Source organism: Actinosynnema sp. NPDC023587, assembly GCF_040640215.1.
Classification (GTDB): Bacteria; Actinomycetota; Actinomycetes; order Mycobacteriales; family Pseudonocardiaceae; genus Actinosynnema.
On the sequence record NZ_JBFABG010000004.1, the window covers coordinates 1 to 459,427 of the forward strand.

The 459,427-nt window shown below is 72.1% G+C and carries 441 protein-coding genes, 1 tRNA gene, 3 pseudogenes, 1 CRISPR repeat array and 3 riboswitches (1 of these 449 cut by a window edge); of the genes and pseudogenes, 169 read left to right on the forward strand and 276 right to left on the reverse strand.

The genetic code is table 11. The features are described 5' to 3' along the window. Positions 1-524: 524 nt before the first annotated feature. Positions 525-2,351 carry a cell division protein FtsK gene (locus AB0G01_RS12235; protein WP_360943349.1) on the forward strand — a complete coding sequence of 609 codons (1,827 nt, stop codon included), beginning with the start codon at positions 525-527 and terminating at the stop codon, positions 2,349-2,351. 292 nt (positions 2,352-2,643) lie between these two features. On the opposite strand, the gene AB0G01_RS12240 is transcribed toward AB0G01_RS12235, so the two are convergent. Continuing rightward, positions 2,644-4,074, reverse strand: coding sequence for a Fis family transcriptional regulator (locus tag AB0G01_RS12240; RefSeq protein ID WP_360943352.1), 1,431 nt, complete (start codon positions 4,072-4,074; stop codon positions 2,644-2,646). Positions 4,075-4,254: 180 nt separating this feature from the next. Here AB0G01_RS12240 and AB0G01_RS12245 point away from each other — a divergent pair, with 180 nt between their 5' ends. From AB0G01_RS12245 to AB0G01_RS12300, 12 genes are all read left to right on the forward strand, one after another. Continuing rightward, on the forward strand, positions 4,255-6,144 hold the full coding sequence (locus tag AB0G01_RS12245; protein WP_360943355.1) for a hypothetical protein: 1,890 nt from the start codon (positions 4,255-4,257) through the stop codon (positions 6,142-6,144). A gap of 14 nt (positions 6,145-6,158) precedes the next feature. Next, positions 6,159-7,784, forward strand: a complete 1,626-nt coding sequence (locus tag AB0G01_RS12250) for a class I SAM-dependent DNA methyltransferase (protein WP_360943358.1) — start codon at positions 6,159-6,161, stop codon at positions 7,782-7,784. Between the two features lie 202 nt (positions 7,785-7,986). Continuing rightward, positions 7,987-8,964, forward strand: a complete 978-nt coding sequence (locus AB0G01_RS12255; RefSeq protein WP_360943361.1) for a restriction endonuclease subunit S — start codon at positions 7,987-7,989, stop codon at positions 8,962-8,964. Then, positions 8,964-12,197, forward strand: a complete 3,234-nt coding sequence (locus AB0G01_RS12260; RefSeq protein WP_360943364.1) for a type I restriction endonuclease subunit R — start codon at positions 8,964-8,966, stop codon at positions 12,195-12,197. Before AB0G01_RS12255 ends, AB0G01_RS12260 begins: the two co-directional genes overlap by 1 nt. A gap of 79 nt (positions 12,198-12,276) precedes the next feature. After that, a complete protein-coding gene (locus tag AB0G01_RS12265; RefSeq protein WP_360943367.1) occupies positions 12,277-12,663 on the forward strand; it encodes an NUDIX domain-containing protein in 387 nt (128 codons plus the stop codon). Between the two features lie 409 nt (positions 12,664-13,072). After that, on the forward strand, positions 13,073-13,483 hold the full coding sequence (locus AB0G01_RS12270) for a hypothetical protein (protein WP_360943370.1): 411 nt from the start codon (positions 13,073-13,075) through the stop codon (positions 13,481-13,483). A 315-nt stretch (positions 13,484-13,798) separates the two neighbouring features. Next, a complete protein-coding gene (locus AB0G01_RS12275) occupies positions 13,799-14,038 on the forward strand; it encodes a helix-turn-helix domain-containing protein (RefSeq protein WP_360943373.1) in 240 nt (79 codons plus the stop codon). After that, positions 14,035-14,265 (forward strand): hypothetical protein, encoded by a 231-nt coding sequence (locus tag AB0G01_RS12280; protein ID WP_360943376.1) that lies wholly within the window; start codon positions 14,035-14,037, stop codon positions 14,263-14,265. Before AB0G01_RS12275 ends, AB0G01_RS12280 begins: the two co-directional genes overlap by 4 nt. Continuing rightward, on the forward strand, positions 14,262-15,521 hold the full coding sequence (locus tag AB0G01_RS12285) for a DUF3987 domain-containing protein (RefSeq protein ID WP_360943379.1): 1,260 nt from the start codon (positions 14,262-14,264) through the stop codon (positions 15,519-15,521). The genes AB0G01_RS12280 and AB0G01_RS12285 overlap by 4 nt, the downstream gene beginning before the upstream one ends. Positions 15,522-15,710: 189 nt before the next feature. Continuing rightward, positions 15,711-16,115: a hypothetical protein gene (locus tag AB0G01_RS12290; RefSeq protein ID WP_360943382.1), complete on the forward strand. Its 405-nt coding sequence runs from the start codon at positions 15,711-15,713 to the stop codon at positions 16,113-16,115. Next, positions 16,112-16,672 (forward strand): hypothetical protein, encoded by a 561-nt coding sequence (locus AB0G01_RS12295; protein ID WP_360943384.1) that lies wholly within the window; start codon positions 16,112-16,114, stop codon positions 16,670-16,672. The genes AB0G01_RS12290 and AB0G01_RS12295 overlap by 4 nt, the downstream gene beginning before the upstream one ends. A 149-nt stretch (positions 16,673-16,821) precedes the next feature. Then, on the forward strand, positions 16,822-17,490 hold the full coding sequence (locus AB0G01_RS12300) for a hypothetical protein (protein WP_360943386.1): 669 nt from the start codon (positions 16,822-16,824) through the stop codon (positions 17,488-17,490). A gap of 213 nt (positions 17,491-17,703) precedes the next feature. On the opposite strand, the gene AB0G01_RS12305 is transcribed toward AB0G01_RS12300, so the two are convergent. From AB0G01_RS12305 to AB0G01_RS12320, 4 genes are read right to left on the reverse strand one after another with little or no spacing between them, the layout of a single operon-like run. Next, entirely contained in the window at positions 17,704-18,012 is a 309-nt protein-coding gene (locus AB0G01_RS12305) for a hypothetical protein (protein ID WP_360943388.1), read from the reverse strand. Then, positions 18,009-18,584, reverse strand: a complete 576-nt coding sequence (locus AB0G01_RS12310) for a bifunctional DNA primase/polymerase (RefSeq protein WP_360943391.1) — start codon at positions 18,582-18,584, stop codon at positions 18,009-18,011. The genes AB0G01_RS12305 and AB0G01_RS12310 overlap by 4 nt, the downstream gene beginning before the upstream one ends. 42 nt (positions 18,585-18,626) lie before the next feature. Then, complete coding sequence (locus AB0G01_RS12315) at positions 18,627-18,857, reverse strand: transcriptional regulator (RefSeq protein ID WP_360943394.1); 231 nt, start codon at positions 18,855-18,857, stop codon at positions 18,627-18,629. 11 nt (positions 18,858-18,868) lie between these two features. After that, the gene (locus tag AB0G01_RS12320) at positions 18,869-19,105 is read right to left on the reverse strand and encodes a hypothetical protein (RefSeq protein WP_360943397.1); all 237 of its coding nucleotides are present in this window, start codon (positions 19,103-19,105) and stop codon (positions 18,869-18,871) included. On the opposite strand from AB0G01_RS12320, the gene AB0G01_RS12325 reads away from it, so the two are divergent. The 5 genes from AB0G01_RS12325 to fxlM all read left to right on the forward strand — a co-directional run bounded on the left by AB0G01_RS12325 (position 19,098) and on the right by fxlM (position 24,292). After that, positions 19,098-20,474, forward strand: coding sequence for a helix-turn-helix transcriptional regulator (locus AB0G01_RS12325; protein ID WP_360943400.1), 1,377 nt, complete (start codon positions 19,098-19,100; stop codon positions 20,472-20,474). The genes AB0G01_RS12320 and AB0G01_RS12325 overlap by 8 nt on opposite strands. After that, positions 20,471-20,998, forward strand: a complete 528-nt coding sequence (locus AB0G01_RS12330; protein ID WP_360943403.1) for a flavoprotein — start codon at positions 20,471-20,473, stop codon at positions 20,996-20,998. Before AB0G01_RS12325 ends, AB0G01_RS12330 begins: the two co-directional genes overlap by 4 nt. 350 nt (positions 20,999-21,348) lie before the next feature. After that, complete coding sequence (locus AB0G01_RS12335; RefSeq protein WP_360945172.1) at positions 21,349-21,870, forward strand: thiopeptide-type bacteriocin biosynthesis protein; 522 nt, start codon at positions 21,349-21,351, stop codon at positions 21,868-21,870. Further along, positions 21,867-23,015 (forward strand): lanthionine synthetase C family protein, encoded by a 1,149-nt coding sequence (locus AB0G01_RS12340; RefSeq protein ID WP_360943406.1) that lies wholly within the window; start codon positions 21,867-21,869, stop codon positions 23,013-23,015. Before AB0G01_RS12335 ends, AB0G01_RS12340 begins: the two co-directional genes overlap by 4 nt. 29 nt (positions 23,016-23,044) lie before the next feature. Beyond that, complete coding sequence (fxlM, locus tag AB0G01_RS12345) at positions 23,045-24,292, forward strand: methyltransferase, FxLD system (protein WP_360943409.1); 1,248 nt, start codon at positions 23,045-23,047, stop codon at positions 24,290-24,292. A 596-nt stretch (positions 24,293-24,888) separates the two neighbouring features. Here fxlM and AB0G01_RS12350 read toward each other — a convergent pair. Together AB0G01_RS12350 and AB0G01_RS12355 are read right to left on the reverse strand one after the other, a co-directional pair. Further along, positions 24,889-25,293, reverse strand: coding sequence for a type II toxin-antitoxin system VapC family toxin (locus tag AB0G01_RS12350; RefSeq protein ID WP_360943412.1), 405 nt, complete (start codon positions 25,291-25,293; stop codon positions 24,889-24,891). Continuing rightward, positions 25,286-25,564, reverse strand: coding sequence for a type II toxin-antitoxin system Phd/YefM family antitoxin (locus tag AB0G01_RS12355; protein ID WP_360943414.1), 279 nt, complete (start codon positions 25,562-25,564; stop codon positions 25,286-25,288). The genes AB0G01_RS12350 and AB0G01_RS12355 overlap by 8 nt, the downstream gene beginning before the upstream one ends. Positions 25,565-25,804: 240 nt before the next feature. Between AB0G01_RS12355 and AB0G01_RS12360 the strand changes: the two genes are divergently transcribed. The 7 genes from AB0G01_RS12360 to AB0G01_RS12390 all read left to right on the forward strand — a co-directional run bounded on the left by AB0G01_RS12360 (position 25,805) and on the right by AB0G01_RS12390 (position 31,201). Beyond that, positions 25,805-26,338, forward strand: a complete 534-nt coding sequence (locus tag AB0G01_RS12360; RefSeq protein ID WP_360943417.1) for a PH domain-containing protein — start codon at positions 25,805-25,807, stop codon at positions 26,336-26,338. Positions 26,339-27,365: 1,027 nt separating this feature from the next. Continuing rightward, a complete protein-coding gene (locus AB0G01_RS12365) occupies positions 27,366-27,701 on the forward strand; it encodes a YbaB/EbfC family nucleoid-associated protein (RefSeq protein WP_360943420.1) in 336 nt (111 codons plus the stop codon). Beyond that, on the forward strand, positions 27,698-27,955 hold the full coding sequence (locus AB0G01_RS12370; RefSeq protein WP_360943423.1) for a YbaB/EbfC family nucleoid-associated protein: 258 nt from the start codon (positions 27,698-27,700) through the stop codon (positions 27,953-27,955). The genes AB0G01_RS12365 and AB0G01_RS12370 overlap by 4 nt, the downstream gene beginning before the upstream one ends. Further along, on the forward strand, positions 27,948-28,271 hold the full coding sequence (locus tag AB0G01_RS12375) for a hypothetical protein (protein ID WP_360943426.1): 324 nt from the start codon (positions 27,948-27,950) through the stop codon (positions 28,269-28,271). The genes AB0G01_RS12370 and AB0G01_RS12375 overlap by 8 nt, the downstream gene beginning before the upstream one ends. A 13-nt stretch (positions 28,272-28,284) precedes the next feature. Then, positions 28,285-28,977, forward strand: coding sequence for a hypothetical protein (locus tag AB0G01_RS12380; RefSeq protein WP_360943429.1), 693 nt, complete (start codon positions 28,285-28,287; stop codon positions 28,975-28,977). Next, positions 28,974-29,561 carry a hypothetical protein gene (locus tag AB0G01_RS12385; protein ID WP_360943432.1) on the forward strand — a complete coding sequence of 196 codons (588 nt, stop codon included), beginning with the start codon at positions 28,974-28,976 and terminating at the stop codon, positions 29,559-29,561. The genes AB0G01_RS12380 and AB0G01_RS12385 overlap by 4 nt, the downstream gene beginning before the upstream one ends. Positions 29,562-29,857: 296 nt before the next feature. Continuing rightward, complete coding sequence (locus AB0G01_RS12390) at positions 29,858-31,201, forward strand: MFS transporter (RefSeq protein ID WP_360943435.1); 1,344 nt, start codon at positions 29,858-29,860, stop codon at positions 31,199-31,201. Between the two features lie 121 nt (positions 31,202-31,322). Here AB0G01_RS12390 and AB0G01_RS12395 read toward each other — a convergent pair whose 3' ends face one another. Beyond that, positions 31,323-32,204 (reverse strand): LysR family transcriptional regulator, encoded by an 882-nt coding sequence (locus AB0G01_RS12395; protein WP_360943438.1) that lies wholly within the window; start codon positions 32,202-32,204, stop codon positions 31,323-31,325. 71 nt (positions 32,205-32,275) lie between these two features. On the opposite strand from AB0G01_RS12395, the gene AB0G01_RS12400 reads away from it, so the two are divergent. Beyond that, on the forward strand, positions 32,276-33,127 hold the full coding sequence (locus tag AB0G01_RS12400; protein ID WP_360943441.1) for a dihydrodipicolinate synthase family protein: 852 nt from the start codon (positions 32,276-32,278) through the stop codon (positions 33,125-33,127). 138 nt (positions 33,128-33,265) lie between these two features. Then, the gene (gene rnhA, locus AB0G01_RS12405) at positions 33,266-33,718 is read left to right on the forward strand and encodes a ribonuclease HI (protein ID WP_360943444.1); all 453 of its coding nucleotides are present in this window, start codon (positions 33,266-33,268) and stop codon (positions 33,716-33,718) included. 21 nt (positions 33,719-33,739) lie between these two features. Here the strand turns inward: rnhA and AB0G01_RS12410 are convergent, their stop codons facing one another. The 4 genes from AB0G01_RS12410 to AB0G01_RS12425 form a co-directional block, all read right to left on the reverse strand. Beyond that, a complete protein-coding gene (locus AB0G01_RS12410) occupies positions 33,740-34,345 on the reverse strand; it encodes a response regulator transcription factor (RefSeq protein ID WP_360943447.1) in 606 nt (201 codons plus the stop codon). A 74-nt stretch (positions 34,346-34,419) separates the two neighbouring features. After that, positions 34,420-34,887 carry an aminotransferase class I/II-fold pyridoxal phosphate-dependent enzyme gene (locus tag AB0G01_RS12415; protein WP_360943450.1) on the reverse strand — a complete coding sequence of 156 codons (468 nt, stop codon included), beginning with the start codon at positions 34,885-34,887 and terminating at the stop codon, positions 34,420-34,422. A gap of 104 nt (positions 34,888-34,991) precedes the next feature. After that, positions 34,992-35,150 (reverse strand): hypothetical protein, encoded by a 159-nt coding sequence (locus AB0G01_RS12420; RefSeq protein WP_360943453.1) that lies wholly within the window; start codon positions 35,148-35,150, stop codon positions 34,992-34,994. A 185-nt stretch (positions 35,151-35,335) separates the two neighbouring features. Next, positions 35,336-36,181 carry an ADP-ribosylglycohydrolase family protein gene (locus AB0G01_RS12425; RefSeq protein WP_360943456.1) on the reverse strand — a complete coding sequence of 282 codons (846 nt, stop codon included), beginning with the start codon at positions 36,179-36,181 and terminating at the stop codon, positions 35,336-35,338. 363 nt (positions 36,182-36,544) lie between these two features. Here AB0G01_RS12425 and AB0G01_RS12430 point away from each other — a divergent pair, with 363 nt between their 5' ends. Further along, on the forward strand, positions 36,545-37,207 hold the full coding sequence (locus AB0G01_RS12430; protein WP_360945175.1) for a trypsin-like serine protease: 663 nt from the start codon (positions 36,545-36,547) through the stop codon (positions 37,205-37,207). Between the two features lie 157 nt (positions 37,208-37,364). On the opposite strand, the gene AB0G01_RS12435 is transcribed toward AB0G01_RS12430, so the two are convergent. After that, positions 37,365-38,816 (reverse strand): choice-of-anchor A family protein, encoded by a 1,452-nt coding sequence (locus AB0G01_RS12435; RefSeq protein ID WP_360943459.1) that lies wholly within the window; start codon positions 38,814-38,816, stop codon positions 37,365-37,367. Positions 38,817-39,131: 315 nt separating this feature from the next. Here AB0G01_RS12435 and AB0G01_RS12440 point away from each other — a divergent pair. The 4 genes and pseudogenes from AB0G01_RS12440 to AB0G01_RS12455 all read left to right on the forward strand — a co-directional run. Next, positions 39,132-39,458 (forward strand): annotated as a pseudogene (locus tag AB0G01_RS12440) (helix-turn-helix domain-containing protein); the annotation flags it as partial. 63 nt (positions 39,459-39,521) lie between these two features. Continuing rightward, positions 39,522-40,001: a DUF309 domain-containing protein gene (locus AB0G01_RS12445; RefSeq protein WP_360945178.1), complete on the forward strand. Its 480-nt coding sequence runs from the start codon at positions 39,522-39,524 to the stop codon at positions 39,999-40,001. A gap of 82 nt (positions 40,002-40,083) precedes the next feature. Then, positions 40,084-40,266 (forward strand): hypothetical protein, encoded by a 183-nt coding sequence (locus AB0G01_RS12450; protein WP_015104008.1) that lies wholly within the window; start codon positions 40,084-40,086, stop codon positions 40,264-40,266. Positions 40,267-40,443: 177 nt separating this feature from the next. Beyond that, on the forward strand, positions 40,444-41,196 hold the full coding sequence (locus tag AB0G01_RS12455) for an EI24 domain-containing protein (RefSeq protein ID WP_360945181.1): 753 nt from the start codon (positions 40,444-40,446) through the stop codon (positions 41,194-41,196). Here the strand turns inward: AB0G01_RS12455 and AB0G01_RS12460 are convergent. After that, positions 41,189-43,114 (reverse strand): beta-propeller domain-containing protein, encoded by a 1,926-nt coding sequence (locus tag AB0G01_RS12460; protein WP_360943463.1) that lies wholly within the window; start codon positions 43,112-43,114, stop codon positions 41,189-41,191. The genes AB0G01_RS12455 and AB0G01_RS12460 overlap by 8 nt on opposite strands. Positions 43,115-43,228: 114 nt before the next feature. On the opposite strand from AB0G01_RS12460, the gene AB0G01_RS12465 reads away from it, so the two are divergent. The 5 genes from AB0G01_RS12465 to AB0G01_RS12485 all read left to right on the forward strand — a co-directional run bounded on the left by AB0G01_RS12465 (position 43,229) and on the right by AB0G01_RS12485 (position 46,679). After that, entirely contained in the window at positions 43,229-43,597 is a 369-nt protein-coding gene (locus AB0G01_RS12465; protein WP_360943466.1) for an FKBP-type peptidyl-prolyl cis-trans isomerase, read from the forward strand. An 87-nt stretch (positions 43,598-43,684) separates the two neighbouring features. Next, complete coding sequence (locus AB0G01_RS12470; protein WP_360943469.1) at positions 43,685-44,227, forward strand: YbaB/EbfC family nucleoid-associated protein; 543 nt, start codon at positions 43,685-43,687, stop codon at positions 44,225-44,227. A gap of 97 nt (positions 44,228-44,324) precedes the next feature. Then, positions 44,325-45,152, forward strand: a complete 828-nt coding sequence (locus AB0G01_RS12475; RefSeq protein ID WP_360943472.1) for a hypothetical protein — start codon at positions 44,325-44,327, stop codon at positions 45,150-45,152. Positions 45,153-45,409: 257 nt separating this feature from the next. Then, on the forward strand, positions 45,410-45,994 hold the full coding sequence (locus AB0G01_RS12480) for a DNA-binding protein (RefSeq protein WP_360943475.1): 585 nt from the start codon (positions 45,410-45,412) through the stop codon (positions 45,992-45,994). A 28-nt stretch (positions 45,995-46,022) separates the two neighbouring features. After that, positions 46,023-46,679 carry an RES family NAD+ phosphorylase gene (locus AB0G01_RS12485; protein WP_360943478.1) on the forward strand — a complete coding sequence of 219 codons (657 nt, stop codon included), beginning with the start codon at positions 46,023-46,025 and terminating at the stop codon, positions 46,677-46,679. A 40-nt stretch (positions 46,680-46,719) separates the two neighbouring features. Here the strand turns inward: AB0G01_RS12485 and AB0G01_RS12490 are convergent, their stop codons facing one another. The 5 genes from AB0G01_RS12490 to AB0G01_RS12510 form a co-directional block, all read right to left on the reverse strand. Continuing rightward, positions 46,720-47,277, reverse strand: a complete 558-nt coding sequence (locus AB0G01_RS12490) for a GNAT family N-acetyltransferase (RefSeq protein WP_360943481.1) — start codon at positions 47,275-47,277, stop codon at positions 46,720-46,722. A gap of 59 nt (positions 47,278-47,336) precedes the next feature. Then, entirely contained in the window at positions 47,337-47,945 is a 609-nt protein-coding gene (locus tag AB0G01_RS12495; protein WP_360945184.1) for a hypothetical protein, read from the reverse strand. A 44-nt stretch (positions 47,946-47,989) separates the two neighbouring features. Beyond that, entirely contained in the window at positions 47,990-48,703 is a 714-nt protein-coding gene (locus AB0G01_RS12500; RefSeq protein WP_360943484.1) for a Crp/Fnr family transcriptional regulator, read from the reverse strand. A gap of 183 nt (positions 48,704-48,886) precedes the next feature. Beyond that, positions 48,887-50,782 carry a S9 family peptidase gene (locus tag AB0G01_RS12505; protein ID WP_360943487.1) on the reverse strand — a complete coding sequence of 632 codons (1,896 nt, stop codon included), beginning with the start codon at positions 50,780-50,782 and terminating at the stop codon, positions 48,887-48,889. 177 nt (positions 50,783-50,959) lie between these two features. After that, a complete protein-coding gene (locus AB0G01_RS12510) occupies positions 50,960-51,952 on the reverse strand; it encodes a TerC family protein (RefSeq protein WP_360943490.1) in 993 nt (330 codons plus the stop codon). Between the two features lie 297 nt (positions 51,953-52,249). On the opposite strand from AB0G01_RS12510, the gene AB0G01_RS12515 reads away from it, so the two are divergent. Both AB0G01_RS12515 and AB0G01_RS12520 read left to right on the forward strand, forming a co-directional pair. After that, positions 52,250-55,087, forward strand: coding sequence for an alpha/beta fold hydrolase (locus AB0G01_RS12515; protein ID WP_360943493.1), 2,838 nt, complete (start codon positions 52,250-52,252; stop codon positions 55,085-55,087). A gap of 64 nt (positions 55,088-55,151) precedes the next feature. After that, a complete protein-coding gene (locus AB0G01_RS12520; protein ID WP_360943496.1) occupies positions 55,152-56,090 on the forward strand; it encodes an ABC transporter permease in 939 nt (312 codons plus the stop codon). A 120-nt stretch (positions 56,091-56,210) separates the two neighbouring features. Here AB0G01_RS12520 and AB0G01_RS12525 read toward each other — a convergent pair. From AB0G01_RS12525 to AB0G01_RS12540, 4 genes and pseudogenes are all read right to left on the reverse strand, one after another. After that, a pseudogene (locus AB0G01_RS12525) lies at positions 56,211-56,754 on the reverse strand (IS30 family transposase); the annotation flags it as partial. A 311-nt stretch (positions 56,755-57,065) separates the two neighbouring features. Continuing rightward, entirely contained in the window at positions 57,066-57,476 is a 411-nt protein-coding gene (locus AB0G01_RS12530; RefSeq protein WP_360943499.1) for an MmcQ/YjbR family DNA-binding protein, read from the reverse strand. Between the two features lie 128 nt (positions 57,477-57,604). After that, positions 57,605-59,761: an excinuclease ABC subunit UvrB gene (gene uvrB, locus AB0G01_RS12535; RefSeq protein WP_360943502.1), complete on the reverse strand. Its 2,157-nt coding sequence runs from the start codon at positions 59,759-59,761 to the stop codon at positions 57,605-57,607. A gap of 94 nt (positions 59,762-59,855) precedes the next feature. Continuing rightward, positions 59,856-61,163, reverse strand: coding sequence for a DUF5685 family protein (locus tag AB0G01_RS12540; RefSeq protein ID WP_360943505.1), 1,308 nt, complete (start codon positions 61,161-61,163; stop codon positions 59,856-59,858). 110 nt (positions 61,164-61,273) lie between these two features. On the opposite strand from AB0G01_RS12540, the gene AB0G01_RS12545 reads away from it, so the two are divergent. Further along, a complete protein-coding gene (locus AB0G01_RS12545; RefSeq protein WP_360943508.1) occupies positions 61,274-61,786 on the forward strand; it encodes a DUF402 domain-containing protein in 513 nt (170 codons plus the stop codon). Between the two features lie 136 nt (positions 61,787-61,922). Then, on the forward strand, positions 61,923-62,441 hold the full coding sequence (locus AB0G01_RS12550; protein ID WP_360943511.1) for a hypothetical protein: 519 nt from the start codon (positions 61,923-61,925) through the stop codon (positions 62,439-62,441). Here AB0G01_RS12550 and coaE read toward each other — a convergent pair. From coaE to rpsA, 3 genes are all read right to left on the reverse strand, one after another. Continuing rightward, on the reverse strand, positions 62,417-63,583 hold the full coding sequence (coaE, locus tag AB0G01_RS12555; protein WP_360943514.1) for a dephospho-CoA kinase: 1,167 nt from the start codon (positions 63,581-63,583) through the stop codon (positions 62,417-62,419). The two genes, AB0G01_RS12550 and coaE, sit on opposite strands and share 25 nt — an antisense overlap. Before the next feature lie 84 nt (positions 63,584-63,667). Further along, positions 63,668-64,321, reverse strand: coding sequence for a hypothetical protein (locus AB0G01_RS12560; RefSeq protein ID WP_360943517.1), 654 nt, complete (start codon positions 64,319-64,321; stop codon positions 63,668-63,670). A gap of 186 nt (positions 64,322-64,507) precedes the next feature. Beyond that, on the reverse strand, positions 64,508-66,022 hold the full coding sequence (gene rpsA, locus AB0G01_RS12565; RefSeq protein WP_360943520.1) for a 30S ribosomal protein S1: 1,515 nt from the start codon (positions 66,020-66,022) through the stop codon (positions 64,508-64,510). Between the two features lie 204 nt (positions 66,023-66,226). Between rpsA and AB0G01_RS12570 the strand changes: the two genes are divergently transcribed. The 5 genes from AB0G01_RS12570 (at position 66,227) to AB0G01_RS12590 (ending at position 71,583) form a co-directional block, all read left to right on the forward strand. Further along, complete coding sequence (locus AB0G01_RS12570) at positions 66,227-67,057, forward strand: class I SAM-dependent methyltransferase (RefSeq protein ID WP_360943523.1); 831 nt, start codon at positions 66,227-66,229, stop codon at positions 67,055-67,057. A 9-nt stretch (positions 67,058-67,066) separates the two neighbouring features. Then, positions 67,067-68,095, forward strand: coding sequence for a GNAT family N-acetyltransferase (locus tag AB0G01_RS12575; RefSeq protein WP_360943526.1), 1,029 nt, complete (start codon positions 67,067-67,069; stop codon positions 68,093-68,095). Between the two features lie 82 nt (positions 68,096-68,177). Further along, a complete protein-coding gene (locus AB0G01_RS12580) occupies positions 68,178-69,098 on the forward strand; it encodes an ABC transporter ATP-binding protein (protein ID WP_360943529.1) in 921 nt (306 codons plus the stop codon). After that, complete coding sequence (locus AB0G01_RS12585; RefSeq protein WP_360943532.1) at positions 69,095-70,990, forward strand: YhgE/Pip domain-containing protein; 1,896 nt, start codon at positions 69,095-69,097, stop codon at positions 70,988-70,990. The genes AB0G01_RS12580 and AB0G01_RS12585 overlap by 4 nt, the downstream gene beginning before the upstream one ends. Then, positions 70,987-71,583 (forward strand): TetR/AcrR family transcriptional regulator, encoded by a 597-nt coding sequence (locus AB0G01_RS12590; RefSeq protein ID WP_360943535.1) that lies wholly within the window; start codon positions 70,987-70,989, stop codon positions 71,581-71,583. The genes AB0G01_RS12585 and AB0G01_RS12590 overlap by 4 nt, the downstream gene beginning before the upstream one ends. Before the next feature lie 6 nt (positions 71,584-71,589). Here the strand turns inward: AB0G01_RS12590 and AB0G01_RS12595 are convergent, their stop codons facing one another. From AB0G01_RS12595 to AB0G01_RS12605, 3 genes are all read right to left on the reverse strand, one after another. Then, a complete protein-coding gene (locus AB0G01_RS12595) occupies positions 71,590-72,249 on the reverse strand; it encodes a hypothetical protein (protein WP_360943538.1) in 660 nt (219 codons plus the stop codon). Beyond that, complete coding sequence (locus tag AB0G01_RS12600) at positions 72,246-72,842, reverse strand: AAA family ATPase (RefSeq protein WP_360943541.1); 597 nt, start codon at positions 72,840-72,842, stop codon at positions 72,246-72,248. The genes AB0G01_RS12595 and AB0G01_RS12600 overlap by 4 nt, the downstream gene beginning before the upstream one ends. Positions 72,843-72,928: 86 nt before the next feature. Further along, positions 72,929-73,552, reverse strand: a complete 624-nt coding sequence (locus tag AB0G01_RS12605) for a TetR family transcriptional regulator C-terminal domain-containing protein (RefSeq protein ID WP_360943544.1) — start codon at positions 73,550-73,552, stop codon at positions 72,929-72,931. Between AB0G01_RS12605 and AB0G01_RS12610 the strand changes: the two genes are divergently transcribed. Continuing rightward, positions 73,545-73,784 (forward strand): hypothetical protein, encoded by a 240-nt coding sequence (locus AB0G01_RS12610; protein WP_360943547.1) that lies wholly within the window; start codon positions 73,545-73,547, stop codon positions 73,782-73,784. The two genes, AB0G01_RS12605 and AB0G01_RS12610, sit on opposite strands and share 8 nt — an antisense overlap. Before the next feature lie 88 nt (positions 73,785-73,872). After that, positions 73,873-74,430 (forward strand): hypothetical protein, encoded by a 558-nt coding sequence (locus AB0G01_RS12615; RefSeq protein WP_360943550.1) that lies wholly within the window; start codon positions 73,873-73,875, stop codon positions 74,428-74,430. 4 nt (positions 74,431-74,434) lie between these two features. Here the strand turns inward: AB0G01_RS12615 and AB0G01_RS12620 are convergent, their stop codons facing one another. Continuing rightward, the gene (locus AB0G01_RS12620) at positions 74,435-75,799 is read right to left on the reverse strand and encodes a DUF6351 family protein (RefSeq protein WP_360943553.1); all 1,365 of its coding nucleotides are present in this window, start codon (positions 75,797-75,799) and stop codon (positions 74,435-74,437) included. A gap of 186 nt (positions 75,800-75,985) precedes the next feature. Beyond that, a complete protein-coding gene (polA, locus tag AB0G01_RS12625) occupies positions 75,986-78,655 on the reverse strand; it encodes a DNA polymerase I (protein ID WP_360943556.1) in 2,670 nt (889 codons plus the stop codon). 53 nt (positions 78,656-78,708) lie between these two features. Between polA and AB0G01_RS12630 the strand changes: the two genes are divergently transcribed. Together AB0G01_RS12630 and AB0G01_RS12635 are read left to right on the forward strand one after the other, a co-directional pair. After that, positions 78,709-79,152, forward strand: coding sequence for a hotdog fold thioesterase (locus AB0G01_RS12630; RefSeq protein WP_360943559.1), 444 nt, complete (start codon positions 78,709-78,711; stop codon positions 79,150-79,152). A gap of 3 nt (positions 79,153-79,155) precedes the next feature. Beyond that, complete coding sequence (locus AB0G01_RS12635; RefSeq protein WP_360943562.1) at positions 79,156-79,716, forward strand: hypothetical protein; 561 nt, start codon at positions 79,156-79,158, stop codon at positions 79,714-79,716. Between the two features lie 75 nt (positions 79,717-79,791). On the opposite strand, the gene AB0G01_RS12640 is transcribed toward AB0G01_RS12635, so the two are convergent. The 7 genes from AB0G01_RS12640 to AB0G01_RS12670 all read right to left on the reverse strand — a co-directional run bounded on the left by AB0G01_RS12640 (position 79,792) and on the right by AB0G01_RS12670 (position 86,737). Next, positions 79,792-80,496, reverse strand: a complete 705-nt coding sequence (locus AB0G01_RS12640) for an ABC transporter ATP-binding protein (protein WP_360943565.1) — start codon at positions 80,494-80,496, stop codon at positions 79,792-79,794. Next, on the reverse strand, positions 80,486-81,226 hold the full coding sequence (locus AB0G01_RS12645; RefSeq protein WP_360945187.1) for an ABC transporter ATP-binding protein: 741 nt from the start codon (positions 81,224-81,226) through the stop codon (positions 80,486-80,488). Before AB0G01_RS12645 ends, AB0G01_RS12640 begins: the two co-directional genes overlap by 11 nt. Positions 81,227-81,258: 32 nt before the next feature. Then, positions 81,259-82,401: a branched-chain amino acid ABC transporter permease gene (locus tag AB0G01_RS12650; protein WP_360943568.1), complete on the reverse strand. Its 1,143-nt coding sequence runs from the start codon at positions 82,399-82,401 to the stop codon at positions 81,259-81,261. After that, on the reverse strand, positions 82,398-83,360 hold the full coding sequence (locus tag AB0G01_RS12655) for a branched-chain amino acid ABC transporter permease (RefSeq protein WP_360943571.1): 963 nt from the start codon (positions 83,358-83,360) through the stop codon (positions 82,398-82,400). Before AB0G01_RS12655 ends, AB0G01_RS12650 begins: the two co-directional genes overlap by 4 nt. Positions 83,361-83,494: 134 nt before the next feature. Next, positions 83,495-84,673: a branched-chain amino acid ABC transporter substrate-binding protein gene (locus tag AB0G01_RS12660; RefSeq protein ID WP_360943574.1), complete on the reverse strand. Its 1,179-nt coding sequence runs from the start codon at positions 84,671-84,673 to the stop codon at positions 83,495-83,497. Positions 84,674-84,936: 263 nt separating this feature from the next. Then, entirely contained in the window at positions 84,937-85,548 is a 612-nt protein-coding gene (locus AB0G01_RS12665; RefSeq protein WP_360943577.1) for a response regulator, read from the reverse strand. A 223-nt stretch (positions 85,549-85,771) separates the two neighbouring features. Then, positions 85,772-86,737, reverse strand: coding sequence for a hypothetical protein (locus AB0G01_RS12670; protein WP_360943580.1), 966 nt, complete (start codon positions 86,735-86,737; stop codon positions 85,772-85,774). Between the two features lie 880 nt (positions 86,738-87,617). Between AB0G01_RS12670 and AB0G01_RS12675 the strand changes: the two genes are divergently transcribed. The 5 genes from AB0G01_RS12675 (at position 87,618) to AB0G01_RS12695 (ending at position 92,623) form a co-directional block, all read left to right on the forward strand. Next, complete coding sequence (locus tag AB0G01_RS12675; RefSeq protein ID WP_360943583.1) at positions 87,618-88,124, forward strand: DinB family protein; 507 nt, start codon at positions 87,618-87,620, stop codon at positions 88,122-88,124. Positions 88,125-88,328: 204 nt separating this feature from the next. Beyond that, positions 88,329-89,828: an aldehyde dehydrogenase family protein gene (locus AB0G01_RS12680; protein WP_360943586.1), complete on the forward strand. Its 1,500-nt coding sequence runs from the start codon at positions 88,329-88,331 to the stop codon at positions 89,826-89,828. Between the two features lie 219 nt (positions 89,829-90,047). Continuing rightward, positions 90,048-91,205: an acyl-CoA dehydrogenase family protein gene (locus AB0G01_RS12685; RefSeq protein ID WP_360943589.1), complete on the forward strand. Its 1,158-nt coding sequence runs from the start codon at positions 90,048-90,050 to the stop codon at positions 91,203-91,205. Positions 91,206-91,291: 86 nt separating this feature from the next. Beyond that, the gene (locus AB0G01_RS12690) at positions 91,292-92,095 is read left to right on the forward strand and encodes a serine protease (RefSeq protein ID WP_360943592.1); all 804 of its coding nucleotides are present in this window, start codon (positions 91,292-91,294) and stop codon (positions 92,093-92,095) included. Between the two features lie 99 nt (positions 92,096-92,194). Continuing rightward, positions 92,195-92,623 (forward strand): CoA-binding protein, encoded by a 429-nt coding sequence (locus AB0G01_RS12695; RefSeq protein ID WP_360943595.1) that lies wholly within the window; start codon positions 92,195-92,197, stop codon positions 92,621-92,623. On the opposite strand, the gene AB0G01_RS12700 is transcribed toward AB0G01_RS12695, so the two are convergent. After that, the gene (locus tag AB0G01_RS12700; protein ID WP_360943598.1) at positions 92,598-92,981 is read right to left on the reverse strand and encodes a RidA family protein; all 384 of its coding nucleotides are present in this window, start codon (positions 92,979-92,981) and stop codon (positions 92,598-92,600) included. The genes AB0G01_RS12695 and AB0G01_RS12700 overlap by 26 nt on opposite strands. A gap of 61 nt (positions 92,982-93,042) precedes the next feature. Between AB0G01_RS12700 and AB0G01_RS12705 the strand changes: the two genes are divergently transcribed. Beyond that, positions 93,043-93,846 (forward strand): alpha/beta hydrolase, encoded by an 804-nt coding sequence (locus AB0G01_RS12705; protein WP_360943601.1) that lies wholly within the window; start codon positions 93,043-93,045, stop codon positions 93,844-93,846. Positions 93,847-93,935: 89 nt separating this feature from the next. After that, positions 93,936-95,969 carry a hypothetical protein gene (locus AB0G01_RS12710; RefSeq protein WP_360943604.1) on the forward strand — a complete coding sequence of 678 codons (2,034 nt, stop codon included), beginning with the start codon at positions 93,936-93,938 and terminating at the stop codon, positions 95,967-95,969. Here the strand turns inward: AB0G01_RS12710 and AB0G01_RS12715 are convergent. After that, positions 95,952-97,259 (reverse strand): amino acid permease, encoded by a 1,308-nt coding sequence (locus AB0G01_RS12715; protein ID WP_360943607.1) that lies wholly within the window; start codon positions 97,257-97,259, stop codon positions 95,952-95,954. The two genes, AB0G01_RS12710 and AB0G01_RS12715, sit on opposite strands and share 18 nt — an antisense overlap. Before the next feature lie 88 nt (positions 97,260-97,347). Between AB0G01_RS12715 and AB0G01_RS12720 the strand changes: the two genes are divergently transcribed. After that, entirely contained in the window at positions 97,348-97,926 is a 579-nt protein-coding gene (locus AB0G01_RS12720; RefSeq protein WP_360943610.1) for a TetR/AcrR family transcriptional regulator, read from the forward strand. A gap of 67 nt (positions 97,927-97,993) precedes the next feature. Here the strand turns inward: AB0G01_RS12720 and AB0G01_RS12725 are convergent, their stop codons facing one another. Genes AB0G01_RS12725 through AB0G01_RS12735 form a run of 3 tightly spaced genes read right to left on the reverse strand, consistent with a single transcriptional unit; the run spans position 97,994 to position 102,117 of the window. After that, positions 97,994-98,782 carry a pentapeptide repeat-containing protein gene (locus tag AB0G01_RS12725; RefSeq protein ID WP_360943613.1) on the reverse strand — a complete coding sequence of 263 codons (789 nt, stop codon included), beginning with the start codon at positions 98,780-98,782 and terminating at the stop codon, positions 97,994-97,996. Continuing rightward, complete coding sequence (gene recQ, locus AB0G01_RS12730; RefSeq protein WP_360943616.1) at positions 98,779-100,581, reverse strand: DNA helicase RecQ; 1,803 nt, start codon at positions 100,579-100,581, stop codon at positions 98,779-98,781. The genes AB0G01_RS12725 and recQ overlap by 4 nt, the downstream gene beginning before the upstream one ends. Before the next feature lie 54 nt (positions 100,582-100,635). Then, positions 100,636-102,117: a hypothetical protein gene (locus AB0G01_RS12735; protein WP_360943619.1), complete on the reverse strand. Its 1,482-nt coding sequence runs from the start codon at positions 102,115-102,117 to the stop codon at positions 100,636-100,638. 390 nt (positions 102,118-102,507) lie between these two features. On the opposite strand from AB0G01_RS12735, the gene AB0G01_RS12740 reads away from it, so the two are divergent. Together AB0G01_RS12740 and AB0G01_RS12745 are read left to right on the forward strand one after the other, a co-directional pair. Beyond that, entirely contained in the window at positions 102,508-102,909 is a 402-nt protein-coding gene (locus tag AB0G01_RS12740) for a prolyl oligopeptidase family serine peptidase (protein ID WP_360943622.1), read from the forward strand. A 4-nt stretch (positions 102,910-102,913) separates the two neighbouring features. Continuing rightward, positions 102,914-103,477 (forward strand): hypothetical protein, encoded by a 564-nt coding sequence (locus AB0G01_RS12745; protein ID WP_360943625.1) that lies wholly within the window; start codon positions 102,914-102,916, stop codon positions 103,475-103,477. A 210-nt stretch (positions 103,478-103,687) separates the two neighbouring features. Here the strand turns inward: AB0G01_RS12745 and AB0G01_RS12750 are convergent, their stop codons facing one another. Next, a complete protein-coding gene (locus tag AB0G01_RS12750; RefSeq protein ID WP_360943628.1) occupies positions 103,688-106,234 on the reverse strand; it encodes an FtsX-like permease family protein in 2,547 nt (848 codons plus the stop codon). Then, positions 106,231-106,980, reverse strand: a complete 750-nt coding sequence (locus AB0G01_RS12755; RefSeq protein ID WP_360945190.1) for an ABC transporter ATP-binding protein — start codon at positions 106,978-106,980, stop codon at positions 106,231-106,233. The genes AB0G01_RS12750 and AB0G01_RS12755 overlap by 4 nt, the downstream gene beginning before the upstream one ends. Before the next feature lie 136 nt (positions 106,981-107,116). Between AB0G01_RS12755 and AB0G01_RS12760 the strand changes: the two genes are divergently transcribed. The 5 genes from AB0G01_RS12760 (at position 107,117) to AB0G01_RS12780 (ending at position 111,839) form a co-directional block, all read left to right on the forward strand. Then, positions 107,117-108,340 (forward strand): sensor domain-containing protein, encoded by a 1,224-nt coding sequence (locus AB0G01_RS12760; RefSeq protein WP_360943631.1) that lies wholly within the window; start codon positions 107,117-107,119, stop codon positions 108,338-108,340. After that, a complete protein-coding gene (locus tag AB0G01_RS12765) occupies positions 108,328-108,972 on the forward strand; it encodes a response regulator transcription factor (RefSeq protein WP_360943634.1) in 645 nt (214 codons plus the stop codon). Before AB0G01_RS12760 ends, AB0G01_RS12765 begins: the two co-directional genes overlap by 13 nt. A 144-nt stretch (positions 108,973-109,116) precedes the next feature. Beyond that, entirely contained in the window at positions 109,117-110,250 is a 1,134-nt protein-coding gene (locus tag AB0G01_RS12770) for a class I SAM-dependent methyltransferase (RefSeq protein WP_360943636.1), read from the forward strand. A 93-nt stretch (positions 110,251-110,343) separates the two neighbouring features. Further along, complete coding sequence (locus AB0G01_RS12775) at positions 110,344-111,084, forward strand: sigma-70 family RNA polymerase sigma factor (protein ID WP_360943639.1); 741 nt, start codon at positions 110,344-110,346, stop codon at positions 111,082-111,084. 188 nt (positions 111,085-111,272) lie between these two features. Beyond that, the gene (locus AB0G01_RS12780) at positions 111,273-111,839 is read left to right on the forward strand and encodes a sigma-70 family RNA polymerase sigma factor (RefSeq protein WP_360945193.1); all 567 of its coding nucleotides are present in this window, start codon (positions 111,273-111,275) and stop codon (positions 111,837-111,839) included. Positions 111,840-112,132: 293 nt separating this feature from the next. Here AB0G01_RS12780 and AB0G01_RS12785 read toward each other — a convergent pair whose 3' ends face one another. The 5 genes from AB0G01_RS12785 to AB0G01_RS12805 all read right to left on the reverse strand — a co-directional run bounded on the left by AB0G01_RS12785 (position 112,133) and on the right by AB0G01_RS12805 (position 115,574). Beyond that, positions 112,133-112,672 carry a hypothetical protein gene (locus tag AB0G01_RS12785; RefSeq protein ID WP_360943642.1) on the reverse strand — a complete coding sequence of 180 codons (540 nt, stop codon included), beginning with the start codon at positions 112,670-112,672 and terminating at the stop codon, positions 112,133-112,135. A 459-nt stretch (positions 112,673-113,131) separates the two neighbouring features. Next, a complete protein-coding gene (locus tag AB0G01_RS12790) occupies positions 113,132-113,368 on the reverse strand; it encodes a hypothetical protein (RefSeq protein ID WP_360943645.1) in 237 nt (78 codons plus the stop codon). 429 nt (positions 113,369-113,797) lie between these two features. Next, positions 113,798-114,604 carry a Long-chain-fatty-acid--CoA ligase gene (locus tag AB0G01_RS12795; RefSeq protein WP_360945196.1) on the reverse strand — a complete coding sequence of 269 codons (807 nt, stop codon included), beginning with the start codon at positions 114,602-114,604 and terminating at the stop codon, positions 113,798-113,800. A gap of 486 nt (positions 114,605-115,090) precedes the next feature. Beyond that, a tRNA-Leu gene (locus tag AB0G01_RS12800) sits at positions 115,091-115,167 on the reverse strand. Positions 115,168-115,292: 125 nt separating this feature from the next. Continuing rightward, entirely contained in the window at positions 115,293-115,574 is a 282-nt protein-coding gene (locus tag AB0G01_RS12805; protein WP_360943648.1) for a metal-sensitive transcriptional regulator, read from the reverse strand. A 275-nt stretch (positions 115,575-115,849) separates the two neighbouring features. Here AB0G01_RS12805 and AB0G01_RS12810 point away from each other — a divergent pair, with 275 nt between their 5' ends. Continuing rightward, complete coding sequence (locus tag AB0G01_RS12810; RefSeq protein ID WP_015104119.1) at positions 115,850-116,191, forward strand: Lsr2 family protein; 342 nt, start codon at positions 115,850-115,852, stop codon at positions 116,189-116,191. Between the two features lie 69 nt (positions 116,192-116,260). Here AB0G01_RS12810 and pabB read toward each other — a convergent pair whose 3' ends face one another. From pabB to AB0G01_RS12825, 3 genes are all read right to left on the reverse strand, one after another. Then, complete coding sequence (gene pabB / locus AB0G01_RS12815) at positions 116,261-118,390, reverse strand: aminodeoxychorismate synthase component I (RefSeq protein WP_360943651.1); 2,130 nt, start codon at positions 118,388-118,390, stop codon at positions 116,261-116,263. Positions 118,391-118,478: 88 nt separating this feature from the next. Continuing rightward, positions 118,479-119,423, reverse strand: coding sequence for a hypothetical protein (locus tag AB0G01_RS12820; protein ID WP_360943654.1), 945 nt, complete (start codon positions 119,421-119,423; stop codon positions 118,479-118,481). Beyond that, entirely contained in the window at positions 119,420-119,923 is a 504-nt protein-coding gene (locus tag AB0G01_RS12825) for a SigE family RNA polymerase sigma factor (RefSeq protein WP_360943657.1), read from the reverse strand. Before AB0G01_RS12825 ends, AB0G01_RS12820 begins: the two co-directional genes overlap by 4 nt. Positions 119,924-120,036: 113 nt before the next feature. On the opposite strand from AB0G01_RS12825, the gene AB0G01_RS12830 reads away from it, so the two are divergent. The 4 genes from AB0G01_RS12830 to AB0G01_RS12845 all read left to right on the forward strand — a co-directional run bounded on the left by AB0G01_RS12830 (position 120,037) and on the right by AB0G01_RS12845 (position 123,842). Then, positions 120,037-121,290 carry a metallophosphoesterase gene (locus tag AB0G01_RS12830; protein WP_360943660.1) on the forward strand — a complete coding sequence of 418 codons (1,254 nt, stop codon included), beginning with the start codon at positions 120,037-120,039 and terminating at the stop codon, positions 121,288-121,290. Positions 121,291-121,460: 170 nt separating this feature from the next. Next, positions 121,461-122,537: a type III PLP-dependent enzyme gene (locus AB0G01_RS12835; RefSeq protein ID WP_360943663.1), complete on the forward strand. Its 1,077-nt coding sequence runs from the start codon at positions 121,461-121,463 to the stop codon at positions 122,535-122,537. Positions 122,538-122,592: 55 nt separating this feature from the next. Continuing rightward, positions 122,593-123,003, forward strand: coding sequence for an adenosylmethionine decarboxylase (speD, locus tag AB0G01_RS12840; protein WP_360943666.1), 411 nt, complete (start codon positions 122,593-122,595; stop codon positions 123,001-123,003). Further along, positions 123,000-123,842, forward strand: a complete 843-nt coding sequence (locus AB0G01_RS12845; RefSeq protein WP_360943669.1) for a spermidine synthase — start codon at positions 123,000-123,002, stop codon at positions 123,840-123,842. The genes speD and AB0G01_RS12845 overlap by 4 nt, the downstream gene beginning before the upstream one ends. 81 nt (positions 123,843-123,923) lie before the next feature. Here AB0G01_RS12845 and AB0G01_RS12850 read toward each other — a convergent pair whose 3' ends face one another. The 11 genes from AB0G01_RS12850 to AB0G01_RS12900 all read right to left on the reverse strand — a co-directional run bounded on the left by AB0G01_RS12850 (position 123,924) and on the right by AB0G01_RS12900 (position 135,445). Continuing rightward, complete coding sequence (locus tag AB0G01_RS12850; protein WP_360943672.1) at positions 123,924-125,990, reverse strand: prolyl oligopeptidase family serine peptidase; 2,067 nt, start codon at positions 125,988-125,990, stop codon at positions 123,924-123,926. A 69-nt stretch (positions 125,991-126,059) separates the two neighbouring features. Then, on the reverse strand, positions 126,060-126,833 hold the full coding sequence (locus AB0G01_RS12855) for a DUF1295 domain-containing protein (protein ID WP_360943675.1): 774 nt from the start codon (positions 126,831-126,833) through the stop codon (positions 126,060-126,062). Beyond that, complete coding sequence (locus tag AB0G01_RS12860; protein WP_360943678.1) at positions 126,830-128,098, reverse strand: cyclopropane-fatty-acyl-phospholipid synthase family protein; 1,269 nt, start codon at positions 128,096-128,098, stop codon at positions 126,830-126,832. Before AB0G01_RS12860 ends, AB0G01_RS12855 begins: the two co-directional genes overlap by 4 nt. Before the next feature lie 180 nt (positions 128,099-128,278). Next, positions 128,279-129,544 (reverse strand): serine hydroxymethyltransferase, encoded by a 1,266-nt coding sequence (gene glyA / locus AB0G01_RS12865; protein WP_360943681.1) that lies wholly within the window; start codon positions 129,542-129,544, stop codon positions 128,279-128,281. Positions 129,545-129,554: 10 nt separating this feature from the next. After that, positions 129,555-130,655, reverse strand: coding sequence for a glycine cleavage system aminomethyltransferase GcvT (gcvT, locus tag AB0G01_RS12870; RefSeq protein ID WP_360945199.1), 1,101 nt, complete (start codon positions 130,653-130,655; stop codon positions 129,555-129,557). 203 nt (positions 130,656-130,858) lie between these two features. Next, positions 130,859-130,946, reverse strand: a riboswitch (glycine riboswitch). A gap of 156 nt (positions 130,947-131,102) precedes the next feature. After that, positions 131,103-131,405: a DUF3817 domain-containing protein gene (locus tag AB0G01_RS12875; RefSeq protein ID WP_360945202.1), complete on the reverse strand. Its 303-nt coding sequence runs from the start codon at positions 131,403-131,405 to the stop codon at positions 131,103-131,105. 20 nt (positions 131,406-131,425) lie between these two features. Beyond that, complete coding sequence (locus tag AB0G01_RS12880; RefSeq protein WP_360943684.1) at positions 131,426-131,794, reverse strand: hypothetical protein; 369 nt, start codon at positions 131,792-131,794, stop codon at positions 131,426-131,428. 122 nt (positions 131,795-131,916) lie between these two features. Further along, entirely contained in the window at positions 131,917-132,405 is a 489-nt protein-coding gene (locus AB0G01_RS12885) for a helix-turn-helix transcriptional regulator (RefSeq protein ID WP_360943686.1), read from the reverse strand. A 191-nt stretch (positions 132,406-132,596) separates the two neighbouring features. Continuing rightward, positions 132,597-132,758, reverse strand: coding sequence for a hypothetical protein (locus AB0G01_RS12890; protein ID WP_360943689.1), 162 nt, complete (start codon positions 132,756-132,758; stop codon positions 132,597-132,599). 411 nt (positions 132,759-133,169) lie between these two features. Then, the gene (locus AB0G01_RS12895) at positions 133,170-134,300 is read right to left on the reverse strand and encodes a CaiB/BaiF CoA-transferase family protein (RefSeq protein ID WP_360943692.1); all 1,131 of its coding nucleotides are present in this window, start codon (positions 134,298-134,300) and stop codon (positions 133,170-133,172) included. Then, positions 134,300-135,445, reverse strand: a complete 1,146-nt coding sequence (locus tag AB0G01_RS12900) for an acyl-CoA dehydrogenase family protein (RefSeq protein ID WP_360945205.1) — start codon at positions 135,443-135,445, stop codon at positions 134,300-134,302. Before AB0G01_RS12900 ends, AB0G01_RS12895 begins: the two co-directional genes overlap by 1 nt. Positions 135,446-135,551: 106 nt before the next feature. Between AB0G01_RS12900 and AB0G01_RS12905 the strand changes: the two genes are divergently transcribed. From AB0G01_RS12905 to AB0G01_RS12915, 3 genes are read left to right on the forward strand one after another with little or no spacing between them, the layout of a single operon-like run. Further along, complete coding sequence (locus AB0G01_RS12905) at positions 135,552-135,995, forward strand: GNAT family N-acetyltransferase (protein ID WP_360943694.1); 444 nt, start codon at positions 135,552-135,554, stop codon at positions 135,993-135,995. 55 nt (positions 135,996-136,050) lie between these two features. Then, positions 136,051-137,253, forward strand: coding sequence for an acetyl-CoA C-acetyltransferase (locus tag AB0G01_RS12910; protein ID WP_360943697.1), 1,203 nt, complete (start codon positions 136,051-136,053; stop codon positions 137,251-137,253). Beyond that, positions 137,253-139,316: a 3-hydroxyacyl-CoA dehydrogenase NAD-binding domain-containing protein gene (locus AB0G01_RS12915; RefSeq protein ID WP_360943700.1), complete on the forward strand. Its 2,064-nt coding sequence runs from the start codon at positions 137,253-137,255 to the stop codon at positions 139,314-139,316. Before AB0G01_RS12910 ends, AB0G01_RS12915 begins: the two co-directional genes overlap by 1 nt. 42 nt (positions 139,317-139,358) lie before the next feature. Here the strand turns inward: AB0G01_RS12915 and AB0G01_RS12920 are convergent, their stop codons facing one another. After that, positions 139,359-140,354 carry an AraC family transcriptional regulator gene (locus tag AB0G01_RS12920; RefSeq protein WP_360943703.1) on the reverse strand — a complete coding sequence of 332 codons (996 nt, stop codon included), beginning with the start codon at positions 140,352-140,354 and terminating at the stop codon, positions 139,359-139,361. Between the two features lie 762 nt (positions 140,355-141,116). On the opposite strand from AB0G01_RS12920, the gene AB0G01_RS12925 reads away from it, so the two are divergent. From AB0G01_RS12925 to AB0G01_RS12940, 4 genes are all read left to right on the forward strand, one after another. Further along, positions 141,117-141,521, forward strand: coding sequence for a hypothetical protein (locus AB0G01_RS12925; protein WP_360943706.1), 405 nt, complete (start codon positions 141,117-141,119; stop codon positions 141,519-141,521). A 2-nt stretch (positions 141,522-141,523) separates the two neighbouring features. Beyond that, a complete protein-coding gene (locus tag AB0G01_RS12930) occupies positions 141,524-142,615 on the forward strand; it encodes a winged helix DNA-binding domain-containing protein (RefSeq protein WP_360943709.1) in 1,092 nt (363 codons plus the stop codon). A gap of 65 nt (positions 142,616-142,680) precedes the next feature. Continuing rightward, positions 142,681-143,064 carry a hypothetical protein gene (locus AB0G01_RS12935; protein ID WP_360943712.1) on the forward strand — a complete coding sequence of 128 codons (384 nt, stop codon included), beginning with the start codon at positions 142,681-142,683 and terminating at the stop codon, positions 143,062-143,064. 181 nt (positions 143,065-143,245) lie between these two features. Next, positions 143,246-144,277: a LacI family DNA-binding transcriptional regulator gene (locus AB0G01_RS12940; protein ID WP_360943715.1), complete on the forward strand. Its 1,032-nt coding sequence runs from the start codon at positions 143,246-143,248 to the stop codon at positions 144,275-144,277. A 49-nt stretch (positions 144,278-144,326) separates the two neighbouring features. Here AB0G01_RS12940 and AB0G01_RS12945 read toward each other — a convergent pair whose 3' ends face one another. The 6 genes from AB0G01_RS12945 to AB0G01_RS12970 form a co-directional block, all read right to left on the reverse strand. After that, positions 144,327-145,745, reverse strand: coding sequence for a GH1 family beta-glucosidase (locus AB0G01_RS12945; protein WP_360943718.1), 1,419 nt, complete (start codon positions 145,743-145,745; stop codon positions 144,327-144,329). Positions 145,746-146,132: 387 nt separating this feature from the next. Further along, a complete protein-coding gene (locus tag AB0G01_RS12950; protein WP_360943721.1) occupies positions 146,133-148,637 on the reverse strand; it encodes an FtsX-like permease family protein in 2,505 nt (834 codons plus the stop codon). A gap of 5 nt (positions 148,638-148,642) precedes the next feature. Next, the gene (locus AB0G01_RS12955; RefSeq protein WP_360943724.1) at positions 148,643-149,395 is read right to left on the reverse strand and encodes an ABC transporter ATP-binding protein; all 753 of its coding nucleotides are present in this window, start codon (positions 149,393-149,395) and stop codon (positions 148,643-148,645) included. Between the two features lie 195 nt (positions 149,396-149,590). After that, the gene (locus tag AB0G01_RS12960; protein ID WP_360943727.1) at positions 149,591-152,557 is read right to left on the reverse strand and encodes an AAA family ATPase; all 2,967 of its coding nucleotides are present in this window, start codon (positions 152,555-152,557) and stop codon (positions 149,591-149,593) included. 11 nt (positions 152,558-152,568) lie between these two features. Next, complete coding sequence (locus AB0G01_RS12965; protein ID WP_360943730.1) at positions 152,569-152,757, reverse strand: hypothetical protein; 189 nt, start codon at positions 152,755-152,757, stop codon at positions 152,569-152,571. A gap of 162 nt (positions 152,758-152,919) precedes the next feature. Beyond that, positions 152,920-155,229, reverse strand: a complete 2,310-nt coding sequence (locus AB0G01_RS12970; protein WP_360945208.1) for a glycosyl hydrolase family 18 protein — start codon at positions 155,227-155,229, stop codon at positions 152,920-152,922. 871 nt (positions 155,230-156,100) lie between these two features. Here AB0G01_RS12970 and AB0G01_RS12975 point away from each other — a divergent pair. Next, positions 156,101-156,412 (forward strand): DUF6355 family natural product biosynthesis protein, encoded by a 312-nt coding sequence (locus tag AB0G01_RS12975; protein WP_360943733.1) that lies wholly within the window; start codon positions 156,101-156,103, stop codon positions 156,410-156,412. Positions 156,413-156,798: 386 nt separating this feature from the next. Then, entirely contained in the window at positions 156,799-158,007 is a 1,209-nt protein-coding gene (locus AB0G01_RS12980; RefSeq protein ID WP_360945211.1) for a glycosyltransferase 87 family protein, read from the forward strand. 40 nt (positions 158,008-158,047) lie between these two features. Here AB0G01_RS12980 and AB0G01_RS12985 read toward each other — a convergent pair whose 3' ends face one another. The 4 genes from AB0G01_RS12985 to AB0G01_RS13000 all read right to left on the reverse strand — a co-directional run bounded on the left by AB0G01_RS12985 (position 158,048) and on the right by AB0G01_RS13000 (position 163,480). After that, entirely contained in the window at positions 158,048-160,900 is a 2,853-nt protein-coding gene (locus AB0G01_RS12985) for a BTAD domain-containing putative transcriptional regulator (protein ID WP_360943736.1), read from the reverse strand. A 424-nt stretch (positions 160,901-161,324) separates the two neighbouring features. Beyond that, positions 161,325-161,972, reverse strand: coding sequence for a DedA family protein (locus tag AB0G01_RS12990; protein ID WP_360943739.1), 648 nt, complete (start codon positions 161,970-161,972; stop codon positions 161,325-161,327). Positions 161,973-162,420: 448 nt separating this feature from the next. Further along, the gene (locus AB0G01_RS12995; protein ID WP_360943742.1) at positions 162,421-162,612 is read right to left on the reverse strand and encodes a DUF397 domain-containing protein; all 192 of its coding nucleotides are present in this window, start codon (positions 162,610-162,612) and stop codon (positions 162,421-162,423) included. A 7-nt stretch (positions 162,613-162,619) separates the two neighbouring features. Continuing rightward, positions 162,620-163,480 carry a helix-turn-helix transcriptional regulator gene (locus AB0G01_RS13000; protein ID WP_360943745.1) on the reverse strand — a complete coding sequence of 287 codons (861 nt, stop codon included), beginning with the start codon at positions 163,478-163,480 and terminating at the stop codon, positions 162,620-162,622. 158 nt (positions 163,481-163,638) lie between these two features. Between AB0G01_RS13000 and AB0G01_RS13005 the strand changes: the two genes are divergently transcribed. After that, the gene (locus AB0G01_RS13005) at positions 163,639-163,956 is read left to right on the forward strand and encodes a hypothetical protein (RefSeq protein WP_360943748.1); all 318 of its coding nucleotides are present in this window, start codon (positions 163,639-163,641) and stop codon (positions 163,954-163,956) included. Positions 163,957-164,114: 158 nt separating this feature from the next. Here AB0G01_RS13005 and AB0G01_RS13010 read toward each other — a convergent pair whose 3' ends face one another. The 5 genes from AB0G01_RS13010 to AB0G01_RS13030 all read right to left on the reverse strand — a co-directional run bounded on the left by AB0G01_RS13010 (position 164,115) and on the right by AB0G01_RS13030 (position 170,746). Then, on the reverse strand, positions 164,115-166,319 hold the full coding sequence (locus tag AB0G01_RS13010) for a SulP family inorganic anion transporter (protein ID WP_360943751.1): 2,205 nt from the start codon (positions 166,317-166,319) through the stop codon (positions 164,115-164,117). A gap of 335 nt (positions 166,320-166,654) precedes the next feature. Beyond that, complete coding sequence (locus AB0G01_RS13015; RefSeq protein WP_360943754.1) at positions 166,655-167,287, reverse strand: rhomboid-like protein; 633 nt, start codon at positions 167,285-167,287, stop codon at positions 166,655-166,657. Positions 167,288-167,311: 24 nt separating this feature from the next. Beyond that, the gene (gndA, locus tag AB0G01_RS13020; RefSeq protein ID WP_360943757.1) at positions 167,312-168,751 is read right to left on the reverse strand and encodes an NADP-dependent phosphogluconate dehydrogenase; all 1,440 of its coding nucleotides are present in this window, start codon (positions 168,749-168,751) and stop codon (positions 167,312-167,314) included. Positions 168,752-168,862: 111 nt separating this feature from the next. Next, on the reverse strand, positions 168,863-170,026 hold the full coding sequence (locus tag AB0G01_RS13025; RefSeq protein WP_360945214.1) for an MFS transporter: 1,164 nt from the start codon (positions 170,024-170,026) through the stop codon (positions 168,863-168,865). A gap of 123 nt (positions 170,027-170,149) precedes the next feature. Then, positions 170,150-170,746 carry a LysE family translocator gene (locus tag AB0G01_RS13030; protein WP_360943760.1) on the reverse strand — a complete coding sequence of 199 codons (597 nt, stop codon included), beginning with the start codon at positions 170,744-170,746 and terminating at the stop codon, positions 170,150-170,152. A 59-nt stretch (positions 170,747-170,805) separates the two neighbouring features. Between AB0G01_RS13030 and AB0G01_RS13035 the strand changes: the two genes are divergently transcribed. Then, positions 170,806-171,315, forward strand: coding sequence for an Lrp/AsnC family transcriptional regulator (locus tag AB0G01_RS13035; protein WP_360943763.1), 510 nt, complete (start codon positions 170,806-170,808; stop codon positions 171,313-171,315). Between the two features lie 8 nt (positions 171,316-171,323). Here AB0G01_RS13035 and AB0G01_RS13040 read toward each other — a convergent pair whose 3' ends face one another. Then, entirely contained in the window at positions 171,324-172,412 is a 1,089-nt protein-coding gene (locus AB0G01_RS13040) for a serine hydrolase domain-containing protein (RefSeq protein ID WP_360943766.1), read from the reverse strand. A 189-nt stretch (positions 172,413-172,601) separates the two neighbouring features. Between AB0G01_RS13040 and AB0G01_RS13045 the strand changes: the two genes are divergently transcribed. Further along, complete coding sequence (locus tag AB0G01_RS13045; RefSeq protein ID WP_360943769.1) at positions 172,602-173,984, forward strand: aminotransferase class V-fold PLP-dependent enzyme; 1,383 nt, start codon at positions 172,602-172,604, stop codon at positions 173,982-173,984. A gap of 151 nt (positions 173,985-174,135) precedes the next feature. Here AB0G01_RS13045 and AB0G01_RS13050 read toward each other — a convergent pair whose 3' ends face one another. The 3 genes from AB0G01_RS13050 to pyk are packed head-to-tail and all read right to left on the reverse strand — an operon-like array spanning position 174,136 to position 177,068. Continuing rightward, the gene (locus AB0G01_RS13050; RefSeq protein WP_360943772.1) at positions 174,136-174,699 is read right to left on the reverse strand and encodes a Uma2 family endonuclease; all 564 of its coding nucleotides are present in this window, start codon (positions 174,697-174,699) and stop codon (positions 174,136-174,138) included. A gap of 8 nt (positions 174,700-174,707) precedes the next feature. Next, positions 174,708-175,583: an acyl-CoA thioesterase II gene (tesB, locus tag AB0G01_RS13055; RefSeq protein ID WP_360945217.1), complete on the reverse strand. Its 876-nt coding sequence runs from the start codon at positions 175,581-175,583 to the stop codon at positions 174,708-174,710. A 60-nt stretch (positions 175,584-175,643) separates the two neighbouring features. Further along, the gene (gene pyk / locus AB0G01_RS13060) at positions 175,644-177,068 is read right to left on the reverse strand and encodes a pyruvate kinase (RefSeq protein ID WP_360943775.1); all 1,425 of its coding nucleotides are present in this window, start codon (positions 177,066-177,068) and stop codon (positions 175,644-175,646) included. Positions 177,069-177,149: 81 nt separating this feature from the next. On the opposite strand from pyk, the gene AB0G01_RS13065 reads away from it, so the two are divergent. Beyond that, positions 177,150-177,491 (forward strand): VanZ family protein, encoded by a 342-nt coding sequence (locus AB0G01_RS13065; RefSeq protein ID WP_360943778.1) that lies wholly within the window; start codon positions 177,150-177,152, stop codon positions 177,489-177,491. On the opposite strand, the gene AB0G01_RS13070 is transcribed toward AB0G01_RS13065, so the two are convergent. Beyond that, positions 177,463-178,122, reverse strand: a complete 660-nt coding sequence (locus AB0G01_RS13070; RefSeq protein ID WP_360943781.1) for a DUF2461 domain-containing protein — start codon at positions 178,120-178,122, stop codon at positions 177,463-177,465. The genes AB0G01_RS13065 and AB0G01_RS13070 overlap by 29 nt on opposite strands. 80 nt (positions 178,123-178,202) lie before the next feature. Between AB0G01_RS13070 and AB0G01_RS13075 the strand changes: the two genes are divergently transcribed. Continuing rightward, positions 178,203-180,188, forward strand: coding sequence for a helicase-associated domain-containing protein (locus AB0G01_RS13075; protein ID WP_360943784.1), 1,986 nt, complete (start codon positions 178,203-178,205; stop codon positions 180,186-180,188). Positions 180,189-180,466: 278 nt separating this feature from the next. Here AB0G01_RS13075 and AB0G01_RS13080 read toward each other — a convergent pair whose 3' ends face one another. From AB0G01_RS13080 to AB0G01_RS13095, 4 genes are all read right to left on the reverse strand, one after another. Next, on the reverse strand, positions 180,467-181,972 hold the full coding sequence (locus AB0G01_RS13080) for a glutamate synthase subunit beta (protein ID WP_360943787.1): 1,506 nt from the start codon (positions 181,970-181,972) through the stop codon (positions 180,467-180,469). Continuing rightward, positions 181,965-186,503, reverse strand: a complete 4,539-nt coding sequence (gene gltB / locus AB0G01_RS13085; RefSeq protein ID WP_360943790.1) for a glutamate synthase large subunit — start codon at positions 186,501-186,503, stop codon at positions 181,965-181,967. The genes AB0G01_RS13080 and gltB overlap by 8 nt, the downstream gene beginning before the upstream one ends. Before the next feature lie 504 nt (positions 186,504-187,007). Then, complete coding sequence (gene dctA / locus AB0G01_RS13090) at positions 187,008-188,375, reverse strand: C4-dicarboxylate transporter DctA (RefSeq protein WP_360943793.1); 1,368 nt, start codon at positions 188,373-188,375, stop codon at positions 187,008-187,010. Between the two features lie 211 nt (positions 188,376-188,586). Continuing rightward, positions 188,587-189,021 carry a VOC family protein gene (locus AB0G01_RS13095; RefSeq protein ID WP_360943796.1) on the reverse strand — a complete coding sequence of 145 codons (435 nt, stop codon included), beginning with the start codon at positions 189,019-189,021 and terminating at the stop codon, positions 188,587-188,589. A 70-nt stretch (positions 189,022-189,091) separates the two neighbouring features. Between AB0G01_RS13095 and AB0G01_RS13100 the strand changes: the two genes are divergently transcribed. Continuing rightward, positions 189,092-190,021 (forward strand): TAXI family TRAP transporter solute-binding subunit, encoded by a 930-nt coding sequence (locus AB0G01_RS13100; RefSeq protein ID WP_360943799.1) that lies wholly within the window; start codon positions 189,092-189,094, stop codon positions 190,019-190,021. A 26-nt stretch (positions 190,022-190,047) separates the two neighbouring features. Here the strand turns inward: AB0G01_RS13100 and AB0G01_RS13105 are convergent, their stop codons facing one another. Beyond that, the gene (locus AB0G01_RS13105) at positions 190,048-191,403 is read right to left on the reverse strand and encodes a HAMP domain-containing sensor histidine kinase (protein ID WP_360943802.1); all 1,356 of its coding nucleotides are present in this window, start codon (positions 191,401-191,403) and stop codon (positions 190,048-190,050) included. A 203-nt stretch (positions 191,404-191,606) separates the two neighbouring features. On the opposite strand from AB0G01_RS13105, the gene AB0G01_RS13110 reads away from it, so the two are divergent. Next, positions 191,607-192,116, forward strand: a complete 510-nt coding sequence (locus AB0G01_RS13110) for a hypothetical protein (RefSeq protein WP_360943805.1) — start codon at positions 191,607-191,609, stop codon at positions 192,114-192,116. 8 nt (positions 192,117-192,124) lie between these two features. On the opposite strand, the gene AB0G01_RS13115 is transcribed toward AB0G01_RS13110, so the two are convergent. The 8 genes from AB0G01_RS13115 to AB0G01_RS13150 form a co-directional block, all read right to left on the reverse strand. Beyond that, positions 192,125-192,793 carry a response regulator transcription factor gene (locus AB0G01_RS13115; RefSeq protein WP_360943808.1) on the reverse strand — a complete coding sequence of 223 codons (669 nt, stop codon included), beginning with the start codon at positions 192,791-192,793 and terminating at the stop codon, positions 192,125-192,127. A 6-nt stretch (positions 192,794-192,799) separates the two neighbouring features. Continuing rightward, complete coding sequence (gene lgt / locus AB0G01_RS13120) at positions 192,800-193,867, reverse strand: prolipoprotein diacylglyceryl transferase (RefSeq protein WP_360945220.1); 1,068 nt, start codon at positions 193,865-193,867, stop codon at positions 192,800-192,802. A 35-nt stretch (positions 193,868-193,902) separates the two neighbouring features. Then, a complete protein-coding gene (locus tag AB0G01_RS13125; protein ID WP_360943811.1) occupies positions 193,903-194,463 on the reverse strand; it encodes a Uma2 family endonuclease in 561 nt (186 codons plus the stop codon). A 152-nt stretch (positions 194,464-194,615) separates the two neighbouring features. Beyond that, the gene (gene trpA / locus AB0G01_RS13130) at positions 194,616-195,401 is read right to left on the reverse strand and encodes a tryptophan synthase subunit alpha (protein ID WP_360943814.1); all 786 of its coding nucleotides are present in this window, start codon (positions 195,399-195,401) and stop codon (positions 194,616-194,618) included. After that, positions 195,398-196,621 (reverse strand): tryptophan synthase subunit beta, encoded by a 1,224-nt coding sequence (trpB, locus tag AB0G01_RS13135; protein WP_360943817.1) that lies wholly within the window; start codon positions 196,619-196,621, stop codon positions 195,398-195,400. The genes trpA and trpB overlap by 4 nt, the downstream gene beginning before the upstream one ends. 11 nt (positions 196,622-196,632) lie before the next feature. Then, on the reverse strand, positions 196,633-197,442 hold the full coding sequence (trpC, locus tag AB0G01_RS13140; protein WP_360943820.1) for an indole-3-glycerol phosphate synthase TrpC: 810 nt from the start codon (positions 197,440-197,442) through the stop codon (positions 196,633-196,635). Between the two features lie 209 nt (positions 197,443-197,651). Then, complete coding sequence (locus tag AB0G01_RS13145) at positions 197,652-198,140, reverse strand: Trp biosynthesis-associated membrane protein (protein WP_360943823.1); 489 nt, start codon at positions 198,138-198,140, stop codon at positions 197,652-197,654. After that, positions 198,133-199,674 carry an anthranilate synthase component I gene (locus AB0G01_RS13150; protein ID WP_360943826.1) on the reverse strand — a complete coding sequence of 514 codons (1,542 nt, stop codon included), beginning with the start codon at positions 199,672-199,674 and terminating at the stop codon, positions 198,133-198,135. Before AB0G01_RS13150 ends, AB0G01_RS13145 begins: the two co-directional genes overlap by 8 nt. Positions 199,675-199,828: 154 nt before the next feature. On the opposite strand from AB0G01_RS13150, the gene AB0G01_RS13155 reads away from it, so the two are divergent. Then, on the forward strand, positions 199,829-200,446 hold the full coding sequence (locus tag AB0G01_RS13155) for a TetR family transcriptional regulator (RefSeq protein ID WP_360943829.1): 618 nt from the start codon (positions 199,829-199,831) through the stop codon (positions 200,444-200,446). Positions 200,447-200,455: 9 nt separating this feature from the next. On the opposite strand, the gene hisI is transcribed toward AB0G01_RS13155, so the two are convergent. Genes hisI through hisF form a run of 3 tightly spaced genes read right to left on the reverse strand, consistent with a single transcriptional unit; the run spans position 200,456 to position 201,944 of the window. Then, complete coding sequence (hisI, locus tag AB0G01_RS13160; RefSeq protein WP_360943832.1) at positions 200,456-200,806, reverse strand: phosphoribosyl-AMP cyclohydrolase; 351 nt, start codon at positions 200,804-200,806, stop codon at positions 200,456-200,458. Continuing rightward, positions 200,803-201,168, reverse strand: a complete 366-nt coding sequence (locus tag AB0G01_RS13165) for a hypothetical protein (protein WP_360943835.1) — start codon at positions 201,166-201,168, stop codon at positions 200,803-200,805. The genes hisI and AB0G01_RS13165 overlap by 4 nt, the downstream gene beginning before the upstream one ends. 2 nt (positions 201,169-201,170) lie before the next feature. Next, positions 201,171-201,944, reverse strand: a complete 774-nt coding sequence (gene hisF / locus AB0G01_RS13170) for an imidazole glycerol phosphate synthase subunit HisF (RefSeq protein ID WP_360943838.1) — start codon at positions 201,942-201,944, stop codon at positions 201,171-201,173. A 262-nt stretch (positions 201,945-202,206) separates the two neighbouring features. Here hisF and AB0G01_RS13175 point away from each other — a divergent pair, with 262 nt between their 5' ends. From AB0G01_RS13175 to AB0G01_RS13185, 3 genes are all read left to right on the forward strand, one after another. Beyond that, complete coding sequence (locus AB0G01_RS13175) at positions 202,207-202,410, forward strand: cold-shock protein (RefSeq protein WP_360735054.1); 204 nt, start codon at positions 202,207-202,209, stop codon at positions 202,408-202,410. 264 nt (positions 202,411-202,674) lie between these two features. After that, complete coding sequence (locus AB0G01_RS13180; RefSeq protein WP_360943841.1) at positions 202,675-203,049, forward strand: PPOX class F420-dependent oxidoreductase; 375 nt, start codon at positions 202,675-202,677, stop codon at positions 203,047-203,049. Between the two features lie 31 nt (positions 203,050-203,080). Then, positions 203,081-203,803 (forward strand): Clp protease N-terminal domain-containing protein, encoded by a 723-nt coding sequence (locus AB0G01_RS13185; protein WP_360943844.1) that lies wholly within the window; start codon positions 203,081-203,083, stop codon positions 203,801-203,803. On the opposite strand, the gene priA is transcribed toward AB0G01_RS13185, so the two are convergent. From priA to AB0G01_RS13210, 5 genes are all read right to left on the reverse strand, one after another. Further along, positions 203,769-204,500 carry a bifunctional 1-(5-phosphoribosyl)-5-((5-phosphoribosylamino)methylideneamino)imidazole-4-carboxamide isomerase/phosphoribosylanthranilate isomerase PriA gene (priA, locus tag AB0G01_RS13190; protein WP_360943847.1) on the reverse strand — a complete coding sequence of 244 codons (732 nt, stop codon included), beginning with the start codon at positions 204,498-204,500 and terminating at the stop codon, positions 203,769-203,771. The genes AB0G01_RS13185 and priA overlap by 35 nt on opposite strands. Positions 204,501-204,544: 44 nt before the next feature. Beyond that, complete coding sequence (gene hisH / locus AB0G01_RS13195) at positions 204,545-205,183, reverse strand: imidazole glycerol phosphate synthase subunit HisH (RefSeq protein WP_360943850.1); 639 nt, start codon at positions 205,181-205,183, stop codon at positions 204,545-204,547. A 9-nt stretch (positions 205,184-205,192) separates the two neighbouring features. Further along, entirely contained in the window at positions 205,193-205,678 is a 486-nt protein-coding gene (locus AB0G01_RS13200) for a hypothetical protein (protein ID WP_360943853.1), read from the reverse strand. 297 nt (positions 205,679-205,975) lie between these two features. Then, complete coding sequence (locus AB0G01_RS13205; RefSeq protein WP_360943855.1) at positions 205,976-206,866, reverse strand: transketolase; 891 nt, start codon at positions 206,864-206,866, stop codon at positions 205,976-205,978. Positions 206,867-206,879: 13 nt separating this feature from the next. Then, positions 206,880-207,578: a thiamine pyrophosphate-dependent enzyme gene (locus AB0G01_RS13210; protein ID WP_360943857.1), complete on the reverse strand. Its 699-nt coding sequence runs from the start codon at positions 207,576-207,578 to the stop codon at positions 206,880-206,882. A gap of 53 nt (positions 207,579-207,631) precedes the next feature. Between AB0G01_RS13210 and soxR the strand changes: the two genes are divergently transcribed. Then, complete coding sequence (gene soxR / locus AB0G01_RS13215) at positions 207,632-208,093, forward strand: redox-sensitive transcriptional activator SoxR (protein ID WP_360943860.1); 462 nt, start codon at positions 207,632-207,634, stop codon at positions 208,091-208,093. A gap of 102 nt (positions 208,094-208,195) precedes the next feature. Further along, positions 208,196-208,726 (forward strand): RNA 2'-phosphotransferase, encoded by a 531-nt coding sequence (locus tag AB0G01_RS13220; protein WP_360943863.1) that lies wholly within the window; start codon positions 208,196-208,198, stop codon positions 208,724-208,726. A gap of 13 nt (positions 208,727-208,739) precedes the next feature. Here the strand turns inward: AB0G01_RS13220 and AB0G01_RS13225 are convergent, their stop codons facing one another. The 5 genes from AB0G01_RS13225 to AB0G01_RS13245 all read right to left on the reverse strand — a co-directional run bounded on the left by AB0G01_RS13225 (position 208,740) and on the right by AB0G01_RS13245 (position 212,728). Next, the gene (locus AB0G01_RS13225) at positions 208,740-208,895 is read right to left on the reverse strand and encodes a hypothetical protein (protein WP_360943866.1); all 156 of its coding nucleotides are present in this window, start codon (positions 208,893-208,895) and stop codon (positions 208,740-208,742) included. Then, complete coding sequence (gene hisB, locus AB0G01_RS13230; protein WP_015104208.1) at positions 208,895-209,494, reverse strand: imidazoleglycerol-phosphate dehydratase HisB; 600 nt, start codon at positions 209,492-209,494, stop codon at positions 208,895-208,897. Before hisB ends, AB0G01_RS13225 begins: the two co-directional genes overlap by 1 nt. Further along, entirely contained in the window at positions 209,491-210,594 is a 1,104-nt protein-coding gene (locus AB0G01_RS13235; RefSeq protein ID WP_360943870.1) for a histidinol-phosphate transaminase, read from the reverse strand. The genes hisB and AB0G01_RS13235 overlap by 4 nt, the downstream gene beginning before the upstream one ends. Beyond that, positions 210,591-211,940, reverse strand: a complete 1,350-nt coding sequence (gene hisD / locus AB0G01_RS13240) for a histidinol dehydrogenase (protein WP_360943873.1) — start codon at positions 211,938-211,940, stop codon at positions 210,591-210,593. The genes AB0G01_RS13235 and hisD overlap by 4 nt, the downstream gene beginning before the upstream one ends. Before the next feature lie 65 nt (positions 211,941-212,005). Further along, positions 212,006-212,728, reverse strand: coding sequence for a hypothetical protein (locus tag AB0G01_RS13245; RefSeq protein ID WP_360943876.1), 723 nt, complete (start codon positions 212,726-212,728; stop codon positions 212,006-212,008). A gap of 296 nt (positions 212,729-213,024) precedes the next feature. On the opposite strand from AB0G01_RS13245, the gene AB0G01_RS13250 reads away from it, so the two are divergent. Beyond that, positions 213,025-214,332, forward strand: coding sequence for a M14 family metallopeptidase (locus AB0G01_RS13250; protein ID WP_360943879.1), 1,308 nt, complete (start codon positions 213,025-213,027; stop codon positions 214,330-214,332). On the opposite strand, the gene AB0G01_RS13255 is transcribed toward AB0G01_RS13250, so the two are convergent. Continuing rightward, the gene (locus AB0G01_RS13255; protein WP_360943882.1) at positions 214,313-215,488 is read right to left on the reverse strand and encodes an aminotransferase class V-fold PLP-dependent enzyme; all 1,176 of its coding nucleotides are present in this window, start codon (positions 215,486-215,488) and stop codon (positions 214,313-214,315) included. The two genes, AB0G01_RS13250 and AB0G01_RS13255, sit on opposite strands and share 20 nt — an antisense overlap. A 102-nt stretch (positions 215,489-215,590) precedes the next feature. After that, complete coding sequence (locus tag AB0G01_RS13260) at positions 215,591-217,135, reverse strand: ABC transporter substrate-binding protein (RefSeq protein ID WP_360943885.1); 1,545 nt, start codon at positions 217,133-217,135, stop codon at positions 215,591-215,593. Positions 217,136-217,164: 29 nt separating this feature from the next. On the opposite strand from AB0G01_RS13260, the gene AB0G01_RS13265 reads away from it, so the two are divergent. Both AB0G01_RS13265 and AB0G01_RS13270 read left to right on the forward strand, forming a co-directional pair. Beyond that, positions 217,165-217,938 carry a carbon-nitrogen hydrolase family protein gene (locus AB0G01_RS13265; RefSeq protein ID WP_360943888.1) on the forward strand — a complete coding sequence of 258 codons (774 nt, stop codon included), beginning with the start codon at positions 217,165-217,167 and terminating at the stop codon, positions 217,936-217,938. Between the two features lie 133 nt (positions 217,939-218,071). After that, positions 218,072-218,947, forward strand: coding sequence for a DUF2382 domain-containing protein (locus tag AB0G01_RS13270; RefSeq protein WP_360943891.1), 876 nt, complete (start codon positions 218,072-218,074; stop codon positions 218,945-218,947). A 57-nt stretch (positions 218,948-219,004) separates the two neighbouring features. Here AB0G01_RS13270 and nadC read toward each other — a convergent pair whose 3' ends face one another. Genes nadC through nadA form a run of 3 tightly spaced genes read right to left on the reverse strand, consistent with a single transcriptional unit; the run spans position 219,005 to position 222,482 of the window. Continuing rightward, positions 219,005-219,850, reverse strand: coding sequence for a carboxylating nicotinate-nucleotide diphosphorylase (gene nadC / locus AB0G01_RS13275; protein WP_360943894.1), 846 nt, complete (start codon positions 219,848-219,850; stop codon positions 219,005-219,007). Continuing rightward, positions 219,847-221,466 (reverse strand): L-aspartate oxidase, encoded by a 1,620-nt coding sequence (locus AB0G01_RS13280; RefSeq protein WP_360943897.1) that lies wholly within the window; start codon positions 221,464-221,466, stop codon positions 219,847-219,849. Before AB0G01_RS13280 ends, nadC begins: the two co-directional genes overlap by 4 nt. Next, positions 221,463-222,482: a quinolinate synthase NadA gene (nadA, locus tag AB0G01_RS13285; protein WP_360943900.1), complete on the reverse strand. Its 1,020-nt coding sequence runs from the start codon at positions 222,480-222,482 to the stop codon at positions 221,463-221,465. The genes AB0G01_RS13280 and nadA overlap by 4 nt, the downstream gene beginning before the upstream one ends. 64 nt (positions 222,483-222,546) lie before the next feature. On the opposite strand from nadA, the gene AB0G01_RS13290 reads away from it, so the two are divergent. The 4 genes from AB0G01_RS13290 to AB0G01_RS13305 all read left to right on the forward strand — a co-directional run bounded on the left by AB0G01_RS13290 (position 222,547) and on the right by AB0G01_RS13305 (position 226,192). After that, positions 222,547-223,236 (forward strand): NUDIX domain-containing protein, encoded by a 690-nt coding sequence (locus AB0G01_RS13290; RefSeq protein WP_360943903.1) that lies wholly within the window; start codon positions 222,547-222,549, stop codon positions 223,234-223,236. Then, positions 223,233-223,898, forward strand: a complete 666-nt coding sequence (locus tag AB0G01_RS13295; RefSeq protein WP_360943906.1) for an LON peptidase substrate-binding domain-containing protein — start codon at positions 223,233-223,235, stop codon at positions 223,896-223,898. Before AB0G01_RS13290 ends, AB0G01_RS13295 begins: the two co-directional genes overlap by 4 nt. A 267-nt stretch (positions 223,899-224,165) precedes the next feature. Beyond that, positions 224,166-225,428 (forward strand): MFS transporter, encoded by a 1,263-nt coding sequence (locus tag AB0G01_RS13300; protein WP_360943909.1) that lies wholly within the window; start codon positions 224,166-224,168, stop codon positions 225,426-225,428. Continuing rightward, complete coding sequence (locus AB0G01_RS13305; RefSeq protein WP_360943912.1) at positions 225,425-226,192, forward strand: putative hydro-lyase; 768 nt, start codon at positions 225,425-225,427, stop codon at positions 226,190-226,192. The genes AB0G01_RS13300 and AB0G01_RS13305 overlap by 4 nt, the downstream gene beginning before the upstream one ends. A 28-nt stretch (positions 226,193-226,220) precedes the next feature. On the opposite strand, the gene AB0G01_RS13310 is transcribed toward AB0G01_RS13305, so the two are convergent. The 4 genes from AB0G01_RS13310 to bioD form a co-directional block, all read right to left on the reverse strand. Beyond that, complete coding sequence (locus AB0G01_RS13310) at positions 226,221-226,811, reverse strand: DUF2567 domain-containing protein (RefSeq protein WP_360943915.1); 591 nt, start codon at positions 226,809-226,811, stop codon at positions 226,221-226,223. A gap of 36 nt (positions 226,812-226,847) precedes the next feature. After that, positions 226,848-227,048, reverse strand: a complete 201-nt coding sequence (locus AB0G01_RS13315; RefSeq protein WP_360945307.1) for a hypothetical protein — start codon at positions 227,046-227,048, stop codon at positions 226,848-226,850. Beyond that, the gene (gene bioB / locus AB0G01_RS13320) at positions 227,045-228,061 is read right to left on the reverse strand and encodes a biotin synthase BioB (RefSeq protein WP_360943918.1); all 1,017 of its coding nucleotides are present in this window, start codon (positions 228,059-228,061) and stop codon (positions 227,045-227,047) included. The genes AB0G01_RS13315 and bioB overlap by 4 nt, the downstream gene beginning before the upstream one ends. Before the next feature lie 154 nt (positions 228,062-228,215). Next, positions 228,216-228,932: a dethiobiotin synthase gene (gene bioD, locus AB0G01_RS13325; RefSeq protein ID WP_360943921.1), complete on the reverse strand. Its 717-nt coding sequence runs from the start codon at positions 228,930-228,932 to the stop codon at positions 228,216-228,218. A gap of 60 nt (positions 228,933-228,992) precedes the next feature. On the opposite strand from bioD, the gene AB0G01_RS13330 reads away from it, so the two are divergent. Beyond that, positions 228,993-229,232 carry a glutaredoxin domain-containing protein gene (locus AB0G01_RS13330; protein ID WP_360943924.1) on the forward strand — a complete coding sequence of 80 codons (240 nt, stop codon included), beginning with the start codon at positions 228,993-228,995 and terminating at the stop codon, positions 229,230-229,232. A gap of 47 nt (positions 229,233-229,279) precedes the next feature. Beyond that, positions 229,280-229,903 (forward strand): hypothetical protein, encoded by a 624-nt coding sequence (locus AB0G01_RS13335; protein ID WP_360943927.1) that lies wholly within the window; start codon positions 229,280-229,282, stop codon positions 229,901-229,903. Between the two features lie 59 nt (positions 229,904-229,962). Here the strand turns inward: AB0G01_RS13335 and AB0G01_RS13340 are convergent, their stop codons facing one another. From AB0G01_RS13340 to dnaE, 4 genes are all read right to left on the reverse strand, one after another. Then, positions 229,963-230,457: an RICIN domain-containing protein gene (locus AB0G01_RS13340; RefSeq protein ID WP_360943930.1), complete on the reverse strand. Its 495-nt coding sequence runs from the start codon at positions 230,455-230,457 to the stop codon at positions 229,963-229,965. A 14-nt stretch (positions 230,458-230,471) separates the two neighbouring features. Continuing rightward, the gene (locus AB0G01_RS13345; RefSeq protein WP_360943933.1) at positions 230,472-231,722 is read right to left on the reverse strand and encodes an adenosylmethionine--8-amino-7-oxononanoate transaminase; all 1,251 of its coding nucleotides are present in this window, start codon (positions 231,720-231,722) and stop codon (positions 230,472-230,474) included. Beyond that, positions 231,709-232,941 (reverse strand): cytochrome P450, encoded by a 1,233-nt coding sequence (locus AB0G01_RS13350; protein ID WP_360943936.1) that lies wholly within the window; start codon positions 232,939-232,941, stop codon positions 231,709-231,711. The genes AB0G01_RS13345 and AB0G01_RS13350 overlap by 14 nt, the downstream gene beginning before the upstream one ends. Positions 232,942-233,078: 137 nt before the next feature. Next, positions 233,079-236,612: a DNA polymerase III subunit alpha gene (gene dnaE, locus AB0G01_RS13355; RefSeq protein WP_360943939.1), complete on the reverse strand. Its 3,534-nt coding sequence runs from the start codon at positions 236,610-236,612 to the stop codon at positions 233,079-233,081. 221 nt (positions 236,613-236,833) lie between these two features. On the opposite strand from dnaE, the gene AB0G01_RS13360 reads away from it, so the two are divergent. Continuing rightward, positions 236,834-237,721 (forward strand): AsnC family protein, encoded by an 888-nt coding sequence (locus tag AB0G01_RS13360; RefSeq protein WP_360943942.1) that lies wholly within the window; start codon positions 236,834-236,836, stop codon positions 237,719-237,721. Between the two features lie 27 nt (positions 237,722-237,748). On the opposite strand, the gene AB0G01_RS13365 is transcribed toward AB0G01_RS13360, so the two are convergent. From AB0G01_RS13365 to AB0G01_RS13400, 8 genes are all read right to left on the reverse strand, one after another. Next, on the reverse strand, positions 237,749-238,009 hold the full coding sequence (locus tag AB0G01_RS13365; protein ID WP_360943945.1) for a hypothetical protein: 261 nt from the start codon (positions 238,007-238,009) through the stop codon (positions 237,749-237,751). Between the two features lie 118 nt (positions 238,010-238,127). Beyond that, on the reverse strand, positions 238,128-238,610 hold the full coding sequence (locus tag AB0G01_RS13370; protein ID WP_360943948.1) for a hypothetical protein: 483 nt from the start codon (positions 238,608-238,610) through the stop codon (positions 238,128-238,130). Between the two features lie 133 nt (positions 238,611-238,743). Then, on the reverse strand, positions 238,744-239,673 hold the full coding sequence (locus AB0G01_RS13375; RefSeq protein ID WP_360943951.1) for an RluA family pseudouridine synthase: 930 nt from the start codon (positions 239,671-239,673) through the stop codon (positions 238,744-238,746). Next, the gene (gene lspA, locus AB0G01_RS13380; RefSeq protein WP_360943954.1) at positions 239,670-240,281 is read right to left on the reverse strand and encodes a signal peptidase II; all 612 of its coding nucleotides are present in this window, start codon (positions 240,279-240,281) and stop codon (positions 239,670-239,672) included. The genes AB0G01_RS13375 and lspA overlap by 4 nt, the downstream gene beginning before the upstream one ends. Before the next feature lie 4 nt (positions 240,282-240,285). Continuing rightward, the gene (locus AB0G01_RS13385; RefSeq protein WP_360943957.1) at positions 240,286-241,602 is read right to left on the reverse strand and encodes an aminotransferase class V-fold PLP-dependent enzyme; all 1,317 of its coding nucleotides are present in this window, start codon (positions 241,600-241,602) and stop codon (positions 240,286-240,288) included. Between the two features lie 40 nt (positions 241,603-241,642). After that, positions 241,643-241,757: riboswitch (SAM riboswitch) on the reverse strand. A gap of 258 nt (positions 241,758-242,015) precedes the next feature. Further along, on the reverse strand, positions 242,016-243,488 hold the full coding sequence (locus AB0G01_RS13390; protein ID WP_360943960.1) for a potassium/proton antiporter: 1,473 nt from the start codon (positions 243,486-243,488) through the stop codon (positions 242,016-242,018). Between the two features lie 336 nt (positions 243,489-243,824). Then, positions 243,825-244,106: a DUF167 domain-containing protein gene (locus tag AB0G01_RS13395; RefSeq protein WP_360943963.1), complete on the reverse strand. Its 282-nt coding sequence runs from the start codon at positions 244,104-244,106 to the stop codon at positions 243,825-243,827. After that, positions 244,099-244,650, reverse strand: a complete 552-nt coding sequence (locus tag AB0G01_RS13400; protein WP_360943966.1) for a helix-turn-helix domain-containing protein — start codon at positions 244,648-244,650, stop codon at positions 244,099-244,101. The genes AB0G01_RS13395 and AB0G01_RS13400 overlap by 8 nt, the downstream gene beginning before the upstream one ends. Before the next feature lie 53 nt (positions 244,651-244,703). Here AB0G01_RS13400 and AB0G01_RS13405 point away from each other — a divergent pair, with 53 nt between their 5' ends. The 4 genes from AB0G01_RS13405 to AB0G01_RS13420 all read left to right on the forward strand — a co-directional run bounded on the left by AB0G01_RS13405 (position 244,704) and on the right by AB0G01_RS13420 (position 246,613). Beyond that, a complete protein-coding gene (locus tag AB0G01_RS13405) occupies positions 244,704-245,144 on the forward strand; it encodes an SRPBCC family protein (protein ID WP_360943969.1) in 441 nt (146 codons plus the stop codon). A 70-nt stretch (positions 245,145-245,214) separates the two neighbouring features. Next, positions 245,215-245,763: a sigma-70 family RNA polymerase sigma factor gene (locus tag AB0G01_RS13410; RefSeq protein ID WP_360943972.1), complete on the forward strand. Its 549-nt coding sequence runs from the start codon at positions 245,215-245,217 to the stop codon at positions 245,761-245,763. Continuing rightward, positions 245,760-246,488 (forward strand): sigma-70 family RNA polymerase sigma factor, encoded by a 729-nt coding sequence (locus tag AB0G01_RS13415; RefSeq protein ID WP_360943975.1) that lies wholly within the window; start codon positions 245,760-245,762, stop codon positions 246,486-246,488. The genes AB0G01_RS13410 and AB0G01_RS13415 overlap by 4 nt, the downstream gene beginning before the upstream one ends. A 2-nt stretch (positions 246,489-246,490) precedes the next feature. After that, positions 246,491-246,613, forward strand: a complete 123-nt coding sequence (locus tag AB0G01_RS13420; RefSeq protein WP_360943978.1) for a hypothetical protein — start codon at positions 246,491-246,493, stop codon at positions 246,611-246,613. A 73-nt stretch (positions 246,614-246,686) separates the two neighbouring features. Here AB0G01_RS13420 and ileS read toward each other — a convergent pair whose 3' ends face one another. Continuing rightward, positions 246,687-249,797 carry an isoleucine--tRNA ligase gene (gene ileS / locus AB0G01_RS13425; protein WP_360943981.1) on the reverse strand — a complete coding sequence of 1,037 codons (3,111 nt, stop codon included), beginning with the start codon at positions 249,795-249,797 and terminating at the stop codon, positions 246,687-246,689. A gap of 364 nt (positions 249,798-250,161) precedes the next feature. Here ileS and AB0G01_RS13430 point away from each other — a divergent pair, with 364 nt between their 5' ends. Further along, positions 250,162-250,311, forward strand: coding sequence for a hypothetical protein (locus AB0G01_RS13430; protein ID WP_360943984.1), 150 nt, complete (start codon positions 250,162-250,164; stop codon positions 250,309-250,311). On the opposite strand, the gene AB0G01_RS13435 is transcribed toward AB0G01_RS13430, so the two are convergent. From AB0G01_RS13435 to ftsW, 12 genes are all read right to left on the reverse strand, one after another. Next, complete coding sequence (locus tag AB0G01_RS13435; RefSeq protein WP_360943987.1) at positions 250,308-250,814, reverse strand: hypothetical protein; 507 nt, start codon at positions 250,812-250,814, stop codon at positions 250,308-250,310. The genes AB0G01_RS13430 and AB0G01_RS13435 overlap by 4 nt on opposite strands. A 27-nt stretch (positions 250,815-250,841) precedes the next feature. Then, positions 250,842-251,654 carry a DivIVA domain-containing protein gene (locus AB0G01_RS13440; RefSeq protein WP_360943990.1) on the reverse strand — a complete coding sequence of 271 codons (813 nt, stop codon included), beginning with the start codon at positions 251,652-251,654 and terminating at the stop codon, positions 250,842-250,844. A 45-nt stretch (positions 251,655-251,699) separates the two neighbouring features. Then, entirely contained in the window at positions 251,700-251,984 is a 285-nt protein-coding gene (locus tag AB0G01_RS13445; RefSeq protein ID WP_360736905.1) for a YggT family protein, read from the reverse strand. Between the two features lie 20 nt (positions 251,985-252,004). Continuing rightward, positions 252,005-252,628, reverse strand: coding sequence for a cell division protein SepF (locus AB0G01_RS13450; protein ID WP_360943993.1), 624 nt, complete (start codon positions 252,626-252,628; stop codon positions 252,005-252,007). A 70-nt stretch (positions 252,629-252,698) separates the two neighbouring features. Next, positions 252,699-253,406, reverse strand: a complete 708-nt coding sequence (locus AB0G01_RS13455; protein ID WP_360943996.1) for a YggS family pyridoxal phosphate-dependent enzyme — start codon at positions 253,404-253,406, stop codon at positions 252,699-252,701. Further along, on the reverse strand, positions 253,403-254,107 hold the full coding sequence (pgeF, locus tag AB0G01_RS13460) for a peptidoglycan editing factor PgeF (RefSeq protein WP_360943999.1): 705 nt from the start codon (positions 254,105-254,107) through the stop codon (positions 253,403-253,405). Before pgeF ends, AB0G01_RS13455 begins: the two co-directional genes overlap by 4 nt. 128 nt (positions 254,108-254,235) lie before the next feature. Continuing rightward, on the reverse strand, positions 254,236-255,621 hold the full coding sequence (ftsZ, locus tag AB0G01_RS13465; protein WP_360945223.1) for a cell division protein FtsZ: 1,386 nt from the start codon (positions 255,619-255,621) through the stop codon (positions 254,236-254,238). Positions 255,622-255,830: 209 nt separating this feature from the next. Beyond that, positions 255,831-256,355 (reverse strand): DinB family protein, encoded by a 525-nt coding sequence (locus AB0G01_RS13470; protein WP_360944002.1) that lies wholly within the window; start codon positions 256,353-256,355, stop codon positions 255,831-255,833. An 87-nt stretch (positions 256,356-256,442) separates the two neighbouring features. After that, entirely contained in the window at positions 256,443-257,174 is a 732-nt protein-coding gene (locus AB0G01_RS13475; RefSeq protein ID WP_360944005.1) for an FtsQ-type POTRA domain-containing protein, read from the reverse strand. Continuing rightward, a complete protein-coding gene (gene murC, locus AB0G01_RS13480) occupies positions 257,171-258,604 on the reverse strand; it encodes a UDP-N-acetylmuramate--L-alanine ligase (RefSeq protein ID WP_360945226.1) in 1,434 nt (477 codons plus the stop codon). Before murC ends, AB0G01_RS13475 begins: the two co-directional genes overlap by 4 nt. Before the next feature lie 68 nt (positions 258,605-258,672). After that, positions 258,673-259,770, reverse strand: coding sequence for an undecaprenyldiphospho-muramoylpentapeptide beta-N-acetylglucosaminyltransferase (murG, locus tag AB0G01_RS13485; RefSeq protein ID WP_360944008.1), 1,098 nt, complete (start codon positions 259,768-259,770; stop codon positions 258,673-258,675). 28 nt (positions 259,771-259,798) lie between these two features. Next, on the reverse strand, positions 259,799-261,235 hold the full coding sequence (gene ftsW, locus AB0G01_RS13490; protein WP_360944011.1) for a putative lipid II flippase FtsW: 1,437 nt from the start codon (positions 261,233-261,235) through the stop codon (positions 259,799-259,801). Positions 261,236-261,381: 146 nt separating this feature from the next. On the opposite strand from ftsW, the gene AB0G01_RS13495 reads away from it, so the two are divergent. Then, positions 261,382-262,251 carry an aminoglycoside phosphotransferase family protein gene (locus AB0G01_RS13495; protein WP_360944014.1) on the forward strand — a complete coding sequence of 290 codons (870 nt, stop codon included), beginning with the start codon at positions 261,382-261,384 and terminating at the stop codon, positions 262,249-262,251. Here the strand turns inward: AB0G01_RS13495 and AB0G01_RS13500 are convergent. Together AB0G01_RS13500 and AB0G01_RS13505 are read right to left on the reverse strand one after the other, a co-directional pair. Next, complete coding sequence (locus tag AB0G01_RS13500) at positions 262,238-262,411, reverse strand: DUF397 domain-containing protein (RefSeq protein ID WP_360944017.1); 174 nt, start codon at positions 262,409-262,411, stop codon at positions 262,238-262,240. The genes AB0G01_RS13495 and AB0G01_RS13500 overlap by 14 nt on opposite strands. A 10-nt stretch (positions 262,412-262,421) precedes the next feature. After that, positions 262,422-263,267, reverse strand: coding sequence for a helix-turn-helix transcriptional regulator (locus AB0G01_RS13505; RefSeq protein WP_360944020.1), 846 nt, complete (start codon positions 263,265-263,267; stop codon positions 262,422-262,424). A gap of 104 nt (positions 263,268-263,371) precedes the next feature. Between AB0G01_RS13505 and AB0G01_RS13510 the strand changes: the two genes are divergently transcribed. Then, positions 263,372-263,740 (forward strand): hypothetical protein, encoded by a 369-nt coding sequence (locus tag AB0G01_RS13510; protein ID WP_360944022.1) that lies wholly within the window; start codon positions 263,372-263,374, stop codon positions 263,738-263,740. Here AB0G01_RS13510 and murD read toward each other — a convergent pair. From murD to mraZ, 8 genes are all read right to left on the reverse strand, one after another. After that, complete coding sequence (murD, locus tag AB0G01_RS13515; RefSeq protein WP_360944025.1) at positions 263,725-265,089, reverse strand: UDP-N-acetylmuramoyl-L-alanine--D-glutamate ligase; 1,365 nt, start codon at positions 265,087-265,089, stop codon at positions 263,725-263,727. The two genes, AB0G01_RS13510 and murD, sit on opposite strands and share 16 nt — an antisense overlap. A gap of 2 nt (positions 265,090-265,091) precedes the next feature. Beyond that, positions 265,092-266,180: a phospho-N-acetylmuramoyl-pentapeptide-transferase gene (mraY, locus tag AB0G01_RS13520; protein ID WP_360736878.1), complete on the reverse strand. Its 1,089-nt coding sequence runs from the start codon at positions 266,178-266,180 to the stop codon at positions 265,092-265,094. Beyond that, positions 266,177-267,637 (reverse strand): UDP-N-acetylmuramoyl-tripeptide--D-alanyl-D-alanine ligase, encoded by a 1,461-nt coding sequence (gene murF, locus AB0G01_RS13525; RefSeq protein ID WP_360944028.1) that lies wholly within the window; start codon positions 267,635-267,637, stop codon positions 266,177-266,179. The genes mraY and murF overlap by 4 nt, the downstream gene beginning before the upstream one ends. Continuing rightward, on the reverse strand, positions 267,634-269,229 hold the full coding sequence (locus AB0G01_RS13530; protein ID WP_360944031.1) for a UDP-N-acetylmuramoyl-L-alanyl-D-glutamate--2,6-diaminopimelate ligase: 1,596 nt from the start codon (positions 269,227-269,229) through the stop codon (positions 267,634-267,636). The genes murF and AB0G01_RS13530 overlap by 4 nt, the downstream gene beginning before the upstream one ends. Positions 269,230-269,424: 195 nt before the next feature. Further along, the gene (locus AB0G01_RS13535; protein WP_360944034.1) at positions 269,425-271,332 is read right to left on the reverse strand and encodes a penicillin-binding protein 2; all 1,908 of its coding nucleotides are present in this window, start codon (positions 271,330-271,332) and stop codon (positions 269,425-269,427) included. Positions 271,333-271,405: 73 nt separating this feature from the next. Continuing rightward, positions 271,406-272,077: a hypothetical protein gene (locus AB0G01_RS13540; RefSeq protein WP_360944037.1), complete on the reverse strand. Its 672-nt coding sequence runs from the start codon at positions 272,075-272,077 to the stop codon at positions 271,406-271,408. After that, positions 272,074-273,018 carry a 16S rRNA (cytosine(1402)-N(4))-methyltransferase RsmH gene (rsmH, locus tag AB0G01_RS13545; protein ID WP_360944040.1) on the reverse strand — a complete coding sequence of 315 codons (945 nt, stop codon included), beginning with the start codon at positions 273,016-273,018 and terminating at the stop codon, positions 272,074-272,076. Before rsmH ends, AB0G01_RS13540 begins: the two co-directional genes overlap by 4 nt. A 163-nt stretch (positions 273,019-273,181) precedes the next feature. Further along, positions 273,182-273,613, reverse strand: coding sequence for a division/cell wall cluster transcriptional repressor MraZ (gene mraZ, locus AB0G01_RS13550; RefSeq protein ID WP_360944043.1), 432 nt, complete (start codon positions 273,611-273,613; stop codon positions 273,182-273,184). A 566-nt stretch (positions 273,614-274,179) separates the two neighbouring features. On the opposite strand from mraZ, the gene AB0G01_RS13555 reads away from it, so the two are divergent. The 3 genes from AB0G01_RS13555 to AB0G01_RS13565 are packed head-to-tail and all read left to right on the forward strand — an operon-like array spanning position 274,180 to position 278,889. After that, a complete protein-coding gene (locus AB0G01_RS13555; RefSeq protein ID WP_360945229.1) occupies positions 274,180-275,169 on the forward strand; it encodes a MoxR family ATPase in 990 nt (329 codons plus the stop codon). A gap of 1 nt (position 275,170) precedes the next feature. Further along, a complete protein-coding gene (locus AB0G01_RS13560; protein ID WP_360944046.1) occupies positions 275,171-276,436 on the forward strand; it encodes a DUF58 domain-containing protein in 1,266 nt (421 codons plus the stop codon). Between the two features lie 2 nt (positions 276,437-276,438). Further along, a complete protein-coding gene (locus AB0G01_RS13565) occupies positions 276,439-278,889 on the forward strand; it encodes a DUF3488 and transglutaminase-like domain-containing protein (RefSeq protein ID WP_360944049.1) in 2,451 nt (816 codons plus the stop codon). A 361-nt stretch (positions 278,890-279,250) separates the two neighbouring features. Here the strand turns inward: AB0G01_RS13565 and AB0G01_RS13570 are convergent, their stop codons facing one another. The 6 genes from AB0G01_RS13570 to AB0G01_RS13595 all read right to left on the reverse strand — a co-directional run bounded on the left by AB0G01_RS13570 (position 279,251) and on the right by AB0G01_RS13595 (position 284,862). Beyond that, entirely contained in the window at positions 279,251-279,634 is a 384-nt protein-coding gene (locus tag AB0G01_RS13570; RefSeq protein WP_360944052.1) for a DUF3040 domain-containing protein, read from the reverse strand. Positions 279,635-280,218: 584 nt separating this feature from the next. Next, the gene (locus tag AB0G01_RS13575; RefSeq protein ID WP_360944055.1) at positions 280,219-281,142 is read right to left on the reverse strand and encodes a hypothetical protein; all 924 of its coding nucleotides are present in this window, start codon (positions 281,140-281,142) and stop codon (positions 280,219-280,221) included. 182 nt (positions 281,143-281,324) lie between these two features. Then, positions 281,325-281,582, reverse strand: coding sequence for a hypothetical protein (locus tag AB0G01_RS13580; RefSeq protein ID WP_360944058.1), 258 nt, complete (start codon positions 281,580-281,582; stop codon positions 281,325-281,327). A 126-nt stretch (positions 281,583-281,708) separates the two neighbouring features. After that, a complete protein-coding gene (locus AB0G01_RS13585; RefSeq protein WP_360944061.1) occupies positions 281,709-282,350 on the reverse strand; it encodes a Crp/Fnr family transcriptional regulator in 642 nt (213 codons plus the stop codon). A 94-nt stretch (positions 282,351-282,444) separates the two neighbouring features. Continuing rightward, entirely contained in the window at positions 282,445-283,722 is a 1,278-nt protein-coding gene (locus AB0G01_RS13590; protein WP_360944064.1) for a DNA polymerase IV, read from the reverse strand. 39 nt (positions 283,723-283,761) lie between these two features. Next, positions 283,762-284,862 carry an amidohydrolase family protein gene (locus AB0G01_RS13595; protein ID WP_360944067.1) on the reverse strand — a complete coding sequence of 367 codons (1,101 nt, stop codon included), beginning with the start codon at positions 284,860-284,862 and terminating at the stop codon, positions 283,762-283,764. 38 nt (positions 284,863-284,900) lie between these two features. On the opposite strand from AB0G01_RS13595, the gene AB0G01_RS13600 reads away from it, so the two are divergent. Further along, positions 284,901-286,217 carry a glutamine synthetase family protein gene (locus tag AB0G01_RS13600; protein ID WP_360944070.1) on the forward strand — a complete coding sequence of 439 codons (1,317 nt, stop codon included), beginning with the start codon at positions 284,901-284,903 and terminating at the stop codon, positions 286,215-286,217. On the opposite strand, the gene AB0G01_RS13605 is transcribed toward AB0G01_RS13600, so the two are convergent. Together AB0G01_RS13605 and AB0G01_RS13610 are read right to left on the reverse strand one after the other, a co-directional pair. Further along, positions 286,214-286,873: a sigma-70 family RNA polymerase sigma factor gene (locus AB0G01_RS13605; protein ID WP_360944073.1), complete on the reverse strand. Its 660-nt coding sequence runs from the start codon at positions 286,871-286,873 to the stop codon at positions 286,214-286,216. The genes AB0G01_RS13600 and AB0G01_RS13605 overlap by 4 nt on opposite strands. A gap of 52 nt (positions 286,874-286,925) precedes the next feature. Then, positions 286,926-287,648, reverse strand: a complete 723-nt coding sequence (locus tag AB0G01_RS13610; protein WP_360944076.1) for a methyltransferase domain-containing protein — start codon at positions 287,646-287,648, stop codon at positions 286,926-286,928. Between AB0G01_RS13610 and AB0G01_RS13615 the strand changes: the two genes are divergently transcribed. Genes AB0G01_RS13615 through AB0G01_RS13630 form a run of 4 tightly spaced genes read left to right on the forward strand, consistent with a single transcriptional unit; the run spans position 287,647 to position 290,974 of the window. Continuing rightward, positions 287,647-288,528: a ParA family protein gene (locus AB0G01_RS13615; protein WP_360944079.1), complete on the forward strand. Its 882-nt coding sequence runs from the start codon at positions 287,647-287,649 to the stop codon at positions 288,526-288,528. The genes AB0G01_RS13610 and AB0G01_RS13615 overlap by 2 nt on opposite strands. Further along, positions 288,525-289,160 carry a LysE family translocator gene (locus tag AB0G01_RS13620; protein ID WP_360944082.1) on the forward strand — a complete coding sequence of 212 codons (636 nt, stop codon included), beginning with the start codon at positions 288,525-288,527 and terminating at the stop codon, positions 289,158-289,160. Before AB0G01_RS13615 ends, AB0G01_RS13620 begins: the two co-directional genes overlap by 4 nt. Further along, complete coding sequence (locus AB0G01_RS13625) at positions 289,147-289,941, forward strand: DNA-formamidopyrimidine glycosylase family protein (protein WP_360944085.1); 795 nt, start codon at positions 289,147-289,149, stop codon at positions 289,939-289,941. The genes AB0G01_RS13620 and AB0G01_RS13625 overlap by 14 nt, the downstream gene beginning before the upstream one ends. 10 nt (positions 289,942-289,951) lie before the next feature. Continuing rightward, a complete protein-coding gene (locus AB0G01_RS13630) occupies positions 289,952-290,974 on the forward strand; it encodes a quinone-dependent dihydroorotate dehydrogenase (RefSeq protein ID WP_360944088.1) in 1,023 nt (340 codons plus the stop codon). A gap of 55 nt (positions 290,975-291,029) precedes the next feature. Here the strand turns inward: AB0G01_RS13630 and AB0G01_RS13635 are convergent, their stop codons facing one another. From AB0G01_RS13635 to AB0G01_RS13675, 9 genes are all read right to left on the reverse strand, one after another. Further along, complete coding sequence (locus tag AB0G01_RS13635) at positions 291,030-292,274, reverse strand: solute carrier family 23 protein (RefSeq protein WP_360944090.1); 1,245 nt, start codon at positions 292,272-292,274, stop codon at positions 291,030-291,032. Positions 292,275-293,438: 1,164 nt separating this feature from the next. Continuing rightward, on the reverse strand, positions 293,439-294,251 hold the full coding sequence (locus tag AB0G01_RS13640) for a hypothetical protein (protein ID WP_360944093.1): 813 nt from the start codon (positions 294,249-294,251) through the stop codon (positions 293,439-293,441). Between the two features lie 28 nt (positions 294,252-294,279). After that, the gene (locus tag AB0G01_RS13645) at positions 294,280-295,167 is read right to left on the reverse strand and encodes a PspA/IM30 family protein (RefSeq protein ID WP_360944096.1); all 888 of its coding nucleotides are present in this window, start codon (positions 295,165-295,167) and stop codon (positions 294,280-294,282) included. 311 nt (positions 295,168-295,478) lie between these two features. After that, positions 295,479-295,901, reverse strand: a complete 423-nt coding sequence (locus tag AB0G01_RS13650) for a helix-turn-helix transcriptional regulator (RefSeq protein ID WP_360944099.1) — start codon at positions 295,899-295,901, stop codon at positions 295,479-295,481. Positions 295,902-296,057: 156 nt separating this feature from the next. Continuing rightward, complete coding sequence (locus tag AB0G01_RS13655; protein WP_360944102.1) at positions 296,058-296,531, reverse strand: CinA family protein; 474 nt, start codon at positions 296,529-296,531, stop codon at positions 296,058-296,060. Between the two features lie 13 nt (positions 296,532-296,544). Then, positions 296,545-297,129 carry a CDP-diacylglycerol--glycerol-3-phosphate 3-phosphatidyltransferase gene (gene pgsA, locus AB0G01_RS13660; RefSeq protein ID WP_360944105.1) on the reverse strand — a complete coding sequence of 195 codons (585 nt, stop codon included), beginning with the start codon at positions 297,127-297,129 and terminating at the stop codon, positions 296,545-296,547. After that, positions 297,126-298,496 carry a 30S ribosomal protein S12 methylthiotransferase RimO gene (gene rimO / locus AB0G01_RS13665; RefSeq protein WP_360945232.1) on the reverse strand — a complete coding sequence of 457 codons (1,371 nt, stop codon included), beginning with the start codon at positions 298,494-298,496 and terminating at the stop codon, positions 297,126-297,128. The genes pgsA and rimO overlap by 4 nt, the downstream gene beginning before the upstream one ends. Before the next feature lie 72 nt (positions 298,497-298,568). Continuing rightward, positions 298,569-298,859: an RloB family protein gene (locus tag AB0G01_RS13670; protein ID WP_360945235.1), complete on the reverse strand. Its 291-nt coding sequence runs from the start codon at positions 298,857-298,859 to the stop codon at positions 298,569-298,571. A 100-nt stretch (positions 298,860-298,959) separates the two neighbouring features. Continuing rightward, positions 298,960-300,252 carry an ATP-binding protein gene (locus tag AB0G01_RS13675; RefSeq protein ID WP_360944108.1) on the reverse strand — a complete coding sequence of 431 codons (1,293 nt, stop codon included), beginning with the start codon at positions 300,250-300,252 and terminating at the stop codon, positions 298,960-298,962. A 159-nt stretch (positions 300,253-300,411) separates the two neighbouring features. Here AB0G01_RS13675 and AB0G01_RS13680 point away from each other — a divergent pair, with 159 nt between their 5' ends. The 3 genes from AB0G01_RS13680 to AB0G01_RS13690 all read left to right on the forward strand — a co-directional run bounded on the left by AB0G01_RS13680 (position 300,412) and on the right by AB0G01_RS13690 (position 302,510). Continuing rightward, positions 300,412-300,912, forward strand: coding sequence for an amino-acid N-acetyltransferase (locus AB0G01_RS13680; RefSeq protein WP_360944111.1), 501 nt, complete (start codon positions 300,412-300,414; stop codon positions 300,910-300,912). A 63-nt stretch (positions 300,913-300,975) separates the two neighbouring features. Beyond that, positions 300,976-301,809: a MerR family transcriptional regulator gene (locus AB0G01_RS13685; protein ID WP_360944114.1), complete on the forward strand. Its 834-nt coding sequence runs from the start codon at positions 300,976-300,978 to the stop codon at positions 301,807-301,809. A gap of 275 nt (positions 301,810-302,084) precedes the next feature. Further along, positions 302,085-302,510 carry a phospholipase gene (locus AB0G01_RS13690; RefSeq protein ID WP_360944117.1) on the forward strand — a complete coding sequence of 142 codons (426 nt, stop codon included), beginning with the start codon at positions 302,085-302,087 and terminating at the stop codon, positions 302,508-302,510. Positions 302,511-302,529: 19 nt separating this feature from the next. Here the strand turns inward: AB0G01_RS13690 and AB0G01_RS13695 are convergent, their stop codons facing one another. Next, entirely contained in the window at positions 302,530-304,833 is a 2,304-nt protein-coding gene (locus tag AB0G01_RS13695; RefSeq protein WP_360945238.1) for a DNA translocase FtsK, read from the reverse strand. A 269-nt stretch (positions 304,834-305,102) separates the two neighbouring features. Here AB0G01_RS13695 and AB0G01_RS13700 point away from each other — a divergent pair, with 269 nt between their 5' ends. Next, positions 305,103-305,882, forward strand: a complete 780-nt coding sequence (locus AB0G01_RS13700) for a lysophospholipid acyltransferase family protein (protein ID WP_360944120.1) — start codon at positions 305,103-305,105, stop codon at positions 305,880-305,882. A gap of 78 nt (positions 305,883-305,960) precedes the next feature. Here the strand turns inward: AB0G01_RS13700 and AB0G01_RS13705 are convergent, their stop codons facing one another. From AB0G01_RS13705 to thyX, 6 genes are all read right to left on the reverse strand, one after another. Further along, the gene (locus AB0G01_RS13705; protein WP_360944123.1) at positions 305,961-307,643 is read right to left on the reverse strand and encodes a ribonuclease J; all 1,683 of its coding nucleotides are present in this window, start codon (positions 307,641-307,643) and stop codon (positions 305,961-305,963) included. Continuing rightward, positions 307,640-308,536, reverse strand: coding sequence for a 4-hydroxy-tetrahydrodipicolinate synthase (dapA, locus tag AB0G01_RS13710; RefSeq protein WP_360944126.1), 897 nt, complete (start codon positions 308,534-308,536; stop codon positions 307,640-307,642). Before dapA ends, AB0G01_RS13705 begins: the two co-directional genes overlap by 4 nt. A gap of 49 nt (positions 308,537-308,585) precedes the next feature. Continuing rightward, a complete protein-coding gene (locus AB0G01_RS13715) occupies positions 308,586-309,206 on the reverse strand; it encodes a TIGR03085 family metal-binding protein (protein ID WP_360944129.1) in 621 nt (206 codons plus the stop codon). A gap of 9 nt (positions 309,207-309,215) precedes the next feature. Further along, positions 309,216-310,667 (reverse strand): serine/threonine-protein kinase, encoded by a 1,452-nt coding sequence (locus AB0G01_RS13720; RefSeq protein WP_360944132.1) that lies wholly within the window; start codon positions 310,665-310,667, stop codon positions 309,216-309,218. 100 nt (positions 310,668-310,767) lie between these two features. Next, a complete protein-coding gene (locus AB0G01_RS13725) occupies positions 310,768-311,157 on the reverse strand; it encodes an ACT domain-containing protein (RefSeq protein WP_360944135.1) in 390 nt (129 codons plus the stop codon). Positions 311,158-311,162: 5 nt separating this feature from the next. Continuing rightward, the gene (gene thyX, locus AB0G01_RS13730) at positions 311,163-311,915 is read right to left on the reverse strand and encodes an FAD-dependent thymidylate synthase (RefSeq protein ID WP_360944138.1); all 753 of its coding nucleotides are present in this window, start codon (positions 311,913-311,915) and stop codon (positions 311,163-311,165) included. 184 nt (positions 311,916-312,099) lie between these two features. On the opposite strand from thyX, the gene AB0G01_RS13735 reads away from it, so the two are divergent. The 3 genes from AB0G01_RS13735 to AB0G01_RS13745 are packed head-to-tail and all read left to right on the forward strand — an operon-like array spanning position 312,100 to position 313,756. Continuing rightward, a complete protein-coding gene (locus AB0G01_RS13735; protein WP_360944141.1) occupies positions 312,100-312,309 on the forward strand; it encodes a macro domain-containing protein in 210 nt (69 codons plus the stop codon). A gap of 38 nt (positions 312,310-312,347) precedes the next feature. Further along, positions 312,348-312,857, forward strand: a complete 510-nt coding sequence (locus tag AB0G01_RS13740; RefSeq protein WP_360944144.1) for a toxin-antitoxin system HicB family antitoxin — start codon at positions 312,348-312,350, stop codon at positions 312,855-312,857. After that, on the forward strand, positions 312,857-313,756 hold the full coding sequence (locus AB0G01_RS13745) for a DUF4097 family beta strand repeat-containing protein (RefSeq protein WP_360944147.1): 900 nt from the start codon (positions 312,857-312,859) through the stop codon (positions 313,754-313,756). The genes AB0G01_RS13740 and AB0G01_RS13745 overlap by 1 nt, the downstream gene beginning before the upstream one ends. 233 nt (positions 313,757-313,989) lie before the next feature. On the opposite strand, the gene AB0G01_RS13750 is transcribed toward AB0G01_RS13745, so the two are convergent. Both AB0G01_RS13750 and AB0G01_RS13755 read right to left on the reverse strand, forming a co-directional pair. After that, the gene (locus tag AB0G01_RS13750) at positions 313,990-315,195 is read right to left on the reverse strand and encodes a crosslink repair DNA glycosylase YcaQ family protein (RefSeq protein ID WP_360944150.1); all 1,206 of its coding nucleotides are present in this window, start codon (positions 315,193-315,195) and stop codon (positions 313,990-313,992) included. Further along, on the reverse strand, positions 315,192-316,073 hold the full coding sequence (locus tag AB0G01_RS13755; RefSeq protein WP_360944153.1) for an EamA family transporter: 882 nt from the start codon (positions 316,071-316,073) through the stop codon (positions 315,192-315,194). The genes AB0G01_RS13750 and AB0G01_RS13755 overlap by 4 nt, the downstream gene beginning before the upstream one ends. Before the next feature lie 64 nt (positions 316,074-316,137). On the opposite strand from AB0G01_RS13755, the gene AB0G01_RS13760 reads away from it, so the two are divergent. Together AB0G01_RS13760 and AB0G01_RS13765 are read left to right on the forward strand one after the other, a co-directional pair. Then, positions 316,138-316,683, forward strand: coding sequence for a GNAT family N-acetyltransferase (locus AB0G01_RS13760; RefSeq protein WP_360944156.1), 546 nt, complete (start codon positions 316,138-316,140; stop codon positions 316,681-316,683). Between the two features lie 30 nt (positions 316,684-316,713). Beyond that, on the forward strand, positions 316,714-317,214 hold the full coding sequence (locus tag AB0G01_RS13765; protein ID WP_360945241.1) for a hypothetical protein: 501 nt from the start codon (positions 316,714-316,716) through the stop codon (positions 317,212-317,214). 66 nt (positions 317,215-317,280) lie between these two features. Here the strand turns inward: AB0G01_RS13765 and AB0G01_RS13770 are convergent, their stop codons facing one another. From AB0G01_RS13770 to rimP, 20 genes are all read right to left on the reverse strand, one after another. Next, positions 317,281-317,598, reverse strand: a complete 318-nt coding sequence (locus AB0G01_RS13770; RefSeq protein WP_360944159.1) for a PRC-barrel domain-containing protein — start codon at positions 317,596-317,598, stop codon at positions 317,281-317,283. A gap of 262 nt (positions 317,599-317,860) precedes the next feature. Further along, on the reverse strand, positions 317,861-318,316 hold the full coding sequence (locus tag AB0G01_RS13775) for a tetratricopeptide repeat protein (protein ID WP_360944162.1): 456 nt from the start codon (positions 318,314-318,316) through the stop codon (positions 317,861-317,863). Further along, the gene (gene dapB, locus AB0G01_RS13780) at positions 318,313-319,080 is read right to left on the reverse strand and encodes a 4-hydroxy-tetrahydrodipicolinate reductase (RefSeq protein ID WP_360944165.1); all 768 of its coding nucleotides are present in this window, start codon (positions 319,078-319,080) and stop codon (positions 318,313-318,315) included. The genes AB0G01_RS13775 and dapB overlap by 4 nt, the downstream gene beginning before the upstream one ends. Continuing rightward, positions 319,077-320,483, reverse strand: coding sequence for a pitrilysin family protein (locus AB0G01_RS13785; RefSeq protein WP_360944168.1), 1,407 nt, complete (start codon positions 320,481-320,483; stop codon positions 319,077-319,079). Before AB0G01_RS13785 ends, dapB begins: the two co-directional genes overlap by 4 nt. Continuing rightward, on the reverse strand, positions 320,480-322,738 hold the full coding sequence (locus AB0G01_RS13790; protein WP_360944171.1) for a polyribonucleotide nucleotidyltransferase: 2,259 nt from the start codon (positions 322,736-322,738) through the stop codon (positions 320,480-320,482). The genes AB0G01_RS13785 and AB0G01_RS13790 overlap by 4 nt, the downstream gene beginning before the upstream one ends. A gap of 274 nt (positions 322,739-323,012) precedes the next feature. Next, on the reverse strand, positions 323,013-323,282 hold the full coding sequence (gene rpsO, locus AB0G01_RS13795) for a 30S ribosomal protein S15 (RefSeq protein WP_360944177.1): 270 nt from the start codon (positions 323,280-323,282) through the stop codon (positions 323,013-323,015). A 123-nt stretch (positions 323,283-323,405) separates the two neighbouring features. Further along, positions 323,406-323,867, reverse strand: coding sequence for a 2'-5' RNA ligase family protein (locus tag AB0G01_RS13800; protein WP_360944180.1), 462 nt, complete (start codon positions 323,865-323,867; stop codon positions 323,406-323,408). 14 nt (positions 323,868-323,881) lie between these two features. After that, positions 323,882-324,367 carry a helix-turn-helix transcriptional regulator gene (locus AB0G01_RS13805; protein ID WP_360945244.1) on the reverse strand — a complete coding sequence of 162 codons (486 nt, stop codon included), beginning with the start codon at positions 324,365-324,367 and terminating at the stop codon, positions 323,882-323,884. Positions 324,368-324,460: 93 nt separating this feature from the next. After that, positions 324,461-325,399 (reverse strand): bifunctional riboflavin kinase/FAD synthetase, encoded by a 939-nt coding sequence (locus tag AB0G01_RS13810; protein WP_360944183.1) that lies wholly within the window; start codon positions 325,397-325,399, stop codon positions 324,461-324,463. 404 nt (positions 325,400-325,803) lie between these two features. Continuing rightward, positions 325,804-326,181, reverse strand: a complete 378-nt coding sequence (locus AB0G01_RS13815) for a hypothetical protein (protein WP_360944186.1) — start codon at positions 326,179-326,181, stop codon at positions 325,804-325,806. Positions 326,182-326,471: 290 nt separating this feature from the next. After that, positions 326,472-327,368, reverse strand: a complete 897-nt coding sequence (gene truB, locus AB0G01_RS13820; protein ID WP_360944189.1) for a tRNA pseudouridine(55) synthase TruB — start codon at positions 327,366-327,368, stop codon at positions 326,472-326,474. An 11-nt stretch (positions 327,369-327,379) separates the two neighbouring features. Next, positions 327,380-328,699, reverse strand: coding sequence for an MFS transporter (locus AB0G01_RS13825; protein ID WP_360944192.1), 1,320 nt, complete (start codon positions 328,697-328,699; stop codon positions 327,380-327,382). 82 nt (positions 328,700-328,781) lie between these two features. Next, a complete protein-coding gene (locus AB0G01_RS13830) occupies positions 328,782-330,080 on the reverse strand; it encodes an MATE family efflux transporter (RefSeq protein ID WP_360944195.1) in 1,299 nt (432 codons plus the stop codon). A gap of 93 nt (positions 330,081-330,173) precedes the next feature. Further along, complete coding sequence (locus tag AB0G01_RS13835) at positions 330,174-331,157, reverse strand: bifunctional oligoribonuclease/PAP phosphatase NrnA (RefSeq protein ID WP_360944198.1); 984 nt, start codon at positions 331,155-331,157, stop codon at positions 330,174-330,176. A 10-nt stretch (positions 331,158-331,167) separates the two neighbouring features. Further along, a complete protein-coding gene (gene rbfA / locus AB0G01_RS13840; protein WP_360944201.1) occupies positions 331,168-331,617 on the reverse strand; it encodes a 30S ribosome-binding factor RbfA in 450 nt (149 codons plus the stop codon). A 42-nt stretch (positions 331,618-331,659) separates the two neighbouring features. Further along, positions 331,660-331,956 (reverse strand): DUF503 domain-containing protein, encoded by a 297-nt coding sequence (locus tag AB0G01_RS13845; protein WP_360944204.1) that lies wholly within the window; start codon positions 331,954-331,956, stop codon positions 331,660-331,662. A gap of 68 nt (positions 331,957-332,024) precedes the next feature. Then, positions 332,025-335,198, reverse strand: coding sequence for a translation initiation factor IF-2 (gene infB, locus AB0G01_RS13850; RefSeq protein ID WP_360944207.1), 3,174 nt, complete (start codon positions 335,196-335,198; stop codon positions 332,025-332,027). 87 nt (positions 335,199-335,285) lie between these two features. Beyond that, positions 335,286-335,630: a YlxR family protein gene (locus AB0G01_RS13855; protein ID WP_360944210.1), complete on the reverse strand. Its 345-nt coding sequence runs from the start codon at positions 335,628-335,630 to the stop codon at positions 335,286-335,288. 22 nt (positions 335,631-335,652) lie between these two features. Continuing rightward, positions 335,653-336,675, reverse strand: coding sequence for a transcription termination factor NusA (gene nusA / locus AB0G01_RS13860; protein ID WP_360944213.1), 1,023 nt, complete (start codon positions 336,673-336,675; stop codon positions 335,653-335,655). Next, positions 336,672-337,202 (reverse strand): ribosome maturation factor RimP, encoded by a 531-nt coding sequence (gene rimP, locus AB0G01_RS13865; RefSeq protein WP_360944216.1) that lies wholly within the window; start codon positions 337,200-337,202, stop codon positions 336,672-336,674. The genes nusA and rimP overlap by 4 nt, the downstream gene beginning before the upstream one ends. A gap of 143 nt (positions 337,203-337,345) precedes the next feature. On the opposite strand from rimP, the gene AB0G01_RS13870 reads away from it, so the two are divergent. Together AB0G01_RS13870 and AB0G01_RS13875 are read left to right on the forward strand one after the other, a co-directional pair. Further along, positions 337,346-337,798 (forward strand): hypothetical protein, encoded by a 453-nt coding sequence (locus AB0G01_RS13870; RefSeq protein ID WP_360944219.1) that lies wholly within the window; start codon positions 337,346-337,348, stop codon positions 337,796-337,798. Then, positions 337,795-338,241 carry a ferritin-like domain-containing protein gene (locus tag AB0G01_RS13875; RefSeq protein WP_360944222.1) on the forward strand — a complete coding sequence of 149 codons (447 nt, stop codon included), beginning with the start codon at positions 337,795-337,797 and terminating at the stop codon, positions 338,239-338,241. The genes AB0G01_RS13870 and AB0G01_RS13875 overlap by 4 nt, the downstream gene beginning before the upstream one ends. Before the next feature lie 109 nt (positions 338,242-338,350). Here AB0G01_RS13875 and AB0G01_RS13880 read toward each other — a convergent pair whose 3' ends face one another. The 4 genes from AB0G01_RS13880 to AB0G01_RS13895 all read right to left on the reverse strand — a co-directional run bounded on the left by AB0G01_RS13880 (position 338,351) and on the right by AB0G01_RS13895 (position 341,605). Further along, positions 338,351-339,058, reverse strand: a complete 708-nt coding sequence (locus AB0G01_RS13880) for a hypothetical protein (protein ID WP_360944225.1) — start codon at positions 339,056-339,058, stop codon at positions 338,351-338,353. 196 nt (positions 339,059-339,254) lie between these two features. Beyond that, a complete protein-coding gene (locus AB0G01_RS13885; protein ID WP_360944228.1) occupies positions 339,255-340,265 on the reverse strand; it encodes an aminotransferase in 1,011 nt (336 codons plus the stop codon). A gap of 55 nt (positions 340,266-340,320) precedes the next feature. Further along, the gene (locus AB0G01_RS13890) at positions 340,321-340,803 is read right to left on the reverse strand and encodes a DUF4442 domain-containing protein (RefSeq protein WP_360944231.1); all 483 of its coding nucleotides are present in this window, start codon (positions 340,801-340,803) and stop codon (positions 340,321-340,323) included. Positions 340,804-340,828: 25 nt separating this feature from the next. After that, positions 340,829-341,605 (reverse strand): SDR family oxidoreductase, encoded by a 777-nt coding sequence (locus AB0G01_RS13895; RefSeq protein ID WP_360944234.1) that lies wholly within the window; start codon positions 341,603-341,605, stop codon positions 340,829-340,831. Between the two features lie 86 nt (positions 341,606-341,691). Between AB0G01_RS13895 and AB0G01_RS13900 the strand changes: the two genes are divergently transcribed. The 4 genes from AB0G01_RS13900 to AB0G01_RS13915 all read left to right on the forward strand — a co-directional run bounded on the left by AB0G01_RS13900 (position 341,692) and on the right by AB0G01_RS13915 (position 344,630). Beyond that, on the forward strand, positions 341,692-342,099 hold the full coding sequence (locus AB0G01_RS13900; RefSeq protein ID WP_360944237.1) for a YjbQ family protein: 408 nt from the start codon (positions 341,692-341,694) through the stop codon (positions 342,097-342,099). Between the two features lie 128 nt (positions 342,100-342,227). After that, positions 342,228-343,265: a hypothetical protein gene (locus AB0G01_RS13905; RefSeq protein WP_360944240.1), complete on the forward strand. Its 1,038-nt coding sequence runs from the start codon at positions 342,228-342,230 to the stop codon at positions 343,263-343,265. Positions 343,266-343,269: 4 nt separating this feature from the next. After that, a complete protein-coding gene (locus tag AB0G01_RS13910; protein WP_360944243.1) occupies positions 343,270-343,950 on the forward strand; it encodes a hypothetical protein in 681 nt (226 codons plus the stop codon). Next, complete coding sequence (locus AB0G01_RS13915; protein WP_360944246.1) at positions 343,947-344,630, forward strand: haloacid dehalogenase-like hydrolase; 684 nt, start codon at positions 343,947-343,949, stop codon at positions 344,628-344,630. Before AB0G01_RS13910 ends, AB0G01_RS13915 begins: the two co-directional genes overlap by 4 nt. Positions 344,631-344,712: 82 nt before the next feature. Here AB0G01_RS13915 and AB0G01_RS13920 read toward each other — a convergent pair whose 3' ends face one another. After that, the gene (locus AB0G01_RS13920) at positions 344,713-346,458 is read right to left on the reverse strand and encodes a proline--tRNA ligase (RefSeq protein WP_360944249.1); all 1,746 of its coding nucleotides are present in this window, start codon (positions 346,456-346,458) and stop codon (positions 344,713-344,715) included. Positions 346,459-346,652: 194 nt separating this feature from the next. Here AB0G01_RS13920 and AB0G01_RS13925 point away from each other — a divergent pair, with 194 nt between their 5' ends. Together AB0G01_RS13925 and yaaA are read left to right on the forward strand one after the other, a co-directional pair. Next, positions 346,653-347,003 carry a VOC family protein gene (locus AB0G01_RS13925; protein ID WP_360944252.1) on the forward strand — a complete coding sequence of 117 codons (351 nt, stop codon included), beginning with the start codon at positions 346,653-346,655 and terminating at the stop codon, positions 347,001-347,003. 57 nt (positions 347,004-347,060) lie between these two features. After that, a complete protein-coding gene (yaaA, locus tag AB0G01_RS13930) occupies positions 347,061-347,792 on the forward strand; it encodes a peroxide stress protein YaaA (protein ID WP_360944255.1) in 732 nt (243 codons plus the stop codon). A 37-nt stretch (positions 347,793-347,829) separates the two neighbouring features. Here the strand turns inward: yaaA and AB0G01_RS13935 are convergent, their stop codons facing one another. Beyond that, on the reverse strand, positions 347,830-348,051 hold the full coding sequence (locus tag AB0G01_RS13935; RefSeq protein WP_360944258.1) for a hypothetical protein: 222 nt from the start codon (positions 348,049-348,051) through the stop codon (positions 347,830-347,832). Between the two features lie 86 nt (positions 348,052-348,137). Here AB0G01_RS13935 and AB0G01_RS13940 point away from each other — a divergent pair, with 86 nt between their 5' ends. The 5 genes from AB0G01_RS13940 (at position 348,138) to AB0G01_RS13960 (ending at position 353,054) form a co-directional block, all read left to right on the forward strand. Further along, a complete protein-coding gene (locus tag AB0G01_RS13940) occupies positions 348,138-349,070 on the forward strand; it encodes a helix-turn-helix domain-containing protein (RefSeq protein WP_360944261.1) in 933 nt (310 codons plus the stop codon). A gap of 78 nt (positions 349,071-349,148) precedes the next feature. Beyond that, complete coding sequence (locus AB0G01_RS13945; protein WP_360944264.1) at positions 349,149-349,685, forward strand: hypothetical protein; 537 nt, start codon at positions 349,149-349,151, stop codon at positions 349,683-349,685. A gap of 302 nt (positions 349,686-349,987) precedes the next feature. After that, positions 349,988-350,902 (forward strand): RIO1 family regulatory kinase/ATPase, encoded by a 915-nt coding sequence (locus tag AB0G01_RS13950; RefSeq protein WP_360945247.1) that lies wholly within the window; start codon positions 349,988-349,990, stop codon positions 350,900-350,902. Between the two features lie 42 nt (positions 350,903-350,944). Continuing rightward, on the forward strand, positions 350,945-351,199 hold the full coding sequence (locus tag AB0G01_RS13955; protein ID WP_360944267.1) for a hypothetical protein: 255 nt from the start codon (positions 350,945-350,947) through the stop codon (positions 351,197-351,199). A gap of 469 nt (positions 351,200-351,668) precedes the next feature. Then, positions 351,669-353,054 carry a DEAD/DEAH box helicase gene (locus AB0G01_RS13960; protein ID WP_360944270.1) on the forward strand — a complete coding sequence of 462 codons (1,386 nt, stop codon included), beginning with the start codon at positions 351,669-351,671 and terminating at the stop codon, positions 353,052-353,054. Positions 353,055-353,194: 140 nt separating this feature from the next. Here the strand turns inward: AB0G01_RS13960 and AB0G01_RS13965 are convergent, their stop codons facing one another. After that, entirely contained in the window at positions 353,195-354,079 is an 885-nt protein-coding gene (locus AB0G01_RS13965; protein WP_360944273.1) for a DUF5937 family protein, read from the reverse strand. A 97-nt stretch (positions 354,080-354,176) separates the two neighbouring features. Here AB0G01_RS13965 and AB0G01_RS13970 point away from each other — a divergent pair, with 97 nt between their 5' ends. Further along, positions 354,177-355,118, forward strand: a complete 942-nt coding sequence (locus AB0G01_RS13970; protein ID WP_360944276.1) for a hypothetical protein — start codon at positions 354,177-354,179, stop codon at positions 355,116-355,118. Here the strand turns inward: AB0G01_RS13970 and cobA are convergent. The 11 genes from cobA to AB0G01_RS14025 all read right to left on the reverse strand — a co-directional run bounded on the left by cobA (position 355,063) and on the right by AB0G01_RS14025 (position 367,302). Further along, a complete protein-coding gene (gene cobA / locus AB0G01_RS13975; RefSeq protein ID WP_360944279.1) occupies positions 355,063-356,280 on the reverse strand; it encodes a uroporphyrinogen-III C-methyltransferase in 1,218 nt (405 codons plus the stop codon). The genes AB0G01_RS13970 and cobA overlap by 56 nt on opposite strands. Before the next feature lie 46 nt (positions 356,281-356,326). Continuing rightward, positions 356,327-357,043: a PIG-L deacetylase family protein gene (locus AB0G01_RS13980; RefSeq protein ID WP_360944282.1), complete on the reverse strand. Its 717-nt coding sequence runs from the start codon at positions 357,041-357,043 to the stop codon at positions 356,327-356,329. Between the two features lie 11 nt (positions 357,044-357,054). Next, positions 357,055-357,354, reverse strand: coding sequence for a hypothetical protein (locus AB0G01_RS13985; RefSeq protein ID WP_360944285.1), 300 nt, complete (start codon positions 357,352-357,354; stop codon positions 357,055-357,057). Between the two features lie 69 nt (positions 357,355-357,423). Then, positions 357,424-358,203 (reverse strand): serine protease, encoded by a 780-nt coding sequence (locus tag AB0G01_RS13990; RefSeq protein WP_360944288.1) that lies wholly within the window; start codon positions 358,201-358,203, stop codon positions 357,424-357,426. 216 nt (positions 358,204-358,419) lie between these two features. Then, the gene (locus AB0G01_RS13995) at positions 358,420-359,676 is read right to left on the reverse strand and encodes a cobalamin biosynthesis protein (RefSeq protein ID WP_360944291.1); all 1,257 of its coding nucleotides are present in this window, start codon (positions 359,674-359,676) and stop codon (positions 358,420-358,422) included. Positions 359,677-359,692: 16 nt separating this feature from the next. Then, positions 359,693-360,535 (reverse strand): hypothetical protein, encoded by an 843-nt coding sequence (locus AB0G01_RS14000; RefSeq protein WP_360944294.1) that lies wholly within the window; start codon positions 360,533-360,535, stop codon positions 359,693-359,695. Between the two features lies 1 nt (position 360,536). Next, complete coding sequence (locus AB0G01_RS14005) at positions 360,537-361,640, reverse strand: SAM-dependent methyltransferase (RefSeq protein ID WP_360944297.1); 1,104 nt, start codon at positions 361,638-361,640, stop codon at positions 360,537-360,539. A gap of 62 nt (positions 361,641-361,702) precedes the next feature. Then, a complete protein-coding gene (locus AB0G01_RS14010; RefSeq protein WP_360944300.1) occupies positions 361,703-363,088 on the reverse strand; it encodes a cobyrinate a,c-diamide synthase in 1,386 nt (461 codons plus the stop codon). Then, a complete protein-coding gene (gene cobO / locus AB0G01_RS14015) occupies positions 363,085-363,699 on the reverse strand; it encodes a cob(I)yrinic acid a,c-diamide adenosyltransferase (RefSeq protein WP_360944303.1) in 615 nt (204 codons plus the stop codon). The genes AB0G01_RS14010 and cobO overlap by 4 nt, the downstream gene beginning before the upstream one ends. Before the next feature lie 9 nt (positions 363,700-363,708). Further along, the gene (locus AB0G01_RS14020; RefSeq protein WP_360944306.1) at positions 363,709-365,727 is read right to left on the reverse strand and encodes a putative cobaltochelatase; all 2,019 of its coding nucleotides are present in this window, start codon (positions 365,725-365,727) and stop codon (positions 363,709-363,711) included. A gap of 37 nt (positions 365,728-365,764) precedes the next feature. After that, a riboswitch (cobalamin riboswitch) is annotated at positions 365,765-365,891 on the reverse strand. A gap of 253 nt (positions 365,892-366,144) precedes the next feature. Continuing rightward, the gene (locus tag AB0G01_RS14025) at positions 366,145-367,302 is read right to left on the reverse strand and encodes a cytochrome P450 (RefSeq protein WP_360944309.1); all 1,158 of its coding nucleotides are present in this window, start codon (positions 367,300-367,302) and stop codon (positions 366,145-366,147) included. Positions 367,303-367,344: 42 nt separating this feature from the next. Here AB0G01_RS14025 and AB0G01_RS14030 point away from each other — a divergent pair, with 42 nt between their 5' ends. After that, positions 367,345-368,532 carry an 8-amino-7-oxononanoate synthase gene (locus tag AB0G01_RS14030; protein WP_360945250.1) on the forward strand — a complete coding sequence of 396 codons (1,188 nt, stop codon included), beginning with the start codon at positions 367,345-367,347 and terminating at the stop codon, positions 368,530-368,532. Here the strand turns inward: AB0G01_RS14030 and AB0G01_RS14035 are convergent. Beyond that, positions 368,486-368,944, reverse strand: a complete 459-nt coding sequence (locus tag AB0G01_RS14035; RefSeq protein WP_360944312.1) for a GNAT family N-acetyltransferase — start codon at positions 368,942-368,944, stop codon at positions 368,486-368,488. The two genes, AB0G01_RS14030 and AB0G01_RS14035, sit on opposite strands and share 47 nt — an antisense overlap. Before the next feature lie 20 nt (positions 368,945-368,964). Next, positions 368,965-369,684, reverse strand: coding sequence for a serine protease (locus AB0G01_RS14040; RefSeq protein WP_360944315.1), 720 nt, complete (start codon positions 369,682-369,684; stop codon positions 368,965-368,967). A 189-nt stretch (positions 369,685-369,873) separates the two neighbouring features. Between AB0G01_RS14040 and AB0G01_RS14045 the strand changes: the two genes are divergently transcribed. Further along, on the forward strand, positions 369,874-370,488 hold the full coding sequence (locus tag AB0G01_RS14045; RefSeq protein WP_360944318.1) for a LysE family translocator: 615 nt from the start codon (positions 369,874-369,876) through the stop codon (positions 370,486-370,488). Between the two features lie 90 nt (positions 370,489-370,578). Here the strand turns inward: AB0G01_RS14045 and AB0G01_RS14050 are convergent, their stop codons facing one another. The 3 genes from AB0G01_RS14050 to AB0G01_RS14060 form a co-directional block, all read right to left on the reverse strand. Then, complete coding sequence (locus AB0G01_RS14050; RefSeq protein ID WP_360944321.1) at positions 370,579-371,325, reverse strand: serine protease; 747 nt, start codon at positions 371,323-371,325, stop codon at positions 370,579-370,581. A 54-nt stretch (positions 371,326-371,379) separates the two neighbouring features. Continuing rightward, positions 371,380-372,129, reverse strand: coding sequence for a serine protease (locus AB0G01_RS14055; protein WP_360944324.1), 750 nt, complete (start codon positions 372,127-372,129; stop codon positions 371,380-371,382). Positions 372,130-372,229: 100 nt separating this feature from the next. Next, positions 372,230-373,246, reverse strand: a complete 1,017-nt coding sequence (locus tag AB0G01_RS14060) for a M48 family metallopeptidase (RefSeq protein ID WP_360944327.1) — start codon at positions 373,244-373,246, stop codon at positions 372,230-372,232. Positions 373,247-373,316: 70 nt separating this feature from the next. On the opposite strand from AB0G01_RS14060, the gene AB0G01_RS14065 reads away from it, so the two are divergent. Next, entirely contained in the window at positions 373,317-374,249 is a 933-nt protein-coding gene (locus tag AB0G01_RS14065) for an alpha/beta hydrolase (RefSeq protein WP_360944330.1), read from the forward strand. A gap of 40 nt (positions 374,250-374,289) precedes the next feature. On the opposite strand, the gene AB0G01_RS14070 is transcribed toward AB0G01_RS14065, so the two are convergent. Beyond that, positions 374,290-374,889, reverse strand: a complete 600-nt coding sequence (locus AB0G01_RS14070) for a TetR/AcrR family transcriptional regulator C-terminal ligand-binding domain-containing protein (protein WP_360944333.1) — start codon at positions 374,887-374,889, stop codon at positions 374,290-374,292. Between the two features lie 110 nt (positions 374,890-374,999). Between AB0G01_RS14070 and AB0G01_RS14075 the strand changes: the two genes are divergently transcribed. Continuing rightward, complete coding sequence (locus AB0G01_RS14075) at positions 375,000-375,659, forward strand: CatB-related O-acetyltransferase (RefSeq protein ID WP_360944336.1); 660 nt, start codon at positions 375,000-375,002, stop codon at positions 375,657-375,659. A gap of 91 nt (positions 375,660-375,750) precedes the next feature. Here AB0G01_RS14075 and AB0G01_RS14080 read toward each other — a convergent pair whose 3' ends face one another. Both AB0G01_RS14080 and AB0G01_RS14085 read right to left on the reverse strand, forming a co-directional pair. After that, complete coding sequence (locus tag AB0G01_RS14080) at positions 375,751-377,124, reverse strand: mycothione reductase (RefSeq protein ID WP_360944339.1); 1,374 nt, start codon at positions 377,122-377,124, stop codon at positions 375,751-375,753. A gap of 39 nt (positions 377,125-377,163) precedes the next feature. Continuing rightward, entirely contained in the window at positions 377,164-377,691 is a 528-nt protein-coding gene (locus AB0G01_RS14085) for a YbhB/YbcL family Raf kinase inhibitor-like protein (protein WP_360944342.1), read from the reverse strand. A 176-nt stretch (positions 377,692-377,867) separates the two neighbouring features. Between AB0G01_RS14085 and AB0G01_RS14090 the strand changes: the two genes are divergently transcribed. Then, positions 377,868-378,668: a polysaccharide deacetylase family protein gene (locus AB0G01_RS14090; protein ID WP_360944345.1), complete on the forward strand. Its 801-nt coding sequence runs from the start codon at positions 377,868-377,870 to the stop codon at positions 378,666-378,668. A gap of 87 nt (positions 378,669-378,755) precedes the next feature. Beyond that, on the forward strand, positions 378,756-380,396 hold the full coding sequence (locus AB0G01_RS14095) for a substrate-binding domain-containing protein (protein WP_360945253.1): 1,641 nt from the start codon (positions 378,756-378,758) through the stop codon (positions 380,394-380,396). 51 nt (positions 380,397-380,447) lie between these two features. Here the strand turns inward: AB0G01_RS14095 and lon are convergent, their stop codons facing one another. Further along, the gene (gene lon, locus AB0G01_RS14100) at positions 380,448-382,796 is read right to left on the reverse strand and encodes an endopeptidase La (protein ID WP_360944348.1); all 2,349 of its coding nucleotides are present in this window, start codon (positions 382,794-382,796) and stop codon (positions 380,448-380,450) included. Positions 382,797-382,900: 104 nt separating this feature from the next. Between lon and AB0G01_RS14105 the strand changes: the two genes are divergently transcribed. The 4 genes from AB0G01_RS14105 (at position 382,901) to AB0G01_RS14120 (ending at position 388,584) form a co-directional block, all read left to right on the forward strand. Continuing rightward, positions 382,901-383,623: a methyltransferase domain-containing protein gene (locus AB0G01_RS14105; RefSeq protein ID WP_360944351.1), complete on the forward strand. Its 723-nt coding sequence runs from the start codon at positions 382,901-382,903 to the stop codon at positions 383,621-383,623. A 104-nt stretch (positions 383,624-383,727) separates the two neighbouring features. Beyond that, positions 383,728-386,409: a tetratricopeptide repeat protein gene (locus AB0G01_RS14110; protein WP_360944354.1), complete on the forward strand. Its 2,682-nt coding sequence runs from the start codon at positions 383,728-383,730 to the stop codon at positions 386,407-386,409. Between the two features lie 10 nt (positions 386,410-386,419). Then, entirely contained in the window at positions 386,420-387,529 is a 1,110-nt protein-coding gene (locus tag AB0G01_RS14115) for an SAM-dependent methyltransferase (protein WP_360944357.1), read from the forward strand. A 356-nt stretch (positions 387,530-387,885) separates the two neighbouring features. Further along, the gene (locus AB0G01_RS14120) at positions 387,886-388,584 is read left to right on the forward strand and encodes a haloacid dehalogenase-like hydrolase (RefSeq protein WP_360944360.1); all 699 of its coding nucleotides are present in this window, start codon (positions 387,886-387,888) and stop codon (positions 388,582-388,584) included. A 96-nt stretch (positions 388,585-388,680) separates the two neighbouring features. Here the strand turns inward: AB0G01_RS14120 and AB0G01_RS14125 are convergent, their stop codons facing one another. After that, positions 388,681-389,859: an MFS transporter gene (locus AB0G01_RS14125; RefSeq protein ID WP_360944363.1), complete on the reverse strand. Its 1,179-nt coding sequence runs from the start codon at positions 389,857-389,859 to the stop codon at positions 388,681-388,683. A 158-nt stretch (positions 389,860-390,017) separates the two neighbouring features. On the opposite strand from AB0G01_RS14125, the gene AB0G01_RS14130 reads away from it, so the two are divergent. Next, the gene (locus AB0G01_RS14130; protein WP_360944366.1) at positions 390,018-390,692 is read left to right on the forward strand and encodes a FadR/GntR family transcriptional regulator; all 675 of its coding nucleotides are present in this window, start codon (positions 390,018-390,020) and stop codon (positions 390,690-390,692) included. Positions 390,693-390,887: 195 nt separating this feature from the next. Here the strand turns inward: AB0G01_RS14130 and AB0G01_RS14135 are convergent, their stop codons facing one another. Next, entirely contained in the window at positions 390,888-391,796 is a 909-nt protein-coding gene (locus AB0G01_RS14135; RefSeq protein ID WP_360944369.1) for a LysR family transcriptional regulator, read from the reverse strand. Between the two features lie 87 nt (positions 391,797-391,883). Between AB0G01_RS14135 and AB0G01_RS14140 the strand changes: the two genes are divergently transcribed. Together AB0G01_RS14140 and AB0G01_RS14145 are read left to right on the forward strand one after the other, a co-directional pair. Further along, positions 391,884-392,780, forward strand: coding sequence for an EamA family transporter (locus AB0G01_RS14140; protein WP_360944372.1), 897 nt, complete (start codon positions 391,884-391,886; stop codon positions 392,778-392,780). Between the two features lie 121 nt (positions 392,781-392,901). Further along, positions 392,902-393,831, forward strand: a complete 930-nt coding sequence (locus tag AB0G01_RS14145) for a pentapeptide repeat-containing protein (protein WP_360944375.1) — start codon at positions 392,902-392,904, stop codon at positions 393,829-393,831. A 467-nt stretch (positions 393,832-394,298) separates the two neighbouring features. Here the strand turns inward: AB0G01_RS14145 and AB0G01_RS14150 are convergent, their stop codons facing one another. Next, the gene (locus tag AB0G01_RS14150) at positions 394,299-395,864 is read right to left on the reverse strand and encodes a cobyric acid synthase (protein ID WP_360944378.1); all 1,566 of its coding nucleotides are present in this window, start codon (positions 395,862-395,864) and stop codon (positions 394,299-394,301) included. 7 nt (positions 395,865-395,871) lie between these two features. Here AB0G01_RS14150 and AB0G01_RS14155 point away from each other — a divergent pair, with 7 nt between their 5' ends. Then, complete coding sequence (locus AB0G01_RS14155) at positions 395,872-396,579, forward strand: hypothetical protein (RefSeq protein WP_360944381.1); 708 nt, start codon at positions 395,872-395,874, stop codon at positions 396,577-396,579. Here AB0G01_RS14155 and map read toward each other — a convergent pair. The 6 genes from map to dxr form a co-directional block, all read right to left on the reverse strand. Next, positions 396,566-397,423: a type I methionyl aminopeptidase gene (gene map, locus AB0G01_RS14160; protein ID WP_360944384.1), complete on the reverse strand. Its 858-nt coding sequence runs from the start codon at positions 397,421-397,423 to the stop codon at positions 396,566-396,568. The genes AB0G01_RS14155 and map overlap by 14 nt on opposite strands. 120 nt (positions 397,424-397,543) lie before the next feature. Then, on the reverse strand, positions 397,544-399,337 hold the full coding sequence (locus AB0G01_RS14165) for a penicillin-binding transpeptidase domain-containing protein (RefSeq protein ID WP_360945256.1): 1,794 nt from the start codon (positions 399,335-399,337) through the stop codon (positions 397,544-397,546). Between the two features lie 23 nt (positions 399,338-399,360). Next, entirely contained in the window at positions 399,361-400,215 is an 855-nt protein-coding gene (locus tag AB0G01_RS14170) for a GNAT family N-acetyltransferase (RefSeq protein ID WP_360944387.1), read from the reverse strand. Positions 400,216-400,364: 149 nt separating this feature from the next. Continuing rightward, positions 400,365-401,525 (reverse strand): flavodoxin-dependent (E)-4-hydroxy-3-methylbut-2-enyl-diphosphate synthase, encoded by a 1,161-nt coding sequence (gene ispG, locus AB0G01_RS14175; RefSeq protein ID WP_360944390.1) that lies wholly within the window; start codon positions 401,523-401,525, stop codon positions 400,365-400,367. A 28-nt stretch (positions 401,526-401,553) separates the two neighbouring features. Continuing rightward, positions 401,554-402,747, reverse strand: coding sequence for a site-2 protease family protein (locus tag AB0G01_RS14180; protein ID WP_360944393.1), 1,194 nt, complete (start codon positions 402,745-402,747; stop codon positions 401,554-401,556). Positions 402,748-402,750: 3 nt separating this feature from the next. Next, positions 402,751-403,971, reverse strand: a complete 1,221-nt coding sequence (dxr, locus tag AB0G01_RS14185; RefSeq protein WP_360944396.1) for a 1-deoxy-D-xylulose-5-phosphate reductoisomerase — start codon at positions 403,969-403,971, stop codon at positions 402,751-402,753. A gap of 157 nt (positions 403,972-404,128) precedes the next feature. Here dxr and AB0G01_RS14190 point away from each other — a divergent pair, with 157 nt between their 5' ends. Continuing rightward, positions 404,129-404,395 carry a GlsB/YeaQ/YmgE family stress response membrane protein gene (locus tag AB0G01_RS14190; protein ID WP_015104411.1) on the forward strand — a complete coding sequence of 89 codons (267 nt, stop codon included), beginning with the start codon at positions 404,129-404,131 and terminating at the stop codon, positions 404,393-404,395. A gap of 677 nt (positions 404,396-405,072) precedes the next feature. Here AB0G01_RS14190 and AB0G01_RS14195 read toward each other — a convergent pair. Then, positions 405,073-405,723: a response regulator transcription factor gene (locus AB0G01_RS14195; RefSeq protein ID WP_360945259.1), complete on the reverse strand. Its 651-nt coding sequence runs from the start codon at positions 405,721-405,723 to the stop codon at positions 405,073-405,075. Between the two features lie 2 nt (positions 405,724-405,725). Continuing rightward, positions 405,726-407,357, reverse strand: coding sequence for a sensor histidine kinase (locus tag AB0G01_RS14200; protein ID WP_360944400.1), 1,632 nt, complete (start codon positions 407,355-407,357; stop codon positions 405,726-405,728). Between the two features lie 725 nt (positions 407,358-408,082). Between AB0G01_RS14200 and AB0G01_RS14205 the strand changes: the two genes are divergently transcribed. Both AB0G01_RS14205 and AB0G01_RS14210 read left to right on the forward strand, forming a co-directional pair. Next, positions 408,083-408,343 (forward strand): DUF2631 domain-containing protein, encoded by a 261-nt coding sequence (locus tag AB0G01_RS14205; protein ID WP_360944403.1) that lies wholly within the window; start codon positions 408,083-408,085, stop codon positions 408,341-408,343. A gap of 311 nt (positions 408,344-408,654) precedes the next feature. Continuing rightward, positions 408,655-409,143 (forward strand): carbonic anhydrase, encoded by a 489-nt coding sequence (locus AB0G01_RS14210; RefSeq protein WP_360944406.1) that lies wholly within the window; start codon positions 408,655-408,657, stop codon positions 409,141-409,143. Positions 409,144-409,230: 87 nt separating this feature from the next. Here AB0G01_RS14210 and rlmN read toward each other — a convergent pair whose 3' ends face one another. After that, complete coding sequence (gene rlmN / locus AB0G01_RS14215; RefSeq protein WP_360944409.1) at positions 409,231-410,337, reverse strand: 23S rRNA (adenine(2503)-C(2))-methyltransferase RlmN; 1,107 nt, start codon at positions 410,335-410,337, stop codon at positions 409,231-409,233. A gap of 108 nt (positions 410,338-410,445) precedes the next feature. Between rlmN and AB0G01_RS14220 the strand changes: the two genes are divergently transcribed. Then, on the forward strand, positions 410,446-411,081 hold the full coding sequence (locus AB0G01_RS14220) for a PadR family transcriptional regulator (protein WP_360944412.1): 636 nt from the start codon (positions 410,446-410,448) through the stop codon (positions 411,079-411,081). Positions 411,082-411,153: 72 nt separating this feature from the next. Here the strand turns inward: AB0G01_RS14220 and AB0G01_RS14225 are convergent, their stop codons facing one another. Continuing rightward, complete coding sequence (locus AB0G01_RS14225) at positions 411,154-411,900, reverse strand: class I SAM-dependent methyltransferase (protein WP_360944415.1); 747 nt, start codon at positions 411,898-411,900, stop codon at positions 411,154-411,156. 83 nt (positions 411,901-411,983) lie between these two features. Here AB0G01_RS14225 and AB0G01_RS14230 point away from each other — a divergent pair, with 83 nt between their 5' ends. Next, the gene (locus AB0G01_RS14230; RefSeq protein ID WP_360944418.1) at positions 411,984-412,772 is read left to right on the forward strand and encodes a VOC family protein; all 789 of its coding nucleotides are present in this window, start codon (positions 411,984-411,986) and stop codon (positions 412,770-412,772) included. A gap of 22 nt (positions 412,773-412,794) precedes the next feature. Here the strand turns inward: AB0G01_RS14230 and AB0G01_RS14235 are convergent, their stop codons facing one another. From AB0G01_RS14235 to rpsB, 5 genes are all read right to left on the reverse strand, one after another. Beyond that, on the reverse strand, positions 412,795-413,643 hold the full coding sequence (locus tag AB0G01_RS14235) for a phosphatidate cytidylyltransferase (RefSeq protein ID WP_360944421.1): 849 nt from the start codon (positions 413,641-413,643) through the stop codon (positions 412,795-412,797). A 112-nt stretch (positions 413,644-413,755) separates the two neighbouring features. Further along, a complete protein-coding gene (gene frr / locus AB0G01_RS14240) occupies positions 413,756-414,313 on the reverse strand; it encodes a ribosome recycling factor (protein ID WP_360944424.1) in 558 nt (185 codons plus the stop codon). 47 nt (positions 414,314-414,360) lie between these two features. Next, on the reverse strand, positions 414,361-415,071 hold the full coding sequence (gene pyrH / locus AB0G01_RS14245) for a UMP kinase (RefSeq protein ID WP_360945262.1): 711 nt from the start codon (positions 415,069-415,071) through the stop codon (positions 414,361-414,363). 112 nt (positions 415,072-415,183) lie between these two features. Beyond that, positions 415,184-415,999 (reverse strand): translation elongation factor Ts, encoded by an 816-nt coding sequence (tsf, locus tag AB0G01_RS14250; protein ID WP_360944427.1) that lies wholly within the window; start codon positions 415,997-415,999, stop codon positions 415,184-415,186. 101 nt (positions 416,000-416,100) lie between these two features. Continuing rightward, a complete protein-coding gene (gene rpsB / locus AB0G01_RS14255) occupies positions 416,101-417,045 on the reverse strand; it encodes a 30S ribosomal protein S2 (protein ID WP_360944430.1) in 945 nt (314 codons plus the stop codon). A gap of 341 nt (positions 417,046-417,386) precedes the next feature. On the opposite strand from rpsB, the pseudogene AB0G01_RS14260 reads away from it, so the two are divergent. After that, positions 417,387-417,893, forward strand: a pseudogene (locus AB0G01_RS14260) (M23 family metallopeptidase); the annotation flags it as partial. Positions 417,894-418,229: 336 nt separating this feature from the next. On the opposite strand, the gene AB0G01_RS14265 reads toward AB0G01_RS14260, so the two are convergent. From AB0G01_RS14265 to AB0G01_RS14360, 20 genes are all read right to left on the reverse strand, one after another. Then, positions 418,230-419,063 carry a FliA/WhiG family RNA polymerase sigma factor gene (locus AB0G01_RS14265; protein WP_360945265.1) on the reverse strand — a complete coding sequence of 278 codons (834 nt, stop codon included), beginning with the start codon at positions 419,061-419,063 and terminating at the stop codon, positions 418,230-418,232. A 553-nt stretch (positions 419,064-419,616) separates the two neighbouring features. After that, positions 419,617-420,594, reverse strand: coding sequence for a tyrosine recombinase XerC (locus AB0G01_RS14270; protein WP_360944433.1), 978 nt, complete (start codon positions 420,592-420,594; stop codon positions 419,617-419,619). Positions 420,595-420,626: 32 nt separating this feature from the next. Beyond that, entirely contained in the window at positions 420,627-421,772 is a 1,146-nt protein-coding gene (gene dprA / locus AB0G01_RS14275) for a DNA-processing protein DprA (protein WP_360944436.1), read from the reverse strand. Positions 421,773-422,902: 1,130 nt separating this feature from the next. After that, entirely contained in the window at positions 422,903-424,420 is a 1,518-nt protein-coding gene (locus AB0G01_RS14280) for a YifB family Mg chelatase-like AAA ATPase (RefSeq protein ID WP_360944439.1), read from the reverse strand. 1 nt (position 424,421) lies between these two features. Next, on the reverse strand, positions 424,422-424,778 hold the full coding sequence (locus AB0G01_RS14285; protein ID WP_360944442.1) for a YraN family protein: 357 nt from the start codon (positions 424,776-424,778) through the stop codon (positions 424,422-424,424). A 205-nt stretch (positions 424,779-424,983) separates the two neighbouring features. Beyond that, positions 424,984-425,307 carry a DUF2469 domain-containing protein gene (locus tag AB0G01_RS14290; protein ID WP_360944445.1) on the reverse strand — a complete coding sequence of 108 codons (324 nt, stop codon included), beginning with the start codon at positions 425,305-425,307 and terminating at the stop codon, positions 424,984-424,986. After that, positions 425,307-426,101, reverse strand: coding sequence for a ribonuclease HII (locus AB0G01_RS14295; protein WP_360944447.1), 795 nt, complete (start codon positions 426,099-426,101; stop codon positions 425,307-425,309). The genes AB0G01_RS14290 and AB0G01_RS14295 overlap by 1 nt, the downstream gene beginning before the upstream one ends. Before the next feature lie 9 nt (positions 426,102-426,110). Then, positions 426,111-427,016, reverse strand: a complete 906-nt coding sequence (lepB, locus tag AB0G01_RS14300) for a signal peptidase I (protein ID WP_360944450.1) — start codon at positions 427,014-427,016, stop codon at positions 426,111-426,113. Between the two features lie 4 nt (positions 427,017-427,020). Beyond that, complete coding sequence (lepB, locus tag AB0G01_RS14305; protein WP_360944453.1) at positions 427,021-427,938, reverse strand: signal peptidase I; 918 nt, start codon at positions 427,936-427,938, stop codon at positions 427,021-427,023. 35 nt (positions 427,939-427,973) lie between these two features. Continuing rightward, positions 427,974-428,333 carry a 50S ribosomal protein L19 gene (gene rplS / locus AB0G01_RS14310; protein WP_360944456.1) on the reverse strand — a complete coding sequence of 120 codons (360 nt, stop codon included), beginning with the start codon at positions 428,331-428,333 and terminating at the stop codon, positions 427,974-427,976. Between the two features lie 187 nt (positions 428,334-428,520). Continuing rightward, positions 428,521-429,261: a tRNA (guanosine(37)-N1)-methyltransferase TrmD gene (gene trmD, locus AB0G01_RS14315; RefSeq protein WP_360944459.1), complete on the reverse strand. Its 741-nt coding sequence runs from the start codon at positions 429,259-429,261 to the stop codon at positions 428,521-428,523. Continuing rightward, complete coding sequence (gene rimM, locus AB0G01_RS14320; protein WP_360944462.1) at positions 429,251-429,769, reverse strand: ribosome maturation factor RimM; 519 nt, start codon at positions 429,767-429,769, stop codon at positions 429,251-429,253. The genes trmD and rimM overlap by 11 nt, the downstream gene beginning before the upstream one ends. Before the next feature lie 8 nt (positions 429,770-429,777). Then, entirely contained in the window at positions 429,778-430,017 is a 240-nt protein-coding gene (locus AB0G01_RS14325; RefSeq protein WP_015104447.1) for an RNA-binding protein, read from the reverse strand. Next, the gene (gene rpsP, locus AB0G01_RS14330; protein ID WP_360944465.1) at positions 430,014-430,442 is read right to left on the reverse strand and encodes a 30S ribosomal protein S16; all 429 of its coding nucleotides are present in this window, start codon (positions 430,440-430,442) and stop codon (positions 430,014-430,016) included. Before rpsP ends, AB0G01_RS14325 begins: the two co-directional genes overlap by 4 nt. 151 nt (positions 430,443-430,593) lie before the next feature. Beyond that, entirely contained in the window at positions 430,594-431,349 is a 756-nt protein-coding gene (locus tag AB0G01_RS14335; RefSeq protein ID WP_360944468.1) for a 5-oxoprolinase subunit PxpA, read from the reverse strand. Next, positions 431,346-432,089, reverse strand: coding sequence for a type II CAAX endopeptidase family protein (locus tag AB0G01_RS14340; protein ID WP_360945268.1), 744 nt, complete (start codon positions 432,087-432,089; stop codon positions 431,346-431,348). Before AB0G01_RS14340 ends, AB0G01_RS14335 begins: the two co-directional genes overlap by 4 nt. Before the next feature lie 47 nt (positions 432,090-432,136). Beyond that, positions 432,137-432,847, reverse strand: coding sequence for a CPBP family intramembrane glutamic endopeptidase (locus AB0G01_RS14345; RefSeq protein WP_360944471.1), 711 nt, complete (start codon positions 432,845-432,847; stop codon positions 432,137-432,139). A gap of 98 nt (positions 432,848-432,945) precedes the next feature. After that, entirely contained in the window at positions 432,946-434,019 is a 1,074-nt protein-coding gene (locus AB0G01_RS14350) for an amidohydrolase family protein (RefSeq protein ID WP_360944474.1), read from the reverse strand. Next, a complete protein-coding gene (gene ffh / locus AB0G01_RS14355) occupies positions 434,016-435,563 on the reverse strand; it encodes a signal recognition particle protein (RefSeq protein WP_360944477.1) in 1,548 nt (515 codons plus the stop codon). The genes AB0G01_RS14350 and ffh overlap by 4 nt, the downstream gene beginning before the upstream one ends. Before the next feature lie 35 nt (positions 435,564-435,598). After that, a complete protein-coding gene (locus tag AB0G01_RS14360; RefSeq protein WP_360944480.1) occupies positions 435,599-436,156 on the reverse strand; it encodes an AAA family ATPase in 558 nt (185 codons plus the stop codon). 338 nt (positions 436,157-436,494) lie between these two features. Further along, positions 436,495-439,145: a CRISPR direct-repeat array (repeat unit 28 nt; unit sequence GTCTTCCCCGCGCGAGCGGGGGTGGTCC). 302 nt (positions 439,146-439,447) lie between these two features. On the opposite strand from AB0G01_RS14360, the gene AB0G01_RS14365 reads away from it, so the two are divergent. Next, on the forward strand, positions 439,448-439,729 hold the full coding sequence (locus AB0G01_RS14365; RefSeq protein ID WP_360944483.1) for a hypothetical protein: 282 nt from the start codon (positions 439,448-439,450) through the stop codon (positions 439,727-439,729). Positions 439,730-440,477: 748 nt separating this feature from the next. Here the strand turns inward: AB0G01_RS14365 and AB0G01_RS14370 are convergent. The 3 genes from AB0G01_RS14370 to AB0G01_RS14380 are packed head-to-tail and all read right to left on the reverse strand — an operon-like array spanning position 440,478 to position 444,513. Beyond that, positions 440,478-442,817 (reverse strand): [protein-PII] uridylyltransferase, encoded by a 2,340-nt coding sequence (locus tag AB0G01_RS14370; protein ID WP_360944486.1) that lies wholly within the window; start codon positions 442,815-442,817, stop codon positions 440,478-440,480. A gap of 17 nt (positions 442,818-442,834) precedes the next feature. Continuing rightward, complete coding sequence (locus AB0G01_RS14375) at positions 442,835-443,173, reverse strand: P-II family nitrogen regulator (RefSeq protein WP_360944489.1); 339 nt, start codon at positions 443,171-443,173, stop codon at positions 442,835-442,837. Continuing rightward, positions 443,170-444,513, reverse strand: a complete 1,344-nt coding sequence (locus AB0G01_RS14380; protein ID WP_360944492.1) for an ammonium transporter — start codon at positions 444,511-444,513, stop codon at positions 443,170-443,172. Before AB0G01_RS14380 ends, AB0G01_RS14375 begins: the two co-directional genes overlap by 4 nt. Positions 444,514-444,769: 256 nt before the next feature. Here AB0G01_RS14380 and AB0G01_RS14385 point away from each other — a divergent pair, with 256 nt between their 5' ends. Beyond that, positions 444,770-445,126 carry a hypothetical protein gene (locus tag AB0G01_RS14385; RefSeq protein WP_360944495.1) on the forward strand — a complete coding sequence of 119 codons (357 nt, stop codon included), beginning with the start codon at positions 444,770-444,772 and terminating at the stop codon, positions 445,124-445,126. Between the two features lie 42 nt (positions 445,127-445,168). Here the strand turns inward: AB0G01_RS14385 and AB0G01_RS14390 are convergent, their stop codons facing one another. After that, the gene (locus AB0G01_RS14390; RefSeq protein WP_360944498.1) at positions 445,169-446,677 is read right to left on the reverse strand and encodes an alpha/beta fold hydrolase; all 1,509 of its coding nucleotides are present in this window, start codon (positions 446,675-446,677) and stop codon (positions 445,169-445,171) included. A gap of 431 nt (positions 446,678-447,108) precedes the next feature. Between AB0G01_RS14390 and pucL the strand changes: the two genes are divergently transcribed. Beyond that, positions 447,109-447,987: a factor-independent urate hydroxylase gene (gene pucL / locus AB0G01_RS14395; RefSeq protein WP_360944501.1), complete on the forward strand. Its 879-nt coding sequence runs from the start codon at positions 447,109-447,111 to the stop codon at positions 447,985-447,987. Between the two features lie 92 nt (positions 447,988-448,079). Here the strand turns inward: pucL and AB0G01_RS14400 are convergent, their stop codons facing one another. After that, positions 448,080-448,640, reverse strand: coding sequence for a hypothetical protein (locus AB0G01_RS14400; protein ID WP_360944504.1), 561 nt, complete (start codon positions 448,638-448,640; stop codon positions 448,080-448,082). 181 nt (positions 448,641-448,821) lie between these two features. After that, positions 448,822-450,351, reverse strand: a complete 1,530-nt coding sequence (aceB, locus tag AB0G01_RS14405) for a malate synthase A (RefSeq protein WP_360944507.1) — start codon at positions 450,349-450,351, stop codon at positions 448,822-448,824. Positions 450,352-450,570: 219 nt separating this feature from the next. Here aceB and AB0G01_RS14410 point away from each other — a divergent pair, with 219 nt between their 5' ends. Next, complete coding sequence (locus tag AB0G01_RS14410) at positions 450,571-450,936, forward strand: hypothetical protein (protein ID WP_360944510.1); 366 nt, start codon at positions 450,571-450,573, stop codon at positions 450,934-450,936. A gap of 15 nt (positions 450,937-450,951) precedes the next feature. Here the strand turns inward: AB0G01_RS14410 and ftsY are convergent, their stop codons facing one another. Continuing rightward, positions 450,952-452,352, reverse strand: coding sequence for a signal recognition particle-docking protein FtsY (ftsY, locus tag AB0G01_RS14415; RefSeq protein WP_360944513.1), 1,401 nt, complete (start codon positions 452,350-452,352; stop codon positions 450,952-450,954). A gap of 114 nt (positions 452,353-452,466) precedes the next feature. Between ftsY and AB0G01_RS14420 the strand changes: the two genes are divergently transcribed. Next, on the forward strand, positions 452,467-453,579 hold the full coding sequence (locus AB0G01_RS14420) for an anhydro-N-acetylmuramic acid kinase (RefSeq protein ID WP_360944516.1): 1,113 nt from the start codon (positions 452,467-452,469) through the stop codon (positions 453,577-453,579). Then, positions 453,566-455,110, forward strand: coding sequence for a sodium:solute symporter (locus AB0G01_RS14425; RefSeq protein ID WP_360944519.1), 1,545 nt, complete (start codon positions 453,566-453,568; stop codon positions 455,108-455,110). The genes AB0G01_RS14420 and AB0G01_RS14425 overlap by 14 nt, the downstream gene beginning before the upstream one ends. Before the next feature lie 46 nt (positions 455,111-455,156). Here AB0G01_RS14425 and AB0G01_RS14430 read toward each other — a convergent pair whose 3' ends face one another. Both AB0G01_RS14430 and AB0G01_RS14435 read right to left on the reverse strand, forming a co-directional pair. Further along, entirely contained in the window at positions 455,157-456,092 is a 936-nt protein-coding gene (locus tag AB0G01_RS14430) for a GNAT family N-acetyltransferase (protein WP_360944522.1), read from the reverse strand. Continuing rightward, positions 456,085-457,284, reverse strand: a complete 1,200-nt coding sequence (locus AB0G01_RS14435; protein ID WP_360944525.1) for an MFS transporter — start codon at positions 457,282-457,284, stop codon at positions 456,085-456,087. The genes AB0G01_RS14430 and AB0G01_RS14435 overlap by 8 nt, the downstream gene beginning before the upstream one ends. Positions 457,285-457,355: 71 nt before the next feature. Between AB0G01_RS14435 and AB0G01_RS14440 the strand changes: the two genes are divergently transcribed. The 3 genes from AB0G01_RS14440 to AB0G01_RS14450 are packed head-to-tail and all read left to right on the forward strand — an operon-like array spanning position 457,356 to position 458,931. Further along, complete coding sequence (locus AB0G01_RS14440; protein WP_360944528.1) at positions 457,356-457,802, forward strand: helix-turn-helix domain-containing protein; 447 nt, start codon at positions 457,356-457,358, stop codon at positions 457,800-457,802. Between the two features lie 52 nt (positions 457,803-457,854). Further along, complete coding sequence (locus AB0G01_RS14445) at positions 457,855-458,190, forward strand: hypothetical protein (protein WP_360944531.1); 336 nt, start codon at positions 457,855-457,857, stop codon at positions 458,188-458,190. Positions 458,191-458,205: 15 nt separating this feature from the next. Beyond that, positions 458,206-458,931 (forward strand): lysophospholipid acyltransferase family protein, encoded by a 726-nt coding sequence (locus tag AB0G01_RS14450; RefSeq protein WP_360944534.1) that lies wholly within the window; start codon positions 458,206-458,208, stop codon positions 458,929-458,931. A 21-nt stretch (positions 458,932-458,952) separates the two neighbouring features. On the opposite strand, the gene AB0G01_RS14455 is transcribed toward AB0G01_RS14450, so the two are convergent. Further along, positions 458,953-459,427, reverse strand: the 3' portion of a protein-coding gene (locus AB0G01_RS14455) for a DUF2306 domain-containing protein (RefSeq protein WP_360944537.1). 200 nt of this gene lie beyond the right edge of the window; only the last 475 of its 675 coding nucleotides appear in the window; its start codon lies off the right edge, out of view; its stop codon occupies positions 458,953-458,955.

Sequence of the window (459,427 nt, forward strand, 5' to 3'; positions counted from 1 at the left end):
CTTCAGTGATCTTGGTCGACACTGTTCTAGCAGGAACTCCGTTGCCATCTCACCAGCCTTGACAGACCACTCCCAGCCCTAACTAAGCGGCATTGCCGTTAACCCGTCCGCCACCCGGCTGCGGGAGGCACTGGGGTGCGGCACCGACACCGCCCGAGAGGTCCGCGACGCCCTGCGCGGGGGTGCGGTGTGAGCCTGACTGAGCAGAAGGACGACGTGGCCAGCGCGCTGATCTCATTCCCGAACGTCGCCGTGTCCAGCGGAGTGGACGCCGAGAGTGCGAGCGTAGTGCAGGCTGCGCCGGTTCTGGACGGCGAGCTGATCACCGAGGCCGAGTACCAGCGTTCCCGCGCCCGCCAGCTGGCAGAGTCGGCGGTGTCCCGCCTGCCCGCCCAGTGGCAGACCGCCGAATCCGCCCGCCAGGCCGGAATGGAACTGGCGGGTCGGGCGGTGATGGTGCCGGTGCGGTACCCGGCGGCGGTCGGGCGCGGCCTGCGGTGTCGGCCCGCGCGTGGTGGGTGTGGGTGCGGGTGGCCGACTTCTACGAAGCGTCCAAGGCCGCCGACCGGCTGGCCGACAAGTGGCAGGAGATCGCCGTCGTGCGCCGCCGCCGAGGCGTGATCTCGGTGATGGCCGTCGGCGGGATCGGGTTGGGCGGGCTCATCACCGAGCTAACCTCCGGTTCGCTGCCGCTGCTGGTCACCGGTAGCGCAGTGACGGTGGGTCTGGCGGTCGCCGGTCGGCGCAAGGACGGCGCGGGCGGCCGGAGGACGCAGCTCGGTTCCCGATCGCTGGCGTGGCTGATGAACGGCGACCACCTGGTCACCGCCTTCCGCGACGCTAAGCTAATCGGCCGCGACGAATCGCTGATGCTGGTCAAAGCCCCGCGCCACGACGGCGCCGGATGGGCACTCACGCTCGACCTGCCACCGTCGCGCAAGGCGTCGGACGTGATCGGCAAGCGGGAGTCGCTGGCCTCGGCATTGGCGGTGGACGAGGTGCGGCTGATCGTGGAGCGGGTGCGCGGCGACGACGGCCACGCGGGCAGGTTGGCGTTGTGGGTGGGCGACGCCGACCCGTACGCCGCCGAACCGGTCCCCAGCCCGCTGGCGTCGGCGGCGTCGTGGGACCTGTGGCGGCCGGTGCCGTTCGGCACCACCGCCCGCGGCGCGGCGGTGAACCTGCCTGTGGTGTGGACGTCCCTGCTGATCGGCGCGATCCCCCGTCAGGGCAAGACATTCGTCGCCCGCCTGCCGCTCACCGCCGCCGCGCTGGACCCGCACGTGCGGGTGATCATCGCCGACGGCAAAGGCGGCAAGGACTTCCGTCCGTTCGAGCAGGTGGCGCACCGGTTCATCCGGGGCTCCCGGGAGACCGATGCGCGCCGCCTGATCCACGTGCTGGAGGAGCGCGCGGCGGACGTGGCCGACCGGTTCGACCGGCTGGCGGAGATGGACGACGAGCTGTGCCCGGAGTCGAAGGTGACGCCGGAGATCACCCGCGACCCCGCCCACCGGATGCCGCTGACCATGATCGGCATCGACGAGATCCAGAACTTCCTCGGGTTGGACGTGCCGTTGGACGAGGACAACCCCAAGGGCAAGAAGATCGGGCAGCGGATCTGCGAGCTGCTGACCTACATCGCCAAGACCGGCCCGGCTGCCGGCTACTCCCTCATCCTGGCCACCCAGAAGCCCGACGCCCAAGTCATCCCGGACGGACTGCGCGGGCAGCTCGGCACCCGCTTCGCGCTGAAGGTCATGACCTACCAGGCATCGGAGACCATCCTCGGCGCGGGCACCTACAAGGCCTGGATGGACGCCTCCAAGCTGCTGACCAGCCACAAGGGCGTCGGCCTGCTGCTGGGCGCGGACGGCGAGACCGAGCTGTCCGCCGGGGACGCAGTTACGGTGCGCACGCACCTGCTGCACATCGCCGCGATCCGGGCCGCGTGCGAACGCGGCCGGGCGCTGCGCGAGCAAGCCGGGACACTCACCGGGGACGCGGCCGGGCAGCACGACCTGGCAACGCTGGACGCGACGGTGGCCGCGCGCCTGGCCGACGAGGTGACCATCAGCGCGACCGTTCCGGAGCCTGTGGACGCCGAGCTGGTGCACGAGCTGCCCGAGGTGTTGGCACTGTTGGCCGACGTGATCGGCGACGACGAACACGGCCTGGTGCCCCGGTCCGAACTCGCCGAGCGCATCGGCTGGGAGGTCAAGACGTTCGGCGAGGCGCTGCGCGCCGCCGCCGGCGTGCCCCCGGTGGGCAAGCGTCGGATGCCAGGCCACGACAACCCGGTCAGCGTCGCCGACCTAGACGCCATCCGGACCGCGATCCACGGCGACTGAGGCCGGAACGGGGTCGGCACACCTGTGCCGACCCCGCACGGCTGTTCCGACCCCAGCGACGCTATGAGACGGCACTGATCTGCACGAACACGCCGCGTTCCGGCCTCACGGGCAGCGCGGCCTATTTGTCGGACGTCCTGCACAGGACCGTCCGGGGCCGTGTTCCAACCATCTCGGCACATCTGCCGAGGTCGGCACACCATTCGGAGTGATCCGCCGAAGTCTCCCTGGTACAGGGCTTGCGGGTGAGGGCTGGTCGCCACCAGCCGCGGCAACCAGCCCTCATCCCCGGTCATGCGGCACCGTGGGCCTCGATCGTGCTGACGAGTTCCGGGCCGGTCGCCTGGACACCGACCAGTGCGACGAGCGCCTCATCAAGCAGGCGCCGCACGGCCGAGTTCAGGGCTGTGCACTCGCTGTCGATCTTCGTCGCGGACTTCTGGATCGTGGCGGACAGCTTCTTAACCGAGTCGATCTTCACTAGCTGGTTGAGCGCTTCGGCGATCTTCTCCTCGGCCGTGGCGACCTGGTGGACGCCCTTGCGGCTCGCCGTCGCGATGGCGGTCGTTCGCAGGAGCATGACCACGGTGCGCAAGAGGTCGGGAGCGTCATTGTCGGGGTCGAAGGCCAGCAAGAGCCGCTGGGCGCCGACGACCCGGAGGATCTGGTCACCGTTCTGGTCGATGGTGCGGACGAGTCCGAGCGATGCAACGGCGTCCCGGTTGCGCTCGGCTTCGTCGAGGTAGTCGGTCCAGCCGGTACGGGCCGAGTCGGTCATCTCGATGACGACCCGAGCGGCGCCGTCGTTCATACTCAGCACACCGTCACCCTTCTTGCAGCGGGGCAGGCGACCCGTGGTCGTGCTGGTGTCGGTGTAGTCGTCGCCGAGACCAGCAGCGATGCTCATCAGCACGGCGTTGACCGAGCCAGCGTAGGACTCACCCTTGATCGGTGTCACCCTGGCGAGAGCGGTCTTCGCCTCTTGGACACGCAGCGCCGTCGACATCTCCTCGATCTTGCCCGTCAGCTCGGCGTGCTGCTTGGCCAACTGCTGGGTGAGCTGTTCCTGGTGGGCGGTGAGCCCCGCGGCGTGCTTGGCCATCGGCGAGGTCGGGTCGGACGGGTCGAACTGCTTGGCGGCCTTCGTCAGCAGTTCGGCGGTCCCCGCACTCACCTTCGCGTCGAGGTCGGTGCTGAACTTGTCGAGCACTGGCTGGAGACGCTCGACCAGCTCCGGGCTCTCACCAGCGAAGATCCGACGCAACTCAGCATTGAGATCCTGTTTCGCCGTCGTCACCGCAGTGGTGAGCTCCTTGCGACTCTGGGTGTCCGCCTCCGCGATGGCCGTCTTGGCGTCACGTGCAGCAGCCATGACGGCTTCGGACGCTTCCCGCACTGCTCGAACGGTGAGCTCAGCCGCCTGGGCAGTGGAGTTGGCGGTCTTGTCTCCGACGTCCTTCAGCATCCGTTCGAGCGCCTGAGCCTCCTGGGCCTGTCCGGTCACGCTGAGCGCATGGGCACCGATGCGCACGGCCTCGGTGACGTAGTTCGTCAGGTCGGCGCTCGCGAGCGCGTCGAGGTTCTCCACAAGCGGGCCACGCTCGCCGGAGACCCACCGCTGGGCCTCTCGTGCGACTTCGCGGTCATGGATGATCAGTCGCTCAATGACGACCACTGAGGCGTCGTTGTCGAAGTGGGCTGGGTGCCTGATGTCCTCGGTCACTGCTTCTCCTGCGCCTTGCGCCGCCGACGACCGGCAGCTCGTGCACACAACACTGGCTCGGTCCGTCTCCCTCACTGAACTTCAACCTCGATAAGGGGGGTTATCACTTGCAGAAGATGGACCGGTGGGTGCCTCTCCGTACTCTGTGCGAGTCGGCTGGATGACCGAAGGAGGTGTGCCGTGGCGGGTGCCGCGCCCACGTTGACGTTGCAGGACATCGCGGATCTTGCTCGTGTCCGTCGCCCGGTTGTGAGCATGTGGCGCAAGCGCCCGCGCGTCCGCGGTCAGCATGTTCCTTTCCCTGATCCCGTGGAGGGATCGGGTGGAATGGAGCGGTTCCGTCGCGAGGACATCGTCGAGTGGCTGGAGCGTACTGGCCGGGGTAACAACGCGGAGGCCAACCTCGACGCACCAGCATTGAGCGTGCCCGATGACGTAACTCTGGACGAACTCGTCACGTGGCTCTGTCTCGCGGCGCAGACGGGGGAGGAACTGGCGGAGACGACACCGGACCAACGCATCGCCCTGGCCCGCGGCGTCGACCCCGACGACCGGGTGCTGCTTCGCGAGGTCGAAGCATCCAGGCCGGCCACCTGCACCCTGCGGTTCATCGACGACCTGATCGAGGCGTCGTACGGCCCCCGCGAGGCGCTCGATCGTCTGGAACAGGGCAGAGCGGCGCGGGCATTGGGTACTCGCGACCTCACTTCCGACGCGGTCGATCTCGTCCACGCCGTCGCTGACGCCTGCGCACTCCACCTCGACCCCGAAGGTGTGCCGCTGGTTCACGTCGGCCCCGCATCGAACGTGACGCTGGCGCTAGCCGAGACCTCCACCCACCTTGTGGTGCCCGGTGACACTCCGGAGTTGCGGGACATCAGACGCAGGGCAGCAATTCGCAGCATCGAGACTGTCGACGACGCGGCAGCCCCGAACGTCCGCTTGCTGTCCGCCATCGGCAGGCCCGCTGGCGAGATACTCGATCTGGTCGACAATCTGGTGCTCGACCTCGGCGAAGGTGAACTCGCGGTCGTCATCGGCCCGGCCGCCGTCCTGTGCGACGAGCTACAGGGAGAGCAGGAGCGACACCGAGCACAGACTCTCCGCTCGGAGAGCCTCGTCGTAGCGCTCCGTCTTCCCCGAGGAATGTGGCGCGAGGCGCACCGGCAGGCACTGGGCCTATGGGTCTGTGCAACTGGAAAGTTCACCCAACGGCCGCTGGTCGCAGACCTGGCCGCGTTCACCCGAGATGAGCTGGATCTCGGCGACCTTGCTTCCGATGTGACCGGCGCGTTGGCCGCCCCGTGGAGTCGTGCCTTTCGCTACCTCCGCCCGCACGATCTCCCGCCGATCCTGAGTTCCCGCGCTGTCGTCGTGCCCCGTGGGGTACGAGCAGTGCGGCTCGCCACGACAGAGATCGAACGGCATGTCGCCGTGATCAACACGGCCACTCTGGTGACGAGCGAGCCGATCCGGCCGTTCGACGTGTTGGCCGAGCGCGCTTTGGGAGCGATGCTGCTGCGCAGGCGGTCGCTGGGCGAGTTAAAGGATCTAGGGCATGTGCGGGTGCTCCGTGGCAGCCGGATCGATCCCGGCCACATCGACCTTGCCGGGTCGGTCGCTGTCCTGTCCGCAACCGACCCGCAAGGCATTGCGCGGCTCGACCCGTTCGATGCGGCGCGGCTGTACCAGCGCGCGGCCCGTACCGATCCGGGGGATGTGGTGTTCGCGGAACGCCCGCGCCCGACCGCTAGGGTCGACAACCTCGGTGGATCGCTGGTGGCCTCACCGTCGAAGATCCTCCGGATCAGTTCGCAGGCTGGCATCGGCCCACATGCGGTAGCGGCAATCATCAACCGGCTGCTGAATGAGCCCACCGAGTGGCAGACCTGGAACGTGCCGATCCTCGACACCACCGAGGTGGAGCGACTGGAAGAGGCGCTTGTCGCTGCGGCGGACCACGAGACGCTCCTGCGTCGCCACCTGGACGCAACGCGGGACCTCGTCACGGCCATGATCGACGGGGTTGCCGCTGGCGCGGTGACTCTCACAACGCGGACAACGCAGTAGGAAGGACAGGCAGCATGCCCCCCCGCACGAAGAAGGATCCGTCGGCGCCATCGACGATGAAGGAGCTGAAGGACACCCTCTGGAAGGCCGCCGACCGGCTCCGCGGCTCGCTGTCCGCGAACCAATATAAGGACGTCATCCTCGGCCTGGTGTTCCTCAAGTACGTCTCCGATGCCTACGAAGAGCGCCGCGACACCATCCACGCCGACTTGACGGCCGAGGGCTATGACGAGGAGCAGATCGAGGACCTGATCGACGACCCTGAGGAGTACCAGGGGTACGGGGTGTTCGTCGTGCCGCCCACCGCCCAGTGGTCGTACCTCGCCGAGAACGCCAAGGGCAAGCCTGCTGAGGGCTCCGAGCCCGCCAAGAACATTGGTCAGCTCATCGACGAGGCGATGGACCTGGTCATGAAGACCAACCCGACGCTGCAAGGCACGCTGCCGCGCCTCTACAACAAGGACAACATCGACCAACGTCGCCTCGGCGAGCTGATCGACCTGTTCAACAGCGCCAAGTTCAGCCGCCAAGGCGAACACCGCGCCCGCGACCTCATGGGCGAGGTCTACGAGTACTTCCTCGGCAACTTCGCCCGGTCAGAGGGAAAGAGGGGCGGCGAGTTCTTTACCCCGCCCAGTGTTGTGCGGGTGATCGTCGAGGTACTGGAGCCCTCGCGCGGGCGGGTATACGACCCGTGCTGTGGCTCGGGCGGCATGTTTGTGCAGACCGAGAAGTTCATCCACGAACACAATGGAGATCCGAAGGAAGTCGCGATCTACGGCCAGGAGAGCTTGGAGGAAACCTGGCGGATGGCAAAGATGAACCTCGCCATCCACGGTATCGACAATAAAGGCCTCGGGGCGCGTTGGGGTGACACGTTCGCCCGCGACCAGCACGCGGATATTCAGATGAACTACGTGATGGCGAATCCACCATTCAACATCAAACACTGGTCCCGCAACACCGAAGACCCACGCTGGAAGTTTGGCATCCCCCCCGCTACCAACGCCAACTACGCCTGGATTCAACACATCCTGTACAAGCTTGCTCCGGGTGGCAGCGCCGGTGTGGTGATGGCCAACGGCTCGATGTCGTCGAACTCCAATGGCGAAGGCACCATCCGTGCCCAAATCGTCGAGGCCGACCTTGTCTCGTGCATGGTCGCATTGCCGACACAACTGTTTCGCAGCACCGGAATCCCGGTCTGCGTCTGGTTCTTCGCCAAGGACAAGCGCACCGGAGAGCACGGAGCGGTTGACCGCTCGGGCCAGGTGCTGTTCATCGATGCGCGCGAACTCGGCTACATGGCCGACCGCGCCGAACGCGCACTGTCGAACGAGGACATCGCCAAGATCGCCGACACCTACCACGCCTGGCGCGGCACCCGCTCCGCCGCGCAGAAGAACCTGACCTACGAGGACATCCCCGGCTTCTGTAGGTCGGTAGGTGTCCCTGACATCAAGGCCGCCGACTACGCCCTCACCCCCGGCCGTTACGTCGGTGCCACCGAAGTCGAAGACGACGGCGAGCCCATCGACGACAAGATCCAGCGACTCACCAAAGAATTGCTGACGACCTTCGACGAATCTGCACGCCTAGAGGCGATTGTCCGCAAGCAGTTGGAGCGACTCGATGCTTGAAATGAAGCGTACGACCATCGGCGCCGTGGGGACGCTATTCGATGGACCGCACGCAACTCCCACACGCAGGTCCGACGGACCGTACTTTCTTAACATCACTAGCCTCAAGTCTGGTCGACTCGACCTGTCGGAGTCGGACCACGTTTCCGAGGAAGACTTCGTCCGCTGGACGCGCAGAGTCACTCCCCGCGCAGGAGACCTTTTGTTCTCTTACGAGACCCGACTTGGCGAAGCGGCATTGATGCCGGAAGGGGTCACGGCTTGCTTGGGGCGCCGCATGGCCCTGCTGCGACCAGACCGCTCTGTTGTTGATCCGCGATTTCTTCTCTACCTCTATCTCAGCCCTTCTTTTCAGCGGATCATCGCCACGAACACGATCCACGGTGCCACGGTGCCACGTATCGGACTTGCAACAATGCCCGCATGGAAGATCGAGATACCCGACCTTCCCGTGCAAGGCGCGATCGCAGAGGTTCTGGGTGCGTTCGACAACAAAATTTCTACCAACGACAAGGCTTGTAATGTCTCTCGCGAACTGGCGCGCTCCACTTTTGCCCGTGCCGCCCATCAGGGAGACAGGCTTACGATTCGCGATGTGGCCCAACTAGTCACGAGGGGCGTCGCACCGAAGTATGTCGAATCTGATGGTGTAATCGTCCTGAATCAGAAGTGTGTACGTAATCAGCAAGTCAACCTCGCTCCATCGAGGATGACTCATAAATCTTCTGCTCGTCCCGATAAAATACTTCAGCGAGATGACGTGCTAGTCAATTCCACCGGCGCGGGAACGCTGGGGCGCGTGGCGCGATGGGTGCAGGACGTTCATGCAACCGTTGATTCACACGTCACCATAGTTCGATTCGATTCTACTTTGGTTGATCCAGTTTGCGCAGGGTTCGGTCTCCTTCGAATCGAAAAAGAAATCGAAGGGCTCGCCGAAGGTAGTACTGGCCAGACGGAGCTCCGACGCGATTTGCTGGCCGGACTTGAAATCGGCGTACCAAACAAGGTGCAGCAGGGCTCCGTTGGAGCTGAGCTAATGGCACTCGACGAGCTGGCCTTGCGGCTCCAGCAAGAGTCAGACATGTTGGCCGCTACGCGCGACGAACTGTTGCCGCTGCTCATGTCCGGAAAAGTCCGTGTGCAAAAGGCAGAGAAGGTTGTGGAGGGGGTCGTGTGATGGCGGGGCAGTCGGGGTTCAGTGAGGCGGATTGGGAGGGCGTCGCACTGGAGGCGCTCGCCGAGCAGGAGTGGCGGTCGTTGCCAGGGACGGCGATTGCGCCGGGTGCTGAGAACGGCCGGGCGTCCTGGGATGACATCGTGCTTCCTGGGCGGATGCTGGCCAAGATGCGAGAGCTGAACCCGCAGGTACCGGCGGAGTACTTGGAACAGGCGCTCGCGGAGATCATCCAGCCGACCTCCCAGGATGCGATCGCGGAGAACTACCGGCTGCACCAGATCTGTGTTCAGGGCTATCGCGGCATCAGCTACATCGACGCTGACGGTGTCGAGCAGAATCCGACGATCCGGCTGGTCAGCCACCAGGTGGGCGACAACGAGCTGCTCGCGGTCAACCAGGTCACCGTCCGCACAGCAGAGGTCGAGCGCCGCTTCGATATGGTGCTCTACCTCAACGGCATGCCGTTCACGATCTTCGAGCTGAAGCAGGCGGGCGCGGCAAAGGCCGATCTGGACGCGGCGCACGCCCAGTTGGCTACCTATCTACGTGAGTTCCCGATGGCGTTCCGGTTCGCACTTATGACTGTAATCAGCGATGGGATCACCGCCCGCTATGGCACGCCGTTCACACCGCTGAACCACTACTCGCCGTGGAACGTCGACGACGACGGCAAACCGGCGAAGCTCGGTGAACCTCTCGATGACGTGCACCTCGGCACCGAGTTGGAGTTCCTCATCGAGGGGGTGTTCAACCCCGAGCGGTTCCTTCAGTTGCAGCGGAACTTCACTGCGTTCGACGGCGGTGCCGACGGTTACGCGAAGCGGATCGCCAAGCCTCACCAGTACTTCGCGGTCACCAAAGCGGTCGGTTCGACCGTCGCCGCTGTGGAGAGCAACGGCAAAGCCGGGGTCGTGTGGCACACCCAGGGGTCGGGAAAATCCATGGAGATGGAGCTTTACTCCCATCTGGTGGCCGGCCAGCCCAAACTCAAGAACCCGACCATCATCGTGGTGACCGACCGTAAGGAGTTGGACGGGCAACTATACGAAGCCTTCAACCGTTCCCGCCTGCTGAGCGAGTCCCCGATCAAGGTGACGACCCGCGCGCAACTGCGCGAGGAACTGGCCAACCGTGCGACGGGCGGCATCTACTTCACCACGCTTCAGAAATTTGGCCTCAGCAAAGCTGAGAAGGACGCCGGGCTGGACCATCCTCTGCTGTCGGACCGCCGCAACATCATCGTCATCGCAGACGAAGCCCACCGCAGCCACTACGACGACCTCGACGGCTACGCCCGCCACCTCAAGGACGCAATACCGAACGCAGCGCTGATCGCGTTCACCGGAACGCCGATCTCCTTCGAGGACCGCAACACCCGCGATGTGTTCGGTGACTACATCGACATCTATGACCTGACTCGTGCGGTCGACGACGGTGCCACCGTCCCGGTCTACTTCGAGCCACGCCTGATCAAGGTCGGCCTGACCAAGGACGTCAGCGAGGACGACCTCAACCGGGCCGCGGACGAGGCGACCGTCGGGCTCGACGAGGTGGAACGCGCCAAGATCGAGAAGTCTGTGGCCGTGATCAATGCGGTCTACGGGGCACCTGCTCGCCTGGAGGCGCTGGCGGCTGACATCGTCAAGCACTGGGAGACCCGCTCTGAGCAGATGCGCAAGTTCATCGGCTCTCCCGGTAAGGTATTCATCGTCGGCGCGACTCGCGAGATCTGCGCTCACCTCTACGAGGAGATCGTCAAGCTCAAGCCGGACTGGCACCATGACGCCGTCGACAAGGGCGTGATCAAGGTCGTCTACTCCGGCTCGGCCCAGGACACCATGCCGGTGGCCAAGCACGTCCGCCGCGATGGGCAGAACAAGGTCATCCAGAAGCGGCTTCGCGACGCCGACGACGAGCTTCAGATCGTCCTCGTCAAGGACATGATGCTCACCGGCTTCGACGCGCCTCCGCTGCACACGCTCTACCTCGACCGCCCCCTCAAGGGCGCGCTGCTGATGCAGACCCTGGCGAGGGTGAACCGCACCTTCCGCGGCAAGCCCGACGGGCTGCTCGTCGCCTATGCGCCCCTGGCGGACAACCTCAACAAGGCGCTCGCCGAGTACACCGACACCGACCGGGCAAAGAAGCCGGTCGGCAAGCATATCGATGAAGCGGTCGACCTCACCACCACTCTCATCGCCTCCCTCGACGGGCTGTGCGCCGGCTACCCGTGGCGAGCCAAGCTGGATGGCGGCCCGAAGAGTTGGGTCAAGGCCGCCTACGGACTCACCAACTACCTGCGCTCCCCCACCACCCCAGGCAACCAGGTGCCGCATGGCGAAGAGACGCTCGGTGACCGTTTCCGCAAGCTGGCCAACCAGCTTGCCCGAGCGTGGGCGCTGTGCTCGGGCAACCAGACCCTCGAACATCTCCGCGTTACAGCGAGGTTCTACGAAGAGGTTCGCGTATGGATGGGCAAGTTCGACGCCCAGCAGCGACAGGCCGTAGGCAGGCCCGTGCCGGAAGATATCCAACGGATGCTGTCCGCACTGGTGGCGACCTCAACCGCGTCCGGTGAGGTCGTCGACATTTACGACGCCGCAGGACTGCCTAAGCCGTCGCTGTCCGACCTGGGACCGGAGTTTCAGGTCAAAGCGCAATCCGCGTCGAATCCTCATCTTGCGATCGAAGCGTTGCGTGCGCTTCTGGTTGAGGAGTCGGACCACGTGACGCGGCAGAACCTCGTTCGCCAGCGGGCGTTCTCCGAGCGAATCGCCGAGCTGATGCGCAAGTACACCAACCAGCAACTCACGTCAGCCGAGGTGATCGCGGAGCTCATCGAGCTGGCCCGGGAGGTCGCCGCAGAGGGCAACCGCGGCCAGCGCTTCAGCCCGGCCCTGTCCCACGATGAGTTGGCGTTCTACGACGCGGTCAGCACCAACGAGTCGGCTGTTCAGGTCCAGGGCGACGACGTGCTCGCCCAGATCGCGCGTGAACTGGTGGCAGTCATGCGGCGCGATGTAAAAACTGACTGGACAGTTCGAGATGACGTGCGCGCCAAGCTGCGGTCGTCCATCAAACGGTTGCTCGTGAAGTACAAGTATCCGCCGGACAAGCAGCCTGAAGCCATCAGGCTCGTGATCGAGCAGATGGAAGCGATGGCACCCCGCTACGTCTCGAACGGCAACGGTGCCCAAGGTGGTGCGTCCTCCGGTGGAGAACGAGAACTGTGACGGACGGTTGTTAGTGATGCGGCTCTGCCTGATCAAACCGCGCTGCTGGCCGTAGCTGACTGGTGCGACGGAACGGTCCATGGTGATGGCTGGACGGCGCGCGGCGCGGGCGATCTTGATTGACGACTCCGGTCGGCTGCTGTTGATCAAGCGGATGAAGCCGGGGCAGGCGCCATACTGGACCCCGCCCGGTGGCGGGGTCGAGGACACCGACGCCTCGGTGAAGGCTGCGCTGTATCAGGAGCTGGCGGAGGAACCGGAGGTCGAGGCCACAGACGCCCCGCAGGTGTTCATGTTCGGCTCGCCCTCAGAGGCGGGGCTCGCTATGCAGCACTTTCTTCGTGACATGTCTGGTCGGCCTGGACGAATCGGCCCGAAGCGGCCCGAGTTCAGCGATCCGTCGCGGGGCGGGTACGAGCTGGATCAGGTTGACCCGCATGAAGACGATCTGGCGGCGATCGATTGAAGCCGACCGCATTGAAGGAGTTCATCCTGGCCAACCGGGAAGCGTTGCTGGTCGAGGCGGGTGCAGTCGGCTCAGCCCGTTGGGCACCCAGCATAGGTAGGTGTGGGGTGGCGGCCGAGCAGTGGCGCAGAGCAGCGTAGTCGGCGTTGAGGACGTCGCGTAGCGCTGCGATTTCTCCTGCCACTTGGTGTGAGCGAGTCGTCGGAGGCAGGCACGCTGCTCTTGGTGAAATACGGGCGGATGGCGTCGATCGTGCCGCGTGTCGGCTCGTAGAGGCCGAGGTCGAAATAGGTCAGGGCGATGATGATTGCCAACCGGCACGATACCGCCACCGGAGGCAGTAGGTAATCACCGCCGCACTGCTCGTGATTTATTCGACTAAGCATCCTGCGTGATCTAACGTGGTCTCATGGGGGCTGGTGAGAACACCAGGATTGCGGGGAAACGACCGCGGCAACGGTTGGCCGTGCCGTCGTCCGCCGCACCGGATTCCTATTCGGTCGGCGAGATTCGACGGGCCGTCGGCAACCTTCGCGCGCTTCGTCTCGCGCAGACCGAGCCTCCCGACGAGGAGTGGCCGCGAGGTATGGCGGCCGGGTTCGAGGCGTTCGTCCAACGCGATGATCGGATGCGGGCGCGGATCGCGGCGGGTCATGCGAAGCGGCGAAGGCTACTGAAGCGAGCGGAAGACCTGCCGTACACAGTGCAGGAAGACCTGTTCGCGCTGTCCACGTTGTCCGGCAAGGCATTGGCGTCGGTCACTCCGCAGGAACTGGGCATCACCACGTCGTACTACCCCGGCTCCTCACTAGCACAGTAGGAGAAGGTGATCAGCGACGCCGAAGCCGTCATCCAGCTGCTCTTCTGGGCCGCGCTGGGTGCCCGAAAGTACCCGGCCGCGCTGCGCGCGCTCCTGCTTTTGATCTTTGGTCCCCGGTTCGTGCCGCATCGTCCGATGCTGCCGGTCTCGAACGCGCCGCCGCCTCGGACGAGGCATCCACCAGGCCGACTTGTGCTCGCCGAGCCGCGTGTCGCCCGTGCGCCGGGCCGCCGCTGGTCCCTCGCCGCTGTCGTGCAGCGAGGGCCGCGCCGGGCTGTGCGCGCTTGGGGGAGCGCTGTAATCACATAGCCCGTCGTGGCCTTCCCGCACCGGAAGGGCCACACCGTGGCAGACAAGAACATCGAACCCGTCTACCTGTCCGTGGGGGACGCGGCGGCACGCCTCTCCGTCTCCGAGGCGACCATCCGCCGTGCCATCAGGTCCGGTGAACCCGCGCACGTCCGCATCAGCCGAGCCGTGCGCGTCGCCGTCGTCGATCTCGACGCATACACCGCCGCGCGGCGTGTCACCGCCGAGAGCGGCGAGACCCGATGACGGACCATCTCAAGCAGCCTGTTTCGGTCCGCAAGCCGTGCCGGTCCCGACATGCGCTGACAGCCGACCAGGCCGCCGCCGAAGCAGGCCTGGAGTCGTACGTCGAACGGATCGTGCGCGCTGCGCCGCCGTTCACCGCAAGCCAGCGTGCCCGGTTGGCGGCCATCCTCAACAACGCCGCGCCAGCCGTCGAACGCGGGAAGCGCCCCAAGGGCGGTCGCACATGACGCGATCCGAGGAGTTCTACGAAGAAACGAAGAAAACGAACGAACTACCACCCGCTCCGCCTGCCGTGGACCCAGTGGTCTTCCGCGGGATGCTTGGCGAGTTGGTGTTGGCAGCCGGTCCGACGACCGAGGCAGACCCTGTTGGCGTCCTGGTGTCGCTTATGGCGAACGTCAGTGCCCTCATCGGCAACGGGCCCCATGTGCAGATCGGCGACACTCGACACCCGTTGATCGTGTGGCCGATGCTGTTCGGCCGCACCGGTGCGGGGCGCAAGGGTGACGCCACCGAGACTGCGGATCGGCTCACCCTGGCCGCCATGCCCGAAGCAGAAGGTCTGTTCGTCAGCGGCCTGTCCTCTGGCGAGGGGTTGATCGAACGCATCCGCGACCCTCGCGACGAGAACGACCAGGGCGGTACCGAGGACAAGCGGCTGAGGATTCTCGAAGCCGAGTTCGGCTCCGTCATGGCTCGCGCCAAGCGGGAGGGCAACACCGTGGGAGCGGTGCTCCGCGAGGGATGGTCGGGCAAGGCGTTGGCGGTGATGAACCGGCTCGCGTTGCGGGCCTCGTCCTCGCACGTCGTCATCATCGGCCACGTCACGCCTCGCGAGTTCCGGCTCAGGCTGGCTCAGACCGAGATGGCCGGCGGCACCTTCAACCGCTTCCTGCCCGTCTACGTCGAGCGCTCCAAGCGACTCCCGCTACCGGAAGGAATCGCGCCCGAAGTCCTCTCTGAGTTGGGTGCCCAGCTGCGTGCGGCGATCGAGCGCGCCACCCGTCACGGAGCGGTCGGCTTGGGCCAAGGGGCACGCCAGTTGTGGGAAGACCATCTGTATGACGAGCTGGGTTGTGCCGACGACGAGGAAGGCGCTTGGTCCGAATTCGCCCGCCGTGCGCTGCCGTACTGCCGCCGCATCGCAGCTCTGTACGCGGTGCTGGACGACCGCTCTGAGGTCGACGTGGGAGACCTGGCGGCAGCTGCGGCACTGGTGCGGTACTCGATCGCCACGGCCAAGTTCGTCCTTGACAGGACTCTCCGCAACCCGAGGGTGGACACCCTGCGCCGGGCCCTGGACGGCGTGGGCGAAGCTGGGTTGAGCCGCGGTGAGGTCTCCGCATTGTTCGGGCGCAACCTGGCCAAGCAGTTGCTGGACCGGTTGCTCCACGAGGTCATGGCGTCCGGTGAGTACGTGGAGTTCCGGCACTCCGGCGAACGTGGACGGCCCTCGATCCGGTATCGCCGTGCCACGCCTTGACGGTGACTTCCTTCGTTTCTTCGTCGCTTCGTAGCACTCGACGCAGTCGGTCAGGAGCTTCTTCTGGGCACCAGACCGGCGGTCAGCAAGTTAGGCATCCGGTAACCGGATGCCGGGCCACGGCGCAGCGCCGTGGCCGACACCAGCGGGTGTGCAGGGGGTACACCCGCAGATCAGTCGGGGGGACTGATGACGCAACGGAAGGCGCGGCGGCAACGTCGCGTGAGAGGCGGCTCGCCCGTCAGCATCCACGTCCGCACCACCGAGATCACCTACGCGGCCTTGGTCATCCGTGCGGCGCTCGCCAAGCTTTCGGTACCGCGCTACCTGGTCGAGTCCGGGCTGCGCGACACGACTACCGGGTGGAGCCTCCGCGAGCAGCGATGGTGGGCCGAACGTCTCGACACTGTCGAGACCCGGCTCATCCGGATCGGCACCAACCTCAACCAGGTCGCCGCCGCGAGCAACAGCACCGGCCAACCACCACAAGGGCTGCCAGCCGCGCTGGACTACCTCGCTGCCACGCTGGACTGGCTCCGCACTGTGTTGGAGGCGATCGACCCGGCCGATTCCTCACGCGAGGAGGAGCCGTGATCACCAAGGCACCGGCCAAAGGCAAGTACGGGAAGGACACCTACGGCCTGCTGCGCTACCTATTCGGACCGGGCAAGAGCAACGAACACACCAACCCGCATCTCGTCGCGGCGTGGGACCCCGAGTGGTTGGAAGGCGGCGCGTTCGCCGAACGCCACCGTGGCTGGCTGGCTCGTCTGGCGCGTGAGGTCGACGCACCGATGACCGGGCACGCGGTGGACCTTGACGGCGGGCATGTCTACCACGTGGTGCTCTCGGTACCGCGGCAAGACGGTCAGCTCGGCGATGCCCGCTGGCGTGAACTGGTGGAGGAAGCCATCGACCGGATGGGTTTTGGTCCATCCGAAGGTGGACGGGCCGGCTGTCGGTGGGTCGCGGTGCACCACGGATCGAGCAAAGAGGGGACGATCACGTGCACGTCGCGCTCAACCTGCTTCGCGGCGATGGCACAGTCGCCGACACGTATCGTGACTGGCCGCGCTGGCGCCAGTGGTGTCTGGACGTCGAACAGCGCTTCGACCTCACTCGAACCTCGCCTGCCGGCAGGACTGCGGTGATCCGTCCGACGAGGGCCGAGACCGAGAAGGCCATTCGCAAGGGACGCCCCGCCGCGAGCCGTGACCTATTACGTCGAGCCGTTCGTCTCGCGGCGGCAGAGGCCGCTTCTCCCGCGGAGTTCATCAGTCTCCTCCAACGGGAGCCCCTTGTGACCGTGGAAGCCCGCTGGGATCAGGAGCACCGCCTGGTCGGTTATCGAGTGGCGATGGCCAGCGACTGGAGCACGACGTCACCAGATGGCCGGGTGTGGTTCAGCGGCAGCAGTCTGGCTCACGATCTGTCGGGCCCCCAGATTGCTGCTCGCTGGCCGTCGACCCAACCAACTGACGACAGCCATACCGACACCGAACTCTTGGCCGACGCAACATCAGCCGCAGACGATGCACTTCGGCAGCTGGCGACGCTCAACGCGGCCGAGGCGGTCTCGCCGGGCGACGGCGACGACATCGCACACGCTGCCGTAGACATGCTCCTCGCGGTATCACGAACCATCGGCGATCCGGGCCCCAGTGTTCTGAAGGAGGCAGCAGCCGCATACGAACCGGCCGCTGGAGCACCACGGAAACACCACCCGGCCCAGTGGTCCGTGGTCGCGCTCGAACTCCGTGCGGCGGCACGCCAAGTGCTGAAGGCAGGCGTGATGTCCAAGCGGGTCAGCACCGGCTCGGCGGCGCTGGCACTTGTACTCGTCCTCGTCGCTCTGCTGACAGAGATTGCGGCCTGGCGCGAGCGAAGCCGCCAGCACGCGCAGGCTGTCGCCACACGCCAAGCCGCTGGCTTGATGACATCCCACGCCGAAGCAATGCCAGCGCCTTAGCAGTTGCCAACTCGTTCCGCACGAAATCCAAGCAAGGAGAGAAGCCCACTGCCCCACCGCTCCCCTACGTACCGGCTCCACCCTTCGGAAGGTCCATCGAAACGCACGCGATGAGCAGGCGTCGGTCGTGAACCGCATCGACGCTGTGCAGGGGACCGTGGTCCTCTGCACAGCGTCGACATGTGGTCAGCCGTTGCCGGCGACAGCGAACGGCTACGCGACTACCGCGCCGTCGAGCCACACCAGGTGGAGACGGCTCACGTCGATTGTTCCTGCGCTGAGTGCGAACAACGCCAGTGCGCTCTCTGGGCTCTGCGAACGCATCTGGAAGTCGCCGTCCGCGGAGTTGATGTCGGCGCGGTCGCCGAAGGCCAGGCCGTAGGCAGCGATCTCGGCGTCCTCTCGATCGCCGTACTCCTCCACGATGGCGAACAGCCGGGGCGCGACGTCCCGCACCAGCTCTGTCAGGAACCCGGCGAACTCCTTGTCCGTCCCGTGCCGGACTTCGGTCAGGCCGCTCACCGGCCCTCCTGCGCAAGGCCGGCAACCATGTCCGCGAACTCGTCACCGAGCAGCAGCACGTTGCCCGCTTCCTCAGGCGACACAAGCCACGACGCCGCCGCCTGCCCTACAGCCGTGGGCGGAAGCGGCAATGTGGTGCCTTCCGGGAGCACCCGGACGTCGTCCCGCACCATCACCACCGGGACCGGTGGGCGCACCAGGAAGTAGGCCAACGGCATCTGCGCCAGTCCCAGCATCGGCGTGGGCCTGGTGGCGAACCACTTGTGCCCGAGGATGACCTCCGCCAACGTCTCGTACACCGTCACCGCGCTCAACTTCGGACCGGTGACGCCCAGCACGGCCGGCACCTGCAGGCCGTCGGAGCTCCACCACTCGTGGATCAGGTCGGGGTCGGTCGTGGCCGTGTCGATCGGCCGCAGCATGGCGCTCTCCGTCGGTTCTCCGTTGGCCGGGTCGACGAAGTGCCCGTCGTGCCACACCGCCCCAGGCAGCACAGGCCACCCCATCTCCGCGTACTCCAACGCCTTCCGCAGCTCCTCGGACTGCTCCACGTCCCGCACATTGCCCAGCACGACAGCACTTCTCTGCTTGGAGAACACCGAATCGCGCGACACCTACTTGCCCACCGTCCGGACTTCGAACAGGTCCTCGAACTGCATGGGAGCGAGGGCGACCAGCGCACCGCCGATGAAGGCCGGTCCCGGCTGTAGCTCGCCGCTGACCACCCGGGCCACCGTCGACCGGTTCACATCCATCGCCTTGGCCAGCGCGTAGTCCGAGTGGAACCCACCAAGTCGGGCTGCTCTGGAGAACGCCGTCGTCCGTAGCCGGACCGAGTGAGACACCCGAACCGGCCTCACTCGCCGGACACTGGGAACGGCTGTCCGGTGGCCTTCAACTCGATGGCCCGAGCCAACTGCCCGAGGTCATCAGCCAACGCCACCTCGACCTGGGTCGACTCGACGCTGTACTTCCGCTCTTGATCGGGTGGCACAGCGTGGGAGTTCTCGTCCACCAGGCGGACGATGTACCGACCTAGACGGGTGTTGACGTTGGTCAACCATGCGTTGAACAGCAACTCGTCCTTGGTCATCACGCTCGCCCCGTCCTGCGCCTACGCCATTCGAAGTCGAATCGCACTGGCCAAGCTAGGGACGACCGAGCGTGACGAGTTGTACAAAATGTGTGACCACCCGAGAGCTACCCTGGCCGTAGGCGCAGACGCCACCCGGCTGAAGGGAGCCCCGGTGCTGGACACCCCTGATCACATCGGCAAGCGCGTCCGCTACTGGCGACTGCGCCGCAACCTGGGCCGCAAGCAGTTCGCCGACATGATCGGCCGCTCCACCTCGTGGTTGGACAAGATCGAGACCGGTGAGCGCGACCTGGCCCGCATCCCCGTCATCGACCTGATCGCCGAAGCTCTCTCCGTCGACCCGAACGTACTGACCGATGCCCCGGCGGCTGCCCGCGCCGCAGACTGCGTCGACCCCGCCGAAGTCGCCGCTATCCGTTCGGCACTTGGTCGCTATCCAGGCTTGGCCACCTCACACCAGGAACCAGCGGCGGTCACCCATCTGGCCCGCCAAGCCGAGTACATCAACCACGCCTGGACCTCGTCCCACTTCACGACCGTCGCCCAGCGCCTGCCCAAGCTCCTGGAAGCCGCGCAACTCGCGATCATCGCCGCGCCGTCCGCCGACCAGGTGGCCGCGCACCGGGTGCTGGTCACGGCCTACCGCATCGCCTCGTCGGTGCTGCTCAAGTTCGAGAGCCACGACGTCGCCTGGCTGGCCGCCGATCGCGCGATGCACACGGCGTTGGCCGTCGACGACACCTGGTCCCAGGCCCGCGCCACCCGCAGTGTCGCCCGAGCCATGACCGCTGCCCGGCAACGCACCGAGGCCGTCAACACCCTCCTGGACATGTCCGACCGGATGCGCCCCGAGGTCCCCAAGAATCCGGCCGGCCTGCTCGCCCTCCACGGAATGCTCTACCTGACCACCGCGATCACCGCCGCCAAGCAGGAAGACGCGGCCTTGGCCCTGGAAATGCACGCGGAAGCCGGTCGGGTCGCCGGGCGCATGGAGCCGCACTACGACACCCGCGACACCCAGTTCGGCACCGCCAACGTTGCCATCCACCGGGTGTCGGCCCTGGTCCGCCTCTACGAGGCCGAGGCAGCGCTCCGCTACGCCGACACCATCTCGCCGAGCGCCATCACTGCCCTGCCCCCGGAGCGCCGGGCCAACTACCTGCTGGACCTGACCACGGCCAACACCCACTGCGGCAACTACACAGCCGCCACCCGCACCCTCGCCCAGGCCGAACGCATCGCCCCGCAGGAAGTCCGCTGCCGCCCGTCGACACACAACCTCGTACGCACCCTGCTGTCCACCACGAGCGGCGAACCCGCCCGCCAGGTCCGCCAGATCGCCCACCGAGCCGGAGTCCCCGCGTGACCGACCGAGTCCTCTACCTGATGATCTGCGGCGCAGGCCCGGCCGACCACGTCGACAAGGTCATCACCTTGGCCCACGAGCGTGGCTGGTCCGTCTACTGCGTCGCCACGCCTGCCGCCGTCGAGCACTTCCTCGCGCTCGACAAGCTCGAACACCTCACCGGCCACCCCGTCCGTACCGGCTACCAGCGCCAAGGTCAGGCCGCACTCCCCCGCGCCGACGCCGTCATCGTGGCTCCGGCCACCTACAACACGATCAACAAGTGGGCGGCCGGTATCGCCGATACCTACGTCCTGACCCAGCTCGCGGAGTTGACCGGTCTCGGTGTGCCGATCGCGGTCCTACCGTTCGTGAACACTGCCCTCGCCGCGAACGCAGTGCTGGACCGCAGCATCAGCGCGTTGCGAGCAGCAGGCGTGAAGGTTCTCTTCGGTGAAGGTGGCTTCCAGCCTCATCCGCCTAGGCACGGAGGTCGTGTCATGGCCAACTACCCGTGGCACCTGGCTCTTGATGCGGTGGAGTGAGCCCCGTTGATGCTCGTACGTTCAGCCGCCGACGTCCTGTGGACCCAAGCCTTCGCTGCGCCGCTCCACACCGCGGTACGCGCCAGTGTCAAGCACGCTACGGGTGCGAGCGACTCCCCGCATCTTCCTGCGGGTCTGATGCACGGATTGGTGACATCTGAGTTGGCTTGCCGTGATGGTGAGCTGGGGGGATGTCGCTGTGCCCAAGCCCTACCCCCGGGAGTTCCGCGACGATGTCGTGCGGGTCGCCCGTGACCGTGAGCCCGGCGTGACCGTCGGGCAGATCGCCAAGGACTTCCGCAGTCACCTCGTGGGGTGACCGACTGCGTGCTGAAGGGCTGATCGGACGGCTGGCGTTCGACACCTACTTCCCCGAGGTCGGCCGCTACATCGCGATGGAAGAGGCAGAGGGCGTCTTCACCGCAGACTCCCACCTGGTGCTCGCCCGACTCACCTACCTGGCTGCCGATGACGTCGCTCCGACTGTGCTCACCGGGTTGTCGATGTTTGACGTGGCCACTGCGTTCCTCGGCCGCCGTGCCGCCGCTGCGGACTGGTTGAGCGCCCAGGCCACCCCAGCCGTTCCCGACCGCGCGGAGGTCAACGAGGTCACGCGGTTGGTACGCGACGGATGGCAGGCCGGCGTTCCCGGATGGTCTGCCGTCTCCGAGGTTCACCGGCAACGCGCCGACGCGCTCGCCCGGTACCGCCGAGCACTGCCCGACGGCGTGGACATCGACCGCGTGCTGCACTCACTGCTGCACATGCACCACAACCGCGCGCTGGGCGTGAACCGTGATCGCGAGGCGATCTGTCTGCGGTTGGCGCGGCAGGCCGCCGCAGTCTGGCGAACCACTCAGGACATCGCATGACAGTCCAAGGACGCGGACAGGTCCGCGATGTCAGGACCGCCCAATGGGCGCAGTCACTGGCCGACGGTGCGGCGGGCACGGCACTGCTGCACTTGGAGCTGGGCGAGGACGCTGAGGAGTGGCTGACGGCGATGGTCGCCGACCCGGTGCTGGCGCACCCGCACCAGGCCACGCTGTTCGACGGCGCACCGGCTGTGGCGTTCACCCTCGCCGCGACCGCCCACCACCGTGCGCTGGCCGCGGTGAACGGGTGTGTCGAGGCGATCATCCACGCCCGCCTGGACGCCGCTCACCGCCGGATCGACTCCGGCGAACTGCCTGCCAAGCGAGAGTTCGACCTCGTCTCCGGGCTGACCGGCCTCGGCGTGTACCTCCTACGCCGGCGCGGCAGCACAGACAGGCACGGAACGCAGTTGGCTGACGTGCTCGTCTACCTGGTGCGCCTGACCGAACCACGCCCTGATGGCCTGCCGGGATGGTGGGCCGTCAACGGGCCAACCAATTCCGGACCCGACTGGGCGGGCGGACACGGCAACCTCGGCGTCGCGCATGGAATCGCCGGACCGTTGGCGCTCCTGGCGCTGGCGATGCGGCGCGAGGTTGTCGTACCCGGTCACGCCGAGGCGGTGGACCGCATCTGCCGTTGGCTGGACCACTGGCGTTGCGGGAGCGGGCACCGGGTGTGGTGGCCCGGCGCGATCACCCGGGCCGAACACGCCACCGGCACCCCACGATCGGACGGCCCGCACCGCCCGTCCTGGTGTTACGGCACCCTGGGCATCGCTCGCGCCCAACAACTGGCCGCGCTCGCCCTCGGCGACACCCGCCGGCAACGCTTCACCCAACGGGCACTGGCCTGGTGCCTGACCGACGAAGCCCAATTGACCCAGCTCAGCGATGTGTCGCTGTGCCACGGGTGGGCCGGGGTGCTGCACACTGCCTGGCGAGTGGGCGAGCACGATGAACAGGTGCGCGCCCTCGTTCCCCGGCTCGCCGAGCGGCTGACCGAGCACCTGCTCCACCACCCGCCGACGCCACACGGGCTGCTGAACGGGGAAGCCGGTGTCCGGCTGGCACAGCGTGCCGCGACCACCGACACGACGCCCATCACGCGGTGGGACGCCTGCCTGCTGCTGGACGGTTGACCACGACCGCTGAACGACGAAAGGAACCGATGGATTCCGACACCGCCACCGACCCGACGGCCGACACCGCCGCCTCGCCCGAGGCGTTGCGCGCTGAGATGGTCGAGAAGGTCCGCAGGGCCGGGTATGCCCAGCGCGAGGAGGTGGAGAGCGTCCTGCGGGACACGCCCCGCCACGAGTTCGTGCCCGAGGCCGACCTGAAATCCGCCTACAACCCGTGGCAGGCGGTGATCACCCACCGCTTCGAGGACGGCCGCTCGCTGTCGTGCGCCTCGGCACCGTTCGTGGTCGCCATGATGCTCGACCAGCTCGACGTCCAGCCGGGCAACCGAGTCCTGGAGATCGGTGCCGGAACCGGCTACAACGCCGGCCTGCTCGCCCGGTTGGCCGGCCGCGCCGACCTGGTGACCACCATCGACATCGACCCGGATGTCACCGCGCAAGCCTCACGCAACCTGACCACCGCAGGCCACGGCGACGTTCACGTGATCACCGGTGACGGCGGGCTCGGCTACCCCGACCACGCGCCTTATGACCGCCTCATCGCCACCGTCTCGCCCTGGGACATCCCCGCCGCCTGGTGGCGGCAGCTCGCCCCCGGTGCACGACTGGTCGCCCCGCTGCGCTGGCGCGGCCAGGCACGCAGCGTCGGCTTCACCTACTTGGAAGGTCGGCTGGTCTCCGACTCGATCCACCTGTGCGGCTTCGTGTACCTGGTCAACGCCGACGAGGGTGAACTCAGCGGCCCGATCACCGCCGACGATACGGTCAAGCTCCACTGGGATCGAGATCAGGCCGTCGACCTGAACGTACTGCGCGGCGTGCTCGACCAGCCGCGCACCACAGCCTGGTCAGGCGTCTCCATCGCCGGCGATGAGCCGCACGACGGGATCTGGCTCCGCCTTACTGTCACCGACCAGCGCGTGTGCCGGATCGACGCCCACTCCGATGTCGCACCCGAGATCTGCGACCCGATCCAGGCGTTCCGTTCCCCGGCACTGGTCGAGGGCGACTCGTTGGCCTACCTCACCTCTCGTCGCCAGACCAGTGGGGACGAGGTGCGTTGGGAGCTGGGCGCGATCGGCCACGGTCCGGCTGCCGCCGAGTTGACCGAGCACCTGTGCGACGAGATCCGGGCCTCGACACCCGAGCGGGATCGACGCAAGCCCACCCTGATCGTCCACCCCGCCGACACGCCGGACAGCGAGCTGGTCGGGCCCGCCATCGTCAAGAATTACAGCAGGTTCATGCTCACTTATGACGACGTGCCCGGCTGACCTCAAGGCCACGCTGTGCGGATTGAGGGGTGGAAGTCCAGGTCCCACACCGCCGGCCAAGTCCGCACGGCCCGCGTCGAGGCTGGTCGGTTGACCGCAGACGTCGGTTCGGGTCGGCACGGGGCTCCACACTCTTGTGCCGACCCACTCGATGCCCGAACAGAGGTTCAGGACACCGCCGCCTGAAGGTCGCGCTCCAGCAGCGCGATGAACTTCCACCGAGGATGCCTCGACGACTGCGGTACGGACCTTCGTACGCAGCAAGTCCCGGTTGGTGTCCGCTCGTCGGTAGCGGGTGGCCTTCTCGACCTCGGCACGTGTCGACCGGATCGGCGCTGTCTTGTTAGCCGGTGAGATCCGGGGTCAGGTCGAGACGCTGCTCGACCTCCGGACACCACTGCCACCAGCGCGGCCAGTCGCGGTAGGTGTCGGCGATGCTGTCGTCATCGCGGACCAGGTTGATGACGACGAGGAGGTGGTCATTGCCTTCCTTGCTTGCCCCTGAATCAGCCGTCGGGGTGCGCCCGGCGGTCGACCGAACTCGGGTGGCGATTGGTTCCCTGACTGGCCGGAGAGGAGTCCTACCGGACCCGCTCTCACACCTCGATGATCTCGACCATGCTGTCGAGTCCGGCGAAGACCTTGGCGTTGCGCGTGTAGAGCGGCAGGTCACGGGCCGATGCGATGGCTGCGATCATCAGCTCCGAACGGCGCGGTTTCAGGTTGCGGTTCGCGTCCAGGGTCAGTGCCATGAACGTGCCGAAGCGGGTGGCTGCCGGGCCGTCGAACGGCAGCGGCTCGAATTCCACGATCGCAGCGCCCAGCTTCTCAGTCCGCGCGGCTCGTGTGGCGGCGTCCTTGGCCATCGCCACCCCCTGGTGCAGTTCGGCGAAGGTGATCGCGGTCAACTCGGGGATCTCCGGCAACTTCGCCGGATCGAGCAGGCCCAGGCCGATGTAGGTACAGGTGTCCAACACACCTGCCGCGTGCCGCTCAGCCACGCTCCCTCTCCCCAAGGTCGTCCCCACCGACGCGGTCTTCGCCGCCGAAGTGGTCGTCGGCCTCACGCCTCATGCGGCCGTGATCGACCGGCGGCAGCCTCCGGTGCCGTGCCACGAGTTCGTCCGCCGTCCAGCGTCGCCAGCGGGGCAGGGGGCGGACCTCGGCGATCTCGACGCCGTTGCGGGTGACGTGGAAGGTCTCCCCCGCCTCGACGGCGTCCATGACCGCAGCGGAGTTGTTGCGGAACTCCCGTTGGCTGATGACCTTCACGGACCCACTGTAGTCCGCCGTAGTACTTTGAGCTTCAGTTACTGAAAATGGCTACCGTTCGCCTGATTCACTCTTCTTGGGCGGCATGGGCGATGAAGGCATACTGTGGATTGAATTCCGGCCTGAGGCCCGCGATGACCCACCGGGTATCACCCTTCTGCGGAACAGTGCCGTGGAATTTTGTAACAAGACACACCTCGCTCGCGATGTCAGAACACAACTGTTCGACCGAGGAGTGCAATGGCAGACGAGCTGCGCCCCGATATCCAGGCGGCGAAGAACCAGATGCAAGCGAAGGTCGGCGCGGGTCGTGAGATCAAGCGGCTCGTGGAGTACTTGTGGGAGGGTGAGCGGATCGAACTGATGGCCGCCGGGATATATGGGCCCGGCCAGGGGTTGATCGTCCTCAGCGACCGCCGGTTGTTGTTCATCAAGGACGGCATCGGCAGGCAGGTGACCGAGGACTTCCCCATCGAGAAGATCTCCTCGGTCCAGTGGTCGTCCGGCATGGCTTGGGGCAACCTCACCGTCTTCGCCTCGGGGAACAAGGCCGAGATCAAGAACATGAACAAGAAGGACGGCAAGCAGATCGCCGATGCCGTCCGCAACCGGCTCTCCTCTTCGCCGGTACCTGCCGCCGTCCAGCCGAGCGCCACGCCCGCCGGACCTGACGTGTTCGAGCAGTTGCGCAAGCTCGGCGAACTCCGCGACGCGGGAATCGTGACGACCGACGAATTCGAAACAAAAAAGCGAGAACTTCTCGCACGTTTGTAGGAGTGCGCACCACGGCTCTCACATGCAGTCGACGCCTTAGCTGAGCCGAACGACTCACCGCCAGGGCAAGTGGCATTACGCAAGGAGCGGATCGCTGTCGCGACCGTTCGCTGGCCTGATTTTCGCCTCCGTTATCCGTCGCAGCCGGCGGGCAGGAGCGAATCTCCGTCGCCCTGTTCAGTCGGTGATCGACGACAGGTCGTCGTAGATCCTTGCCTGGACGTAATCACGTACGAGGTCGGTGATCGGACGCGAAGCGGATCAGCACCGGGCCCAGCGCGAGCGACAGCGATTGGCGGTTCGTCAGGACTGGCGTCACGGACAGTGCCATGGTTTCGTGTTGTCCAAACTCTTCGTAGGCCCGGTGACCGGATCGGCCGTCGTTGACGCCAAGCACACCATCACGCACACCAGGGCACGAGCAGCAGCAGCTTGCCAGTGAGACCGGCCAGTACGTCGAGGGCCGGGCCGATCCGGCGCGGACGGCCACAGGGGCCTTGGGCAAGCCCATGGAGGAGTGGCTCCCCAGGACCAGCGATCCCGCGACGGCGTAGAGGACCACGGCAGTCGCCTTGTGCAGGAGCGTGCCCGGTCCCAGGTTGGCGGTCAGTTTGGTCGGGCAGGCAGCTTCACCATCCTCATCACCGACCGCCAGGGCCGGACAGGCTCGTGCGCGGCGGCGCGGGAGTGGTGTTCACGGCGACGTGCCAGCGGTTCTACGGGCCGCAAAGCAGCGGCGGGCGGCCCGGAGGACGGCTCTTCTCCCCGCTCGGGAACGGTCCGTCACGCGACCGGGCACCGTTTGGTCGAATTGCCGCCCTTTGGCGTAGATGTAATTCCACCATTTCGATTGATCAGTCACCTACGGTTTACCCCGTTCGCCGCTGAAGTGCGGAAGTGGCGGTCGACAAAGGGCCGGATGGGCGATTCCTCATCCGACTGTGCAGTAGACCGCCTTTTCCGGGACCCCGCGCGGTGACCGCTGATACTCTCCGCTCGGACGACGTAGCCGAATACAGGGGGCAGCGTGGAGCCGAGGTCCGAGATCACCGTCTTCCAGCAGCTCAAAGCCGATATCGACGCTCAACTGGAACTGGTCCGGGCCACCACCGCCGAGTTGGAATCGCGGTCGTTCGAAGGTACGTCTGATGCGGGAAACGTGCGCGTCGCGGTGAACGGGCAAGGCGCGCTCCTGGAATTGGAGATCACGCCCGGCGTGCTGCACGGCCCCCGCCCTACTGCGGTGGGGGACCAGATCGTCCGGGCGGTCGCCGCGGCTCGGGCCCGCGCCGTGGAGACGCACCGCGAGCGGTTCCACCCGCTGATGCCCGGTCTGTTCCCCGCCGAGGGGGTGGACCGGTGAACGACGAGACGCGCCGACTGGTGGCGGAGATCGAGGAGGCCACGGCCGCCGCCGGGCAGCGCGCCGCCGCGCGTGCGGCGGCGCGGATCAGGATTCCGCTGGAGTCGGCGCTCGGTTCGATCACCGTCAGCGGCCACGGCGAGCTGCTGTCGGTCGACCTGGACCCGGCGAACCTGCGCTACACCAACGAGAGCAGGGTGGCGTCGGCCGTGCGGACCGCGATCCGGCAGGCGGACGGCGGTCGGCGTGGTTGATTTCCACGTGGTGCCCGAGGCGATGCGCCGGAACGCCAAGGAGTTCGTCGACGTCGCCGATGCCTGGAACAACGCCCGGAGCGCCCTGCTCGACGCCCACCTGGCCGACGACGACCTGGGTCTGCTCGGCCGCACCGAACGGGTGCCGCAATCCCACAACGCGGGTTTGAACAACATCCTCGACCGGCTCGCGAAGGGATTCGAGGCGTTGAACAACGCGGCACTGGCGTTGCGCGCCGTGGCCGACGAGTACGAGAGCCGGGACGCCGAGTACTACCGGCAGTTCGGTTACCTCGACGACCGCCCCGGCCGCTGAGAGGAGCACCGACGTGGTCGAGGTCGTGCCCGGCTACCCCGTTCCGGTGGGTGCCGATGAATCCCGGTTCCCCTACGGTTCCGCCGCCGTCGTGAACGAGTGGGCTTTCAAGGCCGGCAACGGGCTGGCGCGGGAGCTCCTGGACGAGGTCCGGGACTGGATGGGCCACCCGGAGAAGGTCACGGCGCTCGCGCGGACGTGGAGCCCGCAGGCGAGCATGCTGGTCAGCGACGCCAAGGAAGGCGTCCTGTCCGCGCGGGAAGACCTCAAGGCGTACTGGGAGGGCACCGCGTTCGGCGCGTTCAGCGCCTACGTCGACCACGTGGTCAAGGTCGTCGAGGACACCCACGGCGTCATGGCCGGCATGTCCGACCTCATGCTCAAGCTGCGCGAGACGATCACCAAGACCTACCAGGCCGGCATCACGTTCATCGGCAGGTGCGCCCAGGCCGTGCTCGACGCGGCGGGCACCGTGGCGCAGCAGTGGAAGAACCTGTGGGGCGCGGTCTGCGAAGCGGTCCTCCAGGCGCTGTCCGACTTCGTGGGCGCGGTGAGCCAACTGATGAACGACGCGCTGACGATCATCACCGAGTACGGGCGGACGGCGGTCGAGCTGGAGCGCAAGGCGGCGGAGCTGCGCATCCCGGACCCGATCCCCTCCTCGGTCGGCGAGACCGGCAACTGGAAGCCCCGGAAGACCGGATGAAGCGCGCGCCGGTGGTCGTGGTCGCGGCACTGCTGCTGGCGTCGTGCTCGTCCACGCCGCCGCCGGACGTGGAGCTGATCGGCGAGGTGCACTCGGAGTTGCCCACGGAGTGCTTCGCCGGTTTGGAGAACGCGCTGAGCGAGATCGCCGGCGTGCTCTACAACCACCGCCTGCCCGGCCGGGACCGGTTGCCGTCCACGCTGCCCATGCGGTGCGAGGTCGAGTTCGAGGTGCGTGACGAGCGGCCGGGTCCGGCCTGGCGGCGGATCGAGGTGGACTACTGGCTGTTCACCGGGACCGGTGGCGCGCGGACCGACGTCGACGCGGCCCGGCGGCTGTACGAGGGCACCCGGGACGAGGTGCCCGAGGACCGGCGGGTCGGGCTGCCGGACCACCCCGACGGGTTCTCCTGGACGCCGGGCCGGGCCGCCGTGCGCGACGGCAACCTCGTGGTCCAGTTCACCGTGGCCGGGAAGGACCGCGCCCCGGACCTGACCGACCTGCCGCCCGAGACCACCCGCACCGCCGCCGCGACCCTCGCAGCGGCCCAGTTGCGCAACTGCTCCCCCACCGCCCGCTGCTGACCGGGACCGCCCGCTGCGCACGAGGTCGCGCCGGGCTGAGCGACCGTGGCCCGGCGTGGCCCGGCGTGGCCGTCAGGTCGGCAGGCCGTCAGGCCGGGCGCGTCGGCTACGCTCGTCCCCGTGCCCGCCTCGGACCGGGGTGCCGCCCTCGCGGCGGCGTGAACCCGGGCTTTTAGCGCATCGCGCCGCCGCACCGCGAGTCCTCGCCGGTGTGGCCCCTGAGCGCTACCCGGCTCCGTCCGAAATCCGGAGCCTCTCGTGCACTTCTCCTGTGTCGTCGTCGGCCGGTGGTCGGCGTGAACCGCCGTGTCCTCGTGCCGGCGGCGGTCCTGCTGTCGTCGTTGTCGTTCCCGCTGACCATCACCGGCGCTTCGGTGGCGCTGCCCGATCTCACGGGTGACCTGAACGCCTCCCCGACCGCCGCCCAGTGGGTCGTCACCGGGTACAACCTGTGCTTCGCCGCGTTCCTCGCGTTCGGCGGCTCGCTCGCGGACCTGCTGGGGCGGCGGCGGCTCTACGCCGTCGGGGTGTCCGCCTTCCTGCTCGGCAGCGCGTGGTGCGCGGTCGCGGGGGACGTCGGGGGGCTGGTCGCGGCCCGGCTGGTCGCCGGGGTCGGGGCCGCCATCGCCACCGCCACCGGCCAGTCGTCGCTCGCCTCGGCGTTCGACGGCGCGGCGCGCGCCCGCGTGTTCGGGGCGCTCGGCACCGTCCTGGGGATCGGGTTGGCGTTCGGGCCCACGGTGTCGGGGTTCCTGGTCGACCTGGCCGGGTGGCGGGCGGTGTTCTGGGTTCCGGCCGTGCTCGCCGGGCTCGCGCTGCTGCTGTGCCCGGCGCTGCCGCCCGGTCGGGGGTCCGGGCAGCGCGTCGACTGGGCCGGCGGTGCGCTGTTCACCTTTGGGCTCGGGGCGTTGATCTGGGTGTTCGTGGAAGCCCCGGTACTCGGGGTCGCCCACCCCGCCGTGCTCGCGGTGGTGGTGGCGGCGGTCGCGGGCGTGGCGGGGTTCGTGCGGGTCGAACGGCGGGCCGCCGCGCCGATGTTCGACCTCGCGCTGCTCGGTGACCGGGCGTTCCTCGGCTACGCGCTGGTGGCGGCGGCGATGATGGGGCTGCTCGTGCCGCTCCTGGTCTACCTGCCGTCGTACTTCATCGACGTCGTCGGGGTCGACCCGGCACGGGCCGGGCTGTGGATGCTGGTGCTGACCGTGCCCTCCGTGCTGCTCCCGGGGGTGGGCGCGGCTCTCGCGAAGCGGTCGCCGCGCCTGCTGTCGACCGGCGCGGTCCTGCTCGCCTCGGTCGGCGTGGTCGGGCTGGTGGGCATCGGGCCGGACGGCGCGCCGTGGCCGGCGTTGCTGCTGACCGGAGTCGGCGTGGGGCTCACCACGGGGGTGGTGGACGGGCTGGCGTTGTCGAGCGTGCCCGCCGACCGGGTGGGGGCCGCTGCGGGGCTGTTCAACACCGCCCGCCTCACCGCGGAAACGGTCGCGCTGGCGGCGGCGGGTTCGGCGTTGACGTTGCTGGGCGGCGGGCAGCCGGATTCCGGCTTCACCGACGCGTTGCGGGTGGTGGTCGTGGTGTTGGGGTGCGCCGGTGTCGCGGCCGGGCTCGGGGCGCACGCCCTGTTGCGGCGGGTCGGCCGTTGACGTGCCGGTGCAGGTGATCGGCCGGTGGCCCGGACCGGCCGGACCTGGACGACCGGCACCGGCCAGGTCTGCGACCGTCCACTGTGGACGTTCTCCTGGTGGAACGGTTGTGGTGGGCGGTTCAGCGGTCCGCGTAGGTGTCGGCCGACTCGCGGACCGCCGCCACGCACGCGGCGATGGCCGGGTGGTCGGCCGTGCCCCGCCGGTAGGCGATGCGGGTGCGGCGGCGGATCGGCAGCGGGATGAGCCGGACGCCCGGGGGCGGTTCGGGGGCGGCCAGGCGCGGCACCAGGGACACGCCCTGGCCGGCCGCCACCAGGGCCAGGACGGTCGTGTAGTCGTCGGCGTGGTGGCGGGTGCGCGGCGCGAAACCGGCGTCGTGGCACACCTGCGCGGCGACCGCGTGGCAGAGGGTGCCGGGGCTGCCCATGATCCACGCGGCGTCGCGGAAGTCCGCCGGGGTACCGGTCGCGCCGGCCGTGGCCAGGTAGACCCCCTCCTCCAGCAGCGGCACGCTCTCCAGCGCCGGGTCCGGGTTGACCGGGTGGGTGTCGTAGTCCTGGAGCAGGCCGGTGTCCAACCGCCGGTCGCGCAGGGCGGCCGGGACGTCAACCGGGTCCAGCTCGGTGACCATCAGCTCCAGGCCGGGGTGCCGGCGGCCCAGCTCGACCAGGGCGGGCGGCAGGAGGGTGCGCACGGCGGTCGGGAACGCGCCGATGCGCAGCGGCCCGGTCAGGCCGGTGGCGAACGCGGCGAGCGCCGCCGTGGTGCGCTCCAGCGCGGTCAGCACGGTTTCCGCGTGCCGGACCAGCACTTGGCCGGCGGTGGTGAACGTGACCCGGCGGCCGGTGCGCTCCAGCAGCGGGACCCCGGCTTCGCGTTCCAGCGTGGACAACTGCTGGGAGACGGCGGACGGCGTGTAGGTGTGGGCCTGGGCGACGGCGGCGATCGTGCCGAGGCGGTGCAGGTCGGACAGGAGTTGCAGGCGGCGGACGTCGAGCATCAGGACACCTTACGGTTCACGTCAGAAATGTGAACTGGACCTTATCCATGCGGGGCGGGACTCTGGTGTCCATGACACTTTCCGGGGTCTTCGTCCCGCTGGTCACGCCGTTCGACGCCGCCGGCGGTGTCGCGCTCGACGCCGTGGAGCGCCTGGCGAACGAGGTGCTCGACGAGGGCGCGGCCGGGATCGTCGCGCTGGGCACCACCGGCGAGCCGGCCTCGCTGACCGCCGAGGAGCGGCGCGACGTGCTGGACGTGGTGGGCGGCGTGTGCCGGGAGCGGTCCGCGCCGATGATCGTCGGCGCGAGCACCCAGGACGCCCTGGACGCGCTGGAGGGCACCGGGGCCACCGCCGCGCTGGCCGTGGTGCCGCCGTTCGTCCGGCCCGGCGAGGCCGGCGTGGTCGCGCACTTCGCGCACCTCACCGGGCCGGTGCCGCTGGTCGTCTACCACATCCCGTACCGGACCGGGCAGGCGTTGTCGGCGGGCGCGCTGCGGCAGATCGCCGCGCTGCCCCACGTGGTCGGCGTCAAGCACGCCGTGGGCGGGATCGACGCGGACACCGTCGAGCTGCTCGCCGACCCGCCCGCCGGGTTCGCCGTGCTGGGTGGTGACGACATCTTCATCTCGCCGCTGCTCGCCCTCGGCGGGCACGGCGCGATCCTGGCGTCCGCGCACTTCGCCACCGCGCGGTTCGTCGAACTGGTCGACGCGTGGCGCACGGACCTGGTCCGGGCGCGGGAGCTGGGCGGGCGGCTCGCCGCGCTGTCCGCCGCCGTGTTCACCGCGCCGAACCCGACCGTCGTCAAGGGGCTGCTGCACGCCCAGGGCCGCATCCCGACCCCCGACGTCCGGCTGCCCCTGCTCGCCGCCGATCCCGCCCTGGTCGCGGAAGCGGTGCGGGTGAGCCGATCCTGGTGACCTCCGCCGCACACGCCGTCCCCCCGTTCGGCATCGCCCGCCGGTGAACGCAGCCGAACTCGCGGCGGTCCGGGGTCTCGGAGAACCAAGTGGGTGGCGTGGGCTCAAGTGGGACGCGGCCTGCGGTTGATCACCTGTATGTTGCCCGGCGTGGAGGTCGAGATCTACACCGACGGCGCGTGCAGCGGTAACCCCGGACCGGGTGGGTGGGGTGCGGTGCTGCGGTACGGGCAGCACGAGAAGGACCTGTACGGCGGCGACGCCGGACCGACCACCAACAACCGGATGGAGTTGATGGCACCCATCCAGGCGTTGGAGAGCCTGACCCGGCCGTCCGTCGTGCGGATCTACACGGACAGCACGTACGTGCGCAACGGCATCACGTCGTGGATGGCGAAGTGGCAGGCCAACGGCTGGCTGACCAGCGCCAAGCAGCCGGTGAAGAACGCCGACCTGTGGCGGCGGCTGGACGAGGCCGCGGCACCGCACGAGGTCGAGTGGCACTGGGTGAAGGGCCACGCGGGGCACGTGGACAACGAGCGCGCCGACCAGCTCGCGGTGCGCGGCGTGCGCGAGGTCGCGGGTCGCTAGGACCGGTCGTCCGCGCCGGGCTCACAGCCAGCCGTTGTCGTGGGCGGTCGCGAACGCGTCCCGGCGGCCGGTCGCGTCGAGCTTGCCCACGGCCGCCGACAGGTAGTTGCGCACCGTCCCGACGGACAGCCGCATCCGGCGGGCCACCTCGGTGACCGGGGTGTCGTACTCGGCCTGCCGCAGCACTTCCAGCTCCTGCGGGGTCAACGGGCACCGGGGCGGCAGCAGCGCGTGCGCCGCGATCGCCGGGTCGACGTACCGCCCGCCGCCGTGCACCTTCCGGATCACGTCGGCCAGCGCGCCCGCCGGCGCACCCTTGGGCACCAGGCCCTTCGCGCCGCCGGCCAGCGCGCGCTGCGGGTGCGGCGGCCGGCCCTGGCCGGTCAGCACGACGACCGCGCACCCGGGCAGCACCCGGGTCAGCTCGGCGGCCACCGCGAAGCCGTCCAGGCCGGGCATCACCGCGTCGACCACGGCCACGTCCGGCCGGAGCGCGACGGCCGCCGCCAGCGCCGACTCGCCGTCCGCCGCCAGCGCCACGACCTCCAGGTCGATCTCCAGCCCCAGCAACGACGCCAGCGCCACCCGGACGAGGTCCTCGTCGTCGGCGACCAGCACCCTGATCACGACGGCCTCCTCCGGACCGGGAACGGGAACCGGGCCGGGTCGATCGTGCACCACCGGGGAAAGATGCGGACCGTTCAGTTGCCGGTCCCGGGGTGATCGCCACACCCCGGCCGGCGCACCCCCTCGGTGATCCGCTCGACGGTGTTGGTGGTGAACGACAGCCGCAGCATCGCCGGGTCGGGGGTGGTGGCGTGGAAGGACGCGCCGGGCACGAAGGCCACGTCCCGGGCGAGCGCGGCGACCATCGCGTCCCGGCGTTCCCGGTAGGCCGCGCACAGCTTCCGGACGTGCGCGAAGAGGTCGTTGGCGGCCAGGTAGGCGGCTGCGGCCTGGTCCAGGGTAGACGTGTGCAGGTCGGCGGCCCACTTCACGATCACCAGCGTGCGCAGCGGTTCGGCGGGTGCGCGCAGCCACCCCAGGCGCAGGCCGGGCGCGCCGATCTTGGAGAAGCTGCCCAGGTGCAGCACGCGGTCGCTCATCGAGGCCGGCGCGGGCACGTGCTCGCCCCGGTAGCGCAGCTCGCCGTACGGGTCGTCCTCCACGACCCGCGCGCCCGCGAGCCGGAACGCCTGGAGGGCGGCCAGGTAGGTGGGTTCCTCGACGGCGACGACCGCGCCGGGTTCCAGCAGGGTTGCGACGACGAGGGTCAGCGCCTGCTGCGACCCGGTCGTGACGAGCAGGTCGGCCCCGGTGGTGGGCAGGCAGCCCGGTCGAACGCGGCGCGCAGGCCGGCCAGGTCGAACAGCTCGGGGGCGGGCAGGCCGCCGACGAACGAGATCACCTCGGGGCGGGAGGTGAGCGCCACCAGGTCGCGGACGGGGGGAGCTGGACGGGGTGCGGGGTGCGGCGGTTCCCCAGGGCTCAGGAGCGGGAGGTCGCGCGCCGGCGGGCGGTCGCGCTGGGGTCGAGGCGTCCGGAATCAGCCTGACCCGGGAGAACAGCCGGTCAACGGCCTGCCGGACCGGCCGGCCCCGGCCCGGCCGACCGTGCTCAGGAACAGGGGCGCGGGAGTCGGGCGTCCAGCCGGGCCAGGTGATCGCGTCCGTAGCGCCCGTTCTCCAGTCCGTCGTGCAACACGGCCGGCAGGTCGGCGACGACCTGGGACGACGTGGACGCGGCGGCCAGCGCGACCGTCGCGACCGTGTCCACGTCCCCGGTGAACGCCACGCACGCGCGCAGGACCTCACCCGCCGAGCCGCGCCCGGCCAGCGCGGTGAGCGCCGCCCGCACGCTCATCACGCCCTTCGAGCCGACCGCCCCCGCCCACGGCCGCGCCCACACCGGCGACCCGAGCCGGTCCGCGATCCACCCGCCGACCTCGGCCACCGGCCCCAGGCCGTGCCGGCAGTAGTGCACGGCCAGCGCGGCGGCGCACGCGGACGCCACCCCGTCCGGTGTGTCGTGCGTGACGCGGGCCTGGACCCGCGTGCGGTCCAGCACCTCGTCCACCGAGGGCAGCAGGCCGAGCGGGGCCGCGCGCATCGCCGCGCCGCTCTTGTCGCTGTCCGGGCGGATCCGGGCCAGGAAGTCCGCGCCCGTCCGGACCTCCCGCAGGAACGCCTGGAAACCCCGCGCGTAGCCGTCGCGCGGGTCGCGGTGGAACGCGTCCACGAACCGCGCGGCGATCGCCTCCGGGGTCCACGGGTCGCCATCGACCAGCAGTTCGGCCAGCGCGAGCGTCATCTGGGTGTCGTCGGTGTACGCGCCGGGCGCGATGCCGAGGTGGGTGGGGTGCCGCACGTACCCCGTCAGCGCGTTGTGCGCGGCGACGAATTCGGCGGGCGCGTACTCGAAGCCCGCGCCGTACGCGTCCCCGATCGCGAGTTCGACCAGCATGGCCCGATCATGACCGCCCGCACGGCGGCCCGGCCGGCGATCCGGTACCGCGGTGGTCCTGTGTCGGGGTGCGCCGCATTGATTCGAATGGCCGCAGCAGAACGGCTGAAGCGCCCGCCGCCATTCACACCCCCAACTTTGTTGAACGTATCGTTCGCGCTGGTCAGGCGAATTTGCCCACCCCGCCGAAAGTCGGCCTAACACCACGCTATAACCGGTTCGGTATATCCCTTTTACACCATATGGGTGGTACGAATTTCGTGACCAAAGACACCCTGTGCGCGAGAAATCGCGTGTCTTCGGAATTGAGGAACCTTGCGAATCACCAGGTTGATCCCTGCGCTCGCAGCCGCTGCCCTCTCGTTGCTCACCCTCGTCCCGTCCGCGTCGGCCGCGCCGGCCACGACGGACGGCGGCGTGACGCCGTACATCATCGGCGGTGGCTACGCGACGAGCGCTCCCTGGGCGGCCCGGCTCTTCTCCAACGGCCGGCAGACCTGCTCGGCCACCATCATCGCGCCCCTGTGGATCCTGACCGCCAAGCACTGCGTCACCGGCGGCGGGCTGTCCTTCCGGATCGGCAGCCTGGACCAGTCCAGCGGCGGCACGATGGCCAACGGCGTGCAGACCGTCACGCACTCCTCGGACCTCGCGCTGGTCAAGCTCGACCGCTCGGTGTCCGCGACCTACGCGCGGCTCGCCGCGTCCTCGCCCGGTGCCGGCACCTCGGTGCAGGTCTACGGCTGGGGCGCGACCTCCCGGTGCGGCTCGGAGATCAACTGCCAGTCGCAGCGCCTGAAGGTCGCGAACGTGACCGTGTCCGGCTCCTGCACCGACGCCTACGGCGGCACCGCGGTGTGCGCCCGTCGTGGCAACGGCATCACCGCCGGCGGTGACTCCGGTGGCCCGATGATGTACAACGGCCAGCAGATCGGCGTGGCCTCCACGAGCGACCGGCAGACCACCACCGCGTACACCAACGTGACCCGGTACCGCTCCTGGATCCAGTCCGTCGCCGGGGTCTGATCCCCGCTCCGGACGGCCCGTCCGCGTGGCCCCGGCGGCGAACCCGGCCGCGCGGACGGGCTCCCCACCCGGTTGACCAGGCTCACGGCCCCGCGCGATCGGGGCCGTGAGCCTTTTTCGTGCCGGTGACCCGTGTCCGGGTCACCGGCACGAGGCGTCAGGTCCGCCGCCGCCGTCCCAGCAGGACCAGCAGGACCGCGCCGCCGCCCAGCAGCAGGACACCGACCACGACCGTCCAGCCGACCCGCGTGCCCGTCTGCGCCAGGTCGTCCGGCCTGCCGGGGGTCGCGGTCGTGGTGGTCTCCACGGGTGCCGTGGTGGTCGTGGGACCGCCCGACGTGGTGACGGCCGAGGTGGTGGCGGACGAGGTGGTCGACGCGTTCGTGGTGCTCGACTCGGTCGTCGTGGTCGTCGGTTCCGTCGTCGTGGTCGGCTCGGTCGTCGTGGTCGGCTCGGTGGTGGTGGTCGTGGGTTCCGTGGTGGTGGTCGTCGGCTCGGTCGTGGTCGTCGTGGGCTCGGTCGTGGTGGTGGTCGTCGTGGTCGTCGTGGTCGTGGTGGTGGTGGTGGTCGTGGTGGTCGTGGGAGCCGCGCAGCTCGGCAGGTCGCCGTTGAACGGGTACGCGTGGAACTCCTGGCCGGCCGTGCCCTCACCGCCGTGCGTCAGCGAGCCCGCCGAGAAGAACCGCCCGGCCAGGCCCGGCACGGACACCGAGGTCATGCTCGCCGCGTTGCCCACCAGCACGCTGCCCTGGAACTGCGCGCCGCCCGCGATGGCGGCGGTGACCGCGTCCGGGAAGTTCCACAGCAACCGCTCGCGCAGGGCGTTGAGCGGACCGCCGTCGGCGAGCTCGCCGGAGTAGGTGAAGATCCGCCGGTTCGCGCCGAGCATGTTGACCAGCACCGTCGCCCCGGCCGGGATGCCCTCGAAGACGATGCCCTGCTGCCCGCCGTTCGTGCCGGCGATGTCGAAGTCGACGTTGAACACCTGGATCGCGGACGTGCCGTCACCCCGGAACGTCGTCTGAGACCCCTCGTTCACGGCGGTGCCGGTGGCCGCGGTGGACTTGTAGCACTGGCTGGCCGTGGTGAGCTCCGGAGCCAGGTTCTCGTACGGGGCGAACGCGTCCGGGTCCGCCCTGGTCTCGCCGAGGACGGTGCCGGTCAACGGACCGGCGTGGTGCACGACGCCGCCCTCCGCGACCAGCCGCTGCTCGGCCGCGACGGTCACCGCGCCGCCGGTGACCAGGAAGTCCGACCCGTCCGGCGGTGGCACCCGGGACCCGACGCCGACGATGCCGACGTTGTAGATCGCCGAGCCGCCGGCCGCCTTGTTCTGGTCGAACTCGCCGCCGACCACGACCAGGCCCTCGGCCTCGACCGCGCCGAAGCGGACCAGCATGTCCCCGCCGACGAAGATGTTGATGCCCTCGTCGCGTCCCGTGAAGTCGCCGTTGTTCACCGGCGGGAACGTGCCGGGGCACTGCGCCCCTATGCAGGGTCCGAGTCCGCCGGGCAGCGGGTCGGCCGAGACCATGCCGTGCAGACCGACCGCGGTGACCAGGGCCACCGCGCCGAAGACGCCGAGAAGGTGAGCGCGGGAGCGGGACATGCGCACGATGCTGTGTGCGCATGTCCCGCATCGCGCGACGAGACGCGCCGGGATAACCCGCAGGAGTAGGGAGAACCGCTCGACCGGGTGAAATCGATCTCGTGACCCCGGCGCGGTTCAGGAGTCGACCGGCGGACCGGATTCCGCACGGACGCCGAGCAGCCGGCCGGTGCTCCGGCCCGTCGGTGCGCGCACCCCGGAATGCCTCGTCCCAACCGATCACCTCGACCGACGCGATGGACCGGTCGAGGTCCACGTGCGACACCCGGTCCTGTTCGGACACGTCCACCAGCACGTGCGTGGAATGCTGGTCGCGTGACCCCGGAGGAACTCGCCCACCTGCGGCGGGCCCGCGACCTCATGGACCGCGAGTACGCCCGGCCGCTGGACGTGCCCGCGATGGCGCGCACGGCGCTGATGTCCGCGGCGCACTTCGCGCGCCAGTTCAAGATCGCTTATGGGGAAACCCCTTACAACTACCTGATGACCCGCCGCGTCGAACGGGCGAAAGCGCTGCTGCGGCGCGGGGACCTGAACGTCACCTTCGAGCGGATTCGCGCGGCCGGCGCGGAGGTCGTCCAGGAGCCGATCGACCAGTTCTACGGCGTGCGCGACTGCGCGTTCCGCGACCCGTCGGGCAACCAACTGCGCTTCTCCGCGAAGGTCCGATGCGTGCGGGCTGCTTTCCGTGACACGATCGAAGTCGTGGAAGGCAGCCCTCGCGATCGCGACGAGACCGGCCGGGCCCGCAACGCGCGCCCCCGTGACGGCCTGGGCCGTCCCCTGCCCTACGACGCTCCGGGCGTCGAGCGCCAGCCCGAGGGCGTGCCGCGCCCGCCGGGCGAAGCGCTGGTCGAAGCGCAACGCCTGCTGGACGACGGCAAACCGTTCCACGCGCACGAGGTGCTGGAGGACGCGTGGAAGGCCGCGCCCGAACGGGAGCGCGAGCTGTGGCGGGGACTGGCGCAACTGGCGGTCGGCCTGACCCACCTGGCCCGGGGCAACGCCAAGGGCGCGCACACCCTGCTCGACCGGGGCGCGCGGAACATCGAGCCGTTCCGCGACCACCCGCCGCACGGCGTGGACGTGCCCGGCCTGATCGCGTGGGCGGAGACCGCCACCCCCGCCCCGCCCCGGCTCGTCGCCGACCCCGGGACGGCCCCGTCCTCGGCACCCGCCGGCTGATCCGGGCGCGAATTGGGCCGAATGCCCGCTTGGGGCCGGTGAGCGCGGGGTATCGACAGGAGACCTAACCTAGGAGGCTCCTGTGTTCGCGATCATCGCGGCGGTCATCTTCGGGCTCGCCCTCCTGCTGGACCTCGCCAACGTGTCGCTGGGTTCCGTCATCGACGGCGGAACGCTCCTCGTGGCCGGTCTGCTGTGCGTGGCGCTGCACCTCGCGGGCGTCGGCACCGGCGCGCGTTCCCTGTCGTTCCGCCGCCGCCGATAGCACTCCTCCCCCGACTCCACTCCGGACGCCCGCCCTCGGCGTCCGGAGTGGAGTTCTTCGCGCCCGGCGACCCGCTCCCCTCCGGCGGCCGGCGGACGCCGGCGTGATCCGGGGAACGACCGGCCCGAATCGTCCCGATCGCCCCCGGCCGGCGGCTATGCTCCGCCGGTGATCAGGGTGCTGCGCGACTTCTCCACCGGTGTCGGGTTGTTGGCCAAGGGTTTCGGGCTGGTGTTCCGGTCGCCCAAGCTGCTGCTGATCGGCGCGATCCCGGCGCTCATCACCAGCGTGCTGCTGATCGGCAGCCTGGTGGCGCTCGGCCTGTGGATCAACGACATCGCCGCGTGGGCCACGCCGTTCGCCGACGGCTGGAGCGACGGCGTGCGCACCGCGACCAGGGTCGCCGCCGGGGTGTCGATCATCGGCGCGTACGTGGCGATCGGGCTGCTGCTGTTCACCGCCCTGACGCTGATCATCGGCGGGCCGTTCTACGAGCACATCGCCGAGACCGTCGAGGACGAGGAGCTCGGCGGCGTCCCGGAGGCGCAGCGGGTGAGCTGGGCGCGCTCGGCCGGCGTCGGCATCCGGGACGCGGTCCTGCTGATCGGCCTGGCGGTCCTGTGCGCGATCCCGCTGTTCCTGGCCGGGTTCATCCCGGTCGTCGGCCAGACCGTCGTGCCGGTGATCGCGGTCTGCGTGAACGCCACCCTGCTCGGCATCGAGCTCACCGGCATCCCGTTCACCCGGCGCGGCCTCAAGCTGGGCGTGCGCCGCCGGGTGCTGCGCGAGCGCCGCGCCGTGACGCTCGGCTTCGCCGTGCCGACCTACCTGCTCTGCCTGGTACCGCTGGCCGCGCTGGTGGTGTTCCCGGCGGCGATGGCGGGCGGCACGGTCCTCGCGCACCGCCTGCTCAACAACCAGATCAGGTGAACGGCACCCACTCCCGCTCGACCAGGTCGTCGATCCGGGTCACCCGCACCCCGCCCGCCGACACCGTCCACAGGTCGTCGCCCACCACCAGCGCCCGCCGGACGGCGGAATCGACGCCCTGCCCGGACGCGTGCCGCACCGTGCCCAGCGACGTGAAGTCGTTGTCCTTCAAGCGGAGCACCAGCACCCCGCCGGAGATCGGCCCCGACGGCTTGTCCACCGCCCCGTAGGACACGACCGGCAGCACCACCAGGTCCCGCTGCGGCCAGTAGAGGAACGCGTGCGGGTCGTACTCCACCTCGGAGCTCCCGCCGGGCACGTGGTGGGAGGCGATCCGGGTCGGCGCGGCGGGGTCGCCCACGTCGAACAGCGACACCTGGGTGCCCTGCGTGCGGCCCTCGTCGGTGGCCTCCTGGCCGACGCCGATCAGCCGCGTCCCGCCCGCCGGGTGCAGGTAGGCGGAATAGCCGTTGATCTTCAACTCGCCGACCCGGCGCGGCGCGGTCGGGTCGGACAGGTCCAGCGAGTACAGCGGGTCGGTCTGCCGGAAGGTCACCACGTACCCGCGCGGCCCGACGAACCGCACGCTGTGGATCCGCTCGCCGACGCCGAGCCCGTCGACCTTGCCGACCTCGACGAGCCCGGTGCCCACCCGGGCGAGCACGGTCACCGCGCTCTGCGACGCGGGCGGCTGCTCCGGGATGCCCGGGGCGTTGAACGCCGTGGTCGCCACCCGCAGGTGCCCGTCGTGCTCGGACAGCGCGTACTGGTTCAGCGGTGACCCGGTGACCTCGCCGGAGGCGATGTGCCGAGGCGGGCCGGGACGGGAGATGTCGAACTGGTGGATGGCCGTCGTGGTCGGCGGCGCGGGCACCCGGTTCCGGTTCTGGTTCGGCACCAGGTGGCGGTCGTCGGCGAGGTAGAGCGACTTGTCCGTGCTGTACACGGTGTCGCCGTCCGCGACGATCGAGACCGCGTCGCCGGTGCCCAGTTCGCCGGGGAAGTCGAAGGTCAGCACGGACACCATCGACGTCGCCGAGTGCTGCTCGGGGTGCCGGATGCGGTCGCACGCCACCAGCGGGCCGGTCGTGCGGGTCCCGTCGCCGGTGGTCAGCTCGTACTGCGGCAACCACGACCCGATCGGCGCGGTCGCGGCGATCTCCTGGTTGCGCGCCAACGATTCCGCGTCGGTGCGCCCCTCGTCGGGGCGGACCCACGGGATTCGCGGCCCGGAGTGGACGACCACCCGCACCACGTCGCCGACCTGCCGCGCGTCGAGGTACCGGGCCCCCAGCTCCAGCGTGCCGACGACCTCCGGGGCGTCCGCCAGGTCGACCATGGTCAGCGTCGAGCCCTCGGGGGCGAACGACCCGGGCGCGAACCCGGTGTCGGTCATCGCGGCCGACCCGGCGACGACCAGCGCACGATCCCCCTTCATCAGCAGGTGGGTGACGTAGCCCGACGGCAGGTCCAGGGTGCCGGTGAGCCGGCGCGAGGCGACGTCGACCACGCGCAGCTTGCCGTCCACGACCGTGACGAGCCGGCGGCCGTCGGTCTTGACCAGGTCCGGTTCGTCGACGCCGGCCTCCTGCACGTTCGTCGTGGAGTGCTCGGGCGCGGCCTGGTCACCGGGCGCGGCCCGGGGCACCCCCGCCGCGCGGCTGTCCAGCTCCAGCACGTCGGTGCCGCGCGACCCGGCCGGCCCGTACGCGCCGACGTGCTGGGCCACCGCCGTGCGCAGCCCGGCCAGGGCCGTGTCGCACGAGGTGTACGAGACCAGGTCGACCGGAACGTCGTGCACCGGCACGGAATCCCGGAGTTCGAACACCGCGGGCACGGCGGACGCCGTGCTCACCACCCCGACCAGAGCGGCCCCGCCGAGCAGCGCCGTCCGCCTACCCCAGGTCCATCGCGTCATGTCCCCAGGACGGAGGCGACCGGTGCGCGCGTTGCACAGCGTGCCGGTCGGCCTCGCCCCGGCGGGCATGATTGACTCGACTCGGACTGCTACCGAATCACGAGGAGATCGCTCATGACCAAGCCCGTGGTCGAACCGCACGACGGTCCGGCACCCGCGGACCTTGTGGTCGAGGACATCACCGTCGGCGATGGCCCCGAAGCCACCCCCGGTCAGTTGGTGCACGTGCACTACGTCGGCGTTTCGCACTCCACCGGCGAGCAGTTCGACGCCTCGTGGGACCGCGGCGAGGCGTTCTCGTTCCCGCTGGGCGGCGGCCGGGTCATCAAGGGCTGGGACCAGGGTGTGGCCGGCATGAAGGTGGGCGGCCGGCGCAAGCTGGTCATCCCGGCGCACCTGGGCTACGGCGACCGGGGCGCGGGCGGGGCCATCAAGCCCGGCGAGACCCTGATCTTCGTGGTGGACCTGCTGGGCGTGAACTAGCCCGGGGCGGCCCGGTTCCAGCCCGGAACCGGGCCGCGCACCGCCGCGTCACCGGAGAAGACGAAGGAAAGCAGGGGGGAGGCTGCCGTGCCGGAGGACGTCGGCGGGTCGGAGCGGATGCTCGAACAGTGGCAGGCGAACATCGAGCAGAAGGCCCGGCGCTACCAGGAGATGGCCGAGCTGGTGCAGGGCCAGTCGATCACCGAGACGTCCAAGGACGGCCTGGTGCGGCTGACCATCGGCTCCAACGGCATCCTGACGAACCTGGAGATCGCCGAGCAGGCGTCGGGCAAGCGGATGGCCGAGGTGTCCGCCGAGGTGATGCGGACGCTGCAACGCGCCCAGTCCCGGATTCCGGAACTGCTCCAGCAGGCCATGGCCGAGACCATCGGCACCCAGGACGAGACGGCGAACGTGCTGTTCGGCGAGGCGAAGAAGAACTTCCCGGCCCCGCCGGCCGAGGACGTGCCGCCGCCGCCCCGCCGCGAGCTGGACTTCGGCGTCGAGGACGAGCCGTCCCCGCCGGCCCGGCACCGCCGGCCCCCGACCCCGCCGCCGCCGGCGCACCGCCCCCCGGCTCGCGGGCCGGAGGACGACGACGACTTCGGCGGCCGGTCGTTCCTCTCGTGACGCCGGTCCCGACCTCGGCCGACCAGCCGTCGTCCGGACCGGGTGGCCGTTAGGATCAGCCGCACTTGCCGGGGGGATCCGAAGGGGTGTTCGACGCATGAGCCAGCCACCCACACCGCTGTCCGAGCAGGAGCAGCAGCAACTGCTCCGGCGGATCGGCCGGGCCATGCTGCCGGCGTTCCCGCCCGAGTGGCAGCGCGTGCGCGCCGAGTACCGCGCGGCCGGCCGGCACATCGAGGTGGACCTGGCCTTCGCCGGACCGGACGGCCAGTGGCGGCAGGTCCGGCCGCCGATGGACGTCGTGCAGCTCTTCGGGCAGTTGCGGGCGGGCATGCACGCGGCGGACCGGGGCACGTGGCTGAGCGCGGTCTACGAGCTCGAAGCGCCGGCCGCGTTCGCGGTGGACTTCACCGCCGACGAGGAGCCGCGCTGGCGCAACCCGCCGCCGGTGATCGGCTTCCAGGACGAGTTGCGCACGTTCCCGCGCGCCGACGAGCGCATCCCGGACTGGCTGCGCCACCGGGCGGGCCTGCCGCCGCGCGTCGAGACCGTGCCGCCGGGCGAGCTGCGCACCGCCCTGGTGTACGACAGCCGGGACGAAGCGGGGCGTCCGGTGGTGAACCGGCCGCCGGTGGACCCCCGGTTGCGCGAGGCCCTCGTGGCGTACCTGGAGGCCGCTCCGGTCGTGCTGGCCGCGCGGAACCTGGACGTGGACGAGTTCGCGCCGGGCGACCAGGACGTGCCGCTGAACTTCCGCACCGACGGCACCTGGATCTGGGCCGGCGCGGTGTCGCACTACCTGCGCAAGCACGGCCTCCCCCCGGAACCCGCCCTGGTGCACCACATCCGCAGCCGGGAATTCCAGGTGGCCGAGGTCGACGAGGCCACCAGGGACCGGGCCGCCGCCCTGATCACCGGAGCCTGAGCACCGGAGGCTGAGCCCCGGCGCACCCCGCTCCGACCACCCGGCCGGGCACCCGGCGGGTCGACCTGTACCGCCGACCGCACGGCCCCGATCAGGGGGCGACGGCATCGCGACCAGCCGCCGGACGAGTGCGGTGTCACCGTTGCCGGCCCCTCTGTTTTCACGCAGAGTCAGTAGATGTGTGCGTAGAGTCCGATTATTGGGACATTCGGGGCATCTATGCGCACAAGGGCGCACGCCCGGGATACCCTGTGCGCATGAGTCCCGCGCTGGAGGCGGTTTTGGCCGAGGCAGGTTTGCAGGTCACCCCCGACGAGTTCCTGTCCCTCGTCGCGGACGCGGCCAAACGACTCGCCCCACCGCACCCGGACCCGGCGGGCTACTTCACCCCGGACCAGCGCGACGCCCTGACCGAGGCCGGCCTCGACCTGTCCCCGCACCGCACCGAGGACGACCAGCCCCGCGCCCGGACCGTCGTGGCGCACGCCGTGCTGCGCGACTCGGCCCTGACCGTCGCCGAGGCCGCCCGGCAGCTCGGCGTCGACACCAGCCGCATCCGCCACCGCCTGGGCGTGGGCCGGCTGGTCGGCTGGAAGGACCGGGGGGCGTGGCGGCTGCCCGCGTGGCAGTTCGCCGGCACCGGCGTCCTGCCCGGCCTGGAGACCGTGCTGGCGGCGGTCCCGACCGACCAGCCGACCCTCGTGGTCGCGGGTTTCATGACCACCGAACAGGAAGACCTCCTGCTGGAGAACGACCGCACGTCGCCCCGGGAGTGGCTGCTCGCCGGCGGCGACCCCCGCCGGGTGGCGGAGCTGGCCACCCGACTCGGCACGCCGGCCTAGCCACCACCACCTCCCCGACAGGATCCGAATGTCCCGGCTCCCCCAGCCGCCAGCTCCTGCCGTGCTCCAGGCCAACCTGCGCCGCACCGAGGACGTGGTGGCCGTGCACCGCGCGACCAGACTCGTCCGGATCTTCACGGCGAAGGGGCTCCACCCCCAGCGCTGGAACAGCTTCCGCTACACCGGCCCGCTCCCCCACGCCCGGTTCGACACCCAGCCCCCGTCACCGGACGGCGCACCCACCCACGCGCACGACCAGGGCGTGCTGTACTTCGGCCTGACGGTGAGAACGAGCATCGCCGAGGTCTACCAGCAGACGTCGGTGGTGGACCGCCGCACCAGGAGTCCGTTCCTGGTGATCCTGCGCCCCCGCAGGACCCTGCGGCTGCTGGACCTGGCGGGCCTGTGGCCGACCCGGGTGGGCGCGTCCCAGGAGATCAGCGCGGGCCCGAAGAACCTGACCCAGCAGTGGGCGAGGGCGATCCGCGCCGCCTACCCGGAGCTGGACGGCCTCTGGTACCGCTCGTCCATGGACTCGGGCACCCCGGCGGTCTGCCTGTGGGACCCGCCAGGGGGCACGGGGCTCCCACCGGCCCCGGACGTGCTGCTCCCGCTGGAGCACCCGGGCCTGGACCTCCCGCTGGCCAGGGCGTGCGAGGAGCTGAACTACACGCTCCTGGGCTAGGACACGGCGGTCGCTCCGCGCTTCACCGACCGGCCGCGCCTCACCGACCGGCTGCGGCACGCCGGCGGGGCGCGGACAGGAACCGCGCGTACCGGACCTCCGGCAGCTCCTGGCCCCCCAGCTCGTACCGGTGCACCAGCCCGTCGTGCCGCCATCCGTGGGACTCGTAGAACTCCCGGCTGCGCGCGTTGTCCTGGAACACCCACAGCACCGCGTACCGGAAACCCTGCTCCACGAGGTGCCGGACCCCCGCCTCGTGCACCACGTGACCGGCTCCCGTGCCCCGGTACCGGGGGTCCGCGTAGATCGCGACCAGCTCACCGGTGTGCAGGTCCGGGTGGGCGTCCTTGGACTCCCGCACCGCGTCGACCGAGCAGTAGGCCCCGATCCGCCCGTCCTCCCCGACGGCCACGAAGACCCGGCTGGGGTCGGGCAGCCCCAGCACCCGCGACCAGGCGGGCAACCGGCTCTCCGGCAGCATCCGGTCCAGCACCGGGTCGTCCACGATCCCGCGGTACGAGTGCTGCCAGGCGTCGACGTTGATCCTGGCGATCTCGGGCGCGTCGTCGGGCTGCCCGGCCCGCACGGTCCACTGCATCCGGTGAGCGTGCCCCACGGGCTGTCCGGTTCGCTAGCTTTCCACCAACTCCGGGAAGCTCAGCTCTCCACCAGCTCCGGGAGGGCGCGCGGCGCTCCCGGGCACAGGTAGCCCGCGTAGCTGGCACCCTTGACCGAGAACCGGCTCGGGCGGAAGCGCGAGGGGTCGAGGTCGCGGAAGCGCGTGCGCACCACGTCGTCGAACAGGCGCTCGGAGATGACCAGCACCAGATCGCTGTCCCCCTCCGCCAGCGCCCGCCGCACGGCCCGCGAGTCGAGCAGCCGGCACGTCACGATCGGGGCCTGCCCGACCAGGCCGAACTGCCCGGCGGTGAGCGTGCCGCAGTGCATGGCGAGTCTCATCCGCAGGGGCGTCCCGGCCCGCCGCAGCTCGCGCAGCGCCCGCGCCACCCCCTCGGTGAAGTGGGCGATCACCCACGCCGTGTCCGCGTCGGCGGGCAGCACGGCCAGTTCCCCGTCTCCGCGCAACTGGCGGTACCACTGGGAACGGTCCAGTCCGGCGTCTCGGGCGGCTACGTCCAGCACCTCGCCCAGTCTCGACTGCACCAGCGACTGGTCCAGTGCGTCGAGCTTGCTGTAGCCCTCGACGTCCACGGCGACCACGAGCCGGTAGACCAGTCCGTCGAGTGGTGTCACGGTGTCCAGCATCACCAGCACAGCATCTCCCGGCGGTCCCGCGACAACTAGCGGTATCACCGGGTTTCCGACCAGTCGTACGCGATGCTGCTCAACACCCCGCGATCCACGATCGTGATGGTCCGGTACCCCATCCGGATCACCCCCCGGTCGCGCAGCAGCCGGAGTTCCTTGCGCGCGGTGTCCTCTTCCGCCCCGACCAGGGCACCGAGTTCCCGTTGGGTGAGACCCAGGTCGACGGTCACGCCTTCCGGGACGGCTCGCCCGTACCCGTCGGCGAGCTCGTCGAGCACCCGCGCGAGCCGGACGAACGCCGGGTAGCCGTTGAAGTCGATGCGCCGCTTGTCGGCCCACCGCAACGTGTGCATGATCGTCCGGGTGAGGGCCAGGTTCGCCTCGGGGAACCGGTTCAGGTACTCCCGGAACGCCACCGAAGAGATCACCCGGACGTGCGCGTCACCGCACACGGTCACGGTCGCCGAGCGCGGTTCTCCGCTCAGCGCGGCCATCTCGCCCACCACGTCGCCGCCGACCTTGATGCTCAGCAGCGCGACCCGGCCGTTCTCCAGCGTGACGGTCGCCTTCACGACCGCCCGCACCAGCAGCACCACGTGGTCGGACTCCTCCGCCTCGCGGAGCATCACCTCGCCGCGGCGGAAGGCCTGGGGCACGCCCAGTTCCAGCAGCGCGGCCTGGCTCCCGGGCGGCAGCAGGTCCAGGAAGGTCCCCGCGGGCCAGGTGCCGGCGCGGGGTGTCGGGATCACGGTCATGAGACCTCCTCGCAGGCACCCAGTGTCCCGCGATCCGACGTCCCCCTCAGCCGTTCGGCCGGGCTGAACCCGATCCGCCCAACTTCGCCACCTTCGGGTAACGCCCACCACGCCGCGAACGACCTCGCGAACCGGCCGTCACGAACCCGCCACCCCGCGAACCCCGGACCCGCCCGCGCGGACTCAGGACAGGTGCCGCCCCCACCACTCGACCACCGCTTCGAACCGCTGCTTCCGGTGCCGGGGCTTGCCGGACCGGGTCAGCTCGTGCCCCTCACCGGGGAACAGCAGCATCTCCGCCTCGACCCCGTTGCGCCGCAACGCCACGAACATCCGCTGCGCCTGCTCCAGCGGGCACCGCCAGTCGTGCTCCGAGTGCACCACCATGAACGGCAGCGACACCTTCTCCGCGTAGGTCAACGGGGACATCGCCCGCTGCGCCTCCAGGCTCGGCCCGCAGTACGCGTCGGTGAAGAACCACCCGATGTCGGAGGACCCCGCGAACGAGTCCCACGCGTTGACCGCGCGCTCGCTCCACGCCGCGCGGAACCGCTCACCGTGGTGCGCGGCCAGCCACGACGTCATGAACCCGCCGTAAGACCCGCCCATCACGCCCACGCGGTCCGCGTCCAGGTCCGAGCGCTCCAACGCCGCGTCGAGCACCGACAGCACGTCGTCCACGTCGACGGTCCCGAACGCGCCGATCACGGCCTGCCCGTGCGCCTGCCCGTACCCGGCGGACCCGCGCGGGTTGGGCAGCACCACGGCGTAGCCGGCCTCGGCGTACACCTGGGCCTCATCCCAGAACCCCCACCCGTGGTACATGAACGGCCCGCCGTGCACCGCCAGCACCACCGGGTGCGGTCCTTCGCCCTCGGGCAGCACGAGCCACCCGTGCACCGGGTAGCCGTCCGACGCCGACCCGGTCAGCTCGACCGCCGGCCGCAGCGGCAGCGACCCGCCGAACGAGGTCAGCACGTCACCGCCGACCCGCACCACCTCACCGGTGTTGTCGGACCAGGACACCACCGCGACGACGACGTCGCCGTCGGCCGCGAACGACTTGACCTCGGCCCGTTCACCGGCCAGCAGGTCCAGTTCGGACAGCGTCCACTCGAACCCGTCCAGCGCCACCCGCCGCAGCTCCACGGCACCACGGTTGCGGACGGCGACGAGCGCGTGGTCGCCGACCACCACGGGCGGGCCGGCGAGCTTCTCGCAGTCGACGGTCTCCACGTCGGTGAGCCGGGTCAGCGACCCGCCGGAGTACCGCCACAGGCTCAGGTTCCGGGCGACGCTGTGCACGCCGGTGAACTCGGTCGCGTAGAATACGACGCCGTCCGGCACGGCCACCGGGCAGGACGCCTGCCCGCGCGACTGCACGAGCAACGTCGGCTCGCCACCGGTCGCGGGCACGGTGTACAGGTCGGTGTGCAGCGTCTCGACCGCGCCCAGGTCGCGGTCGGCGACGAAGACCAGCGCCGAGCCGTCGGCGGTCCACGTCGGGTCGGACACGTCGAACGCGCCGTCGGTCAGCGCGACCGGTGCGGCACCGTCCAGGCCCACGGTGTGCAGCCGGGGCGACCGGTCGGTGGTGAAGCCGAGGTCGTCGATCCGGTAGTCCAGCCGCAGGATGTGCCGGGCCGCCTCGGCGTCCGCCGCCGGCGGGTCCTCGCCCTCGACGGCGGTGGTGCCGTACCGGCCGGGCTCGGGCACCCGCGCGGTGAACGCGAGCCGGGTGGAGTCGGGCGACCACACCGGGACGCCCGCGCCCAGCTTGAGGTCGGTGAGCTTGCGCGCCTCGCCGCCCCCGGTGGGCATGACGTGCAGTTGCGGCGCGGTGCCCCGCTCCGCGACGCGGAGGAACGCGACCCAGCGCCCGTCCGGGGAGATCCGGGGGGCCAGGTCGCGTTCCGCCCACGTCCAGGGTCGGACGCCGCCGTCCAGCGGCACGGCGCTGAGCCCGCCCCGATAGGCGTTCGCGGTGACGTCCGGCGTCTGGACGTTGACCAGGACGAGGTCCCCCCGAACCGACACGGAGCCGGGCAGGGTCAGCGACTGCAAGTCATCGGGGCGCACGAATCAGGACGTTACCGCAGAACTCTTTAGCAAGGCTCACGAGAATTTGACGCTCACAGTTTCCCGGAGGACAACTCTCCGCCACCGGCCGATCACCCGGTGGACGAAGTCGAGGACAATCCCGAACGGGCCGTTCCGCGCCGACCGAAGACCGGTCGGCGCGAATAGGAGCAATCGTCACTTCACGATCTTGGCGGCTTCCGGGTCGCGCTTGACCTTGATCAGCGAAGCGATAGTGGTAATCGCCAGCACACCCACGATCACCGACAGCGACAACTCGATGCCGATGGTCGGCACCCCCAGCGGCTCACCGCCGTTGAGGAACGACAGGGAGTTCGTGTGCAGCGCCTCCAGGATCAGCTTCACGCCGATGAAGCCGAGGATCACCGAGAGCCCGATCGACAGGTAGACCAGCTTGCTCAGCAGGCCGCCGAGCAGGAAGTAGAGCTGGCGCAGGCCCATCAGCGCGAACGCGTTGGCGCTGAAGACCAGGAACGGCTCCTTGGTCAGGCCGAAGATCGCCGGGATGGAGTCCAGGGCGAACAGCAGGTCGGTGGTGCCGATCGCGACCATGACGATGAACATCGGCGTCACGAACCGCTTGCCGTTGATCTTCACGAACGACTTCGAGTCGTGGTACTGGTCGGCCACCGGGAACACCTTGCGCACGAACCGCAGCGCCGCGTTCTCCTTGTAGTCCTCTTCCTCCTCGTTGTGGTCCGTCCGCGCCAGCTTGTAGCCGGTGTAGATGAGGAACGCGCCGAAGAGGTAGAAGACCCAGCTGAACTGGGCGATGACCGCCGCGCCCACCGCGATGAAGATGCCGCGCATGATCAACGCCATCACGATGCCGACGAGCAGCACCTTGTGCTGGTGGATCGCGGGCACCTTGAAGGTGGTCATGATGATCAGGAAGATGAACAGGTTGTCGACGCTGAGCGAGTACTCCGTGATGTACCCGGCGAAGAACTCGCCGGCGTACGTGCCCCCGGCGAAGAACCAGATGCCCAGACCGAACAGGAGCGCCACCGCGACGTAGAACGTCACCCACCGACCGGCTTCGCCGATGGTGACCTCGTGCGGTTTGCGGTCGACGATGAACAGGTCGATCGCAAGCAGGACGAGCAGACCTGCGATCGTCGCGATCCACAACCACGCGGGAACAGCCATCGAAACACCTCCGGTACATCGCGCGCACGCCAATGACCGGAGGTCTCCTCCGTCGGCTCGTAGAGCCGACCGGCGGCACCGGGACCCCGACGTTGGGCTCCGTGCTGACGACACCGCCGCTTAGGGAGTACTCCCCTCCACGCTGTGCACAGTCTCACGCATCATTGCGGGTTCGCGCCAGTCTTGGTGATCGGACCCACCCGCCCGTGGGGTTTTCGCTGAGAACGATGAACCCCCGTGACGCCGCGTTCTCAGCAAAATCGGCCGGCGCGCCCTCTTCCGCCTAAGGTCAACAAGGTGGCCCTCCCCTCCCGCCTCCGCGGCAGGTGGTCGCTCCCCGCGCTGATCGTGCTCGTCGCCCTGGTGGGTGCCGTCGTGGTCTGGACGCGGTCGGGCGACGAACCGCCTCCGGTGGCCAAGCGCGACGCGCTGATCGACGTGCCGGAAAGCCCCGGCAGTGACCGGGCAATCCAGCTCGACACCACGCTCTACCTGCCCGAACGCACCCCCGCGCCGGCCGTGCTGCTCCCGCACGGCTTCGGGGGCAGCAAGGACAGCGTGACCGGCCAGGCGAACGAGCTCGCCCAGCGCGGGTTCGTCGTGCTGACCTACTCGGCGCGCGGCTTCGGCCGCAGCACCGGGCAGATCGCGCTGAACTCGCTGGACCACGAGGTCCGCGACGCGCAGAAGCTGCTCGACTGGCTGGCCACCCGCGAGGAGGTGCGCACCGACGCGGCGGGCGACCCGAGGGTCGGCGTGACCGGCGGGTCGTACGGCGGCGCGCTGGCGCTGTCGCTCGCGGGCGTGGACCGGCGGGTGGACACCATCGTCCCGGTGATCACGTTCAACGACCTCGGCCAGGCGCTGCTGCCGAACTCGGCGCGCGCCGGCGACGTCGACACCGCCTCGCCGTCGCCGGGCGCGTTCGGCGACGACGGCGTGTTCAAGCGGTCGTGGGCGGGCATCTTCTTCTCCGCCGGCCTGTCCGGCGGCGACCTCGCCAGTCCCGGCCAGGAGGCCCAGGAACCCGGGCAGCGCACCGAGACCGGCGTGCCCGACGCGTCCGCGACCCCGCAGGGCGGCTCCCGGCCGGCCGGGCCGGTCAACGGCGCGTGCGGCCGGTTCCAGGCCGACGTGTGCGCCGCCTACACCGACGTCGCGACGACCGGTCGGGCCAGTGACCGGACCCTGGAGCTGCTGCGCCGCTCGTCGCCCGCCACGGTGACCAACCGGATCACCCAGCCGACGATGATCGTGCAGGGCGAGCAGGACACGTTGTTCGGCCTCGACCAGGCCGACGCGAACGCCCGGCAGATCGCCGCGAACGGCGCGAAGGTGAAGGTGGTCTGGTACTCCGGCGGCCACGACGGCGGCTCGCCGGGTCCCGAGCTGCGCTCGCAGATCGCCGACTGGATGGCGTTCCACCTGGAGGACAAGGGTTCCGACCCCGGCGTGAGCTTCGAGTACACGGTGGTCGGCGCGTTCCGCAGCAGCGGTTCCCCGGCGCTGCGCACGGTCGTCGCACCGCACTACCCCGGCCTGCCCGGCGCGGCCCCGATCGAGCGCCGCACCCTCGCCCTGACCGGCCGCGACCAGACCGTGGTCAACCCAGCGGGCGGCAACCCGGCGGCGGTGAGCAACCTGCCCGGCCTGGGCTCGGCGCTGTCCCGGTCCAGCTCGCTGTCCTCGCGGCTGTCCCTCGACCTGCCCGGCCAGGCCGCCGTCTTCGCCACCGAGCCGCTCACCTCGCAGGTGCTGCTGACCGGCGCGTCCACGGTGAAGCTGCGCGTGTCGGCGGTGCCCGGCCAGCCGGTGCCGACCGAGGGCGCGGTGCTGTTCGCCAAGCTCTACGACTCGGACGCCAACGGCGTGCGGACGCTGCCCGGCTCGGCGGTCGCGCCGATCCGGGTGCGGGACCTGCCCGCCGACGGCACGCCGGTCGACGTGACCGTGACGCTGCCCGGCGCGGTGCGCCCGGTGGAGAGCGAACACCGCCTGCAACTCGTGGTGTCCACGACGGACCAGGCGTACCAGAACGCGAACGAGCCCACGTCCTACCGGATCGGCCTGGCCGCGCCGGACCTCTCGGTGCCGGTGGTGGCGGGCGTGAACGCGACCAGCGAGGTCCCGACGACCGCGCTGTGGGGCATCGCGATCGTGCTGATCGTCTGCGCCCTGGTCGGCGTGGTGGCCTGGTTCCGCCGCCGGCTGACCGCCGACGTGGACCCGGAGCTGTCCGGCGTGCCGCTGGTGATCTCCGGCCTGACCAAGTCCTACCCCGGCGGCCTGACCGCCGTGAAGGACCTGTCCTTCCGGGTGGAGCACGGCCAGGTGCTGGGCCTGCTCGGCCCGAACGGCGCGGGCAAGACGACCACGCTGCGGATGCTGATGGGCCTGATCCAGCCCAGCGAGGGCGGGATCAGGGTGTTCGGCCACCGGATCGTCTCCGGCGCGCCGGTGCTGTCCCGCATCGGGTCGTTCGTGGAGGGCTCGGGCTTCCTGCCGCACCTGTCCGGCCTGGCGAACCTGCACCTGTACTGGGCGGCCACCGGCCGGCCGGTGGAGCAGGCGCACTTCGACGAGGCGCTGGAGATCGCCGGTCTGGGCGACGCGGTGCACCGCCGGGTGCGCACGTACAGCCAGGGCATGCGGCAGCGGCTGGCGATCGCCCAGGCCATGCTCGGCCTGCCGGACCTGCTGGTGCTCGACGAGCCGACCAACGGGCTCGACCCGCCCCAGATCCACCAGATGCGCGAGGTGCTGCGGCGGTACGCGGCGGCCGGGCGCACGGTGCTGGTGTCCTCGCACCTGCTCGCCGAGGTCGAGCAGACGTGCAGCCACGTCGTGGTGATGCACAAGGGCACCCTGGTCGCGGCCGGTCCGGTCGAGGAGATCGCGACGGGCGGCGGCGAGGCCACCTTCCGGGTCGACCGGCCCGACGAGGCGGCCGACGTGCTGCGCGGCCTGTCCGGCGTGCAGGGCGTGTCGGTGGACGGCGACCAGGTGCACGCGGGCCTCAACGGCACCCCGCGCGCCGAGGCGTTGCAGGCCCTGGTCGCGGCCGGCGTGGCGGTGGACCAGGTCGGTCCGCGCCGCCGCCTGGAGGACGCTTTCCTGGAGTTGGTGGGCGAATGAGCACGACACGCACGACCCGGCGAGCGGCTCCGGCCGCACCCCAGGACCGGAAGGAGGCGGGCGCATGAAGGCCACCGGCAACGACAGCGGCGTGCACACCGATCCGTCGGCGATCTCCGACCTGACCGACGCGGCCGAGCACGAGCACTCGTCGGTCGCACCGGACGGCTCGAAGGTCGGCTACCGGGCCGGCCGGACGCTGCCCATCCGGGTGGAGCTGGTCCGGCAGTTGCGGCGCAGGCGGACCCAGTTGGTGCTGGGCTTCCTGGTGCTGCTGCCGTTCATCCTGGTGGTGTCCTTCGAGCTGGGGCAGTCCTCGCCGAACCGGCGGTCGGGCGGTTTCGTCGACCTGGCCACGGCCAGCGGCGTGAACTTCGTGATCCTGACGCTGTTCGTCAGCGGGAGCTTCCTGCTGCCGATGATCGTGGCGCTGTTCTTCGGCGACACGATCGCCTCCGAGGCGTCCTGGTCGAGCCTGAAGTACCTGCTCGCCGCGCCGGTCCCCCGGCACCGGCTGCTGCGCCGCAAGGCGTTGGCGTCCGGTCTGCTGTCGGTGTTCGCGCTGGTCCTGCTGCCCGCCGTGGCGCTGGGCGTTGGCGTGCTCTGGTACGGCGCGGGCGAGGCGGTCAGCCCGACCGGTGAGGCGGCGTCGTTCGGGTCCAGCGTGTACGGCATGGCGCTGGCGGTCTGCTACATCTCCATCCACCTGTTCTGGGTGGCGGGGTTGGCGCTGTACCTGTCGGTGTCCACGGACGCGCCGCTCGGTGCCGTCGGCGGTGCCGTGCTGGCGTCGATCCTGTCGCAGATCCTCGACCAGATCACGGCGCTGGAGGACCTGCGGAACTACCTGCCGACGCACTACGCGTTGGCGTGGGTCGACCTGCTGTCGTCCGATGTGGACTGGTCGCAGATGGCCAAGGGCACGTTCTCGGCCCTGGCCTTCGGCGCGTTCTTCACGCTGCTGGCGGCCCGCAAGTTCGGCCGCAAGGACATCACGAGCTGAGGTGCCGGTCCACCGGGAGCGCCGCGCTCCCGGTGGACCGGACCTCGCTCGGCGGCGTGTCCGGGACGAAACGGCCCGGTCGACGGGGGCGGATTCGAGGGGTCGTCGCAACACGGTCGGTCAGCCGGTTTCGACCAGGAGTTCAGCGAGGCGCTCGGCCGGGGTGTCCCAGCCGAGCGTTGTGCGTGGGCGGCCGTTGCCAGGGGCCGGCGGGGTCGCAGAAGTAGACGGGGATGTCGGTGGCCGTGGTGAACGCGGCGTGGCCGGCCACCTCGGAGCCCTGGTCCCGGGTCGGCGATCCGGTGAGGTGGCGGGGCAGGTGCATCAGCAGCAGGTAGCGGGTGGCGCGGTCGACCGGGGTGCCGATGGCGGAGGCACCGTCCTTGCCGATGATCAGGTCGCCTTCCCGGTGGCCGGGCACCGCCCGGTCCTCGACCTCGGCGGGGCGTTCGCTGATCATGACCATCGGGCTGGTGAACCGGGACTGCCGCTGCCGGGCCTGGCGGCGGGGTTTGCGCGCGGTGCGGCCGGTGCGCAGCGCCTTGGCGAGTTCGCGGCCCAGTTCGCCGCGTCCTTGCGGGCAGAGGGCCTGGTAGATCGTCTCGTGGGTCACGTGCCACTCCGGGCGGTCGGAGAAGTCCCGCCGCAGCAGGGCTGCGATCTCGCTCATGCCCGCGCCTTCGCGCCGCCGGTCGGCGATGCGGATGCGCTCGTCCTCATCGAGATACCGGCCCCGCACGGACGTGGACGCCGTCGCGGTGATCGGCCGTGCCCCCACCTCGCGGCCGGTCGGGTTGCGTCCGTTGCGCCATCGTCTGCCGGTGCGGAGGTCGATCCCGACGATCCCGCAGGCTTCTCGATCACCGACGCCCGACAGCGACGGGCGTGCCGAACGTCGACGGGACCACCGCCGCCTTCCGACTCAGCCCCGCCCCGCACTCCCGGCCACCACGGCCGACCGCGCCGGCCGAGGCGTCACAGCACCGGGCGCTCGGCCTCGGGCAGCTCGGCCTTGAGCAGCTCGGTCGTGGGCAGTTCGGCCTTGGGGCGCTTGGCCTTGGGCAGTTTGGCGACGACCGTGTCGTACGAGCGGTCGAGCAGTTCGCGCACGTCGTCGTCGGGCACGCCGCCGCCGAGTCGCAGCCGGTTCCAGCCGTAGCGGCCGATGTACGCGCTGACCGTGATGTCGTCGGGGAACCGGTCCCGCCACTCGGCCGCTTCCTCGGCGTCCGCCCCGGACTTCACGCCGACGGTCCGCGCGGACAGCGCGATGAACGCGAACGCCTTGCCGCCCACCTTGCAGACCAACTCTTCGTCACCCCACGGGTAGCTCTCCTCCGCGCCCAGCTTGGCGAGGCAGTGCGCGATCACGTCGTCCAACGTCATGGTCCGACACGGTAGGGCACACCACCGACAACGGGCCCGAGCCGGCGACGGACCCGCAGGTCGCGCGCAGGCGGGGGCCCCGGCGCGGAGTGGGGTGCGCCGGGGCCCGTGGTCGGGAGCGGGGCGGGCTACTTGACCCCGGCTGCGTCCATGCCCCGGAGTTCCTTCTTCAGGTCCTGGATCTCGTCCCGCAGGCGGCCCGCCAGTTCGAACTGGAGCTCACGCGCCGCGTTCATCATCTGGTCGGTGAGCTGCTGGACCAGGTCGGCCAGCTCGGACCTCGCCATGGTGCCGGTGTTGCGGTCGGCCAGGACCCCCGAGCTGCGACCGCTCGCGCCCGGGTCGCCGGTCGGCTTCTTGCCCCGGGACGCGTTGCGGCCGGAGCCGCCCGGTTCGAGGGCGTCCTCGGCCTCGGCGTAGACCTGCTCCAGGATGTCGGTGATCTTCTTGCGCAGCGGCTGCGGGTCCAGGCCGCGTTCCTCGTTGTAGGCCACCTGCTTCTCGCGCCTGCGGTTGGTCTCGTCGATCGCGTGCCGCATCGAGTCGGTGATGCGGTCCGCGTACATGTGGACCTGGCCGGAGACGTTGCGGGCCGCGCGGCCGATGGTCTGGATGAGGCTGGTGCCGGAGCGGAGGAAGCCCTCCTTGTCGGCGTCCAGGATGGAGACCAGGGAGACCTCGGGGAGGTCGAGACCCTCGCGGAGCAGGTTGATGCCGATCAGCACGTCGAAGTCGCCCAGCCGGAGCTGGCGCAGCAGCTCGACCCGGCGCAGGGTGTCAACCTCGGAGTGCAGGTAGCGGACCCGGATGCCGAGCTCCAGCAGGTAGTCGGTGAGGTCTTCGGACATCTTCTTGGTCAGCGTGGTGACCAGCACCCGCTCGTCGCGCTCGGCCCGCACCCGGATCTCGTGCACCAGGTCGTCGATCTGGCCCTCAGTCGGCTTGACGATCACCTCGGGGTCGACCAGGCCGGTCGGGCGGATGACCTGCTCCACGAACTCGCCGCCCGCCTGGCCCATCTCGTACGGGCCCGGCGTCGCCGAGAGGTACACCGTCTGGCCGATGCGGTCGGCGAACTCCTCCCAGGTCAGCGGTCGGTTGTCCATCGCGCTGGGCAGCCGGAAGCCGTGCTCCACGAGGTTGCGCTTGCGGGAGGCGTCGCCCTCGTACATGCCGCCGATCTGCGGCACCGTCACGTGCGACTCGTCGATGACCAGCAGGAAGTCGTCCGGGAAGTAGTCGATGAGGGTCGCCGGGGCGGTGCCCGCCGCGCGGTCGTCGATGTGCCGCGAGTAGTTCTCGATGCCGGAGCAGAACCCGACCTGGCGCATCATCTCGATGTCGTAGGCGGTGCGCATCCGCAGCCGCTGGGCCTCCAGCAGCTTGCCCTGGCGCTCCATCCTGGCCAGTTGGTCGGCCAGCTCGGCCTCGATGTTCCCGATCGCCTTCTCCATGCGGTCCGGGCCGGCCACGTAGTGCGTGGCCGGGAAGATCCGCAGCTCGTCCACTTCCTTGACCACGTCGCCGGTGAGCGGGTGCAGGTAGTAGAGCTTGTCGATCTCGTCGCCGAAGAACTCGACCCGGAGCGCCAGCTCCTCGTACGCCGGGATGACCTCCACCGTGTCGCCCCGGACGCGGAACGTGCCCCGGTTGAACGCCACGTCGTTGCGGGCGTACTGGATGTCGACCAGGGCGCGCAGCAACAGGTCGCGATCGACCTCGCCGCCCACTTCGAGCTGGATCGACCGGTCGAGGTAGGACTGGGGCGTGCCCAGGCCGTAGATGCACGACACGGACGCCACCACGATCACGTCCCGCCTGGTCAGCAGGCTCATGGTGGCCGAGTGGCGCAGCCGCTCCACGTCCTCGTTGACCGAGGAGTCCTTCTCGATGTAGGTGTCGGTCTGCGGGATGTACGCCTCGGGCTGGTAGTAGTCGTAGTAGCTGACGAAGTACTCCACCGCGTTCTCGGGGAAGAACTCCTTGAGCTCGTTCGCGAGCTGGGCCGCGAGGGTCTTGTTGGGTGCCATCACCAGCGTCGGGCGTTGCAGCTTCTCCACCAGCCACGCCGTGGTGGCGGACTTGCCGGTGCCGGTCGCGCCGAGCAGCACGATGTCCTTCTCGCCGCCCCGCACCCGCTTCTCCAGGTCCGCGATCGCCGCCGGCTGGTCACCTGCGGGCTGGTAGTCGGAGACCATGCGGAACTGCCCGTCGGTGCGGGGGATGTCGCCGACGGGGCGGTGCGCCGAGTGCGCCTTGACCGGGATCTCGGTAGGGAAAGCCACGGGTACGACGGTACGCCTCGGGTACGACAATCACTGATCGCCCCAGGTCAGGGGCGGGATACCGGCGCTCGCGCCCCGCCGGCGGCAGCCGCCCTCAGTTGCAGCAGTTGCAGCAGTCACAGCAGTCGCCGCACCCACCGCCACCGCCACGGCCGCCGCCCCCACCGCCACCGCAGTCACAGCCGCTCGACGAGCAGTCGCAACTGGACCGCCACTTGCCGCTGAACGGGCCGGGGTAGGGGTCGCGGCAGCAGTACTGGCAGGTCCCGCACTGGTAGAAGAAGGCCAGGCAGCCGAGCACCAGGCCGCGCCCCTTCGGCGGGTGCGCCAGCTCCGGCCAGAACCACAGGCCGCGCCCGGGTCCGGGCCGCGCGCCGGGCCGGTCCCAGCGCGTCGGACGCGACGGCGGTTCGTTCCCGCCTCCCCCGTACGCCCCGGCCGCTGCGGGCGGCGGAACCGGACCGGGTGGCGGCACGCTGCCGTGAGGCGCGGACCCAGGCGGGTACGCGCCAGGCTGCCACCCGGGCTGCGGGGTGCCTTGCGGCCCGTGTGCGTGAGGGTCGCCGAACGCACGCCGGATCGACTCCTGCACCTCGTGCACGAGCAGCGCGTGCACGAGACGTCCGTCCACGAAGTCCACTTCGCGCAACGCGAGCTTGATCCCCAACGCGGCGTCGTCGCACAACCGCCGTGCCTCTGCCACCGACGTGCCGGTGGCCTCCAGCGGGTTCCACGCGCCCGACGCGCGGTCCTCGGCCAGGTCCTCCACGGCGTCGATGAGGTGCGCCAGTCGACCGAACAGCCGCCCCACCTCGCGCAGCGGCACCACGTTGCCGGGTCGTCCGGCCAGGGTCGCGGTCTGCGCCACGGCCTCGCCGGCGGCGGTCTCGGTCGGTTCGGTCACCAGCAGCACCGAGCTCCCCGGGCCGGCGGCGGCCTCCACCGATGCCTGGCGCTGCACGGCGTCGACCAGCACGGCGGTGTCGAACCCCAGGTCGGAGCCGGTCTCGGCGGCCTGCCGGGCCCACCGCCGCGCCACCTGACGCCCCACGCCCCGCGCCGGCGCACGGGAAAACGCGCCGTCCCGGTCGTCCACGTGGTCGCCGACCTTGGCCGCTGCCAGCACCAGCGACACCGTCGCGGCCAGCCGCGCGCCCACGCCCACGGCGACATCGGCGGACTTCATGCCCCGCAGCGCGCAGGGGCCCGCCGAACGCCGCGAGCGGGCCGTCTGGGCTTCCACGAGGGCGGAGACGACCAGCCCGTCGTAGTTCGTGACGACGCGGGCGAGGTGCCCGTGGTCGTCCCGCAGCGCCAGGCACAGCCCGCAGAGGTGTGCCAGCCACGATTCGCGCAGGTCCGCGCCCAGGCGGTTGCGGCACGGCCGGATGATCCCGAACATGGCGGAAGAGTAAGGGATCATCATACTTTCGGGTGACAGAATCGGGTGTTCGGCGGCTTGGCGTGCCTAGAGTGCCCGTCGTGACGCTGAGCGCGGCAGGGACCCCACAGATGCACATCCACCCGCCGAAGATCGAGTACTTCGACCTGGACGCCAAGAGCAACACGGACCCCAAGGGGTACCTGCGCGGCGTCGAGGAGTACCGGCTGACCCGGCACGGGCTCTACATGTTCCGCCCCGTAACCGGCCACCCGCACCTGTCCCACTTCGAGTCGTGGCTGGTCCCGTCACACGGGCTCCGCGTCACACGGCAGTCCTGGCACCCCGGGCACGAGCGCGACTACGACCTCTACGTGGACATCGTGGAGATCACCTTCAGCGGGTCCGTGTGGAGGACCGTGGACCTCTACCTGGACCTGATCGTGCGCACCGGCCGCAGCGTCACCGTGCTGGACACCGACGAGCTGTTGGCCGCGTTGGGCAAGGACCTGATCCGACCGGACCGCGCGCAGTGGGCGCTGGAGACCGCCTACCGCGCCGTGGCCGGCATCGCCGCCCACGGGCACGACGCCGTGCGGTGGCTGGCGTCTCAGGGGATCGTCACCACGTGGCGTCGCAGGTGATACAGACAGTAAGACTCACTGGTCAACCGCCATCCGAGTCCGTCACCGGAAAGAGACCCGTACACCCACAGACCGTGATGTAACGAATCGGCCCGCAGTGTTACCGGCCGCACACTTACGGCTACCCTCGGGTCGCGTGGGAGCGGTCATCACACCTCAGCTGGTCGACGTCGTCGACACCGTCAGCGCAGTTCGGAGCTACTCGTCGGGCATGTCCCGACATCTGTCGACCTGCCGCGTGGAGAGCTGGGGACTGCGCCTCGAATGCCCCACGCCCGAGGACCCGTTCTCCGATTCGGAGATCACCTGGTTGATGCCGGACCTCGGGTTGCGCCTCACCCACCACCGACCCCGGTCACGTCACGCGCGCAGCGGTCCCAGCGTCCTGACGGCCGTGCGCGTGCTGCGCGACGGACGGTCGTGGCGCACCACGGACCTCCTGCTGGGCCTGGCCGTGCCCGGCGGCACGACCGCCAGGATCGTCCGCTCGGAGGAGTTCGCCGCCGCCGTCGCCGGCCGCGTGCTCAACCCGGATGACGCCGACCAGGCCCTCCGCACCGTGCACCGCACGTTGGAGGAAGTCAGCCTGCACCGCCACGACCTCGACACCTGGCTGACCCACCGGGGCATCTACGACGTCTGGCCGTCCCTGTAGGACGCCATCCGAGCCGTGGCCGCTTCCATCCACGGTTCCTTGGACTCCCCGTAGGCGAACCCGTCCGCATCACCGGCGTGCCGGCGCGAGAGCTCCAGCTTGAGGTCCTGGTACTCCTGCCGGGCGACCGCATCGGCGCGGAGCCAGTCCCGGAACCGCAGCGCCCAGTCCCACCCCGCCCCGCCCTCGACCCGGAGGTGCAGGTGCACCCGCCGTCCGGGGTCGGCCCCGGCGTGCAGCCGCTTGCGCCACTCGGACCGGTCCCCGTACCGGGGGGTGTCGTCGTACCCGCCGAGACCGGGGAACCCGGCGTCGGACAGCGCGTCGGCCAACGAGTCCGCCTCCTCCAGCGAGGACACGGCGACCTGGAAGTCCAGCACGTCCTTGGCCGCCAGCCCGGGAACGGACGTCGACCCGATGTGCTCGATCCGGCGTCCGCCGGTGGCGTGCGAGATCCGCGCGGCCACCCGCGCGGCCTGCTGGGGCCACGTGGGGTCGTAGGCGACGACCTCGGGCGGTCCGGACGCGTACCGGCGCAACCGGACGTTCGCCTCGTAGGGGACCAACCGGTCGGCCCACAGCGCGTCGACGACGGAAAGCACCCGATCGGGCGTCCCCGAGTTGTCGAGCCAGACATCGGCCACAGCGCGCCGTTGCGCGTCGGACGCCTGCTTGCCCATCCGGTTGCGGGCGTCCTGCTCGGGCAACCCCCGCGCGACCAGCCGCTCCACCCGCACCTCGGCGGCGGTGTCCACCATCAGGACCAGGTGGTACATCGGCGCGAGCCCGTTCTCCACCAGGAGCGGGACGTCGTGCACCACCACCGCGTCGGACGGCGCGGCCGAGATCAGCTCGGCGGTGCGGGCCGCGATCCGGGGGTGCGTGATCCCGTTCAGCGTCGCGCGGGCCGAATCGTCGCTGAACACCCGGGCCGCCAGGGCCGCCCGGTCGAGAGCGCCGGAGGCGTCCACGACACCGGTCCCGAAGGCGGCGGCGAGCTCCGCGAGCGCGGGCGTGCCGGGCGCGACCACCTCCCGGGCCAGCACATCGGCGTCGATCACGACGGCCCCGTGCTCGGCCAACCGCCCGGCCACCGTCGACTTACCGGATCCGATGCCCCCGGAGAGGCCCACGCGCAACATGCACGCCAGTCTGCCCGCCCAACCGGGCAAGCGGTGCGCGATCAACCGCACACCTCGGCCGCGCAAGCGCTTTCCCGGAACCGCTCAGGCGTCCTCGATCGGCGTCATCGCCTGGACCGCCAACGCCGCGAGCACGGCGTTCACCTGGTCGTCCGGCACGAATCCGACCTTGGCCCGCGCCACGAACGTCGACTTGCCCAGCGACCCGATCAGCAGCCGCTCCCCGGCCGTGCTGACCACCGAGGCCTTCTGCTTCCCCACCTCGACCTCGGACACGGTCCCGCCCTCGGCCCGTTCGGCGGTGATGCTCTCCACCACGCGGTCCCGGGCCGCGCCGTCGTCCGCGTACGTGGCCAACCCGATGATCAGCGGCGCGGCGGACAGGGGCTGCCGCTCGGCCAGGTCGTAGTAGCAGTCGACCTTCGCGGTGCGGCCGACCGAGGGCTCCGGGATGCCGACGATGGTCCGCACCTCGCCCTGGACCTCGCGCCCGATCCGGGCGTTGACCTTCTCCACCGGCACGATCAGCTCGCAGTCGTCGAGCAGCTCGCGGTCCACCATCACGGGCGTCCGCACGACCGTCGTGGGCGCGAGGATGGTCGGGATCTGGACGGGTGGCGCGACCGCCTGCGGCTGTTCCGAGCACCCGGCCAACCCCGCCACCAGCGCCCCGGCCACCACGACCCCACGCGCGCCCGACCAGCCGGCCGACACCGCCGACTTCACCTCTGGCACCACCGCCGACACCACCCCGCGCGCCTCCGCCGGCACCACCGCCGCCGCGGCCGAAGCCGTTGTCCCCCGCCGAATTCGAGCAGCCATAGGGCTCACAACTTAGCGCACGACAACGGCCCCGCACCTGGAAAGGTGCGGGGCCGTCATGGCGTTCCGGTCGTTCAGCCGACCCGCGAGCGGGTCAGGCGATCACGCGCCGCCTGACAGCTTCTCGCGAAGCGCGGCGAGCTGCTCGTCGCTCGCCAGGGTGCCGCCGGCCTGGGCCGGTGCGCCGCCGGAGGTGCTACTGCTGCTGCTGCTGCCGGCAGCCACGACCGGGGCGTCGCCGCCGGAGGAGTAGTTGGTCTCCCCCGCCGCCTCTTCCTCGGCCGCCGCGGCCTTCGCGACCTGCTTCATGTGGGCCTCGTAGCGCGTGTGGGCCTCGGCGTACTGCCGCTCCCACTCCTCGCGCTGCTTGTCGAAGCCGTCCTGCCACTCCTGGGTCTCCGGGTCGAAGCCCTCGGGGTAGATGTAGTTCCCCTGGTCGTCGTACTCGGCGGCCATGCCGTACTGGGTCGGGTCGAACTCGGAGTCGACCGTGAAGCCCTCGTTGGCCTGCTTGAGCGACAGCGAGATCCGCCGGCGGTCCAGGTCGATGTCGATGACCTTGACCATGACGTCGTCGCCGACCTGGACGACCTGCTCCGGGATCTCCACGTGGCGCTCGGCCAGCTCGGAGATGTGGACCAGGCCCTCGATGCCCTCGTCCACGCGGACGAACGCACCGAACGGGACCAGCTTGGTGACCTTGCCCGGCACGATCTGACCGATCGCGTGGGTCCGGGCGAACTGACGCCACGGGTCTTCCTGCGTCGCCTTCAGGGACAGCGAGACGCGCTCGCGCTCCATGTCGACGTCCAGGACCTCGACCGTGACCTCCTGGCCGACCTCGACGACCTCGGACGGGTGGTCGATGTGCTTCCAGGACAGCTCCGAGACGTGCACCAGGCCGTCCACGCCACCCAGGTCCACGAAGGCACCGAAGTTGACGATGGAGGACACGACGCCCTTGCGGACCTGGCCCTTCTGGAGCTGGTTGAGGAACTCGCTGCGAACCTCGGACTGGGTCTGCTCCAGCCAGGCGCGACGGGACAGGACCACGTTGTTGCGGTTCTTGTCCAGCTCGATGATCTTGGCTTCGAGCTCGCGGCCGACGTACGGCTGGAGGTCGCGCACGCGGCGCATCTCGACCAGGGAGGCGGGGAGGAAGCCGCGGAGACCGATGTCCAGGATCAGGCCGCCCTTGACGACCTCGATGACCGTGCCCTTGACGGGCTCGTCCTTCTCCTTGAGCGCCTCGATGGTGCCCCAGGCGCGCTCGTACTGCGCGCGCTTCTTGGAGAGGATCAGCCGCCCTTCCTTGTCCTCCTTCTGGAGAACCAGGGCTTCGACCTCGTCACCGACCTTCACAACCTCGTTGGGGTCGACGTCATGCTTGATCGACAACTCGCGCGAGGGGATGACGCCCTCGGTCTTGTAGCCGATGTCGAGCAGGACCTCGTCCCGGTCGACCTTGACGATGGTGCCCTCGACGATATCGCCATCGTTGAAGTACTTGATGGTCTTGTCGATGGCGGCGAGGAAGTCCTCCTCCGTCCCGATATCGTTGATAGCGATCTGCTTCGGCGCAGTGACAGCCGGGACAGTGGTGGTGTCGGTGGACATTAGGTAGGTGGCTCCGGTGCGGATTGGGGGTCGTCTGGCCTGTGGGTACAACACTGCGCGGGAGGCAAGGCTTCCCCCGACGACCAGTCCCGTGACGTGCATACCGATCATGGGCAGCGCGAACCCACTACGCGGGCGGTATCGTACGCGCCCCGACGACGTGTGGGCAAACCGCACCCCTCGCGGGTGACCCGAAGGAGCAGTGTGTCCGAGCAGCACGCGAGCGCCGAGCTGGCGCTCGGCACCACCGGCATCGCCCTGAGGAGCGTCGACGCGGCCGAGTCGAGGACCGCGAACCGGATCTGGTGGGACGCGGACGCCGACGACTACCACGCCGAACACGGCGACTTCCTGGGCTCGGCCGACTTCGTCTGGTGCCCGGAGGGGGTCCGCGAGGAGGAGGTCGGGTACCTCGGCGACGTGACCGGCCGGCGGGTGCTGGAGGTGGGCTGCGGGTCGGCCCCCTGCGCCCGGTGGCTGGCGGCCAGGGGCGCGCACCCGGTCGCGTTCGACATCTCGGCGGGGATGCTGCGGCACGCCGTCGCGGGCAACGCGGCGACCGGGCTGTCCGTGCCGCTGGTGCAGGCCAGCGCGGACCAACTGCCCTTCGCGGACGCGAGCTTCGACGCCGCGTGCTCGGCGTTCGGCGCGGTGCCGTTCGTCGCCGACGTGGGTGACGTCTTCCACGAGGTGGCCCGCGTGCTGCGGCCCGGCGCGCCCTGGGTGTTCTCCGTGACTCACCCGATCCGGTGGATCTTCCCGGACGACCCCGGGCCGACCGGGTTGACCGCGACCCAGTCGTACTTCGACCGCACCCCCTATGTAGAGGTCGACGACAGCGGGCGCGCGACCTACGTCGAGCACCACCGGACCCTCGGCGACTACGTCCGCGCGCTGGTCGGGGCGGGGCTGGAGCTGGTGGACGTGGTGGAGCCCGAGTGGCCGCCGGGGCACGCCCGGACGTGGGGCCAGTGGAGCCCGCTGCGGGGCCGGCTGTTCCCCGGCACCGCGATTCTGCGGACGCGCAAGCCGTAACCTGCGGTCATGACCGTCAGTCGGGGGCTGGTGGAGGCGCAGGCCACGCGGTTCGCGGGGGTGGACCCCTGGTTGCCGGCGGTGGTCGCGCCGCCGGACGGGGACGTGATCACCGCCGCGCTGCCGGACGGCACGCGGGTCGCGGGCGTCGTGCAGCACCAGGCGCACGAGCGGGGCTCGGCGGCGCGGCTGTGGTCGGCGGCCGAGGTGTGGGAGCTGACGCCGCTGCTGGGCGGCACGGGCGCGGCCGGGATGGACGCGCTGCTGCGCGCGTGGCGGCGGTGGCTGGACCGGGCGGGACCCGCCGAGCGGGACTCGGCGTGCGTGGTGACCTGGCCGAGCCGGGACGCCGAGACCGCGCGGGCGCTGCTCGACCACGGCCTGGTACCCCTGTCGGTGATCGCCGTGCGCCGGACGTCACCCGCCTGGGTGACCCAGAGCCCCCCGGCGATGGCACGGGCCACCGCGGCGCGCACTCCCCCGCCCGCCGGCCCGCTCGCCCCGGACATTCCCCCGCCCGCCGGCCCGCCGCCGCCGTCCGGGGCGCTCGCCATCCGCCGCGCGACGCCCGCCGACCTGGCCGCCGTGCTCGACCTCGCGCTGGCCGAGCTGCGCTACTCGGCGCTGGTCGGGTCGACCGTGGACCGGCCCGAGGCGGCCGAGCTCAAGCGCCGCGCGCTGGCCGAGCGGCTCGCCGCGGGCGGTCCGGCGTGGCTCGCCGAGCGGGACGGGATCGCGATCGCGCTGGCGGAGTGCGCGCTGGTCACGTCCGAGCCGGGCAACTGGACCTCGACCCGGCTGCCGATCGGCCGGTGGGGCTACGTGAACTGCGTGTCGGTGCTGCCCGGCGCGCGGGGGGCGGGGATCGGGCGGCACCTGATGGCGCACGCGCACCGCGAGCTCCAGCGGCTGGGCACGGTCGGCAGCTACCTCTACTACAACCCGCCCAACCCGCTGTCCTCGGTGTTCTGGCCGCGACAGGGGTACCGTCCACTGTGGACCGTGTGGGAGGTCCGCCCGGCGGGTGCGTTGCGCTAGGTCACAGCGGCTCCGGTTGCGGGCGGCCCCCGGCTGCGCCACTATTTGAACTGACCGGTCAGTTCAAAGAAGGGGTCACGTCGTGGAGATCCACGCCCAGCGCGTCGGCGTCACCGGGCCGCACGGCCCGTTGCTCAAGCCGACCAGCCTGCGCGTGCCGGCGGGCGAGCTGCTGCTGGTGGCGGGACCCCCGGCCGCCGGGCACACCGCGTTCGCGCTGGTGCTGTCCGGGCGGATGCGCCCGAGCACGGGCACCGTCACGCCCGACGACGCCGTGCTGCGCGGCGGGGTCGTGCTGGTGGACTCGCCGGACGTGACCGAGCCCGAGGCGTCGCTGTCGCTGTCCGGGGTGGTCGGCGAGGAGCTGGCCGTGAACGGGCGGCGCAGCGGGCGCAAGGCCGTCGCCGACTGGCTGGTCGAGCGCGGGGCCGAGGAGCACGTCGACGCGCGGTTCGAGTACGTCCCGGCCGACGTCCGGTGCGCGCTGATGATGGAGCTGGCCGCCGGGCGACCCGGGGCCCGGGTGCTGGTCGTGGACACGCCGGACCGGTACCACGGCGACCCGACGAGCTGGCTGGCGCTCGCGCGCGACCGCGTGACGCCGGAGCTGTCGGTCGTGGTCCTGTGCACGACCACGTCGGCCGAGGTGCTCGGCGTCCCGGTCGCCCGCCTGGGCGCGGACAACACCGCGCCCGTCCGGGAGGAGCCGACCGCCAAGCACGCCCTGGCCCCCACCGAGCGCGACCTCCGGCCCGTGTCGCCGCCGACCACACCCCCACCGGCCGCTGACAACGCTGTCATCACCACCGCGCACCCCGTCGGGGCGACCGCAGCCGGCCCACCCGCCAAGCACGCCGCCCCTCCCCCGCCGGCACCCCGGCAGGCAGCACCCCGGCAGGGCGCGCACGAGACCGCACCGCGAGCCGACGCCGACGCCGACGCCGACGAGCCCACCGGACCGGACTCGCGCCCGGCCGCCGACCACGCCGAGGAGGACCGGTGACCGCCCTGCGGATGGCGTTCAACGAGCTGCGCCGCATCACGTCCGGCAAGCTGCCCAAGCTCGCCGTCCTGGCCCTGGCCCTGGTCCCCCTGCTCTACGCGGCCCTCTACCTCTACGCCAACAAGGACCCCTACGCGAACCTCAAACAGGTCCCCGCGGCCCTCGTGGTCGAGGACAAGGGCGCGACCGCCGGCGACGGCACGGTCGAGAACGCGGGCGAGGAGGTCGCCGGCGAGCTGATCTCCGGGGCCAGGTTCGACTGGCACCGGGTGAGCGCCGACGACGCCGAGGCGGGCGTCCGCAACGGCACCTACACGTTCGCCCTGACCCTCCCCGAGGACTTCTCCCAGGCGCTGCTGTCCTCCGGCGAGTTCACCCCGCGCCAGGGCGTCATCACGCTGACGACCAACGACGCCAACAACTACCTCGGCTCCACGATCGCCAACCAGGTCGTGGCCGAGGTCCGCCGCTCGGTGTCGGTGAAGGTCGGCGCGGAGGCGGCGGACAGGCTGCTGCTCGGGTTCTCCACGATCCGCGCGAAGACCGTGCAGGCCGCCGAGGGCGCGACCACGCTGGCGAACGGCCAGCAGGACGCCCTGACCGGCAGCCAGAAGCTGGTGGACGGCGCGGCACCGCTCGCGGACGGCGCGGCGCAACTGGCCGCCGGTCTCACCCAGTTGCGCGACCAGACCAAGGACCTGCCGGCGAAGTCCCAGCAGCTCGCGGACGGCGCGAAGCAGGTCGCCGACGGCAACGAGACCGTCGCGCGGACCGCCGAGGACTACGCCGCCAAGGCGCAGGCCCTGGTCGGCCGGCTGGACCAGGTCAACGGGGACGTCGCGACCCGGCTGCGGGCGGCGGGCTTCACCGAGGAGCAGGTGCAGCGCGTCCTGGGGACGCTGACCGAGTCGCGCGCCCCCCTGGACGACGCCAACGGCAAGGTGCAGGGCACGGCCGGGCAGCTCCGCACGCTCGCCAACGGCGCGAAGCAGGTGTCGGACGGCGCGGCGCAGCTCGCGGCCTCGACCCCCGCCCTGACCGACGCGATCACCAAGCTCGACGACGGCGCGGTGCGGCTCGCGGGCGGCAGCGCCCAGTTGCGCGACGGCGCGACCAGCCTGCGCGACGGCGAGCAGCAGCTCGTCGACGGCGCGAACAAGCTGCGCGACGGCCTGAACGAGGGCGTCCAGCAGATCCCGAACCCGGACGACCCGACCCGCGAGTCCACCGCCGACACCATCGGCGACCCGGTGAACGTGCGCGGCGTGAGCCAGACGTCGGCGGGCAGCTACGGCGCGGGGCTGGCCCCGTTCTTCCTCGGGCTGGCGACCTGGATCGGCGCGTTCGTGCTGTTCCTGCTGCTCAAGCCGTTGTCGCGGCGCGGGTTGGCGACCGGGCAGAACGCATTGCGGGTGGCCCTGGGCGGGTGGCTGCCCGGCGTGCTGCTGGGCGCGGCGCAGGTCGTGATCATGTTCGCCGCGGTGACGGTGGTGGTCGACATCCGGCCCACCCACCCGGTCGGGACCCTCGGGTTCCTGCTGCTCACGTCGGCGACGTTCGTGGCGGTGCTGCACGCGTTGAACGCGCTGCTCGGCGCGGTCGGCAAGTTCGTCGGCCTGGTGCTGCTGATCCTCCAGCTCGTCAGCGCGGGCGGCACGTTCCCGTGGCAGACGATCCCCGTCCCGCTCTACCCGCTGCACTACGGGCTGCCCATGGGCTACGCCGTGGACGGGCTGCGGCACCTGATGTACGGCGGGGCGCTGGACAGCGTCGGGAAGGACGCGCTGATCCTGGTCGGCTACCTCGTCGGGGCGCTTGCCTTGTCGACGTTCGCCGCGTACAAGCAGCGGGTGTGGACCCCGTCTCGCCTCAAGCCCGAGCTGGTGCTGTGACCGGCCCGCGCCCCGGCCGCACCGCTGTCACCAAGCAGAAGTTGTTCGACGCCGCGCTGAAGCTCGTGGGCGAGCGCGGCGCGGCGAGCGTGACGGTGGACGAGATCGCCGCCGAGGCCGGGGTCGCGAAGGGCACCGTCTACTACAACTTCGCCAGCAAGGACGCCCTGGTGGACGCCCTGCTGCGGCACGGGGTGGAGCTGCTGGCCGGTCGGCTGCGGGTGGCCGAGGACGACCCGGAGACCGAACGGGCGATGGAGGCGCTGGTCGACGGGATGCTGGGGTTCTTCGCCGAGTACCCGGCGTTCGGGCAGTTGCTGGTGAGCGAGCTGTGGCGGACGCCGGGCCAGTGGCACGGCACGCTGGGCCTGCTGCGCGACGACATCGTGTCCATCGTGCGCGGCCAGATGCAGCGCCTGTCGGACGAGGGCCGGTTGCCGGAGGGCGTGCAGGTGGGCACCGCGTCGGCCGCGCTGTTCGGCACGCTGCTGGTGATCGCCCTGGACTGGCAGGTGTTCCAGCCCGAGCGGACGCTGGCCGAGGTGCGCGAAGCGGTGCTGATCCTGGTCCGGGGGTTGCGCCCGGCGCGCTGAGCGCGGCTACTGGCGGGCCGCCCAGGTGTCGACGTCGCCGACCTGGTGCAGGGACGCCGCCTTGCCGTCCACGGCGCGGCGCACCGCCTCCAGCACGCCGACGGACGCCTCCTCGTGGCTGAGCCAGCGCGTGCCGGTGCCGTGCCGGGCGATGCCGAGCACCACCTGGTGGGTGGGGTGGCCGGGCAGGATCGGGTCCGGGACGCCGTGCCGGGAGACGATCCCGGTGCTGTCGTGCACCTCGACCACGGGCGCGTCCTCGGCCAGCAGCGGCGCGACGGCGCGCAGCACGGGCACCCGGTAGCTCAGGTGCACCCACGCCACGAGCAGGTCGGCCGGCGCGGTCAGCACCTCGCGGACGCGTTCGGCCAGCTCCTCGGGGCGGGCCCAGTCGGCGTGCACCCACTTCACCCCCGGCCGGCCGGTCGCACCCCCTTCCCCGCCTGCCGGGCGCGCGCCGTCTCCCACGCCTCCTGGGGGCATGCCGTCGTGCGACCTGCTCTGGGGCACGTGGCCGCGAGCGCCGAGCGCCCCGCGAGCGGCCAGGCCCGTGCGCGGCGGTCTGCGCGAGGGCAGCACCACCTGCCACCCGTTCGCCAGCAGGTCGTCCGCGCACCCCTGCAACATGCCGGTGCCGCCGAGCACCAGCGCTGTCCGACCACTCATCGCACCGACTCCTCGTCGCGCTCCGCCGCGCGCCGGAGGGGTCCGGCGCGCCACTGGTCAACTTCACGCTGCCCGCGCAGCCGCACCACCACCAGTCTGAGGCCGTGTTCGCCGGCCAGCACGGCGGTGATCCGGGTGCGGGTGCGGCCGTGCGACTTCCACGCCCACCTCAGCAAGTGTTCCCGGTCGGTGAACACGGTGTGCAGGGGCGGTTCGACGTTGCCGTTCCACAGTTCTTCCCGGCGCACCCGCCGCACCAGCGTGCGCACCACCACCCGGCGCAGCACGGTGTGCTTCGGGTGGTCCAGCCAGACCAGCGTGTCGGCGTGCTCCAGCAGCAGCGGGCGCACCGGCGCGTACTGCCACTCGGTCGCCCACGACGGGCGTTTCACCAGGTCCCGGACGTCGGCCTCGAACTCGGCGCGCGGCATCCACTGTGGACCGTGGTAGAGCGAGTCCATCTCCACATAGGACAGACCGAGCACGTCCGCGACGGCGCGGGCCATCGTCGTCTTGCCCGCGCCGGACGTGCCCGCGACCAGCACCCGCCTCGGCGGGTGCGGCAACTCGTCGGCAGGTCCTAACAGCGGCACCGGGAAAGGCTACCGTCGTGCCGCAACCCCTCGGCGGGCTTCCCGGGCGACCACTCGTTCGGGCGGGGCGGACGGGCGTCGCCCGGTCAGTCTTGAGTGGACCCGGGGGCCTTCCCGACCTCGTTGACGGGCAACGCGTCCAGGTGCCGGGACAGCACGGCCCGGATGACGTCCGGCGTGGTCAGGTCGGGCTGGAGCACGGCGTGCACGGCCAGCCCGTCGAGCAGCGCGGCCAGCCGCTCGGCCTCCACCGCGACGTCGGGCACCCCGATCCGCTCCAGCACCCGGCGGGCGATCAGCCGGGTGCCGTCGTGCAGCCGGCGGGCTCCGGGGGCCGGCGCGGGCCGGGTGCGGGCGGCGCGCGAGAACTCCAGCCGGACCACGGACTCGTCGCGCCGGTCCGGGTCGAGCGGGACCAGCTCGCCGAGCAGGTCCGCCACGCCCGCGCGCCGCCCGGCCGACGTGCCGGCGGCGTGGATCTGCCCGACCCGGTCGAGCACCCGGCGCTCGACCCGGCGGGCGAGCTCCTCCAGGGCGAAGACCAGCAACTCGTCGTGGTCGGTGAAGTAGTGCCGCACCGAGCCGATCGCCAGGCCCGCCTCCTCGGCGACGGTGCGCAGCGACGCCTGTTCCAGGCCGTGCGCGCGGACCACCCGGAACACCGCCTCGGCGACGACGCGGCGGCTGTCGGCATCCACGACCTTGGGCACGACCGTCACCACGCAACTCACGCCGGTGGACGTGCTGTGGCGGGTCGGCGGGTCGGCGGTGGGCCTGCCGCCGGGGTTCGTCCCGGTGGCCTCCGGGACGCACGCCGATGCGCGGCCCGTGACGCTGTCGATCGGCGTAGTCCTGCTCGGCGAACTGGTTCCGGCGGGTTTGCGCGCGCTCCGCTCCGGGTTCCGTTCGCCGCCGGGCGGCGGTGAGACGCAGTTCATGTAACGCGGCGCGAATGTTTCGAAACGGAAAATTCCGCTCCCGGATTCGGGCGGGGCACCGCATACTGTGCGTACACAATGCAGGGGGACAGATGAGCTACCCGAACTCCGGGCAACCGGAAAACCCGCCCCACTTCCCGGTACCCGACCAGTACGGCCAGTCGGGGCCGACCTCGACCGGCTACCAGCCCGCCGACCAGGTCTTCCAGCCTTCCGTGCAGTTGCCCACAGGGTCGGAATTCCCCCTCGGCGGGCCATCCGCGCAGTCCGGTCCGCCACCCGCCGCACCGCGCAAGAAGACCGGCCTGATCGTGCTCTCGGTGCTCGCCGTGCTGTTCTTCGCGACCGCCGGCGTGTTCGGCGTGCTCTACTCCAACGAGGTGAGCGAAAACAGCGGACTGAGCACGCAATTGGCCGACAAGGAAAAGCAGCTCACCGACTCCGGGACGAAGCTGAAGGACGCGCAGGACGAGGCGTCCAAGGCGAAGGACGCGGCCCAGGTCGCGGAGACCGGCCGCAAGCGCGCCGAGGACGACGGCGCGGCGATGGTCAAGTGCCGCGACGCCGCCCGCTCGCTGCGCGAGGCGATCTTCGCGCAGGACAAGGGACGCGTCGAGAAGGCGCTCCTGGACGTCGTCGGGACCTGCTGACCGGTCAGCAGGCGGGGAACAGCTCCCGGGTGCCCGTCCCACGGGCCGCCGGGTCGGTGAACCGGCAGCCGTAGCCGGGATCGGCCACCACGGCGGGGTCGTCCACGACGTCCCCGGCGGGCCGCGTCCCGGCGTCCGCCCAGTGCACGAGGTCGTCCCAGGCCCGGCCGACCTCGGCCGGGCTGAACTCGCAGTGCCCCACGGTCCGGATCGCGCGCTGCACGAGCAGGTCCGACCGACCGTGGGCCCCGACGTCGCCCAGGTACCGCTGCTCCATCGAGAACGGCACGAACAGGTCGCCCAGGCCGTGCAGGGACAGCACCGGCGCGCTCGGCCGGCCGTCGACCCGTGGCACCTCGGTCAGCTCCGGCGTCCGCCGGGCCTCGGCGTCGCGCGGCGCGACCCGCCGCACCACGCGCTCCAGGTCGACCGGGGCGTTCGGGGCGTAGCGGGTGTCCAGGTTGGTGGCCAGTCGGAGCGGGTCCAGGGCCGGTTCGCTCGACGGCGGGTTCACGGCCAGGTCGAAGAGGAAGTCCTTCCAGTGCGCGAACGCGGCCCGCACGCCGGGCCGCTCGCCACCGCTGCGGCCGGCCACGAACGCCGCGAACTGCTCGCCGAGCTCGTTGGGCGTGCCGTAGAGGCCGAGCGCCGTCTTGATCTTCGGCACGACGGCACCGGGGTAGTCGGTGGGCAGCGGGTAGGCGTCGACGCCCGCGAGCGCCTGGGCCACCAACTGGTAGTCCAGCACGTAGTCGAACAACTCCTGGTCGCCGAGCACACCGCACATCGGCAGGGCCGCCCGGTAGAAGCCGGGGTACTGCTCCAGCGAGCGCACGATCACGTGCCCGCCCATGGAGACGCCCGCGATGAACACGTCCGAGGGCTCGCCGACCAGTTCGGCGAAGCGCAGGGCGAGGTCGTGCGTGCTCTCGACGCCGGCCTTCACGTGGTAGCCGTTGGCGTAGTAGCTGGAGGCCGCCCAGGCGAAGCCCTGGTCGAGCAGCCGGTGGCGCAGGCCGTAGTCGGGCGCGTCGACGACGAGGCTGGTGCCCCGGCCGCGATAGCCGTGCGCCCACATGACCAGTCGGCCGTTCCAGCGGGGCGGGACCTCGATCGCGTACGCGGCGCGCTCGTGCACGCCTTGCAGCACCCGGGCGGGCTCGCCGCCGACCAGCGCGGGCGGCAGCACGGGGTCGGCGATCGTGTAGCCGGGGAGCGGCCGGTCCTCCGGTTTCGCGGGTGCCGCAGGCGTCGTGGGCGTCGCGTCGGACCGGGTCGCGGCCGGTCGGGTCGGCTCCGGCGGCAGCGCGCTCGCCGCCGTGGCCAACAGCAGGATCAGGGCGGAAGCCAATCCCAGGGTCCGGCGCATGACCCGATTGTGGTCGCCCCCGGAGGTCGGTGACCAGCTCCTCGGAGGGCGGACGTCGGCCGAGCTGCACCACCACGGGTGCGGCGGTGCCGTGGACGTGCGTGTCCGGTGCGCATCCGGCGCGCTTCCGGCGGGGACGAGCTCTCGACCCGCGACGCCCGGGTCACTCCCCCGCGCCGCAGCCCCTCAGTGCGCGGCCTCGTCCCACGAGCGGCCGACGCCGACGGAGACCTCCATCGGCACGCTGAGCTCGTAGGCCTGGCCCATCTCGGCTCGGACCAGGGTTTCGACGGCCTCGCGCTCGCCCTCGGCGATCTCCAGGACCAGTTCGTCGTGCACCTGGAGCAGCATCCGGGAGCGCAGGCCGGATTCCTGGAGCGCGTTGAACACGCCCAGCATGGCGACCTTGATGATGTCCGCCGCCGAGCCCTGGATCGGCGCGTTCAGCGCCATCCGCTCGGCCATCTCACGGCGCTGGCGGTTGTCGCTGTTCAGGTCCGGCAGGTAGCGGCGGCGGCCGAGGATGGTCTCGGTGTAGCCCTTCTTGCGGGCGTCCTCCACGATCGCGTGCAGGTAGTCGCGCACGCCGCCGAAGCGGGCGAAGTACGCCTCCATCTGCTCGCGCGCCTCGTCGGCGCTGATCCGGAGCTGCTGCGCCAGGCCGTACACCGACAGCCCGTACGCCAGGCCGTACGACATCGCCTTGACCCGGCGGCGCTGCTCGGCGGTGATCTCGGAGGTCGGCAGCGAGAACGCGCGCGACGCGACGAACGTGTGCAGGTCCTCACCCGACCGGAACGCCTCGATCAGGCCCTCGTCCTCGGACAGGTGGGCCATGATCCGCATCTCGATCTGGCTGTAGTCGGCGGTCATCAGCTCGGCGTAGCCGGGACCGACCACGAACGCCTCCCGGATGCGGCGGCCCTCGTCGGTGCGGATCGGGATGTTCTGGAGGTTCGGGTCGGTCGAGGACAGCCGGCCGGTCGCGGCGATGGTCTGGTGGAACGTGGTGTGGATGCGGCCGTCGTCGGCCACCGACTTCAGCAGGCCGTCCACGGTGGACTTGAGCCGGGTCACGTCGCGGTGCGCCAACAGGTGCTGGAGGAACGGGTGCTCGGTCGCCTCGAACAGGTTCTGCAACGCGTCCGCGTCGGTGGTGTACCCGGTCTTGGTCTTCTTCGTCTTCGGCATCTTCAGCTCGTCGAACAGCACCGTCTGGAGCTGCTTGGGCGAGCCGAGGTTGATCTCCTTGCCGATCACCCCGTACGCGTCCTGCGCGGCCTGCTTCACGCCCGCCGCGAAGTGCGCCTCCAGCGCCGCCAGGTGCTCGGAGTCGATCGCGATGCCGACCGACTCGACCTCGTCCAGCACGTTCATCAGGGGCAGTTCGAGGGTGGCCAGCAGGCTCTCCTGGCCGGTCTCCACCAGGTGCCGGTCCAGCGCGTCGGCCAGCTCGGCGACGGCCGACGCGCGCACGATCGCGTGCTTGGCCGCCTTCTCGCGCTCCTCGTCCTCGTCCGCGAGCAGCGACAACTGGCCGTCGTCCGGCTCCTCGGCGCGCAGTTCGCGCTGGAGGTAGCGCAGCGCCAGGTCGTCCAGGGCGAAGCTGCGCTGGCCCGGCCGGACCAGGTACGCGGCCAGCGCGGTGTCGCTGGTCAGGCCCGCCAGCCGCCAACCCCGGGCCCGCAGGGCGCGCAGCGGGAGCTTCAGGTCGTGGCCCGCCTTGGCCGCCGAGGGGTCAACCAGCCACGCCACCAGGGCGGTCTCGTCCTCCTCGGTCAGCGCGGCGACCTCCACGTAGCCGCCCTCGTCGCCGGCGAACGCGACGCCCTCCAGGTCGACGCCGGTGTGCTTGAAGGACAGGCCGACCCGCCGCCCGGTCGCGTGGTCGGCCAGCCACGCGGCGAGCGCGCCGGGCGCGATCGGGCCGCCGGAGACCTCGAAGCCCTCCTCGGCCTCGGGCTCGGCGGAGGGCAGGGTGGCGAACAGGCGGTCGCGCAGGACCCGGAACTCCAGCTCGTCGAACAGCCGGTGCACCGCGTCCCGGTCCCAGGGCCGCGCCTCCAGCCCGACCGGGCCGACCGGCAGGTCCACGTCCCGGACCAGCTCGGTGAGCTGCCGGTTGAGCATGATGTTGGGCAGGTTGGCGCGCAGCGCCTCGCCGACCTTGCCCGGGACCTCGTCCACGTGGTCGATCAGGCCGTTGAGCGAGCCGAACTGGGTGAGCAGCTTCACGATCGTCTTCGGGCCGACGCCGGGGGTGTTGGGCAGGTTGTCCGACGAGTCGCCGCGCACCGCCGCGTAGTCGGCGTAGAGCTCGGGCGGCACGCCCTGCTTCTCCAGCACCAGCCCGGGGGTGTACCGGGCCAGCTCGGAGACGCCCTTGACCGGGTAGAGCACGGTCACCTTGTCGTCGACCAACTGGAGCGCGTCGCGGTCGCCGGTGCAGATCAGCACGTCGTAGCCGAGCGCGGTGGCCTGCGTGGTCAGCGTCGCGATGACGTCGTCGGCCTCGAAGTTGTCCTTCTCCAGGGTCTGGATGTTGAGCGTGCCCAGGACGTCCTTGATGAGGCTGACCTGGCCCCGGAACTCGTCCGGCGTCGCGCTGCGACCCGCCTTGTACTCCGCGTACGCCTCGGTGCGGAACGTCTTGCGCGAGACGTCAAAGGCCACCGCGATGTGCGTGGGCCGCTCGTCGCGCATGAGGTTGATCAGCATCGACGTGAAGCCGTAGACCGCGTTCGTGGTCTGTCCCGTGTTGGTCTGGAAGTTCTCCTTGGGCAGCGCGAAGAACGCCCGGTAGGCCATCGAGTGGCCGTCGACCAGCAGCAGACGGGAGGCTTCTGAAGTGCTCACGGGGCGAGTCTAGGGTGAGGGTCCGACAGTCCTGCACCGAGTGGAGCGGCCACGTGAGCCCGAGCCCAGACGACATCCCCGGCGGCCCAGTGGAGGTGCCGGGCGCGGACCAGGCGGTCGCGCACGAGCAGTTGACCACGCGAATGGGCATCGAGATCACCCGATGGGATGCCGACCGACTGGTCGGCACGATGCCGGTGAAGGGCAACCGCCAGCCGTACGGGCTGCTGCACGGCGGGGCGAACGCGGTGCTGGCCGAGACGCTGGGTTCCATCGCGGCGGCCATGCACGCCGCGCCCGAGCGGCTGGCCGTGGGGCTGGAGCTGTCCTGCACGCACCACCGCGGCGTGACCGAGGGCGTGGTGACCGGGGTGTGCACGCCGATCCACCGCGGCCGGTCGACCGCCACCTACGAGATCGTGATCAGCGACGACCGGGGCAGGCGCAGTTGCACCGCCAGGCTCACCTGCTTCCTGCGGCCCGCCCCTAAGGTCTAGGGCATGAGGTGGTCCGGTGTGGTGGTCGTGGCGGCGTTGGTGGTGGCGGCGTCGGTGGTGACCGGGTGCGGCAGCGCGCCCGCCCTGGAGACCCCCCCGTCGTCGGCACCGCCCACCTACCCCGTGCCGCCGGGCACCGCGCGGCCCGACGAGAAGGTCCTGCACCTGCCGACGACCTCGGACGGCGACACCGCGTTCACCCTGGTCGGGCTCACCACCGGGATGAGCACGCTGATCGGCAGCCACGCCGAGTTCGAGGCCAGGGGCCGGTTCGCGCGGGTGCGGCTGAGCGTGGTCAACACCGGGCGCAGCACGGTGTCCTTCAACGCCCGCCGGCACCTGATGGTGGACGACAAGGCGGTCGAGCACCCCGTCGACACCCAGGCGATGACCGTCAAGCGGCAGCCCGAGGTGATCGACCTCGGGGCGAACGTGCGGCTGGAGTACGACGTGTACTACGACCTGCCCGTCGACGCGAAGCCGCTCGCGCTCAAGGTCTACGGCGGTCCGACGCTGACCGACCTGAAGGACGCGTCGAGCACGGAGATCCTGCTCAGCCAGTGAGCGACCCGCGGCGAAGGCCCGCCGACACGGGGTCGACGGGCCTTCGCGGCCGAGACGTGCGCTCCGGCGGACCCCTCAGTGCCCGCCCAGGTACGCGGCGCGCACCTGCGGGTCGTCGAGCAGCTCCAGGCCGGGTGCGGACTTGACCACCCGACCGGTCTCCAGGACGTAGGCCCGGTCGGAGAGCTTGAGCGCCTGCTGGGCGTTCTGCTCGACCAGCAGCACGGTCGTGCCGCGCTTGTTGATCTCCTTGATGATCTCGAAGATCTGGGCGATCAGCATCGGCGCGAGCCCCATGGACGGCTCGTCCAGCAGCAGCACCTTCGGCTTGGTCATCAGCGCGCGCCCCATGGCGATCATCTGCTGCTCGCCGCCGGACATGGTGCCGCCGAACTGGGTCTTGCGCTCGGCCAGCCTCGGGAACAGCTCGTAGACCTCGGCGAGGTCGGCGCTCAGGTCGTCCTTGCGGGTGTAGGCACCCATGAGCAGGTTCTCCTGCACCGTCATGCCGGGGAACACGCCCCGGCCCTCGGGCGACTGGCCGATGCCCAGCAGGACCCGCTTGTGGCCGGGCATCCGGGAGATGTCCCGGCCGTCGAACACGACGGTGCCGCTGGTCAGCGGGCGCAGACCGGAGATCGTCTTGAGCGTGGTCGTCTTGCCCGCGCCGTTCGCGCCGATCAGCGAGACGATCTCACCCTCGTTGACCTCCAGGCTGATGCCCTTGATCGCGGCGATCTTCCCGTAGTGGACGTTGATGTCCTTGACCTCAAGAAGCATCTTCGGACACCCCCAGGTACGCCTCGATGACCTTCGGGTTGTTCTGCACCTCGTGCGGCAGCCCTTCTGCGATAAGCTGGCCGAAGTCGAGCACCGCGACGCGGTCGCTGACACCCATCACCAGGCTCATGTCGTGCTCGATGAGCAGCACGGTCCGCCCGCTGTCGCGGATCTTGCGGATGAGGCGCTGGAGCGCCTCCTTCTCCGCCGGGTTCATGCCCGCCGCCGGCTCGTCGAGCAGGAGCAGCTTGGGGTCGGTGGCCAGCGCGCGGGCGATCTCCAGCCGGCGCTGGTCGCCGTACGGGAGGTTCTTCGCGGTCTCGGTCATCCGCGCCGAGATGCCCACGAAGTCGAGCAGCTCGCGCGCCAGCTCGCGCCCGCGCTTCTCCTCCTTGCGGTGCCACGGCAGGTTCAGCGTCGCGCCGATCGCACCGGTCTTGTGGTGCGCGTCCGCGCCGACCATCACGTTCTCCAGCGCCGACATGTTGTGGAACAGCCGGATGTTCTGGAACGTGCGGGCGATGCCCCGCTTGGTGATCTTGAACCGCTTGGTGCCGCTGATCCGCTCGCCGTTGAACAGGACCTGGCCCTCGGTCGGCTGGTAGACGCCGGTGACCACGTTGAACACCGTGGTCTTGCCCGCGCCGTTCGGACCGATCAGGGCGAAGATCTCGCCTTCGGCGATGCTGATCTCGGCTCCGCGCAGCGCCACCACGCCGCCGAAGCGCATCGTCACGTCGTCCAGCTTCAGGACGGGAGTGCTCACTTCGCCGCCTCCGTCGTCGACACGTCCGTGTCCGGACCCGGGACCTCGGCACCGAGGGTGCCCATCCCGCCTGTTCCCTCGTGCAGTTCCGCCTTGCGCCGGCGCGACGGCAGCAGACCTTCCGGCCGCAGCGCCATCATCAGCACCAGCACGCCGCCGAAGATCAGGATGCGGTAGTCCGCGAAGTCGCGGAACCGCTCCGGCAGCCAGCCGATCAGGAACGCGCCCAGGATCACGCCCGGCAGGTTGCCCGAGCCGCCCAGCACGACCGCGGCGAGGATCGTCGCGGACAGGATGAACGGGAACGTGTTGGGCTCGATGAACACGGCCTTGCCGGCGTAGATGCCGCCCGCCAGGCCACCGATCATCGCGCCGATCGCGAACGCGAGCAGCTTGAACTTGAACGTCGGCACGCCCATCAGCTCGGCCGCGTCCTCGTCCTCCCGGATCGCGGCCCACGCGCGGCCGACCCGGCTCTTCTGCAACCGCACCGAGAAGATGATGACCAGCACGATGGCGGCCACGATCAGGTAGTAGTACGGCGCGGGGTCGAGCAGGAACTTCGTGCCGAACACGGGCGGCGGGTGCGGGATGCCGGTGATGCCGCGCGCGCCGCCGATCTCGTCGGTGTTGTTCGCGGTGATCCGGACGATCTCGCCGAACCCGAGCGTCACGATCGCCAGGTAGTCACCGCGCAGCCGCAGGGTCGGCGCGCCGAGGATGACGCCCGAGACCGCCGCCAGGATGATGCCGAACGCGACCGTGGCCCAGTAGTTCCAGCCGAAGTGGGTTCCGTAGTAGGCGACCGAGTAGCCGCCGATCGCGAAGAACGCGACGAACCCGAGGTCGAGCAGGCCCGCCTGGCCGACCACCACGTTCAGGCCGACCGCGAGCAGGATGTAGGTGCCGATCGGGTAGATCAGCACGGTCGTCCAGTCCGCGGCGGGCGACATGAACGCGCCGATGGCGGGCGCGGGCAGGATCAGCGCGCCGACCACCAGGGCGATGTAGACCAGGTAGCGCTGCCAGATCTTGGCGTTCTCCCACCGGTCGCGCAGCCGGTCGATCCCATGGCCGATGGCGTGGAAGCCACCGCGCTTCGCCGGGGTTTCTTCCGTCGTCACTTCGTCGCCTTTCATGCCCGTGCCTTCTGGAGCGATTCGCCGAGGATGCCCGTCGGGCGGAACATCAGGACGACCACCAGGACGGTGAACGCGATGACGTCCTTCCACTCGGAACCGAGGAAGATCGCGCCCCAGTTCTCGATCAGACCGAGCACGATGCCGCCCATCAGCGCACCGCGCAGGTTGCCGATGCCACCGAGCACGGCCGCGGTGAACGCCTTGATCCCGAGGACGAAGCCGATCAGGTACGAGGTGTTCTCGATCTCCATGATGTAGAGCGAGCCGGCCACGCCGGCCATCGCACCGCCGAGCAGGAACGTCACGCGGACGATGTTGTCGATGCTCACGCCCATCAGGACGGCGGCCTCGGGGTCCTGGGCGGTGGCCCGGATGCCGCGACCGATCCGCGTCTTGTTCACGAGCTGGTCCAGGCCGACCATGACCACGACCGCCGCGACGACCACGATCACCTGGTCGAGCCGCACGTCCACGTTGCCGACCGTGAACAGCGTGTCGCGGGCGACGAACCGGGGTGCCGAGGCCTGGTTGCGGCCGGGCTTGTCGATCAGGCCCTTGATCACGACCAGGGCGAACAGCTCCTGGAGGAACAGCGACGCGCCGATCGCGGAGATGAGGGCGGCGAGCCTGGTCCCGCCTCGCTTGCGCAGCGGCCGGTAGGCCACGGTTTCGAGGACGACCGCGGACGCGCCGGAGACGGCCGCGGAGACCAGCATCAACAGCAGCAGCACACCGACCAGCGCGAACCCGGTGAGCGGGGCGCTCGGCGCGATCGCGAGCAACGTCACCAGGGACGCGAACGTGCCGATCATGAAGATCTCGGAGTGCGCGAAGTTGATCAGACGCAGCACGCCGTAGACCATCGTGTAGCCCAGGGCGACCAGCGCGTAGATCGAGCCGATCACCAGCCCACCCACCGTGCTGGGCAGGAACTGGTTGAGGAAATCATCAAGCATGACAGGTTGCCTCACGAGACGGGGCGGGGGAGAGAAAGTTCTTCGCCATAGGGGTGGGGAGCGGGAGCCGGCGACGCGTCGCCGACCTGCCCGCTCCCCAGCGCTGCCTAACTCGGTTCAAACCGTCTCGGAGATCAGCCCTCGAGCTTCGCGCTGGCCGACGGGCCGAGCAGCTTGAGGACACCACCCTTGACCTGGTAGACGAAGATGGAGTTGTTCTCCGGCTCGCCGTTCGCCTTGAACTTGATCGGCTTGGAGACGCCTTCGAAGCTCACCGAGGACAGGAAGTTGTTGATGTCCTCGGGGGTCGTCTTGCCCGCCTGGACGGCCTTGATGTACGCGGTCGCGGCGTCGTAGCCCTCGGTGGAGTAGATCGCCGGGTCGGAGCCCGCGGACTTCTTGTAGTTGTCGAAGAAGGACTTGGCCGGGCCGGTGGCCTCCGTCGACGGGATGTTGCACGGGCACGCGATGACCGCGCCCTCGGCGGCGGCGGTGCCGGCACCGGTGATCAACTGCGCGTCGAGCGAGCCGTCGCCGGTGGCGAAGACCGTCTTCACGTCGTTGTCCCGCAACTGCTTGAGCAGCCGAGCGCCCTGGGCGTAGTAGCCGCCGAAGAAGATCACGTCCGCGTTGGCGGACTTGACCTTGGTGACGGTGGACGAGTAGTCCGACGCGTCCTTGGCGAACTTGTCGGTCTCGACCGTGACGCCCTTGTCCTTGAACGTCTTGGCCACCGCCTCCGCGATGCCGACGCTGTACTCCTGGTCGTCGGACAGGACGAACGCCTTCTTGGGGCTCTTCGCGGTCACCAGGAACTCGGCGATGCGCGGACCCTGGTCGTTGTCGTTCGCGACGACGCGGTGCCAGTACTTCCAGCCGTTGCTGGCCAGGCCGGCGTTCGTCGCCGACGGCGAGATGCTGGGGATCTTGCTCTCCTCCAGCGTGCCGCCGATCGCCTTGGACTCGCCGGAGAAGGCCGGACCGATGAGGGCGGCGATCTTGTCGCTGCCGACCGCCGTCGTGATCAGCGAGGTGGCCTGGTCGGGCTTGCCCTGGCTGTCGTACTTCAGCAGTTCGATCTTGACCTTGGGGCTCGTGGCGTTGTACTCGTCGATCGCCATCTTCGCGCCGTTGTACGGCGGGATCACGATCGCGGAGTTCTCACCGGTGAGGTCACCCATGAACCCGATCTTGACCGTGGTGGCGTCGCCGCCAGAGTCGCCGCCGCCGCTAGTGCCGCCAGCGCAAGCCGCGAGCACCAGCGACGAAGCCGCCGCCAGCACCAGAACTCGGCCGAGTCGTGCTCCTGACACCGGAATACCTCCCATGACCAACCAGCCCGCCGGTAGGCGGAGCCCCCGCACGAGGGCTTGGGTTAGGGCAGGAACGTAGCTTCACTTGTGTTCCGTGAACAGGTGGTCTTCCTGCTCTGTGTCCACATCGTGACGGTAGTCACCGGCAAATGCACGCGCGTTAACAGTCTTAAATCCAGCTCAAATAGCCGCAGGTCACAGGATCAATGCGCGCAGTGACCAACAATGGGCACGACTGTGTGTCCGATACCCGAACAGGTATCTCAGCCGAAGTTTTCGACGACCGCTTCCGCGACGGCCTTCATGGTGGTGCGCCGGTCCATGGCGGTGCGCTGCACCCAGCGGAAGGCCTCGGGCTCCGACAGGCCTTGCCTGGCCATCAGCAGACCCTTGGCGCGCTCCACGACCTTGCGCGTCTCCAGGCGTTCGGTCAGGCCCGCGACCTCGTTCTCCAGCGCCTGCAACTCGGCGAACCGGCTCATCGCCAGTTCGATCGCCGGCACCAGGTCGCGCTTGGCGAACGGCTTGACCAGGTAGGCCATCGCGCCCGCGTCGCGGGCCCGCTCCACCAGGTCGCGCTGGCTGAACGCGGTGAGGATGACGACCGGGGCGATCCGCTTGGCCGCGATCGCGCCGGCGGCCTCGATGCCGTCCACCTTGGGCATCTTGACGTCCATGATGACCAGGTCCGGCCGCAGTTCCTCGGCCAGCGTGACCGCCTCGTCGCCGTCGGCGGCCTGGCCGGCCACCTCGTAGCCCTCTTCGCGCAGCATCTCGACCAGGTCGAGGCGGATGAGGGCCTCGTCCTCGGCGACGAGCACGCGACGCGGCGCGGCTGGGCCCGTGGACGGGGCCTCGGCAGCCGGTTGGGTCACCGGTGTCCTCCTGACGGTCATCACTGGTGGCACTCGACGCGAACGCACCGGGCGGAAGGGCAGTCTACCGGCGCGCCCCGACACCACCGCCTGGTCGGGCCGTGATCGCGACCACCGGCCGGCGGGTGCCGCCGGCCGGCCGAACGCGGTGCGTGACGACGGCCCGCACGGGGGTGGACCGCCCGGTGCGCCCGTTCGGCGCACCGGGGGCCCGGCACGGGGACTACTGGACCGGCCTGGTCGGCGGCTCCCACCACCCCGTCACGCCCTCGGGCCACTCCACCGCGCCCAGCGCGTCCTCCTTCGCCGGGTCCGGCGGGTCGACTTCACGCAGGTAGAGGTCGTACGAGCCGGTGGTGAGCCCGAGCCCGCCCGCCGGGCTGGGCGTCTCCACCGCGTTCGGCAACCCGAAGACCGGGTGCAGCAGCCGGTCCGCCACCGAGGTCACGCCCAGGCCGGCGGGCCACTCCAGCCACCACTTGTCGTCCTGGGGCAGCGAGCGCAACCAGGGCGCGCGGGAGAACAGGTGGTAGCGCCGCAGCACGGCGCTGCCGAGACCCGTCCGCCGGGGGAACTCGGCCAGGTGCTCGCGCTCGACGGCGCTCAACGGGCCTTCGATGAGCGGCCCGCGCAGGTCACGACCCCTGAGCAGGGTGTGCACGTAGGTCATGCCGAGGTCCCACGCGGCGTCGTCCACACCGGACAGGACGACGCTCGCCTCCAGGTCCAGCAGCCGGAGTTCGACCGACCGGGGGTGGCGCTCGACCCGCAGGCCCGCGACACCGGTGACCCACCCGTCCTCGTGGCGGGGCAGCACCTCGTAGAGCAGCGGGCCGAGCGCGTGCTCGGCGAGGTGCAGCCGGGGGGTGTCGGCGGGTTCGACGGACTGGAACACGTGCGCCGGGCGCAGCATCGAGGCCGGGGGCTTGAGCTGGAGGTGGGCGGACGCGTCCGTGGCGCTCTGGAGGACGACGCACTCCAGCGTGCGCTGGTCCTCGGTGGGCGCGTCGGGGAGGAAGAGTCCCCGCACGTCGGCGCGGTTGTCGAGGGCGTCGACCACGCGCTCGCGGCGGTCGTCGGGCAGGGAGTGCAGCACGTGCTTGACGGTCGGCACGGCCTGGCTCAGGTTCTCGCCGGTGTAGGCCCGGCGGAGGTCGACCAGTTGATCGGTCAACGACGAACGTGACATCGCGGTCCTCGCTCCCGCCGCCCGGCTCGGCGAACAAGGACGCGTACACGCGTCAACAGATGATGGGGAACTGCCTGCTCGCGGTCAGGGGTGCCTGCACCCTGCGGCGGATAACGCCACCCGTTGCCGGGGAGTGGCTCCAGCCTCACGTCTGTCCACACACGCCGTGGCCGACGGTACCAGGCGCGCGTTCCGACCCGGCCCGGATTTCCCACCGGCCGACCGGCCGACTTCGAGCGCATTGGCGAGTGGATGTTCACAGTTGACGATTCGATCGGGGACGGATGTGGTTCATGCCGGGCGAGGTGATGTCCACGGGTGTGCACGAGCGATTCCGGGCGGTCGGTTCAGCGGGCGGTTCGACGTGGCCGTGCCCGACGTTCGACGTGGGCCGTTCGCGGTTCCGGTGATCGACGTTTGCGCAGTGCGCAAGAAATCCACCCGCCGGCATTCCCACCGAAACGTCGCCGACCCGCGAACGTCCACCACCCGATCCTGAGCCGGCTCTCAGCTCAGCCCCCGAGAAGTGTCGGCCCCGAGTGCGACAATGGAACCGGGGGCCGGAGGCCATACCCCGCCCCGAAAGCGCCTACCCGCAACCACCCACCACCGCCGCGATCCGCTGGCCGCCGCAGCCTCCACCTGAGCCCCCGCCGGCCTCCCCGGCCCTCATCGCCCCCGCACCTCGACTCCCTACTTCGACTCAGGGCGAACAGCGCGGAGTTACGGAACCGAGGCGTCCGAAGTGGACGGTTTCGGGGCGAATTCTCTTCGCGTTTGACCGAATTCACCGCGCGGGACGACCCGAATGCCATCGTGGCGCGGGCCGCGCTGAAGCCCCGGTGAACACCTCGCCCCACTGGTGCCATAGAATTCGAACATGAGTTCGACTAGAGTGTGGCCGGCCGCGGCAGCGGACGACGAGCTGCGGCTGCTGACGGACTTCCTGACCTTCCTGCGCCTCACGGCGGTGTCCAAGGTCGACGGGCTGGGCTTCGACGAGGCTTCCGCCACCCCGATCCCGACCTCCCCGGTGGTGAGCTCGCTGGGCGTGCTCCGGCACCTCACGGCGGTGGAGCGCTGGTGGCTGTCCATCGAGGTGGGCGGCGTCGAGCTGCCCTCGCTATGGGGCGCGGACGCCGACGCGTCGTGGCAGTTGCACGACGGGGACACCGTCGAGTCGGTGATCGCCGAGTACCGCGCCGAGTGGGAGCTCTCCACCACGGCGCTGGCCGGCCTCGGCCCCGACGACCGCACGCGCGGCGACCACCAGGGCAACGGCCGGACCGTGCGCTGGGTGCTCGCCCACCTGGTCCAGGAGACCGGCCGGCACGTGGGCCACCTGGACCTGCTCCGCGAACTGGCCGACGGCACCAAGGGCGAGTAGCCCACACCCGCACCGGGTGCGCCGGCGACCTGGTCGCACGCGGAACCCACCGCGACCACGTGCCGCGCAACAACTTCCGCGCGACCTCCACCCGAGTGCGCAGGTGAAGCGGGTCGAGCACCGGCCGAGCTCGCGCCCGGCTCGGCGAGGTTTCACCCTCCGGGGGGTTGGCACCCCCCGCCGGGCACACCAGGGTTGGGGTTCATGACCTACGTGTCCACGAATCCGGCCGACCTCAACGACGTCGTCGCGCGCGTCGACCTGGTCGACGCCGAGCAGTTCGCCGACGCCGCCCGGCGCGCCCGGCGCGCGCAGCGGGACTGGGCGGCGGTGCCCGCGCCGGTGCGCGGACAGGTGGTCGCCAACATCGGGCGGCTGGTCGGGGCGAACGCCGAGGCGCTGGCCCGGATCGTGACCAGGGAGATCGGCAAGCCGCTGGTCGAGGCGCGCGGCGAGGTCCAGGAGATCGTGGACACGTGCGCGTTCTTCGTCGGCGAGGGCCGCCGGCTGTACGGGCAGACGGTGCCGTCGGAGATGCCGGACAAGCAGTTGTTCACCTTCCGCGACCCGGTGGGCGTGACGGCGTTCATCACCGCCGGCAACTTCCCGGTGGCCGTGCCGTCCTGGTACATCGTGCCCGCGCTGCTGTGCGGGAACACGGTGGTGTGGAAGCCCGCCGAGTACTCCGCTGCGGCGGCGCAGGCGTTCTATGACATCTTCGCGTCCGCCGGGCTGCCCGAGGGCGTGCTGAACATCGTGTTCGCGGAGGGGTCGCAGACCTATCGCGGGCTGGAACTGGCGCTGGAGCGCGGCCTGGTGGACAAGGTCGGGTTCACCGGCTCCTCCGAGGTGGGCGCGCTGATCGGCGAGCTGTGCGGGCGGCACCTCCAGTCGCCGTGCCTGGAGCTGGGCGGCAAGAACCCCATGGTGGTCACCGAGGACGCGAACCTCGACCTGGCCGTGCAGGGCGCGCTGTTCTCCGGGTTCGGCACCGGCGGGCAGCGGTGCACGTCGCTGGGCACGGCGATCGTGCACGAGTCGGTGCACGACGAGTTCCTCCGGCGGTTCGCCGAGGCGACCGCGAACGCCGTGGTGGGCGACCCGTTCGGTGACGTGCTGTACGGGCCGGTGCTCGACGGGAAGTTCGCGGTGGGCTTCGAGAAGTACCTGGGCTGGATCCGGGACCACCACACCGTGCACGGGTCGACCGGCGTCGGTCGGATCACCGAGGCCAACCCCCGCAGGGGTTTTCTCGGCGACCCGGACGGCGGGCTGTTCTACCACCCGGTGATCGTGGCGGGCGTGCGGCCCGACGACGAGGTGTTCCGGCACGAGACGTTCGGGCCGCTGGTCGGCGTGACCCCCTACCGCGACCTGGCCGAGGCGGTGGACCTGGCGAACCTGCCCGGCTACGGGCTGTCCAGCGCCATCTACACCACCGACCCCGCCAAGGTCTTCGCGTTCCGGTCCGGGGTCGGCGCGGGCATGGTCAGCGTCAACAACTCCACCTCCGGCGCGGAAGCGCACCTGCCGTTCGGCGGAAACGGCAGGTCCGGCAACGGTTCCCGGCAGTCCGGGGTGTGGGTGCTGGACCAGTTCACCCGCTGGCAGTCGGTGAACTGGGACTACTCCGGCGCGTTGCAGAAGGCGCAGGTGGACACCCCCGCCATCGAGGCGGACCTCGACTTCCGGTTGGGCGGGTGACGGTGTGGGCCGGTTCGGGCCGGCCCACGGGTCGCCGCACGAGGTCCACAAAGGACTCGTGGACCGGGTGCGGTGCCCGCTCGGCCGCGCACCCGGCCCGCAGCCGAGCGGTTCGGCGTGCTCACGCCGCCGGGCGTACCGTGCGGGCCGGTGGACGACCTGGCGGCGCGTCCGCCCCGGCCACCCACCGGCTGCCGCCGTCGGACCAGGAGTGATCCCGTGGACCCGTTGGAACTGCTGGACATCCCGTCGCTGCTGGGTGACGAGGAGCGCGACATCCGGTCCACCGTGGAGCGCTACCTGACGGCGGAGGTCCGGCCGCACGTCGCCGGGTGGTTCGAGGCCGGCGCGCTGCCCCGGGAGATCGCGCGGGAGCTCGGCCGGCTCGGCGTGCTCGGGATGCACCTGGAGGGCTACGGCTGCGCGGGCACGAGCGCCACCGCGTACGGGCTGGCGTGCCTCGAACTGGAGGCGGTGGACAGCGGGCTCCGGAGTTTCGTGTCCGTGCAGGGTTCGCTGTCGATGTTCTCGATCTGGAAGTACGGGTCCGAGGAGCAGAAGCGGGAGTGGCTGCCGCGCCTGGCGGCCGGCGAGGCGGTGGGCTGCTTCGGGCTGACCGAGCCGGATTTCGGCAGCAACCCGGCCGGGATGCGCACGCGGGCCGTGCGGCAGGGCGGCGACTGGGTGCTGGACGGCACCAAGACGTGGATCACCAACGGGAGCTGGGCGGACGTCGCGACGGTGTGGGCGGGCACCGACGAGGGCGTGCGCGGGTTCCTGGTGCCGCGCGGGACGCCGGGGTTCAGCGCGCGCGACATCACCGGGAAGCTGTCGATGCGCGCCTCCGTGACCTCGGAGCTGGTGCTGGCGGGCGTGCGGTTGCCCGACAGCGCCCGGCTGCCCGGGGCGCGCGGGCTCGGCGCGCCGCTGTCGTGCCTGGACGAGGCCCGGTTCGGCATCGTGTTCGGCGCGGTCGGCGCGGCGCTGGACTCCTACCGCGCGGCGGCGGACTACGCGGGGGCGCGCGTGCAGTTCGACAAGCCGATCGCGGCCTTCCAGCTCACCCAGCGGAAGCTGGCGTCCATGGCGCTGGCCATCGGCACCGGCGCGCTGCTCGCGCTGCACCTGGCGCGGGTGAAGGAAGCCGGGCGGCTGGAACCCGCGCAGATCAGCGCGGGCAAGCTGAACAACGTGGAAGCGGCCATCGGGGTCGCGCGGGAGGCCCGGACGATCCTCGGCGCGAACGGCATCTCGCTGGCGTACTCGCCGCTGCGGCACGCGAACAACCTGGAGTCGGTGCTCACCTACGAGGGCACCTCCGAGATCCACGTGCTCGCGCTGGGGCACGCGCTGACCGGGATTCCCGCGTACCGGTGAATCCCGACTCCCGGCCGTAGCGTGTCGACCACGCTGAGCCACAGACTGCTGGTTGGATGCCCCGGACTTCGAGGAGGCTCCCACTGATGGCCAAGCGTTTGCCGGGCGCGGCGCTCGTCGCCCTGCTCGTCCTGACCGCGTTCACGTCCCCCGCGCACGCCGTGGCGGTGGACTTCACCGGGATCGTCGCCCTGGACAACTGCTCGGGCTCGGTGGTCCGGACACCCACGGCGAAGGCGTCGGAGAAGGCGCTGGTGCTCACCAACGGCCACTGCGTGAAGCTGATGGCCGACCGCGAGGTGCTGGTGGACCAGCCGGCGACCCGCGCGTTCACGCTGCTCAACCGCACCGGCGACGGGACGTTGGGCACGCTGCGCGCGGAACGCCTGATGTACGCGACGATGACCGGCACCGACGCCGCGCTCTACCGGCTCGGCGCGACCTACGCCCAGGTCGAGGGCATGGGCTCACGCGCCCTGGAGCTCTCGCCGCAGCACCCCGCCGTCGGCATCGACATCCGCGTCGTGTCGGGGTACTGGAAGAAGATCTACTCCTGCCGCGCCGAGGCGTTCGTGCTCCTGCTCCGCGAGGCGGAGTGGACCTGGCACGACTCGATGCGCTACACGAAGTCCTGCGACACCATCGGCGGCACGTCCGGCGCGCCCGTGGTGGACGTGGCCAGCGGGAAGGTCGTCGCGGTCAACAACACCGGCAACGAGACCGGCGGCCGGTGCACCCTGAACAACCCGTGCGAGGTGGACGAGGCGGGTCGGGTCACGGTGCGGCGCGGGACCGGGTACGGGCAGCAGACGTTCCAGGTCGTGCCGTGCCTGCCGGGCGGCGGTCGGCTGGAACTGGTCGCACCCGGATGCGGGCTGGCCCGGCCGTAGCGGTGTCCGAGGGGCCGCCGGCGGGGTGGCCCCTCCTCCTGGTCGCACGTCGGGATGAACCCGGGGAAACGTCGGGTTCCCGGGAACTACCCTGGCGGCATGACCGAACCGTGGGGCGACACCGACCGCATCCGCCGCGTCCTGGCCGACTGCGGGACGTGGGCCGTCGTCGGTCTCGCCGACCACCCGCACCGCGCGGCGCACGGCGTGGCGGAGTTCCTCCAGCGGCACGGCAAGCGGATCGTGCCGGTGCACCCCGACGCGGAGACCGTGCTCGGCGAGCCGGGCTACGCCACGCTGGCCGACATCCCGTTCCCGGTCGACTGCGTGGACGTGTTCCGCCGCTCCGAGGCCGCCGGGCAGTTCGCCGACGAGGCCGTCGCGATCGGCGCGAAGGCGGTGTGGTTCCAGCTCGACGTGGTCGACGAGGCGGCCTACGCGCGCGCCACGGCCGCCGGCCTGGACGTGGTGATGGACCGCTGCCCGGCCATCGAGTGGGCCGCTAACGGGCCCCGCGCCGCGCGGTGACCTCGATCTCGATCTTCATCCGGGGGTCGGCCAGGCCGCACACCAGCATCGTGGCGGCCGGCCGCACCTCGCCGAAGGCCGCGCGCAGCGCCGGCCAGCACGGCTCGAAGTCGGCGGCGTCGGGCACGAGGTAGGTCACCCTGAGCACGTCGGCGAACGTGCATTCGGCCTCGGCCAGCGCCGCGCCGATGTTCGCCAGGCACTGCTCGACCTGCGCGACCACGTCGTCGGAGATCGTCATGGCCGAGTAGTCGAAGCCGGTGGTGCCGGAGACGTGCACCCAGTCGCCGTCCACGACCGCCCGCGCGTACCCGACCTGCTCTTCGAACGTGGAACCGGACAGGATCGCTCGCCTCATGCCCGCACCCTATCCGCCGGCCGATAGCCGGCCGGCGGATCCGCTCGCTAACCTGCCCGGCATGCCAGTAGTCGCCGTCAACGGCATCAAGCTCAGCTACCACGTCGAAGGCGACGGCGAGCTCGTCGTGCTCGTCATGGGCACCGGCAGTCCCGGCCGGGTGTGGCACCCGCACCAGGTGCCGGCCCTGCGCGCGGCCGGCTTCCGGGTCGCGACCGTCGACAACCGGGGCATCGCGCCCACCGACGAGTGCGCGTCCGGGATGGTGATCGAGGACCTGGTGGGCGACACCGCCGCGCTCATCGAGCACCTCGGCGGCGGGCCCGCCCGCGTGGTCGGCACGTCGATGGGCGCGCGGGTCACCCAGGAACTGGCGCTGGCCCGGCCGGACCTGGTGGACCGCGCCGTGCTGCTGGCCACCGCCGGCCGCACCGACCCGGTGCAGAACGCGCTGTCGCAGGGCGAGAGGGCGTTGCACGACAAGGGGATCACGCTGCCCGGCCGCTACCACGCGGCGGTCACCGCCGTGTTCAACCTGTCCCCCGCGACCATGCGGGACCCGGTCGCGATCGGCGACTGGCTGGACGTCTTCGAGTTCAGCGGCTCGGCGGTCGGGCCGGGCGTGCGGGCGCAGATGGACCTGAACGAGTTCGAGAACCGGCTGGACGCCTACCGCGCGATCACCCGGCCGTGCCTGGTGGTGGGCTTCGCGGACGACCGCGTGCTGCCGCCGCACCTGGCCCGCGAGGTGGCCGACGCCATCCCCGGCGCGCGGTACGCCGAGGTCGCCGACGCCGGCCACTACGGCTTCCTGGAGCGGCCGGCCGAGGTGAACCGCCTGCTCGTGGAGTTCCTCCGGGGCTGACGAGCCGCCCGACCGCCCCCGCTGCGAGAACTGCCCCACCACGGGACCGCGAACGCCGTTACCGTCGTTGCGACCTGCGGAAGGGGTACATGGACCACCGTCGACTCGCCCGCACCTCGCGCCTGGTCGCCCTGACCGGCGCGGGCGGTGTCACGTGCCTGGTGCTCCTCCCCGTCGCCATCAACGCCGCGACCGGCGGTTCCGCACCCCGCGTGCTGGGGCCGTACACCACCTGGCTGTGGCCGTCGCTGGTGCTGCTGGCGGCGGTCACCGCCGCGCTGGCCGCGTGGAACCCGCTGACCGCGCTGCTGGTCCGGCGCAGGCCCGCGCACCCGGCCAACCGGGCCGCCGCGCTGGACCGCGTGGAGCGGTACGTGCGCGCCCGGCGGGAGGGCTCGCTGGCCGAGCAGGTGCGGCTCAAGCTGGGGGTCGTGCCACGCGTCGGGCCGAGCCTGCCGACCCGGACCCGCGCGCCCCTGGTCGTGCACGGCGGGCCGGGCGCGGGCAAGACGTCCCTGCTGCTGGAGCTGGCCGAGGCGCTGGTGGGCCGGGCCCGCGCGGACGACGACCGGCCGGTGCCGGTGGTGGTCGACCTCGGGTCGTGGCGGCGGGACGTCGACCTCGGCGACTGGCTGGTGCGGGTGCTGTCCCGGCGGTACCGGATCGGGGCGCGGCCGGCCCGGACGTGGTTGCGCGACCGGCGGCTGGCGGTGCTGTTCGACGGGCTGGACGACGTGCCCGGGGCGGACCGCGCGGACTGCCTGGCGCGGATCACCGCGCTGAAGCTGCCGCAGGTCGTGGTGTGCTGCTCGACCGACGACCACGAGAAGCTCCCCCGGTACGACGTGGTGCACGTGGAACCGTTGCGACGCACCGACGTCGAGGACCTGATCGCCGCCTGCGGCCCCCGGCTGGACGGGTTGCGCGAGGCGCTGGCCAAGGACCCGGACCTGTGGGACGAGGTCCGCACGCCGTTGGCGTTCGGGTTGCTCGCGCTGGCCTACCGGGCGGGCCGGGCCGAGTACCGCGGCGTGCTGGACACCTACCTGGTCGAGTCCGCCGCGCGCGGGGCGGGCCGGGCGGAACGCGCGGTGCGGGCGCTGCGGTTCCTGGCCCGGATCGCCCGCCGCCGGGCGGACCTGGTGGCCCGGCACCGGTTGCCGCACCGGCGGGTGTGGCTGGACTTCGTCGGGCCGGCGGTGGTGTGGCGGCTGTTCCGCCGCGCCGGGCCCGGTGCGCTGGCGGGGGCCGTGACGGCGTTGTGCCTGGTCGTCGGGCTGCGGTCGGGGCTGGTCGCGGCGGGTGTCGCGGCGGTCGCGTCGGTCGGGCTGTCCCGGGGGCGGTTCCCCGCGCCGGCGGTGTCGCGGTCGCGCGGGTTCCGCTGGGCGGCAACGGGGTTCGTGCTCGGCGCGGCGGGCATCGGGGCGGCGACCCTGCTCGGTGACCGGCTCGGCGGGCTGGTGGCGGGGTGGCCGGCGTGGCTCGCCTACGCGGTGGTGCCCGTCGTGGCGTACCTGGTCGGGCTCGGGGCGACCCGGGACCGCTACTGGGCGGTGGCGTGCGCGCTGGTCCCGACGGCGGTGTCGGTGTTCACCGGCCCGTCGGCGGGTCTGTTGGCGGGGCTGGGGACCGGGCTGTGCGCGGGTGCGGTGGTCGGCGTGTTCGCGGGCGGGCTGGCCGGGGTGTGGGAGTCGCTGCCCGGCCTGCCGGCGGCCGGGCGCGGACCGCGCTGGTTACCGGTCGCGGGCCTGGTCGGGACCGGGCTCGCGGCGGTGCTGGGCGCGGGCGTGCGGTGGCAGGCCGTCGACGCGCTGACCGGGCTGGTGGTCGGGCTCGCCGTGACGCCGCGGTGCACCCGGTCGTGCGAGCCGGTCGCCGAGCTGCTCGCCAAGCCGCTGGCGCTGGACGAGTTCCCGTTGCGGCGCAAGGCGGTCCTCCAGTCCGCGCGGGACCGGGTGCTGCTGGTGGACGACAACCGGTTCCCGCACGCCCTGGTGCGCGACCACGTGGCCGAGTGCGACCCGGTCGAGCTGGGCGCGACCGTGGAGCGTCGCCGGGAGGGGCTCGGCCCCGCCGGGTCCGCCCCCGGGGCTCGACCCCGTGGCCTACGCCCGCCGGCGTAGCTCCACCTCCACCGAGGAGAGGTTGCCGTCCTGGTCGAGCAGGCCGCGCCGACGGCGGTTCCAGCGCAGGAACAGCAGCGCCACCACGGCGATCAACCCGGGCAGCACCATGACCGCGCCGGACACCACGAGCAGCACCGACACCCCGGCCAGCGCGAACACCGCCGTGTAGCGGGCCTTGCCGCGCCGGGGCAGCAGCCGCACCGCCGCCGCCGCGCCGATCAGGTACACCGCGACGAACTGGCCCGTGGTCAGCAGCACCAGCAGCTTCAGGCCCACCCCGGAGAGCACCACCGCCGCCAGGACCGCGAACGACAACCCGACCAGCAGCGCCAGGCTCCGGCGCGGCACCTCGCCGCGCACGCTGCCCACGGCGAGCCGGCGCGGGAAAGCCCCGTCCCGGCTCAGCGCCGCGCCGAGCTTCGCGCCGCCGGCCACGTAGGCGTTCATCGAACCGGCGGTCAGCAGCACGGCGGCGATCGCCGCGAACACCTTCAGGTCGCCGCCCAGCGCGCGGGAGAGCAGTTCGCCCAGCGGCGCGTGCGTGTCGGCATCCGACCCGAGCACCGCGACCGTCGCGAACGCGACGGCCAGGTAGAGCACCGCCACGATCGCGACCGCGCACCCGACCGCGCGCGGCACGTCCCGCTGCGGCTTCCCGAACTCCTGCGCCAGGTGCGTGACCGCCTCCCACCCGGCGAACGTCCACACCAGCAGCGCGGCGGCGGACCCCACGGCCGTCCACCCGTTGGGGGCGAACGGTTCCAGGTTGTCCGCGTCCACCATCGGCGCGGACAGCAGCACCGCGCCGAAGACCAGCAGGAGGAGCAGCCCGGACAGCAGGCACTGCACCCGCCCGGAAGCGCGCAGCCCCGCCCGGTTGGTCGAGGCGACCAGCGACATCAGCACCACCGCCGTGCCGACCTGGGTGAACCGCCCGCCGCCCACCGCCTCGGCCACGTAGGAGCCCGCGAACAGCGCGGACGCCGTGGTCCCCATCGGCACGGCGAAGAAGAAACACCAGCCCACCACGGCGGCGGCGCGTTCGCCGAACGCCAACCGGGCGTAGGTCGACACCCCGCCCGCGTCCGGGAACCGCGCGCCCAGCGCCGCGAAGGTGGCCGCCAGCGGCACGGAGACCATTACCAGGCAGAGCCACGCGAGCAGCGACGCCGGACCCGCTACCTGGGCGGCCAGCGCGGGCACCGCGATCACGCCGGTGCCGAGCACCGCGCCGACGTACATCGCGGTGCCCTGCGTGACGGTTAAGCCCGTGATCTTCTCGCCCACAACGGAACAGCTTCCCAAACCCGGAGCGGCTGCGGATAGCCGTGTCGGCTCCTGATCTCCGCGTGGTCGAGCGGCTACGCTCCGCTGAGTGGGCAGACCACGGGGTTTCGACGACGCGGCGGTCGTGGACGCCGCGATGGAGGTGTTCTGGTCGAAGGGCTACGCGGCCACTTCGACGGAAGACCTGTGCGTGTGCACGGGTTTGGGACGCGGCAGCCTGTACAACGCCTACGGCAGCAAGCACGGTCTGTACGAACGCGTGCTGCGGCGGTACGCCGAGCGGGGCTTCGACGAGCAGTTGTCGATCCTGCGCGGCCCCGGTGCGGTCAAGGAGCGGCTGCGCGCGCTGATGCTGGCCGTGATCGACGTCGATCTGGCCGACCCCGCGCGCCGGGGGTGCCTGGCGGTGAACGCGGCGGTGGGCGCGGGCGGGACGGACGTCCTGGTGGCGCAGCAGGTGCGGTGGCAGTTCGGGCAACTGGAGGGCGCGGTGTGCCACCTGATCACGTGCGGGCAGCGGGAGGGCGAGCTGGGGCGCGACGTGGATGCGTTGATCAGCACCAGGTTCTTCATCAGCGCCTACTACGGGCTGCGGGTGCTGAGCAAGGTGACCCAGGACCGGCAGGCGTTGGAGGACGTGGTGGACGGCGCACTGGCCCGGCTGTAGGCGCGACCGGTGGCCGTCGAACGGCGGGAGGCGCGACCGGCGGCCGTTCCGGGTGGGCGGGAGCTCGTCAGCGCCAGTGGGACGGGCGGGTCAGGGCGGGCGGCAGGACCGTGGTGCGGTCGCCCTTCGCCGCGTCCACCTGGACCTGGGTGAGGAACAGCGCGCCGGTCAGGTCCGCGCCGGTGAGGTCGGCACCGCGCAGGTCCGCGCCGATCAGGTCGGCCCGGCGCAGGTCGGCGCGGGTGAGGTCGGCACCGATCAGCAACGCGCCGCGCAGGCTGGTGTTGCGCAGGTCAGCCTTGCGCAGGTCCTTGCCGACGAGGTCCGCACCCCGCCGGGACCGGCCGCCCTTGCCGCGCACGTGCGCGCTCACCCGCTCCAGCAGCCCGCCCGCGGTGCGCCAGTGCGGCCCGACGTCCAGACCCGCCACCGCCTCGGGCGCACCGCCGGCCTGGTCCTCCACCGCGGCGCGGGCGGCGGCGAGCTCGGCGCGCAGCGGCTTCGGCACGTCCAGGGCCAGCGCCTCGGTCAGGTGCCACAGGAGTTCGTGCAGCTCCCGCATCACCGGGAAGACGTCGAACATCAGGCGGGCGGTCTCCGGGGCGTCCCGCCAGTCACGGCCGCCGAACGTCACCTGGGCGACCCGCTGGCCCGCGCCGAAGCAGTCGTAGACCGTGCAGCCGGGGAACCCGCGCTGCCGCAGCTCGGTGTGGATGCCGCAGCCGAACCCCGCTCCCAGGTTGGGGCACGGCGTGCGGGCGGGCTTGTCGATCGCGAAGTCCGACGACCTGGCGAACGCGGGCACCACGCAGCACAGCCCGAAGCACCGCCCGCAGTCGGCGCGCAGCTCGGTCATGACGCCAGCGCGTCCAGGATCTGCCGGCCGTACTTGGCCAGCTTGTTCTCGCCCACGCCGTTGACCGTGCCGAGCTCGGCCAGCGTGCCCGGCCCGTTCGCGGCGATCTGGCGCAGCGTGGCGTCGTGGAAGATCACGTAGGCGGGGACGCCCTGCTCCTTGGCCTGCGCCGCCCGCCACGCGCGCAGCCGCTCGAAGACCGGCGCGGCCTCGGCGGGCAGGTCGACCGGTTCGCCCTTCTTCGGCTTCGCCGTCCGGACCTTCGCGGCCCGCTCGGCCTCGCGCCGCAGCAGGACCTTCCGGCCCTGGTACAGCACTTCCTCGCTGGCGGGCGTGAGGGCCAGGGTGGAGTACTCGCCCTCGACCGCCAGCAGGCCCTGCGCCAGGAGCTGCCGGACCACGCCGCGCCAGCCGCTCTCGTTGAGCTCGGTGCCGATGCCGAAGACGGACAGCCCGTCGTGGTCGAACTGGATCACCTTGGCGGTCTTGCGGCCCAGCAGGATGTCGATCGACTGGCCCGCGCCGAACTTCTGCCGGCGCTCGCTGCGCAGCCGGTAGACCGTGGAGAGCACCTTCTGCGCGGGCACCGTGCCGTCCCACGTCTCCGGCGGGTTGAGGCAGGTGTCGCAGTTGCCGCACGGCTCGGCGGTCTGGCCGAAGTACTCCAGGAGCTGGACGCGGCGGCACTCCACCGTCTCGCAGAGGGCGAGCATCGCCTCCAGGTGGGCGATCAGCCGGCGGCGGTGCTGCTGGTCGCCCTCCGAGTCGTCGATCATCTTGCGCTGCTGGACGACGTCCTGGAGGCCGTAGGCCAGCCACGCCGTGGACGGCCGGCCGTCACGGCCCGCGCGGCCCGTCTCCTGGTAGTAGCCCTCGACCGACTTCGGCAGGTCGAGGTGGGCGACGAAGCGCACGTCCGGCTTGTCGATGCCCATGCCGAACGCGATGGTCGCCACCATGACCAGGCCGTCCTCGCGCAGGAACCGCGACTGGTGCCGGGCGCGCACGCCGGAATCGAGGCCCGCGTGGTACGGGAGCGCGTTCACGCCGTTCTGGTTGAGGAACTCGGCGGTCTTCTCCACCGAGTTCCGGGAGAGGCAGTAGACGATCCCGGCGTCACCCGCGTGCTCGGTGCGCAGCAGCTCCAGCAACTGCTTCTTCGGCTCGTTCTTGGGCACGATCCGGTACTGGATGTTGGGGCGGTCGAAACTGGCCACGAAGTGCTTGGCGTCGCCTAGCTTCAGCCGCTCGGCGATCTCCTCGTGGGTCGCCCTGGTCGCGGTCGCGGTGAGCGCGATGCGCGGCACGTCCGGCCAGCGCTCGTGCAGGTGGGAGAGGGTCAGGTAGTCGGGCCGGAAGTCGTGGCCCCACTGGGAGACGCAGTGCGCCTCGTCGATCGCGAACAGCGCGACCTTCCCGCGCTCCAGCAGCCGCGCGGTCTGCTCCACCCGCAGCCGCTCGGGGGCCAGGTAGAGCAGGTCGAGTTCCCCGGCCAGGAATTCCGCCTCCACCAGCGCGCGCTCGTCCGGGTTCTGGGTGGAGTTGAGGAACCCCGCCCGCACGCCGAGGTGGCGCAGCGCGTCGACCTGGTCCTGCATCAGCGCGATCAGCGGCGAGACGACCACCCCGACGCCCTCGCGGACCAGTGACGGGATCTGGTAGCAGAGCGATTTGCCGCCGCCCGTGGGCATGAGGACGAGCGCGTCACCGCCGGCGATGACGTGCTCCACGACCTCGGACTGGTCGCCGCGGAAGGAGTCGTAGCCGAAGACCCTCCGCAGCACCTCGTGCGAATCCACCAGGTGATGGTAACGATGCCCACCGACGGTCCCGTGGGTGGCCGCCGACCGGCGCTAACCCCGGAACACCCGGGCCCGGTGCCACGCGAAGTAGCCGGCCGAGCCGTCGTGGTGCGCCTCGCAGGTCCGGCCGGCCGGCAGCGCGAGCTGGTCGGCCGGCGTGCCGGGGATCGCGGCCACGAGCACCGCCCCGTCCGGGCCGACGGAGACGTAGCCCAGCTCGTAGAGCCGGTCGCACCCCAGGTGACAGGCGAGCATCGCGACGTTGCGCAGGTCCCGCCGCTCCTCGTCGGAGCACTCCGACCGGCGTTTGACGTGCGCCGCGACCAGCAGCTCCACCGGCAGCACCCGCCCGCACAGCGCGCACCGCCCGGTCGGGTCGTCGCCGATCAGCACGTGCCGCAGCGCGCCCTGCTCCACGCGGTAGCGCGCCACGGCGGCCCGGTCCAGTTCACCGAACTCGCGGTCGGGCACGGTGGGCGCGTAGCCGAGCGACACGGACGGCGGTGTGCGCGTCACCATGGCGCGCGGCAGCGTGGCCAGCACGGCGGCGACGAAGGCGCTGCGGTACCCGAGCGACGGCACGTCGGCGGTGACCCGGCCCTGCGCGAACAGCCGGTCGAGCCCGGCCTGCACGGCGCTGACCGGCACCGACTCGCCCCCCGCCGAGCGGCGCGTGCGCACCAGGACGCTCGCCGGGTCGACGTCCAGGATCCAGTTCGAGTAGCCGGAGACGGTCTTGATCTCCCGGCCGACCAGCCCGCCCAGCACGTCGGCCGCGGCGGGCGGCACGGGCACCGGCAACCCCACCCGGCGCAGCAGCGCGGGCTGGTCGACACCGCCCAGGTAGGCGACGCGCAGCACGTCCACGGCCTGCGCCCGGACCCCGGGGTCGGCCAGCAGCCCGGCGGCGCGGGCGGTGAACCCGGCGAGCGCGGCGGAGTCGGCGGCCCGGGGCTCCTTGGTCAACCCGTGCGTCTCCCACAGCCCGCCCTCGCCGCCGAGGTGCCAGAACGGGTACTGCGGAGTGGCCCCGCCCTGGCCGAAATCCGCCAGCAGGGAGCGCACCTCGTCGCGGAAGACCGGCCACGGGAACAACCGGTCACGCCCGAGCGCGAGCTGTCCGATGGCCCACACCAGCGCCAGCGGCTTGTGCACCGAGGGCGGACCGTCCCGGCGGTACCGGTTGAGGTCGCCCAGCGTGGCCATCAGCTCGTCGACCCCGTACCTCCGGTCGACCAGGGCCACCCGCCCCGCCACGTCCCGCTCCAACCGGGCGGCCGACGTCCCGGGCACCGAGACCGCGAACCGGGCGGGCAGCTCCCCGATCCGCCCGGCCGGCTCCCCGAACTCCCGCAGCCGGCCCAGCGGGACCTCCCCGTCGGCGGTGGAGAGCACGGCGTCGTACCCGGCGAGCCGCCGCAACAACACCTCGACCACCCCGTGGTCCCCACCCGTGACCACCACCTCGAACCGACCACCCAGCCCCGAAACCGAGACCACCGCGTCGACCGCGCGCCCCGCGTCATCCGTCACCCGCACCCCTGACACAGTGCCAGACCAGGTCCCTCCGGACGTCGGCTGAACGGCTCGCGCGGCGTGCCCGAGCCTGGTAGCTCTGGATCATGCACGTGTACGAGGGCACCGTCCGCGAGGCCGCTTCGGCGCTGAACTCCGACGTCGGGGGTTTCGTCGACGGGTGTGTCGAGCGGTTCCGGCGCAGACGGGGTGAAGCTCCGGGCGAGGCCGAGGCGGCGAGCTGGCGGAACAGTTGGCCCCCGCTCGTGGAGGCGCTGCTCAGGGCGGAGTTGGGGGAGCTGGCCCTGCTGCTGGAGTACGAACTGCCCGGCACCGGCGAGCGGGTCGACGCCGTGGTCCTGGGCGCGCGGCCGGTTGGCGCTCACCGGGTACAGCTACGGCGGGTTCATGTCGTGCTGGTTGCCCACCCGGACCGACCGGTTCCGCGCGGTGGTGGCGGGCGGTGTGGTGAGCGACCTGGTCAGCATGACCGGCACGTCCGACGTGGGCTCGGTGATCGCCGAGTTCGAGATCGGCGACACCGGCCTGCTGCGGGAGCTGTCACCGCTCACCCACGCGGACGAGGTGAGCAGCCCGACCCTCGTGCTGCACGGCGGGGCGGACGAGCGCTGCCCGGTCGGCCAGGCCGAGCAGTGGTACCACGCGCTGCTGGCCAACGGGGTCACGACCGAACTCGTCGTGTACCCCGGCGGCAGCCACCTGTTCGTCCTCGACGGCAAGCCCTCGCACCGGCTGGACTACAACCGGCGCGTGGTCGACTGGGTCGTGGCCAACACCGGGGAGCGGTAGGCGGATGACCACGGTTCCCGACACCGGGCCGGCCCGCGCCGCCGCGATCGCGGTAGTTACCTCCGGGGTCGTCATCCGGGAGCTGCACGGTGCCGGCGACATCGCCGACGTCGACCGGCTGTACCAAGAGATCCGGCACCCCAGCCCGGCGAACCCGCCGGTCACCAACGAGTTGATGCGGGTGTTCGCGCACTCGGGCAACCACGTCGTCGGTGCGTTCGTCGACGACCGCGTGGTCGGCGCGACCGTGGGCTTCGCGCTGAAGCTGCACCAGCGGGCGTGGGCGCTGGACCGGGGATTGGAGTACATCACCTGGACGTTCGAACCCCTGGTGCGCCGCAACGCGTACTTCAACCTGGCCAAGCTCGCGGCGTCCGCGCTGGGGTACCTGCCGGGCTTCTCCGGCGAGATGGACGACGGGATCAACGGCGTGGCGCGAGCGACCGGCTGCCGGCGTCGTGGGACCTGCGGTCGCCCGAGGTCGCGACGGCGTGCGACGGGAAACCGGCGGAAACCGGCGCGGCGGGTGTCGCGGTGCGGGTGCCGGAGGAGCTGGGCGGGCGGATGACCGCCGGCGGCAAGGTGCTCGGCTTCGCCCGGGACGGCGGTTACGTCGTCACCTGACCCCAACCCTCGACCCTGGCACCGGGAAGCGGACCGGTGCGCGATCTGGGAAGATCGCGCACCGGTCCGCACCACGGGTTTTCGCGTCCCGGTCCGGTGGGGCCAGGACGCCTCACGGCGTCCGACCGGTCCACGACCGGCCGGACGCCGCGTCTCACTCGCGCATGCCGATGGCGTCCACGGGCTTGGCCCGCAGCGCCAACCGCGTGGGCACGCCCAGCGCCAGGAACCCCAGCAGCGCCGCGAACCCGATGATCCCGAGGTACACCAGGATCGGGCCGCTCGGTACCGGGGTGCCCAGGAAGCCGATGCTCAGCATCACCAGGGGCAGGCCGGCGATCAGGGTGCCGACCACGATCGCGATGCCCACGACGGTGGCGGCCTCGGCCCGCATCATCCGCACCACCTGCCGGCGCGTGCCGCCGACCAGGCGCAGCAACGCGAACTCCCGCCGCCGCTGCGCCGTGGAGAGCACGAGCGTGTTGGCCACCGAGATGGCGATGTACCCGAGGATCACGCCGACCGCCACCAGGTTCACCCAGAACTGGATGTACCGCTCGCCGCGCTCGGCCGGGCCGAGCTCGGCCTTGCCCACGGCGGTCAGGCCCGGGTACTCCGCGCCCAGCGCGGCCAGCCGCGCCCGCACGGCCTCGTGGTCCGCGCCGGGGCTCAGCTTCACCAGGGTCGAGTCGTCCAGCCCGGTCGGGCTGTGCGCGCGGGCCAGCTCGGCGGGCAGCACGTAACCGCCGTACGCCAGCTCGCGGTCGTAGATCGCGACCACCTTCAGCGTGGTCTCCTGGCCGTCGTCCAGGTACAGCGTGAGGTCGCCGCCCAGGCCGACCTCCTGGCTGCTCGCCTCGCTCCCGCTCACCGCGACCGCGTTGCCGCGCAGGTCGTCCAGCGAACCGGAGGTCACGGCCAGGTCGACGGTGTCCCCGACCCGGTCGAGGCCGAGCGCGGGCTTGCCCTCCGCGACGAGGGTCCGCTCCTGGTCGTCGCGCTCGGTCAGCACGGTCACCCGGGTGCGGACCATCGAACCGGCGGCGGCGACGCCGTCGATCCGCCGGGCGGCCTCGGCCACCTCGGGGGAGACACCGCCGGGGGCGGTCACCGCGTAGTCGGCCTTCATGACCTGCTCGGACTCCTGCACGCCGGCGGCCGTCGCGATGCTCTGGCTGAAGAAGTTCACCACCGCGAAGGCGATCGACAGCATCAGCGGGGTCAGCGCGGAGGCCAGTCGGCGCGTGTTCGCCCGGTTGTTCGCGGCGGCCAGGTAGCCGGTGACGCCCAGCTTCGACAGCGGCGCGGTGACCAGCCACATGATCGGCGTGACGGCGCGCGGCCCGAGCAGCGCGACGCCGATCACGGCGAGCAGCACCGAGCTGGCCGACATCGCCATGGCGACCTCGGTGTGGACGAACAGCGGGACGGTGGCCAGGCCGGCACCGCCGAGCAGCAGCACGAGACCGATGACGGTCCGCACCACGCCGACGTCGCGGCGCTCCACGGCCGCCTCGCCCAGCGCCTCGGTGGGCGCGATGCGGGACGGCCTGCGGGCCGCGACCGCCGCCGAGAGGCGGGCCACGCCGAGCCCGAGCAGGAACGCGACGACCAGCGGGATCGGGCCGACGGAGAGCGCGAAGTCGGCCGGCATCACGCCGATCCTGACGAACGCGTCGCGCAGGCCGTGGCCGACGAAGATGCCCGCGCCGGCTCCCAGGGCGGCGGCGACGCCCGCCACCAGCACGGTCTCCGAGCCGATCAGCTTCGCGATCTGCCGGGGGGTGGCCGCGATGGCCCGCAGCAGCGCCAGTTCGCGCCGCCGCTGGTCCATGGCCAGGGTGAGGGTGCCGGCGACCACGAAGCCCGCCACCAGCAGGGCGATGCCGCCGAACGAGCCGGAGATCGCCATCAGCATCATCCGCGACTGGCCGACCGCCGCGAACTCGACCGTGCCCCGGTCGTCGCCCGCCGCGACCATCACGTGATCACCCCGGAGGGCCTCTTCGACCCGTTCCGCGAGGTCGGCCGCGTCGCCGCCGCCGAACACGCCGATGGCGCGGTACCGGCCCTCGGCGTCGGCCAGCCGGGCGGCCTGCTCGGAGGTGAAGTAGAGACCGGTCTGCTTGGCCAGACCGTCCTTCCCGGACGGTGCGGCGATGCCGACCACCTCGTAGCCGACCGGCGTCGACGTGGTCATCACGTCGAGCCGCCCGCCGACGGCGAGGCCGGCGCGCCGCGCCAGCGAGGCGTCGACCACGACCTCGCGCGGCGAACCGGGCTGCCGCCCGTCGCGCAGCTCGTAGGGGGTGAGCACGGCGGAGTCCCAGTTGTGGCCGAGGACCGCGACCGGGCCGTCCGCGGTGACCGCGCGGGCCTCGAACGTGGTCTCGCCGACCACCTCGTCGACGCCGGGCACGGCCTCGATCTTGCGGATCAGGTCGCCCGACACCGTGGGCAGCGTCCCGACCTGCTGGGACTCCATCGCCGAGACGCCCTCGGGCCGGATCGACTGCTCGCCGCCGACCACCACCGACGCCGCGGCGTACCGCTCGGTGGGGACGCCGGACCGGATGCCGGACTCCAGCAGCATGCCGCACGCCGCGACCACGGCCGAACCGCACAGGATCGCGATGAACGCGCCGATGAACGCGAGCTTGCGCGCTTTGACCAACTGCCAGGCGAGGCCGCGCACGCTCACCACTCCCCGAGACCGGTCAGGCGGCGCATGATCTGGTCCGGCGTCGGCTGGTGCAGCTCGCCGGCCAACCGGCCGTCCGCGAGGAACACCACGCTGTGCGCGAACGACGCGGCGACCGGGTCGTGGGTGACCATCAGCACGGTCTGCCCCACGGTGTCGACCAGACCGCGCAGGAGTTCCAGCACCTGCCGGCCGGTCCGGGTGTCCAGCGCGCCGGTCGGCTCGTCGGCGAGCAGCACCTCGGGCCGGGTCACCAGGGCCCGCGCGATCGCGACCCGCTGCTGCTGGCCGCCGGACAGCTCGGCGGGCCGGTGGCCCAGCCGGTTGGCGATGCCGACCCGCTCGACGATCTCGTGCAGCCAGCGCCGGTCCGGCCTGACCCCGGCGAACCGCAGCGGCAGGGTGATGTTCTGCTCGACGGTCAGCGACGGGATCAGGTTGTAGGCCTGGAAGACGAAGCCGATGCGCTGCCGGCGCAGCTCGGTGAGCGCGTTCTCCGACATGCCGGCCAGGTCCGTGTCGCCCAGCAGCACCCGCCCCGACGTCGGCCGGTCCAGGCCCGCCGCGCAGTGCAGGAACGTGCTCTTGCCCGAACCGGACGGACCCATCACCGCGGTGAACGCGCCACGGCGCAGATCGACCGTGACACCGTCCAGCGCGGTGACCGCGTTAGCGCCCGAGCCGTAGACCTTGCTCACCGACTCCAGCCGCAACGCGGTGTTCACGGTCACCGTTCCTGCCACCATCACGTTCCCCTCCATCGACGTTCGCTGGGATGAATCCTGACGTCCCGGACGTGCGGATTCGATCCCGCTGACGAGCCAGTGGAGGTAGCGCCTGCACTACCGCCCGGAAGGGGGTCCGTCGGCCACAATCGGAGGCATGACGAGGCTGACTCCCCTGTGGACCGCCGCGCGCTACGTGGTGGTGGGCGCGGCCACGGCAATCCTCTCGATCGTCGCGCTGTGCGGCCTGTGCGTCGTGCTGGCGATGTCGCTGTTCGGCGTGGGGCTGCCCGCCGTGCCCGAGGCGTTGCGGCTCATCCGGCCGCTGGTCGCCTACGACCGCAAGCGCGCCGCCCGGTACCTGGGCGAGCCGATCGCCGCGTCGTACCAGCCCCTGGAGGGGCCCGCGCTGTCCCAGGTGGCCGCCGCGTTCGCCGACCCGGCCAACCGCCGTGACACGGCGTGGCTGGCCGTGCACGGGTTCGGCGGCCTGCTGCTGTGCGGCCTGGTGATCGGCTTCCCGATCAGCGCGGTCAACAACTTCCTGATCCCCGCCTACTGGTGGCTGGTGCCCGGTGGCGTGCAGACCTCGTTCGGGTTGGTCGTGGACTCGTGGGCGACCGCGCCGATCGCGGTCGGCATCGGTCTGCTGCTCGGCTGGCTGGCCTTCCAGTCACCCCGGTTCGCCCGCTGGCACGCGCTGGTCGCGCGCGAGCTGCTCGCGCCCCCGGTGGGCGTGCGGCTGACCGACCGGGTGGCGGAGCTCACCGCGTCCCGGGCGGGCGCGCTGGAGGCGCACGGTGCCGAGCTGCGGCGCATCGAACGTGACCTGCACGACGGCGCGCAGGCCCGGATCGCGGCGGTCGTGATGCAGCTCGGCATCGCCGACCAGATGCGCGAACGCGACCCCGAGGCGGCGTTCGGGCTGGTCAGGAAGGCGCAGGACACCGCGACCGACGCACTGGCGGAGCTGCGCGAGGTGGTCCGCAGCATCTACCCGCCGGTGCTGTCCGACCGGGGGCTGGACGGCGCGGTGTCCGCGCTGGCGGCCCGCTGCCCGGTGCCGACCGCGCTGGAGGTGGCCCCGATCGGGCGACAGCCGGCCGCGATCGAGGCGGCGGCGTACTTCATCATCGCCGAGGCGCTGGCCAACGTGACCAAGCACTCGGCGGCGGATGCCGCGTCGGTCAGCCTGGGCGCGTCCGCCGACCGGCTGTTCATCACGGTCCGGGACAACGGGCGGGGTGGTGCCGACGGCAGCCTCGGCACGGGTATCGTCGGCATCCAGCGCCGTGCGGACGCGTTCGACGGCCGCGCCGCCCTGAGCAGCCCGCCGGGCGGGCCGACCGTGTTGCGAGTGGAGCTCCCTTGCGGGTTGTGATCGTCGAGGACGACGTGCTGCTCCGCGAAGGCCTGACCCTGCTGCTGGGCAACGCGGGCATGACCGTCGTCGCGGCCGTGGACAACACCACCGAGTTCCTGGCGGTCATCGCCGACGACCGGCCCGACGCCGTGGTGACCGACGTGCGGCTGCCCCCGACGTTCACCGACGAGGGCCTGCGCGCCGCGTCCGAGGCCCGGCGGCTCCACCCGGGACTGCCGGTGCTGGTGCTCTCCGCGTACGTGGAGAACAGCTACGCCGCCGAGCTGCTGGCCGACGGCGCGGGCGGGGTCGGCTACCTGCTCAAGGAGCGGGTCGGCAAGGTCGAGCGGTTCGTGGAGGCGCTGACCCGGGTCGCCGAGGGCGGCACCGCGATGGACCCCGAGGTCATCTCCCAGCTCCTGGTGCGCCGCAAGCCGGACGACCCGCTGGGCACGTTGACCGCGCGGGAGCGCGAGGTGCTCGCGCTGATGGCCGAGGGCCACAACAACGCGACGATCGCGGGCACGCTCGTGGTGAGCGAAGGCGCGGTCCTCAAGCACATCCGCAACATCTTCACCAAGTTGAACCTGCCGAACGACGACGGCGGCCACCGCCGCGTGCAGGCGGTCCTGGCGTACCTCAACGCCTGAGGCGCTGCTAGGGTCACCGCGTGGTGATCCCCGGTTCGGTGGTGTGGCGAGTCCCGTCCTGCTGACGGCTGCCCCCATCCCGAACGGAGCCGTCTTCGGACGGCACACCCTCCGGAGGCGGTTCCCCGTCGTCCGGAGTCACCGGTGGAACACCACCCCCTCGTCAGTTGGCCGGAACACGGCCTGATCCGCTCGGCCCGGTGGGCGTCCCGCCACCGGTTGCCGGAATCCCTGGTCACCGCCGGCGACGAGCTGCGCGCCGACCACTTCGTCCGCTGGGCCCGGCGGGGTCGGGCCGTGCTGTGGCGCGGCGACCACCGCACCGCCCGGCAGGTCCTCGCCGCGGCGAAACGCCGGCTGGAGCCCCGGGCCACCGGGTTCCGGGAGCACCGCCTGGCCACCGCGCGGCGGGCGCACCTGCTGAGCCGGCTCGTGGTCGAGCTGGACGCCGGTCACCGGCTCGCGCTGCGGCACGGACCGGACGTCGCCGACGCCTGCGGCCAGGTCCTCCCGGCCGGTCCGCTGCTGATCCCGCTGACCGAGCTGCTCGGCGTCCTGGGCGCGCACCGCTGGCGCACCGAGGGCCTGCGGGTGCCGGTGCTGGACCGGCGCATCCACCCGCACCACGGGGTGTTCGCGCCGACCCGGCAGGAGTACCTGGACCTGGTGGCCGGCGCGCCGTGGCCGGACCCGGTGACGGCGTTCGACATCGGCACCGGGACCGGTGTTTTGGCGCTGCTGCTGGCCCACCGGGGCGCGCGGCACGTGGTGGCCACCGACGTGGAGCCCCGGGCCGTCGCGTGCGCCCGGGAGAACACCGCCGGCCACGGGATCGAGGTGCTGCGGACCGACCTGTTCCCGCCCTGCCGCGCCGACCTGGTGGTGTGCAACCCGCCGTGGCTGCCGGGCGTGCCCGGGTCGTCGTTGGACGCGGCCGTCTACGACCCCGGCTCGGCGATGCTGCGGGGCTTCCTGCACGGCCTCCCCCACCACCTCACCCCCGGTGGCGAGGGCTGGCTGGTGCTGTCCGACCTGGCCGAACGGCTCGGCCTGCGCACCCGGGACGAACTCACCGGCACGATCGCCGCCGCCGGGCTGACCGTGCTGGACCGGCTGGACGTGCGCCCCCGGCACCGGACCGACCGGGGCCCGTTCGCGGCGCAGCGGGCGGCCGAGGTGGTGTCGCTGTGGCGGCTGGCGGTCGCCGACCGGCCCGCGACGCCCGGCGTCGGCCCGCCCGCCGCCGGCACCCGCGCGGTGCGCTGTCGACTCCCTTGAGGAAAAATGGGGCCGCCGTGTGGGCAACGCGTATTGCGGTGACATGGGGAAGGGTGAAAGGGCACCATCTGTTCGTTGACGTAGGGACGCCGCATGGAGGGTTTACCAGACGAGCCCCCGGACTCCGCGCCGGGAGGCTTGGCACCGCCCGCCGAACTCGTGCGCCACCTCGGCGGCGGGGACACCGCCGGGGACTCGGACGAGCTGGTCGTGGAGCACATCCGCGAACGGGGCTTCGCCGACGCCGTGTGGGACACCCTGCGCACCCGGCTTGTCGTGTACGGCTTGGGCTTCGTTACACCGCTGATCGAGTCCGGTGCGATCTTCGCGAGCTGCCGCCGGCGCGGCTGGCACCTGTACCAGCAGGCCGTGCTGCCGGCGGACGCCGAGGAACTCGCCATGGACGTCGTCCAGGACGGCCTCGGCCTGTTCGCCGACCGCGGGATTGCCCGACGGCAGTGGTCCCCGGGCAGCGGCCTGTCGCTGCGGCGGTACTTCGAGAACGCCTGCGTGCTCAGCTTCCCGAACGTCTACCGCAAGTGGCAGCGCGCCCGGCGGGACTGGCAGGACGTCGAGCTCCTCGACGCCTGGGCCCCGGTCGAGCGGTACCGCGGCGGCCCGTCACCGGAGGACGTCGTGGTCGAGCGGGTCGCCGTCGACGCGCTGTTCGAGCGACTGGGCCAGGACGCCGGTACGGTGCTCTTCCTGCACGACCAGAACTTCTCGCACGCCGAGATCGCGGAGCTCCTGCGCCTCACCCCCAGAGCGGTGGAGGGGCGGTTGCGCCGGGCCCGGCAGACGGCCCGCGCGTCCATCCTGGAAGGAGACCGGTGATGTCGACGGCGAACCTCTCGTCAGGGCTGCACCGCAGGACCTCGCCCGCCGAGGTGGCCGGGTCGTCGGTGGCCGACCAGGTCTCGACCGGCCTCGCCGCCCGGGTGAAGCCGGACGCGGCCCGCGCGCTGGTCGAGCGCACCGCGCGCACCCCACCCCCGTCGGCCCCCGGCCCGAAACCCGCCTCCCTGGTGTCCGACGACGAAGTGGCCACGGCCGCGACCGGTGACCCCGAGGCGGTCCGCCGGATCCTGACGGCCGTGCGCCCGATGGTCGTGCGGTACTGCCGGGCCCGGCTCGGCCGCGACGGCAGGGCGTCGGTCACCGCGGACGACGTGGCCCAGGAGGTGTGCCTCGCCGTGCTCCGCGCCCTCCCGTCGTACCGCGTGCAAGGACGTCCGTTCCTCGCGTTCGTGTACGGGATCGCGGCGCACAAGGTCGCCGACGCCCACCGCTCGGCGGCGCGGGACCGGTCCACGCCGGTGGCCGAGCTGCCGGACGGGCCCGATACCGGACTCGGCCCCGAGCAGCGCGCGCTGACCGGCGACCTGTCGCGCCGGATGGCCGAACTCCTGCGCGGGCTGCCCGAGAAGCAGCGCGAGATCCTGGTGCTGCGGGTGGTCGTCGGCCTGTCGGCGGACGAGACGGCGGACGCCGTGGGCTCGACGCCGGGAGCGGTGCGGGTGGCGCAGCACCGGGCGCTGACCCGGCTGCGGGAGGCGGTGGCCGTGGACCCGTCGCGCGTGCTGCCGTAGCCGCCCCCCGGCGCGCGTCCGGCCGCGCCGGGGCTCCGCCCGACGACCTGGTCCCGTTGCCACGCCGACGAGATGATCGATTCCCAGGGTGGGTGGTCGTAGGCGGTCGGTGATCGTGTGACTGGCTGGTCGGTGTGGTCGGTGTGGTCGGTGTGGTCGGTGTGGTCGGTATCCGGCTGACGAAGCACCAGCCACCTCGCCGGACTCGATCTCGCCGCAGAGTCGAATCGGGCAGCCGCAAGCATCGTGTCCGTACTCGGATCGCGGTACACGTGACCACGGCATCCGGACGGTCAGTCGAGGAACCCGTCGTGGAACAGCAGGCCGGGCAGGAACAGCAGCACCGGGTAGCAGCAGGCCAGGAGCACGGCGCGGTGGCGGCTGCGCCACGCCGTCGTGGCCACGCCCGCCACCAACACGGCGGCACAGCCGGCCAACCCCATCAGGAAGGCGTGCTTCAGGACGGTCGACGCGGCGATGGTCATGTCGTCGTCCCGAGACCAGGACTTGACCGGCGCAGGGCGACCGCCCTTGCCCGGGACCAACGCCATCACGAAGGCGGCCTGGACCGATATCGAGATGATCGTGAGCACCCGGCCGAGCCTCCCGCGCCGGCCGACCGGTTTCAACGTGACGCCGTCGTTCACCCGGTGGGCGTGCGCGAAGCCGGCCACGAGGGTGGGCAGCACGAACAGCTCCAGGGCGACCACGTACAGCGCGGCCATCCGGGGCCGGTCCTCAGGCAGCAGCGTCGGGTGAACGCCCACCGGTGTCAGCGCCTCGCCGAGCGGCATCCAGAAGTGCTTCTGGAAGAAGAGCAGCGCGAGGAACACGACGACCGCGATGACCGCAGCGCCATCTTCCGCCGGGGAGCCCGACGACCTGGATCTCCTCCCCCTCCCCCTCGTCCCTCCTCTCGCCACGTCGCCATCCTCCGCTCACGAGCCCGAACGCCCGCGCACACTACAAGGCCGCATGTGGTTCCCGTACAACGTTTGGCGTTGATAGCGCCGAGGCCGGGCAGGGCCGACAGGTGACTTGGCCGACAGGTTGAACAGGCTCGCTGGACCAGCCCTGTGACTGGTCCAGCGATGTCGAGTTGGTGACAACGCTTCGTCGGGCGTAGGCCGTTCTGGCTCGGCGGCTGCGTGGTTGCTCGTGTGGCAGGGGTGGTCGTCCGCCGGCGGGTGGTCGTGGTCCTGTCCGTCGTTGAGTCGACGGGTTCGGTGAACGTTACCCCAGCACCGAGCACGCCTGCGCGGTCGCCTCGAACGCCACCTCGTCGCGCGGCTTCACCCGGTCCGCCGCTTGCCCTCGGCCGTGGTGGAGAACAGCCAGAACGGCTGCGAGGCGATGTCCACCACCTGCGAATCGAAGCCCGACAGGATCAACCGGTTGCGCTCCAACCACAACCCGTGCCCCACCAACGTGCCCGTCGTGGCCAGCCACCAGTGCCCCACGTAGTGGCGCTGCCCCCTTGTAGGAGGGGACCGGCGCACCGGCAGCACGCCTCGAACGGCACCCGCCACGCATCCCCAACTTCAGGCGATGCTCACCGTCCCAGTCGACGAACGCGACCTCTAACCCCATCCGGTGATGCGGGAGCGCCCCTGGGAGCAGACCGAGCTTCTGCACGGCGGCGCATTCTGCCGACCCCGCCCCGTGCGCTGTCCACCGCCCCGCCACCTTGCCCCGAACTCCGCCACCACCTCCGCCAACTACTCCCGAACACCGCCATCTTCGTCCGAGAAGAACAGTCGCCCTTGCGGGCAAGGTGCAGCAGCCGGACTCCGGTGTCGGCCAGATCGTGTTCGTAGTCGCGGCCGTAGTACTGCCGGTCGGCGATCAGGGCCCGGCCGAGCAGGGCCTGCATCACCGCCGGGGTGACCGGCTCCACGTCGGCCAGTGTGGTTGCCGGCCGACCTCCGGCCGCCACGGCGCAAGGTGTGACGCGGTGTTCAGCAGGCCGTCGGACCTGACGCGGAGTGCGGGTGCGAGGGTGCCCACCCCGGGGAATCGATCATCGAGTCGTCGAGGGAGTGCTCGACCCAGACGTTCGGCCCGACGTAGACGCCGACGTCCGACCCGGTCGACACCAGCACGGGAGCCAGGGCACCGCGCACGACGTTCTCGCCGTCGACCAACGACCCGCCGGTCCACGTCCGCCACTGCGCCAGGCTGCCGACGATCGTCATGGAGAACGGTGCCACCTTCACGACCCGGCCGCCGAGCCGTTCGTGCGTCCGCAGCCACGGGTCGTCCGGGAACCCGTCGGCCCGCCGCCGCGCCAGGAACTCCTCCATCGCCAGGAAGGGGTGCCGCTCCTTCGACGTCGGGCGCACCGGGACGACCAGCCGGTCGAACCCCCGCTGCCGCAGGACCGCGCGCAGCCGGACCAACGCTCCGGACGCCACCCCGCGCCCCCGCCGGTCCTCCGCGACCTGGACGTCCAGCGCCGCCGCGCACGTCGGGACCCGCCCGTCGAGCGCGTCCTCGACCGCCCACCGGATGACGCCGTCCCACCCGTGGTCGGGCAGTTCCGCCCTCCCCGGAGCGGGGAACACCAGCGGCACGCCGACCGCCCGCGCCACCGGGACGTCACCGTCGAGGATCACCAGGAAGTACTCGGGCCACCGGGCGGCCAGCCGTTCGGCCCGGACCAGTTCGGCGATCGGGTCGTGCCGCATGAACTCGGCCCCGACGCCACCGAGCGCGAGCGCGGGCCCCAGCAGATCGGGCCGCTCGGCCAACGTGGTGACGAACACGGACCACCGCTCCCGGTTCACCGGACCAGACCCCACGAATCTCGCACCCGGCAGCCCGGACCGGCAACCGACTTACCCCGCCGCCCACCCGATCAGTTCCCGGCGGAATCGTCCGCCGTCCGCAGCCGGGCCGGGAAGCCGAGGCGACCCGGCGACTTTTCCACCGTTGCCGGAATAGCCGATCGCCCCGTCCCCCGCTTTCCGCCGGCACGGGCCGGAGAAGGTCCGGGAGGCGACGGGGGCTCGGGAAGTGGCGCGACCGCGCGGGATTCCGGGCGGCTGGACGCGGGAACTCGCACGGCGGGACGAAATGCCCACGTGCCGGGAAGTCCGGGCCGCTGCGCAGCCGCCTCGCGGTGCGCGGACCGGGGCTGAGCGGGTGTCGGCGGTCGTCGCCGGGCGGTATCACCGGGCGGGAGGAGCGCGGAGAGCCGACCACGGGCGAACGCACACGGGGTGTCACCGGGGTGGTCGTGCGGAGGGTTCTGGTGCCCCCGGTCAGAGTCGAACTGACACTGGACGGATTTTGAGTCCGCTGCCTCTGCCGGTTGGGCTACGGGGGCCAGTGGGAGCACTCTACTGGATCAGGCGGACGGGCTGCCGCGTACCCCTCGGCCGCGGCCGGCCCGTCCGGTCCGACCGTAGCCGGGCCCGGCGGAATGCCGCGGGGGTGCGCGGGGGGGGTGTACTACGAGCGGACCAGGCGGGCGATCGCGGCCGACGCTTCGGCGAGCTTCTCCTCCGCCACTTCGCCACCCTCGGCCGCGGCCTGGGCCACGCAGTGCTTCAGGTGTTCGTCCAGCAGGCCCAGGGAGACCGCCTGCAACGCCTTCGTCGCGGCCGAGATCTGGGTCAGCACGTCGATGCAGTACTCGTCGTTCTCGACCATGCGTTGCAGGCCGCGGACCTGTCCTTCGATGCGGCGCAGGCGCTTGAGGTAAGCGTCCTTGTCCGCTGTGTAACCGTGCATCGCTCCTGGCCTTCCCTACCCTGGGCGGGTATCCGACCACCAGGATAGGCCACCCGACCGGGTGTGACCGGCACCACGTGTGACGCCGAAGGCGGTCCTCACATTTCAGGACCGCCGGTTTAGCCCGCAAAATGACCCGTCCGGGGGCATCGGACACATTTTCGCGACGAAAGGTTAGGCGATATTCCTTCCGTGCACTATGGTGTCGTCCGAAGCGTGTGGCGCAGATACAAGTTGACGGCAACACGCGCTATGCGAGCACACACGGAGGAACAGTGGCACAGCAGACCGTCGTCCAACTCATCGACGACCTCGACGGCAGCGAAGCCGCCGAGACCGTGACCTTCGCCTTGGACGGTGTGGAGTACTCCATCGACCTCTCCAAGGACAATGCGGACAAGCTCCGCGAGTCCCTGGCCGACTTCGTCGCCAAGGCGCGCCGGGCGGGCGGGCGCAAGCAGCGCAAGGGCACCGGCAAGAGCACGGTAAAGGCTGGTGACAAGGCCCAGGCGCAGGCTATTCGGGACTGGGCACGGGCGCAGGGGCACCAGATCTCGGACCGCGGGCGCATTCCCCAGGGCCTGGTCGTGCAGTTCCAGGAAGCCCACGCCTCCTGATCCGCTCCGGGCGTTTCCCCTGCGGCCCGCTCCCGTGCCGGCCGCAGGGGAGAACACCGGAGGGCCAGGTCAGGCCATTGCCCCACGGCCGGGAAACCCGGTCCCGAGCAGGCGGAGCAGGGCGGTCGCCTTGACCGCCGTCTCCTCGAATTCCCCGGCCGGGTCGGACAGCGCGATGACCGCGCCGCCCACGCCGAAACTCACCTTGTCCCGGTCCACCACCAGCGTCCTGATGACGATGCTGAAGTCGGCCGTTCCGGACAGCGAGAAGTAACCCAGCGCACCCGAGTAGACACCACGCGGCCCGGCTTCCAGGCCGTCGATGATCTGCATTGTCCGGACCTTGGGTGCCCCGGTCATGGACCCGCCGGGGAACGCCGCCCTAACGGCCGAGACCGCCGAAGCGTCGTCCCGAAGTCGCGCCCGAACGGTGCTGACGAGCTGGTGCACCGTCGCGTAGCTCTCCACCTCGAAGATCCTGGGCACCGCCACGCTGCCCACTTCCGCGCAATGGCCCAGATCATTGCGGACCAGGTCCACGATCATCAGGTTCTCGGCCCGGTCCTTCGCGCTGGTGGCCAAGGCCGCGCGCAAAGCCCGGTCGGCCTCGGCGGTGGCCCCGCGCGGCCGGGTCCCCTTGATTGGTTCGGATTCGACGACACCCTCTCGGCCGATCCGGATGAACCGCTCGGGTGAAGTGCTGAGCACGGAGAGCGCGGCGAAACGGAGCAACGCCCCGAACGGCGCAGGGCTTTCCGCGCGCAGGAACCGGTACGCCTCCCACGGGTCGACCTCGCCCCGCCAGGTGACCATGTTGGTCAGGCACACCTCATAGCTCTCGCCCGCGGCGATGGCCTCCTGGCAGGTGTCCACCAGTTTCAGGTATTGCGCCCGGTTGTGCCGGAGCTGAACCGACTCGGCGACCGCACCGACCGCACCGGAAACGGCTCCCGGCGCACCATCACCGACCTGGGTGAGGAACGCCTCCGTTCGGTCCAACCACTCGTCCGACTCGGTGAGCGTCAACAGGTGCACGCACCGCTCCACGTGGTCGAAGACCAGCGCCCGATCGGCGAACACGAACGCCGCATCGGGTTGCTCCGAACGGTGCGCGAGTTCCCCGCCGCATTCCGCTTTCACCTCGTACCCGAGGTAGCCGACCCACCCCAGGTGGAACTCGAAGGGCACGTCCGGCACGACCACCCGGTTGGCCGCCAGGTCTGCGGCCAACCAGTCGAAGAAGGGCCCGTCGAACTCCTCGTCACCGACCGTCACCCGACCGGTCCACACGTCGTACTTCGCGACCCGCGCCAGCGGCCCGCCGGCGTCGCCCATGACCGAGAACCGCCCCCGCAGGCCCTCCTGGCTGCTGTCGAGCCAGAAGGAGTCGCCGGAGGCCCCGTAGAGCTCCTCGAAGACCCGTTCGGGGGACGGGTGGGCCTCCACCCGACGCACGGTCACCCGCCGTACGGGCACGACGTCGGGCGCGGGCACGCCGCAGGCGGTGGCACCGGGTGTGGGTGTCAGCCGTTCCGGGGTGGGTCCGGCCGGTGGGGCGGTCGCGGTCACCGGAGCGGGGACGGTGGCCGGAGCGGAGGCGGTGACCGGGTCGGCCGCGCCGAGCGACCCGCCGCCGAGGTCGCGGAAGTTGGCCAGCAGCTCGTGCCCGTACTCGGTGCAGATCGACTCGGGGTGGAACTGCACGCCCCACGCGGGCCGCGTGCGGTCCCGCACCCCCATGAGCACGCCGTCGGAGGCCGACCAGGCCACGGCCTCCAGCGACGGCGGCAGGTCGGTGACGGCCAGCGAGTGGTAGCGCACCACGGGCAGCGGCGACGGCAGCCCGGCGAAGAGGTCGACGCCGGTGTGCCGGACCCGGTCGACCACGCCGTGCCGGGGCGTGACCAGGCCGACCGCCGCGCCGCGCGCGAGGCAGAGCCCCTGGTGCCCGAGGCAGACGCCGAGCAGCGGGAGGTCGCCGTGGTCGAGGACGGCGCGGCACAGGCCGAAGTCGGCGGGGTTGTCCGGGCGGCCGGGACCGGGTGAGATCACCACGCTGTCGAACCGGCGCAAATCGGACAGCCGGAACCTCGGGTCGTCGTTCCGGACGACGACGGGTTCCCGCCCGTTCACCTGCGCGAGGTACTGGAACAGGTTGAACGTGAACGAGTCGTAGTTGTCGATCAGCAGGGTCCGCATGGCAACACAGCACGGTACCTGCCGAAACACCCGGGAGGACCACCCCGGAGAGGCCGGCCACACCCCGGCCTCCCCGGTCCCTGCGGACTCAGCCCAGGTGGAACTTCTCGTCGATGACCAGCGCCGCGAGCTGCTCCCGGGTGAACACCTGGCCGCTCAGCGCCGGGTGGCCGGTGTTCCGGTAGGCGGCGGACTGGCCGAGGTAGACCACGGTGCCGTCGTCGTGCCGGTAGATGGCCAGTTCGTCGAGGTCGGACTCCTCGCCGCGCGCGGCGGTGAGGTAGCCGACCTCCTTGCCGCCGACGTCCACCACCTCGCACGTCCCCTTGATCGACCAGGCGGCGTCGGACGCCTGGCACGGCGAGGTGGTGGACGACATGCGGTTGCCCTTGGTCGCGACCTGGATCCACAGCCGGCCCACGCCCGGGGAGCCGTCCCGCACCACGGGCGTCGTCGCCAGGTACTCCCAGGACTGCTCGTCCCGGCCGTAGTAGGTGGCGAACTGGGACTGGGTGTAGCGCATCGGCCCGGACCACCCGCCACCGCTCGCCTGCTTGTCCACGGCCTGGAACGTCGGCGGGAGCGACGAGCCCAGCTCGTTGAGCACCCGCACGGACTTCTCCGCGCGCGGCCCGCTGGTCGCGGTCCGGTCGGTCTGCCCGTCCGGCCACCGCCGCTCGGTCGGCCCGGACGCGGTGCTCGGCGCGGTCTGCGCCGGTGACCCGGTCGGGGAGGGCGGGGTGGTCGCGGTGACCCCGCTCCACCCCGGCGGCACGGGGCGGGGGTCGGAGGACCGGCCGCCCGCCTCGATCACCGCGCCCTCGCCGGAACCGCCGGCGAGCTGCGGCACCAGCACCGCGCCCACCGTGATCGCCACCACCGCCAGACCCGCCACCGCGCCGCCCCAGGCCGTCTTCCGCCTGCGCCGGGCGGCCTGTCCGGCCGCGACGGCGGCTTCGGGGCTCATCGGGGGCGGCGGGCTGCTCGCCACCATCGCGTCGTGCAACGCGCTCTTCAGCTCGTCCTCGTTCATCGCACCTTTTCTCCCTGCTGCGGGGTGATCAGGCCGCGCAGCGTCCGCAGTCCCCGCGCGGCCTGGCTCTTCACCGTTCCCGTGGAACAGCGCAACGCCCTGGCGGTGTCCTCCACCGACAGGTCCTCCCAGTACCGCAGGACGAGGACCGCGCGCTGCCTCGGCGGCACCTTGGCCAGCGCTTCGAGCAGCACCAGCCGGTCTTCCGCCGACCCCCGACCGACGCCGGCGGTGTCCGGTGTCGATTCGCTCACGCGTTCCCTGCGGAACCACCCCCGGCGCAGCTCGGACACGAACGTCCGGACCAGCGTCTGCCGGGTGTAGGCGTCGAGCGACTCGTGCCGGTCGATCCGCGACCACGCCACGTAGAGCTTGGCGAAGGTCGTCTGCACCAGGTCTTCCGCACGGTGCCAGTCGTGGCACAGCAGGTACGCCGTGCCGCGCATGGCGTCGGACCGCGCCGCGAAGTACCCGGCGAACGCGGCATTCCGATCATTCATCTGTCTCCCCCATCCCGCGGTACCGGGTTAGTCACGCCGGCGGGGCCCGGCCGGTTGCACGGGATCGCGGACATTCGTGGAGACTCGGCACCACACCACCGGGAGGTCGCGCGTTGTTCGTCGTGCTGTTCGCCGTCGTCATGGGCGCGGCCCACTACTACCTGTGGCGGCGCGCGGTGCGCGACACCACCACGCCCGGCCGGGCCCGCCGGATCGGCACGGCGGTCGTGGTCGGCCTGTTCGTGCTCCTGATCGCGGGTCTGGCGCTCAACGCGGGATTCCTGGCCTGGCCCGGCTACCTCTGGCTGGCCTGCGCGTTCTACCTGGCGCTCCTGTTCGGCCTGCTGGAGGTCCCCCGCGCCCTGCTCAACCGCGCCGCCCGGCGCAGGTCGGCGCGCGCCACCGGGGCGGCCGAGGTCGCGGGCACGCCCGAGCCCGTCGCCACCGGACCCGTCGCCACCGAGCCCGTCACCGCCGAGCCCGTCGCCACCGAGGCACCGGCCGGCCCGCGCACGCCGGAGGAGCGGACCCGCCGGTTGTTCATCGCGCGGTCGCTGGCGGCGGTCGGCGGCGTGGCCACGGCGGGCGTCGTGGGCTACGGCACGACGCAGGCGCTGGGCGACCCGCTGGTCAAACGGGTGCCCGTCACGCTGGCCAAGCTCGACCCCCGGCTGTCGGGGTACCGCATCGCGGTGGTCAGCGACATCCACCTGGGCCCGCTGCTGGGCCGCGCGCACACCGAGCGCATCGTGCGGATGATCAACGAACAGCAGGTGGACCTGGTGGCGATCGTCGGCGACCTGGTCGACGGCACGGTGGCCGAGCTGGGCGAGGCGGCGGCTCCGCTGCGCGACCTGGTCAGCACGCACGGTTCGTTCTTCGTCACCGGCAACCACGAGTACTACTCGGGCGTCGAGCCGTGGCTGGGCGAGCTGGACCGGCTCGGCGTGCACCCGCTGCGCAACGAGCGGCTCAGCGTCGAACGGGCCGGTGCGGCGTTCGACCTCGCGGGCGTCAACGACGTCACGGGTCGGAACTTCGACGACGGCCCGGACTTCGCGCGGGCGCTGGACGGGCGCGATCGGAGCAACCCGGTGGTGCTGCTGGCGCACCAGCCGGTGCAGGCCCACGAGGCCGCCAAGCACGGTGTCGACCTCCAGCTCTCCGGCCACACGCACGGCGGCCAGATGTTCCCGTTCCACCTCGCCATCGGCTTGCAGCAACCCGTTCGCAGTGGTCTGGCCACCGTCGACGGCACCCAGGTGTACACCAGCAACGGCGTCGGGTTCTGGGGTCCGCCGGTCCGCGTGGGCGCTCCCCCGGACATCACGGTGGTGGAGCTGCGTCACAACTTCGCCGGCCGATAGGGCGTTCTTCACCGGGACCGCCTAGAGTGGACGGCCGTGCCAGCACGCGGTTGCGGAGGGGGACCCCTAGCGAGATGAAGACGAGCTTTGCCGGCCAACGGCTCCACCACGAGGCAACAGCTCGTATTCGTCGTTTCCTGGACCACGGGCGACCCACTACGCCGTGCCTGGTGATCGACCTGCCCACGGTGCGCGACCGGTTCACCGCGATCCGCGACGCCCTGCCCGGTGTGGGGATCTTCTACGCGGTCAAGGCCAACCCGTCGCCCGAGGTGGTCGGGCTGCTGGCCGCCGAGGGGTCGGGCTTCGACGTCGCGAGCCCGCGCGAGATCGACCTCTGCCTGGACCGGGGCGCGCGGCCGGAGGCCATCTCCTACAGCAACCCGATCAAGAAGGCCCGGGACATCGCCTACGCGCACGGTCGCGGCGTGCGGCTGTTCGTGTCCGACAGCGAGCAGGACGTGCGCGCGGTCGCCGAGCACGCGCCCGGCGCGTCGGTGATGCTCCGAATCCTGGTCGACGGCACCAGTTCCACCTACCCGTTCGGGAAGAAGTTCGGCTGCGCGCCGGAGATGGCGGCGGATCTCCTGCGCCTCGCGGCGGACCTGGGCCTGGTGCCGCTGGGCGTGGCGTTCCACGCCGGGTCGCAGCAGCTCGACCCGACCGGCTGGGACGCCGCGATCGCCGACGCCGCCGAGGTGACCGCCAAGCTGCGCGCCGACGGCGTCGAGCTGTCGACGGTGAACCTCGGCGGCGGGCTGCCCGCCGGCTACCTGGACCCGCTGCCGCCGCTGGCCGACTACGCCGCCGCCATCACCGCCTCGATCGCCCGGCACTTCGGGGAGTTCGCGCCCGAGGTGATGATCGAGCCGGGTCGCGCGGTGGTGGCCGAGTCCGGGCTGCTGCGCTCCGAGGTCGTGCTGGTGTCGAGGAAGTCCTACGCGGACGAGCGCCGCTGGGTGTTCCTGGACGTCGGCCGCTACGGCGGGCTCGCCGAGACCGAGGGCGAGGCGATCGCCTACCCGTTGCGGACCAGCCGCGACGGCGGCCCGACGGGACCCGTGGTGATCGCCGGGCCGACCTGTGACGCGGATGACGTGCTGTACCAGAACACGTGCTACGAACTGCCCCTGGACCTCCAGGCGGGCGACCACGTGGATCTGCTGTGCGCCGGGGCGTACACCGCCAGCTACTCCTCCGTGGCCTTCAACGGCTTCGAGCCGTTGGCCACCTACTGCGTGCGATGAGCGCGCTCCTGTCTGTAAGACGCACAACCCCTTCTCAAGATGTTTGGAGTGATTGATGTCCGAACTCCCGTGCGAAGCCGAGCCGGTTGGCTTGTTCGCAGGACAGCACGTGCTCGCCGAACTCGAAGGCGTGAGCCCGGAACTGCTGGACGACGAGCAGTTCTTGCGGCACGCGCTCGGCGAAGCGCTCACCCAGGCCGACGCGACCGTGTTGGAGGTGGTCTCCAAGCAGTTCGAGCCGCAGGGGGTCACCGTGTTGGCCCTGCTGTCGGAGTCGCACGCGTCCATCCACACGTACCCGGAGGTCGGTGCGGTGTTCGTGGACGTGTTCACCTGCGGCACGCGTGCGAAACCCGCGCTCGCGGTGCAGTTGCTGGCCACCGCGCTGGGCGCTGCGTCCGCACGGACGGACATGATCAGCCGGGGCACCCGCGTCCCGGCACTCGTGGGCGAGGAGAAGGCGTGATCAGCGAACCGCTCGCGGCCGGGTTGACCCGGCTCTGGGACGTCGACGAGGTCGTGGTCGACACCCGGACGCAGTTCCAGCACCTGGTGATCGCGCGCACGGGCCAGGGCCTGTCCCTATTCTGCGACGACGACCGGCAGAGCACCGAGTTCAGCCAGTTGACCTACCACGAGGCGCTGATGGTGCCGGCGCTGCTGCTCGCCGACCGCGTCGACCGGGTGCTGGTCATCGGGTCGAGCGAGGGCGTGGTGTGCCAGATGGCGGTGGCGGCCGGCGCGTCGGTGGTCGACCACATCGACATCGACGAGGAAGCCGTGAAGCTGTGCGCCGAGCACCTGCCCTACGGCTACTCGCCGGACGAGCTGGCCGCCGCCGAGCGCGGCGAGGGCGCGGTCCGCGTGCGGTACACCGACGGGTGGGAGCACATCCGCACCACTTCCGAGCGCTACGACATCGTCCTGGTGGACCTGCCGGACGAGCGCGAGGAGGAGGCGCAGCACAACCGCCTCTACGGCGAGGAGTTCTTGCGCATGTGCAAGGCGCTGCTCACGTCGGGCGGTGTGGTGGTGACGCAGGCCGGGTGCCAGACGATGTGGCGCAACGGCACGCTGATCCGGTCCTGGCAGCGGTTCAACGACGTGTTCGGCACGGTCGCGTACTACGGCTCCGACGAGCACGAGTGGGCGTACCTGTTCGGCCGCGCCGACGAGGTCGCCGACCCGACCGCGCTGATGACCGAACGCCTGCCCCGGTGCGGCTACCAGCCCGGGACGATCGACGACCTGGCGCTGCTGGGCAACTCGATCCCGCCCTACCTGGTGCGCCGGTCCCTGGCGTGACCCGGTCGCGCGAGGCCGTTCCCGCTGCCGGGCAACGGGAACGGGCCTCGCGCGCCGGTGCGGGTCGGCGGCGCGCCCCGGTCAGCCCAGGGAGCGCTTGAGGAAGTCCACCTGGAGCAGCAGGAGGTTCTCGGCCACCTGCTCCTGCGGTGTCATGTGGGTCACGCCCGACAGCGGCAGCACGGTGTGCGGCCGGCCGGCCGCCAGCAGCGCCGACGACAGCCGCAGCGTGTGCGCGGCCACCACGTTGTCGTCCGCCAGCCCGTGCACGATCATCAACGGCCGCGCCAGCTTCGGCGCGTCCTCGATGAGCGAGTTCGAGTCGTACACCTCGGGCTTCTCGTCCGGGTGTCCCAGGTACCGCTCCGTGTAGTGCGTGTCGTAGAGCCGCCAGTCGGTGACCGGCGCGCCCGCGATCCCGGCGTGGAACACGTCCGGACGCCGCAGCACCGCCAGCGCCGAGAGGTACCCGCCGTAGGACCAGCCCCGGATCGCCACGCGCCCCAGGTCCAGGTCCGCCTCCTGCGCCGCGACCGCGTGCAGGGCGTCGACCTGGTCCTCCAGCGTCGCGCCGGCGAAGTCGAACGCGATGGCCCGCTCCCACTCCGGCCCGCGCCCCGGCGTGCCCCGGCCGTCCACCACGAGCACCGCGAAACCCTGGTCCGCCAACCACTGCGACGACAGGTAGGCGTTGCGGGCGCTGAGCACGCGCTGAGCGTGCGGCCCGCCGTACGGGTCGAGCAGGACGGGCAGCTTCCCGCCCGGCACGTGCCCGGTCGGCAGCAGCAGCGCCGCGCGCAACCCGCGCTCACCGACGGTCAGCAGCCGCACGTCCGGCGTGAGCACGGGGGTCTCCGCGAACGACCCGATCGACCCGGTCCTCCCGCCGCCGGTCACCGTCACCGCCGGCCCGAAGTGCCCGAGGCCGCTGGAGGACAGCACCACCACGCCCCCGCCGCGCGTGACGCCGTGCACACCGTCCTCGGTGGACAGCCGTTCGACGCCGGCCGCGCCCACCCGGTACACGTGCACCTGGGTCGGGTCGTCGGTGGACGCGGTGACCAGCACGTCGTCGGCCACCTCGACCACCGAGCGCACCTGGAAGCCGTCCGGCGTCCACACGTCGTCGCCCACGACCAGCCGGTTCGCGCCGTCGAGGGGCACCACCCGCACCAGCTCGCCGCCCGGCGTCCACCGCGGCACGCCGGGCACGACCTCGATCCAGTGCGGGTCGCGGTCGGCGGCCACCACCTCGACGCCGTCCGGCCCGACCGCGAGGACCTCGACGCGGCGCTGGTCGCGGGACTGGACCTGGAGCAGCGGGCGGCCGTGGGACGACCAGTGCGCGGTGTTCAGGTACGGCAGCGCCGCGCGGTCCCACTCCACGAACTCGCGACTGCCGTCGAGGCCCAGGACCGCGACCCGGACGTCCGCGTTGGGCGTGCCGGCGGCGGGGTAGGCGATCTCGGCGGCCGGGGTCGCGGGGTTCGCCGGGTCGGCGATGTACCAGCGGTGCACCGGCCGGTTGTCGACCCGCGCGGCCAGCACGTGCTCGCCGTCCGGGGAGAACCAGTACCCCCGGTGGCGGTCCATCTCCTCGGCGGCGATGAACTCGGCCAGGCCCCACGTCACGTCGTCCGCGTCCGGTTCGGCCAGGACGGTGTCGTGGCCGGATTCGAGGTCCACCACGTGCAGCGCGCCCGCCGCGACGTACCCGACCCTGCGCCCGGTCGGGTCCAGCCGGGGGTCGAGGACGCTGCCGGTGACGGGCAGTTCGCGCACCGCGCCGGACGCCAGGTCCGCGACGAACAGCCGCCCGGACAGCGCGAACGCGGCCCGCGCGACGTCCGCGTCGACCGCGTAGGACACGATGCCGGCGGCCTGCTCGCGGCTGCGCTCACGGCGCGCCCGTTCCTCCGGTGAGAGGTCCTCGGGATCGCTGAGCAGGGTGGCCGCGTCCACCAGGAGGCTCTCGGCCCCGGTCGCGGTGTCGTACACCCACAGGCAGTTCGCCCGGCTCGTGGCCGAGGCGGTCCGCAGGAAGTAGACCCGGCCGCCGTCGGGTGCGACGGTGAAGTTGCGCGGCGCACCGAGGGTGAACCGCTGGCTGCGCGCTTGCTGGCGCGGGAAGGAGATCTCGTTGCCCACGGTGACACCCTATGGCCTCACCGCCGGGTGACCCGGCCGCCACCGGCAGCGACCGGGACACCCGCCGGGTCACTCCCCCTTGGGCGGCAGCGGGAAGAACCCGCTGGTCCGCCGCACGTAGTCGGCGTACCCCGGCCGCCGTCGCACGATGTCCTTCTCCAGCAGCGGTTTCCCGCTGCCCTTGGCCAGCAGGAACGTCATCAGCAGCGGGCCGACCGCGAACACCGCGCCCCACGGCGTGGCGCACGCGAGCAGGAACAGGCCCCACCACACGCACGCGTCGCCGAAGTAGTTCGGGTGCCGGGTGTAGCGCCACAGCCCGCGGTCCATCACCCGGCCCTCGTTGGCCGGGTCGGCCTTGAACCGCTTGAGCTGGTGGTCGCCGATCGACTCGAACGCGAACCCGACCAGCCACAGCGCCACGCCCAGGTAGTCCAGGACGCCGAGGGCCGCCGAGGTGTGCGCCGCGAACTGCACCGGCAGCGACACCACGAGCATGATCGCGGCTTGGAGCAGGTAGACCCGGTACATCTTGGCCAACGGGTTGCCCGTCGCCCGCCGGTACACGTCGACGTACCGCTGGTCCTCGGGCTTGTGCCGGTTGCGGGAGTGGATGTGCCATCCCAACCGCAGACCCCACACCACCGTCAGCACCGCGACGACCAGCGAGCGCGCCGAGTGCTCGGCCAGGACGTAGGTCAGCGCGCCGATCACCGCGAAACCCGGACCCCAGAACGAGTCGACCAGGTCGAACCGCCGGCGCGCGACGGCGCGGCCGAACAACGCCGTCACCAGGACCAGGACGGCGACCGCCGACCACAGCACGTTCCAGCCGAAGCTCACGCCCACTCCCGGACCCCCGGCATCCCGCTGTCCCCGCGCGGGCCGGGCCGCACCGCCAGCACCTGGTCCACACCCATCCGGCCCTCCTCGAACGTCAGCGCGCCGCCGGCCAGGTAGAGCCGCCAGACCCGCGCCTGGCCCTCGCCGACCAGGGCGACCGCCTCGGCCCAGCGCGCCTCCAGCGTCCCGGCCCACGCGCGCACCGTCCGGACGTAGTGCTCGCGCAGCGCGTGCACGTCCCGGATCTCGAAACCCGCCCCTTCCAGGTGCGCCACGGTCCGGCTGACCGGTCGCATGTGCATGTCCGGTGCCACGTAGGACTCGATGAACGCGCCGCCGCCGGGCGCGTTGGCACCCCGGGACATCTGTTGCAGCAGCAGCCGGCCGCGCGGCTTGAGCATCCGGTGCAGCACCGCCGCGTACCGCGGGTAGTTCTCCTCGCCGACGTGCTCGCCCATCTCGATGGTGGAGATCGCGTCGAACGGCTCGTCGGCGATCTCCCGGTAGTCCTGGAGCCGCACGGTGACCAGGTCGGACAGGCCCTCCCGCGCGATCCGGGCCTCGACGTGCGCCTGCTGCCGCGCCGAGATGGTGACCCCGGTGGCCCGCACGCCGAAGTGCTCGGCCGCGTGGAGGATCATCGAGCCCCAGCCGCAGCCGACGTCGAGCAGGCGCATCCCGGGTCGGAGGTCGAGCTTGCGGCACACCAGGTCCAGCTTGGCGTGCTGCGCCTCGGCGACGGTCGCCCCGGGGGAGGTGAAGTACCCGCACGAGTACGCCATGCTCGGGTCCAGCACCAGCTCGTAGAACTCGTTGCCCAGGTCGTAGTGGTGGGAGATGGCGTCCCGGTCCCGGTGCCGGGTGTGCCGCCGGCCGGACAGCCGGGCCTCCTCGCCGGGCGGCGCGGGACGCGGTCCGAGCACGCCCAGACCGGCCGCCGCGCGCAGCGCGCCGATCACGTCCAGCGCCTTCGGCCTGGTCGGCCTCCCCTGCCGGGCCAGCGCCCAGAACCGGGCCAGGCCGTCGGCCAGGTCGCCGTCCACGTCCAGCTCCCCCGCCACGTACGCGCGGGAAAGACCCAGCTCGTCGGGGTTCCACAGGAGCCGGCGCAGGGCGCGGCGGGACCTGATCACGACCACCGGACCGTCCTGCGGACCGGCCGTGCTGCCGTCCCACGCGCGCAGCCCGAGGGGCAGTCGGGCCCCCAGCAGACGTTCGACGACGGCGGCGAGCCGCCCGGCCACTCCGGCGGTTGCGACGACCACGAGCTCCTCCTGACCTCTGGTAGCCGGACGTTCGCGCGCCACCTCGTCCCGGTTCGACCCGCGCCGGACAGGTCGCGACCGCCGGGTGGGCGCTGTCCGGGGAGGAGGCCCCTGCCCTGGAAAACGCGGAATCCCCCGGCCCGCGCGGGCCGGGGGATTCCCGTCGGATCGGAAGAACCCCTACAGGGTCGGGTAGAGCGGGTGCTTCGCGGCCAGCACCTCGACCCGGGACCGCAGCTCGACCAGGTCCGGCGACGCCTGGAGCGCCGCCGCGATGACGTCCGCGACCTCCGCGAAGTCCGCCGCGCCGAAGCCCCGGGTGGCCAGGGCCGGCGTGCCGATCCGCAGCCCCGAGGTGACCATCGGCGGGCGCGGGTCGTTCGGCACCGCGTTGCGGTTGACCGTGATGCCCACCTCGTGCAACCGGTCCTCGGCCTGCTTGCCGTCCAGTTCGGACGCCACCAGGTCGACCAGCACCAGGTGCACGTCCGTGCCGCCGGTCAGCACCTTCACGCCGACCGCCGCCGCGTCGGGCCGGGAGAGCCGGTCGGCCAGGATGCGCGCGCCCTCGACGGTGCGGCGCTGGCGGTCGGCGAACTCGGGCGACGCGGCGTGCTTGAACGCCACCGCCTTGCCCGCGATCACGTGCTCCAGCGGACCGCCCTGCTGGCCGGGGAACACCGCCGAGTTGATCTTCTTGGCGAGGTCCGCCTCGTTGGTCAGGATCACGCCGCCGCGCGGGCCGCCCAGCGTCTTGTGCGTGGTCGTGGTGGTGACGTGCGCGTGCGGCACCGGGTTCGGGTGCAGCCCGGCCGCCACCAGGCCGGCGAAGTGCGCCATGTCGACCATCAGGTAGGCGTCCACCGAGTCGGCGATCCGGCGGAACTCCGCGAAGTCGAGCTGACGCGGGTAGGCCGACCAGCCGGCCACGATCAGCTTCGGCCGGTGCTCGGTGGCCAGCCGCTCGACCTCGGCCATGTCGACCCGGCCGTCGCTCTCCGCCACGTGGTAGGGCACCACGTTGTAGAGCTTGCCGGAGAAGTTGATCCGCATGCCGTGGGTCAGGTGGCCGCCGTGCGCCAGGTCCAGGCCCAGGATCGTGTCGCCGGGCTGGAGCAGGGCGACCATCGCGCACGCGTTGGCCTGCGCGCCCGAGTGCGGCTGGACGTTCGCGAAGCCCGCGCCGAACAGCTCCTTCACCCGGGAGATGGCCAGCCGCTCGATCACGTCGACGTTCTCGCAGCCGCCGTAGTACCGCCGGCCGGGGTAGCCCTCGGCGTACTTGTTGGTCAGCACCGAACCCTGCGCCTGGAGCACCGACACCGGGGTGAAGTTCTCCGAGGCGATCATCTCCAGGGTGTTCTGCTGCCGGCCGAGCTCGGCGGCGACGGCCTCGGCGACCTCCGGGTCGAACTCCGCGAGGGAGGTGTTGAAGTGCTCGGACATGGTGTCTCCCTTACGAGTTTCGCTTGTAGAACGGCAGCGCGACGACCTGCACGGGCTCCTGCTTGCCCCGGATGTCGACGGCCAGCTCGGTGCCGGGCTCGGCGTGCTCCGGCGTCACGTACGCCATCGCCACGGAGTAGCCCAGGGTCGGCGACAGCGCGCCGCTGGTGACCTCGCCGACCACCGCGCCGGACGCGTCCAGCACCGGGTACCCGTGCCGGGGCGCGCGGCGGGACGCGGTCTTGAGGCCCACCAGCTTCGCCTCCACGCCCTTGTCGGCGACGGCGGCCAGCGCGTCGCGGCCGACGAAGTCCCCGGGCTTGTCCAGCTTGACCACGCGGCCCAGGTTGGCGTGGTACGGGGTGCGCTCGGCGCTGAGCTCGTTGCCGTACAGCGGCATCCCGGCCTCCAGGCGCAGCGTGTCGCGGCAGCCGAGGCCGGCGGGCTTGAGGTCGTGCTCGCGGCCCGCCACCAGCAGCGCCTGCCACACGGCCGGGGCGTCGGACGGGTCCACGAACAGCTCGAAGCCGTCCTCGCCGGTGTAGCCGGTGCGGGCGAGCAGCGCGGGCCGCCCGGCCACCTCGGTCGGGTAGGACGCGTAGTACTTCACGCCCGCCAGGTCGGTGGTGGTGAGAGCGGCCAGGATCGCGGTGGACGCCGGGCCCTGGATCGCCAGGAGGGCGTAGTCGACCGACTTGTCCACCACGGAGGTGTCGAAGCCGTCGGCGCGCTCCACGAGCGCCTGGAACACCACGGCGGCGTTCGAGGCGTTCGCGACGACCAGGTACTCCTGCTCGCCGGTCCGGTAGACGATCAGGTCGTCGAGCACGCCGCCGTCCGGCTGGGTGATCATGGTGTAGCGGGCGCGGCCGACGGAGATCGCGGACGCGTTCCCGACCAGCGCGTGGTCCAGGGCGCGGCCGGCCTCGGGGCCGGACAGCACGATCTCGCCCATGTGCGTCAGGTCGAACAGACCCGCCGACGTGCGCACGGCGTGGTGCTCGGCGAGCTCGCTGTCGTAGCGCAGCGGCATCCGCCAGCCCGCGAAGTCGGTGAACTGGGCTCCCAGCGCCTCGTGCTCGGCGTGCAGCGGCGTCCGGCGGGTTTCCACGGGGTGGTCCTCCCTGGTGGCGGGCACGGCGATCACACCGACCTGGTCGGTCGGCGGTCGCCGTCGGCGAAGGATGACACGGTCCATCGGAGACTCCTCGTCGAGTGAGCCTCCCCCTCTGTCATGAGCCTGAGAGCTTCACCGCGCGCGGAGCGCGGCTTGCACCGTGGGCGAGGCGCGGAGCGCCTGCTTTCCAGAGTTGCCTGCGTCGGGCGGTAGCTGTGCCTGAGAGATTCCGGGGAGGAGTTGCTCCTTCGGCGCCCCTCGCGGGGACTCTCCCGCTCGACATCGACGGCCGTGTTCAGTTGGTACCGCCAGACGCTAGTTGTGCCTGGTGGGCACGGTCAACCAGGACCAGGTCACAGCACCCGGCCACGGCCCGCGCCCGCTCGGCGGCACCGGGCGCGGACCACGTACCCGTGGCCGGCGCGGGGGTGGCGCGAGCGGTCACAGGGCACGTTCCGCCTTGACGCTCTCGACCACCTTGCGCTCGGCGTAGAACGACACGAACGGGATGGTGCCCGCGAGCAGCACCAGCGCGGAGCCCTTGAGCGACCACCGCGCCTTCAGCGCCAGGTCCACCGTGAAGACCAGGTAGACGGCGTACAGGAAGCCGTGGACGGGGCCGACGACCGCCATCATCCCGGTGTTGTCGCCGAGGTACTTGACGAACATCGCGACCACCAGCAGGAGCAGGCCGACACCGACCACGTAAGCCATGAACCGGAACCGGCTCAACGCACCGCTCATCGCCTGCCAACCGCCTTCGCTCACCGCTGGTCCCGCGCGTTGAGCTCCCGGAGGTAGCGGTTGTAGACCGCCAGCTCGTCGTCCTCGTCGTCCGGCGCGGGTGTTTTGACGGGTTCCACGGTAACGACCGGCTGCCGGGCCCCGACCACCGGCTCCCCGGCGTCCTCGGCCCGGCGCTGGGCGGCGAGCTTGCGCATCCGCCACACCATGAAGAGGGGGAACAGGCCGAACAGCGGCCACTGGAAGACGTACCCGAGGTTCTGGAAGGTGCCACCGGCCTGGGAGAACCTCTCCCACTGCCAGTAGGCGAGGCCGCAGCACACGATCAGCGACACCAGGCAGACCGCCGCGATGGCGAGTCGCCGGGGTGTCAGGAGGGTGCCGGGCACCCTCCCACACTACTTCGCGGAGTCCGCTCCCCGACGGAAGGGGCTCCTCGCACAGGAGCCCGCCCTCCCGGTTGGTGCGGGTGACCGACTTGACGCCGCGCCCTCACAACGCGGCGCGGGGTTCACGCAACGCCGTCCCGGCGCTGCCGCTGCAACCTGGCCACGCACCAGGCCGCCGCACTGCCCCGACGCAGGTGCTGGAGCACCGTCATCGGGCCGAGACGCCGTCCCAGGTCGGCGGGCGTGAGCCCGGCCGCCCGGTAGTCGAGCGCGCGCTGGTCCAACGGGCTGATGCCCGCGTCCCACCACCGCTCCGCCTCCGCCAGCTCGCCCACGAGCTGCCAGTAGCTGGCCGCCGCCGCGAGCAGGACCTCGGGCACCTCGGGTGCCCTCTTCCGCATCGCCGCCACGTAGGCCGGGTCAGCGGATTCGACCCGAACCAGTCCGCGCGACCCGCCGTTCGCCCGCTGCACGGGGATTCCCGGCGCGGACGGTGGGGCCTCGGCCAGCCACGCGTCCTTGATCCGGTTCACCTCCTGCATCTCGGCGTCGTCCGAGCGCTCAGCCGCCCACTGCCGCAGCAGCTCGTCGACTCCGGAGTCCTCGACCATTCTGCCTCCTCATCGGTCGAAGATCAGCCAATGCAGCGCACCGTATTAGCGGGTACCGACAACCGCTAGACCCTGGATTGTCAAAAACCCTGTTACCAGGGCGTTATAGCCCTCATTCCACCCGTACGGTGCAACGTCCGGTCCCGATCGTCACCAGCGGTGACCGGTCCGTGCACGCCCCGCGAGGTGGACTAGGCGAACAGGCCGCGGACGAAGGTGATGATCGACTCCGCACCCTGGCGCAGCCAGCCGAGGGCCGTCTTGACGGCGTCCGCCGACTGGTCGGGCTGGGTGATCAGGAGGAACAGCACCAGCGCGACGGCCGCCAGTGTCACCACCTTCTTGATGTTCACGAGACCCTCTCCGTCCGTTCACGAGCACCCGGTCGGCAGGCGTCGTGCCCACCGCGTTACGCCCCATGGTCCCTCATTCACCCGGACGATAACGGGAGGAACCCGCCCTGATCGCACAACCGGGCGAAAGATCCACCAGCAGCCACGGCCGAGCGGCCCGGACGGTCACCCGAACGGACGATCAAGGGCACCCAGGCCCCGGCCGATGACCTAGGTACGGGCCACTCGCCCCACTCCTCCCGCACGAAGACCACCGAGGTTTCGCACATCGCCAGCTCTCCGTCGCAGATCGCACGGGTCACCCGTATGCGCTGACCCCCATACCGTGCGTCATGAGGCCGATTTCGGCTGTGGTCATTCCGCCGGGCACTCCGGACGATTGTTCGCGGCCTTTTTCCGGTTCTCTTCCGGTCACCCCACGACACCCGCGCGGCGCAGTTCCGCGATCTCCGCGTCGGCCAGTCCCAGTTCCCCCAACACCTCGATCGTGTGCTGCCCGAGGGCAGGGGGTACGGACGGTGCGCCCGCCGGCGTGCGGTCGAACCGGGGCGCGGGCGCGGGCTGCGTCACGCCTCCCACCTCGACGAACGTCCCCCGGGCGGCGTTGTGCGCGGCGGTCGGGGCCTCGTCCGGGGTGAGCACCGGGACCAGGCAGGCGTCCGTGCCGGCCGCCAGTTCCGCCCATTCATCCCTCGTCCGGGTGGCCACGGCGGCGGCGATCCGCGCCCGCAACGCGGGCCACTGCGCGGGATCGTGCCGATTCGGCACCTCGGCGTCCGCCAAACCCAGCACGACCAGCAGTTCCGCGTAGAACTTCTCCTCAAGGGCCCCGATGCTCACGTACTTTCCATCCGATGCGGCATATACGTCGTAGAACGGCGCGCCGCCGTCGAGCAGGTTGGTGCCGCGCCCGCCCGACCACGCCCCGGCGGCCTTCATGCCGTGCAGGAACGTCGTCAGCAGCGCCGCGCCGTCGACCATCGCCGCGTCGACCACCTGCCCCCGCCCGGACCGCTCGCGCTCGTACAGGGCCGCGAGCACGCCCAGGGCGAGCAGCAGCCCGCCACCGCCGAAGTCGCCCACGACGTTGAGCGGCACCGTCGGCGGCGCGCCCGCCCGCCCGATCGGCTCCAGCGCGCCGGCCAGCGCGATGTAGTTCAGGTCGTGCCCGGCCCGGTCGGCCAGCGGCCCGTCCTGGCCCCAGCCGGTCATCCGCGCGTAGACCAGCCCCGGGTTGCGGGCCAGGCAGTGCGCGGGGCCCAGGCCCAGCCGCTCGGTCACGCCCGGCCGGTGGCCCTCGACCAGCACGTCGGCCCGCTCGACGAGTTTGTGCACCACCTCCGCGCCCGCCGGGTGCCGGAGGTCCACGCCGATCGAGCGCCGGCCGCGCCCCAGCACGTCGCCGGGCACGGCCGCGCCGCCGGCCACCCGGTCCACCCGCACCACCGACGCGCCCAGGTCCGCGAGCACCATGCAGCCGAACGGGCCGGGCGCGAGGCCCGCCAGCTCGACCACCCGCAGCCCCGCCAGCGGCCCGGCCACTAGAGCGACCTCGCGATGATTTCCTTCATGATCTCGTTCGTCCCCCCGTAGATCTTCTGCACGCGCGCGTCCGCCCACGCGCGCGCGATGGGGTACTCGGTCATGTAGCCGTAGCCGCCGAAGAGCTGGACGCACTCGTCCACGACCCGGCACAGCCGCTCGGTGGACCACCACTTGGCCATCGCCGCGGTCGGGACGTCGAGCGTGCCCGCGAGGTGCGCCTGGACGCACTCGTCGACGAATGCCCTGGTCACGCGGGCCTCGGTGGCGCACTCGGCGAGCGTGAACCGGGTGTTCTGGAACTTGACGAGCTCCCGGCCGAACGCGGTGCGGTCCTTCACGTACGCCGTGGTGAGGTCCACCGCGGCCTCGATGCCCGCGACGGAGGCCACCGCGATGATCAGCCGCTCCTGCGGGAGCTGCCGCATGAGCTGACCGAACCCCTCCCCCTCGGACCCGAGCAGGTTGGTCGCGGGCACCCGGACGTCGTCGAAGAACAGCTCCGCCGTGTCCTGGCCCTTGAGGCCGATCTTGTCCAGCACCCGGCCGCGCCGGAAGCCCGCTGCCGACGGCGTCTCCACCACCAGCAGGGAGATGCCGGCCGCGCCTTGGGAGGGGTCGGTCTTGGCCGCCACGACCACCAGCTCGGCCTGCGCGCCGTTGGTGATGAACGTCTTGGAGCCGCTGATCACGTACTCGTCGTCGTGCCGGATCGCGCGGGTCCCGATGTTCTGGAGGTCCGAGCCGGCACCGGGCTCGGACATGGCGATCGCGCCCACGTACTCGCCGCTCGCCAGCCTGGGCAGCCAGCGGTGCTTCTGCTCCTCGGTGCCGTGGGCGAGGACGTAGTGCGCCACGATCCCGCTGTGGACGCCGTTGCCCCACGCGCTGTCGCCCACGCGGGCCTGCTCCTCCAGCAGCACCGCTTCGTGCGCGAACGTGCCGCCGCCACCGCCGTACTCCTCCGGGACGGACAGGCAGAGCAGGCCCACGTCGCCCGCCCTGGTCCAGAAGTCGCGGTCCACGTGCCCCTGCGCGGCCCAGCGCCGGTGGTGCGGGACCGATTCCCGCGCGAGGAACGTCCGGGCGAGCAGGCGGAGCTGGTCCAGGTCGTCGGTCATCCACGGGGAGCGGCGAGTCGGCATGTCGTCGACGGTCCCACCGGCGGGCGTCGCCCGCCATGACCGCCACACCCGGAAGTGCGGGCCGATCGTGAGCGCGATTGTCAGGTCGGTGCGCGACACTGCGGTCATGAACCTGCGAAGGCTGTCCCCGGGGGACTGGGCGACCTGGCGCGAGCTGAGGCTCGGGGCCCTGGCCGGCGATCCCGGCGCGTTCGGTCCGGCGCTGTCCGCCGAGCAGGGTTACGACGAGGCCCGCTGGCGGGAGGTCCTGCACCCGCGCTGGGGCGTGAAAGTGGTCGCGGAGGCCCCGGAACCGGTCGGTCTGGTGGCCGCGATACCCCAGGAGGACCAGGGGGACGTGCTCTATCTGTACTCCATGTGGGTGAAACCCCTGTTTCGCGGGCGAGGGATCGGGGAGGCCCTGGTGGCCGAGGTGGTGGCCTGGGCGCGCGAGCACCGGTGGCCGCGCGTGCAGTTGCGCGTGTTGTCCGACAACGTCCCGGCCCGCCGGCTGTATGAACGGCTGGGCTTCACCGGGGACGGCGAGGTGATGGATCTCGCGGTGAGCTAATAAGTCAGTCCGCGCGGTCATGGGCTCGGCGGCCGTGGCTGCCTACCGTGGCAGCATGAGCGAAGCCTTGATCTTCGACGCGGTGCGCACGCCGCGTGGCCGGGGTAAGCGCGGCTCGCTGCACGGCGTCAAGCCGATCACCCTGGCCTCCGGGGTGCTCGCGGCGCTGGCGCGGCGCAACGACCTGGACACCTCGGCGGTGGACGACGTCGTGCTCGGCGTCGTGTCCCCGGTCGGCGAGCAGGGCGCGGACATCGCCCGCACCGCCGTCCTGGCGGCCGGGTGGGACTCGCGGCCCGCCGGCGTGCAGCTCAACCGCTTCTGCGCGTCCGGCCTGGAGTCGGTGAACCTGGCGGCGGCCAAGGTGGCGTCCGGGTTCGAGGACCTGGTGGTCGCGGGCGGCGTGGAGTCGATGTCCCGGGTGCCGATGGGCTCGGACGGCGGCGCGTGGATGGCCGACCCGGAGACCAACCTGGCCACGAACTTCGTGCCGCAGGGCGTGAGCGCGGACCTGATCGCCACCCTGGAGGGCTTCAGCCGCGAGGACGTGGACGCGTTCGCCCTGAGGTCGCAGCAGCGGGCCGCGCTCGCGCGCGACCGGGGGTACTCCGACCGGTCGCTGGTGCCGGTGGTGGACCGCACCGGGTCGGTCGTGCTCGACCACGACGAGGCGATCCGGCCGGAGACCACGATGGCGGCGCTGGCCGGGCTCAAGCCGTCGTTCGCCTTCCACGGCGACCTCGGGTTCGACGCCGTGGCCATCGACCGCTACCCGTCGGTGGAGCGCATCCACCACGTGCACACGCCGGGCAACTCGTCGCAGATCGTGGACGGCGCGGCGGCCGTGCTGATCGGCAACGCCCGCGTCGGCCGGGACCTCGGCCTCACGCCGCGCGCGCGGGTCGTGTCGGTCGCGGTGGTCGGCTCGGAGCCGACGATCATGCTCACCGGTCCGGCCCCGGCCGCGCGCAAGGCGCTGGACCGGGCCCGGCTGTCGGTGGAGGACATCGACCTGTTCGAGGTCAACGAGGCGTTCTCCTCGGTGGTGCTGAAGTTCCAGCGCGAACTGGACCTGCCGGACGAGAAGGTCAACGTCAACGGCGGCGCGATCGCCCTGGGCCACCCGCTGGGCGCGACCGGCTGCATGATCCTGGGCACCCTGCTGGACGAGCTGGAGCGCCGGGACCTGCACCGGGGCCTGGCCACGCTGTGCGTGGGCGGCGGCATGGGCATCGCGACGATCATCGAGAGGGTCTGATGACCATCCACTACGAGCGGGACGACGAGGGTGTCGTCACCCTCACCATGGACCTGGCGGGCTCGGCGAACGTGATGAACGCCGAGTACCACGCGGCGATGGGCGCGGTCGTGGACCGGCTGGAGGCCGAGCGCGACGACCTCACCGGTGTCGTGCTGACCTCGGCGAAGAAGACGTTCTTCGCGGGTGGCGACCTGAACCTGCTGATCACGCTCACGCCGGAGAACGCCCACGAGGCGCTGGGGTTCCTGGCGGAGGTCAAGAGCCAGCTCCGCCGGTTGGAGCGGCTGGGCAAGCCGGTGGTCGCGGCGATCGACGGCGCGGCGCTGGGCGGCGGGTTCGAGATCGCGCTGGCGTGCCACCACCGCGTGGTGCTCGACGACGACGGGATCAGGCTGGGCCTGCCCGAGGTGACCCTGGGCCTGCTGCCCGGCGGCGGTGGCGTGACCCGGCTGGTGCGGCTGCTCGGCCTGCAACCGGCGCTGCCGCTGTTGATGGAGGGCAGGCGGTTGCGGCCCGCTCGGGCGTTGCAGGCGGGGATCGTGGACGCCCTGGCGTCCTCGCGGGAGGACCTCGTCGCCCAGGCCCGCGCGTGGATCAAGGCCAACCCCGCGCCGCAGCAGCCGTGGGACCGGCCGGGTTACGCGGTGCCCGACCTGAAGTTCGGCGACCCCGCCGCGTACGGGCTGCTCGCCGCCGCGCCCGCCGTGCTGCGCAAGAAGACGCACGGCGCGTACCCGGCCCCGGAGAAGATCCTGGCGGCGGCGGTCGAGGGCGCGCTGGTGGACTTCGACACCGCGTTGCTGGTGGAGGGCCAGTACTTCATCGAGCTGGTGACCGGCCAGGTGTCGAAGAACATGATCTCGACGTTCTGGTTCCAGTTGAACGAGATCAACGCGGGCGGCTCCCGTCCCTCCGCTGTGGACAAGTCGACGGTGGCCAGGCTCGGCGTGCTGGGCGCGGGCATGATGGGCGCGGGCATCGCCGAGGTGAGCGCGCAGGCGGGCATCGAGGTGGTGCTCAAGGACGTCACGCTGGAGGCCGCGACCCGGGGTGCCAACGGCGTCCCGGGCGTCACGCCGACCGACTCGGACGCCGACCTCGCCGGGTGCGACCTGGTGGTCGAGGCGGTGTTCGAGAACCGCGAGCTCAAGAACGCGGTGCTGCCGGCGGCCGAGGCGGCGGCGCGGCCGGACGCGGTGATCGCGTCCAACACCTCCACCCTGCCGATCACCGGGCTGGCGGACGCGGTGCGCGACCCGACGAGGTTCATCGGGCTGCACTTCTTCTCGCCGGTGCCGAAGATGCGGCTGGTCGAGATCATCCGCGGCGAGCGGACGTCGGACGAGACCTTGGCGCGGGCGTTCGACTACGTGCTCCAGATCGGCAAGACGCCGATCGTGGTCGACGACAGCCGTGGTTTCTACACCTCGCGGACGTTCGGCACGTACGTGACCGAGGCGGTGTCGATGGTCGCGGAGGGCGTGCGGCCGGCGCTGATCGAGAACGTCGCCCGGCGGTCCGGCATGGCCGTGGGCCCGCTCGCGGTGTCCGACGAGGTGACGCTGACGCTGCAACTCAAGATCCGGGACCAGGCGTTGGCCGACGACCCGTCCGCCGAGGGGGCGCTGGGCGGGCACCCGGCCTTCGCGGTGCTGGAGGAGCTGGTCGCCGAGGGGCGCACCGGGAAGTCCGGCGGGGCCGGGTTCTACGAGTACCCCGAGGGCGCGAAGAAGTTCCTGTGGCCGGGGCTGGCGCGGTACGCGCGGGACGACGCCGGGGTGACCGAGCGGGACGTGGAGGACCGCCTGTTGTTCGTCCAGTCGCTGGAAACGGTGCGGTGCCTGGACGAGGGCGTGCTGACGTCGGTCGGCGACGCGAACGTGGGCAGCGTGTTCGGCTTCGGGTTCGCGCCGTGGAGCGGCGGGACGTTGCAGTTCGTCAACGCCTACGGGCTCTCGGAGTTCGTCGAGCGGGCCGACTACCTCGCCGACACCTACGGCGAGCGCTTCCGCCCGCCCGCGTCCCTGCGCGAGCGCGCCGCCCGGGGCGAGCGGTACTGACCCCGGTCGCGGGGCCCGGCACCGGGCCCCGCGTCCGGCGGGCTACCGGCCGGCGGCTCCCGTCCGGTACGCGCCGGGGCTGTTGCCCGTCCACCGCTTGAACGCCCGGTGGAACGCGCTCGCCTCGGAGAAACCCAGCCGCAGCGCCAGTTCCTCCACCGACTCGCCGCCGCGCACCAGGCTCGCCACCGCCTGGTCGCGGAGGAGCTGCTCGCGCACCTCGCGGAACGACGTGCCCTCGGCGGCCAGCTTGCGGCGCAGGGTCGGAGCGCTCACGCCGAGCCGCGCGGCCACGTTCGCCAGCCCCGCCACGCCGCCGCCGAGCATCCGCCGCACGTGGCTGGACGCGTCCGCGCCGTAGTCCCGCCGGGACAGCAGCTCGGCGGGCGAGTCGCGCAGGAACCTGCGGAGCGCGGCCTCGTCCTGCACCACCGGCATCCGCAGGAACCGGGTGTCGAACGCCAGCACGGTCTCCGGCGCGTCGAACCGCAGCGGGCAGCCGAAGATCAGGTGGTACTCGGCCGCGTGCGGCGGTTCCGGGTAGGCCAGTTCCACGCCGCGCAACGGTATCCGCCGGCCGATCAGCCACGACGAGAACCGGTGCCACAGCACCAGCAGCGACTCCACCAGGAACCGGTCCGGGTCGTCCACGCCCTCGGCGGCCAGGCTGAACCGGGCGACGCCGTCCCGCTCGCCCAGCCGCATCGTCGGCCGGGTGTCGAACAGCCCGTAGAACGCCAGGCCGCGCGTCAACGCGTCCTCCAGCGACGCGCAGTGCACGGCGAGCAGGCACATGGTCGGGAACGTGCCGCGCTTGCTGCGGCGCGGCCCGAAGCCCATGAACTCGTCGTCGAGCACGTCCCACAGGGTCTGGATGAGCTTGCTGTACTGGGCGGGGGTCACCCGCGCGCGATCGTCGGCCGGCAGCGCCTCGGGAATCCCGGCGTGGGCGAGCAGGGCCGCCACGTCGTGCCCGTGCCGGACCGCCCCCCGCAGCGCGGCTGTGACGTAGTGGATCGCGATGGTCCTCGTGAGCATCGCTCACAGTGTGACAGGGAGCGGGACCGACGGGTCCTCACATCGGCCGGGGGGCTTCGCGGGGGAAGGCCGAGTGCGACGGCGGGGCGTGGGGAGAGAGCAGGTGCCCCGCCGCCGCACTCGTGGCCCACCCCAGTGAGCCGGCTCCTCGTCGATGGGGCATCCGCCCGCCCATCCACGAGGGACGATGTGGCGCTTACCACTTTAGGTGGTCTAGACCAGATACGTCAATACCGCGAAGAGGCCATACCTGGCCCAGACCAATGCGGGTGCGCTCGGGGTGGTCCGGACCGGTGCCGGCGGTGCCGTGGTGAGGCTCCACCACCAGGCCGCCGGGCCGCGCCCCCTTACGGGGCCACGCCTGTCGGGTGCCGGTCGCGCCCTCCGGGCCGGCCGGCGCGGGGGCGGCGGACCCGGCCCCGGCCGCCGGCGCGACGACCCGCCGGACCGGCACCGGGCCAGGTCGGGGCCCTCTCCGGCTCCCCGCGCGGGCCCGCCGGACCGGCGCGGCGGTGCCGGTCGTGGCGCGCCGCGGGCGAGCCGGGACGTGCCGGACGCCGGAGCCGGGTGCTCCGCTCACGCGCGGTCGTGCCCCGGCCCGTGCTCCGCGCCGGGGACGCCGCCACCCGACCCGCTCGGGCGTCCGCCCGTCCACCACTTCGCCGGCACCCCTCGAAACCGGCGACGTGGACCACGCCAGAGTCCCGGAAACGCCTGACGGACTTCTGACGTCCCGCCGGCGTCGCGGGTTAGGGTCGGCAAGTGGGTGAACGGACAGGTCTCGCGGTCGTGGCCGCGCTGATGCTCGGCTGCACGGTGTTCGGCCCGTTCCCGCACCCGGTGCCGCTGCTCTTCGTGATCGCCGCCGCCGGCGCGGTCAACGCCGCGTTCCCGCTCATGCGCACGTTCGGGTCGGCTTTGCTGGGCGGTGTCGCCGTGGCGGGCGTCGGGCTGGCGGCGGTGCCGTTCGTGACCTGCTCGACCGAGCGGTTCACCGAGGTCTTCACCTGCACGGGTGACGCGCCGACGTGGCACCTGACCGGTGCGGTGCTGGTCTCGGCGCTGGCCGGGGCGGGGCTGGTGCTGGCCCGGGTGCTGGGCACGGCGGGTCTGGAGCGCCGCCTCGCCGCGATCGAGCGGGCGGTGACCGGGCGGCCGGCGGAATGAGCGTGACCTGGGAGCGGGTCGCGGCGTGGCGGACCCGCGCGCACAGCCTGGACGTGCGGCGGCCCGCCGAGGACGCCCTGGCCGTGGTGGGCGAGCTGTGCGGCCTGCACGCGCAGCTCATGTCGTCGGCCGGGGCCGCGCTGCGCGCGCGGGTCGACGGCCTGCCGCCGGACTTCCTGGAGCGGGCGCTCTGGACCGACCGGACGCTGGTCAAGACGTGGTCCGCGCGCGGCGCGCTGCACCTGCTGCCGGCGCACGAGTACGCGCTGTGGCAGGGCGGGTTCGCCACCTACCGGCACTACCTCAAGCCGGTGTGGCTGCGGAACTTCGGCCTCACCGCCGAGGAGCTGCACGCCCTGCTCGACGGCGTCGCCGAGGCGCTGGCGGACCGGGTGCTGACCCGCGCCGAGCTCGCGGACGAGGTGGCCCGGCGGACGTCGCCGCACCTCGGCGAGAAGCTGCGGGAGAGCTGGGGCGCGTACCTCAAGCCCGCGTCGTTCCAGGGCCGGCTGGTGTTCGGCCCCGGCGACGGCCGACTGGTCGCGTTCACCCGGCCGGACACCTGGATCGAGGTCGGCGACGCGCCGGACGACCCCGTGGCCCGGATCGCGCTGCGGTTCTTCGGGCAGCAGGGCGTGGCGACCCGCGAGGAGTTCGCCCGGTGGTGGGGCGTGCGACCGGCCGAGGGCGGGCGGGTGTTCACGGCGCTGGGCGACCGGCTCACCCTCGTCGACGTCGGGGGCGAGCCGTACTGGGCGCGCACCGACCTGCTCCCGGCGCTGCGGGAGGCCGAACCGGTCGTCGGCGTGCGGCTGCTGCCCGCGTTCGACCAGTACGTCGTCGCCGCGACCCGGCACGCCGCGCACCTGCTGGACGGCGGCGCGCCGGACCGCGTCTACCGGCCCCAGGGGTGGCTCACCCCGGTGCTGCTGGTGAACGGCCGGATGGCGGGCGTGTGGGCGCGGGAGCAAAGGGGTTCGCGCACGGCCGTGACCGTCGAGCCCTTCCGCTCGTTGACCCCGCAGGAGCGGGAGGCGGTGCTCGCCGAGGTCGACCGGTCGGTCGGATCGGCCCAGGTGACCTGGGTCGGCTGAGACCTGTCGATCAAGCGGTACTGTTCTGCCGTTTGCGCGAGCTGGGAGAGACTCGGAGGTCGGCCGTGCGGGTGCTGTGGGCTGCCAGCGGCCTGGCCGTGGCGGCGTCGGCGCTGACCGGGGTGCTCGTCGGCGTCTACCTCGACGGCGTGGACGACCCGCAGAAGGCCGAACCGCCCTCGTCCACCTGGATCACCACCCGGCCGTTCCCGTCGTCCGGTTCGTCCACGCCCACCTCGTCCACGGCGACGACGGACCCGGTGGTGGCGGTGCCCCGGTCGACGACGTCCGCCCCGCCGGACCCGACCACCACGACCCCGCCGCCGGTGCCCACGACGGACCCGACCACCGAAGCGCCGGCACCGCTGCCGACCACGCCGACGTCGAAGCGGACCGACTGGCCGTGCGGACCGCTCAACCCCTTCCCTCCCCCGCAGTGCGACGACTGAGCGCCCCGGCGGGCCGCGCACCGCGTCCCGACCGACGTGCCGCGCCCGGTGGCGCGGGGCCGGAGCGCCCCCGTTCCGTCGACGCCACGGGTCGCCGGATGCCTCGTGAGAGCGCTCCCAACCAGGGGGGCTCCGGCTAAGCTGCTCCGGTCAGGCTCGGTGTGGCGAGGAGTTGGTTCCCGTGTCCGTCCCATCGCACTCCGGCTCCCGCCCCACGCTGGAGGACGTGGCGGCCAAGGCCGGCGTCTCGCGCGCGACGGCGTCCCGCGTGCTCAACGCGTCGCCGCGGGTCAGCCCCGAGGCGCACGCGGCCGTGACGGCGGCGGTGCGGGCGCTGGGGTACCAGCCGAACCAGGCCGCGCGGGCGCTGGTGACCCGGCGGACCGGCGCGGTCGCGGTGGTGTTCTCCGAGCCCGAGCCGAAGATCTTCGACGACCCGCACTTCGCCTGGCTGATCCGGTCGGCGGCCCGGTCGCTGGCCGACGCCGACGCGCAGATGGTGCTGCTGCTCGTGCACTCGCCCGAGGACTTGGCGCGGGCCGAGCGGTTCCTGGCGGGCGGGCACGTCGACGGCGCGCTGGTGTTCGCGCCGCACAAGGGCGACCGGCTGCCCGCCGTGGCGCGCGGGCTGTCGCTGCCGGTCGTGTACGCCGGGCGGCCGTGGGGTGCGCTGCGCGGGCTGCACCTGGTCGACCACGACAACGAGGGCGGCGGCGTGCTCGCCACCGAGCACCTGATCTCGTCGGGGCGCAGGCGGATCGGGACGGTGACCGGCCCGCTGGACGAGCACTCGGCGGTGGACCGGCTGGCGGGCTGGCGGGCCGCGACCGGTGCGTCGGACGACGACGCCGCCCTGCTCACCGAGGACGGCGGTTTCACCCGGGACGGCGGTCGGCGCGCGATGGCCGCGCTGCTGGAGCGGGTGCCGGACCTCGACGCGGTGTTCGTGGCCAGCGACCTGATGGCGGCGGGGGCGCTGGACGCGCTGCGCGACGCCGGGCGGCGGGTGCCGCAGGACGTGGCGGTGGTGGGCTTCGACGACCACCCGATGATCGCCCCGCACACCGCGCCGCCGCTGACCAGCGTCCGGCAGGACACCGGCAACCAGGTCAAGCACATGGTGACCCAGTTGCTGCGCCTGCTGCGCGGCGAACCGATCCGCGCCCGCCGCGAAGTCCTCCCGACGGTCCTGGTCCGCCGCGACTCGGCGTAGGGGGCGCGGCCGGGTCCGCGCCGACGCGGGCCGGCACGGACCTCCGGGCTCAGCCGAGCCGGTCGTCGGCGGGCACGGCGTTGTGGCGGATCACCTCGGCCAGCGCGTGGCCGCTGCGCTTCACGGTCCGCTCCTGCGTCCCGAAGTCGACGTGCACGACGCCGAACCGCTGCCCGTACCCCGCCGCCCACTCGAAGTTGTCCAGCAGCGACCACGCGAAGTACCCGCGCACGTCCACCCCGCGCCCGATCGCGGTGTGCACCGCCCGCAGGTGGTCGACCAGGTACCGGGTCCGCTCCACGTCCTCGACCCGCCCGCCGGCCACCACGTCCGGGAACGCCGAGCCGTTCTCGGTGATCACCAGCGGCACCGCCACCTCGCGCCCGAGCCGTTCCAGCAACTCGGTGAACGCCCGCGCGTCCGCCTCCCAGCCGAACCCGGTCAGCCGCCCGCGCGGCGGCAGGAGCGCGACGCCGCGCAGCCCGGCGAACGGGCCGGCGGTGACGTGTTCGGCGGACGCGGGCGCGACCCTGGTGGGGCTGTAGTAGTTGACGCCCAGCCAGTCGACCGGCGTGGCGACGACGGCCAGGTCCCCGTCCCGCACGACCCCCGGCCAGTCGCCCAGCCAGGCCGTGTCCGCCACCACGTCCGCCGGGTACCCCCGGCCCGCCAACGGGTCCAGGAAGATCCGGTGTTGCAGCCCGTCGACCTTGCGGGCGGCGAGCCGGTGCCGGTCGTCGTCGACGTCGACCCGCACCGCGCTGAAGTTCGGCACGACGGAGAACCGGTGGTCGGCCGGTGCCGCGCCGCGCATCGCCCGCAACGCCAGGCCGTGCCCCAGCAGGAGGTGGTGCGCGGCCTCCAGCGCGCCCCTGGGGTCCACCACGCCCGGCGCGTGGATTCCGTTGCCGTAGCCCAGGAACGCCGAGCACCACGGCTCGTTCAGGGTGGTCCACTGCCGCACGCGGTCGGCGAGCCGCTCGTGCACCAGGGCGGCGTAGTCGGCGAACCGGTGGGCGGTGTCCCGGGCGCGCCAGCCGCCGGAGTCCTCCATCGCCTGCGGGAGGTCCCAGTGGTAGAGCGTGGCCACCGGCTCGATGCCGTGCGCCAGCAGTTCGTCCACCAGGCGGTCGTAGAAGGCCAGGCCCCGGGGCTCCACGCGGCCCGCCCCGGTGGGCTGGACCCGGGGCCACGCCACGGAGAACCGGTACGCGCCCAGCCCCAGGCGGGACATCAGGGCCACGTCGTCGGCGTAGCGGCGGTAGTGGTCGCAGGCGGGTTCCCCGGTGTCGCCGCCGCGCACCCGGCCGGGCGTCGCGGCGAAGGTGTCCCAGATGGACGGACCCCGGCCGTCGGCCGTGGTGGACCCCTCGATCTGGAAGGACGCGGTCGCGGCTCCCCACGTGAAGTCCGGCGGGAAGCTCAGCAGCCCCTGTCCGACCTCGGTGTCCGGGCCGGTCGCGGTCACGTGCGCACCCCCGCACGGCACCCCGCGCGACCCTGCCGCCGATCCGGCCGCTCGGGCGGGGACGAGCCGCCACGCCCGCACTCCGCCGTGGCGGTCCCGATGGTCGCCGCACGGCCGTCCGCTGTCCTCATCCGTCCTCCTCGGCGCACAATGAGAGCGCTCTCACCGTGCCGAGTGAGCGACGTCACTGTCAAGAGGAGGAAGTGGGCAATTCCCGGACGAGAACAGAGCGGGGGTGGCTCGGCCCTCGCCCGAGCCACCCCGCAGTGAGTTAGAGGGCCCAACCCCGCCGCTGTGACGCGCCGGCCGAAAGAATCTTGTGACCCACGACACACGGAAGGCCCGTGTCGCGGCGCACACCGCGACACGGGCCTTCCGACCCCCAGGTCATGCGTCGGCCATCCCCGCGACGACCGAGGTGCGCGCCGCCCGGCGGGCGGGCAGGGCGGCGGCCAGCACGGCGGCGATCACGGCGGCGGCGAGCATCGCGCCGATCTGCCCGAACGGCACGGTGAAGGACAGCGCGACGGCCTCGGTGGACACCGCCGTGGTGATCACCCAGCCGAACCCCACCCCCAGCACCAAGCCGACCACCGCGCCCATCACGGCCATCAGGACCGACTCGACCACCAGCATCAGCCGCAACTGGCCCCTGGTCAGCCCGAGCGCGCGCAGCAGCGCCGATTCGCGGGTCCGCTCCAGCACCGACAGCGTCAGCGTGTTCGCGATGCCGAACAGCGCGATCACCACGGCCAGGCCGATCAGCGCCCAGACGAACGCCAGCACCTGGTCGAGCTGCTGGTTGAGCTGCGCCTTCGTTTCCGCGGCCGAGTCGATCGCGGCCAGCGGCGAGGTGTCGGTGACCTCCTCGACCGCGGCCCGGCCGCCGGTCACGTCCGGCTTGAGCTTGACCAGGATGCTCTGGTAGCCGTCGTCCCCCGGCGCGAGCACCGCCGAGGTCTCCAGCGTCACCACGCCGTCGGCCAACCGCTGCCCGGACACCAGCGCCACGACCTTGAGCACGTGCTCGCCGTCGTCGGTCTTGAGCGTCGTGGTCGAGCCGACCGACAGGTTCCGCTGCGCGGCGTAGTCGGACTTGAGCGCGATCGTGCCCTCGCCGAGGTCGGCCAGCGAACCGCTCTCCACCTTCGGCCGGAAGAGGTCGTCGATCGAGTTCTTCGCGACGCCGGTGACGTACGCGTCCCCGGCGGAGACCTGGGTGGTGGGCGCGACCTCCTCCACCTCGGGCACGGCGGCCAGGCGGGTGGCCAGGTCCCGGGGCAGCAGGCGGCCGGGTACCGACGACGTCACCGTGTAGTCGGCGGGCATCCGCTCGTCGACCTGCGCGTTGGCGGTCTCCTTGGCGCTGTTGGCGACCACCGTCACCAGCGCCACCACGGTCACGCCGATCATCAGCGCGGCGGTCGTCGCGGCGGTGCGCCGGGGGTTGCGGCCGGCGTTGGCGGACGCCAGCTTCGCGGGCACCCCGAACAGCATCCGGGGCACCGCGCCGAGCACCCGGTTGACCGGCCCGACCAGCAGCGGCCCGAGCACCAGCACGGCGGCCAGCAGCAGCATCGTGCCCGCGCCGCTGGTGATCATCGCGGCCGTCTCCTCGTCGATCCGCATCCCGAGCGCGACCGCGACCGCACCGCCGACACCGAGCAGGACCGCGAACAGCACCCGCACCCGGCCGGTGCGCGCGACCTCCTCGTGGCTGTCCGACTGGCTGCGCAGCGCCGCGATCGGGGGCACCCGGGTCGCCTTGCGCGCGGGCAGCACCGCCGCCAGCACGGTGATCAGCACGCCGACGCCGAACGCCGCGACCACCGTCGTGGCGGTCATCGGCAACCGGATCTCGGCGGCGGCACCGCCGCCGCCGCCGAACCCGCTGATCACCTTCTGCATCAGGGCGGACATGCCGAGCCCGCCGAACAGGCCGATCACGGACGCGATCAGGCCCATGGCGAACGCCTCGGCCAGCACGCCCCGGAACACCTGCTTGCGGCTCGCACCGACGCAGCGCATCAGGGCCAGCTCACGGGTCCGCTGCGCGACCAGGATGGTGAACGTGTTGTAGATGACCATGGAGGCGACCACGAGCGCGATCACCGCGAAGGCCATCAGGAAGGTGGTGAACTCGGCGGCCTGCGAGCTGATCTGCTGCAACGTCCGCTCGGTGAGCTGCTCGCCGGTCCACGTCGTGAACCCGTCCTCGCCGATCGCCGCGCGGACGTTGTCGGCGACCTGCTGCTGGGTGAACCCGTCCGCCGCGACGGCGACCACCTGGTAGGGGAGCTGGTCCGAGACGAGGCCCCGGAACCCGGCCGAGGTCAGCACCAGGTGGTCCGCGCCGGCCACGGAGACCTCGCCGACGCCCTGCTCGTAGGTCCCGACCAGGGTCAGCCGCCGCTCCTGCCCGTCCTCGCCCAGCAGCACCACCGGTTGCCCGACGGTCAGCTTCGCGGTGGAGGCGGTCCGCACGTCCACCGCCACCTCGCTCGCGGTGGACGGGTAGCGGCCGTCCGCGAGGTCGAACTCGCGCAGCTCCTCGACCGTGCCCAGCGACACCGCGAACGCGGTCTTCGCCTTGCCGTTGGCGGCGATGAGCGGCACGGAGGCCAGCTCGCGGGGGTCCGCGCCGGCGACACCGGGCGTCCGGCGGATCTTCTCCAGGGTCTCCGGCGCGATGCCCTTGCCGCTGCCGGTGGTCGTGACCGAGACGTCGACGTTGCGGGCGCTCTTGGCGAACTCGTCCCGCATCCCCTCGCTCATGGCGTCGCTGAGCACCAGCGTGCCGGTCACGAACGCGACGCCCAGCGCGATCGCCACCGAGGACAGCACGAGGCGGGCGGTGCGGGCCCGGAGACCCGCGATGATGGTGCGCAACATTCAGGTCACGCACCCAGGTGCTTGAGCGCGGAGAGCACGGAGTCGGCGGTCGGGTTGTCGATCTCGCCGGCCAGCCGGCCGTCGGCCATCAGCACGACGCGGTCGGCGTAGGAGGCGGCCACCGGGTCGTGGGTCACCATGATCACGGTCTGGCCGAGCTTGCGCACCGACATCCGCAGGAAGTCCAGCACCTCCGCGCCGGAGCGCGAGTCCAGGTTGCCGGTCGGCTCGTCGGCGAAGACCACGTCCGGCTTGGCCACCAGCGCCCGCGCGCAGGCCACCCGCTGCTGCTGCCCGCCGGACAGCTCGGTCGGCTTGTGCCGCAACCGGTCGCGCAGGCCCAGCACGTCGACGATGGTGTCGAACCACGCCCGGTCGGGTTTGCGGCCCGCGAGCTCCAGCCCGAGCAGGACGTTGGCCTCGGCGCTCAGCGTGGGCAGCAGGTTGAACGCCTGGAACACGAACCCGATCCGGTCCCGGCGCAGCTTGGTGAGTTCCTTGTCGCCCAGCGAGGTGATCTCGGTGCCGCCGAGCCGCACCGCGCCGCCGTCGACGTTGTCGAGGCCGGCCAGGCAGTGCATCATCGTCGACTTGCCCGACCCGGACGGGCCCATGATCGCGGTGAACTTGCCGGCCTCGAACTCGACGCTGACCCCGTCCAGCGCCCGGACGGCGGTGTCGCCCCTGCCGTAGACCTTCACCAGGTTCGCCGCCGCCACGGCGGTACGCGTTCCGACGTCGGACACCAGTGCGGACATGCTCCCTCATTCCCTCTGCTCAAGCGGACAGGGGAAACGTAGGGGCGGCCCGCGTGCGCGGTCGTCACCTCGGCGGCGGAAGCGCCCGTCCGCCTGCGGGATGACCCGGCCTAGTCCCCGGGGCTACCGACCCCCGCCCGACCGGGCGGTCCCGGCGCTGAACCGAGCGGACCTCGCACCGCCCGGCCGCGCGGGTCACGCCGGGTCCAGCAACCCCCGGTCGAAGGCGATGGCCACGGCTTCCGCCCGCCGGCTCGCGCCGAGCTTCGCCATGATCCGGGTCAGGTGCACGCTGACCGTCTTCTCCGAGATGAACAGCTCCTCGCCGACCTCGCGGTTGGTGCGCCCCAGCGCGACCAGGCTCAGCACCGAGCGCTCGCGCGGCGTGAACGGGTCCACCCGGGTCCGCGTCGTCTCGGCGTGCAGCGCCACCCGCGCCCGCCGCGCCACCAGGTGCACCGCGTCGTGCAGCGGTGCGGCGTCCAGCCGGTCGGCCACCTCGTCGGCCAGCCTCAGCTCGGCCACCGCGTCGTCCCGCCGGTCGGCCGCCAGCAGCGCCTCGGCCAGCCGCCACCGGCACACCGCCTGCTCGAAGACCGAGCCGAACCCGAACTCGTCGGTCGCCGCGCGCCACCGGGCGGCGTCGGACGTCCCGCCCAGCCGGCTCTCCTCGGCCGCCACCCTGGCCAGCCACGCCCGGCCCTCCGGACCCAGCGACCCGGTGCGCGGCGAGCCCATCTCGGCCGTGGTGCGCGCGTAGTCGGCCAGGTCCCGCCCGGCCGCCACCGCCGCCTCCTCGGCCGTCCGGTCCCGCCGCCGCCGGGCGCGGGCCGCGAGCTCGGCGTACCCCGCGACGCCGAGCGCGGAGAGCCGGATGCCCGACAGCGCCCAGTCGCCGCCCTCCCGGCGCGACCACGCGATGGCGTCCGCGACCCGGTCCACGGCCAGTTCCGGCTGCCCGCGCCAGAGCGCGAGCTCCGCGCCGGTGCCGCCGGTGATGATCGCGATCTGGAGGTCGCGGTGCCAGTCCGCCCGCAGCTCGCCGATCAGCCGCTCGGCCTGCTCGAACTCGCCCCGGCTGACCAGCACGTGGGTGCCCGACGCGGCGAGCCGGGCGGACACCGTGCTGGACACCCGCAGGCCGGGCGGTTCGGCGGCCACCGCCGCGCCCTCCCACTCGCCGACGTAGTACCTCGTCAGCACCTGGAGGATGCGCAGCTCCAGGCCGTAGGAGCTCCACGACAGCCCGGTCTCCTTGGCCCGCGCCATGCCCTCGTCGAACACCCGGGCCGCGTCGGTCAGCTCGCCCAGGTCGTAGTGGTGCAGACCGAGGAAGTACCGGGCGCGCAGCTCGGTGTCGACCGCGCCGACCTCCACCGCGTGCGCCACGGCCTCCGCCAGGTGCGACCGGGCCGACGGCACGTCCGCCGCGGCCTCGTCCAGCAGGCCCAGCGTGGCCAGCGCGTCCGCCACCGCCGCGTCCGCGCCGGCCGCGCGCCCGTCGCGCACGGCGTCCTCGGCCCGTTCCCGCGCCTCGGCGTACTTCCGGTCCTGCCGGAGCTGCGCCGCCCACACCGCCAGCACCCACGCCCGCGAGGGGCTCGCGGGGCGGTCCCGGACCGGTTGCCACGCCTCCTCGATCGCGGCGGCCTTCTCCGGCTCGTTGCCGTCGATCACCTGGAGCGCCTGCGCGAACCGCCGCCACATCTCGGCGGCCTCCTCCGGGGTCTCCGCGTCGACCAGCTTCGTCCCGCTGCGCGCGAACGCGATGGCCCGCTCGGGCTGCCCGGCGGTCCCCGCCACCCACGACGCGCGGCGCAGCAGCAGCAGTTCGGTCACCCCGGCCGGGCGGTCCGCCGCCGGCACCGCCTGCCACAGCTTGAGCGCCTGCTCCAGGTACCGCAGCGCTTCGGCGGGCGCGCCGGCGGCCTGGGCCTCCTGCGCGGCGTCCACCGACGCGCGCAGCGCGCGGGCCAGGTCGTGGCTCTCCAGCGAGTGGTGCGCGAGCGCCGCGGCCGAACCGCGACCGGACAGCTCGGCGGTCCGCGCGGCGTAGGCGGAGTGCAGCCGCACCCGCTCGCCCGGCAGCAGGTCGCCGTAGACGGCCTCGCGCAGCAGCGCGTGCCGGAAGGTGAAGACCTCGTCCCGGGCCACCACCAGGACGTGGTGCTGCACGGCCTCGCGCAGCGCGCCGTCCAGCGCGGTGTCGTCCATCCCGGCGACGTGCCGCACCAGGTCGTGGCGCACCGAGCGCCCGGCGACCGACGCGACCCGCACCACGTGCTGCGCGGTCGGCGAGAGCCGCTCGATCCGCGCCAGCAGCACCTCGGCCAGCGTCCACGGGATGCCGGAGCCGCAGGTCGCGACCGCGATCAGCTCCTCGGCGAAGAACGGGTTGCCGTCCGACCGCTCGGCGACCTCCAGCACGAGGTCGTCGGGCAGGTCGTCGGACAGCGCCGCCACGAACGACCGCGCGTCGATCGCGCTGAACGGCGTCAGGTCCAGGCGGCGCACGGCGGGCAGCCGCACCAGCTCGGTGAGCAGGGGGCGCAGCGGGTGGCTGCGGTGCAGGTCGTCGGAGCGGTAGGTGCCCACGATCAGCAACCGCTGCGAGCGCAGCCGGGACAGCAGGAACGACAGCAGGTACCGGGTCGACGCGTCGGACCAGTGCAGGTCTTCCAGGACCAGCAGCACCGGCCGGGACTCGGCCAGCTCGCCGAGGATGCCGTGCACCGCGTCGAAGAGCTGCAACTGGCCCACGTCCTGCTCGGGGCGGCGGCCGACCAGGTGCGAGGGGAGGCCGGAGAGCCCGCTGTCCGGCGAGACGGGCAGGGCGAGTTCGGGCAGCAGCCGGCCGAGCGCGGGCCGGGCTTCGAGGTCCAGCAGACCGGCCTCCCGCACCTGCCCGAGCGCTTCGGTGAAGGGCAGGTAGGGAAGGCCGGTCTCGCCGACGTCCAGGCATCGGCCGGTCAGCACCAGGGCGTCCGCGGCGGCGGCGAGTTCCTCGACCAACCGCGTCTTGCCCACGCCCGCGTCACCGGCGAGCAGCACCGCGCCCGCCTCGCCGCGAGCGGCTTCGTCGAGGGCGGCGCGCAGCCCGGCCATCTCCCGGCTACGCGCCACCAAGGGGATTCCGGTACCAAGGCGTGCCACGGGTGGCATGTTCGCACACCTCAGGTGGCGTCGCGGTGGCCTTTCCGGGGAACCGGTGCCGCCGGGTCCGCCCGGTGGGTGAGCCGCCGCCACCACGAGCGCTTCGGTGCGGACGACCGCCGGGCGACGCGGTCGTGCGCCGCGTCGGCGCGCATCGCCGCCTGCCGGTAGTCGACCTCCGCCTTGATGGCCTCGGGCGTCCACTCCATGATGACCGTCTCCTCGTGAGCCGTGTTCTCGCTGACGAGGAGAAGAGTCGTGCTGAGGCACCGGGCCGGGCATCGGGTGTTCACGTGGGTTCCGGGCCTGGTGCCCTTACCCGCCGCCGTAAGGGGTGGCAGACGGCGGGTAAGGGGTGCCTCAGGCGGGCGCTAGCAAGCGCCCAGGTCGCTCCAGACGCCCCACTGGCCGGTGCTCCCGGGCTCTTCGCCCTGGGTCCACCACTTGGACTGCCACTTCTTGCCCTTGTGGGAGACCTGGTTGCCGCCGTTGTAGACCTTGGCGCGGTCCCAGGCGGCGATGGCGCAGGTGTCGGGGTTGGTCGTCGTGGTGGTCGTCGTGGTGTCCGACGTCGGGACGGTGGTCGTGGTCGGGACGGTCCCGTCGATCCGAGGGTGGTCCGACGCGATCGCGTAGGTCTTCCCACCGAAGGTGATCTTGAAGTTCGACGGCGACGCGATCGGCAGCTGGTAGCTCAGCGCGACGTCCACCGACGCACCCGGAGCCAGCGTCTGCCAGGCGGGCAGGCTCAGCTCCACGTGGTGGAAGTCGCCCTTGAGGCCGCCGACGTTCGGTCCGGTGTGGCCCTTCTGGGTCACCCGCAGGCCGAACCCGGACTGGTCGGACATGCTGCCCGGCGCGCTGGTCCCGTAGTCGAACTCGATCTTGGTGCCACCGGGGATGGTGGCCGTCGAGTTGTTGGTGATCTTCAACTTCGGGTTGATCGGGTAGTTGTTGTCGCCCAGCGCGAACCCGGACACCGTCGCGGACACGTCGATCACCTGCGTGGGGGGCGTCCCGTTGGCCTTCTGGCTGCCGTAGGGGGCCGCGCCGCGCAGTCCTTCGTTGATCTTGGTGATCAGGGTGTCGCCGACGGTGTACTGGTTCTTGGTGGTGTCGTACTTGTAGTCACCCGCCAGCTCCCAGATCATCACGCCGCCGAGGCCCTTGTCCGCGACCCACTTCGCCTTGGCCGCCAGGGACTGCTCGTCCTCGGTGGACAGGAACACCTTCTTCTCGGCGTTCCACAGCCACGGCGCGGCCATGGTGTTGTCGTAGTAGCGCACGTAGGTGCCCGAGACCCGGTCGGCCGGGTCGTTCTTCGGGTCCAGGCCGTACTGCTCCAGGTAGTCCGGCGTGATCTCGTTCTCAAGGTTCTTGGCGTGCCACATGGGGTTCGCGCCCGCCGGGACCTCGCCACCCGTCTTGTCCAGGTCGTGCCACAGGTTGTCGATGCCGACCGCACCCGAACCGCACGGCGTGGTCGACCCGACGTTGCCGCCCGTTCCCGGCGGGCAGTTCCGCTGGTCCGCGAGCGGTGCCTTGCCCCACAAGCCGTTCGTGCCGCCGGTGACGTTGTTCCACCCGCGTGTGTAGAACGGCACGCCGACGTTGATCCGGCCGGCCTGCATCGCGCCTCGGAAGTAGTGGTACGCCCAGTCCGCGTTGAGGTAGCCGGTGCCGTCGTAAGCGCCGTAGACACCGCCCGCCGCGAGCTCGCCGTCCTTGCCGTCGTCGTAGAGCGCGGCGTTCGGGCCCACGAAGTGGTTCCACGCGCCGTGCAGGTCGTAGGTCATCATGTTGAGGTAGTCCAGGTAACGGGTGACCTGGTAAGCCTCCTGGCCGCGCAGCAGCCAGCCCGACGCGGGGACGGCGGCGGTCAGCAGGTAGTGCTTGCCGTCGGCGGCGGAAGCCCGGTCGAGCTTCTCCCGCAGCGTCTTCATCAGGGCCTCGTAGCCCTTCCACAACGTGCCGCGGTTGGCGTCGGAGATCCAGTAGTCGTCCGGGTTGCCCGCGTACTTGTTGGAGGTGGCGTACTCGTAGTCGACGTCGACGCCGTTGAAGCCGTACTTGCGGATGAACTCGACGGCGGAGTCGGAGAACGTGTCGATCGCCGCCTGGGACGCGGCCATCTTGTAGAAGCCGCCGGACGCGTTGCGGGTGCCGTCGGGGTTCAGGAACCCGCCGGTCTCCGCCCAGCCGCCCACCGAGATGAGCGTCTTCACGTTCGGGTACTGCTTCTTGTACTTGTTGAGCAGGTTGAAGTGGCCCTTGTAGGGCAGGCTCGGGTCGAGGTCGACGCCCGGCCAGGTCATGCCGGTGGAGGCGTTGTCGGGGCCGTCCGGGCCGACCGAGACCTTGTTGGCGGCGTCGATGTGGGCGAACGCGTAGTTGAGGTGCGTGACCTTGGTCCAGGGGATGTCCGAGGCCAGGTACGCGGGCGCGCCGTTCTTGCCGGTGCGCCAGCTCGTGAAGTAGCCGATCACACGGCGGGAGTGGTCGGCACCCAACGTCTCGCGGCCGTTGGTGTCGTAGACCGAGCAGTAGGGGACGGAGACGCCGGGGGTCTGGTAGAGGCCGTCAGGGCGGCACTCCTCACCACCCGCGGCGTTCGACGTGGACGGGGACACGACAGCGATGACGAGTCCTGCCACCGTGGCGAACAACGCCATCAGCGGCATCAATCTTCTGGACACTAGCCGACCTCCTGCACCAGGCGGCGGCCTCGACGCAGAGTGGAGCGAACGAAACGTAAATAGGTCCAGACCTTTCTGTCAATAGGTCCAGACCACTCAACCGATCAGGCCGCCCGACATCGGTCGGCCGAGAGCGCTCTCCGACCCCGAATCCCCCACCCACCACACGAATCGCCCGCACCTGAACGGCGCAACGCGACCCCAACGGCCCACACCGTCCGACGAACCAGTGGAGGAGCTGGACCCGCCCGGTCGGCACCGGTCGCGTGCGGGAGCCGGCGGGAGCCGGCGCGGGCCGGTCGACACCGGTCCTGAGCGCCCCGAACGTCGCACGGGCGCGTGACCTCCGCGAACGTGGTCCGACGTGCTCCGGTACCGGCGTACGGCCTATTTCGGACGAAACTTCCCGGCGTTGTCCCGGGGCCGCCGATTTACCCGCATCAGCTCGGAACACCGGCCCGCCGGTGCCAATCGAAGTGTTGCTGCACCGGTTGAGTGAATGTCCTCCGCACACCCCGGTTCCGATCTCACCAAGCGCGACCATGGCCCCCGCCGAACCGAGGGCGCTAGGCAAATAGGGGTACGTCGATCAAAGCGCTTGACCGGACCCGCGGAAGTCGTTTTACTCGGATATGCCGGTGCAGGGGTGCGGATAACCGGTTGAGTCAGGGGACGCTGGGGGCATTACTCCAGGAACTCACCGGTCCACGTTCGCGGACCGGTGCGGATTCTGCCGTGCTCACTGGCGAAGGAGTACGGATCACGCCCCTGGGCACACCACGACAAATCCACCCCACCACCGGTGTGTGCTCTTTTCCTCTTGTCGAGAACACGCCCAACCTGAAGGAGAAAACGCATGCGTGCACTACGTGCGGCGGCGGCAGTGGGCTTTGCCGCGCTCGGCCTGGTCTTCACGGCCGTGCCGGCCATCGCCACCCCGGTCACCGAGACCGGGGCGGTGACGTCCGAGGTCAAGGGCGTCGACGCCTGCGGCTTCTGGGAGAACCACTCCACCGCGTACTACACCCACTGCTCGACGAACTGCATCTGGATCGTCGTCGACTACTCGTCGGGCCCCAACCAGTACAAGCAGATCCCCGGCTACGGCGACCACGACATCGGCGGCGCGGGCGCGGTCGACAACGCCTGGTACTCCCACGTCTGCTGAGCGCGGGCGAGGGGCGAAGCGGCCCCCGCCTTGAGTGAGCCCACCGCCCGCACCTACCCGGACCTCGGGGAACCCCGGTAGCGCGAGCGGTGGCGACGGTGACGCACAGGGTCGGCGGTGCGGACTTCCCCGAGTCCGCGCCGCCGGCTCGTGCCGCGCCCGGCACAGGTCGACGCAGGTCGGGCGGGAGGTTCGGCCACCACTGCCCACGGGCACCGGCGGGAACATTGCGACCCCGCGTCCCCGGGCGGTCCGGTGCATATCCGGCGACCGCCGGTCGCATTCCTTACCACCCGATTTCCGGTGGACGTCGCCGGGGAGGGGACGGCGGCCGTTCGGGCGGCTACTAGAATGGACGCGGTGACAACCATGGGGAGTTGATTGCGGTGTCCGTGCTCAAGAGCAGGCGCTGGTGGCTTGGCGTGCTTTTGTCGTGGCTGTCGCTGATGGCGGCGGCCACGGTCATCCTGCTGATCCGGTCCGCTTCCGGCGGCCTGTTGGATTTGCAGGTCTACCGGGTGGGAGGTCAAGCCTGGTTGGGCGATTACCGCCTCTACGTGGACAGTTTCGCCAAACCCCTGAACGGTCCGGAACTGCCCTTCACCTACCCGCCCCTGGCCGCCGTGCTGTTCAGCGTCCTGGCGGTGGTCCCGTGGCCCGCCGCGGTGCTGGTGTGGACGATCCCGGGGCTGTTGCTGCTCACGGCGGTGTGCGTCGTCGGCGCGCGGCACGTTTACGGGAACGGGCAGCGGGCGGTGGTGATCGGCCTGGCGCTGGCCGCCGGCGGACTGCTCCTGGAACCGGTCCGCAACTCGCTGGACCTCGGCCAGATCAACCTGCTGCTGATGGGTTTGGTCGCCCTCGACTGCCTGCTGCCGAAGACGCGGTGGCCGCGTGGCCTGCTCATCGGTTTCGCCGCCGCGATCAAGTTGACGCCTTTGGTGTTCGTGCTCTTCTTCCTGCCCCGCAAGCAGGTCAAACCGGTCGTCACGGCAATCGTCGCCTTCCTCGGCTTCGGGCTGATCGGCTTCGCCGCCGCGCCCACGGACAGCAAGCAGTACTGGTTCGAGTCGTTGCTGGATCCCGGCCGCGTCGGCGGGCTCGCCTTCGTCGGCAACCAGTCGCTGCGCGGTCTGGTGCACCGGTTGTGGTTCCCCGGGGCGGTCGAGACCGCCATCTGGGCGGTGCTCGGCCTCGCGACCGTCGTGCTGGTGTGGGTCGCCGTGCGGCGGGCGCAGGACGACCGGCTGGCCGCGCTGATCGCGGTCGCGGTCGGCGGCCTGCTGATCTCGCCGGTGACCTGGTCGCACCACTGGGTGTGGGTCGTGCCCGGCCTGCTGCTGCTCGGCCGGCAGCGGGTGTGGGCCGGGCTGGTGGTCGCGCTGTTCCTGGTGGCCCCGATGTGGTTCCTGCCGAGCGAACCCGACCCCGCGCACCCCTGGTCCTGGTGGCAGCACGTGATCGGCAACGCCTACGTGTGGGCCGGTCTGGCCGCGTTGGTGGTGTTGGCCCGGCGTCGGAGCGGTGCGCGGCCCGCGCCCCTGGACGAACCCGGGGTCGAGGCCGCCGTCGGCAGCGAGCGCCTGGCTTCCTAGCGGCGGTCCCCCGCCCCGGGGCCGGCCGGCCCCGGGGCGATCAGCTCAACGACGCCGACCGCGCACGGGCCAGCCGCGCCCGGACGGCATCCGCCTCCGCCGAGTTCAGCTCGATGAACAGGGCCAGCGCCCGCTGCCAGTGCGCGATCGCACCGGCCATGCCCTGCCGGTCGAACACCGTGGCCAACCGGTCGTGCGCCAGGGCCTGGTGGTACGGGCTCATCGCCGCCGCCGCCACCGACAGCGCCGTGCGCGCCGAGGCTACCGCCTCCGACCACTCGCCCGCCTCCAGCAACACCGCCGCGAGGTCGGTGTGGCAGGTGGATTCCCCGCACTGCTCCCCCACCTCCTGGTAGATCCGCACCGCCGCCCGCAGCCACGTCTTCGCGTCCTCGTACCGGCGCATCGCCAGGTACAGCGGCCCCAGGTTGTGGTGCGCCGCCGCCTCGGCCCAGCGGGACCCGGCGGCGCGGCTGACCTCCAGCGCCTCGCGGTAGAACTTCTCGGCTTCCTCCATCCGGCCCAGCGTCTGCAACATGTCCGCCACCGTGGTCAACGCCCGCGCCTGCGCGTTCACGTCCCCACCGGTCCGCGCGACCTCCAGCGCCTCGCGCATCCGCACCAGCGCCTCGTCCCACCGGTCGAACTGGGCCAGCGCCACGCCGAGGTTGAACAACGTCACGAACCGCGCCTCGGGGTCGCCCAACGACGTCGCCGCGCGCATCGCCAACTCCGTGGAACGCAGCCAGGTCGCCCGGTCGGTCCGCAGCCAGAAGAACCGGGACAGCGTGTACGGCAGTTGCCACGCGTGCACCAGCCACGCCCGCTCGGCCCCCTCGCCCGCGAGCTCGGCGGCGGCGATCAGGTTGCCCTGCTCGGCGTCCAGCCACGCGGTGGCGTCGCCGGCACCGGTCAGCTTCGGCACCTCCTCGGGCACCAGCTCCGGCGCGACCCGGACGCTGCCCCGGCCGACCGGCAGCAGGCCGTCGGCCAGGTCCGCGCAGTGCAGGTAGAAGTCCAGCATCCGGCTGGTCGCCTCGTGCCGCTCCTCCGGTCCCAGCTCGCCGGCCAGCGTCCGGGTGTAGACGCGCACCAGGTCGTGCGCCCCGTACCGGCCGAGCTCGCCGACCGACAGCAGGTTCGCGGCCGTCAGCGCGCCGAGCGCGCGCTGGGCCTCGGACACCCGGACCTTCGCCATCGCCGCGACGACGTACGCGGTCACGTCCGCGCCGGGGTGCAACCCCAGCAGCGCCAGCAACCGCGCCGGCAACGGCGACAGCGCGCGCCGGGAGGCGTCCAGCGCCGCCCGCACGGTGGAGTCCTCGTCCTCCAGGCCCAGCGCGGCCAGCCGGCCGTGCTCGTCGTCGAGTTCCGCCACCAGCTCGGCCACCTGCAACGAGGGCGACACCGCGAGCCGGGCGGCGGCGATCCGCAGGGCCAGCGGCAGCCCGTCGCACAGCACGGCCAGCCGCCGCATCGCGCCGACCTCGCTGCCGTCGCGCCCGGCGACCCGGCCCAGCACCTCGACGGCCGCGTCGGTGTCGAGCATGTCCAGCTCGACCATCCGGGCCTCAGCGTGCGCGACCAGCCCGACCAGCCGCCGCCGGGACGTCACGACCACGCACGACGGCGAGCCGGGCAGCAGCGGCATCAGCTCGGTCGAGCCGCGCGCGTTGTCCAGCACCACGACCATCCGCCGGTCCGCGACCAGCGTCCGGAACAGCGCCGAGCGCTCCTCCACGGTCACCGGGATGTCCCCCGACGGCACGCCCAGCGTGCGCAGGAACCGGTTGAGCACCTCGCCCGCGCCCAGCGGCTCCTGGTTCGGGTCGTAGCCGTGCAGGTCGACGTAGAGCTGGCCGTCGGTGAACTCCTCGCGCACCCGGTGCGCCCAGTGCAGGGCCAGCGCGGTCTTGCCGACGCCGGCCGGGCCGGTGACCACCAGCACCAGTCCGCCGGACGGGTCCGAGTCGAGCAGGCCGTCCAGCCGGGCCACCTCGGCGTCCCGGCCGATCAGCGCGGCCGGGGCCCGGGGTAGCTGCGCGGGAGTCGTCGGCAGGGCCGGTTCGGGCGGCGGCACGGGGATCGCGATGGGCCGCGTCGGCCGTTCGGGCTCGGGGTCCTCCCCGGCCAGCACGGCCTGCTGGAGCCGGCGCAGCTCGGGGCCGGGCTCGACGCCGAGCTCCTCGACCAGCACCCGCCGGGCCTCCCGGTACGCGCCCAGCGCCTCGGCCTGCCGGCCCGCCTGGCACAGCGCGCGCATCAGCAGGCCGTGCCCGCGCTCCCGCAACGGGTGCTCGCCGGCCAGCGCGGTCAGCACCTGGACCAGTTCCGCGCCGCGCCCGATCAGCAGCAGCAGTTCGGCCCGCTCCTCCAGCACGGCCAGCCGCCGCTCGGCCAACCGGCCGCGTTCGACCTCGGCGAACAGCCCGGCCACGCCGCCCAGGGGCTCGCCCCGCCACAGCGCCAGCGCCTCGTCCAGCGCGCCGGCGGCGGATTCCAGGTCACCGGCGGCCCTCAGCCGGCCGGCGGCGACCACGCCGCGCTCGAACGCGTCCAGGTCGACCGCCGTCGGGTCCAGCCGCAGCAGGTAGCCGTCCCCCACCGAGGTGAGCAGTTCGGCCGGCGCGCGGCGGGCCCGGCTGGGTTCCAGGGCGCGCCGCAGACCCGCCACGTAGGTCTGCACGAGGTTGACGGCGCTGCTGGGGGCCGCGTCGCCCCACACCGCCTCGATGATGTGCCCCCGGCTCACCGGGGTGTTGCGGGCCAGCAGCAGCACCGCCAGGACCGCGCGCTGCTTGGCGGCACCGAGATCGACCTCCCGGTCGCCGCGCCGCACCCGGAGAAGGCCGAGCACCTCGAACCGCAGGGGCTCCCCGCCGTCGTACTCCACCGACTGATCCTTCGCCGAAGGGCATTGAGCACCCGAAACTACCCGACCCGGCAACCGGGCCGGGGAGATCACTCCAGTGCGGCTCCAGTCGCGCTGTAGCCGCATTCTTACGCTAAGCGTGTCCGACCAACCACACAGGGCGAACCCCGGTGGGGGAGGTTGGACCAGGCGGCGGAACACCCGCTGCTCCCTGATCGACGAGGGCGGGCCGGCGTGCAAGGGGCATCCAGCCCGCGGCGGCGGAACGCCGGCCCGCCCTCGTCCCCAGCTCCACGGGGAAGGGTCATCCGGTAGGGGATGGCCCTTCTCCTCTGCCCTCCCCCCGTCGAAGGGGCCGTGCTCGGGACCCGAACCCCCGAACACGGCCCCTTCGGCTGTGCGCGCCCTGAGGGGGTGGCGCGCGCTCAGCGGCCGGGCGACGCGCTCACACGACCTCTTCGACCGGCTCCCGCGTGACGGCTGCCGCGTTCTTCCTGCGCCGGCGCAGGAAGACCACCAGGCCGACGACCACCGCGACGCCCATCACGCCCCACATCGCGCCGTTGAACACCGACTCGATGTACTTCGCCGACGCCCCGGCGGCCGAGCCGATCCCGATGTGCAGCGCCGACCAGCACACCGCGCCCGCGATCGACGCCGGCAGGAACCGCCGGTACTCCAGCTTCGACGCGCCGGCCGACGCGGGCACCAGGGTCCGCACGACGGGCATGAACCGGGCCGCGAACACCGCCCACGCGCCACGCCGGCGCAGCAGGTCGCCCGCGCTGTCCCAGTGCTGCTGCCCGAGTTTGCGCACCACCTTGCTCTCCCGCATCCGGTCGCCGAACCGGCGGCCCAGGAAGTAGCCGATGCTGTCGCCCGCGACCGCGCACACCGAGACGACCAGCCACATGACCAGGAAGCGCGGCGCGGTGGTCGCGGTGGTCGCGGCGAGCAGCAGCGCGCTCTCCCCCGGCGCGATGAAGCCCACGCCGAGCGTGCACTCCGCCAGCGTCAGCCCGCCGGTCACCGCCAGCACCGCGGGCTGCGGCAGACCGGCCAGCCCCTCCAGCGCGTCGGTCAGGAACGCCATGTCGTCTCCCCCAGGTGAAGATCGAGGCCGCGCCGGGCCGGGCGGCTCTCCGAAGTCCGACCGCGCTCGCGCGGTCGCCGACGAGCACGGCGGACGGCACCGGGCCGGGTGCCGCCGTGATCGTGCGGGATGGTGCCACCGGCTCCGGCGCGCCCGGCGCGCGGGCCGGGTCCGGCGGGGTGTCGCGGCGCACGCCTGCCGCGCGGGCGGCGACGGGCCGCGCGGCGGGCGGCGACCGACGCCGCCGCCGCTCTCCGGGTTTCGGACATCCGCCACCACCACCTTCCGGCGACGAGTTCACCGGAAAGTGCCGCGCACGCGCATCGGACCGAGGTCTCACGGCGGTCAGACCTTGGTCGTACCGGGGACCGGCAAAAGTCAGGGGCGGACCCCGGTGGTCCGCCCCCGAGACCCCGACCCACCCCGTCGGGGTCGGCCGGCGGCCGGCTCAGCAGTCGTCGTAGACGCCCTTCTTGGCGAACCCGAGGAATCGGGTCCACTGGCCGGCGTCGAAGTCGAGCGCACCGCCGGTCAGGTTCTTCGAATCCCGCACCGCCGCGCCCGAGCGGATCAGCGCGACCTCCACGCAATCCGGCCCGGAGGCGGACGAACGCCTGCTCTTGCGCCACTCCTGCTGCATCGGCTGTTCACTCCCCGTCGGCGAGAAGTTCGCGCGCGACCTGCTCGATCAGCACCGCCGACGCGGCCGGGTCCAAGGACGACGCGGCCAACCGCGCGAACATGTCGGTATACCTGGCGACGTCGGACGGCTCTTCCAGGTAGACGTCACCACGCACGCTTTCGAGGTATACCAGGTCCGCGTCGAACTTCTCGGGGAAATTGAGGACGACAAACGGCCCGTCCATCGCCGAATGACCGCCACGGGTGAATGGGGTGACCTGAAGAGTGACATTGTCGAGTTTTCCGACTTCATTCAGTCGCGTGAGCTGCTCGCGCATCACGGCCGTCCCGCCGACGCGCCGGCGCAGCGCGGCTTCGTCGATCACCACGTGCAGCGCGAGCGGGTCCTCCTCGGCGAGCAGCGCCTGGCGCGCGGTGCGCAGCCGGACCCGGCGGTCGACCTCGTCGGGCGGCGCGCCGGGCAGGACGTCGGCGATCAGCGCCCGGGTGTAGCCCTCGTGCTGGAGCAGGCCGGGGATCATCAGGCCCTGGTAGGTGCGCACCGACCCGGCGTCGGCCTCGAACCCGACGTACCGGCTGGGCACCAGGTCGCCGAACTCGTCCCACCACCCCTTGCGGCGGGCCTCCCGGGCGAGCTGGACCAGCTCGCCCGCGATCCGCTCGTCCGCGCCGTACGCGGAGAGCATGTCCCGGACGTCGCGCGGGGTGACCCCGACCCGGCCCGTCTCGATGCGGCTGATCTTGGACGCGGAGCACTCCAGCCGTGCGCCGACCTCCTCGATGGTGAGCCCGGCGGCTTCGCGCAGCCGGCGCAGCTCGCCGACGAGCCGACGCCTGCTCAGCGTCGGACTGGTGGCGCGGGGCATCGGTACCTCCTCGTGGGTGGATTAACAGAGTCTGTTGGCGTCCGCTGAACGGGCAAAGAGCCGTCATCCATTCGTGTACTGCAACTTGCAGTCGGCCGGTAGGCGGTCGCAGGCTGCTGGGGCACAACCGCCGAGGGTTTCGGGAAGGAGCGCTGAAGATGGCCGTCACGGTCTTCAGCCAGCTCGACAAGTCGCTGCGCGAACGTTTGGGGACGCTGGTCCGCCTGGCGTCCGCCGGCGACGACGAGACCGCGGTGGAGCTCGCCCGCTCCGAACTGCCCCGCCTGGTGGCGGCGCTGAGGGCGTTGCTGGACGGGCACCGCCCCGACGAGCACGGCCGGTGCCCGACCTGCCGGACGAGCCGTTGGACCCGCCGGCTGCCCGCGCCCTGCCGGGCGTACCTGGGCGCGCAGCTCGCGCTGACCGTGGCGGCGGAAACGCCCGGCCGGCGCAAGCACCTGCGCAGCGCGGTCTAGCCGGCCCACGGACGAGCGGGTCACCCCCCGCTCCGCGCCGGGCGGCGCGTCTCCCCCCGATGATCAAGACCCCATCCGCGCCGCCCGTCCGCACCCGCGGCGGAACCGACCTCGAACCCCCCGACCGGGGCCGGTTCCGCCGCGGACCCCCACCGGGCTCAGGCCCGCACCGGTTCCAGGCCGTCGCGTTCCGGGTCGACCAGGTAGACGCGGGCCGCGGAGATGTCGAAGTACATCCCCACCAGCCGCAGCGAACCCGCCGCCACCGCCTCGCGCACGCTCCGGTGCGCCAGCAGGTTGTCGAGCTGCTGGGCGACGTTCGCCACCGCCAGCCGCTCCACCACCGGCAGCCCGGTCGCGCCCGGCGCGTGGAACCGGATCAGGCTCGACTCGGCCGCGCGCAGCCATGACCGCAGATGCGACCCGGGCCGCGCCGACCCGTTGACCAGGGCCTTCATCGCGCCGCAGTCGGAGTGCCCGCACACCGCGATGGTGTCCACGGCGAGCACCTCCACCGCGTACTCGACCGCCGCGCCCACCGAGTCGTCGCCGCCCACCGGCACCAGGTTGCCGATGTTGCGCACGCAGAACAGGTCCCCCGGCCCGCTGGTGGTGATCAGGTTCGGCACCACCCGGGAGTCCGCGCAGGTGATGAAGAGCTGGCGGGGGCTCTGCCCGCGCACCGCCAGCTCCGCCAGGAACGGCCGGACCAGCGGCGCGGCCGAGCGCTCGAACTCGTGCATGCCGCGCAGCATCGGGTCGGCGTCCTCGCGCGGCCGGGGCAGCGCCACGGCCCGCCGCTGCTGCCAGTGCGACCACGGCGCGAACCAGCGGGGCAGGGGCGACAGCGGGGTCTTGCTCAACGCCGGGATGCCGCGGGCCGCCTTGGAGAACCACGTGTCGTGCACCTCGTCCACCTCGACCTGCCCGCCCAGCCGGACGTACCCGGTCCGCCAGTCGTCGATCGCCTCGAACGCCCCGTGGTCGAGGAAGTCGATGTGCAGCTCCAGCACCACCCGCCGGCCGGGCGGGATCGCCCGCAGGTCGCGCACCAGCCGGCCGACGCCGAGGAACACCAGCGAACCCCGGATCACCACCCGCCAGCCGTCCGGCTCCTCGGCGACGCGCACCGTGCTGTGCGTCAGCCGGCACAGCGACCGCAGCGCCGCCGCCGCGACGCCCAGCAGCACGCCTTCGACCAGGCCCAGCGCCACCACGCCCGTCGCGGTGACCGCGTAGGCGGTGAACTCGCCGTGCCGCCACAGGGTCTTCATCCGCCGCGCGCTCACCAGCCGCACGCCCACCACGAGCAGCACCCCGGCCAGCGCGGCCAGCGGGATGCGCTCCAGCAGCGAGCCCAGGGCCAGCACGAACACCGCGATCCACACGCCGTGCAGCACGGTCGACGCCCGCGACCGCGCCCCGGCGGCCACGTTGGTCGACCCGCGCGCGATGCCGCCGTTGACCGGCAGCCCGCCGAGCGCCCCGGCGACGGTGTTGGCGATGCCCTGCGCGACCAGCTCGCGGTCGAGGTCGGCGCGCGGCCCGTCGTGCAGCTTGTCCACGGCCACCGCGGACAGCAGGGACTCGACGGCCGTCACCACGGCCACGGTCAGCACGGCGAACGCGATGCCCAGGACGGTCCCCTCCGGCATCCTCGGCAGCACGATCGAGCCCAGCGACCCGGCGGGCAGGTCGACCCGGGCCACGTCCAGCCCGCTGCCCGCCAGCGTCGCGACCAGCACCGCGACCAGCGGCGCGGGGACGCGGGACGAGCGCGGCACGCGCGGCCACAGCAGCATCGCCGCCACGGCGACCGCGCCGACCAGCAGCGCGGCGAGGTCCGGGGGACCGAGCAGCCGCCCCAGGTTGGTGATCACCGCCGACCCCGGCAGACCGCCCAGCACGACCACGAGCTGCCCGACGGCGATGGTCACGCCGATGCCCGCCAGCAGGCCGTGCACCACGGCCGGCGACAGCGACAGCGCCACCCGGCCGACCTTCGCCAGACCCGCCAGCACCTGCACCAGGCCGGCCCCGACGGTGATCATCGCGGTGGCGGCCCAGCCGTATTCGGCGACCAGCCCGCCGACGATCAGCACCATGCCCGCCGCAGGCCCGCTGACCAGGAGCGGAGCCCCGCCCAGCAGGCCGACCACGACCCCGCCGACGACCGCCGAGACGAGCCCGGCCAGCAGCGGCGCGCCGCTCGCGGCGGCGAAGCCCAGGGACAGCGGGACGGCGATCAGGAACACCACGATCGACGCGGGCAGGTCGAAGCGCAGCACGGACGCCAGACCGCCCGGGGGCCCGGCCGTGGTGTGCTCGCCGGCGTGGGACTTGTTGGGGCGGGGGCGGTTCATCGGACTTCCCTTCGCTGGCCGTGGGCTCGCCACGGTTTCTCCTCGGGCCACGGGGCACCGCCCCGCGCGGTCGGGCGCGGGGTGCGGGTCGTGGTGGAACGGGGGTGCGGCCGGGCTAGGGCCCTAAGGGCAGCAGGAGGCGCGGCCTGGAGGCGTCGAGTTCCGGCTCGGCCTCGGCGCGGTGGTAGGGGGTTGCCACGGTGGCACCTCCGTGTCGGCACAGGGGACGTGTCGGCACAGCCCGCGTCGCACAGCTCGCGTCCCCACCATCATGGGGGGAAGGTCGCGCGCCCGACAGCGGTTCCACCCGGTCGTGTTGATCTTTCCCCCGAACGTCACCCCAGGTGACGGGGGCAGCGCCCGGTTGCCGCGTAGACCCGGTGGACGGCGAACGCGCCGCAACCCGATCCGATGAACACGGCGGCGACGTGACCGACCGCGCCGAACTCCGGGACCGCGCCGAACCACCCGGCGGTCAGCAGCGGGTAGGCGACCAGCGCCGCGAGCCACGGCCCGCGCAGCACCGGCGGCAGCAGCGCGGTCACCGCGCCGGCGGCGGCGAAGGCGACGTAGGTGACCCCCAGGTCGGTGCCCCGGGTCAGGTCGAGGGGGTACGCGCCGGAGCCGATCACGGCGGCGCTCACCAGGGTCGCGCCGACGTGGCCGGCCAGCGCCACGGCCGCCGCGCGCCACGGGCCGACCTCGCGCTCGAAACCGCCCAGGCACAGCGCCACGGCGACCAGCGCGGCCAGGGTGAGCGGCACGCCGTCCCCCGGGTCCAGCACGAACGCGCTGCCCAGCAGGGCGTTCACCGGGTGGTCCGCCAGGTTCGCCGGGTTCGTGCTCAGCGACGCCCGGACCTGCGCCGACATCCCGTCGGCGAAGACGAACCGCATCAGCAGGGCGAGCCCCGCCACGGCGAGCAGGTAGCCCGCCGCGACGGGGTTGCGCCGGAATCGATCGCGCACCAGGCCATGGTCGGACCGGTGGGGTCAGGCGTCCACCTGGGACCGGTCACCTGACCAGCGGGTGTGAAAAGAGCCCGGCCGGTCGACACGGCGGTAGGTGTGTGCTCCGAAGAAGTCCCGCAGGCCTTGGATCAACGACGCGGGCAGCCGCTCCGCGCGCAGACCGTCGTAGTAGGACAGCGCGGACACGAAGCCCGGTGCCGGCACGCCGGCCGTCACGGCCTTGACCACGACCCGCCGCCAGGCCGCCTCGGCGTGCGCCACGGCGTCCCGGAAGTAGTCGTCCACCAGCAGCGACGCCAGTTCCGGTGCCTTGTCGTAGGCTTCCCGAATCCGGTCGAGGAACCGGGCCCGGATGATGCAGCCGCCGCGCCAGATGGTGGCCATCGCGCCCAGGTCGAGGTCCCAGCCGTACTCGGCGCTCGCCGCGCGCATCTGGTCGAAGCCCTGCGCGTAGGCGACCACCTTGGACGCGTACAACGCCTGCCGCACGTCGTCCTCCAGCGAGTCGTCCGGCGCGGGGGTCACCTCGGACGCGCCGAGCGCGGCCCGCACGGCGGTGCGCTGGTCGACCCGGCCGGACAGCGAGCGGGCGAACACCGCCTCGGCGATGCCGGTCACCGGGACGCCCAGCTCCAGCGCCTCCTGCACGGTCCAGCGGCCGGTGCCCTTCTGCTCGGCCTCGTCCGCGATCACGTCGACCAGCGCCGCGCCGGTGTCCGGGTCGGTGTGGCCGAGCACCTCGGTGGTGATCTCCACCAGGTAGGACTCCAGGTCGCCGGAGTTCCAGCTCCGGAACACCTCGGCGATCTCGGCGGCGGTCCGGCCGCCGACCCGGTGCAGCAGGTCGTACGCCTCGGCGATGAGCTGCATGTCGGCGTACTCGATGCCGTTGTGCACCATCTTCACGAAGTGCCCCGCGCCGTCCGGTCCGACGTGCACGCAGCACGGCACGCCGTCCACCTCGGCGGAGATGGCCTCCAGCACCGGCCCGACGTGCGCGTAGGACTCGGCGGACCCGCCGGGCATGATCGACGGCCCGTTGAGCGCGCCCTCCTCGCCGCCGGAGATGCCGGTGCCGACGAAGTGCAGGCCCGCGTCGCGCAGCGCGGCCTCGCGGCGGCGGGTGTCGGCGTAGTGCGCGTTGCCGCCGTCGATCACCATGTCGCCGGGTTCGAGCAGCGGGACCAGGTCGTCGATCACGGCGTCGGTGGGCGCGCCGGCCTTGACCATGATGATGATCTGGCGCGGCGTCCGGAGACTCGCGACGAGCTCCTCCAGGGTCTCGGCGGGCACGAAGTCGCCTTCGTGCCCGTGCTCCTCGACCAGCGCCCGGGTGCGGGCGGAGGTGCGGTTGTGGACGGCTACGCGGAAGCCGTGCCGGGCGAGGTTGCGCGCCAGGTTGCTGCCCATGACGGCGAGCCCGGTGACGGCGATCCGCGCGGGTGCCTCGGAGGTGGTCATGGGCACAGCCTGCCCAATGCCGGCCGAGCGCGCACGTGTGCGCACCCCCTCACCCGTGGCGCTCGCCAACGCGCCGGAATCGGCGTAGTGGGCCGTGAAGGACCGCACCGCTCATTCGGGAGTGGACGGTCGGCAGCACAGCACCACGGCGGTCAGCGCGGCGACCGACCCGCCGAGCACCATCACGGTGGCGGGCGACGTCGCGTCCACCACCACGCCACCTGCCAACGCGCCCAACGACAACGTGGCCTGGAACGACGAGGTGAACACCACCGAGGCCGCCTCCGGCGCGTCCGGCGCGGCCCGCGCGAACCAGGTCTGCGAGCACACCGGGACCGCGCCGTAAGCCAACCCCCACACCACGAGCAGCACCACCGCCCCCGGCCCCGACCCGCCGACGACGGGCAGCGACGTCGTCGCCGCCGCCAGCAGCCCGATCGCCGCCGGGAACGTGCCGCGCCGGTGCGCGCGCGTGCCCGCCACGAAGTTCCCGACCGTCCCGGCCACGCCGTAGACGAGCAGGAACGAGGTGATCGCGGCCGGGCTCGCGCCGGTGACCTCGCGCAGGAACGGCGTGACGTAGGTGTAGGTCGCGAAGTGCGCGAGTACCACCGGGAAGGTGACCAGCAGTCCGACGCGGACCCCCTTGCGCCGCACCAGTCCCCACAACACGGCCGGTCTCGTCACGTTCCGCGCGGGCAGCGGCGGCAGGAACGCCGGCAGCGCCGCGAGCACCCCCAGGGTCACCACGCCCATCGCCGTGAACGCCGCCCGCCACCCCCACAGGTCGCCGAGGAAGGTCCCGGCGGGCACGCCCAGCACCGAGCCCAGCGGCACCGCCGAGAACACCGCGGCGGTGGCCGTGCCGACCCGCTCGGGCGGGACCAGCCGGCCCGCGAGCCCGGCCGCGATCGACCAGAACCCGCCGATCACCAGCCCCACCAGCACGCGCGACACCACCACCACCCAGAACGCGGGCGCGAGCGCGGCGAGGAAGTCCGCCACCGCGAGCAGCAGGGTCAGGCCGCAGAGCACCGCCCGCCGGTCCAGCCGCCCGGTGGTGGCGGTGACCGCCGGCGCGGCGACGGCCGCCACGATCCCCGGCGTCGTCATCATCAGCCCGGCCGTACCGGCGGACACGCCGAACTCGGCGGCCATCGGGTTGAGCAGGCCGATCGGCAGGATCTCGGTGGTCACGACGGAGAAGATCCCGGCGGTGACCGCGCCGACGGCGGGCCAGGACCGGTTCCGGGTGGTGGTGGGCACGGCGGTCAGCCCACCAGCCGGCCCCCACCCGGGTCTGGCGGAAACACGACGGTCACGTGCCCCCCGGACCGGACCATCGTGCCCCCACCGCCGAACTCCCGCCGAGCGCGGCCCGCCCGTCCCGGTCGGGCCTCAGGCCGCGAGGACGGACGCCGCCATGCCGATCAGCGCCGTGCCGCAGAGCCGCTCGAACACCGGCCGCACCCTCGGCCGGCTCAACAGCCGGGCCAGCCGGCCCGCCAGCGGCACCACGCACGTCCAGAACGCGGCGAACACGCCGACCGTGACGGCGGACAGCAGGGCCGCCTGGGGCAGCGGCGGCGCGGTCGGGTCCATCGCCTGCGGGATGAGGCTCAGGAAGGTCAACATCACCTTGGGGTTCAACAGGTCGCACAGCACGCCGCGCAGGAACACCGACTTGTGCGACGGCGCGGCGACCGCGTGGGCCGTCCGGCGGGACCGCAGCGTCATCACGCCCAGGTACAGCAGGTAGACCGCGCCGACCGCCTTCACCGCCCACAGCGCCGGCGGCGCGGCGGCCACGAGCGCGGACAGGCCGAGCGTGGCGAGGGTCCCGTGCACGATCAGGCCGGTCATCACGCCCAGCGCGGTCAGCGCGCCCAGCCGCACGCTGCGCACGGCGTTTCCGGTGACCAGGACGAAGTCCGGGCCGGGGACGATCGTGATCACCACGAGCGCCAGCAGGAAGGAGGTCCAGGCGATGTGCACGGCGGGATCTTCCGGTCGAAGTTCGGTGCGGTACCAGCACTTCGATAGGATGTTCGGTTGTGACGGACGTAGCCGAACTGGATTCGGTTGACTGGCGCATTCTGGAGGAGTTGCAGAACGACGCCACGCTGCCCAACCGGACCCTGGCCGAACTGGTCGGGCTCGCGCCCTCGACGTGCCTGCAACGGGTGCGCCGGCTGCGTGGACTCGGCGTGATCACGGGGTTCCACGCGGTGGTCGACCCGAGCCTGACCGGCCTGCCGCTGGAGGCGGTGGTGTCGGTCAACGTCCGCCCGCACACCCGGCCCGTGGTGGCCGCCTTCCGGGCGTACGTGATGGCCCAGCCGGAAACCCGCTCGCTGTTCCACGTCAGCGGCCAGGCGGACTTCCTGGTGCACATCGCGGTCGCGGACAGCACGCACCTCCAGGCGTTCCTGGTGGACAAGATCGCGTCCCGCACCGAGGTCCGGAACCTGACCAGCTCCGTCGTCCTGGAACGCGTGGAGACCCGCGCCCTCACCCCGCCCCACGACCAGCGCCCCACCCACCGCCGCCGCCGCGTGCCCTGAGCGCGGCATCACCCGGAGGCGAGGGCGAGCAACCGCTCGCCCAGGTCGTCCACCTTCGCCCCGTCGGCGTTCGCCAGCACGGCGACCGTGACCTTGGCCTCGATGTTCACCCCGCTCCACGCTTCGAACCCCGGTAACGCGCCGGACGCGTGGATTCCCCGCACCGAGGAGACGTCGCGGAAGACCACGCCGTACCCCTGCTTGCCTCCCCGGCCCACGCCCACGCTCACGTACGACGGGCTCCTCAGCCTGTCCCACGACTCGGCCCAGGTGCCCGGGGCCGTCCCGGCCACCAGGTGGTTGTTCCAGACCCCCAGGTCCGCGGCGGTGGTGGACAGGGCGAGGTCCGCGAACCGGGGCGCGGGCGACGGGGCGACGGGGCGCTGCGCGTCGGCGTGCCCCACGGCCCGGCTCTCCGGGTCGTCCTGGCCCCCGGTGGCCGTGGTCGCGCCCATCCCCAGCGGCTCCAGGATGGTGGACCGCACGTACTGCCCGTACGGCTGTGCCGCGAGGGCCTCGATCAGCGCGCCCAGCACGACGTAGTCGCTGGCGCTGTACTTCCACTTCCCGGGTGCCCGCTCGACCGGCGCGCGCTGCAACCGCTCGACGAACGCCAGGTGCGACAGCCCGTTCCCGTCCGGCGCGGCGAGACCGGAGACGAGGTAGTCGGGCAGTCCCGAGGTGTGCAGCAGCAGGTTGTCCACGGTGATCGCCTGCCACCCGGGCACGCAGGTCGGCAAGTGGCGGCACACCGGGTCGGTCAGCGTCAGCCGGCGGGTGGACTGGAACTCGAGCACCGCGAAGGCGGTGACCTGCTCGGTCATCGCCCCGGCCCGGAAGCGGGTGCGCGGGGTGTTCGCGCGCGACGTGGCGGTGTCGGCCATCCCGTACGCCTCGGACAGCAGCCGCTCGCCGTGGCGGCGGACGTCCACGACCCCCCGGAACCCCTCCCGCTTCAACTCCTGGTGGAACTCGTTGATCCGCTGCCCCCGGAGGACTTCGGCCCGGCTCGGCTCCTCGATCACGCCGCCGGAGCACCCCGCGAGCAGCGCCACCAGACACCCGAACACCCACGGCGCGCGACGCCCGTTCCCCATCCCCACCCCATGTCCTCGTTCGTCGAGGTCGGCGGACCCGAGCGCGACCTCTCGGGCTGGGACGCGCGCGGGGGGTGAATTGTTCCACCGCGAGCGAACTTCCGTCGCGCACGGCGCGCGGGCCGTGCGCAGCGCGATCATGCCCGGACGGGCGAGCCGGCCCGGCGGAGCGCCGGTTAGCGTGCGGGTATGCAGCCTGACGAGTTCCGCCGGATCGGCCACGAGGTGATCGACTGGATCGCCGACTACCGCGAACGGGTCGGCGACCTGCCGGTGCGTTCCCAGGTCGAGCCCGGCTGGGTGAGGTCACAGCTCGCCCCGATCCCCGAGCGGGGCGAGGGCTTCGCCGGCCTGCTCGACGACCTGGACCGGGTGGTGGTGCCGGGCACGACCCACTGGCAGCACCCCGGTTTCTACGCGTACTTCCCGTCCAACTCCTCCCTGCCGTCGGTGCTCGGCGACCTGCTGTCGTCCGGTCTCGGCGTGCAGGGGATGCTGTGGTCCACCTCCCCCGCCTGCACCGAGGTGGAGCAACACCTGATGGACGAGCTGGTGGGCGCGATGGGCCTGCCGGAGCGGTTCACCGGCGGCGGGGTCATCCAGGACACCGCGTCCAGCGCCGCGCTGGTGGCGATGCTCGCCGCGCTGCACCGGGGTTCCGCCCGCTGGCGTCAGTCCGGTGTGGACGGTGACGAGACGGTGTACGTGTCGTCCCAGACGCACTCGTCGATCGAGCGCGCCGCGCGCCTGGCCGGGCTCGGCGAGGAGGCGGTCCGGGCGATCGGCGTGTCGCCGGACGCGCTGTCGATGGACGTCCGGGCGCTGGCCGCGCAGATCCAGTCCGATGTGGACAACGGACGCCGACCGGTCCTGGTGTGCGCCACCATCGGCACCACGGGCACCGGCGCGGTCGACCCGGTGCGGGAGATCGCGGAGGTCTGCGCCAGGTACGGGATCTGGCTGCACGTCGACGCGGCGTGGGCCGGGCCGGCGGCGCTGTGCCCCGAGCAGCGGCACCTGTTCGACGGCCTGGAGCACGCGGACTCGTTCTGCGCCAACGCGCACAAGTGGATGCTGACCGCGTTCGACCTGTCGCTGTTCTGGACCGCGCACCCGGAAGTGCTGGTGGACGCGCTGACCATCCTGCCGGAGTACCTGCGCAACAGCGCGACCGAATCGGGCGCGGTGGTCGACTACCGGGACTGGCAGATCCCGCTGGGACGGCGGTTCCGCGCGTTGAAGCTGTGGTCGGTGCTGCGGTGGTACGGCTGGGAGGGCGTGCGGGCGCACCTGCGCGGCCACGTCGAACTGGCCGGGCTGCTGGAGTCGTGGGTCTCGGCGGACGAGCGGTGGGAACTGGTCGTGCCGCGCTCGCTGTCCCTGGTCACCCTCGCCCACCGCGACGGCGACGACGCCACCCGGGCGGCGATGGACGCGGTCAACGCGGAGGGCAGCGCGTTCCTGACCCACACGGTGGTGAACGGCCGGTTCGCGGTGCGCGTGGCGATCGGCGCGGAAGCGACCCAGGAGCACCACGTGCGCGCGATGTGGGAGGCGCTCCGCAGCGCGTAGTCCCCCGGCGTCGGTCCGCGCAGGTCGGGGCGGTGGCCGGAGACGGACGAAGGGTGTTCAAGATCAGTTCGTGAGGACCGACCCGGACACCCTTCGCACCGCACTCCGGGTCGAGGTCGACGACCACCAGCCCGGCTCGCGCCTTGCTCGCCTAGCGGGTCAGCAGGGCGGGAAGGTCGAGCGCCAGCGGGAACGGACTCCGGACCTCGATCTTCCCGGTGCCCCCGGCGACGTAGTCGTAGAAGCCGTCGGCCAGGGTGAACGCGGTCAGCGCGACCGGGTCGTCCAGTTCGAGCAGCCAGTAGTGCGGGATGCCCGCTTCGGCGTACTCGACCGGCTTCACGATCCGGTCCAGCCGACCGGTGCCGGGCGCGACGACCTCGATCGCCACCAGCACGTCCGCGACGTCGAGCCGCGCCGGCCCCGCCGCCGCCCGCTCGGCCGCGACCACCACGAGGTCGGGCACCCGCACGGTGGCCGGGTGGACCGGGTCCAGCTCGACCTGCCGCGCCGGCACCACGACGACACCACCGGGCAACTGCGCGCCCAACCGGTCACCGAGCCGCTCGACCGCCGCCCGGTGCGCCGGCGCGGGCAGCGGCACCGCGCACAGCACGCCCTCCACCAGCTCGACGTGGTGCGTCCCGACCTCGGGCAGCGCGTCCCACTCGGCCAACGTCAGGAGGTGATCCGACCACTGCACGAGACTCCCCACGAGCACCTCTACGGCAGGACGCGCAACAGCCCTTCCTGCACCACCGTCGCCACCAGACGTCCGTCCTGGGCGTAGAACTTCCCGGTGGCCAGCCCGCGCGCCCCGGACGCCGACGGCGACTCGCAGTCGTACAGGAACCACTCGTCGGCCCGGAAGCGGCGGTGGAACCACAGCGCGTGGTCCAGGCTCGCCCCCAGCACCTTGTCCGTGCCCCAGTACACGCCGTGGCGCACGAGCACCGAATCCAGCAGCGTCAGGTCCGACGCGTACGCCAGCACGCACACGTGCAGCAGGTCGTCGTCCGGGAGCTTGCCGCCCGCCCGCATCCACACCTGACTGCGCGCCTCGCCCGGCCCGTCCTCGCGCGCCCGCCACGGCGGCTCGGTCACGTACCGGATGTCGATCGGCCGGGGCAGCCGGGCCATGCCGACCTTCTCCAGGTACCCGGCCGCCGACTCGGCGTAGGTCGGCAGCTCCTCGGGGCCGGGCACGTCGGGCATCGCCTCGAAGTGGTCCATGCCCGGTTCGTCGAGCTGGAACGACGCGGACAGCGTGAAGATCGCCTTGCCGTGCTGCACGGCCACCACGCGACGGGTGGTGAACGACCGCCCGTCCCGGACCCGGTCCACCTCGTACACGATCGGGACCGTCGGGTCGCCGCCCCGGATGAAGTACGAGTGCAGCGAGTGCACCCGGCGCTCCGGCGGGACCGTCCGGCCGGCCGCGACCAGGGCCTGGCCCGCCACCTGGCCGCCGAACACCCTCATCGGGGACTCGGCGGGCGACACGCCCCGGAAGATGTTCTCCTCGATGCGCTCCAGGTCCAGCAGCGCCACCAGGCGGTCCAGCACGGGTTGCCCGTGCGGGACGCCGTCGGTGTCCAGCGGGAGGTCCGCGTATCCGGCGGCAGCGGCGGCGCGGGCGACCTCTGTCACGTCCTACCCCTAAGCGTGGTCGTCCTCTCCGAGCCGGTGGACCCGGATGAGGTTGGTCGAGCCGATGGTGCCGGGCGGGGAGCCCGCCACGACGACGACCAGGTCACCGGGCTGGTACCGGCCGATGTGCAGCATCGACATGTCCACCTGGCGGACCATCTCGTCCGTCGAGTCCACCTTAGGCACGAGGAACGTCTCGGTGCCCCACGTGAGAGCAAGCTGACTGCGCACGCTCTGCTCGGGCGTGAACGCCAGCAGCGGCAGGTGCGTGTGCAGGCGGGCCAGCCGGCGCACCGTGTCACCGGACTGGGTGAAGGCGACGAGGGCCTTGGCGTTCAGCCGCTCGCCGATGTCGCGGGCCGCGTAGGAGATGACGCCCCGCTTGGTGCGCGGCACGTGGGTCAGCGGGGGGACCTGCACGGACTCGGTCTCGACGGCCTCGATGATCCGGCCCATGGTCTTGACCGACTCGATCGCGTACCGGCCGACCGAGGTCTCCCCGGACAGCATCAGCGCGTCCGCGCCGTCCAGCACGGCGTTGGCGACGTCCGAGGTCTCGGCGCGGGTCGGGCGCGAGTTCTGGATCATCGAGTCGAGCATCTGGGTGGCCACGATGACCGGCTTGGCGTTCTCGCGGGCGATCTGGATCGCCCGCTTCTGCACCAGCGGCACGTGCTCCAGCGGCAACTCGACGCCCAGGTCGCCGCGCGCGACCATGACACCGTCGAACGCCAGCACGATGGCTTCGAGGTTGTCCACGGCCTCGGGCTTCTCGATCTTGGCGATCACCGGCCGGCGGCCTTGGCCGACCCGGTCCATCACCTGGTGCACGAGGTCGATGTCGGCGGGCGAGCGCACGAAGGACAGCGCGATGAAGTCCACACCCAGGTCGAGGGCGAACTCCAGGTCGTGGATGTCCTTCTCGGACAGCGCCGGCACGGACACGTCCATGCCCGGCAGCGAGAGGCCCTTGTTGTTGCTGACCTGGCCGCCCTCGGTGACCTCGCACACCACGTCGGGGCCCTCGATGTCGGTGACGACCAGGCCGACCTTGCCGTCGTCCACCAGCAGGCGGTCGCCGACCTTGGCGTCCTTCGAGAGCTCCCGGTAGGTGGTGGACACCCGGTCGTGGGTGCCCTCGACGTCCTCGACGGTCACCCGGACGACGTCACCGGTGCGCCACTCGACGGGGCCGTGGGCGAACCTGCCGAGCCGGATCTTGGGGCCCTGGAGGTCGGCGAGGATGCCCACCGAGCGGCCGGACTCGTCCGATGCGGCGCGGACGAGGTCGTAGACCTGCTTGTGGTCGGCATGGCTGCCGTGGCTGAAATTCATCCGGGCCACGTCCATACCGGCCGCCACCAACTCGTTGACCTTGTCCTCGGTCGCGGTGGCGGGGCCCATCGTACAGACGATCTTCGCGCGTCGACTCACGTTCGGAGAGCCTAGCCCCCTTCACTGGACCGATCAGGATGTACCGGGAAGTAATCTCCCCGAACAGGCACAATCGACCCCGTGGGCCGCAGAATCCTTCCGTTCGTGATCGCGTTGTCGCTCAGCGTCATCATCCTGTTCACCCCCCAGTCAGGTGTGCCGGACTCACCGGCCGGCACCGACAAGGTGGTCCACGTCCTGCTGTTCGCGCTGCTCGCGGCCACCGGGTTGTGGTCGCGCCTGCCCCGGGTCCCGCTGCTCGCGGGCCTGGTCGCCTACGCCGCGCTGTCCGAGGTGCTCCAGTGGCTGATCACCCCGCTGGGGCGCGGCGGGGACGTGGTGGACGGCCTGGTGGACGTGGTGGGCATCGGCGCGGGGTGGCTGGTGGCGCACCTCATGTCCGGCGGTAGCCGACCTCGCTGATCCCGATGTGGTCGGCGCACCACTCCACGAACGGGGTCACCTCGTGCCACGACCGGCGCACCCGGTCCAGGCACCCCGGCTCGTGCAGCACGTCGTCCGGGGGCCAGATGCGCACCAGGTACAGCCGCTTGCGCTTGAGCAGCTCGATCCGGGGGTGCTCGACGTCGATCCCGCGCGGCGCGCGCTTGAGCCGGGCCCCGCGCACCTCCCACCCGTCCCCGGTCAACTCCGCCAGCAACTCCTCCAGGGCCCGCCCGCGCACGTCGTCCAGGACCGACTCGCGGAACCGCGCCAACTGGTCGGAGGCCATCGCGAACGACCCGCCGCCGACGAACAACCCCTCGGGGCTGATCTGGACGTAGTGCGCGCCGCTGCCCCGCCCCGGTTCGACCACCCCGCCGCAGTAGTTCTTGTACGGCGTCTTGTCCTTGCTGAACCGGACGTCGCGGTAGGGCCGGAACACCTTGCCCTTGCCGAATTCCGGTTCCAGCGCGGCGAGCAGCGCCTCCATCGGCGCGCGCACGTCGGACTGGTAGGTGTGCTTGTGGTCGTCCCAGTAAGCCTTGGAGTTGTCGCTCTCCAGCCCGTCGAAGAAGTCGATGGCGTACTCGCCGAAGCCGGTGAATTCCACGGCGGTCAGTTTACGTCCGCCCGGCGGGGCGGACGTGGCGTGGAGTAACCGCCCGGTGTCGGGCGGTGCATAATCGGCGCGTGGGTAGGAAATCGGCGCTGGCCAGTTGGCTGCACGAACTCGACGCTCAGGACATCAAGGACATCCTCGCGCTGCGCAAGGACGCGGCGGACACCCATCCCCACTCGCTGCGCGGGCTGGCCGACGAGCTGACCGCTCCGGCCTCGCTCAAGCGCGCCGTGGACGGCCTCGACCGCGCCTGCCGCGACGTGCTGGACGCGGTGCTCCGGTCGGGCGCGGCGGCGAGCTTCGACACCGTGGCGGAAAGCTTGCGCTGCAACGGGAAATCGTCGCGCGCGGAACTCAAGCGGGCGTTGGGGCGGCTGCGCGCGCTCGCCCTGGTGTGGCCCGTCGACGACGGGTTGCGCGCGGCGGCGGGACTGCGCGCCGCCGACGGCGACCCGCCCCGCCGGATCACCCCGCCACCGCGCGCGCCGCGCCGGACCGGGCAGCGCGCGGAGTTCGCGGACCGCGCGGCGATCGTGCCCGCGACGTCCACTGTGGACGGGGTGACCAGGCTGGTCGAGCTCTGCGACGACGATGTCGTCCCCCTTCGCGGCGGGGTCGGCGTGCGGGAGCTGCGGCGGATCGCGGGCGCGCTGCGGACCGACGAGACGCGCGCCCGGCTGTGGCTGGAACTGGCCGTGGAGGCGCGGTTGCTCGCCGTCGCCGACCAGGAGCGGCGGGTGCTGCCGACGACCAGGTCGGACGGCTGGCGCGGCGGGTCGCCCGCGGACCGGCTGGCGGACCTGGCGGCGGCCTGGCCGCGAATGGCGTGGACGCCCGGGAAACCCCGCCCGGCGCTGGCCGGGCAGGCGTCCGAGTGCGGCGACGCGACCCGGCGGGGCGTGCTGGAGCGGTACGCGGCGCTGACCGGGGGCGAGGCGTTCGAGCACCGCCACGAGGTGGTGGCGGACCTGGTGTGGACCCGGCCGGCCGCGCACGACCCGTCGACCACCGAGGCGGCGCTGGTCGAGGCGGAGACGGTCGGGCTGGTGGCGCTGGGCGCGCTGACCGCGCTGGGCCGGGCCGTGCTGGCCGGTGAGGAGGTGGCGGCCGGGTTCGTGCCGCCCGCCGCCGTCAAGGCCCACCTGAGACCCGATCTCACGGCCGTGGCGGCGGGTCTGCCCGGTCGGGAGCTGAGCGCGGTGCTGGAGCTGGTGGCCGACCCGGTCGAGGGCGGCTGGCGGTTCACCGGGCCCGGCGTGCGGCGGGCGCTGGACGCCGGGCACACCCCTGACGAGGTGCTGGCGCGGCTGGCCGGGGTGGCCGAGCACGGCGTGCCGCCGACCCTGGAGCGGCTGGTCCGCGAGGTGGCGCGGCGGCACGGGCCGCTCACGGTGACCCCGGTGGCCTGCTGCGTGCGCGCCGACGACCCGCAGTTGCTCGACGAGATCACCCGCCACCGGTCGCTGGGCCCGCTGGACCTGCACCTGCTGGGCCCGACCGTGCTGGCCTCGGCGAAGCCCGCCGGCGAGACGCTGGCGCTGCTGCGCGCCGCCGGCTACGCGCCCACCACGGCCGCGCCGGACGGCCGTTCGGTGCTGGAACGGGTGCCGCGCCGCCGGGTCGAGCCGCCGGGCCGCAAGATCGGGTCGTGGCGGCCGTGGCGCGCGCCGCTGACCGACCAGGAGCTCACCCGGTTGGCGCTGGCCCTGGTCGAGCGGGAGCGCCCCCGGCCGAGGTCCGTGCCGCCCCTGGTGCGGTCGCACCGGCCGGGCGCGGTCCGCCTGCTGCGCGACCAGTCGCTGGTGCTGCGCGACGCCGAGGTGACGTTGCTGGCCGAGGCGCTGGTCACCGGGACGAGCGTGGAGATCGACGTGGCGTACGGCCCGCGCGCGACGAACCGGCACGTGATCACCCCGGTCGACCACGCGGCGGGCAACCTCACCGCGGAGGACCAGACCGGGGGCGTGCACGAGTTCCCGGTCAGCCACATCCGCTCGGTCCGGTCGCCGCGCTTCCCCGCCACCTCGCGGGGAGTGCCCCCGCTGCGCTCGGGCTGAGGCGGCCGTGCGCTGCTGCCGTGCGCGGCGGCTGTCCCGTGCGGCTGCGGGGCCGCGTGCGTTCAGCCCGCCGACGGGCCGAGCGCGTCTGCTTTGGCAGCGGTCAGGAACCGCCGGCTCTCCTCGAACCCGAGCGCCACCCCGGTCAGCCTGGCCCACACCCGTTCGAACACCGCGACCGACGACTTCTCGTCCAGGTAGCGGAATTCCGCCTGGTTTTCCGGACAGGCGCTGCGCGCCCGTACCCGGCGATGACCGAAGCCCGTGCCGCCGGGGTGTCAGACGACCGCGAGCGGCAGTTGGTTGGGGATCACCGGGGACGGCAGGTCCGACGAGCCGGTCAGGAACCGGTCCACCGCGTTGGCCACCGAGCGGCCCTCCGCGATCGCCCACACCACCAGCGACGCGCCGCGGTGCGCGTCACCGCAGACGAACACGCCCGGGGCCTGCGTCTGCCAGTCCGAACCGCACGAGATCGTGCCGCGCGAAGTGAGCTCGATGCCCAGCCCGCCCAGCAGCGGCAGGTGCTCGACGCCCTCGAAGCCGATCGCCAGCAGGACCAGGTCCGCCGGCAGCACCTCGACCTCCTCCGACGTCGGCACCACCGCGCGCCGGCCGGACGCGTCCTTCTCCACCCGCACCTTGCGCAGCCGGATCTGCTTCACGCGGCCGTGCTCGTCGCCGACGAACTCCTCCACCGCCACCGCGAACTTCCGCTCGCCGGCCTCCTCGTGCGCCGGGTAGCTGCGCAGGATCCACGGCCACACCGGCCACGGCGAGCGCTCGTCGTCGCGCCGGGACGGCGGCTGCGGGTACTGGTCGAGTTGCAGCACCGACGCCGCACCCTGCCGGGTCGCGGTGCCGTAGCAGTCCGCGCCCGTGTCGCCGCCGCCGATGATCACCACGTGCTTGCCCGCCGCGTCGACCACCGGCGGGCCGTCGCCCTCGCACGCGCGGTTGGCGGGCACCAGGTGGTCCATCGCCAGGTGGACGCCGGCCAGCGCGCGGCCGGGCGTCGTGGTGTCGTCCCGGCCGCGCAGCGCGCCCACCGCGAGCACCACGGCGTCGAACCGCTCGCGCAGCTCCTCCACCGCCAGGTCCACGCCGACCTCGCAGCCGGTGACGAACTTCGTGCCCTCCTTGCGGAGTTGCCCCAGCCGCCGGTCGAGGACCTTCTTCTCCATCTTGAACTCGGGGATGCCGTACCGGAGCAGACCGCCCAGGCGGTCGTCGCGCTCGTAGACGGTCACCTCGTGGCCGGCCCGGGTGAGCTGCTGCGCCGCCGCGAGCCCGGCCGGCCCGGAACCCACCACGGCGACCCGCTTGCCGGACGTGACCTGCGCCTGGGTCGGCTGGACCAGGCCCTGGTCCCACGACACGTCCGCGATGGCCTGCTCGACCCGCTTGATCGCGACCGCGCCGCCCGCGTCGTGGCTGATCGCCAGCACGCAGGCCGCCTCGCACGGCGCGGGGCACAGCCGGCCGGTGAACTCGGGGAAGTTGTTGGTGGCGTGCAACCGGTCCGACGCCTGCCCCCAGTCGCCGCGGCGCACCAGGTCGTTCCACTCCGGGATCAGGTTGCCCAGCGGGCAGCCCGCGGAACCGGAGTGGCAGAACGGGACGCCGCAGTCCATGCAGCGCGACGCCTGCGCCCTGACCTGCTTGTCGCGGGTCTCGCCGCCGAGGTCGAGGTAGACCTCGTGCCAGTCGTCCGACCGCTCGGCCGCCGGGCGCTTCGCGGCGTCGGCGCGGGTGTGCTTGAGAAAACCGTACGGGTCAGCCACGAGATGCCTCCATGATCGCCTGGTCGACGTCCCTGCCTTCCGCGCGGGCGAGCCTCATCGCCTCCAGCACGCGCTGGTAGTCACCGGGCATGACCTTGGTGAACGACGCGGACCGCCGGGGCCAGTCGCCGAGCAGCGACGCGGCCACGGCCGATCCGGTGAGCTGGTGGTGCCGCTCCACGACGTCGCGCAGCCGGCGGAGGTCCTCCCCGTCCGGCCGCTGCAACTCCACCATCGCCTGGTTGACCGACGCCGGGTCGAGGTCCAGCACGTAGGCGATGCCGCCGGACATGCCGGCCGCCAGGTTGCGCCCGGTCGGCCCGAGCACCACGGCCCGGCCGCCGGTCATGTACTCGAACGCGTGGTCGCCCACGCCCTCGGCCACCGCGAGCGCACCGGAGTTCCGCACGCAGAACCGCTCCCCGACGCGTCCGCGCAAGAAGATCTCGCCGCTGGTCGCGCCGTAGGCGATCACGTTGCCGGCGATCACCTGCCGCTCGGCGGCGAAGGGCGCGTCCGGGTGCGGTCGCACGACGATCCGCCCGCCGGACAGGCCCTTGCCCACGTAGTCGTTCGCGTCGCCGACCATCTCCAGCGTGATGCCGCGCGGCAGGAACGCGCCCAGCGACTGGCCGGCGGACCCGGTGAACGTCACGTGGATCGTGTCGTCGGGCAGGCCGTCACCGCCGAACCGGCGGGTCACCTCCGCGCCGAGCAGCGTGCCGACCGTGCGGTTGACGTTGCGCAGCGGCAGTTCCAGCCGCACCGGGTGCGCGTCCTCCAGCGCCGCCTCGGAGAGCTGGATGAGCGTGCGGTCCAGCGCCCGCGCCAGGCCGTGGTCCTGCTCGCGGACCCGGCGCTTCGCCGTCCGGTACGGGGTCTCGGGCACCTCGAACACCGGCGTCAGGTCCAGGCCGCCGGCCTTCCAGTGCTCGATCGCGGCGTCGGTCTCCAGCAGCTCGGCGTGGCCGACGGCCTCGTCGATGGTGCGGAAACCCAGGGCCGCCAGGTGTTCCCGGACCTCCTGGGCGAGGAACTCGAAGAAGTTCACCACGTGGTCGGCCTGCCCGGTGAACCGCGCGCGCAGCTCCGGGTTCTGGGTGGCCACGCCGACCGGGCAGGTGTCCAGGTGGCAGACCCGCATCATCACGCAGCCCGCGACGATCAGCGGCGCGGTGGCGAAGCCGAACTCCTCCGCGCCGAGCAGCGCGGCCACCACGACGTCGCGGCCGGTGCGCATCGCGCCGTCCACCTGCACCGTGATCCGGTCGCGCAACCCGTTGAGCAGCAACGTCTGCTGGGTCTCGGCCAGGCCGATCTCCCACGGCGTGCCGGCGTGCTTGAGCGAGTTCAGCGGCGACGCGCCGGTGCCGCCGTCGTGGCCGGAGATCAGCACGACGTCCGCGTGCGCCTTGGCCACGCCCGCCGCGACCGTGCCGACGCCGACCTCGCTGACCAGCTTGACGTGCACGCGGGCCCGCTCGTTGGCGTTCTTCAGGTCGTGGATCAGTTGGGCCAGGTCCTCGATGGAGTAGATGTCGTGGTGCGGCGGCGGGGAGATCAGGCCCACGCCCGGCGTCGAGTGCCGGGTCCGCGCGATCCACGGGTACACCTTGTAGGCGGGGAGCTGGCCGCCCTCGCCGGGCTTCGCGCCCTGCGCCATCTTGATCTGGATGTCGGTGGCGTTGACCAGGTACTCGCTGGTGACCCCGAACCGGCCGGACGCCACCTGCTTCACCGCCGAGCGGCGCTCGGCGTCGTAGAGGCGCTCCGGGTCCTCGCCGCCCTCGCCGCTGTTGGACCGGCCGCCGAGCCGGTTCATCGCGATGGCCAGGGTCTCGTGCGCCTCGGCGGAGATCGAGCCGTAGGACATCGCGCCGGTGTTGAACCGCTTGACGATCGCGCTCACCGGCTCGACCTCGTCGATCGGCACCGGCTCGCGGTCGGTCTTGAACGAGAACAGGCCGCGCAGCGTGCCGCCCTGGCGGGCCAGGCGCTCGACCTCGTCGGTGTAGGCGCGGTAGACGTCCTGCCGGCCGGTCTTCGTCGCGTGCTGCAACAGGAAGACCGTTTCCGGCGAGAACAGGTGCAACTCGCCCTCGCGGCGGTAGGAGTACTCGCCGCCGACCTCCAGCCGGCGGTGCACGCGGTCGGTCGGGTTGTCCGGGTGCGCGCGGCGGTGGCGGAGCGCGACCTCCTCGGCCAGCACGTCCAGCCCCGCGCCGCCGAGCTTGGACACCGTGCCGGTGAAGTACTCGTCCAGCAGCTCGTGGGACAGGCCGACGGCTTCGAAGACCTGGGCCGCGGTGTACGCGCCGACCGTCGAGATGCCCATCTTGGACATGATCTTCAGGGTGCCCTTGACCAGCGCCGAGACGTAGTTGCGGATCGCCTTGCGGGGCTCGATGCCGGTGATCGCGCCCTGCGAGATCAGGTCCTCGATGGTCTCGAACGCCAGGTACGGGTTGACCGCCGCCGCGCCGTAGCCCAGCAGCGCCGCGATGTGGTGCACCTCGCGGGCGTCGCCGGTTTCCACGACCAGCGCGACGCGCAGCCGTTCCTTGGTGCGCACCAGGTGGTGGTGCACGGCGGAGACCAGCAGCAGGGACGGGATCGGGGCCAGCCGGTGGTCCGAGTCGCGGTCCGACAGCACGAGGGTGCGCGCGCCGGCCGCGATCGCCTCGGACGCCTCGCGGCGGACCCGTTCCACCGCCTCCCGCAGCGCCGCGCCGCCACCGCCCACCTCGTACAGTCCACTCAGGACGGTGCAGGCGAAGCCGGGCAGGTCCCCGTCGTCGTTGATGTGGATGAGCTTGGCCAGCTCGTCGTTGTCGATCACCGGGCAGGCCAGCTTGATGTGCCGGCAGCTCACCGGGCCGGGCTCCAGCAGGTTCTGCTCCGGGCCCATCACCCGCGAGACCGAGGTGACGATCTCCTCCCGGATCGCGTCCAGCGGCGGGTTGGTGACCTGGGCGAAGGTCTGCGCGAAGTAGTCGTAGAGCAGCCGGGAGCGCTGGGACAGCGCGGCGACCGGGGTGTCGGTGCCCATCGAGCCGAGCGGCTCCATTCCGCCGACCGCCATCGGGCCGAGCAGGATGCGCAACTCCTCCTCGGTGTAGCCGAAGGTGAGCTGGCGGCGCACCACGGACTCGTGGCTCTGCACCACGTGCTCGCGGTCGGCCAGGTCGGCCAGGTCCAGCAGGCCCGCGTGCAGCCACTCGTCGTAGGGCAGGGCGTCGGCCAGGCCGGACTTGACCTCGTCGTCGTCCACCAGGCGGCCCTCGGCGGTGTCCACCAGGAACATCCGGCCGGGCTGGAGGCGGCCCTTGGCCACCACCCGGTCCGGCGCGACGTCGAGCACACCGGTCTCGGAGGCCAGCACCACGCGGCCGTCGGCGGTCTGCCACCAGCGGGCCGGGCGCAGGCCGTTGCGGTCGAGCACCGCGCCGACCAGCGTGCCGTCGGTGAACGTGACGCAGGCCGGGCCGTCCCACGGCTCCATCAGGGACGCGTGGAACTCGTAGAAGGCGCGCCGCTTCGGGTCCATCGAGGCGTGGTTCTCCCACGCCTCGGGGATCATCATCAGCACCGCGTGCGGCAGCGACCGGCCGCCCAGGTGCAGCAGCTCCAGCACCTCGTCGAACGACGCGGAGTCCGAGCCCTCGGGGTGGCAGATCGGGAACAGCCGGGTCAGGTCGCCCGGGATCAGGTCGCCGGCCAGCAGCGCCTCGCGGGCGCGCATCCGGTTCCGGTTGCCGCGCACGGTGTTGATCTCGCCGTTGTGCGCGACGTAGCGGAACGGGTGGGCCAGCGGCCACGACGGGAAGGTGTTGGTGGAGAAGCGCGAGTGCACCAGGGCGATCGCGCTGGCCAGCCGCTCGTCGCGCAGGTCCGGGAAGAACGCCGGGAGCTGGCCGGTGGTCAGCATCCCCTTGTAGACCAGGGTGCGCGCGGACAGCGACGGGAAGTACGTGCCGACCTGCGCGGCGACTGTCTCATGCTCGACCCGCTTGCGCAGCGCGAAGGTGAGCCGGTCGAGGTCCACTCCCGACCGCCCGCCGGTCGCGGAGCGCACGAAGAGCATCGCGAAGTGCGGCATGACCGACCGGGCGGTGGGTCCGACGTCGGCCGCGTCCGGGTCGACCGGCACGTCGCGCCAGCCGAGGACGTGCAGGCCCTCGTCCTCCGCGATCCGCTCCGCAAGCGCTTGCGCCTTGGCCCGCTCCTTCTCGTCGGCGGGCAGGAACGCGATCCCGGCGGCGTACTCGCCGAGGCCGGGCAGCGCGAAGTCCACGACGGACCGGAGGAACTCGTCGGGTAGCTGGACGAGGATGCCCGCGCCGTCGCCGCTCGTCGGCTCGGCCCCGGCCGCGCCCCGGTGCTCCAGGTTGGCCAGCGCGGTCAGCGCGTCGACCACGATGCCGTGCGACCGCCGCCCCTTGATGTCGGCGACCATCGCCACACCACAGGCGTCACGCTCCGCGCGGGGGTCGTAGAGACCCCGGGCGGTGGGGATGGCGGAGAAGATCACTGCGCAGACCTCCTTCGTCGTCCTGCCGGAAGACGAGTCCTCGTGTCCAGTTCCGGGGAATCCGGTTGCTGGGCACGGGACGACGGTGGCCCGCGTGTTGACGCGACCTTAACAGCCGCGAAACCAGGTGACACCATCCATCGGGTGATCCTGGACGTTGACGCGTAACGATCAAGGTGGGCGTAGCGACGGTGGAGCCGACCTTGTCACGCGCTGTCGAGCATATCCGACCGGGGACCCACGCGCCCGCCCGGGAGAGCTTGGCGACACGCACCACCGGTCTCCCCTGTCACCCCAGGTCGGAGCAAGTTCACTAGGTCGTGTGACGAGCCTGACCCGAAGAGCGGACCGGCCGCGCACCACGGTCCGCCTTCGGCTGTGGACAGCGCCCGTAGCCGCCGCGTCACGCTTCGGAGACGCGCACCGGCGAGCAGCGCGCACGCGGCGGGTCCCGCAGCTCCACCGGCGCGGTGACGGAGCTGCGGGACCCGCTGGCCAGGCGGTCTAGCGGGAGCCCGCCCCCACCGGTTCGCGGGTCTCCTCGTCGTCGGCGTGCTGCCGGTTCATCAGGTCGTCGACGTCCACATCGGACGGGTTGTCCAGGACCTCCCTGAGCCGGTCCCGGTCGAGCTGCCCCTGCCAGCGCGCCACCACGAGCGTGCCCACGCCGTTGCCGATGACGTTGGTGATGGCCCGCGCCTCGGACATGAACCGGTCGATGCCCACGATCAGCGCGATGCCCACGGCCGGGATGGCGCTGTCGGCCTCGAACGCGCTCAGCGAGGCCGCCAGCGTGACCAGGCCCGCGCCCGACACGCCCGCCGCGCCCTTGGACGCCAGCAGCATGAACAGCAGCAGACCGACCTGGGTGCCCAGACCCACGTCGTGGCCGGTCGCCTGGGCGATGAAGATCGCGCCAGTGGTGAGGTAGATGCAGGTGCCGTCGAGGTTGAACGAGTAGCCGGTCGGGATCGTCAACCCCACCACCGACTTGTCCGCGCCGGCTGCCTCCAGCTTGACCAGCATCCGGGGCAGCACCGATTCCGACGAGCTGGTGCCCAGCACGATCAGCAGTTCGTCCTTGAGGTAGCGCAGGAACTTCACGATCGAGAAGCCGGCGCACCACGCGACCCCGCCGAGCACCACGACCACGAACAGCAGGCACGTCGCGTAGAACGAGCCCATCAGCCAGGCGAGCTTGCCCAGGATCGAGCCGCCGAACTTGCCGATGGTGTAGGCGATCCCGCCGAACGCGCCGATCGGCGCGGCGTACATGACGATCCGGATGACGCCGAACATCACCTTGGCGACGGTGTCCAGCGCGGTTACCACCTTCTCACCGCGCTTGCCCAGGCCCGCCACCGCGACCGCGACGAGGATCGCGACCAGGAGCACCTGGATGAGCTGGCCGTCGGTGAACGCGCCGACGAACGACTTCGGCACCAGGGACAGGACGAACCCGGTCACGCCCGTCTCGGCGGTCTTCGCCTCGGCCAGCGTCGTGGACGCGGCCTCGTCGTTGATCGGGATGGCCGGGCCGTGGTGGCCGGGCTGCACGACGTTGACCACCAGCAGGCCGATCACCAGCGCGACCGTGGTCATCGCGGTGAAGTAGAGGATCGTCCGCAGCGCCAGCCCGCCCGCCTTGGCGAGGTTGCCCAGGCCCGCGATGCCGACCACGACGGTGCAGAAGATCGTCGGCGCGATGACGACCTTCACCAGCGCCACGAAGAGGTCCGCGAGCCACTTCAGGCCGGCGGCCTGGGCGGGGAACGCGTAGCCGACGATCACGCCGAGCACGATCGACACCAGCACCCAGAAGTACAGGTGCCGGTGGACCGGTTTGCGCTCACGGGTTCGCGCGGTGGCCACGTCTCCTCCAGGGGTGCCGGTGCGGCAGGGCGCGGTGGTGATCCTGGGCACACCACCGACCTGCGACAAGGCACCCGCCGGAAACTTCAGGTCCCTCTGACGTAACCGGCCGCCCGCTGCGCCGACAGGCCCAGCGACCGCCTCCGGGCGCGCCGACGATCCACCTGGTCGACCGCACGCGGCCGGCGGCCGGCACCGCGCCCGCCGGCGCTCAGGGGGAGGTCGCGGCGACGCAGAACTCGTTGCCCTCCGGGTCGGCCATCACGACGTGGTGCCCGTCGACCTCCACCAGGACCTTCCCGCCCGCCGCCACCAACCGCTCGGACTCCGCCCTGATCCGCTCCCAGCGCTCCTCGGGACCGCCGTGGCCCGACACCCGGATGTCGAGGTGCAGCCGGTTCTTCGCCGTCTTGGGCTCGGGGACCTTGAGGATGGAGAGCCCGGGGCCGACGCCGTCCGGGTCGCAGAGCCACGCACCGTCGTCCGCGGAGTCGTCCTCCGGCACGCCCAGGTGCGCGAGCCACTCCTCGCGGGTGGTGAAGGGAGCCGGCGGCGGCTCGTCGACGTACCCCAGCGCCGTCTTCCAGAACTCGGCGAGGAGCCGCGCGTCCGCGCAGTCGAGGGTCAAATCGATGCGAACTGCCATGGCGGGACCGTACTGCGCACCCCCGACAATCACGGCCACTCGGCCTCGTCGGCGGCCTAGGCTGCTCGACGTGCGCGTGTCGCGGCGTTCGGTGCTGCTCGCCGCCCTGGCGGCGGGGGTGCCCGCGTGCGCGCCGGCCGACCCGCCCACGCCCGCCGAGCTCGTCCTCGCCACCGGCCCCGACGGCGCGGTGTTCCGGGAAATCGGCGGCGCGCTCGCCCGCGCGCTGGCCGACCGGTTCCCGGACACCCGCGTGGTCGCCCGCCACACCGCCGCGTCGGTCGAGAACGTCCGGCTCCTCCGGGAAGGCCGGGTCCACCTGGGACTGTCCTCTTTAGACCCCATCGTCGACGTGCCGCTGGGCGACGCCCACCCGGACGGGATCAGCGCCGTCGGCCGGCTCTACGACAGCTTCCTCCAGGTCGTGGTCCCCGCCGGCTCCCCCGTCACCCGGCTGGTCGACCTGGCCGGCCGGCGGGTGTCCTTCGGCCCGCGCGAATCCGGCACCGAGTTCACCGCCACCCGCCTGCTGGACCTGCTCGGCCTCCGCGTCGACGCCCGGCGCATGGCCCACGCCGAAGCCGCCCGGCAGCTCGTCGACGGGTCGATCGAGGCGCTGCTCGCGCTGACCGGCATCCCCACCCCGGCGATCGGCGGCCTGCCCGCGACCTTCCCGATCCGCCTGCTGGACCTGCCCGACGAGGCGGTGCGGCTCGCCGAGACCCACCCCGGTCCGTACGTCCCCGTCACGATCCCCGCCACCACCTACCGCGGGCTCGGGCCGTGCCGGACGTTCGCGGTGCCCAACCTGCTGCTCGCCCGCACGGCGCTCGACGCCTCCGTGGTCGAGGTCGTGACCCGCACCGTGTTCACCGAGTCCGCCCGCATCGCCGCCGGCCACCCCGAGGCCGGCCGGATCAACGTCCGCACCGGCATCGCCACCGGCCTGGTCCCGCTGCACCCCGGCGCGGCGCGGTGGTTCCGCTCGGTGAAGCGCTAGGCGGCCACCGGCGGACGCGCCCCCCGTCACGCGCTGAGCGTGACCACGGCGTCCAGGCCGTGCGGTTCGACGGGCCGCAGGTGCAGTTCACCGCCCGCGCCCGCGACGAGTTCCGCGCAGATCGCCAGGCCGAGCCCGGTGCCGGCGGTGTTCTGGTGCTTCGGCGCGCGCCAGAACCGTCGCACCGCCAGCGCCCGCTCCTCCGCCGACAGGCCCGCGCCGTCGTCGGTCACGTGCAGCTCCACCCAGTCGCCGACCGGGACGCCCCACACCCGGATCGCGGTCGCGCCGGACAGCCGGATCGCGTTGCCGACCAGTTCGTCCAGCACGCCGCCCAGCCCACCGGGCGGCTCCAGCACCCGCAGGCCCGGCGGGACGTCCACGTGCAGCGCGACGTCCCCCGCCAACGCCCGCCAGCCGGGCACGCGGGTGCTCAGCAGCGCGTCCACCTCCACGGGCTCGGCGGCGGACGCGCTGTCCAGGCGGGTGGCCGCGAGCAGCGCGTCCAGCACGCGGCCCATCTCCTCGGCCTCGTCGACGGCGATCCGCCGCGCCTCGCGCCCGGCCTCGTCCGACACGTGCGGAGCGAGGTTGTCCACCGCCAGCCGCAGGCTCGCCAACGGGTTGCGCAGTTGGTGGGAGGCGTCGGACACGAACGCCCGCTGACGGCGCAGCGCACGCCCCACGACGTCGACCATCACGTTGAACGACGCGGCCAGTCTGCGCAGCTCGGGCGGACCGCCGACCTCGTCGGCCCGCGCGTCCCACCGCCCGCCCGCCACCGCCGCCGTCGCCTCGTCCAGCCTGCGCACCGGCCGCAGCACCCACCGCGACATCGGCCACGCCACCGCGACCACGCCCAGCACCGGCACCAGGCCGACCAGCGCGAGCAGGCCCCACTGGCGCAGGACCGCGTGCCGCAGGCCGGTCGTGGGCGAGACCACGACCACGGCGGCGACCACCCCGCTGTCCCGGCCCACCGGTTCCACCACGACCAGGTCGACGTCCTCCCACGGCCAGACCGACTGGTCCGCATCCCCCCGGTAGCCGCTGAACGCCGCGTCGAGGCCCGCCTCGACGTGCGGGTCGGTCAGCGGGAACGGCAGCCGGGAGCTCTCCACGACCGAGCGGTCGGTGCCGACCAGGGCGGCGGCGATGCCGTAGAGGCGGTCGTAGCGGTCGAGCTCCTCGCGCAGGGCGGTGCGCCGCCCGGACGACAGCGCGTTCTCGGCCAGCGAGGCGAACCGGCCCGCGTCGCCCAGCCGGTCCAGGTAGGTCTCCCGGCTCTCCCGCTGCACGACCGCGAACGCGAGCGGCACGCCGAGCGCGGCGACCAGGGCCACCAGCAGCGGCACGATGAGCACGAGCAGTCGGCGGAGCATCACACCTCGTCCGGGATTCGGCCCCGCCATCCTGCCGCGACCAGTCGCCGAAACAGGACCGTCCAGGTGACTGCGACTCGTTCGGGTGAAGTTCGGTTCAACCAACGCAACCACCCGGTGTGACCCACGTCATCCTTAAGGGTCGGAACAACCGACAGTGGAGCAAGAGGGGGATGGTGACAGTGTTTCGTCGAATGGCGTTGATGGTCGCCGCAGTGGTCTCGGCGCTGGCCGTGGTGGCGGTGCCGGCGGCATCGGCCGCGCCGGGCGCGTGCGGCGTCGACTGGGGTTCGCAGCCCAAGCAGGCGTGGCCCACCACCGGGGGGTACCTGACCGACATCAGAGGCGGTCAGCACGAGTGCTACGACCGGTTGGTGCTCGACTTCAGGGGCGACAACGACGGGTACGGCGTGCAGTACGTGGACGAGGTGCACGAAGACGGGTCCGGCAAGCCCGTGCCCCTGCGCGGCGCGGGCAAGTTGCAGGTGGTCGTGTACTCGCCCGCCTACGACTCGAACGGCGACGCCACCTACACCTTCGCCGACCGGACCGAGCTGGTGAACGTGTCCGGGTACGCGACATTCCGGCAGGTGGCGTGGGCGAACTCGTTCGAGGGGATGTCCACGGTCGGCCTCGGCGTGCGGGCGCGACTGCCGTTCCGGGTGTTCACGCTGCCGGGTCGGCTCGTCCTGGACGTCGCCCACCAGTGGTGACGTGACCGTCAGGGGTGGGCCGCCGCCCGGTAGCCCACCCCCCGGACGGTCTCGATGCGGACCGCGTGGCCGACCTTGCCGCGCAGCGCGGCGATGTGCGTGTCCAGGGTGCGCGACGGGGCTTCCCAGTGCGCCTGCCACACCTGGTCGACGATCAGGTCGCGGCTGACCACCGTGCCCGCCCGGCCGACCAGCAGGGCGAGCAGGTCGAATTCCTTGCGGGTCAACGACACCGGCGCACCGCCGACCACCGCCTCCCGGGTCGCCGGGTCCAGGGTGAGCGCACCGAGGGTGAGCCGGTCGCCGTGGTCCTCGGCCGCGCGGGCGGACCGGGTGCGGCGGAGCACCGCCTCGATCCGCGCCAGCAGTTCCGCCGTGCCGAACGGCTTGACCACGTAGTCGTCCGCGCCCGCGCGCAACCCCAGCACGCGGTCGTGCTCCTCGCCGCGCGCGGTCACCGTGATCACGGCCGTGCCGGGCCGGTGGCGCAGCTCGCGCAGCACGTCCAGGCCGTCCCGGTCGGGCAGGCCCAGGTCGAGCAGCACCACGTCGGCGGGCGGCGCGGTCAGCGCGGCGGCGGCCGTGGCCGCGCGGTGCACCTCGTAGCCGGCGTGCCGGAGAGCGGTCAGCAGACCTCGGGCGACCCGGTCGTCGTCCTCCACGACGAGGATGCGCACGACGTGCTACTCATCCGACTTGGCCGCCGGCTCGATGCCCGGGACCTTGGTCGCCTCGGTCTTGACGTCGGTCTTGGACTCGGTTCCGGCGTGGGCCTCGGTCTTGGTGCGGGCCTCGACCTTGGTGTCGGCGTTGGACTCGACCTCGGCCTCGGACGCGTTCCCGTCGTCCGGGTCGGTGCCCGCCACCGCGTCCCCGTCTGCCTCGGCCGCGTCACCGCGCACGATGACCTCGCGACCGCCCTTCTTCGCGGTCAGCACGAGGTAGACGACCGCACCGAGGAACACGACCACCGACGTGACGACGTTGATCCGCAGCCCGTACACCTCGGTCGCCAGGTCGGTCCGCATGATCTCGATCCAGAACCGGCCCGCCGTGTAGCCGGCGACGTACAGCGCGAAGACCCGGCCGTGGCCCAGCCGGAACTTCCGGTCGGCCCATACGATCAGCAGGGCCACGCCCAGGTTCCACAGCAGTTCGTAGAGGAACGTCGGGTGCACGACCATGGTCGGCGTGTGGTCGACCGCGATGCCGGCCAGCTCGTCCTTGAAGCCGGTCGCCGGGTCGATCCGCTGGTAGATCTCCAGCCCCCACGGCAGCGTGGTGGGACCGCCGTAGAGCTCCTGGTTGAAGTAGTTGCCCAGTCGGCCGATGGCCTGCGCGACCACGATGCCGGGCGCGAGCGCGTCGGCCATGGCGGGCAGCGGGATGCCCCGCCGCCGGCACGCGATCCAGGCCCCGACGCCACCCAGCGCGATGGCACCCCAGATGCCGAGGCCGCCGTTCCAGATGGCGAAGGCCTCCCACGGGTTCTTGCCCTCGCCGAAGTACTTGGGCCAGTCCGTCGCGACGTGGTAGATCCGCCCGCCGACCAGGCCGAACGGCACCGCGAACACCGCGATGTCGGTGACCTCGCCCTTCACCCCGCCGCGCGCCACCCACCGCCGCTCGCCCCAGTAGATGGCCACGATGATGCCGGCGATGATGCACAGGGCGTAGGCGCGGAGCGGGATCGGCCCGAGCTGCCACACACCCCGGTCCGGGCTGGGGATCGTCGCGAGGAAAGTCGTCACCACGTTCCCCACCGTAGCCGGTGGCCGAAACCCGCCTACGCGGACAGCTCGATTGTTACCGGGAAGGGCCGGTCGAGCTTGAGCACGCCCGCCTCGCTCCGCGCGACCTCGACGTACTCCCCCGCCGCGAGCTCGAACAACGTAGCGACCGCCACGTCGTCCTTGGGATCCACGACCAGGTAGAACGGCACCCCGGCCTCGGCGTACCGCTGCCGCTTGATCTCGAGGTCCTTGAACCGCGTGCTCGGCGACACCACTTCACCGACCAGCACCAGTTGCCCGGCCGGCACCGTGAGCCCGTACGGGCCCGGTGCGTTCACCGTGAAGTCCGGGATGAACATGCAGTCATCAGCCAGGTGGGTGTTGATCCCGGTGGTCGCCTCCAGACCGGACGGGCACGCGGACTCCAGGGCCATCGCGATCCGGAACAGCAACCGCTGGTGCCGGTACACGCCGAGGGGGCTCACCAGCAGCGACCCGTCGACGACTTCGACCCGTTGCGACATGTCCGGCAGCCTGAGCACGTCGTCCACCGTCCAGGGGCCGTCGTGGCCGAGGACGGGATCCCGGTGCTCGAAGTCGGCCGGTGCCGCCACGGTGCATCACCTCCGGTTACAGCCCGACGCACGCCAGTGTCGCACGCCGGATCGGGAGTCGGCTCGTTCATGGGACCAGCATCCCGACGCCCACCGACAATTCCGGGGCCTGATCAGGGCCCCGGAACCCGGTTCACACGATGGTGTGCACTTCAGGCCGGAGTGGGGACCGCCCGGACGCCTTCGGCGAGCTCCCGCGTCAGTTCCGCCACCGCGTCGTCCCGCACGGCGGACACGAACGCCGACCCGACGATGACCCCGTCCGCGAACGCCGCCAGCTCGGCCGCCTGCGGCCCGGACCGCACGCCCAGGCCCACCGCGACCGGCATCGAGGTGTGCTCCCGCACCCGTGCCACCAGCGCCGGGGCGGCCGTCGACACGACGTCGCGGGCCCCGGTCACCCCCATCACCGACGTCGCGTACAGGAACCCCCGCGACGACCGCGCGGTCAGGTCGATCCGCTCCTCCGTGGAGGACGGCGCGACCAGGAAGATCCGGTCCAGGTCGTGCGCCTCGGCCGCCGCCAGCCACTCCTCGGCCTCGTCCGGCACCAGGTCGGGGGTGATCAGGCCGAGCCCGCCGGCCGCCGCGAGGTCGCGCGCGAACGCGTCCACCCCGTACTTGAGCACCGGGTTCCAGTAGGTCATCACCACGGCCCGGCCGCCGGTCGCCGCCACCGACTCGACCACGCCGAACAGGTCGCGCACCCGGAACCCGCCGCGCAACGCCTCCTCCGAGGCGCGCTGGATGGTCGTCCCGTCCATCACCGGGTCGGAGTACGGCAGGCCGACTTCGACCAGGTCGCACCCGGACTCGACCATGGTCCGCAGGACGTCCCGGGACCCCTGCACCGTGGGGAACCCGGCGGGCAGGTAGCCGATCAGCGCCGCGCGCGACTCCGCCCGGCACGACTCGAACATCCCGGCCAGCCCGCTCATGACTCCACTCCCAGCCCGAACCACTTGATCGCGGTGTCCATGTCCTTGTCGCCCCGACCGGAGAGGTTCACCACGATCAACCCGTCCGGGCCCAGCTCGCGGCCCAGGAGCAGCGCGCCGTACAGCGCGTGCGCCGACTCGATGGCCGGGATGATGCCCTCGGTCCGGGACAGCAGCGCGAACGCCTCCATGGCCTGCGCGTCGGTCACCGGGCGGTACTCGGCGCGGCCGGTGTCCTTGAGGTGCGCGTGCTCCGGGCCGACGCCGGGGTAGTCCAGCCCGGCCGAGATGGAGTGCGCCTCGGTGATCTGGCCGTCCTCGTCCTGCATCACGTACGACATCGCGCCGTGCAGCGACCCGGGCGTGCCCACGGTCAGCGTCGCGCCGTGCCGGTCGGTGTCGATGCCGTCGCCGCCGGGCTCCAGGCCCACCAGCCGGACCGACGGGTCGTCGATGAAGCCGTGGAAGATGCCGATCGCGTTGGACCCGCCGCCCACGCACGCCGCGACCGCGTCGGGCAGCCGGCCCGCCTGCTCCAGGACCTGCGCGCGGGCCTCGATGCCGATCACCCGGTGGAAGTCGCGCACCAGCACGGGGAACGGGTGCGGTCCCGCCGCCGTGCCGAGCAGGTAGTGGGTGTCGTCCACGTTGGCCACCCAGTCGCGGAGGGCCTCGTTGATCGCGTCCTTCAGCGTCCGCGAGCCGGTCTTGACCGGGATGACCTCGGCACCGAGCAGCCGCATCCGGGCCACGTTGAGCGCCTGCCGCTCGGTGTCGACCTCGCCCATGTAGATGACGCAGTCCAGGCCCATCAGCGCGCACGCGGTGGCCGTGGCGACGCCGTGCTGGCCCGCCCCGGTCTCCGCGATGACCCGCTGCTTGCCCATCCGCTTGGTGAGCAGCGCCTGGCCCAGCACGTTGTTGATCTTGTGCGAGCCGGTGTGGTTCAGGTCCTCGCGCTTGAGGAAGATCCGCGCCCCACCGGCGTGCACGGCGAACTTCGACGCCTCGGTGAGCAGCGACGGCCGCCCGGCGTAGTCGCGCAGCAGCCGGAAGAACTCGTCGAGGAACTCCGGGTCGATGCGGGCCTTCTCGTAGAAGGCCGCCAGCTCGTCCACCGCCGCGATGAGCGCTTCCGGCATGTACCGACCACCCCACCGCCCGAAGTGGCCGCGCTCGTCGGGGTCGTGGGGTGTCGGTGCCAACTGACCGCGCGCCATGCGCTGCTCCTTTACCGGCTCGGCCGGGGACACGCGGGGTGCGACCCCGCCGTCACCAGCTTGTTGACCGCGACCTTGGGGTCGCCGCTCGTCACGAGGGACTCGCCGACCAGCACCGCGTCGGCACCCGCCCCCGCGTACGACATCAGGTCACCCGGTCCGGTCACGCCGGACTCGGCGATCTTGATCGTCTCGAAGGGCAGGCCGGGCGCGATCCGCCCGAACACGTCCTTGTCCACTTCCAACGTGTGCAGGTTGCGCGCGTTCACCCCGATCACGCTCGAACCGGCTTCCAGGGCGCGGTCGGCCTCCTCGGCGGTGTGCACCTCGACCAGCGCCGTCATCCCCAGCGACTCGACCCGGTCCAACAGCGACACCAGGGCGTTCTGCTCCAGCGCCGCCACGATCAGCAGCACCAGGTCCGCGCCGTGCAGGCGCGCTTCGTGCACCTGGTACGGGCTCACGATGAAGTCCTTGCGCAGCAACGGGACGTCGACCGCGGCCCGCACCGCGTCGAAGTCCGCCAGCGACCCGCCGAACCGCCGCTGCTCGGTCAGCACGCTGATCGCCCGCGCGCCGCCCAACTCGTACTGCGCGGCCAGTTCCGCGGGCTCCGGGATCTCCGCCAGCGCGCCCTTGGACGGGCTGCGCCGCTTGACCTCCGCGATCACGCCCACGCCCGGCGACCGCAGGATCGCCATCACGTCCAGCGGAGGTGCCACCTTGGCGGCCTTCGCCCTGAGCGCGTCGAAGGGCAGTTCCGCCTCGCGCGCGGCCAAGTCCTCGCGGACGCCTTCGATGATCGACTCCAGGACGGTCATCCGCGCACCTCGCCCGTGTCCGTCAGTCCACCCGTTCCGCTCGCCAGCTCCCGCACGTCATGCTCCCCTTCCCGCCACGAGGATGCTAACCCCGGCCGGGGCCCGGTCCGGCCACCGGGTGGGCCCATTCGCGCAGATGACCAGGGCCCTTCCGGGTCCACGTGCGCGAACGTGCGCCACCCCGGCGTCAGCCGGGCGTCAGCGCCCGGTCAGTCCCGTTCCGTGGGATCGTCGCCGCGCTCCAGCGCGTTCCACAGCTCCCGCTCGGGATCAGCGCCGCGCCGGGCCGCGCCCGGCGTCTGGTAGCCGCCGCCCAGGCGCGGCATCGCCGATCCCCGCACCACCAGGACCGCGCCCGCGCCGAGCACGAGGACCCCGCCCAGCAGGGCCGCGCCCCGACCGGGGAGCGCGCCGGCATCCGCCACCGCGAGCCACACCGCCGCACCGCCGGCCGCGAGCACGACGACGCCCAGCGCGCGCCGCGCCCAGCCGCCCAACGCCACCACGGCGGCGATCGCGGCCAGGCACAGCAGGGCCAGCGGCGGCAGGGCGGGCACCACGTCCTCGCCCCTTCGGTCCGCCGAAGCGTCCCAGACCAGCTTCGAGGACCCCCACAGCGCCGCCGCCCCGGCCAGGAGCAGCAGCACCGCGATCCACAGTGGACGCCGTGCGACGCCGGTCGGCGCGCCGTCAGACACGGGCCGGGTCCACCGCCGGGGCCATGGTCTGCGCGGTCGCGATCGCCGAGAGGACCGCGCCGGCCTTGTTCAGGCACTCGTTGTCCTCGGCCACCGGGTCCGAGTCGGCCACGATCCCGCCGCCCGCCTGCACGTACGCCACGCCGTCGCGGACCAGCGCGGTCCGGATCGCGATCGCGGTGTCCGCGTCGCCCGCGAAGTCCAGGTAGCCCACCACGCCGCCGTACAGGCCGCGCCGGGTCGGCTCCAGCTCCTCGATGAGCTCCATCGCGCGCGGCTTCGGCGCGCCGGACAGCGTCCCGGCCGGGAAGCACGCCGCGACCGCGTCGAACGCCGTGCGCCCCTCGGCCAGCTCGCCGCTGACCGTGGACACGATGTGCATCACGTGGCTGTACCGCTCGACCTTGAAGAAGTCGACCACGGTCACCGAGCCCGGCTTGCACACCCGGCCCAGGTCGTTGCGGCCCAGGTCGACCAGCATCAGGTGCTCGGCGCGCTCCTTGTGGTCGGCGAGCAGGTCCTTCTCCAGGAGGGCGTCCTCCTCCTCGTCCACGCCCCGCCAGCGGGTGCCCGCGATCGGGTGCGTGGTCGCCTTGCCGTCGCGCACCGTGACCAGCGACTCCGGGCTGCACCCGACGATGTCGAAGTCGTCCAGCCGCAGCAGGTACATGTACGGGCTGGGGTTGGACGTGCGCAGCACCCGGTAGATGTCCAGCGCGTCGGCCGTGGTGCGCATCTCGAACCGCTGCGAGAGCACGACCTGGAACGCCTCGCCCGCGCGGATGGCCTCCTTGGCGCGCTCCACGACCGCGTGGTGCTCCTGCTGGGAGCGCCGGCGGGTGAACTCGGGCTTGGGCCGGGAGAACACCGCGACGGTGGGCGGCGCGGCGCTCTGGAGGTCCTCGGTCATCCGGTCCAGCCGGGCCACCGCGTCGTCGTAGGCGGCGTCGACGCCGGCCGCCGAGTCGTCCCAGTTGATCGCGTTCGCGATGAGCGTGACGGTGCCCTCGTGGTGGTCCAGCGCGGCCAGGTCGGTGGCCAGCAGCATCACCAGCTCGGGGACCTTCAGGTCGTCCTCGGCCAGGGTGGGCAGCTTCTCCAGCCGGCGCACCGCGTCGTAGCCGATGTAGCCGACCATGCCGCCGGTCAGCGGGGGCAGGCCGGGCAGCGGGTCGGTGCGCAGCACCTCGATCGTCTCGCGCAGCGCGACCAGCGGGTCGCCGCCCTCGGGCAGGCCCACCGGGTGCGGGCCGAGCCAGTACGCCTCGCCACCGGTCGCGGTGAGCGCGCCCGCGCTCCGCGCGCCGACGAACGACCAGCGCGACCACGAGCGCCCATTCTCGGCCGACTCGAACAGGAACGTGCCGGGCCGGTCGGCCGCGAGCTTGCGGTAGAGCCCCACGGGGGTCTCCGCGTCCGCGAGCAGCCTGCGCACCACCGGGATGACCCGCCGCTGCGCGGCGAGTTCGCGGAACTCCTCGCGCGTCGGGCTGACCTCGCCCAGACCCGCACCTGCACCGATGACGCTCACCATGCCGTCATTGTGCCGTGTCCCCCTATACCGCTCCCGGCACGGCCTCCCGGGCGCGCCGGCCACGGGTCCCCGCACCCGGCGTCCGCCGGTGCCGGACCGCGACACCCTTTCAACGCACGTTGGAAAAAGGTCCGGCGTGACCCATCATGGAGAAGTGGACGAAGGCACGCAGCAGACCGAGCCGAAACGCCGTGGCCGCAGGTCAGGCGGGGAGGACACCAAGGCCGCACTGCTGGCCGCGGCCCGCGAGACGTTCGTCGAGCGCGGCTACGAGGGCGCGACCGTGCGCTCCATCGCGGCCCGCGCCGGGGTCGACGCGGCGATGGTGAACCACTGGTTCGGCGGCAAGGAGGGCCTCTTCGCCAAGGCCGTCCTCCAGGTCCCGATCGACCCGATCACCCTCGTCGAACGGCTGCTCGCGGGTCCGCCCGAGGAGATCGGCGAACGGATCGTGCGCAACTTCCTCGGCGTCTGGGACGCCACCGGCGGCGGCCACTTCGCCGCGCTGATGCGCAGCGTCACGTCGCACGACCGGGTCGCCGAGGTGCTCCGCGAGTTCTTCGTGCACCACCTGCTGCGCCGCGTCCTGGCCGGCGTCGACGTCACCGACCGCCCCGAGCTGCGCGCCACGCTGGCCGCGAGCCAGATCTTCGGCATGGGCGTCGTGCGCTACGTGGTCCGGTTCGAACCGCTGACGAGCGCCGACGTGGACACCGTGGTCAAGGCCGTCGCGCCGACCATCCAGCGCTACCTCACCGGCGACATCGACTGAGCCGGGTGCCTACTCGGCGGCGAGCAGCACCGTCGCGTCGAAGCACGTCCGGTCCCCGGTGTGGCAAGCCCCGTCCACCTGGTCGACCACCAGCAGTAGCGCGTCCCCGTCGCAGTCCAGCCGCACCTCGTGCACGTACTGGGTGTGCCCGGAGGTCTCGCCCTTGACCCACAACCGCCGGCGGCTGCGCGAGTAGTACGTGGCGCGGCGCGTGGTCAGCGTGCGGTGCAACGCCTCGTCGTCCATCCACGCGACCATCAGCACCTCGTTGGTGCCCCGCCGCTGCGCCACCGCGCACACCAGCCCGTCCGGGTTGCGCTTGAGCCGGGCGGCGATCGTCGGGTCCAGCGCGCCGGTCACCGCTCGCCTCCGAAGTGCAGTCGGGACGGCCGCGTGTTCAGCAGCACGACGCCGAAGACGTGCAGGGCGGACAGCACGCCGGAGAGCACCCGCACCCAGACCGGCCCGTCGCCGAGCACGGCCAGCAGGTGGATCAGGCCGATCAGCGCGTAGAGCACCGCGCCCGCCGGCCGGACCAGCCGCAGACCGGCCAGCAGACCGCCCGCGACCAGCAGTTCCAGCACCAAAACGATGATCGGGAACTTGATCCACGCCGGGTCGCCGTCGCCCTGCCAGCGGACCAGCCCCTCCACCACGAACAGCAGACCGCCGACCGCACCTATCAGGACGGCCAGCCGCACCTCGACGGGTGAACCACGCATCGTCAGCGAACCTCCACGCCCGCGTCCCGCAGGCCCTTCTTGACCTCGGCGATCCGCAACGCGCCGAAGTGGAACACGCTGGCCGCCAGCACCGCGTCCGCACCGGCCTCCACGGCGGGCGGGAAGTCCTCGACGGTCCCCGCGCCGCCGCTCGCGATCAGCGGGACGTCCACCACCGCGCGCACCAGCCTGATCAGCTCCAGGTCGAACCCGGCCTTGGTGCCGTCCGCGTCCATCGAGTTCAGCAGGACCTCGCCCACGCCCAGCTCCTGCCCGCGCGCGGCCCACTCGACCGCGTCGAGCCCGGTGCCCCTGCGCCCGCCGTGCGTGGTCACCTCGAAGCCGGACGCGGTCGGCCGCTCGCCCTCGGGCACGCGCCGGGCGTCCACCGACAGCACGATGCACTGCGCGCCGAACCGCCGGGACAACTCCCCGAGCAGCTCGGGCCGCGCGATCGCGGCGGTGTTCACGCCCACCTTGTCCGCACCGGCGCGGAGCAGCCTGTCCACGTCCTCGGGCGCGCGCACGCCCCCGCCCACGGTCAGCGGGATGAACACCTGCTCGGCGGTGCGGCGGACCACGTCGAACGTCGTCTCGCGCTCCGACGAGGACGCCGTGACGTCCAGGAAGGTCAGCTCGTCCGCGCCCTCGGCGTCGTAGGCGCGGGCCAGCTCGACGGGGTCGCCGGCATCCACCAGATCGGTGAAGTTGACCCCCTTCACCACCCGTCCCCGATCGACGTCCAAGCAGGGGATCACGCGCACCGCGACTGACATGGCGGGCAGCCTACGGGGGCCCGGGGACCGCCCGCCGGACCCCCGTCCGGGCCCCCGGTCCGACACCCGGTTCGGCCCCCGGTTCGACTCAGCCGCCAACTCGTGGTTCACTAGTCGTGGCTTTGAGGTTTTGTGTCCGTGTCATCCACGCTCGCGAACCGCATTTCGAGTGTGTGAATCCTCCCGTGAGGGAAGATCTCCCGCTTAGAAGTAGCCACGGCGACGCACCAGCGCCGCCGGCATCTATACGAAGTGGGAAAAGATGGCTCAGGGCACTGTGAAGTGGTTCAACTCGGAGAAGGGCTTCGGCTTCATCTCCCCCGAGGACGGCGGCGCGGACGTGTTCGTGCACTACTCGGAGATCCAGAGCAACGGCTACCGTAGCCTGGAAGAGAACCAGCGCGTGAGCTTCGACGTCGGCCAGGGTGCCAAGGGCCCCCAGGCCACCAACGTCACGCCGCTCTAGTGCGAACGGGGCCACCCGATCCACTGGATCGGGTGGCCCCACCCACACTCCCCAGCACCACCGCAGGGCTCCACCCCACCTCCAGGCGCGGAGAACACCTCCGGACCGGCGCGATCCCCTCACCAGGCGAGATCCCCCTCCGTCGCAGGCATCCCCGCCACGGCAGTCCCCCCAGGCGTCACCCAGGCCGCCCCTCGGCGCAGCCGCCGGCACCACCCCCTCCCGGCTCACCGCACGCACCCCCCGGCACTAGCGTGTGACCGCATGAGCCTCGGCGACGAGAAGTACCTCCTCCTCACGACCTTCCGCAGGAACGGCACCCCCGTCCCCACGCCCGTCTGGGCGGTCCGGAAGGGCGAGGTCGTCCACGTCTGGTCCGCCGCCGACGCGGGCAAGGTCAAGCGCATCCGCAACAACGGCGACGTCACGATCGCGCCGTGCGACTTCCGCGGCAACCGGACCGGTGACACCACCAACGCCAAGGCGGTCCTCCTCGACCAGCGGGCCAGTGACGAGACGCGCACCCTCATCGCCCGCAAGTACGGTCTGCTGGGCCGCCTGACCCTCCTCGGCAGCCGCCTCCGGCGCGGCCGGACCGGTTCCGTCGGCATCGAGATCGTGCCGTCAACCTCAGGTTGACCGGCCCAGCACGTCAACCTACAGTTGACGGGTGGTCACCGCGCCGGTCCAACTGACCGATCTCATCGTCACCGTCGCCCACGAGCACGCGGACGTCCTGGGCCGGCTCACCGCGGCGGTCGAGCTCAGCGGACAGCTCCACGAGCTGGGCGACCACCTGATCGGCCACTTCGTCGACGAGGCCCGCCGGGCGGGCGCGAGCTGGACCGACATCGGCGAGAGCATCGGCGTCACCAAGCAGGCCGCGCAGAAGCGGTTCGTGCCCAGGGAGTCAGCCGACCTCAAGCCGAGCTTCGACCGCTACACCGACCGGGCCCGCCGGGTCGTCGTCCTGGCCCGGCACCACGCGCGGTTCAGCGAGCGGATCGGCACCGAACACCTGCTGCTCGGGCTGATGGACGAGTCCGGCGGGATGGCCGCCAAGACGATCGCCGCGCTGGAGGGCGCGGAGGGGACCACCCGGCTCGCCGTGCTCAACGCCCTGGACAACACCAGCCGGCAGCGCCCGGACCCGCACCCGTTCAGCACGCACTGCAAGAAGGCCCTCGAACTCACCACCCGCGAAGCCCTCCGGCTGGGGCACACGTTCGTGGGCACCGAGCACATCCTCCTGGGGCTGCTCGCCGAGGGGGACGGCACCGCGGCCAAGGTGATGGCCACCACGGGCATCACCAGGACCGCGGCCGAAGCTCACATCACCGCGGAGTTCACCAAGGCGATCAACGCACCGCGGCGAGGGCTTCCGCGAGCGTGAACGCCCCCGCGTAGAGGGCCTTGCCGACGATCGCGCCCTCGACCCCGTCCCGGGACAGCGCGGCCAGCGCCACCAGGTCGTCCACACTGGACACGCCACCCGAGGCGACGACCGGCGCGTCGGTGCGGGCGCACACCTCGCGCAGCAGGTCCACGTTCGGCCCCTGCAACGTCCCGTCCTTGCCGACGTCGGTGACCACGTAGCGGGCGCACCCGTCCCGGTCCAGCCGGTCGAGCACCTCCCACAGGTCGCCGCCGTCCTGGGTCCACCCGCGCGCCGCGAGCCGGTGCCCGGAGTCCGTGATCCGCACGTCCAGCCCGACCGCGACCCGTTCCCCGTACTCGGCGACGACCTTGGCGCACCAGACCGGGTCCTCCAGCGCGGCGGTGCCGAGGTTCACCCGGGCGCACCCGGTCGCGAGCGCGGCGGCCAGCGAAGCGTCGTCCCTGATCCCCCCGGACAGCTCCACCAGCACGTCGAGCTCGCCCACGACGCGTGCGACGAGCTCGCGGTTGCTCCCCCGCCCGAACGCGGCGTCGAGGTCCACCAGGTGCACCCACTCCGCGCCGTCGCGCTGCCACACCAGGGCGGCGTCCACGGGGGAGCCGTAGGAGGTCTCGGTGCCGGCTTCGCCCTGCACGAGTCGGACGGCTTGGCCGGCGGCCACATCAACGGCCGGAAGCAGCGTGAAAGTCACGCGACCAGCCTAGTTGTCCGGACGCGGGGTCACGCACACCCCCGTCACCGGAAGCTGTTCAGCCAGTTCTCCAGCAGGCGCGCGCCCGCGTCCCCGGACTTCTCCGGGTGGAACTGGGTCGCCCACAGCGGCCCGTTCTCCACAGCGGCCACGAAGTCGTCGCCACCGTGCGTGGCCCAGGTCACCAGCGGGGGCCGGATCACCTCGGACGCCTCCAGCTCCCAACGGCGAACCGCGTAGGAGTGCACGAAGTAGAAGCGGGTGTCCTCGGCCAGCCCGGCGAACAGCCGGGAGCCGGGGGGCGTGCGAACCGTGTTCCACCCCATGTGCGGCACGACCGGGGCTTCGAGCCGCTCGACGGTGCCCGGCCACTCGCCGCAGCCCTCGGTCAGCACCCCGTGCTCGATGCCCCGGTCGAACAGGATCTGCATCCCCACGCAGATCCCCAGCACCGGCCGCCCGCCGGCCAGCCGTTCCCCGACGATCCGGCCGCCCTTGACCGAATTGAGGCCGTCCATGCACGCGGCGTAGGCACCGACCCCCGGCACCACCAGCCCGTCGGCGGCCAAGGCGGCCCGCCGATCGGAGGTGACCTCGACCGAGGCCCCCACCCGCTGGAGGGCGCGCTCGGCGGAGCGCAGGTTGCCGGATCCGTAGTCCAGTACGACGACTCGTGGTGCCACGCCACCAGGCTAGGCCAACGGAGCCCCACCCTGCGTCACCGGCACCACGGGCAGCACGGTGTTGATCGCCAGACCGGCCCGGTCGGGCAACGCCCGGACCCAGGTGTCCGCCCGCCCCTGGGACACCAGGGTCCGGACCTCGGCCGCGTCGGCCGGCAGCGGCGGTTCCCCGGCCACCGCCTTCAGCCGGCACCACCCGACAACCCCCACCAACCGCCGAGCGGACCCGCTGAACCCGCTGGCCGACCCGTCCGACCAGACCACCCCGCCCCGCAGGTCGTCCCACCGGACCAACAACCCGGACCCGCCGGACACCTCCCGCACCCGCGCGGCGAACCGCTCGGCGGCGGCGAACCGGATACCCAAGGGAGGCAACAACACCGTCCCGGACTCGACCGGCACCAGCGCGGCAGGCCCGGCCTCGGCCCGGTGCAGGGCCAACTGCAACTCAGCGGCCGGCGCGTGTGTCCAGATCAGGGTTCTTGGCACGCTCACGACGAGAGATCATGCCCCAGACCAACCCCACCCGGACATCCGACGCACGGACGACACACCGACGACACACCGGCACCCCTCACGACCGCCCACAAAGGTCACACCCCCTCCCCCGGTCGTGTTCCCCCCGCATGACCTGCGCGCAGCGCACCGCACTTCGTCCGGAAAGGACAACGCGCTTTTCGCTTGCCTCCCCCGACAAAGGTCGACCGCCTTCAGATCAGGCCATACCGGAATAACACGACGGATGTTCCCCCCGGAGGTCGCCCAGCGACGAGCGTCCGTTTTCCACCACCCTCACACCGGATGCCCGAACAACTGCCGCACCGCCGCCGAAATCCCCACCACATCCAGATCATGGGCGGAATCGTGATCCTCGGCGGTTCCGTAGGCCCGCAACTCGGATTCCCGCCGCACGCCCAGAGCACGCGACCGGTGCGGCACGTCCGCCAACGCCTCGGCCACCACGTGCGCCGAGGTACCGGCCAGGTAAGGCTCCACCACCAACACGTCAGCGCGGGCAGCGGCGACCGCCGCCCGCAACCCCGCTCCGTCGAACGGTCGGACCGAGGTCGCGTACAACACCGTCACGTCCACCCCCTCCGTGGCCGCGAGCACCGGGTCCAGCATCGGCCCGACCGCCACCACCACCCCGCCACTCCCGCGCCGGATCTCGGTGAAACCCGCATTCACCGGATAAGCCCGGGAATTCTCCCGCAATGACAACCGGAGGTAGACCCGGTCGTCTCCCGCCAATGCCTCCCGCACCACCGGGCCGACTTCCCCACCGTGCCCGGGAACCACGATCCGCCACCCGGGCAACGTGTCGAAGAGCGCGACATCCCCGGGTGCCTGGTGGGTCCTCCCCCACGCCGGGTCGTCGTAGGAACCACCGATGCCGACGAACACCCCGCCCACGTCCTGGTGGCCGAAATCCAACTTGATCTGCTCGAACGGCCGCTCGACCAGGAACGGCGCGTACGTGTGCACCACGGGCCGCATCCCGCTCAGCGCGAGGCCGCTGCCGACCCCCACCATCGCCTGCTCGCGAATCCCCACGTTCACCACCCTCGGCGACGGCCGGAAGGCGTCCCGGGAGATCTCCGCCAGCACCACGGCCACCCTCGGGTCGGACGCCATCACCTCCTCCACCGCCTCGACGAACGCCTGCCGCATCGCCCCGCTCATCGAACCCACCCCGTCACGGCCCCTCGCTCCCCTTCACTACCCGCGCCACGACGACCTTCGGCCGCCCGGCCTCCACTCCCCCGAGCGCCGCGTGCAGCGCGTCCTGGTTGCGACCATCCACTGTGGACGACGACCACCCCTCCACCTCGAACCGGGTGGCCACCCCTCCGGGCCACCCGTACGTCCCGGACTCGTTGTCCACCACCACGACCGTGAGGTTCGCCAACCCCCACCGCCCGGCCAGGGCGATCGCCTCGTGGTTGCTGCCCTCCTCCAGTTCCGCGTCCCCGACCAGCGCCACCACCCGCGACGTCCGCCCCTGCGCCCGCAGTCCGACCGCCATTCCGACCGCGATCGGCAACCCGTGGCCCAGCGACCCGCTGCTGATCTCGACGCCCGGCACCAGCACCCGGTCCGGGTGCTGCCCCAACGGCGAGTCCCACCGCGTCCAGGTGTCCAAAGTGGAGGGATCGAGGTAGCCCTTGGCCGCCAGGACGGCGTAGTACGCCATCGGCCCGTGCCCCTTCGACAGCAGGAACCGGTCCCGGTCCGGGTCGTCGACCCGCTCCGGCGACACGTTCAGCACCCGGTCGTAGAGCACCCACAGCACGTGCAGCGTGGACGCGGCGGCCCACTCGTGCTTCTCGTCCCCGGACATCCGCTCGAACAAGGCGGGGATGTCCGCGAAGCCCCATTCGCTCGTCACTGCCATGACCTCACCCAACAACTTCGACTTAGGTCGAGGTCAAGCCCTAGGATGGGCGGGTGAGCAAGCTGCCGGAGATGTTGACCATCGGCCAGGTCGCCGAGCGGAGCGGTGTGCCGCACACCGCGCTGCGGTTCTACGAGGAACGGGGGTTGATCGCGTCCGAGCGCACCGCCGGCAACCAGCGCCGCTACCCGCGCTCGGTGCTGCGCAGGCTGGCGTTCATCCGGACGGCGCAACGCGTGGGGCTCAGCCTGGAGGACGTGCACGACGCACTCGCCACGCTGCCCGACAGCCGGACACCCACCAAGTCCGACTGGAGCAGGCTCTCCGCGACCTGGCAGACCGAGCTGGACGCCCGGATCGACGCCCTGATCCGGCTGCGCGACCGGCTGACGTCGTGCATCGGCTGCGGCTGCCTCTCCCTGCGGAGCTGCTCCCTGCACAACTTCGAGGACGAACAAGCCGTGGACGGTCCGGGCGCACCCAAGCTCAAACCCGCCAGCGAAGGGGGCACCTGACCGAACACCGCACCGAACGCGCACACCGGGCAACGCACGCCGGGCAACGCACGCCGCAAACCGGCTGGCCCCACACCGACCAGCCGTGCTGCACTGTCCGTCGTGCGAGAACGAGAACCGACCCGCCTCTCCAAGCGGATGTCGAAACACCTGCGCCACAGCCCCGAGGCCGCCGGCCTGACCCTCGACCCGGCCGGCTGGGTCGACCTGGACGCGTTCGTCCGGGCCCTGCGCACCACCCACGACGACGTCCGGCGGGTCGTCACGACCAACGACAAGCAGCGCTTCACGATCGAGGACGGCCGAATCCGCGCCAACCAGGGCCACACCGTCGAGGTGGACCTGGACCTGCCGGTCGCCGAGCCGCCCGCCGTCCTCTACCACGGCACGATCGCGAAGGCCCTGCCCGACATCCTCGACGAGGGCCTGCGCCCGATGTCCCGCCACGACGTGCACCTGTCGGCCACCGTCGACACCGCGCTCCGCGTGGGCGCACGCCGGGGCAAGCCGGTGATCCTCGAAGTCGCCGCCCACCGGATGCGCGCGGACGGGTACGAGTTCCGGGTGAGCGCCAACGGCGTGTGGCTGGCCCCGGCCGTGCCGCCCGCCTACCTCGACGTGCGGCGGCGCTGACGGGGCCCGGGTCTCACACCAACCAGGCGATCGCACCGCCCACGGCGACCACGACCAGCACCGCCAGCACGACCGCCAACCCGCGCGCGGTCTTCCAGGTGCTGTACACGCCGCCGATCAGGAAGCCCGCCAAGGCGAGCAACCCGATGACGACGTACTCCTTCGGCACTACAGCACGCCCTTGGTCGACGGCACGCCACCCACCCTCGGGTCCGGCTCCACCGCCGCCCGCAGCGCCCGCGCCACGGCCTTGAACTCCGCCTCGGTGATGTGGTGCGGGTCGCGACCGTACTCCACCCGCACGTGCAACGCGATCCCCGCGTGGAACGCCAACGAGTCGAACACGTGCCGGTTCAGCACGAACGGGTAGTTGCCCCCGATCGTGAAGGTGTTGAACTGCTCCGGCTCGCCCACGTGCACGCAGTAGGGCCGCCCGGAGACGTCCACCGCCGCGTGCGCCAGCGTTTCGTCCATCGGGATCCACGCGTCGCCGAACCGGCGGATGCCCGCCTTGTCGCCCAGCGCTTCCCGCAACGCCTGCCCCAGCACGATCGCCACGTCCTCGACCGTGTGGTGGGCGTCGATCTCGACGTCCCCGGTGGCGCGCACCACGAGGTCCAGCGACCCGTGCACGCCCAGCGCGGTCAGCATGTGGTCGTAGAACGGGACCCCGGTGCTGATCTCCACGCGACCGGTGCCGTCGAGGTCCACCTCGACGTACACCGATGATTCCCTGGTGGTCCGCTCCACCTTGCCGACCCGGCTCACCGGCCAACCTCCTTGCTCGCCGCGAGGAACGCGTCGTTCTCCTCCGGAGTACCGACCGTCACCCGCAGATGGCCCTCGATGCCGACATCCCTGATCAGCACGCCTTGGTCCAGGTAGGACCGCCACGCCGCGCGCACGTCCGCGAACCGCCCGAAGAGCACGAAGTTCGCGTCGCTCGGCACCACGTCGAAACCCAGTCCCGCCAGCGCTCCGGCCACCCGGTCGCGCTCGGCCGCGAGCAGTGCCACCGACCCGAGCGTGTCCGCCGCGTGCCGCAGCGAGGCCCGCGCGGCGGCCTGGGTCAGCGTCGACAGGTGGTAGGGCAGGCGCACCAGCAGCAGCGCGTCGACCACCGCCGGCGCGGCGGCCAGGTACCCCAGCCGGCCGCCCGCGAACGCGAACGCCTTGCTCATCGTGCGGCTGACGATCAGCTTGTGCGGGAACTCCTCCAGCAGCGTCACCGCGCTGTCCCGCGACGAGAACTCCACGTACGCCTCGTCCACCACGACCACGCCGGGCGCGGCGGCGATCAGCACGCGCAGGTCGTCCACCGGGATGCTCTGGCCGGTCGGGTTGTTCGGACTGGTCACGAACACGACGTCGGGCCGCCGCGCGGCCACGACCTGCGCCGCCCGGTCGACGTCCAGCGAGAAGTCGTCCCGCCGGGGCGCGGGCGTCCACTCCGTCCGGGTGCCCGCCGCGATGATCGGGTGCATCGAGTAGGACGGCTCGAAGCCCAGCGCCGAACGACCGGGTCCGCCGAACGCCTGCAAAATCTGCTGGAGGATCTCGTTGGACCCGTTGGCGGCCCACAGGTTCGCCGCCGTCAGCGGCACACCGGTCGACGACGACAGGTACTCGGCCAGGTCCTCCCGCAACGCCACGGCGTCCCGGTCGGGGTACCGGTGCAGCTCGCCGGCCACCTCCGCGACCTCGGCGACCACCTCCGCGACCAGTTCGGGCGAGGGCGGGTACGGGTTCTCGTTGGTGTTGAGCCGAACCGGCACGTCCAACTGCGGCGCGCCGTAGGGCGTGCGCCCGCGCAGGTCCTCCCGCAGGGGCAGGTCCGCCAACTCCACCCGCTCGCCGACCGGCTTCACCGCCCGCCCCCACGGGCCTCGTCGCGCCCGGCCTCGGGGAACCGCGCCGTCACGGCCTGCCCGTGCGCCGGCAGGTCCTCGGCCTCGGCCAGCGCCACGACCTTCGACACCACCTCGCGCAACGCGTCCTCGCTGTAGTCCACGACGTGGATGCCGCGCAGGAAGGTCTGCACCGACAGCCCCGAGGAGTGCCGCGCGCACCCCCCGGTGGGCAGCACGTGGTTGGACCCGGCGCAGTAGTCGCCCAACGACACCGGCGAGTGCGCCCCGACGAAGACCGCACCGGCGGCGCGCACCCGGGCCGCGACCTCCCGGGCCGAGGCCGTCTGGATCTCCAGGTGCTCGGCGGCGTAGACGTCCACCACCCGCAGGCCGTCGTCCACGGTGGACACCAGGACGACGCCGGACTGGCGTCCGGTCAACGCCGTCCGCACGCGCGACGAGTGCCTGGTGACCGCGACCTGCCGCGCCAGCTCCACGTCGACCGCGTCGGCCAGCTCGACCGAGGTCGTCACCAGCACGCTCGCCGCCAGCGTGTCGTGCTCGGCCTGGCTGATCAGGTCGGCGGCCACGTGCACCGGGTCGGCGGTGGCGTCCGCCAGCACCGCGATCTCGGTGGGACCGGCCTCGGAGTCGATGCCGATCACCCCGCGCAGGAGCCGCTTCGCGGCGGTCAGGTAGATGTTCCCGGGCCCGGTGACCAGGTCCACGGGGTCGAGCGCGGCACCGTCGGTGTCCACCCCGCCGTACGCCAGCAGCGCCACGGCCTGCGCGCCGCCGACCGCCCACACCTCGGGCACGTCCAGCAGCGCGGCGGCGGCCAGGATCGTCGGGTGCGGTCGCCCGCCGAACTCGGCCTGCGGCGGCGAGCACACCACCAGGGACTCGACACCGGCGGTCTGCGCCGGCACCACGTTCATCACCACGCTGGACGGGTACACGGCGAGCCCGCCGGGCGCGTAGAGCCCGACCCGGGACACCGGCACCCAGCGCTCGGTGACCGTCCCGCCGGGCACGACCTGCGTCGTGGTGTCCGTGCGCCGCTGGTCGGCGTGCACCTTGCGGGCGCGCGCGATGGACTCCTCCAGCGCCTCCCGCACGGCCGGGTCCAAGTCGGCCAGCGCGCGGTCCAGTTCGACCTGCGGCACGCGCACCGACTCCGGCCGGACGTGGTCGAACTCCTCGCCGAACTCCAGGACCGCGTCGACCCCGCGCTCCCGCACCGCCTCCACGATGGGCCGCACATGATGCAGCACCGCGTCCACGTCCACCTCGGCGCGCGGCAGAGCGGCGCGCAGTTCAGCCGGAGACGGGACCCGACCTCGCAGGTCGATGCGGTTGAGCATGAGCCCAAGGGTAAGCCGTCCGGACCAACTCCCCGCAGCCCGCCCCGAGACGCCCACGATCCGGATCAGGACGGCCAGGTGATCCGATTCGACTCCACCCGCCCCTGTGGCGTGTCCACGTACACGAACACCTGGGCACCAGGCACGTCGTACCGGGTGTCGTCGCAGTCGGTCGCTCCGGACGCGTCCGTCACCGCCACGCAGGGCCGGCTGAAGCTGCGCCCGTTGCCGATGGGTTCCACGCTGACCCGGGTGTGCGCGGCGAACCCCGTGAGCCGGGTGTCGATCCAGTGGCACTTCCCCTTCTCGCAGCGGGAACTGCTGGTGGGCTCGCCCACCCCGATCACGATCCGGGGCACCGCCGGAGCCGCCGACGTCGTCTCCGGCGGAACCGCCGCCTTGGCCTCCGCCGGTGCCACTTCGGGTTGCGGCGCGGGCTGTGGCACGGGTGGCGGCGCGGGTGGGGGGGTGACCTCCGCAGTCGTCGTCACGGTGGCGGACGGGGTCGTCGCGGGAGAGGTGGACGCCGGCGGCTCGAACCAGGGCGGTGACTGCGCGTAACTCTGCCGGGCCCCGTCCGGCCACCACAGGAACCAGGCCGCCACCACCAGCACCACCCCCGCCGTCCCCCACCGGAATCGCGGCGACTCCTGGATCCAGACGATCAGGTCCCCCACCACCTGGACGATGGTCGACCCCTGCTCGGCCACCGCGTCCTGCACGACCCGGGGCACCTCCCCCTTCTCCTCCCGCACGTCCTCCCGCACGTCCTCGCTGCGCCGTTCCACAGCCCCACCCCGCCCCGGTAGACCCCGATTGGCCACTGCTAAAGACAGCGGCCCGCCGATCGGCAGCACGCAGTCAATCAGTCCAGTCGACTACTCCGAACACCGGACACATTGTTAATCCAAACGGCCGCATTTCTGCGGACGGGTGTACCGGCCGGTAACCGGATTGGTCTGTTAACTGTCAGCCGCGCAAAGCGGCGGGAACCCGACAAACGGCGGCTATGCCGACCTGTGACCAACGGGCCACGCTGCGTAGGCACAACTCCGTCGCAAACCCTGCTGATGATGGAGGCGCAATGTCCTTCAAGCGGCGCGGCCTCGTGGCCGCCGCGCTCGGCGTGTGTCTGTCCCTGGTGCTGCCCTTCAACACCGTGACCGCGCAGCCGAGCACGACCAGCTCACCCGAGCGGACCATGTTCGAGGTCACCGCGGCGACTCCGGAAGCCCGGACCGAGGTGGCCCGGACCGGTGTCGACGTGCTCGGCCTGGACGGGTCGAAGCTCACCGTGATCGCCGAACCCCGGCAGCAGTGGCGACTGCGCGCCACCGGTCTCCCCCTGAAGGACCTGGGCGACGCGGACGCCCAGCTCGCGGCGCTGGGCAAGGCCGACTTCACCGACCGGACCGGCGACGTCGGCACCGAGGACTTCCCGTCCGGCTACACCGGGTACCACAACTACCAGGAGATGGTCGCCGAGCTGAACCAGACCGTTCGCGACCACGCGAACCTGGTCAAGCTCAGCAGCATCGGCAAGTCGTACGAGGGCCGCGACCTGTGGCTGCTGAAGATCAGCGACAACCCGGGCGTGGACGAGAGCGAACCCGAGGTGCTGTTCACCTGCAACCAGCACGCCCGCGAGCACCTCACCGTCGAGATGTGCCTGCGCATCATCAAGCAGTACACCGACGGCTACGCCACCAGCCCGGCCATCAAGGACCTGGTGGACTCCCGCGAGATCTGGATCGTCACCAGCGTCAACCCGGACGGTGCCGAGTACGACATCGCGTCGGGCTCGTTCCGCGCGTGGCGGAAGAACCGCCAGGGCAGCGGCACCGACCCGAACCGCAACTGGGGCTACAAGTGGGGCTGCTGCGGCGGTTCCAGCTCCAGCCCCTCCAGCGAGACCTATCGCGGTCCTTCGGCGTTCTCCGCGCCGGAGACCCAGCGGGTGCGGGACTTCGTGAACGGCCGCGTCGTCGGCGGTGTGCAGCAGATCAAGTCGCACATCGACTGGCACACGTACTCGGAGTTGATCCTGTGGCCCTACGGCTACACGACCGCCGACACCGCTCCCGGCCTGGACGCCACCCAGGCCAGCGCGTTCTCCACCCTCGGCCGCCGGATGGCGTCGCTGAACGGCTACACGCCCGAGCAGTCCAGCGACCTCTACATCACCGACGGCAGCGTGAACGACTGGATGTGGTTCCAGCACAAGATCTGGAGCTACACCTTCGAGATGTACCCCAGGTCCGCCGGCGGCACGTCCGGGTTCTACCCGCGCGACACCCAGATCGCGCCGCAGACGGCACGGAACGACAGCGCCGTGGAGCTGTTCCTGACCTACTCGGACTGCGTGCCGCGCATCATCGGGCGCACCTGCTGACAGCCTCCACCGCCTGGTCGACCTGCGCGGGCTCGACGAAGTAGTGGGGTGATGCCCGCATCACCTCGTCGAGCCCGCGCCTGGTCATGTCCAGCAGCGTCGAGCCGACGTGGCTGGTGCTGACCACCACGCCCTGCCGGGCGAGCTCGTCCCGCAGCTCCACGGCGGGCCGGCCGGCGACGGTGAACGTCACGATGCCCGACCGCCGCTCGCCGATGTCCCGCAGCTCCACGCCCGGGATGTCCGCCAGGCCGCGCCGCAGCCGGTCCGCCAGGCCGGTCACCTCCCGCTGGATCTCGTCCAGCCCGAGGTCCAGGGCGTACCGGGCGGCGGCGATCAACCCGAGCCGGTCGGCGACGCTGGACTCCCACAGCTCGAACACCCGCGCGTCCTCGCGCAGCCGGACCCGCTGCGGCGCGACCCACTCGCCGCTGTGCAGGTCGACCAGCCGGGGCCGCAGCACCTCGCGCGCCCGCCGGCGCACCACCAGCACGCCCGTGCCGCGCGGCCCGCGCAACCACTTGCGGCCGGTGCCGGAGATCAGGTCCGCGCCGAGCTCGTCGGCCCGGACCGGGAACTGGCCGATCGACTGGCAGGCGTCCAGCAGCACCAGCGCGCCCACCTCGTGCGCCGCCGCGACGACCTCCTCCACCGGGTTCACCAGGCCGCTGTTGGTGGGCACGTGCACCAGCGAGACCAGTTTGACCCGCTCGTCCGCCATCTCCCGCAGCGCCGCCACGTCGACCTGGTCGCGCGCGTCGGACGGCACGGTCTCCACCGACGCGCCGACCTCCCGGGCGCGGTGCAGGATCGGCACGGCATTGCCCGCGTACTCGACCTCGGTGATCAGGACCCGGTCGCCGGCGGCCAGCGGGACGGCGTCGAACGCGGCCAGCCACGACCGGGTCGCGCTGTCGGTGAACGCGATCTCGTCGGGTTCCGCGCCGAGCAGGTCGGCGAACACCCGGTAGCCGGCTTCCAGGTCGTCGGCGCGCTCCCGGCCCGCGCCGTACCCGCCGATCTCGGCCTCGCGCTCCAGGTGGCCGATCACCACGTCCAGCACCGGCCGGGGCGGCAGGGACGAGCCCGCCGAGTCGAGGAAGACGCGCCTGGTCGCGGCGGGCGTGTCGGCGCGGACGGCGTTCAGGTCGATCACGGGGCCCCCGGTGTCCGGTGCCGGCCACCAGCCGGCGCACCCCTCCCGTCTACACCATCGACCCCCGCCGTGCCGAGGGCCATTCGCGCGCCGGCGACGTCGTCAGCGCGCCGCCCACTTCTCCAGGTTCCACCACGGCCCCCAGGACAGCGGGCCGTGCGCGTGCGGGTCCACGACCTCCTGGTAGCCGGTCCAGTTGTCGCGCAGGACGTACGTGTGCTGCACCACGGCCAGCACCACCATCGCCGGCGACGTCACGTACGCCTGCTGGAACTGCCGGTACGCCGCGGCCCGCTGCGCCGGGTCCAGCAGCGTGCGGCCCGCGTCGAGGGCGGCGTCGACCTGCGGGTTCGTGTAGCCCCACGGGTTTCCGGTGTGCAGCGGCTGGTACGCGGTGAGGTCCGGGTCGAACGGCGCGCCGCCGCCGTAGAGCAGGGCGTCCGCGCCCAGCCGGGGCGTGATGGCCTCCCAGCTCAGGCCCGCGAGCTGCACGTCCACGCCGATCGCCCTCGCCTCGGCCGCGAACGCCGTGGCCAGGTCGGCGCGCACCACGTCGCCGATCGGGTACATCAGGGTGAACCGGGCGGGCACGCCGTCGTGGACGCGCACGCCGTCCGCGCCGCGCACCCAGCCCGCCTGGTCGAGCAGCGCTTCCGCGTGCAGCTTGTCGAAGGCGAACGCGGTGGTCGGGTCGTAGAACTCCGGCATGGTGTCCGGGACCGGCGTGGCCGCCGGAGAGCCCTTGCCGCCGAGCAGGTTGTCCACCAGCCCCCTGCGGTTCACCGCGTGGTTGAGCGCCGACCGCATCGCCGGGTCACCGGTCACCGGGCCGGTGGGCAGCGTCACGGCGCGCAGGTCGGCGGTGCGGTGGGTGACCACGCGCATCCCGCCGGCGTTCGTGAACGGCTGCGCCAGGCGCGGCGGCAGTTCCGCGCCGTCGAACTCACCCTCCTGCATCCGCCGGGCGCGGGTGTTGTCGTCGGGCACGAACACCGCCGTCACCTTGCTGATCTTCGGCTCGCCCGCGAAGTGCGCCGGGTTCGCCTCCAGGATCAGCCGGTCGCCCTTGCGCCACTCCACGACCTTGAACGGGCCGGTGCCGACCGGGAGCATGTCCTCCAGCGGCACGCTGAACGACTCGCTGGACAGCACGCCCAGCGTGAGCAGGTGCGGGAACGCGGCCCACGGCTTGGTCAGGGTGAACCGCACCGTGCGGACGTCGAGCTGCTCGACGCCGGTCAGCCCCTCGTACCGGGGGCGCTCGGTCGCGCCCGCCGCCGGGTCCAGCAGCGCGCGGTACGTGGCCACGACGTCTTCCGGCCCGAACGCCGAGCCGTCGGAGAACTTCACGTCGCCGCGCAGCCGGACCGTCCAGGACAGGCCGTCGGCGGCGGGCTTCGGCGGGTCCTCGGCGAGCTGCGGGCGCAGCGAGCGGTCCGCGCGGTGCTCGAACAGGCCGTCGTAGACCTTCGACACGCCGTCCCGGCCGTAGCCGAGCAGCGGGTTGAGCGTCGCGGGTTCCGCGCCGTCCGCCAGCACGATCGCGCTGCCGTCCGCCGACCCCTCGGCGTTGGGTGTCGTGGTTCCCGTGCAACCCGCCACGGCGAGGACGGCGGCCAGGACGAGCGGGGTCAGCGGGGAGCGCACGGGACCTGACACTACCTATGGTGGGTGGCATGCGTGTCGCGCTCTGCCAGATCGCCTCCTCCGCCGACCCGGCGGCCAACCTCGACCTGCTGCGCGGCCAGGTGGCCCGTGCCCGGGGGGCCCGGGTGGTGCTGTTCCCGGAAGCCGCGATGTGCCGGTTCGGCGTGCCGCTCGGCCCGGTCGCCGAGCCGCTGGACGGGCCGTGGGCGACGGCCGTGCGCGAGATCGCCGACGAGCACGGCGTGGTGGTCGTCGCGGGCATGTTCACGCCCGCGCCGGACGGGCGGGTGGCCAACACGCTGCTGGTCACCGGCGGTGGCCGGCACCTGGGCTACGACAAGATCCACCTGTTCGACGCGTTCGGGTTCACCGAGTCCAGGACGGTCGCGCCGGGCGCGGAGCCCGTCGTGTTCGAGGTCGACGGCGTGGTGTTCGGCCTGGCCACCTGCTACGACGTCCGGTTCCCGGAGCTGTTCCGGGCACTGGCCGACCGGGGCGCGTCGGCCGTGCTGCTGGGCGCGTCGTGGGGCGCGGGGCCGGGCAAGCGGGAGCAGTGGGAGTTGCTGGTGCGGGCGCGGGCGCTGGACAGCACCTCGTGGGTGCTGGCGTGCGGGCAGGCCGACCCGGCGGTCGACCACGGCGGCGCGCCGACGGGGATCGGGTTCAGCGCGGTGGCGTCGCCGTGGGGCGAGGTGGTCGGCTCGCTGGGCGCGGAACCGGGCGTGCTGGTCGCGGACGTGGACGTGGTGGCTGTCGACGAGGCCCGGCGCGCGCTGCCCGTGCTGGCCAACCGGCGGCTGTGAGCACCGACCGGCAGCAGACCCGAATCTCCTTCGTGGGACGGTTGTCACACGCCCGGGTGAGACCCGGTTTGGGTCCGTTCAGGGGACCGGGTAGTCCGCCTTCGCAGGAAATCCGAGCGGCGAAGGGGAAGCCATGATCAACCAGGCCGAAGTCGACCGGTTGTACGACTGCGACGTGATCGACTCGCACGGTGAGCGGATCGGGTCGGTGAAACAGGTGTGGCTGGACGACCGCGACGGTCGTCCGATCTGGGCGTCCGTGCACACCGGCCTGTTCGGCATCAAGGAGTCGTTCGTCCCGATCCAGGACGCGCAGATCGCCTCCGGGCACATCACCGTGCCGGTGGAGAAGCAGCAGGTCAAGGACGCTCCCCGGATCGACGTGAACGACGAGCACATGAGCGACAAGCAGCAGGAGGAGCTGTACTCCTACTACGGGTTGATCCCGACCGCGAACACCGGCCAGCACGACCGGCTGCCGCGCGGGGGCAAGGACACCCGGACCGAGGAGCGCTCGGTGCGCGGCAACGCGGCCGACCAGCGCGGAACCGTCCAGCGCCCGACCGACCCGCGCGCCGCCGACCAGCGCCGGACGGCGGACGCGGACGTCGCCGGCAAGCGGGGCGAGCCCTCGGTCACCCGGTACGAGGAGAAGCTGGACGTCGGCACGCGCGACGTCGAGGCCGGCCGGGTCCGCCTGGTCAAGCACGTGGTCACCGAGCAGAAGACGGTCACCGTCCCGGTGTCGCACGAAGAGGTCCGCGTGGTGCGCGAGCCCGCCGACGGCAAGGGCGGGGGCGGGGCGTTCACCGAGGAGGAGGCCGAGGTGACGTTGCGCCGGCAGGAGGCCGTGGTCAACAAGCGGGCCGAGGCCGTGGAGAAGGTCCGACTCGACAAGGAGACCGTGACCGAGCAGCGGGAAGTCGCCGACAGCGTGCGCCGCGAGCAGGTCGACGTCGAACGCGACGACGCCGGCCGGGCGCGCACGAAGAAGGACGACCGGGCGTGAGCCGAGGGGCCGCGCCCTCCTCGCGGGGGGCGCGGCCCGGCGCTCGGCCACCACCGGTCAGCGCAGGTCCATCCCCAGGTCGAGCGCGGGCGCGGAGTGGGTGAGCCCGCCCACCGCCAGGAAGTCCACGCCGGTCTCGGCGTACGCGCGGGCCACGTCCAGCGTCAACCCACCGGACGCCTCCAGCCGCACCCCACCGGGACGCACGCCACCGACGCGGCGGACCGCCTCGGCGCACTCGGCGACGGTGAAGTTGTCCAGCAGCACCAGGTCCGCGCCCTCGGCGACGGCTTCGTCGAGCTGCGCCAGGGAATCCACCTCCACCTCGCACGGCAGGTCCGGCGCGTGCTCCCGGACGGCCCGCAGCGCGGCGGCCACCGAACCGGCGGCCTGGACGTGGTTGTCCTTGATCAGCACGGCATCACCGAGCCCCAGCCGGTGGTTGACCCCGCCGCCGCAGCGCACGGCGTACTTCTCCAGCAGCCGCAGACCGGGCAGCGTCTTGCGGGAATCCCGCACCCGGGCCCGGGTCCCGGCGATCTCGTCGACCCACGCGGCGGTCAGCGTGGCGATGCCGGACAGGTGGCACAGCAGGTTCAGCGCGGTGCGCTCGGCGGTGAGCAGCCCGCGCACCGGACCGCGCAGCACCAGCGCGGGCTCGCCGGGCACGGCCTTGTCGCCGTCCTCGCGGCGGTCCAGCACCTCGAACTCCAGCACCTCCTCGAACACCGCCAGCGCCACCGGCACCCCGGCCAGCACGCCGGCCGCGCGCGGGGTCAGCTCGGCCACCGCGACCGCGTCGGCGGGCACGGTGGCCTCGGTCGTCGCGTCCGGTCCGTACCGGAGGTCCTCGGCGAGCGCGGTGCCGATGACCCGGCGCACGTCGTCCACGTCGAGCGTCATGCCACTCCCCTCGAAGCCGTCGCCGCGTCGGCCAGCACCGGCTGACCCGACGGGGTGAGCCGGACCACCTGGCTGCGCCGCCACCCCGCGTCGTCGCGCGCGGTGTGATCGGTGCGCACGTGGCACCCGCGCGACTCCGTGCGCTCGGCCGCCGCCGCGATCAACGCCCGCGCCGCCACGGTGAGCGCCGCGTCCTCCACCAGTTCCCGGGTGTCCAGCCTGCGGTCCGCGGTGGACAGGTCGAGCACCGAGCCGATCACGGCCAGCCCTTCGGCGTCACGGCCGATCGCCCCGTACCGGGACATGACGCGCTGCAACGAGTCCCGGTCCGCGACCGGGGCGACCGGCAGTTCCGCCGTGCCCGTGCACCGGGTCAGCACACCCAGCGCGAGGTCGCTCGCCACCGCCTCGGCGGCCCGCGTGCCGACCACCAGACCTTCGAGCAAACTGTTGGAGGCCAGGCGGTTCGCGCCGTGCAGGCCGGTGCGCGCCACCTCGCCCGCCGCGTACAGGCCGGTCACCCCCGTGCGACCGTCCACATCGGACACCACGCCGCCGCACGCGAAGTGCGCGGCCGGTGCGACCGGGATGGGCCGCGCGGACGGGTCGACGCCGGCCGCGGCGCACGCCGCGTGGACCGTCGGGAACCGCCGCGCGAAGTCGGAGATGCCCGTGGCGTCGAGGAAGACGTGGTCGTCCACGCCGCCGGGCGCGCCCGCCATGTGCCGGGTGATCGCCGCCGCCACGACGTCGCGCGGCGCGAGGTCCTCCAGCGGGTGCACGCCGCGCATGACCCGCGCGCCGTTCGCGTCCACCAGCACCGCGCCCTCGCCGCGCACCGCTTCGGTGACCAGCGGGCACCGGCCGCGCGCGCCCCGGCCGGTGTAGAGCACGGTCGGGTGGAACTGCACGAATTCGACGTCCGCCGCGACCGCACCGGCCCGCAGCGCGAGCGCCAGGCCGTCGCCGGTGGCCACCTCCGGGTTGGACGTCGCCTGGTAGAGCTGGCCCAGCCCGCCGCTGGCCAGCAGCACGGCGGGCGCGGTCAGCACGCCGGGCACGCCGTGCGGGTCCAGCACCAGCAGCCCGCACACCTGACCGAGCGCCGTGCGCACGGCGTCCACCGCGATGTGCCGCTCCAGCACCGGGACCCGGCCGTCGGAGGCCGCCGCGAGCAACGCCCGCTCCACCTCCGCGCCGGTGGCGTCGCCGCCGGCGTGCACCACCCGGAACGCGCTGTGCCCACCCTCGCGGGTGCGCGCCAACCGGCCGCCCCGGGCCGCGTCGAACACCGCGCCGCGCTCCCGCAACCGTTGCACGGCAGCGGGTCCGCCGGCGATGATCGCGTTCACCGCGGTCTCGTCGCACAGGCCGGCCCCGGCGGTGAGCGTGTCGCGGACGTGCGCGTCGACCGTGTCGCCCTCGTCGTGCTCGCCGGGCAGCACGACGGCCACCCCGCCCTGCGCCCACCGGGTGTTGCCGTCGGGCTGGTCGCCCTTGGTCACGACCAGGACCCGGAGTCCGAGCTCACGCGCGCGCAGCGCCGCCGTCAGCCCGGCGACGCCCGTGCCGACCACCACCAGGTCGGCGCGGGCCTCCCACAACGGGGTGTTCACTCGCCGCCGCCGGGCTGACCGATCTCGATCATCCGCTGGACCGCACCCCGCGCGCGGCGGGCGGTGTCGAGGTCGACGTGCACCTCGTCGCGCCCCTCGCGCAGGCAGCGCAGCAGGGCGGTCGGGGTGATCATCTTCATGTACCGGCACGACGCCCGGTCGTTCACCGCGCGGAAGTCGATCTCCGGCGCGGCCCGGCGCAACTGGTGCAGCATCCCGATCTCGGTGGCCACCAGGACCGACTTGGCGCTGGTGCTGCGGGCGGCGGTGATCATGTCGCCGGTCGAGAGGATCTTGACCTTCTCCGCCGGGACGGTGCCCTCGCCCGCGAGGTAGAGCGCCGAGGTGGCGCACCCGCACTCGGGGTGGATGAACAGGTCGGCCTCCGGGTTCGCCGCCGCGCGCGCGGCCAGCTCCGGACCGTTGATGCCCGCGTGGACGTGGCACTCCCCCGCCCAGATGTGCAGGTTCTCCCGGCCGGTCTCGCGCTTCACGTGCGCGCCGAGGAACTGGTCGGGCAGGAACAGCACCTCGCGGTCGGCGGGGACGGAGGCGACCACGTCCACGGCGTTCGACGACGTGCAGCAGATGTCCGTCTCCGCCTTCACCTCGGCGGTGGTGTTCACGTAGGACACCACGACCGCGCCGGGGTGCTCGGCCTTCCACGCCCGGAGCTGCTCACCGGTGATCGAGTCGGCCAGCGAGCAGCCCGCCCGCTCGTCCGGGATCAGCACGGTCTTGTGGGGAGCCAGGATCTTCGCGGTCTCGGCCATGAAGTGCACGCCGCAGAACACGATGGTCGACGCGTCGCTCGCCGCCGCGATGCGGCTCAGCGCCAACGAGTCGCCGGTGTGGTGGGCGATGTCCTGGATCTCCGGGAGCTGGTAGTTGTGCGCGAGGATGACCGCGTCCTGCCTGCGGGCCAGCTCCAGCACCTCGTCCCGCCACGCGGCGTCCGGCGCGATGCCGTCGTACGCACCGTCAGAGGTTCGCTCCACATAGGCGGTAGCGACCATGGTCTCCTCCTTCAGCCCAGGTTTTCGCCTTTCGGTCGAAAACGTGGCCGATAGTATCAGCCGAGTGGGTGTCGCGGAACATGAGGTAGTGGCCGCAGTGCTCCAGGTGAGAGCCGGATCACTCCAGGTCATGTTGTGGCAGCGCGCGCGGGAACCGCACGCTCACCGCTGGTCACTGCCCGGCGGCGGGCTGGGTCCCGAAGAGGACGTCGAGGCATCGATCCGGCGTCAACTGGCCGAGAAAGTCGATGTGCGACAACTGTCACACGTCGAGCAGCTCGCCGTCTTCAGCGCGCCCGACCGCGTGCCCGGACCGCGCGTGGTGGCGACCGCGTTCGTCGGCCTGGTCCCGTCCGACACCGATCCGGTGGTGCCGTCGGACACCACGTGGCACCCGGTGGACGCCCTGCCCGCGACGGCGTTCGACCACGAGGCCATCTGCCGCCGCGCGCGCAGCCGGCTGGCGTCCAAGCTGTCGTACACGAACCTGGGCTTCGCCCTGGCCCCGCCGGAGTTCACCATCTCCGCGCTGCGGTCGCTGTACTCGGCGGCGCTGGGGTACGAGGTCTCGGCGACGAACCTGCAACGCGTCCTGTCCCGCCGGGGACTGCTGGAACCCACCGGCGCGGTCGCTCCGGTGGGCCCGTCCGGGGGCCGACCGGCCGCGTTGTTCCGGTTCGTGGCGGGTCGACTGCGGATCACCGATCCGTTCGCCGTGCTGAGGCCCCCGAGCAGCCGTAATTTGGGGACGTGACCACGACGCTCCCGCTGTTCCCCCTGGGTACCGTGCTGCTGCCGGGAACGTCGCTGCCGCTGCACGTCTTCGAGCCCCGCTACCGGCAGCTCGCCGTGGACCTGGTGACCGGGAAGCTGCCCGACCGCAGCTTCGGCGTGGTCGCCATCCGGCAGGGGTGGGAGGTCGGCACGGGCAACGCGACCGCGCTGCACGAGGTCGGCTGCGAAGCACTCCTGCACGACGCCAAACCGTTGCCGGACGGGCGATTCGACCTGGCCACGACCGGCGGGCGACGGTTCCGCCTGGTGGCGGTGGACGAGGAGAGCGCGCCCTACCTGCTGGGCGAGGTGGAGTGGCTGGAGGACGTCGCCGTGCCCGCCGAGGTCGCGGAGGTGCTGCCGTTGCTGGTGGAAGGAGCGGTGGCGGCGTTCCGGCGGTACCGGGAGGCGGCTTTCGAGGACGACCCGGCGGTCCCGGTGACGGAGGGCCTGGCGTACGCGCTGGCCAACGACTGCCTCCTCACCCTGGAGGACAGGCAGCACCTGCTGGAAGAGCGCTCCGAAGCCCGCCGCCTCCGCCTGGTGCGCAAGGTGATGCACCGCGAAGCGGGAATCGTCGCCGCCCTGCACGCCGTACCCGCCCCGCTCGCCGACCTGGGCCACCTCCCCCACCGCAACTAGCTCCGCCTCCCCCCGCTCCTCCCACCCGGCCGACCCTCGCCGCTCCCGCCCTTCCGCCTTCTTTCAGGAAGCCTTCCTAAAAGAAGGTCACCGAAGCGCAGGTGCGCCCGAAGGTCCGATGACCGGGTGGTACCCACCCACCCGCGCACACCGTCGTACTCGTTCGCGTGTTCGAGTGTTGATTCGCCCTATTGTTGGCTGTTGGGATTGTTCAACAATCCTCTACCGTGGTGCGGCACACACTCCCACTCTTGCGAGGTGAGCACCATGAGCAGCAGCACGACGGAGAGCGTCGAGAAAGACGGCCCACTGGCCTGGTTCCACGCTCTCGGCCGCAACGGGAAAAGGGCGTTCATCGGCGCTTTCGGCGGCTTCGGACTGGACTCGTACGACTTCCAGGTCCTCCCCCTCGGACTCGTCGCGATCACCGCCTTCTTCGACCTCACCCAGGGCCAGGCCGGCCTGCTCACCACGGTCACCCTGGTGGTCAGCGCCATCGGCGGCGTGATCGCCGGCATCCTGGCCGACCGGATCGGCCGGGTCCGCACCCTCATGATCACGGTCGTCACGTACGCGGTCTTCACCGTCCTGTGCGGCTTCGCCACCAGCTACGAAACCCTGCTGGTCTTCCGCGCCCTGCAAGGACTGGGCTTCGGCGGCGAGTGGGCGGCCGGCGCGATCCTCGTCGCCGAGTACTGCAAGCCCCGGTACCGAGGCCGGACCGTGGCGTTCATCCAGAGCTCGTGGGCGGTCGGCTGGGGCCTGTCCGTGGTGGTCTCCACGGTGGTGTTCACCCTGCTCCCGCAGGACTTCGCGTGGCGGGTGCTGTTCTGGACCGGCGCGCTGCCCGCCGTCCTGCTCATCTACCTGCGCCGCACGGTCCAGGATTCCCCCGACGCCACCCGACGCCGCGCCGACAGCGCGGAGAAGGGCTCGATCAGGGCCATCTTCACGGGCGACCTGACCCGCACCACCCTGTTTGCCTCCCTGCTGGCCACCGGCGTCCAAGGCGGCTACTACACGCTCGCGTCCTGGCTCCCGACGCACCTGAAGACCGAGCGCGGCCTGACCTTCATGGACACCGGCGGGTACCTGGCGCTGGTGATCACCGGCGCGTTCACCGGCTACGTCTGCGGCGGGTACGTCACCGATCGGCTGGGGCGCAAGAAGACGTTCGCGCTGTTCGCCGTCCTGTCGTCGGGGCTGATCGTGCTCTACACCCGGGTCCCGGACGGTGCGAACACCACGATCCTGCTCCTCGGCTTCCCGCTCGGGTTCTGCACGTCGGCGATCTTCAGCGGTTTCGGGTCGTTCCTCGCCGAGCTCTACCCGACCGCGCTGCGCGGCACCGGCCAGGGCTTCACCTACAACTTCGGCCGTGCGGTCGGCGCGCTGTTCCCCGCCCTGGTCGGGTTCACGGCCGACCGGATGGGCGTCGGCGGCGCGTTGATCGTCGGCTCGATCGCGTACGGGGTCGCGGTCGTGGCACTGGTGGGGCTGCCCGAGACGAGAGGACGGGAACTGCTGTGAGCACAGGACTCGACACCCCGGCGGACGTCCGCCGCACCGCCACCGGCCCGACCGCCGGCCTGGCCGACGGGTACGCGCAGACCAACCTCATCGCCGTGCCCCGGGACTGGGCGTACGAGATGCTGCTGTTCGCCCAGCGCAACCCCAAGCCGTGCCCGGTGCTGGACGTGACGGACCCGGGTTCGCCGCGCACCGCCCTCGCCCCGACCGCCGACCTGCGCCGCGACCTGCCCCGCTACCGGGTGTGGGAGCACGGCGAGCCGACCACCGAACCCACCGACGCGACCGAGTACTGGCGCGACGACCTGGTGTCGTTCCTGATCGGGTGCAGCTTCACGTTCGAGCACGCCCTCACCCGGGCCGGCATCCCCCTGCGCCACCTCGAACAGGGCCGCAACGTCCCGATGTACGTGACCGACCGCGAATGCCGCCCGGCAGGCCGCCTGCACGGTCCGGTGGTGGTCAGCATGCGGTACGTCCCGGCGGACCTGGTCGAGCGGGCCCGCGAGATCACCGCCCGGATGCCCGCCGTGCACGGCGCTCCCGTGCACGCGGGCGACCCGTCCGCCTTGGGCGTGCGCGACCTCGACCGGCCCGACTTCGGCGACCCGTGCACCCCGCACGACGGGGACGTGCCGGTGTTCTGGGCGTGCGGCGTCACTCCGCAGGCGGCGCTGGTGGCATCCGCACCACCGTTCGCCATCACGCACGCGCCGGGGTACATGTTCGTCACCGACGTCCGCGACACCGACTACCGCGTCTGACCGCGTTCCAGCGGCCCCGGCTCGGTGATCAGCCGAGCCGGCGGCCCAGGTCGTCCAGCCCGTTCCAGGCGGCGAGGCACCCGTAGGCCAGCGCCGCGCCCAAGGGCCACGCCAGCACGCCCCACCAGACTTCGAGCACCGGCGCGACGGCGATGACGTCACCCACCTCGGGCGCGTCCGGCAGCGGGTACCTGCCGGCCGCCGACCCGATCCCGGTGCGCTGCGCGAGGTAGGCGGCCACCCCGCCGCCCAGCGTCGCCGCGATCAGCACGACCGGTCCCCGCCGTTCCCGCAGCATCCACACCGCGATACCGGTCAGCAGGCCCGCGCCGAGCCCGATCAGCACGAACAGCATCAACCCGTCGAGCCGGTGGTAGCTCTCCCCGAGGACCGGGACGAGTGAGGAGTCCTGCGCGATCACCTTGTTCTGCGGCGGTGCCAGCCACGCCCACAACCACCCGGCGGGCAACCCGAACAGCGCGATCGTCGACAGCACCGCGAACGCCGGCAGCAGGTCGGGCTTCACCACCACCCGGGGGCGCGGCGGCTCGTAGCGGTAGATGAAGACGGGCGGCACGCGAACGGGCGCGGCCCGCTCGTCCACCGGTTGATCCGCCACGCACGACCTCCCCTGCCCGAACCCGACCAGGGGAGGTTACCGCGCGGAGGTGATCTCCCCGTGGCGGCTGCACGTGGCCGTCCAGCCCGCCGGCGTCACCTGGACCACCATCCGGCGCGCGCAGGCCGAGCAGAACCTCGGCGGGTCGAGCACCCGGAGGCGCACCGCGCACGCGGAGTGGTCCCGGGCCGCGAGGTCCACGCCGCAGTAGCCGCAGTGGACGGCGGGTCCGGTCACAGGCTCCGGCCCAGTTCCTTGATCGGCATGGCGAGCTCCTGGAGCATGTCCAGGTCGTCCTGGGCGGGGCGGCCCAGGTTGGTGAGGTAGTTGCCGACGATGATCGCGTTGATGCCGCCGAGCATCCCCCGCTTCGCCCCGAGGTCGCCGAAGGTGAGCTCCCGCCCGCCCGCGAACCGCAGGATCGTGCGCGGCAGCGCGAGCCGGAACGCGCCCACCACCCGCAACGCCTCCGGCCCCGCCACGACCGGGAAGTTCTCGTAGGGCGTGCCGGGGTTGGGGATCAGGAAGTTCAACGGCACCTCGTCCGGTTCGAGCGAGGCGAGCTGGCCCGCGAACTCGGCGCGCTGGGCGAGCGTCTCCCCCATCCCGATGATCCCGCCGCAGCAGACCTCCATGCCGGCCTCGCGGACCATGCGGAGGGTGTCCCGGCGCTCTTCCCACGAGTGGGTGGTGACGACCTGCGGGAAGTGCGAGCGGGCCGTTTCGAGGTTGTGGTTGTAGCGGTGGACGCCCATCGCGACCAGCTCGTCGACCTGCTCCTGGGTCAGCATGCCGAGGGAGCAGGCGATCTGGATGTCGTTGCCGTCGTCCCGGATCGCCTTGATCCCGTCGCGGACCTGGGAGAGCAACCGCTTGTCCGGCCCGCGCACGGCGGCCACGATGCAGAACTCGGTGGCACCGGTGTCGGCGGTCTGCCGGGCGGCGCGCACCAGCCCGGGGACGTCGAGCCACGCCGACCGGACCGGCGAGGGGAACTGGCCGGACTGCGAGCAGAAGTGGCAGTCCTCGGGACAGCCCCCGGTCTTGAGCGACACGATCCCCTCGACCTCGACCTCGGGGCCGCACCAGCGCACCCGCACCCGGTGGGCGAGTTCGAGGAGCTCGGGGATGCGGTCGTCGGGCAGCCGGAGCACTTCGAGCACCTGCTCCTCGGACAGACCGACGCCGCGCTCCAGCACCTGTTCACGGGCAACGCCCAGGACATCGACCTGTTCGGGGGCTGCGGTCACGACTTCTCCAGGGGTTGTCCGGCGGTAGTCCGCCGGCCAGTCTGCCGCACCGCCCGGGGCACCACTGAGCGACGTACGTCACTGCCCCTTCGGGCCTCTGCCCCGTGGCGGCGGAGGCCGCCGCACCGTCAGGGGGTGGGGTCGGCGTGGGAGATCAGCAGGTGTGGGGGGCGGCGAACTTGTCCGGGTCGAAGGTGCCGCCGAACCACGGGGACAGGGAGGTCCGGGCCAGGTCCAGGAAGTCCGGTCGGCCCAGGGTGGCCGCGCCGTCGGGGAGGACGCCCAGGAGGGGGCCGCCGGCGGCTTCCGGGAGGTCGTGGAGGTTGCAGAGGGCGGCCAGGTCCGGGTGGGCGGGCCAGCGGCCGATGATCACCCCCGCCGACTCCAGGCCCCGGTGCAGGAGGGCTTCGGTGGTCAGGGCCGTCGTGTTGAGGGTGCCCAGGCCCGCGTGGGCCACCACCAGCACCGGGGCGTTCAGGGCCCAGGCCGCGTCGGCGATGGTGGTGCCGTTGTCGTCGAACCGGACCAGCAGGCCGCCCGCGCCTTCGACCAGGACCAGGTCGTGGGTGGCGTGCAGCTCCACGGCCGCCGCCGCCATCTCGCTCGGGCGGAGGGTCGGGGCCCCCACCCTCCTGGCGGCGGTGGCGGGGGCCAGGGGGTCGGGGTACCTGCGCAGCTCACGGGTGGTCACCCGGCCCGCCAGGCGGACCACCTCGGCCAGGTCTCCCGGCTCGCCCGGGGCGATGCCGGTCTGCGCGGGCTTGAGTACGGCCACCCGGCGGCCGTCGGCGGCTGCCAGGGCGGCCAGGGCGGCGACCACCACGGTTTTGCCGACCTCGGTTCCCGTACCGGTGATCACGAGGACGCTCACGGGCACTCACCCTACGACTACACGGAGCGTGGTTGCCGGCCACGTTCTAGCATCACGCGCATGGGTGAAGTCGTTCTCTACGGTGCGGACTGGTGTGGCGATTGCCGACGGGCCAAGACCTGGCTGCGGGAGCACGAAGTGGCGTTCCGGGACGTCGACGTGGAGCACGACGACGCGGCCCGGGACGAGGCCGTCGAGCTCGCGGGCGGGCGGAAGAACATCCCGGTGGTCGTCCTCGCCGACGGCACCGTGCTCGTCGAGCCCACGAACGTGCAGCTCGCCGCCGCCATCGAGGGCTGAAGTCGTTGGCCGGGAAGCAGAAGGGGCGGAAGAGGGCCGGCGCTGCCGTGGCGCGGCGGAAGGCCGGGCGGGGCAGGGCCGGACGGGGTGATCGGGCCGGTGCGGGCGGGAAGGGCAGGGCGGCTCGGAAAGCCAAGGCCGACAACTGGTTCACCAGGTTGTCCGGGTGGGGGCAGACCGGCCTGGTCCTCGCCGGCCTGGTCGCCGCGGTCGGCGCGCACCTCCTGCTCTGGGGCGCGGTGATCCCGGCGGTCGGCTCGGTCGTGGGGCGGGTTCCGGTGCTGTCGACCGTCGTGGGCTGGTTGTTCGGCGGCGGGGCGTTCGTCGCGCTGGGCGTGCTCGGCATCAACCACGATTCCGCCGAACCGGCGACGCGTCGCCGGTTGAAGATCATCGCGATCGTCTGGGCGGCGGTCGGTGTGCTGTGCATCCCCACCGGCTACGCGAACGACGTCGTGCTGCCCTCCGACTACTGGGCCGGTGTCTACGCCGGCGCGTACGGGGTGGCCGCCGTGCCGCTGACGCTCACCGCCGCGCTGCTGCTGTGGGCTCTCGCGGTGAAGGTGCTGCGGATCAAGGACCGCGAGCCCACGCACCGGTCGACGGGGTGGGTGCTGGTCGCCTACGGGGCGTTGCTGCTGGTGTGGGGGTCGAGCCTGCTCCGGATGTGAGGCGGGCCGCGCCCGCGTCCGGGGGCGGGGCGGACGCCCCACCTCCGGAGGCGGCGGGGTCAGCGCTTGTGCCAGACCCCCACGGGCGCGCCGCTGTGCAGGTCGTCGAGCCTGCCCACGCCGAGCTTGCCGTTGGTGGCCCGGCTGTCGATGAAGACGTCGCCCTGGTGGGAGTCGAACGTCCACAACTGCTCGTCGCCGCCGAGGCCGCAGGTCCACATCTGGACCCGGCCGCCTTCGAGGTCGATCTCCTCCAGCGCGGCGTCCAGGCACTTGCCGTTGAGCCGGTTCACCAGGAGGGTCCCGCGCCCGTGGGACACCGGGGTCCACTTCTGCTCGTCGCCGCCGAGACCGCAGGTCCACAACTGCACCCGGCCGCCCTCGACGTCGATCTCCTCCAGCGCGGCGTCCAGGCACAGCCCGGTCCCCCGCAGCTCCAGCCGCCCATCGCCCCAGGCCGTGTACCTCCCCGAGGTGAACGGGGCCGCGCCGGCGGGTGTCGCCGTCAGGCCGAGCAGGACGCACGCCGCTACGAGAACTCCGAGTTTTCGCATGCGCCCCAACGTACTCAGACCCGGGCGGCGGCGACCACCGCTTTGCAGATCGCGGCGACGTCGGCGTCGGTGCTCACGAACGGCGGCATGGTGTAGATCAAGTCCCGGAACGGGCGCAGCCACACGCCGTGCTCCACGGCCGCCGCGGTGGCCGCCGCCAGGTCGACCTGGTGATCCAGTTGCACGACGCCGATCGCGCCCAGCACGCGCACGTCGCCGGGCGCGTCGGCGAGTCCCGCGCGGAGGCCGGCGGAGATGCGCGCGACGGACGACCGCCAGTCCTGGGACAGCAGCAGTTCGACGGACGCCAGCGCGACGGCGCACGCGAGCGGGTTGCCCATGAACGTCGGGCCGTGCGCCAGCACGGGCACTTCGCCGCGCGAGATCCCCTCGGCGACCCGCGACGTGCACAGGGTGGCGGCCAGGGAGAGGTAGCCGCCGGTCAACGCCTTGCCCACGCACATGATGTCCGGGCTGATCGCGGCGTGGTCGGCGGCGAACAGCTCGCCGGTGCGGCCGAACCCGGTGGCGATCTCGTCGAAGATCAGCAGCACGTCGTGGGTCAGCGTGAGCTCCCGCAGCACGTGCAGGTAGCGGGGGTCGTGGAACCTCATGCCGCCCGCCCCCTGCACGACGGGTTCCACGATGACGGCGGCGAGTTCGTCGGCGTGCTCTTCGACGAGCCGCGCGAGCTCTTCGACGTACGCGGTTTCCAGGTGGCGCGGCGGTGGGCCGGCGAACACCTGCTCGGGCAGGACCCCGCGCCACAGCGAGTGCATCCCGCCCTCGGGGTCGCACACGGACATCGGCTGGAAGGTGTCGCCGTGGTAGCCGCCGCGCCAGGTGAGCAGCCGCCGCTTCGCCGGCCGCCCCTGGGAGCGCCAGTGCTGGAGGGCCATCTTGACGGCGACCTCGACCGACACCGACCCGGAGTCGCACAGGAACACGTGTCGCAGTGGTTCGGGGGTGATGTCGACGAGCGCGGCGCACAGCGCCACGGCCGGTTCGTGGGTGAGGCCGCCGAACATGACGTGGCTCATCCGGCCGAGCTGGTCGCGGACGGCGGCGTCGAGGACGGGGTGGCGGTAGCCGTGGATGGCGGCCCACCAGGAGGACATGCCGTCGACGAGTTCGCGGCCGTCGTCCAGCCGGAGCCGGACACCCCGGGCCGAGGTGACGACCAGCGGCTGGTGGGTGCCCGGCATCGGGCCGTACGGGTGCCAGACGTGGGCCTGGTCCAGTGTCAGCAGCTCATCGCGGTCCACGGGGCGACAGGCTAACCGGCAGCGTGTGCAGCCCGCGCATGAGCGTGCTGGCGCGCCAGCGGAGCGTCTCGGGCGGGGCGGCGAGCTCGATGTCGTACCGGTCGAGCAGGGTGCCGACGGCGATCTCGCCTTCGAGCCGGGCCAGCGGTGCGCCCAGGCAGTGGTGGACGCCGTGGCCGAACGCGAGGTGCCCGCCGGCGGGCCGGGTGATGTCGAAGGTCCCGGCGTCGGGGAACCGGTTCTCGTCGCGGTTGGCGGACAGCAGCGACACGAGCACGAATTCGCCCGCCGGGATGGTCACGTCGCCGAGGGTCACCTCCTCGGTGGTGAACCGGAAGGTGGCCTGGTTGATCGGGCCCTCGTAGCGGAGGAACTCCTCGACCGCGCCGGGCAGCAGCGTCCGGTCGGCGCGCAGCTTGTCGAGCTGCTCGGGGTGGAGCAGGAGGCTGTGGACGCCGGTGGCGATCAGGTTGACGGTCGTCTCGTGGCCCGCGACGAGCAGCAGGAACGCCATGGAGATCAGCTCGACCTGGTCGAGCCGGTCGTTCTCGTCGGTGGCGTGGACGAGGGCGCTGAAGATGTCGTCGCCGGGGTCGGCGCGCTTGGCGTCGACGAGGCCGTTCAGGTAGCCGGCCATGGCGGGGCCGGCGGCTTCGACGAGGTGCGGTTCGTTGCCCGCCACCAGGATGGTGGACCAGCGGCGGAAGTCGTCGCGGTCCTCCGGCGGGATGCCGAGCATCTCGCAGATGACGGTGATGGGCAGCGGGAGGGCGAGGGCCTCGACGAGGTCGGTCTCGCGCCGGCCGGCGACGGCGTCGAGGAGCTCGTCCGTGATCTGTTGGACGCGCGGGCGGAGCTGTTCGACGCGGCGGGCGGTGAACGCCTTGGTGACGAGCTTGCGCATCCGGGTGTGGGTGGGCGGGTCGCTGTTGAGCATGTGCTTGACCAGCGACTGCTCGAACTGGGTGGGTTCGGTGCCGGTGAAGTGCCGTTCGAACAGCGGCTGAAAGCCCGCGAAGTCCTTGCTGAACCTCGGGTCGGCGAGGGCGAGCCGGCCTTCGTCGTAGCGGCTGACGAGCCAGACCTTGAGGCCGCGCGGCAGCAGGACCGGCCGGGCGGCGGATTCCTCGCGCAGGTGGGCGTGGAAGGCGTGCGGGTCCTGGAAGTACTCCTCGCCGAGTTCGGCGAGGGCGGTGGCGTGGTCGGTGTTCTCCCCCATGGGAACCCCTCCGGTAGTCGAGTTAACCCTGTTCACTCAACGACCGGAGGGGTGCCCGCGTGCCTCGACCGGGCCAACGCCACCCGATTGGACCAGCCGGCCTGTCCGACCACTCCCGAAAGGGCGGCGCAGGGGGATCAGCCGAGGCATCCCGGGCCGAGCAACGCCTTCAGGTCACCCATCAACGACGGCGTCGGGCGGACCCGCAGCGCGTCGTCGAGCTTGAGCAGGGTGTTCCGGCTCGCGTTGATGATCAGGTTCAGGTGCACCTCGGTGGTGCCGGGGTGCGCCTTGAGCACTTCCTTCAACGAGGTCACCAGCTTCGGGTCGCAGCGCGACGCCGACACCTTCAGCTTCAGCGCCTGCGCGCCCAGTTCCGACAGGTCGGGCACCACCAGGTCGTTGGCGATCAGCGAGATCCGGTCCTCGCGCTTGGCGACCCGCGCCTTGACCAGCACGATCGCGTCCTCGGCCACCGACATGCCGTGCACCGTGTAGCTCTTGGGGAAGAACAGCACCTCGATGCCGCCGGCCAGGTCCTCCAGTTGCGCGGACGCCCACGGCTCGCCGTTCTTGTTGACCCGCCTGGTCACCGACGCGAGGATGCCGCCGAGCGTGACCTGCGTGCCGTCCGGCACGTCGCCTTCCAGGATGCGCGCGATGGAAGCGTCCGAATAGGACTCCAGCACCTGTTCCACGCCGTTGAGCGGGTGCCCGGACACGTACAGGCCGAGCATCTCCCGCTCCAGCGTCAACTGGTGCTTGGGCTCCCAGTACTCGTCGGGGATCTTCACGTCGAAGACGCTGCCCGCGCCGTCGTCGCCGCCGCCGTCGCCGAACAGGTCGAACTGGCCGCGCGCCTCTTCCTTCTTGGTCAGCATGACCGCGTCGACCGCCTCGACGTGGACCATGTGCAGGCCCTTGCGCGGGTGGCCGAGCGAGTCGAACGCGCCCGCCTTGATCAGCGATTCCACGACCTTCTTGTTGCACACCGTGGCGTCGACCTTGCGCAGGAAGTCGGAGAAGTCGACGAACTTCCCCTTCTCCTTGCGGGACTTGATGATCCCCTCGACCACGTTCGCGCCGACGTTGCGGATCGCGCCCAGGCCGAACCGGATGTCGTCGCCGACCGCGACGAACTCGCGCTCGGACTCGTTGACGTCCGGCGGCAGCACGGTGATGCCCATGCGCCGGCACTCGGCCAGGTAGATCGCGGACTTGTCCTTGTTGTCCGAGTTCGTGGTCAGCAGCGCCGCCATGTACTCGCCCGGGTAGTTCGCCTTGAGGTACGCGGTCCAGTACGCGATCAGGCCGTACGCGGCGGAGTGCGCCTTGTTGAACGCGTAGTCGGCGAACGGGACCAGGATGTCCCACAGGGTCTTGATGGCCGCGGCGGAGTAGCCGCCGGCCACCATGCCCCTCTCGAAGCCCTCGAACTCCTTGTCGAGGATCTCCTTCTTCTTCTTGCCCATCGCGCGGCGCAGCAGGTCCGCCTGGGCCAGCGAGTAGCCGGCCACCTTCCGCGCGATCGCCATCACCTGCTCCTGGTACACGATCAGCCCGTAGGTGGTGTCCAGGATCTCCGCGAGCGAGTCCTTGAGCTCCTCGTGGATCGGCACGATGTCCTGCTGCTTGTTCTTGCGCAGCGCGTAGTTCGTGTGCGAGTTCGCGCCCATCGGACCGGGCCGGTAGAGCGCGATGACCGCCGAGACGTCCTCGAAGTTGTCCGGGCGCATCAGCCGCAGCAGGTCGCGCAGCGCGCCGCCGTCGAGCTGGAACACGCCCAGCGTGTCGCCACGGCCGAGGAGCTCGTAGGTCTTCTTGTCCTCCAGCGGGACCGTGGTGATGTCGACGTCGCCCTTGCCGTTGAGGGCGATGTTCTTGAGCGCGTCGTCGATCGTGGTCAGGTTGCTCAGGCCCAGGAAGTCCATCTTGAGCAGGCCGAGCGTCTCGCAGGTCGGGTAGTCGAACTGGGTGATGATCGAGCCGTCCTGGGGCCGCCGCCACACCGGGATGTGGTCCATCAGCGGTTCCGCGGACATGATCACCGCGCAGGCGTGCACGCCCGCGTTGCGGATCAGGCCCTCCAGGCCCCGGCCGGTGTCGATGATCTCCTTGACCTGCGGGTCGGTGTCGTAGAGGGCGCGCACCTCGGCGGCTTCCGAGTACCGCTTGTGCGACGCGTCGAACACGCCCGCCAGCGGGATGTCCTTGCCCATCACGGCGGGCGGCATCGCCTTGGAGATGCGGTCGGCCACCGCGTAGCCGGGCTGGCCGTAGAGCACGCGGGCGGAGTCCTTGATCGCGGCCTTGGCCTTGATGGTGCCGAACGTGATCACCTGGGCGACCTTGTCCGAGCCCCACTTCTCCGTCACGTACCGGATCACGTCACCGCGCCGGCGCTCGTCGAAGTCGATGTCGATGTCGGGCGGGCTGACCCGGTCCGGGTTGAGGAACCGCTCGAAGATCAGGCCGTGCGCCAGCGGGTCCAGGTCGGTGATGCCCATCGCGTAGGCGATCAGCGCGCCCGCCGCGGAGCCCCGGCCGGGGCCGACCCGGATGCCGTTCTCCTTGGCCCAGTTGATGAAGTCCGCCACCACCAGGAAGTAGGACGGGAAGCCCATCTGGAGGATGACGTCGATCTCGAACTCGACCTGCTTCGCGTGGACCTCGTCCACGCCGCCCGGGAACCGGCGCTTCATGCCGGCCCACACCTCTTCCCGGAAGTAGTCGGCCTCGGTCAGGCCGTCCGGCGTCGGGTAGCGCGGCATCAGGTTCTGGAACGCGAACATGCCGGTGGTGTCGACCTTCTCGGCCACCAGCAGGGTGTTGCGGCACCCCTCCTGCCAGGCGTCGGACGAGTCGATCGCGCGCATCTCCTCCGGCGACTTCAGGTAGTAGCCGGAGCCGTCGAACTTGAACCGGCTCGGGTCCTGCAACGTCTTGCCGGTCTGCACGCACAGCAGCGCGTCGTGCGCCTCGCGGTCCTCGGCGTAGGTGTAGTGCGAGTCGTTGGTCACCACGAACGGGATCGCGAGCTTGCGGGCGACCTCCATCAGCCCGCCGCGCACCCGGCTCTCGATCTCGATGCCGTGGTCCATCAGCTCGACGAAGAAGTTGTCCGCGCCGTAGATGTCGCGCCACTTGGCGGCGGCCTCCAGGGCCTCCTTCTCGTGGCCCAGCCGCAGCCGGGTCTGCACCTCGCCCGACGGGCAGCCGGTCGTCGCCATCAGCCCCGCCGAGTGCTCGGCGATCAGCTCGGCGTCCATCCGCGCCCACTTGCCCAACTGGCCCTCGGTGGAGGCGCGGCTGGACAGCTTCATCAGGTTGTGCAGGCCCTCGTTGGTGCGCGCCCAGATCGTCTGGTGGGTGTACGCGCCGGACGCCGAGACGTCGTCGGACTTCTGGCCGGGGTCGCCCCACAGCACGCGCTTCTTGTTGAACCGGGACTCGGGTGCCAGGTACGCCTCGATGCCCACCACGGGCTTGATCCCGGCCGCCGTCGCCTGCCGGTAGAAGTCGTACGCGCCGTACATGTTGCCGTGGTCGGTGATCGCGGCGGCACCCATGCCGAGGCGCTCGCACTCGGCGAACATGTCCTTCAGCTTCGCCGCGCCGTCCAGCATCGAGTACTCGGTGTGCACGTGGAGGTGCACAAACGAGTCGGACACCCTACCCCCCGGAGGATCGAAGTGGGCCCGGATCGTCGCGCGGGCAAGACGCCCGCGAGCCTAGTTGCCCGCGTCGCGCGGCCGCCGCCGGGGGCACCGCCCGGACGCCTCCGATTCTGCCCCGGCGGGCCCCGTCCGGCCCAGTCGACACACGGGGTCGCGACGGCGTCACCCGGCGGGGCGAGCGCAGGAAGATCCGCCCAGGGGGTAGCGTTCGAGGGGTGGTAGCGCCGGATCCCGTCGACGCCCGTCTCCTGGCCATGCTCGCCGAGATGGGCCGGGCCGCCGTGCACGAGCTCGCCGCGCGGCTGGGCATGGACCCGCGCGAGGCGGCGACCCGGCTGATCACCCTGTCCGGCAGCGGACTGCCGCTGCTGGTGGGCGTGGAGTGCGACCCGAACGGCATCCGCAAGGCGTTGGCGAACAGCGTGGCGTGGGGCAACTACACCGGACCGGCGCAGGCCGGGCCGGGGCAGGCGGCGCGCGCGACCCCGGCCGGGCCCTACCCGCCCGCGCCCGGCACGGTTCGCGGCACGCCCTCGGGCTCCTACCGGCCGGGCCCGCCCAGCGCCCCGTTCCCCGCGCAGCAGCCGCCGCAGCCACCCTCGGCGCACGAACCGATGACCACGTGGGGCCCGCCGCAGTCCTCGGGCTGGGCCCGAGGCGACCACGCGCCCGCGCCCAAGCCCCGGACCGGCAAGGTCGGCTCGACCCTGGAGACCGAGGGCCTGGAGGGCGCGCGGTTCACCATCCAGTTGGTGGAGGTCGTGGACCCGGCCGACTTCCTGTTCACCGCGGCCGGTTACAAGCTGGCCGACGGTGAGCGCGCGGTCGTCGTGCACACCGAGCTGGCGAACACCGGAGCGGTGACGTTCAACGCGCTGCCCGACATGTACCTGGTGCTGATGACGAACGCGGGCGAGACGATCGGCAAGGCACCGGTGTCGCTGTCGTCCCGGCCGCCGCACAAGATCGGCGTGCAGCCCGGTGAGACGGCGGGCGGGCACACCGTCTACGTGCTGCCGGAGAACACCGCCGTCACCTCGGTCCGGTGGAGCTCCCGCCCCGAGACCGACCTGAACACCCTGGTCTGGACGGTCGACGACTAGCCGCACCGCCCTCGGGCCCGGTGCGCCCTACTCGCCGGCCTCCGCCGGGCGCTGGTGGCCGCACGGCACCGGCGCACCGGTCCGGTCGACCACCTCGGCGTCCGCGCCCGAGTTCACCCACACGGTGACGCCCTCGTCGTGGACCACGACGTTGAACGGCGACTCTTCCACCGCCGAGGTCGCCACGGTGAACTCCTCCCCCGGCCGCAACCAGTGGTCGGTGCCCCCCGGTTCGACCCACAGGCAGAGCAGACCTTCGGTCTCGTTGCTCACGCTGGTCCTCGACACACCACCGACGTTAGTCGACCCGCTTCGCGCGGCGGGCACGGCCTCGCCCGGACGTGCCCCGGCCGGTGGGGTCCGCCCAGGTCCGCGAGGACGGCGATCCAGCCCGCCCGGAACCGCCTCAGTCGTTGCGGCGGAACAGCTTCCCGAGGAACGAGCGCTTCGCCGGAGCGGCCTCGGGCTCCGGTGGCGCGGCGGGCGGGGGCGGGGGCGGTGCGCTCGCCGGCACGGCCTCGGGCAGGTCGCCGCCGATCACCGCCGGCGCGACGCTCCAGCCGTCCGGGTCGACCGACGGCGGGGCGAACCGGCCGCCGTACGCCGTCCCGTCCTCCGCGACCGGCGAACCGTGGGCCTGGTCGAGCGGCGCGCCGAACGGCTGGTGCGCGACCGCCCCGTCGTCCGGCCGGGGTGCCGCCGGGCGGACCCGGCGCTCCTCCGGCGGCGCGTGCCGCCGCGCCCGGTGCTGCGCCTCGGCCGCCGCCCACGCGTCGGGCGAGCCGGTGGCCGGGCCCGCCGGGGCGGCGCGGTAACGCCCCCCGCCGGTTCCGGCTGCCGGGATGCCTCGCGGCGGCGTGCGATCCGGGTCGTCGTAGTGCGCTGACACCACGCGTACCTCCCCATACGAGCGGACCGACGACGCAACGTTACGCGATCGCGACCTCGGAACGGGAGGACTCGCCCGGTGCCGGACCCGACCGGGCCGCAGCCACCGGGACCACGCCGACCCGGCCGGAGCGTCAGCCCTCGGCGCGCAGCAGCTCCAGCGCGTCCGTCAGGTCGGCCGGGTACTCGCTGGTGTAGTCCACCCACCGGCCGTCGGCCGGGTGGTGGAAGCCCAGCGTGCGGGCGTGCAGCCACTGCCGGGTCACGCCCAGCCGCTTGGCCAGCGACGGGTCCGCGCCGTAGGTCAGGTCGCCGACGCACGGGTGGCGCAGCGCGGAGAAGTGCACCCGGATCTGGTGGGTGCGCCCGGTTTCCAGATGCACGTCCAGCAGCGACGCCGCCCGGAACGCCTCCACCACCTCGTAGTGGGTGATGCTCGGCCTGCCGTTCGCCATCACCGCGAACTTGTAGTCGTGCTTGGGGTGCCGGTCGATCGGCGCGTCGATGGTGCCCTTGATCGGGTCGGGGTGGCCCTGCACCAGCGCGTGGTACAGCTTGTCGACCGTCCGGTCCTTGAACGCCTGCTTGAGCACCGAGTACGCGTTCTCGCTCTTCGCGACCACCATCACGCCGGTCGTGCCGACGTCCAGCCGGTGCACCACGCCCTGCCGCTCGGCCGCGCCGGACGTGGCGATCCGCACCCCGGCGGCGGCGAGCCCGCCGACCACGGTCGGACCGGTCCAGCCGGGACTCGGGTGCACGGCCACGCCGACCGGCTTGTCCACCACGATGATGTCGTCGTCCTCGTGCAGGACCGCCAGGCCCTCCACGGCGATCGCCTGCACCACCACCGGGCGTTCCGGTTCGGGGAGGGTCACCTCCAGCCACGAGCCGGCGATCAGCCGGTCGGACTTGCCGGCGGGCTGCCCGTCGAGCACCACGCCCCCGGACTCGGTGAGCCCGGCGACGACCGTGCGGGACAGGCCGAGCAGCTTGGCCAGGCCCGCGTCGACGCGCATCCCGTCCAGCCCGTCGGGGACGGGCAGCGTGCGGTAGTCGCTCATGCGTTCTTCACCGGCTTCACGTGGCGGGTTCCGTCGTAGTCGCGCTGCATCGCGGCCAGGACCACGATGATCGCGCCGCCCGCGGAGATGGCGGAGTCGGCGATGTTGAACACCGGGAAGAAGGTGCCGTGGGGCTCGATCACCGAGATGAAGTCCACGACGTGGCCGCGCAGCGGGCCCGGCGACCGGAACAGCCGGTCGACCAGGTTGCCCAGCGCGCCGCCGAGCACCAGCCCGAGACCGACCGCCCAGCCCACCGAGCGCAGCTTGCGGGCGATCCACAGGATGAACCCGACCACGACGCACGCGATCAGGGCGAGCACCACCGTCCAGCCCTCGGCCAGGCCGAAGGCCGCGCCCGCGTTGCGCAGGAACGAGAGGTGGACCAGCCCGCCGAGCAGCTCGACCGGTTCCCGACCCTCCAGCTCCGCGACCGCGATCACCTTGGTCGCGATGTCCAGCGCCAGCACCACCGGCGCGATCACCGCGAGCAGCGCCACCCGGCTCTTCGGTGGCGGCTCGGCGGTGCCGGTGTCCGGATCAGCGGGGACGTCCCGGTGCTCCGGCTCGGTGTTGGGATCGGTGCTCACCGGGCCATTGTCCAGCATCCCCTCAGCGCAGGAACGGCGGGAGCGCCCGCTCGTCGTTCTCCGGCACCCACCGGCCGTCGACGATCCGGTACGGCCACCGCGAGCCCTCGACCACGAGGGACCGCAGCGCCGCGACGAACCGGTCCACGTGCTCGGCGGTGCTGCCCAGGCCCAGCGACGCGCGCAGCGCCCGCTTGCCGTCGGTCAGCCGGTGCACGGCGATGTGCGCGCAGAACGCGCCGTCGCGCACGCCGATGCCGTGCTCGGCGGACAGCGCGGCGGCCAGGAAGCCGACGTCCTGCCCGGCCACCACGAAGCTCACCACGCCCACCCGGTCCTGGCCGGGCCCGAACAGGGACAGCTCGTGCACGCCGGGCACGGTCGCCAGGCCGGCGCGCAACCGCGCCAGGAGCTCCTGCTCGTGCGCGGTGGTCTGCTCCCAGTGCCGGCCCAGCACGTCGCAGGCCACCGCGAGGGCGTGCACGCCCACCACGTTCGGCGAGCCGGCCTCGTGCCGCTCCGGCACCGCCGACCAGGCCACGCCCAGCCGGTCCCCGTGGTCGGTGACCCGCGTGGTCGCGCCGCCGCCGACCAGGTAGGGATCGGCGGCCTGGAGCCAGTCGGCCCGGCCGACCAGCACACCGGTGCCGAACGGGGCGTAGACCTTGTGGCCGGACAGCACCGCGTAGTCCACGTCGAGCGCGCGCAGGTCCACCGGGCGGTGCGGGGCGAGCTGCGCGGCGTCCAGCGCGACGCGCGCGCCGTGCCGGCGGGCCACCGCGGCGAGCTCGGCCACCGGCCACAGCTCGCCGGTGACGTTGGACGCGCCGGTCACCACGACCAGCCGGGGGCCCTCGGGGGTGGCGCGCAGCGCGCGGTCCAGCTCCAGCACGGCCTCGGCGGGCGTCGCCGGGGTGGTCAGCCGGCGCACGTTCGGGCCGCGCCACGGCAGCAGCGCGGCGTGGTGCTCGGTGTCGAACAGCACCACGGACGTGTGCCGGGGCAGGCTGCGGGCCAGCAGGTTCAGCGAGTCGGTGGTGTTGCGGGTGAACACCACCGTGTCCTGGGGGCGCGCGCCGAGGAACCGGCGGACCGAGTCGCGGGCCTGCTCGTAGACGCGGGTGGACACCTGGGAGGCGAACCCCGCGCCCCGGTGCACGCTGGCGTACCAGGGCAGCAGCTCGTCGACGGCGTCGCGGACCTGCTCCAGGCAGGGCGCGCTGGCCGCGTGGTCGAGGTTGGCGTACTCCACCCGCTCACCGGTCACCAGCGGCACGCGCAACGCGGCACCGACGACGCGGGGCAGGGCGGCGATGGCTCCGGGAACTGCGACGGTCATGACAACCTCCGACGGGTCCGGCGGACTCCGTGGCATGGGAGGCCCGCGCTTGCCCGACGCCCTGCGCGCCAGGCCAGGTCCTCATCGGGGGCACCCCACCGCGGTAGGAGGGTTGCCGGCCAGCTAGCCCGAGCTTCGCGCTGGCACTCATGACCTCGTGACCGAAGTTAGCCCACGACCCGGCGTCGAGTCGAGGCCGGTTCACATCATGGGAGGTCGTCCAACACGACCGCCCGCCGTGCGGGAACGACCAGGACCGACCGGCCTCCCGCAGGTCACCGCGACGATCACGGCAACGGTCGCCGGGGCGGGCCGGACCCCCTGACCGCGATCGGGATCACACCGCGGACCACCCGCCCGCCGGCCGCGCCGCCCGGGGTGGCCGGGGGACGGCCACCCCGGGCGGCGCGGGGTCACGGCAGGCCCGAATCGCCCTTCCAGCGGGCGAAGCGGCCGGCGCGGTCGACGGCGCGGATGCGGCGCTCGGTCGCGGTGCGGGCGGCGTCCGTGCAGACCACGAGCATCTGGTCGTGCACCTGGAGGCGGGTCGTGGACTGCGGGGTGAACCCGTCGTCGCCGCGCACCACCAGGCTCACCGTCGCGCCCGGCGGGAGCCGGAGCTCGCTGAGGTAGACGCCGTGCAGCTTGGAGCCGGTCTGGATGCGCACCTGGAGCAGCTCCGCGCCCAGCTCGTCCAGCACCGACGAGTCGACCTGCACCTCCTCGGCCTCGCCGGACTTCACCAGGCCGAGCCACTTGGCCATCCACGGCAGCGAGGAGCCCTGCACCAGGGTCAGCAGGATGACCAGCACGAACACCACGTCGACGAGCTGCTGCGCGCCCTCGAACCCCTGGATCAGCGGGATCAGGGCGAACACGATCGGGACCGCGCCGCGCAGCCCGGACCACGAGATGAACACCTGTTCGCGCCAGGGCACCTTGAACGGCAGCGCCGCGCACAGCACCGACACCGGCCGGGCCAGCAGGACCAGCACCCCGCCCGCGACCAGCGCGGGGATCAGGGATTCGAGCAGCCGGCCGGGTGAGGCGTACAGGCCCAGCAGCACGAACAGCCCGATCTGGGCGAGCCAGCCCAGGCCCTCGGCGAACGACAGCGTGTCGGCCCGGTGCGGCAGGCGGGCGTTGCCCAGCACGAGCGCCGCCGTGTAGACCGCGAGGAACCCGGACGCGTGGGCCAGGTCGCCGACGGTGTAGGCGAGCAGGCACACGGCGACCGTGGCCAGCGGGTAGAGACCGGTCGACGGGAGTGCGGCACGCCGAAGCGCGAACCCGCCCAGCCAGCCCATCGCCACGCCGATCGCGCCGCCCGCGAGGAGCTCGTAGGCCATCAGGGCGGGCGCGGCCCAGGTCACCGGGTCGGGCGAGGCGAGCAGCACCACGGCGATGTAGACCGGGGCGTCGTTGAGCCCGGACTCCAGTTCCAGCGCACCGATCAGCCGTTTGCCGACCCCCACGCCGCGCAGCACGCTGAACACCGCCGCCGCGTCCGTGGAGGACAGCACCGCACCCCACAGCAGGGCGGTGCGCCAGTCCAGGCCCAGCAGGTAGTGCAGGCCGACGCCGGTCAAGCCGACGCTGACCGCGACGGACACTGTGGACAGTGCGATGCCCAGCCCCAGCGCGGGTTTCACCGCCGTCCAGCGGGTCGTCAACCCGCCCTCGGTGAGGATCAGCACCAGCGCCACGGTGCCCAGCGAGCGCGTCAGGTCGGCGTCCTCGAACTGGATTCCCAGCACGGCCTCGCCGAGCAGCACACCGATGCCCAGGTACAGCAGGAGCGAGGGCAGACCGAGCTTGATCGACACCCGCACCGCGATGACGGAGATCAGCAAAACCGCGGCACCGACGCCGAGGAAGGCCGTCACACCACCCACTCGACCTCCAGTTGTTCACCCGGTGGTGGTCATTCTCCCCTGCTGACGCCGATTTGGACTAATCCGGCAATCACCACACCGCCACCACTCCGGACGGGACCCCGCCCGGCACGCCGGTGCGCGGGGCCGGAGCACCGGGGAAGATGATCCGATCGGGCGCGGTGCCCCGTCAACGGGACGAGACCGGGTCCACGGTGGACGAGACCCCGCGCCCCCGGCGGGAGATCCGTGAATCCACCGTCCACAGCGGACGTCCTGTCCACCGGAACGACCTGTGCGGGCGGCCGTTCGGACCACGGGACGCGCGCCCACCCGCGCGAGGCCGCGTCACCCGCCGAGGAGCCGCTCCAAGCGCTCGCGGGCGTCGACCGGGGCGGGGTCGAGTTCGACGAGCTTGTCCCGGCCGCGCTCCCCGCGCACGATCCGCACGTCCTGCCGCCGCACGCCGAACGCCTCGGCCAGCGCACGGCGCACGGCGTCGTTCGCCTTGCCCTCCACGGCGGGCGCGGCGACGGCGACCACCAGGTTCGCGCCGTCCCACCGGCCGCCCACAACGTCGCGCCTCGCGCCCGGCTTGACCCGGACGCCCAGCCGGAACGGGTCAGGCACGGGCGGTCACCGCCGCCAGCGTGTGCTCCAGCAGCGCTCGGCGGGCCCGCACGACGTGCGGCGCGGCGGTCATCAACTGCGCCTGGCCGAGGTAGACCGAGTAGGCGAGGACGGCCCGGTGGCGCGCGTCGTCGGCCGGGAACCCGATGGCCTCGAACAGCTCGACCAGGTAGTCGACCCGCCGGTCGGTGACCCGGAGCAGCACGGGCGCGACCGCCGGGTCGTCCTTGGCCGCGAGCAGGGCCAGTTCGACCGCGCTGGACCGGGCGTCCTCCAGCACGAACCCGAACAGCCGGCGCAGCCGGTCGCGCGGGGCGGCCTCGGCCTCCACGAGGTCGATCACCGCCTCGGTGTGCTCCCGCTCCCACCGTTCGAGGGTGGCCCTGAGCAGGGCTTCGCGGTTCGGGAAGTGCCAGTAGGCGCTGCCCTTCGTCGCGCCGAGCCTGGCCGCGAGCGGTTCCACGGCCACGGCCGCCACCCCGCCCTCGGCCAGCGCGGCCAGCGCCACCGCGGTCCAGTCGTCTTTGGTCCGGCGTGCCCTCACAAATCCGTACGCTACCGTATGGTGAGGTCCATACGGGACCGTATGGAGGATTCATGATCAAGAACGTGCACCAGCGCGGCCTGCCCGGCGACGGGTGGGTGGACCGCGTGGTGGAGCTGTGGCCACGGCGGTGGCCGCCCCTCGTCCTGGACCGGCCGCTGGGCGTCGGCGCGGACGGCGGGCACGGGTTCGTGCGCTACCGGTGCACCGCTCACGAACCCGGCGAGCGGGTGGTGTTCACGTTCTCCCCCGGCCTGGGCCTGGTCGGCACGCACGTGTTCGAGGCGGTCCCGGGTGGCGTCCGGCACACCCTCACCGGTCGCCCGAACGGGTGGATGTCGCTCGGGTGGCCGGTGGCCGTGCGGTGGCTGCACGACGCCCTGATCGAGGACTTGTTCGACAACATGAGCATCGCCGCAGGTCAGGCCACCGAGCCGGCGCGGTGGTCGTGGTGGGTCCGGGTGCTGCGGGCAGCGGCGCGTCGACTGGGCTGAACCTCCGGCCTCCACAACCCGCCCCGCCGTCCGTCTTCCGGGTACCGGACGCCGACCAGAGGGAGGGTTCGTGACACCGGGAACCCCCGATGCCCACGCGGCCACCTTCGGCGACTTCTACCACCGGGAGCGCACCCGGCTCTTCCGGTTCGCCGCCGTCATGTCCCCGCACCTCGACCACGAGTCGGCGGTGCAGGAGGCGTTCGTCAGCGCCTGGCGGCACTGGCCGTCGATCAACCCGGACGCGCGCCGGGCGTGGCTGGTCAAGACGATCCGCAACCTGCTGGTCGACCAGTCCCGCCGGCGGGAACGGCCCAGCGAGGTGACCGACGAGGTGGTGGCCCGGTCCCGCATCCTCGTGCAGCGGCACCGCGAGGCCGAGGCGTGGCACGAGCTCAACAGCACGCTCGCCGCCATCGCGCGCCTGCCCGACCAGCTCCGCACCGCCCTGGTGCTGCGGTTCTGGGACTTCGACGACGACGAGATCGCCGACGTGCTGGGATGCGGGCGGGACTCCGTCCGGAGGTACGTGTCCGAAGCGCGGGCCAGGATCAGCGCGGAGGTCGGCAACTCCGAGCGGCGGGTGCGGGGCTCCCGGCGCGGGAAGGGGACCACATGACGGACGACGACGCGCGCCGCGACTCCCGTCCCGTCCTGTCCACCTCGGACGGGCGGCTCGACCCGCTGCTGGAGGAGCTGCGCGACGAGCTGACCGAGGCGATCCCCGACGACCCGGCGTCCGACGACCTGGGCGTGGCCGCGATCATCGCGCAGGGGACGCCGGAGCCGACCGCGCCGGAACGCCACGCGGCCCTGCTGCACGCCGCGCGCGACGGCGACCGCGCCGCGCTGAACGCGCTGGTCGTCGAGCTGACCCCGCTGGTGTGGCACGTGGCGCGGGGCAACGGGCTGGACCAGGGCGTGGCCGAGGACGTGGTGCAGACGGTGTGGCTGAACCTGCTGCGCCACCTGGACCGGATCGCCGAGCCGCGCGCCCTGGCGGGCTGGCTGATCGTCACCACCCGGCGCGAGGCCCGGCGCGCGTGGCGCGAGGCGAACGGCCGGGCCGCGCTCTCGACGGACTCGGCGGTCGACGTCGCCGACACCCGCTGGCTGCCCGAGACCGAGGCCCTGCGCGACGACCGCGACCGGCGGCTGTGGTCGGCGTACGCCGAGCTGCCCAGGCGCTGCCAGGAACTGCTCCGGCTGACCGTCCTGGCCGGCCGCGCCGAGTACCGCGCGGTGGCCGAGGCCCTGTCCATGCCGCGCGGCAGCATCGGCCCGACCCGGGGGCGCTGCCTGGCGGCCCTGCGCACCCTGCTGGAGCGCGAGGGAGGTGCTTGACCATGCCCGACGACCTGACCACCCGGCTCGACCACCTGGTGGACGTGCTCGACCCGCCGCCACCCCACCTGGCGGACCACGTGGGGGTGCTGCTGACGATCGCCCTCGCGCTCCGCGCGGCCTGACCCGGCCGGCACCGGGTGCCCGGACGCCGGGAGGGGCCCGGCCGGGTCAGGCCGAGCCCCTCCCGGACACCGGTCAGACCCGCGTGACCGCCACCGCCACCTCGACCCCGTCGCCGACCGAACCCGACGCGCCCCCGGCCACCTCGCCGTAGGTCACCGAGTCGGCCAGCACCTCGGCCGCGACGAACGCCTCGAACCGCCGGACCGCGTCCGCCACCTCACCGCCGGGCAGGTGCACGACCAGCGCGACCCGGTCCGACACGTCCAGGTCGGCGTCCTTGCGCGCCTGCTGCACCACGCGCACCAGGTCCCGCGCGATGCCCTCGGCCGCGAGCTCCGGTGTCACGGCGGTGTCCAGCACGACCAGCCCGCTGTTGGCCGGCAGCGCCGCCGTGGCCCCCTGGTCGGTGGCCACCAGACGCTGCTCGTACTCCTCCGGCAGCAGCTCGACGCCCGCCGCGACGACCTTGCCGTCGACCTCGGACCAGTCGCCCGCCTTCACCGCCTTGATCACCTTCTGCACCTCCGGCCCGAGGCGCGGCCCGGCCGCCCGCGCGTTCACCGCGAGCTGGAAGTGCCCGTGCGCGTCCACGTCGGAGGTCAGCTCGACCTCCTTCACGTTCACCTCGTCCCGCAGGATCTCGCGGAACGCCGTCAGCCGCTCGGCGTCGCGCGCCGCGATCACCAGCCTGGCCAGCGGCAGCCGCACGCGCAGCCGGTTGGCCTTGCGCAGCGACAGCGCCGTGGACGCCACCTGCCGCACCTGGTCCATCGCGGCCACCAGCCCGGGGTCGGCCGGCAGGTCCGCCGCGCACGGGTAGTCGGCCAGGTGCACCGAGCGCCCGCCGGTCAGCCCGCGCCACACCACCTCGGTGGTCAGCGGCAGCAGCGGCGCGGCCACCCGGCTCACCACCTCCAGCACGGTGTGCAGCGTGTCGACGGCGTCCTGGTCGCCCGCCCAGAACCGGTCGCGGGACCGGCGGACGTACCAGTTCGTCAGCACCTCCAGGAACTCCCGGATGGACGCGCACGCCCCCGAGATGTCGTAGCCGTCCAGCCGCGCCGTCACGTCCGCGACCAGGTCGTGCGTCTTGGCCAGCGCGTACCGGTCCAGCACGTGCGGCGAACCGGTCCGCCAGGTGCCCTCGACGCCCTCGGCGTTGGCGTACAGCGCGAGGAAGTACCACGAGTTCCACAGCGGCAGCACGGCCTGGCGCACGGCGTCCCGGATGCCCCGCTCGGTGACCACCAGGTCGCCGCCGCGCAGGATGGGCGAGGCCATCAGGAACCACCGCATGGCGTCCGAGCCGTCGCGGTCGAACACCTCGTTGACGTCCGGGTAGTTCTTGCGGGACTTGGACATCTTCTGGCCGTCGTCGCCCAGCACGATGCCGTGCGCCACGCAGTTCTCGAACGCCGGCCGGTCGAACAGCGCCGTGGCCAGCACGTGCATGGTGTAGAACCAGCCTCGGGTCTGGCCGTTGTACTCGACGATGAAGTCGCCCGGGTAGTGGTCGTCGAACCAGTCCGCGTTCTCGAACGGGTAGTGCACCTGGGCGAAGGACATCGAGCCCGACTCGAACCAGCAGTCGAGCACCTCGGGCACCCGGCGCATGGTCGACCGCCCGGTCGGGTCGTCCGGGTTGGGCCGGGTGAGCTGGTCGACGTGCGGCCGGTGCAGGTCGGTCGGGCGCGCGCCGAAGTCGCGCGCCAGCTCGTCCAGCGAGCCGTACACGTCCACTCGCGGGTATTCGGGGTCGTCGGACACCCACACCGGGATCGGCGAGCCCCAGAACCGGTTGCGGGAGATGTTCCAGTCCCGCGCGTTCTCCAGCCACTTGCCGAACTGGCCGTCTTTGATGTGCTCGGGCACCCAGTTGATCTGCTGGTTGAGCTCGACCATCCGGTCCTTGAACTTGCTCACCGCGACGAACCACGACGACACGGCCCGCTGGATCAGCGGGTTGTCGCAGCGCCAGCAGTGCGGGTACGGGTGGTCGTAGGTCTCGTGGCGCAGCAGCAGGCCCGCGTCCTTGAGGTCGCGGATGATCGGCTTGTTCGCGTCGAAGACGTGCTGCCCCTCGTACGGCGGGACCTCGGCGGTGAACCGGCCGTGCGGGTCGACCGGCACGACCACCTCGATGCCGGCGGCGTCCGTGACGAGCTTGTCCTCCTCACCGAAGGCGGGGGCGATGTGCACGATGCCCGTGCCGTCCTCGGTGGTGACGTAGTCCGCCGCGAGCACCTGGTGCGCGTTCTCCCGGCCGACGAAGAAGTCGAACGGCGGCGCGTAGCGGCGGCCGACCAGCTCGGCCCCGGTGTACCGGGCCACCACCGGCGGCTCCTCGCCCAGCTCGCGGGCGTAGGCGGGCACGCGCGCCTCGGCGAGCAGGTAGCGCTCGCCGTTCGCCTCGACCACCACGTAGTCGACGTCCGGGTGCACCGCGGCGGCCAGGTTCGACGGCAGCGTCCACGGCGTGGTCGTCCACACCAGGGCGAGCTCGCCGGACTCCAGCCGCAGGCCCACGGTGACCGCCGGGTCCTGCCGGTCGCGGTAGGTGTCGTCCATCTTGGTCTCGGTGTTGGACAGCGGCGTCTCGCAGCGCCAGCAGTACCAGAGCACCCGGAAGCCCTCGTAGACCAGGCCCTTGTCCCACAGGGACTTGAAGGCCCACATGACGCTTTCCATGTAGTCCAGGTCGAGGGTCTTGTAGTCGTTGTCGAAGTCGACCCAGCGCGCCTGGCGGGTGACGTAGTCGCGCCACTGGTCGGCGTACTGGAGCACCGAGGCGCGGCACGCCTCGTTGAACTTCTCGATCCCGAACGCCTCGATCTCGGACTTCGACGAGAACCCGAGCTGCTTCTCCGCCTCCACCTCGGCGGGCAGGCCGTGCGTGTCCCAGCCGAACCGGCGCTCGACGTGCTTGCCGCGCATGGTCTGGTAGCGCGGCACGACGTCCTTGACGTACCCGGTCAGCAGGTGCCCGTAGTGCGGGAGGCCGTTGGCGAACGGCGGGCCGTCGTAGAAGACGAACTCGTTGGCACCCCGGTCCCCCGCCGGCCGGGCGTCGATCGAGCCCTGGAACGTCCGGTCGGACTTCCAGAAGTCGAGAACGTCCTGTTCCAGGGCGGGAAAAGACGGCTGGGAGGGCACCGAGCCCTCGCCTGCCTTCGGGTAGGCCATCGTGCTGCTCCTCGCGTGCTGCGTCATCCGGCACGCGGGGACGACACGCCTTGGTTCCGGCGCACCGCGGTACCACCCCGCTTGCCGACGCGAACTCCGCGACGGCCTCTCGTCGACGGCTGTGACGGGCCGCACCCGTCCGGTTCTACTGAGGCTCGCGCCCGTTCTTCCGGAAGCTCCCCGGTGATGGCCGGATCAACGCCGTGTCCCTCCAGCGTAGCCGGGAGCGCAACCCGGTTCGGACGCACGTCCCCGGACCCGCCACCAGGCCGGTGCTCGCGTTGGCTCTGGCGCTACCAAGGGTGCGCACCGGTCGCATCGGCCCAAGGGCGCTGGCTCCCGCCCGACCAGGAGCTCGTGATCGGTGAGAACTCGCGCCACCTGTCGCGAGCGCGGCCACACCGCGATCGAGCCGGCGGCGGCCGGTGAGGTGCCGATCGACGTGACGGTCGACCAGCGCTGCGGTTCGCCGGACGGGCCGGCGCTGCGGGCGCGGGTGCACCTGCGGGGCTAGGAGGCGCGTTTCTTCGCGGCGACGGTGGAGTCCGGCTCGCACACCGCGCACGGGGTGAAGCCCAACTGCCGCGCTTCGGAGATCGGCAGACCCAGCGACGCCCGCCCGGCCAGCCACGCGCACGCGGCCAGGTGGTAGCGGGGTCGTTCGTCCAGGACCCGGATCTCGTCCGCCAGGTCCACGACGGTCAGCAGGTCGGCGGCGTCCGTGTCCTCCTCGTCCGGCTCGATCACTTGATCGGGTGAACCGGAGGTGTGGTCACCGCCCTGCCCGCGGACAGGATGATCATCAGCGCTAGCCTGGTGATCATCCTGTTCCGCGGTGGTGCCGGCGGCCGGGGCGGTTCCCGACCCGCGACGCAGCGTCCAGTCCCAGATCAGGACCAGGGCCGCTGCCGCGCTCGTGCCCACGGACGACCACGCCCAGTACGTCTGGTCCGTGGCCAGCGCGGGCACGAGCAGCCCCAGGGCCGCCAGCACCAACAGCAGAACGACGTGGAGCACGCGCGCGGACTAGATCAAGACGACCGGTCAGCCCGCCTCGGCGCGCGCGCCGAACGAGTAGCCCTGCTGACGACCGTCGGACGGTGCGGCCGGGCCGCGGTCCTGGAGGTCGCGCAGCGAGGATTCCAGCATGGTCTTGAGCCGGGTCCGGTACTCGCGCTCGAACGTCTGGAGCTTGTCGATCTGCTTCTCCAGGGTGTTCTTCTCCTGGGTGATGTTGCCCATCACCTCGGCGTGCTTGCGCTGAGCGTCGCGGTCGAGCGCACTGGCCTTCTCACGGGCCTGCCGCTCCAGCGTCTCGGCGCGGGTTCGCGCGTCGTTCAGCATGGTCTCGGCACGCGTGCGCGCCTCGTTGACCATCGTGTCGGACTTGGCTCGGGCTTCGGAGAGGAGCTGCTCGGACTTCGTCCGGGCCTCCGAGAGCATCCCGTCGGCCTCGGCCTTGGCCTCGCCGGTGAGCCGGTCCGCCATCTCCTGGGCCAGACCGAGCACCTTGGCGGCCTGCACGTGGTGGTCACCACCACCGCCGGGTGAAGTCTGCTCCAGGGCCGAGGGAGGTGGCACCGGCGCGAGCCTGCGGGGCTCGTCGACGACCCGGCTGGGGCCGACGCCCGCGGCGACCTTGGTACGGGCGTCTTCGAGGTCGGCACGCGCGGTCTCGACCTGCTGGTCGAGCTGCTCGACCTGCTGGCGCAGGTCGTTGTTCTCCTCGATCAGGCGAGCGAGCTCGCCCTCAACCAGGTCGAGGAACGCGTCCACCTCGTCCTCGTTGTAGCCCCGCTTGCCAATCGGCGGCTTGCTGAACGCGACGTTGTGCACGTCCGCGGGGGTCAACGGCATCAGATCACCTCACGCACTCCTGGGCTGTGGACATCCCTGGTCCCCTCACCTGGGATCGGCTACTCGCATCAGAATGATAACGACCAGCAACAGCACAATAATGGACAAGTCCAGTCCGATGCCCCCGATCCGCACGGTGGGGATCAACCTGCGGAGCAGACGGACGGGGGGATCGGTCACCGTGTAGACAGTCTCCAGGGCCACCGCGACGCCGCCCGCCGGGCGCCACTCCCTGGCAAAAGACCTGACCAGCTCCACCACGACACGTGCCGTGAGCAGCAGCCAGAACGCGAACAGCACGTAGTAGAGGACCAGCGCGAGTGCGAACACACCCCCAACTGTGCCATCACTCACCCGTGGTTGAGGAACCCGCCCTCAGCGAGTCGCCGGCGATCTTCCGCCGTGACGTCGATGTTCGGGGGTGAGAGGAGGAACACCTTGTTGGTGACCTTGTCGATCGAGCCGCGCAGCGCGAAGGCCAGACCGGCCGCGAAGTCCACCAGGCGCTTGGCGTCCGCGTCGTCCATGTCGGTGAGGTTCATGATCACCGGGGTGCCGTCGCGGTAGTGCTCGCCGATGGTCCGCGCCTCGTTGTAGCTGCGCGGGTTGAGCGTGGTGATGCGGCCGAGCTGGTTGCGGGCGGGCTCGGGGGCCGGGCGGGGCCGGGCGACCGGCTCGCGGGTCGGCTCCACGGCCAGCGCTCCGTGGGTGGGCTCGGCGTTCCACGACCTCCGGGACGTGCGGGGGCGGGCGTCGGGCTCGAACTCCTCGGCCTCGTCCAGCTCGGTGCGGTAGCGGGCAGCCGCCGGGCGGCGGCCGTTGCGCTGTTCGGGGTAGGAGTCGTAGTCCTCGGACTCGGCGTACTCCGACCGGTAGTCGTAGCGCCCCGGACGGTCGGTGTCGTACTCGGGGTCGTCGGCGTACTCGGCGGGAACCATCCCGAAATAGGCCTTCAGCTTGTGCAACCCGCTCATGGTCGAGCCCTCTCTCCGCCGATCTCCCTACCCGCAAGGACGTCGCGGTCGTCCCAGAAGTTCCAGACAGTTACGGCGAGGCTAGCCTCCGGCTGCCCAGCAACGCTGTTCCGACACGCACGCACGTCGATCCGCACGCGATCGCATCTTCCAGGTCACCGGACATCCCCGCCGAGATCACGTGGGCAACGGGATGATCGTCACGCAAGCGGGTTACCGCACCTTGTAGAGCGTCAAACGCCTGCGCTGGAGACATTTCGAGGGGTGCGACAGTCATCACACCTCGCAGCGAAAGTTCACTCTTTTGGGCGACATGGTCGGCCAGTTGCGGGAGCTCGGGCAGCGGGCAGCCACCCCGGGCCGGGTCTCCGTCGATGCTGACCTGGATCAACACGTCCAGCGGGCCGCCGCGCGCGCCCGCCGCCTTGGCCAGCGCGTCGGCCAGCCGCCCGGAGTCGACCGTGTCGACCTGGTCCGCCCACTCGACGACGGACCTGGCCTTGTTCCGCTGGAGGCGGCCGACCATGTGCCAGCGGACCGCCGCGCCGGGCCGCAGCTCGGCGAGCTCGGCGGTCTTCGCGCCGGCCTCCTGGTCCCGGTTCTCCGCGAACGCGGTCAGCCCCAGGTCGGCCAGCAGCGCCACGTCCGAGGCCGGGAAGGTCTTGGTCACCGCGAGCAGGGCCACCCCGGCGGGGTCCCGCCCCGCCGCCGCGCACGCCCGGTCGATCCGCGCCCGCACGTCCGCCAGGTTCGCGGCCAGCTCGTCCCGCCGGTTCACGCGTCGATCCAGATCGCCCCGGCGAGCCGGCCCGTGCCGGGATCGCGGCGGTGGCTGAACAGGTCCTTCTCCTCGACCGTGCAGCGCGGGTCGACCCCGATCCGGCCGACGCCGGCGTCGGCGAGCTGCTGCCAGATCCCGGCCCGCAGGTCGAGCGCGGGCCGGCCGGCCCGGCTCTTCGCCGCGCTGCCCGGCAGGTGCTTCTCCACGTCGTCGCGCATGGCGGCGGGCACCTCGTAGCACTGCCCGCAGACCGCCGGCCCCAGCAGCACCTCCACCCGCGCGGGTTCCGCGCCCAGCGACCGCATGGCCTCCAGCGCCGCCGGCACCACGCCGACCCGCGCGCCGACCCGCCCCGCGTGCACAGCGGCGATGACGCCCGCCTCGGGGTCGCCGAGCAGCACCGGCACGCAGTCGGCGGTCAGCACGACCAGGGCGAGGTTCCCGGTCGCGGTGACGACCGCGTCGGTGGCCTCCAGCGGCTCGGCCTGCGGGCCGTCCACGACCTGCACCGTGCGGCCGTGCACCTGCTCCAGCCAGACCAGCCGGTCCGGGGCGAGACCGAGCCCCTCGGCGAGCCGGCGGCGGTTCGCGGTGACCGCCGCCGGGTCGTCCCCGACGTGGTCGCCGAGGTTGAAGGACTCGTACGGGGCTCGGGAAACCCCGCCCTGGCGGGTGGTCACGACACGACGGATGCGCACGGGCACAGCCTGCCATGCGCACAGGGGGGACCCGCCGACAACTCGGCGGGTCCCCCCTGTGACGTGCGATGGATCAGTATCCGGTCGTCAGTGCCCGGTCGTCAGGCCCGATCACCGGCACCCGGTGGTCAGCGCCGCATGAACGGCGGCACGTCCACCTCGTCGTCCGGGTCGTCGGTCACCGGCACCGCCCGGCTGGGCAGCGTGCCGCTCTGCGCGAGCGGCCGGTGGGAGGTGGGCGGCTGCGGCGGCTGGTAGGTCTGCTGCGAGGACGTGCCGTTGGCCTGGTTCGGCTGCTGCGGCACGCTGGGCCGCTGCTCGACCGGCTGCTGCTGGTGCTGCTGGTGCTGCTGCTGGACCGCTTGCTGCTGGTGCTGGACCGGCTGGTGCTGGACCGGCTGCTCCACCTGCCCGCTGAACTGCGTGGGCTGGTGCACCTGCTGGACCGCCTGGACGGGCTGGACCGGTTGCTGCGGGCGCTGCACCAGGCCGGCGTCACCGGGTGCCACCGCCCCGGCGCGCTGCACCCCGGCCAGCGCCTGGGGCTCCAGCTTCTTGTGCGTGGGTCCGCCGCTGTCGAAGCCGGCCGCGATCACCGTCACCCGGACCTCGTCGCCGAGCGAGTCGTCGATCACCGTGCCGAAGATGATGTTGGCGTCCGGGTGCGCGGCCTCCTGGACCAGCGACGCGGACTCGTTGATCTCGAACAGCCCCAGGTCGGAGCCGCCCGCGATGGAGAGCAGCACGCCGTGCGCGCCCTCCATGGAGGCCTCCAGCAGTGGCGAGTTGATCGCCTTCTGGGCGGCCTGGACCGCTCTGCCCTCGCCGCGCGCCGAGCCGATGCCCATCAGCGCCGAGCCCGCCCCGGACATGACCGACTTCACGTCGGCGAAGTCCAGGTTGATCAGACCGGGGGTGGTGATGAGATCGGTTATGCCCTGGACACCGGACAGCAGCACCTCGTCCGCGGAGCGGAACGCGTCCATCAGGCTGACGCCGATGTCGCCGAGCTGAAGCAGCCGGTCGTTCGGGATGACGATGAGCGTGTCGCACTCGTTGCGCAGGGCCTGGATGCCCTCTTCGGCCTGCTTGGCCCGGCGCTTGCCCTCGAACGAGAACGGCCGGGTCACGACGCCGATGGTGAGCGCGCCGAGCTTGCGGGCGATGGAGGCCACCACCGGCGCGCCGCCGGTGCCCGTGCCGCCACCCTCGCCGGCGGTCACGAAGACCATGTCCGCGCCCTTGAGGACTTCCTCGATCTCTTCGCGGTGGTCCTCGGCGGCCTTGTGGCCCACCTCGGGGTTCGCGCCCGCGCCGAGGCCGCGGGTCAGTTCACGACCGATGTCGAGCTTGACGTCGGCGTCGGACATCAACAGCGCCTGCGCGTCGGTGTTCACCGCGATGAACTCGACGCCCTTGAGCCCGACCTCGATCATCCGGTTCACGGCGTTGACACCGCCGCCGCCGATGCCGACGACCTTTATCACCGCGAGGTAGTTGTGCGGGGGCGTCATCGGATCCGCCTTCCTGATCGTGTCCGTGCTCATGTGCTGGAGTGGATGACCACCGGTGTCACACCCGGACGGAACTCCACCCGGATTGAAACCCTCGACCAGGGGTCAAGAGTTATGTCAACCCCGTATGTTCTTGGAAGACGTTATGCACCGGGAATGCGTCGGTCCAGCAGCCACGCCGTGTTGTGTCCTGACCGGGTGAGCGAGCTCTACTCGCCGGTCACCCCGTCGAGCAGTTCGCGCACCACGTCCAGGTGCCCCGCGTGCCGACCCGTTTCCTCGATCAGGTGGATCAGCACCCAGCGCGCCGAAAGCCGCTTGTCCCCCCGGAACGCGACCTCGTGGTCGAGGTCGAGCCCCGCGAGCACCTCCCGGCTCACCGCGCACTGCGCAGCGTAGTCGCCCACCAGACCGGCGATCGTCTCGCCCGGCTCGACCCGCCAGTCCGCGTCGGGGTCCTCCCGGCTGTAGGGGGCTTCGTCGGGCTCTCCGAGCAGCGCCACCCGGAACCAGTGGTTCTCCACCCAGCGCAGGTGTTTGACCACGCCGGCGGCCGTGGTCAGGGCTGATGGGAGCACCGCGCGGGCGGCGTCCTCATCGGACAGTCCGGCCACCTTGAGCTCGACCGTGCCGCGCAGGTAGTCCAGGAAACCGCCGAGCAACGCGCGCTCGTCGCCGGTGAACGGCAGGTCGACGCGGTCCGCCGGCTCGATCACGATCTTCGTCACAGTCATGGCGCGCAGTATCACCGCCGGACCCGGCGGACCGAACCCGATTTTCCGCCCCGGGCGGCCGGGCCGGCGCACCCGGGGTGGCGAGCATCACCCCTCGGAGACGGTCGGCAGCTCCGGGCTGGACACGTCGAACACGGTCCCGTCCCGGGTCATCAGCACCTGCACGACGGCCGCTTTGCGGGGCGTGTCGGCGGGCGAGCCCCACCGGATCTCCCGGCCGGCGGTCAGGGCCAGCTTCACGTCCGCCCCGGTCGTCGCGGTGACCAGTTGCACCTCCCGCAGCAGCTCGGCGGGCAGCCCGGTCAGCACGGCGACGGCGGCCGGCAGACCCGCGGCACCCGCCTCGACCTCGGGCAGGCCGATCGGCGGCTGCGCCAGCGTGGCGTAGTCCTTGCCGGTGGCGTCGACCAGGTGCGCGCCGTCGGGCAGCTTCAGGACCGCGACCGGCGTGCGCTCGTCGACGGTCAGCCGCACGGTGCCGGGCAGCTCCCGTTCGACCCGCACGCCCGCGACCCGGGACAGCCCGCGCACCCGCTCGACCACCGCGTCGACCTCCAGGCGCGCCAACGGCGTGCCCTCCTCGATCGCGGCGGCCTCGCGGACCTGGTCGGCGGTCAGCTCGGTGGTGCCCAGCACCTCCACCTGCCGCACGCCCAGCACCGGCGTGAACCACACCGCGACCACCACGGCGGTCACCGCCACCAGGATCAGGACCGCCACCACCCGGCGGCGGACCACGACGCTGCGGGCAGGTCCACGCCGGGACGGCCGCCGCCGCTGCGCGGTGGCGGGGCGGCGGCGGGCCGTCTGGGTGCTCATGGCCGGTGCAGCTCCCCGACGATCTCCGGACCGAGCATCGTCACGTCGCCGGCACCCATGGTCACCACCACGTCACCCTCGCCGACCAGCCCGGCGACCAGCGCCGGCACCCGGTCGAACGACGGCTCGTAGTGCACCCGCGCCGGGTCCAGCGGCACCTTGCCGGCGACCAGCGCGCCGGTGACGCCCGGCTCGGGGTCCTCCCGCGCGCCGTACACGTCCAGCACCACGACCTGGTCCGCGAGCGCGAGGGCGGTGCCGAACTCGTCGGCGAACAGCCTGGTCCGCGAGTACAGGTGGGGCTGGAACACGACGAGGAGCTTGCCCTCCCCGGCGACCGGCCGCGCGGCGGTGAGCTGCGCGGCGACCTCGGTCGGGTGGTGGGCGTAGTCGTCGTAGACCCGCACGCCGCCGGAGCGGCCCTTGAACTCGAACCGCCGGCGCACCCCGCCGAACGCGGCCAGGCCCTCCAGCACGCACTCCAGACCGGCACCCAGCTCCAGCGCGGCGACCAGGGCGGCGATCGCGTTGTCGGCCATGTGCTCGCCGGGCACCGACACCCGCACGTCCAGGGTCTGCCCGTCGACCTCGACCACGGCCAGGCCGCCGCCGTCCTCGGCCCGGTAGTCGACCAGCTTCGCCGCGCCGGGACCGGTGGCGGTGCGGCCGTAGGGCCGGACCCGCAGGCCCCGCGCCGCCGCGCGCCCGGCCAGCGCCGCCGCGCCCGGGTCGTCCACGCAGACGACCAGCACGCCGTCGGGGTCGATCCGCTCCAGGAACGAGTCGAACACGGCCACGTACGCCTCGACGGTGCCGTGGTGGTCGAGGTGGTCGGCCTCGACGTTGGTCACCACCGCCACGGACGGCGCGAAGTACAGGAACGACCCGTCGCTCTCGTCGGCCTCGGCCACGAACACGCCGCCCGCGCCCTGGTGGGCGTTCGCGCCGGACTCGTTGAGGTCGCCGCCGATCGCGAAGGAGGGGTCCATCCGGCAGTGCTGGAGGACCACGGTCAGCATCGAGGTGGTGGAGGTCTTGCCGTGCGTGCCGGCGACGCAGGCCACCCGGTGGTCGAGCATCAGCGCGGCCAGCGCCTCGGCCCGCCGCAGCACGACGACGTCGCGCTCGCGGGCCGCGACCAGCTCCGGGTTGTCCTCGCGGATCGCGGTGGACACCACGACCGCCGTGGGCCCGCCGATGAGCTGGTCGAGGTGGGAGCCGTGGTGGCCGACCGCGATGGCCGCGCCCTGCGCGCGCAGGGCCAGCACGGTGCGCGAGTCCTTGGCGTCCGAGCCGGACACCTGCGCGCCGCGCGCCAGCAGGATTCGGGCGATGCCGCTCATGCCCGCGCCGCCGATGCCGACCAGGTGCACCCGGTCGAGCACGCCGGCCTCGTCGTCGGGCACGGGGTTCGGCGGTGCCGGGTTCAGCGGCTCCGGGATCTCGTCCGCGTCCTCGCGGTGCGGACCGGCCGGGGCCGGCTGCGGCGGTGAGGTCGTCACTTCCCGATCACCTCCAGCACGATCCGGGCCAGCACCTCGTCGGCCTCGCGGCGGCCGGTGCCCAGGGTGGCGGCGGACATCGCGGCGAGCCGCGCCCGGTCGGCCACCAGCGGCACCACGTTCTCGGCGATCCACTGCGGGGTGAGCTGCTCGTCGGGCACCAGGATGCCGCCGCCCGCCCGCACCACGGGGCCGGCGTTGAGGGACTGCTCGCCGTTGCCGATCGGCAGCGGCACGAACACCGCCGGCAGCCCCACGGCGGACACCTCGGCCACGGTCATCGCGCCGGACCGGCAGAGCACGGCGTCGGCGGCGGCGTAGGCGAGGTCCATCCGCTCCAGGTACGGCACCGGCACGTAAGGCGGCCGGACCGCCTGCACCGCGACCGAGTTCTTCGGGCCGTGGGCGTGCAGCACGCCGATACCGGCCTGCGCGAACGCCGCCGCCGCACCGGACACGGCGTTGTTGATCGAGCGCGCGCCCTGCGAGCCGCCGAACACCAGCAGCGTGGGCGCGTTCGGGTCGAGCCCGAAGTGGGCGCGGGCCTGGGCGCGCAGCGCGGCGCGGTCCAGCGAGGTGATGGAGTGCCGCAGCGGGATGCCGATGATCTCGGCGTTGTTCAGCCCCGAGTCGGGCACGGCGGCGGCGATCCGCTCGGCGAACTTCGCGCCGACCTTGTTCGCCAGGCCGGCCTTGGCGTTGGCCTCGTGCACCACGATCGGCAGCCGGCCGCGCGCGGCGAGGTAGGCGGGCAGCGCCACGTAGCCGCCGAACCCGACCACGACGTCCGCGCCGACCCGCTCGAAGACCTCGCGGGTGCGCTTGACCGACTCGCGCACCCGCAGCGGGAGCTTGAGCAGGTCGGGCGACGGCTTGCGGGGCATCGGCACCGGCGGGATCAGCTCCAGCGGGTAGCCGCGAGCGGGCACGAGCTTGCTCTCCAACCCGCGTTCGGTGCCGAGCGCGACCACGCGCGCGTCGGGCCGCAGCCGCATGACGGCGTCGGCCAGGGCCAGGGCGGGCTCGATGTGCCCGGCGGTGCCGCCTCCGGCGACCACCACGCACGGTCCGACCTGCTGGGGAACCCCGGTCACGCACTTCCTCCTTGATTGGGTGGAACCACTATCGCCCGTCGCGACGCCGGGACCGATCCTGGGTCGCTCTGCGGGAGTCGCGCCGACGGTACTCCGAAGGCGGCGCTTGCCGGCCGGCCATCCTCCGCTCGTCCACCGGCGGTGGCGCGGCCTTGCGACCGCGCGGCGGGGTGGACGGTCGCACGGGCTTGCGCTTGGGCGGCGGCTTGTACGCCTCGGGCGCGGGCAGCCGGAGGATTCCGCCGACCCGGCCGGGCCCGATCGAGCGCAGCGCGGACACGGCCGCCGGCTCGTGCCGGGCGCAGTTGGCGAGGATGCCGAACACCACCATCGTGGTGACGATCGACGTGCCGCCGGAGGAGATCATCGGCAGCGTGATGCCGGTGACCGGCAGGAGCTGCACGACGTACCCGATGTTGATCGCGGCCTGCGCGACCAGCCACACGGTCAGCGTCGCGGACACCATCCTGATCCACGGGTCGGTGTTGCGCGCGGCGATCCGCAGTCCGACCACCGCCAGCAGCCCGAACAGCCCGAGCACCAGCAGGCACCCGATGAAGCCGAGCTCCTCGCCGATGACCGCGAAGATGAAGTCGCTGTGCACGTTGGGCAGGTAGCGCCACTTCGAGCTGCCGTTGGTCAGGCCCTTGCCGAAGAACCCGCCCTCGGCCAGCGCGAACAGCGCCTGCCGCGCCTGGAGCCCCGCGCCCAGCGGGTCCTTGTCCGGGTCGAGGTAGGTGAGCACGCGCTGAAGCCGGTAGGTCGCGCCGATCGCCAGCACGACCGCGCCGGACACCGCGCCGATCGCGATCACGCCGAACAGCCGCATCGGCGCGCCGACGAACCAGAGCAGGCTGACCAGCACGACGCCGAGCGTGATCGTGCCGCCGAGGTCGGGCTGGAGCATGACGAGCGCGAACACGACCAGGGCCACCGGCACCACCGGGACCAGCAGGTGGCGGTACTGGTTGAGCAGGGCGCGCTTGGTGACCAGGACGTGCGCGCCCCACAGCGCCAGGGCCAGCTTCGCGGCCTCGATCGGCTGGAACGACACCGGCCCGACGGTGAACCACGACTGCGCGCCGCCCGCGACGGTCCCCAGTGGAGTCAGCACCAGGCCGAGCATGATCACGCAGACCAGCATCGCCATGGTGCTGCCGTACCGGATCGTGCGCAGCGGGATGCGCAGCACGATCAGGAACAGCACCGCGCCCACGACGACGTAGAGCAACTGCTTCTGGAACACGCTGTAGGCGGACGCGCCCACGGCGACCTCGCCGGGCGCGGACGCGGACAGGACCATGATCAAGCCGATGGCGGTCAGCAGGCCGAACACCGCGAGCAGCAGGTGGAAGTCGGCCAGTGGTCGGCTGAGCCACGCGGTGAGCGTGCTGCGCACCGCGACCGCCTTTTTCGCGCGGGCGGGCTTGGGGGGCCGTTCCGCGACTCTGTCCACCGCTGTCATGCGTGCATCGTCTCCCGCTTCGTGCGGGGAAAGGTGAAAATCCGCCGCGTGTCGCCCAGACGCGGCGAACAGACCCCGCCCCGCCGTGACCAGTGGACGCGCGAATCCGGTTGACGGTTGCTTCGGGATCGCGATCCGATCTTGCCGTGCACCCCGACGAACGGCCGATTCCCGAAACCCTGGTCCGCGCCCTGCTGGTCGATTCCTTCCCGGCCTGGGCCGCGCTCGGACTGACCCGCGTCGCCTCGGCGGGCACGGACAACGCCCTGTACCGGCTGGGCGAGGACATGGTGGTGCGACTGCCGAGGATCGGCTGGGCCGTCGACGGCATCCGCCACGAGCACGAGTGGATTCCGAAACTGGCCCCGCACCTCCCGATCGCGACGCCCGAACCCCTGGGACTGGGCCGGCCCACCGCCGGCTTTCCGTGGCCGTGGGCCGTGTACCGCTGGTTGGCGGGCGCGAACCCGACCACGATCGAGGACCCGCGCGGGTTCGGCGAGGACGTCGCGGCACTGGTCGCGGCACTGCGCGGAATCCGACTCGCGAACGCGCCCGAGACCGGTCGCGGCAGACCTCTGGCGACGCGGGACGCGATGACCCGCGAGGCCATCGCCGGATTGGGCGACCGGGTGGACGCGAAAGCCGTGGTGGAGGTGTGGGAATCGGCTCTGGCGCTGCCGCGATGGAATGGCGGGCCGGTGTGGGTGCACGCGGACCTGTCGCCGGGGAACGTCCTGGTGCGGAACGGGAAGCTGAGCGCGGCCATCGACTTCTCGGCGGTGGGCGTCGGCGACCCGGCGGCGGACCTGCCGGTGGCGTGGAACCTGCTGCCCCCGACGGCTCGCGCCGCGTTCCGCGAAGCGCTGGGCGACGACGACGCGACCTGGCAGCGGGGACGGGCGTTGGCGCTGTCGATCGCGTTGGTCCAGTTGCAGTACTACTGGGACAGCAACCCGACGTTGGCCGCCAACTCCCGGCACGTCGTGGAAGAGGTCCTGGCTAGCCGCGCTTGAGCGAGGAGAAGAACGCCGAGGCGGCGTGCGCGCTGAACCCGAGCACGGGCCCACCGGCGTTCTTGCTGTCCCGCACCCGAACCACCTCAACAGAACGCGCAAGCTCCACACAAGCGCCGCCACCGTTGCTACGGCTGCTCGTCCGCCACTCAGACCACATGTAGCGCTCCTCAGCTATCGGCCATCACCCGCTTGACCAACGCAATGGACTCCTTGGGGTCCAAAGCCGCCGCACGCAGGTGATCCATCGCCAGGCTATACCACTCGTTCTCGGTGTCATCATCCAAGTAGAGCCCTCCGGACAGGTTCTCGATGTAGACCACACTGGGGAAGTCCTCGAACTTCAGCAGGTGGAACGCAGTACCCATCGCGATGTGCGGCCCTTTGGCGAAGGGCAACACTTGCAGAGTCACATTGGGCCAACCCGCCAACGCCAGCAGGTGCAGGAGTTGCGCCTCATGCTGTTCCGCGCTGCCCACCACCCGACGCAGGGCCGCCTCGTCGATGATCGCCCAAGCCGACAGCGAGCCGTCCTCAAGCCGCTTCTGCCGCTTCTGGCGCAACTCGACGCGTTTCTCGACAACGTCTCCCGTCGCCATCGGGTCGAAGGCCCGCATTACCTGCCGGGCGTAGTCGGGTGTCTGGAACAAGCCCGGCACCAAGTCGATGTCGAAGGTGTCGACCGCGACGGCTTCCGACTCCAGGACCACGTACTCCGAGAACCAGTCGAACAGGACGTCGCCGTAGACGTGCCACCAGCCGCGCTTCTTCGCGACCTTCGCCAACTTCAGCAGCCAGTTCCGCTGCTCGGGTTCGGCCCGGTACAGTTCCGCCAGGGCCTTGGTATCCACAATGGACACCCCGGTCACGGCGGACTCGATGCGACTGATCTTGGACTTGGAATAGCCCAGCTCCGCGATCACGTCGTCGAATCCGAGCCCGGCGTCTTCCCGCAACTGGGTCAGCGCGCTGGCGAGTACGCGTCGCCGGACCCCGGGTCCTTGGTTCTGCGGCATGACTACGACATTAGCGACAAAACGCCCCACCGAACGGGTGAACATTCGCAACACGGCCTTCTGCTGTGTTGCATCGTACTGTCCACAGGACCACAGTCGTGCCCATGCCACCGATCAATTCCGCGCTCGCGCACGCCCACCACCTGCTCCAGCAGGACATGCTGGGCTACCTGGACACCGTCGAGCTGTTGACCAGCGAGAACGACACCGACGACGACACCGTCCTGACCATCGCCCGCACCGAGGTCCCGCGCCTGATCGCCGCCCTGCGCGGCACCGTGGCCGCCCACCGGGCCGACCACCACGGCCTGTGCCTGGGCTGCCCGACCACGTGGATCGAGGGCCGCCTCGGGCGCGAGCCCTGGCCGTGCCCGACGATCGAACGCGCCCAGAAATTCCTCAAGAACCCGGACAGCATCTACGACGCCGTACCGCACGAGAGGGAGCGCGCGCAGCCTTACGCGCGCGTCTGACCGGTGAGCTCCAGAACCGCTTCCGCGAACGCCTTGCCCCGGTGCGCGTAGTCGCTGAACATGTCCATCGACGCCGCCGCCGGGGCCAGCAGCACCGCGTCCCCGGCACGGGCCATGGACCGCGCCGCGCGCACCGCGTCCGGCATGGTCGCGTCGTCCAGCACCACCACGGGCACCGCCGGCGCGTGCCGGGCCAGCGCCGCCGCGACGACCTCCCGGTCCGCGCCGATCACCACCGCGCCCCGCAGCCGGTGGGCCTCGGCGCGCACCAGCTCGTCCACCGACGCGCCCTTCAACAACCCGCCCGCGATCCACACCACGTTGTCGTACGACCGCAACGACGCTTCGGCGGCGTGCGGGTTCGTGGCCTTCGAGTCGTTCACGTACCGCACGCCGTCGACCTCGGTCACGAACTCGGCCCGGTGCGCGCCGGGCCGGAAGTCCCGCAACCCCTGCCGCACGGCTTCCGCCGACACGCCGTGGGCCCGTGCCAACGCCGCCGCCGCCAGCGCGTCCGAGATCCCGGGCGGTCCGCCCGGCCGCACGTCCGCGACGTCGGCCAGCACGGTGTCCGGCCCGAAGGCCCGGTCCACCAACCGCCCGTCCAGCACGCCGAGCTGACCCTCCTCGGGCGCGCCCAGCGTGAAGCCGACGTGCACGGGAGCGGCCGAGCCGGTCAACAACCCGGCGACGTACGGGTCGTCCACGCCGGCCACGGCGATCTCGCCGGTCAGCACGCCGGCCTTGGCCGCCGCGTACTCCTCGACCGAGCCGTGCCAGTCCAGGTGGTCCTCGGCGAGGTTCAGCAGCACCCCTGCCGCCGGCCGCACCGAGGGCGACCAGTGGAGCTGGAAGCTGGACAGCTCGACGGCCAGCGCCCGGTGCCCGGCCAGCAGGGCGTCCACCACCGGCAGGCCGACGTTCCCGCACGCCACCGCGTCGATCCCGGCGGCCCGCAGGATCGACTCCAGCATCCCGACCGTGGTCGTCTTGCCGTTGGTCCCGGTCACCGCCAGCCACGCCGGCGGGTCGGCCAGCTCCGCACCCATCCGCCAGGCCAGCTCGACCTCGCCGATCACCTCGACGCCCGCCGCACCGGCGGCCAGCAGCAACGGGCTGTCCGGCCGCCAGCCGGGGCTGGTGACCACCAGCTCCACCTCGGGCGGCGGCGCGACCAGGCCCGGCACCAGCGCCACCCCCGGCAGCAGCGGTTCCAGTGCCTCCAGCCGGTCGGCGCTGCCGTCGGTGACCAGCACCGACGCGCCCGCCGCCAGCAGCGCCTCGGCGGCCGACCGGCCGGTCACCCCGGCACCGGCGACCAGGACGGTGCGACCGGCCAGGAATCCCACGCTCAGCTCCCCGCCGCCGTCAGCCACTCGCTGTAGAACAGGCCCAGGCCCAACATGCAGCACATGCCGGCCATCAACCAGAATCTGATGATCACCGTGGTTTCCGCCCACCCGGCGAGTTCGAAGTGGTGGTGGAACGGTGCCATCCGGAACAGCCGTCGCCGGGACGTGCGGAAGACCGCGACCTGCAACACCACCGACAGCGCCTCGACCACGAAGATGCCGCCGATGACGACCATCAGCAGCTCGGTGCGGGTCGCGATGGACAGGCCGGCCACCAGGCCGCCCAGCGCCAGCGAGCCCGTGTCGCCCATGAAGATCTTGGCGGGTGCCGCGTTCCACCAGAGGAAGCCGATGCAGCCGGCCATCGCGGCGGCGGCCACCAGCGCCAGGTCCAGCGGGTCGCGCACGTCGTAGCAGCCGGCCACCAGCAGGTTCGAGCAGTTGTAGCGGAACTGCCAGAAGCTGATCACCACGTAGGTGCCGAGCACCATCGCCGAGGTGCCGCCGGCCAGGCCGTCCAGGCCGTCGGTCAGGTTCACCGCGTTGGACCACGCGCTGATCGCGGCGTAGCAGAACACCACGAACCCGACGACGCCGAAGGACACCACCGCGATGTCGCGCACGAACGACAGGTTCACCGACGCCGGGGTGAGGCCGTCCTTGTTCGGGAACTGCATGACCAGGACCGCGAAGATGATCGTGGCGACGAACTGGCCGACCAGCTTGGCGGTCTTGTTCAGGCCCAGGTTGCGCTGCTTGCGGATCTTGATGAAGTCGTCCAGGAAGCCCACGATGCCCAGCGACGTGGTGAGCATCAGCACCAGCAGGCCGGACGCGGTGGGCGTCTGCTCCTGCGCGGACGCCGACATGGAGTTCACCAGGTGCGCGCCGAGGTAGCCCAGCCACATCGCGACCAGGATCGCCACGCCGCCCATGGTGGGCGTGCCGCGCTTGGTCTTGTGGCTCTGCGGACCCTCTTCGCGGATCTCCTGACCGAACCCCTGCCGCGAGAAGATCTTGATCAGGTACGGCGTCAGCATGATCGACGCGATCAGCGCGATGGCCGCCGCGATGAGGATGCTCTTCACTTGCCGACCGCCTCCAGAAGGGCCTCGGCAACCCGCCACAGGCCGTAAGTTTTGGATGCCTTCACCAGCACGACGTCACCGGGACGCACCTCGTCGCGGAGCAGTTCCACGGCCGCCGTCACATCCGGTACCAGTACCGCTTCCTCGCCCCATGATCCTTCCAGGTGCGCGCCCTGGTGCAGCGGGCGGGCATCGGGTCCGACCACCACCAGCTTGTTGATGTCCAGGCGGACCACGAGCCGGCCGATCTCGTCGTGCGCGCGGACGTGGTCCGCACCGAGTTCCGCCATCGCGCCCAGCACGGCCCAGCTACGTCGGGCGGGCGTGGTGGCGCGGGAGATGGCGGCGAGCGACTTCAGCGCCGCGCGAACCGACTCCGGGTTCGCGTTGTAGGCGTCGTTGACGACGGTCACGCCGTCAGGACGTTCGGTGAGGGCCATCCGGTGCTCGGACACCCGCTGGGCGTTGCCCAGGGCGGTCGCGACCTGCTGCGGCGTCGCACCCAGCTCCAGGGCGACCGCGGCGGCGGTCAGGGCGTTGCCGACCTGGTGCGGCCCGTGCACGGCGAGCCGCACGTCGGCCTCGCCGGCGGGGGTGACCAGGCGGAAGCCCGCGCGGGCCCGGTCGTCGAGCTCGACGTCCACCGCGCGGACCCGCGCGGCGCTGTTCTCGCCGACCAGCACGACCTTCGCCGCCGTGCGCGGGGCCATGCCGGCCACCAGCGGGTCGTCGGCGTTCAGGACCGCCACGCCGTCGGCGGGCAGCGCCTCCACCAGCTCGCCCTTCGCCCGCGCGATGCCCTCGCGGGAGCCGAACTCGCCCAGGTGCGCGCTGCCGACGTTGAGCACCGCGCCCACCTTCGGCGGCGCGACCCGGCACAGCTCGGCGATGTGGCCGGGACCGCGCGCGGACAGCTCCAGCACCAGGAACCGGGTGTCGGCGTCGGCGCGCAGCACGGTCCAGGGGTGGCCCAGCTCGTTGTTGAACGACCCGGGCGGCGCGATCGTCCGGCCCAGCGGGGCGAGCGTCGCCGCGATCAGGTCCTTGGTGGTGGTCTTGCCGGAGGAACCGGTGACGCCCACGACCGTGAGGTCCGGCAGGCGGTCGACCAGGTGCCGGGCCAGCTTGGCCAGGGCCGCCAGGACGGCCGCGCCCGCGCCGTCGGAGTCCTCGGCGAGCACGTAAGAGTTGCCGTGGCCGGTGTCCACCGGCGGCGCGATCACCGCCGGCGCGTCGACCGGGCGACCGGCCAGCACGCCCGCCGCGCCCTGCGCGACGACCCGCGCCGCGAAGTCGTGGCCGTCGACCCGCGCCCCGGGCAGCGCCAGGTACAGCGCGCCCTCGGTGACCTCGCGGGAGTCGAACTCGACGGAGCCGGTCACGACCGGCGAACCGTCCGTGTTGTGCAGCGTGCCGCCGACGATCTCGGCGATCTCGGCCAGGCTGAGCGGAATCACCCTTGCACCTCTCTGATGGCCTCGGCGAGGGTCTCGACGTCGGAGAACGGGTGCACGACGCCGGCGACCTCCTGCCCGGTCTCGTGACCCTTGCCCGCGATCACGACCACGTCCCCGCTGCGGGCCAGCGACACGGCGTGCCGGATCGCGTCGCGCCGGTCGCCGATCTCCAGCACGTCGCCGCGCTCGGAGGCGGGCAGCGCCAGCGCGCCCCCCAGCATCGCGGCGCGGATGGCCGCCGGGTCCTCGCTGCGGGGGTTGTCGTCGGTGACGACGAGCACGTCGCCGCGCCGCGCCGCCTCCTCCCCCATCAGCGGGCGCTTGGCGGTGTCGCGGTCCCCGCCGCAGCCCAGGACCACGATGATCCGGCCGGTGGAGCGGGCGCGGACCGCGTCCAGCGCCAGCGCCACGGCCTGCGGCTTGTGCGAGTAGTCCACGACGGCGGTGAAGTCCTGGCCCTCGTCCACCCGCTGCATCCGGCCCGGCACGTGGACGTCGGCCAGGCCGCGCCGGATCGCGTCCACCTCGACGCCCCGGACGTGCAGGCAGGCGATCGCGAGCAGCGCGTTGGCGACGTTGAACGCGCCCGGCAACCGCAGCTCGACCGGGAACTCCAGGCCGGGGCCGCGAGCGGTGAAGGTCTGCTCGCCGGTCGGCGACACCCGCACGTCCGACGCGGTCCACGCGGCAGCGCCGGCGGTCGACACGGTGATGGTCGCGGGCGTGACCAGGCGCGGACCCCACTCGCCGTCCACGACGACCACCTCCACCGCCGCGCGCCCGTCGAAGAGCTGCGCCTTGGTGCGGAAGTAGTCCTCCATGTCCGGGTGGAAGTCCAGGTGGTCCTGCGACAGGTTGGTGAACGCGCCGACCGCGAACCCGACGCCGCCGACCCGGCCGAGCCGCAGCGCGTGGCTGGAGACCTCCATGGTCACGTCGGTGACACCGCGCTCCTCCATCACCGCGAGCAGCGCGTGCAGGTCCGGCGCTTCGGGCGTGGTCAGGGCGCTGTCCAGGCGCTCCCCGGCGATCCGGGTCTCGACCGTGCCGATCAGGCCGGTCGTGCGCCCGGCCGCCTTCAGCGCGGACTCGACCATGTAGCTCGTGGTGGTCTTGCCGGACGTCCCGGTGATCCCGAGCAGGGCCAGGCGGGTGGACGGGTCGCCGTAGACCCGCGAGGCGAGCAGGCCCAGCACCGCGCGCGGGTCGGGGTGGACCAGGACGGGCACGTCGGCGGCGATCTTCGCGGCACCCACCTCGTCGGTCAGCACCGCGACGGCACCCCGGGACAGGGCCTGGTCGGCGAAGTCCGCGCCGTGCGCCCGCGCACCGGGCAGCGCGGCGAACAGGTCGCCGGGCCGCACGTGCTGGGCCCGCAGCGTCACCCCGCCGACGAGCACGTGCGCCCGGTCGGGCGCGGTGAGGTGCGCGTCCACTGTGGAGGCGAGCTCGGACACGGGAACGGGCTGGACGCGGGAAGGGCGAGGCGGGGCGGTCGCGACCTTGCCCTCAAGCTTGGCAGGCACGCGCGGAAGGCTACCGGCGCACGGAGAGTCGCCACCCACCACGTCCACCCCAGACCCCGGGACCATCCCCGGTGGACCCGCGCGCACCACCCCGGACCGCGCTCGCAACGAGCGCCGACCACCGGTTTCCCGGTGGTCCGGTGGTCGGCGCGGAGCAGTGGCCGAGCCGCCCGGCCGCCCGGCCGGAGACGTTCCGGGCGGCACCGCGCGACCCCCGCGACCGTGGTCCGGGCAAGCCGGCGGGCACCGCTCCCGGGCAGGTCAGAGGACCAGCGGGACGACCGGGCTCTGCTCCGCCGACAGCGGCACCTGGTAGCGCTGGGACAGGTAGGACGCGATGTCGTGGAACAGCGGCGCGGCGGAGTGGCTGTACTGGGGGCTGCCGGTGGGGGCGTCGAGCATGAGGCCGACGACGAACCTCGGGTTGTCCGCCGGGAAGATGCCGGCGAAGGTGATCCAGTACTCGGACTGGCTGTAGCAGCCGCAGTTCTTGTCGATCTGCTGCGCGGTGCCCGTCTTCCCCGAGATCTGGTAGCCCGGCAGCGCCGCCGACGGCCCGGTGCCGGTCTGGTCCGGATCGCCCGGCGACTTCTGGACGACCGCGCGGAACATGTCGCGGACCGTCTTCGCGGTCTGCGGGCTCACCACGCGGATCTGCTCCGGCTTCGGCGTCTCCTTGCGCGCGCCGTTCGCGTCCACCTCGGCCCGGATGATCCTCGGCGGCACGCGCACGCCGTCGTTCGCGATCGTCTGGTACATGCCGGTCATCTGGAGCAGGGTCATGCTCAGGCCCTGCCCGATCGGCAGGTTGCCGAACGTCGAACCGGACCACTGGTTGCGCGGCGGGACCGACCCCGCCTCCTCGCCCGGCACGCCCGACTGGGTGCGCTTGCCGAGGCCGAAGTTGCGCAGCATGTCCGCGTACCGGTCCTCGCCGATCTTCTGCGCGGTCATCAGCGTGCCGACGTTGGAGGACTTGGCGAACACGCCGGTGAAGGTCATGTCCTGGGTGGGGTGCTCGACGGCGTCCCTGATGGTCCGGTCGGCGAACTTGATCGTGTACGGCACGCTGAGCACGTCGTCCGGCTTGGCGATGCCGTCCTCGACCGCCGTGGCGGCGGTGATGATCTTGTTCACCGAGCCGGGCTCGAACGACGACGAGACGGCCGTGTTGCGGGTCTGCTCCTCGGTGGCCTTGCCGAAGGTCAGCGGGTCGAACGTCTTGTCGTTCGCCATCGCCAGGATCTCGCCGGTGCGCACGTCGAGCACCACCGCCGAGCCGGTCTTCGCGCCCGACTTGGCGGTGTAGTCGGTGACCATCCGCTGCACCGCGTACTGGGTGTCGACGTCCAGGGTCAGCTCCAGGCTGCGGCCCGGCGTCGCGGCGGCCAGCTCGCGGGACCGGTTCGGGCCGGGGATCACCACGTTGTTGCCCTGCATGGTGTCCACCACGCGCCGGCCGTTGCGCCCGGCGAGCAGGTTGTCCTTCGCGTTCTCCAGGCCGAGCAGGCCGTGCGTCGCGGGCGGGTCCTGGTCCTTGCGCCAGTTCGCCGCGCCCACGATGTGCGACGCGAGCCCGCCGTTCGGGTAGACCCGCACCGCCCGGTACTCCGAGCCGATGTCGTCGTACTTCCCGGTGATCGCCGCGGCCTTGCCGGGGTCGATGTTCTCCACCAGCTCGATGTAGGTGGTGTCCTTGGTGAGCATCGCGTAGACGGTCCGCTCGTCGGTCTTCTGACCGTCGACCTCGGTGCCCAGGGTGTCCTGGATGAACTTGGCGACCTTCCCGGCCCACTCCTCGTAGGTGCCGATCTCGGGCTTGGCCTGGTACGCCTTGTCCCACTTCTCCCGGGTCATCTGCGGCACCGCGTAGAGGGCGCTCGCCTCGATGCTGAACGCGAGCTGGTTGCCGTTGCGGTCGGTGATCGAGCCGCGCGCCGCCGGGATGTCGATGAAGGTGGCGCGCTGCTTCTCCGCCTGCGCGGACAGCGCCTCCGCCTGGAAGCCCTGCACCTGGACGAGCTTCAGCCCGGCCATCACCAGCGCGCCGACCAGCAGCAGCCGGCCGACCGCCATGCGCACCCGGGCGTTGCCGCCGCGCCGTCGCTTGGCCGGGGCCCGCACCGACAGCGGTCGCCGCGCGGGCCTGCCCCGACTGGGCCCTGCCATCACAAACCTCCAGCAATAACCGCACGTCGGCCCACGGATCGCGTGGGCGTCCACCCGCCGGACCGCACCGGCATCACTGCCCCCCGGCCGCCTGCTGCCCGTTCTGGCCGGGCTGCTGCGCGTTCGGGTCGGGTTGGCCGTCGCGGGCCGGCGGCTGCTGCGCGTTCGGGTCGGCCTGACCGTTCTGCGCGTTCGGATCGGGTTGCGCCGGCGGGTTCGGCGACGGTGTCGGCGTCTCGGAGGGCGGCGGTTCGGGGGCCTTGGCCTCCGACGGCTTGCCGTACACCTCGACCGAGCCGTCCGGTAGCTGCTTGAGCCGCGCCGGGTCGCCGGCCGGCACCAGCCCGAGCTTCGCCGCCGCCTCGGCCAGCTTGAGCGGCGATTCGGACAGCGCGACCTCCTGGCGGAGCTGCTCGACCTGCCGGGCCAGCCTGGTCTGCTCGGCCTGCGCGTCCTGCAACCGGTAGGAGTCCGCCGTGGCCTGGGTCGACAGCCACATGATCGCGGCGATGCCCACGGCCAGCACCACCATCACCATGACCACGAACGGGGCCCGGGGCGTGACCACGGGCCGGCGGGTGACCGCCGGGCCCCGGGTCGAGGGCTTGGTCCGCTGCGCCCGGCGGGCGTAGGCCCGGTCCGCCGCGGCCGACCGGGACCGGGACTTGGCGGGGACCGACTTCAGCGCGCGCTCGCGGGGCTTCGCCGGGGACGGCACGCCGTTGGACCGTGCGGGCGCGGTCACGTCGCCTCCCGGATGCGTTCCGCCGCGCGCAGCCGAACCGACGCGGCCCTGGGGTTGTCCTCGATCTCCTGCTCGTTCGCGACCTCGGCACCCCGGGTCACCAGCTTCAGCTCCGGCCCGTGGCCGGGCAGCTCCACCGGCAGGTCCTGCGGGGTGCGCGAGACGGCCAGCGGCGCGAACGCGCGCTTGACCATCCGGTCCTCCAGCGACTGGTAGGACTCCACGACCAGCCGACCGCCCACGGCCAGCACGGACAGCGCGGCCGGCAGCGCCAGCCGCAGCGACTCCAGCTCGCCGTTGACCTCGATCCGCAACGCCTGGAACGTGCGCTTGGCCGGGTGGCCGCCGGTCCGCCTGGTCGCCGCCGGCACCGCCGCGTAGAGCAGTTCGACCAGCCGGCCGCTGGTGGTGAACGGCTCGCGCGCGCGCTCCCGCACCACCGCGCCGGCGATCTTGCGGGCGAACCGCTCCTCGCCGTAGTCGCGCAGGATGCGGGTGAGGTCGTCCACCGGGTACTCGTTGAGCACGTCCGCGGCGGTCATCCCGGTCCCGGCGCTCATCCGCATGTCCAGCGGGGAGTCCCGGGAGTACGCGAAACCGCGCTCCTCGGCGTCGAGCTGGAGCGACGAGACGCCCAGGTCCATCAGGATTCCGTCCACCGGGCCGTCGACCACGTCCGCGATGCCGTCGTAGGTGGTCTGCACGAACGTGACCCGGTCCGCGTGCGGCGCGAGCCGCTCGCGGGACAGGGCGATCGCCTGCGGGTCCCGGTCCAGACCGATCAGCCGGACCTGCGGGTGCGCCCGCAGCACGGCTTCCGAGTGGCCGCCGAGCCCGAGCGTGCAGTCCACGAACACCGCGTCGCGGTCGGCCAGCGCGGGCGCGAGCAGGTCCAGAACGCGGTCGAGCAGCACCGGCACGTGCCGCGCTCGCTCCACCATGTCCTCTCCCACGCACATCCCCCCGCCCTGGCAAAGAAAAATCGGGTGTCGTCAGGTCCCCGCCCGCCCGTCGGACCTGGCACCGGGGAAGGTGCGCCAGGGCCGAAAGCCGAGCGGACCGAGGCCTCACGGCACCCGAAACCTCAAGCGTTCGCAGCCCGCCTCAGAAGACGCCCGGAAGCACCTCCTCGCGAGCCTCCGCGTAGCTGTCCTCGTGCTCGTCCAGGTAGCGCTGCCACGCCTGCGCGTCCCAGATCTCCAGCCGGTTGATCGCGCCGATGACCACGCACTCCTTGGTCAACCCCGCGTACCGGCGCAGTTCCGGTGCGATCGACACCCGGCCCTGGCCGTCCGGCCGCTGCTCGTCGGTCCCGGCGAACAGGTAGCGCTGGTAGGCGCGGACCGCCTCGTTGGTGAAAGGGGCGTCCGCGACCTTGCGCGCCATCTGCTCGAACTCCGCCCGCGGGAACACGTAGAGGCAGTGGTCCTGGCCCTTGGTGACCATGAGACCCCCCGCTAGCGCGTCCCGGAACTTCGCAGGCAGCGTCAGCCGGCCCTTGTCGTCCAGCCTGGGGTGGTGCGTGCCCAGGAACACGGCAACCCACCTCCCGCCACCGAACGGTGAACCGGCAGTGGGGCCCCGTTCTGCCCCACCGGCCGCCACAGTACCCCACTTTTCACCACAGTCAACGCTGAAACGGGTGGTCGCACCACACCCGGACCAACGTTTGCGCTGGTAGAGAGCTTATGACCGGCATGGGGCACGGTGGGGGACGGAAGCCACCTCCACCTCCGCGAGTGAGGTGAACAGGCCCGAATCTCACCCGAACGGAGCAGTGAAAACGGGCAAAACAGGTTCGATGCGGCCCCTGGTGGGGAATCGTGGCAGGGACGGGTCGACCGGGGTGCGGCGGCGGGCGTGGAAACCACGCCCGCGAAACTGTTCAATCGGTGTGTGGCGCTTCGCCATGGTTTGACACACTGCGTGAAACGCTCACCGCCACCGCGAACCGGTCGCGGTGGTCTTCGGGAGGACGAGTGACTCCGAGTACCCAGCCAGCCGCACTGCCCGAGCACTCGTACGGCGGCAGTGGGCTCAACCACGTGAACCCCTCGGCCCACCCGAACCCGGCGGCCACCCCGCAGGCGCGGCAGGACGAGGTGCTCGCGGAACTGCACACCGTGGTCGGGCGGATCGCCGCGAACGTCGAGCGGGTCATCGTCGGCAAGCCCGACGTGGTCCGGGTCGCCCTGGTCACCCTGCTCGCCGAAGGCCACCTGCTGGTCGAGGACGTGCCCGGGGTCGGCAAGACGTCGCTGGCCAAGGCGCTGGCCCGGTCGATCGACTGCTCGGTGAGCCGCATCCAGTTCACGCCGGACCTGCTGCCCAGCGACATCACCGGTGTGTCGATCTACAACCGGCAGGACAACGACTTCGAGTTCCGCCCCGGCCCGGTGTTCGCCAACATCGTGGTCGGCGACGAGATCAACCGCGCGTCGCCCAAGACCCAGTCGGCGCTGCTGGAGTGCATGGAAGAGCACCAGGTCACGGTGGACGGGCACACCTACCCGCTGGGCGCGCCGTTCATGGTGATCGCCACCCAGAACCCGATCGAGATGGAAGGCACCTACGCGCTGCCCGAGGCGCAGCGCGACCGGTTCACCGCCCGGGTGTCCATCGGGTACCCGGACCCGCAGGCCGAGCTGGCGATGGTGGACGAGCACGCGGGCCACGACCCGCTGGCCGAGCTGCGGCCGGTGTCCGACGCGGACCAGGTGCTCAAACTCGTGCACGCGGTGCGCCGGGTGCACCTGTCGCAGGAGATCCGCCGGTACGCCGTGGAGCTGGTCGGCGCGACCCGCCGGCTGCCCGAGCTGCGGCTGGGCGCGTCGCCGCGGTCCACCCTCCAGCTCGTGCGGGCCGCGCGGGCGCAGGCGGCGCTGGCCGGGCGCGACTTCGTGGTACCCGACGACGTCCACGCCATCGCGGTGCACGTGCTGGCGCACCGGCTGGTGCTGACCGCCGAGGCGCAGGCCGCCCGCCGGTCGTCCGTCGACCTGGTGCGCAACCTGCTCCAGCGGATACCGGTGCCGCACGGCGCACCGGACCAGTCGGGCCAGTTCGCGCACAACCCGAACCCCCACCGCTGACATGCGCGGAGCCCTGTCCGGGTTGACCACCAGGGGCCGCTGCCTGCTCGCCGCCGGGATCGCCGCCGGTCTGTGCGCGATCGTGCTCAACGAACGTGACCTGCTGCGCGTCGCCGCGTTCGTGGTGGCGCTGCCGCTGCTCGCGGCGTGGCTGGCGCAGCGGGCCCGGGTCGGGCTGCACGCCGCCCGGTTCCTGTTCCCCAGCCGGGTGCAGGTCGGATCGGCGACCGACGTGCGGGTGGAGCTGCGCTCCACCGGCCGGCTGCCCACCGGCGGCCTGCTGCTGGAGGACGCCGTGCCCTACGCGCTCGGCTCGCGGCCCCGGTTCGTGGTCGAGCGCCTCCCGCGCAACACCGTGACCGCGCTGCGCTACCCGCTCAAGCCGGTCATGCGCGGCATCCAGCAGGTCGGGCCGCTGATGGCCCGGGTCACCGACCCGTTCGGGCTCGCCGAGTACGACCGCGAGCTCGCCGGGCGGTCCCAGTTGGTCGTGGTGCCCCAGGTCGTGGGCCTGGCGGGCCTGCCCAGCGGTTCCGGCATGGGTTCCGGCGACGACGGCTCGATCCGGCTGCGCACCGGCCAGGGCGAGGACGACGCCATCGTGCGGCAGTACCGGCACGGCGACGACCTGCGCAAGGTGCACTGGAAGTCCACCGCACGGCGGGACGAGCTGATGGTCCGCGTCGAGGAGCGGCCCTGGCGCGGCGGCACGACCGTGCTGCTGGACCACCGGCTGACCGCGCACCGCGGCGCGGGCCCCGGTTCGTCGCTGGAGTGGGCGGTGTCCTTCGCCGCCTCGGTGTGCCTGCACCTGCACCGGTTCGGGCACCAGGTGCGGCTGATCGGCGACGACGGCCGGGTGCTCGCGGGCGGGTCCGGCGACGGCGGGCACAGCGACTCGGTCGTGCTGGACGCGCTGGCCGGGTTGCAGCCGTCGCACCGGCGCGAACCGGCCGCCGGCCTGGACCCCGGCGCGGGCCAGGAGGTCATCGCGATCCTCGGCGGCTCCACGCCCGCCGTGGTCGACGCGCTGGTGCGCAACCGGCCGCGCGGGATGCGCAGCCTGGCCGTGGTGATGGACGTGCGGGCGTGGGCGGCGGTCTCCGAGGACCCCGCCCCCGATCCCGAAGAAGCGCGTGGCCTGCTCGGCGCGGCCGGCTGGGGTGCCGTCGTGGCACGGCCGTCGGGCCCGATGGGGCAGGTTTGGCAGGAGCTGTGCCACAGCGCGGGCAACCGCGGACCCGTGGTGCGCACGGAGGTGGGCTAGAGGTGATCGGCAGGACCGCCCCAGGGGGCAACCGGGTGGTCGGCGCGACGCCGGCGGTGGCGGGTCTCGCGACGCTGTGCGCGGCGACCGCGCTGTCCAGCGTGATCGGCGGTGTGCTGTGGCTGGTGAACCTGGCCGTGGCGATCATCGTCGTGGTCGGCACCGGCGTGCTGCTGCGCGCGACCCGGCTGCCCATCGTGCTGGTCGGCCTCGGGCAGGTGTTCGCGCTGACGTGCCTGCTGGTGACGATCTTCACCCGGACGGGGTTCCTGGTGGTGTTCCCCAGCCCGCAGGCGCTCACCGACCTGGGTTCGGTGCTCGGCGACGCGTTCGCCGAGGTGCAGACCGGCGTGCCGCCGGTGGATGACAGCGACGCCATGCGCTGCCTGGTGATGGTGTCCATCGGCCTGGTCGCGGTCCTGGTGGACCTGCTCGCGGTCGGCGCGGCGGCACCCGCGGCCTCCGGCCTGGTGCTGCTGTGCGTGTTCGCGGTGCCCGCGTCGCTGGCCGACGAGATGCTGCCGCTGTGGACGTTCGTGTTCGGCGCGGCGGCGTTCGCGCTGCTGCTGGCCGTCGACGGCCAGCACCGGCACCAGGCGTGGCGCGGCCGGCTGCCCGGTCGCGGGGTCGGCGGTTCCGGTCCGGCGGCGACCGCCGTGGCCGGCCTGGCGGTGGTGGTCGCGCTGCTCGCGGGCGGGGCCATCACCCTCGTCGGCACGGTCGGCAGGCTCCCCGGCACCGGTGACTCGGTGGGCGGCGGCGCGGACCGGCTCGGCCTGGACCCGATGACCCAGTTGCGCGGGATGCTCGACAGGGGCAGCACCAAGGAGCTGTTCCGGGTGCGCGGGCTGACCGAGTCGGCGTACCTGCGGGCGATGACGCTGCGCGAGTACGTGCCCGACCAGGGCTGGAAGATGGGCGACGACCTGCCGACCGGCGTCGAGGCCAACGGCGAGCTGCCCGAGCAGCCCGGCGACCCCGGCGGCGGCGAGATCAGCCAGGTGACCATCGAGCCGGTGGGCTGGCTGGACAACTGGCTGCCCGTGTACGGCAGGCCGCGCCGGTTGCAGGACGTCGAGGACAACTGGCGCTACGACCCGGTGCGCGGGATGGTCTACAGCGTCCGGGCGCGCGAGGCGGGTCCGTACAAGCTGCACACGGTCCTGAAGACCCCGCCCGCCGAGGCGCTGCGCAAGGCGGACGGCGCGCTCGACGTCGAGGACATCTACCTGGACGCCCCCGGCGTGGCCCCCGAGGTGCGGGACCTGGCCCAGGAGATCACCCGGGGCGAGAACAACACGTTCGACAAGGCCACCGCGCTGTACAAGTACTTCACGGACGGCACGAACGGCTTCACCTACACGACGGAGACCGCGAGCAAGCAGACCAGCGACGCGTTGCGCGACTTCGTGTTCACCGGCAAGAAGGGCTTCTGCGAGCAGTACGCGTCGGCGATGGCGATCATGGCCAGGTCGGTCGGCCTGCCCGCCCGGGTCGCGATGGGCTTCACGGCCGGGTTCCCGACCGGCGACGCCCAGACCATCACCACGCAGGACGCGCACGCGTGGGTGGAGATCTACTTCCCCGGCCACGGCTGGATGGTCTTCGACCCCACGCCGCTGTCGGACGGTCGCGCCATCGTGCCGCCGTACATCTCGGGCCAGAGCCCGGACGGCGAGGAGACCGACCCGACCGACGTCCCCACCACGACGACCACCGAGACCACCGCCGCCCCCACCACCAGCGCGTCGGCCGCGCAGGGCACGCCGGACCAGGAGGGCGGCTCGCAGGAAGCGACGCCGACGCCCACGTGGCACGTGGTCTCGCTGCTGGTCGCCACCGGGTTGTTGCTGGTGATCGGGGTGCTGCTGGCGATGCTGTTCCGCGCGCTGGGCAAGCGCCGGGACGACGGGACGACGTGGCGACCGAAGTGGCCGTGGCTGCTGCCGGTGCTCGTCGGGGGCGCGGTGGCGACGGGGGTCGCCACGGTGACCCTGGCCATCGCGCTGGTGTCGTGGTGGCTGGCCGTGCCGGTGTTGATCGTGCAACTGGCGCTGGTGCCGGCCGGCGTGCGGGCGGTACGACGCCGGTCGAGGCTGCAAGCCGTCGCCGACCTGGGCCCGAACGCCGCCGGAGCCGCGTGGCAGGAGCTGCTGGCCGAGTCGGTGGACCGTGGCACGAGGGTGCCGACGACCGAGACCGTGCGGGTGGCGGCACGACGGATGGCGCGCGCGCACAACCTGGACGAGCAAGGCCGCGACGGTTTGCGCACGGTGGTCGGAGCGGTCGAGCGCTCCTGGTACAGCGCGAACGGCGAGACGGACCCGACCCTCCCGGGAGCGGTCGACAACGTCCGCCAAAGCCTCAGCCGCAACGCACCCCTCGCGCTGCGCGCGAAGATGCTGCCCAGGTCGGTCCTCCAGCCCAACATCCCGCCGGAGTCCGACGACTGACCCGCCGGCCGCACCCCACACCCGGCCCGCCACCCGACGACCGCGTCCGGGCAGGCCGAAACCCGCCCAGCAGAGCTGCCGACGAGACGCAGCTCGGCGGGACGGCGGACCGCGCAGCAGCTCGGCGGGACGGCGGGCAGCGCAGCAGCGGCCGATTCCAGCAGCGTCGAGAGGGCCGAAGCCTGCGCCGGGGGATCAGCGGCGGCTCGCCACACGCCTGGTCGGAGCAGTCCGGGCGGTCCGGGAGCCGGGGTCCACGCACTTTTGGGCATACGCACAGCCCGCCCCCTAGTGATCACGTCCGACCGGAGTCGGGAGGATGATCGGGCGGGTGCGGGCCGGGTGCGTCGGGTAGGGGCGTCTACTCGTCCTCAAGGCGACGACGGAAACGCTCTTCCATCTTCTGGGAGAACGAGCTGCGGCTGGGCCGACTTCCCTCTTCGCTGGGCTCCTCGGCGACCTGATCACCACGACGGAGTGTCGTCACGGTCAGCAGCACGCCGAAGAACATCAACAGGAAGCCGACCACGCTCACCACCGGGATACCAGCGAGCTTCGGCAACATCACACCCGTCACCAGCAACGCCACACCCACGGCGAACAAAGCGATGCCCTGGATACGACGCCGTCGCGACGGTTTGCGCAGCTTGGCACCGCGCACAGTGGATGCGAACTTCGGGTCCTCGGCGTAGAGCGCGCGCTCGATCTGGTCGAGCAGTCGCTGCTCGTGCTCGGAGAGTGGCATGGCTCCTCCTCCGGCACAGCGGTCGCGGGCGCCGGGTGTTCACGGTTGCCGCCGGTCCCGGCGGACGCCCCGCCCAGGGGGCGTCACAACCAGGATACGATTCGCGGGCCTTGGCGACTACCCAGTCCGTGTTCCTAAGCGGTTCCTTCGGTCACCATCATCCTCACGGGTCAACGGTAGGACCTCCGTAAGGCGGCGAAAGCAGCCCGAAAGGTCATCTGTCAACCCGCCGGTCGCCCTGGAACCTCCAGGTGTGATCCTCGCAACACCTCTCAAATCCCCCGAACCGCCCACATCGCCCCGAGCTTCGGTTCCCCGAAGGTGGAGTCCCCGCCCACCCCGCCGCGAACCACCCCGCTCCTACCTGCGTGCTCCCACCTCCCCTGCTCGCACCTCTTGCTCCCACCCCCTGCTCGCACCTCCCCTGCTCCCACCCGCCTGCTCCCACCCGGAAGGCGGCGGCACTCGCCGGCAGGCTCCGGGCACGGAGTCGGCCTCACGATGACCGCATCGGACAGACGGGCGAGCACCCCCGGCCGGTGGGAGCGGCGGCGGGAAGGCGCGCGGTCGGGCCGGCGGCCGGGTCACGGTCTTGTCGTCATGCGGGTCGCCTTCACCTCGGGGACGGGTCGCCCGGCGGACTGCCGGTAGGCGTTGTGGAGGGCCTTCGCGGCGGTGGTCGGGGACTGGCGCAGCTCCTGGGGTGTCGTCCGGGCGACGATGATCCCGGCGGCGGTCAGCCGGTGGTCGTCGGGGTTCGGGGTGAGCTGCCACGCCAGGCCCTGCTCGCCCCACCAGGCGTCCGCCGTGCCCAGTGCGACGCCGGCCGCCGTCTCCAGCTCCACGTGCCACGTCGGCGGGGGCAGCGGCAGGTCGGACAGCAGCGCCCTGGCCCACGCCTGCGGCACGGTGCGCACCCCGCCCGCCAGGTCGGCCAGGACCCGGTGGGCCGGCTCCGCTCCCCTGGCCAACGCCCTGGCCAGGTCGGCGACCGGCACGCCACCCCGGCGCACGACCTCCGTCAGCACCGCGCGCACGGCCTCCACGTCCGGCAGCAGCGCCCGGACCGCGTCGGCGGCGGCCCTGGTCAGCGGCGCGGTCAGGAAACCCTTGCGCAGGACCGGCGGCGGGAGCGCGCGGACGCGGATCACCCCGACCTCCGGGGTCGGGTCGACCGGTCTCGCGGACAGGACCCGCACCCGGCCCGCCACCGGAACGGCCCGCATCCCGTGCAGGTGGAGGGCGTCGACCCCGGTCAGCAGGGCTCCCGCCCCGGCGTGGCGCAGGGCGGCCTGCACCCACTGCGGGCGGTTGGGCGGTTTTCGGGTCAGCAGCAGGACCCCGGGCAGCAGGTGCTGCCACTGGCCGCCCGGTCGGCAGCGGTCGGTGAGCTCGTCGCCGGGCAGGCCCAAACCGATGAGTTCCGTCGCGGTCGCCACCTGGTGCGGGAACAGGCCCGCCAGGGCGTCGATGCTGATCGTGGTCCGGTGTTCGGTGTGCGTGTGCATGGGTCCACGATGGACGGTTCCGGGTGGGGCGTCGACTGGCGGGACGCGATCTGTGGACAAGGAATCCGGGTTGTGGACAAGTCGGGTCGCGCAGGAGAGAAGTGGGGCCTTCCGCAGACCCGACCGCCCGCGGAAGGCCCCACTGGGAACGGCGGCCACCCCTCGCCGGCCGCCAGGTGGATTCAGAGCCGGACCAGGTCCTCCCTGATCTCGGCGTTCAGGTCGCGCCGGCCGGCCCGCACCTCGCGCCACGCGTCGTGCACGGCGACCAGGCCCCCGGTCAGCACCAGCGCCACGGCCAGCGCGATCGGGCCGGTCGTGTCCAGTTGGGTGAGGATCACGGCGGCGGCCCAGAGCTGGACGACAGTGAAGACGAGGGTGCAGGCGAGGCGCTCGGTGAACCTCCGACGGGACCTCGCGGGTTCCTCTGTGCGGTTCATGGTCTCCCCCTCTGAGCTCGGCGTACCTCATTTGTAGGGGGAACGGAGCGGATGTTCTGCGTCAGATGACGCACAACGGGCCACGAGCTCGACGCAGGTCGGAACCGGCACCCGAACGGACGCCGATCACGTCGTCAAGTCGTAGAGGCGCTCGACCTCCAGGATGTCGATCTTCCGCCGCCCGGTGCTGATGATGCCTTCCTCGCGCAGCGCGCGCAGGACCCGCACGAGCGATTCGCGGGACGTGCCGGCGATGCCCGCGAGCTCCTCCTGGCTCAGCGACACCTCGCCCTGGTCGGCGATGCCGCGCTCCAGCGCCACGTCGATCAGGACGGCCGCCACGCGCTGCGTCGCGGTGCCGCTGATCTGGACGCGCTGCCGGTCGGCGTCGCGCTGGCGGGCCACGATCACGGTCAGCACGGCCCACGCGATCCGGGGGTGCCGCTGGCACAGCGACGCGAACCCGGGCGCGGTCAGCACCAGCGCCCGGACCGCGCCGAGCGCGCGGACCGTGGCCGACCTGGGCAGGCCGTCGATCGCGGACCGCTCGCCGACGATGTCGCCCGCGCCCCGCACGGCCAGCACCTTCTCCCCGCCCGCCGCAGTGGTCGCGGTGACCCGCAGCAGTCCTCTGCGCACGACCAGCACGTAGCTGGTGATCTCACCCTCGTGGCACACCACCGCGCCGGACGCGTACTCGCGTTCCGTACCCGTCGTGCTGAGCACGCCGTGCTCGGCAGGGGTGAGCAAGCCCCAGAACCGGTCCACGTGGTGATGGTGCCCGGTGATCGACCCGGGTGTCCGGTCCGGGCCGATCGACCACCCGATCGGCCCGTTCCCGGACGACGGAACCCCGAACCGGTCAACGGTCGGGTTTGGGCTGGGGCAGGTTCGGCTGGAGCGGGGCGCTGCCGAGCAGCGTCGCCGGTGTCACCGCAGCCCGGCCGAACCGGGTGCGCGCCTGGTCCGCGGCCTGCTCGGCCTCCCGCCAGCCGCGTTCCGGCGCGTCGAACATCAACTGCTCGCCGCCCTCGCCCTCGACCAGTTGCTCGATCCGCACGCCGATCAGCCGCACCGCGCCGGCGGGCACCTGCTCGTCCAGCAGCGCCGCCGCGGTCTTGTAGACCTCTTGGGTCACGTCAGTCGCCACCCGCAGCGTCTTGGAGCGGGTGATCGTGGTGAAGTCCGCGAACCTGACCTTGATCGACACCGTCCGGCCGCGCAGGCCGCGGTGCCGCAACGTGCCGGCGGACCGCTCGGAGAGCCGCAGCAGCTCCCGGCGCAACACCTCGCGGTCGAAGTGGTCGACCGCGAAGGTCTCCTCCGCGCCGATCGACTTCTCCCGGGTCGACGGCACGACCGGCCGGTCGTCCAGGCCCTGGGACAGGGCGTGCAGGTGTTCCGCGAGCGCCACCCCCAGCACCCGGCGCAGCCTCGGCAGCGGTGTCGCCGCCACGTCCGCCACGGTCTCCAGCCCGACCTGGTCCAACTGCTCGGCGGTGCGCTTGCCGACGCCCCACAGCGCGGACACCGGCAGCGGGTGCAGGAACTCCAGCGCCGACGCCTTCGGCACGACCATCATGCCGTCCGGTTTGCACAGCCCGGAGGCCAGCTTCGCCAGGAACTTCGTCGACGCCACCCCGACCGAGCAGGTGATGCCGTGCGCCTCCGCCACCTGGGCGCGGACGGTCTCGGCCACCGCGCCCGGTGTCGCCCGCAACCGCCGCAGCGCGCCGCTGACGTCCAGGAATGCCTCGTCCAGGCTCAGCGGCTCGACCAGCGGCGTGATGTCGCGGAAGATCGCCATCACGCCTTGCGACACCTCCTGGTACCGGGCGAAGTTGGGCGGCACGAACACCGCGTGGGGTGCGAGCCGGCGGGCGTGGGCCGTCGGCATCGCCGACCGCACGCCGTACTCGCGGGCCAGGTAGTTCGCCGCCGCCACGACACCCCGGTTCGCCGTGCCGCCGACGATCACCGGCTTGCCGGCCAGCTCCGGGTTGTCCCGGATCTCCACGGACGCGTAGAAGGCGTCCATGTCGACGTGCAGCATCGGGCAGCCGGTGTCGTCCGGCCACCGGCCGTCCCGTGCGCGGAAGCGGTCCACCAGGCCGACCGGCAGATTCGCACTGCGGCCCATGTCCACCCCTCCGACAAGCCCGAACGCGTGTTCGACAGTCTAGTCCAACCGGTAGGCCCGGCCGGCGTTCTCCGACCCGATCAGGTGAGCGATGCGCACCGCGTCCGATTCCCCGAACGCCTGCCGGCGCATCCCCGCCAGCAGGAAGTCCGACAGCGCGCGCCGGAAGAACAGCGCGCCCAGGTGGTACAGCTCGGCCAGGCCGAACGCGTCGGTCGAGAACAGGAACTTCCCGAACGGCACGATCTCCAGCGCCTCGGCCAGCACCCGGCTCGCCTGGTGCCCCACGCCGTGCGTGGCCAGCCCGAGGTCGGCGAACACGTGCGGGAACACCTGCGCGAGGTACCCGGCCGACCGGTGGAACGGGTAGTTGTGCAGCAGCATGATCGGCACCCCGAGGTACTCGGTCGCCCGCAGCAGGTCCGTCAGCAGCGACGGGTCCGCCCGGTGCAGCGCGAGGTCCCGGTCGCCGTAGCCGACGTGGAACTGGACGGGCAGCCCGCGGTCCAACGCCTCCCACACCAGGAACCGCGAGAGCACCTCGTCGGCGCAGCGCCCGCCACCGGCCGCCAACCACCGCTCGCACGCCGCCACGACCTCGGCGTCCGACGGCCGCTCCCCGGACAACGCCAAGCCCACGCGGTAGGCCGCGATCGACTTCGCCGCCACGGCCGGTGCGATCTCCAGCGCCCGACGCACCCCGTCCGGGAATCCCGTGGCACCGTCGATGATCACCTCTTCGGCCAGGCGTTCCAAGCGAAGCACCGCGAGTTCACGAGATCCGGTGAAAACCGAAGGTCCGTGCAACCTCTCCGGCCACAGCCCGCCGTCCACCAGGAAGGTCGTGATCCCCGAAGCCACGAGGAACGCTCGATTCACCTCCGCGGCTCCCAGCGACCGCCGACGCGCCACGTACTCGTCCGGCGGAGCGTGCGCCGGGAGGTCCAGCAGGGGCGCGCACCAGCGGCGCACCGCGAACCCGACGGACGAGTCGAACAGCGACGTCCCCCACGGGCTCACCGCGTCCGCCTCGGTCAGCATCTCCTCGAACCCGGTGCGGTCGAGGTCCTCGCGCAACACCCCGTGGCAGTGGTGGTCCACCAGGTTCAACTCGGCCACGTAGGGCAGCAACGGTTCCACTTGTTGAACACTAGTGACCTGGTGTAACCACGCACCTCATGGACACCGCGGAACGGGACCACCGCCAAGCACAGGCCACCGCGTTGCTGGACGGTCTGGCCGATCGCGACGTCGTAGCCGTCGCGATCACCTGGATCGACCACAGCGGCATCGCCCGCGTGAAGTCGATCCCGCTCGACAAACTCCCCCGCGTCGCCGCGCACGGCGTCGGCGCTTCCCCCGTGTTCGACGCCTTCCTGCTCGACGACACCATCGTCGCCGGACGCCACTCGGGCAGTCCGGTCGGCGACCTCCGGCTGCACCCCGACCTGGCCCGGCTCACCGTCCTGGCCGGTCAGCCGGGGTGGGCGTGGGCACCGGCGGACCGCTACGACCAGCGGGGCGAGCCGCACCCGCAGGACGAGCGCGGCCTGGCCCGCACCATGGCCGACCGGCTGGCGGTGCACGGCTACGAGGTGCGCGCCGGGTTCGAGGTGGAGTGGGTGGTCGGCCAGGGCGGCACGGACGACTTCCGCCCCGCCACCACCGGTCCCGCGTACGGCCACATCCGCCAGGTCGAGCTCTCGGACTACTGCGCCGACCTGATCGCCGCGCTGGTCGAGCAGGACGTGGACGTCCTCCAGTTCCACCCGGAGTACGCGGCGGGCCAGTTCGAGGTGTCGACCGCGCCCGAGGACCCGGTGCACGCGGCGGACACCGCCGTGCTGGTCCGCGAGACGATCCGGGCGATCACCATCCGGCACGGGCTGCGCGCGTCGTTCTCGCCGAAGGTCGTGGCGGACGGCGTGGGCAACGGCGGCCACCTGCACGTCAGCCTGTGGCGGGACGGGAAGAGCCTGTTCGAAGGACACCTGCACCCGGATGCCGAGGCGTTCGCGGCGGGCGTGCTGCGGCACCTGCCCGGCCTGTGCGCGATCGGCTGCCCGTCCGTGGCGAGCTACCTGCGGCTGATCCCGTCGCACTGGGCGGGCGCGTACGCGGCGTGGGGCGTGGAGAACCGGGAAACCGCGCTGCGCCTCGTGGAGGGCCGCGACCTGGAGGTCAAGTGCTTCGACCTGTCCGCGAACCCCTACCTGGTGGTGGCGGCCACGCTCGCCGCCGGGCTGGCGGGGATCGTGGACGGGGCGCGCCTACCGGATCAGATCACGGTGAACCCCGTACAGGTCGACAACGCGCAACGGCTCCCCCAGTCGTTGGAAGACGCCGTCAGGGCGTTCGAGGACGATGAAGTGCTCACGGAGGCGTTCGGCGTCGAATTCGCGGCCACGATCGCGGACGTGCGTCGCGGCGAGATCGCCCGGTTCGCGGGCGCGACGGCGGAAGAGATCACAGACGCCACCCGGTGGCGGCATTAGCCGCTCAACACGCGGCGAGGCGTCCCGACCTCCTTGCGCAAGCGGGACAACGCCCGGTGCTGCGCCACCCGCACGGCACCGGGCGAGGAACCCACCACAGCGGCCGTCTGCTCGGCGGTCATCCCCACCACCACGCGCAAGAGCAGGATCTCCTGTTGCTTGTCGGGCAGGACCTTCAACAACGCGGCCACGTGGCGGGACAGTTCGGCCCGCAGCGCGCTCTGCTCCGGGCCGTCCTCGTCAGAGGGCGCATCGGGCACCTCGGACACCGGTTCGGCACGGTTGCGCAGCGCCGACCGGTGCGCGTCGGCCACCTTGTGCGCGGCGATGCCGTACACGAAGGCCAAGAACGGCCGCCCGTGGTCCTTATACGAGGGCAACGCCGTCAGGACGGCCAGGCAGACCTCCTGCGCCACATCGTCCGCCGAGGTGTACGAGCGTTCCTGGCGGCCCACCCGCGCACGGCAGTAGCGCACCACGAGCGGGCGGATCGTGGCCAGCAGCGACGCGATGGCGAGCCGGTCGCCGCCGACGGCCCGGCGCACCTCGTCGTCCAGCGCTTCCGGTCTCGGAGGTTCCGGTTCGGGCGGCTCCCCCGCCGACAGCGACTCCTCGGCGGCGCGGGACCCCGGAGCGGGTAAGTGCGGATCTCCCATGCGGGACTCCTGGTGGGTCGACGGCGGTTCGCCGACCCGTTCTACCGCAATCTCACCCCGCGCGGCGGGCCAGCACGTGCAACCGCGCCGCGACGTCGCGCAACGGCGACCGGGTCGAGGCGGCGAGCTCCAGCTCCGCGAGCGCCTCGGCCGCGCCGGGGTTGGACTCCAGCACCGAGCCCGGTACCAGGTCCGACACCACGCCGTGGCCCTGGAGCACCTCCAGCTCCAACCCCGCGCCGAGCACCAGCGCCTCCAGACCGGCCACGTCGAACCGGCGCTGCAACGGCTCGCGGGCCCCGGCGAGCCGCCCCGACTCGTCGTCCAGCAGCCGTCGCGCGTCCACCAGCCGGCCGGCGATCGCCCGGTGCAGCACGGCCGCGTACCGGTTCGCGACCAGCACGGACACCGCGCCGCCCGGTGCGGCGGCCTTGGCCAGCGCGTTCAGCGCCACGGCCGCGTCGTCCACGACCTCCAGCAGCCCGTGCCCCAGCACGAGGTCGGCGGACGAGTCGGCCTCCAACGCGTCCGTGTCGCCTTGCACGGCCGTGATGCGATCGGTCACACCAGCCTCCGTAGCGCGCCTGTACAGCGTGGCGAGCGCGTTGGGGCTGGGCTCGACCACGGTCACCACACAGCCGGCCACAGCGAGTGGAACAGCCCACACACCGCTACCGCCGCCCACGTCCAACACCCTGGGCGGTTCCCCTCCCCGGCGCTTCCGCGCGGCGGCCAGCTCGGTGTCGAGCACCTTGTGTACGGCGTCCGGTCGCATGGCACTAGAGCCTAGAGACCGTAGGCTGCACTTCGTGCATACGGTGGCGGTGCTCAGCCTTAAGGGTGGCGTGGGAAAGACGACGGTCGCGTTGGGTCTCGCGTCGGCGGCGTTGCGGCGCGGGGTGCGGACGCTGGTCATCGACCTCGATCCACAGTGCAACGCCACCTCCACGCTGGAACCCGACGACACCGAGGCGAGCATCTACGACGTCCTCCAGGACCCCACGGGCGACACGGTGCGGGCGGCCATCGCCCCCAGTTCGTGGGGCGATGGCGTGGACGTGCTGGCCGGGTCGGAGGACGCCGAGCTGCTCAACCACCCCGACCCGGGCGAGTCACGGCTCGGGCGGCTGCGCGAGGCGTTGCGGGTGCTCGCCGCCGAGGGCGACAGCGAGGAGCCCTACCAGCTCGTCCTGCTGGACTGCCCGCCGTCGCTGGGGCAGTTGACCAGGTCGGCGCTGGTGGCGTCGGACCGGGCGCTGCTGGTGACCGAGCCGACCATGTTCGCGGTGGCGGGCGTGCAGCGGGCGTTCGAAGCGGTGCAGTCCGAGCGTGAGCACAACGCCGACCTCCAGCCGTTAGGCGTGGTGGTGAACCGCGTGCGGCCACGGTCGCACGAGCACCAGTTCCGGATCGAGGAGCTGCGCGACATCTTCGGGCCGCTGGTGATGCCCGTGGCGCTGCCGGACCGGTTGGCGGTGCAGCAGGCGCAAGGTGCCTGCATGCCGATCCACGAGTGGGGCACGCCCGGCGCGCGTGAGGTGGCGCTGGCGTTCAACCTGGTGTTGGCGCGGATACTGCGGATCAGCCGCAGCAGACGCCGTCCGGTGCACGACGACTTCGACGACGAAGAGATCCAGGAAGCAGTGGACGCGTGAGCACCACCGCGCTGGTGACATTCACCGTCGCCGCGCTGCTGTTGACCATCACGCCTGGTCTGGACACCATGATGCTGTTGCGCATGGTGCTCGGCGGTGGGCGCAAGGCCGGCCTCGTGGGCGGTTTCGGCACGACCCTCGGCTGTCTCGCGTGGGGTGCGGCGAGCATCGCGGGACTGACGGCGCTGTTGGTGGCATCCCGGTTCGCCTACGACGTCGTGCGGTACGCGGGCGCGGCCTACCTGCTGTGGTTGGGCGGGTCGGCGTTGTGGAAGTCGTGGCGCGGCGTGCGTGCGGACAGGCCCGTGGACGCACTCCGGATCACGCCCGTGCAGGCGTTGCGAGTGGGGTTCACCACTAACCTGCTCAACCCCAAGATCGGCGTCTTCTACCTGAGCCTGCTGCCCCAGTTCCTGCCCACTACGGGCGAGTCGACCGGGTGGGCGGCATTGCTCGTGGGCATCCACGTGGGCATCGGACAGGTGTGGCAGATCATCGTGGTGTGGCTCGCGGGGCGTGCCGCCGTCGTATTGACGACACCGCGCGTCAGGGAGTGGACGGAGCGTCTTACCGCGTCCGTACTCGTCGCGTTCGGGCTGAAGATGGCGTTCGACAGCAGTGCCCGAGGGTGACACGGTCTTCCTGACCGGGCGGCGACTGGATGACGCGCTGGCCGGGCGGACGTTGCTGCGCACGGACTTCCGACACCCCAGGCTGGCCACGGTCGACCTGGCCGGGCGGGACGTCCTCGAAGTCGCCACGGCCGGCAAGCACATCCTGACCCGGTTCTCCGGGGACCTCACGCTGCGCAGCCACCTGCGGATGGACGGCTCGTGGCACCTCTACCGGCCGGGTGACAAGTGGCGGCGGCCCGGACACCAGGTGCGGGTGGTGCTGGAGGTGCCCGACCGGCTGGCCGTCGGGTTCGCGCTGCACGATCTGGAGCTGGTGCCGACCGGCGAAGAGTCGCGGCTGGTCGGGCACCTGGGACCGGACCTGCTCGGGCCGTGGACGGCGGCCGACGAAGCGGAGGCCGTGGCGCGGCTCACCGCCGACCCGGCGCGTGAAATTGGTCTCGCACTGCTGGACCAGCGGGTGATGGCCGGCGTGGGCAACGTCTACAAGTCCGAGGTGTGCTTCCTGCTGGGCGTGTCCCCGTGGACCCCGGTGTCCGATGTGGACAGTGCGCGCGCGGTGGCCCTGTCGCGGAAGTTGTTGCTGGCCAACTCCCTGCGACCGGTGCGGAACACCACCGGACTGCCCGGACGCGGACGCGAGTCGTGGGTCTACGAGCGGTCGGGGCGGCCGTGCCTGCGGTGCGGGACGCGAATCAGGATGGCCGGACAGGGTCCGGGGGTGCAGGAGCGGAGCTCCTACTGGTGCCCGCGCTGCCAGCCAGGGCCGATCGCTTAGGGTTACCGCCGTGGTCTACAAGAGCGTGGTGCGTAAGACGTTGTTCCGGATGCACGGTGGGGACGCGGAGCGCATCCACGAGACCACCTTGCGCGCGATGACGGCGTTGAGCCCGGCAGCGCGGTTGGTGCGCCGTAAGGCCGTCGGTGGGCGCACGGTGTTCGGGGTGCGTTTCCCGAACCCGGTGGGGCTCGCTGCGGGGCTGGACAAGAACGGGCGCGCGCTGCCGACGTGGGGCGCGTTGGGGTTCGGGTTCGTGGAGGTCGGCACGGTCACCCGGCACGCGCAGCCGGGCAACCCGCGACCGAGGCTGTTCCGGCTGCGGGACAGCGAGGCGATCATCAACCGGATGGGCTTCAACAACGACGGTGCGCTGGAGCTCGCGAACCGGTTGGACCGGTTGGGGCCGTTGTCCGTGCCGCTGGGGATCAGTCTGGGCAAGTCGAAGGTCACGCCGGTCGACGAGGCCGTGGAGGACTACCAGGCGTCGCTGCGGGCGCTCTACCGGCACGGCGACTACTTCGCGGTGAACATCAGCTCGCCCAACACGCCGGGCTTGCGGAGCTTGCAGGACCGTAAGGCGCTCGCGGAGCTCCTGTCCGCGTTGAACGAGACGTCTGCCGACCTGGCCGGATCGTCCGCGCGCAAGCCGTTGTTGGTGAAGATCGCGCCCGACCTGACCGACGAGGCGATCGGCGAGCTGCTGGAGGTGTGCGCGGCGCACCAGGTCGCCGGGCTCATCGCCACCAACACCACCCTGTCGAGGGACGGTCTCGCACCGGCGGACCAGGCGTTGGCGGGTGAGGCCGGCGGGTTGAGCGGCCGGCCGCTGGCCGTGCGGGCGCGTGAGGTGGTGCGGTTCGTGAGCCGGGAGACCGACGGGAAGCTGCCGATCATCGGGGTCGGCGGGATCGCGTCCGTGGACGACGCGAAGCGGATGATGGACGCCGGCGCGAGCCTCCTCCAGCTCTACACGGGGTTCATCTACGAGGGACCCGGGTTGGTGCGCCGAATCGCCCGGTCACTCGTCTAGGGCGCTTTACACGCATCAGGTGGTCGGGTCGCAAACGCTTGCCCCCGGCTGGGCGTCAGATGTGGCGGACGGCGCGGAGCCAGCGCATCACCGGGTGCAGGATCACGACCAGCAGTGAGCCCCAGACCAGGCCGCCGAGCTCCATGTCACCGAGCTTCAGCGTCAGGTCGCCGACGCCCGCGACCAGCGCCGCGCCGCCGACCAGCGCGTTGCCCGGGTTGGCCAGGTCGACCCGGTTGTCCATCCAGATCCGCACGCCGACCAGCGTGATCAGGCCGAGCAGGACCAGCGTCGCACCGCCGACCACGCCCGGCGGGATGGTGCCGAGGGCGGCGGTGGCCTTCGGCGAGAACGCCAGGAGGATCGCCATCACCCCGGTCACCGCGTACGCGGCGGTGGAGTACACCTTCGTCACGCCCATCACGCCGATGTTCTCGGAGTAGGTCGTGGTGCCGGGACTGCCGCCGAAACCCGCGAGCGTCGTGGAAAGTCCGTTGGCGATGATCGAGTCGCCGACGCTGCCGTCGAGGTTGCGGCCGGTGAGGCCGGCGACGGCCTTGACGTGGCCGACGTTCTCCGCGACCAGCACGATCACGACCGGCAGGATCAGCAGGGTGACTGACGGGCGGAGTTCCGGCGAGTGCAGGAGCGGGAGGCCGAGCCAGGCCGCGTTCGCGACCGGGGCGGTGTCCACGACGCCGAGGACGAAGCCGAGGACCCAGCCCACGACCACGCCGAAGAGCACGGAGAAACGGAAGAAGAGCCGCCTGCCGAGGACGCCGCAGAGCAGGATGATGCCCAGGGTGACCACGGCGGGCAGGGGTTGTTCGGAGAACGAGGTCGTCGCGCGGTGCGACAGGTTCAGCCCGATGAGGATGACGACCGCGCCCGTGACGACGGGGGGCATCACCGATTCGAGCAGCCGGACGCCGAGCGCCTTCACCGCGACGCCGATGATGATCACCAACAGGCCGGCCGCGACGATGCCGCCGAGCTGGGCGGCGATGCCCTCGCTGCGGGCGGCTTCGAGCGGGGCGATGAACGCGAAGGACGCGCCGAGGTAGCTGGGGACGCGGTTGCGCGTGATGATCAGGAAGAGCAGCGTGCCGACGCCGGAGAACAGCAGGGTCGTGCCGACCGGCAGGCCGGTGGAGGCGGGGACGAGGATGGCGGCACCGGCCATCGCGACCAGGTGCTGCGCGCCGAAGCCGATGGTGAGTGGCCAGCTCAGTCGCTCCTGCGGGCTGACCGCGTCACCGTCGGTGGTGCGGCCATCACCGTGCACGGTCCACAACGCCACTCAATGCCCTCCCCGACGACCAAGCCGAACGCCGCTGTCCGACTCGGAGATCCTGCCACGCCATGTAGTGGGCGCGGCCAGATAACGGTCTGATAATCACACGATCGCAGTAAGGAATACCAGACCACCGAGCACATCAGCCCAGCTCAACTACGCAACGTGAGGTAAACCCCATTCGTGCGGATGGTCCTGGCGTGGCCTAGGCCGGCCCCGCGACTCCAAGACCCCGTCCGACCTGGCACGACCCTGCACAGCAGCCCGATCGGGTGATGGTGACGGCGGGTGGGAGGCCGGTGGGGGCCGTGGGCGGGTGGCGAGGTTCGGATATCCGCCGCGCAGACCGCCCATTCGGATGCCTCCACCTCGGCACTTCCCACTATCTGCGGCGCTCCTGCCCCTCTCCTGCCCATGCGTTCGGCCGCTTGTGGCGAGGTGTCGCCCGATGGCGGTGTTCCACGAACTCAACCCAGGAGCGCGATCCGGCTGGCGAGTGGCGTGACGGTTGCTGGCTGTGGCCTGATGGGTGCTCTTCCGGGGGCTTGGTGGGGCACAGGAGCATCCCAGCGGGCAGGGGTAGCCCTCAGGGCGTCCTGTGAAGTGATCGGCGGCTGAGGCCACGCTGAAGCCACAGGGCGGCGTATGCGCCTTGCCCGCGCCAGTAGGGCGGGGCGCGGGCTCAGCCGTCCACGCTGACGCTTCCTGCATCCAACAGGCAACGCACAGCGGCAGCCGGCAGCGGGCAGCGGGCAACGCACAGCGGGCAGCGTGCAGCGGGCAGTCAGCGGACCGGACGCCGGGCTTCGGGTGAACCGGGGAAGCGGCCGGCAGGAAACATCAGCGGGACTGACTCAGCAGCTCGTGGCGTGGTAGCTGATGCACTGGGGCTGTGGGCAGGCTGGGGCTGTGAGCAGGCTGAGGCCCTGGACAGGCTCGGGCTGTGGGCAGGCTGGTGCCACGAGGGCGTGCCAGATGCCTGCGTGGTGCCCGCCGATGCGCCTCCTCTTCGTTCTCGGCAACGAAATCATGGCCGGGAAAGTGCCCGAAGTGGGCCCGTTTTCTCCTGGTTCACGCCTTTGTGCGGATCTTGTACGGAACCTGGGAGTCGGGCCTCGGCAGGGGCTGGAGCCGGGGGCGCGGCGGGGCGTTGTACAGGCTAGTTGCTGGTCAGGGGGTTTCCGGGCGGGTCCAGCGGGAGAGGTCTCGGAGGGCCGAGGCCAGGCCTGCCAGGTGGTCCGTTGCTTCGCCGAGGACCTGGCGGGGGTTGTTGGCCGTGCTTTCCGCCAGCACCCGGCCCGCTGCGGCCACCAGGCCGCAGTAGCCGTCCACGCCTTCGTCGAGCTGTGCCCTCAGGCGTTGGACCCCTTCCACCAGCGGGGCGCGGTCCAAGGGGGGTGCGGTGTCCCGGGCTCGTTCCACCGCCTGCAACTGGTGCGACACCGCCCTGATCGCGCTCGACGCCTCGGTTCCCGTCACCCTCGCCTGGACCACCGAGTCCGCCGGCACCGAGGTCAGGGCCGCCGAGTCGAGCTGGCGCAGGAGTTCGCGGAGCGTGTCCTCCGCGTCCTCCAGGCGCTCCATCGGCTGCCTGGCCGCCGAGCTCCGCGCGGGCAGCGGGGTGGGGGTGGGTGCCGCCGCCAACTGTTGGCGGGCCGTGTCGATCGACTTCATCTTGGACTTCGTGCGCACCGCGAGGACGCCGGTGCCGGCCAGGGCGATGGCTGCCCCGACGCCCGCCGCCGTGGGCAGCGCTCCGACCAGGGCGAGGGTCCCGACCACCGCGAGGATGGCCAGGACGATCAACCAGAACGTGAGCACCCGACTCGACCGGCGGTACCGCCGGTCGAGTTTGGCGCGTGGGTCGTTCCAGGCGGTCAACCGCCGTTTCACCTGGTCCGCGAGTTGACCTTGGAGCTGGCGGTTGACCGCGCCGCCGACCAGGTGGGCGATCTCACCGGCCGCTCTCCGCCGGGGATCCATCCTCGGATGATCCATCGCGGACACGCCCTCAGCCCTGGCTCGCGGGCGGGTTCTGCTGCGGCAACTGCTGGGTCTGCTGCGGCGCGCTCTGCGGCGTGCTCTGCGCCTGCTGCTGGACGCGCTGCTGGATCTCCTGCTGGATGTTCGCCGCGGCGCTGCCGGGCTTGGCGGCCGTGACCTCGCCCGCGACGCTGCCGCCGCGCATGGACGCGCGGATCTGCTCCAGGCGGGACGAACCGGCCATCTGGGTGGTCGACTGCTGGACCTCCAGCATCCGGCCCTGCACCGAGTTCTGGGCGAGTTCCGCCGAGCCGAGGGCGGTGGTGTACCGCTTCTCGATCTTGTCCCGGACCTCTTCCAGCGACGGCGTGTTGGCCGGCGCGGCGAGCTCGGACATCTGGCGCAGCGACGCGGAGACCTGCTCCTGCATCTTGGCCTGCTCCAACTGGCTGAGCAGCTTGGTGCGCTCGGCGAGTTTCTGCTGGAGCACCATCGCGTTGCGCTCGACGGCCTGCTTGGCCTGCGTGGCCGCCTGGAGCGACTGGTCGTGCAGGGTCTTGAGGTCCTCGATGCTCTGCTCGGCGGTGACGAGCTGGGTCGCGAACGACGTGGCCGCGTTCTCGAACTCCTGGGCGCGCGCCTCGTCGCCCTTGCCCCGTGCCTCGTCGGCGAGCACGAGAGCCTGGCGTGCGGACGCCTGGAGCTTCTCGACCTCACCGAGCTGCCGGTTGAGCTTCATCTCCAGTTGGCGCTGGTTGCCGATCACCGCGGCGGCCTGCTGCGACAGCGCCTGGTGCTGCCGCTGCGCCTCCTCGATGGCCTGCTGGATCTGCACCTTCGGGTCGGCGTGCTCGTCGATCTTGGACGAAAAAGCCGCCATGAAGTACTTCCATGCCTTCACGAAAGGGTTGGCCATCTCCTACGCCTGCCTTCTCCGCACTATCCCTGGCTCGCGCTCGTGATTGGCAACGACCCGGTGCCGGTGTTGGTTCCATCGTGTCAGTTGTCCCGTGCCTCTTCCACCGACCTGGGGAGATATCCGGGTTCACCCTGAGTCACCCCTGAAACTTCGGTCGGCACGGGTAATCCTGCCCGTCCGCCGCTCCGGGGGACGCGGCGACCCCGCGCGCGGTTGCCAAGTCGTTGCAGTGCGGCGTGGCCGGGGGTGCTCATGCCAGGAAGCCGAGCCGGACGGACCGGCTCGGCTTCGGACGTGGGCTGCTCGGGTTATGCCGCCACCACGGTGCCGCGCGGTTTGCCGATCGTCGTGGTCAGCCGGTGCGTGAGCATCGGCTGGATGCGCAGGTCGGACAGGTCGTTGCCGATGACGGCGGGCACGAGCGTGCCGCCTTCGAGGCTCGGCGCGGCGGGCTGCGCGCGCTCGGTGAGCTCGGCCGGGCTGGTCACCGGTCGCTGGACGGCACCGATGTCCGAGGCGACCAGGTGGAGTAGTTCGAACAGGGGCAGGTCCAACGCCTCGCAGATGGCGGCCAGCAGTTCGCTGGACGCCTCCTTGCGGCCACGCTCCACCTCGGACAGGTACCCCAGGCTGACGCGGGCGGTCCTGGAGACCTCGCGCAGCGTGCGGCGTTGGGTGGTGCGGGCATGGCGGAGCCGATCACCGATCGCCTCGCGTAGCAGCACGGTCATCGCGCGCCTCCTTCCGGCCGGCCGTGCCACCACGTTACCGACCCGTCCCGTCGACGGGCAGTGACTTCCGGACACGTCCGCCCAGGGCGAACGAGTGAACCCGCCGGTAAGTTCCCGCGTCGGTCCCCGTGTAGCGGCCTGATCGCCCTGTTCACGTCACCCGGCGGCGATGTCGAGGTGGTCGCGGAGCAGAGTGAGAGCGGCGGTCGCGGCGGCGTGTCGGATCGCGCTCCGATCGCCACGGACAGTGATCGTGCGGACGGTGGAACCGGACGGACCGGACAAACCGATGTGGACGGTGCCGGGTGCGACGCCGTCCTGGGGGTCCGGCCCGGCCACACCGGTCAACCCGAGGCCCCACGTCGCCCCGCAGCGCTCCCGCGCCCCCTCGGCGAGCTGACGGGCCACCTCGGGGTGCACCGCGCCGTGCTCGGCGAGCAGGGCGGCGTCCACGCCCGCGAGCGATTCCTTCAGGTCGGTGGCGTAGACGATCAGCCCGCCGCGCAGCACGGCGCTGGCCCCGGGCACGGTGGTGATCTCGACCGCGACCAGCCCGGCGGTGAGCGACTCGGCGGTGGCGACGGTCTCCCCGCGCCCCGCCAGCCCGGCGACGACCTCGGCCGCCGTCACGCCCCGGCCACCATCACGTCCCGGCCACCGCGCGCTTGCCGCGCGCCCGCAGCCGGAACGCGCGGATCACGTAGTCGACACCGGTGACGACGGTCAGCGCGACCGCCGCGTACATCGAGATCAGGGCGACGGCTTGGAGGACCGGCGGCAGCGGCAGCAGGTAGAGGCCGATGGCGAAGATCTGGACGAGCGTCTTGGCCTTGCCGCCGCGACTGGCCGGGATCACGCCGTGCCGGATCACCCAGAACCGCAGCAGGGTGACGCCGACCTCGCGGACCGCGATGACCACGGTGACCCACCACGGCAGTTCGCCGAGCAGGCTCAGGCCGACCAGCGCCGCCCCGGTGAGCGCCTTGTCCGCGATCGGGTCGGCGATCTTGCCGAAGTCGGTGATCAGGCCGTGCTTGCGGGCCAGGTTGCCGTCCACGTGGTCGGTGACCGACGCGATGGCGAACACCGCGAACGCGGCGAGCCGCCACCGGTGGTCGTGGCCGTCCTCGGCGAGCAGCAGGTAGAGGAACACCGGCACGAGCACCAGCCGGGACATCGTCAGCACGTTGGCGATGTTCAGCACCGGCACGCGCGGCGGTTCTGTCACCTGGGGAGCACCTCGATCGCGGTGACCACCAGGTCCACGCCCTCGGCGGCGTCGACCCGGCAGCGCACCAGGTCGCCGACGGTCAGCCCGTCGGCGTTGGTGATCACGCACTCGCCGTCGACCTCGGGTGCCTGGTGCCCGGCCCGGCCGACGCAGTCGCTCTCGTCGTCCTCCTCGGTCTCGACCAGGACGACGACCTCCTGGCCCACGCGGTCCTCGGCGCGCTGCGAGGTGAGCTCCTCGACCAGGTTGGAGATCCGGGTGACGCGCGCGGCGATGGTGTCGGCGTCGAGCTTGTCGCCCAGCCCCTCGGCCTCGGTGCCGTCCTCGTCGGAGTAGCCGAACACGCCGACCGCGTCCAGCCGGGCCCCGGTGAGGAACTTCTCCAGCTCGGCGACGTCCTGCTCGGTCTCGCCGGGGAAGCCGACGATGACGTTGCTGCGGATGCCGGCCTCCGGCGCGAGGCGGCGGATCTGCTCGATCAGCCCCAGGAACGACTCGGTGGAGCCGAACCGGCGCATCCGGCGGAGCACCGGCTCGCTGGAGTGCTGGAAGGACATGTCGAAGTACTGGGCGACGTTCGGCGTGGTCGCGATGGCCGTGACCAGGGTGGGCTTGGTCTCGGCGGGCTGGAGGTAGGAGACGCGGACCCGGTCCACGACCTCGGCCAGGCGCTCCAGCAGGTTCTCCAGGCCGCCCAGCTCGCGCGGCAGGTCCTTGGCGTACGAGGTGGAGTTCTCGCTGACCAGGAACACCTCGCGGACGCCCTGCTCGGCCAGCCACCTGGCCTCGGCGACGATCTCGTCGGGGTGGCGGGAGACGAACGCGCCCCGGAAGCTCGGGATGGCGCAGAACGAGCAGCGGCGGTCGCAGCCGGAGGCGATCTTCAACGGCGCGACGGGGGTGTCTTCGAGGCGGGTGCGCAGCACGCGCGGGCCCCAGCCGTGGCCGGGCACCTGGACCTCGGTGGCGGCCTGGGGGCGCTGCACGGGCGTGAGCGGCAGCAGGGTGCGGCGGTCGACCGGCTTGTGCGACGCGACGGTCTGGCCCGCCAGCACGTCGTCCAGGCGGTCGGCGAGGTTCTCGTAGTGGTCGAACCCGAGCACCGCGTTCGCCTCGGGGAGGTTGTCGGCGAGCTCGGTGCCGTACCGCTCGGCCATGCAGCCGACCGCGACGACCTTGGCACCGGAGTCGGCGGCGGCGAGCAGCGTGTCGACGGAGTCCTTCTTGGCGGACTCGACGAAGCCGCACGTGTTGACCACGATCACGTCCGCCTCGCCGTCCACCAGCTCCCAACCGCTCGCGGTGAGCCGGCCGGCCAACTCCTCGGAGTCGACCTCGTTGCGGGCGCACCCGAGGGTCAGCATGGAGACGCGCTTGGACGTGGTGGGGGAAGACACGGTGCTCAGCGTAACCGGCTGCCCGGCCGGCACCTGACATCAGCGGTTCAGAGCGGCCTCGACCAGCCGCCACATCGCGGTGGCGGGGTTGTCGGGGCCGAGCGCCTTGGCGCGGGCGATCGCGGCGTCGAGGCCCTGGTGGAGGGCGGTGTAGTCGAGCTTCTTGTCATACGCGGGCAGGTGTTTGGCCAACAGGACGCGGGCCGCCCGGTAGTCGGCGATGTGCGCGTTGTGGTCCGCGAAGTGCGGGATCAGCCACAGCTCGAAGCACGGGTCCGAGACGGCGAGCGCGATCCCGGCCTTGCCCGCCGAGACGATCGCTTTCGCGATGTCGAACCGGTCGAGCTACCGCTTCTCGGTGTTTCCGCAGCACACCACGAGGAGCCGGTTCGCGGGTTTCCGGTGCGGCGGACGGCGACGTGCAGTGGGCTCACGCCGGATCATCCGCACCGCCCGAACCGCGCAAGGCGTCAATGAAGTCCTCAGCCACCAGGCTCGGCACCGCCCCGTAACTCCCGCCGAGGTAGCGCCGTTCCAGGTTCTCGCCCTCTTTGCGCGGGTGGAAATCGGTCAGCGGGTAGAGCTCGGACGCGCCGTCCGACTTCTTCTCGACAAACCAGATCTCATCCCGTTTGAGCACCTCGTCACCGAGGGACGGGCTGAGCAGGCTGGCGTCGTGCGTGGTGAAGACGAGTTGTGCCCGGTGGGGATTGGCCTCCTCGTCGCGGAACAGCGCCACGAGCCGTCCGGTGAGCTGCGGGTGCAGGCTGGCGTCGATCTCGTCGACCACCAGCAGACCGCCCCGGTCCAGCACCGTCAGTGCGGCAGGCAGCAGCCCGAGCCAGGCCCGGGTGCCCGCCGACTCGTCCTCCAGGTCGAACTCCTCGCCCGTGCCGTGTCCCAGCGTGAGCTGGCCGTTCTTGACGAGAATCTGCTTGAGCACACCAAGGGATTCAGGGTCGATGAATGCGGGCGCGGTCTCAAGCAGGAGAGGCACACCGACCCGCAACCGCGAATCCGAGAATTCCACGTCGCTGCGCGAGGACACGGGCAGTCCGAGGGAGAGCCTTGCGATGCCGAAATCAGCCACCTTGGCGAGCTCTGCGAAACGTTTCCCGGAGACGCTTTCAAGCAGGAACCGGCGTATTTCCGACTCATCCGTCTCCGGACCTTCCAGCCGGAAGACCATTCCCTGGGTGAACCAGCGGTGCGCCGGTTGGAGAAGCGGCAGGTTCGTCTGCCCCGCCAGGCTGAGGAACAACGCGTTGGATCTCAGCAAGCCTTCCAGGACGTCGAGCTTCCCGCGCTGTTCACCGACCGTGGTACCGAACTTGATCTCGTCGCGATCGCGCTCGAAGATCACCCGCTTGCGCTTCTCCGGATAGCTGTGCAGCCATTCGGTCCGCACTCGCTCGTCGTCGACCTCGAACCCGTAGACGTACCGGATCCGCCCGTCCACGAACTCGACCGCGAAGACCGACGGTTGGTCGCGCGCGCCGGGAGCCGGCCGGAACGGGCGGCGCGGGACGCCGCCGTCCGGGGACCACTTGCCGAACGAGTCGCGGACCGCGTCCGCCATGAACTTCAGGCCGTCGAGCAGGTTGGACTTGCCGGAGGCGTTCGCGCCGTAGACCGCCGCCACCGGCACCGCCTGGCGGTCCTTCGCGTACGCGGGTATGAGCAGCAACTCCTGCTCGTCGCGGAACGACCGGTGGTTGCCCATCCTGAAGCTCCGGAGCACGTGACACCTCCGACAGCCGAGTTGTGACCCGTTCCCCGCCAGTAAACCGCAGGAGTCGGGCCGGAGGTGCCGCCAGGACACATTTCACCGGATGAACGCCCGACACCGCCGTGTTGTCGAGCCGGGGTTACGTTTGACGCTGTGAACGACCCGATCAACGTCCGGCGTGCCCGGACCGGTGACGTGCGGGCCATGAAGGCCCTCATCGACCACTACGCGGGCAAGGTGCTGCTGGCCAAGCCGCTGGTCACGCTGTTCGAGGACATCCAGGAGTTCTGGGTGGCCGAGCAGGACGGCGTGGTGCTGGGGTGCGGCGCGCTGCACGTGCTGTGGGAGGACCTGGCGGAGATCCGGACGGTCGCGGTGTCGCCGCAGGCCCTGGGGCGCGGGATCGGGCACCGGCTGGTGCGGCAGTTGGTCGAGACGGCGCGGGAGCTCCAGTTGTCGCGGGTGTTCGTGCTGACCTTCGAGACGTCCTTCTTCATCCGGCACGGGTTCGTGGAGATCGACGGGACCCCGGTCTCCCCCGAGGTCTACGAGGAGATCATGCGGTCGCCCGACGAGGGGGTCGCGGAGTTCCTGGACCTGTCCTACGTCAAGCCGAACACCCTGGGGAACTCGCGGATGCTGCTCCACCTCTGACTATTCGAACCACAACTCGAATAGTCTTGACTCCACGAGCTCCCGCACACGAGGATGGGCGGCGTGGAGCAGTTGACGGTCGACGAGCTCGCGGTCCGCGTAGGCGTACCGGGCAGCACGATCCGCATGTACCAGACCAAGGGCGTGCTGCACCCGCCCAAGCGGCAGGGGCGGCAGGCCTTCTACGACGACTCCCACATCGAGCGGCTCACCCTGGTCCAGCGGCTCCAGGCGCGAGGGTTCTCGCTGCCCGCGATCGCCGAGCTGGTCAAGGCCCGGGAGAGGGGCGCGAGCGTTGCCGCCGTGCTCGGCGTCGGCGACACCGAGGGGCCGGACGACTGGGTGCGCGTCCGGGTCCGGGACATCAGCCGGCTCGTGCCGATGGGCGACGTCCGCCCGGCGGTGCTGCGGCGGGCCATCCAGCTCGGCCTGGTCCGCTGGCGGCGCGGCTGGCCGCACACCCGGCGCTGGGCGCTGGAAGCCGGCAACCGGCTGGCGCTGCTGACCGTGCCCGCCGAGGACGTGCTGGCGAAGTTCGCGAACCTGCGCGCCGCCACGGACGGGATCGCCGCCGACTTCGTCGAGGTCTTCGAGCGCCGGATGTGGCCGCAGCTCGCCGACCAGTCCGACCAGGAGGACCAGCTCGACCGGATCCGGGCGCTGCTCGTGGAACTGACCTACACGGCCGAGACGGTCGTGGTCGGCACGCTGCGCGAGTCGATCCGGGAGGCCGCCGAGGAGTTCGCCCGCCGGCACGGCCTGCTGCCCGGCGGCGACTTCCACCCGGTGTGGGCCGAGGAACCCCTCCCGATCGCCGAACGTCTCATGGACAACGAGACCGAGATCCCGGATGAGCCCGCGATCCGGCGGTTCCTCGACCAGGGCGACGACTCCTAGCGCCCTGGTCTGCTGTGCCCGACGCCGTCGGCGGCCGGGTGGTCGAGCCGGTGCGGAGGGGTACGGCTCGCCCACCGGGGCGCGTCACGGCCTCGGGCCGCCCGCGCCCGGCGGGCCGAGTGCGGTCCGCCGGGCGCGCGGACTTGTCGGGACCCCGAAGCGGTACTCCGACGTTCACCGGGTGTTGCCGCGCCGGGGGCCCATCAGGGCTGTCGGAAGTCACCGACGAGTCGGTATGAACCTCCTCACACCCGTTCGACCGAGGGGGCACCACCGTGAAATCCCTGCGCACCGCGTTCGCCGTCGTCCTCACGTCGCTGGCCCTGCTGGTCGGTGCGAACACCGCCCAGGCCGCGATCAACGCGCCCGCCGTGACCGACGACTACGTGTTCTCCAAGTCCCTGTCGCAGTTCAGCTCCATCCGGGCCACCGCGCCCCACGCCGGCCAGCTCGACTGGTCGTCGGACGGCTGCTCGTGGTCGCCCGACAACCCGTTCGGCTTCAAGTTCCTGCCCGCCTGCCACCGCCACGACTTCGGCTACCGCAACTACAAGAAGCAGGGCCGGTTCACCGAGACCACCCGGCTCAAGATCGACAACAAGTTCAAGTCCGACCTCTACCACCAGTGCGCCGGCAACTGGTCGTGCAACCGGACCGCCGACCTGTACTACAAGGCGGTCCGCGAGTTCGGCGCGAGCTGACCCCGCACCCGGCGGCGGCTCAGCCCTCGTCCCCGTCGGGGGCCGAGCCGCCCCGGATCAGGTACACCACCGAGTCCAGCTCGTCCGGCTTGATCAGCACCTCGCGGGCCTTGGACCCCTCCGACGGGCCGACCACGCCGCGCGTCTCCAGCAGGTCCATCAACCGGCCCGCCTTGGCGAACCCGACCCGCAGCTTGCGCTGCAACATCGACGTCGAGCCGAACTGGGACGTGACGATCAGCTCCGCGGCCTGGAGCAGCACCTCCAGGTCGTCGCCGATGTCGGCGTCGATCTCCTTCTTCTCGCCCACCTTCGCCGCGGTGACGTTGTCGGTGTACTCCGGCTGCGCCTGGTTCTTGGTGAAGTCGACGATCTCGGCGATCTCCTCGTCACCGACGAACGCCCCCTGCACGCGCACCGGCTTGGACGCGCCCATCGGCAGGTAGAGCCCGTCGCCCATGCCGATCAGCTTCTCCGCGCCCGGCTGGTCCAGGATGACCCGCGAGTCGGTCAGCGACGACGTGGCGAACGCCAGCCGCGACGGCACGTTCGTCTTGATCAGACCGGTCACCACGTCCACCGAGGGCCGCTGGGTGGCCAGCACCAGGTGGATGCCCGCCGCCCGCGCCTTCTGGGTGATCCGGACGATGGCGTCCTCGACGTCGCGCGGCGCGGTCATCATCAGGTCGGCCAGCTCGTCGACGATGGCCATGATGTACGGGTACGGCCGGTACACGCGCTCGCTGCCGGGCGGCGCGGTGATCTCGCCGGACTTCACCTTGCGGTTGAAGTCGTCGATGTGGCGCACCCGGTTGACCTGCATGTCCTGGTAGCGCTGCTCCATCTCCTCGACCAGCCAGGCCAGCGCGGCGGCGGCCTTCTTCGGCTGGGTGATGATGGGCGTGATCAGGTGCGGGATGCCCTCGTACGGGGTGAGCTCGACCATCTTCGGGTCGATCAGGATCATCCGGACCTCGTCCGGCGTGGCCCGCGCGAGCAGCGACACCAGCATCGAGTTCACGAAGCTCGACTTGCCCGATCCCGTGGAGCCGGCGACCAGCAGGTGCGGCATCTTGGTCAGGTTCGCGGTGACGAAGTGGCCCTCGATGTCCTTGCCCAGCCCGATGACCATCGGGTGGTTGTCCCGCACCGTGGTCGGCGCGCGCAGCACGTCGCCCAGCCGCACCATCTCGCGGTCGCTGTTGGGCACCTCGATGCCGACCGCGGACTTGCCGGGGATCGGCGCGAGCAGCCGCACGTTGTCGGTGGCCACCGCGTAGGCGATGTTCTTGGTCAGCGCGGTGATCTTCTCGACCTTCACGCCGGGGCCGAGCTCCACCTCGTACCGGGTGACCGTCGGGCCGCGGGTGAAACCGGTGACCTGGGCGTCGATCGAGAACTGGTCGAGGACGCCGGTGATGGCCTCGATCATCTGGTCGTTGGCCTTGCTGCGGGCCTTGGGCGCGTCGCCGTCCTTGAGGATGGTCGGCGGCGGCAGCTTGTAGTCGCCCTCCACGGCGCGCACGGCCGTGCCCGGCTTGGCCTTCTCGGCGGGTTCGACGGCCTTCGGCTTCGGGGTGGCGCGCGGCGGGGGCGGCGGCGGCACCTCCTCCTCGTCCTCGTCCTCGGCCAGGGGCAGCTCGGGCTGCTCCTCGGTCGCGGCCGACTGCCTGCGCCGGGACGGCCGGCGCAGCTTCGCGGGCTTGGGCTCCTCCTCGACGGGCTCGTCCTCGTGGTCGAAGCCGTCCAGCCGGTCCCCGGTCCGGCGGCCGTGCAGCAGCGAGCCGAGTTTCGCGGGCACCTCGCGGATCGGCAGGTGCGCCAGCACCAGCAAGCCGTAGCCGAAGATCAGCACCAGCAGCGGGCCCGCGACCCACGGGGTGAGGCCCTGGGCGAGGAACCCGCCCGCCAGGTAGCCGAGCGCGCCGCCGGCCGTGCGCCGCTGCGCGGGGTCGGCGGGCAGACCGCCGATGAGGTGGAACATGCCGAGAAACCCGACGGCGACCAGCACGCCGCCGATCACCAGTCGGGGCCGGGCCTCCGCGTTCGGGTCGGTGCGCATCAGCGCGACCCCGATGCCCAGCAGCACCAGCGGGACGATCAGCGCGGGGGTGCCGACCGAGCTGCGCACCGCGCCGTCGACCCACTGCCCCACCGGGCCGCCCGCCTGCCACCACACGCCCGCGCCGGTGATCACGGCGAGCGCGATCAGCACCAGCGCGAGGCCGTCCCGGCGGTGCGCCGGGTCCAGCTCCTTGCCCCGCCCGACCGCGCGGACCACCCCGCCCACGCCCCGGCCGAGCAGGCCCCACGCCTTGCCCACCGAGCCGGACTTCTTCCGCGCCACGGGTTTCGACGTGGCGCGCGACCTGGGTTTGGCCGCAGCGGCACGTGGCTTGGACCCGGCTCTGGAGCCACGGGTCGTGCCCTTGCCGCGCGAGGTTCCGGTTCGGCCAGCCATGATGTATACGGTAGTCCCTGGAGCCCCACCAGCCACAACGCTCACGGGAGACCGTGACGCGCGGCGCTTCCGCCCATGGTTGCCCCGTTCCGGCCACGCGCACACCTCGACACGCCGTAGCCTTCCCCGCTGTGTCCACACCACTGCTGTGGCGCGTGCTGACCACCGTCGACCGCGGGTTCGTCGGTCTCAGCGGACGTCTCCGGGTCACCGGCGACATCCCGCCGCACCTCAGGGGCCGTCCGCTGCTGCTCGCGTCCAACCACATCGGCAACCTCGACCCGTTCGTGCTCATCGCCGCGTGCCACAAGATCGGTGTCGCGCCGCGCTTCCTGCTCGCCGGCGGGCTGCTCGACGCACCGGTCCTCGGCCCCCTGCTCAAGGCGTCCGGGCACCTGCGGGTGGACCGCGCGTCGGCTTCGGTGGGCGAGGCGTACCACCGGGCCGTGGAAGCCTTGCGCGCCACCGGTGATCCCCTCGCGGTGTACCCGGAGGGCGGGATCAGCAAGGAACCCGGCCTGTGGCCGGAACGCGGCAAGACCGGCGCGGCGCGGCTCGCGCTCAGCGGCGGGGTGCCGGTGATCCCGGTCAGCCAGTGGGGCGCGCACGAGGCCGTGTACTGGGGCACCACCCGGCTCGGCGGGGTGGCGGACCTCAAGCCCTACCTCACGTCCTACGTCGCCGGGTTGTTCCGGCGGCCGGCGTTCCGGGTGCACTTCGGCGCGCCCGTCGACCTCGCGGACCTGGCGGACGGCCGGCCGGGCGACGCCCGGCGCGCGCACGAGCGGATCATGCGCGCGATCACCGCCGGGTTGGTGCCGCTGCGGCGGGACGAGCCGGACCGGCCGAAGTTCCACGACCCCACCCGGCCCACCACGGGGCACAGCCCCTGGCGTCCGGGAGCGGTCTGACCGCCGAGGTGCGTGGCCGGGACGGAGACCGGCCACGCCTCCGGGCCGGCCGGTGCGGCCGGGCCCGGAGGCGGGTGACTAGTTCACCGGGATGATCGTCGGCACGATCATCGGGCGGCGGCGGTAGGTCTCGGCGACCCAGCGGCCCACCACGCGGCGCACGGCCTGGGCGATGCGGTGCGAATCGGTGATGCCCTCGGCCTCGGTGCGCGAGAGTTCCATCTCCACCAGGGAGATGGCCTGGTCCAGCGCCTTCGGGTCGTCCGAGAAGCCCCGGCCGGACACCGTGGGCGGGGCGACCGCGCGACCGGAGTTCGAGTCGATCGCGACCGTGATGGCGATGAAACCGCCCTCGCCGAGCACCAGGCGGTCGGACAGGGTCGACTCGCCGACGTCGCCGACCGACAGGCCGTCGACGTAGACGTGGCCGACCTCGACCTTGCCGCTGACGGCGGCCTTGCCGTCGACCATGTCCACGACCACGCCGTCCTCGGCGATGACCACGCGCTCCTCGGCGACGCCCGTGGCGACCGCGAGCGCGGCGTTGGCGCGCAGGTGCCGCCACTCGCCGTGCACCGGCATGACGTTGGACGGCCGCACCGCGTTGTACAGGAACAGCAGCTCGCCGGCCGGCGAGTGGCCGGAGACGTGCACCTTGGCGTTGCCCTGGTGGATGACCGTCGCGCCCAGCCTGGCCAGGCCGTTGACCACGCCGAACACCGCGTTCTCGTTGCCCGGGATGAGCGAGCTGGCCAGCACGATGGTGTCGCCGGCCTGGATCGAGATCTGCCGGTGCTCGCCGCGCGCCATCCGGGACAGCGCCGACAGCGGCTCGCCCTGCGACCCGGTCGAGACGAACAGCACCTCGTTCTCCGGCATGTCCATGGCCTCGTGGAGGTCCACGAACAGGCCGTCGGGCACCTTGAGGAAGCCCAACTCGGCGGCGATGCCCATGTTCCGGACCATGGACCGGCCGACCAGCGCGACCCGCCGGTTGTACTGGGCGGCCACGTCGAGCACCTGCTGCACGCGGTGCACGTGCGAGGCGAAGCAGGCCACGATGACCCGCTGGTTGGCCTTGCGGATGACGTTCTCCAGCACCGGGCCGATCTCCCGCTCCGGTGCCACGAAACCGGGCACCTCGGCGTTGGTGGAGTCGACCAGGAACAGGTCCACGCCCTCGTCGCCCAGCCGGGAGAACCCGGCCAGGTCGGTCAGCCGGCCGTCCAGCGGGAGCTGGTCGAGCTTGATGTCACCGGTGTGCAGCACCAGGCCGGCGGCGGTGCGGATGGCGACCGCGACGGCGTCCGGGATGGAGTGGTTGACCGCGAAGAACTCCAGCTCGTACGGGCCGAACGCGCGGTGCTCGCCGTCCGAGATCTCCACCAGGGAGGGGTGCTGGCGGTGTTCCTTGCACTTGGCCGCGAGCAGCGCCAGCGTGAACCGGGACCCCACGACGGGCAGGTCCGGGCGCAGCTTGAGCAGGAACGGCACCGCGCCGATGTGGTCCTCGTGACCGTGCGTCAGGACCAGCGCCTCGATGTCGTCCAGCCGGTCCTCGATGGCCCGGAAGTCCGGCAGGATCAGGTCCACGCCGGGTTGGTCGTCCTCGGGGAACAGCACGCCGCAGTCCACGACCAGCAGGCGGCCGGCGTGTTCGAACACGGTCATGTTGCGGCCGACCTCGCCGATCCCCCCCAGTGCGACGACGCGCAGACCTCCGTCGGGCAGTGCGGGCGGGGGTGAGTTCGGATTGATCACGCGTTGACTCCCAGTTCGGCCGTGACGGCCTCGATGTCCTCGGTTGACGCCGGTACCAGGGGCAGCCTCGGTTCACCCACGTCCAGGCCCGTGAGGCGCAGCGCGGCCTTCGTGTAGACGACTCCCGGCATCCGGTTGAACGGCCGCAGCAGCGGCAGCAATTCGTGGTGGATCGTGGTCGCGCGGGCCACGTGGCCCGCCTCGAACGCGTCCAGCATCCCGCGCAGGCGCTCGCCGGCGAGGTGCGAGATGACGCTGACGAAACCGACCGCGCCCACCGACAGCCAGGGCAGGTTGAGCGGGTCGTCGCCGGAGTAGTAGGCCAGGTCGGTGGCCGCGATGACCTTGCTGCCGGCGAGCAGGTCGCCCTTGGCGTCCTTCACCGCGACGATGCGCGGGTGGTCCGCCAGCCGCAGGAGGGTTTCCACCTCGATCGGGACGACCGTGCGCGGCGGGATGTCGTACAGCATCACCGGCAGGCCCACGGTGTCGGCAACGGCGCGGAAGTGCGCCTCCACCCCGGCCTGGGACGGCCGCGAGTAGTACGGGGTGACCAGCAGCAGGCCGTGCGCGCCGGCGGCTTCCGCCTGCCGCGAGAGGTGCGCGCTGTGCGCGGTGTCGTACGTGCCGGACCCGCTGACCACGGTCGCGCGGTCGCCGACGGCCTCGACCACGGCGCGGATCAGGTCGGCCTTCTCGGCGTCGGTCGTCGTCGGGCTCTCCCCGGTCGTGCCGTTCACCACGAGACCGTCGCTGCCGCGCCCGACCAGGTGCTCCGCGAGGTGCTGCGCCTTGTCCAGGTCCAACGCCCCGGAGGCGTCGAACGGGGTCACCATGGCGGTGAGCACGCGCCCGAAAGGACGGCCGGGCGAAGCGGTAGGGCATCCGGTCATGGCCAAACGCTACCGCCCGACCTGCGCGCAGGGCCTGATGGGCCGGGGTTCACAGGCTCCGGTTCACGTTCTCGACGGCCGCGACGGCGTCCGGGTCGCCGTCGAATTCCACCTCGACCCGCTCACGGCCGAAGGCGTGCAGCACCAGTTCCGAGACCTGCCCGGTCAGCACCACCGGGTTCGACCCGGCCTTGACGGTGACCGACTCCCCGTCCGGCCGGCGCAGCACCACGCCGACCGGGCTGGACCGGTAGGTGAGCTTCCCGACCCGGCGCAGCCCGCTCCACAGCGCGGCGTCGCGCACGGGGTCGGGCGAGCGGGGCCGCCAGTCGGCCGCCGCGCGCCGCACGTCCTCGTGGTGCACGAAGTACTCGACGCTGTTGACCAGCTCGTCCAGCAGCACGTACGGGGACCACTTCGGCGGTCCGGTGCGCACCAGCGCGACCAGCTCGTCCCACGGCTTCGCCGCGTACGCGTCCTGCACCTTGCGGGTGTGCCCGGCCAGCGGCTTGACCAGGATGCCCGCCGCCGCGTCGGGGCGGCGTTCGCGCAGCACGAGGTGCGCGGCGAGGTCTCTGGTGCGCCACGGGTCGCACAGGGTCGGCGCGTCCGGCCCGACCTCCGCGAACAGCTCGCTGAGCAGCCTGCGTTCGTCCTGTGCGACTCCCATGGACCCAGGTTACTTCTCCGCGTAGACCTGCTCCTTGAGCAGTGCGCGGTCCTTGCTCCACAGCACGCACGTGATGTCGCGGCTGCCCTTGGACGCGGAGTAGGACTCCTTCCACTCCGCGGCGGTGGGTACCACGGCGGCGTAGCGCAGCGTGGTGTCCTTGTCCTCCGTCGGCACCCGTGCCGACGCGAACACCAGCGTGCAGTAGTCCTCGGCGAAGTTCTTCAGGTAGTCGTCACCCGGGTAGGCGACCGACGCCAGTGACCCGAACGGGTCGCCCTGCGCGTACACCTCGATGTTGTGCTCGCTGTCGCAGTCCGCGCTGCCGACCCGGACCGAGTCGGCCAGGAAGTTGTCGCCGCACTGGTTGACGCTGAGCGTGAACTCCGGCAGTTGGCCACCGCCGCCGACCGTGACGGTCTCCGCCATCGCGGCGGGCGGGTTGTCGCCGAACAGCCACCGGTCGACCACGATCCCGCCGACGAAGAGCACCACCGCGGCCAACCCGGCGGCGACCGCGATCAGGTTGCGCACCCACGGCTTGCGCGGCGACTGGTTTCCCGAAGGTGGTTGCGGCTGGTACTGCATGGTCGGGTTGGGGCCGGTGAAGCCCTGCGGCGGGGTCGGCTGGGCCACCGCGCGTTCCAGCATGGCGCGAGCCTGCGGGCCGCTGAGCCGGGCGTTCGGGTCGGGCATCATCAGGCCGGTGATGACCGCGCCGAGCACGCCGTGCGCCCTGGTCAGCCGGGGCATCTCGTTCATGATGGCGTGCAGCGTGGACGCCGTGGTGGACCGCTCGTAGGGGTTCGCGCCCTCGACGGCGTAGCAGAGCGTCGCGCCCAGCGCCCACAGGTCGGAGGCGGGCGAGGCCTCGTGGCCGTGGATGCGCTCCGGGGACATGTACGCGGGCGAGCCGATCAGGCTGCCGCTGGTGGTCAGCCGGGGGTCGTCCACGGCCTGGGCGATGCCGAAGTCGGTCAGCTTTACCCGGCCGTTCGGCTGGACCATGAGGTTGCCGGGCTTCACGTCGCGGTGCACGATCCCCGCCTGGTGGGCGGTGTCCAGCGCGGACAGCGCCTGCACGGCGAGCGGGATCACCCGGTCCTGCGGCAGCGGGCCGCCCTGGGCGACGATCGTGGACAGCGTGGCCGCCTCGACCAGCTCCATGACGATGTAGTTCGTGCCGTGCTCGGCGACCACGTCGAACACGGTCACCACGCCGGGGTCGTTGAGCCGGCCCGCGGTGCGCGCCTCGCGCAGCACCCGCTCCTCCAGGACCCGGCGCTCCTCGTGCGCGATGCCGTCGGGCAGGTGCAGCTCCTTGATCGCGACCTGCCGCCCGATCACGTTGTCCTGGGCGCGCCACACGACGCCCATGCCGCCCCGGCCGAGTTCACCGAGCAGCGCGTACCTGCCCGCGATCACCCTCGGCTGGGTGTTCACGCCTTGTGGACCAGTCACCGTTCGTTACTCCCTCAACCCCTGGACGGGCGAACGCTACTTCAGACCACTCAGGACGCCGCGCGGTTTCACGGATTCGTGATCGGGTTGGTCCGACTCGTCACGCGGGTGGGTTCACCTCGTGACCGGACGACCGCAGAGCGGTGACCGCGCGGCCCAGGTCCGCGCCCTTCACGAGCAGGTGGTCGGTGTCGTAGGTGGACAGTGCGAACAGGCTCACACCCGCCGCCGCGAGCTCGCCGGACAGGGCCGCCATGATGCCCGTGAGGGTGAACTCCAGCGGTCCGCGCACGGTCAGCAGCCGCCAACCGGCCTGCACGTGGTCGGCCGGCGGGGCGTGCTCGCTCGGGCAGACGATCGACAGCTCGTCGGGCGTCCGGGTGACCGAGACCAGGGCGTGGTCCAGCAGCCCGGCCGGGACCGGCGCGTCGGCGGCGAGCCGGGCGACGGTGTACTCCCCCGGCCGGACGTCGACGATCAGCCGCTTCACGTGCTCTACCCCTCGGTGACGAGCGGGCTGGACGCGACCTCGGAACCGTCCGGCAGCGCGGAGATGGTGAAGTCGGCGAAGGCGTTCGCGACGGCCTTCTGGAGCTGGCGCAGGCACTCGATCGCCAACGCGCGGATCTCCACGTCGGCGGCCTCGGTGGCGCGCATCGCGATGAAGTGCCGCCACGCGCGGTAGTTGCCGGTCACCACGATGCGGGTCTCGGTGGCGTTGGGCAGGATCGCGCGCGCCGCCTGGCGGGCCTGCTTGCGGCGCAGGGTGGCGCTCGGCACGTCGGAGAACTTCTCCTCAAGCCCCTTGAGCAGGTCGTTGTAGGCCTCGACACTGGCCTGCGCGGCCTTGAGGAACATCTCGTGCAGCTCGGGGTCGTCGGCGATGACGGCCGGCTCGACCATGGCGGCGTTGCGCTCGGGCACGTACCGCTGGGAGAGCTGCGAGTACGAGAAGTGCCGGTGGCGGATCAGCTCGTGGGTCAGCGACCGGGAGATGCCGGTCAGGTAGAAGCTGACCGAGCCGTGCTCCAGCACGGACAGGTGCCCGACCTCGATGATGTGCTTGAGGTAGCCGGAGTTGGTGGCCGTGGCCGGATTCGGCTTGGTCCACGACTGGTAGCAGGCACGGCCCGCGAACTCGGCGAGGGCCTCGCCGCCGTCCGCGTCGGTGGACCACGGGACGCCGTCCGGGGGGAAGAACTCCGTCTTCGCGATCAACTGCACCTTCGGCGACACCGTCTGAGCCATGGCGGAAACCCTAACCGATCCGCTGTTCGGCCCTGCCGCACCACGGTCGTCGACGCGGTGCGTGCACGGGTGGTTCCGCAGCGCTGCGCGACGTCGCCGAAGAGGGCTCGCGACCGAGGAATCCGGGTATGACGCAGATCGAACTGGTGCTCGGCGACATCACCGCGCGGGCGGGCCTGAGGTCGTGGCCGAGGAGCTGGGCGCGCGGACGGTCGCGTTCCCGGCGATCTCCACGGGCGTCTACCGGTGGCCGGTGGCATCGGCGGCGGACATCGCGGTGGACATCGCGGTGGACATCGCGGTGGCGAGCGTGGCCGGGTTCGCCGGGGTGGTGCGGTTCGTGCTATTCGACCAGGCCGCGTTCGACGCCTACGCGGCGGTGACAGCACCCTGATGGTTGCGTGATGTCAGAAGTGACGCCATAGTGGTGTCATGGATCTGTCGCCGTACATCGCACAGTTGCGCGAGGACCTCGCGACAGCCGCGTCCGCCGGGGACGAAGACACCCGGCGGACCGCGGCTGTGCTGTCCGCAGCGCTGGAGCCCGCCGCCCGGCTGGCCCTCATGAACGCCCTGTCGGACCTGGCCGCCGAGGTGACCGTGGCGCTCGCCGGCCCGGTCGTCGACGTCAGGTTGGACGGCCGGGACGTCCGCGTGGCCGTCACCGGCGCGTCAGTCCCCCAGGAAGACCACGAACCGGAGGCCCGGGAAGTTCCCCGGCCCACCGCCGGCAGCGAGGCCACGCGCATCACGCTGCGGCTGCTCGACGAGCTCAAGTCGAGGGCCGAGCAGGTCGCCGCCACCCAGGGCATGTCGTTGAACACCTTCGTCGCCCAGGCCGTGCAGGGCGCGGTGGGCGGGCACCGGGGCCGGCGGCAGGAATCCGCCCCGAAGCCGCCCAAGGACGACGGCTCCCGCGTGACCGGTTGGGTGCAGGGCTGATGGCGGGGGACGGCGTGGACCCGGATGTCGTGCGGCAGCAGAGCTTCGAGGTGGGGGGCGTGGTCGAGATCGACGTGGCGCTCCTCTCCGGCCGGGTGCGGGTGCACCTGGTGGACGAGCCCGGCGTGCACGTCGAGGTCAAGCACGAGGCGTCGCTCGGCGAGAGCTGGACGGCCGGCCTCAACAACCTGCTGAGCTGGGTGAACGACCAGTTCGGGTCGAACGGGGAGCAGTCGGCGGGTCCCGCCGAGGCGGTGCGCGACGCCCGGGTGGAGCTGGTCGGGCAGCGGCTGCGGGTGGCGTCGTCGGACTCCCTGGCACTGCGCGCGGTGCCGCTGAGCGTGGTCGTGCGCGCGCCGAACGGGACGCACGTGACCGCGAAGACCGGCGCGGCCGACGTCACGGTGACCGGGACGGCGGGCAAGCTCGACGTCAAGACCGGCACCGGTGACGTCACCGCCGACCGCGCCGACTCGCCGTCGCAGGTCGACTCGGCGTCCGGCAAGGTCCGCCTCGGGCCGATGCTGGGCGGGCTGCGGGCGAAGACCGGGGCCGGGGACATCGAGGTGTCGTCGGTCGGCGGCAGCACGGTGCTGTTCACCGGGACGGGCGACGTGTGGCTGGGCGCGGTGCAGAGCGACGTCCAGGTGCGCACCGGCAGCGGCGACGTGACGGTCGCCGACGCCGCCGCCGGGCGGATCCAGCTCGGCACCGGGTCGGGTGACGTGCGGGTCGGGGTGCGGTCCGGGGTGGCCGCGAAGGTCGACCTGGTGTCGACCTCCGGGTCGGCGCGCAGCGACCTCGACGTGTCCCGCACACCGCCGCGAACCGAACCGACGCTGGTCGTGACGGGGCGCACGGGCAGCGGCGACGCACTCGTGACCACGTCGACCAGTTGACTCGACGCGGCGCGCGCGTCTTGCGGACGTGCGCGCCGCTCTCCGGCCCGGTGCGGCGGCGGACCCGGCGAACACCGCCGGCACGCCCTCGCACCGGGCGGACCCGCTCTCGCGGACGGGTCAGGGCGCGAGCACACCGCTCTGACCGGTCACCGGGTCCCCGATCGCCGTCGCACCGGCGCTCAGCACCCGTGCCGCCTTCGTGACCACCTACCTGCCGACGAGCCGCACCGTCACCGCACCACCGCCTTGAGCGCCGGCGCGAGGTCGCCGCGCGGGGTCACCTGGACGTTCTCCAGCTCCAGCCAGTCGGCCATGTGCCGCAGTTCCGCCGCCAGCTCCACCGCCACCCGGCCGTGGTCCGCCGACGGCTCGGCATGGGCGGCCTGGACGCGCAGGACGCCGCCCGCCCGGTCGGCCTTCAGGTCGACCCGGCCGACCAGGCGGCCGTCGAGCAGGAACGGGAAGACGTAGTAGCCGTGCACCCGCTTTTCCGGCGGCACGTAGATCTCGATGCGGTAGTGGAAGTCGAAGATGCGCTCGGTGCGGGCCCGTTCCCAGATCAGCGGGTCGAACGGGCACAGCAGGGCGCGGCCGGTGACGACGCGGGGCGTGCGGGCCTCGACGTGGCGGTAGGCGGGGGCCGTCCAGCCCCGGACCGCGACCGGTTCCAGCACGCCGGCCTCCACCAGCTCGCGGACGGCCTGGTGGCTGCGCACGGGGGCCAGGCGGTAGTAGTCGCGCAGGTCCGTCTCGGTGGCCACGCCCAGCGCGGTCGCCGCCTTGGCCACCAGCTCGCGCGCGCCGTCCTCGGCCGTCACCCGGCGGGACAGCACCTCGGGCGGCAGCACGCGCTCGGTCAGGTCGTACAAGCGCTCGAAACCCCGGCGCGTGCCGGTCGTGAGGGCTCCGGTGCCGAACAGGTACTCGCAGATCTGCTTGACCTCCGACCAGTTCCAGCCCCAGTGGTCCTTCGCGCGCGGGGCACCGCCGGAGAGGGCCTTCTCGATCGCGCCCGCGCCCAGCGGACCGAGCTCCTTCACCACGGCCAGGATGTCCTCCACCAGACGCGGTTCGCGTTCCGCCGTGGCCGTGTGGTGGTGCCACCAACCCCGTTTCTTCGCACCGGAGTGGAACAGCGGCCAGTCCTCGACGGGCACCAGGCTGGCCTCGTGCGCCCAGTACTCGACCAGCAGGCGCGGCCGGCGCGCGCTGTGCGACCACGCGGCCTCGTCGAGGAGCGCCGGCGCGTACGCGCCCAGGCGGCTGAACACCGGCATGTAGTGCGCGCGCACGGCGACGTTCACCGAGTCGAGCTGGAGCAGCCGGACGCGCGAGAGGACCCGCTGGAGGTGCCGCCTCGTGGGCGGCGAAGCGGGCCTGGGATCGGCGAAGCCCTGCGCGGCCAACGCGATCCGGCGGGCGACGTCTGCGCTCATCGTCTGCACGTCTCGGATACTCCCACCCCGGTACGACATTTCCGCTCGGCCCGGACCACGAGCACCACCGCGACGACCACCAGCAGGCCGCCGGCCAACTGCCACGGGCCGAACTGCTCGTCGGCCAGCCACACGCCGAGCAGCACGGCGATCACGGGGTTCACGTACGCGTAGGTCGCGACCGTCGACACGGGCAACTGGCCCAGCACGTACACGTACGAGCTGAACGCCAGCAACGACCCGAACACCACCAGGTAGCCCCACGCGAACCACGACGTCGTGGAGACCTCCGACAGCGTGACCCGCTCTCCGGCGACCACACCGACCACCGACAGCAGCGCACCGCCGACGAGCATCTCCACGGCGGACATCGCGAACGGATCGGCGGTCGGCAGCCTGCCGTTGAGGTACGACCCGAGCGCCCAGCCGAACGACGCCAGCAGCACCACCCACGGCCCCCACCACGACGAGCCGCCCACGTCGTGCAGCAGCAGCACGGCCAGCCCGGCCAACCCGATGGCGACACCCACGTAGGTCACGTAAGGCGGCCGTTCACCGCCCAACCGCCGGAAGAGGACCACGTAGATGGGCACGGAGGCCACCAGCAGCGCCGCCAACCCCGACGCCACCGACTGCTCCGCCAGGACCACCAGTCCGTTGCCCCACGCGGGCAGCAGCAACCCGAGCAGCGCGGCGGTGCCGAACTGCGGCCACGTCATGCGCAGCCGACGGTGCACCACCAGCGCGAGCACGAGCCCGGCGAGGAGGAATCTCGTCCCGGCGGACAGCAGCGGGGGCATCGTTTCGATCGTGAACCGGATGCCCACGTACGTCGAACCCCACACCACATACACGACACCCAACGCAGCCCAACGCATGTCCTGCACGCTTTCACGCCACACCCGCACGGATCACGCGAGTTTCGGCCACTAGGGTGCCCGCATGGCCGACGCCGCGGTGCGGACCGCGAAGCCCGAAGACGTCCCGGAGATCGCCCGTATCCACCGCGAGACCTGGCGCACCGCCTACCGGTCGCTGCTGCCGGGCGAGGTCCTGGACAGCCTGGAGGACACCGCCGGCGCGTGGGCCGAGGCGGTCGCCCGCGCGCGGGTGTTCGTCGCGGCCGAGGGCGACTGGCTGGTGGGCTTCTGCGTGGCGGCGACCGCGCCCGACGACGAGGTGACCCGCGCGGACGGCACGCTGCCCGACGACGCCGCCACCACCGCGCTGGTGAGCGTGCTGGTGGAACCCCGCTGGGGTCGGCGCGGCCACGGCGGGCGGCTGCTGGCCGCCGCCGGCCGGGCGTCGGAGGAGGCCGGGTGCACGCGCGGGATCGCCTGGATTCCCGAGGCGGACGAGGCGTCCGGCGGCTTCTACGCGAAAGCCGGCTGGGAGGGTGACGGCACCGTGCGCACGCTCGACGCCGGCGGGCGTCCGCTCCGCGAAATCAGGGTTTCCGGGGGGCTGACCCTACTTCTCGAACCCTGAGACGTTGCTAGCCTCGACGAGGTGTGGTCACTGCTGGGGTGGATCGGCCTGACGTTCGGCGTGGCGTTCGGGTCCGCGATCCTGCCCCTGATCAGCATCGAGGTCTTCGTCATCGGCCTCGTGACGCAGCAACCCCACATCTCGTGGTGGTGGATCGGGCTCGCGGTCGCGGTGGGCCAGGTGCTGGGCAAGATGTTCTACTTCCTGGCCGCGCGCGGCGACTGGCACCTGCCGTCGTGGCTCAGGCGCGCGGTGCGGCCGGACAGGCCGCTGTCGCCGTTCCGGGCGAGGTGGAGGACCAGGCTGGAGGGGGTGCGGGAGCGCTGCCACCGGCACCCGCACTGGATGTTCGGCACCCACGCGGTGAGTTCCGTCGTGGGCCTGCCGCCGTTCATGTTCACCACGGTGCTCGCCGGGCTCGCGGGCATGTCGTCCTGGTTGTTCATCACCACCGGGATGGTGGGTCGATTCGCACGGTTCAGCGTCCTGGCCGCATCGCCGGGAATCATGGCGGGCTGGCTGCTGCACTGACGCACCCCGCACGCGTCACCAGCCGCTCATACGCCTGACACTCGTATGCCTGGCACTCGGTGACGGCTAATGCCGTTCGTGTCGCACCAAGCGCTGTGGCGGCACGGAGAGCCCGTAGTGGTCGTGCAGCTCGACGTGCTCCACATCGGACAGTTCCGCGCCGACCTTGGGCGCGTCCTCGACCTCGCTCTTCTCGACCGGCACCACCAACCGCCGGTCGCGGACCTGCGCGCCGCGAATGGGCACCAGGGTCGTGGCGTCGTCGGTGCGCACGGCCGCCCACAGCGGCCGGCCGGCGTCGAGCCACAGCTCCTCGACCGGCCCGATGCGCTCACCGTGCCGGTCGAGGAGGTCGCAGTCGTAGAGCAGCTCTGTTCGGTCCATATCCACCCGGCTACCCGAGCCGGGGCCGGGGCGCACCCGGATGCACTCGGTCGGGTGATGCGGTTCGCCCGACCGAGTGCCTGGGCAGTGGCCTAGCCGAGGGCGAGGGCCACCCCGAACGCGGTGACGAGGACCAGGCAGGCCATGGTGATCCGCAGGTTCCGACAGGTAGTGGTCACCCGACCACGGTATCGAGAAGATACCGGACAATCAAAGGCAAAAATGCGTTAACACCGAATGAATTGGGTCTCACTCGAATGCTTTACGCCTGATTCGTTTGAACCTGGAATAGCTCGATGGCTTTGCGCATGGTCTCCCGCGCCCGACCCCGGTCACCCGCCAGGTCGTACGCCTGGGCGAGCGCGAACCACCGCCGCCAGTCCTCCGGCGCGGCCTCCACCTCGACCCGGCGCTCCTCGAACCAGGCGTCTGCCGCCTCCCGGTCGACCCGACCGGACGGGCGGCGCGGCAGGCCGGACACGTCCGGCAACGCGCCCTCGTCCGCCAACCGCCGGGCCATCTTCTCGGTGGTGAACCCGAACTTCAGGTTCGACCACGCGATCCACGCCCCGATCAGCGGCAGCAGCAGCACCCCGACGCCGAGCCCGATGCCCACCGGGTCCCCGGTGCCGATCAACACCACCGCGCGCCCGCCGAGCAGCACGAAGTACACCGCGAGCGCGGCGGTGATGACGAACGCGGTGGTACGGGTCTTCACAGGTCCATGAACTTGTCGAGCCCCACGGACAGACCGGGGTGCGTGAAGACCGAGCGCACCGCCAGCAGCACACCCGGCATGAACGACGTGCGGTCCAGCGAGTCGTGCCGCAGCGTCAGCGTCTCGCCCTCGGTGCCGAACACGACCTCTTGGTGGGCGATCATCCCGGCGATCCGCAACGAGTGCACCCGCACGTCGTCCACCAGCGCGCCGCGCGCCCCCGGGACCTCCTGGGTGGTGGCGTCCGGCATCGGACCGGTGCCGGCCACCGCGCGCGCCCGGGAGATCAACCGGGCGGTGTGCGCGGCGGTGCCGGACGGGGCGTCCACCTTGCGCGGGTGGTGCAGCTCGATGACCTCGGCCGAGTCGTAGTACGGGGCCGCGAGCTCGGCGAACCGCATGGACAGCACCGCGCCGATGGCGAAGTTCGGCGCGACCAGCACGCCCAGCCCCGGCTTCGGCTCCAGCCACCCGGCCACCGCCGCCAGCCGCTCCGCGTCGAACCCGGACGTGCCGACCACCGCGTGGAGGTCGTGCTCCACGCAGAACCGGAGGTTGTCCAGCACGACGTCGGGGCTGGTGAAGTCGACCACGACCTCCGCGCGCGCGTCGGTCAGCGCCGACAGCTCGTCACCCGCGTCGACCGCCGCCACGACCACCGCGTCGGCCGCCGCCTCCACGGCGCGGACCACCTCGGCACCCATGCGGCCACGTGCGCCCAGCACACCCACGCGGATCGGGTCGTCGGAAGAACGCTCACTCAAGAGATCACCTCGTGCACCTGGGGCGGCAAGTCGTCGGCGTGAGCGTAAGGGCCGACCACGGCGGCGGCGACGGGGCGTCGCAACAACTCCCGGGCCATTGCCGCGACGTCCTCGGCGGTCACCTCGTCGATGCGCGCCAACGTCTGCTCCACCGACAGGTAGTCGCCGTAGTTCAGCTCGCCCTTGCCGATCCGGGACATCCGGGAACTGGTGTCCTCCAGGCCGAGCACGAGCCCGCCGCGAAGCTGGCCCTTGCCGCGCGCGACCTCCGCGTCGGTCAGACCTTCCGACGCCACCACGGAGAGCACGTCCCGCACCACTCCCGCGACGTCGCCCAGCCGGTCCGGCTGGCAGCCCGCGTACACCGACCACGTGCCGGCGTCCGCGTACAGGCCCACCGACGAGTACACCTGGTAGGCCAGGCCCCGCCGCTCGCGGACTTCCTGGAACAGCCGGGAACTCATGCCGCCGCCGAGCGCCGCGTTGAGCACGTTGAGCGTGAACCGGCGCTCGTCGTGCCGGTCCACCGCCCGCACGCCCAGCATCAGGTGCGCCTGCTCGGTGTCGTCGGAGTGCAGCACGAGCTTGCGCGCGCCGGGCAGCCGGGCGCGGCCCGCGCGCGGTGCCACGGGCGTGCCGGTGCGGCCCAGCCGCTGCCCGATCTGCTTGCGCGCCAAGCGCATCACGTGGTTGTGGTCCACGTTGCCGGCCACCGCGAGCACCATCCGCGGCAGCGTGTAGCGGCGCTTGTAGAACCCGTACAGCGCGGAGCGCTCCATGTCCTGGATGGACCGCTCGGTGCCCAGCACCGCCCGGCCCAGCGGGTGGTCACCGAGCAGCGCGTCCAGGAACGCGTCGTGCAGCAGGTCTTCCGGGTCGTCGTCGCGCATGGCGATCTCTTCCAGCACCACGCCGCGCTCGGTCTCGAAGTCGCGCGGCTCGCACAGCGCCTCGAACACCACGTCGCACACCAGGTCCAGCGCCAGCGGCAGGTCCTCGTCCAGGACGTGCGCGTAGTAGCAGGTGTGCTCCTTGGCGGTGAACGCGTTGAGCTCGCCGCCGACCGCGTCGATCTCCTCGGCGATCGCCGCCGCCGTCCGGGTCGCGGTGCCCTTGAACAACAGGTGTTCCAGGTAGTGCGCCGCGCCCGCCACCTCGGTCCGCTCGTCGCGGGAACCGACCTGCACCCACAGCCCCACCGACGCCGAGCGCACGCCGGGGATCTGTTCGGTGATCACCCGCAGGCCGGAGGGCAGCACGCTGCGGCGCACGGTCACGCCGGTCGCGCCCTGCTCCAGCACGCGGGTGCTGCCGGGCCGCTGGAGGTGACCGAGCCTGGGGGGAAGCGGACGGCCGCGGGTGCCCGAGGCACCCGCGGCCGTCCCGTTGACGCTCGTGGTCACTGCGCCGAGGACTCGGCCGGGACGGTGTCCTGCGCCGGGGCGTCCTGCGTGGGAGCGGTGTCCTGCGCCGGGGCGGAGGCGTCCGCGTCCTCGTTCACCAGCACGAGGCTGATCTTGCCGCGCTGGTCGATGTCGGCGATCTCGACCCGGAGCTTGTCGCCGACCTTGACGACGTCCTCCACCTTCGCGATGCGCTTCCCGTTGCCCAGCTTGGAGATGTGGATCAGGCCGTCCTTGCCCGGCAGCAGCGAGACGAACGCGCCGAACGCCGCGGTCTTGACCACGGTGCCCAGGAAGCGCTCGCCCACCTTCGGGAGCTGCGGGTTGGCGATCGCGTTGATCAGGTCGATCGCGGCCTCGGCAGACGGGCCGTCCGCCGCGCCGACGTAGATCGTGCCGTCGTCCTCGATCGAGATGTCGGCACCGGTCTGCTCGGTGATCGAGTTGATCATCTTGCCCTTCGGCCCGATCACCTCGCCGATCTTGTCGGTCGGGATCTTCACCGAGGTGACGCGCGGCGCGAACGGGCTCATCTCGTCCGGGCGGTCGATGGCCTCGGCCATGACCTCCAGGATGGTCAGGCGCGCGTCGCGGGCCTGGTTCAGGGCCGCGCCGAGCACCTCCGACGGGATGCCGTCGAGCTTGGTGTCGAGCTGGAGCGCGGTGACGAACTCCGTGGTGCCGGCGACCTTGAAGTCCATGTCGCCGAACGCGTCCTCGGCACCCAGGATGTCGGTCAGCGCCACGTACTCGGTCTTGCCGTCGACCTCGTCGGAGACCAGGCCCATCGCGATGCCGGAGACCGGGGCCTTCAGCGGCACGCCGGCGTTGAGCAGCGACATGGTGGACGCGCAGACCGAGCCCATCGAGGTGGAGCCGTTGGAGCTCAGCGCCTCGGAGACCTGGCGGATCGCGTAGGGGAACTCCTCGCGCTTGGGCAGCACGGGCATCAGCGCCCGTTCCGCCAGCGCGCCGTGGCCGATCTCGCGGCGCTTGGGCGAACCCACGCGGCCGGTCTCGCCGGTGGAGAACGGCGGGAAGTTGTAGTGGTGCAGGTAGCGCTTGTGCGTCTCCGGCGACAGCGAGTCGATCTGCTGCTCCATGCGCAGCATGTTCAGCGTGGTGACACCCAGGATCTGGGTCTCGCCGCGCTCGAACAGCGCCGAGCCGTGCGCCCTCGGGATCAGCTCGACCTCGGCGGACAGCGACCGGATCTCGGTCAGGCCGCGACCGTCGATGCGGACCTTGTCGCGCAGGATGCGACCGCGCACCAGCTTCTTGGTCAGCGAGCGGAAGGCCGCGCCGACCTCCTTCTCCCGGCCCTCGAACTGCGCGGCCAGCTTCTCCAGCACCGACGCCTTGATCTCGTCGATGCGGGACTCGCGCTCCTGCTTGCCGCCGATGGCCAGCGCCTGCGCCAGGTCGGCGGAACCGGCCTGCTCGACGGCCTCGAACGCGTCGGCCTGGTAGGCCGGGTACGTCGGGAACTCGCCGGTGGCCTTCGCGGCGACCTGGGCCAGCTCGGCCTGCGCCTCGCACAGCACCTTGATGAACGGCTTGGCCGCCTCCAGGCCCGCCGCCACGACCTCTTCGGTCGGGGCCTGGGCACCCTCGGCGACCAGGTCGATCACGCGCTCGGTGGCCTCGGCCTCGACCATCATGATCGCGACGTCGTCACCCACCGTGCGACCGGCGACGACCATGTCGAACACGGCCTTCTCAAGCTGCTCGTGCGTGGGGAACGCCACCCACTGGCCCTCGATCAGCGCCACCCGGACGCCGCCGATGGGGCCGGAGAACGGCAGGCCGGCGAGCTGCGTCGACGCGGACGCGGCGTTGATCGCCACGACGTCGTACAGGTCGGCCGGGTTCAGGCTCATCACCGTGATGACGACCTGGATCTCGTTGCGCAGGCCGTCCACGAAGGAGGGGCGCAGCGGCCGGTCGATCAGGCGGCAGGTCAGGATCGCGTCGGTCGACGGGCGACCCTCGCGGCGGAAGAACGAGCCGGGGATGCGGCCCGCGGCGTACATGCGCTCCTCGACGTCCACCGTGAGGGGGAAGAAGTCGAAGTGCTCCTTCGGGTGCTTCGACGCCGTCGTCGCCGAGAGCAGCATGGTCTCGTCGTCGAGGTAGGCGACGACGGAGCCGGCCGCCTGCCGGGCGAGCCGCCCGGTCTCGAAGCGGATGGTGCGGGTGCCGAACCGACCGTTGTCGATCACGGCTGAAGTCTCGTGGACCTCGTTGTCGGTCATGTGTGTCTGAACTCCTCGTCATTCGGGCCGCAGCGCGCACGGGCGCGGGTCGCGGGTGGACGAGGCCGGTCTTCGATCGAAGTCCCCTGGTGTGCCGTCTCGGGCCAGGGGGCCACTACCGAGGACCGGCGATCAAGTCGTCCCGGTGCGCCGCGCGTGCGTCCCTCGTCTTTGTTTCGTTGTGTGTGCGGTACTGCTCGTCGTGCGGTCGTGCGGTCGTGCGGTACTGCACCGAGGGGGAGCGACCGGACCGGTCACTCCCCCTCGGCGGTGGTCAGCGGCGCAGGCCGAGCCGCTGGATCAGCGACCGGTAGCGCTGGATGTCCACCTTCTGGAGGTAGTTGAGCAGCCGGCGACGACGGCCGACCAGCAGCAGCAGACCACGACGCGAGTGGTGGTCGTGCTTGTGCTGCTTGAGGTGCTCGGTCAGGTCCGCGATGCGCTTGCTGAGCAGCGCGACCTGGGCCTCGGCCGAGCCGGTGTCCGAGTCGTGGACGCCGTACTCGGTGAGGATGGTCTTCTTCTGATCGGTGGTCAGTGCCACGTTTCCGCTACTCCTTGTACCCGATGCGATGTTCCGTGCGGCCCCGTTGCCGGGGGAGACGGTCATGGCCGCCACGGACCGCAGCCAGACCCAACTGTCGAGGTTACCAGTAGTCGTCGACCGCTACCCGTTTGGCGTGGTCAACGGCACCCGGTCCACCACCTCGTAGGCACCCGGCGGGCGGCTGCGCACCAGTGCGACCTCCGTCACGGTCCACTCGCGACCCCCGAACCCGACGTGCGGCAGGGGTTCCCCGCGCCGGCGCGCGCGGGCGACCGTCAGATGTGGACGCCACTCGCCGACCTGGCCCGCCGCTGCGGCGAGCGGGCGCAGCGGCCCGTCCACACCCATCCACAGCACCCCCGGGAACGTGCCGGAGGAGGTGAGGCGCAGGGTCGGCGCGGGCAGGCCGCCCAGCCCGTCGAGCAGCCCGGCGGGCTCGGCGTCGGGCTCGGCGTCGTCGCCGTGGAAGCGGAGCGTCACGTGCCACCGGTCCGGCGCGGTCCACCGCAGGCCGGGGTGCGCGGCGCGGGCGTCGCGCAGGGCGGCGTCCAACTCGGCGACGACGTCGGCGGGCGGGAACACCGCCGTGAACAGCCTCAGGAGTCGCGGCCCTTGCCCGCGCGGCGCAGCAGGTCGGCCAGCGCCGGGAAGTCCTCGCCGAGCACGTCGGCCGCCTGGGACAGCTCCCGGCGGTCGGCGATGCGGCGCAGGAACGGGAACACGGTGGCCTCGTCGTCGGTCCCGTTCACCGGCAGCGAGTCGCGGCTCACCGTCGGTTTGGAGTCGCGCACCTCGTCCAGCGCGCGCTGGAGCGCCTCGGGCGCGCCGGTCGCCACGTCCGGGGTGAGGACCTTGCGCTCCAACATGATCATCCGCGCGAGCACGGACGGGTTGCCGATCTTGGCGCGACGTCCGCTCATCACCTGGCTGAGCATGGGCGCGCTGATCCCCAGCACGTCCGCGAGCTGGGCCTGGGAGACGTTGAAGGCCACCACCAGCCGGCGCACCCGGTCCCCCAGGGGCTCTCCGTACCACTCCCGCTGCAACGCGAGATTGCGCTGGACGATCTTGTGGTCCTCCACCTTCGCCTCTCCCCTGACCGGCTTGGACGTGACAGGCATCTTGCCAGGTAAGTGGCGCGCGTATGCCCTGATCCACCCAGGTGGTTCAACGGGTCACGCAGCCGCCTCCGGGAGGATGTCGCGCGTTTCCGCCACGTCCTTGTGCATCTGGTCCAACAACGCCTCGACGGTCTCGTATCGCTCCATGGCGCGCAGTCGTTCCACGAAGTCCAGCCCCACCCGCTGGCCGTAGAAGTCCTCGTCCACGTCGAGCACGAACGCCTCCACCCGGCGCTCCCGCCCGGAGAAGGTCGGGTTCGTGCCCACGGACACGGCGGCGCGCAGCCTGCGCCCGCTGGAGTGGATGAACCAGCAGGCGTACACGCCGTCGGCGGGCACGGCGGCGAAGCGGGTGGTGGACAGGTTCGCGGTCGGGAACCCGAGCTCTTTGCCCCGCCCGTCGCCGCGCACGACGATCCCTTCGAGCCGGTGCGGACGGCCCAGCGCCTGCGCGGCGGCCTTCACGTCCCCGGCGTCGATGCACGCCCGGATGTAGGTCGACGAGTACGTGACCCCGTCGTCGGTCACCAGATCCGCCCCCTCGGTCCCGAATCCGAACCGCTGTCCCAAGGCGCGCAACAGGTCCACGTTGCCGGCCCCCCTGCTGCCGAACGTGAAGTTCTGCCCCACGACGACCGACGCCACGTGCAGCCGGTCCACCAGGATCTCGTGCACGAACTCGGCCGCCGGCATCCGCGAGACCTCGACGGTGAACGGGACGACGCAGAACACGTCCACGCCGAGGCACTCCACGAGCTCGGCGCGCTGCCGCAGACTGGTCAACTGGGCGGGGTGGCTACCGGGCCGCACCACCTCGGACGGGTGCGGGTCGAACGTCATCAGGACGGACGGAACACCCTTCTCCGCAGCCAGTTCGACGGCCCGGCCGACCAGCGCCTGGTGGCCCCGGTGCACCCCGTCGAACACGCCGATCGTCACGACACACCGACCCCACCCGCCGGGCAGGTGGTCCAACCCTCGCCACCGTTGCACGGGAGCAGCCTACGGGGACGGCCACGGCGGGAGCCGGCCGGAGGTCCGGCCACCGCCAGGCCCGCCGGGCCGCTGCGCGGACCAGCGATCGGGAGTTGGTGGAACGGCGGTCGGGGGTTGGTTGAACGACGGTCCGGGGACCGGTGGAACGGCGGTCGGGGGTTGGTGGATCGGGGGTGGGGGGCTCGGTTGATCGGGCTGAGTGGCCCGGTTGATCGGGGTGCGGGGCCGGTCGGCGGGCAGCGCGCCTGCCGGCCGGCCTCCGGCAATCACGGGGTCGGCGGCTGGCGATCACAGCGGCTGGCGATCACAGCGGCTGGCGGCCATGGGCGGCCACAGCGGCTCGCAGCCATGGGCGGCCGTGGGGCTCGCGGCTCGCCGTCGTGATGATCTTGCGTGGGCCGTCAGGGCCTGCGGTCGTGGCGGATGTCGCGGCCGGCCTGGTGGATGGTGCTGCCGTCGTGGGCGGTCGCGGACTGGTTGATCGTGGGACCGACGCTTATAGAGCCGGAGTTCAGGGTGACCGCTCCGAGCGTGCGGGCCTGGACGGCGTTGCCGTGGACGGTCCCGGTGATGGTGTTGTGCACGTCGCCAGGCGGCGGTTGCGGTTGCGGGGCGTTCGAGCGTTGCGCGGCCAGGCCGACCATCACCCCCGCCGCCGTGAGCAGGGCCACCGCGCTCCAGGTCCAGGGGTTGGCACCCTGGTCGGTGGCCAGGTTGATCACGATGCCGGTCGCCGAGGCCACCACGCCGGCGGCGGTCGGCCACACCCATCTCGCCATGCGATCCACCGTAGGGGGCGGTGCGGGTGGAGTGGTACCTCCGTCGGCGGGTCTCCGGTGTTCTGTCGGGTGATGCGGGCTATGCGGATGCGGGTACGGGTACGGGTGCGGGTGATGCGGGTGCGGGTGATGTGTGGAGGGCGCTGTGGTGGGCGGCTGAGGGATCGGGCTGGGCTGGGCGGGATCGGTCGGGGCTGGGCGGGTCGGCGGGTTCGCGGCTCGAAATTCAAACCGAGCAGCGGCAACGGTGTTTCCGTACCGTTTCCCCGGATGATCACCCGATCGTGTGGTCAGCCGGCCGGGGTCAGGACCACCAGCGCCTTGGCGATCGAGCCTTCGTCCTTCGCCAGCGCCACCACGTGACCGTCCGGGCCGAACACCCCGTACGTCCCCTCCAGGCCGCCCGCCGGGAGTCGTTGCCCGTGCGACAGGGCGACCACCTCGCGCGGTGCGATCTCGCGGCGCGGGAACGCCTTGGCCACCGCCTGGTCCAGGTCCAGCGACAGGCCCGGGGTCTCCTCCAGCTCTCCCAGCGTGCGCGCGACCCTCAGGTCGAACGGCCCGACCCGGGTCCGGCGCAGGGCCGCCAGGTGGCCGCCCACCCCCAGGTCCGCGCCGAGATCGCGGGCCAGGGCCCGGACGTACGTGCCGGACGAGCACTCCACCATCACGTCCAGCTCGGTCGCCTCCCCCTCGCGCCGGACGGACAGCACGTCGAACCGGTGCACGGTCACCGGGCGGGCCGGGATGTCGACGGTCTCGCCGTCGCGCACCCTCGCGTACGCGCGCTTGCCGTCGATCTTCACGGCGCTGACCGCGCTCGGCACCTGCTGGATCGGGCCCGTGAGCTTCGCGACACCCGCGCGGATCGCGTCCTCCTCGACGCCGGAAGCGTCCGAAGTGGACAGGGTTTCCCCTTCGGCGTCGTCGGTCGTGGTCGAAGAACCCAGGCGGATCGTGGACAGGTACGCCTTGCTGTCCAGCGCCAGGTGGCCCAGCAGCTTGGTGGCGCGCTCGACGCCCAGCACCAGGACACCGGTCGCCATCGGGTCCAGGGTGCCCGCGTGCCCGACCTTGCGGGTGCCGAGGATGCGGCGGACCTTGGCCACCACGTCGTGGGACGTCATGCCGTCCGGCTTGTCGACGACGACCAGACCTGGCTGCACAGCGGAAGATGATGCGGACACGACCGCACATCCTAAGCCTCCGCGAGAACGTCCCAACGCCGGCGACGCAACTGCACCGGCACCCGCTCCCCGCGACCCTCCGCCGCGAACACCTCGGCGCGCGCCCGACGCCACCACACGGCCGTCCGCCACACGCCCAGCACCAGCACGGAAACCACGGTCAGGAAGGCGATCCGGTACGCCTGCGCGACCGGCAGCCCCTCGACCAGGTCCAGCACCACGCCGACCGCGAACGCGGTGCAGGTGATGGCGGCGAACCCGCCGACGTTCGCCACGCCGGTGGCCGTCGACACCCGGTGCAACGGGTTGTAGTCGCGCACCAGCGCGAACGCCACGCCGGAGGTCGGGCCGCCGACGGCCAGCACGCCGAACACGGCGGCGAGCACGCCCGGCGGCAGCACCCCGCCCGGCCACCCGAGCAGCACGGCCCAGCCGGCCAGCGCCGCGCCGAGGTAGCAGCCGACGATCGGCATCCGCCACTCCGGCTTGCGCGCGATCACCGCACCGATCACCGGTCCGGCCACGATCCCCACCACGACCAGCAGGCTGAGCACGGCCGACGCGTCGGGGTGGCTCATCCCCTGGGCCTCGACCAGGTACGGGAAACCCCACAGCAGGCCGAGCATCGCGGGGGTGGACATCGACGCGAAGTGCACCCAGAAACCGAGTCGGGTACCGGGCACGGACCAGGCCGCGACCACGCGCTTGGTGACCGTGCGCAGCGGCACCGGTTCGACGGGCGGCGGGACGACGCCGTGCGGCACCTCGCGGACGCGCCACGCGACGACGGCCGCGTAGGCGGCGGTGGCCAGGCCGGCGACCAGGAACGTCACGGTCCAGCCGGTGTTCGCCAGCAGCAGGGTCAGCGGCACGGTGGCCACCAGGTTGCCCGCGCCGCCGAGCGCGGCGGACAGCGACATGACGACGGTGAACCTGCGCGGCGGGAAGTGCGCGGCGGCCAGCCTCAGGACGCTCACCCACGTCATCGCGTCGCCGACGCCGAGCACGGCGCGCGCGGCCAGGCCGAGCGGGTAGGAGGAGGCGAGCGCGAACATCACCTGCCCGAGGCCCATCAGCAGGGCGGCGGCGACCAGCACCCGGCGCGGGCCGAACCGGTCGACCAGCAGCCCGGTGGGGATCTGCATCAGGGCGTAGAGGCCGATCTGGAGCACGGTGAACGTGCCGAGCGCGGCGGGTCCGGCGTGGAACCGGTCGGCGGCTTCGAGGCCGGCGACACCGAGGGAGGTGCGGTGGAAGAGGGCGGCGACGTAGACGACGACGGCGGTCGACCAGATCAGCCACGCCTGTCTGGTGGCACGGTCGACCGGCACGGCGAAGCTCCTCGTGTTCCTGCGGCGGCACTCCGTCTATCGGGAACACTTGCCCTCTGTTAACCATTCCGGGCAGTGCCGCTCACCACACCACCCCTACCCGCGCCCACCTGCCCGAACGCGTCCGCGCGAGGAGCGTCACGAGGCGCAGGACCATGAACGCGGACAGCCCCGTCCAGATGCCGACCAGCCCCCAGCCGTACGCGTGGGACGCCCAGATCAGCGGCAGGAACCCGATGCCGGCCGACAGCAGGGTCGCGGTGCGCAGGAACCCGGCGTCGCCCGCGCCGAGCAGCACCCCGTCCAGCGCGAACACCACGCCCGCGATCGGTTGCAGCCCGACGAAGAACCACCACGCGTGCGGTACCTCGTCCAGCACCGCCGGGTCGGAGGTGAACAGCGGCGGGATCACCCCGGCCAGCGCCGCGAACAGCACCCCGAGCACCACGCCGAACACCAGCCCGTACCCGGTGACCTGCCGGGCGAACCGCTTGGCCTGCGCGGGCCGGTGCGCGCCCAGGGCCTGCCCCACGATGGCCTGCGCCGCGATCGCCAGGGAGTCCAGCACCAGCGCGAGGAAGGTCCAGAGCTGGAGCACGATCTGGTGCGCGCCGACCGCACCGACCGACGTGCGCGCGGCGACCGACGCGGCCGAGAGGAAGCACGCCTGGAACGCCAGGCTGCGCAGCACCAGGTCACGACCCATGCCCAACTGGGTCTTCATCAGCGCCGGCCGGGGCCGCAGCGGCACCCGCTCGACGACCAGCGCGCGGAAGAAGAAACCGGCCGAGACGACCTGCGCGACCACGTTGGCGACCGCGCTGCCCTCCAGCCCCCACCCCGCCCCGTAGACCAGCACCGGGCACAGCACGGCCGACAGCCCGTTGCCCAGCAGCACGTACCGCAGCGGCCGGACGGTGTCCTGCACGCCGCGCATCCACCCGTTGCCGGCCATCGTGACCAGCACGAACGGCGCGCCGAACAGGGCGATCCGCAGCCACGCCACGGCCTCGCCCGCCACCTCGTCACCGGCCAGCAGCCGGGCCGCCGGTGCGGCCAGCACCTGCCCGAGGCCGATCACCAGCAGGCCGACGGCGAGCGCCAGCCACGTCGCCTGCACGCCCTCCTGGACCGCGTCCCCCCGCCGGCCCGCGCCGAACAGCCGGGAGGCGCGCGCCGTCGTGCCGTAGGACAGGAACGTCAACTGGGTCGCGACCAGGGTGAACAGCACGCCGCCGACGGCGAGCCCGGCCAGCGGCAACGCGCCCAGGTGGCCCACCACGGCCGTGTCCACCAGCACGTACAGCGGCTCGGCCGCCAGCACCCCGAGGGCAGGCGCGGCCAACCCGATCACCCGCCGCGCGGGCACCCGCTCGTCCACGACCCACCCCTCCGGTACCCCGGGGCCGATCGGCGCGGCCCGGCACCCACTGTGCCACGCACCACCGACAATTCCCGGAGAGCGGGAGCGGGGTCAGCCCGCGACGGTCTCCAACGCCGTCCGCAGCCGGGTCAGCACGTCCGCCGCGCCGCCCTCGGCGGTGAAGCCGGCCGCGAGCCGGTGGCCGCCGCCGCCGAGGAGCTGCGCGACCTCGCCCACGTCCACCGCGCTCACCGCGCGCAGCGACACCGACCACGACGACGGCCGCAGCTCCTTGAGCACCGCCGCCACCTCGGCCTCGGCCGTGGTGCGCACCAGGTCCACCACGCTCTCGACCTCTTCCGGGCGCAGCCCGGCGGCGTCGGCCAGGGTGACCACGGCGTGCACGAACCCGCGCCCGCCGGCGGCGTCGGCGTCGAGCTCGGCCCGCGCCAGCACCTTGGCCAACATCGTGAGATACCCGAACGGGTGAGAGTCCATCAACGGCCGGGCGACGGCCTCGGCGTCCACCCCGGCCGCCAGCAGCCGGGCGGCCACCTCGTGGGTCGCCGCGCTCGCGTGCCGGAAGGACCGCGTGTCGGTCACCAGGCCCGCGTACACGCAGCGGGCCACCGGCTCGTCCAGTTCGACCCCGAGCACGTCCAGCAGCCGCAGCACCACCAGCGCGGTGGCCTCGGCCGTCGCGTCGATCACGTTCACGGTCCCGTAACCGGGGTTGGAGACGTGGTGGTCCAGCACGACCACCGCGCCCGCCGACGACACCCGGTCGCCCAGCGGACCCAGCCGGCCCACCGACCCGGTGTCCAGCGCCACCAGCACCTCGGGCGCGGCGGGCACCGCCGACGCGGGCACCAGCAGGCCGGCCACGTCCAGGTCCCGCAACGTCTCCGGCACGGTGTCCGGCGCGCCGAACGACACCCGCACCACCTTGCCGAGCCGGTGCAGCACCAGACCCAGCGCCAACGCGCTGCCCAGCGCGTCCGCGTCCGGGTTCACGTGGGCCAGCAAGGTCACGTCGGACGCGGCGCGCAGGACGTCGGCGGCGGACTCCAGCGGAGCGCTCAGGTCGTGGGGCACAGCGAGAACGCTAGTCGGGTTCGCCGTCTTCACGCGGCGGCTTGTACGGGTCCGGCTCACCCGCGGGTTCGGCACCGTGCGCGATCCGCGCCACCTCGGCGTCCGCCTCGCGGGCCAGGGCCAGCAGTTCGTCCATCCGGCGCGCCTCGTCCGGCACGGTGTCGGTGACGAACGCCAGGGTCGGCGTGAACCGGACCCCGGTCTGCTGCCCCACCCGCGAGCGCAGCACGCCCTTCGCCGACTCCAACGCCGCCGCCACACCCGCGAGGTCCGGCTCGGAGTCCAGCTTCTCGCCGAGCACGGTGTAGTAGACCGTCGCGTCGTGCAGGTCGCCGGTCACCCGCGTGTCGGTGATCGTCACCCGCGCCAACCGCGGGTCCTTCACCTCGTGTTCCAGCGCGGAGGCCACGATCTGCGAGATCCGCTTGGCCAGCTTGCGCGCCCGAGCCTGGTCGGCCACGGCGCTCCCTCCTCCATGTGCACAGCCGCCGTGAACGGCGGCTCAGTCGTCCTCCGGTCCCACCAGGCGGTGGTGGGCGGAGAGCAGTTCCAGTTCGGGGCGTCCGGCCACCAACCGCTCGCAGGCGGCCAGCACGTCCCTGACATGCTCGGCGTCGGCGGCCACGACCGCCACTCCGATCAGCGAGCGGCGGTGCAGGTCCTGGTGCCCGGCTTCGGCCGCCGACACCTCGAACCTGCGCCGCAGTTCGGCCACGACGGGCTTCACCACGGACCGCTTCTGCTTCAACGAGTGGACGTCGCCGAGCAGCACGTCCAACTCAAGGGCACCCACGTACACAGGTCATCACCACGGGGGTCGAGAGGGGGCCGCCGCCGAAGCGACGGCCCCCGGTGTCCTGAAGACGATCAGGCGCGCGGCTTCTCGCGCATCTCGAACGTCTCGATGACGTCGCCGACCTTGAGGTCCGCGTAGTTGCCGAGCGTCAGACCGCACTCGAAGCCCTCGCGGACCTCGGTCGCGTCGTCCTTGAACCGCCGCAGCGAGCTGATCGGCAGGTTCTCCTGGACCACGTTGTTGTCGCGCAGCAGCCGGGCCCGCGCGTTGCGGCGGATCTCGCCCGACAGGACCATGCAACCCGCGATCGTGCCGACCTTGGAGGACTTGAAGACGTCGCGGATCTCCGCGCGCCCGAGCTGGACCTCTTCGAACTCCGGCTTGAGCATGCCCTTGAGGGCCTGCTCGATCTCGTCGATCGCCTGGTAGATCACCGTGTAGTAGCGGACGTCCACGCCCTCGCGGTTCGCGAGCTCGGTCGCCTTGCCCTCGGCCCGGACGTTGAAGCCCAGGACGATCGCGCTACCGGCGACGGCCAGGTTGATGTCGCCCTCGGTGATCGAGCCGACGCCCCGGTGGATGACCCGCAGCTCGACGTCGTCGCCGACCTCGATCTTCATGAGCGCGTCTTCCAGTGCCTCGACGGTACCGGAGTTGTCGCCCTTGATGATCAGGGTGAGCTGGCTGGTCTCCTTCAGCGCGGCGTCCAGGTCCTCCAGGCTGACCCGCTTGCGGCGCGCCGCGTTCAGCGCGTTGCGGGTGCGGGCCTGGCGGCGCTCGGCGATCTGCCGGGCCACCCGGTCCTCGTCCACGACGAGGAACGAGTCGCCCGCGCCGGGCACCGAGGTCAGACCGATGACCTGCACCGGACGAGACGGGGTCGCCTCGGTGACGTCGTCGCCGTGCTCGTCCACCATGCGGCGGACGCGGCCGTACGCGTCGCCGGCGACGATCGAGTCGCCGACCCGCAGCGTGCCGCGCTGCACCAGCACCGTGGCCACCGGGCCGCGACCGCGGTCCAGGTGCGCCTCGATCGCGACGCCCTGGGCCTCCATGGCCGGGTTGGCCCGCAGGTCCAGCGAGGCGTCGGCGGTCAGCAGGATCGCCTCCAGCAGACCGTCGATGTTGACGCCCTGCTTCGCCGAGATGTCGACGAACATGGTGTCGCCGCCATACTCCTCGGCGACCAGCCCGTACTCGGTGAGCTGCTGGCGGATCTTGGCGGGGTTGGCCCCCTCCTTGTCGATCTTGTTCACCGCGACCACGATCGGCGCGTTGGCCGCCTGGGCGTGGTTGATCGCCTCCACCGTCTGCGGCATGACGCCGTCGTCGGCCGCCACCACGATGACCGCGATGTCGGTCGAGTTCGCACCGCGGGCGCGCATGGCGGTGAACGCCTCGTGGCCCGGGGTGTCGATGAAGGTGACGAGGCGCGGGTTGCCCTCCAGCGCGGTCTGCACCTGGTAGGCACCGATGTGCTGGGTGATGCCGCCCGCTTCGCCCTCGGCGACCTTCGCCTTGCGGATCGTGTCCAGCAGGCGCGTCTTACCGTGGTCGACGTGACCCATGACGGTCACGACCGGCGGCCGGATCTGGAGATCCGTCTCGTCGCCCGCGTCCTCGCCGTAGGTGATGTCGAACGTCTCCAGCAGCTCGCGGTCCTCCTCCTCGGGGGACACGACCTGCACGACGTAGTTCATCTCGGAGCCGAGCAGCTCCAGGATCTCGTCGGACACCGACTGCGTCGCGGTGACCATCTCGCCGAGGTGGAACAGCACCTGCACCAGCGAAGCCGGGTTGGCGTTGATCTTGTCGGCGAAGTCGGTCAGCGAAGCACCGCGCGGCAGCCGGATCGTCTCGCCGCTGCCCTTGGGCAGGCGGACGCCGCCGACCGACGGGGCCTGCATGTTGTCCATGTACTCCTGGCGCTTCTGGCGCTTGGACTTGCGCCCGCGCCGCGCCGGACCACCAGGACGGCCGAACGCGCCGGCCGCGCCACCGCGACCACCGGGGCCACCGCCACCGGGACGACCGCCGCCACCGCGGAAGCCACCGCCACCGGCCGGGGCACCGCCGCCGCCACCGGGGCGGAAACCGCCACCGCCACCGCCGCCACCGCCGCCACCGGGACCGCCGCGGAAGCCACCGCCGCCGCCACCGCCGGGACCGCCACCGCCGGGACCGCCGCGGAAGCCGCCGCCACCGCCGCCGCCACCGGGACGACCGCCGCCACCGGGACCGCCGCCACCGGGACCACGACCGCCGCCACCGGGACCGCCGCCGGGACGGCCACCGCCGCCACCGCCGCCGGGCCGGGGACCGGCCGGACGACCGGGCATCATGCCCGGGTTCGGACGCGGGGGCATGTTGCCCGGGTTGGGACGCGGGCCGCCGGAACCACCGGAGCCGCCGGGACGCGGACCGGCCGGACGCGAGTCGCCGGGCTTCGTGGAGCCGCCGCGGTCGCCACCGCGCTCGGGACGGTCACCGCCACCGGGAGTCTGCGGACGAGGGGCCTGCGGACGAGGCGCGGGAGCGCCGCCGCCGACACCGAAGGGGTTGTTGCCCGGACGCGGCGGACGAGCACCGGCGGGCTTGGGAGCCTGCGGCCTCGGCGGCACCACGGACGGGGTCTGCTGCGCAGCCGCCGCCGGCTGCTGCTGGGGCTGAGGTGCGCGCGGGCCGGGCCGGGGACCGGACGACCGAGCACCCTGGCCCTGCTGGCCACCCTGACCCTGCTGCTGGCCACCCTGACCCTGCTGCTGGCCGCCCTGACCCTGCTGGGCCGGAGCCGGAGCCGGGGTCGAGGCGGGTGCCGGAGCCGCGGAGGCCGCCGCCGGAGCGGGGGTCGCGGGAGCCGGGGGGGTCACCGGGGCCGCCGGAGCGGCGGCGGGAGCGGGTGCCTTCGGCTCGGGGGTCGCGGGCTTCGGGGCGACCGGCTTGGGGCCGGGCACCGGACGCGGGCCGGGCTTGCCGACGGGCGCACCCGGACGGGCCTCGGACTTCCCGTCGCCTGCCGGCGCGGACGCGGCGGGCTTCGGAGGTGCCGGACGGGCACCGGAGGACTTGGACTTGGCGTCGGACTTCGACTCGTAGGCGTCACGGAGCCGCCGGGCAACGGGTGCCTCGACGGTGCTGGACGCGGACTTCACGTACTCGCCCTGGTCGGCGAGCTTCGTCAACAGTTCTTTACTCGTGACACCGAGCTCTTTCGCGAGCTCGTGCACGCGGGCCTTGCCTGCCACTGCACTCCTCTGGATGATGAGGCCGGCGGCAGTCCCGTCGACCTCGTCTTAACGTCGCGCGTTCATGTCTTCAGCTTCACGGCTGACTCATGACGGGTCGACCTGCTTCCTTGCTGCGTGCGGGTCGTGAGGCGATCCCACGACCTGTTCCCCTTGCCGTCCGAGGTGCTCGCGGACCGAATCCACGTCGAGCGCCCCCTGGACCCGGAAGGCCCTGGGGAACGCCCTGCGCTTCTCGGCGTCGCGGAGACAGCCTTCGTCGGGGTGCAGCCAAGCACCCCGACCGGGCAGTCTCCGGCGAGTGTCCGGGACAACAGCCCCGTCCACGACCACCACTCGCAGCAACTCGGAGGGCAACGTCCGAGTGCGGCATCCGATGCACGTGCGAACCGGGCCGTTGTGCGTGAAAACCGATCCCCGACGTCGAACCACTGAGGAGTCTATCTCCTGCCGCTCAATCAGCCGAACCGGATGTCGCCGCGCCCGCCGGCGCGGAGCCCCCGGTGTCGGCGTCGCTCCGGATGTCGATGCGCCACCCGGTCAGCCGCGCGGCCAGCCGGGCGTTCTGGCCCTCCTTGCCGATGGCGAGGGAGAGCTGGAAGTCCGGGACCACCACGCGCGCCGTCTTGGCCCGCTCGTCGAGCACCTGCACCGACACGACCTTGGCCGGTGACAAGGCATTCCCGACGAACGTGGCCGGGTCGTCCGAGTGGTCGATGATGTCGATCTTCTCGCCGACCAGCTCGCTCATGACGTTGCGCACCCGTGCGCCCATCGGTCCGATGCACGCGCCCTTGGCGTTCACCCCGGACACCGTCGAGCGTACCGCGATCTTCGAACGGTGACCTGCCTCACGTGCCACCGCGGGGATCTCCACGGTGCCGTCGGCGATCTCCGGGACCTCCAGCGCGAACAACCGGCGCACGAGGTTCGGGTGGGTGCGGGACAGCGTGATCTGCGGCCCGCGGGAACCGCGCGACACGCCGACGACGTAGCACTTGAGGCGCGACCCGTGCTCGTACTCCTCGCCCGGCACCTGCTCGGCCGGCGGGAGGACGCCTTCGGTGTCCCCTATCTGCACGACGACCATGCCGCGGGCGTTGGCGCGGGCGTCCCGCTGCACGACGCCACCGACGATCTCGCCCTCCTTGGCCGAGAACTCGCCGAAGGTGCGCTCGTGCTCGGCGTCGCGCAGGCGCTGGAGGATGACCTGGCGCGCTGTGGTCGCGGCGATGCGGCCGAACCCCTCGGGCGTGTCGTCCCACTCCTCGGTGACCGCACCGTCCGGCCCGAGGTCCTGGGCCAGCACGCGGACCACGCCGGTCTTGCGGTCGATCTCGACGCGGGAGTGCGAGTGGTGGCCGTCGGTGTGCTTGTAGGCGGTCAGCAGGGCGGTTTCGATGGCTTCCAGAACGATGTCGAAGGGGATGTCCTTGTCCCGTTCGATCGCCCGCAGTGCGGCGATGTCGACGTTCACTCCGACTCCTCCTCCGTATTCGAACCCGACCCCTCCAGGAGCGCGAGCTCCTCGACGGGCGGTTGCTTGAACTCGATCTCGACCACGGCCCGCTCGATCGAGCGGTACTCCACCCGCGTGAGCCCGCCCTCGACCAGCAGCGTGACGCCGCTGTCGTCGGCGGCCCCGACGCGACCGAACCACTCGACCTGCTCGGGCTGCTTGACCTTCACCAGCCGCAACCGGGCGCGCCGCCAGTGGCGGGGCAGGGTCAGCGGCCGGTCGGCACCGGGCGAGGTGACTTCCAGCGTGTACGGACCTGCGATCAGGTGCTCGTTCGCGTCGAGCGCGGCGGACACGGCACGACTGGCCTGGGCGACCTCGTCGAGCCCGATCCCGTCGTCGCCGTCCACGACCACCTTCACCAGCCTGCGACGCCCAGCCTGGTTCACGTCGAGCGTTTCGAGGTCGAAGCCGATGGCCTCCACCGCTTCCCGCACGACGGGTGCTAGCTGCGCGGCGAGTTCTCCGCGCGGCGGGCTGGACACGTGGTGACTCCTTTCAGGTGCAGAAGGGCACGGCAACCCCGGCCGACGCTGCACTCGCCGGCCGTTGGTCGTCCAGAGTATCTGGTCCCGGAGACCCCGCACGCGCCAAGCCGATCACCGGCGCTCTGGCAGGATCGGAACACGTGACGGGACGAACGGCGCTCAGCAGGCGCGCACTCCTGGTGGCGGCCACCACCGCGCCCCTGGCAGTAGCGTGCACCACACCTCCCCCCGAGCCACCCCCGCCGGACCCGCTGGCGGACCTGGTCCGCGCGGCGCGGGCCGATGCCGCCCTGGCCACGGCCGCGGGCGCGGCGGAGACGGCGGCGGCGCGGACGCGGCACGCGGACGAGCTCCAGGCGGAGGTGGACCGGGCGACTCCGAGGGTTCCCGGCACGTCCTCCTCGCCGGCACCGGCACCGGCACCGGCACCGGTGGCACCCCCCGCGAACCCGACGAGAGAGGCCCTGGTCACGAGCTTGCAGACGGCGCAGAAGCAGGCGGCGGACCTGGCCGTGACGGTGCCGGCGCACCGGGCGGGCCTGCTGGCGTCCGTGTCGGCGGGCTGTGCCGCACTGGTGGAGGCGCTCGCGTGAACCAGGCGGCGAACAGCAGCGTGGACGCCCTCCAGGAAGCCCTGGCCGCGGAACACGCGGCAGTGTGGACGTACGGCCTGGTCAGCGCGTTCATCGAGCAACAGGGGCCGGCGGTGGCCGAGGGGGCGAACGCCCACCGGGCCCGCCGGGACACCACGGAACGGGCGCTGCGGGACGCCGGGCTGCAACCCCGCCCGCCGGCACCGGCCTACCTGCCACCCCAACCGGTGGACAGCGCCGCATCGGCGATGGCCGCGCTGATAGCCGTGGAAACCGACGCCTGTGCGGCCTGGCGAGGGGTGATGGAAAGAACAGACGACCAGGCGCGGCGGAAATCGGCTCTGGACGCCCTGACCCAATCGGCGATCCGTGCCACCCGCTGGCGCAGGACAGCGGGAATCACCCCCGCCGCGACTCCCCTACCGGGCACCGCAGTGGGCTGACACCACAGCACCCCATTCTCCCGAACCGCGTTTCGCCGGGGTCGGCAAACACGCATTTCGCTTGCCGACCCCGGCGAAGGGCCAACACCCGATCAGCGCCGCCGGCTGCTCACACCAATTCGTCAACCAGCCGGAACGCGTCCTGGGAAACCTTCTTCATCAACGCGATGTGGGCCGCTTCATCGGCCCCGTGCCGCACGGTGTCCGACTCGATGATGATGACGTCCCGGTCCTGCTGCCGGGCCGCGAACCCGCCGGTGCCCAACGAGCGCAACCCGGGGACCTGCACGGCCCCGTCCTTGACGAGGTCGTTGACGTTCCCGGTCCCGTCCCGCGACGTCAATTCCTTCAACTGGGTGGCATCCGCCAACGTCTTCATCCGCACCACTGACACGGACGTGTACACAGTTTGCCCATCCGGGGTAGTGGTCGTGAACAATCCCCGGGTCAGTTGCTGACAGGGCGTGGACGTGAGGAACGTCTTCGTCTCGCCGTACGCGTGCGAAGCGCACTGGCTGTCCTTCAACGCCTCCGGCACATCCGGCGACCGGGCGAAGGTGAATTCACCGGCGGCCGTGGCCGTAGTGGTGGGGGGAGGGGAGACAGGCGTTTCCTTGGGCATGACGACCAGCCAGATCAACCCGGAGACGACCGCGACCCCGAGCAGCCCGGCACCCTTCAACAGCACCCCGCGCCGATCGGTCCGGCTCTTGACCGGGACCTCGCGCTCCGGCGCAGGTTCCAGCAACGAGTCGAGCTGCCCGATCTCCGATCGCCGCATCCGCGCGGTCGCGCCCCCGCCGTTCGACGCGGGCACACCACCGGACACACCACCGGGCGCACCCCTGGGCGGTCCCCCGTGGCCGCCCCCGGGCACCGGCCCACCAGCCGACCCACCGACCGGCCCGGACGGCGGCCCGGACGGCGAGCCCGAGATGCGGGGTAACCGCTGCGTCACCTCTTCAGGTGATTCGGGAGGTACAGACACAAATAGTCACCGTAACGGACGACGGCTACCGAAGCGCTCGGAGCACAAGATCCACGTCTTCGGCGGTGTTGTACAGGTGGAAGCCCAACCGCACCCGACCTGCGCGAACAGCCGATCGCACGCCGGCCGCGGCCAACCTCTCCCCGGCACCCTCCGGCAAGGACAGCGACACGATCGCCGACCCCCGCGCCGCCAGCCCCAACCCCTCCAGCACCGAGTCGGCCAAGCCCACGCCGTGGTCCCGCACCGCCGCCAGGTCCAGCGACGCCAGGTAGGGCAGCGACACCGCCGCGCCGTGCTGCGACAGCCACACCGGCGAGATGTCCAGCCGCCGCGCGTCGCGCGCCAACCGCAGCGGCAGCCCGTACACCGAGGTCCACGGGTCCTCCCCCGCCCACCAGTTCGCGGCCACGGGCACCGCGCTCGTCACCCCGCGCGGTGAGCAGGCGAGCCAGGCGCACCCGCGCGGCGACATCAGCCACTTGTACCCGGCGGCCACCACCCAGTCGGCCCAGCCGAGCGACAGCGGGAGCCACCCCACGGCCTGGGAGGCGTCCAGCAGCACCGGCACGCCGGTCGCCCGCAACCCCTCCAGGTCCGCGATCCGCCCGTCCGCCGACTGCACCACGCTCACGGCCACGAGGTCGTGACCCGGCGCGGCGGACGCCAACGCCTCCAGCGGCACTTCGGTGACCCGCGACCCGCGTGCCGCGAACGGGAAGGTCAACGACGTGAAGTCGCCCTCCGCGACCAGCACCCGAGCGCCGACGGGCAGCGAGGCGGCCACCATCGCCACCATCTGCGCCACCGAGGCCCCGCTCGCGACCCGGTCGGCGGGCACCCCGACCAGCCGGCCGAACGCCTCGCGGGCGGTCGTCACGGCCGCGTCGGCCGCCTCGGGACCGTCCTCCCCCGACCCCCACCGCGCCACCGCGCCCGCCACGGCGGCGGCGGTCGGGGCCGGCGGCACCCCGACGCTCGCGGTGTTCAGGTACCCGGCGGGGACGTCGAAGGCAGCGCCGAAAGCAGTCCGCATGACGCACAGCACTACCCGCCGCGACGACCCGGCGTCCAGCGTTTCCCGCAGGACTTCAGGCTTTGACCTCGGAGGACGCCCGTTCGTCCGGAGAACCGGCCTTCAGGCGGGCGTACACCTGCTTGCGCACGCGCGCCACGACGGTGCCGTCCTCCGCCACCACCTCCGCCGGGAACCACAGCAGCGCCTTGCCGCCGCCCGAAGCCCGCGAGCGGAGCTCGGCCAGGTGCTCGTCGGTCAGCCGGAACTCCGCGAACACCGTTCCCCGCCCCGGCCGCACGAACTCGATCTCGCCCGCCCGGTCCCACACCACGTGCTCGCGCCCGAGGTGCCGCAGGACCATGAGCATCCAGAACGGGTCGGTCATCGCGAACAGCGAGCCGCCGAAGTGCGTGCCGACGTAGTTCCGGTTGAACCAGCGCAGCCGCATCCGGACCTTGGCGTACCGGTAGTCGTCGGACAGCTCCACGACCCGGATGCCGGCGAACAGGAACGGCGGCCACAGGTTCATGCCCCGCCGCAGACGAGAAGCCTTCATGGCGGCCATGTTACCCATGGGTAACTCATCGCAGGGTCATCATGTTGCCCGTCACACGGCCCGCCGCCGCCGAGCACAGGAACGCCACCACCGAGGCCACCTCCTCGGGCGACGACACCGGGAACCGCTCCCGCACCGCGTCGGTCACCCACCCGGTGTCGGTGACCCCCGGCTTGACCAGGTTCGCGGTGATCCCGTGCTCCCAGAGCTCGGCCGCCGCCGACATCGTGTAGCTGGTCAACGCCGCCTTGGCCGCCCCGTAGGAGACCTCGCCGGGAAAGCCCTCCGGCGACCCCGACGTCAGCCCGACGATCCGCCCCCAGGTGCCGCCGCGCGCCAGGTGCCGCCGCGCGAACTCCGCGATCAGCAACGCACCCGCTCGCGCGTCCACCGCGAGCTGCCGGTCGAACGTCTGCGGCACGACGGTCCGCTGCACGCGCCCGAACTGGTCGGTCTCGTCGGCCAGGAACGTGTCCTGCACCCACCCGGACGCGTTGTTGACCAGGATGTCCACCGGCCCGAACACCCGCTCGGCGGTGTCGAACAGCAGCCCCGGCGCGTCCGCGCCGGTCAGGTCGACCTCCACCGCGTGCGCCCGCCCGCCGGCTTCCGCGATCGCCCGGACCACCGCGTCCGCCCCGCCCTCCCGGGCGGTGGAGTACTCGTCGGGCACGCCGGGGTCCGGCGTGGGCGCGTAGCGCAGGAACGTGATCAGCACGGAGACCCCCTGGGCGGCCAGGGCCCGCGCGGTGGCCGCGCCGATCCCCTGGTTCGCCCCGGTCACCACGGCGGTGTGCGGCACACCCGCGATCCTGCCCGATCACCACGGGCCCGAGCAGGTCGTTTTCGGCGGGGCGACCCGTTCGGGAACGCCTAGACTGGCCGGCCATGCGCAGCGAAGAGGTTGAGATCCGCACCGGCACCGCCGAGGTCGTGCACGACCTGACCAGCACCTGCGAGGACTTCCTGGGCGACGTCGACGGCGACGGCCTGCTGCACGTCTGGGTGCCGCACGCCACCGCCGGCCTGGCCGTGCTGGAGACCGGCGCGGGCAGCGACGACGACCTGCTGGCCGCGCTCCGGGACATCCTGCCCCGCGACGGCCGCTGGCGGCACCGGCACGGGACGCCCGGCCACGGCCGCGACCACGTGCTGCCCGCGCTGGTGCCGCCGCACGCGACGATCCCGGTGCTGGGGGGCGTCCTCGCGCTGGGCACCTGGCAGTCGATCTGCCTGGTCGACACCAACGTCGACAACCCCGTCCGCAAGATCCGCCTCAGCTTCCTCCCGGCCTAGGTCCGTCCCGGGGCGGACCGCCGCCCGCCGCCGGGCGGCCGGTCACCGACCCCTCCCACCGCAAGTCAACGCGTGCTGAATTCCTCGCCGACCCTCGTCCGGCCGAACCGGCGCGGTACGGTTTGGCCGTGACACACCCAGGTGACGGGCAGAGCGGCTGGGGTGGCCAGCCCGGACAGGGCGACTGGGGTCAGCAGAACCCGGCCACCCCCCAGCAGCCCTACGGGCAACCCGACTACGGCCAGCCCCCTCAGTACGGCCAGCCCCCGTACGGGCAGCCGGGCTACGGCCAACCCGACCCCGGGCAGCAGTACGGCCAGCCCCAGTACGCGCAGCCCGGCTACGGCCAGCAGCAGCAGTACGGCGGCTACGGCGGCCTGGGCGTGTTCTCCGGCGGCGAGGGCCCGCCACCGAAGAAGAGCAACGCCAAGGTGTGGGTCATCGTCGGCGTCGTCGTGCTGCTGCTCGGCGGCGGCGGGCTCACCGCGTTCCTGCTCAACCGCGAGGACAGCTCGCAGACCGTGGCGCAGACCACCACGCAGGTCCCCACGACCACCTCGCCGAAGCCGACCACGACGTCGAAGTCGGACACCGGGAACGCGACCTGCCAGGCGGGCAAGGCGGACTGGAACTGCCTGCGGGTGGAGAGCCTGTCCTACAGCTACGACGTGCCCAAGGCGTGGACCCCGAGCACCAGCGCGGCGGGCGTCGAGGGCATGAAGGACGTCAAGCTCACCGGCATCACCGTGTACGGCAACTACGACTGCGGCGGCTCGCGGTACAACCGGGGCAGCACCGGCGGGGTCGTCGTCCCGCAGGGCGACCTGGCCGCCGTGGCCAAGGACTTCGCGCAGAAGCTCGGCACCCAGTACTACAGCTCGGGCAAGTCGATCGACGTCAAGCTCAGCGAGCCCAAGGCCGTGAAGGTGCCCAACGGCAGCCGGAACGAGATCGAGGGCGTGCAGGTGGACGCCACCGTCACCACCACCGGCAGCGACTGCCTCGCGGCCAAGGGCATGGTGAAGGTGCTGGTGCTCAAGGGTTCCACCGGCTTCCACGTGTTCATGGCCAACGGCGACCTGGAGGGCGGCCCGGCCGACCCGAAGACGCCGACCGAAGCCGACCTCCAGGCGATGGTCGACTCCGTGAAGCCGCTGGCGGGCTGATCGGGTGGGCTACTCCGGACTCGGCGTCTACCAGCGGCAGCCGCCACCGCCGAACCGCCGCCCGCTGTGGATCGCCCTCGCGGTGGCCGGCGTGCTCGCGGTCGTCGGCGGCGGCACGGCGGCCGTGCTGCTCACCGACACCGGGGCCGCGCCCGCGCCCACCACCGCCCAGACGACCGCGAAGCCCGAGTGGACGGTCGTCGAGGACGCCCAGGCCGGCCTCCGCTACGAGGTGCCGCCGTCCTGGGAGGCGAGCACCGGCGGGGTGGTCGCCGGGGTCCGGCTCACCAAGTCCCTGGTGTCGCGGCCGTTCGACTGCCAGGGCCGCAGCATGATCCAGGCGCAGGTGGCGTCCGGCACGGCCACCGGCGAGGTGCCCGACGTCGCGGAGGCGCTGGTCGTCGAGATCGCCCGCAACGGCTACACGGTGAACGGGAAGAAGCCGACGCTCGGCGAGCCCGAGGTGCGCGGCGTGGGCGAGCACACCGAGGCCCGGCTGGAGGTCACGCCCAGCGCGGTGAGCCCGTGCTACGCGCCGAAGGCGACGATCCGGGCCCACGCGGTCTCGTCCGGGTCGAAGGTGGCCGTGCTGGTGCTGAACGTCGCGGAGGGCGGTCCGCACGTCGCGGAAGGGCCCGGCGAGGACGACGTCGAACGGATCATGGAGAGCGTGCGCCCGCTGTGAACACCCTGGTGCTGTGGGACATCGACCTGACCCTGATCGACGCGCGCGGCCTCGGCCGCACCTGGTACCGCACCGCGCTGCACGCCGTGGCCGGGCTGGAACTCGTGCACACGCCCACCTTCCCGGGCCGCACCGAGCGCGCGATCACCCGGGAACTGCTGCTGGCGCACGACCTGGAGCCGACCGAGGAGCTGATCTCCCGGCTGCACACCGAGCTGATCGGCGTGGCGACCCGGGAGCACACCGAGCTGCCCACCGCAGGCCGCGCGCTGCCCGGCGCGGCCGAGGCGCTGGCGGCGCTGGCGCTCCGGGAGGACGTGGTGCAGTCGCTGGTCACCGGGAACCTGGTGGAGATCGCCCGGTTCAAGCTGGCCGCGTTCGGGCTGGACCGGCACGTCGACTTCGAGATCGGCGGCTACGGCACGGTGTCCGAGCACCGGCCCGCACTCGTGCTGGAGGCGATGCGGCTGGCGTCGGCCAAGCACGCCGAGGACTTCACCGCCGTCGTCATCGGGGACACGCCGCACGACGTGGACGCCGCGCTGCACCACGACGCGTTCGCGATCGGCGTGGCCACCGGCCGCAGCACCGCCGCCGAACTCCGTGCCGCCGGGGCGCACGTCGTGCTCGCGGACCTGTCGGACACGGCCGCCGTGCTCGCCGCCGTCCTGGAACGCTGAACACCCGGCCCCGCCGACCGGGTCCCCCGCACGAAAGCGGGGCCCCGACGCGCATCGGGACCCCGCCGCCGAAACCCGCGGATCAGCCGCGCACGACCGCCAGCAGGTGCCGCACCGCGTCCTCCACCGGGACCTCGACCCGCTCCCCGGAACGCCGGTCCTTGACCTCGACCAGGCCGTTCGCCAGCCCGCGCCCCACCACCAGGATGGTCGGCACGCCGACCAGCTCGGCGTCGGCGAACTTCACGCCGGGGCTGGCCTTGCGGTCGTCCAGCAGCACCCTCAGCCCGGCCGAGGACAGCTCGCCGGCCAGCCGCTCGCCGCCCGCCAGCAGCGTCTCGTCCTTGCCCGCCACCACCACGTGCACGTCGGCGGGTGCCACGTCGCGCGGCCAGATCAGGCCGCGGTCGTCGTGGCTCTGCTCGGCGATCGCCGCCACCAGCCGGGACACGCCGATGCCGTACGAGCCCATGGTGATCCGCACGGGCTTGCCGTCCGGGCCCAGCGCGTCCAGCGAGAAGGCGTCGGCGTACTTGCGGCCGAGCTGGAAGATGTGGCCGATCTCGATGCCGCGCGCGGCGACGAGCACGCCGTGGCCGTCCGGCGAGGGGTCGCCCTCGCGCACCTCGGCGACGTCGATCGTGCCGTCGGGGGTGAAGTCGCGGCCCTGCACCAGGTCCACCACGTGGTGGTCGGCCTTGTCCGCACCGGTCACCCACGCCGTGCCGCGCACCACGCGCGGGTCGACCAGGTAGCGCACGCCGTTCGCCTGGAGCGCGTCCGGGCCGATGTAGCCCTTGACCAGGAACGAGTTCTTCGCGAAGTCCGACTCGTCCAGCAGCGCGACCTCGGCGGGCTCGACGGCCGCCTCCAGGCGCTTGAAGTCCACCTCGCGGTCGCCGGGCAGGCCGATCGCCAGCAGTTCCGGGGCCTGGCCCGGCACGGCGAGCTTGACCAGCACGTTCTTCAGCGTGTCCGCCGCGGTGAAGGTCCGGCCCAGGTCCGCGCCGTTGAGGAACTCGACCAGCGAGTCGATGGTCGGCGTGCCGGGCGTGTGGTGGACGCGCGCCGCGGGCCGGTCCTCGACCGGCTGCTCCGCGGGCGCGATCGTGGTCACCGCCTCGACGTTCGCCGCGTAGCCCGACTCGGTGCTCCGCACGAAGGTGTCCTCACCGGTCGGCGCGACCGCCAGGAACTCCTCGGACGCCGAGCCGCCCATCGCGCCGGACGTGGCGGACACGATGACGTAGTCCAGCCCCAGCCGGTCGAAGATCCGGATGTAGGTGTCCCGGTGGCGCTGGTAGGACTCCGCCAGGCCCTCGTCGGTGAGGTCGAACGAGTACGAGTCCTTCATCACGAACTCGCGCCCGCGCAGCACGCCCGCGCGGGGGCGCGCCTCGTCCCGGTACTTGGTCTGGATCTGGTAGAGCGTGACCGGGTAGTCCTTGTACGACGCGTACTCGCCCTTCACGGTGAGCGTGAACAGCTCCTCGTGGGTCGGCCCGAGCAGGTAGTCCGCGCCCTTGCGGTCCTTGAGGCGGAAGATGTTGGGGCCGTACTCGGTCCACCGGTTGGTGGCCTCGTAGGGCTCCTTCGGCAGCAGCGCGGGGAATTGGATCTCCTGCGCGCCGGAGGCGTCCATCTCCTCGCGCACGATCCGCTCGATGTTGCGCAGGACCCGCAGGCCCAGCGGCAGCCACGAGTACCCGCCCGGTGTGACGCGGCGGACGTAGCCGGCGCGGACCAACAGCTTGTGGCTGGGGACTTCGGCGTCGGCCGGATCCTCGCGCAAGGTGCGCAGGAACAGCGACGACATCCTCGTGATCACGGTGGGTGCTCCTCGTGGCGCTGGTGGTCCCCGAAGAGTAATGAACAGCCTCCGACCAGTTCCAACAGGTTCTGCCCGGCGGTCCGCCCCGACCGACCCGGCCACGCCCCCGGTGCCCGCGCCACCACCGCGTCGGCGCAGGTCACCACGTCACCGGCGGCGGATTGTCGGGGGTCGCGGTTACCGTCCCGGACATGACCCTGACCATCGGCATGATCACCATCGACACGCCGGACCCGCACCGGCTGGCCGAGTTCTGGACCCGGGCGCTGGGCACGGAGGTGCGGCACGACTGGGGCGAGTTCCTGGTCCTCGCGCCCGCCGTGGGCAGCGGCGTCCAGCTCGGCCTGCAACGCGCGGACGACATCGCGCCCGGCAAGAACCGGGTGCACTTCGACGCGCACGTGGCCGACCGGGTGGCCGAGGTGGCCAGGCTCGTCGGGCTGGGCGCGACCGAGGTCGCCGAGCACACCGTGCCGGGCCTGACCTGGACCGTGCTGGCCGACCCGGACGGCAACCAGTTCTGCGTGGGCCAGCCGGGCTGACCGGACCCGCCGACCGGGCCGCGCCGGGCGGTCGGGCACGGCCTAGGCTCCCGGTCCGTGCTGGTACTGCTCCCCCCGTCGGAGACCAAGGCGATCGGCGGCGACGGCGCGCCCCTGGACCTCGACCTGCTCGCGCGCCCCGAGCTGAACCCGGTCCGGGCCACGCTGGTGGACGCCCTGGTCGACCTGGCCGCCGACGTGCCCGCGAGCCTGGCCGCGCTGGGCCTGTCCGCACGCCAGGAGGCCGAGGTCGCGCGCAACGCCGAGCTGCGCACCGCGCCGACCACGCCGGCGCTGGAGCGCTACACCGGCGTCCTCTACGACAACCTCGGCCTCAAGACGCTGACCAAGGTCGAACGCGCCCGCGCGGCCGGTCGGCTCGCCGTCGCGTCCGCCCTGTTCGGGATCGTGCACGGGGGCGACCCGATCCCGGCCTACCGGCTCTCCGGCGGCAGCGCCCTGCCCGCGACGGGCCCGCTGGGCGCGCTCTGGCGGCCGGTGCTGACGCCGGCCCTGGCCGACACCCCGGTCATCGACCTGCGGTCGACCCCGTACAGCTCGCTGGCGAAGATCCCGCACGCCATCACGGTCCGGGTGGTCACCGAGGGGGCGGACGGGCGGCGGCAGGCCGTCAGCCACTTCAACAAGGCGCACAAGGGCCTGCTGGCCCGCGCGATCGTGCGGTCCCGCGCGGAGGTGAAGTCCGCGCCCGGCCTGGTCAAGATCGCCGCCGCCGCCGGGCTCCGGCTGGAGCGCACCGGCGATGCGGCGCTCGACCTGGTCGTCTGACCCTCCGCGATCCCCACGGCCGCGACCGGAGGACCGCTCACACGGAGCGGACCGACAGCCGGGCCGCGACCCGGGCGGGTGCCGGCGCGGCGTGGTCGGCTGCCCCGTGCAGTTCGGTCGACACCCGGGCCAGGTCGCGGTCGTCGACGTCGTGGCTGCCGGCGAGCCGGGAGCCGAAGCGGGCGTGGCGGTGGTGGTTGCGCTCCAGTCCGTAGACGACGAACGCCAGGGTGGCGAGGACGACGAGCAGTGCGGTCATGGCGCTAACTATGCGATCGCCAAGAAACCGCCACAATTGGCAGTCTTGCCGTTGTCCGTCAAGATCCTGCCAGTTACCCTCGGACCATGCTCACCTCCGTGGCCGTACCCGTGATCGAGGGCCTGGCCCCGTTCGAGTTCGGCCTGATCTGCGAGGTCTTCGGCGTCGACCGCACCGAGGAGGGCGTGCCGCTGATCGACTTCAAGGTGTGCGGCGAGCACGCCGGCCGGCCGGTCCGCACCAACGTCGGCGCGTCCGTGGTGCCCGACCACGACTTCGCCGCCCTGGCGGAGGCCGACCTCGTGGCCGTGCCGGCGTTCACGATCCGCGACGGCTACCCGCCCGCCCTGCTGGACGCGATCCGCTCCGCGTCCACCGTGCTGTCGGTGTGCAGCGGCTCGTTCGCGCTCGGCGCGGCCGGGCTGCTGGACGGCCGGCGCTGCACCACGCACTGGCGGCACGCCGCCGAGCTCGCGGCGCGCTTCCCGCTGGCCCACGTCGACCCCGACGTGCTGTTCGTGGACGAGGGCGACCTGATCACCAGCGCCGGCACGGCCGCCGGCATCGACGCGTGCCTGCACCTGGTCCGCCGCGAGCTCGGCTCCACCATCGCCACCGCGATCGCCCGGCGGATGGTCGTGGCACCGCAGCGCGACGGCGGGCAGCGCCAGTTCGTGCGGCCCGTCACGACCCGGGCGGACAGCCTCCAGCCCACGCTGGCCTGGATGATGGACGCCCTCGACACCGAGCACACCGTGGCCGGGCTCGCCGAGCACGCGCGGATGTCCGAGCGCACCTTCGCCCGCCGGTTCGCCGCCGAGACGGGCACCACCCCGCACCGCTGGCTGACCACCCAGCGGGTCCTGCGGGCGCGGCAGCTCCTGGAGGAGACGCGACTCAGCGTGGAGTCCATCGCCCACCAATGCGGTTTCGGCACAGCGGCCCTGCTGCGCCACCACTTCAATGCAGTAGTCGGATTGTCCCCCAAGGACTACCGCCGCTCTTTCGCTCACGGGTAGCGACCTCGGCCGCCGCCATCCGCGTGACTCACCGCAGTGACGTGTCACCTCGCGTGACCGCCCTGCCACACTGTCGGAGTGAGTCCCGACACACCCGGCGATTCCGCCGCCGCCGAACACCCAGCGGACGCCACCGACGACAGTTCCGTCACCGCCGCGACCCTGCGCGACCTGACCGACGACCTCGCCACGGGCGTCGAGGACGCGCCGGAGACGTTGAAGCGGGTGTGGGCCGGGCTCTGCGTGGCGCGGTTGCTGGGCCTGCGCCTGGCCGCCGCCGGGCTGTCCCGGCTCCAGGGCAACGCCGAGTCCGTGGAGCACCAGCTCGCCGGCGACCTGGCCACCACCGCGACGTTCGACCACGAGCGGCTCGCCCTGCCCTCGCCGGCGTCCCCCGAGCCGCTGCCCGCCGCCGAGGTGGACGACGCCCTGCTGGCCCTGGTCGAGTTCAGCGCCACCGCGCGCCGCCGGATGCTCGCCACCGCCCGGCTGGCCACCCGGTGGCACGACGAACGCGTGCTGCGGCACGACTCCCTGGTCATGGGCGAGCTCGCCGCCGCCTGGCTGGGCCACCGCACCAGCTACCGCTACGACCGCCGCCCGGGAGTGCGCTGACCGGGCACGACGCGGTCGCGGAAATCCGGTTGCCCGCGACCGGCGGCACCCCGCACACTGACCGGAGTCAACGCTGGAGCGCCGGTTTCGAGCGGCGGAGATCCGAGGAGGTGCCCCCATGGCGAGAGCTGTCCGGGACGTGGCACCGACCCGTCCTCCCGCCCCGACCGCCTAGCGCGCCGACCACACGCGCCGGTGGGGCGGTCCTCCTCCTTCTCCCTGGAGCCCACCCAGTGCGCGAGCACGAGCGTTTTCCCGACCGTGACGACGACTTCGACACGTCCTTCGACCACGCGGACGACCTGACCTGGCGCGCCAAGCGCCGGGGCACCCGCGCCGACGACGAACCCACCCCGAACCGGCGCGGCCGGCTCACCGAGGAGGCCCGCCACCGGCTCGCCCGGGTGCGGGACGAGGCGGAGACCGCCGACGTGCCCGAGGGCGGCGACCGGTGGTCCACCTGGGACACCGCCGACCACGGCCCGAAGCCGTGGCCCGAGTGGCTGGTCACCGACCTGTCCGCGGTGGACCGCGAACTCGGCGTCGTCAAGACCGGCAAGGAGGCCGACGTCTTCCTGCTGGAACGCGCGCTGCCCGGCGGCGAGCGGTCCTGCCTGCTCGCGGCCAAGCGGTACCGCGGCAACGACCACCGGATGTTCCACCGCGACGCCGGCTACCTCGAAGGCCGCCGGATGCGGCGGTCCCGCGAGCAGCGGGCCGTCGAGAACCGGACGTCGTTCGGGCGCAACCTGATCGCCGAGCAGTGGGCGGTCGCGGAGTTCGCCGCGCTGTCCACGCTGTGGCGGCTGGGCGCGCCCGTGCCCTACCCGGTGCAGCGGGCCGGCACCGAGCTGTTGCTGGAGTTCGTCGGCGCGGACGGTGCCGCCGCGCCCCGGCTGGCCCAACTGCGGCCGGAGCCGGACGAGCTGCTGGACCTGTGGCGGCAACTGGTGGACGCGCTGAGCCTGCTCGCCTCGGCGGGTCTGGCGCACGGCGACCTGTCGGCGTTCAACCTGATGGTGCACGACGGGCGGTTGGTCGTGATCGACCTGCCGCAGGTGGTGGACCTGGCCGCCAACCCGCGCGGCCCGGAGTTCCTGGAACGGGACGTGCGCAACATCTCGGGCTGGTTCACCGCGCGCGGCCTCGCGCCGGAACTGGCCGACCCGGTGGAGCTGGTCGAGCTGCTGCTCGACGTGGCCGGCCTGATCCGCTGACCGACCGCCCCGCCGCGCACCCCGGTGCGCGGCGGGGCGGCGGTGCGCGTGGTCGATCTTGGAGAACTCGTCACCGCGGCGAACCGGAGCCGCAGAAATAGGGTTCCGACGATCACTCCCACCCGGGCTGTGATCGCGATCGGAGTAGCCGGCGCGGTGATCACCGCCGCATCCGCCGAAGGGGTCGGGACGGGCGGCCGATCGCCGTTCTTCCACGCCGCGCCGACCGGGTTCGGGTCGCACTCGATCACCCGTGTCGCGGTGATCGCGGTTTACCCGGATACGCCCCCGATGTGATCACCGCACCGTCGGCCGCATCTTTTTCGCGCGGGGCCGGGCACCGGCCGCGCCGTGATGAAATCCCGATCAACCTGCCCCGACGTGCGCTTATCCGGCTACCCGTCACGGTGGGAGCGGTGCCCGGCACCGCCCGTCACGCCACCCGTGTGCGCGATTTCACCGGCGGGGTGCGTAAGCGGGGCCATTGATCGGCTAGACTGAGTGGTGCATCGCCCGGAGGCGCAACAACCGTTCGCGGCCCCAGCCCGGCAGGGCGGCGGTGCTTCCCAACCACTATCGGCGCAAGCAGCGCCGGGCCCGTCCTTGCGATTAGCGCCTGCACCCAAGGCAGAAGCGATCCCCGAGACGTGCCTTGTCCCGGAGGTTTCTTTTGCCCCCCACGTCCCAAAGCCGATCCGAGCGCCCGCAGTTCCGCAAGACGCGCAGCAGGCGTCCGGCCGGCCAGGGCAACCGTCGTCCCCAGGAGATGCTGGAGACGACCATGCCGGACCACGTCGAGAGCACGTTGCCCGAGGGCCCGCTGCCCTCGTTCGCCGAGCTCGGCCTGGCCGATGAGCTGCTGCGGGCGCTCACCCAGGCGGGTATCAACGACCCGTTCCCGATCCAGGCCGCGACGCTGCCCGACGCACTCGCGGGCCGCGACGTGCTCGGCCGAGGCCAGACCGGCTCCGGCAAGACCCTCGCGTTCGGGCTGGCGCTGCTGTCCCGCCTCGCGGGCAGCCGGGCCAAGGCGTTGAAGCCGCGCGCGCTGGTGCTCGTGCCGACGCGCGAGCTGGCGATGCAGGTCGAAGAGGCGCTCTCGCCCTTCGCCCGGTCGCTGGGCCTGTGGTGCCGGACGGTCGTGGGCGGTACGTCGTTCCCGCGCCAGGTGGACGCGCTCCGGCGCGGTGTCGACCTGCTCATCGCCACCCCCGGTCGGCTCTCCGACCACGTGCGGCAGGGCACGGCGGACCTGTCCGAGGTCATGTTCACCGCGCTGGACGAGGCCGACCAGATGGCCGACATGGGCTTCATGCCGCAGGTCCGCGCCATCCTCGACCTGACCCCGCAGGACGGTCAGCGCCTGCTGTTCTCGGCCACGCTCGACGGTGACGTCGACAAGCTGGTCCGGCAGTACCTGCACGACCCGGTCGTCCACTCCGTCGCGCCGCCCACCGGCAGCGTGACCACGATGGAGCACCACCTGCTGTTCGTGTCCGCCGAGGACAAGCAGTCCGTGGTGACCGAGGTCGCCGCCCGCGAGGGCCGCACGATCATGTTCGTGCGCACCAAGCACCACGTGGACCGCTTGACGAAGAAGCTGCGGTCGATGGGTGTCCAGGCGGGAGCCCTGCACGGCGGCAAGGCGCAGAGCGCCCGGACCCGCGTGCTCGGGCAGTTCCGCGAGGGCAGCATGCCCGTGCTGATCGCCACGGACGTCGCCGCGCGCGGCATCCACGTGGACGACGTCAGCCTGGTCGTGCACGTCGACCCGCCGGCCGACCCGAAGGACTACCTGCACCGGGCCGGGCGCACCGCGCGGGCCGGGCAGTCCGGCACGGTGGTCACCCTGGTCACCCACGACCAGCGGCGCGCCGTGCAGGGCCTGACGGCACGGGCGGGCGTCCGCCCGGAGTCCACGAAGGTCCGCCCGGGTGACGAGGACCTGATCCGGATCACCGGCGCTCGCACGCCCAGCGGCATCCCGGTCGTCGAGCCGGAGGTCCCGGTGCGCGCGGCGCGTCGCGGCGGTCCGCGGCGCACCGGCGGCAGCGGCGGCAGCGGCCAGTTCCGCGGCGGTCGCCCGGAGCGTGCCGACCACGGCCGTGACCGCGAGCGCGGCGGTCGTCCGCGCCGCGTGGCGCAGCACTGATCAAGCCCGACTGAACCACCGAGCCGCCCGCTCCCCGCACTCCGGGGGCGGGCGGCTCGTTCGTGCGGGCTTCGCCTCACCGATATGCTCGGCGGACCAGAACCGACGGGCGTCCACCGACCGGCCGGCAGGCTCGGAAGTCACGCCAGTAAGGCATCCGCCCGCGCGGTGCGCATGTGCAGCACGGCCCGCCCGTCCCGCCTCGTGGTCACCAACCGCGCCGCCCGCAGCACCCCGATGTGCTGCGACACCGCGCCGGCCGTGATCCCCAGCCGCGCGGCCGACTCCGTGGTCGACATCGGCGCGCTCAGCAGCACCAGCAGCGCCGCCCGGGTCTTCCCGATCAGCGCGGCCAGCTCGTCCGGCACGGCGGGCTCCGATTCCCACAGCGTCGCGATCCCGCGCGCCGGGTACCGCACCACGCCGGGGCCCACGGGGTCGACGGCGGCCCAGGCCCGAGGCCAGCAGAACACGCTGGGGGACAGCACCAGACCGTCCCGCGCCAGGTCGACCCGGTGCGGCCGGTCCGGGCGGGAATCCCCGTACAGCACCAGTTCCCCGTCCACCCACGACACCTCGGGGTGCAGGTCGGCGAGCACCGCGCCCACCCCCTGGTCCGCGAGCACCGCCGCGCGCGCGAACACGTCCGCTTCGAGCACCGCCACGATCCGCCGCCAGTGCGGCGCGACCAGCACTTCGTGGCACGCCCGCACGACATCGGCCACCCGGGGCGGCACGTCGACGAGCTCAGCCTCCAGGCCGGGCACCCGGACGTCCGGCACGGGCATCAGCCACGCGGGTTTCACCGGGCCCGCCACCAGGTCCAGCAACAGCGGCAGGTCGTCGACCGCCCCGACCCGCTCGCGCGCCCACGCCACCCACGGCAGGTGCACCGCGTGCGCGCCGGGCACCCGCAGGCCGTCCACCGCCATCACCGTCTCGAACACCGGCGAGTAGGCGAACCGCACCTTCGCCAACCCGACGCCGGCCGACCCCGCGCCGGCCAACCTGATCCGCACCGCCACCGGGTTGTCCCTCCTTCCAGGACTGGGGCGCACCCCACCACCGACCGGCCGGTGACCACCAGTGAGACGCCTGCCGGAAACGAGCACGCTCTACCGCATGACGAAGACCTGGCACCGACCCACGCTCCGGATCGCCTGGGCGATGGTCGGGCTGACCCTGATCTCCCTCGGCGGGCTGCTGTTCGACGGTCGGGTGCTCCAAGGCTCTCCCGTGTGGCTCAAGCCGTTCAAGTTCGCCGTGTCGCTGGCCGTCTACTCGGCCACGCTGTCCTGGATGCTCTCCTTGGCGCACCGGGGGAAGCGGTGGACCTCCGGCCTCGGCACGACGATCGCGGTCATCATGTTCGCCGACGTCGGCCTGATCGCGGTGCAGGCCGCGCGCGGCACGTTCAGCCACTACAACACGAGCCAGGACTTCTGGAACGTGCTGACCCAGAACATGTTCAAGTACACGATCCCGGTGATGTTCTTCGCGAACGTCGCCCTGGCCGCCGTGCTGTCCTTCCAGCGGTTGCGCGACCGGCCGACCACGTGGGGCATCCGCACCGGCCTGTACCTGGCGGTGCTCGGCATGGCGTCGGGCTACCTGATGGTCGGCCAGGGCAAGCGCTCGACCGCCACCGACGCGGCCGGCCACTCGCTCGACCTGCGCGGCGGGAACACCGTGGGCGCGCCGGACGGCGACGGGGGCGTGGCCGTGACGGCGTGGAGCAGCACGGGCGGGGACCTGCGCATCCCGCACTTCGTCGGGATGCACGGCCTCCAGGTGATGATCCTGATCGCGCTCGCGGTGGGCACCCTGGCATTGAGCGACCGCGCCCGGCTGCGCCTGGTCGGCGTCGCCGCCTTCGGCTACACCGGGCTGTTCGCGCTGCTGACCTGGCAGGCCCTCCACGGCGAGCCGCTGATCCACCCGAGCACCCTCACCCTGGTCCTGTTCGCCGGTCTGGCCACCGCCGTCGCCGCCGGGGTCGCGTGGACGTTCACGCTCGAAAAGGCAACTCCCGCGCCAACCCGGCCACCGGTCCGACCACGATGATCGCCGGGGGGCGGATGCCCTGCTCGACGACGTCGTGCCCCAGGCTGTCCAACGTGGACCGGACGACACGTTGGGCGCGGGTGCTGCCCTCCTGGATCACCGCGACCGGCGTGCCGCCGGGCCGCCCGGCCCGCAGCGCCGCCGCGAACGCGCCCGCCCGCTCGACGCCCATCAGGATCACCACGGTGCCGCGCAGGCGGGCCAGCGCGTCCCAGTCCACCAGCGAGCGCTCGTCGTCCGGGGCCACGTGCCCGGACACCACGACCACCTCGTGCGCGACGCCCCGGTGCGTCACCGGCACGTCGGCCAGCGCCGGCACGCCGAACGCGCTCGTCACGCCCGGCACGACGGTGACCGGCACGCCCGCCTCGGCGCACGCGATGAGCTCCTCGAAGCCGCGCCCGAACACGTACGGGTCGCCGCCCTTGAGCCGCACCACGAACTTGCCGGCCTTGGCGTTGTCGACCAGCGTGGTGTTGATGAAGTCCTGGGTGGCGGCCCGCCCGTACGGGAGCTTGGCCGCGTCCACCACCTCGACGTGCGGCGGCAGCTCGTCCAGCAGCTCCATGGGTGCCAGCCGGTCGGCCACGACGACGTCCGCTCGGGCCAGCAGCCGCCGCCCGCGCACGGTGATCAGGTCCGGGTCGCCGGGGCCGCCGCCGACCAGCGCCACGCCGGCCGGCTGGTCGTGCTGGTCGCCCAGCGAGCCGTCGCGCAGCGCCGCCAGCAGACCGTCCCGCACCGCCGCCGAGCGCCGGTGCTGCCCGCCCGCGAGCACGCCCAGCAGCAGGCCGTCGTGCCCGCCCACGGCGGGGGTCACGGCGGTGCCCTGCACGGCCACGTCCGCGCGCACGCAGAACACCCGCTGCGCGGTCGCGTCGGCGGTGATCCGGGCGTTCACCCCGGGATCGGACGTGCAGGCCAGCACGTACCACGCGCCGTCCAGGTCGCCGGCGGCGTAGGGGCGCTCGTGCCACACCGCGCCGCCCGCCTCCACGATGCCCTGGACCGCGGGCGTGACCTCGGGCGAGACGACCTCGACCAGCGCGCCCGCCGCCACCAGGCGCGGCAGCCGGCGCTGGGCGACGGTCCCGCCGCCCACCACGACGACCTTCCGGCCGGCCAGGTCGAGGCCCACAAGGTAGTGCTGTTCACCGTGCATGGGTAGAAGCATCCACATCAGACATGAGCTGTCCAACCCGGGTGCTTCACATCACCACCAGTTCGAACGGCACCGCCGGACGACCGCCGAAGCGCTCGCCCGCCTCCTCCGCCATCCGGCGCAGGAACACGTCCGGGTCCGCCACGTCGCCGCCGCCGAGACCGGCCAGGTAGGCCGCGTGCGCGCGCAGCGACTCGATGCCCCGGTCGAGCGTGCCGGTGAGGTCCACCGCGTGCGCGGCGTGCGGGGAGGACGCGATCGCCACGCGCCGGACCCCGTTCCACGGCCCCAGGTCCGGGTCGGGGAACACCCACCGGTTCGCCGCGTCGCGCACCGCGTCGAGCACGGCCTGGCCGACCACCCGGTGGTCGGCCATGTTGAGGAACCCGCCGGCGAAGGTCGGGTGGTGGTTGCCGGTGATCACCAGTTCCGGCCGGTGCCGGCGGATGGCGACGGCGATGTCGCGGCGCAGCGGCAAGCCGTACTCCAGCACCCCGTCCTGGTGGTCCAGGAACTCGACGTCGGTCACCCCGACGACGGCGGCCGAGGCGATCTGCTCGCGGACCCGCAGCGGGCCCGCCTCCTCGGGCGACAGGCCGTCGATCCCGGCCTCGCCCTTGGTGACCAGCAGGTACGCCACGGACCGGCCCTGGTCGGTCCACCGCGCGATCGCGCCCGCCGCGCCGTACTCCAGGTCGTCGGGGTGGGCCACCACGGCCAGCGCGCGCTCCCAGTCCTCGGGCAGCGGCAGGTAGTCGTCCATGCGGCGCAACGCTACGCGCCGACCACGGAGCCCTCGACCAGCTCCTCGACCTCCGCGCCGATCGCGCGGGAGCCGCAGGTCGCGGCGGACGTGGTGGGGTTCTCCTCGGCGGTGGTCCACGGGCCGCGCGCGAAGCGCCCGTCCTCGCAGGCCACGACGACCCGGAAGGTGCCCGTCCCGTGGCACCGGCCGCTGCCGGTCCGGTCCCGGACCTCGGTCGCGCAGTCGCGCAACCGGCTCTCGGCGGCCCAGGCGGTGACGGGGATGGTGTGCAGGGCGAGCAGGAACAGCAGCAGGACGACGGATCGCATGATCCGACATCCGACCACGCGGCCGTGCCCACGCCCGAGAACCACCCGGTCGTGGGCACGGCGCGGGGTTTAGGAGTTGATCTGCTGGGTCAGCACGGAGTGGTAGGTCGCGATCCGGGCGTAGACGCCGGGGTAGCCCGCCGAAGCGCAGCCACGACCCCAGGAGGTCGCGCCGATGAGCTTGCCGCCGGCCACGATCGGGCCGCCGGAGTCACCCTGGCAGGTGTCGGTGCCGCCCCTCGGGTAGCCGGCGCACACCATGGCGGACGCGCTGTACTGCGCGTACGACTGCTTGCAACTGGTGTCGGAGATGACCGGCACGGACGCCTTGAGCAGGTAGCGCGACGCCGAACCGCCGGACGACGTGGTGCCCCAGCCCAGGATCGTGGTGCTGGTGCCCGCCGCGTACAGCCCGGTGTCCGACGGCCCGGCCAGCGGCAGGTAGGCCGAGCTGATGGAGCGGTCGAGCGTCAGCACCGACACGTCGTAGCCGGAGGTGGCGGTGCGGTAGCTCGGGTGGATCCAGATGTTCGTCACCGAGGCGACGACGCCGGCGGAGCTCTGCTTGTCCTCACGGCCCCACACGACGCGGGTGCTCGCGGCGGAGCGTCCGCTGGTGCAGTGCGCGGCGGTGACGACCTTGTTGCCCGCGACCAGGGTGCCGCCGCAGAACTGGCCGCCGCTGGAGCTCGCCAGGTAGACGGTCCACGGGTACTGGCCGATGGTCGCGCGGGTCCCGCCGACGATGTACGGGGACACCTCGGCGCTCGCCGGCGCGACGGTGAGCAGGCCGATCGCGGCGACGGTCGCGGCCAGAGCGGTGATCAGGCGATGCAGGGTTTTCGCCATGGGTGCGCTCGATCCTTTCCGGGCGGGGTGCGTGCGGAGGGGCGGCGTCTTCCCAGCTAGGACCAAATCCGCGGACCCGACAAGCGCCAATCCCGGCTTCACAGTTGACGAGCGGCGTTCCTCGTGGCCGCACCACCGCCGCAGCGCAACGATGTGGCCACCCGACGGTGAATCGTTGCCCGGGAACCCGAACCCGCCGGGGCACGACCCGGCCGCTCAGGACGCGACGCCACCCACCCGCACGACCTCCGCGCGCACCGGGCCGTCCACCGTCGGACCCCCGTCGCGCCCCACGAAGGCCACCGCCGCGCCGGACTCGGCCAGCCCGACCGCCCCGTCCGCCTGGACCCGCGTCCCGGGCCGCAGCAGGTGCCGCACCTGCGCCAGGCACTCGTCCGTGCCCACCACGACCGCCGCCCGCCGCAACTCGGCCTCGGCGCGCGGCGTCCGCTCGTCCGCCCCGCCCGGCCCGAGACCGACCAGCGCGAGCCGGCCGCGCGGCAGCAGCCGGGCCGCCGCCACGGTCACCGCCGCGCCCTTGACCTTCTCCACCGCGATCTCCACCCGGCCGCCGCCGGAGAGCTCCATCGCGCCGCGCAGCGCCGCCGCCTCGGCCACGCTGGGGATGCCGATGGCCAGTTCCGCCGGGTTGGGCACGGGGATCACCGCGAGTTCCTCGCCCGAGTACGCCAGCAGCGGCGCGGTGGTCGAGTCGTGCCAGAAGCCCCAGTCGTCGAGGGCGTCCGCGATGCCCTGCTCGGCGGTCTTGCGGTCCAGGGTCGCGAACGCGCGCACCGCGCGCAGGTCCAGCCCCCGGACCTCCAGCTCCGCCAGCGCCTCCGACACCGCCGACGCGGACACCCCGGTACCGGACCCGACGCCGATCACCAGCGTGCGCGGCACCAGCCGCAGCAGGCGTTCCGGGCGCGGCCCGGTCGGCACCCGGTCGTCCAGCAGCACGGTCCACTCCGGGTGCCCCGACGCGTCGTCCACCTGGACGTTGTCCGGCAGCGCGGGCAGCGGGAACCCCAGCGGGTTGCGCAGCAGCACGGGGTCGCCCTCGCGCAGCACCGCGCCGAACGCCGCCAGGTCGCCGTCCACCACCACGTCGAGCAGCTCGACCAGCTCGTCCAGCGGCGACGCGACCGACGCCGAGGTGAGCACGGGCGCGCTGTCCAGCAGTTCGCCGATCCGCCCGGCCAGCGCGTCCACGCCGCCCAGCAGCGCCACCGCGAACCCGCCGTCGACGCACACCACGCCGGGGTCCGCGCGCTCGTCGCGCAGCAGCGGCGCGACCAGCCGCACGGTGGCGTCCGTGCCGAGGAAGAACACCGCCGACCCCAGGTTCGGCCACAGCCGGCGCAGCGCCGGGCCGATCGGCCCGTCCGGCACCACGGCGTCCGGTCCGAGGAACCCCGCGAGCTCGACGGCGGCCCGCCGCCCGCGCTCGCCGGCGGCGAACAACCCGATCACGCCCACGTCCTCCGCATCACGACTTCTTCGCACCCCACAACACCGTCACCGGGTTCACCGCGAGCAGCACGCCACCGGTCAGCCGGGCCGCCGAGAGCTGGGTCCCCGACACCTCGTACCCGGCGTCGGCCAGGGCGTCGCGCGCCGGCACCACCCGTTCCAGGTCGGTGGTGGCCACCACGACCCGCCGCGCGCCGACCCGCGCGCACCGCCGCACCACGTCCGGCCCGCCGCCGCCGACGAAGACCGCGTCCGGGCGGGGCAGGTCGGCGGCCTCGGCCAGCGGCGACTCGACCACCCGCACGTCCACGCCGTGCGCGGAGGCGTTCGCGATGATCCGCACGCACTGCACCGGGTCCCGCTCCACCGCGACCACCGCCGCGCCGAGCCGGGCGCACTCGACGCCGATCGCGCCGGGGCCCGCGCCCACGTCCCACACCAGTTCACCGGGCCGCGGTGCCAGCCGGGCCAGCGCGAGCGCGCGCACCTCGGCGGTGGCCACCATGCCGTCCCGGTGGGCGAAGTCGTCGTCCGGCAGCGCCCAGCCGCCGGGCGAGGGCGTCCACCCGGAGTCCGCCGCGCACAGCGCGAAACCGGGTTCGACCCAGCGCCGCACCACCGCGTCCGCCGGGTCCACCGCGACCAGCCCGGACGCGTCGGCGACGGTGAGCGTGCGCCGCCACCCGGCCAGGCCGCGCGCCAGTTCGGCCGGGTCCGCGCCGGCCACCACGACGGCGGGCCGGGCGCGGCACACGTTGAGCGCGTGGCGCGGGCCGGCCGCCACGGCGTCCACGACGGTCACCGAGTCCCACGTCCGACCGACGTCGGCGAGGAACCCGTGCAGCGCTACGAGGTCCACGTCAGGTGGCGCGCTTGGTCTTCTTGGCCCGCGACGCGGCCGGCTTGCGCGGCGTGGTGCTGGCCTGCACGGTGGTCGGCTTGCGCTTGGCCGCCGCCGCGACGGTCGGCTTGGGCCGGGGCGGCTCGGCCGGGCCCTCCACCGCAGCGGAATCGACCGGCCCAGAATCGGCCGGCACGGAATCGGCCGGCACGGTCTCGGCCGGTTCGGCGACCTCGCCCGCCACCAGCTCCAGCACCGGGTCGGTGCTCTCCGGCTTCGGCTTGGCGGGCGCGATGCGGCGGGCCCGCGCGGTCTCCTGCCAGTCGTGCACGGCCGACCACGCGGCGACCGAGGCGGAATCGCGGGACGCGCGCATCGACCACTTCGACCGGGTCCGGCGCACCGGCTCGTCGCCGACCACCGCGCGCCGCGCGGTGGTGGGCCGGAGCACCTCGCCGACCAGGAACAGCGTGGTGCGGTAGAGCTTGTGCTCCTTGACGCACGCCTCCAGCTCGCCCAGCGTGGTCCGCGCGACCGTCTCGTCGGGCAGGGAAACCTTGTACGCCACCACGACCGGCGTGTCGTCGGGGTAGCCGCCCGCGCGCAACTGCTCCACGATCCGGCCGGTCCGCGCGCCGGACGCGCTGATCGCCATCGTGGTGCCGTGCGCGGCGAACTCGGCCACGTGCTCCGCACCCTCGGGCCCGGTCAGCACCAGCGACTGCGCGACGTCCGAAGTGGTCAGTTCGCGCCCGACCGACGCGCCCACGGCGGACACGGCGGACACCCCGGGCACGACCTCCACGGCCAGCCCGAGCTTCTGGCAGGTCTCGTGCTGCTCGCGCAGCCCGCCCCACAGCGACGGGTCTCCCGCGTGCAGCCGCACCACCTTGAGCTTGCTCGCCGAGGCGCGCCGGTACAGGTCCACCACCTCGGCCTCGGACACCCGGGAGAAGTCCAGGAGTTCGGCGTCCGCGCGGGCGTGCTCGCGCACGCACTCGGCCTCGACGACGGCGGGCGACCACACCACCACGTCGGCCTCGGCTATCCGCTTCGCGCCCCGGACGGTGATGAGATCGGCGGCACCGGGACCGGCACCCACGAAGGAGACCCGACCAGTCATCACAACTGCTCCCCACGACGTGTACGGCTTGGTGGAGGACCGTACCGCGCCGGCACGATCCACTATCGAGTGGCCTCGTACCGCACGGACCCGGTCGCGCAGGCCCGCGCGAAGCGGGCCACGGCCTGCGGCGCGGACGCCGGATGCGTGTGCAGGTAAGACGCGTGCACCCCGTCGAGCACGAAGCCCTCGGCCACCGGGCGCTGGTCGTGGCCGCGCCACTGCCAGGCCGGGCGACCGGTCGGCGGGGACCCGGCGGACGCGCTGAGCGCGGTCCGGTGGAACTCGTGCCCGGTGATCCGGGTACCGGCCTCGGCGAGCACGGAGTCGACCGGCGCGACGGCGTCCCGGTAGCCCAGCGTGAGGCGCGGGGTCATCGAGCCGACCGCGTCGACCACCCCGCACATCGGTTGGCCGTCCAGCTCGCGCGCGAGGTAGAGCAGGCCGCCGCACTCGGCGTGCACCGGACCGCCGGACCGCGCGAACGCGGCGACGGCGGCGCGCAGCTCCTCGTTGGCGGACAGCTCGGCGGCGTGCTGCTCGGGGAACCCGCCGGGCAGCACCAGGCCCGCCGTGCCGTCCGGGAGGTGCCGATCGCGCAACGGGTCCACGACGACCACGTCCGCGCCGGCCGCGCGCAGCAGCTCGACGTGCTCGGCGTAGCCGAAGGTGAAGGCCGCGCCGCCCGCGACCGCGACGACCGGGGAGCCGGTCACCGGTTCGACCTCGGCGGCCGGGTCCCAGGTGGGCACGGCCATCGCGGGCACCCGCGCGGCGAGCCGGCGGACCGCCGCGAGGTCGACGTGCTCGGCGACCGCCGCGGCGATCGCGGCCACGGCGTCCAGCGCGGGTTGCCCGTGCTCGGCGGCGGTGACCAGGCCCAGGTGCCGCGAGGGCAGCCGGAACCGGTCGTCGCGCGGCAGCACGCCCAGCACGTCGAGCCCGACCTCGGCGCACGCCCCGCGCAGCACGTGCTCGTGCCGTGCGGAGCCGACCTGGTTGAGGATCACACCGCCCAGCCGCACGGTCGGGTCGTAGCCCCGGAAGCCGTGCAGCAGCGCGGCCAGGCTGCGGCTCTGGCCGCGCGCGTCCACCACGAACAGCACCGGCGCGGACAGCAGTTTCGCGACGTGCGCGGTGGACCCGATGCCCTCGGTGTCCACCCGCCCGTCGAACAGGCCCATCACGCCCTCGACCACGGCCAGGTCGCAGCCGCGCGCGCCGTGCGCGAACAGCGAGGCGACCCGGTGCTCACCGACCATGACCGGGTCCAGGTTGCGCCCCGGGCGGCCGGTGGCCAGCCCGTGGTAGCCGGGGTCGATGTAGTCCGGCCCGACCTTGAAGGGTGCCACCCGGTCCCCGGTGCGGCGCAGCGCCGCCATCAGGCCGGTGGCCACGGTGGTCTTGCCGCTGCCCGACGCGGGGGCGGCGACCACCAGGCGGTTCACCACTCGATCCCCTTCTGGCCCTTCTGCCCCGCGTCCATCGGGTGCTTGACCTTGGTCATCTCCACCACGAGGTCGGCGGCGTCGACCAGCGCCGGCGGCGCGTACCGGCCGGTGATCACGACGTGCTGGTGGCCGGGCCGGTCGCGCAGGGCGGTGACGACCTCGTCCACGTCGACCCAGCCCCAGTGCAGCGGGTAGGTGAACTCGTCCAGCACGTACACGCCGTGCTGCCCGGCGGCGAGCCGGCGGGCGATCTCCCGCCACCCCTCCAGCGCGGCGGCGGCGTGGTCCTCCTCGGTGCCCGCCTTGCGGGACCAGGACCAGCCCTCGCCCATCTTGTGCCACTCGACCGGGCCGCCCTCGCCGGTCTCCTCGTGCAGCCGGCCCAGCGCGCGGAAGGCCGACTCCTCGCCGACCTTCCACTTCGCCGATTTCACGAACTGGAAGACGCCGATGGACCACCCCTGGTTCCACCCGCGCAGCGCGAGCCCGAAGGCGGCGGTGGACTTCCCCTTCATCTCCCCGGTGTGGAGGATGGTCAGGGGCCGGTTGCGCCGCTGTCTCGTGGTGAGCCCGTCGACCGGGACGACGGACGGCTGACCTTGGGGCACGGTGGTCTCCTAGGCGGCCCGCGCGGCGCGCACGACGCCGGCGACCTGGTCGGCGGACAGTTCTTCCAGGCGCAGGCAGACGGCCTCCAGCGCCTCGGCGACGCGGCCCGCGAGGCCGAGCCGGACGTGGCCGGACTCGCAGTCCACGACCACGGCGGCCACCTCGTCGGCGGCCAGCAGGCCGGCCGCGCGCAGGGCGTCGCGCATCGGGTCGCCGCCGGCACCGGAGGCGGTGGCGCGACCGTCGGTGAGCAGCACCAGCAGCGGGCGGCGGCGCGGGTCGCGGACCCGCTCGGAGGCCAGCACCCGGCGGGCGCGCAGCAGGCCGTCGGCGAGCGGGGTGCGCCCGCCGGTGCGCAACTGCCGCAGCCGGGCCGCCGCCGCGTCCACGGAGTTCGTCGGCGGCAGGGCGGTTTCCGCGCCGGAGCCCCGGAACGTGATCACCCCGACCTTGTCCCGGCGCTGGTAGGCGTCGCGCAGCAGGGAGATCACCGCACCGCTGACCACGGCCATGCGCTGCCGCGCGGCCATCGAGCCGGAGGCGTCGACCACGAACAGGACCAGGTTGCTCTCCTTGCCCTCCCGGACCGACCGCCGCAGGTCGGTGCCGCGCAGCACCAGGCCGGGACCGCTGCGCCCGCGCGCGGCCTGGAACGGGGCCGCCGCGCCGAGCGTGCCGACCAGGTGCAGCCCTGAACCGTCCACAGTGGACGAACGAACGACGCGGCCGGTGCGCGCGCGGGCCCGGGAGCGCTTGCCGGGCGCGCCTTCGCCGACGCCGGGCACCTGGAGCAACCGGGCCTTGAACGCCGGCGCGGGGGCGTGCGAGCGCTCACCGGACGAGCCGCCGGGCCGCTGCGGTGACGAACCGTTCGCGGAGGGCTCCGGGGCGTCGGGCGGCACCCCGCCGCCGTCGTCCGGCCCGTCCGGGTCGTCGTCCGGGCCGGGGCCGTCACCGGGGTCGTCGCCAGGGCTGTCGGGGTCGTCAGGGCCGTCGTCGGGATTGTCGGGGCCGGCGTGCTCGGCACCCTGCCGCAGGGCGTCTTCGAGCTGCTCCTCCTCCAGACCGGGCTCGTCGAACGGGTCGCGGCGCTTGCGGTGCGGCAGCGCCAGCCGGACGGCGGCCTCGACGTCCCGCTCGGCGACCTCGGCCGCTCCGCGCCACGCGGCGTGCGCGACGGCCGTGCGGGCGACCACCAGGTCCGCGCGCATCCCGTCGACGTCGAACGCGGCGCAGATGCCGGCGATCCGGCGCACCTCGGCGTCCGGCAGCACGACCGAGGCCAGCCGGTCGCGGGCCTCGACGATCCGGGCGGCCAGCGCGGTGTCCTCGTCGGCCCACCTGGCGGCGAACGCGGCCGGGTCGGCCTCGTAGGCGAGCCGGCGGCGGATCACCTCGGTGCGGGTGCCCACGTCCCGGGCCGCCCGGACGGCCACCGTGAGGCCGAAGCGGTCCAGCAACTGGGGCCGCAACTCGCCTTCCTCGGGGTTCATGGTGCCCACGAGGAGGAACGAGGCGGCGTGCGAGACGGAGACGCCTTCGCGCTCGACGTGCGCGCGGCCCATCGCGGCGGCGTCCAGCAGCAGGTCGACCAGGTGGTCGTGCAGCAGGTTGACCTCGTCCACGTAGAGCACGCCGCGGTGCGCGGCGGCCAGCAGGCCGGGCTGGTAGGCCCGCACGCCCTCGGTCAGCGCGCGCTCCAGGTCCAGCGACCCGATCAGCCGGTCCTCGGTCGCGCCGACCGGCAGCTCCACCAGGCGCGCGGGGCGGCGCTGCGCCGGGCCGCCGTCGTGCGGGCCGTCCGGGCAGTCGGCGTCCACCGACGGGTCGCAGCCGAAGCGGCAGCCCGCGACGACCTCCAGGGTCGGCAGCAGCGCGGCCAGGGCGCGGACCACGGTCGACTTCGCGGTCCCCTTCTCGCCTCGGACCAGCACCCCGCCGATACCGGGGTGCACGGCGTTGAGCACCAACGCCGTGCGGAGGTCGTCGTGGCCGACGACGGCGGAAAAGGGGAAACGCGCGCCCATGCGGCGGTGTCCTTCCTCGGGTGTCCACGCCCGGGTCCGGTCTCGGAGATCGGGGGCCGAGTTCCTGACTCCCGGTTGCACGTACCCGGTCACAGTGGCGGGACCGCGCCGGATTCCCACCGGCTTCCTCACGCACCCCCTACAGCCCCGGCATCGTCGCACTTCGGTCGACCGGCTCCAAGCCCCCGGCGGGCACCGCCCTGGCGAGCGCCGTCACACCCGAACGGACCCACGGCACCGGCAACACCTCCGGCGGACCCGGTGGTGGGCCCCTCGCCGCACCGCCACCGGCAGCCTGACCTGCGCGGTCACCTTCCGGAGCGGTGGTGGGCGAGGGTGGCGGGTCGGGCGGGCGGCAGTGACCAGGCTCTCGGGGTCGACGACCCGCGCACGACCGGATCACGGCCCGGTCCAGCGCTATCCGTTCAGCGCGACCCGGACGGCGAGCGGTGCGCGGAAGGACAGCAGCCCGAGCATCGGCGGCGGCTCGGCGGAGGCCAGGCGCAGATCCGGGAAGCGCTCGAACGCCTCCCGCACCACCACTTCCGCCTCCAGCCGGGCCAGCCCCGCGCCGAGGCAGAAGTGCCGGCCGAAGCCGAACGCCAGGTGCTTGCGCGCGTTCGGCCGCACCGGGCACAGCCGGTCCGGGTCCGCGAACACCTCCGGGTCGGACCCGGTGCCCGCCAGCATCAGCAGCAGCGGCGCGCCCGCCGGCACGGCCACGCCGGAGAGCACCACCGGCTCGGCCGCCACCCGCCGCCAGGTGCTGACCGGCGGGTCGCGGCGCAACACCTCCTCCACCACCCGCCCGGCCAGGCCCGGCTCGCCCAGCCGCGACCACAGGTCGCCCTGCCGCAGCACCGCGTCGAACACCGCGCACAGCAACTGGGTGGTCGTCTCCTGGCCGGCGATGAACAGGAAGTAGCAGAGCCCGGCCGCCTCCCGGACCGGCACGTCGCGCAGCGCGCCGAACAGGTCGTCGTCGCCGCGCGCGGCCCGCAGCCGGCGGGTCAGCCAGCGGTGGAACTCGGCGGTCGGCGTCGCCAGCTCGTGCTGGCGCTCGGGGGACGGGTTGCCCCAGAACAGCTCCAGCGACGCCGCGCCCCACCGCTTGAGCAGCGGGACGTCGACGTCCTCGACGCCCAGCACCTCCATCAGCACGATGGCGGGCAGGTCGCGGGCCAGCGCGGGGTGCAGGTCGGCGACCGGACCGGTCAGGCCGGCGAGCCGCTCGCGCGCCAGCTCGGCGATCCGCGGTCGCAGCGCCGCCACCCGGGCGGGCGTGAGGAACCGGGCGACGAGCCGGCGCAGCCCGGCGTGGGAGTCGGTGCCGTTGTTGGCCAGCGTCGGCGGCAGGGAGAAACCCGCGCGGGCCAGCACCCGCAGCACCGGGCGCGGGATGGCGGTGACCGCGGTGAGCGCGTTGTCCGGGTGGAACCGACGCGGGTCGGCCAGCACCGCGCGCACGTCGTGGTACCGGCTGACCAGCCACAGGCCGGTGGCCTCGTCCCGGTGCACCGGTGCGTTCACGCGCAGCGAGCGCAGGTCTTCGGAACCGAGCTGGAAGAGGTCCACGCCGGGACGTTAACGGCCGGGTGCGACACTCCCGGCGTGAGTGTGAGCACAGAGGCGGCGACCGGACCCGAGTCGGTGTTCGACTGGATCGACACCCGCGCGGAAGCCCGCGCGAAAGCCGGGCTGGCCCGCCGGGTGCGCCCCCGCCCGGCCGAGTCGACGGACCTGGACCTGGCGTCCAACGACTACCTCGGAATGGCCCGCGACAAGCGGGTGATGGGCGCGGCGGCGGCGGCCTCGCTGCGCTGGGGCGCGGGTGCCACGGGCTCCCGGCTGGTCACCGGTTCGACCGAGCTGCACACCGAGCTGGAGTACGAGCTCGCGAACTTCTGCGGTGCGCAGTCGGCGCTGGTGTTCTCCTCCGGCTACCTGGCGAACCTGGCCGCGCTCACCGCCCTGTCCGGTCCGGGCACCGCGATCGTGGCCGACCAGCACATCCACGCGTCGCTGATCGACGGCACCCGGCTGTCCAAGGCGGACGTGGTGGTGGCCGGGCACTGCGACGTGCCGCAGGTCGGGCACGCGCTGTCCACCCGGGGCAAGCGGCGGGCGCTGGTGGTCACCGACTCGGTGTTCTCGGTGGACGGCGACCTGGCCCCGCTGGTCGAGCTGGTCGCGGCCTGCCGGGAGCACGGCTCGGGGCTGGTCGTGGACGACGCGCACGGCCTGGGCGTACTCGGCGAGGGTGGCCGGGGTGCGGTGCACGCCGCCGGCCTGGCGAAGGCCGCGGACGTGGTGACGACCGTGACGCTGTCCAAGTCGCTGGGCGCGCAGGGCGGCGCGGTGCTCGGCCCCGGCCGGGTGATCAGGCACCTGGTGGACACCGCGCGGCCGTTCATCTTCGACACCGCGCTCGCACCGGGCAGCGTGGCGGCGGCGCTGGCCGCGCTGAAGGTGCTGCGCGAGGAGCCGGACCGCCCGGCGCGCGCCCTGGCCGTGGCGCAGGACCTGGCCGCCCGCCTGCGGGACAGGGGCCTGCCGGTCAGCAACCCGAGCGCGGCGGTGATCTCGGTGCGGGCACCCTCGGCCGAGGCGGCGCTGGACTGGGCCGAGGCGTGCCGGGCGCAGGGCGTGCGGGTCGGCTGCTTCCGGCCGCCGTCGGTCCCCGACCAGGTCTCCCGGCTGCGGCTGACCGCGCGGGCCGACCTGACCGAGGACGACGTGGCGCGGGCCGTGCGGGTGATCAGCGAGACCGGCGCATCCGCAGGTGCGGTATCCCGTCCTCGATGAACTCCGCACCCTCGGGCATGAACCCGAACGAGGCGTAGAAGTCGGCCACGTAGGTCTGCGCGTCCAGCACGCACACCCGCCGGCCGACCTCGACCAGCGCGGCCTCCACCAGCCGCCGGCTGTAGCCGCGCCCGCGCGCGGCCCGCGCCGTGCAGACCCGGCCGATCCGGAACGTGCCGTCGGGTTCCTCCAGCAGCCGCAGGTAGGCCTGCGGCTGCGGTGAGCCGTCCGACTCCAGCCAGAAGTGCCTGGTATCAGATTCCAGGTCGCGGCCGTCCAGGTCCGGGTAGGGGCAGGACTGCTCGACCACGAAGACCTCGCCGCGCAGTTTGAGCAGGGCGTAGAGCTGCGCGGAGGTCAGATCCGCTGACCACTTGCGGCGCAGTGTGGCCGGATGGGGATGCGAGCGCACACCGCGTTGGTACCACAGTCTCAGAGTTGCCCGAGGTAGTGGCTCACCCTCGTGTAGACGCCCGGCTCGCCCGCCCGCGCGCAGCCGTGACCGTAGGAGACGACCCCTACCAGCAGGCCGTCCACGACGAGCGGCCCGCCGGAGTCGCCTTCGCAGGCGTCCTTGCCGCCCTCCGGGTAGCCGGCGCAGACCATCGCCTCCGGGCGATAACCGTTGACGGCTTTCGCGCACTCGGCATCCGCCCACACCGGCAGGTCCACCTGGCGCAGCGTCCGGCTCGGCGCGGCCAGCTCGGTGGTGCGGCCCCAGCCCAGCACGGTCGCCCGGTCGCCCGCGCGGGCCTCGCCCACGCCGATCGGCTGGAACGCGACCGGCTCGGCGAGCGTGAGGGCGGCCAGGTCGTCGCCCTCGGCCACGGTCCGGAACGCCGGGTGCCGGTGGACCTCGCGCACCGCGACCTGGCGGCCGGCGCGGGTGTCCAGGTCGCGCCGGCCGACGACCACGCGGAAGTCGGCGGGCCGCCGGTCGCGGTCCTGGAGCGTGGCGTGCTCGATCGTGCAGTGGCCGGCGGTGAGGACCTTCTGGGGCGCGACGAGCACGCCGCCGCAGAAGAAGTTGCCCCGCGCGTCGAACAGCGCGACCGCCCACGGGGTGTCCGGGGCGCTCTGGCCGCCCACCACGGCCTGGGCGGGCAGCGCGCTCAGCAGGAGGGCGGTCAGGACCAGGGCGCTGAGGCGCATGGAGCACTTCCTTAGTGCGGACGGCGGAGGGATCACCGCGTGCGTCGGAGTGGCCACGAACCGTAGCGGATGCGCCAGGGTGGTACCAAATCCGGAAAATCTCTTGTTAGAATCCCATAGCGCCGGAAATTTGCCGGCCCGTGAGGCAGATCACGCCTATCTGTCCGGCCATCGAGGGAGGGGAAACCCATGCAACTGGACTTCACCCAGCTACCGACGTTCCTGATCGCCTGCGCGGTGGTCGTGCTCACGCCCGGCGTGGACGCCTTCCTCCTGCTGCGGACGTCGATGCGCGCGGGCACCCGGGCGGGCCTGTGGGCGCTGGCGGGCATCCACACCGCGGCGGCCGTGCAGGTGGCGCTGGTCATCTCCGGCCTGGGCGTGCTGATCGCCGAGTACCCGGCGGTGCTGACCGCCCTCAAGTGGGCCGGCGCGGCCTACCTGCTCTACCTGGCGCTGAGCATCGCGCGCGGACTGCTGCGGCGTGGTGCCGCCGAGGACGGCGACCGCGCGGTCGTGGCCGACCGGCCGTTCCGCCAGGGGTTCCTGACCAACATCACCAACCCGAAGATGCTGCTGTTCAGCCTGGCGTTCCTGCCGCAGTTCATCGGCACCGGCAGCCCGGCGGCGCAGCTCACCCTGCTCGCGGTGGTCTTCCTCGGGCTGGCGGCGGTGTGGGAGCTGATGATCGTGCTCGCGGCGAGCAGCATGGGACGGCGGCTGCGCCGGCCCGGCGTGACCACGGCCCTGGACGCCGTGTGCGCGGCGGTCTTCCTGACCATGTCGGTCGGCCTGGTCGTCTGACGGGACCGGCTGACGGGGCCAACTGACGGGGCCGGCCAACCGCCCTCCGGCTGCCGGAGTCGCGGCACACGACTCCGGCGGCCGGACCGGTCACGTGTAGTGGGCGACGCGCGTGTAGACCCCGGGCTTGCCCGGCCGGGCGCACCCGACGCCCCACGACACGATCCCGACCAGCTTGCCGTCCACCACGAACGGCCCGCCCGAGTCGCCCTGGCAGGCGTCGACCTCACCCTCCGGGTAGCCCGCGCAGAACATCGTGGTCTTGTCGTAGCCGTCGTAGGCCTCGGCGCACGACGCGTTCGACGTGATCGGGATGTCCGCCTCGCGCAACCGCTCGCTCTGCTGCCCGCCCTCGGACGTGCGGCCCCAGCCCAGCACGGTGCCCACCGTGCCGGCCCGGTACAGGTCCTCGCCGCGACCGGGCAGCCCGACCGGCTCGTACGGGAACGCGCTCGCGGTGGTGATCCACGAGATGTCGTCGCCGCTCTCCGCGCCGACGTAGTCGGGGTGGTTCTCCACCTCCACCACCTCGGACACGGTCCCCCGCTCCTCGCCCAGGTCGAGCCGACCGCCCACGACCAGGAAGTCGCCCGGCGCGGTGTCCGCCGTGCAGTGCGCGGCGGTCACCACCCGGGTCGGCGAGACCAGCGCGCCACCGCAGAACTGCTGACCGTCCGGCTGCACGAGGGCCACCACGTACGGGTACTCCTCGCCGTCCGCGACGACCGTGCCGCCGACCACCCTCGGCTCCACCGCGTCGGACCCCACCGCGTCCGACGCCGCCGCGTGCGGGGCGAAGACCACCAGGGCGAGCAGCACTGCTATCGATGTCCGCATACCAGGACACCCAAGCCAGGTGATCGACAGCTCGCCACCCGGCGGCGCGGGATGTCACCCGACGGTGTGAAACTGATCCTCGATCACCGCGCGGTAGGCCGCGACCCTCACGTAGACGCCGGGCTTGCCCCTGCGCGCGCAGCCCTCGCCCCACGACGTGACGCCGATCAGCTTCCCGCCCGCCACCAGCGGACCGCCCGAATCGCCCTGGCAGGTGTCCCGGCCGCCCTCGGGGAGCCCGGCGCACACCATCGACGCCGGCTTGAACATGGAGTACGCCTGCCGGCAGGACTCGTCCGACACCACCGGCACGCCCACGCCCCGCAGGTACCTCGACGTCGCGCCCTGCTCGGACGTGCGGCCCCAGCCCAGCGCGACCGCCGGGGTGCCCGCCGCGTACAGCGCCGGGCCGTCCGCCAACGCCAGCGGTCGCGCCGCCGAGGCGCGCGCCAGCGTCAGCACGGCGACGTCGTTGCCCGGGTCGGCGGACTGGTAGGCGGGGTGCGTCCAGACCGCGGTCACCGGCACCGCCTCGCCCCGGGAGTTGTCGGACTTGTCCTCGCGGCCCACGACCACCCGGGAGACCTTGGGCGCGAGCCCGACCGTGCAGTGCGCGGCGGTCAGCACCTTGGTCGGCGCGACCAGCGTCCCGCCGCAGAACTGCCGACCGCCCGTGTCGGCCAGGTAGACGACCCACGGGTAGTCGCCGATCGACACCCGCGAGCCACCCACCACCCTGGGATCGGCACTCGCCGCGCCCCCGCCCAGCAGAACCAAGACCAGCGCAACCACAAACGACCGCACAGCCCCTCCTCTGATCAGAGCAACGAATCAGAGGCTAGCCCGGACGTACGACCGCGCTCGGCCGTTCAGCCCAATGAACGTCCGGTTGCACACGTTCGGCCTACTGGCCGTTGAACTTCGACCGCACCTTGTCCGCCGCACCGACCAGCACGTCGCCGACCTCGTTGAGCACCTTGACGAGCGGGTCCTCGGAGCGCTCCGCGGAGTCCTTGTAGGACTTCGCGGCGGACTTGAGGTCCTCGGTGAAGGTCGAGGCGGGCCGGTCGTCGTCCCGCCTCGGGTAGGTGCCGGTGAGGATCTCCCGGTACTCCTCGCCCGCCGCCCAGCGCTGGAGCTCGGCGGCCCGCACGACGGCCATCGGGTGCGTGCTGCGCCAGGTCTTGATCAGCTTGAGCAGGCTGTCGCGGACGTCCTCGACCTGCTGGTACTCCTTGGCCTGCTTGAGGAACTCGGCGGTGTCCACCTGGGACAGGTCCATGCCGCCGGCCAGCGCCACGTGCACCCGCAGCGCCGCCGCGGGGTCCTGGCAGACCAGCAGCCCGGCCCGGTCGCAGCTCAGCTCGGTCTTGCGGTACCACTCCAGCAGCGCCGCGATCACCGCGCGCACCGCCCAGAACCCGGCCGGCATCCAGCCCAGCCCGTGCTGGAGCTCCATCAGCCGGAACAGGATGGTCTGGTACAGCGCGTGCCCGGACAGCACGTGGCCCATCTCGTGGCCGATCACGAACCGCCGGCTGTCGTTGTCCAGCAGCTCCAGCAGACCGGTCGACAGCACGATGAACGGCTTGTCGATGCCCAGCGTCCGCGCGTACACCTGCGGGTCGCGCTGCACGAACAGCTCCGGCACCGGGTCGAGGTCCAGCGCCGCCGCCGCTTCCAACCGGAGCCGGTCCAGATCCGGGTACTGCTTCGGCCCCACGCGGATCGCGGAAGCCACGTACATCAGCCGTTCACCTCTTTCGGTGAACGCACCCGCCACTGCCTGCAACACGGGTCCGATTCCCGGCACCGCGCGCAGAACCGCCAACGCCCCCCTGTCGACCGGGTGTTCGTAGGCCCGCGGGCTGATGCCCGGGAACCGCACACGCGCCGTCGACCGCTCGATCTCCTCGCTCATGCCTTCCAGACTGCCACGACCCGCCACCGGCATCTGCCCGAAAGGCGCAATCGGCGTGCACACTGGCGCGATGACCGCTGACGTGCTCGGTACCGACTACGAGACCCGGACGCTGCCGCTGGGCGGCGGGGACGCGGTCGCGACCCTGGTCCACCACCGCGCCCGGCCCGCGACCCGGGGTGCCGTGCTCTACGTCCACGGCTTCGCCGACTACTTCTTCCAAGCGCACGTCGCCGAGCACTTCGCCGCGCGCGGCTTCGACTTCTACGCGATCGACCTGCGCGCGTACGGCCGGTCCCTCAAGCCCGGCGGTCCCGCGAACTACGTGGCGGACCTGGCCGCGCACTTCGAGGAGATCGACGCGGCGGTCCGGGTGATCCGCGAGGAGGACCACCACGAGCGGCTGGTGGTGATGGGCCACTCGACCGGCGGGCTGATCACGGCCCTGTGGGCGCACGAACGACGTGCGGACGACGTGCTGGACGCGTTGGTGCTCAACAGCCCGTGGCTCGACCTGGCCGAGCCGTGGATCACCCGGACCGTCGGCACCGCGTTCATCCGCGGCATCGGCCGGGTCGCGCCGAGGGTGGTGCTGAAGAAGGGCCTGGGCCCGGTGTACGGCGAGAGCATCCACGCCGACCACCACGGGGAGTGGGACTTCGACACGACGTGGAAACCGATCGAGGCGTTCCCGGTGCTCGCGGGCTGGCTGCGCGCGGTGCGCCGGGCCCAGGCGCAACTGCACCGGGGGCTGGACGTGCGGGTGCCGGTGCTGGTGCTGCGCTCCAACCGCAGCCTCCTGCACGCCAAGCGGTGGTCGCCCGAGGCGATGACGGCGGACACCGTGCTGGACGTCGAGCACATGCAGCGGTGGGCCCCGAAGATCGGCCCGGACGTGACCGTCGTGCAGGTGGACAACGGGATGCACGACCTGTTCCTGTCCGCCGGGCCGGTGCGGGAACGGGCGTTGGCCGAGGTCGACGAGTTCCTCGACCAGGTCTAGCGCCGAGCGCCGTCCCCGTCCTCTTCCCCGTCCTCGGCCGTCAGGCGTTCGGGGCGGCGGCCAGGAGGCCGGCCCGCGCGGCGACGAGCGCCGCGCGGGCCGCCCGTTCGGCCGCCGCGTGGTCGATCGGCTCGCCGGTGATGAAGATCCGGTAGTAGAGCGGGGCGCAGGTGAAGCGGATCAACTCGACCGCGTCGGTGTCCGCCGCGAGCTCGCCGCGCTGGATCGCCCGGGTGACCACGACGGCGGCCTGGGCGTGCCGGGAGGCGTAGAAGTCCTTCTTGGCCTGGCGCGCGCGACTCGACTGCAAGGCCGCCGTGACGACCGCCTCGGGGACGGCGCTGCGGGCGGGGTCGGTGAAGACGTCCACGACCTCCGTCGCGATGGCGATCAGGTCGCCTTCGAGCGAACCGGTGTCGGGGGCGGGCCACTCGACGTCGCGGCTGCTGTCGAGGGCGTCGGCGATGAGGACGTCGACGGTGCCCCAACGGCGGTAGACGGTCGTCTTGTGCACGCCGGCGCGGTCGGCCACGTTCTCGACGGTCATGCCGAGGTAACCGCACCGGACGAGCTCGGCGTAGGTGGCTTCGAGCACGACGGCGCGGACGCGGGCGGAACGCCCACCGGGTCGGTTGGTCACGAAACTCCCGTTCTCGTGCGGAGGCACCGCCATCTTAACGCAACAGCAGTTGCATTTAGGCCGAGTCGCGTGCCAGTCTTAACGCAACACGAGTTGCGATAGGAGTCGCCTTGACGCCCAGCCCGAACGTCCTGCACCCCCTGCCCGACCACCCCCGCGTGGTGCTGCTCAAACCGCTGCTGGAGGACTCCCCGACCATCGAGGTCGGCGACTACACCTATTACGACGACCCGGACCGCGCCACCGAGTTCGCCACCCGCAACGTGCTCTACGGGTACGGCGCGGAAAAACTGGTCATCGGCCGGTTCTGCGCCCTGGCCACCGACACCCGCTTCATCATGGCCGGCGCGAACCACCTGACCACCGGCGTCTCCACGTTCCCCTTCACGATCTTCGGCGGCTCGTGGGCCGAGAGCACCCTCGACCTCATGACGGGCATGGAGACGCGCGGCGACACGGTGGTCGGCAACGACGTCTGGTTCGGCTACCGCACCCTCGTCATGCCGGGTGTGCGCATCGGCGACGGCGCGATCATCGCGACCGGCGCAGTGGTGACGTCGGACGTGCCGCCCTACACCGTGGTCGGCGGCAACCCGGCCCGCCCGGTCAAGCAGCGCTACTCCGACGAGGGCGTCGACCTGCTGCTGCGCGCCGCGTGGTGGGACTGGCCGATCGAGCTGGTGACGGCGAACGTCCGCACGATCATGTCCGGCACCCCCGACCAGGTCGCGGCCATCGCACAGACGAACGACCTGTTCCGGGAGGGGTGACCGGACCGGCGGTGGCGATCCGGCGGTGGCGATCCCCCTGGTGGACACCGACCTGCGGTGCACTTCGCCGGAGTGATCGGGCGGGCCGTGATCAGTCCAGGTCGAGACCGAGCAACGCGTTCTCCACGACCTCGGGCATGGCGGGGTGGATCCAGTACTGGCCGCGCGCCATCGACTTCGCGTCCAGTCCGAAGCTCATCGCCTGCACGATCGGCTGGATCACGCTGGAGGCCTGCGGTCCGATGATGTGCGCGCCCAGGATCTGCCCGGTCGCCGGGTCGGCCAGCACCTTGGCGAACCCGGTGGTGTCCTCCATCGCCCAGCCGTAGGCGATGGCCGCGTAGTCCTGCTTCGCCGCCACGTACCGGACGCCGCGCGCCACCGCCTGCTCCTCGGTCAGCCCGACGGAGGCGATCTGCGGCGACGAGAACACCGCCGAGGGCACGAACCGGTGGTCGGCGGCGATCGGCGCGTCGGGGTGCAGCAGGTTGTGCTGCACCACCTTGGCCTCGTGGTTGGCCACGTGCTTGAGCTGGTACTCGGAGCTGATGTCGCCGAGCGCGTAGACGCCGTCGACGGACGTCCGCTGGTGCTCGTCGACCACGATCCGCCCGTCCGGGTGCACGTCGATCCCGGCGGCGGCCAGGTCGAGCAGGTCGGAGTTGGGCGTGCGGCCGACCGCCACCAGCAGCTCGTCCGACGCCACCACCTCGGACCCGTCCGGGCCCTTCAGGTGCAGCCGCACCTCGCCGTCGACGCGTTCGGCGCGCACGGCCTTGCGGCCCAGGCGCACGTCCCACTTCCGCTCCGCGAGGGAGGTGAAGCGGTCGGCGACGTCGCGGTCCTCGTGGCGCAGCAGCACGTCCGAGCGGCCGATGACGGTCACCGCGACGCCGAACGAGGAGAACACGTGCGCGAACTCGGCCGCGACGAACCCGCTGCCGAGGATGGTCAGCCGGGCGGGCAGGGCGTCGAGCCGCATGATCGTGTCGGACGTGCGGTAGCCGGTCGACGCGAGGTCCGCGACGTCCGGCACCACCGGGCGGGAGCCCGCGGCGAGCACGAACCGGTCGGCGGTGATCACCTCACCGGTGCCGGTGTCCAGGGTCTTCGGGCCGACGAACCGGGCGGTGCCCTCGAACAGGGTGGTGTTCGGGTTGTCCTCGGCCCGCCAGTGCCGCCCGCCCGTGGAGATCGGGTCGATGCGACCGAAGATCCGGTCGCGCACGTCCGTCCACCGGACGCCGTCCAGCGTCGCGTCGACGCCCAGGCGCGCGCCGACGGCGGGTGCCGCGGCCAGGTCCGCGGTGTGCACGAACATCTTGGTGGGGATGCACCCGACGTTCAGGCACGTGCCGCCGAACACGCCCTTCTCGACGATCGCGATGTTCCAGCCCGCGAATCGCTCGTCGGCGATCGAGTTGCCGGAACCGGTGCCGATGATGACCAGGTCGAAGTGCCTCACGTCCTGGTGAACCCCGGACGCGGGGCGCTCATTCCCGGGTCAGCTCGCGTAGGTGGGCGTGATGATCGCGCGGGCCAGCGTGTGGAAGGCCAGGTTGAAGCTCACGGCGGCGGGCGAGGAGTCCGGCGTCACGTCCAGCTCGGCGACGTCCACCGCGTGCACCACGAAGAAGTACCGGTGCGCCCGGTCACCGGGCGGCGGGGCGGCACCCCCGAAGGACCGGGTGCCGTAGTCGTTGCGCACGTGGAACGCGTCGCCCGGGAGGGTGTCGTCGGACGCGCCCGCGCCGGTGTCCAGCGACGTGGTCGACGCGGGGAGGTTCACCGCGACCCAGTGCCAGAAACCGGACGGGGTGGGCGCGTCCGGGTCGAAGCAGGTGACCACGAAGCTGCGCGTCGCGGCCGGGAAGCCCGTCCAGGACAGCTCCGGCGACGTGTCGCCGGCCGCGTTCACCTGGGCCTGGGGCAGGGTCTCGCCGTCGCGCACGTCCTCGGACGTCACCGCGAACGCCGCCGTGGCGGGCAGCAGCGAGTAGGGGTCGGGAGCGACCGGGCGCTCAAGGCTCATCGGAGTCCTCCACAATCGGGTCAACTGGACCCTACCGTCGGGTGAACTGCGTTGCAGATTCATCACCGGCCACCCTCGGAAGCCCGGTGCACGCCCCAAAATGAGGGCACGGCTCCCTGACTCCGCAGGGGTGCCGAACCCATGGGGGATCTCCAGCGATGCTTCGAAGGATCGGAGTGGCGGTCACGGCTGCCCTGGCCGTCGTCACGGTGTCCTGCGGCACGGAACCGGTGGCCCCGCCGCCGGTCACCGCGCCCGGCAGCACCACGACCGCGCCGACCACCACACCGCCCACCGCGGTCCCCGGTCCGGGCGGCACGACGGTGCCGGTGTTCCAGCACCCGTACGAGTACGGCACCGCCCAGGCGACGGTCCCCGCCTCGCCGGACGGGTTGCTGCCGGTGGTGCGCCGGATCGAGACCGACAAGCCGTACGTGTTCATCACCATCGACGACGGCGCGGTCCGGCACCCGGCGGCGCTGGAGCTGATGCGCTCGTCGAACGTGCGGCCGTCGCTGTTCCTCAACACCAAGCACGTGCGGGACGGGCCGCCGTTCTTCCAGGCGCTCCAGGACCAGGCCGGGGCGCGGGTGCACGCGCACACCGCGAACCACCCGAACCTCCACGGCAAGGGCTACGAGTTCCAGAAGCAGGAGATCTGCGGCAACGCCGACTACCTCCAGGGGCAGTTGGGCGTGCGGCCCGCGCTGTTCCGGCCGCCGTTCGGCAACTACGACGCCACCACCCGGCGCGCGGCCACCGACTGCGGCTTCTCGGCGCTGGTCATGTGGACGGCGGCGGTGAACGACGGCGTGGTGCAGTTCCAGGCGGGCGCGAAGCTGAACGCGGGCGACGTCGTGCTGATGCACTTCCGGCAGACGTTCGTCGAGGACTTCGTGGCGTTCCTCGCCCGGTGCAGGCAGGACGGCCTGACGCCGGTCCCGTTGGAGGACTTCCTGGCCACCACCCGGCCGTAACGACCTTGCGGGGGCGTGAAGACCCGGTGAACGTCGGACCGGGTCCGGGCCGGGCGGCCGGTCCGCGACCGAGAATTCGGTGTGCAGATGCTGCGGTCCGCGCTGGACTTCCTCGGTGGTCCCGGCCCGGTGGCGCTCGCGATCGCGTTGCTGTTCGCGACCCCGGTCATCGACCGGCTCTTCGTGCGCCGCAAGCGGGTCGGGTTCCGCGTGCTGTACAACTCCAAGATCGGGCTGGGTCCCGAGCAGCTCCACGACGGGACGGACGCGCACGCCCCGCAGCTCCGCGAGCTGGTGCGGGTGCTGGACCGGATGTCGATCGTCGTCATCCGGGTGCGCAACTCCGGCACCTACGACATCGGCGCGGACGACTTCGACAAGCCGCTGGCGTTCACCTTCGGCACCCGCGTGGTGTGGAACGCCAGGGTGTCCGAGGCCGGTTCGGAGGAGCTGCGCGCCGAGGTGCGGCGCAGCCTCCAGTTCTTCGGCCGGGAGGAGGGGCAGGTCCGCGCGCCGCTGACGACCGTGCGGGAGCGGATGGCGTCGAGCGTGGGCCGGCTGTTCCGCTCCGGCCCGGACCGTCCGCCCGCGATGGCCGAACCGGTGTGGCACGGCGTGCGGCTGGACGGGTTGACGTTGCGCCGCAAGCAGAAGTTCAAGCTGCTGGTCGTGCTGCGCGAGCCGGAGGGCAACCGCGACGGCGAGCTCGGCAAGGAGGTCAAGGTCTCCGGGAGCCTGGGCGGCGCGGGCGTGCTGCACGACGAGAAGCAGGAGCGGTTCCTCACCCTGCCGAGGCTGACCGGCGGGCTGGCGGCGCTGCTGGCGGGCGTGCTGGTGCTGACCCTCGCGTGGACGCCGGACGTGCGGGACCCGACCGTCCCGTGCGGGACCGGCACGCTGCGGGTCGAGGGGTCCAGCGTGTTCATGCCGACCATGGCCCGGATCGCCGAGCAGTACGCGAAGGCGTGCCCGGGTGCGCACGTCCAGACCGAGGCCACCGGCAGCATCGCGGGCGTCCGGGCGGTCGCCGCGGCCGACCCGGGCACGGCGCTGGTGGCGCTGGCGGACGGCAGGCAGGAGACCTCGGAGGTGGTGGGGCAGCAGGCGGCGATCGTGGTCTACCACGTGGTGGTGCACGACTCGGTGGGCCTCGACGCGCTCACCCTGGACCAGTTGCGCGGCATCTACGCCGGCCGGTACACCGACTGGCAGCAGCTTCGCGGCGGCGACCCGCTGCCGATCCGGGTCATCGGCCGGGGCAGCGAGTCCGGCACCCGCGAGCTGTTCGAGCGCCGCGTGCTGGGCACCACGGAGGGCGCGCTGTCCTCCAACGACTGCCGCTCCCGGGACCGCGACCCGCAGGCACCGGTGATCCGGTGCGAGCGGGACAAGAACAGCGACGTGGTGCGCGAGATCGCCGCCGTGGAGGGGGCCGTGGGGTACGCCGACGCGCCATCGGTGGCCGAGGCCCGCAAGACCGCCGAGCTGACCGCGTTGTCGTTGGACGGCAAGGTGTTCGACGCGGTGTCCGGGGTGGATTCGGGCTACCGGTTCTGGACCGTCGAATACCTGTACACCAAGGCGCAGCCGGCCGAGGACTCGTTGCCGGGCAAGTTCATCAAGTACGCGCGCGAGCACGACGACGCCCGCATCCGGATGAAGGACGCGGGCTATTTGCCGTGCCGGACGCCCGAGGGCGGCCCGCTGGAGCTGTGCAACCTGCGCTAGCCGACTGCTCGGCGGACCGGGGTGCCCGGTCCGCCGAGCAGTCGCCCGGCCTCACGCCGCCGCGGTCACCGCCGTGGACTCCAGCGCCAGGTCCAGCACCTCGCGCACGTCGCGCACCAGGTGCACGGTCAGCGCGTCGAGCACCGCCTCCGGCACGTCGTCCAGGTCGGGCTCGTTGCGCTGCGGCAGCAGCACGGTCGTGATGCCCGCCCGGTGCGCGGCCAGCAGCTTCTGCTTCACCCCGCCGATCGGCAGCACCCGCCCGGTCAGCGACACCTCGCCGGTCATCGCCACGTCCGCCCGCACCGGCCGGCCGGACAGCAGCGACGCCAGCGCCGTCGTCATCGTCACGCCCGCCGACGGCCCGTCCTTGGGCACCGCGCCCGCCGGCACGTGGATGTGCACGCCCCGGTCGGCCAGCGCCGCCGCCCGGCTGTCGTGCGACCGCAGGTAGGACAACGCGATCTGGGCCGACTCCTTCATCACCTCGCCGAGCTGGCCGGTGAGCGTGACGCCCGCCGACCCGGTGCCGTGCGAGGCCAGCGACGCCTCCACGAACAGCACGTCACCGCCCGCCCCGGTCACCGCCAGCCCGGTCGCCACGCCCGGCACCGCCGTCCGCTCCGCCGACTCCGGCGTGAACTTCGGCGAGCCCAGGTAGCCGCGCAGGTCGGGCACGTCCACCGCCACCGGCAACGCGGCCTCGTCGAGCGCGACCCGCGCGGTCACCTTGCGCAGCACGCGCGCCAGCGACCGCTCCAACTGCCGGACGCCGGCCTCCCGGGTGTACTCGCCGGCCAGCTTGCGCAACGCGTCCTCGGTCACCGCCACGTCGGCACCGGTCAGGCCGGCCCGCTCGACCTGGCGCGGCAGCAGGTGCTCGCGGGCGATGGTGACCTTCTCGTCCTCGGTGTAGCCGTCGAGCCGGACGAGTTCCATGCGGTCCAGCAGCGGGCCGGGGATCGACTCCAGGACGTTCGCCGTGGCCAGGAACACCACGTCGGACAGGTCCAGCTCGACCTCCAGGTAGTGGTCCCGGAAGGTGTGGTTCTGCGCCGGGTCGAGGACCTCCAGCAGCGCCGCCGTGGGGTCGCCCCGGTAGTCCGCGCCGACCTTGTCGATCTCGTCCAGCAGCACCACGGGGTTCATCGAGCCCGCCTCGGCGACCGCCCGCACGATCCGGCCGGGCAGCGCGCCGACGTACGTGCGCCGGTGGCCCCGGATCTCGGCCTCGTCCCGCACCCCGCCCAGCGCGACCCGGACGAACTCCCGTCCCATGGCCCGCGCGACCGACTCGCCCAGCGAGGTCTTGCCGACCCCGGGCGGCCCCACCAGCGCGAGCACCGCGCCGGACCGCCGCCCGCCGACCACGCCCATGCCCCGGTCGGCCCGCCGGCGGCGCACCGCGAGGTACTCGGTGATCCGCTCCTTCACGTCGTCCAGGCCCGCGTGGTCGGCGTCCAGCACCGCCCGCGCGCCCGCGATGTCGTAGGAGTCCTCGGTCCGGGAGTTCCACGGCAGTTCCAGGACGGTGTCCAGCCAGGTCCGGATCCACCCGGTCTCGGGTGACTGGTCGGAGGTCCGCTCCAGCTTGTCCACCTCGGCGAGCGCCGACTTGCGCACGTGCTCGGGCAGGTCCGCGCCCTCGACCCGGGCCCGGTAGTCCTGCTCCTCGGTGGCGGGCTTGCCGTCGAGCTCGGCGAGCTCCTTGCGGATCGCGGAGAGCTGCTGGCGCAGCAGGAACTCGCGCTGCTGCTTCTCGACGCCTTCCTTGACGTCCTTGCGGATGGTCTCGGCCACGTCCAGCTCGGTGAGGTGCTCGCGCCCCCACTCCAGCAGCTTCGCCAGCCGCTCGGCGACGTCGCCGGTCTCCAGCAGCCACACCTTGCGCGCGTCGCTCAGGTAGGAGGCGTAACCGGCGAAGTCGGCGAGCGCGGACGGCTCGTCCACCGGCGGCACCGAGTCGACCACCTGCCACGCGCCGCGCTGCTGGAGGATGGTGGTGACCAGGGCCCGGTACTCGCGGGCCAGTTCGCGCGTCCGGTCGTCCGCGGGCGACTCGTCCGCGACCACGGCCTCCACCCACAGCGCCGCGCCGGGCCCGGTGGTGCCGGTCCCGATCCGGACCCGCTCGGTGCCCCGCACGACCGCCGCCCGCTCACCCCCGGACAGCCGCCCGACCTGCTCGATCACCGCCAACGTGCCGGCCTTGGCGTATTTGCCGTCCAGGCGTGGCACGAGCAGCACGCGGGCTTCGCCCTCACCCGCCGAAGCGGCTTCGACGGCGGCGCGCGCCTCGGTGGTGGCGTCCGAGCCGGTGAGCCGGATCGGCACGACCATGCCGGGGAGCACGACCACGTCGTCCAGCGGCAGAACCGGCAGCACCAGGGTCTCACCCATGACGATCCTCCAAAGTTGAGTCTGTACGGCTCAACCAACGTGAGCTCGGGATTGTTTCCCCCGGACGTTCGCTCTGAGCGATTGGCCCGGCTACGTTCGAAGGAGTGCCGGAACAGTCGATCTACCGCGACAACGCCGAGCTCTACGCGGCCTTCTGCGAGAACAACGCCCCCAACTCCCAGTACGACCGGCCGGCGATCCTGCGCCTGGCCGGCGACGTCACCGGGAAGCGCGTCCTGGAACTCGGGTGCGCCGCCGGGGTGCTCACCGGACAACTGGTCGACCGGGGAGCCGAGGTGGTCGCCCTGGACCGCGAACCCCGCCTGGTCGACATCGCCCGACGCCGGCTGGACACCCGCGCCCGCGTGGAGGTCGCCGACCTGGAGCAGCCGCTGACCCTCGTGCCGACCGCCGGCGTCGACCTGGTGACCGCCTCGCTGGTGCTGCACTACATCGAGGACTGGGCTCCCCTGCTCGCCGAGCCGCACCGGTGCCTGGTGCCCGGCGGGGCCCTGGTCCTCTCCGTCCACCACCCCGTCACCGGGTGGGCGCTGTCCGACCAGACCGACTACCACCGCGTCGAAGTGGTCCGCGAGACCTGGGACTGGGCCGGGCGGCAGGTGACCGCCGAGCTCTACCGCCGCCCGCTGTCGGAGATCTTCGGGCCGCTGCGGCGGGCGGGGTTCTCGATCGACGTCGTGGACGAGCCGCGCCCGCAGGAGGGCCCGGACGCCTCACCGGGCCTGTTCGAGGTGCTCAACACCAAGCCGGTCTTCCTGTTCGTCCGGGCGCGGCGGACCGACGAGCGCCCCACCGCCGTGCGGTGAAGGTCGTGGGCTTTCGCTCACCGCTGGTGCCGGCGTTGCCGCGTTCGGGTGCTGCTCACCGCTCGTGCTGCGCGTGACAGCCGGGCACCGGCACGATGCACGGCGTGACAGGACACCCCCGTCAGGCCCCGGTGACGGCCGCTTCCGGGTCGGCGGTGCACCGGACGATCGTGGTCGTCGACGTCGAGGGCTTCGGCGACCGGCAGCGGACCCTGCCGCACCAACTGGGCACCCGCGCGGGCCTGTACCGGGTGGTCGAACGCGCGCTGCGCGCGGCCGGGGTGCGGTTGCGCGACTGCCACCACGAGGACCGGGGCGACGGCCTGGTCGTCCTCGTCCCGCCCGAGGTGCCCAAGACGCCGCTGGTCGAGGTGCTGCCCTGGGCGCTGGTGGCGGCGCTGCGGGAGCACAACGCCGCCGGACCGCCCGAGCAGCGGTTCCGGCTGCGGCTCGCCGTGCACGCGGGCGAGGTCGCCTTCGACCACCACGGCGTGACCTCGACCTCGCTGACCACCGCGTTCCGGCTGGTCGACGCCGCGCCGCTCAAGCAGGCGCTCGCGGACTCCCCCGGCACGCTCGCCCTCCTCGTGTCCCGGTGGGTCTTCGACGAGGTGGTCCGCCACTCGGCGGTGCTCGACCCGGCCACCTTCCGGCCGGTGGCGGTGCGGGTGAAGGAGGTCCGGGACACCGCCTGGGTCGCCCTGCCCGACCACCCCTACCCGCGCACCCCGGCGGTGCTGGACCGCCCGACGACCGACGCGGGGACGATCCCGCGCCAACTGCCCGCCGCGCCCGCGCCGTTCATCGGTCGGCGGGACGAGGCGGACCGGATCGACCGGGCCCTGGACACCGGCGGGGCCGCCACGGTGCTCATCTCCGCGATCGGCGGGGCCGGCGGGATCGGCAAGACCTGGCTGGCGCTGCACTGGGCGCACCGGCACGCGGAGCGGTTCCCCGACGGCCAGTTGTTCGTCGACCTGTGCGGCTTCTCGCCCACCGGTGAGCCGATGCCGTCGACGGAGGCGCTGCGCGGGTTCCTCGACGGCCTGGGCGTCGACCCCGGCCGCGTGCCGGCGGACCTGCACTCCCAGGCCGCGCTCTACCGCAGCCTGGTCGCCGGCAAGCGGGTGCTGGTCGTGCTGGACAACGCCGCGACCGTCGAGCAGGTCGCGCCGCTGCTGCCCGGCGACGCCGGGTGCGCGGTGGTGGTGACCAGCCGCCGCCGCTTCGACAGCCTGGTGACCGCCCACGACGCCCAGTACGTCGACCTCGGCGTGCTGGGCGGCACCGAGGCCCACCGGCTGCTCAGCACGAGGCTCACCACCACCCGGATCGACTCCGAACCCGAGGCCGTCGACCACCTGCTCGACGTCTGCGGCGGATTCCCCCTGGCCCTGGCCATCATCGCCGCCCGCGCCCGCACCCGCCCCGACCTCCCGCTGGCCGCGCTGTCCGCCGAGCTCCGCGACGAGGCCACCCGCCTGGACGCCCTGGACAGCGAGGACCCGGCCGCCAGCCTGCCCACCGTGCTGTCCTGGTCGCTGCGCGGCCTCCCGCCGCCACAACGGGAGGTGTTCGCGCTCCTGGGGATCGCACCCGGCCCCGACATCGGCGTCGACGCCGCCGCGAGCCTCGTGGACCGGCCCGCGGCGGACACCCAGCAGGCGCTGCGCCGCCTCGCCCAGGCGTCGCTGCTGATCGAGGACACCCCGGGCCGGTGGCGGATGCACGACCTGATCCGGCGCTACGCCGCCCAGCGGGCGGCCCACGAGCTGACCGAGGCCGAGCGCGGGGCCGCGTTGCGCCGCACCGTCGACTTCTACCTGCGCGAGGGCGCGACGGCCGTGCTCCAGTTGCACCCGTTGGCCCACTACGCGGTGATGCCGATCTTCGTACGGCCATCCGCCGCGCCCGCCGCGCCCTCGCCGGCCACGACGCGCCAGGCGGTGGACTGGTTCCGGAGCGAGTACCGGAACCTGGCCGCCGCCGGGCAGGTGGCGCTGGAACGGGGCTGGCACAAGCACGTCTGGCAACTGGCGTGGTCCATGCAGGGCATACGAATCCTGCTGGGGCGCTTCGCCGAGAACGTGGCCGTGTGGCGGACGGTCCTCACGATCGCCGACCGCCTTCCCGGGACGGGTGTGACGCCGTGGACGCACGGGTGCCTCGGGGCGGCCCTGACCTGGAACGGGGAGAACGCCGAGGCCGAGCACCACCTGACGCTCGCCCTGGAGGCCGCGATCCGCCTGGGCGACGTCCAGAACGAGGCGCACGCCCACTTCCTGCTGGCCTGGACGCTCGAACAGGCGGGCGACGACGAGCGCGTGTGGGAACACGCCACGCGTTGCCGGCAGTTGAGCCGGGAAGCGGGTCTGGCACAGGGCGAGGCCTACGCCCTGCACTGCCTGGGCCGCTGCCACCTGCGGGCGGGCGATCACGACGAGGCGTCCGCGTGTTTCGCGCTCGCCGTAGAGCTGCACCGCGCGCAAGACGACCGGTTCGGCGAGGCCGAGATGCTGGACAGCCTGGGCCGGTGCACCCGGCTCGCGGGCCGGCCCGGCGCGGTGGAGCACCACCGCCGGGCGCTGGAACTGCACCGGGCCCACGGCTTCACCCGCTCGGAGGCGGACTGCCTGGACCACCTCGGGCACGCCCACCTGGCCGACGGCGATCACGACCAGGCCCGCCAGGTGTGGCGGGAAGCCCTGGACCGGTACCGGGAGCAGAGGCGCGACGACGACGCCGACCGCGTGCGGCAACAACTCCAGGAGCTCGACGGCGGCTGAGAATTTCCCGATGCGCACCACCGTGATCACCGCCGTGATCACCGCCTCCGAGTACGAGGTCGTCACCGCAGTCTCGACAACGGCAAACCGCCAACCGACCAAACTCCACGAATTCCACCCCGGCCCTGTCGACCACGTCCGCACCGACGCCCGTTTCCCGGGGTGCTGCGGAAAGTCGGGAAAACACGCCGATCCCCCACCGAGCCGATCGCGTCGGCGGAACACCGCCGCCTGGCAGACTCGGCGACCGCCCATTCAGAGGTTGTGCCCGGTTTGTCCCCCGGGAACGATCACGCGGGTCGGCAACCGGAGGGAAGACATGGAGCAGGCAAGCTGGGTCCCGTCCTCGGTAGACCTGGACCGCCCGAGCGCAGCTCGCATGTACGACTACTACCTGGGCGGCTCGCACAACTTCGCGGTCGACCGCGAAGCCGCGCAGTCCGTCGAGCAGATCTTCCCCGGCATGGCGGGAGCCGCACGGGCCAACCGCTCGTTCCTGCGCAGAGCGGTCCGCTACCTGCTGGCCCAGGGCATCGACCAGTTCCTGGACCTGGGTTCGGGCATCCCGACGGTCGGCAACGTCCACGAAATCGCCCAGCAGTCCACCGCGAACGCGAAAGTCGTCTACGTCGACGTGGAACCGGTCGCCGTCGCCCACAGCACGGCACTGCTGGCGGACAACCCGGACGCCACCGCGATCCAAGCCGACGTGCGCGACCCGGATTCGGTGCTGGACAACGACAAAGTCCGGGCGATGCTCGACTTCACCCGCCCGATCGGCCTGCTGATGGTGGCGGTGCTGCACTTCGTGCCGGACGCGGACAACCCGGAAAAAGCCGTGGCCCGCTACCGCGCGGCCCTGCCGAGAGGCAGCTACCTGGCCATTTCCCACGGCAGCCTGGAAGGCATCCACGCGGACGGCCTGGGCGATTCGGAACGGATCAAAGCCATCTACCGCCGAACGGACAGCCCCCTGGCTTTCCGCTCACGCGAGGAAGTAGCCGCCTTCTTCACCGATCTGGACGTGGTCCCCCCGGGCGTGGTCCCCCTGTCGGAGTGGCACGCAGACTCAGCCGACGCCTACATCAGCGCCTACGTAGGCGTAGGCCGCAAACCCTGAAACCACACCCCGGGCACCCATACCCAACTCCGGCGAGTCACGTTCTCCCCGGATGGGACAAAGTGCTTTGGCTGCGCAGCGTCGTTCGGTGGTGCTTGATGCTGCCGGGTTGCGTCAGGCGGGGCGATCCTGCGCTCGACGTCGTGGCCGAGCCCCTGGGGGTCGGCCGGAGTGTGCCCGTGATGAACTCTCCTCCTGGCCGGATTTCACCGGTCCTGACTCGTTTCACCGTCGATCGGTCGAGTCCCATCGCCTTGGCGATCGCGAAGTCCGATCGGAGGCCCGCCGGGAGTGCCGCCCTGGTGACCCTGTTCGCGTCGAACATGACCCTGAAACCGGGTGACAGACTGGGGATCATGATCACGCCTCGGGTGCTCGTGCTCTGGGACATCGACCACACACTTCTGCAATCACGCGGAATGGGACGCGAGATGTACGAGCGTGCGTTGCCTCTCGTGTTCGGTCGGCCGTTCGCGGAACTCGCCGAGGTGAGCGGGCGGACGGAGTTGGACATCATCGCGGAAACCCTCGTTCTCCACGGGATCGAGCCCACCACCGAGCACGTGGACCGATTGGCCCGCGCGTTGACCGCGAGTTACGAGGCGGGTCGCGAGGAACTGGCCGAGCGAGGACGAGTGCTGCCGGGGGCGCGGGAAGCACTGACCTCGCTGGCCGAAGAACCGGCTGTGCGGCAAGGCGTGCTGACCGGCAACCTCCGCGCCGTGGCGCGCGTGAAGTTGCGGGTGTTCGCCTTGGACCAGTACGTGGACCTCGAATGCAGCGCCTACGGCGATGATCACCGGGACAGGGCGGAATTGGTCGACATCGCGCGAGCGCGGGCCGCTGAACGCGTCGGAGCCGAGTTCACCGGACTCCGCACCGTGCTGATCGGTGACACGCCGCGAGACGTCGAGGCGGCCCGAGCGGCGGGCGCGCGGGTGATCGCGGTCGCCGGCGGGCAGAGCGACCTGGACGAACTGCGGAAAGCCGGAGCCGACGACGTGTTGGCAGATCTGCGCGACCTGCCGACCGTCAGGCGACTACTGCTCGCCTGACCTCCACACCATGCCGAGAAATGTCCGCCCGCTGCGTCGAGCAGTCGAGGTCACGAATGACCCTGCATCTCCGAAAGCCACCCCGACCGCACGCCCTCACACCGTACGAGGACGCCCCGCGACCCACCCCAGCCCGGTCAGCAGCAACAGCAGCACCACCAGGACCAGCATCGACAGCGTCCAATCCCCGGTGGCCCCGCGCAGCACCCCGAAGGCGAACGGCCCGGAAGCGGAGATCAGGTACCCGATGCTCTGCGCCATCGCGGACAGCCGGGCGGTGTCCGCTGTGGACGACGTGCGCAACGAGATCATCACCAGCGCCAGCGGGAACATCCCCATCCCGACGCCGATCAGCACCACCCACAGCGCCGGCGCGAGAGCGGGCGCGAGCGCCAGGCCCAGCACACCCGCCACCGACAGGACGCCCAACCCGAGCACCAGCCCGGACTGGCTCTTCCTCCGCGCCGCCAGCGGCGGCACGATCAGGCTCACCGGCACGCCCAGCACCATGGTGATCGCCAGCAGCAACCCGGCCGTGGTCCGGTCCACCCCGGCGTCGCCGAGGATCTGCGGCAGCCACCCCATCACCGTGTACGCCAGCAGGGACTGCAAGCCGAAGAACACCGTGATCACCCAGGCCAGCGGGCTGTGCACCAGCGAGCGCCGCGCGCCCGTCCGGACCGGCGCGGACCGGACGACCTCGCCGTGCCGGGCCCCGGCCAGCCACACCACCAGCGCCGCCGCCGACAGGAACGCCCACGCGCCCACGGCCAGCCGCCACGACCCGAAAGCCGACTCCAGCGCCGGGGTGAACGCGGCCCCCAACGCCGCGCCCGCCGCCAGCGCGGCCGTGTACACGCCGGTGATCAGACCGACCTTGCCCGGGAAGGAATCCTTGACGACCACCGGGATCAGCACGTTGCAGACCGCGACCCCGGCGCAGGCGACGAACGTGCCGCCCAGCACCACCGCCGGTCCGTCGACCACGCGGAGCACCAGCCCGGCGGTCAGCACCACGAGGGAGAGCGCGACCGCGCGGGCCATCCCCAGCCGCCGGCCGAGCCAGGGGGCCAGGAACGCGGCGAACCCGAAGCACAGCGTCGGTACCGCCGTCAGCACGGACGTCCACGCCGTGGACACCCCCAGCGACGTCCGCACGTCGCCCAGCACCGAGGCCAGGCTGGTGACCGCCGGACGCAGGTTGGCGGCGGCGAGCGCTACGCCGATCGCCAACAGGGTGCTGCCGACCAGGGCAACTTGGCGGTTCCGCACCACCGGAGCAGCAGGACTACCAGAAGGATGGACCGCGATCGTCGCGTTGGCACTGGCATCAGTGGCAATGTGAACCATCGGTGTCCGGTCTGGCTGGGTCTGCTGGGTCGTCACCGGATTACTATTACAGACATAGGATGTTCGGATGAAAGGATGACGCTGTGCCGTTGGCCACTACCCGACGGGCCGGACTCGTCGACCAGGTGATCGACCAGATGAGGGACGCGATCGCCGGCGGCGAATGGCCGGTCGGCCAGCGCATCCCGCCGGAACCGGAGCTCGTCACCGCGCTCGGCGTGGGCCGCAACACCGTGCGGGAGGCGGTGCGCGCGCTGTCCCACGCCGGTCTGCTGGAGGTCCGCCAGGGCGACGGCACGTTCGTGCGCGCCACCAGCGAACTGTCCGGCGCGGTGCGCCGGCTGTGCGGCAGCGAGCTGCGCGACGTGCTCCAAGTGCGCCGCACGCTCGAAGTCGAGGGCGCACGCCTGGCCGCCGCCCAGCGCACCGACGACGAACTGCGCCGACTGGAGGCGCTGCTCGCGGAACGCGACGCGGCCCTCGCCGACAAGGACTGGGAACGCCTGGTGGAGCGCGACGCCGCGTTCCACGTGCTGCTCGTGCAGTGCTCGCACAACACCTTGCTGGCCGAGCTCTACCAAGGGCTCACCGAGGCCGTCCGGGCGAGCATCACGGCGACCGTCGACACCGACCACGAGGACGACCAGGTCTCCCACGGCGGCCTGCTCGACGCCGTCCGGGACCGCGACCCCGCACGAGCCGCGGCCGAGGCCGGCGGCTTCCTGGAGGAACTGCTGGAGCGGCACACAGACCGCTGACCGAACCGCACCCACCCGCACGAACCCACCACCGCCGACAAGCGGCCTGACGCAGGGCGGGGACCTCCCACGGCGGCGGAAGTGCCTTGGGAGGTCCCCTGGTGTGCGGCCTGCGAAACGGCCGGGTGATCAGCCGTTCCACCCGGAAGTCGTCACACCGCCCCCGGTCGCAACAGCCCGATGCGCGATCGTTACTCACGCGGTCGAACGTTCATCCCAACAGCCGCGCAACGCCGCCAGCGTCGCCACCACCGCCGGTCGCCGACCGGCCTGCGTGCGCCACATCGCGTACACCCGCCGCGTGGGGGTCGGCGTGAACGCCACCGCCCGCACTCCGGCGGGCAGCCCCCCGCGTCCCAGCCGGGGCAGCAGCGCCACCCCCACCCCGCGCTCCAGCAGGGCGAGCTGCGTCTCGTACTCCCCGATCCGGAAGACGAGGTCGGGTTCCATCCCCGCCGCCCGGAACGTGTTCACCAGCCAGTCGTGGCAGATCGTGCCCTCGGGCTGGCAGATCCACCGCTCCCCGGCCAGGTCTTCCGGCACCACCGACTCCCGGCCCGCCAGCGGGTGCCCGACCGGCAGCAGCACGTCGGCGAAGTCCTCGCCCAGCCGCGCCCGGGACAACCCGTCCAGCACGGTCAGCGGCGCGTTGTCCCAGTCGTGGGTCACCGCCAGGTCCAGCTCGCCGCGCGCCACCGCCCCCATCGCCGGCGGCGGGTCCAGTTCCACCAGCCGCACGTCCAGCGCCGGGTGGTCGCGCGCCAGCGCCACGAGGACGGCCGGCAGCAAGCCTCGCGCCGCCGTGGCGAACGCGCCGATCCGCAGCTCGCCCACCGCCGCACCGCGCTGTTCCTCCAACTCGACCTCGGCGTGCTCGACCAGCCGCAACACCTGGTCGGCGGTCGCCGCCAGCAGGTGCGCCGCGTCGGTCAGCGCGATGCCCCGGCCCCGTCGTTCCAGCAGCGTGGTGCGGGTCTCGCGTTCGAGCTTGGCGATCTGCTGGGACACCGCCGAGGGCGTGTAGCCGAGCGCGGTGGCCGCCGCGCCGACCGAGCCGTGCCGGGCCACCGCGTGCAGGGCCCGCAACCTGCCGAGATCGAGCATGACCCCACCATAGTGTAGCGCTCCTTAACTCATAGCTTCAGAAGCAATCGCTGGTGCTAAACGGTTCCACCGCCAAGACTCGGGAGTGTGAAACCCAGCCACGCCGCGCTCGCGGTGCTCACCACCACCATCTGGGGCATCAACTTCGTCGTGATCAAGGTCGGCCTGGACGAGTTCCCACCGCTGCTGTTCTCCTCGTTGCGGTTCCTCGCGGCGGCCGTGCCCGCGCTGTGGTTCGTCGGCAGGCCGCGCGTGGCGTGGAAGTGGGTGGTCGCGGTCGCCTTCGCGCTCGGCGTCGCCAAGTTCGGCCTGCTCTTCCTGGGCATGGGCGCGGGGATGCCCGCCGGGTTGTCGTCCCTGGTGCTCCAGAGCCAGGTCGTGTTCACGATCGCCTTCGCGACGGTGCTGCTCAAGGAACGGCCGCGCCCGGTGCAACTGGTCGGCATGGGCGTCGCCGCCACCGGGATCGTGCTGATCGCGCTGGACTACGGCCTCACCAGCCCGCTGTCCGCGCTGCTGCTGGTCGTGCTGGGCGCGATCGCCTGGGGTCTGTCCAACGTGGCCACCCGCTACGCCAAGCCGCCGGACGCGCTGAGCTTCATCGTCTGGGTGAGCGCGGTGGCGACCCTGCCGCTGCTGGCCCTGTCCGCGATCTTCGAGGGCCCGACCGCGATCGTCGACGCGCTGAGCGGTGCCACCTGGGCCGGCGTCACGTCCCTGCTGTTCGTCGCGTGGGTCTCGACGCTCTTCGGCTTCGGCGTGTGGGGCTTCCTGCTGCGCGAGCACAACGCGAGCACGGTGGTCCCGTTCGCCCTGCTGGTCCCGGTGGCGGGCATGTTCTCCGGCTGGCTGTTCCTGGACGAGCAGGTCTCCCCGGTCCGCCTGGGCGCGGCGGCGCTGGTAATCATCGGCATGGCGGCGGCCACCATCCACACACCCGCACCGCGCCCGCTCCCGGACCAGGTCCCGTTGTCGGTCCCGTGACCGACGGCTCCCCACACCCGGGATCGTCACCGGAACGTGCGGCAAAATCACCCACAAGAGCCTAATTCCCTTGCCCGAACCGGTGATTGACGGATGATCACGCTTGCGCTGGGGTGGGTCGGTGGAGCATCGGGTGCTGTCGCCGAGGACGATCGCCGGCTGGGGCATCGGACTGCTCGTGCTCGCCGCCGGGTCGATCGTGCTGCTGCTGGCCACCCTCGGGTCCGGCGCGCCGGAGGACGGCGTGCGGCTGGACGTCGTCCGCACGGCGTCCAGCCTCGTGCTCGGCGCGGGCGGCGCGGCGGCGCTGCTGCTGACGGCGCGCCGACAGCGGTCCACCGAGCTCGACCTGGCGCAGAAGGACCACGACGCCACCGAGCGGCGGGTCACCGAGCTGTACGGGAAGGCCGCCGACCAGTTGGGCAGCGACAAGGCCCCGGTCCGGCTGGCCGGGCTCTACGCGCTGGAGCGGCTCGCGCAGGACAACCCGGCGCACCGGCAGACCATCGTGCACCTGGTGTGCGCCTACCTGCGGATGCCGTTCACGCCGCCGCCGGGACTGCGCACGCGCGGCCCCGGACCCCGGGACACCGCGCGGTTCCAGGAGCAGGAGGTGCGGCAGACCGCGCTGACCCTGCTCACCGGCCACCTGCGGCCGGACCGGCCGGACGTGTTCTGGTCGGACGTCTCGCTGGACCTGTCGCACGCCACGCTCGTGAAGCTGACGCTGACCCACGCCGAGGTCCGCCGGGCGGCGTTCGTGGGCACCACGTTCGTCGGGCCGGCCACGTTCCGCGGCACGGAATTCGTCGATCACGCGGACTTCCGGGAGGCACAATTCCGCGGTCTCGCGGATTTCCGCCGGGTCGGCTTCGGCGAATCGGTGTTCCGGGGCGCGTGTTTTTCCGGTGAGACGGATTTCGGCGTGCACACCCCGGCGTCCCTGGCCGGAGCCCGAGCCAAGGCCGTTGACCTGCGGCGCAAGTGGCCGAACGGGTGGTCGGAACAGCCCGGCGAGGACGGCTGGACCGTTCTCGTGCGCGAGTCGTAGCGAGCATCGACCGAGCGGAGTACGTATCTCCGGCGGTCCCGGCGGTACGTTCACTCCAGTGCCTACTGGTGAGTGGAGGTGTGCCGTGCAGCAGTGGATCGAGTGCATGGCCCCCCACCTGTCCGCGTGCGTGGCAGTCCCGTAACGGGATCTGCCCCGGCGGATTTCCCCGTGGGTTCCCCAGTGGATTCCCTGGCGGGCTTCCGAACGGACTCCCCGAGTTCCGATGGGCCGCGTTCGCGGCCACCGGGCCCACGCCGGCGAGCGGCAATGCCGACTTGGCGGTCGAACGGACGCCTGCCGCGTCCCCGGTGGCCGATGATCCGGACCCGACGGCGACCGACCGGTGCACCCGCGTGACTTGGTGGTCACGCGCACCGGACGACGCCTGCCGGTCACGCGATCCGCGATCCGACCACCGGACCGGGCACCGGCACGCCCCCAGCACCCGCCCCGGCGCTCCGGGGTCAGGTGATCGGCGGCGCGCCGCCCGGTGGCACGACCGGCAGCCCCGCCGGCGCGCCCCGCTCCACCAGCGCGCGCACCGCCGTCAGGTCCAGGTGCTCGGTGACCAGGTCGCCCAGCAGGTCGAGCTGCGCCTCCCGCTGCCCGGCGAAGTCGGTGTCCGGCGCGGGCCGGAAGCCGTCCCGCCCCGCGTGCCCGGCCGCCCACCGCAGGAACGCCCGGCGGAACGCGTCGTTCTCCAGCAGGCCGTGCCAGTGGGTGCCCGCCACGCGTCCGGCCAGCACGCCCTCCGGCGTGCCGTCCGGCAGCACCACCAACCCGTCACCGCTTCGCCGCACGACCTGCCCGTGGTGGATCTCGTAGCCGCGCACCGGCTCCCCGAGCGCCGAGCCGTGCGGGCGGTGCAGGGTCTTCGCCGCCGCGAAGCGGAAGTCGACGTCCAGCAGGCCCAGCCCCGCGACCACGCCGGCCCGCGACTCGACCTCGTCCTCGATCCGCCCGCCGAGCATCTGGAACCCGCCGCAGATCCCCAGCACCGGGCCGTCGTGGCGGATGATCGCGTCGGCCAGCCCGGTCGCGCGCAACCAGGCCAGGTCCGCCGCGGTCGCCTTCGAGCCGGGCAGCACGACCAGGTCCGCGTCGGCCAGCCGGGACGGCTCGGTGACGAACCGCACCGACACGCCCGGCTCGGCCGCCAGCGCCTCGACGTCGGTCGCGTTGGAGATCCTCGGCAGCCGGACCACCGCCACCCGCAGCCACTGGTCACCGCGCGGCGGCGAGGGCCGGCCGATCACGCCGTCGGCCGCGTAGGACAGCGAGTCCTCGGCGTCCAGCCACAGCTCCTCGCGCCACGGCAGCACGCCGAGCACCGGCCGCCCGGTGAGCTCGTGCAACTGCCGCAGGCCGGGTTCCAGCAGCGCCGGGTCACCCCGGAACTTGTTCACCACGAACCCGGCCACCAACGCCTGGTCCGCCGGGTCGAGCAGGGCCACGGTCCCGAACAGGTGCGCGAACACCCCGCCCCGGTCGATGTCGCCGACCACCAGCACCGGCAGGTCGGCGGCGCGGGCCAGGCCCATGTTGGCGATGTCGTTCGCGCGGAGGTTGATCTCGGCGGGCGAACCCGCCCCCTCGCACACCACGACCTCGAAATCCCGTCGCAGCTCGTCCAACGTGGACAGCACGGTGGTCATCAGCGACGCCTTGCGGTCCCGGTAGGACAGCGCGGACACCTCGCCCACCGCCCGTCCCAGCACCACCACCTGCGACGTGCGGTCACCGCCCGGCTTGAGCAGCACCGGGTTGAACCGCACGCTCGGCTCCAGCCCGCTCGCCGCGGCCTGCACCGCCTGCGCCCGGCCGATCTCGCCGCCGTCCGCGGTGACCACCGAGTTGTTCGACATGTTCTGGGCCTTGAACGGGGCCACCCGGACACCTTCCCGGGCCAACCAGCGGCACAGCCCCGCCACGAGCACGCTCTTGCCCGCGTCCGAGGTCGTCCCGGCGATCAACAACGCACCGCCCACCGTCCGCAAAACCCCCTCGTTGTCGGTCCCGGCTGACATCATCCACGTCATGGACTCCGCCCCCGCCACCACGGTCCTGGTGCACAGCCCCTACCTGGGTCCGGCGAGCCTCCGGCCGCTGGCCGACGAGCTCGACGCGCTCGGCCGGCCGGTGCTGCTGCTGGACGTGCGGGTCACGGTGAACGCCGCGCCCGTCCACCAGCGGTTGATCGGCGGGTTCGCGGACGCCGTGGAGGACTCCCTGGTCGAGGGCGAGCTGGTGCTGGTCGGGCACAGCGGGGCCGGCCCGCTGCTGCCCGCGTTCGCGGACGCCCTGGAGACCCCGGTCACCGGTCTGGTGTTCCTGGACGCGGACCTGCCCGCACCTGGCCGGAGCTGGCGCGACGACGCGCCGGACGACCGGATGGCGCACCTGAAGTCGATCTCGCGGGGCGGTCTGATGCCCCGCTGGGACCGGTGGTACGCGCCGGAGGAGCTGTCCGCGATGGTGCCGGACGTGCGCCTGCTGGAGGAGATCGTCGGCGAGGAGCCGGAGGTGCCGCTGGCCTTCCTCAAGGAGCCCCGGCCCACCGTGGCGTGGACCGGGCCGTGCGGGTACCTGCGGCTCAGCGACGCCTACCGCCGGCCGTTCGCCACCGCCCGCGACCTGGGCTGGCCGGTGCGCGAACTGGACAGCCACCACCTGGCGGCGGCGTCCGAGCCGGCCTCGGTCGCGGGCCCGCTGGCGGAGCTGGTGGCCGAGCTCAGCACACGGTGAGGATCTCCGAGCCGCTGTCGGTGACGACGATGGTGTGCTCGAACTGGGCGGTCCAGCTCTTGTCGCGGGTGGTGACGGTCCAGCCGTCCTCCCACACGTCGTGCTCGATGCCGCCGAGCGTGATCATCGGCTCGATGGTGAACGTCATGCCGGGCTCGATCAGGGTCGGCACGTGCGGCGCGTCGTAGTGCAGCACGACCAGCCCGCTGTGGAACGTCCGCCCGATGCCGTGACCGGTGAAGTCGCGCACGACGCCGTAGCCGAACCGGTTCGCGTAGGCCTCGATGACCCGACCCACCACGTTGAGCTGCCGGCCGGGCTTGACCGCCTTGATGGCCCGCATGGTGGCCTCGTGGGTGCGCTCGACGAGGAGCCGGACGTCCTCGGCCACGTCCCCGGCGAGGAAGGTGCCGTTCGTGTCGCCGTGCACCCCACCGATGAACGCGGTGACGTCGATGTTCACGATGTCGCCGTCCTGGACGACGGTCGAGTCCGGGATGCCGTGGCAGATGACCTCGTTCAACGAGGTGCAGCAGGACTTGGGGAAGCCCCGGTAGCCGAGGGTCGACGGGTACGCGCCGTGGTCGCACAGGAACTCGTGCGCGACGGCGTCGATCTCGTCGGTGGTCACCCCGGGCACGACGACCTTGCCGGCCTCCTGGAGCGCCTGGGCGGCCAACCGCCCGGCCACCCTCATGGCCTCGATGACCTCGGGCGGCTGCACCCACGGGTCGGTGTTGCGCCGGGGTTCCTTCCGATCCACGTACTCGGGCCGCTCGATTTCGGCGGGCACCGGTCGACGCGGGGATAGTTCACCTGGCTCCAGGGCGGCACGCACGGACATGCCCGACACATTACGGCTCACCGTGACTCCGCATGCGCGGTGTGCCCGCATTGTGGCCGGCCGGACGTCCCGGGGGACGCGGCAGGCGCGGCGACCTCCCCGGTGTTCGCCCGTTCGGAGTTACCCGAGCGCGCCGAGGAACCGGGCCGACGCGTCGACCGCCGGTGCCGAGGAGTTGGTGCCCAGGAGCAGGGTCGCGAACGCGACGTCGCCTCGGTACCCGACGAACCAGCCGTGCGAGTTCGTGCCGTCCCCGAACTGGGCCGTGCCGGTCTTGCCCCGCACGTCCCCGAAGGGCCGCAACTGCGGCGCGGTGCCCGATTCGACCACCTCGCGCATCATCGCCCGCAGCGGCTCCAGCACCGCCGGCGTCGGCGCGGCCGGCTGGTGCCCGACCTTCGTCTCACGACCCCGCAGCACCACCGGCGTCGGCATCGAGCCCTTCGCCACGGTCGCCGCCACCAGCGCCATCCCGAACGGACTGGCCAGCAGCTTGCCCTGGCCGAAGCCGTCCTCGGCGCGCTCCACCACGTCCGTCGCGGGCGGCACCGAGCCGGTGATCGTGGTGATCGCCGGGATCTCGAAGTCGACGCCCAGGCCGAACTTGTCCGCCTGTCTGGTCAGCGCGTCGGCGGGCAGCCCGGCGGCGATCTGCGCGAACGTCGTGTTGCAGGAGAACGCGAACGCGGAGTGCAGCGGGATGGTGCCCTTGTCGAAGTCGTGGTCGTTGGGCACGATCCGCCGCCCGTCGATGGTCATCCGCCCCGGGCAGGGCTGCGGGGAGTCGGCGGGGGTCCCGCCCTCCAGCGCCGCCGCCGCGGTGATGATCTTGAACGTGGAGCCCGGCGGGAAGCGCCCGGTCAACGCGATCGCGCCCTGCTCGTCGGCGGGCTTGTTCTGCGCCACCGCCAGCACCTCGCCGGTGGACGCGGCCAGCGCCACCAGCATCGCGGGCTCGGCGATCGGCTCCAGCGCGTCTTCCGCCGCCGTCTGCGCGGTCCGGCTGATCCCGGTCTGGATGGCCTGCGCCGGCTCGGCCGCGACGTCGTGCAGGTCCTCCACCTCGGTGCCGGCCGCGTTCACGGTGTAGATCCGCAGCCCGGACCGGCCCGAGATCTCCTCCTCGACGGCCTTGCGCACGGCCGGCAGCAGTTGCGACCCGAAGTCCCGCGCGGGCGCGAGCAACGACGTCCGGGTGGTGAACCGCACGCCCGGCAGCTCGTAGATCGCGGCCTTCACCGACTGGTAGTCGGCGTCCCGCAGCGCGGCCACCTGGTAGACCTGCCCGGCGGGCAGCTTCGCCACGCCGTCGGCGATGGACGCGGCGGTGATGGCCGGCTCGATCCGCCCCAGCGCGCCGGCCAGCGCGCCCGCGACCGCCGGCAGGTCACCGGCCTGCGCCGGGTCGAGCAGGACCGACACCACCTGTTCGGGCGAGAGCAGCGCCACGCCGTCGCGGTCCAGCACAGGCGCGAGGGCCGGTTCGACCACCGTCGAGCCGATCGACTGCTGCGCGGCCAGTTTCGGGTGCACGAGCGAAGGTGCCCAGTGCACCTTCCAGGTGTCCTCCTCGCGCCGGAGGTCGAACTTCGTGTCGTAGGACCACACCCGGTCGTGCCCGAGGTCCCACTCCAGCTTCGCCGTCGCGTCCGCCGTCGACGACTCCCCGGCCGAGCGCACCTGCTGCACCGAAGCCCGGACGGCGGCCGGCTTCAGCACCTCGCGCACCTTGTCGAGCAGCTCCTCGGCCTTGCCCGGGTCGTCGGTCAACGCCGCCGCGCCGCCGACGTCACCGCCCGCGACCTTGCCGAGGAAGTCCCCCGCGACCTGGTCGGGCCCCGGCCGGGACGAGAAGAGCCCGCACCCACCGAGCACCAGCAGCAGGACGACGGCCAAGGCGGTCTTCCGAAGCATCACGGTGCGAGTATGCCCAACCACTAGAACAGCACGGTCGCGTACTGCCCCACCTGGGAGAAGCCGATCTTGCGGTACGCGGCCTTCGCGACGTCGTTGTAGCTGTTCACGTACAGTGACGCCGTCCGGCCCAGACCGCGCACCAGGCGCTCCGCCACGGCGGCCGTCCCGGTGGTCCCGATGCCGTGCCCGCGCCGGTCCGGTCGCACCCAGACGCCCTGGATCTGCCCGACCTCGCCCGACATCGCGCCGATCTCGGCCTTGAACACCACGTCGCCACCCTCGAACCGGGCGAACGCCCGCCCGCCGGCGATCAACTCGGCCACCCGGGCCCGGTAGGAGGCACCGCCGTCGTCCGCGCACGGGTCGACCCCGACCTCTTCGACGAACATGGCTATCGCCGCGGGCAGGTACCGGTCCAACTCGTCCGGGCGCACCGGCCGCACCAACGGGTCGGCCGCCACGGAGGGACTGCCGCCCAACGCCATCAGCGGTTGGTCGCCGCGCACCTCGCGCGCCGGGCCCCAGTCCGGGGCCAGCTCCTCCCACAGGCCGAGCACCTGCTCGGAGGGCCCGACCAGGGAGGAGCACATCCGCCCACGCCGCCGGGCCCGGTCCGCGAAGCCGCGCAGGGCGGAGGCGTTGCCGGCCAGCGGGATCAGGTTGGGCCCGGCGAAGCACAGGGCGTCCACCCGCCCGCCGCGCAGCGAGCGGTGGTCGTAGGCCCACACCTCGCCACCCAGCCGCCACGGGTCCAACCCGGCCACTTCGACGCGCGCGGCCACCATGCACGAGGCCACCGGGTCGTTCGCCAGCACCGCGAGGACCTCGTTCAGGTCCCGCTCGTCCAGGAGCCGCGCACCGGCCAGCCTCAACACGGTTCAAGCCTGCCAGACAGAACGCATTCCACGCGCGTCAGCCACCCGCTCAGCTCAGCCGGCGGCGATCACCCAACCGACGGTAGTCCGTTCGCCACCCAACCGACGGTAACCCCGCACCACTCAGCCGACAGCACACACCCATCGGCTCAGCCGACGGTCACCACCGGCTCCCCGCCACCCTCGACAGCCTCACCCATCTCCTCGGCGAGCCGCATGGCCTCTTCGATCAACGTCTCCACGATCTGGTGCTCGGGCACGGTCTTGATGACCTTGCCCTTGACGAAGATCTGGCCCTTGCCGTTGCCCGAGGCGACACCCAGGTCGGCTTCACGCGCCTCCCCCGGCCCGTTCACCACGCAGCCCATGACGGCCACGCGCAGCGGCACCTCCATGCCCTCCAGGCCGGCCGTGACCTGCTCCGCGAGCGTGTACACGTCCACCTGGGCCCGACCGCACGACGGGCACGACACGATCTCCAACTTCCGGGGCCGCAGGTTGAGCGACTGGAGGATCTGGTGGCCGACCTTCACCTCCTCCACCGGAGGAGCCGACAGCGAGACCCGGATCGTGTCCCCGATCCCCTGCCGCAACAGCGCGCCGAACGCCACCGCCGACTTGATCGTCCCCTGGAACGCCGGACCGGCCTCGGTCACGCCCAGGTGCAACGGGTAGTCGCACTGCTCGGCCAGCAGCTCGTACGCCCGCACCATCACCACGGGGTCGTTGTGCTTCACCGAGATCTTCAGGTCGTGGAAGTCGTGCTCGGCGAACAACGACGCCTCCCACAGCGCCGACTCCGCCAACGCCTCCGGTGTCGCCTTCCCGTACTTCGCCATCAACCGAGGATCCAACGACCCCGCGTTGACCCCGATCCGGATCGGGGTCCCCCGGTCCCGCGCCGCCGCCGCGATCTCGCGCACCTTGTCGTCGAACTTCTTGATGTTGCCCGGGTTCACCCGGACCGCCGCGCACCCCGCCTCGATCGCCGCGAACACGTACTTCGGCTGGAAGTGGATGTCCGCGATCACCGGGATCTGCGACTTCCGCGCGATCGCCGACAACGCGTCCGCGTCGTCCTGGGACGGACACGCCACCCGCACGATGTCGCAACCCGCCGCCGTCAACTCCGCGATCTGCTGCAACGTCGCGTTGACGTCCGCCGTCACCGTCGTCGTCATCGACTGGACCGACACCGGGAACTCGCTGCCCACGCCCACCGACCCGACCATCAACTGCCGGGTCTTGCGCCGCTCGGACAACACGGGAGGCGGCAATGCCGGAATCCCGAGCATCACGCCGTCACTCATGAAAAAACACCTCTCACCGTCGCGAGGATCACTGGAGCCGGATGGGGTTCACGATGTCCGCGGTCACCGTCAGCAGCGTCACCGCGCCACCGACGAAGATCACGAAGTAGGTCAGCGGCAGCAGCCGCAGGTAGTTGACCGGCGCGCCGGCGGGCATCCCGCGCAGCTTCCGAATCCAGTTTCGCACCCGTTCGTACAGGTTGACGGCGATGTGACCACCGTCAAGCGGCAGCAGGGGCAGGAGGTTGAACACGCCGACGAAGAAGTTCAGCCCGGCCAGCATCAGCCAGAAGAACGGCCACAGCCCCCGCTCGACGGCCTCGCCGCCCAGCCGCGACGCACCGACCACGCTGACCGGCGACTCGATGTCCCGCTCCGCACCGCCGATGGCCTTGACGACGGCCGGGATCTTCTCCGGGAACTTCAGCAGGCCCTTCCACGTGTTCTCGAACATGTCGCCGGTGTACGAAACAGCGGCTCCGACGCCGGTGATCGCGTTGTACTCGAACTCCCGCTGCTGCACGACGCCGATGGCACCGACCTCCCGCGTGTACTTCGAGCCGTCGGTCCGCTGGTACTCACGGTCGACCCGGGCCACGTCCACCGTGAGCGTCAGCGTCTGGTCGCCGCGCCGGACGGTGAAGTCGGTGGTGCCGAACCGGTCGCGGGTCGATTTGAGGACCTCGGCCCAGGTGGGCGTGGCCACCCCGCCGACCGCGGTGATCTCGTCACCGGGCCGGAACCCGGCCTGCCCGGCCGGCGACGTGTCACCGGGGGCGCAGTCCGGCTTGCCGACGCTCTGCACGCACGGCGCGACCTCCTCGATGACCGCCGTGTTGCGCAGGTTGGGCATCCCGATGAAGACGGCCATCAAGTACAGGATGAGGAAGCCGAGGATGAAGTGCGTGACGGAGCCCGCGCTCAGCACGACGACCCGCTTCCACGTCTTCTGCCGGTAGAAGGCGCGGTGCTGGTCCTCGGGGCGCACCTCGTCCAGCGCGGTCATGCCGGTGATCTCGCAGAACCCGCCGGCCGGGATCGCCTTCAGCCCGTACTCGGTCTCGCCGCGCCGGAACGACCAGATCTTCGGCCCGAACCCGATGAAGTACCGGGTCACCTTCATGCCGAACATCTTCGCGGTGGCCAGGTGGCCCAGTTCGTGCAGCGCGATCGAGATCCCGATCAAGAGGGCGAAGAGCAGGATGCCCAGGAAGAAGACCACGGTTCAGACCTTTCCAGACCCCACCGAAGTGGCCACGAGTTCCCGCGCCCGCGTCCGGGCCCAATCTTCGGCGGCGAGCACCTCGGCGACGTCAGAGGGCTCGCGAGCCCACCCGCCCGCTTCCGCCAGCACCCGCTCCACCGTGTCCACGATGGACGTGAAAGACGTGCCACCGCCGAGGAACACCGCGACGGCCTCCTCGTTGGCGGCGTTGTAGACGGCGGGCAGGCAGCCCCCGCCGGAGCCCGCCTCCCGGGCCAGCCGGACCGCGGGGAAGACGGAGTCGTCCAGCGGTTCGAAGGTCCAGGCGGTCGGTGCCTCGAAGGTACACGCGGCAGCCGCGCCGGGGACCCGCTCCGGCCAGCCCAGGGCCAGCGCGATCGGCAGCCGCATGTCCGGCGGGCTGGCCTGCGCGAGCGTGGAGCCGTCCGCGAAGGTCACCATCGAGTGGATGACCGACTGGGGGTGCACCACCACGTCGATCCGCGCGTAGGGGACGTCGAACAGGAGGTGCGCCTCGATCAGCTCCAACCCCTTGTTGACCAGGGTCGCGGAGTTGACGGTGATGACCGGGCCCATGGACCAGGTCGGGTGCGCCATCGCCTGGGCCGCCGTGACCCCGGCCAGTTCGGCCCGCGACCGCCCCCGGAAGGGCCCGCCGGACGCCGTCAGCACCAGCCGCCCGACCTCGTCCCGCCGCCCGCCGCGCAGGCACTGCGCCAACGCCGAGTGCTCGGAGTCCACCGGCACGATCTGACCGGGCCGGGCCGCCTTGAGCACCAGCGGCCCGCCGGCGATCAGCGACTCCTTGTTCGCCAGCGCGAGCGTGGCCCCGCTCGCCAGGGCCCGCAGCGTCGGTTCCAGCCCGATCGACCCGGTGATCCCGTTCAGCACCACGTCGGCGGGCACCGCGTCGACCAGGTCCACCATCGCGGACGGCCCGGCGAAGATGCGGGGCAGCTTGAACTGCCCGGACGAGTACCCGCGCCGCTGCGCCTCGGCGTACAGCGCCAGGGTCACGTCCTCGACCGCCGTGGCCCTGGCGACGGCCACGGCGGAGACCCCGAACTCCACGGCCTGGGAGGCCAGCAGGGCGGGATCGGACCCGCCCGCGGCCAGCCCGACCACGGAGAAGCGCTCCCGGTTGGCGGCGACGACGTCGAGGGCCTGGGTACCAATCGACCCGGTGGACCCGAGGACCAGGACCGTACGTGGTGTGCTCATCACCAACCATTCTTCCGGAACCAACCTGATAGCCCACACAGCGGTACTCAGGTCACATAACGGTAACGCAGGAGTGGCTTGACCCAAACGTGGGCAACCCCTGATCAAGAGCCGCTACGGATTCCGCTCGTGACGGCCATCAGGAAGGAGACCCTTCGTGGGCATCTTGGGTTGGATCATCCTTGGCCTCATCGCAGGCGCCATCGCCAAGGCCATCATGCCTGGCCGCGACCCCGGTGGCATCATCATCACCATGCTGCTGGGCATTGTCGGCGCGATCGTCGGAGGGTTCATCGGCCAGGCGCTCTTCGGCACGGACATCAACACGTTCTTCAGCCTCAGCACCTGGCTACTGGCCATCCTCGGCTCGCTGGTCGTCCTGGGCATCTACCGCCTCGTGACCGGCAATCGAGCTCGCGCATAGCGCGTCCCCCCCGCGCTGCGCGACCACAAGCACCCCCGCCGACTTCCCCCCTGTCGGCGGGGGTGCTTTTACGCGTGAAACAGAGCACCGAGCGTCGTGTTCTCCCCGTACGGCCTGCGCACCGCGAACCGCGCTTGGTCAGGTGGTGCAAGCACACTTTCCGCTTGCACCACCTGACCAAGGGTGGTTGTCTCCGTCCAGGCCGTACGGGGAGAACACGACGCTTTTCCCTTCCCCTGGCGGCCTGCCCAGCGGCGAGCGTGGTCGTGAACGCGGCTCCCCCGCCTGCCCGCCCGCACACTTCCAGCCCCAAAACCGCAGCTAGACGCGGCCTCCGGCCCCCGACACCATCATCTCACGGGGTACCGACAGCCAGCCTCGCCGCACCCTTGGCTACGCCCTCAGCCATGCTCGCGACATCAACACTTCCGCACCGCCAAAAGCGCCCACACCACCTGGGCCGCACATCATCAGGGTGCCCACGCGACCCACCATTAGTGCATTTGCCGGAACGGCCCGAACACCCCTCGAACGTCCCTCGAACATTCCGCCAGGAAAACGACGCACGCCCCCTCGTCGCATTCCGGACAAAACTCCCCCGAGCCCGTCCGAATCGACTAAACGTCACCGTCTTCACATCACCCACCGCGATCAGAAAACGACCGCGGGTCACGCATTCACCCGGCCAAGCCGGCATCGCGGGCCAACAACGCGGCCTGCACCCGGTTCGTCAATCCCAACTTCGCCAGCAACCGGCTCACGTAGGTCTTCACAGTTGCCTCACTCATGTGCAGCCGCTGCCCCACATCCGCGTTGGACATGCCGAGCCCCAGCAGGGCGAGCACCTCCACCTCGCGCTCGGTCAGCCCGGCCACCTGCCGCATGGCCTCCTGCCGCCGGGGCTGACCGACTTCCGCGACCATCCCCACCACCCGGCTGGTGACCATGGGTGACAGGTACGCCTCGCCCAGGTGAACCGCCCGGACCGCTCGCAGCAGCTCTTCCGGCGCGGAATCCTTCAGCAGGAAGCCCGCCGCGCCGTCCGACAGCGCGCGCACGATGTTGTCGTCCTCGCCGAACGTGGTGAGCATCACCACGCGCACCGACGGTGCGACCGCCTTGAGCTCACGCGCCGCCGCCAGCCCGTCCAGCCGGGGCATCCGGATGTCGAGCACCGCCACGTCGATCCTCCGCTCCAGGGCGATCCGCACGGCCTCCCGGCCGTCCCCGGCCTCGGCCACGAGCTCGATGTCGTCGGCAGTGCCGAGAATCGCCTTGATGCCGGCCCGCATCAGCGGTTCGTCGTCGGCGATCAGTACCCGGATCAACGTCACGTCTCCTGCTGGTGGGAGTTCTTCTCGGCGAGCTTGCCGCCGGCGAAGCAGAACCGCACTACTTTGGTCATCTTCCGGGAGTACGGCTGGTCGTCGGCCACGAAGTACTCGCACGCCGTCCCGGCCGGTTCCCCCGGCGCGTCCGACTTGACGTCGCTGAGCAGCGGGTCCGCGCCGCTGGGCAACCGCGCCCGCACCGTCGACTCGTCCTCCCCCACCTGGATCGAGTCGTACAGCTCGGGCGACACGACCTTGGTGGTCGACTGGCTCCCCAGCCACGTGTAACCACCGACCACGGTGAGCACGACCACGCCCGCGAGCGCGATCGACCCGACCCCGGCCCACTTGCGGATGCCACCCGGCTTGGCCTGCTCGACGGGTTCGTCGTCGGCGGGTTCGTCGCCGGAGGCCGCGGTGTCCTCGTAGGGCAGCACGGCCGCGATCCGGAACCCGCCCGCGGGCAGCTCCCCGACGTGCAGCATCCCGCCCGCGAGCCGCACCCGCTCACCCAGCCCGATCAGCCCGAACCCGGCCCCCTTCGGTGCCTTGACCCGGGGCGGGTTGTTGCGCACCTCGACGACCAGCGCGTCCGGCTCGTACTTGACCGTCACCTGCACGCTCGCACCGGACGCGTGCTTGCTCGCGTTGGTCAACCCCTCCTGCGCGATCCGGTAGGCGGCGTGGCTGACCTTCGCGGGCAGCGGGCACGGCTGGCCGCCGCGCACCAGGCTGACCCGCACCCCGGCCCGCCGCGCGCCCTCCACCAGCTCGTCGATCGCGTCGACGGTCCGCCGCACCTGGTCCTCGTCGGGTTCGTCGCGCCGCAGCACGCCGATCACCCCGCGCAGCTCCTCCATCGCGGTCAGCGCGGCGCTGCGCAGCACCTGCACCGCTTCGCGCTGGCTCTCCCCCAGGCCGGGGTCCAGCGACAACGCGCCGGCGTGCACGGAGATCAGGCTCAGCCGGTGCCCCAGGCTGTCGTGCATGTCCTGCGCGATCCGGTTCCGCTCGCGCAGCCGCACCTGCCGGGACACCATCTTCCGCTCCCGCACCATGGTGTCCTCGCGGTCCTGCAACGCCGCGACCAGCGCGTTCCGCTGCGCCGTGTACCGGCCGACCAGGAACGGCAACGCCACCACCATGCCGTACACGGTGAACATGACCCACGTCCCCAGCGTCCCGGTCAGCCCCGATGCGCTGCCGCTCCACGCGAGCATGTTCACCGCGAGCCCCAGCGCCGCCGTGATCAGCGACCGCTGCCACGACACGATCCGGTAGCCGGACGCGTAGGACAGCATCAGGATCGTGGCGACCCCGCCCTGCTCGATGCTGAACACCACCCAGATCCCGAGCAGCAGCGCGATCGCCGGGAACATCAGCCGCAGCAGGAAGATCCCGACGAACGCGGCACCCATCCCGATCAGCCGCCACGCGGAGGCGGGCTCGTCGCTGGCGATGAAGCCGGGGAAGACGTCCAACAGGATGATGGCGACGATCGCCACCACCTCGCGCCCGATCCGCCACGGCGTCAGCGCGCGGAGGCGTTCGGCGTGGGTGCGGAGGAACGCGGCGGGCACCGTCCGGATGTCCGCGACTTCCGGTCGTAGCCGCTGCACAACAGACGTCACACAGGACAACGTTAAAGATCCTCCTCGCGCCGGTCCGCGTTCATTGGTCGCGAATCGACTCGACGAAAGTTGACGAAACGGGCACCTACCAGCGCACAGTCTCCCCCGGTCACCGGCCCGCACCCCCACCGGCCGCAGCAGAGCACCCCACCTCCCCCACCCCCGACGAGCGACCTCGGCACGCGCGACCAGCGTTTCAGGGGAGAGACCCAACGCCCGAACCCCCGACGCGACATTCACCGACGGACAAAACCACCCCCACCAAATCCACAGCCCGAATCATCACATCAACCGACTCTCCCCCGAACAAACCACGAATCCGCAAACCACACCGCCCGCCACAAACCCCCGGCACCGACAACTGCACCGACGACTACACCGACCTCCACTCAGACACCCGGCAGACACCCGGCAGACACCGCGACCGTCGGACCGTCCTCGCCACCGGCACCGCCCCCCACCAGCACCAGCCGCCCGATCCGAGCCGCCACCGGCCAAGCCCACCCCACCCCCGACCCCGCTCATGCCACCCGCCACGAATAACCGACTCCCCATTCCGCGACCGCCTCCACCTCACCCGGGACCAATTCGGGGAGCAGCACCGCCGAGCGCGCACGGAACCCGCACCGGAGACGTGCCGCGCACCTCACACCTCGCGCCCGACCGGGCGTGTGCGATGATTGCCACCGTTGGTGAACGGGATCGGGCAGGAAGGTCGTGCGGCTGTGTCTTCGTCCTCGGAACTGGACAAGCGTCCGGCGGTCGACACCCACGACGAGCCGTCGGCCGACTGGGGTTGGCACGGCTCCCTGCCCAAGGGCATGAAGATCGCCGGGTGGCTGTCCGTGCTGGCCACGTTCTCCCTGCTGATCGGCAACCACGAAGGCCGCACCGAGGACATCTGGGTGATCGCCTTCGGTGGCGGCATGGCGCTGCTGCTGATCTGGGACCAGGTGCGGAGCCGCACCTCCTGGCGCAAGCGCTAGTCCACGACCGAGCTGGAACCACGGCGCTCGTCCCCCTCGTGAGCGGGGCTGAGGCGTCTCGAAGTCGTGCGCGCACGTGGTCGCAGCGGGTGGCCGAGCGCGCATCACGGGTTGCGTGGGGCAGCCCCGACCCGGTGCCGGGCTCGATGTCCCGGTGCGGGAGACCCCACCGAAATCCCTCGTCGGAGTAAGTCGGATACAGCCGCTTTCCCACACAGTGAATGCCGGTTGCGCACAGTCGCGTACGACAGTTGGCTCAGTGTCGCGCAGCGCACACAATCCCTTGCTCTCCGTGAGAGGAAATACCCGCCATGTCCGTCACGGACGAACTACTGGCCCACAACGCCACCTACGCCGAGCAGTTCGCCGGCCCGCTGCCGCTGCCCCCGTCGAAGCACGTGGCCGTGCTGGCGTGCATGGACGCCCGCCTGGACGTCTACCGGGTGCTCGGTCTGAACGAGGGCGAGGCCCACGTCATCCGCAACGCGGGCGGCGTGGTGACCGAGGACGAGATCCGCTCGCTGGCGATCAGCCAGCGCCTGCTGGGGACCAAGGAGATCATCCTGATCCACCACACGGACTGCGGGATGCTCACGTTCACCGACGACGAGTTCAAGCGGGCGATCCAGGACGAGGTCGGCGTGAAACCGCCGTGGGCGGCCGAGGCGTTCAAGGACCTCGACGAGGACGTCCGCCAGTCCGTCGGCCGGATTCGGAACAGCCCGTACATCCCGCTGAAGGACTCGGTTCGCGGGTTCGTGTTCGACGTGGCCACCGGCAAGCTGGGCGAAGTGGTCTGACCGGGCGCGCGGCGTCCGTTCACCCGGCCGGGTGGACGGACGCGGCACGGCCGACTCGCGTCCCCGCCGGTCGGCCCACCAGCGGGTTCAGCCCTCGGCCGCCAACTGGCCGCACGCGGCGGCGATCTCCTGGCCCCGGGTGTCGCGGACCGTGCACGCCACACCCTGGTCGTTGACCCGGCGCACGAACTCCCGCTCGACGGGCTTCGGCGACGCGTCCCACTTCGACCCGGGGGTCGGGTTCAGCGGGATGACGTTCACGTGCACCAGTTGCCCGAGGTGGCGGCGCAGCAGCTTGCCGAGCATGTCGGCGCGCCACGGCTGGTCGTTGATGTCCCGGATCAGCGCGTACTCGATGGACACCCGCCGACCGGTGCGGTCCGCGTACCCGCGAGCGGCCTCCAGCACCTCGGCGACCTTCCAGCGCGTGTTGACCGGCACCAGCGTGTCGCGCAACTCGTCGTCCGGCGTGTGCAGCGACACCGCCAAGCGGACCTGGAGGTCCTCCTCGGTCATCTTCCGGATCGCGGGCACCAGCCCGACCGTCGACACCGTCACCGACCGCTGCGAGATGCCCAGGCCCGCCGGCGCGGGGTCACAGATCCGGTGCACCGCCTCGATCACGCGCTTGTAGTTGGCGAGCGGCTCGCCCATGCCCATGAACACGATGTTCGACAGCCGCCCGGGACCGCCGGGCAGCTCGCCGTCCCGCATGGTCGCGGCACCGCGGCGCACCTGGTCCACGATCTCCGCGGTCGACAGGTTCCGGGTCAGGCCGCCCTGGCCGGTCGCGCAGAACGGGCACGCCATGCCGCACCCGGCCTGCGACGAGATGCACAGCGTCGCCCGGTCCGGGTACCTCATCAGCACGGACTCGACCAGCGTGCCGTCGTGCGCGCGCAGCAGCGTCTTGCGGGTCGTGCCGGCGTCGGCCTCGACGCTGCGCAGCTCGGTCCACAGCGGCGGCATCAGGTCGGTGACCAGCTTCGCCCGCGCGTCGGCCGGGATGTCGGTCATCTCGGCCGGGTCGACGGTGAGCCGGCTGAAGTAGTGGTGGGAGAGCTGGGCGGCGCGGAACGGCTTCTCGCCCATCGCCGCCACGGCCTCTTTCCGCTGGTCGGCGGTGAGGTCGGCGAGGTGGCGCGGCGGCAGGCCGCGTTTGGGCGCGTCGAAGACGAGGGGGAGTGCAGTCATAGCGCCCTCCAGTGTCCCACGTCGGCGCGACCGGTCTCACCGTTGCATCGCGATGCGTTCCGATATATCGTCGACACGTCACAACCGGTCGATGAAGGAGTCAACGACATGATGTTCCACCACGAACACCACGGCAGGCACGACCGCCACCAGCGGGAACACGGTTTCGGCGACCCCCGGCGCGGCTTCGGCGGCGGCTTCGGGCCGTTCGGCGGGCCCCCGCCCCGCCCGCCGGACCCCCGGGACTTCCTCCCCGGCGGCCCGCGAGGGCGCGGCCGGCAGCGCAAGGGCAACGTCCGCGCGGCGGTCCTGACCCTGCTGGCCGAACGCCCCATGCACGGCTACGAGATGATCCAGGAGATCGGGCAGCGCACGGACGGCCTCTGGCGGCCCAGCCCCGGCTCGGTCTACCCGACGCTCCAACTGCTCGCCGACGAGGGACTGGTCTCCTCCACCGAGGAGTCCGGCGGCAAGAAGCTGTTCACGCTCACCGAGTCCGGTCAGGCCGAAGCGGCCAAGCTGGAGGGCGCGCCGCCGTGGCAGCAGGTCAACGACGAGGTCGACGGGCAGGCGGTGAAGCTGCGCACGGCGTCGCGGCACCTGGGCTCGGCGATGCAGCAGATGGCGCACGCGGGCACGCGTGAGCAGAAGACGCGGGCCGTCGAGGTCCTCAACGAGGCCCGGCGCAAGCTCTACGCCATCCTCGGCGAGCTCGACGTCGAAGAGGACACCGACGACGAGTGAGCTACCTGCGGCCGTGCACCAACGGCCGCACCAGCTCGTCGTACCCCGCCACTGCGGCAGCACAGATCCGCACTACGGCAGCACGAGGCCGGACGGCTTGCGCCGGGTGTGGAGCCGGTAGCCCACCTCGAACGACAGACCGGACGTCTGCGCGATCGCGCGCTCGGCGATCTTCGCGGAGAACTCGATGCGCAGCACCGCTTCCAGGTCCTTGCGCGTCTCGAAGCGCCACAGCGCGCGCACGCGGCGCAACGTGAAGCCGTGGTCCGCGAAGAACCCCTCCACGTCCCCGGGGTTGTAGCGGGGTTCATCGGCGCACAGCCACGGACCGTAAGGCTTCGCGGAGCCATCGAGGTCCACGATCGCGAGCATCCCGCCGGGCCGCAGAACGCGATCCGCTTCACGCATTCCAGGCTCACAGCCGGGTCCGAAGAAGTAGGCCGTGCGCGCGTGCACGAGATCAGCAGTGGCGTCGGACAACGGCAACCGCTGCGCCGGCCCGGCGACCACGGACGCGTTGGGCACGTCGGCGACGCGTTCCCGGGCCCGCCGCACCAACGGCGGGTGGGGCTCGACGCCGACCACCTGCCCGGCTCGTCGCGCGAACACCGGCAGGTGGAAACCGTCGCCGCAGCCCACGTCGACCACGTCCCGGCCGGTCCAGTCGCAGACCTCGCCGAGAGCGCGCCAGATCGCGCCGCCCACGTCCTGCGCGCGGTTCTCCACCTCGTAGACGTCCGGCCAGTGCCAGATGTTGGGGCTCGGCAGAACGTCGTCGGAACGCACGGCGGCCAGCGCGGCGCGGACGAATCCCTTCACGAATCAACCTTAGGGCCGTAGCGTGATCGTTCCCCCGGCGTGCAGGAGGTAATGCGGTGTCGATTGTCCCGAACTCTCCCGCTTTGGCCGAATTGCACCACGGCGCGCCCTGCTGGGTGGAGCTGCCGACCACGGACCAGCAAGCCACGATCGACTTCTACACCGGGCTGTTCGGCTGGACTTACGCCGACCTCGCGGGCCACACGGTCGCCGTGGTCAACGGCCTGCCGGTGGCCGAGATCCGCCCGGCGGACGGCGGCTTCGGGTGGACGCTCTACCTGAACACCCCGCACGCCCGCGCCACGGCCGAAAAAGCGTATTCGCTGGGCGGGCACGTGCTGCGCGAGCCGGACGAGGTGACCACGCTGATCGCGGACCCCACCGGCGGCGTGATCGGTTTCCGGCATGTGCCGCCGGACTGGCTCTTCGGCACGAACGGGCACGGCGCGTACGCGTGGGCCGAGCTGAACACCCGGGGCGGCGCGGCGGCCGACGAGTTCTTCCAGGAGCTGTGCGGCTTCGAGATCACCCAGATCGGCGACGGCCAGGCGGTCGACTACACGATCTGGGCGGTGCAGGGCGAGACCGTGCTGGGCCGCCAGCAGATGGGCCACGCGTTCCCGCCCGAGACCCCGGCGCACTGGATGGTCTACTTCACCGCCGACCCGGAGATCGGCGCGGACTCGGTCGCGTCCCGGGTGCTGGAGCTGGGCGGGCGGGTCACCATCGAGCCGTACGACAGCCCGTTCGGCCGGGTGACCGTGGTCGCCGACCACACCGGAGCGGCGTTCTCGGTGATCGACCCGACGCGCGTGGTCCCGCTGACGGAGGAGGAGACCGGCGCGGCCGTGGACGACCCGTACGACGACTGACCCCGGTCGCCCGGGGGTCCGATCAGGGCACGAAGGCGTGCAGCAGCAACCAGGACACCACGGCGGACGGCAGGAGCGAGTCCATCCGGTCCATCAGGCCGCCGTGACCGGGCAGCAGCGTGCCCATGTCCTTGAGCCCGAGGTCGCGCTTGATCAGCGACTCCACCAGGTCGCCGGTGGTGGCGGTGACCACCAACGCCGCACCGAACAGCACGCCTTGCCACCAGGTGCCGCCCAGCATCAGGCCGACGGTCAGCGCACCACCCGCCATGCCCGCGACCATCGAGCCCGCGAAGCCCTCCCAGGACTTCTTCGGGCTGATGGTCGGTGCCATCGGGTGCTTGCCGAAGAACACGCCCGCCGCGTACCCGCCGGTGTCCGAGAGCACCACGCCGATCAGGAACGCGAGCACGCGGAAAACGCCGTCCTCGGGGACCACCAGCAGCACCGCGAAGGACGCGAACACCGCCACGTAGACGACGGTGAAGATGGACGCGGTGACGTCCCGCAGGTAACCGGCCGGCCCGTCCTTGAGCCGCCAGATCAGGCACACCAGGACCGTCACCACGAACGCGGTGAGCATCCCGTCGCGACCGAACGGCCAGGCCAGCCACACCACCGCCTGACCGCCCAGCAGCACCGGCACCAGGACTACCTTGATGTCGCCGCCGCGCTTCAACGCGCCGGTCAACTCGTACACGGAGATCGCGACCGCGACCGCGACGATGCCGACGAACGTCTGGCGGACCGTGAACAGGGCGAACAGGATCACCGCGCCCAGGCCGACGCCGACGGCGATGGCCGCCCCGAGGTCCCGGCCCGCGCGCGACGCGCTCTTCCCGGCCGCGCCCTGTCCACCGCCGCCTGACACCTGTGCTCCTATCACGGCCGTCGACCGGCCAGGGAAACCACGCGACCGGTGATCCGACCGCACGACACCGACGCGACCAACGCGCCCCTCCGGACTCTCCGGCCGCGCGGGCCTAGACCTCCAGCAGCTCGATTTCCTTGTGCTTGACGAGCTCCTCGACCTGGGTCACGTAACGGTGCGTCACGTTCTCCAGTTCCTTCTCACCGCGAGAGCCGTCGTCCTCGCCCACCTCGCCGTCCTTCACCAGGCGGTCGAGCTCTTCCTTGGCCTTGCGGCGGATGTTGCGGATGGACACCTTCGCGTCCTCGCCCTTGGACTTGGCGACCTTCACCATCTCGCGCCGGCGCTCCTCGGAGAGCTGCGGGATCATCACGCGGATCACCGCGCCGTCGTTGCTGGGGTTCACCCCCAGGTCCGAGTCGCGGATGGCCTTCTCGACCGAGTTCAACTGCGAAGCGTCGTACGGCTTGACGACCGCCATCCGGGCTTCCGGGATGGCGACGCTGGCCAACTGGTTCAACGGGGTCGGTGAACCGTAGTACTCGACGACGATGCGGGAGAACATGGAAGGTGTGGCGCGGCCGGTGCGCACCGCCGCGAGGTCTTCCTTCGCCACGGTCACCGCTTTTTCCATCTTCTCCTCGGCGTCGAGGAGGGTCTCGTCGATCACGGCTTGACTCCCTTGGTGTGCGAGGTGCTGCTCGAATCCCAGCAGGTCTAGAAGGACGGGCGACCACCGGGGGTGCTCACCAGCGTGCCGATCTTCTCACCGCGCACGGCGCGCGCGATGTTCCCCTCGGTGAGCAGGTTGAACACCATGATCGGCATGTTGTTGTCCATGCACAGGCTGAACGCGGTCGCGTCGGCGACGTTCAGACCGCGTTCGAGGACTTCGCGGTGCGTGATGTTGTCGAACATCAGCGCGTCGGGGTCGGTCCTGGGGTCGGCGGTGTAGATGCCGTCGACCGCCTTCGCCATCAGCACCACCTCGCAGCCGATCTCCAGCGCCCGCTGCGCGGCCGTGGTGTCGGTGGAGAAGTACGGCATGCCGGCACCGCCGCCGAAGATCACCACGCGCCCCTTCTCCAGGTGGCGCATGGCCCGGCGCGGGATGTAGGACTCGGCGACCTGGCCCATCGTGATGGCGGTCTGCACGCGCGTCTCGATGCCGTGCTGGCGTTCCAAGAAGTCCTGCAACGCCAGGCAGTTCATGACGGTGCCGAGCATCCCCATGTAGTCGGCGCGGCTGCGGTCCATGCCGCGCTGCTGGAGCTCGGCACCCCGGAAGAAGTTGCCGCCACCGATCACCACGGCGACCTGGACACCTGTTCGGACGACCGCGGCGATCTGGCGGGAGACGTTCTGCACGACGTCGGGATCGACGCCCACGCCGCCACCGCCGAACATCTCGCCGCCGAGTTTGAGCATGACCCGGTGGTAACCGTGGCCTGGCTCGGCGTCTACCTCTGCGCTCACAGGTCCTCCTCTGGACACGGCAAGGGCGGGGTTGCATCCTTGCGCAACCCCGCCCTCACGCGAATCAGGCCTCGCCGACCTCGAACCGGGCGAAGCGGGTCACGACGACCCCGGCCTCGTCCAGCACAGCCTTGACGTTCTTCTTGGACTCGGTCACGGACGCCTGCTCCAGCAGGACGACGTCCTTGAAGAAGCCGTTCACCCGACCCTCGACGATCTTGGGCAGCGCCGCCTCGGGCTTGCCCTCCTCGCGCGAGGTCTCCTCGGCGATGCGGCGCTCGTTGGCGACCACGTCGGCCGGCACCTCGTCGCGGGTGAGGTAGCGGGGGCGCATCGCGGCGACCTGCATCGCGGCACCGCGCGCGGCGTCCTCGCTGTCACCGGTGTACTCGACCACGACGCCCACGGCGGGCGGCAGGTCGGCGGCACGCCGGTGCAGGTAGGTGGTGACGGTGCCGTCGAACACGGCGACCTTCGCCAGCTCCAGCTTCTCGCCGATCTTGGCCGAGAACTCCTGGACCACGGCGTCGACGGTCTGGCCGTCGAGGTCGGTGGCCTTGAGCACCTCGACGTCCGCCGGGCGGGTGGCCTTGGCGACCGCGACGATCCGGGAGGCGAGCTCCTGGAAGTCGGCGTTCTTGGCGACGAAGTCGGTCTCGCAGCGCAGCTCGATCATCACGCCGTCCTCGGCGGAGACCAGACCGTTGGAGGTGGTGCGCGCGGCGCGCTTGTCGACGTCCTTCGCACCCTTGATGCGCAGGATCTCGACGGCCTTGTCGAAGTCGCCGTCGGTCTCTTCGAGCGCCCTCTTGCAGTCCATCATGCCTGCGGCGGTCAGCTCGCGCAGGCGCTTCACGTCAGCGGCGGTGTAGTTCGCCATCGTGCGGGGTTCCGTTCCTTCTGCGGGATACGCGCGGGGGTGTAGCGGTACCGGCGCGCGCCGCGCCCGTGAACTCGTCACGGGCGCGGCGCGCCGACGGATCAGGACTGCACGGGCTCCGTGGTGCCCTCGGGAGCGGCAGCGGCCTCGACGGCCTCGGGAGCCGTCTCGGCGGCGGGAGCGTCGGCCTCGGGAGCCTCGGCAGCGGGAGCCTCGGCAGCGGCCGGGGCGTCGGCGGCAGCCGGCTTCTCGGTCGCGTCCGCGCCCACCAGGAGCTCCTGCTCCCACTCGGCCAGGGGCTCGGCGACGGCACCCGGCGCGGGCTTGTCCGCACCGTCGGCCGCGTTCGTCCGCGCGCCGGAGCGCTGCATCAGACCGGCGGCAGCCGCCTCGGCGACGACCTTGGTCAGCAGCGCGGCGGACCGGATGGCGTCGTCGTTGCCCGGGATCGGGTAGTCGACCTCGTCCGGGTCGCAGTTGGTGTCGAGGATCGCGACGATCGGGATGTTCAGCTTGCGCGCCTCGCCGACCGCGATGTGCTCCTTCTTGGTGTCCACGATCCACACGGCGCTGGGCACCTTGGACATGTCGCGGATACCGCCGAGCGTGCGCTCCAGCTTGTCCTTCTCACGGTTCATCATCAGGATTTCCTTCTTGGTGAAACCCTGGAAACCGCCGGTCTGCTCCATCGACTCCAGCTCCTTGAGCCGCTGGAGGCGCTTGTGCACCGTGGAGAAGTTGGTGAGCATGCCGCCCAGCCACCGCTGGTTCACGAAGGGCATGCCGACGCGGAGGGCCTCGTTGGCGATGGCCTCCTGCGCCTGCTTCTTGGTGCCGATGAACAGGATCGACCCACCGTGCGCGACCGTTTCCTTCACGAACTCGTAAGCCCGGTCGATGTAGGTCAGCGTCTGCTGGAGGTCGATGATGTAGATGCCATTGCGCTCGGTGAAGATGTAGCGCTTCATCTTCGGGTTCCAGCGGCGGGTCTGGTGCCCGAAGTGCACGCCGCTGTCGAGCAGCTGCTTCATGGTGACGACGGCCATGGCCGGGTTCGCACCTCTTCGTTCAGGCGGGCCGGTTGTTCGCCGGCACGCGTTCCGGTTGCTCGCGGCGGACCGGGTGGACCGCCGCCCTGGTGCCCTTGCCGTCGTCCGAACCGGAGTTGACCTCAGGACCGCCGGACGCCGTGACTCGACCACGAGAGGTGGATCGAATCTGCATTGGCACGCGAAGTCGCCCCGCACTCACACGGGCCGCGACACGAGTGTACGCCGCCACGCCAGGCCCACCGAACCCGGCCCTGAGTTGTCCACAGGCGTCTGAGTTGTCCACAGTTCCGACATAGTCGCTGGTAGCCCCAGCCTCCTCCGGGCACCGTGGACCCATGGCTCCCACGATCCGAACGCCGCTGGTCCCGGCCTTGACACTGTCCCTGACCCTGCTCGCCACCCACCACCCGGCCACCGCCGCTCCCCCGTCGTCGGCCGCTCCGCACTCGTCTTCCACTCCGCACTCATCGGCCGCTCCGCACTCGTCGGCCGCTCCCCCGCCTCCGGTGGCGTCCCGCCCACCCCGCCACGCCTGGCCCCTCGCACCACCCCACCCGGTGCTCAGGACGTTCGAACGCCCGCCCGACCCGTACCGCGCCGGTCATCGTGGCGTGGACCTGGGAGCCGCCCCGGACACGACGGTCCAGGCGTCCGCCGACGGCACGGTGCACTTCGCCGGCCCGGTGGGGCACCGGCACGTGGTGTCGTTGGCGCACGAAGGCAACCTGCGCACCACGTACGAACCGCTGAAACCGCTGGTCGTGCGCGGCCAGCGGGTGACCCGAGGCACCCCGATCGGCCTCCTGGTCCCGGGCCACCGGGGCTGCCGGGCGACGTGCCTGCACTGGGCGGCCCTGCGCCCGACCCCGCGCCGTGACTACCTGGACCCGCTCAGCCTGCTGACCCGAGCCCGAATCCGACTGCTCCCGCTGACGGGCGGGTCGCACGACGCCGTCCCGGCTTCGCCGAAGACCGGGGAATGGGGACCACCGCCCCTGAACGCGCTTCATGGTGCCAGGCCGATTTCTCGCGTGACCCGTCCGAGGTTCGCCACACCACCGGAGCGGCGGCTTCAGCGCGCGGCTCCACGGCGGGGAGAGGGGCGTCCCGGGGTGCGCGGAGGTTCGGGGAGAACGGTCAGAACGTGGGTGGGGGCCGGTGACGGTCTTTCCGGCGGGTCAGGCTTCGAGTTGTTCGTTGAGCTTGGTGCGCAGGCGCAGGACGGCCCGGGTGTGGAGTTGACACACGCGGGATTCGGTGACGCTCAGGACCTTGCCGATCTCGGCGAGGGTCAGGTTCTCGAAGTAGTAGAGCGTGACGACCACGCGGTCGCGTTCGGCGAGCTGCGCGATGGCGTCGGCGAGCTGGCGGCGGCTGTCCTGGTCGACCAGGGTCGCGATCGGGTCCTCCGCGCCCTCGTCCGGCAGCGACTCGGCCAGCGACGCCCCCACGCCGCCCACGCTGCGACCGGCCGCGATCAACTCGTCGAGGGCCACGACGCTGGTCAGTTGGAGCTGCGCGTACAGCTCGCGCAGCTCGCCCAGGCCGATCTTGAGCTCGGCGGCGAGCTCGCGGTCCGTCGGGGTGCGCTGGAGGCGCGCCCCGAGCCGTTCCAGCGCCCGTTCGACGTCGCGGGCCCGGCTGCGGACGGATCTCGGAACCCAGTCCTGAGACCGGAGGTCGTCCAGGATCGCGCCCCGGATGCGCTGCATCGCGTAGGTCTCGAACTTCAGCCCACGTTCAGGTTCGAACTTCTCGATGGCGTCGACCAGACCGAAGATCCCGGACTGGATCAGGTCCGCCACGTCGACGTGCGCGGGCAGCCCGGTGCCGACCCTGCCGGCGACGTACTTGACCAAGGGTGCGTAGTGCAGCACCAGCCGGTCGCGCAGGGCTCGCTGGTGCGACTCGCCGTACGTGTGCCACAGCGCGATGATCCCGGCTTCGACGTCGTCGGCGGTGCGCGACTCGGACGCCGGGTGGGCGGGCCGACCTGCACCGGACGGCGTCACGACAGCCGCCTCGACAACTGCGTCGACAGTCACGTCGACAGCCGCCTCGACCGTCACGTCGACAGCGGGCACGTCCGCGCCGAAACCCTCCGCGCCAGGCACGTCGTCAGCCACCGGCTCGACGTCGGCAACGCCCTGCTCCGCAACACCGGGCGCGTCGGTTTCGGGCAGGTCAGCGCGGGTGGCAGAGCACTCGGCCGCAGCCACCTCACCTGCGACACCGGTCGCGGCGGGTGTCTCGGTGGAGGCCCCACCAGGTGTCTCGGCGGATGTCTCGGCGGGTATCGCGGTAGATGTCTCGGCGGTTGGTTCGGCGAGTGGTTCGGCGGGTGTCAGGGCGTGGCCGTTGGTGCGCCGGGTCTCGCCGTTGACAGGGTCAGCATGCGGGTCCTCGCCGTTGACGGGATCGGCGGACGAGTCCTCGCCGTCGACGTGGTGACCGTTCGTCCCGGTCGGGGCGTCCGCAACCGAGGGCCGCGCCTCCGACGAGGCCCCGACGCGCGCGGCGGAAGGAGAGGTCACGGTTGCGGTCCGCGAACCTCCCCCTGCGACGTCAGGAACGGGGGTGGGTTCGGTCATGGATCGCCTTCAGCCGTTCGACGGTGACGTGTGTGTAGAGCTGAGTGGTTGCGAGCGTAGCGTGACCGAGAAGCTCTTGGACGGTACGCAGGTCCGCTCCCCCTTCCAACAGGTGCGTGGCCGCGGTGTGCCGCAGGCCGTGCGGCCCGATGTCGGCTGTCTCGGGCACCGCGCCCACTACATCGTGAACAACCCTCCTGGCGGTACGCGGGTCCAGCCTGCCGCCACGCGCACCAAGGAAAACGGCGTCCCGCGAACGGTCGCTGACCAGTGCTGATCGGCCGTGTTCCACCCAGCGCCGTACGGCCCGTTCGGCCGGTACGCCGAATGGCACGGTGCGTTCGCGCCTACCCTTGCCCAGAACCCGGATCACCCTTTGGGAGTAGTCGATATCGCCGAGGTCGAGACCGCACAGCTCGGCGACCCGCACACCTGTCGCGTACAGCAACTCCACCATGGCCTGGTCACGCAGCGCAACCGGGTCACCGTGTTCGGCGGAGACTTCCGCCGCCGACATCACGGCCTTCGCCTGGTCTGCCCGCAGCACTGCGGGCAGCGTCCGGTGGGGCCGGGGCGCGACCAGGCGCGGCCCGGGGTCGGTGGCGAGCAGCCCGGTCCGCGCCGCCCAGGCGGTGAACGTCCGGGCGGCGGCCGTGCGCCGGGCGAGCGTGGTCCGGCTCGCACCCGCACCGTGCTGGGCCGCCAGCCACGACCGCAGCCCGGCGAGGTCGACGGCTTCGACGGTGGCGTCGCCCGCCGTGCCGCCGGCCAGGTGGACCAGCAGGGAGACCGCGTCCGCGAGGTAGGCGCGAACGGTGTGCGGGGAGAGCGAGCGCTCCATCGCGAGGTGGCGCTGGTAGTCGTCCAAAGCCGACGAGACGTCACCGGGCAGCTCACGACGCAGGCCGACGAGGTCGACACGGCGAGTCCGGGCGGGCGGCGGCGGGGACATGGCCCTGACGCTGCGCCTCAGAACGCTCTTGGTCAAGTATCGCCACGCCGGACCCCCTCATGAGAGCGCTTCCACCCAGTGTCGACCCGCACCGCCAGTTCGACCAGCTCCAGTTCCGGGAGCAGGGCCCGGACCCTCGGCAACTCGACCCCGGATTCCACCGACACGGCCTCGGCGCTGGTCGCGTTCTCCAGCGGCAGCGCCTCGAACACCCGCAGCGCCTCGCCCTGTGGAAGTCCGACTTCGGTGTTCCGCCTGGCCTCGACCAGGTCCACCCCGAGCCGCCCGGTCGATTCGAGCACCTCGGCGACGCTGCTCACCGCCTGCGCCTCCCCCGACCGCAGCAGGTCGTGGCAGCCCGACGAACTGCCGGAGGTGATCGGCCCCGGCACCGCCATCAGCACCCGCCCGAGGGCCGAGGTGGAGGCGGCGGTGTTCTTCGCACCGCTGCGCCGGCCCGCCTCCACGACCACGGTCCCCTCGCCGAACGCCGCGATCAGCCGGTTGCGGGTGAGGAAGCGGTGCCGGGCAGGCTGGAGACCCGGCGGGTACTCCGAGACCACCAGTCCGTGGTGCGGGATGCGTTCGAGCAGCCCCTGGTGGCCGCGCGGGTACGCGATGTCGACCCCGCACGCGAGGACCGCGATGGTCGGCCCGCCGGCCGCCAGGGCACCCCGGTGCGCCGCGCCGTCGATCCCGTAGGCGGCACCGGACACCACCGTCACGCCGGACGCGGCCAGCCCGTGCCCGAACTCGGCCGCGACGTGCTGCCCGTACGCGGTGGACGACCGACTGCCCACCACCGCAACAGCCCGCTCGGTCAACGCGGACAGCTCGGCCTCGCCGCGCACCCAGAGCGCCAGCGGGGCCAACCCGCAGCGCAGGCCCTGCGCGGCGGCCAGGTCGAGCGCGTTGAACGGCCACGCGGGCCACTCCTCGTCCTCGGGCACGACCAGCCGCCCGCCCAACCCGGTCACCGCCGCCAGGTCCGCCTCGGCCCGGTCGTCGGCCCGCCGCGCTGAGGTCTGGCTGTCGACGGCACTGGGCACCTGGCCGCGCCGGACCATCACCGCCGCCCGCACCGGTCCGACGGCGGCCACGAACGCGGCCAACGCCCCTGCCGGCGGCTCGGCGACGCGCGACAGGTAGGCACGCGCCAGCCGCACCTCGTCAGTCACGCCACACCGCCGCCGGCACCAGACCGCACGACGTCCGCCAGGGGCGGTCCGCCTGACGCGGGCGGTGACGCACGCACCGACACCAGTCGGCGGGCCGACCGCACCTGGGCCGGAGGTGCAGGAGTCGCACCTGGTCGATCAGCTCGCCCAGCCAGGTCTTGCCGAGGCGGAACGGCGTGGCGCGCCCGGTGGCGGAACTGGCGGTGTGGTCGGTGGCCGGTTCAGCGGTGTGGCCGGTGGCCGGTTCAGCGGCCTGGTCGGTGGGCGGGCCGGCGCAGGCGTAGTTGTGCTCGTGCGAGGGGTTTTCCCGTCCTCGGCGACGCGAACCTGATACGTCGCAGGGGGGAAGCGGCCCGGTCGTCCGTGGCTCCGAGCGGTGGCAGGACTGCCTTGGCGGGGTGGCGGTGCGGAGTCCTCGGTAGGAGCAGGTCGGATCGGCTGGGGTGGTGCGCGGGCGGGGCGGGGTGTGCGGGGGCCTGGCGGTGGCGCACGGGGAACGGTGGGTCGGATTCGGCGGGACCTCGGTACGGGTCGGCTGGTCGGTGGGTAGACGGCCGGCGGATGGCTGGGTGGTGGACGGGTGGCCGGCGGGCAGGTGGGTGGTGGGCGAGGGGTCGGCTGGTGGGCGGGTGGCTTCTCTCCGGGCCTTGGCGGCGGCCATTCCGGCTATGCCCGGCCAGGGGGAGCCGGCGGGTGGGGTGATCGGGTTCGGGCGGTCGGGGCGCGCCTCGGTCGAGATCGTGCCGGTGCGACTGATTTCACCCGGAAGGGTGGCGGCGTGGTGGTCGGGGTGTGCGGGGTTGGTGGAGGTTCGGGGTTCTTCGCGGAGGGATCGCGGAAGGGCGGGATCGGTCGGGTGAAAGGCTTTCGGAGCGGGCTGCGGGGTGCTGTCCGGGAGTTCGGTCACGGGGTGCCTCCGGTGGGCGGGTCGGACACCTTCGGGGTGCCTTCTTCGGGGTGGGCAAGGCGGATTCGGAGGACCTTTCCGGGCCAGCCGAGGATCCAGCGGTTGACGTCTTTCGGGGTTGCCAGGCGGTGGAGGGTGGGTTTTCTCCTCGCGCCGTCGGGGGGTGGCGGTGTCGGGGTCGGGAATGTCCTCGCTGTCAGGCGGGAGAGTTTCGGGGGTGGGGTCACGGCCTTCTCCTTTCGCGGAATTCCAAGGCCGCGGCAACGTGGTCCGCGGTGGGTTCGTCGGTTTCGGCGAGGTCTGCCAACGTCCAGGCGACGCGCAGGCAGCGGTCCGCTCCCCGGCCGGTCAGAGCGCCGATGGCCAGTGCCCGGTCCAGCAGGGTGGTGGCGGTCGCGGGCAGCCGGAATTCCTTGCGCAGGACCGGGCCGGGGACTTCCGCGTTGGTCCGCCACCCGTGCGGCGACCAGCGGGAGCCGGCCCTCGCCCGCGCCCGGTGCACCCGTTCGCGGACCGTGGCGGTCGGTTCCGGGGTGATCACCTCGGGGCCGAGCATCACGGTCAGGGGGCGCATGGTCACCCGCAGGTCCACGCGGTCCAGCAGAGGACCGGAGAGCTTGCTCTGGTAGCGGCGCTTGGCGGTCGGCAGGCAGATGCAGTCCAGGTCCTTCGGCGGGGCGCACGGGCACTGGTTGGCCGCCAGCACCAACTGGAAGCGGGCCGGGTACCGCGCGATGCCGTCCCGGCGGGCGATGCGGACCTCGCCGTCCTCCAGGCACGTCCGCAGGGCGTCCAGGCTGCGTGCGCCGAACTCGCACGCCTCGTCGATGAACAGCACGCCGCGGTGCGCCCGGCTCACCGCGCCCGGCTTGGCCAACCCCGAACCGCCACCCACCAGCGCCGCGGTCGACGTCGACGGGTGCAGCGAGACGAACGGGGGTGTCGCCACCAGCGGGGTCTCGGGGGTGAGCAGGCCGGCGATCGAGTGGACCGCGGTCACCCCGATGGCCTCGTCGGCGGACAGTGGCGGGAGCAGGCTGACCAGGCGTTCGGCCAGCATCGTCTTGCCCGTGCCGGGCGGGCCGGTCAACAGCACGTGGTGACCCCCGGCCGCCGCCACCTCCAGCGCCCAGCGGGCCTCGGGCTGGCCGACCACGTCGGCCAGGTCCTTGCCCGGCGGCGGGGACGGGGGTTCCGGGTAGCCGACCGCACCGGCCAGCGCGTCGTCCGAGCCGTTCAGCCAGGCGATCACGTCGGTCAGGGTCGCCGCGCCGTGCACCTCCAGGCCCTCGACCAGGGTCGCCTCGGGCAGCGACGCGGTCGGCACGACCGCCCTGGTCAGACCCGCCCGCCGCGCGGCCAGGAGCGCGGGCAGCACACCGCGCACGGTGCGGACGCGGCCGTCCAGCGCCAGCTCGCCCAGCAGCACCGTGCCGTGCAGGCGGTCGCCGGGGACGGCCTGGGACGCGGCCAGCACCACGCACGCCAGGGCCAGGTCGTAGCCCGAGCCGCCCTTGGGGAGGGTGGCCGGGGACAGGCCCAATGTCACCCGTTGGGTGGGCCACGCGTGGGCGCTGTTGCGCACCGCGGCCTTCACCCGGTCCTTGGACTCGTGCAGGGCCGCGTCCGGCAGGCCGATCAACTGGGTGCGGACCGAGCCCGCGCCCACGTCCGCCTCGATCTCCACCGGGACACCGTCCACACCGAACAGCGCGACGCACCAGGCGCTCGCGAGCGCCATCTCAGGCACCCCGCACGTGGTGCAGGCGGATGGGTCCCGAGCGCGGCCACAGGATGCCCACCAGGTCGCAGCGGACGGCCAGCCCGCGCAGGCCGTGCGCGTCGCGCCAGCGCACGCCCAGGCCTCGGACCCGGTCGAGCTTGGTCGGGGTGACGGCCTCCAGCGGACTGCCCCGGCCGGTGCCCGACCGGCACTTCACCTCGCACACCACCAGCCGCTCGCGGTCCGTGGCCACGATGTCGAGCTCGCCCTCGGGGCACCGCCAGTTGCGGGCGAGCAGGTCGAGGCGCTCTTGCTGCCGCAGGTAGTGGCAGGCCACGTGCTCGCCCAGGCGGCCCAGCTCTCGGGTCTCCGGCATGGTGTTGCTCCGTTCGGCTCAGTCGGTGTTCGGGTCGACTGTGCCGAAGCGGATCTTGCGGGGCCAGGGTGAACCTGCGATCTGTGGACGGATTTTTCGGGCTGTGGACAACTGCCTCCGACAGGGATCTACCTGGGGAAACAGGCCCAGAAAGCCGATAAGGGGCTCATCCGCGGCGGATGAGCCCCTGGCGACTGTCGAACGATCAGGTGTTGAAAGGACCGTCCTCGGGGAGCCGTAGATCGGGCTTGTCGAGCTCTTCGACGTTGACGTCCTTGAACGTGATGACCCGGACGTTCTTCACGAACCGGGCGGGCCGGTACATGTCCCAGACCCACGCGTCGGACATCCGCACCTCGAAGTAGACCTCGCCGTCCGCGTTGCGGACCTGCACGTCCACCGAGTTGGCCAGGTAGAACCGCCGCTCGGTCTCCACGACGAACGAGAACTGGCTGACGATGTCGCGGTACTCCTTGTACAGCGACAACTCCATCTCGGTCTCGTACTTTTCGAGATCCTCTGCACTCATTACGCCTCCGCGCGGGTGCTCATCGAATCCGCGCCCCTCCTCGTCGCGAGCCTGCCACCGCTGGTCTGCGGCGATGTTCCATTCTGGACCACGGTGGCGGAAAGCACGTCACGCGCCACTCGGTGCGGCGCGGTCAACCCGTGTCGGGCCCCCGCCGAGGCCACATTCGCATACGACCAGCGGTGCTCCGCGCTCGGCCCGTGTTCCAGCAGGGCGGCGGTGTGCTCGGCGGTGCTGTAGCCCTTGTGCACGTCGAAGCCGTACCGCGGCAGGTCCGCGTGCAGCTCGGTCATGATCCGGTCCCTGGTGACCTTGGCCAGCACCGATGCCGCCGCGACGCACGCCGCCACCCGGTCGCCCTTGACCACCGGCATGTTCGGCGCGGTCAGGCCCGGCACCGGGAAACCGTCGGTGAGCACGTAGCCGGGGTGCGCGGACAACTGCGCGACGGCGCGGCGCATCCCCTCGATGTTCGCCACGTGTACACCGATCAGGTCAACTTCCCACGCGGGGATGACGATCACCGCCCAGTCGACCGCGCGCTCGACCACCACGTCGAAGATCCGGTCCCGCGCGGCGGCGGTGAGCAGCTTGGAATCCGTCAGGCCCTCGAACCTGGCCGCGTCACCGGGCTTGAGCACGCAGGACGCCACGACCAGCGGGCCCGCGCAGGCACCGCGCCCGGCCTCGTCCACACCGGCCACCGGGCCGAGGCCACGCCGGTCCAGCGCGGCCTGGAACGCCCAGATGCCCGCGGTCTGCCGGACCTGCGCCCGAGGTGGCTTGCGGATCACCAGCCGACCCTATCCCAGCCGCGAACGCCGGACCCGGCCCCGCAGCCGCCTGCCGACCAGCAGCACGGGCCACGCCGCGAGCAGCCCGACCCCGGCCGGCACCGCGTCCTGCCACACCGGCGCACCGATCGCCACGACCTGCGGGTTCTGGGCGGACACGCCACCCCAGCGCCCCGGCGGCAGCACGATCACGCGCGCCTTGCCGACCACCTTGTCGACCGGCACCAGCCCGCCGAGCCGCTTGTCACCCTGGCACCGCGAGTCGCACGAGTCGTTGCGGTTGTCGCCCATCACGAACAGGTACCCGTCCGGGATCTTCAGCTCGTCGTACGAGTCCTGGAAGGTGCCGCGGCCCGGCTCCCAGTAGACGTACGGCTCGTCCAGCGGCTTGCCGTCGACCAGGAACCGGTTCTTGTCGTCACAGCACTTCACGGTCTGCCCGCCGACCGCGATGATCCGCTTGACGAAGTCCTCCTTGTTCGCCGTCGGTATCCCGATCAGCGCACCCACCCCCTGGAAGAACCCGACCACGGGGTTCGCCGGCTCGGCCGGCGCGAAGTCGTTGTTGATCCAGGTGTCCGGGCCGTGGAAGACGATCACGTCGCCCGGCTCGGGGTCGGAGAAGTCGTAGGTGAGCTTGTCGACCAGCACCCGGTCGCCGAAGCACGGCGAGGTGCAGCCGTGCAACGTCTGCTCCATCGACTCCGACGGGATCATGTAGACCCGCGCCAGGAACGTCTGGATCAGGAACGCGAGCCCCACCGCGACGACCAGGAGGATCGGCAGCTCGCGCCAGAACGAGCCCTTCCGCTTTTTCTTCTGCGACCGCTTCCGGGACTCCTCGACCTTCTCCTCGTCGGGAGAGTGCTCGGGGTCCTCGTCGGACGAACCGCGGGAAGGTGCGACGTCTACCACGCGGTCAGCGTACCGATCCGCTCTGTGAAGCCCTGGTCAGCCTGGCCCTAAGCCGTCGGCCGAGGAAGAGCACCGGCCACGCGGCGGCCAGGCCGACGCCCGCCGGGACCCCGGACTGCCACGCGGGTGCGCCCATCGCCACGGCCTGGGGGTCGTGGTCGCCGATGCCGCTCCACCGCGCCGGCGGCAGCACGATGGCGCGCGCCTTGCCGATCACCTCGGACTCGGGCACCGCCCCGGACGCACCGCCGTCGCCCTGGTAGCGCGAGTCGGTGGAGTTCATCCGGTTGTCGCCCATCACCCACAGGGTGCCCTCGGGGACCTTCACCGCCTCGAACGGGCGGTTGTCGGCCGGGCTGGTGCCGGGCTGCCAGTGGACGTAGGGCTCGTCGAGCGGCTTGCCGTCGACCTTGACCCGGTGCTGCTCGTCGCAGCACTCGACGGTCTGCCCGCCCACGGCGATGACGCGCTTGATGAAGTCGCGCTCGTCCGGCGGCGCGAGGCCGATCAGCGACAGGCCGGTCTGGAACACCCGCACGACGGGGTTGTCCGAGCGGGCCGACTGGAAGTCGTTCGTGGTCCACGCGGGCGGCCCGCGGAAGACGACGACGTCGCCCGGCTCGATGTCGGTGAAGTCGTAGACCAGCTTGTCCACGAGCACCCGGTCGCCGAAGCAGGGGGCCGTGCAGCCGTGCAGCGTCCGCTCCATCGACGCCGACGGGATGACGTACACGCGCGCGATGAACGTCTGGATCAGGACGGTGAGCACGAGCGCTGTGCCGAGGAGCACGAGGATCTCACGCCACAGCGGCGTCTTCTTCTTCTTTTTCCTGCTCTTACCGTCCGATGCCGAGTCCGGAGTGGACTCGGCATCGGGTTCCCGACCGTCTTCGTCAGCGGAGCTGTGCGCGGGTTCTGCCACGTGGGGCAGGCTACTGGTCGCGCGTGAACCCGGCGTCAGGAGGCCGGCCTGGCGTTCCGCTTCTCCTTGATCTTGGCGGCCTTGCCGCGCAGGTCGCGCAGGTAGTAGAGCTTCGCGCGGCGCACGGCACCACGGGTGGCGACCTCGATCTCGGCGATGTTCGGGGAGTGCACCGGGAAGGTGCGCTCGACGCCGACGCCGAACGAGACCTTGCGGACGGTGAAGGTCTCGCGGATCCCGCCGTTCTGGCGGCGGATCACGACGCCCTGGAACACCTGGACCCGCTCGCGGGAGCCCTCGATGACGCGGACGTGGACCTTCAGCGTGTCGCCCGGCCGGAAGCTCGGGATGTCGGAGCGCAGCGACTGGGCGTCAAGAGCGTCCAGGGTGTTCATCGGTGGTCCGTCCTCGTCCTCACGTGTAATGCGTACTCCCCCGAGGCGCGTTCTTGCCAAGGTCGCTCATGGCCTTGCCAAGGTTTCACACATCCGCGTGGGGGCGGGCTTTGCGGCGCACCCCGGCTGACCGGGTGCAGCAACCTGTCCAGTGTGCCAGATGGGGCGGGCCCCGAGGAAATCGGGGTTACCGCAGCTCGTCCAGCAGCTTCCGGTCGTGCTTGTCCAGCGCGCCCTCGGGGAGGGCGTCGAGCAGCTCGGGGCGGCGCTCCCACGTGCGGCGCAGCGACTGGTCGCGCCGCCAGCGGTCGATCGCCCCGTGGTTGCCCGACCGCAGCACGTCCGGCACCGCCAGCTCGCGCCACACCTCGGGCCGGGTGTAGGACGGACCCTCCAGCAGGCCGTCGGAGAACGAGTCCTGCGCCGCCGACGCCGGGTTGCCCAGCACGCCGGGCAGCAGCCGGACCACGGCCTCCACCACGACCAGCACCGCGACCTCGCCGCCGACCAGCACGTAGTCGCCGAGGGAGACCTCGTCCACGCGCATCCGCCGGGACGCGTCGTCCACCACCCGCTGGTCGATGCCCTCGTACCGGCCGCACGCGAACACCAGCCGCGACTCGGCGGCGTACTCGTGCGCCAGCTCCTGGGTGAACGGCCGCCCGGCCGGCGTGGGCACGACCAGCCTCGGCGGCGGGTCGCCCGCGCACACCTCGTCCAGCGCCGCGCCCCACACCTCGGGCTTCATCACCATGCCGGGACCACCGCCGTAAGGGCTGTCGTCCACGGCCTTGTGCACGTCGTGCGTCCACGTGCGCAGATCGTGCACGCCGATGCTGATCAAACCCTTGTCGACGGCCTTCCCGAGCAGCGCGGCGCGCAACGGCTCCAGGTACTCCGGGAAGATCGTGACGACGTCAATCCGCATCGAGCAGGCCTTCGGGCGGGTCGACCACCACACGTCCACCGCGCACGTCGACGGTGGGCACGATCTGGCGCACGAACGGCACCAGCGCCTGCCCGCCCTCCGCGCGGTCGATCACCAGCAGTTCACCACCGAGACCGTGCACGATCTCGCGCACCTTGCCGAGTTCCGTGCCATCGGGCAGTTCGGCCCGCAGGCCCTCCAGCTCGTGGTCGTAGAACTCGTCCGGGTCGCCGGTCGGCGGCAGGTCATCGGTGCTGGCCAACAGCAGCGTCCCGCGCAGGGTCTCGGCGACGTCCCTGGTCAGGACCTCTTCGAAACGCACCAGCAGCCGCCCGGAGTGGTTCCGGGCGGCTGCGACGGTGAGGGTGCGGGACGTGCCGTCGCGCAGCTTCGCGATCAGCGCGGACTTGAGCGCGAACCGCAGTTCGGGCGAATCGGTGCGCACGTCCACGGCGAGCTCGCCGGTGATCCCGTGCGCCTTGGCCACACGGCCGACGACGACGTCCATGTGCGCGCTCAGCGGTCGGTGTCGACCACGTCGACGCGCACGCCACGCCCGCCGATCCCGGCCATCACGGTGCGCAGGGCCGTCGCGGTGCGACCGCTCCGACCGATCACCTTGCCGAGGTCGTCCGGGTGGACGTGGACCTCCAGGGTGCGACCGCGCCGGGTCGTGACCAGGTTCACCCGGACGTCGTCCGGGTGGTCGACGATGCCCCGAACGAGGTGTTCGAGGGCGTCAGCCAACAAGCTCACGCCTCGTCCTTGGGTGCCTCGGCCTCGTCGCTCTTCTTGGCGGTCTTCTTCTTCGGCGTGGTGGCCTCGGTCGTCGGCGCGTCGCCGGCGGCGGCGAGCGCGGCGGCGAACAGCTCCGCCTTGCTCGTCTTCGGCTCCTTGACCTTCAGCGTGCCCTCGGCACCCGGCAGGCCCTTGAACTTCTGCCAGTCGCCGGTGATCTCCAGGATCCGCTGCACGGACTCGGTCGGCTGCGCGCCGACACCCAGCCAGTACTGCGCCCGGTCGGAGTCCACCGCGATGAACGACGGCTCTTCCTTCGGGTGGTACTTGCCGATCGTCTCGATGGCCTTGCCGTTGCGGCGGGTGCGCGCGTCGGCGACGACGATGCGGTAGTACGGCTGACGGATCTTGCCAAGCCGCTGAAGCTTGATCTTGACGGCCACGGGTGTGGGTACTCCTCAGGCTCTCGTTTGCTCAGGTGCGGGCACTCCTCGCCCGCGTGGGGCACGAGCGGGAAAGCCCAAAGGTCTGGGCGCCATGGCACGGTGAGAGGGACCGACCGTGGCGAACAACAGTCCATTCTGCCAGACGGGTCTACTCGACCACGAATCGGCCCACGGTGACGCCCGCGTCGGTCAGCGCTCGGCGCACTGAGCGGGCGTGCTCTACGGCACCCGGAGTGTCCCCGTGCAGGCAGATGGAGTCCACCTCCGTGGCGATGACCTCACCCGTAATGGCGACGAGTTCACCGTGTCGAGCCAACCTCAACACCTGTTCGAGGACGGCCTGGGTGTCGGTGAGTACAGCGCCGGGCTGCGTGCGAGGCACCAACGTGCCCTCCGGCGTGTACGCCCGGTCCGCGAACGCCTCACGCACCGCGCGCAAGCCCGCGCGGGACGCGTGGTGCAGCAGCCGTGAACCGGGCAGGCCCAGCACGGGCAGCTCCCCGAACGCCTGCACACCGTTCACGATGGCTTCGGCCTGCCTGTCGTGGTGCACGGTCGCGTTGTACAGCGCGCCGTGCGGCTTCACGTAAGACACCTTCGTGCCCGCAGCGCGCGCACACGCCTCCAGAGCACCGATCTGGTAGAGCACCTCGTCGGCCAGTTCGGTCGGGTCGGCGTCGATGAACCGCCGGCCGAACCCCGCGAGGTCCCGGTACGACACCTGCGCACCCACGGCCACGCCGCGCTCGGCGGCCCGCGCGCACACCCGGCGCATGGTCGACGGATCGCCCGCGTGGAACCCGCACGCGACGTTCGCGCTGGTCACGACGTCGAGCAGGGCGTTGTCGTCACCCAGCCGCCAGATCCCGAACCCCTCGCCGAGGTCGCTGTTGAGGTCGGTCATCCCGGCATCACCCCCAGCGTGACGAGCAGCAGCGTGAGACCGGGCAGGAAGTTGTTGACCACGTGCGCCACCACGCTCGCGGTGAGCCGGCGGGTGATCAGCCGGGCGATGCCGATCGGCAGGGCGACCACGATCAGCAGCGACGTGCGCAGCGGCTCCAGGTGGCTCGCCGCGAAGATCAGCGTGGTCAGCACGAAGGCCGCCCACTGGCTCCAGCCCTGGCGCTCGATCGCGCCCCACAGCAGGCCGCGGTAGATCAGCTCCTCGCAGATCGGGCCGACGAAGCAGACGTAGAGGAACATCGCGATGGCCGCGCCCAGCGGCAGCGCCGCACCGTCCACCAGCTCGCCGATCGCCGACGTGGCGTTGTCGGTGCCGACGATCCGCGACCAGATCACCGCGGCCAGGTAGGTCAGCACCATCCCCAGCAGGCCCAGCTTGAGCCCGATCTTGACGTCCGCCCAGTTCCAGGACAGCCGCAGGTCGACCAGGGGGCCGTTGCCGCGCACCCGGGTGATCACCACGGCCAGGCCGGCGGCCAGCACCGTGGGCACCATCGAGCCGATCAGGATGAACGCGACCGAGCCGAACGGGTCCGTGCCGTTCGTGGCGGCGATCGCGGTGATGAACACGGCCGACAGGATGAACACCGCTTCGACCAGCAGGAACGCGCCGAAGCCCCACCGCTGCCCCACCCGTTCAGGTGCCGGCTCACGACCTACCGCGCGGACACCGGCGATGAGGCCGGTCGGGGGTTCATCCGGTGGGTTCACAGCGAACACCCTAATCAGGAGGCACCTGCGTACAGGTAGACGGCGGGGAGCAGGTTGTTGGCCGCGTGCGCGACGACGCTCGCCGAGACGCGTCCGGTGATCATCCGGGCCGCTCCGATGGCGAGGCCCTGGGCGAACAGGCTGATCGTCCGCCACGACTCCTCGTGCAGGAACGCGAAGATCAGGGCGGTGAGACCGAGGATGGCGATCTTCGGGACCTTGTAGTGCTCCAACGCGCTCCACAGCGCACCCCGGGTGAGCAGCTCCTCGGTGAGCGGCGCGCCGAGGAAGACGAACAGGGCGGCCAGCGCCAGCCACACGGACCGACCGCCGGACAGCGACTCGATCTGGTCGAGTGACGAGTCCGTGTCGCGGTAGACGTGCAGCAGCAGCACGCCGAGCACCCACGCGGCCAGCAACGACGCGCCGCCGCACAGCAGGCCGACCTTGATGTCGCGGGCCCTGGGAACGATGCCGAAATCCCGGTCAGGGCCGTTGCCGCGCCACCAGGAGAAGACCGCCGGGCCCAGTCCCAGCAGGACGTTGGGCAGGAAGACCAGCAGCAGCAAGGGCCCCAGCACCGGCGGGTCGGTGATGTCGACCTCGGCGAACCGGTCGGCGGTGACCGCCGTGAAGACCAGCGTGGACAGGTGGTACCCGGCCAGGCCGACGAAGAAGGCGAGGAAACCCCAATGCGCCCGCCCGGTGTCCCGCTGTTCCTCCACTCGACCGAACGTAGCGGCACCACCGGGACCGGCACCGCCCAGGGCGGCTCAAGATCACTCCGACGGATGCGCGCCCGAACGGGAGGGGCCGTGCCCGGTCAGTGGATCCGGCCGCGCAGCATCACCAGCGCCGGGTCCCGCAGCGCGGCGAGGTCCTCGCGCGGGTCGTCCCGGTACACCACGACGTCCGCCGCGGCACCTTCCACCAGGGAGGGGAAGCCCAGCCACGTGCGCGCGGCCCAGGACGCGGCGGCCAGCGCGTCGTGCCGGGACAGGCCCACCCCGTGCAGGGCCTGGATCTCGTCCACGATGCGGCCGTGCTTGATGCCGCCGCCCGCGTCCGTGCCCGCGAACACCGGCACGCCGGCCTCGACGGCGGACGCGATGGTCGCCTTGTTGCGGGCGTAGAGGTCGCGCATGTGGGCGGCGTAGGCCGGGTACCGGTCGGCACCCGAGGCGATGTCCGGGAAGTTCTCGATGTTGATCAGGGTGGGCACCAGGGCGGTGCCGGCGGCGGCCATCGTGGCGATGGTGTCGTCGGTCAGACCCGTGCCGTGCTCGATGCAGTCGATGCCCGCGGCGAGCAGGCCGGGCAGCGCGTCCTCGCCGAACACGTGCGCGGTGACCCGCGCGCCGGCCTCGTGCGCGACCTCGATCGCCCGCACCAGCACGTCGTCGGACCACAGCGGGGCCAGGTCGCCGGTCGACCGGTCGATCCAGTCGCCGACCAGCTTCACCCAGCCGTCGCCCTGGGCGACCTGCTCCGCGACGGCGGCCGGCAACCCCTGCTCGTCCTCGACGTCGACGCCCAGGTACTTGATGTACCGCCGGGGCCGGGCGAGATGCCGACCGGCGCGGATGATCCGGGGCAGGTCCAGGCGCTCCTGCAACGGGCGGGTGTCCAGCGGTGAACCGCAGTCGCGGATGAGCAGCGTGCCCGCCTCGCGGTTCAGCACCGCCTGCTCGACCGCTTCGGGCAGGTCGACCGCACCCTTCGAGCCCAGGCCGACGTGGCAGTGCGCGTCGACCAGACCGGGCACCAGGTACCCACCGTCCACGACGGTCCGCGCGCCCGGCACGGGCTGCGTGCGGATGCGCCCGTTGACCACCCACAGGTCACGCGGCTCGCCACCGTCGGGCAGGACGACACCGCGCAGGTGCAGCCCGGTCACTTCTTCGGGAACTTCAGCTTCGACGGGTCGAACCCGGCCGGTAGCTGGTCCAGGCCGCCGACGCCCGGCGGCAGCTCGGGCATCCCGCCCGGCATGCCCGGCGGCATCCCGGGGGGCATCCCGCCCGGGACCATGCCCGGGAAGCCGCCGCGGATCTTCGGGGGCGTCGGGCCGCGACCCTTGCCCTTCTTCCCCTTCTTGCCCTTGCCCTTCTTGGCGTTGTTCCGGCCACCGGGCAGACCGAACCGGCCGGCCATCTGCGACATCATCTTGCGCGCTTCGAAGAAGCGGTTGACCAGGTCGTTCACCTCGCTGACCCGGACACCGGACCCGTTCGCGATGCGCAGCCGACGGGACGCGTTGATGATCTTCGGGTCGTCCCGCTCGGCGGGCGTCATGCCGCGGATGATCGCCTGCACGCGGTCCAGGTGCTTCTCGTCCAGGTTCGCGAGCTGGTCCTTCATCTGGCCCGCGCCGGGCAGCATGCCCAGCAGGTTCGCGATGGGACCCATCTTGCGCAGGGTGAGCATCTGCTCCAGGAAGTCCTCCAGCGTGAGCTGGCCGGACCCCATCTTCACCGCGGCGGCCTCGGCCTGCTCCGCGTCGAACGCCTGCTCGGCGTGCTCGATCAGGGTCAGCATGTCGCCCATGCCGAGGATCCGCGACGCCATCCGGTCCGGGTGGAAGACGTCGAAGTCCTCCAGCTTCTCGCCGTTGGACGCGAACAGGATCGGCTGGCCGGTCACCTCGCGCACGGACAGCGCCGCACCGCCGCGGGCGTCGCCGTCGAGCTTGGTCAGCACGACACCGGTGAAGCCGACGCCGTCGCGGAACGCGGTCGCCGTGTTCACGGCGTCCTGACCGATCATCGCGTCGACCACGAACAGCACTTCGTCGGGCTGCACGGCGGCGCGGATGTCGACCGCCTGGCGCATCATCTCCTCGTCGACGCCCAGCCGGCCGGCGGTGTCGACCACGACCACGTCGTGCTGCGCCCGCTTGGCCTCCTCGATGCCGCGGCGGGCCACGTCCACCGGGTCGCCCACGCCGTTGCCGGGCTCGGGGGCGAACACCGGGACACCGGCCCGCTCACCGACGACCTGGAGCTGGGTGACCGCGTTGGGACGCTGGAGGTCGCACGCGACCAGCATCGGCGTGTGCCCCTGGTTGCGCAGCCACCTCGCGAGCTTGCCCGCGAGGGTCGTCTTGCCCGCGCCCTGGAGGCCGGCGAGCATGATCACCGTGGGCGGGTTCTTCGCCAGGTTCAGCCGGCGCGTCTCACCGCCGAGGATGCCGACGAGGCCCTCGTTGACGATCTTGACGACCTGCTGGGCCGGGTTGAGGGCCTGGGAGACCTCCGCGCTCTTGGCGCGTTCCTTGATCGAGGCGATGAACGTCCGGACGACGGGCAGCGCGACGTCCGCCTCCAGCAGCGCCACCCGGATCTCGCGGGCGGTGGCGTCGATGTCGGCCTCGGACAGCCGGCCCTTGCCCCGCAGGTTCTGGAGGACCGAGGTGAGCCGGTCGGAAAGGGTGTTGAACACGGTGCCGCCAGACCTCGCACGTCGTCGGACAATGACTACCGGCCAGCGTAGCCGCTCCGGGTGACCGACAGTCGCAGACGGTCGTCCCGCGTCAGCACGGTCAACGCCTGCCACCCCCGCGGGGCCTTCCCCTCCGCGAAGCGCTCGCGCAGGCGCGCGGCGCGGCGGACGTGCCGGGAGAACGAGCGCGAGCGGATCAGCCGGCCGCGCTGGACCTGCCCGGACAGGGCCTCCTCGGGGCTGGCGTCGAGCCACATGAAGTGCCGGGGGCGGCGGGCGATCAGACCGACCAGCACCAGGCCCGCGCGAGTGGTCGGGCGCGTGGACGGTTCGTGGACGAGGAGGAGGTCGGAGGTCGTCGCGGCGAACCAGAGGATGCGGGCGCGGTGCACGAGGTGGACGAGGGGGCGGTAGAACCGGTAAGGCAGCGCGGCGGAGAACACGCCCCGGAGGTAACCGCGCACCTGGTCGGAGTCGAGCACGATGGCCGGCACGCCCCCGGTGTCGACGCCGGAGAGCAACGTCGTCTTACCCGCGCCAGGCAGTCCGGCCAGCACTACGAGAGCTCGTGGTGCTACGGCGACGGCGTTCATCACACCCATACTAAAGAGACGTTTCGGACGGCACGGAGTTCCCGGACAGCTCGGGCAGGCTCACGCGTTGACAGTCTTTAGTACTGGTGCGGGGACGGGTAGGTGTTTGACGCGTGTCCGGCTGCGAGGGGGGGTGTTGGTTGCATCGGTTGCGTGGGCGGTGGGGGTGGCGGGGTTGAGTGTGGGGCGGGAGGCTGTCGGCTTGTCGCCGGGTTGGTGGTTGGGGGATTGTGTACTGCGGCGTTCGGGGGACGGTACGGGCGGGGGTTCTGTTCCGGAACGAGCGTGGACCGAATGAAAATGACCCGTGGTGCTGAAAGACTGCCTGGTCAGGAAGTGTCTTCCCCGCGCGAGCGGGGGTGGTCCCTGCACGAACACGTTCCAGCCGGGGCGGTGTCGGTCTTCCCCGCGCGAGCGGGGGTGGTCCGCTGGGCCCATCCGGCAATATGCCCACGCTTGGGTCTTCCCCGCGCGAGCGGGGGTGGTCCCTCGATGAACTCAAACGTTTTCGGGTCGATCAAGTCTTCCCCGCGCGAGCGGGGGTGGTCCCTCGTTGCCGGGCACGCACAAGGACAACTGGGCGTCTTCCCCGCGCGAGCGGGGGTGGTCCCAGGTCGATCACCAGGCGGGTGTGCGGGTGTGGGTCTTCCCCGCGCGAGCGGGGGTGGTCCCCAATCCGTACCGTGGGGACGCCAGCTCATGACGTCTTCCCCGCGCGAGCGGGGGTGGTCCCGTCGTGGAGAAGAGGTTGGGCAGGTTGACGAAGTCTTCCCCGCGCGAGCGGGGGTGGTCCGGTCTCGGCCGGGTCGACGTAGCCGCCGGGCAGGTCTTCCCCGCGCGAGCGGGGGTGGTCCGTCAGCAGGCCCGGCCCATGGGCCGTAACTGGAGTCTTCCCCGCGCGAGCGGGGGTGGTCCGGAACGCTCCGACCTGGTGACCCTCGCGTCAGGGTCTTCCCCGCGCGAGCGGGGGTGGTCCCCACAACTCGTGCCGGATCTGGCCGGGCTCGTGGTCTTCCCCGCGCGAGCGGGGGTGGTCCGGCGAAGGTCTCGGAGGTGGCGTCGTTCTTCCCGTCTTCCCCGCGCGAGCGGGGGTGGTCCCAGGTCGGTCCAGTCGAACACCGGCGACTCAGTGTCTTCCCTGCGCGAGCGGGGGTGGTCCCGGGTCCGGCGCGGACTTCGTGCGCGTCGCGGTGTCTTCCCCGCGCGAGCGGGGTGGTCCGCGGCCGGAGCGGGTGTAGTGGTCGACCGGGCCGGTCTTCCCCGCGCGAGCGGGGGTGGTCCTGCCCCCGGCGGCTACAGCGGCTTCGTATCCCGGTCTTCCCCGCGCGAGCGGGGGTGGTCCCCGCGCGAGGGGCACACCGAGGTCCTCATGCTGGGTCTTCCCCGCGCGAGCGGGGGTGGTCCGCCCTCACTCGCCTGGAACGTCTTGCCGCTGATGTCTTCCCCGCGCGAGCGGGGGTGGTCCGTGCCCCTCGACTGATTCTCGCGAAGCTCTTCCGTCTTCCCCGCGCGAGCGGGGGTGGTCCGTCGAGACCGACCGCTTCGACGAGCCGGTCGCCGTCTTCCCCGCGCGAGCGGGGGTGGTCCGTAGTTCCGGTGCGTGCGCTGCTCGTAGCTCACGTCTTCCCCGCGCGAGCGGGGGTGGTCCACGCGCCCGCACCACCGGCATCGGGCGGGCCGACGTCTTCCCCGCGCGAGCGGGGGTGGTCCCCGCGGGGCCCACGCGTCCGACTGCTCCAGCACGTCTTCCCCGCGCGAGCGGGGGTGGTCCGGGTGCCCTTGGTGCGGGATCATCCGCCGCATGGTCTTCCCCGCGCGAGCGGGGGTGGTCCGACCAGATCCGGGTCGACCTGGAGAGCCGGGCAGTCTTCCCCGCGCGAACGGGGGTGGTCCCCAGGGCATCATTCTTTTCACGCTGGCCGATGAGTCTTCCCCGCGCGAGCGGGGATGGTCCCTACGGCCGGAAGATCCTGGAGCGGGACCCGAAGTCTTCCCCGCGCGAGCGGGGGTGGTCCCAAGACCGACAGCAGGATGGAGACCGAGCATGAGTCTTCCCCGCGCGAGCGGGGGTGGTCCCGGGGAGTCGGTGCCGCACTCGGCGCGGCACCGGTCTTCCCCGCGCGAGCGGGGGTGGTCCGTTCATCCACGCCAGCCACAGCAGGCCGGCCAGGTCTTCCCCGCGCGAGCGGGGGTGGTCCCGCCGTCAACGGCACGTTGAACCTCCGCACCGGGTCTTTCCCGCGCGAGCGGGGGTGGTCCCACCAGTACGGCCAGTGGGGTTCCGGCATCGGGGTCTTCCCCGCGCGAGCGGGGGTGGTCCGATGATCCACTCTCACATCGAGATCGACCCGGCGTCTTCCCCGCGCGAGCGGGGGTGGTCCCGTCGATTAGCCGCTCGAGCTGAGCACGCCAGAGTCTTCCCCGCGCGAGCGGGGGTGGTCCCCTGTTCACCGCGCGCACCGCCGGCGGCAGCGAGTCTCCCCGCGCGGGCGGGGGTGGTCCGGCCGTCGAGCGCACGTTCACGTGGGTGGAGGAGTCTTCCCCGCGCGAGCGGGGGTGGTCCGATCGCGCGGACCGCGCTCGGACTGCTCGAGCGGTCTTCCCCGCGCGAGCGGGGGTGGTCCCACGTCGATGTCGACCAGCGGGTCCAGCATCGCGTCTTCCCCGCGCGAGCGGGGGTGGTCCGTCGCACGGATCTGCGCCTCGATGTCCGCGAGCGTCTTCCCCGCGCGAGCGGGGGTGGTCCGAATCAGGGTTTAACCCTGTTTAAGACGGGTTCGTCTTCCCCGCGCGAGCGGGGGTGGCCCCGCTTTGAGGTGGGCTTTCACCGCTTTACCGTTGTCTTCCCCGCGCGAGCGGGGTGGTCCGGTCCGACAGGCGGACCTCCAGCACGGCCGTCAGTCTTCCCTGCGCGAGCGGGGATGGTCCGCGGCCCGCCTCGGCCGAGGAACACGCCGCCTGGTCTTCCCCGCGCGAGCGGGGGCGGTTCCCACCCGGTTCCAGGACGACGTATTGATAGACCGAATACCACGTAAGCCGGGCAACGACGGCTTGACCGGCCCACAAACGGCTGGCCAGCACCACTACTGCTGACCCGGAGCTGTCACCCGAATCCCGGAAGCGTGCCCCAGGCGACATGCGCGACACTGACGGCATGCACCCCGCCAGCCCGAGACGCGCCGTGTCGGCTGCTGCTCCCGAGTGCCCGGCCTCCCCGAACGGCCACCACGTGCGGTCGACCGTCCCGGGACGGAACACGTGTCAGTTCTGCGGCGCGCAAATGCTCCGGCGGTGTACTTCGTGAACACCCAGATGCCCCACGACATGCGCGGGCAGCCCCTGTGTCAGCACACCCGGCCCGGTAACTGCACCTGGTGGTGCAGCTATCGGCGTGCCGTGATCTGCATAGCCCCGGTCGTGGGCCTCATGATCGCCGGCGGGCTCCTGATGTGGTTCATCGGAGGCGACCTCGCGCGTGACCAGGTGGCACAGGCTTTTGCCGGTGTCGCCCTGGTGCTGGCCGTGGGTATACCGGCCGTGATCTTCACCAACCACTCCAGCAGCGCCGACTAGCGCCGGGGACCGTCTTCCCCGCGCGGGCGGGGGTGGTCCCGTGTCCGGCAGCGCCGGCTCCACGCGCCGCAGGTCTTCCTCGCATGCGCGGGGTGGTCCGGCTCGGCAGGTCTCCGGGTCGGCCAAGACCACGTGTTCCCCGCACGCGCGGGGTGTTCCGGCGTCGAAGTGCGCTACTGGCCTGTCCGGGTTGTCTTCCCCGCCTGCGCGGGGGTGGTCTGGCACTGGCCAGGACCCGTGAACGGGTGTTGACGTCTTCTCCGCACGCGTGGGAGTGGTCCCAGGAGCAAGCCAACTCTGGCAGTTGCGACCGCGTCTTCCCTCCACCCCAACAGTGGTCTGCTCAAGCCGAGAACGCGAAACCTGCACGTCGCCCACCGCACGTACAGGGGCCGCAACGTGAGCCGGCCTGGATTAGGTGGAAAGTCGTGGCCTCCGGCCCCCGGCTTCATCATCCCAGGTACCACCGACAATCCGGCGTGCTGAGCTGAGGCGCGCTCACCCGCACGAGCCGGCGCGGTGCCCGGAACCGTCCTGTCGAACCGGACCAAACAAGGCGTGCGGGTCATGATCGGCGAAGCCCGGGGCGGCCCAACCCCTCGATGGGCCGCCCTCGGGCTTTGCCGGTGAGCGTTTCGTCCGCCTGGCTTTCGACGGCTCTCGCGTCACAAGCACAGAGCTTGCCTTGACGAGTGGGCGCTGGTCAGGGTGACGACCCGCGTCGGTTGTGCGTAGACCTACGCAACGTTCACCCCGCCGCTTCCAGTACCGCCCGTTCCACCTTCCGGCGCAGGTCCTCGTCCAGGCCGCCTACCGCCGCGATCGCGAACGCGTCCACCACCGTCGACCCGAGCGTCGACACCCTCGCCCACACCACGTCCGCACCGGACCGCTCCAGTGCGTCCGCCACCCGGTGCAGCAGACCGATGCGGTCCGCCGCCCTCAACTCCAGCACCACCGCTCCGGTCGACTCGTCGTCGAACCACAGCACCTTCGGCGGCGGTGGGTCCTGGGGTGGGCCTCCGTAGTCGCGTTCCTTGGCGGCCAGTGCGTCCGCGAGCGGCAGGGTGCCGTCCACCGCCCTGGTGAGCTGTTCCCTCAGCAACCTCACGTCGGGCAGCGTCCCGAACCTCGGCGACACCGTGAACACGTCGACCGCCGCGCCCTCGTGCGAACCCACCGCCGCCGCGTGGACGTCCAGCGAGTTCAGCGCCAGCACGCCCGCCGCCCGGGAGAGCAGGCCCGGACGGTCGGGTGCCACCACGGTCACCGTCGCCGCGTGGTCCCGGCGGTCCACGAGCACGTCCGGCTTCCCGGTGCCGAGCACCGCCGCCGCCAACTCCTGCTGCCGCTGCTCCAAGGGCTCCGGTCCGGGCAGGGGGTCGCCGGCCATCGCCGTGCGGCAGCGCGCGACCAGATCGCCGACCAGGGACGCCTTCCAGTCCGACCACACGCCCGGACCGGTCGCCACCGCGTCCGCTTCGGCCAGGGCGTGCAGCAGTTCCAGCAGCACGGCGTCGCCCCCCACCGTGTCGACCACGCGGCGGATGGTTGTCTCGTCTTCGACGTCACGGCGGGTCGCGGTGTGGGGCAGGAGCAGGTGGTGGCGGACGAGTGCGGTCAGGGTGATCACGTCCTGCGGCCACAGACCCAGTCGCCCGGCGATCCGCGCCGCCAAGTCGGCACCGACTTCGGAGTGGTCCTGGTTCCGGCCTTTGCCGATGTCGTGCAGCAGCGCGCCCAGCAACAACAGGTCCGGTCGGGAAACGCGGGTGACCAGGCGGGCGGCGTGCGCGGTGGTCTGCACGAGGTGCCGGTCCACCGTCCACGTGTGCGCGGCGTCGCGCGGGGGGAGGTCGCGCACGGCACTCCACTCGGGGAACAGCCTTCCCCACAACCCGGTGCGGTCCAGGGCCTCCACGACGTCGATCAGACCGGAGCCGCTGCCCAGCAGGGTCAGCAGTTCCTCGCGCGCTTCTCTCGGCCACGGCGAACGCAGCTCCGGTGCGGAGTCGGCGAGCGCGGCCAGCGTGCCGGGCGAGAGGGGGTGTTTGCCGCGCGCCGCTGCCGTCGCGACCCGCAGCAGCAGCGCCGGGTCGCGGCCGGGCATCGCGTCACGGGCCAGCGCCACCTCGGTCCCGTGCAGCACGACGCCCTCGTCCAACGGCCGTCGCGCGGGCGTTCGGCGCAGTGGCGACCGCGCGAACACGCCCAATCCGCGCTGGGGGACCGAGGCACGGGCGGTGCGCAGCGACACGTCCACGGCGTACCCGATCGTGCGGGCCGCTGACGACATCGCCCGCGCCAACGCGAAACGGTCGGCCAGTCCCAGCGCGGCGGCGACCTCGTCCCCGTCCTGCGCGCGCAGGACGTCCCGGGGCCGACGGGCCACCCGGCGCAGTTCGGTCCGCACGTCCAGCAGCACCGCGCGCGCTCCGTCCACATCGGACGACGGGCGGTCGGTGAGCTGCGCCGCCGACAGGGCGTCGAGCAGGGTCACGTCCCGCAGCCCACCACGCCCGTGCTTCAGGTCGGGTTCGGCGCGGTGCGCGATCTCGCCGCTGCGCGCCCACCGCCGCCGCGCCGACCCGATCATCTCGTCCAGCCTGGTCCGCGCGCCGGTCCGCCACGCCTTCCGCGCCCCGCGCGCCAGCCGCCCGCTGAGCTCCGCGTCGCCCGCGATGTGCCGCAGGTCCAGCAACCCCGACGCGGTCCGCAGGTCACCGGCGGCGACGCGCAGCGCCTCGCCGACCGTGCGCACCGAGTGGTCCAGGCCGATGCCCGAGTTCCACAGCGGGTACCAGAGCCGCTCGGCGATCGCGTCGATCCCCTGTCGCCCGTCGTGCACCAGGACCAGGTCGAGGTCCGAGTACGGCACGAGTTCGCGCCTGCCCAGTCCGCCGACGGCGACCAGGGCCAGTCCGCCGCCCGGCCCGCCGACGCCCGCCCGCGCGGCGTGCGCGGTCAGCCAGAACTCGTGCAGGTCCACCAGCGCCTCGCGCAGCGACTCCCCCGTCACCCGACGACCTGGCGCGAGCAGACGGTCACGTGCCCGCACCAGGTCGTCGGCCGTCCCGTCGTCGTCCACCACGGCCGTCCCCGTCCCTACAGAGCGTCGGTCCCGCGCTCGCCGGTCCGCACCCGGACGACGGCGTCCACCGGGGTCACCCAGACCTTGCCGTCGCCGATCTTGCCGGTGCGCGCGGCTGCCACCACCGCGTCCAGCACCTTGTCGACGGCCTCGTCCTCGATCAGCACCTCGACGCGCAGCTTCGGCACGAAGTCCACGGCGTACTCGGCACCGCGGTACACCTCGGTGTGCCCCTTCTGCCTGCCGAAGCCCTGCACCTCGCTGACCGTCATGCCGAGCACGCCGAGCTGTTCCAGCGCCGTCTTCACCTCGTCCAGCGTGAACGGCTTGATGATCGCGGTGACCAGCTTCATGACTTGTCGCTCCCTTCGAGCACCGCGGCCGCGCCGGCGGTGACACTGGTCCCGCGATTGCCGCGCGACCCGAGGCCGCTGCCGAACTCGTAGGCGGTCTCGGCGTGCTCGGCCTCGTCGATGCCGGCGATCTCGGCCTCCTCGTCGACGCGGAAGCCGACGGTGGCCTTCACCAGGTAGCCTAGGACGAGGCTGAGCACGAACGAGTAGCCGAGCACGACCAGCGCGCCCACCACCTGCCGCCACAACTGGTCCACACCGCCGCCGTAGAACAGGCCGTTCACCCCCGCCGGGGCCGCGTCGCTGGCGAACAAGCCGATCAGGACGGTGCCGGACAGGCCGCCGACCAGGTGCACGCCGACCACGTCGAGCGAGTCGTCGACGCCGAAGCGGTACTTCAGGCTCACCGCGAGGGCGCACAGCGCGCCGGTGATCGCGCCGACCGCGATCGCGCCCACCGGCGTGACCGCCGCGCACGCCGGGGTGATCGCGACCAGGCCCGCGACGACGCCGGACGCCGCGCCGAGCGTGGTGGCGTTGCCGTCCCGGACGCGTTCCACGGCGAGCCACGCGAGCATGGCGGCGGCGGTCGCGACGAGGGTGTTGACGAACGTGACGCCGGCCGTGGCGTTCGCGCCGAGCGCGGAGCCCGCGTTGAAGCCGAACCAGCCGAAGAACAGCAGCCCCGCGCCCAGCACGACCAGCGGCAGGTGGTGCGGCTTCACCCGGTCCTTCGGCCACCCGACGCGCCGGCCCAGGACGATCGCCAGCGCGAGTCCCGCCGCACCGGCGTTGACGTGCACGGCCGTACCGCCCGCGAAGTCGATGGCGCGCAGCTCGTTGGCGATCCAGCCGCCGGGGTCCACGACGGTGCCGGCCGCGTCCTTGCCGTCGAAGTCGAACACCCAGTGGGCGACCGGAAAGTACACGACCAGGGACCACAGGGCGGCGAACAGCAGCCACGGCCCGAACCGGGCGCGGTCGGCGATCGCGCCGGAGACCAGGGCGACCGTGACGATCGCGAACATCGCCTGGAACGCGACGAACACGGTCGTCGGGACGGTGCCGGACAGCGCCTCCCCGCCCAGCAGGCCGGCCAGGCCGAAGAACTCGAACGGGTTGCCCAGCAGGCCGGCCCCGACGTCGGTGCCGAACGCGGTCGAGTAGCCGACGAGCACCCAGAGCACGCCGACCACGCCGATCGCGCCGAGGCTCATCATCATCATGTTGAGCACGCTCTTGGACCGGACCATGCCCCCGTAGAAGAAGGCCAGGCCCGGTGTCATCAGCAGCACCAGTGCGGAGCTGGTGAGCAACCAGGCGGTATCCCCTGTATCCACGTCGACCTCCACTGCACGTCGGTTGCAGAGGAGCATCGGGACGCCCTGTTTCCCCGGACCGCGCGCGACGTTTCGCGGCGGTGAACTGTCGGGCAGCCGGTGTTACGGGCAGGTTTCCGGAGGTCGACCGGCGGACGTTCGCCGGCGGACGCGGCCGTGCGCCGTAGCATCGCCGGTGACACCGGGCCATCACGGCTAACGGCACCTCACCGGTGTTCGACGTAACCGACATGATCCGCCGACGCAGGGACGTGCGATGACCACGGCAGACGACGCCGAACGCGTGGCACTGGCGACTGCGTTCGAGAAGGAGTTGTACGACGACCACCGCTTCCTCGCCCGGACGACCCGGTACCGGGCGAAGGCGTTCCTGGAGGCGGTGGCCCGGCACGGCGGGGTCGGTGCCGCCCGGATCGTGCTCCAGGAGCCGGGCACCTCGGATGATCTCACCCGGTTGGGGGAACTCGGCAAGCTCGCCCACAGCGTCGAGGCCACCGTGCTGCGGCCGAAGTACGAAGCGCTGTTCTCGCCCGACGAGCGGCGGATCGCGCGCTCCCGGCTGGAGTCGCGCGGTTTCGACGTGGACCGGTTCCTGGGCGGGCTGCACACGTGAGGACGGGCCGCCCCCCGCGCGAACGGGGGGCGGCCCGGTGAGCTAGCCGAGCCAGCCCGGCAGGCCGGGCTTCGGACCGGCCGGGAGCTGGGCGGTCCCGGTGGCGCGGGCGGTCGTGGTCGGGGGTTCGACGGCGGCGCACCGGGTGCCGTGGCGCGGGACGCGCCGGTCGATCAGGTAGCTGTCGGTCTTGCCCCGGGTGCACTCGCTGCGGTCGTAGACGCCGTGGCCCCAGCCCTCGTAGGTGAGCAGGACCGTGGTGTCCCGGCTCTGGCGGTTGGCGGTGACGGCCCACTCGTAGCCGGTCGCCGGGTCGTGCAGGGCGTTGAGCATCAGGATCTCGGGCGCGTGGTCGATGTCCAGCCGGTGCTGCGGGTTGTTGACCTTCTCCGGCAGACCGACGCAGCCCGCCACCGCGGAGTGGCCCAGGGCCGAGCCGCGCATGTGCGGCGCGATCTGCCGGGCCCGGTGCACCAGCGTCGAGAACTCGCGGTGGTTCTTCACCCGGATCGCCCAGTCCTGGCAGAACACCGCCGGGAAGGGGTTCTCGGCGGTCACCGGCGCGAACGCGCGCGGCGTGGCGGTGCCGGCCGCGAGGTCGAGCAGGAAGGCCGCCAGCGGCTGCCAGTCCGGACCGTAGAACGCGCTGAACGCCGCGCCGATGATGTCGTCGGCGGTGATCTCGCGGGTCGGGTCGCCCGGAGCGGTGACCTCCCCGCGGTCCGCCTTCGCCAGCAGGTCGTCCCAGAACCGCGTGACGTCCCGGCCGTGCAGCGCGCACGACGTGGTCCGGTCGCACCACTTCACGAACTCGGTGAACGAGTCCTCGGCGGTGCGCGCCTCGGACTCGGCGAACCGCCGCGTGTCGAGGCTGTGGTCCATGGTGGAGTCGATCACCATGGCGCGGATGTCGCGCCCGTAGCGCTCGGCGTACTGCTGGCCGATGAGCGTGCCGTACGAGACGCCGTAGTAGTTGATCTTCCGTTCGCCGAGCGAGCGGCGCAGGGCGTCGATGTCGTCGGTGACGCCGATGGTGTCGGCGTGGTCGTACATCGGGCCGGTCCGCTCGCGGCAGTCGGCGGCCAGCTCGCGGTTGTAGCGCGCCAGCGCGTCGAACCCGGCCTGGTCGGTCGGGTGGATCGAGGGCTGGCGCTGCAACACGTCGACGGAGCACGTGACCGGCCGGCTGCGCGCGACGCCGCGCGGGTCGAAACCGATGATGTCGAACCGCTCCTGCACGGCGGTGCTGAAGTAGCGGTTCGCGCCCAGGGCGAAGTTCACGCCGGAACCGCCGGGGCCGCCCGGGTTGATCAGCAGGACACCGATCCGGTTGGCCGGGTTCGTGGCCTTGCGGCGGGCCACGGCGAGGTCGAACTTCTCGCCGCGCGGCTCGGCCCAGTCGACGGGGAGCCGCAGCGTGCCGCACTCGACCTCGGCGAGTTCCGGGCACGATTTCCAGTCGATGGCCGCGATGTCCGCGCCTCGCGCTTCGACGGGGTCGGCCGACGCGGTCGACGTCAGGCCGACGACGAGCGCGAAAGCCGTTCCCACACCGCCTAACGCACGGATGATCGGTTGCACAGGTGCCTCCCTCAGTCCTGTCACCCCACTGGGTTTCCGCAGGCTTTCAGGGGCGTGAACTGGCGCACAACCGCCTGAAGTCGGACAGGGGGTACGCCGCGAGGTTGACTGCTTCCAGCCTAACGAGTGAGTACTCGGTGACGTCGGTGAGCGTTTCCAGGCCGGTCGGGGTAGGCGGGTGCAGCAAGCCCACAGGAGGGGGCGTCCCTAGTCAACTTCCTGTCACCGCAAGGAAAATCCTCTCTCGTGGATCGGGAGGCGAGCGCGGCGGCACGGCTGTTGGCACCGGCCGGAGGGCGCTCGTGCCGTCGCTGGGGCGGAATCCCCCTTCCGCCGGGCAGAATGGGGGGTGTCCGTGCCCGGTCCGGCCACACCTCCACGACGCGCAAGGGAGCTGACCGATGGCCATCGTCCTGGGCCCCAACCAGTACGGCAAAGCGGAGAACCGGCTCGTGACGGTGACCCGGGACGGCGCGGTGCACACCGTCCGGGACTTCACCGTCGGCACCTCGCTGCGGGGCGACCTGGCCGACACCCACCTGACCGGTGACAACGCGAAGGTGCCGGCCACCGACACGCAGAAGAACACCGTCTACGCGTTCGCCAAGGAAGCCCCGGTCGGCGAGATCGAGGACTTCGCGCTGCGCCTGGGACGGCACTTCGTGTCCACTCAGGAGGCGATCAACGGGGCGTTGATCCTGGTCGACGAGCACTCGTGGCAGCGGATCGAGGGCCACGACCACGCCTTCGTCGCGGGTGGCGACGAGAAGCGCACCACCGCCGTGACGGTGGAGGGTTCCCGGGCGTGGGTGGTGTCGGGGCTGCGGGACCTGGCGGTGCTCAAGTCGACCGGCTCGGAGTTCCACGGCTACCCGCGCGACCGGTACACGACCCTGCCGGAGACGGCGGACCGGGTCCTGGCGACGACGGTGACCGCGCGGTGGCGCTACCAGGGGACCGGGATCGACTGGGCGGCGAGCTTCGCCGAGATCCGGGCGGTCCTGCTGCGGACGTTCGCGGACAAGCACAGCCTGTCGTTGCAGCAGACGTTGTACGCGATGGGCGAGGCGGTGCTCAAGGCCCGGCCGGAAGTCGCCGAGGTGCGCCTGTCGCTGCCGAACAGGCACCACTTCGAGGTGGACCTGAGCCCGTTCGGGCTGGAGAACCACAACGAGGTCTTCTGCGCCGCCGACCGGCCCTACGGGCTGATCGAGGGTTCGGTGCTGCGCGACGACGCGGAGGACGCCGGGTCCTCCTGGCTCACCCTGCCGACGTTCTGACTCCCGCTCACGGTTCGGCCCGGGGTGCGCGTAGCGGAAGATCAGGACGCGATCGTCGGATCACCCCGTGACTCCCCGCACGGGGGCGAACCTCAGGCGTCCGCCTCCATGGCACCGTGGAACAAGATCCGCCGGCAGTTCGGCGGCCGGCCGTCCTCCCCCGGCACGCGCGGTAGCTGGAACGACGGCGGCGCGCACTTGCGGCACACGTACCGCGGCGCGGGCACCGTCAGGTCGCCCGTCCGGACCGCCAGGCCGTCCAGCACGTCGAACGGCAGGGCGTCGGCGATCGCCGCGCGCGGCACCACGCCCGACGGCAGGCCGTCCCGTTCCACCAGCACGAACCGCAGCCCCTCGCGGACCACCAGGTCAGCCAGGTCCAACAGCTCGTCGGCGCTCAGCTCGTCCGGGTCGCCGGCGATCACCACCAGGGTCGGGAACAGGTGCGCCACGGCGGTCAGCGTCTCCGCCGTCTCCCCGAGCCCGGCCAGCTCCGGCACGCCGAGCACGCCCAGCGGGTTGCCGTCGGCGGTGACGACCACGACGAATTCCGCGTTCACCCGCTCCCGCGCCGCTCTCGCCCGCGCCACCTCGACGTCGTCCCGCACGACCACGTGGCTCCTGGTCAACGACGACAACAGCACCGGCCTCACCGCCAATCACCCACGAGCGCGAATGCCGCTCAATGGTAGGGATGCGCGGAAAGCCGCGCGGAGTAATCCACCGGCGGCGGGATTCCGCCTTGAGCGCCACCAGGTTGAGCCGACGCGCGGCACGCTCCCGCCGCCGTCTGCGCACCCACCCGGTCCATCAGCGCCCCCTGGGGTCCGGGCGTCAGCCGATCCGCTCGTAGGCCGGGAGGGTCAGGAAGTCCACGAAGTCGTCCGCCAGGGCCACCTGCTCGAACAGCTCCACGGCCGCGTCGAGGTGGTCGCCGTCGAGTCCCGCCCGCACGTCGTGCAGCACCGCGCGGACCAGGTCGGCGGTGACCGGCGTGCCGTCGTCCAACACCACGCCGTTGTGCACCCACTGCCACAACTGCGAGCGGGAGATCTCGGCGGTCGCCGCGTCCTCCATCAGGTTGTGGATCGCCGCCGCGCCGTTGCCGCCCAACCACGACAGCAGGTAGCGCACGCCGACGTCCACCGCGCTGCGCACGCCCGCACGAGTCGCGTGGCCGCCCGCTGACGCGAAGTCCACCAACTGCCCGGCGGTCACGTGGACGTCCTCGCGCAGGACGTCGAGCTGGTTGGGCCGGTCACCCAACGCGGCGTCGAAGATCTCCCGGCACACCGGGACCAGGTCGGGGTGCGCCACCCAACTGCCGTCGAAGCCGTCGCCGGCCTCGCGGTTCTTGTCGGCGCGGACCTTCGCGAGCGCCTGCGCGGTCACCTCGGGGTCGCGGCGGTTCGGGATGAACGCGGCCATCCCGCCCATCGCGAACGCGCCGCGCTTGTGGCACGTGCGGACCAGCAGCTCGGTGTAGGCGCGCATGAACGGCGCGGTCATGGTCACGCTGTTGCGGTCCGGCAGCACGTGTTCCGCGCCCTGGTCGCGGAAGTACTTGATGATGCTGAAGAGGTAGTCCCACCGGCCCGCGTTGAGGCCGGACGCGTGCTCGCGCAGCTCGTAGAGGATCTCCTCCATCTCGAACGCGGCCGGGATGGTCTCGATGAGCACGGTGGCGCGGATCGTGCCGTGCGGGATGCCCAGCTCGGCCTGCGCGGCGGTGAACACGTCGTTCCACAGCCGGGCTTCGAGGTGGCTCTCCATCTTCGGCAGGTAGTAGTACGGCCGGCCGAGCGCGGCGTTGTGGAAGAAGTGCAGGCCGAAGTCCACCAGTGCGCCCACGGCGGGCCCGCCGTCGACCTCGATGTGCCGCTCGGGCAGGTGCCAGCCGCGCGGGCGGACCACGATGGTCGGCCGGTCGCCGTCCTCCAGGGTGTAGTGCTTGCCCTCGGGCGAGCGGTGCTCGACGGTGCCGCGGGCGGCGTCGTAGAGGTTGACCTGGCCGGAGACGACGTTGTGCCAGTGCGGCGTGTTCGCGTCCTCCAGGTCGGCCAGCCACACCTTCGCACCGGAGTTGAGGGCGTTGACGGTCATCTTGCGCTCGGTGGGTCCGGTGATCTCGACCCGGCGGTCGCGCAGCGGTTCCGGGGCCTCGGCCACCCGCCAGTCACCCTCGCGGACGTGGCGGGTCTCCTCGGCGAACCCCAGCCGCCCGCGCGCGGACCGGCGCGCCAGCAGCTCGTCGCGGGTGGCGGCGAACGCGCGGTGGAGGCCGGCGACGAACTCCAGGGCGTCCGGCGTGAGGATCTCGTCCCCCCGCTCGACGTCGCCCCCGAGCACGCGGATACCGGTCATGGGGTGGCCCACCTCTCCTGCGTCCGGTTCTACTCTGCGGACCATAGTTTTCACCTCGCGGTACAGCAACGGAGGGTGATCGGAGCGGTTCGGGCGTGCGGTCCCGGCAGCGTGCTGTCGACCCGGTCGACCGGTCGGCGCTCGCCCGACCCGGGGCCACGCCCACGATCGGATGACCCGGACGGACCGGTGGCCCGTCCGCAGGCGAAGATCTCCGGCGTGGGAACGACGCATGAGGGCCGCACGCTCACCCTGCACTGGGACGACCACGAGGTCGTGGGCCGCTGGTGCGACGGCGGGGAGCTGACCCCGGTGCCCGCCGAACCGGGTGACGACCGCGTGCGCTGGCTGGTGGACCTGATCGGCGAGTACCGCCGCGCCTACCCCGGCGCACGGGTGCGCGCCACGAACCGGGACGACTGGCGGGAACCGGCGCGCGGCACCCTCCGGCACGTGGTGCCGGGGCCCCACCCCGCCGGGCGGGCGTACGTCGTCCGGTCAGGTCTGGAACCGCTGCACTTCCACGTGCTCCCGGACCAGCGCCAGGTCAAGGAGTGCTGGCACCGCTGCGCCGACGTGGCCTGATCGCCGCGCGGCCGGTCAGCCGAGCAGAGCGTCCACGAACGCGACGGGCTCGAACGGGGCCAGGTGGTCGGCCCCCTCGCCCAGTCCCACCAGCTTCACCGGGACGCCCAGCTCACGCTGCACCTGGAACACGATGCCGCCCTTGGCGGTGCCGTCCAGCTTGGTCAGCACGATCCCCGTCACGTTCACGACCTCGGCGAACACCCGGGCCTGGGTCAACCCGTTCTGCCCGGTGGTGGCGTCGAGCACCAGCAGCACCTCGTCGACGGCCGCCTGCTTCTCCACCACCCGCTTGACCTTGCCCAGCTCGTCCATCAGCCCGGTCTTGGTGTGCAGCCGCCCGGCGGTGTCGACCAGCACCGTGTCGACGCCCGCGTGCACGCCCTGCTTCACGGCCTCGAACGCCACGGACGCCGGGTCCGCGCCTTCCGCGCCGCGCACGGTCTCCGCGCCGACCCGGGAGCCCCACGTCGCCAACTGGTCCGCCGCCGCCGCGCGGAACGTGTCCGCCGCGCCCAGCAGCACGGTCCGCCCGTCCGCGACGAGCACCCGCGCCAGCTTGCCGGTCGTGGTGGTCTTGCCGACGCCGTTCACGCCGACCACCAGCACCACCGCCGGTTTCCCGGAGTGCGGCAGCGCGTGCACCGAGCGGTCCATCTCCGGGTGCAGCGCGTCCACCAGGACCTCGCGCAGCAACGCCCGCGCGTCGTCCGACGACCGCACGCCGCGCGCCACGATCTGCGCCCGCAGCGCCGTGACCACCTGGTCGGTGACGTTGGCCCCGAGGTCGGCCATCAGGAGCGTGTCCTCGACGTCGGTCCACGAGTCCTCGTCCAGGTCACCCGCGCCGAGCAGGCCGAGCAACCCCTGGCCCAGCGTGGACCGGGACCGCGACAGCTTGCCGCGCAACCGCTCCAGCCGGCCGGCGGTGGGCTCGATCTCGTCGATCTCCGACGCGGCCTCGGGCAGCGGCACCTCGACGAACCCGCGCTTGGCCGAGTCCCTCGGCACGGCGGCGTCGTCGCCCACACCGGGCTGCCCGTCCACCTCGGTGCGGTCCGCGACCGGGTGCTCCACGGGTTCGACGACCGGGTCCGCCGCCGGTTCGGTGACGGGCGCGGTGGCCGGCTTCGCGACAGGGGCGGTGTCCGGCTTCGCGACGGGTTCCCGGACGGGTTCGCGGACGGGTTCGCGGACGGGCGCGGTGGGGGTGGCCGGTCTGGCCGCCTCGACCGCGTCCGAGGGCTTGGCGAACGTGACGCCGCCACCCGCCTGGTACCCCTTGACGGGCTTGTCCCGCTCGGGCTCGGTGAGGCTGATGCGCCTGCGCTTGGCCAGCACGACGCCCGTGACGAGGGCGACCGCGAGCAGCGCCGCGACGACAACGGCGATCCAGATCAGGAGCGTGGTGGACACCGCGCAATCCTCGCACGCCTCGCGTGGTGACCGATCGACGAACCACGTGGACTCCCGGCGATTCGCCCACCACCCCCCTTGCGCCCACGCGTTGTGTGGCATAGGACACTGGGCGTGAGGGTGATCGGATTGATCTCGGGAACGTCGATGGACGCCGTCGACGTGGCGGTGGGCGACTTCGAGCTGGACGGCGGGACGGTCGTCCTCACGCCCGTGGTGCACGCCGAGCACCCCTTCCCCCCCGGGCTGCGCACCCCGCCCCGCAGCCCCCGGGACCTCTGCCTGCTGGACACCCGCCTGGGCCGGCTGTTCGCGGCGGCGGCCGGGAACCACCGGGCGGACCTCGTCGCCTCGCTCGGCCAGACCGTCCACCACCACGTCGAGGACGGCCGCTGCCTGGGCACCCTCCAACTGGGGCAGCCCGCGTGGATCGCCGAAGCCACCGGCCTCCCGGTGGTCGCCGACTTCCGCGTCCGGGACGTCGCCGCCGGCGGCCAGGGCGCGCCGCTCGCGAGCACCCTCGACGTGCTCTGGCTCGCCGGGCTGCCCGACACCACCGCCCTCAACATCGGCGGCATCGCGAACATCACCCGAACGACGCCCTCCGGGGTGCTCGCCTACGACACCGGACCGGGCAACGCGCTGCTGGACGCGGCCATGACCGCTCTGTCCGGAGGTCTGCGCACCTACGACGTGGACGGCGAGCTCGCCGCGCGCGGCCGGGTCCACGAGGAGTTGCTGACCCGCCTGCTGGCCGACCCGTACTACGCCGCGCCGCCGCCGAAGTCGACCGGCAAGGAGCACTTCGACCGCGCCTACCTGGACCGGGTCTCCGAAGGTCTGACCATGCCCGCCGAGGACCTGCTGGCCACGCTCACCGAGCTCACCGCCCGCACGGTCGCCGCCGGTTGTGCGGGCACCACCGTGATCGGCTCGGGCGGCGGGATGCGCAACCCGGTGCTGGTGAGGTCGTTGAAGGACAAGGTGGACCTGCGCACCAGCGACGAGTACGGCCTCCCGGCGGACGGCAAGGAGGCGTACCTGGCGGCCCTGCTGGGCTTCCTCACCTGGCACGGGCTGCCCGCGAACGTGCCCGCCGCCACCGGTGCGGCCGGCCCGCGCCTGCTCGGGTCGATCACCCCGGGCCGGACGCCCCTGCGCCTGCCCGACCCCGCCGACGTCCCCGTCACCGGCCTGCGAGTCGGAGGTCACCGTGCGCGCGGTTGATCTCGCCATCATCGTGCTGTTCCTGGTCGGCATGCCCCTGCTGGGCGTGTGGATCGGCGGGCGGCAGCGGTCTGCCACGGACTACTTCGTCAGCGAGCGGCGCATCCCGTGGTGGGTGGTGTGCGTGTCGGTGGTGTCGGCGGAGACCTCGACGTTGACCGTGCTGTCCGTGCCGACCATCGCCTACGGCGGCTCGATGACGTTCCTGTCCCTGGCGGTCGGCTACCTGCTGGGCCGGGTCGTGGTGTCGTTCGTGCTGCTGCCCCGGTACGTCGCGGGCGACCTGGTCACCGCCTACGGGTTCCTCGGCGAGCGGTTCGGCGGCGGGCTCCGGGGCACCGCGTCGGTGACGTTCCTGGTCACCCGGCTGCTCGCGGACGGCCTGCGGCTGTTCGCCACCGCGATCCCGGTCAAGGTCGTGCTGGCCGCGTACGGCGTGGACGCGTCGTACTGGGCGATCGTGGTGGTGCTCGGCCTGGCGATGGTCGTCTACAGCTTCCTCGGCGGCGTGCGCGCGGTGGTGTGGGTCGACGCCGTCCAGATGCTCTGGTACGTGCTGGGCGCGGTCGCGGTGATCGTGGTACTGGCCGGGAAGCTGCCGGCCGGCTGGTTCCCGGCCGCCGCCGAGGCGGGCAAGTTCCAGGTCTTCGACCTCGCCGCGAACCCGCTCACCTCGCCTTACGCGATCGTGACCGCGCTCGTCGGCGGCGCGGTGCTGTCCATGGCGTCGCACGGCGCGGACCAACTGATCGTGCAGCGGCTGATGGCCACCCGGGACGTGCGGGCGGCGCAGAAGGCGTTGATCGCCAGCGGTGTCGTGGTGATCCTCCAGTTCGGCCTGTTCCTGGTCATCGGCGTGCTGCTGTGGGCGTTCTACCGGGGTGCCAACCCCATCACCGACCTGAAGCTGAACACCGCCGACGAGTTGTTCGCGAGCTTCATCGTGAACGACATGCCGTCCGGGCTGTCCGGGTTCGTGATCGCGGGCATCCTCGCGGCGGCGCTGAGCTCGTCGCTGGGCGCGCTGGCCTCCTCCACGGTGACCGACCTGGTGCAGCGGGTGGTGCGCCGGCCGCTGAGCGACGCGGAGCTATTCAGGCAGGGCCGGATCTGGACCGTGGTGTGGGCCGGGCTGCTGGTCGTGTGCGCGGGCCTGTTCGCCTCGTTCACCGGGCGCGGCAACCCGATCGTGGAGCAGGGCCTGTCCATCGCCGGGTTCACCTACGGCGCGCTGCTCGGCGCGTTCCTGCTGGGCCTGCTGTTCAAGCGGGCGCGGCAGGACGACGCGATCGTGGCGTTCGGGGAGACGGTGATCCTGATGGCGTTCGTGATCCTGGGCGTGAAGTTCGTCGGTCCCGACGCGGTCCTGACGATCGACTTCTCCGCCGCCACGACGGGCTCCAAGCCCCTGGCCTACCCCTGGTACACGCCGCTGGGCGTGCTGGCGACGCTCCTCGTGGGTGGCCTGCTGTCGTTGCGCCACAAGGACGACGCGCCGCCCGGGGTGGAACCGACCACCCGGGCGGCCTGACGCGGAGGGGTCGGGCGGTGCGCGGGGTCGGCGCGGTGGCGCGGGATCAGGCGGCCGGGGTCGCGCGGTAGGCGACCAGTTCGAGGTAGAGGTGGAAGCCGAGGCGCTCGAACATGCGGCGGGAGGAGTCGTTGCCGGCCAGGATCGACGCGGCGGTCTGCGGTCTGGCCCCGTGCCGCTCGGCGAGCTTCCAGATCAGCTCCGTCACCAGCGCCGCACCCACCCCGCTGCCGCGCGCGTCGGGTTCGACCGCCACGAAGTCCACGTAGTACTCGCCGGGTTCGGCCTTGCCGGCGGCGTAGCCGAGCACCCGTGCACCGTCCATCGCGACCACGACGGTGTGCCGACCGTCGCCGTCGACCAGCTTCCGGCCGGACAGGTAGGTCTTCGGGAAGCAGCGCTCGTGCAGCACGGCCACCGCCTCGTGCACGGCGGCGTCGGTCGGCAGCACGCGCATCTCGCGGGCCGGGCCGGTTCGCGGGCAGCCCGCGTCCCTGAGCAGCAGACCGCGCAGGGCGTCGCCGCCGAGCACGTAGATGCCGCTGGCACGGCCGGCGGTGAAGCCGTGCCGCTGGGCGAACGCGGCGAGCCGGCGGTGCCCGGTGTGACCGTAGACCTCGCGGTCCTCGACCCCCCGCAGCAGCGGCCGGGCCTCGGCGTACAGGGCGTCGGAGGTCTGGTCCCAGATCCGGCTGCCCGCCGGGTGGTTCACCGGTACGTCCACGAACGGACCGTGCAGGAACACCCGGCCGAGCTCGGCGTCGACCTCCACGCTCAGCACACCGCACAGCCGGCCGGAGTCGTCGGTCGCCACGACCGTGCACGAGGGCCAGTCGGGCTCGAACTCGGCGAGCTCCTCGGTGAGCTCGCCGAGCGTCTCGCCGAGGTAGCCGATGTGGTGCGCGGTGTCGGCTTGGAGCCGGACGAGCAGCGCCAGCACGGCGTCGAGGTCGCCCTGGCCGGCGAAGCGGATGTCATACATACCCGGAATCGTCACTCGCGGACCGGGCGAAAGCGAGGGGTTTTCGCGGCGTCGTGACCGCCCAGAAGACCAGGGCCGCGACGCTCACCACCGCGCCGAGCGCGGAGACCCCGGACCAGCCCGCGACCTGGTGGGCGGCCGAGGCCCCGAGCGCGCCCAGACCGCTGCCGACCGAGTAGCACGCCATGTACGCGCCGATCAGGCTGCTGCCCGAGGCCGGGCGCACCGCGTAGACCGCGCTCTGGCTGGTGACGTGCACCGCCTGCACCGCGAAGTCCAGCAGCAGCGCGCCGAGCGCCAGCGCCCACAGGGACTCCACCGCGAACCCCAGCGGCAGCCAGGACGCGGTGAGCAGCACCAGCGCCACCCCCGTGGTCCACTGCCCGAGCCCCCGGTCGGCGAGCCGCCCCGCGCCCGCCGCCGCCACCGCGCCGGCGGCGGCGACCAGACCGAACGCACCGATCGCCGTGTGCGACAACGACCACGGCGGCGCGCTCAACGGCAGCGCCACCCCGCTCCACAGCAGGCTGAACGAGGCGAACAGCGGAATCGTGAGCAGCGCCCGGTTCCGGAACACGGCTTCGGTGGCGAACAGGGCCGCCGTCGAGCGCAGCAGTTCGGGGTAGCGCGGCGCGGTCCGCACGGGCGGGTCGGCGGGTGACCGCCGCAACGCCGCCGCCAGCAGCAGGGTCGCGCCGGCCGACACCAGGTAGACCGCGCGCCACCCGGCGAGGTCGGCGAGCACGCCGGACACCACGCGGGCCAGCAGGATGCCGATCACGACACCGCTGGTGACCAACCCCACGACCCGGCCGCGCCGGTCCGGTCCGGCCAGCGCCGCCCCGAACGCCACCAGCACCTGGGCCACCACCGACAGCAGCCCGACCACCACCAGCCCCGCCAGCAGCACGACGGGGTGGCTCGCGGTGCCGACGACGACCAGCGCGACCGCCGACGCCGACGTCAGGGCGAGCACCAGCCGGCGGCGGTCGACCAGGTCGCCGAGCGGCGCGACGAAGAGCAGGCCGACCGCGCAGCCGACCTGCGTGAGCGTGACGACCAGGCCGGTGCCGGCCGGCGTGAGCCCGAAGTCGCGGGCGAGGGTGACCAGCAGCGGTTGCGCGAAGTACATGTCCGCGACCGCCAGTCCCGCCGTGGCGGCGAACAGCAGCGCGCGTCGGGTGGAGAGCACCCTCCGACCTCCAAGTGGTTTCATCTTGCTACCAGTCGGACCGTAGCCGGAGGTGGTTGTAAGATGCAACCGTGGTGCGCAGGACGAGTCTCGACCAGGCGGAGTGCCCCGTCGCCCGCTCGCTGGACGTGATCGGCGACTGGTGGTCGCTGCTGATCGTGCGGGACGCCTTCGACGGCGTGCGGCGGTTCAGCGACTTCCAGCGCGGGCTCGGCGTGGCGAAGAACATGCTCAGCGCCCGGCTCCGCACGCTGGTCGCCGCCGGGGTGCTGGAGTCCGCACCGGCCGCCGACGGCAGCGCCTACCGCGAGTACCGGCTGACCGCGAAGGGTCGCGACCTGTTCCCGGTGATCGTCGCGTTGCGCCAGTGGGGTGAACGGCACTCGTTCGAGCCCGGCGAGCCGCACTCGGCACTCGTCGACCGCGCCGGCGGGCGGCCGGTGGCCCGCCTGGAGATCCGCTCCCGGGACGGCGCGCGGCTCGCGCCGGAGGACACCGCCGTGATCAAGACCGGCTGAACGCGCACACCCATCTCTTGCCGCACGCCCCGGGGTGGTGGACCCTCAAGGTGTGAGTGAGGAAACGATCCAACTCGAACTCAACGACAGCGGGGTGGCGGTAGACCTGCCGATGCCTGCGAACCAGCGGGACCAGGTGCAGGAAGTCCCCTATCGGCCGGTCGAGTTCCGGGACGACGACCTGCCGAGCGCCCTCGAACGTGCCTCGTCGTGGCTGCGGCAGACCCAGGACTGGCTGGGTGAGCCGGTGGACGTGATCGCCATCCACCTGGACTACGACGACACCAAGGGCTCGCCGTACTACAACCTCAAGCTGTTGTGCAACGAGGAGGACCTGGCCGGGGTGCCTCGCGTGGTTCGGGAGCAAAACACGGTTACCCGCCAGTAGCGTACCGTTCAGGTCATGCCAGATCGCGTGTACCCGCCGGTGATCGCCGCGGCCAAAGTCCTGTTCCGCGTGCTCGACCTCCGCATCGCCGTGGAAGGCGCGCACCACGTGCCGATCACCGGCGGGGCCGTGCTGGCGAGCAACCACGTCAGCTACCTCGACTTCGTCTTCGCCGGCTACGGGGCGGTGCCGTCCCGTCGCCTGGTGCGGTTCATGGCCAAGGACGAGGTCTTCCGCAACCGCGTGTCGGGCCCGCTGATGCGCGGGATGCACCACATCCCGGTGGACCGCTCGGCCGGCCAGGAGTCCTACCGGCAGGCGCTGGCCGCGCTGCGCGCCGGCGAGGTCGTGGGGATCTTCCCCGAAGCCACCATCAGCCGGTCGTTCACCGTCAAGGACGTCAAGAGCGGCGCGGTGCGGATGGCCGCCGAAGCCGGCGTGCCGCTGCTGCCCACGGCCGTGTGGGGCACCCAGCGCCTGTGGACCAAGGGCCGGCCCAAGAACCTCACCCAGCGGCACGTGCCGATCACCATCGTCGTGGGCGAGCCGATCGAGCCCACCACCGAAAAGGACCTGCGCACCCGGATGCAGGAGCTGCTGGACCGGGCGCAGGCGCACTACCCGCAGCCGGGCGCGGGCCAGTGGTGGCAGCCCGCCCACCTGGGCGGCACCGCGCCCACCCCGGAGGAGGCCGCCGCCCTGGACGCCCGGCCGCGCGAGACCGAGCCGGACGCCCGCTGACGGCCGACCCCCGCCGGGCGCTCAGCGAGCCCCGGCGGGCACCGGCGCGGGCGCGGTCCGGTCCGCGCGCCGCCGCTCCCGCCGCAGCAGCCATTCCGCCAGCAGCAGGTTCGGCACCCACGAGCCGAACGGCATGAAGGCGTACGCGGAGTCGAAGTCGCCCACCACCGGCAGCAGCAGGAGCACCCCGACCCGCAGCATCACCCCGGCGTAGACCAGCGAGAACGCCCGGATCATCCACCGCCGGTGGGTGGCGGCGTCACCGCGCCGGATCGCCAGCACACCCAGCACCGGGAACGTCACGGACAGCACCGCGAGCAGCCCGAACCCCGCCAGCCCGTTGAGGCCCGCGATGCTCATCGGCGCGAGCACCGCGCCACCCGTGCCGCCGACCAGCATCGCCACGATGGTCACCCGGCCGAGCACGCGGTGGAGCTTCGGCCACCGCCGCCGCAGCGTCGCCGAGAGCTGCGCCGGGCACAGCAGCAACGCCAGA

Coding starts and splice junctions, on each gene's coding strand:
- AB0G01_RS13715 (WP_360944129.1), bottom strand. CDS start 309,206: ATGGGAGTCGCACAGGACGAACGCAGGCTGCTCAGCGAGCTGTTCGCG.
- AB0G01_RS13180 (WP_360943841.1), top strand. CDS start 202,675: ATGAGCCTCGGCGACGAGAAGTACCTCCTCCTCACGACCTTCCGCAGG.
- AB0G01_RS14375 (WP_360944489.1), bottom strand. CDS start 443,173: ATGAAGCTGGTCACCGCGATCATCAAGCCGTTCACGCTGGACGAGGTG.
- AB0G01_RS13560 (WP_360944046.1), top strand. CDS start 275,171: ATGCGCGGAGCCCTGTCCGGGTTGACCACCAGGGGCCGCTGCCTGCTC.
- AB0G01_RS12635 (WP_360943562.1), top strand. CDS start 79,156: ATGAGGTGGTCCGGTGTGGTGGTCGTGGCGGCGTTGGTGGTGGCGGCG.
- AB0G01_RS12270 (WP_360943370.1), top strand. CDS start 13,073: ATGGGGGCTGGTGAGAACACCAGGATTGCGGGGAAACGACCGCGGCAA.
- rsmH (WP_360944040.1), bottom strand. CDS start 273,018: ATGGTGGAGCGAGCGCGGCACGTGCCGGTGCTGCTCGACCGCGTTCTG.
- AB0G01_RS14450 (WP_360944534.1), top strand. CDS start 458,206: ATGCCAGATCGCGTGTACCCGCCGGTGATCGCCGCGGCCAAAGTCCTG.
- AB0G01_RS12705 (WP_360943601.1), top strand. CDS start 93,043: ATGCCAGTAGTCGCCGTCAACGGCATCAAGCTCAGCTACCACGTCGAA.
- AB0G01_RS13940 (WP_360944261.1), top strand. CDS start 348,138: ATGCTCACCTCCGTGGCCGTACCCGTGATCGAGGGCCTGGCCCCGTTC.
- AB0G01_RS14270 (WP_360944433.1), bottom strand. CDS start 420,594: ATGTCCCCGCCGCCGCCCGCCCGGACTCGCCGTGTCGACCTCGTCGGC.
- AB0G01_RS12680 (WP_360943586.1), top strand. CDS start 88,329: ATGACCTACGTGTCCACGAATCCGGCCGACCTCAACGACGTCGTCGCG.
- AB0G01_RS12260 (WP_360943364.1), top strand. CDS start 8,964: ATGGCGGGGCAGTCGGGGTTCAGTGAGGCGGATTGGGAGGGCGTCGCA.
- trpA (WP_360943814.1), bottom strand. CDS start 195,401: ATGAGCGGGCTGGCCGGGATGTTCGAGTCGTGCCGGGCGGAGTCGCGC.
- AB0G01_RS12545 (WP_360943508.1), top strand. CDS start 61,274: ATGCACATCCACCCGCCGAAGATCGAGTACTTCGACCTGGACGCCAAG.
- AB0G01_RS12650 (WP_360943568.1), bottom strand. CDS start 82,401: ATGAAAGGCGACGAAGTGACGACGGAAGAAACCCCGGCGAAGCGCGGT.
- AB0G01_RS12320 (WP_360943397.1), bottom strand. CDS start 19,105: ATGACCAAGGACGAGTTGCTGTTCAACGCATGGTTGACCAACGTCAAC.
- AB0G01_RS12620 (WP_360943553.1), bottom strand. CDS start 75,799: ATGCGCCGGACCCTGGGATTGGCTTCCGCCCTGATCCTGCTGTTGGCC.
- AB0G01_RS12500 (WP_360943484.1), bottom strand. CDS start 48,703: ATGACCGTGATCCCGACACCCCGCGCCGGCACCTGGCCCGCGGGGACC.
- AB0G01_RS12745 (WP_360943625.1), top strand. CDS start 102,914: ATGACCACGGTTCCCGACACCGGGCCGGCCCGCGCCGCCGCGATCGCG.
- AB0G01_RS14150 (WP_360944378.1), bottom strand. CDS start 395,864: ATGATGTCAGCCGGGACCGACAACGAGGGGGTTTTGCGGACGGTGGGC.
- AB0G01_RS14220 (WP_360944412.1), top strand. CDS start 410,446: ATGATGTTCCACCACGAACACCACGGCAGGCACGACCGCCACCAGCGG.
- AB0G01_RS12920 (WP_360943703.1), bottom strand. CDS start 140,354: ATGCTCACGAGGACCATCGCGATCCACTACGTCACAGCCGCGCTGCGG.
- AB0G01_RS12280 (WP_360943376.1), top strand. CDS start 14,035: ATGACGGACCATCTCAAGCAGCCTGTTTCGGTCCGCAAGCCGTGCCGG.
- AB0G01_RS13110 (WP_360943805.1), top strand. CDS start 191,607: ATGGTCGCCGCAGTGGTCTCGGCGCTGGCCGTGGTGGCGGTGCCGGCG.
- AB0G01_RS14045 (WP_360944318.1), top strand. CDS start 369,874: ATGCAACTGGACTTCACCCAGCTACCGACGTTCCTGATCGCCTGCGCG.
- rpsB (WP_360944430.1), bottom strand. CDS start 417,045: ATGGCCGTCGTCACCATGAAGCAGCTGCTCGACAGCGGCGTGCACTTC.
- dapA (WP_360944126.1), bottom strand. CDS start 308,536: ATGACCGGATGCCCTACCGCTTCGCCCGGCCGTCCTTTCGGGCGCGTG.
- cobA (WP_360944279.1), bottom strand. CDS start 356,280: ATGCACGGTGAACAGCACTACCTTGTGGGCCTCGACCTGGCCGGCCGG.
- AB0G01_RS13340 (WP_360943930.1), bottom strand. CDS start 230,457: ATGCGAAAACTCGGAGTTCTCGTAGCGGCGTGCGTCCTGCTCGGCCTG.
- AB0G01_RS12495 (WP_360945184.1), bottom strand. CDS start 47,945: ATGCTGGACACCGTGACACCACTCGACGGACTGGTCTACCGGCTCGTG.
- AB0G01_RS13330 (WP_360943924.1), top strand. CDS start 228,993: ATGGGTGAAGTCGTTCTCTACGGTGCGGACTGGTGTGGCGATTGCCGA.
- ileS (WP_360943981.1), bottom strand. CDS start 249,797: ATGGCCTACCCGAAGGCAGGCGAGGGCTCGGTGCCCTCCCAGCCGTCT.
- AB0G01_RS13415 (WP_360943975.1), top strand. CDS start 245,760: ATGACGGACGACGACGCGCGCCGCGACTCCCGTCCCGTCCTGTCCACC.
- AB0G01_RS13040 (WP_360943766.1), bottom strand. CDS start 172,412: ATGGGGAACGGGCGTCGCGCGCCGTGGGTGTTCGGGTGTCTGGTGGCG.
- AB0G01_RS12915 (WP_360943700.1), top strand. CDS start 137,253: ATGACCATCCACTACGAGCGGGACGACGAGGGTGTCGTCACCCTCACC.
- AB0G01_RS13175 (WP_360735054.1), top strand. CDS start 202,207: ATGGCTCAGGGCACTGTGAAGTGGTTCAACTCGGAGAAGGGCTTCGGC.
- AB0G01_RS12965 (WP_360943730.1), bottom strand. CDS start 152,757: ATGGAGTGGACGCCCGAGGCCATCAAGGCGGAGGTCGACTACCGGCAG.
- AB0G01_RS14060 (WP_360944327.1), bottom strand. CDS start 373,246: ATGAGCGAGGAGATCGAGCGGTCGACGGCGCGTGTGCGGTTCCCGGGC.
- AB0G01_RS13530 (WP_360944031.1), bottom strand. CDS start 269,229: ATGGTCCCGGGGTCTGGGGTGGACGTGGTGGGTGGCGACTCTCCGTGC.
- AB0G01_RS12710 (WP_360943604.1), top strand. CDS start 93,936: ATGGACCACCGTCGACTCGCCCGCACCTCGCGCCTGGTCGCCCTGACC.
- AB0G01_RS12805 (WP_360943648.1), bottom strand. CDS start 115,574: ATGCACGGTTACACAGCGGACAAGGACGCTTACCTCAAGCGCCTGCGC.
- AB0G01_RS12690 (WP_360943592.1), top strand. CDS start 91,292: ATGGCCAAGCGTTTGCCGGGCGCGGCGCTCGTCGCCCTGCTCGTCCTG.
- AB0G01_RS12885 (WP_360943686.1), bottom strand. CDS start 132,405: ATGGTCGAGGACTCCGGAGTCGACGAGCTGCTGCGGCAGTGGGCGGCT.
- AB0G01_RS12520 (WP_360943496.1), top strand. CDS start 55,152: ATGAAGGCCACCGGCAACGACAGCGGCGTGCACACCGATCCGTCGGCG.
- AB0G01_RS13755 (WP_360944153.1), bottom strand. CDS start 316,073: ATGCGTTGGGCTGCGTTGGGTGTCGTGTATGTGGTGTGGGGTTCGACG.
- AB0G01_RS12265 (WP_360943367.1), top strand. CDS start 12,277: ATGGTGATGGCTGGACGGCGCGCGGCGCGGGCGATCTTGATTGACGAC.
- AB0G01_RS12725 (WP_360943613.1), bottom strand. CDS start 98,782: ATGACCGAGCTGCGCGCCGACTGCGGGCGGTGCTTCGGGCTGTGCTGC.
- AB0G01_RS12645 (WP_360945187.1), bottom strand. CDS start 81,226: ATGCGCTTCGGCGGCGTGGTGGCGCTGCGCGGAGCCGAGATCAGCATC.
- AB0G01_RS14385 (WP_360944495.1), top strand. CDS start 444,770: ATGACCACGGCAGACGACGCCGAACGCGTGGCACTGGCGACTGCGTTC.
- AB0G01_RS14085 (WP_360944342.1), bottom strand. CDS start 377,691: ATGAGCCTTGAGCGCCCGGTCGCTCCCGACCCCTACTCGCTGCTGCCC.
- AB0G01_RS12655 (WP_360943571.1), bottom strand. CDS start 83,360: ATGCTTGATGATTTCCTCAACCAGTTCCTGCCCAGCACGGTGGGTGGG.
- AB0G01_RS13925 (WP_360944252.1), top strand. CDS start 346,653: ATGACCCTGACCATCGGCATGATCACCATCGACACGCCGGACCCGCAC.
- thyX (WP_360944138.1), bottom strand. CDS start 311,915: ATGGCTCAGACGGTGTCGCCGAAGGTGCAGTTGATCGCGAAGACGGAG.
- rimO (WP_360945232.1), bottom strand. CDS start 298,496: ATGCTGACCCTCGGGTGCGCCCGCAACGAGGTCGACTCCGAGGAGTTG.
- AB0G01_RS12905 (WP_360943694.1), top strand. CDS start 135,552: ATGAACCTGCGAAGGCTGTCCCCGGGGGACTGGGCGACCTGGCGCGAG.
- ftsW (WP_360944011.1), bottom strand. CDS start 261,235: ATGACAGCGGTGGACAGAGTCGCGGAACGGCCCCCCAAGCCCGCCCGC.
- AB0G01_RS13960 (WP_360944270.1), top strand. CDS start 351,669: ATGCTGGAGACGACCATGCCGGACCACGTCGAGAGCACGTTGCCCGAG.
- ftsZ (WP_360945223.1), bottom strand. CDS start 255,621: ATGACGCCCCCGCACAACTACCTCGCGGTGATAAAGGTCGTCGGCATC.
- AB0G01_RS12950 (WP_360943721.1), bottom strand. CDS start 148,637: ATGTTGCGCACCATCATCGCGGGTCTCCGGGCCCGCACCGCCCGCCTC.
- AB0G01_RS12575 (WP_360943526.1), top strand. CDS start 67,067: ATGACCGTCAGTCGGGGGCTGGTGGAGGCGCAGGCCACGCGGTTCGCG.
- AB0G01_RS13900 (WP_360944237.1), top strand. CDS start 341,692: ATGCGCAGCGAAGAGGTTGAGATCCGCACCGGCACCGCCGAGGTCGTG.
- AB0G01_RS13250 (WP_360943879.1), top strand. CDS start 213,025: ATGTCCTTCAAGCGGCGCGGCCTCGTGGCCGCCGCGCTCGGCGTGTGT.
- AB0G01_RS12675 (WP_360943583.1), top strand. CDS start 87,618: ATGAGTTCGACTAGAGTGTGGCCGGCCGCGGCAGCGGACGACGAGCTG.
- hisF (WP_360943838.1), bottom strand. CDS start 201,944: ATGTCAGTCGCGGTGCGCGTGATCCCCTGCTTGGACGTCGATCGGGGA.
- AB0G01_RS12385 (WP_360943432.1), top strand. CDS start 28,974: ATGAAGCGCGCGCCGGTGGTCGTGGTCGCGGCACTGCTGCTGGCGTCG.
- AB0G01_RS12820 (WP_360943654.1), bottom strand. CDS start 119,423: ATGAACGAGGACGAGCTGAAGAGCGCGTTGCACGACGCGATGGTGGCG.
- AB0G01_RS14285 (WP_360944442.1), bottom strand. CDS start 424,778: ATGCCGGAGACCCGAGAGCTGGGCCGCCTGGGCGAGCACGTGGCCTGC.
- rnhA (WP_360943444.1), top strand. CDS start 33,266: ATGTTGCCCGGCGTGGAGGTCGAGATCTACACCGACGGCGCGTGCAGC.
- AB0G01_RS13650 (WP_360944099.1), bottom strand. CDS start 295,901: ATGACCGTGCTGCTACGCGAGGCGATCGGTGATCGGCTCCGCCATGCC.
- AB0G01_RS13590 (WP_360944064.1), bottom strand. CDS start 283,722: ATGGGCCGCAGTGCGAATCTGCCGGTCGGCCTGGTGGACCGCTTCCGC.
- AB0G01_RS14050 (WP_360944321.1), bottom strand. CDS start 371,325: ATGCGGACATCGATAGCAGTGCTGCTCGCCCTGGTGGTCTTCGCCCCG.
- trmD (WP_360944459.1), bottom strand. CDS start 429,261: ATGCGGATTGACGTCGTCACGATCTTCCCGGAGTACCTGGAGCCGTTG.
- AB0G01_RS12250 (WP_360943358.1), top strand. CDS start 6,159: ATGCCCCCCCGCACGAAGAAGGATCCGTCGGCGCCATCGACGATGAAG.
- pucL (WP_360944501.1), top strand. CDS start 447,109: ATGGCCATCGTCCTGGGCCCCAACCAGTACGGCAAAGCGGAGAACCGG.
- AB0G01_RS13105 (WP_360943802.1), bottom strand. CDS start 191,403: ATGCTCCGCCGACTGCTCGTGCTCATCGTGCCGCTGCTGGTGGCCCTG.
- AB0G01_RS13790 (WP_360944171.1), bottom strand. CDS start 322,738: ATGACCGACAACGAGGTCCACGAGACTTCAGCCGTGATCGACAACGGT.
- AB0G01_RS12530 (WP_360943499.1), bottom strand. CDS start 57,476: ATGACGTTGGACGACGTGATCGCGCACTGCCTCGCCAAGCTGGGCGCG.
- coaE (WP_360943514.1), bottom strand. CDS start 63,583: ATGTTGCGCGTGGGCCTCTCCGGGGGCATCGGATCCGGTAAGTCGACG.
- AB0G01_RS13265 (WP_360943888.1), top strand. CDS start 217,165: ATGCGTGTCGCGCTCTGCCAGATCGCCTCCTCCGCCGACCCGGCGGCC.
- AB0G01_RS14115 (WP_360944357.1), top strand. CDS start 386,420: ATGCGCACCACCGTGATCACCGCCGTGATCACCGCCTCCGAGTACGAG.
- AB0G01_RS12475 (WP_360943472.1), top strand. CDS start 44,325: ATGAGCCAGCCACCCACACCGCTGTCCGAGCAGGAGCAGCAGCAACTG.
- AB0G01_RS13440 (WP_360943990.1), bottom strand. CDS start 251,654: ATGCCGTTGACCCCCGCGGACGTGCACAACGTCGCGTTCAGCAAGCCG.
- gndA (WP_360943757.1), bottom strand. CDS start 168,751: ATGACCACCTCCGAGGCACCCGCGCGGATCGCCGTCACCGGGCTCGCC.
- AB0G01_RS13770 (WP_360944159.1), bottom strand. CDS start 317,598: ATGGACCGAACAGAGCTGCTCTACGACTGCGACCTCCTCGACCGGCAC.
- AB0G01_RS14290 (WP_360944445.1), bottom strand. CDS start 425,307: ATGAGTGCAGAGGATCTCGAAAAGTACGAGACCGAGATGGAGTTGTCG.
- AB0G01_RS13385 (WP_360943957.1), bottom strand. CDS start 241,602: ATGACCGTCGCAGTTCCCGGAGCCATCGCCGCCCTGCCCCGCGTCGTC.
- AB0G01_RS13675 (WP_360944108.1), bottom strand. CDS start 300,252: ATGGGCAACCACCGGTCGTTCCGCGACGAGCAGGAGTTGCTGCTCATA.
- AB0G01_RS12740 (WP_360943622.1), top strand. CDS start 102,508: ATGTCGTGCTGGTTGCCCACCCGGACCGACCGGTTCCGCGCGGTGGTG.
- lon (WP_360944348.1), bottom strand. CDS start 382,796: ATGGGTGAGACCCTGGTGCTGCCGGTTCTGCCGCTGGACGACGTGGTC.
- AB0G01_RS13270 (WP_360943891.1), top strand. CDS start 218,072: ATGATCAACCAGGCCGAAGTCGACCGGTTGTACGACTGCGACGTGATC.
- glyA (WP_360943681.1), bottom strand. CDS start 129,544: ATGTCCGAGCACTTCAACACCTCCCTCGCGGAGTTCGACCCGGAGGTC.
- AB0G01_RS14120 (WP_360944360.1), top strand. CDS start 387,886: ATGATCACGCCTCGGGTGCTCGTGCTCTGGGACATCGACCACACACTT.
- AB0G01_RS12670 (WP_360943580.1), bottom strand. CDS start 86,737: ATGTCACGTTCGTCGTTGACCGATCAACTGGTCGACCTCCGCCGGGCC.
- AB0G01_RS13745 (WP_360944147.1), top strand. CDS start 312,857: ATGGCGGGGGACGGCGTGGACCCGGATGTCGTGCGGCAGCAGAGCTTC.
- rlmN (WP_360944409.1), bottom strand. CDS start 410,337: ATGACTGCACTCCCCCTCGTCTTCGACGCGCCCAAACGCGGCCTGCCG.
- AB0G01_RS14095 (WP_360945253.1), top strand. CDS start 378,756: ATGCTGCGGTCCGCGCTGGACTTCCTCGGTGGTCCCGGCCCGGTGGCG.
- AB0G01_RS12695 (WP_360943595.1), top strand. CDS start 92,195: ATGACCGAACCGTGGGGCGACACCGACCGCATCCGCCGCGTCCTGGCC.
- AB0G01_RS13500 (WP_360944017.1), bottom strand. CDS start 262,411: ATGTGGTCTGAGTGGCGGACGAGCAGCCGTAGCAACGGTGGCGGCGCT.
- AB0G01_RS12970 (WP_360945208.1), bottom strand. CDS start 155,229: ATGCCGCTGATGGCGTTGTTCGCCACGGTGGCAGGACTCGTCATCGCT.
- AB0G01_RS12360 (WP_360943417.1), top strand. CDS start 25,805: ATGGCAGACGAGCTGCGCCCCGATATCCAGGCGGCGAAGAACCAGATG.
- AB0G01_RS13760 (WP_360944156.1), top strand. CDS start 316,138: ATGGCCGACGCCGCGGTGCGGACCGCGAAGCCCGAAGACGTCCCGGAG.
- AB0G01_RS13210 (WP_360943857.1), bottom strand. CDS start 207,578: ATGGCAGTGACGAGCGAATGGGGCTTCGCGGACATCCCCGCCTTGTTC.
- AB0G01_RS13470 (WP_360944002.1), bottom strand. CDS start 256,355: ATGACTGTGACGAAGATCGTGATCGAGCCGGCGGACCGCGTCGACCTG.
- pabB (WP_360943651.1), bottom strand. CDS start 118,390: ATGCGGACCCTGCTGATCGACAACTACGACTCGTTCACGTTCAACCTG.
- AB0G01_RS13970 (WP_360944276.1), top strand. CDS start 354,177: ATGACGAAGACCTGGCACCGACCCACGCTCCGGATCGCCTGGGCGATG.
- AB0G01_RS13580 (WP_360944058.1), bottom strand. CDS start 281,582: ATGAACCGCACAGAGGAACCCGCGAGGTCCCGTCGGAGGTTCACCGAG.
- rimM (WP_360944462.1), bottom strand. CDS start 429,769: ATGGACGTCGTCGTCGGCCGTGTGGCCAAGGCGCACGGGATCACCGGC.
- rplS (WP_360944456.1), bottom strand. CDS start 428,333: ATGAACACCCTGGACGCTCTTGACGCCCAGTCGCTGCGCTCCGACATC.
- AB0G01_RS13165 (WP_360943835.1), bottom strand. CDS start 201,168: ATGCGTGGTTCACCCGTCGAGGTGCGGCTGGCCGTCCTGATAGGTGCG.
- AB0G01_RS13535 (WP_360944034.1), bottom strand. CDS start 271,332: ATGGCAGGGCCCAGTCGGGGCAGGCCCGCGCGGCGACCGCTGTCGGTG.
- AB0G01_RS12910 (WP_360943697.1), top strand. CDS start 136,051: ATGAGCGAAGCCTTGATCTTCGACGCGGTGCGCACGCCGCGTGGCCGG.
- AB0G01_RS14040 (WP_360944315.1), bottom strand. CDS start 369,684: ATGCGCCTCAGCGCCCTGGTCCTGACCGCCCTCCTGCTGAGCGCGCTG.
- AB0G01_RS13005 (WP_360943748.1), top strand. CDS start 163,639: ATGGCCGTCACGGTCTTCAGCCAGCTCGACAAGTCGCTGCGCGAACGT.
- AB0G01_RS13610 (WP_360944076.1), bottom strand. CDS start 287,648: ATGCGACCGGACGCCGTACACAAGGTGCTCGACACCGAGCTGGCCGCC.
- fxlM (WP_360943409.1), top strand. CDS start 23,045: ATGGATTCCGACACCGCCACCGACCCGACGGCCGACACCGCCGCCTCG.
- AB0G01_RS13990 (WP_360944288.1), bottom strand. CDS start 358,203: ATGGCGAAAACCCTGCATCGCCTGATCACCGCTCTGGCCGCGACCGTC.
- AB0G01_RS12960 (WP_360943727.1), bottom strand. CDS start 152,557: ATGCCACCCGTGGCACGCCTTGGTACCGGAATCCCCTTGGTGGCGCGT.
- AB0G01_RS14430 (WP_360944522.1), bottom strand. CDS start 456,092: ATGTATGACATCCGCTTCGCCGGCCAGGGCGACCTCGACGCCGTGCTG.
- AB0G01_RS13475 (WP_360944005.1), bottom strand. CDS start 257,174: ATGAGCACCCAGACGGCCCGCCGCCGCCCCGCCACCGCGCAGCGGCGG.
- AB0G01_RS13750 (WP_360944150.1), bottom strand. CDS start 315,195: ATGAGCGCAGACGTCGCCCGCCGGATCGCGTTGGCCGCGCAGGGCTTC.
- AB0G01_RS14135 (WP_360944369.1), bottom strand. CDS start 391,796: ATGCTCGATCTCGGCAGGTTGCGGGCCCTGCACGCGGTGGCCCGGCAC.
- AB0G01_RS12955 (WP_360943724.1), bottom strand. CDS start 149,395: ATGTCCGCACTGGTGTCCGACGTCGGAACGCGTACCGCCGTGGCGGCG.
- AB0G01_RS14210 (WP_360944406.1), top strand. CDS start 408,655: ATGTCCGTCACGGACGAACTACTGGCCCACAACGCCACCTACGCCGAG.
- AB0G01_RS13045 (WP_360943769.1), top strand. CDS start 172,602: ATGCAGCCTGACGAGTTCCGCCGGATCGGCCACGAGGTGATCGACTGG.
- AB0G01_RS13350 (WP_360943936.1), bottom strand. CDS start 232,941: ATGGGGGAGAACACCGACCACGCCACCGCCCTCGCCGAACTCGGCGAG.
- AB0G01_RS12465 (WP_360943466.1), top strand. CDS start 43,229: ATGACCAAGCCCGTGGTCGAACCGCACGACGGTCCGGCACCCGCGGAC.
- AB0G01_RS13405 (WP_360943969.1), top strand. CDS start 244,704: ATGATCAAGAACGTGCACCAGCGCGGCCTGCCCGGCGACGGGTGGGTG.
- AB0G01_RS12775 (WP_360943639.1), top strand. CDS start 110,344: ATGGAGGGTTTACCAGACGAGCCCCCGGACTCCGCGCCGGGAGGCTTG.
- AB0G01_RS13885 (WP_360944228.1), bottom strand. CDS start 340,265: ATGCGGACTGCTTTCGGCGCTGCCTTCGACGTCCCCGCCGGGTACCTG.
- speD (WP_360943666.1), top strand. CDS start 122,593: ATGTCCGAACTCCCGTGCGAAGCCGAGCCGGTTGGCTTGTTCGCAGGA.
- pyrH (WP_360945262.1), bottom strand. CDS start 415,071: ATGCTCAAACTCGGCGGCGAGATGTTCGGCGGTGGCGGCGTGGGCGTC.
- AB0G01_RS12755 (WP_360945190.1), bottom strand. CDS start 106,980: ATGGTGGCAGGAACGGTGACCGTGAACACCGCGTTGCGGCTGGAGTCG.
- AB0G01_RS13985 (WP_360944285.1), bottom strand. CDS start 357,354: ATGCGATCCGTCGTCCTGCTGCTGTTCCTGCTCGCCCTGCACACCATC.
- AB0G01_RS13645 (WP_360944096.1), bottom strand. CDS start 295,167: ATGGCCAACCCTTTCGTGAAGGCATGGAAGTACTTCATGGCGGCTTTT.
- AB0G01_RS13640 (WP_360944093.1), bottom strand. CDS start 294,251: ATGGATCCCCGGCGGAGAGCGGCCGGTGAGATCGCCCACCTGGTCGGC.
- AB0G01_RS13600 (WP_360944070.1), top strand. CDS start 284,901: ATGGACACCGCGGAACGGGACCACCGCCAAGCACAGGCCACCGCGTTG.
- AB0G01_RS12825 (WP_360943657.1), bottom strand. CDS start 119,923: ATGAATGATCGGAATGCCGCGTTCGCCGGGTACTTCGCGGCGCGGTCC.
- map (WP_360944384.1), bottom strand. CDS start 397,423: ATGTCCGTGCGTGCCGCCCTGGAGCCAGGTGAACTATCCCCGCGTCGA.
- AB0G01_RS13980 (WP_360944282.1), bottom strand. CDS start 357,043: ATGGACGACTACCTGCCGCTGCCCGAGGACTGGGAGCGCGCGCTGGCC.
- AB0G01_RS12435 (WP_360943459.1), bottom strand. CDS start 38,816: ATGTCCCGCTCCCGCGCTCACCTTCTCGGCGTCTTCGGCGCGGTGGCC.
- AB0G01_RS14020 (WP_360944306.1), bottom strand. CDS start 365,727: ATGGGCGCGCGTTTCCCCTTTTCCGCCGTCGTCGGCCACGACGACCTC.
- AB0G01_RS13890 (WP_360944231.1), bottom strand. CDS start 340,803: ATGAAGGCTTCTCGTCTGCGGCGGGGCATGAACCTGTGGCCGCCGTTC.
- AB0G01_RS12480 (WP_360943475.1), top strand. CDS start 45,410: ATGAGTCCCGCGCTGGAGGCGGTTTTGGCCGAGGCAGGTTTGCAGGTC.
- AB0G01_RS12640 (WP_360943565.1), bottom strand. CDS start 80,496: ATGCTTCTTGAGGTCAAGGACATCAACGTCCACTACGGGAAGATCGCC.
- AB0G01_RS12990 (WP_360943739.1), bottom strand. CDS start 161,972: ATGGCGTTCCTGACCGACGCGCTGGAGGGGCTGGCCGGTCTGCCGCAG.
- AB0G01_RS14280 (WP_360944439.1), bottom strand. CDS start 424,420: ATGGCGCTCGCGAGCGCCTGGTGCGTCGCGCTGTTCGGTGTGGACGGT.
- AB0G01_RS13000 (WP_360943745.1), bottom strand. CDS start 163,480: ATGCCCCGCGCCACCAGTCCGACGCTGAGCAGGCGTCGGCTCGTCGGC.
- AB0G01_RS12760 (WP_360943631.1), top strand. CDS start 107,117: ATGACGAGGCTGACTCCCCTGTGGACCGCCGCGCGCTACGTGGTGGTG.
- AB0G01_RS14065 (WP_360944330.1), top strand. CDS start 373,317: ATGACCGCTGACGTGCTCGGTACCGACTACGAGACCCGGACGCTGCCG.
- AB0G01_RS12285 (WP_360943379.1), top strand. CDS start 14,262: ATGACGCGATCCGAGGAGTTCTACGAAGAAACGAAGAAAACGAACGAA.
- AB0G01_RS12460 (WP_360943463.1), bottom strand. CDS start 43,114: ATGACGCGATGGACCTGGGGTAGGCGGACGGCGCTGCTCGGCGGGGCC.
- AB0G01_RS13095 (WP_360943796.1), bottom strand. CDS start 189,021: ATGGCAGTTCGCATCGATTTGACCCTCGACTGCGCGGACGCGCGGCTC.
- nadC (WP_360943894.1), bottom strand. CDS start 219,850: ATGACGCTCGACGTGGACGACGTGCGCCGGGTCATCGGCACCGCGCTC.
- nadA (WP_360943900.1), bottom strand. CDS start 222,482: ATGGTCGCTACCGCCTATGTGGAGCGAACCTCTGACGGTGCGTACGAC.
- AB0G01_RS12395 (WP_360943438.1), bottom strand. CDS start 32,204: ATGCTCGACGTCCGCCGCCTGCAACTCCTGTCCGACCTGCACCGCCTC.
- AB0G01_RS12490 (WP_360943481.1), bottom strand. CDS start 47,277: ATGCAGTGGACCGTGCGGGCCGGGCAGCCCGACGACGCGCCCGAGATC.
- trpB (WP_360943817.1), bottom strand. CDS start 196,621: ATGGCGCGCGGTCAGTTGGCACCGACACCCCACGACCCCGACGAGCGC.
- trpC (WP_360943820.1), bottom strand. CDS start 197,442: ATGACCGTCCTGGAGTCGATCATCGAAGGCGTCCGCGAGGACTTGGCC.
- AB0G01_RS13605 (WP_360944073.1), bottom strand. CDS start 286,873: ATGGGAGATCCGCACTTACCCGCTCCGGGGTCCCGCGCCGCCGAGGAG.
- AB0G01_RS12290 (WP_360943382.1), top strand. CDS start 15,711: ATGACGCAACGGAAGGCGCGGCGGCAACGTCGCGTGAGAGGCGGCTCG.
- hisD (WP_360943873.1), bottom strand. CDS start 211,940: ATGCTCAACCGCATCGACCTGCGAGGTCGGGTCCCGTCTCCGGCTGAA.
- AB0G01_RS13510 (WP_360944022.1), top strand. CDS start 263,372: ATGCCACCGATCAATTCCGCGCTCGCGCACGCCCACCACCTGCTCCAG.
- AB0G01_RS13375 (WP_360943951.1), bottom strand. CDS start 239,673: ATGAGCGACTACCGCACGCTGCCCGTCCCCGACGGGCTGGACGGGATG.
- AB0G01_RS13205 (WP_360943855.1), bottom strand. CDS start 206,866: ATGAGCGGGGCGATGCGGCAGGCGTTCGTCGAGGCGGTGGAGGAGGTG.
- AB0G01_RS14155 (WP_360944381.1), top strand. CDS start 395,872: ATGGACTCCGCCCCCGCCACCACGGTCCTGGTGCACAGCCCCTACCTG.
- AB0G01_RS12425 (WP_360943456.1), bottom strand. CDS start 36,181: ATGCTGGTCGAACTCGCGATCGGGGACGCGTACGGCGCGGGCTTCGAG.
- AB0G01_RS12975 (WP_360943733.1), top strand. CDS start 156,101: ATGCGTGCACTACGTGCGGCGGCGGCAGTGGGCTTTGCCGCGCTCGGC.
- AB0G01_RS13935 (WP_360944258.1), bottom strand. CDS start 348,051: ATGACCGCACTGCTCGTCGTCCTCGCCACCCTGGCGTTCGTCGTCTAC.
- AB0G01_RS12900 (WP_360945205.1), bottom strand. CDS start 135,445: ATGCCGACTCGCCGCTCCCCGTGGATGACCGACGACCTGGACCAGCTC.
- AB0G01_RS13575 (WP_360944055.1), bottom strand. CDS start 281,142: ATGCACACGCACACCGAACACCGGACCACGATCAGCATCGACGCCCTG.
- aceB (WP_360944507.1), bottom strand. CDS start 450,351: ATGACCGGTATCCGCGTGCTCGGGGGCGACGTCGAGCGGGGGGACGAG.
- AB0G01_RS12995 (WP_360943742.1), bottom strand. CDS start 162,612: ATGCAGCAGGAGTGGCGCAAGAGCAGGCGTTCGTCCGCCTCCGGGCCG.
- AB0G01_RS12540 (WP_360943505.1), bottom strand. CDS start 61,163: ATGTTCGGGATCATCCGGCCGTGCCGCAACCGCCTGGGCGCGGACCTG.
- AB0G01_RS14165 (WP_360945256.1), bottom strand. CDS start 399,337: ATGCTTCGGAAGACCGCCTTGGCCGTCGTCCTGCTGCTGGTGCTCGGT.
- AB0G01_RS13420 (WP_360943978.1), top strand. CDS start 246,491: ATGCCCGACGACCTGACCACCCGGCTCGACCACCTGGTGGACGTGCTC.
- AB0G01_RS13505 (WP_360944020.1), bottom strand. CDS start 263,267: ATGCCGCAGAACCAAGGACCCGGGGTCCGGCGACGCGTACTCGCCAGC.
- AB0G01_RS13010 (WP_360943751.1), bottom strand. CDS start 166,319: ATGAACCGCCCCCGCCCCAACAAGTCCCACGCCGGCGAGCACACCACG.
- AB0G01_RS13300 (WP_360943909.1), top strand. CDS start 224,166: ATGAGCAGCAGCACGACGGAGAGCGTCGAGAAAGACGGCCCACTGGCC.
- AB0G01_RS12615 (WP_360943550.1), top strand. CDS start 73,873: ATGAGCTACCCGAACTCCGGGCAACCGGAAAACCCGCCCCACTTCCCG.
- dxr (WP_360944396.1), bottom strand. CDS start 403,971: ATGAGCACACCACGTACGGTCCTGGTCCTCGGGTCCACCGGGTCGATT.
- lspA (WP_360943954.1), bottom strand. CDS start 240,281: ATGCTGGACAATGGCCCGGTGAGCACCGATCCCAACACCGAGCCGGAG.
- AB0G01_RS13450 (WP_360943993.1), bottom strand. CDS start 252,628: ATGAGCGGGTTGCACAAGCTGAAGGCCTATTTCGGGATGGTTCCCGCC.
- AB0G01_RS14335 (WP_360944468.1), bottom strand. CDS start 431,349: ATGACCGACCTCAACAGCGACCTCGGCGAGGGGTTCGGGATCTGGCGG.
- AB0G01_RS12400 (WP_360943441.1), top strand. CDS start 32,276: ATGACACTTTCCGGGGTCTTCGTCCCGCTGGTCACGCCGTTCGACGCC.
- AB0G01_RS13815 (WP_360944186.1), bottom strand. CDS start 326,181: ATGGCGAGATGGGTGTGGCCGACCGCCGCCGGCGTGGTGGCCTCGGCG.
- AB0G01_RS12875 (WP_360945202.1), bottom strand. CDS start 131,405: ATGAGCGGTGCGTTGAGCCGGTTCCGGTTCATGGCTTACGTGGTCGGT.
- AB0G01_RS13150 (WP_360943826.1), bottom strand. CDS start 199,674: ATGGTGAGCGTCATCGGTGCAGGTGCGGGTCTGGGCGAGGTCAGCCCG.
- ispG (WP_360944390.1), bottom strand. CDS start 401,525: ATGAGTGACGGCGTGATGCTCGGGATTCCGGCATTGCCGCCTCCCGTG.
- AB0G01_RS13570 (WP_360944052.1), bottom strand. CDS start 279,634: ATGCCACTCTCCGAGCACGAGCAGCGACTGCTCGACCAGATCGAGCGC.
- AB0G01_RS14360 (WP_360944480.1), bottom strand. CDS start 436,156: ATGAACGCCGTCGCCGTAGCACCACGAGCTCTCGTAGTGCTGGCCGGA.
- AB0G01_RS14005 (WP_360944297.1), bottom strand. CDS start 361,640: ATGACTGGTCGGGTCTCCTTCGTGGGTGCCGGTCCCGGTGCCGCCGAT.
- rpsA (WP_360943520.1), bottom strand. CDS start 66,022: ATGTCCACCGACACCACCACTGTCCCGGCTGTCACTGCGCCGAAGCAG.
- AB0G01_RS12340 (WP_360943406.1), top strand. CDS start 21,867: ATGACAGTCCAAGGACGCGGACAGGTCCGCGATGTCAGGACCGCCCAA.
- AB0G01_RS12485 (WP_360943478.1), top strand. CDS start 46,023: ATGTCCCGGCTCCCCCAGCCGCCAGCTCCTGCCGTGCTCCAGGCCAAC.
- AB0G01_RS12595 (WP_360943538.1), bottom strand. CDS start 72,249: ATGAGTGGTCGGACAGCGCTGGTGCTCGGCGGCACCGGCATGTTGCAG.
- AB0G01_RS13740 (WP_360944144.1), top strand. CDS start 312,348: ATGGATCTGTCGCCGTACATCGCACAGTTGCGCGAGGACCTCGCGACA.
- AB0G01_RS12700 (WP_360943598.1), bottom strand. CDS start 92,981: ATGAGGCGAGCGATCCTGTCCGGTTCCACGTTCGAAGAGCAGGTCGGG.
- tsf (WP_360944427.1), bottom strand. CDS start 415,999: ATGGCGAACTACACCGCCGCTGACGTGAAGCGCCTGCGCGAGCTGACC.
- AB0G01_RS13615 (WP_360944079.1), top strand. CDS start 287,647: ATGGCACTAGAGCCTAGAGACCGTAGGCTGCACTTCGTGCATACGGTG.
- AB0G01_RS12510 (WP_360943490.1), bottom strand. CDS start 51,952: ATGGCTGTTCCCGCGTGGTTGTGGATCGCGACGATCGCAGGTCTGCTC.